The 461,373-nt window shown below is 42.0% G+C and carries 448 protein-coding genes, 7 pseudogenes, 1 riboswitch and 2 other annotated features (2 of these 458 running past the window's edge); of the genes and pseudogenes, 376 read left to right on the top strand and 79 right to left on the bottom strand.

The genetic code is table 11. The annotated features are described in order from the left end of the window. Positions 1-7,019: the 3' portion of an S-layer homology domain-containing protein gene (locus LC040_03760; protein ID WLR52040.1), read on the top strand. 901 nt of this gene lie to the left of the window's left edge; the window shows 7,019 of its 7,920 coding nt (coding positions 902-7,920); its start codon lies beyond the left edge, outside the window; it ends in the stop codon at positions 7,017-7,019. A gap of 26 nt (positions 7,020-7,045) precedes the next feature. Here the strand turns inward: LC040_03760 and LC040_03765 are convergent, their stop codons facing one another. Then, complete coding sequence (locus tag LC040_03765) at positions 7,046-7,765, bottom strand: TIGR02206 family membrane protein (GenBank protein WLR52041.1); 720 nt, start codon at positions 7,763-7,765, stop codon at positions 7,046-7,048. A gap of 241 nt (positions 7,766-8,006) precedes the next feature. Here LC040_03765 and LC040_03770 point away from each other — a divergent pair, with 241 nt between their 5' ends. Beyond that, positions 8,007-9,602, top strand: a complete 1,596-nt coding sequence (locus LC040_03770; GenBank protein WLR52042.1) for a sensor domain-containing diguanylate cyclase — start codon at positions 8,007-8,009, stop codon at positions 9,600-9,602. 66 nt (positions 9,603-9,668) lie between these two features. On the opposite strand, the gene LC040_03775 is transcribed toward LC040_03770, so the two are convergent. The 3 genes from LC040_03775 to LC040_03785 form a co-directional block, all read right to left on the bottom strand. Then, entirely contained in the window at positions 9,669-9,818 is a 150-nt protein-coding gene (locus LC040_03775) for a hypothetical protein (protein ID WLR52043.1), read from the bottom strand. Between the two features lie 119 nt (positions 9,819-9,937). Next, complete coding sequence (locus LC040_03780) at positions 9,938-10,240, bottom strand: SMR family transporter (GenBank protein WLR52044.1); 303 nt, start codon at positions 10,238-10,240, stop codon at positions 9,938-9,940. Positions 10,241-10,268: 28 nt separating this feature from the next. After that, positions 10,269-10,589 carry an SMR family transporter gene (locus LC040_03785; GenBank protein WLR52045.1) on the bottom strand — a complete coding sequence of 107 codons (321 nt, stop codon included), beginning with the start codon at positions 10,587-10,589 and terminating at the stop codon, positions 10,269-10,271. A 168-nt stretch (positions 10,590-10,757) separates the two neighbouring features. Here LC040_03785 and LC040_03790 point away from each other — a divergent pair, with 168 nt between their 5' ends. The 3 genes from LC040_03790 to LC040_03800 all read left to right on the top strand — a co-directional run bounded on the left by LC040_03790 (position 10,758) and on the right by LC040_03800 (position 12,666). Further along, on the top strand, positions 10,758-11,594 hold the full coding sequence (locus LC040_03790; protein WLR52046.1) for a LysR family transcriptional regulator: 837 nt from the start codon (positions 10,758-10,760) through the stop codon (positions 11,592-11,594). Between the two features lie 14 nt (positions 11,595-11,608). Next, positions 11,609-11,836, top strand: a complete 228-nt coding sequence (locus tag LC040_03795) for a GrpB family protein (GenBank protein ID WLR52047.1) — start codon at positions 11,609-11,611, stop codon at positions 11,834-11,836. Positions 11,837-12,024: 188 nt separating this feature from the next. After that, positions 12,025-12,666: a hypothetical protein gene (locus LC040_03800; protein WLR52048.1), complete on the top strand. Its 642-nt coding sequence runs from the start codon at positions 12,025-12,027 to the stop codon at positions 12,664-12,666. A gap of 50 nt (positions 12,667-12,716) precedes the next feature. Here the strand turns inward: LC040_03800 and LC040_03805 are convergent, their stop codons facing one another. After that, a complete protein-coding gene (locus LC040_03805; protein WLR52049.1) occupies positions 12,717-14,051 on the bottom strand; it encodes a hypothetical protein in 1,335 nt (444 codons plus the stop codon). A gap of 165 nt (positions 14,052-14,216) precedes the next feature. Here LC040_03805 and LC040_03810 point away from each other — a divergent pair, with 165 nt between their 5' ends. The 9 genes from LC040_03810 (at position 14,217) to rarD (ending at position 23,458) form a co-directional block, all read left to right on the top strand. Next, positions 14,217-15,584 carry a VWA domain-containing protein gene (locus LC040_03810; GenBank protein WLR52050.1) on the top strand — a complete coding sequence of 456 codons (1,368 nt, stop codon included), beginning with the start codon at positions 14,217-14,219 and terminating at the stop codon, positions 15,582-15,584. A gap of 143 nt (positions 15,585-15,727) precedes the next feature. Continuing rightward, on the top strand, positions 15,728-16,252 hold the full coding sequence (locus LC040_03815) for a hypothetical protein (GenBank protein WLR52051.1): 525 nt from the start codon (positions 15,728-15,730) through the stop codon (positions 16,250-16,252). Positions 16,253-16,280: 28 nt separating this feature from the next. Further along, a complete protein-coding gene (locus LC040_03820; protein WLR52052.1) occupies positions 16,281-17,921 on the top strand; it encodes a methyl-accepting chemotaxis protein in 1,641 nt (546 codons plus the stop codon). Between the two features lie 130 nt (positions 17,922-18,051). Next, entirely contained in the window at positions 18,052-18,465 is a 414-nt protein-coding gene (locus LC040_03825) for a PepSY domain-containing protein (GenBank protein WLR52053.1), read from the top strand. A 63-nt stretch (positions 18,466-18,528) separates the two neighbouring features. Then, positions 18,529-19,122 (top strand): MotE family protein, encoded by a 594-nt coding sequence (locus tag LC040_03830; protein WLR52054.1) that lies wholly within the window; start codon positions 18,529-18,531, stop codon positions 19,120-19,122. A gap of 28 nt (positions 19,123-19,150) precedes the next feature. Next, positions 19,151-19,828, top strand: coding sequence for a response regulator transcription factor (locus LC040_03835; protein ID WLR53182.1), 678 nt, complete (start codon positions 19,151-19,153; stop codon positions 19,826-19,828). Beyond that, positions 19,825-21,234, top strand: coding sequence for a HAMP domain-containing histidine kinase (locus LC040_03840; protein ID WLR52055.1), 1,410 nt, complete (start codon positions 19,825-19,827; stop codon positions 21,232-21,234). The genes LC040_03835 and LC040_03840 overlap by 4 nt, the downstream gene beginning before the upstream one ends. Positions 21,235-21,327: 93 nt before the next feature. Next, positions 21,328-22,404, top strand: a complete 1,077-nt coding sequence (mnmH, locus tag LC040_03845; protein WLR52056.1) for a tRNA 2-selenouridine(34) synthase MnmH — start codon at positions 21,328-21,330, stop codon at positions 22,402-22,404. A gap of 121 nt (positions 22,405-22,525) precedes the next feature. Continuing rightward, on the top strand, positions 22,526-23,458 hold the full coding sequence (gene rarD / locus LC040_03850) for an EamA family transporter RarD (GenBank protein ID WLR52057.1): 933 nt from the start codon (positions 22,526-22,528) through the stop codon (positions 23,456-23,458). Positions 23,459-23,499: 41 nt separating this feature from the next. Here rarD and LC040_03855 read toward each other — a convergent pair whose 3' ends face one another. Beyond that, positions 23,500-23,667, bottom strand: coding sequence for a hypothetical protein (locus LC040_03855; protein WLR52058.1), 168 nt, complete (start codon positions 23,665-23,667; stop codon positions 23,500-23,502). Positions 23,668-23,808: 141 nt separating this feature from the next. Between LC040_03855 and LC040_03860 the strand changes: the two genes are divergently transcribed. The 3 genes from LC040_03860 to sda all read left to right on the top strand — a co-directional run bounded on the left by LC040_03860 (position 23,809) and on the right by sda (position 26,464). Then, positions 23,809-25,854 carry a catalase gene (locus LC040_03860; protein ID WLR52059.1) on the top strand — a complete coding sequence of 682 codons (2,046 nt, stop codon included), beginning with the start codon at positions 23,809-23,811 and terminating at the stop codon, positions 25,852-25,854. Positions 25,855-25,913: 59 nt separating this feature from the next. Continuing rightward, the gene (locus LC040_03865) at positions 25,914-26,189 is read left to right on the top strand and encodes a hypothetical protein (protein WLR52060.1); all 276 of its coding nucleotides are present in this window, start codon (positions 25,914-25,916) and stop codon (positions 26,187-26,189) included. A 113-nt stretch (positions 26,190-26,302) separates the two neighbouring features. Further along, positions 26,303-26,464, top strand: coding sequence for a sporulation histidine kinase inhibitor Sda (gene sda / locus LC040_03870; GenBank protein ID WLR52061.1), 162 nt, complete (start codon positions 26,303-26,305; stop codon positions 26,462-26,464). Positions 26,465-26,527: 63 nt separating this feature from the next. Here the strand turns inward: sda and LC040_03875 are convergent, their stop codons facing one another. The 4 genes from LC040_03875 to LC040_03890 form a co-directional block, all read right to left on the bottom strand. Further along, positions 26,528-27,694, bottom strand: a complete 1,167-nt coding sequence (locus LC040_03875) for an SEC-C metal-binding domain-containing protein (protein ID WLR52062.1) — start codon at positions 27,692-27,694, stop codon at positions 26,528-26,530. A 125-nt stretch (positions 27,695-27,819) separates the two neighbouring features. Then, positions 27,820-28,356, bottom strand: coding sequence for an IseA DL-endopeptidase inhibitor family protein (locus LC040_03880; GenBank protein WLR52063.1), 537 nt, complete (start codon positions 28,354-28,356; stop codon positions 27,820-27,822). A gap of 91 nt (positions 28,357-28,447) precedes the next feature. Next, complete coding sequence (locus tag LC040_03885; GenBank protein ID WLR52064.1) at positions 28,448-28,768, bottom strand: hypothetical protein; 321 nt, start codon at positions 28,766-28,768, stop codon at positions 28,448-28,450. Then, complete coding sequence (locus LC040_03890) at positions 28,765-29,643, bottom strand: EamA family transporter (GenBank protein ID WLR52065.1); 879 nt, start codon at positions 29,641-29,643, stop codon at positions 28,765-28,767. Before LC040_03890 ends, LC040_03885 begins: the two co-directional genes overlap by 4 nt. A 144-nt stretch (positions 29,644-29,787) precedes the next feature. Between LC040_03890 and LC040_03895 the strand changes: the two genes are divergently transcribed. Next, positions 29,788-30,246, top strand: a complete 459-nt coding sequence (locus tag LC040_03895) for an RDD family protein (GenBank protein ID WLR52066.1) — start codon at positions 29,788-29,790, stop codon at positions 30,244-30,246. 47 nt (positions 30,247-30,293) lie between these two features. Here the strand turns inward: LC040_03895 and LC040_03900 are convergent, their stop codons facing one another. Continuing rightward, on the bottom strand, positions 30,294-31,214 hold the full coding sequence (locus LC040_03900) for a sporulation protein (GenBank protein WLR52067.1): 921 nt from the start codon (positions 31,212-31,214) through the stop codon (positions 30,294-30,296). A gap of 182 nt (positions 31,215-31,396) precedes the next feature. On the opposite strand from LC040_03900, the gene LC040_03905 reads away from it, so the two are divergent. Both LC040_03905 and LC040_03910 read left to right on the top strand, forming a co-directional pair. Further along, complete coding sequence (locus LC040_03905) at positions 31,397-31,612, top strand: hypothetical protein (protein WLR52068.1); 216 nt, start codon at positions 31,397-31,399, stop codon at positions 31,610-31,612. Positions 31,613-31,630: 18 nt separating this feature from the next. After that, positions 31,631-32,284, top strand: coding sequence for a hypothetical protein (locus LC040_03910; GenBank protein ID WLR52069.1), 654 nt, complete (start codon positions 31,631-31,633; stop codon positions 32,282-32,284). A gap of 45 nt (positions 32,285-32,329) precedes the next feature. Here the strand turns inward: LC040_03910 and LC040_03915 are convergent, their stop codons facing one another. After that, positions 32,330-33,748: an alanine/glycine:cation symporter family protein gene (locus LC040_03915; protein WLR52070.1), complete on the bottom strand. Its 1,419-nt coding sequence runs from the start codon at positions 33,746-33,748 to the stop codon at positions 32,330-32,332. A 276-nt stretch (positions 33,749-34,024) separates the two neighbouring features. Next, positions 34,025-34,239, top strand: a binding site (T-box leader). A gap of 152 nt (positions 34,240-34,391) precedes the next feature. Between LC040_03915 and proB the strand changes: the two genes are divergently transcribed. From proB to LC040_03935, 4 genes are all read left to right on the top strand, one after another. Continuing rightward, the gene (gene proB / locus LC040_03920; protein ID WLR52071.1) at positions 34,392-35,519 is read left to right on the top strand and encodes a glutamate 5-kinase; all 1,128 of its coding nucleotides are present in this window, start codon (positions 34,392-34,394) and stop codon (positions 35,517-35,519) included. After that, positions 35,516-36,781 (top strand): glutamate-5-semialdehyde dehydrogenase, encoded by a 1,266-nt coding sequence (locus tag LC040_03925; GenBank protein ID WLR52072.1) that lies wholly within the window; start codon positions 35,516-35,518, stop codon positions 36,779-36,781. The genes proB and LC040_03925 overlap by 4 nt, the downstream gene beginning before the upstream one ends. 27 nt (positions 36,782-36,808) lie before the next feature. After that, positions 36,809-37,306, top strand: coding sequence for an N-acetyltransferase (locus LC040_03930; protein WLR52073.1), 498 nt, complete (start codon positions 36,809-36,811; stop codon positions 37,304-37,306). Positions 37,307-37,500: 194 nt separating this feature from the next. After that, positions 37,501-38,250, top strand: a complete 750-nt coding sequence (locus tag LC040_03935; protein ID WLR52074.1) for a DUF2071 domain-containing protein — start codon at positions 37,501-37,503, stop codon at positions 38,248-38,250. A gap of 8 nt (positions 38,251-38,258) precedes the next feature. Here the strand turns inward: LC040_03935 and LC040_03940 are convergent, their stop codons facing one another. The 3 genes from LC040_03940 to LC040_03950 form a co-directional block, all read right to left on the bottom strand. Then, positions 38,259-39,401 (bottom strand): glycosyltransferase family 2 protein, encoded by a 1,143-nt coding sequence (locus LC040_03940; GenBank protein ID WLR52075.1) that lies wholly within the window; start codon positions 39,399-39,401, stop codon positions 38,259-38,261. Positions 39,402-39,527: 126 nt separating this feature from the next. Further along, entirely contained in the window at positions 39,528-40,259 is a 732-nt protein-coding gene (locus LC040_03945; protein ID WLR52076.1) for a ZIP family metal transporter, read from the bottom strand. 519 nt (positions 40,260-40,778) lie between these two features. Further along, positions 40,779-42,338 (bottom strand): methyl-accepting chemotaxis protein, encoded by a 1,560-nt coding sequence (locus LC040_03950; protein WLR52077.1) that lies wholly within the window; start codon positions 42,336-42,338, stop codon positions 40,779-40,781. 312 nt (positions 42,339-42,650) lie between these two features. Here LC040_03950 and LC040_03955 point away from each other — a divergent pair, with 312 nt between their 5' ends. Continuing rightward, positions 42,651-43,100: a hypothetical protein gene (locus tag LC040_03955; GenBank protein WLR52078.1), complete on the top strand. Its 450-nt coding sequence runs from the start codon at positions 42,651-42,653 to the stop codon at positions 43,098-43,100. A gap of 59 nt (positions 43,101-43,159) precedes the next feature. After that, on the top strand, positions 43,160-44,026 hold the full coding sequence (locus tag LC040_03960) for a DUF4349 domain-containing protein (GenBank protein ID WLR52079.1): 867 nt from the start codon (positions 43,160-43,162) through the stop codon (positions 44,024-44,026). Positions 44,027-44,227: 201 nt separating this feature from the next. On the opposite strand, the gene LC040_03965 is transcribed toward LC040_03960, so the two are convergent. Next, the gene (locus LC040_03965) at positions 44,228-45,403 is read right to left on the bottom strand and encodes an FtsW/RodA/SpoVE family cell cycle protein (protein WLR52080.1); all 1,176 of its coding nucleotides are present in this window, start codon (positions 45,401-45,403) and stop codon (positions 44,228-44,230) included. Between the two features lie 203 nt (positions 45,404-45,606). Between LC040_03965 and LC040_03970 the strand changes: the two genes are divergently transcribed. Beyond that, complete coding sequence (locus tag LC040_03970) at positions 45,607-47,721, top strand: methyl-accepting chemotaxis protein (protein ID WLR53183.1); 2,115 nt, start codon at positions 45,607-45,609, stop codon at positions 47,719-47,721. Positions 47,722-48,210: 489 nt separating this feature from the next. On the opposite strand, the gene LC040_03975 is transcribed toward LC040_03970, so the two are convergent. Both LC040_03975 and LC040_03980 read right to left on the bottom strand, forming a co-directional pair. After that, entirely contained in the window at positions 48,211-49,182 is a 972-nt protein-coding gene (locus LC040_03975; protein WLR52081.1) for a GGDEF domain-containing protein, read from the bottom strand. Positions 49,183-49,359: 177 nt separating this feature from the next. Next, positions 49,360-49,830, bottom strand: a complete 471-nt coding sequence (locus LC040_03980; GenBank protein WLR52082.1) for a hypothetical protein — start codon at positions 49,828-49,830, stop codon at positions 49,360-49,362. Between the two features lie 117 nt (positions 49,831-49,947). Between LC040_03980 and LC040_03985 the strand changes: the two genes are divergently transcribed. Then, positions 49,948-50,763, top strand: coding sequence for a carbon-nitrogen hydrolase family protein (locus LC040_03985; GenBank protein ID WLR52083.1), 816 nt, complete (start codon positions 49,948-49,950; stop codon positions 50,761-50,763). Positions 50,764-50,805: 42 nt separating this feature from the next. On the opposite strand, the gene trpB is transcribed toward LC040_03985, so the two are convergent. Then, positions 50,806-51,978 carry a tryptophan synthase subunit beta gene (gene trpB / locus LC040_03990; protein ID WLR52084.1) on the bottom strand — a complete coding sequence of 391 codons (1,173 nt, stop codon included), beginning with the start codon at positions 51,976-51,978 and terminating at the stop codon, positions 50,806-50,808. Positions 51,979-52,217: 239 nt separating this feature from the next. Between trpB and LC040_03995 the strand changes: the two genes are divergently transcribed. From LC040_03995 to LC040_04025, 7 genes are all read left to right on the top strand, one after another. After that, positions 52,218-54,188: a methyl-accepting chemotaxis protein gene (locus LC040_03995; GenBank protein WLR52085.1), complete on the top strand. Its 1,971-nt coding sequence runs from the start codon at positions 52,218-52,220 to the stop codon at positions 54,186-54,188. Positions 54,189-54,824: 636 nt separating this feature from the next. Beyond that, entirely contained in the window at positions 54,825-56,138 is a 1,314-nt protein-coding gene (locus LC040_04000) for a globin-coupled sensor protein (GenBank protein ID WLR52086.1), read from the top strand. Positions 56,139-56,262: 124 nt separating this feature from the next. Next, entirely contained in the window at positions 56,263-57,480 is a 1,218-nt protein-coding gene (locus tag LC040_04005) for a FapA family protein (protein ID WLR52087.1), read from the top strand. After that, complete coding sequence (locus tag LC040_04010; GenBank protein ID WLR52088.1) at positions 57,428-58,156, top strand: hypothetical protein; 729 nt, start codon at positions 57,428-57,430, stop codon at positions 58,154-58,156. The genes LC040_04005 and LC040_04010 overlap by 53 nt, the downstream gene beginning before the upstream one ends. 227 nt (positions 58,157-58,383) lie before the next feature. Next, positions 58,384-59,754 carry a cobyrinate a,c-diamide synthase gene (locus tag LC040_04015; protein ID WLR52089.1) on the top strand — a complete coding sequence of 457 codons (1,371 nt, stop codon included), beginning with the start codon at positions 58,384-58,386 and terminating at the stop codon, positions 59,752-59,754. Next, a complete protein-coding gene (locus tag LC040_04020) occupies positions 59,747-61,258 on the top strand; it encodes a cobyric acid synthase (GenBank protein ID WLR53184.1) in 1,512 nt (503 codons plus the stop codon). Before LC040_04015 ends, LC040_04020 begins: the two co-directional genes overlap by 8 nt. Next, positions 61,255-61,884, top strand: coding sequence for a bifunctional precorrin-2 dehydrogenase/sirohydrochlorin ferrochelatase (locus LC040_04025; GenBank protein WLR52090.1), 630 nt, complete (start codon positions 61,255-61,257; stop codon positions 61,882-61,884). Before LC040_04020 ends, LC040_04025 begins: the two co-directional genes overlap by 4 nt. Positions 61,885-62,638: 754 nt before the next feature. On the opposite strand, the gene LC040_04030 is transcribed toward LC040_04025, so the two are convergent. Next, entirely contained in the window at positions 62,639-63,085 is a 447-nt protein-coding gene (locus LC040_04030) for a hypothetical protein (protein WLR52091.1), read from the bottom strand. A gap of 336 nt (positions 63,086-63,421) precedes the next feature. Here LC040_04030 and LC040_04035 point away from each other — a divergent pair, with 336 nt between their 5' ends. The 3 genes from LC040_04035 (at position 63,422) to LC040_04045 (ending at position 66,400) form a co-directional block, all read left to right on the top strand. After that, the gene (locus LC040_04035) at positions 63,422-64,942 is read left to right on the top strand and encodes a SpoIIE family protein phosphatase (GenBank protein WLR52092.1); all 1,521 of its coding nucleotides are present in this window, start codon (positions 63,422-63,424) and stop codon (positions 64,940-64,942) included. A gap of 125 nt (positions 64,943-65,067) precedes the next feature. Continuing rightward, positions 65,068-65,976 (top strand): chemotaxis protein, encoded by a 909-nt coding sequence (locus tag LC040_04040; GenBank protein WLR52093.1) that lies wholly within the window; start codon positions 65,068-65,070, stop codon positions 65,974-65,976. A gap of 43 nt (positions 65,977-66,019) precedes the next feature. Further along, a complete protein-coding gene (locus LC040_04045) occupies positions 66,020-66,400 on the top strand; it encodes a hypothetical protein (protein WLR52094.1) in 381 nt (126 codons plus the stop codon). Between the two features lie 376 nt (positions 66,401-66,776). On the opposite strand, the gene LC040_04050 is transcribed toward LC040_04045, so the two are convergent. Further along, a complete protein-coding gene (locus LC040_04050; protein ID WLR52095.1) occupies positions 66,777-67,697 on the bottom strand; it encodes a M23 family metallopeptidase in 921 nt (306 codons plus the stop codon). Positions 67,698-67,789: 92 nt separating this feature from the next. Next, entirely contained in the window at positions 67,790-68,398 is a 609-nt protein-coding gene (locus tag LC040_04055) for a hypothetical protein (protein ID WLR52096.1), read from the bottom strand. Positions 68,399-68,653: 255 nt separating this feature from the next. On the opposite strand from LC040_04055, the gene LC040_04060 reads away from it, so the two are divergent. Continuing rightward, positions 68,654-68,971, top strand: coding sequence for a YbjQ family protein (locus tag LC040_04060; protein WLR53185.1), 318 nt, complete (start codon positions 68,654-68,656; stop codon positions 68,969-68,971). A 181-nt stretch (positions 68,972-69,152) separates the two neighbouring features. Continuing rightward, positions 69,153-70,190, top strand: a complete 1,038-nt coding sequence (locus LC040_04065) for an HD domain-containing phosphohydrolase (GenBank protein WLR52097.1) — start codon at positions 69,153-69,155, stop codon at positions 70,188-70,190. A gap of 67 nt (positions 70,191-70,257) precedes the next feature. Here LC040_04065 and LC040_04070 read toward each other — a convergent pair whose 3' ends face one another. Together LC040_04070 and LC040_04075 are read right to left on the bottom strand one after the other, a co-directional pair. Continuing rightward, positions 70,258-70,677 (bottom strand): YkyB family protein, encoded by a 420-nt coding sequence (locus LC040_04070; protein ID WLR53186.1) that lies wholly within the window; start codon positions 70,675-70,677, stop codon positions 70,258-70,260. A gap of 586 nt (positions 70,678-71,263) precedes the next feature. Beyond that, positions 71,264-71,797, bottom strand: a complete 534-nt coding sequence (locus LC040_04075) for an SCO family protein (protein ID WLR53187.1) — start codon at positions 71,795-71,797, stop codon at positions 71,264-71,266. 273 nt (positions 71,798-72,070) lie between these two features. Here LC040_04075 and LC040_04080 point away from each other — a divergent pair, with 273 nt between their 5' ends. The 3 genes from LC040_04080 (at position 72,071) to LC040_04090 (ending at position 76,493) form a co-directional block, all read left to right on the top strand. Continuing rightward, positions 72,071-72,514 (top strand): PCYCGC motif-containing (lipo)protein, encoded by a 444-nt coding sequence (locus LC040_04080; GenBank protein ID WLR53188.1) that lies wholly within the window; start codon positions 72,071-72,073, stop codon positions 72,512-72,514. A gap of 170 nt (positions 72,515-72,684) precedes the next feature. Next, the gene (locus LC040_04085; GenBank protein WLR52098.1) at positions 72,685-74,214 is read left to right on the top strand and encodes a Ppx/GppA family phosphatase; all 1,530 of its coding nucleotides are present in this window, start codon (positions 72,685-72,687) and stop codon (positions 74,212-74,214) included. Positions 74,215-74,378: 164 nt separating this feature from the next. Beyond that, positions 74,379-76,493, top strand: a complete 2,115-nt coding sequence (locus tag LC040_04090) for an RNA degradosome polyphosphate kinase (GenBank protein ID WLR52099.1) — start codon at positions 74,379-74,381, stop codon at positions 76,491-76,493. 43 nt (positions 76,494-76,536) lie between these two features. Here LC040_04090 and LC040_04095 read toward each other — a convergent pair whose 3' ends face one another. After that, positions 76,537-76,776, bottom strand: a complete 240-nt coding sequence (locus LC040_04095) for a penicillin-binding protein (protein ID WLR52100.1) — start codon at positions 76,774-76,776, stop codon at positions 76,537-76,539. Positions 76,777-77,036: 260 nt separating this feature from the next. Here LC040_04095 and LC040_04100 point away from each other — a divergent pair, with 260 nt between their 5' ends. Both LC040_04100 and crcB read left to right on the top strand, forming a co-directional pair. Continuing rightward, positions 77,037-77,432, top strand: a complete 396-nt coding sequence (locus LC040_04100; protein WLR52101.1) for a CrcB family protein — start codon at positions 77,037-77,039, stop codon at positions 77,430-77,432. After that, positions 77,429-77,803, top strand: a complete 375-nt coding sequence (gene crcB, locus LC040_04105) for a fluoride efflux transporter CrcB (GenBank protein ID WLR52102.1) — start codon at positions 77,429-77,431, stop codon at positions 77,801-77,803. Before LC040_04100 ends, crcB begins: the two co-directional genes overlap by 4 nt. A 587-nt stretch (positions 77,804-78,390) precedes the next feature. Here crcB and LC040_04110 read toward each other — a convergent pair. After that, positions 78,391-80,070, bottom strand: a complete 1,680-nt coding sequence (locus tag LC040_04110) for a methyl-accepting chemotaxis protein (protein ID WLR52103.1) — start codon at positions 80,068-80,070, stop codon at positions 78,391-78,393. A 230-nt stretch (positions 80,071-80,300) separates the two neighbouring features. Between LC040_04110 and LC040_04115 the strand changes: the two genes are divergently transcribed. Further along, complete coding sequence (locus LC040_04115; GenBank protein WLR52104.1) at positions 80,301-82,406, top strand: EAL domain-containing protein; 2,106 nt, start codon at positions 80,301-80,303, stop codon at positions 82,404-82,406. A 30-nt stretch (positions 82,407-82,436) separates the two neighbouring features. Here LC040_04115 and LC040_04120 read toward each other — a convergent pair whose 3' ends face one another. After that, positions 82,437-83,300 (bottom strand): metallophosphoesterase, encoded by an 864-nt coding sequence (locus LC040_04120; protein WLR52105.1) that lies wholly within the window; start codon positions 83,298-83,300, stop codon positions 82,437-82,439. 312 nt (positions 83,301-83,612) lie between these two features. On the opposite strand from LC040_04120, the gene LC040_04125 reads away from it, so the two are divergent. Beyond that, positions 83,613-85,463, top strand: a complete 1,851-nt coding sequence (locus LC040_04125; GenBank protein ID WLR52106.1) for an SLC13 family permease — start codon at positions 83,613-83,615, stop codon at positions 85,461-85,463. Between the two features lie 20 nt (positions 85,464-85,483). Here LC040_04125 and LC040_04130 read toward each other — a convergent pair whose 3' ends face one another. Continuing rightward, complete coding sequence (locus LC040_04130) at positions 85,484-86,353, bottom strand: DMT family transporter (GenBank protein WLR52107.1); 870 nt, start codon at positions 86,351-86,353, stop codon at positions 85,484-85,486. A gap of 154 nt (positions 86,354-86,507) precedes the next feature. Here LC040_04130 and LC040_04135 point away from each other — a divergent pair, with 154 nt between their 5' ends. From LC040_04135 to LC040_04175, 9 genes are all read left to right on the top strand, one after another. Further along, on the top strand, positions 86,508-87,329 hold the full coding sequence (locus LC040_04135) for an MBL fold metallo-hydrolase (protein ID WLR52108.1): 822 nt from the start codon (positions 86,508-86,510) through the stop codon (positions 87,327-87,329). Then, a complete protein-coding gene (locus LC040_04140) occupies positions 87,326-87,955 on the top strand; it encodes a VC0807 family protein (GenBank protein WLR52109.1) in 630 nt (209 codons plus the stop codon). Before LC040_04135 ends, LC040_04140 begins: the two co-directional genes overlap by 4 nt. Before the next feature lie 93 nt (positions 87,956-88,048). Next, entirely contained in the window at positions 88,049-88,183 is a 135-nt protein-coding gene (locus LC040_04145; protein ID WLR52110.1) for a YfhE family protein, read from the top strand. A 107-nt stretch (positions 88,184-88,290) separates the two neighbouring features. Continuing rightward, a complete protein-coding gene (fadH, locus tag LC040_04150) occupies positions 88,291-89,055 on the top strand; it encodes a 2,4-dienoyl-CoA reductase (GenBank protein WLR52111.1) in 765 nt (254 codons plus the stop codon). Positions 89,056-89,188: 133 nt separating this feature from the next. Then, a complete protein-coding gene (locus LC040_04155; GenBank protein WLR52112.1) occupies positions 89,189-90,373 on the top strand; it encodes an alanine--glyoxylate aminotransferase family protein in 1,185 nt (394 codons plus the stop codon). Positions 90,374-90,511: 138 nt separating this feature from the next. Next, complete coding sequence (locus LC040_04160; protein WLR52113.1) at positions 90,512-91,384, top strand: SDR family oxidoreductase; 873 nt, start codon at positions 90,512-90,514, stop codon at positions 91,382-91,384. 202 nt (positions 91,385-91,586) lie between these two features. Then, positions 91,587-92,801 (top strand): EAL-associated domain-containing protein, encoded by a 1,215-nt coding sequence (locus LC040_04165; protein WLR52114.1) that lies wholly within the window; start codon positions 91,587-91,589, stop codon positions 92,799-92,801. 84 nt (positions 92,802-92,885) lie between these two features. Continuing rightward, on the top strand, positions 92,886-93,125 hold the full coding sequence (locus tag LC040_04170; GenBank protein WLR52115.1) for a hypothetical protein: 240 nt from the start codon (positions 92,886-92,888) through the stop codon (positions 93,123-93,125). Positions 93,126-93,242: 117 nt separating this feature from the next. Next, on the top strand, positions 93,243-94,112 hold the full coding sequence (locus LC040_04175) for a cupin domain-containing protein (GenBank protein WLR52116.1): 870 nt from the start codon (positions 93,243-93,245) through the stop codon (positions 94,110-94,112). 45 nt (positions 94,113-94,157) lie between these two features. Here the strand turns inward: LC040_04175 and ahpF are convergent, their stop codons facing one another. Together ahpF and ahpC are read right to left on the bottom strand one after the other, a co-directional pair. Next, complete coding sequence (gene ahpF / locus LC040_04180; protein WLR52117.1) at positions 94,158-95,684, bottom strand: alkyl hydroperoxide reductase subunit F; 1,527 nt, start codon at positions 95,682-95,684, stop codon at positions 94,158-94,160. A gap of 15 nt (positions 95,685-95,699) precedes the next feature. Beyond that, the gene (gene ahpC / locus LC040_04185; protein ID WLR52118.1) at positions 95,700-96,263 is read right to left on the bottom strand and encodes an alkyl hydroperoxide reductase subunit C; all 564 of its coding nucleotides are present in this window, start codon (positions 96,261-96,263) and stop codon (positions 95,700-95,702) included. A 591-nt stretch (positions 96,264-96,854) separates the two neighbouring features. On the opposite strand from ahpC, the gene LC040_04190 reads away from it, so the two are divergent. Together LC040_04190 and LC040_04195 are read left to right on the top strand one after the other, a co-directional pair. Further along, positions 96,855-97,004 (top strand): hypothetical protein, encoded by a 150-nt coding sequence (locus LC040_04190; GenBank protein ID WLR52119.1) that lies wholly within the window; start codon positions 96,855-96,857, stop codon positions 97,002-97,004. Between the two features lie 22 nt (positions 97,005-97,026). After that, a complete protein-coding gene (locus tag LC040_04195) occupies positions 97,027-97,515 on the top strand; it encodes a DUF3993 domain-containing protein (GenBank protein WLR52120.1) in 489 nt (162 codons plus the stop codon). Positions 97,516-97,734: 219 nt separating this feature from the next. Here the strand turns inward: LC040_04195 and LC040_04200 are convergent, their stop codons facing one another. The 3 genes from LC040_04200 to LC040_04210 all read right to left on the bottom strand — a co-directional run bounded on the left by LC040_04200 (position 97,735) and on the right by LC040_04210 (position 100,509). Next, positions 97,735-97,974, bottom strand: a complete 240-nt coding sequence (locus LC040_04200) for a glutaredoxin family protein (GenBank protein WLR52121.1) — start codon at positions 97,972-97,974, stop codon at positions 97,735-97,737. 91 nt (positions 97,975-98,065) lie between these two features. Beyond that, positions 98,066-99,028 (bottom strand): MBL fold metallo-hydrolase, encoded by a 963-nt coding sequence (locus LC040_04205; GenBank protein WLR52122.1) that lies wholly within the window; start codon positions 99,026-99,028, stop codon positions 98,066-98,068. A 401-nt stretch (positions 99,029-99,429) separates the two neighbouring features. Beyond that, entirely contained in the window at positions 99,430-100,509 is a 1,080-nt protein-coding gene (locus LC040_04210; protein ID WLR52123.1) for an HD-GYP domain-containing protein, read from the bottom strand. 215 nt (positions 100,510-100,724) lie between these two features. Here LC040_04210 and LC040_04215 point away from each other — a divergent pair, with 215 nt between their 5' ends. Further along, positions 100,725-101,459, top strand: coding sequence for an MBL fold metallo-hydrolase (locus LC040_04215; protein ID WLR52124.1), 735 nt, complete (start codon positions 100,725-100,727; stop codon positions 101,457-101,459). Then, complete coding sequence (locus LC040_04220; protein ID WLR52125.1) at positions 101,443-102,000, top strand: TetR-like C-terminal domain-containing protein; 558 nt, start codon at positions 101,443-101,445, stop codon at positions 101,998-102,000. Before LC040_04215 ends, LC040_04220 begins: the two co-directional genes overlap by 17 nt. A gap of 43 nt (positions 102,001-102,043) precedes the next feature. Here the strand turns inward: LC040_04220 and LC040_04225 are convergent, their stop codons facing one another. Together LC040_04225 and LC040_04230 are read right to left on the bottom strand one after the other, a co-directional pair. Next, on the bottom strand, positions 102,044-102,466 hold the full coding sequence (locus LC040_04225; GenBank protein WLR52126.1) for a GNAT family N-acetyltransferase: 423 nt from the start codon (positions 102,464-102,466) through the stop codon (positions 102,044-102,046). Between the two features lie 107 nt (positions 102,467-102,573). After that, positions 102,574-104,730: an AAA family ATPase gene (locus LC040_04230; GenBank protein ID WLR52127.1), complete on the bottom strand. Its 2,157-nt coding sequence runs from the start codon at positions 104,728-104,730 to the stop codon at positions 102,574-102,576. Between the two features lie 171 nt (positions 104,731-104,901). Here LC040_04230 and LC040_04235 point away from each other — a divergent pair, with 171 nt between their 5' ends. The 18 genes and pseudogenes from LC040_04235 (at position 104,902) to LC040_04320 (ending at position 123,895) form a co-directional block, all read left to right on the top strand. After that, entirely contained in the window at positions 104,902-105,093 is a 192-nt protein-coding gene (locus tag LC040_04235; protein ID WLR53358.1) for a hypothetical protein, read from the top strand. Positions 105,094-105,387: 294 nt separating this feature from the next. Continuing rightward, the gene (locus tag LC040_04240) at positions 105,388-106,359 is read left to right on the top strand and encodes a sodium:calcium antiporter (GenBank protein ID WLR52128.1); all 972 of its coding nucleotides are present in this window, start codon (positions 105,388-105,390) and stop codon (positions 106,357-106,359) included. 212 nt (positions 106,360-106,571) lie between these two features. Further along, on the top strand, positions 106,572-106,772 hold the full coding sequence (gene abbA, locus LC040_04245) for an antirepressor AbbA (protein WLR52129.1): 201 nt from the start codon (positions 106,572-106,574) through the stop codon (positions 106,770-106,772). Positions 106,773-107,145: 373 nt separating this feature from the next. Next, positions 107,146-107,583 (top strand): cyclic-di-AMP-binding protein CbpB, encoded by a 438-nt coding sequence (gene cbpB / locus LC040_04250; protein ID WLR53189.1) that lies wholly within the window; start codon positions 107,146-107,148, stop codon positions 107,581-107,583. A gap of 115 nt (positions 107,584-107,698) precedes the next feature. Continuing rightward, complete coding sequence (locus LC040_04255; protein WLR53190.1) at positions 107,699-109,144, top strand: MDR family MFS transporter; 1,446 nt, start codon at positions 107,699-107,701, stop codon at positions 109,142-109,144. Between the two features lie 155 nt (positions 109,145-109,299). Continuing rightward, the gene (locus tag LC040_04260) at positions 109,300-110,169 is read left to right on the top strand and encodes a LysR family transcriptional regulator (GenBank protein ID WLR52130.1); all 870 of its coding nucleotides are present in this window, start codon (positions 109,300-109,302) and stop codon (positions 110,167-110,169) included. A gap of 116 nt (positions 110,170-110,285) precedes the next feature. Continuing rightward, positions 110,286-111,008, top strand: a complete 723-nt coding sequence (gene dapD / locus LC040_04265) for a 2,3,4,5-tetrahydropyridine-2,6-dicarboxylate N-acetyltransferase (protein ID WLR52131.1) — start codon at positions 110,286-110,288, stop codon at positions 111,006-111,008. Positions 111,009-111,063: 55 nt separating this feature from the next. Further along, positions 111,064-112,194, top strand: a complete 1,131-nt coding sequence (locus LC040_04270) for an N-acetyldiaminopimelate deacetylase (GenBank protein ID WLR52132.1) — start codon at positions 111,064-111,066, stop codon at positions 112,192-112,194. Positions 112,195-112,808: 614 nt separating this feature from the next. Next, entirely contained in the window at positions 112,809-113,057 is a 249-nt protein-coding gene (locus LC040_04275; protein WLR52133.1) for a YkuS family protein, read from the top strand. A 103-nt stretch (positions 113,058-113,160) separates the two neighbouring features. Beyond that, a complete protein-coding gene (locus tag LC040_04280; protein WLR52134.1) occupies positions 113,161-114,579 on the top strand; it encodes a sodium:solute symporter family protein in 1,419 nt (472 codons plus the stop codon). Next, positions 114,576-116,243: an ATP-binding protein gene (locus tag LC040_04285; GenBank protein ID WLR52135.1), complete on the top strand. Its 1,668-nt coding sequence runs from the start codon at positions 114,576-114,578 to the stop codon at positions 116,241-116,243. The genes LC040_04280 and LC040_04285 overlap by 4 nt, the downstream gene beginning before the upstream one ends. Further along, positions 116,240-117,619: a sigma-54 dependent transcriptional regulator gene (locus LC040_04290; GenBank protein WLR52136.1), complete on the top strand. Its 1,380-nt coding sequence runs from the start codon at positions 116,240-116,242 to the stop codon at positions 117,617-117,619. Before LC040_04285 ends, LC040_04290 begins: the two co-directional genes overlap by 4 nt. A 634-nt stretch (positions 117,620-118,253) precedes the next feature. Continuing rightward, the gene (locus LC040_04295) at positions 118,254-119,396 is read left to right on the top strand and encodes a divalent metal cation transporter (protein ID WLR53191.1); all 1,143 of its coding nucleotides are present in this window, start codon (positions 118,254-118,256) and stop codon (positions 119,394-119,396) included. Positions 119,397-119,441: 45 nt separating this feature from the next. Further along, entirely contained in the window at positions 119,442-120,185 is a 744-nt protein-coding gene (gene pxpB, locus LC040_04300) for a 5-oxoprolinase subunit PxpB (GenBank protein WLR52137.1), read from the top strand. 40 nt (positions 120,186-120,225) lie between these two features. After that, positions 120,226-120,816 (top strand): annotated as a pseudogene (locus LC040_04305) (IS607 family transposase). A 5-nt stretch (positions 120,817-120,821) separates the two neighbouring features. Beyond that, the gene (locus LC040_04310) at positions 120,822-122,006 is read left to right on the top strand and encodes a transposase (GenBank protein WLR52138.1); all 1,185 of its coding nucleotides are present in this window, start codon (positions 120,822-120,824) and stop codon (positions 122,004-122,006) included. 171 nt (positions 122,007-122,177) lie between these two features. Beyond that, positions 122,178-122,948 carry a 5-oxoprolinase subunit PxpA gene (locus LC040_04315; protein ID WLR52139.1) on the top strand — a complete coding sequence of 257 codons (771 nt, stop codon included), beginning with the start codon at positions 122,178-122,180 and terminating at the stop codon, positions 122,946-122,948. Continuing rightward, positions 122,945-123,895, top strand: a complete 951-nt coding sequence (locus LC040_04320) for a biotin-dependent carboxyltransferase family protein (protein WLR52140.1) — start codon at positions 122,945-122,947, stop codon at positions 123,893-123,895. The genes LC040_04315 and LC040_04320 overlap by 4 nt, the downstream gene beginning before the upstream one ends. Positions 123,896-124,339: 444 nt before the next feature. Here the strand turns inward: LC040_04320 and LC040_04325 are convergent, their stop codons facing one another. The 4 genes from LC040_04325 to LC040_04340 all read right to left on the bottom strand — a co-directional run bounded on the left by LC040_04325 (position 124,340) and on the right by LC040_04340 (position 126,350). Next, a complete protein-coding gene (locus LC040_04325) occupies positions 124,340-124,720 on the bottom strand; it encodes a hypothetical protein (protein WLR52141.1) in 381 nt (126 codons plus the stop codon). A gap of 83 nt (positions 124,721-124,803) precedes the next feature. Then, a complete protein-coding gene (locus LC040_04330; GenBank protein ID WLR52142.1) occupies positions 124,804-125,001 on the bottom strand; it encodes a hypothetical protein in 198 nt (65 codons plus the stop codon). Positions 125,002-125,084: 83 nt separating this feature from the next. Further along, the gene (locus tag LC040_04335) at positions 125,085-125,432 is read right to left on the bottom strand and encodes a methyltransferase domain-containing protein (protein ID WLR52143.1); all 348 of its coding nucleotides are present in this window, start codon (positions 125,430-125,432) and stop codon (positions 125,085-125,087) included. A gap of 63 nt (positions 125,433-125,495) precedes the next feature. Continuing rightward, on the bottom strand, positions 125,496-126,350 hold the full coding sequence (locus tag LC040_04340) for a mechanosensitive ion channel family protein (protein ID WLR52144.1): 855 nt from the start codon (positions 126,348-126,350) through the stop codon (positions 125,496-125,498). 340 nt (positions 126,351-126,690) lie between these two features. Here LC040_04340 and LC040_04345 point away from each other — a divergent pair, with 340 nt between their 5' ends. The 5 genes from LC040_04345 (at position 126,691) to LC040_04365 (ending at position 130,745) form a co-directional block, all read left to right on the top strand. Further along, positions 126,691-127,149: a TlpA disulfide reductase family protein gene (locus LC040_04345; GenBank protein WLR52145.1), complete on the top strand. Its 459-nt coding sequence runs from the start codon at positions 126,691-126,693 to the stop codon at positions 127,147-127,149. Between the two features lie 181 nt (positions 127,150-127,330). Then, positions 127,331-128,668 carry a cytochrome ubiquinol oxidase subunit I gene (locus LC040_04350; protein WLR52146.1) on the top strand — a complete coding sequence of 446 codons (1,338 nt, stop codon included), beginning with the start codon at positions 127,331-127,333 and terminating at the stop codon, positions 128,666-128,668. A gap of 18 nt (positions 128,669-128,686) precedes the next feature. Beyond that, positions 128,687-129,703, top strand: coding sequence for a cytochrome d ubiquinol oxidase subunit II (locus LC040_04355; protein ID WLR52147.1), 1,017 nt, complete (start codon positions 128,687-128,689; stop codon positions 129,701-129,703). 97 nt (positions 129,704-129,800) lie between these two features. Continuing rightward, positions 129,801-130,466: a TrkA family potassium uptake protein gene (locus LC040_04360; protein WLR52148.1), complete on the top strand. Its 666-nt coding sequence runs from the start codon at positions 129,801-129,803 to the stop codon at positions 130,464-130,466. Positions 130,467-130,601: 135 nt separating this feature from the next. Then, a complete protein-coding gene (locus LC040_04365; protein WLR52149.1) occupies positions 130,602-130,745 on the top strand; it encodes a hypothetical protein in 144 nt (47 codons plus the stop codon). 54 nt (positions 130,746-130,799) lie between these two features. On the opposite strand, the gene rnjA is transcribed toward LC040_04365, so the two are convergent. Then, the gene (gene rnjA / locus LC040_04370; protein WLR52150.1) at positions 130,800-132,467 is read right to left on the bottom strand and encodes a ribonuclease J1; all 1,668 of its coding nucleotides are present in this window, start codon (positions 132,465-132,467) and stop codon (positions 130,800-130,802) included. Positions 132,468-132,470: 3 nt separating this feature from the next. Next, positions 132,471-132,680: a DNA-directed RNA polymerase subunit epsilon gene (locus tag LC040_04375; GenBank protein WLR52151.1), complete on the bottom strand. Its 210-nt coding sequence runs from the start codon at positions 132,678-132,680 to the stop codon at positions 132,471-132,473. 656 nt (positions 132,681-133,336) lie between these two features. Between LC040_04375 and LC040_04380 the strand changes: the two genes are divergently transcribed. Then, positions 133,337-134,245, top strand: coding sequence for an EamA family transporter (locus tag LC040_04380; GenBank protein ID WLR52152.1), 909 nt, complete (start codon positions 133,337-133,339; stop codon positions 134,243-134,245). A gap of 13 nt (positions 134,246-134,258) precedes the next feature. Then, complete coding sequence (locus tag LC040_04385) at positions 134,259-135,035, top strand: Cof-type HAD-IIB family hydrolase (protein ID WLR52153.1); 777 nt, start codon at positions 134,259-134,261, stop codon at positions 135,033-135,035. A gap of 53 nt (positions 135,036-135,088) precedes the next feature. Here the strand turns inward: LC040_04385 and def are convergent, their stop codons facing one another. Both def and LC040_04395 read right to left on the bottom strand, forming a co-directional pair. Continuing rightward, positions 135,089-135,643, bottom strand: coding sequence for a peptide deformylase (gene def, locus LC040_04390; GenBank protein WLR52154.1), 555 nt, complete (start codon positions 135,641-135,643; stop codon positions 135,089-135,091). A 185-nt stretch (positions 135,644-135,828) separates the two neighbouring features. After that, entirely contained in the window at positions 135,829-135,957 is a 129-nt protein-coding gene (locus LC040_04395; GenBank protein ID WLR52155.1) for a YjcZ family sporulation protein, read from the bottom strand. 354 nt (positions 135,958-136,311) lie between these two features. Between LC040_04395 and LC040_04400 the strand changes: the two genes are divergently transcribed. The 5 genes from LC040_04400 to lpdA all read left to right on the top strand — a co-directional run bounded on the left by LC040_04400 (position 136,312) and on the right by lpdA (position 142,983). Continuing rightward, positions 136,312-136,974: a YkyA family protein gene (locus tag LC040_04400; GenBank protein ID WLR52156.1), complete on the top strand. Its 663-nt coding sequence runs from the start codon at positions 136,312-136,314 to the stop codon at positions 136,972-136,974. Between the two features lie 1,107 nt (positions 136,975-138,081). After that, positions 138,082-139,173, top strand: a complete 1,092-nt coding sequence (pdhA, locus tag LC040_04405; protein WLR52157.1) for a pyruvate dehydrogenase (acetyl-transferring) E1 component subunit alpha — start codon at positions 138,082-138,084, stop codon at positions 139,171-139,173. 1 nt (position 139,174) lies between these two features. Then, entirely contained in the window at positions 139,175-140,155 is a 981-nt protein-coding gene (locus LC040_04410; protein WLR52158.1) for an alpha-ketoacid dehydrogenase subunit beta, read from the top strand. Between the two features lie 106 nt (positions 140,156-140,261). After that, positions 140,262-141,572, top strand: coding sequence for a dihydrolipoamide acetyltransferase family protein (locus LC040_04415; GenBank protein ID WLR52159.1), 1,311 nt, complete (start codon positions 140,262-140,264; stop codon positions 141,570-141,572). A 4-nt stretch (positions 141,573-141,576) separates the two neighbouring features. Further along, the gene (gene lpdA / locus LC040_04420; GenBank protein ID WLR52160.1) at positions 141,577-142,983 is read left to right on the top strand and encodes a dihydrolipoyl dehydrogenase; all 1,407 of its coding nucleotides are present in this window, start codon (positions 141,577-141,579) and stop codon (positions 142,981-142,983) included. A 454-nt stretch (positions 142,984-143,437) separates the two neighbouring features. Here the strand turns inward: lpdA and LC040_04425 are convergent, their stop codons facing one another. From LC040_04425 to LC040_04435, 3 genes are all read right to left on the bottom strand, one after another. Beyond that, positions 143,438-143,791, bottom strand: a complete 354-nt coding sequence (locus LC040_04425; protein ID WLR52161.1) for a thioredoxin family protein — start codon at positions 143,789-143,791, stop codon at positions 143,438-143,440. A 247-nt stretch (positions 143,792-144,038) separates the two neighbouring features. Further along, a complete protein-coding gene (locus tag LC040_04430; GenBank protein ID WLR52162.1) occupies positions 144,039-145,577 on the bottom strand; it encodes a BCCT family transporter in 1,539 nt (512 codons plus the stop codon). A gap of 290 nt (positions 145,578-145,867) precedes the next feature. After that, complete coding sequence (locus tag LC040_04435; GenBank protein WLR52163.1) at positions 145,868-146,920, bottom strand: aromatic acid exporter family protein; 1,053 nt, start codon at positions 146,918-146,920, stop codon at positions 145,868-145,870. A gap of 169 nt (positions 146,921-147,089) precedes the next feature. Between LC040_04435 and LC040_04440 the strand changes: the two genes are divergently transcribed. Together LC040_04440 and LC040_04445 are read left to right on the top strand one after the other, a co-directional pair. After that, a complete protein-coding gene (locus tag LC040_04440) occupies positions 147,090-147,956 on the top strand; it encodes a polysaccharide deacetylase family protein (GenBank protein ID WLR52164.1) in 867 nt (288 codons plus the stop codon). Between the two features lie 324 nt (positions 147,957-148,280). Beyond that, on the top strand, positions 148,281-149,609 hold the full coding sequence (locus tag LC040_04445) for a hemolysin family protein (GenBank protein WLR52165.1): 1,329 nt from the start codon (positions 148,281-148,283) through the stop codon (positions 149,607-149,609). Between the two features lie 51 nt (positions 149,610-149,660). On the opposite strand, the gene LC040_04450 is transcribed toward LC040_04445, so the two are convergent. Continuing rightward, positions 149,661-150,086: a DUF1885 family protein gene (locus tag LC040_04450; protein WLR52166.1), complete on the bottom strand. Its 426-nt coding sequence runs from the start codon at positions 150,084-150,086 to the stop codon at positions 149,661-149,663. Between the two features lie 294 nt (positions 150,087-150,380). Between LC040_04450 and LC040_04455 the strand changes: the two genes are divergently transcribed. Further along, on the top strand, positions 150,381-150,680 hold the full coding sequence (locus LC040_04455) for a DUF3055 domain-containing protein (GenBank protein WLR52167.1): 300 nt from the start codon (positions 150,381-150,383) through the stop codon (positions 150,678-150,680). A gap of 256 nt (positions 150,681-150,936) precedes the next feature. Here LC040_04455 and LC040_04460 read toward each other — a convergent pair whose 3' ends face one another. Continuing rightward, complete coding sequence (locus LC040_04460; protein ID WLR52168.1) at positions 150,937-151,164, bottom strand: DUF2164 domain-containing protein; 228 nt, start codon at positions 151,162-151,164, stop codon at positions 150,937-150,939. Between the two features lie 261 nt (positions 151,165-151,425). On the opposite strand from LC040_04460, the gene LC040_04465 reads away from it, so the two are divergent. Both LC040_04465 and LC040_04470 read left to right on the top strand, forming a co-directional pair. Beyond that, positions 151,426-151,545, top strand: coding sequence for a GapA-binding peptide SR1P (locus LC040_04465; protein ID WLR52169.1), 120 nt, complete (start codon positions 151,426-151,428; stop codon positions 151,543-151,545). Positions 151,546-151,715: 170 nt separating this feature from the next. Further along, complete coding sequence (locus LC040_04470) at positions 151,716-152,405, top strand: biosynthetic peptidoglycan transglycosylase (protein ID WLR52170.1); 690 nt, start codon at positions 151,716-151,718, stop codon at positions 152,403-152,405. A gap of 193 nt (positions 152,406-152,598) precedes the next feature. Here the strand turns inward: LC040_04470 and LC040_04475 are convergent, their stop codons facing one another. Next, positions 152,599-154,071, bottom strand: coding sequence for an aminotransferase class I/II-fold pyridoxal phosphate-dependent enzyme (locus tag LC040_04475; protein WLR52171.1), 1,473 nt, complete (start codon positions 154,069-154,071; stop codon positions 152,599-152,601). Positions 154,072-154,302: 231 nt separating this feature from the next. Here LC040_04475 and LC040_04480 point away from each other — a divergent pair, with 231 nt between their 5' ends. The 4 genes from LC040_04480 to LC040_04495 all read left to right on the top strand — a co-directional run bounded on the left by LC040_04480 (position 154,303) and on the right by LC040_04495 (position 159,437). Further along, positions 154,303-155,283 carry a nitronate monooxygenase gene (locus LC040_04480; GenBank protein WLR52172.1) on the top strand — a complete coding sequence of 327 codons (981 nt, stop codon included), beginning with the start codon at positions 154,303-154,305 and terminating at the stop codon, positions 155,281-155,283. Positions 155,284-155,319: 36 nt separating this feature from the next. Next, the gene (locus tag LC040_04485; GenBank protein WLR52173.1) at positions 155,320-155,589 is read left to right on the top strand and encodes a UPF0223 family protein; all 270 of its coding nucleotides are present in this window, start codon (positions 155,320-155,322) and stop codon (positions 155,587-155,589) included. Positions 155,590-155,712: 123 nt separating this feature from the next. After that, complete coding sequence (locus LC040_04490) at positions 155,713-158,967, top strand: DEAD/DEAH box helicase (GenBank protein WLR52174.1); 3,255 nt, start codon at positions 155,713-155,715, stop codon at positions 158,965-158,967. Between the two features lie 89 nt (positions 158,968-159,056). Next, positions 159,057-159,437 carry a DUF2188 domain-containing protein gene (locus tag LC040_04495; GenBank protein WLR52175.1) on the top strand — a complete coding sequence of 127 codons (381 nt, stop codon included), beginning with the start codon at positions 159,057-159,059 and terminating at the stop codon, positions 159,435-159,437. Between the two features lie 183 nt (positions 159,438-159,620). On the opposite strand, the gene LC040_04500 is transcribed toward LC040_04495, so the two are convergent. After that, positions 159,621-160,256 (bottom strand): DUF1054 domain-containing protein, encoded by a 636-nt coding sequence (locus LC040_04500; protein ID WLR52176.1) that lies wholly within the window; start codon positions 160,254-160,256, stop codon positions 159,621-159,623. Between the two features lie 300 nt (positions 160,257-160,556). Here LC040_04500 and LC040_04505 point away from each other — a divergent pair. The 5 genes and pseudogenes from LC040_04505 (at position 160,557) to LC040_04525 (ending at position 164,596) form a co-directional block, all read left to right on the top strand. Further along, positions 160,557-160,746: pseudogene (locus tag LC040_04505) on the top strand (hypothetical protein). Positions 160,747-160,891: 145 nt separating this feature from the next. Further along, positions 160,892-161,686, top strand: coding sequence for an inositol monophosphatase family protein (locus LC040_04510; GenBank protein ID WLR52177.1), 795 nt, complete (start codon positions 160,892-160,894; stop codon positions 161,684-161,686). 81 nt (positions 161,687-161,767) lie between these two features. Further along, positions 161,768-161,886, top strand: a riboswitch (SAM riboswitch). Between the two features lie 110 nt (positions 161,887-161,996). After that, entirely contained in the window at positions 161,997-163,022 is a 1,026-nt protein-coding gene (locus tag LC040_04515; GenBank protein ID WLR52178.1) for a methionine ABC transporter ATP-binding protein, read from the top strand. Further along, a complete protein-coding gene (locus tag LC040_04520; GenBank protein ID WLR52179.1) occupies positions 163,015-163,671 on the top strand; it encodes a methionine ABC transporter permease in 657 nt (218 codons plus the stop codon). Before LC040_04515 ends, LC040_04520 begins: the two co-directional genes overlap by 8 nt. A 79-nt stretch (positions 163,672-163,750) precedes the next feature. Continuing rightward, complete coding sequence (locus tag LC040_04525; GenBank protein WLR52180.1) at positions 163,751-164,596, top strand: MetQ/NlpA family ABC transporter substrate-binding protein; 846 nt, start codon at positions 163,751-163,753, stop codon at positions 164,594-164,596. A gap of 44 nt (positions 164,597-164,640) precedes the next feature. On the opposite strand, the gene LC040_04530 is transcribed toward LC040_04525, so the two are convergent. Then, entirely contained in the window at positions 164,641-164,826 is a 186-nt protein-coding gene (locus LC040_04530) for a YlaF family protein (protein ID WLR52181.1), read from the bottom strand. A 180-nt stretch (positions 164,827-165,006) separates the two neighbouring features. Here LC040_04530 and typA point away from each other — a divergent pair, with 180 nt between their 5' ends. From typA to LC040_04545, 3 genes are read left to right on the top strand one after another with little or no spacing between them, the layout of a single operon-like run. Further along, positions 165,007-166,845: a translational GTPase TypA gene (gene typA, locus LC040_04535; protein ID WLR52182.1), complete on the top strand. Its 1,839-nt coding sequence runs from the start codon at positions 165,007-165,009 to the stop codon at positions 166,843-166,845. Positions 166,846-166,900: 55 nt separating this feature from the next. After that, positions 166,901-167,218 carry a YlaH-like family protein gene (locus LC040_04540; GenBank protein ID WLR52183.1) on the top strand — a complete coding sequence of 106 codons (318 nt, stop codon included), beginning with the start codon at positions 166,901-166,903 and terminating at the stop codon, positions 167,216-167,218. 12 nt (positions 167,219-167,230) lie between these two features. Further along, positions 167,231-167,524: a hypothetical protein gene (locus tag LC040_04545; GenBank protein ID WLR52184.1), complete on the top strand. Its 294-nt coding sequence runs from the start codon at positions 167,231-167,233 to the stop codon at positions 167,522-167,524. A gap of 79 nt (positions 167,525-167,603) precedes the next feature. On the opposite strand, the gene LC040_04550 is transcribed toward LC040_04545, so the two are convergent. The 3 genes from LC040_04550 to LC040_04560 all read right to left on the bottom strand — a co-directional run bounded on the left by LC040_04550 (position 167,604) and on the right by LC040_04560 (position 169,460). Beyond that, positions 167,604-168,560: a c-type cytochrome gene (locus LC040_04550; protein WLR52185.1), complete on the bottom strand. Its 957-nt coding sequence runs from the start codon at positions 168,558-168,560 to the stop codon at positions 167,604-167,606. 270 nt (positions 168,561-168,830) lie between these two features. Beyond that, positions 168,831-169,256 carry a hypothetical protein gene (locus LC040_04555; GenBank protein WLR52186.1) on the bottom strand — a complete coding sequence of 142 codons (426 nt, stop codon included), beginning with the start codon at positions 169,254-169,256 and terminating at the stop codon, positions 168,831-168,833. A gap of 3 nt (positions 169,257-169,259) precedes the next feature. Then, positions 169,260-169,460, bottom strand: a complete 201-nt coding sequence (locus LC040_04560) for a YlaI family protein (GenBank protein ID WLR53192.1) — start codon at positions 169,458-169,460, stop codon at positions 169,260-169,262. A gap of 298 nt (positions 169,461-169,758) precedes the next feature. Between LC040_04560 and LC040_04565 the strand changes: the two genes are divergently transcribed. Then, a complete protein-coding gene (locus LC040_04565; protein ID WLR53193.1) occupies positions 169,759-170,214 on the top strand; it encodes a pyridoxamine 5'-phosphate oxidase family protein in 456 nt (151 codons plus the stop codon). Positions 170,215-170,222: 8 nt separating this feature from the next. Here the strand turns inward: LC040_04565 and LC040_04570 are convergent, their stop codons facing one another. Next, on the bottom strand, positions 170,223-171,347 hold the full coding sequence (locus tag LC040_04570) for a TIGR04053 family radical SAM/SPASM domain-containing protein (GenBank protein ID WLR52187.1): 1,125 nt from the start codon (positions 171,345-171,347) through the stop codon (positions 170,223-170,225). A gap of 103 nt (positions 171,348-171,450) precedes the next feature. Beyond that, positions 171,451-171,696 carry a DUF2249 domain-containing protein gene (locus LC040_04575; protein WLR52188.1) on the bottom strand — a complete coding sequence of 82 codons (246 nt, stop codon included), beginning with the start codon at positions 171,694-171,696 and terminating at the stop codon, positions 171,451-171,453. Between the two features lie 144 nt (positions 171,697-171,840). Here LC040_04575 and LC040_04580 point away from each other — a divergent pair, with 144 nt between their 5' ends. Then, positions 171,841-172,554: a Crp/Fnr family transcriptional regulator gene (locus LC040_04580; protein ID WLR52189.1), complete on the top strand. Its 714-nt coding sequence runs from the start codon at positions 171,841-171,843 to the stop codon at positions 172,552-172,554. 208 nt (positions 172,555-172,762) lie between these two features. Here the strand turns inward: LC040_04580 and LC040_04585 are convergent, their stop codons facing one another. Then, on the bottom strand, positions 172,763-173,347 hold the full coding sequence (locus tag LC040_04585) for a YhcN/YlaJ family sporulation lipoprotein (GenBank protein ID WLR52190.1): 585 nt from the start codon (positions 173,345-173,347) through the stop codon (positions 172,763-172,765). 192 nt (positions 173,348-173,539) lie between these two features. Between LC040_04585 and LC040_04590 the strand changes: the two genes are divergently transcribed. Next, entirely contained in the window at positions 173,540-174,868 is a 1,329-nt protein-coding gene (locus LC040_04590; protein ID WLR52191.1) for a PhoH family protein, read from the top strand. A 37-nt stretch (positions 174,869-174,905) separates the two neighbouring features. On the opposite strand, the gene LC040_04595 is transcribed toward LC040_04590, so the two are convergent. After that, positions 174,906-175,415, bottom strand: a complete 510-nt coding sequence (locus LC040_04595; protein WLR52192.1) for a peptidyl-prolyl cis-trans isomerase — start codon at positions 175,413-175,415, stop codon at positions 174,906-174,908. Between the two features lie 182 nt (positions 175,416-175,597). On the opposite strand from LC040_04595, the gene glsA reads away from it, so the two are divergent. The 5 genes from glsA (at position 175,598) to LC040_04620 (ending at position 183,782) form a co-directional block, all read left to right on the top strand. Next, positions 175,598-176,527 carry a glutaminase A gene (gene glsA, locus LC040_04600; GenBank protein WLR52193.1) on the top strand — a complete coding sequence of 310 codons (930 nt, stop codon included), beginning with the start codon at positions 175,598-175,600 and terminating at the stop codon, positions 176,525-176,527. 130 nt (positions 176,528-176,657) lie between these two features. Continuing rightward, positions 176,658-176,939 (top strand): YlaN family protein, encoded by a 282-nt coding sequence (locus LC040_04605; protein WLR53194.1) that lies wholly within the window; start codon positions 176,658-176,660, stop codon positions 176,937-176,939. Positions 176,940-177,372: 433 nt separating this feature from the next. After that, positions 177,373-178,518: an FtsW/RodA/SpoVE family cell cycle protein gene (locus tag LC040_04610; protein ID WLR52194.1), complete on the top strand. Its 1,146-nt coding sequence runs from the start codon at positions 177,373-177,375 to the stop codon at positions 178,516-178,518. A 15-nt stretch (positions 178,519-178,533) separates the two neighbouring features. Beyond that, positions 178,534-181,974, top strand: a complete 3,441-nt coding sequence (gene pyc / locus LC040_04615) for a pyruvate carboxylase (protein ID WLR52195.1) — start codon at positions 178,534-178,536, stop codon at positions 181,972-181,974. 401 nt (positions 181,975-182,375) lie between these two features. Then, positions 182,376-183,782, top strand: a complete 1,407-nt coding sequence (locus LC040_04620; protein WLR52196.1) for a deoxyribodipyrimidine photo-lyase — start codon at positions 182,376-182,378, stop codon at positions 183,780-183,782. Between the two features lie 14 nt (positions 183,783-183,796). Here LC040_04620 and LC040_04625 read toward each other — a convergent pair whose 3' ends face one another. Beyond that, entirely contained in the window at positions 183,797-184,720 is a 924-nt protein-coding gene (locus LC040_04625; protein ID WLR52197.1) for a heme A synthase, read from the bottom strand. Between the two features lie 607 nt (positions 184,721-185,327). Between LC040_04625 and cyoE the strand changes: the two genes are divergently transcribed. From cyoE to ctaG, 6 genes are all read left to right on the top strand, one after another. Then, positions 185,328-186,263: a heme o synthase gene (gene cyoE / locus LC040_04630; protein WLR52198.1), complete on the top strand. Its 936-nt coding sequence runs from the start codon at positions 185,328-185,330 to the stop codon at positions 186,261-186,263. 162 nt (positions 186,264-186,425) lie between these two features. Continuing rightward, on the top strand, positions 186,426-187,475 hold the full coding sequence (coxB, locus tag LC040_04635) for a cytochrome c oxidase subunit II (GenBank protein WLR52199.1): 1,050 nt from the start codon (positions 186,426-186,428) through the stop codon (positions 187,473-187,475). Between the two features lie 25 nt (positions 187,476-187,500). After that, positions 187,501-189,372, top strand: a complete 1,872-nt coding sequence (locus LC040_04640; protein ID WLR52200.1) for a cbb3-type cytochrome c oxidase subunit I — start codon at positions 187,501-187,503, stop codon at positions 189,370-189,372. Positions 189,373-189,380: 8 nt separating this feature from the next. Then, positions 189,381-190,001 (top strand): cytochrome (ubi)quinol oxidase subunit III, encoded by a 621-nt coding sequence (locus LC040_04645; GenBank protein ID WLR53195.1) that lies wholly within the window; start codon positions 189,381-189,383, stop codon positions 189,999-190,001. Between the two features lie 3 nt (positions 190,002-190,004). After that, entirely contained in the window at positions 190,005-190,328 is a 324-nt protein-coding gene (gene ctaF, locus LC040_04650; GenBank protein ID WLR52201.1) for a cytochrome c oxidase subunit IVB, read from the top strand. A 262-nt stretch (positions 190,329-190,590) separates the two neighbouring features. Beyond that, positions 190,591-191,505 (top strand): cytochrome c oxidase assembly factor CtaG, encoded by a 915-nt coding sequence (gene ctaG, locus LC040_04655; protein WLR52202.1) that lies wholly within the window; start codon positions 190,591-190,593, stop codon positions 191,503-191,505. A 74-nt stretch (positions 191,506-191,579) separates the two neighbouring features. Here the strand turns inward: ctaG and ytvI are convergent, their stop codons facing one another. Continuing rightward, positions 191,580-192,638, bottom strand: coding sequence for a sporulation integral membrane protein YtvI (gene ytvI / locus LC040_04660; GenBank protein ID WLR52203.1), 1,059 nt, complete (start codon positions 192,636-192,638; stop codon positions 191,580-191,582). 190 nt (positions 192,639-192,828) lie between these two features. Between ytvI and LC040_04665 the strand changes: the two genes are divergently transcribed. Then, positions 192,829-193,179: an Asp23/Gls24 family envelope stress response protein gene (locus LC040_04665; protein ID WLR52204.1), complete on the top strand. Its 351-nt coding sequence runs from the start codon at positions 192,829-192,831 to the stop codon at positions 193,177-193,179. Positions 193,180-193,254: 75 nt separating this feature from the next. Here LC040_04665 and LC040_04670 read toward each other — a convergent pair whose 3' ends face one another. Next, positions 193,255-193,620 (bottom strand): YugN family protein, encoded by a 366-nt coding sequence (locus LC040_04670; GenBank protein ID WLR52205.1) that lies wholly within the window; start codon positions 193,618-193,620, stop codon positions 193,255-193,257. Between the two features lie 277 nt (positions 193,621-193,897). On the opposite strand from LC040_04670, the gene LC040_04675 reads away from it, so the two are divergent. The 3 genes from LC040_04675 (at position 193,898) to LC040_04685 (ending at position 196,172) form a co-directional block, all read left to right on the top strand. Beyond that, the gene (locus LC040_04675) at positions 193,898-194,560 is read left to right on the top strand and encodes a CAP domain-containing protein (protein ID WLR52206.1); all 663 of its coding nucleotides are present in this window, start codon (positions 193,898-193,900) and stop codon (positions 194,558-194,560) included. A 19-nt stretch (positions 194,561-194,579) separates the two neighbouring features. Then, positions 194,580-195,008, top strand: a complete 429-nt coding sequence (locus LC040_04680; GenBank protein ID WLR52207.1) for a CBS domain-containing protein — start codon at positions 194,580-194,582, stop codon at positions 195,006-195,008. A gap of 114 nt (positions 195,009-195,122) precedes the next feature. Then, positions 195,123-196,172, top strand: a complete 1,050-nt coding sequence (locus LC040_04685) for a CAP domain-containing protein (GenBank protein WLR52208.1) — start codon at positions 195,123-195,125, stop codon at positions 196,170-196,172. Here the strand turns inward: LC040_04685 and LC040_04690 are convergent. After that, positions 196,164-196,523, bottom strand: a complete 360-nt coding sequence (locus tag LC040_04690) for a hypothetical protein (GenBank protein ID WLR52209.1) — start codon at positions 196,521-196,523, stop codon at positions 196,164-196,166. The genes LC040_04685 and LC040_04690 overlap by 9 nt on opposite strands. Positions 196,524-196,654: 131 nt before the next feature. Here LC040_04690 and LC040_04695 point away from each other — a divergent pair, with 131 nt between their 5' ends. From LC040_04695 to LC040_04705, 3 genes are all read left to right on the top strand, one after another. Next, complete coding sequence (locus LC040_04695) at positions 196,655-197,077, top strand: YlbD family protein (GenBank protein ID WLR52210.1); 423 nt, start codon at positions 196,655-196,657, stop codon at positions 197,075-197,077. Between the two features lie 13 nt (positions 197,078-197,090). Beyond that, positions 197,091-197,324 (top strand): YlbE-like family protein, encoded by a 234-nt coding sequence (locus tag LC040_04700; GenBank protein ID WLR52211.1) that lies wholly within the window; start codon positions 197,091-197,093, stop codon positions 197,322-197,324. Between the two features lie 83 nt (positions 197,325-197,407). Further along, positions 197,408-197,815: a hypothetical protein gene (locus LC040_04705; protein ID WLR52212.1), complete on the top strand. Its 408-nt coding sequence runs from the start codon at positions 197,408-197,410 to the stop codon at positions 197,813-197,815. Between the two features lie 463 nt (positions 197,816-198,278). Here LC040_04705 and LC040_04710 read toward each other — a convergent pair whose 3' ends face one another. Next, the gene (locus LC040_04710) at positions 198,279-199,106 is read right to left on the bottom strand and encodes a hypothetical protein (GenBank protein ID WLR52213.1); all 828 of its coding nucleotides are present in this window, start codon (positions 199,104-199,106) and stop codon (positions 198,279-198,281) included. Positions 199,107-199,264: 158 nt separating this feature from the next. Here LC040_04710 and LC040_04715 point away from each other — a divergent pair, with 158 nt between their 5' ends. Next, positions 199,265-199,699, top strand: a complete 435-nt coding sequence (locus LC040_04715; protein WLR52214.1) for a YlbF family regulator — start codon at positions 199,265-199,267, stop codon at positions 199,697-199,699. A 301-nt stretch (positions 199,700-200,000) separates the two neighbouring features. Next, complete coding sequence (locus tag LC040_04720; GenBank protein WLR52215.1) at positions 200,001-200,279, top strand: DUF2129 domain-containing protein; 279 nt, start codon at positions 200,001-200,003, stop codon at positions 200,277-200,279. Between the two features lie 20 nt (positions 200,280-200,299). Here LC040_04720 and LC040_04725 read toward each other — a convergent pair whose 3' ends face one another. After that, positions 200,300-201,526 carry a cation:proton antiporter gene (locus LC040_04725; GenBank protein WLR52216.1) on the bottom strand — a complete coding sequence of 409 codons (1,227 nt, stop codon included), beginning with the start codon at positions 201,524-201,526 and terminating at the stop codon, positions 200,300-200,302. Between the two features lie 237 nt (positions 201,527-201,763). On the opposite strand from LC040_04725, the gene LC040_04730 reads away from it, so the two are divergent. From LC040_04730 to LC040_04755, 6 genes are all read left to right on the top strand, one after another. After that, positions 201,764-202,942 carry an acetyl-CoA C-acetyltransferase gene (locus tag LC040_04730; protein ID WLR52217.1) on the top strand — a complete coding sequence of 393 codons (1,179 nt, stop codon included), beginning with the start codon at positions 201,764-201,766 and terminating at the stop codon, positions 202,940-202,942. 67 nt (positions 202,943-203,009) lie between these two features. After that, positions 203,010-204,407, top strand: a complete 1,398-nt coding sequence (locus LC040_04735) for a sigma 54-interacting transcriptional regulator (GenBank protein ID WLR52218.1) — start codon at positions 203,010-203,012, stop codon at positions 204,405-204,407. A gap of 312 nt (positions 204,408-204,719) precedes the next feature. Further along, positions 204,720-206,282, top strand: a complete 1,563-nt coding sequence (locus LC040_04740) for an acyl CoA:acetate/3-ketoacid CoA transferase (protein WLR52219.1) — start codon at positions 204,720-204,722, stop codon at positions 206,280-206,282. A gap of 22 nt (positions 206,283-206,304) precedes the next feature. Then, on the top strand, positions 206,305-207,591 hold the full coding sequence (locus tag LC040_04745; protein WLR52220.1) for a GntP family permease: 1,287 nt from the start codon (positions 206,305-206,307) through the stop codon (positions 207,589-207,591). A gap of 72 nt (positions 207,592-207,663) precedes the next feature. Then, positions 207,664-208,404: a 3-oxoacyl-[acyl-carrier-protein] reductase gene (gene fabG / locus LC040_04750; GenBank protein ID WLR52221.1), complete on the top strand. Its 741-nt coding sequence runs from the start codon at positions 207,664-207,666 to the stop codon at positions 208,402-208,404. Positions 208,405-208,559: 155 nt separating this feature from the next. After that, a complete protein-coding gene (locus tag LC040_04755; GenBank protein ID WLR52222.1) occupies positions 208,560-209,786 on the top strand; it encodes an MFS transporter in 1,227 nt (408 codons plus the stop codon). A gap of 54 nt (positions 209,787-209,840) precedes the next feature. Here LC040_04755 and LC040_04760 read toward each other — a convergent pair whose 3' ends face one another. Beyond that, positions 209,841-210,230: a methylthioribose kinase gene (locus LC040_04760; protein WLR52223.1), complete on the bottom strand. Its 390-nt coding sequence runs from the start codon at positions 210,228-210,230 to the stop codon at positions 209,841-209,843. Between the two features lie 196 nt (positions 210,231-210,426). On the opposite strand from LC040_04760, the gene LC040_04765 reads away from it, so the two are divergent. The 3 genes from LC040_04765 to coaD all read left to right on the top strand — a co-directional run bounded on the left by LC040_04765 (position 210,427) and on the right by coaD (position 213,609). Next, a complete protein-coding gene (locus LC040_04765) occupies positions 210,427-211,866 on the top strand; it encodes a stalk domain-containing protein (protein WLR52224.1) in 1,440 nt (479 codons plus the stop codon). A 671-nt stretch (positions 211,867-212,537) separates the two neighbouring features. After that, a complete protein-coding gene (rsmD, locus tag LC040_04770; protein ID WLR52225.1) occupies positions 212,538-213,095 on the top strand; it encodes a 16S rRNA (guanine(966)-N(2))-methyltransferase RsmD in 558 nt (185 codons plus the stop codon). A gap of 28 nt (positions 213,096-213,123) precedes the next feature. Next, positions 213,124-213,609, top strand: coding sequence for a pantetheine-phosphate adenylyltransferase (coaD, locus tag LC040_04775; protein ID WLR52226.1), 486 nt, complete (start codon positions 213,124-213,126; stop codon positions 213,607-213,609). Positions 213,610-213,648: 39 nt separating this feature from the next. On the opposite strand, the gene ylbJ is transcribed toward coaD, so the two are convergent. Beyond that, positions 213,649-214,896, bottom strand: a complete 1,248-nt coding sequence (gene ylbJ, locus LC040_04780) for a sporulation integral membrane protein YlbJ (protein ID WLR52227.1) — start codon at positions 214,894-214,896, stop codon at positions 213,649-213,651. Between the two features lie 130 nt (positions 214,897-215,026). On the opposite strand from ylbJ, the gene LC040_04785 reads away from it, so the two are divergent. Beyond that, positions 215,027-215,821 carry a patatin-like phospholipase family protein gene (locus tag LC040_04785; GenBank protein WLR52228.1) on the top strand — a complete coding sequence of 265 codons (795 nt, stop codon included), beginning with the start codon at positions 215,027-215,029 and terminating at the stop codon, positions 215,819-215,821. Continuing rightward, positions 215,808-216,845, top strand: a complete 1,038-nt coding sequence (locus LC040_04790; GenBank protein WLR52229.1) for a SepM family pheromone-processing serine protease — start codon at positions 215,808-215,810, stop codon at positions 216,843-216,845. Before LC040_04785 ends, LC040_04790 begins: the two co-directional genes overlap by 14 nt. A gap of 40 nt (positions 216,846-216,885) precedes the next feature. Here the strand turns inward: LC040_04790 and LC040_04795 are convergent, their stop codons facing one another. Further along, on the bottom strand, positions 216,886-218,094 hold the full coding sequence (locus LC040_04795; protein WLR52230.1) for a nucleotidyltransferase: 1,209 nt from the start codon (positions 218,092-218,094) through the stop codon (positions 216,886-216,888). 270 nt (positions 218,095-218,364) lie between these two features. On the opposite strand from LC040_04795, the gene LC040_04800 reads away from it, so the two are divergent. The 4 genes from LC040_04800 (at position 218,365) to LC040_04815 (ending at position 220,647) form a co-directional block, all read left to right on the top strand. Beyond that, entirely contained in the window at positions 218,365-218,877 is a 513-nt protein-coding gene (locus LC040_04800; GenBank protein ID WLR52231.1) for a DUF177 domain-containing protein, read from the top strand. A 63-nt stretch (positions 218,878-218,940) separates the two neighbouring features. Beyond that, positions 218,941-219,114 carry a 50S ribosomal protein L32 gene (gene rpmF, locus LC040_04805; protein WLR52232.1) on the top strand — a complete coding sequence of 58 codons (174 nt, stop codon included), beginning with the start codon at positions 218,941-218,943 and terminating at the stop codon, positions 219,112-219,114. Positions 219,115-219,229: 115 nt separating this feature from the next. Next, the gene (locus tag LC040_04810) at positions 219,230-219,991 is read left to right on the top strand and encodes an enoyl-CoA hydratase/isomerase family protein (GenBank protein ID WLR52233.1); all 762 of its coding nucleotides are present in this window, start codon (positions 219,230-219,232) and stop codon (positions 219,989-219,991) included. Positions 219,992-220,044: 53 nt separating this feature from the next. Further along, positions 220,045-220,647 carry an RsfA family transcriptional regulator gene (locus LC040_04815; GenBank protein ID WLR52234.1) on the top strand — a complete coding sequence of 201 codons (603 nt, stop codon included), beginning with the start codon at positions 220,045-220,047 and terminating at the stop codon, positions 220,645-220,647. Between the two features lie 160 nt (positions 220,648-220,807). Here LC040_04815 and LC040_04820 read toward each other — a convergent pair whose 3' ends face one another. Then, complete coding sequence (locus tag LC040_04820) at positions 220,808-221,278, bottom strand: N-acetyltransferase (protein ID WLR52235.1); 471 nt, start codon at positions 221,276-221,278, stop codon at positions 220,808-220,810. 388 nt (positions 221,279-221,666) lie between these two features. On the opposite strand from LC040_04820, the gene LC040_04825 reads away from it, so the two are divergent. The 50 genes and pseudogenes from LC040_04825 to LC040_05070 all read left to right on the top strand — a co-directional run bounded on the left by LC040_04825 (position 221,667) and on the right by LC040_05070 (position 273,997). Continuing rightward, on the top strand, positions 221,667-222,560 hold the full coding sequence (locus tag LC040_04825; protein ID WLR52236.1) for a 2-dehydropantoate 2-reductase: 894 nt from the start codon (positions 221,667-221,669) through the stop codon (positions 222,558-222,560). Position 222,561: 1 nt separating this feature from the next. Further along, on the top strand, positions 222,562-222,942 hold the full coding sequence (locus LC040_04830) for a DUF3397 domain-containing protein (protein ID WLR52237.1): 381 nt from the start codon (positions 222,562-222,564) through the stop codon (positions 222,940-222,942). Positions 222,943-223,127: 185 nt separating this feature from the next. Then, complete coding sequence (locus LC040_04835) at positions 223,128-223,262, top strand: hypothetical protein (protein WLR52238.1); 135 nt, start codon at positions 223,128-223,130, stop codon at positions 223,260-223,262. A gap of 210 nt (positions 223,263-223,472) precedes the next feature. Beyond that, the gene (gene bshC / locus LC040_04840; protein WLR52239.1) at positions 223,473-225,104 is read left to right on the top strand and encodes a bacillithiol biosynthesis cysteine-adding enzyme BshC; all 1,632 of its coding nucleotides are present in this window, start codon (positions 223,473-223,475) and stop codon (positions 225,102-225,104) included. A 139-nt stretch (positions 225,105-225,243) separates the two neighbouring features. After that, the gene (gene mraZ, locus LC040_04845; protein WLR52240.1) at positions 225,244-225,675 is read left to right on the top strand and encodes a division/cell wall cluster transcriptional repressor MraZ; all 432 of its coding nucleotides are present in this window, start codon (positions 225,244-225,246) and stop codon (positions 225,673-225,675) included. Positions 225,676-225,757: 82 nt separating this feature from the next. Then, complete coding sequence (rsmH, locus tag LC040_04850; protein ID WLR52241.1) at positions 225,758-226,705, top strand: 16S rRNA (cytosine(1402)-N(4))-methyltransferase RsmH; 948 nt, start codon at positions 225,758-225,760, stop codon at positions 226,703-226,705. 23 nt (positions 226,706-226,728) lie between these two features. Then, positions 226,729-227,085: a cell division protein FtsL gene (gene ftsL, locus LC040_04855; GenBank protein WLR52242.1), complete on the top strand. Its 357-nt coding sequence runs from the start codon at positions 226,729-226,731 to the stop codon at positions 227,083-227,085. Positions 227,086-227,159: 74 nt separating this feature from the next. Then, a complete protein-coding gene (locus LC040_04860) occupies positions 227,160-229,361 on the top strand; it encodes a penicillin-binding protein (protein ID WLR52243.1) in 2,202 nt (733 codons plus the stop codon). A gap of 77 nt (positions 229,362-229,438) precedes the next feature. Then, a complete protein-coding gene (locus LC040_04865) occupies positions 229,439-231,358 on the top strand; it encodes a stage V sporulation protein D (protein ID WLR52244.1) in 1,920 nt (639 codons plus the stop codon). 151 nt (positions 231,359-231,509) lie between these two features. Continuing rightward, a complete protein-coding gene (locus tag LC040_04870; protein ID WLR52245.1) occupies positions 231,510-232,976 on the top strand; it encodes a UDP-N-acetylmuramoyl-L-alanyl-D-glutamate--2,6-diaminopimelate ligase in 1,467 nt (488 codons plus the stop codon). Continuing rightward, the gene (murF, locus tag LC040_04875; GenBank protein ID WLR52246.1) at positions 232,973-234,337 is read left to right on the top strand and encodes a UDP-N-acetylmuramoyl-tripeptide--D-alanyl-D-alanine ligase; all 1,365 of its coding nucleotides are present in this window, start codon (positions 232,973-232,975) and stop codon (positions 234,335-234,337) included. The genes LC040_04870 and murF overlap by 4 nt, the downstream gene beginning before the upstream one ends. Positions 234,338-234,353: 16 nt before the next feature. Continuing rightward, the gene (gene mraY / locus LC040_04880) at positions 234,354-235,328 is read left to right on the top strand and encodes a phospho-N-acetylmuramoyl-pentapeptide-transferase (protein WLR52247.1); all 975 of its coding nucleotides are present in this window, start codon (positions 234,354-234,356) and stop codon (positions 235,326-235,328) included. After that, positions 235,329-236,690, top strand: a complete 1,362-nt coding sequence (murD, locus tag LC040_04885) for a UDP-N-acetylmuramoyl-L-alanine--D-glutamate ligase (protein WLR52248.1) — start codon at positions 235,329-235,331, stop codon at positions 236,688-236,690. 39 nt (positions 236,691-236,729) lie between these two features. Next, positions 236,730-237,827 carry a stage V sporulation protein E gene (spoVE, locus tag LC040_04890; GenBank protein ID WLR52249.1) on the top strand — a complete coding sequence of 366 codons (1,098 nt, stop codon included), beginning with the start codon at positions 236,730-236,732 and terminating at the stop codon, positions 237,825-237,827. A gap of 266 nt (positions 237,828-238,093) precedes the next feature. Further along, positions 238,094-239,188, top strand: coding sequence for an undecaprenyldiphospho-muramoylpentapeptide beta-N-acetylglucosaminyltransferase (murG, locus tag LC040_04895; protein ID WLR52250.1), 1,095 nt, complete (start codon positions 238,094-238,096; stop codon positions 239,186-239,188). 17 nt (positions 239,189-239,205) lie between these two features. Beyond that, positions 239,206-240,117 carry a UDP-N-acetylmuramate dehydrogenase gene (gene murB / locus LC040_04900; protein WLR52251.1) on the top strand — a complete coding sequence of 304 codons (912 nt, stop codon included), beginning with the start codon at positions 239,206-239,208 and terminating at the stop codon, positions 240,115-240,117. A 209-nt stretch (positions 240,118-240,326) separates the two neighbouring features. After that, on the top strand, positions 240,327-241,121 hold the full coding sequence (locus LC040_04905; protein WLR52252.1) for an FtsQ-type POTRA domain-containing protein: 795 nt from the start codon (positions 240,327-240,329) through the stop codon (positions 241,119-241,121). Continuing rightward, positions 241,111-241,826, top strand: a pseudogene (locus tag LC040_04910) (DUF881 domain-containing protein). Before LC040_04905 ends, LC040_04910 begins: the two are co-directional and overlap by 11 nt. Positions 241,827-241,893: 67 nt before the next feature. After that, positions 241,894-242,610: a DUF881 domain-containing protein gene (locus LC040_04915; GenBank protein WLR52253.1), complete on the top strand. Its 717-nt coding sequence runs from the start codon at positions 241,894-241,896 to the stop codon at positions 242,608-242,610. Between the two features lies 1 nt (position 242,611). Next, positions 242,612-242,962: a small basic family protein gene (locus LC040_04920; GenBank protein ID WLR52254.1), complete on the top strand. Its 351-nt coding sequence runs from the start codon at positions 242,612-242,614 to the stop codon at positions 242,960-242,962. A 134-nt stretch (positions 242,963-243,096) separates the two neighbouring features. Beyond that, on the top strand, positions 243,097-244,383 hold the full coding sequence (gene ftsA, locus LC040_04925; GenBank protein WLR52255.1) for a cell division protein FtsA: 1,287 nt from the start codon (positions 243,097-243,099) through the stop codon (positions 244,381-244,383). A 43-nt stretch (positions 244,384-244,426) separates the two neighbouring features. Further along, positions 244,427-245,569, top strand: coding sequence for a cell division protein FtsZ (gene ftsZ, locus LC040_04930; GenBank protein WLR52256.1), 1,143 nt, complete (start codon positions 244,427-244,429; stop codon positions 245,567-245,569). Positions 245,570-245,767: 198 nt separating this feature from the next. After that, positions 245,768-246,298: a hypothetical protein gene (locus LC040_04935; GenBank protein ID WLR52257.1), complete on the top strand. Its 531-nt coding sequence runs from the start codon at positions 245,768-245,770 to the stop codon at positions 246,296-246,298. Between the two features lie 215 nt (positions 246,299-246,513). After that, complete coding sequence (gene spoIIGA / locus LC040_04940) at positions 246,514-247,443, top strand: sigma-E processing peptidase SpoIIGA (GenBank protein ID WLR52258.1); 930 nt, start codon at positions 246,514-246,516, stop codon at positions 247,441-247,443. A 16-nt stretch (positions 247,444-247,459) separates the two neighbouring features. Continuing rightward, a complete protein-coding gene (sigE, locus tag LC040_04945; GenBank protein WLR52259.1) occupies positions 247,460-248,179 on the top strand; it encodes an RNA polymerase sporulation sigma factor SigE in 720 nt (239 codons plus the stop codon). A 117-nt stretch (positions 248,180-248,296) separates the two neighbouring features. Then, positions 248,297-249,076 (top strand): RNA polymerase sporulation sigma factor SigG, encoded by a 780-nt coding sequence (gene sigG / locus LC040_04950; protein WLR52260.1) that lies wholly within the window; start codon positions 248,297-248,299, stop codon positions 249,074-249,076. A 405-nt stretch (positions 249,077-249,481) separates the two neighbouring features. Next, entirely contained in the window at positions 249,482-249,733 is a 252-nt protein-coding gene (locus tag LC040_04955) for a YlmC/YmxH family sporulation protein (protein ID WLR52261.1), read from the top strand. Positions 249,734-249,864: 131 nt separating this feature from the next. After that, positions 249,865-250,692 (top strand): peptidoglycan editing factor PgeF, encoded by an 828-nt coding sequence (gene pgeF, locus LC040_04960; GenBank protein WLR52262.1) that lies wholly within the window; start codon positions 249,865-249,867, stop codon positions 250,690-250,692. A gap of 23 nt (positions 250,693-250,715) precedes the next feature. Further along, a complete protein-coding gene (locus LC040_04965) occupies positions 250,716-251,393 on the top strand; it encodes a YggS family pyridoxal phosphate-dependent enzyme (GenBank protein WLR52263.1) in 678 nt (225 codons plus the stop codon). 20 nt (positions 251,394-251,413) lie between these two features. Then, positions 251,414-251,869: a cell division protein SepF gene (locus LC040_04970; GenBank protein WLR52264.1), complete on the top strand. Its 456-nt coding sequence runs from the start codon at positions 251,414-251,416 to the stop codon at positions 251,867-251,869. Positions 251,870-251,876: 7 nt separating this feature from the next. Next, the gene (locus tag LC040_04975) at positions 251,877-252,149 is read left to right on the top strand and encodes a YggT family protein (protein ID WLR52265.1); all 273 of its coding nucleotides are present in this window, start codon (positions 251,877-251,879) and stop codon (positions 252,147-252,149) included. 97 nt (positions 252,150-252,246) lie between these two features. Beyond that, positions 252,247-253,023 (top strand): RNA-binding protein, encoded by a 777-nt coding sequence (locus LC040_04980; protein ID WLR53196.1) that lies wholly within the window; start codon positions 252,247-252,249, stop codon positions 253,021-253,023. Positions 253,024-253,115: 92 nt separating this feature from the next. Beyond that, the gene (locus tag LC040_04985; GenBank protein WLR52266.1) at positions 253,116-253,610 is read left to right on the top strand and encodes a DivIVA domain-containing protein; all 495 of its coding nucleotides are present in this window, start codon (positions 253,116-253,118) and stop codon (positions 253,608-253,610) included. 95 nt (positions 253,611-253,705) lie between these two features. Then, positions 253,706-253,961, top strand: a binding site (T-box leader). A gap of 75 nt (positions 253,962-254,036) precedes the next feature. After that, positions 254,037-256,799, top strand: a complete 2,763-nt coding sequence (gene ileS, locus LC040_04990) for an isoleucine--tRNA ligase (GenBank protein ID WLR52267.1) — start codon at positions 254,037-254,039, stop codon at positions 256,797-256,799. A gap of 158 nt (positions 256,800-256,957) precedes the next feature. After that, positions 256,958-257,239, top strand: a complete 282-nt coding sequence (locus LC040_04995; protein ID WLR52268.1) for a hypothetical protein — start codon at positions 256,958-256,960, stop codon at positions 257,237-257,239. Between the two features lie 95 nt (positions 257,240-257,334). After that, positions 257,335-257,799, top strand: a complete 465-nt coding sequence (gene lspA, locus LC040_05000; GenBank protein ID WLR52269.1) for a signal peptidase II — start codon at positions 257,335-257,337, stop codon at positions 257,797-257,799. Continuing rightward, a complete protein-coding gene (locus tag LC040_05005) occupies positions 257,799-258,713 on the top strand; it encodes an RluA family pseudouridine synthase (protein WLR52270.1) in 915 nt (304 codons plus the stop codon). Before lspA ends, LC040_05005 begins: the two co-directional genes overlap by 1 nt. 199 nt (positions 258,714-258,912) lie before the next feature. Continuing rightward, positions 258,913-259,455 (top strand): bifunctional pyr operon transcriptional regulator/uracil phosphoribosyltransferase PyrR, encoded by a 543-nt coding sequence (gene pyrR / locus LC040_05010; GenBank protein WLR52271.1) that lies wholly within the window; start codon positions 258,913-258,915, stop codon positions 259,453-259,455. 163 nt (positions 259,456-259,618) lie between these two features. Beyond that, positions 259,619-260,965, top strand: a complete 1,347-nt coding sequence (locus LC040_05015) for a solute carrier family 23 protein (protein WLR52272.1) — start codon at positions 259,619-259,621, stop codon at positions 260,963-260,965. Between the two features lie 169 nt (positions 260,966-261,134). After that, positions 261,135-262,058: an aspartate carbamoyltransferase catalytic subunit gene (locus LC040_05020; protein ID WLR52273.1), complete on the top strand. Its 924-nt coding sequence runs from the start codon at positions 261,135-261,137 to the stop codon at positions 262,056-262,058. Then, entirely contained in the window at positions 262,024-263,307 is a 1,284-nt protein-coding gene (locus tag LC040_05025) for a dihydroorotase (protein ID WLR52274.1), read from the top strand. Before LC040_05020 ends, LC040_05025 begins: the two co-directional genes overlap by 35 nt. Further along, positions 263,304-264,389 (top strand): carbamoyl phosphate synthase small subunit, encoded by a 1,086-nt coding sequence (locus LC040_05030; GenBank protein ID WLR52275.1) that lies wholly within the window; start codon positions 263,304-263,306, stop codon positions 264,387-264,389. Before LC040_05025 ends, LC040_05030 begins: the two co-directional genes overlap by 4 nt. Further along, positions 264,389-267,601, top strand: coding sequence for a carbamoyl-phosphate synthase large subunit (gene carB / locus LC040_05035; protein ID WLR52276.1), 3,213 nt, complete (start codon positions 264,389-264,391; stop codon positions 267,599-267,601). Before LC040_05030 ends, carB begins: the two co-directional genes overlap by 1 nt. Continuing rightward, on the top strand, positions 267,598-268,368 hold the full coding sequence (locus LC040_05040; GenBank protein ID WLR52277.1) for a dihydroorotate dehydrogenase electron transfer subunit: 771 nt from the start codon (positions 267,598-267,600) through the stop codon (positions 268,366-268,368). Before carB ends, LC040_05040 begins: the two co-directional genes overlap by 4 nt. Then, positions 268,365-269,303 carry a dihydroorotate dehydrogenase gene (locus LC040_05045; GenBank protein WLR52278.1) on the top strand — a complete coding sequence of 313 codons (939 nt, stop codon included), beginning with the start codon at positions 268,365-268,367 and terminating at the stop codon, positions 269,301-269,303. The genes LC040_05040 and LC040_05045 overlap by 4 nt, the downstream gene beginning before the upstream one ends. After that, entirely contained in the window at positions 269,275-269,985 is a 711-nt protein-coding gene (pyrF, locus tag LC040_05050) for an orotidine-5'-phosphate decarboxylase (GenBank protein ID WLR52279.1), read from the top strand. The genes LC040_05045 and pyrF overlap by 29 nt, the downstream gene beginning before the upstream one ends. After that, the gene (gene pyrE / locus LC040_05055; protein WLR52280.1) at positions 269,985-270,614 is read left to right on the top strand and encodes an orotate phosphoribosyltransferase; all 630 of its coding nucleotides are present in this window, start codon (positions 269,985-269,987) and stop codon (positions 270,612-270,614) included. Before pyrF ends, pyrE begins: the two co-directional genes overlap by 1 nt. Before the next feature lie 73 nt (positions 270,615-270,687). Further along, the gene (locus LC040_05060; protein WLR52281.1) at positions 270,688-271,143 is read left to right on the top strand and encodes a hypothetical protein; all 456 of its coding nucleotides are present in this window, start codon (positions 270,688-270,690) and stop codon (positions 271,141-271,143) included. Positions 271,144-271,318: 175 nt separating this feature from the next. Next, positions 271,319-273,232: an oligoendopeptidase F gene (gene pepF, locus LC040_05065; protein ID WLR52282.1), complete on the top strand. Its 1,914-nt coding sequence runs from the start codon at positions 271,319-271,321 to the stop codon at positions 273,230-273,232. 114 nt (positions 273,233-273,346) lie between these two features. Continuing rightward, complete coding sequence (locus LC040_05070; protein WLR52283.1) at positions 273,347-273,997, top strand: methyltransferase domain-containing protein; 651 nt, start codon at positions 273,347-273,349, stop codon at positions 273,995-273,997. Positions 273,998-274,032: 35 nt separating this feature from the next. Here the strand turns inward: LC040_05070 and LC040_05075 are convergent, their stop codons facing one another. Together LC040_05075 and LC040_05080 are read right to left on the bottom strand one after the other, a co-directional pair. Beyond that, a complete protein-coding gene (locus LC040_05075; protein ID WLR52284.1) occupies positions 274,033-274,830 on the bottom strand; it encodes an NFACT family protein in 798 nt (265 codons plus the stop codon). Then, positions 274,715-275,743: an NFACT family protein gene (locus LC040_05080; GenBank protein WLR52285.1), complete on the bottom strand. Its 1,029-nt coding sequence runs from the start codon at positions 275,741-275,743 to the stop codon at positions 274,715-274,717. Before LC040_05080 ends, LC040_05075 begins: the two co-directional genes overlap by 116 nt. Positions 275,744-275,853: 110 nt before the next feature. Between LC040_05080 and LC040_05085 the strand changes: the two genes are divergently transcribed. From LC040_05085 to spoVM, 15 genes and pseudogenes are all read left to right on the top strand, one after another. Continuing rightward, positions 275,854-278,535: a cation-translocating P-type ATPase gene (locus LC040_05085; GenBank protein ID WLR52286.1), complete on the top strand. Its 2,682-nt coding sequence runs from the start codon at positions 275,854-275,856 to the stop codon at positions 278,533-278,535. 196 nt (positions 278,536-278,731) lie between these two features. Then, a complete protein-coding gene (locus LC040_05090) occupies positions 278,732-279,613 on the top strand; it encodes a YicC/YloC family endoribonuclease (GenBank protein ID WLR52287.1) in 882 nt (293 codons plus the stop codon). A gap of 87 nt (positions 279,614-279,700) precedes the next feature. Continuing rightward, entirely contained in the window at positions 279,701-279,964 is a 264-nt protein-coding gene (locus LC040_05095; GenBank protein ID WLR52288.1) for a DUF370 domain-containing protein, read from the top strand. Positions 279,965-279,975: 11 nt separating this feature from the next. Further along, a complete protein-coding gene (gene gmk / locus LC040_05100; GenBank protein WLR53197.1) occupies positions 279,976-280,587 on the top strand; it encodes a guanylate kinase in 612 nt (203 codons plus the stop codon). Positions 280,588-280,591: 4 nt separating this feature from the next. Next, complete coding sequence (rpoZ, locus tag LC040_05105) at positions 280,592-280,801, top strand: DNA-directed RNA polymerase subunit omega (protein ID WLR52289.1); 210 nt, start codon at positions 280,592-280,594, stop codon at positions 280,799-280,801. 320 nt (positions 280,802-281,121) lie between these two features. Next, positions 281,122-282,352 (top strand): annotated as a pseudogene (gene coaBC / locus LC040_05110) (bifunctional phosphopantothenoylcysteine decarboxylase/phosphopantothenate--cysteine ligase CoaBC). Next, positions 282,327-284,741 (top strand): primosomal protein N', encoded by a 2,415-nt coding sequence (gene priA, locus LC040_05115; protein ID WLR52290.1) that lies wholly within the window; start codon positions 282,327-282,329, stop codon positions 284,739-284,741. The pseudogene coaBC and the gene priA overlap by 26 nt, the downstream one beginning before the upstream one ends. Before the next feature lie 52 nt (positions 284,742-284,793). Then, a complete protein-coding gene (fmt, locus tag LC040_05120) occupies positions 284,794-285,750 on the top strand; it encodes a methionyl-tRNA formyltransferase (GenBank protein WLR52291.1) in 957 nt (318 codons plus the stop codon). Continuing rightward, entirely contained in the window at positions 285,740-287,080 is a 1,341-nt protein-coding gene (gene rsmB / locus LC040_05125; GenBank protein WLR52292.1) for a 16S rRNA (cytosine(967)-C(5))-methyltransferase RsmB, read from the top strand. The genes fmt and rsmB overlap by 11 nt, the downstream gene beginning before the upstream one ends. 5 nt (positions 287,081-287,085) lie before the next feature. Then, positions 287,086-288,177 carry a 23S rRNA (adenine(2503)-C(2))-methyltransferase RlmN gene (gene rlmN, locus LC040_05130; protein ID WLR52293.1) on the top strand — a complete coding sequence of 364 codons (1,092 nt, stop codon included), beginning with the start codon at positions 287,086-287,088 and terminating at the stop codon, positions 288,175-288,177. 6 nt (positions 288,178-288,183) lie between these two features. Beyond that, the gene (locus LC040_05135; GenBank protein WLR52294.1) at positions 288,184-288,939 is read left to right on the top strand and encodes a Stp1/IreP family PP2C-type Ser/Thr phosphatase; all 756 of its coding nucleotides are present in this window, start codon (positions 288,184-288,186) and stop codon (positions 288,937-288,939) included. 6 nt (positions 288,940-288,945) lie between these two features. Continuing rightward, positions 288,946-291,036, top strand: a complete 2,091-nt coding sequence (gene pknB / locus LC040_05140; protein WLR52295.1) for a Stk1 family PASTA domain-containing Ser/Thr kinase — start codon at positions 288,946-288,948, stop codon at positions 291,034-291,036. 30 nt (positions 291,037-291,066) lie between these two features. Beyond that, a complete protein-coding gene (gene rsgA / locus LC040_05145; protein ID WLR52296.1) occupies positions 291,067-291,948 on the top strand; it encodes a ribosome small subunit-dependent GTPase A in 882 nt (293 codons plus the stop codon). Positions 291,949-291,951: 3 nt separating this feature from the next. Further along, a complete protein-coding gene (gene rpe, locus LC040_05150; GenBank protein ID WLR52297.1) occupies positions 291,952-292,599 on the top strand; it encodes a ribulose-phosphate 3-epimerase in 648 nt (215 codons plus the stop codon). A 263-nt stretch (positions 292,600-292,862) separates the two neighbouring features. Further along, the gene (gene spoVM / locus LC040_05155; GenBank protein WLR53198.1) at positions 292,863-292,943 is read left to right on the top strand and encodes a stage V sporulation protein SpoVM; all 81 of its coding nucleotides are present in this window, start codon (positions 292,863-292,865) and stop codon (positions 292,941-292,943) included. 354 nt (positions 292,944-293,297) lie between these two features. Here spoVM and rpmB read toward each other — a convergent pair whose 3' ends face one another. Further along, on the bottom strand, positions 293,298-293,486 hold the full coding sequence (gene rpmB / locus LC040_05160) for a 50S ribosomal protein L28 (protein ID WLR52298.1): 189 nt from the start codon (positions 293,484-293,486) through the stop codon (positions 293,298-293,300). A gap of 241 nt (positions 293,487-293,727) precedes the next feature. On the opposite strand from rpmB, the gene LC040_05165 reads away from it, so the two are divergent. The 132 genes and pseudogenes from LC040_05165 to hfq all read left to right on the top strand — a co-directional run bounded on the left by LC040_05165 (position 293,728) and on the right by hfq (position 429,955). Further along, on the top strand, positions 293,728-294,090 hold the full coding sequence (locus LC040_05165) for an Asp23/Gls24 family envelope stress response protein (protein ID WLR52299.1): 363 nt from the start codon (positions 293,728-293,730) through the stop codon (positions 294,088-294,090). A 20-nt stretch (positions 294,091-294,110) separates the two neighbouring features. Next, a complete protein-coding gene (locus LC040_05170) occupies positions 294,111-295,790 on the top strand; it encodes a DAK2 domain-containing protein (GenBank protein ID WLR52300.1) in 1,680 nt (559 codons plus the stop codon). A 99-nt stretch (positions 295,791-295,889) separates the two neighbouring features. Beyond that, on the top strand, positions 295,890-296,552 hold the full coding sequence (gene sdaAB, locus LC040_05175) for an L-serine ammonia-lyase, iron-sulfur-dependent subunit beta (GenBank protein ID WLR52301.1): 663 nt from the start codon (positions 295,890-295,892) through the stop codon (positions 296,550-296,552). A gap of 64 nt (positions 296,553-296,616) precedes the next feature. After that, positions 296,617-297,495, top strand: a complete 879-nt coding sequence (gene sdaAA / locus LC040_05180; protein ID WLR52302.1) for an L-serine ammonia-lyase, iron-sulfur-dependent, subunit alpha — start codon at positions 296,617-296,619, stop codon at positions 297,493-297,495. A 2-nt stretch (positions 297,496-297,497) separates the two neighbouring features. Further along, positions 297,498-299,546, top strand: a complete 2,049-nt coding sequence (gene recG, locus LC040_05185) for an ATP-dependent DNA helicase RecG (protein ID WLR52303.1) — start codon at positions 297,498-297,500, stop codon at positions 299,544-299,546. A gap of 122 nt (positions 299,547-299,668) precedes the next feature. Continuing rightward, positions 299,669-300,247, top strand: coding sequence for a transcription factor FapR (fapR, locus tag LC040_05190; GenBank protein ID WLR52304.1), 579 nt, complete (start codon positions 299,669-299,671; stop codon positions 300,245-300,247). Positions 300,248-300,249: 2 nt separating this feature from the next. After that, positions 300,250-301,239, top strand: a complete 990-nt coding sequence (gene plsX, locus LC040_05195; protein WLR52305.1) for a phosphate acyltransferase PlsX — start codon at positions 300,250-300,252, stop codon at positions 301,237-301,239. 17 nt (positions 301,240-301,256) lie between these two features. After that, positions 301,257-302,201, top strand: a complete 945-nt coding sequence (gene fabD, locus LC040_05200; protein ID WLR52306.1) for an ACP S-malonyltransferase — start codon at positions 301,257-301,259, stop codon at positions 302,199-302,201. A 1-nt stretch (position 302,202) separates the two neighbouring features. Further along, complete coding sequence (gene fabG / locus LC040_05205) at positions 302,203-302,943, top strand: 3-oxoacyl-[acyl-carrier-protein] reductase (protein WLR52307.1); 741 nt, start codon at positions 302,203-302,205, stop codon at positions 302,941-302,943. A gap of 434 nt (positions 302,944-303,377) precedes the next feature. Further along, a complete protein-coding gene (locus tag LC040_05210) occupies positions 303,378-303,611 on the top strand; it encodes an acyl carrier protein (protein WLR52308.1) in 234 nt (77 codons plus the stop codon). A gap of 107 nt (positions 303,612-303,718) precedes the next feature. After that, positions 303,719-304,450, top strand: a complete 732-nt coding sequence (gene rnc, locus LC040_05215; protein WLR52309.1) for a ribonuclease III — start codon at positions 303,719-303,721, stop codon at positions 304,448-304,450. Positions 304,451-304,539: 89 nt separating this feature from the next. After that, a complete protein-coding gene (gene smc, locus LC040_05220) occupies positions 304,540-308,097 on the top strand; it encodes a chromosome segregation protein SMC (GenBank protein ID WLR52310.1) in 3,558 nt (1,185 codons plus the stop codon). A 19-nt stretch (positions 308,098-308,116) separates the two neighbouring features. Further along, positions 308,117-309,121, top strand: coding sequence for a signal recognition particle-docking protein FtsY (gene ftsY, locus LC040_05225; GenBank protein WLR52311.1), 1,005 nt, complete (start codon positions 308,117-308,119; stop codon positions 309,119-309,121). Between the two features lie 418 nt (positions 309,122-309,539). Beyond that, complete coding sequence (locus tag LC040_05230; protein ID WLR52312.1) at positions 309,540-309,872, top strand: putative DNA-binding protein; 333 nt, start codon at positions 309,540-309,542, stop codon at positions 309,870-309,872. A 14-nt stretch (positions 309,873-309,886) separates the two neighbouring features. After that, a pseudogene (gene ffh, locus LC040_05235) lies at positions 309,887-311,234 on the top strand (signal recognition particle protein). A gap of 101 nt (positions 311,235-311,335) precedes the next feature. Next, positions 311,336-311,608 carry a 30S ribosomal protein S16 gene (rpsP, locus tag LC040_05240; protein WLR52313.1) on the top strand — a complete coding sequence of 91 codons (273 nt, stop codon included), beginning with the start codon at positions 311,336-311,338 and terminating at the stop codon, positions 311,606-311,608. 14 nt (positions 311,609-311,622) lie between these two features. Continuing rightward, positions 311,623-311,859, top strand: a complete 237-nt coding sequence (locus LC040_05245; protein ID WLR52314.1) for a KH domain-containing protein — start codon at positions 311,623-311,625, stop codon at positions 311,857-311,859. A 462-nt stretch (positions 311,860-312,321) separates the two neighbouring features. Beyond that, the gene (locus LC040_05250) at positions 312,322-312,732 is read left to right on the top strand and encodes a YlqD family protein (protein ID WLR52315.1); all 411 of its coding nucleotides are present in this window, start codon (positions 312,322-312,324) and stop codon (positions 312,730-312,732) included. After that, positions 312,725-313,240: a ribosome maturation factor RimM gene (rimM, locus tag LC040_05255; GenBank protein WLR52316.1), complete on the top strand. Its 516-nt coding sequence runs from the start codon at positions 312,725-312,727 to the stop codon at positions 313,238-313,240. Before LC040_05250 ends, rimM begins: the two co-directional genes overlap by 8 nt. 2 nt (positions 313,241-313,242) lie before the next feature. Beyond that, positions 313,243-313,977 (top strand): tRNA (guanosine(37)-N1)-methyltransferase TrmD, encoded by a 735-nt coding sequence (gene trmD / locus LC040_05260; GenBank protein ID WLR52317.1) that lies wholly within the window; start codon positions 313,243-313,245, stop codon positions 313,975-313,977. Positions 313,978-314,116: 139 nt separating this feature from the next. Next, the gene (gene rplS, locus LC040_05265) at positions 314,117-314,461 is read left to right on the top strand and encodes a 50S ribosomal protein L19 (GenBank protein WLR52318.1); all 345 of its coding nucleotides are present in this window, start codon (positions 314,117-314,119) and stop codon (positions 314,459-314,461) included. Positions 314,462-314,607: 146 nt separating this feature from the next. Then, positions 314,608-315,156 (top strand): signal peptidase I, encoded by a 549-nt coding sequence (gene lepB, locus LC040_05270; GenBank protein ID WLR52319.1) that lies wholly within the window; start codon positions 314,608-314,610, stop codon positions 315,154-315,156. Between the two features lie 34 nt (positions 315,157-315,190). Next, a complete protein-coding gene (gene ylqF, locus LC040_05275; GenBank protein WLR52320.1) occupies positions 315,191-316,042 on the top strand; it encodes a ribosome biogenesis GTPase YlqF in 852 nt (283 codons plus the stop codon). Positions 316,043-316,130: 88 nt separating this feature from the next. Further along, complete coding sequence (locus tag LC040_05280) at positions 316,131-316,898, top strand: ribonuclease HII (GenBank protein ID WLR52321.1); 768 nt, start codon at positions 316,131-316,133, stop codon at positions 316,896-316,898. Between the two features lie 35 nt (positions 316,899-316,933). After that, positions 316,934-317,095: a hypothetical protein gene (locus LC040_05285; protein ID WLR52322.1), complete on the top strand. Its 162-nt coding sequence runs from the start codon at positions 316,934-316,936 to the stop codon at positions 317,093-317,095. Next, positions 317,079-319,088: a hypothetical protein gene (locus LC040_05290; GenBank protein WLR52323.1), complete on the top strand. Its 2,010-nt coding sequence runs from the start codon at positions 317,079-317,081 to the stop codon at positions 319,086-319,088. Before LC040_05285 ends, LC040_05290 begins: the two co-directional genes overlap by 17 nt. Continuing rightward, entirely contained in the window at positions 319,085-319,369 is a 285-nt protein-coding gene (locus tag LC040_05295) for a FlhB-like flagellar biosynthesis protein (protein WLR52324.1), read from the top strand. Before LC040_05290 ends, LC040_05295 begins: the two co-directional genes overlap by 4 nt. Before the next feature lie 186 nt (positions 319,370-319,555). After that, entirely contained in the window at positions 319,556-320,716 is a 1,161-nt protein-coding gene (gene sucC / locus LC040_05300) for an ADP-forming succinate--CoA ligase subunit beta (GenBank protein ID WLR52325.1), read from the top strand. A 16-nt stretch (positions 320,717-320,732) separates the two neighbouring features. After that, the gene (gene sucD, locus LC040_05305) at positions 320,733-321,635 is read left to right on the top strand and encodes a succinate--CoA ligase subunit alpha (GenBank protein ID WLR52326.1); all 903 of its coding nucleotides are present in this window, start codon (positions 320,733-320,735) and stop codon (positions 321,633-321,635) included. Positions 321,636-321,714: 79 nt separating this feature from the next. Next, complete coding sequence (gene dprA, locus LC040_05310; protein ID WLR52327.1) at positions 321,715-322,590, top strand: DNA-processing protein DprA; 876 nt, start codon at positions 321,715-321,717, stop codon at positions 322,588-322,590. 137 nt (positions 322,591-322,727) lie between these two features. After that, positions 322,728-324,806, top strand: a complete 2,079-nt coding sequence (gene topA / locus LC040_05315; protein ID WLR52328.1) for a type I DNA topoisomerase — start codon at positions 322,728-322,730, stop codon at positions 324,804-324,806. A gap of 271 nt (positions 324,807-325,077) precedes the next feature. Then, positions 325,078-326,382, top strand: coding sequence for an FADH(2)-oxidizing methylenetetrahydrofolate--tRNA-(uracil(54)-C(5))-methyltransferase TrmFO (gene trmFO / locus LC040_05320; protein ID WLR52329.1), 1,305 nt, complete (start codon positions 325,078-325,080; stop codon positions 326,380-326,382). A 64-nt stretch (positions 326,383-326,446) separates the two neighbouring features. Then, positions 326,447-327,349 carry a tyrosine recombinase XerC gene (xerC, locus tag LC040_05325; GenBank protein WLR52330.1) on the top strand — a complete coding sequence of 301 codons (903 nt, stop codon included), beginning with the start codon at positions 326,447-326,449 and terminating at the stop codon, positions 327,347-327,349. 101 nt (positions 327,350-327,450) lie between these two features. After that, positions 327,451-327,936: an HslU--HslV peptidase proteolytic subunit gene (gene hslV / locus LC040_05330; protein ID WLR53199.1), complete on the top strand. Its 486-nt coding sequence runs from the start codon at positions 327,451-327,453 to the stop codon at positions 327,934-327,936. Between the two features lie 15 nt (positions 327,937-327,951). Beyond that, positions 327,952-329,349: an HslU--HslV peptidase ATPase subunit gene (gene hslU, locus LC040_05335; protein ID WLR52331.1), complete on the top strand. Its 1,398-nt coding sequence runs from the start codon at positions 327,952-327,954 to the stop codon at positions 329,347-329,349. A gap of 61 nt (positions 329,350-329,410) precedes the next feature. Next, entirely contained in the window at positions 329,411-330,190 is a 780-nt protein-coding gene (codY, locus tag LC040_05340; GenBank protein ID WLR52332.1) for a GTP-sensing pleiotropic transcriptional regulator CodY, read from the top strand. A gap of 436 nt (positions 330,191-330,626) precedes the next feature. Next, positions 330,627-331,010 (top strand): flagellar basal body rod protein FlgB, encoded by a 384-nt coding sequence (gene flgB / locus LC040_05345; protein WLR52333.1) that lies wholly within the window; start codon positions 330,627-330,629, stop codon positions 331,008-331,010. Positions 331,011-331,012: 2 nt separating this feature from the next. Then, the gene (gene flgC, locus LC040_05350; GenBank protein WLR52334.1) at positions 331,013-331,465 is read left to right on the top strand and encodes a flagellar basal body rod protein FlgC; all 453 of its coding nucleotides are present in this window, start codon (positions 331,013-331,015) and stop codon (positions 331,463-331,465) included. A 21-nt stretch (positions 331,466-331,486) separates the two neighbouring features. After that, a complete protein-coding gene (gene fliE, locus LC040_05355; protein WLR52335.1) occupies positions 331,487-331,783 on the top strand; it encodes a flagellar hook-basal body complex protein FliE in 297 nt (98 codons plus the stop codon). 71 nt (positions 331,784-331,854) lie between these two features. Beyond that, the gene (gene fliF, locus LC040_05360; protein ID WLR52336.1) at positions 331,855-333,438 is read left to right on the top strand and encodes a flagellar basal-body MS-ring/collar protein FliF; all 1,584 of its coding nucleotides are present in this window, start codon (positions 331,855-331,857) and stop codon (positions 333,436-333,438) included. Between the two features lie 11 nt (positions 333,439-333,449). Continuing rightward, a complete protein-coding gene (gene fliG, locus LC040_05365; GenBank protein ID WLR52337.1) occupies positions 333,450-334,514 on the top strand; it encodes a flagellar motor switch protein FliG in 1,065 nt (354 codons plus the stop codon). After that, the gene (gene fliH, locus LC040_05370) at positions 334,514-335,257 is read left to right on the top strand and encodes a flagellar assembly protein FliH (protein WLR53200.1); all 744 of its coding nucleotides are present in this window, start codon (positions 334,514-334,516) and stop codon (positions 335,255-335,257) included. Before fliG ends, fliH begins: the two co-directional genes overlap by 1 nt. Beyond that, entirely contained in the window at positions 335,244-336,557 is a 1,314-nt protein-coding gene (gene fliI / locus LC040_05375) for a flagellar protein export ATPase FliI (protein ID WLR52338.1), read from the top strand. Before fliH ends, fliI begins: the two co-directional genes overlap by 14 nt. 9 nt (positions 336,558-336,566) lie before the next feature. Continuing rightward, a complete protein-coding gene (gene fliJ / locus LC040_05380) occupies positions 336,567-337,010 on the top strand; it encodes a flagellar export protein FliJ (GenBank protein ID WLR52339.1) in 444 nt (147 codons plus the stop codon). 8 nt (positions 337,011-337,018) lie between these two features. Next, positions 337,019-337,603, top strand: coding sequence for a MotE family protein (locus tag LC040_05385; protein ID WLR52340.1), 585 nt, complete (start codon positions 337,019-337,021; stop codon positions 337,601-337,603). Between the two features lie 18 nt (positions 337,604-337,621). After that, positions 337,622-338,935 (top strand): flagellar hook-length control protein FliK, encoded by a 1,314-nt coding sequence (locus tag LC040_05390; GenBank protein ID WLR52341.1) that lies wholly within the window; start codon positions 337,622-337,624, stop codon positions 338,933-338,935. An 11-nt stretch (positions 338,936-338,946) separates the two neighbouring features. Then, on the top strand, positions 338,947-339,609 hold the full coding sequence (gene flgD / locus LC040_05395) for a flagellar hook assembly protein FlgD (protein ID WLR52342.1): 663 nt from the start codon (positions 338,947-338,949) through the stop codon (positions 339,607-339,609). Positions 339,610-339,621: 12 nt separating this feature from the next. Beyond that, complete coding sequence (locus LC040_05400; protein ID WLR52343.1) at positions 339,622-340,011, top strand: TIGR02530 family flagellar biosynthesis protein; 390 nt, start codon at positions 339,622-339,624, stop codon at positions 340,009-340,011. 79 nt (positions 340,012-340,090) lie between these two features. Continuing rightward, positions 340,091-341,323 carry a flagellar basal-body rod protein FlgF gene (gene flgF, locus LC040_05405; GenBank protein ID WLR52344.1) on the top strand — a complete coding sequence of 411 codons (1,233 nt, stop codon included), beginning with the start codon at positions 340,091-340,093 and terminating at the stop codon, positions 341,321-341,323. A gap of 57 nt (positions 341,324-341,380) precedes the next feature. Then, positions 341,381-341,593, top strand: coding sequence for a flagellar FlbD family protein (locus LC040_05410; protein ID WLR52345.1), 213 nt, complete (start codon positions 341,381-341,383; stop codon positions 341,591-341,593). 18 nt (positions 341,594-341,611) lie between these two features. Then, complete coding sequence (fliL, locus tag LC040_05415; protein WLR53201.1) at positions 341,612-342,028, top strand: flagellar basal body-associated protein FliL; 417 nt, start codon at positions 341,612-341,614, stop codon at positions 342,026-342,028. Positions 342,029-342,062: 34 nt separating this feature from the next. After that, positions 342,063-343,061 (top strand): flagellar motor switch protein FliM, encoded by a 999-nt coding sequence (gene fliM / locus LC040_05420; GenBank protein WLR52346.1) that lies wholly within the window; start codon positions 342,063-342,065, stop codon positions 343,059-343,061. Beyond that, positions 343,051-344,373 carry a flagellar motor switch phosphatase FliY gene (gene fliY / locus LC040_05425; GenBank protein ID WLR52347.1) on the top strand — a complete coding sequence of 441 codons (1,323 nt, stop codon included), beginning with the start codon at positions 343,051-343,053 and terminating at the stop codon, positions 344,371-344,373. The genes fliM and fliY overlap by 11 nt, the downstream gene beginning before the upstream one ends. Before the next feature lie 19 nt (positions 344,374-344,392). Further along, positions 344,393-344,755 (top strand): response regulator, encoded by a 363-nt coding sequence (locus LC040_05430; GenBank protein ID WLR52348.1) that lies wholly within the window; start codon positions 344,393-344,395, stop codon positions 344,753-344,755. Positions 344,756-344,778: 23 nt separating this feature from the next. Then, positions 344,779-345,507, top strand: coding sequence for a flagellar biosynthetic protein FliO (locus LC040_05435; GenBank protein ID WLR52349.1), 729 nt, complete (start codon positions 344,779-344,781; stop codon positions 345,505-345,507). A gap of 8 nt (positions 345,508-345,515) precedes the next feature. Further along, the gene (fliP, locus tag LC040_05440; GenBank protein WLR53202.1) at positions 345,516-346,181 is read left to right on the top strand and encodes a flagellar type III secretion system pore protein FliP; all 666 of its coding nucleotides are present in this window, start codon (positions 345,516-345,518) and stop codon (positions 346,179-346,181) included. Between the two features lie 16 nt (positions 346,182-346,197). Continuing rightward, positions 346,198-346,467, top strand: coding sequence for a flagellar biosynthesis protein FliQ (gene fliQ / locus LC040_05445; protein WLR52350.1), 270 nt, complete (start codon positions 346,198-346,200; stop codon positions 346,465-346,467). Positions 346,468-346,470: 3 nt separating this feature from the next. Beyond that, on the top strand, positions 346,471-347,247 hold the full coding sequence (gene fliR / locus LC040_05450; GenBank protein WLR52351.1) for a flagellar biosynthetic protein FliR: 777 nt from the start codon (positions 346,471-346,473) through the stop codon (positions 347,245-347,247). Between the two features lies 1 nt (position 347,248). Next, positions 347,249-348,331, top strand: a complete 1,083-nt coding sequence (gene flhB, locus LC040_05455; protein WLR52352.1) for a flagellar biosynthesis protein FlhB — start codon at positions 347,249-347,251, stop codon at positions 348,329-348,331. A gap of 16 nt (positions 348,332-348,347) precedes the next feature. Then, a complete protein-coding gene (flhA, locus tag LC040_05460) occupies positions 348,348-350,387 on the top strand; it encodes a flagellar biosynthesis protein FlhA (GenBank protein WLR52353.1) in 2,040 nt (679 codons plus the stop codon). Continuing rightward, positions 350,384-351,544 (top strand): flagellar biosynthesis protein FlhF, encoded by a 1,161-nt coding sequence (flhF, locus tag LC040_05465; protein WLR52354.1) that lies wholly within the window; start codon positions 350,384-350,386, stop codon positions 351,542-351,544. The genes flhA and flhF overlap by 4 nt, the downstream gene beginning before the upstream one ends. Continuing rightward, a complete protein-coding gene (locus tag LC040_05470; protein WLR52355.1) occupies positions 351,528-352,391 on the top strand; it encodes a MinD/ParA family protein in 864 nt (287 codons plus the stop codon). Before flhF ends, LC040_05470 begins: the two co-directional genes overlap by 17 nt. A 7-nt stretch (positions 352,392-352,398) precedes the next feature. Next, positions 352,399-353,481: a chemotaxis response regulator protein-glutamate methylesterase gene (locus LC040_05475; GenBank protein ID WLR52356.1), complete on the top strand. Its 1,083-nt coding sequence runs from the start codon at positions 352,399-352,401 to the stop codon at positions 353,479-353,481. A gap of 15 nt (positions 353,482-353,496) precedes the next feature. Continuing rightward, complete coding sequence (locus LC040_05480) at positions 353,497-355,569, top strand: chemotaxis protein CheA (protein ID WLR52357.1); 2,073 nt, start codon at positions 353,497-353,499, stop codon at positions 355,567-355,569. A gap of 66 nt (positions 355,570-355,635) precedes the next feature. Next, positions 355,636-356,100 carry a chemotaxis protein CheW gene (locus LC040_05485; protein WLR52358.1) on the top strand — a complete coding sequence of 155 codons (465 nt, stop codon included), beginning with the start codon at positions 355,636-355,638 and terminating at the stop codon, positions 356,098-356,100. A gap of 4 nt (positions 356,101-356,104) precedes the next feature. Next, on the top strand, positions 356,105-356,746 hold the full coding sequence (locus LC040_05490; protein ID WLR52359.1) for a chemotaxis protein CheC: 642 nt from the start codon (positions 356,105-356,107) through the stop codon (positions 356,744-356,746). Further along, positions 356,739-357,236 (top strand): chemotaxis protein CheD, encoded by a 498-nt coding sequence (locus LC040_05495; protein ID WLR52360.1) that lies wholly within the window; start codon positions 356,739-356,741, stop codon positions 357,234-357,236. Before LC040_05490 ends, LC040_05495 begins: the two co-directional genes overlap by 8 nt. A 111-nt stretch (positions 357,237-357,347) precedes the next feature. Then, positions 357,348-357,629 carry a hypothetical protein gene (locus LC040_05500; GenBank protein WLR52361.1) on the top strand — a complete coding sequence of 94 codons (282 nt, stop codon included), beginning with the start codon at positions 357,348-357,350 and terminating at the stop codon, positions 357,627-357,629. A gap of 73 nt (positions 357,630-357,702) precedes the next feature. Further along, the gene (locus LC040_05505; protein WLR52362.1) at positions 357,703-358,476 is read left to right on the top strand and encodes a FliA/WhiG family RNA polymerase sigma factor; all 774 of its coding nucleotides are present in this window, start codon (positions 357,703-357,705) and stop codon (positions 358,474-358,476) included. Between the two features lie 45 nt (positions 358,477-358,521). Beyond that, entirely contained in the window at positions 358,522-359,907 is a 1,386-nt protein-coding gene (locus LC040_05510) for a FapA family protein (protein ID WLR52363.1), read from the top strand. Between the two features lie 37 nt (positions 359,908-359,944). After that, positions 359,945-360,259: a hypothetical protein gene (locus LC040_05515; protein ID WLR52364.1), complete on the top strand. Its 315-nt coding sequence runs from the start codon at positions 359,945-359,947 to the stop codon at positions 360,257-360,259. A 3-nt stretch (positions 360,260-360,262) separates the two neighbouring features. Continuing rightward, entirely contained in the window at positions 360,263-360,799 is a 537-nt protein-coding gene (locus LC040_05520; protein WLR52365.1) for a coupling factor for flagellin transcription and translation, read from the top strand. 160 nt (positions 360,800-360,959) lie between these two features. Next, entirely contained in the window at positions 360,960-361,661 is a 702-nt protein-coding gene (rpsB, locus tag LC040_05525; protein ID WLR52366.1) for a 30S ribosomal protein S2, read from the top strand. A gap of 108 nt (positions 361,662-361,769) precedes the next feature. After that, positions 361,770-362,654, top strand: a complete 885-nt coding sequence (gene tsf, locus LC040_05530; GenBank protein ID WLR52367.1) for a translation elongation factor Ts — start codon at positions 361,770-361,772, stop codon at positions 362,652-362,654. Positions 362,655-362,715: 61 nt separating this feature from the next. After that, on the top strand, positions 362,716-363,438 hold the full coding sequence (gene pyrH / locus LC040_05535) for a UMP kinase (GenBank protein ID WLR52368.1): 723 nt from the start codon (positions 362,716-362,718) through the stop codon (positions 363,436-363,438). A 3-nt stretch (positions 363,439-363,441) separates the two neighbouring features. Then, a complete protein-coding gene (frr, locus tag LC040_05540; GenBank protein ID WLR52369.1) occupies positions 363,442-363,999 on the top strand; it encodes a ribosome recycling factor in 558 nt (185 codons plus the stop codon). A gap of 128 nt (positions 364,000-364,127) precedes the next feature. Beyond that, positions 364,128-364,904: an isoprenyl transferase gene (locus tag LC040_05545; protein ID WLR52370.1), complete on the top strand. Its 777-nt coding sequence runs from the start codon at positions 364,128-364,130 to the stop codon at positions 364,902-364,904. A 22-nt stretch (positions 364,905-364,926) separates the two neighbouring features. Next, positions 364,927-365,715, top strand: a complete 789-nt coding sequence (locus tag LC040_05550; protein ID WLR52371.1) for a phosphatidate cytidylyltransferase — start codon at positions 364,927-364,929, stop codon at positions 365,713-365,715. Between the two features lie 37 nt (positions 365,716-365,752). Beyond that, on the top strand, positions 365,753-366,904 hold the full coding sequence (dxr, locus tag LC040_05555) for a 1-deoxy-D-xylulose-5-phosphate reductoisomerase (protein ID WLR53203.1): 1,152 nt from the start codon (positions 365,753-365,755) through the stop codon (positions 366,902-366,904). Positions 366,905-366,997: 93 nt separating this feature from the next. Further along, positions 366,998-368,257 (top strand): RIP metalloprotease RseP, encoded by a 1,260-nt coding sequence (gene rseP / locus LC040_05560; protein WLR52372.1) that lies wholly within the window; start codon positions 366,998-367,000, stop codon positions 368,255-368,257. Positions 368,258-368,331: 74 nt separating this feature from the next. Then, a complete protein-coding gene (locus tag LC040_05565) occupies positions 368,332-370,038 on the top strand; it encodes a proline--tRNA ligase (protein ID WLR52373.1) in 1,707 nt (568 codons plus the stop codon). A 78-nt stretch (positions 370,039-370,116) separates the two neighbouring features. Further along, complete coding sequence (locus LC040_05570; GenBank protein WLR52374.1) at positions 370,117-374,427, top strand: PolC-type DNA polymerase III; 4,311 nt, start codon at positions 370,117-370,119, stop codon at positions 374,425-374,427. A 214-nt stretch (positions 374,428-374,641) separates the two neighbouring features. Next, positions 374,642-375,112 (top strand): ribosome maturation factor RimP, encoded by a 471-nt coding sequence (rimP, locus tag LC040_05575; protein ID WLR52375.1) that lies wholly within the window; start codon positions 374,642-374,644, stop codon positions 375,110-375,112. Between the two features lie 19 nt (positions 375,113-375,131). Further along, positions 375,132-376,340: a transcription termination factor NusA gene (gene nusA / locus LC040_05580; protein ID WLR52376.1), complete on the top strand. Its 1,209-nt coding sequence runs from the start codon at positions 375,132-375,134 to the stop codon at positions 376,338-376,340. 16 nt (positions 376,341-376,356) lie between these two features. Continuing rightward, positions 376,357-376,629: a YlxR family protein gene (locus tag LC040_05585; protein ID WLR52377.1), complete on the top strand. Its 273-nt coding sequence runs from the start codon at positions 376,357-376,359 to the stop codon at positions 376,627-376,629. Positions 376,630-376,633: 4 nt separating this feature from the next. Next, positions 376,634-376,942: a YlxQ family RNA-binding protein gene (locus LC040_05590; GenBank protein ID WLR52378.1), complete on the top strand. Its 309-nt coding sequence runs from the start codon at positions 376,634-376,636 to the stop codon at positions 376,940-376,942. 16 nt (positions 376,943-376,958) lie between these two features. Beyond that, entirely contained in the window at positions 376,959-379,022 is a 2,064-nt protein-coding gene (gene infB, locus LC040_05595) for a translation initiation factor IF-2 (GenBank protein WLR52379.1), read from the top strand. Beyond that, positions 379,019-379,297: a DUF503 family protein gene (locus LC040_05600; protein WLR52380.1), complete on the top strand. Its 279-nt coding sequence runs from the start codon at positions 379,019-379,021 to the stop codon at positions 379,295-379,297. The genes infB and LC040_05600 overlap by 4 nt, the downstream gene beginning before the upstream one ends. A gap of 15 nt (positions 379,298-379,312) precedes the next feature. Further along, a complete protein-coding gene (gene rbfA, locus LC040_05605; protein ID WLR52381.1) occupies positions 379,313-379,666 on the top strand; it encodes a 30S ribosome-binding factor RbfA in 354 nt (117 codons plus the stop codon). Positions 379,667-379,752: 86 nt separating this feature from the next. Beyond that, positions 379,753-380,641 (top strand): annotated as a pseudogene (gene truB, locus LC040_05610) (tRNA pseudouridine(55) synthase TruB). Between the two features lie 24 nt (positions 380,642-380,665). After that, positions 380,666-381,607: a bifunctional riboflavin kinase/FAD synthetase gene (ribF, locus tag LC040_05615; GenBank protein ID WLR52382.1), complete on the top strand. Its 942-nt coding sequence runs from the start codon at positions 380,666-380,668 to the stop codon at positions 381,605-381,607. A 145-nt stretch (positions 381,608-381,752) separates the two neighbouring features. After that, complete coding sequence (gene rpsO, locus LC040_05620) at positions 381,753-382,022, top strand: 30S ribosomal protein S15 (protein ID WLR52383.1); 270 nt, start codon at positions 381,753-381,755, stop codon at positions 382,020-382,022. A 259-nt stretch (positions 382,023-382,281) separates the two neighbouring features. After that, entirely contained in the window at positions 382,282-384,411 is a 2,130-nt protein-coding gene (pnp, locus tag LC040_05625) for a polyribonucleotide nucleotidyltransferase (GenBank protein ID WLR52384.1), read from the top strand. A 664-nt stretch (positions 384,412-385,075) separates the two neighbouring features. Continuing rightward, the gene (locus LC040_05630) at positions 385,076-386,050 is read left to right on the top strand and encodes a polysaccharide deacetylase family protein (protein WLR52385.1); all 975 of its coding nucleotides are present in this window, start codon (positions 385,076-385,078) and stop codon (positions 386,048-386,050) included. Between the two features lie 130 nt (positions 386,051-386,180). Beyond that, a complete protein-coding gene (locus tag LC040_05635; protein WLR52386.1) occupies positions 386,181-387,419 on the top strand; it encodes a pitrilysin family protein in 1,239 nt (412 codons plus the stop codon). Positions 387,420-387,508: 89 nt separating this feature from the next. Then, complete coding sequence (locus tag LC040_05640) at positions 387,509-387,751, top strand: YlmC/YmxH family sporulation protein (GenBank protein ID WLR52387.1); 243 nt, start codon at positions 387,509-387,511, stop codon at positions 387,749-387,751. 109 nt (positions 387,752-387,860) lie between these two features. Then, positions 387,861-388,760: a dipicolinic acid synthetase subunit A gene (gene dpaA / locus LC040_05645; protein WLR53204.1), complete on the top strand. Its 900-nt coding sequence runs from the start codon at positions 387,861-387,863 to the stop codon at positions 388,758-388,760. Next, positions 388,760-389,359 (top strand): dipicolinate synthase subunit B, encoded by a 600-nt coding sequence (dpaB, locus tag LC040_05650; protein ID WLR52388.1) that lies wholly within the window; start codon positions 388,760-388,762, stop codon positions 389,357-389,359. The genes dpaA and dpaB overlap by 1 nt, the downstream gene beginning before the upstream one ends. A gap of 162 nt (positions 389,360-389,521) precedes the next feature. Further along, a complete protein-coding gene (gene asd / locus LC040_05655) occupies positions 389,522-390,568 on the top strand; it encodes an aspartate-semialdehyde dehydrogenase (protein ID WLR52389.1) in 1,047 nt (348 codons plus the stop codon). A gap of 26 nt (positions 390,569-390,594) precedes the next feature. Beyond that, positions 390,595-391,821, top strand: a complete 1,227-nt coding sequence (gene dapG, locus LC040_05660; protein ID WLR52390.1) for an aspartate kinase — start codon at positions 390,595-390,597, stop codon at positions 391,819-391,821. A gap of 44 nt (positions 391,822-391,865) precedes the next feature. After that, complete coding sequence (gene dapA, locus LC040_05665; protein ID WLR52391.1) at positions 391,866-392,753, top strand: 4-hydroxy-tetrahydrodipicolinate synthase; 888 nt, start codon at positions 391,866-391,868, stop codon at positions 392,751-392,753. Positions 392,754-392,955: 202 nt separating this feature from the next. Continuing rightward, a complete protein-coding gene (locus LC040_05670) occupies positions 392,956-394,623 on the top strand; it encodes a ribonuclease J (protein ID WLR53205.1) in 1,668 nt (555 codons plus the stop codon). A gap of 170 nt (positions 394,624-394,793) precedes the next feature. Beyond that, positions 394,794-395,531: a ClpP family protease gene (locus LC040_05675; GenBank protein ID WLR53206.1), complete on the top strand. Its 738-nt coding sequence runs from the start codon at positions 394,794-394,796 to the stop codon at positions 395,529-395,531. After that, positions 395,528-395,749 carry a YlzJ-like family protein gene (locus tag LC040_05680; GenBank protein ID WLR52392.1) on the top strand — a complete coding sequence of 74 codons (222 nt, stop codon included), beginning with the start codon at positions 395,528-395,530 and terminating at the stop codon, positions 395,747-395,749. The genes LC040_05675 and LC040_05680 overlap by 4 nt, the downstream gene beginning before the upstream one ends. A gap of 184 nt (positions 395,750-395,933) precedes the next feature. Beyond that, positions 395,934-398,288 carry a DNA translocase FtsK gene (locus LC040_05685; protein ID WLR52393.1) on the top strand — a complete coding sequence of 785 codons (2,355 nt, stop codon included), beginning with the start codon at positions 395,934-395,936 and terminating at the stop codon, positions 398,286-398,288. Positions 398,289-398,709: 421 nt separating this feature from the next. After that, positions 398,710-399,435, top strand: a complete 726-nt coding sequence (locus tag LC040_05690) for a GntR family transcriptional regulator (GenBank protein WLR52394.1) — start codon at positions 398,710-398,712, stop codon at positions 399,433-399,435. A gap of 169 nt (positions 399,436-399,604) precedes the next feature. Continuing rightward, positions 399,605-400,714 carry a BMP family ABC transporter substrate-binding protein gene (locus LC040_05695; protein WLR52395.1) on the top strand — a complete coding sequence of 370 codons (1,110 nt, stop codon included), beginning with the start codon at positions 399,605-399,607 and terminating at the stop codon, positions 400,712-400,714. Between the two features lie 73 nt (positions 400,715-400,787). Further along, entirely contained in the window at positions 400,788-402,314 is a 1,527-nt protein-coding gene (locus LC040_05700; protein WLR52396.1) for an ABC transporter ATP-binding protein, read from the top strand. Next, a complete protein-coding gene (locus LC040_05705) occupies positions 402,314-403,375 on the top strand; it encodes an ABC transporter permease (protein WLR52397.1) in 1,062 nt (353 codons plus the stop codon). Before LC040_05700 ends, LC040_05705 begins: the two co-directional genes overlap by 1 nt. Further along, positions 403,376-404,335, top strand: coding sequence for an ABC transporter permease (locus LC040_05710; protein WLR52398.1), 960 nt, complete (start codon positions 403,376-403,378; stop codon positions 404,333-404,335). It abuts the gene before it with no gap. A gap of 231 nt (positions 404,336-404,566) precedes the next feature. Next, complete coding sequence (locus tag LC040_05715; protein ID WLR53207.1) at positions 404,567-405,850, top strand: pitrilysin family protein; 1,284 nt, start codon at positions 404,567-404,569, stop codon at positions 405,848-405,850. Further along, positions 405,850-407,142: a pitrilysin family protein gene (locus tag LC040_05720; GenBank protein ID WLR52399.1), complete on the top strand. Its 1,293-nt coding sequence runs from the start codon at positions 405,850-405,852 to the stop codon at positions 407,140-407,142. Before LC040_05715 ends, LC040_05720 begins: the two co-directional genes overlap by 1 nt. Before the next feature lie 20 nt (positions 407,143-407,162). Then, the gene (locus LC040_05725; protein WLR52400.1) at positions 407,163-407,882 is read left to right on the top strand and encodes an SDR family oxidoreductase; all 720 of its coding nucleotides are present in this window, start codon (positions 407,163-407,165) and stop codon (positions 407,880-407,882) included. 75 nt (positions 407,883-407,957) lie between these two features. Continuing rightward, positions 407,958-408,212 (top strand): DUF3243 domain-containing protein, encoded by a 255-nt coding sequence (locus tag LC040_05730; GenBank protein ID WLR52401.1) that lies wholly within the window; start codon positions 407,958-407,960, stop codon positions 408,210-408,212. A 226-nt stretch (positions 408,213-408,438) separates the two neighbouring features. Then, positions 408,439-409,230: a YmfK family protein gene (locus LC040_05735; protein WLR52402.1), complete on the top strand. Its 792-nt coding sequence runs from the start codon at positions 408,439-408,441 to the stop codon at positions 409,228-409,230. A gap of 27 nt (positions 409,231-409,257) precedes the next feature. Further along, positions 409,258-410,184 carry a DUF4115 domain-containing protein gene (locus LC040_05740; protein WLR53208.1) on the top strand — a complete coding sequence of 309 codons (927 nt, stop codon included), beginning with the start codon at positions 409,258-409,260 and terminating at the stop codon, positions 410,182-410,184. A gap of 135 nt (positions 410,185-410,319) precedes the next feature. Next, complete coding sequence (pgsA, locus tag LC040_05745) at positions 410,320-410,931, top strand: CDP-diacylglycerol--glycerol-3-phosphate 3-phosphatidyltransferase (GenBank protein ID WLR52403.1); 612 nt, start codon at positions 410,320-410,322, stop codon at positions 410,929-410,931. Positions 410,932-410,947: 16 nt separating this feature from the next. After that, positions 410,948-412,189 carry a competence/damage-inducible protein A gene (locus tag LC040_05750; GenBank protein ID WLR52404.1) on the top strand — a complete coding sequence of 414 codons (1,242 nt, stop codon included), beginning with the start codon at positions 410,948-410,950 and terminating at the stop codon, positions 412,187-412,189. 180 nt (positions 412,190-412,369) lie between these two features. Next, complete coding sequence (gene recA, locus LC040_05755; GenBank protein ID WLR52405.1) at positions 412,370-413,413, top strand: recombinase RecA; 1,044 nt, start codon at positions 412,370-412,372, stop codon at positions 413,411-413,413. Between the two features lie 477 nt (positions 413,414-413,890). Then, positions 413,891-415,451, top strand: a pseudogene (rny, locus tag LC040_05760) (ribonuclease Y). A gap of 131 nt (positions 415,452-415,582) precedes the next feature. After that, complete coding sequence (locus LC040_05765) at positions 415,583-416,380, top strand: TIGR00282 family metallophosphoesterase (GenBank protein ID WLR52406.1); 798 nt, start codon at positions 415,583-415,585, stop codon at positions 416,378-416,380. Positions 416,381-416,493: 113 nt separating this feature from the next. Then, positions 416,494-416,754: a stage V sporulation protein S gene (locus LC040_05770; GenBank protein ID WLR52407.1), complete on the top strand. Its 261-nt coding sequence runs from the start codon at positions 416,494-416,496 to the stop codon at positions 416,752-416,754. A gap of 75 nt (positions 416,755-416,829) precedes the next feature. Continuing rightward, positions 416,830-417,753 carry a dipeptidase gene (locus LC040_05775; protein ID WLR52408.1) on the top strand — a complete coding sequence of 308 codons (924 nt, stop codon included), beginning with the start codon at positions 416,830-416,832 and terminating at the stop codon, positions 417,751-417,753. Positions 417,754-417,992: 239 nt separating this feature from the next. Beyond that, entirely contained in the window at positions 417,993-419,738 is a 1,746-nt protein-coding gene (locus LC040_05780) for a 2-oxoacid:acceptor oxidoreductase subunit alpha (protein ID WLR52409.1), read from the top strand. A 2-nt stretch (positions 419,739-419,740) separates the two neighbouring features. Continuing rightward, positions 419,741-420,607 carry a 2-oxoacid:ferredoxin oxidoreductase subunit beta gene (locus LC040_05785; protein ID WLR52410.1) on the top strand — a complete coding sequence of 289 codons (867 nt, stop codon included), beginning with the start codon at positions 419,741-419,743 and terminating at the stop codon, positions 420,605-420,607. 136 nt (positions 420,608-420,743) lie between these two features. Further along, on the top strand, positions 420,744-422,297 hold the full coding sequence (gene miaB, locus LC040_05790; GenBank protein WLR52411.1) for a tRNA (N6-isopentenyl adenosine(37)-C2)-methylthiotransferase MiaB: 1,554 nt from the start codon (positions 420,744-420,746) through the stop codon (positions 422,295-422,297). Then, entirely contained in the window at positions 422,298-422,735 is a 438-nt protein-coding gene (locus LC040_05795) for a RicAFT regulatory complex protein RicA family protein (protein ID WLR52412.1), read from the top strand. Positions 422,736-423,033: 298 nt separating this feature from the next. Then, positions 423,034-423,603 (top strand): outer spore coat protein CotE, encoded by a 570-nt coding sequence (locus tag LC040_05800; GenBank protein ID WLR52413.1) that lies wholly within the window; start codon positions 423,034-423,036, stop codon positions 423,601-423,603. 540 nt (positions 423,604-424,143) lie between these two features. Further along, positions 424,144-426,759: a DNA mismatch repair protein MutS gene (gene mutS / locus LC040_05805; protein WLR52414.1), complete on the top strand. Its 2,616-nt coding sequence runs from the start codon at positions 424,144-424,146 to the stop codon at positions 426,757-426,759. Positions 426,760-426,775: 16 nt separating this feature from the next. Next, positions 426,776-428,647 carry a DNA mismatch repair endonuclease MutL gene (gene mutL / locus LC040_05810; protein ID WLR52415.1) on the top strand — a complete coding sequence of 624 codons (1,872 nt, stop codon included), beginning with the start codon at positions 426,776-426,778 and terminating at the stop codon, positions 428,645-428,647. Positions 428,648-428,752: 105 nt separating this feature from the next. After that, positions 428,753-429,697 carry a tRNA (adenosine(37)-N6)-dimethylallyltransferase MiaA gene (gene miaA, locus LC040_05815; GenBank protein WLR52416.1) on the top strand — a complete coding sequence of 315 codons (945 nt, stop codon included), beginning with the start codon at positions 428,753-428,755 and terminating at the stop codon, positions 429,695-429,697. A 33-nt stretch (positions 429,698-429,730) separates the two neighbouring features. Further along, positions 429,731-429,955 (top strand): RNA chaperone Hfq, encoded by a 225-nt coding sequence (hfq, locus tag LC040_05820; protein ID WLR52417.1) that lies wholly within the window; start codon positions 429,731-429,733, stop codon positions 429,953-429,955. 42 nt (positions 429,956-429,997) lie between these two features. On the opposite strand, the gene LC040_05825 is transcribed toward hfq, so the two are convergent. Next, complete coding sequence (locus LC040_05825) at positions 429,998-430,951, bottom strand: site-specific integrase (GenBank protein WLR52418.1); 954 nt, start codon at positions 430,949-430,951, stop codon at positions 429,998-430,000. Positions 430,952-431,088: 137 nt separating this feature from the next. On the opposite strand from LC040_05825, the gene spoVK reads away from it, so the two are divergent. Next, positions 431,089-432,024: a stage V sporulation protein K gene (gene spoVK / locus LC040_05830; protein WLR52419.1), complete on the top strand. Its 936-nt coding sequence runs from the start codon at positions 431,089-431,091 to the stop codon at positions 432,022-432,024. Here spoVK and LC040_05835 read toward each other — a convergent pair. Next, a complete protein-coding gene (locus LC040_05835; protein WLR52420.1) occupies positions 432,021-432,629 on the bottom strand; it encodes a trimeric intracellular cation channel family protein in 609 nt (202 codons plus the stop codon). The genes spoVK and LC040_05835 overlap by 4 nt on opposite strands. Before the next feature lie 187 nt (positions 432,630-432,816). On the opposite strand from LC040_05835, the gene hflX reads away from it, so the two are divergent. The 4 genes from hflX (at position 432,817) to glnA (ending at position 437,313) form a co-directional block, all read left to right on the top strand. Continuing rightward, positions 432,817-434,067: a GTPase HflX gene (gene hflX / locus LC040_05840; GenBank protein ID WLR53209.1), complete on the top strand. Its 1,251-nt coding sequence runs from the start codon at positions 432,817-432,819 to the stop codon at positions 434,065-434,067. An 18-nt stretch (positions 434,068-434,085) separates the two neighbouring features. Continuing rightward, positions 434,086-435,348, top strand: coding sequence for a methionine gamma-lyase family protein (locus tag LC040_05845; GenBank protein ID WLR52421.1), 1,263 nt, complete (start codon positions 434,086-434,088; stop codon positions 435,346-435,348). Positions 435,349-435,513: 165 nt separating this feature from the next. Next, positions 435,514-435,915 carry a MerR family transcriptional regulator gene (locus tag LC040_05850; protein WLR52422.1) on the top strand — a complete coding sequence of 134 codons (402 nt, stop codon included), beginning with the start codon at positions 435,514-435,516 and terminating at the stop codon, positions 435,913-435,915. Positions 435,916-435,978: 63 nt separating this feature from the next. Next, complete coding sequence (gene glnA, locus LC040_05855) at positions 435,979-437,313, top strand: type I glutamate--ammonia ligase (GenBank protein ID WLR52423.1); 1,335 nt, start codon at positions 435,979-435,981, stop codon at positions 437,311-437,313. A 70-nt stretch (positions 437,314-437,383) separates the two neighbouring features. On the opposite strand, the gene LC040_05860 is transcribed toward glnA, so the two are convergent. Together LC040_05860 and LC040_05865 are read right to left on the bottom strand one after the other, a co-directional pair. Then, the gene (locus tag LC040_05860; GenBank protein ID WLR52424.1) at positions 437,384-438,574 is read right to left on the bottom strand and encodes a tyrosine-type recombinase/integrase; all 1,191 of its coding nucleotides are present in this window, start codon (positions 438,572-438,574) and stop codon (positions 437,384-437,386) included. Positions 438,575-438,626: 52 nt separating this feature from the next. Next, the gene (locus LC040_05865) at positions 438,627-439,154 is read right to left on the bottom strand and encodes an ImmA/IrrE family metallo-endopeptidase (protein ID WLR52425.1); all 528 of its coding nucleotides are present in this window, start codon (positions 439,152-439,154) and stop codon (positions 438,627-438,629) included. Positions 439,155-439,290: 136 nt separating this feature from the next. On the opposite strand from LC040_05865, the gene LC040_05870 reads away from it, so the two are divergent. Next, complete coding sequence (locus LC040_05870) at positions 439,291-439,947, top strand: hypothetical protein (GenBank protein WLR52426.1); 657 nt, start codon at positions 439,291-439,293, stop codon at positions 439,945-439,947. Then, on the top strand, positions 439,937-441,088 hold the full coding sequence (locus LC040_05875) for an XRE family transcriptional regulator (protein WLR52427.1): 1,152 nt from the start codon (positions 439,937-439,939) through the stop codon (positions 441,086-441,088). The genes LC040_05870 and LC040_05875 overlap by 11 nt, the downstream gene beginning before the upstream one ends. A gap of 283 nt (positions 441,089-441,371) precedes the next feature. On the opposite strand, the gene LC040_05880 is transcribed toward LC040_05875, so the two are convergent. The 3 genes from LC040_05880 to LC040_05890 form a co-directional block, all read right to left on the bottom strand. Then, the gene (locus LC040_05880; GenBank protein ID WLR52428.1) at positions 441,372-442,694 is read right to left on the bottom strand and encodes a HEPN domain-containing protein; all 1,323 of its coding nucleotides are present in this window, start codon (positions 442,692-442,694) and stop codon (positions 441,372-441,374) included. Positions 442,695-442,819: 125 nt separating this feature from the next. Beyond that, a complete protein-coding gene (locus tag LC040_05885; GenBank protein WLR52429.1) occupies positions 442,820-443,701 on the bottom strand; it encodes an exonuclease domain-containing protein in 882 nt (293 codons plus the stop codon). Between the two features lie 54 nt (positions 443,702-443,755). Then, the gene (locus tag LC040_05890) at positions 443,756-444,172 is read right to left on the bottom strand and encodes a helix-turn-helix transcriptional regulator (GenBank protein ID WLR52430.1); all 417 of its coding nucleotides are present in this window, start codon (positions 444,170-444,172) and stop codon (positions 443,756-443,758) included. A gap of 157 nt (positions 444,173-444,329) precedes the next feature. On the opposite strand from LC040_05890, the gene LC040_05895 reads away from it, so the two are divergent. The 4 genes from LC040_05895 to LC040_05910 all read left to right on the top strand — a co-directional run bounded on the left by LC040_05895 (position 444,330) and on the right by LC040_05910 (position 445,727). Next, complete coding sequence (locus LC040_05895) at positions 444,330-444,551, top strand: helix-turn-helix transcriptional regulator (GenBank protein WLR52431.1); 222 nt, start codon at positions 444,330-444,332, stop codon at positions 444,549-444,551. Between the two features lie 22 nt (positions 444,552-444,573). After that, entirely contained in the window at positions 444,574-445,017 is a 444-nt protein-coding gene (locus tag LC040_05900) for a hypothetical protein (GenBank protein WLR52432.1), read from the top strand. 110 nt (positions 445,018-445,127) lie between these two features. Next, positions 445,128-445,385, top strand: a complete 258-nt coding sequence (locus LC040_05905; GenBank protein ID WLR52433.1) for a hypothetical protein — start codon at positions 445,128-445,130, stop codon at positions 445,383-445,385. A 48-nt stretch (positions 445,386-445,433) separates the two neighbouring features. Then, positions 445,434-445,727, top strand: a complete 294-nt coding sequence (locus LC040_05910) for a hypothetical protein (GenBank protein WLR52434.1) — start codon at positions 445,434-445,436, stop codon at positions 445,725-445,727. Here LC040_05910 and LC040_05915 read toward each other — a convergent pair. Further along, a complete protein-coding gene (locus LC040_05915) occupies positions 445,695-446,150 on the bottom strand; it encodes a DUF2634 domain-containing protein (GenBank protein WLR52435.1) in 456 nt (151 codons plus the stop codon). The genes LC040_05910 and LC040_05915 overlap by 33 nt on opposite strands. Before the next feature lie 214 nt (positions 446,151-446,364). On the opposite strand from LC040_05915, the gene LC040_05920 reads away from it, so the two are divergent. The 23 genes from LC040_05920 to LC040_06030 form a co-directional block, all read left to right on the top strand. Continuing rightward, positions 446,365-446,889 (top strand): helix-turn-helix transcriptional regulator, encoded by a 525-nt coding sequence (locus LC040_05920; protein WLR52436.1) that lies wholly within the window; start codon positions 446,365-446,367, stop codon positions 446,887-446,889. An 11-nt stretch (positions 446,890-446,900) separates the two neighbouring features. Further along, entirely contained in the window at positions 446,901-447,161 is a 261-nt protein-coding gene (locus LC040_05925) for a DUF771 domain-containing protein (protein ID WLR52437.1), read from the top strand. A 26-nt stretch (positions 447,162-447,187) separates the two neighbouring features. Beyond that, the gene (locus LC040_05930; protein ID WLR52438.1) at positions 447,188-447,493 is read left to right on the top strand and encodes a hypothetical protein; all 306 of its coding nucleotides are present in this window, start codon (positions 447,188-447,190) and stop codon (positions 447,491-447,493) included. Continuing rightward, positions 447,480-447,734 (top strand): hypothetical protein, encoded by a 255-nt coding sequence (locus tag LC040_05935; GenBank protein ID WLR52439.1) that lies wholly within the window; start codon positions 447,480-447,482, stop codon positions 447,732-447,734. The genes LC040_05930 and LC040_05935 overlap by 14 nt, the downstream gene beginning before the upstream one ends. Beyond that, the gene (locus LC040_05940; protein WLR52440.1) at positions 447,718-448,056 is read left to right on the top strand and encodes a hypothetical protein; all 339 of its coding nucleotides are present in this window, start codon (positions 447,718-447,720) and stop codon (positions 448,054-448,056) included. The genes LC040_05935 and LC040_05940 overlap by 17 nt, the downstream gene beginning before the upstream one ends. A gap of 296 nt (positions 448,057-448,352) precedes the next feature. Then, complete coding sequence (locus LC040_05945) at positions 448,353-448,751, top strand: zinc-finger domain-containing protein (protein WLR52441.1); 399 nt, start codon at positions 448,353-448,355, stop codon at positions 448,749-448,751. Next, positions 448,751-448,927 (top strand): hypothetical protein, encoded by a 177-nt coding sequence (locus tag LC040_05950; GenBank protein WLR52442.1) that lies wholly within the window; start codon positions 448,751-448,753, stop codon positions 448,925-448,927. Before LC040_05945 ends, LC040_05950 begins: the two co-directional genes overlap by 1 nt. A 235-nt stretch (positions 448,928-449,162) precedes the next feature. Next, positions 449,163-450,335, top strand: coding sequence for a hypothetical protein (locus LC040_05955; GenBank protein WLR52443.1), 1,173 nt, complete (start codon positions 449,163-449,165; stop codon positions 450,333-450,335). A 229-nt stretch (positions 450,336-450,564) separates the two neighbouring features. After that, positions 450,565-450,735 carry a Fur-regulated basic protein FbpA gene (gene fbpA, locus LC040_05960; GenBank protein WLR52444.1) on the top strand — a complete coding sequence of 57 codons (171 nt, stop codon included), beginning with the start codon at positions 450,565-450,567 and terminating at the stop codon, positions 450,733-450,735. A 139-nt stretch (positions 450,736-450,874) separates the two neighbouring features. Further along, complete coding sequence (locus tag LC040_05965) at positions 450,875-451,612, top strand: DUF2786 domain-containing protein (protein WLR52445.1); 738 nt, start codon at positions 450,875-450,877, stop codon at positions 451,610-451,612. A 594-nt stretch (positions 451,613-452,206) separates the two neighbouring features. Then, positions 452,207-452,407 (top strand): XtrA/YqaO family protein, encoded by a 201-nt coding sequence (locus LC040_05970; GenBank protein WLR52446.1) that lies wholly within the window; start codon positions 452,207-452,209, stop codon positions 452,405-452,407. A 41-nt stretch (positions 452,408-452,448) separates the two neighbouring features. Then, the gene (locus tag LC040_05975; protein ID WLR52447.1) at positions 452,449-453,099 is read left to right on the top strand and encodes a hypothetical protein; all 651 of its coding nucleotides are present in this window, start codon (positions 452,449-452,451) and stop codon (positions 453,097-453,099) included. 230 nt (positions 453,100-453,329) lie between these two features. Then, the gene (locus LC040_05980) at positions 453,330-453,932 is read left to right on the top strand and encodes a hypothetical protein (protein WLR52448.1); all 603 of its coding nucleotides are present in this window, start codon (positions 453,330-453,332) and stop codon (positions 453,930-453,932) included. A gap of 165 nt (positions 453,933-454,097) precedes the next feature. Next, entirely contained in the window at positions 454,098-454,238 is a 141-nt protein-coding gene (locus LC040_05985; protein WLR52449.1) for a hypothetical protein, read from the top strand. A 19-nt stretch (positions 454,239-454,257) separates the two neighbouring features. Continuing rightward, positions 454,258-454,794, top strand: coding sequence for a sigma factor-like helix-turn-helix DNA-binding protein (locus tag LC040_05990; protein ID WLR52450.1), 537 nt, complete (start codon positions 454,258-454,260; stop codon positions 454,792-454,794). Then, positions 454,781-455,323, top strand: a complete 543-nt coding sequence (locus LC040_05995; GenBank protein WLR52451.1) for a tyrosine-type recombinase/integrase — start codon at positions 454,781-454,783, stop codon at positions 455,321-455,323. The genes LC040_05990 and LC040_05995 overlap by 14 nt, the downstream gene beginning before the upstream one ends. 240 nt (positions 455,324-455,563) lie before the next feature. Continuing rightward, positions 455,564-456,295 (top strand): hypothetical protein, encoded by a 732-nt coding sequence (locus LC040_06000; GenBank protein WLR52452.1) that lies wholly within the window; start codon positions 455,564-455,566, stop codon positions 456,293-456,295. Between the two features lie 42 nt (positions 456,296-456,337). Then, on the top strand, positions 456,338-456,673 hold the full coding sequence (locus tag LC040_06005; GenBank protein WLR52453.1) for an HNH endonuclease: 336 nt from the start codon (positions 456,338-456,340) through the stop codon (positions 456,671-456,673). A 114-nt stretch (positions 456,674-456,787) separates the two neighbouring features. Continuing rightward, positions 456,788-457,096, top strand: a complete 309-nt coding sequence (locus LC040_06010) for a P27 family phage terminase small subunit (protein ID WLR52454.1) — start codon at positions 456,788-456,790, stop codon at positions 457,094-457,096. After that, positions 457,093-458,727 (top strand): terminase large subunit, encoded by a 1,635-nt coding sequence (locus LC040_06015; protein ID WLR52455.1) that lies wholly within the window; start codon positions 457,093-457,095, stop codon positions 458,725-458,727. The genes LC040_06010 and LC040_06015 overlap by 4 nt, the downstream gene beginning before the upstream one ends. Positions 458,728-458,735: 8 nt before the next feature. After that, complete coding sequence (locus tag LC040_06020) at positions 458,736-459,887, top strand: phage portal protein (protein ID WLR52456.1); 1,152 nt, start codon at positions 458,736-458,738, stop codon at positions 459,885-459,887. Then, positions 459,884-460,609, top strand: a complete 726-nt coding sequence (locus tag LC040_06025) for a Clp protease ClpP (protein ID WLR52457.1) — start codon at positions 459,884-459,886, stop codon at positions 460,607-460,609. The genes LC040_06020 and LC040_06025 overlap by 4 nt, the downstream gene beginning before the upstream one ends. Before the next feature lie 19 nt (positions 460,610-460,628). After that, positions 460,629-461,373, top strand: partial view of a phage major capsid protein gene (locus tag LC040_06030; protein WLR52458.1) — the 5' portion only. Its footprint extends 404 nt past the window's final position; the window shows 745 of its 1,149 coding nt (coding positions 1-745); the start codon lies at positions 460,629-460,631; the stop codon falls past the right edge of the window.

Here is a 461,373-nt window from a genome sequence, read left to right on the forward strand (position 1 = left end):
GTGCAGATACCTATACGATGACGCTGAATGTTAATGCTCAGCCGACGGTGACGATTTCAACTACTGAATCTAATCCTACGAATGTGAATCCAATTGATTTTACCATTGAATTCAGTGAGTCGGTGACAGACTTTGACCAATCAGATGTATCAGTTACAAATGGAACGGTGAACAGTGTAACGGGAAGTGTAACGACTTACACGGCAAACGTTTCTCCTGGTGCTGATGGTGATGTAAAAGTTAATGTCGCAGCAGGTGTTGCAACGGATGTGGATGGTTTGCCAAACAAAGCAGCAACTGAGTTTTCTCTTACTTTTGACGGCACAGCACCGACTGCAACGGTTAGCTACGATGAAACAGACCCTACAAATGGTGATGTTATCGCGACGCTAAACCCGAGTGAATCGGTAACAGTGACAAATAATAGTGGCGCAAACACTCATACGTTTCCAGCGAATGGCACATTCACGTTTGAATTTGAAGATGCAGCAGGAAATACAGGAAGTGCGACTGCGACAGTCAATAACATTGATAAGACGGCTCCTGTCGTAACAGGCGTAACGGAGGGCGGAGTCTATAACAGCGACAAGGTCATTACGTTTAATGAAGGAACTGCAACGCTAAATGGTAGTTCATTTTCAAGTGGTGATACTGTCAGTGTAGAACAGGCTCATACGCTAGTTGTCACAGATGATGCAGGCAATAGCACGACTGTGAATTTTACGATTGATAAAACAGCGCCGACCGCAACAGTTTCAATAGCTGCAATCATGAATACGGATCAAACAAAAGCTAAGATTGGCGATATGGTTATGCTATTTATTCAATCGAACGAAGATATTCAAGTTCCGACTGTAACATTAGCAGGTAAAACAGTTACAGCATCACCTGACACGGGCAGTAACCCCCTTCAGACATGGAATGTGATGTACAATATGCAAGCTGGAGATCCAGAAGGTCTGGTTAGTGTTGTAGTAGATTTCAAAGATTTAGCAGGAAATGCTGCTCCAACGATAACAGCACCGACAGATGGAACTTCGGTTACGTTTGATGGCACACTTCCAACGGCCACAAGTGTAACAATGAAATCAAATAATGCAGACCCTACAATCGCAAAAGTCGGCGATACAGTCACAATTGATTTTGTCACAAGTGAAGCGGTGCAAACACCGACTGCTACCATTGTTGGTAAAACTGCCGCAGTCTCAGATAAAGGTGATAGTGACCCGACGACATGGCAAGCAACTTATATGATGCAGAACGGGGATCAAGAAGGTGCTGTGGCATTTACGCTGGATTATAACGACCTAGTAGGAAATGCAGGCACGCAGGTTACTTCGTTAACAACAGGAACGCCGGTTGTTTTTGATGAAACGCCGCCGACTGCAGACGTGACGATGAAGTCAAATAACAGCAATTCTGCATATGCGAAGGTGGGTGACACAGTCACACTTGAAGTAGTCGCGGATGAAGCGATTACCCCGCCGACGATTACAATTGCTGGTCAAAGTGTCACACTCACAGACAATGGTGATGGAGACCCGACAACGTGGAAGGGAACCTATATGATGCAGGCTAGTGATGCAGAAGGTTCTGTGCCGTTTACGTTAGATATGACAGATCTATTCGGAAATGCAGCAACACAGGTCACAGCTGTAACAAGTGGCTCAGCAGTAACGTTTGATAAAGAAGTACCAACCGCAACCTCTGTAAAAATTTCTTCTAATCATACTGACACTACAAATGCAAAAATAGGCGATACCATTACGTTAGATATTATAGTAGATGAAGCTATCCAACAGCCAACGGTCACGATTGCGGGGAATACGGCAACAGTTACCCAAGGTGCGGATGCAACCAAATGGCAAGCAACCTATGACATGCAAAATAGCGATACTGATGGCAATGTTAGTTTTACATTGAGTTATCAGGATTTAGCTGGAAATGCAGGCACAGCCGCATCTACTACAACAGATACAAGTTCAGTGTTGTTTGACGGAACGATTCCAACCGCTACCACAGTGACGATGAGTTCTAGTAATGCAGATCCAGCAATCGCTAAAGCAGGCGACACGATTACGATTGATTTTGTCACAAGTGAGCCTGTGCAAACACCACAAGTTAAAATTGTTGGAGAAAATGCAACGGTAACGCAGGGTGTAGACGCAACAACGTGGCAAGCAACTTATACGCTAAAATCTGGTGATCAAGAAGGCCCTGTAGCATTTACGCTGGATTTTAATGACGTAATAGGGAATGCAGGCACGCAGGTTACATCATTAACAACAGGAACGCCGGTTATTTTTGATGAAACAGCACCTACCGCAACAGTGACGATGAGTTCAGATAACAGCAACTCGAGTTATGCGAAGGTTGGGGATACGGTTACGCTTGACATTGTGACAAGCGAAACGATTCAGACACCGACGATAACGATTGCTACTCAGAGCGTTACGCCAACAGATGCTGGTGACAGTGACCCGAAGACGTGGCAAGCAACCTATATGATGCAGGCTAGTGATACAGAAGGCTTAGTTCCGTTTGCATTCGATATGACAGACGTAGTCGGGAATGTGGGAACCCAGGTCACAGCCGTAACAAGCGGTTCAGCTGTTACATTTGATCAAACAGCACCAACAGCTCCAACCGTCACAATGAGCTCAGATAACACGGATTCAGCTCAAGCAAAAATAGGCGATACGATTACGCTTGAGATTGAAACAAGTGAAGATGTCCAACAGCCAACTGTAATGATAGCTGGCAACACGGCAACGGTTACAGATAAAGGTGACAGTGATGCGACGACATGGCAAGCCACATATGTTGTAAAAAGTGGTGACCAAGAAGGTTCTGCAAGCTTGACAGTTGATTTTCAAGATTTGGCAGGAAATCCGGCTTCACAGGTTACAGGCGTAACGTCAGGCTCTGTTGTGACAATTGACAGCCTAGCACCAGTGGTTACAGGCGTAACAGATGGTGGCGTCTATTCTTCAGACGTGACGGTTATATTTAATGAAGGAACTGGGAAATTAGATGGGAATTCGTTTAGTGCTGGTGATTCTGTTAGTGCTGATGGTGATTACACATTAGTCGTGACAGACGCTGCAGGCAATGAGACGACGGTTGATTTTACGATCGACAAGACAGCACCAGAAGCAACAGCAGTGACAATGAGTTCAAGCAATGCGATTACAACAAAAGCAAAGCCTGGAGATACAATCACCCTTACGATTGCGGTGGATGAAGCGATTCAATCTCCGACTGTTACAATTGCAGGAAATACAGCAACCGTAACAGACGCAGGGGATAGTGACGATACGACATGGCAGGCAACCTACGACATGCAAGAAACGGACAGTGAAGGAACGATTAACTTCACGCTCGATTTTCAAGACCTTGCAGGGAATGCCGTTTCAGATCAAGTAACAGCCGTAACGTCAGGAAGTGCAGTTACATTTGATAAAACACCGCCTACTGTAACAGGTGTGGCTGATGGTGGTGCATACAATACAGATGTGACGATAAGCTTTATTGAAGGAACCGCAACATTAGATGGGAATTCATTTACTGATGGAACGACGGTTACGGATGAAGGCAGTTATGAATTCGTTGCAACTGATGATGTCGGTAATGAAGCGAAAATCAATTTTACAATTGATAAAACCCCACCAGTCATTACAGGTGTGACAGAAGGCGAGACTTATGACGACAATGTCACCATTTCCTTTAATGAAGGAACTGCGAAGTTAAATGGGGTTGCTTTTGTCAATCATTCGGAAGTAACGCAAGATGGAACCTACGAAATTGTTGTAACAGATGCAGCAGGCAATGAAGCACGAGTATCCTTTACAGTTGACAAACCAGACCCGCCTGCACCGCCGGCAGACACAGTGCCGCCGACCATTTCATTAACGGCCTCACAGCCTGAAAACGGCGTCGTTACTGTAACGGCAGCAGTCGATGGAACAGGCAGTGAAGTTTCCGCAGTAAAATGGGAAAAAGGAGCGCCTAGTCTCTTATTCTTCGCAACAGGCGGAACACCGCTCGCTGCAAATAAATTTACCGTAACAGAAAACGGCACCTACACCGTGTATGCACAAGACGCGGCAGGTAATGAAGCAATGAAGACAATTACGATTAGTAGTATCGTAGAAAACAAAGCACCAGAAATCACGCAGCCAATCGCTGACCAAGAGCTAGCCATACAAATGAGCACAACACTTAATCTTTCAAACTATTTTACAGATGAAGGAAGCATCACATATACCGTAAGTGGCTCTGATGCGAGTGTTGTAACAAACTCAGTAAATGGTTCTGCTTTAAAACTTACAGCTCTGAAAAAAGGCAACGCGCAAATCACCGTCACAGCCACGGATGAAGAAGGCCTTCAAACGAGCATAAGCTTTAAAGTAAAAGTAGTTGAAGAGCAAATTATTGCAAACCTTTCTGTTTCACCAGGTGCACTACAACCAGCTTTCACACCGGCAACAAAGCACTATGAAATGACGGTAGCGAATGAAGTTGAAACAATCAACCTATCAATTGCTACAAATGTTGAAGAAGCAGAGGTGAGCGTAAACGGAAAAGCCGTGAATGGTTCAACAGCTCTTTCTTTACAAGAAGGCGTTAATCCGATTACGGTCAAAGCAACAGCTAACAACCAGACAGAGGTCTATACAATACTTGTAACAAGAGAAGCTAAGAAGCTCGAAAGCATTAGCATCCAACATCCAACAAACGGAGCACAGCTGATGAATAGTAAACCAACGTTTTACGGCAGTACTGTTAACGGAAGTCTGTTGACGGTGCTTCTAGATGGTAAGAATGTTGGGAAAATCTCAGTTGGAATGGATGGAAAGTGGTCGTATACGCCAGCAGCTAAGCTAGCTGACGGGCAGCATACGCTTCAATTACAAGGAGCAGGTCAAGGGGAAGAAGGAATCTTTTCTGAAACGGTCTCCTTTACGATTAACACAGCGCAAACCTTGGAATTGAATGCATCACCACGTGCTATTGTCGGTGATGGGCAAGCAACGACAACAATTACCGCAGTGTTGAAAAAGGCTGATGGCACTGCTGTAGCAGGTGAGCAGATTTCGTTCTCAGCAAGCGCTGGAACATTAGCAAGCACAACTGTTACGACAGATGCAAGCGGGACAGCGAAAACAACGTTAACCGCACCTCAGCTACAAAACACAAAACCTTTAAAAGAAGTGGTCACAGCTTCGGTCACCGCAAATGGCCAGCCGCTTCAAAACAGCGTCATTATTGAATTCATGCCAGCTTCAGTCGAGGGGATTGTCAAAGACCAAACGACAGGGCAGCCGGCAAAAGGAGCAGTCGTTGAATTTGCGGAAGACTTTAACGGTGATGGTGTGATTGATTTTGAAGCTTCTTTTACAACAGGTGAAGACGGGCGGTACAAGGTGTATGTCCCACGCGGTAACTGGACATATCGTCCGACGATTACGATTCCGATGAACATTAACGGAAAAGAAGTAATGGTGAAAACGAAACAAAAAGCAGACGTCGGCGAGCTTGACGATGTCGGCAAGGAAGTGAAGTCAAACAAAGGAATCAGCGGATTATTGCTGATGACGGATAAGAAAGACGGAACACCGAAATCTGTGCAGGATGTGTTAAGTACAGCAGGAAAAGTGACAACGTCTCTTCGTACGAAAGATGGTCAGGAAGTTGAAGGCATTGAAGCGGATGAAAATGGTGACTTCAATGTAACCGACATTCCGCCAGGTGAATACGCAGTGACATACCAGGTTGAAGCGCCAGATGGCACGAAGCTTGCTGGAAAGACTGCGGTCATCAAAGTGCAAGAAGACGGGGAGCTTTCAGTAAGTATCACCCTCATTGACCCGTACGGTATCGTAACAGATGAGAAAACGGGTGAGCCAATTGAAGGTGTGAAAATGTCTCTGTACTGGTCTGACACAGATGTGAACAAACAGCATGGACGCACACCGCATGAGCTTGTTGTGTTACCGGAATTACCGGACTTTCCGCCAAACAAAAACCATGTTCCGCAAATCACAACGGCTGATGGTGAATACGCATGGATGGTTATCCCGGATGGTGACTACTACTTAGTTGCTGAGAAGGATGGGTACCATACATTCGATAGCCGTAACGATAAGCGTGAAGAAGTGATTCCGACAGACAGCTGGATCAAAGACGGGATCATTCACGTCGGCACAAGTATCGTTGAGTATGACTTAGTGATGCGTCCGTTGAACTGGACACCGCCGACTGATGACAATGATTCTGGAAGCGGAGGTTCAGGCGGCTCGAGTGGCGGCGGAGGTTCAAGCGGAGGGGGCAGTGCACCAAGTAAACCTGCCAAACCAGAAGAACCAGAAGAAGAGCCGGATGTAGAAGGAACGCACGAGCGCTATATGCAAGGCTATCCAGATGGTAACTTCAAGCCAGAGGATGCTGTAACGCGAGCGCAGATGGCAACAATGCTTGCAAGAAATGTAGGCATCTTAGAAAACGTTCCGAAGCTGTATAACGATGTGCCGCAATCTTATTGGGCTTATAACGAAATCGCGACTGTTAAGCAATTTGAGCTGATGGTTGGAAATGAAGCAGGTACTTTTAACCCTGAACAACCGATTACACGTGCACAAATGGCTGCAATTGCATATCGTTGGCTTCAACGAGAGTGCGAACAATGTCAAGAAATGAAGGCAGCGCCGAAACGCTACACTGATGTTTCAGCAGCTCATTGGGCTTATGAAGAAATTCATGTCATTCGTGACTTCAATGTGATGAATGGAGGAGTAGATGGTTTATTCCGTCCAGAGGAAAAGCTGACAAGAGCACAGGCAGCGAAAGTGCTGAACCGTTTATTCAAGCGGGGACCACTGCATGGTGAATTACAGCCGACATTTACAGACGTAGCGCCAACGCATTGGGCTTTCCGAGAAATTGAAGAAGCAGCCCGAACGCATACGTTTATCATTGATGATGCAGGACATGAGCATGTAGTAGAAGAAACACGCTAAAACAGCATTCCCTTAAGCAGTGCTTCTCATTGCTTAAGGGAATTTTTTCGTTTTTCGCTCCATTTTACGATGAAAAAGATGAGTGTAAATAATGAAAACGCGATTCCTTCTAGTGACAGAAGGTACCATGGATAAGGGCCAAGATAATCCATCGGGCTCGCGTTGCTTGGCTTCCTTGCTAGAAACATATAGTTCGAGCCTAGCAATTGATTCACGGAAAAGACAACGACCGCAATTCCATTCAGACTTACAAATGCTCGTATGACAGAGCGGAATGTCGGACGAAACCTTTCAATCCATACCATATAAAAGCATGCGAGGATAACGGCAATATGAGCGCTGAAAAATTGAAAAAAGCGCAGGTGCGGGAATCCGTAAAACAGCTCAGGCGTCACAATTGCAAGCGAAGCGCTTGTCATACTTACAAAAAAAGAGACTTCAAATAGTCGATAGTTTTTCGTTATGAGCATAAACGTACATAAGTAAAGTGAGATCGAGCTTAATTGAAACGGTAAATGAATCGCCGCATCCCAGCAGTCATTCCATAAAAACAACAAATGAAAGGTAACTTCAGAAAGAACGAGTAAGAGAATGAGCACAATAACGAAGGGACGCTTATACTTTCGCCGAATCCGTTCGCGAAAGAGATACATCCAGCACAATAAAAGAAACGTCGCCCCAAGCATAAAAAGATGTGCCGGCGAGAATAATTCAAATGGGTAATCAGTTTGATTAAGATAAACCATTGCGTCCACTCCAATATTTGAGAGCTTCTTAGCTTATGATACTAACATAAAATTGTGTATTTCAATAACATATGGAGATTATAGAAGAACAATTTAATTAAATCAGTACTCACATTATTTATGGTAAAATACAGAAAAATGATTATTTATGTAAAAGACATGAAAAGGATTGGTTGATCATACTGTTTTTGGTAAAATAGATAGAGATATTTCGTATATGGAAGAAGGAAAGTAGGATTTTATGACTAGAAAAAAGGGAATTAAGCTACGATTTGCACTAAGTATACTCGTTATCATGTCTGTCATATGTTCTGCTATTGTCGGTGGTATTGTAGCCAAGAGTGCGCTCAATAACTCGCTCAAAGCTAATTATCTAGAAAGCAATTATAATTACGCAAAGAAGCTTGCCGCGAGTACAAGTGATTTATTTCATTACATGCAGCAAAATATCAATGCACTTGCGGATATTTCGAGCTACCATTCGTTTAGCCAAAGAGAGTTGGACGGATGGAAAAATGCAAATGAAATGTTTTTTAACTCACTTTTTATTACAGATGAACATGGTGTTATTCAAACGATAAGCCCGAAGGCCGTTCAGTTTAAAGGCGGGGCTGTTGTTCAAGCAGGGATCGAAATTAAATCAAAACCATTTCAGAAAGCGTTAGCGCTGAAAAAGCCGTTTATTTCTGAGCCTTATAAAGCAACCTCTGGGCAAATGATCGTTCTTGTTTCGTCTCCGATCTTTGACAAATCGGGTGTTTTTAAAGGCGTTATGGCTGGAACTGTGTATTTAGAAAGTGATAATGCGATTAAAAACATTCTGAATGAGCAGCAGCTTGAGAACGGTTCGTATGTGTATGTTGTGAATAAGGAAGGTCAGCTCGTGTATCACCCTGATGTGTCACGTATTGCAGAGTCGGTTGCTGCAAATAAAGTTGTTCAGCAGTTAATGCAAGGAAACAGTGGCTCAGCCCAAGTTGTGAATACACAGGGGAAAGAATTCTTCTCTGGCTATATTTATGAAGAAAACAGCAAGTGGGGAATTGTTTCGCAAACGCCGACATCAGTGATTGAAGAGCCGCTGAATCAGCTGATGTTCAGAATGAGCATTCAAGCTCTGCCGTTGTTGCTGTTGATTTTGGTTATCGTTTGGTATCTTGCCAATCATTTAACGAAGCCGATAAATACATTAGCGAAGTTTTCAGAGGATGCGACTGATTGCAATAAGCCATCTATCCCGTTGGAGCGATTGGATATTGACTCGAACATTTATGAAATTCGTCAACTATGTCATCATATAAAAAATCATTTTCATCTATTAAATAAAGAAATCGAAATTGACGGTTTGACAGGGCTTGCAAACCGCAAAGCTTTTGACCGTATTATCGACGATTATGTCGAGCAGCGTACGCCGTTTGCACTTCTTTTACTTGATATCGATCATTTTAAAAGTGTCAATGATACGTACGGTCATTTGGTAGGAGATGAGGTGTTAAAGCTGTTAGCTGTAAACATGCCGACTGCTTTTCGTGAGGAGGATGTTTGTTTCCGTTACGGTGGTGAAGAATTCGGCGTTCTCATCAAAGACTGCAATGAAGCAGAAGCATGTGGAATGGCTGAAGCATTGCGGAAACAGGTTGAAAAAATGTCCAATCCAACAGGTGAGCACATCACCATTTCAATCGGGGTAACATCCTTCTATGACGATGACATTCATCCAAAAGCAATTATTGAACGAGCAGATGCCGCTCTCTATCAATCAAAAGAAAAAGGACGCAACCGCACGACAATTTATAAAGCTCAATCCTACCCGGCAGTTGCAGCACACAAAAGGTAAGCTCTCATTTTTAGAGGGCTTACCTTTTTTCGTTGTTATCCAATATCTCCGCCGCCTGTATAACGGTTATCGCCCATAAGGTAATTGTTGCTTTCCCCCAGGCTTTTCATGTGGATTGATTGGTTGTTGCGCTGTATTTCGATTTTTCTTTCGTTTTCGGTCAATAAGGAAAGCGAACGTTAAGATGCTTGTAACAAAAGCTACCAGCCATGTCATCGAGATCACTCCCTTTTTGTATGTCTTACTGTTTCTATACCCTAGGTTGCAGAAAATGAACCACAGAAAGAGAAGGATCTGTTAATCTTTTACTAATGATGAATAACAGTGAAAGGTGCTCATCCTATAGGATGAGCACCCCGGCAATAATGAACCCGATTGAAATAAATTTCTTCTTGTCTGCCTCTTCTTGAAAAAAAGAGAATCCCAGCTACAGTTGTTGCTGCGATGGAGACGCCTGACCAGACAGCATAGGCGACACCGATTTCAATAAATTGAACAGACAAGGTTAAGAAATAAATGCAACATCCAAACAGAACGAACACCGAAATACTAGGAAGGATTCTTTGAAACCCGCACGAAAGCTTGACGCTTATATTTCCTAAGCTTGCAAGAAGCAATGCTAAGATGAAATAACTCATTGTAACCCCTCTTTCCATATAGTTATTGTTAACCTTTTCCGTTCAGGCCGAAAATGCCACTCAGCACAAGTCCAACTCCTAATAGCTTTGTAGCAGTCAACGCTTCATTAAAAAGTAAAATTCCAATAACCGTAACGATTGCGGTGCCTCCGCCAGACCATAGGGCGTTGATGATGCCTAACTCATGCTCCTTCGTAATGAGGATATAGAGCACTAATGCCAAGCCATAACTGATGATGACAATCAGGCTCGCCTCTAACTGCTGAAATCCTTCTGTTTTTTTCATAAATGAAGCCCCAATTACTTCAAATGAAATAGAGAGCCCTAATAGAATATACACTTTTCTCATGCTTGCCCTCCTTAGAGATCCTCTGTACTTCAAGGATAACTCGCCATTAAGGGCAGCTGGTAATATAAAAAATACATAATATGATAACCTATAGTTATAGTTAAGGGCAGAAAACATCTTTTAGAGATGATTTCTATAATAATTAGTTATGGATAGGTGAAGAAGCGAATGTTACTGCATAAGTTGAAATATTTTATTGAGATTGCACAGCAGAAGAGCTTCACGAAAGCGGCTCAGCATTTTTATATTTCTCAGCCAGCACTTAGTAAGCAGATGAAGCTGTTAGAAGAGGAGCTTGGCTTTTCATTATTCAACCGCTCAGTCAAAGGTGTAGCACTAACAGAGAAAGGTGAGGCACTGTATCAAGAGTTAAAGCCGCTGTTTGCGCAGATTGATACAACAATTAACCAATACAAAAGCGATGATAAAATCCGTTTCGGTTCGACGCCATTGTTGAGCACTTATTTTTTACATAATTACTATGAAAAGCTTGCGGCTATCAACATTCATGTGACGGAGATTAAGGATGACAGCCAGGAGCTTGTTCCTTTATTAATTGCCAATAAGATTGACGCCGCGATTGTACAGGATCTTCCTTCAGTTCAAAATCTTCATTCGACATTTTTATTTCGAGATGATTTTGTGGCGGCTGTCCCGACTTCATCTCCTTTCTCCTTAAAGGAAGAGCTGACGATGGAGGAATGCTTGTCAAAGACACAAATCATCCCCCCTGAAGGAGCATTGGCTGAACAAATGCGTCACATGATGAAGGAAAAGAACTTTCAAGGTGAAGTAATTGAAACACACTACCATCTAATGGTTGGCCTCGTTTCACTTGGGAACGGCATTGCATACCTTCCGAGCATTATGGCGAAGCAGATGGAATATCGAGGTGTAACATTCCTGCCAATAGCAGGTGTTCCGTTAAAACGACACATGTACCTGTATGCTGTGACAGCACCGATGCTTGATTTTCTAGCAGATAAATTTCAGTCATATTCATAAAAAGGAGAAGACGAATGATGAGAAAGGTTGAAGTAATCGCATATGACAAAGCATGGAGAGAGCGCTATATAGAGGAGGCCGAGAAGTTATCAGAGGTTTTCGGGGAGAAAGAGGAATATAGCAGCTTAAAAGAAAAGCTGGCAAAGCGCTTTCCTTATGACATTGACGCTTATATCGAAGGGAAAGGACCATTTATCCAAAGAATTGAAACAGCTGCACTCCAATGGTATAGAAACAGATAGGCAACGAGGTCAACTTCAATCATTTTAATTACCCCTGCTTTTTCTCCTCTTTCAAAAGTGTGGTCATTCACATATTTATTCCAATAATAGGCAATTACACAACCCGAAAAGCTGTTGCTGAATATGATTGTATTAAGAAGTAACGATGACGAAATCGTTCTTCTGAAAATATCGAAAGGGGAATGTATATGTCTGAAGAAGTAAATCAACCGCAAGCCAATGAGGAGAACGGGGACGTTATTGTACAACAGATTCCAGACCCGCGCGCAGATATTTGTGTACAGCACGTTATCTATGAAAGGCTTAATCAGCGATTAAGCGACACAATTGATGTGAATGATGGGATGTTTTGTCCAGAGTTATCTGGAACATGCCGTGCTTTATCAGGTTCTGGCTTCGTGGATGAAATTACGCAATGCCGTCTTGAATTGTGCTGCTTAACGGCTGAGCCGCCGTTCCCGAATTGTGATGTGATTCGTGTAACAGCGAGAGTTGTAATTGTTCTTATTAACCGGCTTGGTATAACTATCGGTCGACTTCGTGAAACGTTAACAATGGATATTCCGCGTGTGAATCCTGTATTTGCATCATCTCCGAATATTCCTGTTGGAAACATTATCCGTGAAATCGACGGTTCTTGTGTAGATATCCTTGATTTATTCTGTAATGTTAACACAGATACAGGAGTGCTTACGTATGGAATCGACTACAACTTGAAATTATGGAGACACGACAACATGCTTGTAACAGCTGAAAGACGCTTCCCAGATTCAGATGTTACAATCAAGAATCCATTCAACGAATATATCCCTTGTGGTGACGTTCGATAATTAGCAAGACTAGAAATCCAGTAGTCACGCATACTACTGGATTTCTTTCCTTATTCAGCAGGCTTTGTGAAATCAACAATTAATTTCTCAAGGCGGTCTATTTTTGTATCAATTTTTTGTAGTGATGTGAGAATGTCATTGATTTGTTGCTGTTGCTCATATTTTTTTTCTAAGTCATCTATGTTCCAAGACGTCGTTTTCGACATTTTTGGCATGAATCCACGATTTCGCAAGGATTCGTTTTCATGATTTGTTGGTTGGTGTTCGCCTGATTGGCTTTCTTTCTCGTTATGATTATCCATTTTAGGCCTCCTATATATGTTCTCCTCAATGGGGTGTTCTTGTTTAATTTCATATACCTGGCTTACGATGCGGTGGAGTGGTGATTTGGTGTTTTTCTTCATTCTCATTTCCAGAGAAGCTAACTGGTCATTTAATTGACGATAATGTTCAGGAAGTGTATTTAATATTGTTTGGATGGATTCGGATTGCTGTAGTAATGATTGATGTTGTTCTTGTAGCGTATTTTCTTGCGTTTCGAAATGCTCTTTAAATGATTCATGAATAGTTTGGACCCAACTTTGCCACTGTTCATTTTGGGTGTTGATGGATTGGCCAAAGTCAATAAGCTGGTTGAACTTCTCCTGCAAGTCTTCAAGTAATCGTTTGTTTGCTTCATTTTGCGCAACGCTTTCTTCGTACTTGCTTTGCCATTTAAGTAGTTCAGCTTCCTTCTGTTTAAGTAGATGAGTGTTTTTTTCATATTCGGACCGTAGTTTGTTCGTTTCTGTAAGGGAATGCTCCTTTAATTGGTTTATTTCATTCTGATAGCGCTCTTCACTTAGTTTATGTTGCTGTCTTAGCTCCTGTAGTTCTTGTTCCTTTGCTTGTAGAAGGTCATTTTGAACCTGCATCGTTTGGGCGAAGTCTGTAAGTTGATTGAACTTTCTTTGGAAGTCTTCGAGTAATTGTTTGTATTTTTTATTTTTCGTTAAGCTGTCTTGATAATGACCTTGCCAATGAAACAATTGATCAAGTTTTTTCTGAAACGAGAGGATGTCGTGATTTTTTTCGGTTCGTAGTTTGTAAGCTTCTAACTCATAATGTTGCTTTAGCTTCTCTAGCTCATGGTCTTTTGTTTGTAGAAGGCTTGCTTTTGCTTGTTGTTTTTCTTCTAATTGTTTTTTTAGCGTTGCGATTTCTTCTTCTGTCGTCGTTAGCTTCTCTAAGAGTGTTTGGTTTTGACTTTCGAGACTTTTCAGCTCTACATAATAATTTGTCCGCTTAAATCTTCTCCATTTTGTTTTGATCGAATTCAATTCAGACGTTAGATGAATAACCTTTTGCTCTAGCTGCATAGGTGTTAGTCGTGAAGTAGACTTCATCGGTAAAATCACCTCATTTCCCCATTATTAAAGTATTCAAGTGAGCGCCTAATTGTGAACGTATTTATTTTTCACTATGTTGGTAGTATTTTGGTTTATGATAGTAGAAGAAAGGGTAAATCATTTTGGTAAAATATACTATTTTTTTGCAGTGGGGGGTTGAAGATGAGAAACGTATGGATGCTCGTTTGCCTTATGCTACTTCTTGCTGGTTGTGGCGATGATTCAAGCAGTGATGCAACAGCCGAAAGCAAGTCATCCAGTGAGCAAAAAGAGCAGGCAAGTAACGAATATCAAGAAAAAACAGCCGAGTACTACGAGCTTGAAGACCCAGCGAGAGAGCTTACGGACGTGGAACAAGAAATGCTGCGAAAGCCAGGTACATACAGCGGAGACAATTATGACAAAGAAAAGGTGCATGCCGCGCTAGACGAATTACCAAAAGATTTAACGGCTGAGCAATACTTAGATGAAATGCTTTATTTGCTGGCGGAGGACTATCATGAAGGGGTCGAAACGTTTGTTAATTTTGACTCAAGTGTTGAGGTTGATATCGCGAGGCCTGATGGTGACATCGATAAACCGAGCATAAAGAAAACGCATTTTGCTTTATTGATGGATTCAAGCGGCAGTATGAATGGAAAGATCAATGGGAAAACAAAGATGCAAACGGCAAAGGAAGCGATAAAGAACTTTGCCGAGCTTGTTCCGCAGAGCGCAACGGTTTCCTTGCGTATTTATGGGCATAAAGGAAGCGGAAGTGATCAAGATAAGCAGTTATCTTGCAGTCAGACAGAAACGGTTTTTAACGGGAACTATAATGAAGCGGAATTTGACGAATCCTTAACACAATTCCAACCAGCTGGCTGGACACCGATTGCTTTAGCATTGAATGCTGTCGAAAAAGACATTCCAAACGATGCTGAGGAAGTAATCGTCTATGTCGTCAGTGACGGAATTGAAACATGCGACGGGGACCCTGTGGAAGCAGCGAAAAAATTAAGTGAGACCGAAAACGTGAAAACAGTCGTCAACATTATCGGCTTTGATGTAGATAACAAAGGGCAGGCATTGCTGAAAGAAGTAGCCGATGCAGGTAATGGTGAATTCACCTATGTTGATTCTGAACGTGAATTAAAGGACTACATGCGAGAGCAGTATAAAGAACTGCAAAAGAAATGGACAGATTGGAAAAATGAAGGGAAAAAGCAAGCATTTGCTGTAAAAGAAGAGAAGAAAGAATTAGCACATGGCACAAAAGATGAATTAAAGGAAAAAAGTGACCGCGAGAAAAAGCGCTTAAAAGAAGCACAAGCCTACCTCGAGGACAAATACGATGATTATGAACACCCTGTCAATGACACCTATTCACTTATTCTAGACCGACACGATGACATTTGGGGCTACGCCGTCGATACAGGCAACAACCTGTGGCGAGAAGCCGTTAACAACGGCAATGATGAATGGCGCGATTATATTGATGAAGGAAATGAAAAAATAAGTGAAACGATTGATAAGAAAAATAGCTATTAATTTAATTGAAAGCTGTTCCTTTCCTCATGAAAGGAGCGGCTTTTTCTTTTTATTAGAAAATTCTAATCTGATTGAACGATTGTTTTTAATTCTTGTTCGTTAAGATGTGGATATTCAAATGATAGGAAAAAGGGTGAGAACGTATGTTGAATGCACTAAAACCATTTTCACTAGTCATTAAAGTGGGAGGAGCTTTGTTAATTGCGGCAAGTGCTGCGCTGCTTGCATTAGGCCTGTTAACAGGTGCAACAGATACGATGGAGGAAATGAGCAAAACACTTGGCGCGATTGCTGAATATGGAGCGATTGGGGCTGGGGCGTTGTGGCTTGTGCGGCATGCGGTTGGTTTTGTTAAGAAACGAAAAATGTCGTTTGGCCATTATGTACAGATGCTTTTTAAACTGCTAAGGACGTACCACACGTTTATTGGCTGGGTTGTGTTTTCTGTTGCGACAAGTCACGGTGTTTACTTTTTATTAAATGAATCCGAGCATATGGACCGCGTTTACAGCGGGCTTGCAACATTTATTGGATTAGTCGTGCTTGTTTCATTCGGGCTTCTTCTACAAAAACGGGGGAAGAACAAAAAGTATGCAGCATATAAAAGAGTTCATCAGCTGATCGCCCTGTTATTTGGGCTTGCATTATTGATTCATCTAGTCATTTAAGAAAAAGGAGTTCAAATAGGGGGACAGTATGGTGAATGGGATATCAAGGAAGGTAAATATACTAATTGTATTAATGTTTTTAATTACACTCACAAGTACATCAACCATTGTTTATATGGAAAGTAAAACAAGCTTAATTAACGAAGAAAAAGAAAAAGCATTAGCGATTATTCATACGTTTGAAGCTGGGCTAGACGGTTCTTCTGTAAGTGCCCAGATGTTCCAAGAGCGAATTACAGCGCTGTCGGCTTCATTAGATGAGTTGGTTGATTTTAATGTTTATGCATTAGGTGATCAGCCAAAAGTAATTGCATCATCAGATTCGGATCTCATTGGAAAGCCGGCTGATCCAGAGGATGTTGCGGCAGCTGAGAGTGATAAGGTCATTCCAATTATATCAAAAGAAAGCATTGATGTGACAGCACCTCTTCATCTGAATGGAAAAGTTGAATATGTCGCTGGTATCACTTTTACATTAAAACATGCCAATGAAACACTGCAAAAGCATCTTCTCTTAATGATTGGAACGATGATATTCGTGCTGATTGTAGGTGTGTTGATTACGTCCTTATTTGTTCGGAAGATTGTTTCACGTCCACTCGCTACATTAGGGGAGGCCGCTTCAGCAATTGCAGACGGAAATTTATCGATTGAAGTGGAGCGTTTCCTTTTAAACAGAAATGATGAGGTCGGTGCTCTTTCATCGTCTTTTCAAAAAATGACCGACAGTCTGAAACGGATGATTCATGAAATTTCAAGTGCAACGAGCGAAATGGCGAAAATGACGAGTCAAGTAACAGGACATTCTGAAGTTGTTCATGAAAAAAGCGGGGATATAACGTCTGCGATGCAGCAGGTTGCCTCAGGCTCTGAAGTCCAAGTGCAAAGCTCATATGACAGCCGTCATGCATTACAAGGGTTAAATGAAGGCATTCATGAGGTTGCCACCTACACAACAGATGTCACATCTGAAGCCAATCGAATGCTGACTCAAGCAGAAGAAGGAAATTCGTTCATTCAAACAACGGTCAGTCAAATGAAAACTATTTCTGAAAATGTCAATCACACCTCGCAAATTATTAAACGGTTAGAAGACCGGTCAATTGAAATTGGCACGATTGTGAGTGTGATTTCAGATATTGCAGCACAAACAAACTTATTAGCACTAAATGCAGCTATCGAAGCAGCCCGTGCAGGTGAGCACGGGAAAGGCTTTGCCGTGGTATCAAATGAAGTTAGACATTTAGCAGAACAATCAAGTGAAGCGACATCAAAAATCTCAACGCTTATCCATGATATTCAAAATGATATTACGCTTTCAGTGACTGCGATGCAGGCCGGAACAGAGGAGGTCCATGAAGGAACCAGCCATGTCCTCCAAGTGGGAGAACGCTTTGAAGAAATGGTAGCAGCGATTAAAGCAGTTACAACAAAAATTGAAAATGTCTCAGAATCAACAGGTAAAATGTCAGCTTCGGCTGAGGAAATCTTCGCATCAATTGACGGGATGAGCAAAATTGCTTCTGACACCTCCTCAATTGCGCAATCGGTCGCATCAGAAGCACAGGAACAGCTCGATTTAATTGAGAAAATTAATGATTCACACCGTGAGCTTAAAGACATTGCCCGCTCACTTGAGGAAACCGTGATCGCGATCCAAAAGAGTTAAGCGATGTCTTTCATAAATTAAAAAATTCTCATGAAATTCTAAAGTACATTTTATCCATCGACCATCTAACTTTTAATGTTCAGGTTGTTTAATAAAACATGTAAGGCACATTCAAATTGAGGAGGAAAAAATGATGAAAAGAAAAATTCTAGTCCCTGCATTAGCATTCACAATCGTTGGAGCCGGCTTTGCTGGTGTTAGCTTAACAAAGTCATCTGCAGCTTCAACACAAGCTGTCGTTCAGCCGGAGCAATCGGAGGAGCAGGAAGCGGCAAGACTTCAGAAGGAAGCTAAACTTACGGTAGCTGAAAGTGAAGCGATTGCTTTAAAAGAAGTACCGGGCACAGTGGTCGATACGGAATTAGAGGATGAGGACGGCATTGTCGTCTACGGAGTCGAAATTGAAACAAAAGACGGCACAGCAAAAGATGTGAAAATTGATGCGGTTACAGGCAAAGTGTTGAAAATAGACACCAATGACGAAGATGAGCAAGAAGACGGCAGCGTAGAGGAAGAAGACGGAGAAGAAAACGATAACGATTAACGCAATAGGAGAAGGCGCGGCACAGTCCGTGTCTTTTCTCATTCAATAAGTGAGGTGCTTGAAATGAAGAAAGCAGCAAACAAGCAAGCAGAACAGAAAGCTTCTCGTAAGCTTCAATGGTTTTTCTTTGTTTTTCTCATTCCATTGATATTTGCAGGTGCACTGACATTTGGCGTCTTAAAGGTCGCTGGATATAACCCAATCCAGCTTGTGAAAGACCATATTCCAGGTGTATCAACGGTTGCAGCGACAGCGAATGCAAAACAGGAGAAAAGCAAGGACCTCAAAGCGCTCAACGCAACCATTAAGCAGCAAAAGGAAGCCCTATCTCAATCAGAAAGTCAGTTAAAAAGCAAGCAGACAGAAATCGATTCCTATTTGAAGAAAATTGAAGATTTGACAAATCAGTTAAAAACAGCCCAAATAACGAACGAACAAGCTACAATAAAGGGAGATGAATTAGTGAACATGTATGAAACGATGGACCCGGCGAAAGCAGCCGCGATTTTATCGAACGTTGATAAGCAGGATGCCATTGATCTTTTGCTGCACATTCAAAAGGAGACAAGTGCAGCCATAATGAGCGAAATGGACCCTGCGGATGCGGCGGAACTAACAGTGCTGTTGAATCAACAGACGAAACAAATAAAGAAATAGCAAGAAACAAATACAGGGAGTGTTCATGGTGAAAAGGATTCTGATTATTGAAGATGAAGAAAGCATTTCTGAATTTTTGGAGCTGGAGTTAAAGCATGAAGGGTTTGCGGTAGATGTTTCGTTTGAAGGTCGAGAGGGTTTAGAAATCGCATTACATGAAGATTTTGACCTAATTCTGCTTGATTTGATGCTGCCAGGCTTAAATGGGGTTGAAATTTGCCGGCGTATTCGCAGTGTGAAGGACACGCCGATTATTATGCTGACAGCAAGAGACAGTGTCATGGACCGGGTGATGGGGCTTGATAATGGGGCAGATGATTATATCCCAAAGCCGTTTGCCATTGAAGAGCTGTTAGCAAGAATGCGGGTTATCTTTAGACGGGTAGAAAAAAGTGAAAACTCCTTTTCACAAACGATTAAAATGAAGGAAATTGAAGTGGACCTGCTCGCAAGAACGGTGAAAAAGGAAAAGGAAACAATCGATTTAACAAAGCGGGAATATGACTTATTGCTTTTATTTTTACAAAATAAGAATCGTGTGCTAACGCGGGAGTTAATTTTAGAACAGATTTGGGGATATGATAGTGTCGTTGAAACAAATGTGGTCGATGTATATGTTCGTTATCTGCGCAGTAAGATTAACCCTGAAAGTGGAGAAAGTTATATTGAAACCATTCGTGGAGTTGGGTATGTGATGAGAGAATGAAACGACTGCGGGCGAAACTAAGCAATTTAAAAATCAAATGGAAGCTGGCGCTAGGAGCAGCACTTCTGTTAAGTGTGCTGTTTTTAACGTATAATGTCTTTCAATTTCTAGTGATGAATAACTGGATTGTGCGTCATGAGCAGCAAATCATTGAAAATCATATGCAGGAGCTTCAGGCCTATTATCAGGATAAACAGGAGCGTTTATCGCCGGAGTTGATTCATAACAGCGCTACTTTTGTAACAAAGGTAAATGAAAAATTTCAATCGATTCGCATTATTGACAATCACGGAAAGGTCTTATTATCTGTTTCAGACGGAGTGCCTGAAAGCTGGGTTCAGCCTGAAAATACGACCACAAAACAGGTGCAATTATTAAGACATGGGGAAGATCGGCTGTTAATTGTTCGCACTCCTCTGATGGACGGTTCATTTGTTGGGACGATTGAAATTGTGAAAAACTTAGAAACGCTTGATGAGCTTATCAACCAATCATTGTTGGTGATGATTGCGACAGGCATTGGGGCGATTATTTTAAGTTTATTCGGCGGAGTGATCCTTGCAAAGCATCTGTTAACGCCTGTTCGGGAAATGTCTGATACGGTTGATCGAATCAAAAAGCACGGGCTGAAAGAACGGGTGCATGTCAGTGACAATCATGATGAAATTTCCGAGCTTGCTCTGCATTTTAACGGTCTAATGGATCAGATTGAAGCATCCTTTGAACAGCAGCGACAGTTTGTTGAAGATGCATCACATGAGCTGAGGACCCCTCTGCAAGTAATGAAAGGGCATTTATCAATGATTGACCGCTGGGGAAAGGATGACCCGGCTGTTTTAAATAAATCGCTGAAATCCTCCTTAAGAGAGGTCGACCGTTTGACCCATTTAGTGCAGGATTTATTAGAGCTGTCTCGCTTGGATTCCGAACGTTATGAGCGGACAGAGCTAGAACAAATCGAGGTCGCCCCAGTGATAAAGGCAGTGGTCAAAAACTTTGAACCGCTCGATGAAAATTACGTTTTTCGGTTTGAAGACGGCGATTGTTCATGCAAGCTGCTGATTCGCCGAACACATTTGGAGCAGCTGCTTGTCATTTTACTTGATAATGCGATGAAATATTCAAGTGACGTTAAGCAAATCGACGTACGGCTACAGAAGGAGAACGACAACGTGGAGATTGCAGTGCAGGACTACGGGATTGGCATTCCAGAGGATGAGCTGCCACATGTATTTGAACGTTTTTACCGGGTTGAAAAATCACGTAATCGAAAAAAAGGCGGGTACGGAATTGGCTTATCGATTGCAAAGCGGATAACTGAAAAATACGACGGTTCAATCCAGATTGAAAGCGAGCTGAATCAAGGAACAAGTGTGATTGTAACCTTTCCGGTAGATGGAAGCTAGAAAACCTTAGTCGAGTGCTGAGGTTTTTTCTGTTTGAATAACCATTATTTTGCTATAAAATAAAGAAAGGTGAAGAAATGGAGTGAAGCTGTTGTGGGCTTGGAACGAGATGTGCAGGAATATATCAAAAACCGTGACAAATATCTTCCAATTGATGTGCGTTCACAAGGGGAGTTTCAAGAAAGTGCCTTGCCCCAAGCGGTAAATGTGCCGCTTTTTAACAATACAGAACGGGCAGAAATCGGAACAATTTATAAGCAAATTGGACAAGACGAGGCAAAATGGCGGGCGATGGAAATCGTCTCACCAAAGCTGCCAGGCTTGTTATCAGAAGTGAAGTCTTTGGGGGCAAGCTCAGGAAAAACACCGCTTCTTTATTGCTGGCGGGGCGGTATGAGAAGCCGGTCTATGACTCATTTTGCCGAGCTTGCGGGCCTTAAGGTTGAACGGCTGAATGGGGGATACCGAGCATTTCGAAATGCGATATTAGCTGAAATCCCGAAGCTGCTGCAAAAGAAAGCGGTCGTCCTGTCCGGCATGACAGGGACGAAGAAGACAGTGGTTCTTAAAGAGCTGCAGAAGCGGGGCTATCCCGTTCTTGACTTAGAGGCAATGGCCGAACATAAAGGCTCTTTATTCGGAGCTATTGATGGCCGCACGCCTGCTAATCAAAAGACATTTGATGCAAGGCTTTTTGAAGCGTTGGACGAAATTAAGGATTCACCGTATTTTATCATGGAGGGAGAAAGCAAGCGAATCGGGCATTGCGTCTTGCCAGAAGTGTTGTTAGAACGCAAACAAAACGGCATAACAATTCATATCGAAGCGTCACTTCACAGTCGAATCAAACAGATTTACGAAGACTATGTGGTACCAAATCAACAGGACCCAGCGTTTCGAACGAGGCTTGAAGCGATTCTGCCGATTATTCGAAAACGGATAAAGAACCATCAAGTCAAAGCCGAAATAGAAGAAGCGTTTGCCAAGCGAGATTACTATACATTTATCGAATATCTGCTTATTCATTATTATGACCCACGTTATCAGCACCATGCTGTTCCTGTTACAAGCGGTTCATATGTAGTGAACAGTGAGCAGATAGAGAGCGCTGTCGAACAAATTGAACAACTGATTCGAGAAATTGTGCAGCCGGCCTGCAAAAAAAGATGACTTCGGACAATCGGAAGTCATCTTTTTCTTAATCCGATTTTCGAAGCCAAGCCCCTTTTCTTGCTTCTTAAGATCTCAAATTCTATAATTTAGCTTATTCTTAGAAAAAGAGGTTTATAAAATGAAAACATTGCAGTCGAATGAACAAGTGTCAGGGAATTTAGCGGCAGTTGGCGCATACACCTTATGGGGTGTGATGCCGATCTATTGGCGCTTAATTGAAGACGCTTCTCCGCAAGAAGTGCTGGCACACCGGATTGTTTGGTCATTTGTATTTATGTGTCTCGTATTAATTGGCACAAAAAAGCTAAACAATCTCGTAACAGAAATAAAAGTGTTATTAGCGGAAAAACGCCGATTATTTATTCTAATCGCGGCTTCTGTTTTCATAACGTGCAACTGGTATTTATATATTTGGGCGGTGGCAAATGCGCATATTGTACAGGCCAGCTTAGGCTATTATATCAACCCGTTGATTAGTGTCCTTTTCGGTGTTCTGTTTCTAAAGGAGAAGCTTGCGAAGGTACAGGTTGTGTCGGTGGTTCTAGCATTTATTGGCGTGGCGTTTCTCACCATTCAAGCCGGCGTATTTCCGTGGATTTCGCTGTTACTGGCAACATCGTTCGGCTTGTACGGTCTGTTGAAAAAATTAGTCCGGCTCGGCGCAATGGTAGGGCTGACGGTTGAGACATTGATCACGATGCCGTTTTCACTGCTTTATATTTTCACCCTTCAAGCTGACGGGGGAAGCTCATTTCATCTCAGCAACCTGTCGCAGTCGCTTTTATTAATGGGGGCAGGTGTTGTAACAGCTGTGCCGTTATTATTGTTTGCAACAGGAGCGAACCGGATTTCTCTCGCGATGCTCGGCTTCTTTCAATATATCGCCCCGACGATTATGCTGATTCTCGGTACGGTTTTCTATGGTGAGCCATTTAATCAAGACCATTTATTTGCGTTTCTATTAATCTGGGTATCGCTGCTCTTATTTACACTTTCGCGGACACGATGGTTTGTCCGGCTTCAAAATAAGCATGTTAGCCAATCCTCGTAAGAAGGCAGAATAAGCCGCTTCAATTACAGAAGTGGCTTTTTCTAGTCCTTCTCCTTACCTTCTTCGTTAATTTGATTCATTCCGCCGCCAAAATACCATTCTTTCTGCTTAAGGAATGCGATAAATGCTTTGAAGAATTCGTTGGCCCCAATGTTCCCATCATTTGTATACACACACCTGTTAATTTCAATGCCAATTTGTTTTCTCATCTGAACCTCCTGTTTGGATAGTCCTTTCTTTATTTAAGCCCAGCTTCTCTTTGTGCGGATAGTTTAATGAAAATTGTAATTGGGTAACCAACTTATAGTGGATTTTCTACATATTTACCTACTAGAGGGAGGAATCGGACGTTGAGTAATGAGCACAAAGGGAGCAAGAAGGACAAGCAGTTAGAGCAATTTCGGACGGATGATGAAGGAAAGAAGCTAACGACCAATCAAGGCTTGAAGATGTCGGAGGATGAATTTTCGCTTAAAGCTGGTGAGCGCGGCCCGACGTTAATGGAGGATTTTCATTTTCGTGAAAAGATGACTCACTTTGACCACGAGCGCATCCCTGAACGGATTGTTCACGCGCGCGGATATGCGGCACATGGGGAGTTCCAGCCGTATGATGATGCGATGAAGGAGTTCACAAAGGCGAAATTCTTAACAGACCCAACCGTGACAACCCCAGTGTTCGTTCGTTTTTCAACAGTTGCAGGTTCGAAAGGTTCGTCTGAAACAGTTCGTGATGTGCGTGGGTTTGCGACGAAGTTTTATACGGAAGAAGGGAACTTTGATTTAGTTGGAAACAATATTCCGGTCTTTTTCATTCAAGATGCAATTAAATTCCCTGATTTAGTGCATGCATTAAAGCCTGAGCCTCATAATGGAATGCCGCAGGCTGCTTCTGCGCATGATACATTTTGGGATTTTATTGCAAATAATCAAGAGTCAGCACATATGGCGATGTGGGCAATGTCTGACCGAGCGATTCCACGGAGCTTCCGAATGATGGAAGGGTTCGGTGTGCATACGTTCCGGTTTGTGAATGAGCAGGGACAAGCTCATTTTATTAAGTTCCATTGGAAGCCTGTATTAGGCACGCATTCGCTCGTTTGGGATGAAGCGCAAAAGCTATCAGGGAAAGATGCTGATTTCCATCGCCGTGATTTGTATGAAGCGATTGAGGGCGGCGACTATCCTGAGTTCGAATTAGGTGTACAAATCATTAAAGAAGAAGACGAATTTCAATTTGATTTCGATGTGCTTGATCCGACGAAAATTTGGCCAGAAGAAGACGTACCTGTAACGATTATCGGGAAGATGACATTGAACCGGAATGTCGATAACGTCTTTTCTGAGACAGAACAAGTAGCCTTCCATCCAGGGCATGTCGTTCCTGGCATTGATTTTTCAAATGATCCGCTTCTACAAGGGCGTCTGTTCTCTTATACGGATACACAGATCAGCCGTCTCGGTGGCCCGAACTTTCATGAATTGCCGATTAACCGTCCTGTTTGCCCGTTCCATAATAATCAGCGAGATGGGATGCACAGAATGACGGTTAATAAAGGACAAGTAAGCTATCATAAGAATTCTCTTGCGAATAACACACCAGAGCCTGCAAGCGAGGCAGAAGGTGGGTATGCGCATTATCAAGAAAAAGTCGAAGGGCACAAAGTACGGAGCAGAAGTGAAAGCTTCAAAGACCATTTCTCACAAGCGAAATTGTTCTGGAATAGCATGAGCGAGCCAGAGAAAGACCATATCATCCAAGCATTCAGCTTTGAACTCGGCAAGGTAAAGAGTAAATCTGTTCAGCAGCAGGTTGTTGATATGTTCGCAAATGTCAGCCTTGATTTGGCGAGAGGGTTTGCGAAGAATATCGGAGCTGTGCCTCCAGAAGAAGGCGGCTCAAGTGTTACAAAATCATCACCAGCGCTAAGTCAGGAAAATACGAAGAAAAAGCCTGCAACACGTAAGGTTGGCGTTATTATCGGAAATGACTTCAATGGTGAAGATGTAACGCAAGTGTTGGCTGCACTGAAGGCAGAAGGGGTCAATCCGGAAGTTGTGAGCGACGAGCTTGGCACATTGAAAGCCTCGAACGGAGCAGAGCTTGAAGTCGACCATACTTTCCTAACAGGTGAATCTGTCTTATTTGATGCGTTGTATGTCGTCGGTGATAAGGAACAAAGTAAGAAATTCAAGCATGACGCCTTCTATTTCATCAATGAAGCCTTCTCACACTTTAAGCCAATCGGTGCGACACATGAAGGGAAGGCATGGCTAGAAGAAGCAGGTATTTCAAACAGCCCTGGTGTCGTCCAAGGTGAGGATATGAAGGATTTTGCACTGAAATTTACAGAGGCAATTGCTGAACACCGCCACTGGGAGCGTCAAGTCGTATAAGAGCAAAGAGGGGAAGTTGACTCTATATGGTCAGCTTCCTTTTCAATAAGGGGTTTTCGATGAATACTGGGAAGAGAATATTCTTCTATATAGGGAATATTGTGATTGGGATTTTTTCTTATTATGCTTATCTTTACTTTTGGTTTCTGTTCAGCTGGGGAGAGTCATTTCCTTCTGCTGAAGCATTTCTAAGTGTTATTGTCGATGCTATTGTTTTTTTCGTATTTAATGTCTTATTACTGCGAAAGGAATCGAAAAAACATTGGTCAATTGCGATTGGAACAGCATTTGGCAGCCTCTTGGTTTTCGTGGCGATCTTTGCTTTTTCAGCATAAATGTCACATTTTTTTCACAATTAACAAGGGATAATATGTAATATTTTGTCGAAAATGTTTTAATTTAGTTTAAAAATTAGTACAATACTCCTTGTGTGTGAATTTTCTAACAAATGACGAAAGAAGTGAAAGTAATCGTGGAAAAGATGTCTGATAAGCTGTTGGTTGAGACATATGAAGAAGCACAAAAATGTGAAGTGGATGAACGATTTCTTCAGCTGTTAGAAGAAGAGTTAGTAAAGAGGGAATTAATTGAACTAGAGGAAATGAATTAATGAATAACAAATTGTAGAAAAAGCTGCCCTATTTTCATTGTAGGACAGCTTTTTTATTTTGATTTATACGCTTATGGCAGTGATGTTGGAGTAGTAATGCTCCTTCCATTTTGAAAGGCTTGCTAATAAACCTTGGGAAAAAGCGAGGTCATGAATAAGGGAGTATTCGGAGGCATCAATCCGTTCGCCGTAGAGTGCCTGCTTACGAATGGTCGTGATTTCGGTCAATTGTTCATATAAGTAAGGGACATTGTCGGAAATGTAAGGGAGAGTACGGTATTTCAAATAATCTTGCAAGTCGCGCCATAATAAGCGGGCTCCTGTGTTCCATTGCTCGTTTAAGGTAATCACTTCACGAAGCTCCTGTTCAAGCACACCTAACAGGCTTGTCGCGAGTGAGCAATAGCAGTGAGGTTCAAGCTGACTGCTTTCAATATAGGCTTCTTGGGTATGAACAGTTGTTAAGGTGTGAATAGAGCTCTTGTTGAGGTATTGATAGTGTGCCCAATCTACTTTCGTAGTGAAATCTAGAGGTGGGGCAGTTTCTCGTCTTATTGGAAACGTATGGACGGTAGTGCTTGTTGAGTCGGTATCTTTGAGAAGCTCCCAGCCGACAAGTGTGTTTGTTGCATCGACAATCATTTTTCCACCACTGATGTTGTCATCATCTGTAAAGCCGTGCAACAGGCTTGCATAGCCAAATTCCGTTAACACTCTCATAGCCTCATAATCAATTGATTCATTTGGAACGGCTAGAAAAGCAGATAAGTTGGCAGAAGCAACCGTCTTTAAGAGTGAAAGCTCTGCCTTGCACAGTCGATCTTTTGCTTGGGTTTTCGTTGGTCTTTCAAAGATTATCCCTTCATATGTCAGCTTCTTAAGTCGGAAGGAAGCATACGATGGACCTTGTAAATAAAGCTGATAAAGCTCACTATTTAAAAATTGCAGGTGCTCGGCATTCTTGTTTTCTTTTCTTAATTCAAGCAAGATTTGCTCAAGGCGTGCTGCGACAAACTGGCGCATATTTTCTGTTAAGTTATGGGCGCTTATTGGCAGCTCTGCCTCGGGAATTTCAATCGTAAAGAAACGTTTAATCGCCGAGAGGGTGGATAATTCCGCTTCATTTAATGACTTGACGACAGATTGACTAATTGTTTTATGCAGGCAGCATTTTTTATATTTTCTGCCTGAGCCGCACGGGCAGCGTTCATTACGTCCGATTTTTTCCATCGATAACCTCCTAAATAAAAATGTTACTTCTATTGTAACGTAAGAAATGTCTGAAAAGTATCATCTTTTCGAAAAAAATAGGCTGTTTCTCCAGTTTTTTCGGAGTAAACAGCCCGTTTGAACGGTTATTTAACGCCCATGGACACCCGCCATCCTGCACCGTCGAGATGTTGGATCGTCACTTCCTCTTCCACGCTTTCGCCTGTATCCCCAAGAGGAACGGTTGCATGATAGATGATGCTCGTTTCATTCGCTGAAATCACGTCAAGCTTGGCACGATTCCAATCAAGCAAGCTTCCGCCATCAGCATTCGGCTGAGCAGCGCGTGAGGCGATTTCGACGATTTTTAACTCTGTCAAAATCTGATTTGCTGTTTCAGGTGTGAACGTTTCCTCTAAATATTTCTGGACCTTCGCAAGCGTGCTTAGATCATCGCCTAAATAGCGGTACGGCGTTCCGTTATACGCCGTTTCTTCTATTTTTCCAGCTAGATTGCCGCCGCTTAGTACATAGTAATAATGCTCGTTAGCACTTGCTAATAGTGCTGTGATTTCTGCATCACTCGGTCCTTTCTTCGATTGCTGTGCTGCACCTTGCATTTGCGTACTGCATGCAGTTACAACAATCAGCATCATCCCTACTAAAAGCATTCTCTGAAACATCGGTCATCCCCCTAATCCTTCACTTTTCTCTCCAATATAGACTTTATTTCAGAGGAAAAGGTTTCAGTATTTTCTTTGATAAGGAAATTTTTTAAGAGATAAGACCTAATGCATATGGAAGAGCTATAAGCAGCCCCGCGGTCATCAGCAATCTTTTCGTTGCCTTTTTCGACAGAGGACGTTCATCACCGCTTTTGAACCAGCCATGAAACTGGAGCTTGTTTCGGTACAGCACAATGATGACAAGTAGAAAGCCGATTGCTTGCAGTAAGCCGAGTGAAGTCCTTATTTCTGACGTGCCGGTCATCATAATGAGTAATTGTTCATTAAGCCAGCCAAATAGTGTAAGAAGCAGGCCGAACAGGACAATCACACGAACAAGCTCTAACAGAAAGGTGATCAGTTTTTTCATAAGCTTCTCCTTTTTCGTTCTTGCACAAGAATAACGGCTGAAAGGACCATTCCAATGCCTGCAACCTGCCAAAGATTTAACTGTTCTTGAAAAATAATGACGCTAACAAGTGCAGCTGTCACAGGTTCAATCGTCGCCACAATCGAAGCACGGCTCGATTCAATCCGTGAAAGACCTGTCGTATAGAGCAGAAAAGCGAGCACCGTTGAGAACAAGCCAAGCCCAAGCACATACACCCAAACGAGCGGGTCTGCTAAGGTATTTGCTTTCGTCCAAAGCTGTGTAAGCGGCAATAAAAAGACAGCCGCAGTGAAAAATGTAAAAGCTGTCACTGTGTAAGAATCATATTTTGCAAGAGCAAACTTTCCGAAGATGCTATAGAGTGCATAGCCGAAGCCTGCCCCAAGCCCTGCGAGCAGGCCGGCTGTTGAAATGGACGAAACCCCATATGGCGCAACACCGATCACAAACGCACAGCCAATGAAGGTGACCAGCAAGGCCGTGATCTTTCGCGGTGTCAGCCATTCCTTGAAGAAAAAGCGTGACAGGACCGTTACAAAAGCTGGAGCTGTATACAAAAGAATGCTTGCAACAGCAATCGATGTCTCGCGCATGGCCGTAAATAAACACCAATTGAAAAAAACGATACTTAAAATGCCCGTACCGATAAAATAACGCGTATCCTGCCAGTGGATTTTTAGCTTTTGTTTATTTTTAACTAACAAATAGCATAGGATCAAAAGTGATGCACTGACCACACGCAATGCCGTGATTTCAAGCGGTGTGAACCCATATGTAAGCAATCCTTGTACAAATATGCCGATTATTCCCCAAAGTATCGCGCCGAGCGCAATCAGCAGGGTATCACGATTCATGTTACTTCCCCCAATTGCTAGACAGATAGATGAAGCTACGCCTAGTCTACCATAATTTCTAAAACTGTCTAAAATTTGAAACATTCATGAGGAGGGGCCCGTATATATATAGTGTGAACTTCATAGAAAGGCAGGTTACTTGATATGGAACAATATGGAGGTTTTTGGCGGCGGTTTGCCGCAAGCTTTATCGATGGCATCATTTTGTTAATTCCGACGGAGCTGATTAATTTCATTTTGTTTATGATGATTGTCGGCGGTGATGTGAGCTCATTTATTGCTTATGAAACAGGGCAAGACTTGTCAATGTATTGGGGATTTGAGGCCATTGCGCTGACATTAACGACGATTGTGAACGTCATTTACTTTGCGAAGCTGCACAGCTCAAGCTGGCAGGCAACACTCGGCAAACGAATGCTAGGAATGAAAGTAACGACAGTAGAAGGAGAGCGTATCAGCTTCGGCCGCGCGGTTGGGCGTTATTTTGCAATGATTCTATCAGCCATTCCACTTATGATTGGCTTTATGCTTGCAGGCTGGACGAAGAAAAAACGTGCCCTGCATGACTTTGTTGCAGGTACGGTTGTGATAAGAACGAGATAAACTTGAAATAAGAAAAGGGCTGACTCGGTGTCAGCCCTTTTCTATTGCTAACGCAACTCTTCTGGCGGTTCAGCCCCTTCAAGCAGCTTTAGAAATCTTTCAGCAATTAATTCCTCGTTATCAATCTCCTCATGCGTAAAGGACATACAGTGAATCACTTCATCACGGTCGAGCGCTTTCATTCGGAAATATTCTTCCTTGCTAAGCTCACCGCGGGGCAGGAATTGGAGCTCCGCATAAATGTCTACGCCATCATCTGTGAAGTCATAAACCAATTCCACTTCTTTGTACTTTTCCGCAAAATGAGGGGAAGGCCGATATTCAAATTCTTGAACAAAAGGCACGTCCCGTTTAGAAAGCAATGGATACAGCGGGTGGCGTTCGACTTGGTTTTGGATATGTGATGGCGTCGGGCCATACAGCCATGTTTTGTCATATTTATTATTATCGAGGTGAATATAATAAATGACTTCATTGCGCTGTGTATTTTGAAACTGCAGGACTTCGGTAAAGACCCGGTCGACTGTTTGGACATATGGGTGCTGTGTTACATGCAGGCCATCCATATCACGCGGGTCAACTTTGTTCGGAACGTTGACATCAGTTTGCAGCCAGCATTTGTATCTTTTCGATGTGTGCGGCGTATGAGCCGGGAGCTCGAATGAAAAAGGAATTTGCACTTGTTTTTCTTGCTTTTGTTCTTCTGTTAATTGAATTTCTATCGTTTTAAGTGGAAGGTTATCGAACCGGTCTTCACGCACCATAAATTGCTGCATAATTGACAGGACGATTATATCGACTTTCTTTAACGAGCTGACACTCTTTAAGTGAACCTCTCCGCTAAGCTCCTCGCCGGGAACTACCGTTTCTCTGTTTAATACAGTATCAACTTTCATCGTTCCGAAATAGCGGGTCATTACTTTTTTTAGAACAGCTTTCTGTTTGACAACGTGCTTTGAATGTCGCATATGTTCCCTCCGTTTCAATCTATTACTATTCATACGGTTGAAAAGTGGAAATAGTTTCATAAAATCGCCACATCTGACGGAGGATTGTAGATTCCTAGCGAAAATCCTCCCGCAAAAAAGGCAAATTGTAGTATGATGGGGTACGTGCACGTTAATTTATTTTAGAAGAGGAAGGTGAGAACATGGGGCTTAAACGTTTACCGCTTGTCTTTTTTATGACAACGCTTGTTATTTTATTCGCGTCAATCTTATCGGTTATAGGCGGGACAGTCTTTCACCTTTATCCAATCGGTCCTGTCTTTATTAAAGTAATCTTTGGTATTCATATCGTTGTATTAGTGGCTGGAGCAACGGCTTTTGTCTTTTGGGGAAGAGCGATGAGGAAGTCGAATTCATAGAGATAGTTGGTGGTAACTGTGTTAAACGTTCGAACGATTGTGACATATGTGCTTGTCTTTGTCGTTAGCTTAGGGCTAAGCTTCTTAGAAGTCAGTCTTGGTATTATTTTATTTACTGCATTTTTCCTCGTTTCGGCACTTATTTTTGCGCCTTTTTATCATTCTGTCTTCTTGCAAAAGAATCCAGAGAAGGTCGAGAAGTTTCTCGTGCAAAATAAAAAACAGCCGATCTATCAATTTTATTACGGCTTAGCGAATGAGCGGGATGAAGATGTCGAAGAGGCATATAAGAAAATTGTGAAAAAGTACAAACGAAAAGATAAGCGTGCCATTTATGACATTATCTATGCGCTGTATCATCATGACCCGCAGGCAGCCAGACAAAGCATCAATAATATACAAGTGTCGTTATATAAGGATTATTATAAAGCGTCGATTTTCATTGAAGAACGCCGCTTTCCGCTTGCAGAGCAGATTCTTGATGAGATTCCACAAGACTGGATGAGGGAAGCATTGAAGGCTGAAATCGAAATGAAAACGAAGCGCCGTAAGCGTGCTGTTCCCTTTGCAGAGCGTGCTCTCGAACACTCCCGCGGTTTGCAGAAATATATGCTGTACAAAAATTATCTACGAGAATTGCCTGAATTAGGGCTAGAAGAGCTGAACAAATAACAAAGGCCACGAACCTGCAGAAGAGGTTCATGGCCTTTTTCGTGTTTAATTTGAATGTTGCTTGCTTCCTTTTTCTCCCCAGCAGTCCACGTTTTTTAATCCTTTTACATTATCAATATGGAAGGATGGGTCTTTGCCGGCTTTCTTTTGCTTCATATAGTCATCAAGTGTATGGAAAGCAATTTTACCGAGCAGGGTGATCGCAATTAAGTTGATAATGGCCATCGAGCCCATGAATAAGTCCGCTAAGCTCCAGACGATATCAATCCCAACGACAGAGCCCCATAATACCATCGCAAGCACTGCCGCACGATAGAAGAACATCAACCCTTTGTTTGAATTCACAAAGAGAATGTTCGATTCCCCGTAATAGTAGTTTCCGATAATAGAGCTGAACGCAAATAATAGAATGGCAACTGCGATCAAATAGCTTGCCCAGCCGCCGATGTGGATATCAAGCGCTTCCTGAAGCAGTTCAATTCCAGTCAGGTCGCCTGTATAATTGCCGGCGAGGATAATAATAAATGCTGTTGCTGAACAAAGAACGATCGTATCAACGAAAACACCGAGTGTTTGAATAAGTCCTTGCTTAACAGGGTGACTGACATCCGCAGTTGCAGCCGCGTTCGGCACACTACCCATACCAGCCTCGTTGGAGAAGAGACCACGTTTAATCCCCATCATAACGGCAGCTCCAAGTCCGCCGCCAGCAATTTCTTGAATACCGAAAGCATGTAACACAATCGTACTAATTAAATCAGGAATCATCGTAATGTTCATCACAACAACGATAAGCGCAATCACAATATAAATTAACGCCATTACCGGTACAACGATTTGGGTGAAGTTTGCAATCCGTTTCAAACCGCCAAAAATAATGAGTGCAGAAAACACCATAATAACAATACCAAGCATAAAGCGGTTGATGCCGAATGCATTTTCAAATGCTAGTGTAATGGTATTCGCTTGCAGGGCGTTGAACACAAGCCCATAACAAAGTGTTAACAGTATCGAAAAGATAATCCCCATCCAGCGCTTGCCGAGTGCTTTTTCCATGTAATACGCAGGACCGCCTCGGAAATAGCCGTCTTCATCTCTTTCCTTATACACTTGCGCAAGGGTACTCTCAACAAAGCTTGTCGCAGCCCCAATTAACGCAATCAGCCACATCCAGAACACCGCACCAGGTCCGCCTGCAGCGATGGCTGTCCCGACACCTGCCATATTCCCCGTACCAACACGAGAAGCCGTACTGATTGAGAACGCTTGGAAGGAGGACACGCTTTTGTCGCTGTCACTTCCGGGATTGTCAGAAAGCACCTTAATCATTTCACCAAACAAACGAAATTGCACAAACTTTGTGCGGAACGTAAAATAAAGCCCTAACCCAATTAGAACGGCAATTAAGACATACGTCCATAAGAAAGTGTTCAATTCGCCTAGAATCTTTTCAAGTATTTCCATAAGTGCGACTCTCCTTTTATATAGGTAAAAATATATTAATAACTTTATCAATGTGAAAATAGTTTGTAAATATAATATTTATATGAAGGCTTATATTGTTACTTTAATAGATGAGTAATTGAAAAGTATTTGGTAGGATAGCACTTTTGAAACGCGTAAATTATGTCAGACTAGTTAAAAAGCCATAAACCGAGCGACTTTAATACAATTACCCGTAAAAAAATCATTTAAAACATTGACATAATGATACAAGTTGATGCATAATGATTAACAATATTTATTGCGTTGAAGAGGATTAGTAAACAGTCTCTGCGCTGTTAGAGAGTGGAACTCACCGGCTGAAAGGTTCCATCTGAGCACACTGTTGAACCTGCCTTTGAGCTGTTAGTGAAAGCTGACCGTATCGCCTGCGTTATAGGCGTTTTGAGCGGGCAGTATTTAACTGCCAACAAAGGTGGTACCGCGGAGATTCAAGTCTTTCCGTCCTTTCATAAGGACAGAAGGGCTTTTTTTTATTAAAAAGGGCAGAAATGGGCTTTTGATTAGGTCGAACCGCCTTTTTTAAGCGGATCTTCTCCTGTAATGGTTGATTTTTGACTAAATAATCAGTAAAATGTATAAATATTCATAAAGGATGGTTGGAATGACGAAAAAGCGAATCGTCGTCAAAATCGGAAGCAGTTCACTTACAAATGAAAAAGGTGGCTTATCAGAAGAAAAGCTAACAGAGCATGTTGAAGCACTTGCTAAATTAAAGCATGCAGGGCATGAAGTTGTATTGATTTCATCTGGTGCAGTTGCGGCTGGTTTTACAGACCTTGGTTATCCGTTGCGACCAATTACAATCGCAGGCAAGCAGGCGGCCGCAGCGGTCGGGCAGGGTCTATTGATGCAGGGCTATACCGACAAGTTCAAGCATCATCACATTGTAACAGCGCAAATGCTGTTAACGCGGCACAATTTTAATCAGAAGGAACAATACAGCAATGCTTATAATGCATTATCTGAGCTGTTGAAGCGGCGGGTGCTGCCCATTATTAATGAAAATGATTCGGTTGCAGTTGATGAGCTGACATTCGGTGACAATGATATGCTGTCAGCGCTTGTTGCCGGCATGGTTCACGCGGATATGCTGATTATTTTAACGGATGTCAATGGCTTATATGATAAGAACCCAAAAACAAATTCTGATGCGAAAAAATACGCATTTCTTCCTATGTTAGATCAGCACTTATTCAATGAAGCGTCCAGTGATTCTTCATCAGGTCTAGGCACAGGCGGAATGAAGTCGAAGATTGAAGCGGCGCAAACAGCACTTTCTGTCGGGATAAGCACCTTTATCGGAACGGGGAGCGGAGCGGATAAGCTGCTCGATATTCTTCAAGGAAAAGGGGATGGCACGTATATCGGCAATGCTGCTCAGCCGCATGTCAATAACACAAAGCAGTGGGTTAGCCTTCACTCCGACGTTAAAGGGATGATCGTTGTCGATGATGGCGCGAAAGAAGCGCTGCTGCTGCGGGGGAAAAGCCTTCTCGCCGCCGGGATTGTCGACATTAAAGGTGAATTTGTGCCAGGTGATGTCGTGGAAGTTGCAGATGAACAGCTCAAGCCATTCGGTAAAGGGCAAGTGAATTATTCAAATACAGAACTTAAGACAATTAAAGGCTTATCAAGCGATGAAGCGAAGCAGCTTGTCGAACGCGCAAGCAATGTTGTCATTCATCGTAATCAATGGGTAGAGCGGGGAAGGGAGCAGGTGTTGAAATGACAAATGTAACAGCAAAGAGCAGTGAATTAATTGAAAAAGCAAAGCTTCTACAGCAAGTGAGCGGGGAAATGGCTGTCAAATCAACGGATGAGAAAAACGAAGCGTTACACGTTATCGCAGACGAGCTAATCGCCCAAACGGATTTTATTTTACATGAAAATGAAAAGGACTTACAGGCTGGGAAAGAAAAAGGCATTAGTGAATCATTGTTAGACCGATTGGCACTGTCGAAGGAACGGATTGCGGATATGGCCGATGCGTTGAAGCAGTTAACAGAGCTTGCTGACCCAATCGATGAAGTAATCACGGAGTGGACGCGGCCAAATGGCTTACAAATAAAGCAGGTACGCGTGCCGCTCGGTGTGATTGGAATGATCTATGAAGCACGCCCGAATGTAACGGTAGACGCAACAAGCCTTTGCTTAAAAACAGGAAATGCCGTCTTGCTGCGCGGAAGCTCTTCCGCTGCATATTCGAACCAGGCGCTTGTCAGTGTCATTCATGCGGCACTTGAGAAATCAGCTCTTCCGAAAGAAGCGGTTCAGCTGTTACATGATACAAGCAGGGAAACAGCATCCGAAATGTTCAAGCTGAATGAGTACTTGGATGTGCTCATTCCACGCGGCGGGGCAGGTCTTATTAAAACGGTTGTCCAAAATGCCAGTGTACCAGTATTAGAAACAGGTGTCGGCAACTGTCACGTTTATCTTGATGAATCAGCAAAAGAGGATATGGGGGTTGCAATTGCTGTCAACGCAAAGACACAGCGCCCATCTGTTTGTAACGCTGCCGAAAGTATTCTCGTGCATGAAGCATGGGCTGAGAAACATTTAGCAGCACTTGTTGCCGCATTACAAGAAAAGAACGTTGAAATCCGCGGCTGTGAGAAAGCGACACAGCTTGTAGACGGTCTTATCCCAGCGACGGAAGAGGACTGGGGAACAGAATTTCTAGACTATATCGTTTCATTGAAAGTTGTCACGAATGTTCAAGGTGCTGTCGCGCATATCAATCAATATGGTACAAAGCATACCGAGGCGATCGTCTCTGAAACAGCAGAAAACGTTGATTATTTCTTCAAACGCGTCGATGCTGCTGCGCTTTATCATAACGCATCAACCCGCTTCACCGACGGATTTGAATTCGGGTTCGGCGCAGAAATTGGGATCAGCACGCAAAAGCTCCATGCCCGCGGACCGATGGGACTGCCAGCGCTAACATCCGCAAAGTATGTTGTGGAGGGCACAGGTCAATTAAAGTAACAAAAACTTACAAAAAGGATGAGGACGATGAAATTATCGAAAGCCGTCGTGACGGATATTGAGCCGATTTTTGATATGATTGCTTCTTATGCAAAGGAAGGCTTGCTGCTTCCGCGTACAAAGCTGTCACTCTATGAAAATATACAATGTATGACAGTCGCAAAAGAAGCGGGTGAAGTGGTTGGCTGCGGCGGCCTTCATGTCCTCGGCCATGACCTTGCTGAAATTCGCTCGCTCGTTGTGGCCCCGAACCAAAAGGGCAAAGGAACAGGAAAAGCAATCGTTGAGAAGCTGATGGAGGAAGCGGCATCTCTTGGTGTTGAACACGTCTTCTCAATGACCTATCAAGTCGGTTTCTTTGAAAAATGTAACTTCGAGCTTGTGGAAAACAAAGACCAGATGCCAGAGAAGATTTGGAAAGACTGCTTGAAATGCCCGAAGCTTCGCAACTGTGATGAAAACGCAATGATTCGCCGCACAACTGCGATTGTTTCCGTGCCATCAAAGCGATTTGCGAGTATGTAGACAATAAGGTTTAAGTAAAACGCAGCCGACGTGCTGCGTTTTTTCTATTTGGTTAAATGAATGTTCTTTCGTGCATACTCATTTTATCTTTTCGAACACTTGTATGCTACGATTTGAATTGAGAAATACTTACAAAAAAGGGAAGCGGGGCATTGGGCGTGCCGCCTCCGCATTTCGTGAGGAGGGAAATTCTTGTGTTTGATGAGTTAAGTAAAGTTGATCATCGGCCGTATGCGTTGCCTGTTTCATCGTGGGTGATGACTCAGACGTGGGAGGATTTGCTTTTTATGCATTGGCCGCTTCCGGTGGATGTACTGCGTCCGTTCATTCCTGAACAGCTTGAAGTCGATACGTTTGACGGGAAGGCGTGGATTGCGGTTGTCCCGTTTTATATGAATCATATTCAGCTGCGTGGGCTGCCGGAAGTTCCTGGAGCTAGGTCATTTCTTGAATTAAATGTCCGCACGTATGTGAAGTATCGGAATCAATCAGGTGTTTATTTCTTCAGCTTGGATGCCAATCATCTTCCAGCTGTTATGGTCGCTCGGTCCATCTTTCATTTGCCATATTTAACAGCCAAAATGACAATGAAAAAAGCTGAGTCAGCCATTCAGCTTGCAAGTGTCCGGAGTCATCGCGGTTTCTCGAAATCAGCGCTTGATTTGTCTTATCGCCCTGTGTCAGAATCTTATTCCGCTTCCTACGGGTCAATTGAGCATTGGCTGACCGAGCGGTATTGCTTATTTACCGTTAAGAAAAACAACGTCTACCGCGGTGATATTCATCATATAAAATGGAGCTTGCAGGTGGCTGAAGCGGACATTCGAAAAAATACGCTTGTGCCGTTCATTCAAGAACAGCCTTATTTCAACGAGAAGCCGCTGCTCCATTATTCCAAGCATATCCGCGCTTTCATCTATCCGATGAGCAAAGTAAAAGGCTGACAATGCAGTCAGCCTTTATCGTTTTGTCGCAGTTCATCAAGCGTATAATGAGTCCCTCGCCAAAGAATTCCGTTTCGTTTCTTCGTTAAAATCGCCGCACGAACGATCGTATAAATAAAAAGAAGCGTCAAGATTGGCATCACGATAAAATGAACAGGCGGTGCGCCAGCCATTTGCCTTGTCGTAAGTGTATAAAGAAGAAACATTAACACAATCGTACTTCCGCTGACCCACATTTGCATTGGTGTACCTGCAAATAGCATGACGAAAGGGAGCAGGTGAGAGACTGTGATTCCGACTGCGGCAACTGCAACCATCCAATACCGGTAATACAGCCCGGCTAATGTGTTCTTTTCAAGTCCGCGAATCGCGTCAGTTAAGGAATTGTACCAGTTAACCTTAATGAGCGACATCGCGGTAAGAAGGCGTTGTTTTTCACCAGCTTTTTTCACGTGTACGCCCATTTGTAAGTCATCGTCAGGACGCATCGCAATCGCTTCATGAGTGCCAATGCGTTCATACGCTGAGCGCGTCAGCAAATTAAAAGCACCAATCCCCATTGCTACACGCGAACGGTCGTCATTTGCTTTCCAAGGCCGTTTGAAATATCCAAATCCAAATAAGAAGAAATAAATAAAACCCTGCAGCCAAAAGGTGTTAGCAGTAAGCTGTGGCGCAATTGTTACATGACCAACACCTGTCTGACGGATATACGAAACAGCTCGTTGAAAGGCTGTTTTTTCATACAGTACATCAGCATCGGTGAACAACAAGTAATCCCCGTTTGCTTGTTGATAGCCGTTGTAAAGAGCATGGTTTTTGCCGAGCCAGCCAGATGGAAGGGAGTTGATATGAACTGGCTGAACGCGCAGGTCTTCTGCTGCCAGCAATTCAATTATCTCGCCAGTGCGGTCGGTAGAGCGGTCATTCACGACAATCCATTCTACATTTCGGTAGTTTTGCTGTAGCTGTGAGCGTATGCTTTGTTCAATGGCTTGCTCCTCATCCCGTGCAGCAATAATGACAGAAAGCAGTGGCTCCTCCGTTGCAGGTCTGCTGTCTTCAAGCCGTGGAAGCCTGCGTAAGCCGATAGCGGCATCGATTAGTGCAACGAACCAAAAGAGTGCGATGATGATTAACAAAATCAGCATGAATTTTTCCTCCTAAGCCCGGGTTGCATTTAGTATAAAACAAACAAGGAAAAAGATGAAAAGACAATACGCTGTGAACGAAAAAAACCGCTGCTCTCCTCTTGGTGAGGAAGACAGCGGATGTGCCTATCCGAAAAGCTGAATGATAAACAGCATAAATAATAAACCGAGTATGAAGGAGTAAGTCGCAGGGCGTTCATTTCCATCTCCATGACTTTCTGGAATCAGCTCTTTATAAATAATAAACAGCATGGCACCAGCAGCGAAAGCAAGACCATAAGGCACAAGCCAGCTAATATACGAAGTCATAAAATAACCAGCAAGACTTGCAAAGATTTCAACCGCACCTGTGAGCGTAGCGATAAGAAGTGCAACGTACTTGCTGAGCCGTTGATTGGCGAGAAATAACGCAACAAGAAAGCCTTCAGGAGCGTTTTGAAACCCAATCGCAATGGCGACAAGGTTTCCGGCATCCGACACCGTGGAGGCATAGCTGACACCGACAGACAAGCCTTCAGGAATGTTGTGCAGCGTGATTGCCGCTACGACAAGCAATGCTTTTTGTTCAATCTGGATGCCGCTTTTTGTATGCTCTAAGTCAATGTGCGGAATGTTTTTTTCAAGCGTTGTTAAGGCTCCGACACCGAGCAGAAGGCCGATTGCTGTCGGATAGAAGCCGCCATTTGCAAGCGCCTCAGGAATCAAGCTGAGCAGCGCCGCAGCCATCATAACCCCAGCTGTAAAAGCTAAAAGCATATCACGCCAACGATGGGTTACATTTTGCAGGAATAGAATCGGCAATGCCCCAAGCCCTGTCGAGAGCGCAGATAGGATACTGCCCATTAATACTTCATTCATTGTAAGAAACCTCTGTCAATAGTCATTTTTTCTATGTATATGGCCCACGTTTCAATAATGTGCTAATTTCTAAAGTAAAACGAATGAACAGCATAAGCAAGTATTTTATTTCAGAAAATGAAAAAAAGCCCATGACTAAGGCATGTGCTTTTCCATAATGTTTTGTGAGCGGGCTGCGCGAGTTGCTTCCGACGCACAGGACGTACTAGCGTCGGTGTTGAAACAGGACGTTTCGAACTTAACCGACGTTCCTTTTAATGCTTCGAGGCAAAGAGCGCCTCTATGCGTGAAGCTTCCAGCAATCGGACAGCCTAACCGCCTTTCTCCGCTTTCGACGCACAGGATGTGCTAGTGCAGGCGTTGTCACAGGACGTGACGTTCTTAGCCAGCGTTCCTTTGATCCAGCTACGGCGGCTAGGGGCTCGAGGTCATAAGTCAGCCTGCTGCGGGAACAAAGGGCGGTTCCCTCCACATTCTGTCTTATGCTTGTCGCCCCTGTTCAAACCGCCTCCGCTTTTCTTATGACGCGGTGTGGAAGCGTTTGACGATGCTTTGTAGTTTGGCGGCGTCTTCTGAGAGGAGGGAGGATTCTTTGGCGAGGTGGTGGACGCCTTCGATATGCTCGCTCATTGTTTCGGTTGTTTCATTAACGAGTGTTGTGAAATCGTGAGCAATGTCGTTTATTTCATCTATAATACCTTGGAGGTTCCGTCCGTCCATGTTGACGGATTGGGTTGTTTCTCGGTTGCGGCTGACAAGTTCTTTTGTTTCCATGCTTGATTTCTTCAGTCCTTCAATTGCATTGCCTGCTTGTGAGACAAGTTCTACTCCCGCGGAAATGGACTGGACATTTTCTGCAACTTGACTGACTGCTTCTTCTAGGTCTCGCCGAGTTTCAGCGAGTGAGGCTAAAATGTCGCTTGCAAATGTATTTGTTCCTTCTGCTAGTTTGCGCACTTCCTGGGCGACAACAGCAAACCCTTTTCCAGCATCGCCTGCACGGGCTGCTTCAATAGAGGCATTCAAGGCGAGTAAGTTTGTTTGCTCCGCAATATCTGTGATAGAGGCAACTTTTCGCATGACATTATCTGCCTCCGCAGAGACATTTCGAATCTTTTCGGCAGTTTTTGTAACGGAATCTTGAATGGTTTGCATTTGATTTTGTGTGTGGAGAACTGCTTTTTCACCTTCTTCTGCGGTTGCTAGAGAAATATCTGCTCCTTTTTCAGCATGTTCAACCTCCTGCTGCATAGCCATTACACGGCTCATCATCGTTTGCACCATTTCCTGTGCTTTTTTCACTTCATCACGCTGTTTCAGTGAGCCGTTTTTGAACGTTTCCATCGTCGCTGACAGCTCTTCAAAGGCTTCTGAAAGCCGCTGTGCTTCTAAGCGTTGGTCTTCACTAATATGATCAACGGATGAAGCGGCTTTATCAAGCTCACGCATAATATTTTGAAATCCGATAATCATTTTATTAATCTCGTAACCAGTTTGATGGAACCGATTGCGGGCCCCGATGGTTTTCACTTCTTTTGTTAAATCACCAGACGAAACACCACGTGTAACAGAATACCAGTGCTTAAGCCGGTTCATAATCGAAAAATAGAACCAAATTGCTAAAATAAACCCAGACAGAAAGGTTGCAAGGGTAACAGCTAGTATCTTTGCAGCTGGAAGTCCTAAAGCAACGCTTGTAAGTCCGACAGCCGTTGAAGGAATAAGATTGAGTGAACCAAACATTAAGCCAATAAAAGGTCGATGAATGATTCGGCCGAGCCGAAGATTATAGCGTGTGCCGTCTTCACCAGTCAGAATTGGACAAGAAGCGTCGACAAGCACCTCACCAGTGTTACGGTGATACAGCTGAAGAAGTGGTTCAAGGGTAGCTGCCGCACGCTGACCTACTTCATCAGGAAAAGTCATCTGTTCGCGAAGTCGGTTCGTATTGATAATGACGAAACCGCTTTCAGTTGTAACCGCAAGATATTCATCATCATTTAATTCTTCATCCATTACATTTCGGATGGCATCGGCTTGTTCTGTTATTGATTTTCTCTTATCCCAAGTAAGTTGCAAGGTTTCCGCAACCTCTTGCACGCGCCTAAGCGCACCTCTGGCATCCTTTGTTTTTAAAAGCCTGCTCAATGAAAATCACCTCGTATACAGGGAAATAATGTATGATCACGAATCAATTGCTCGTTTTTTCACAAATGAAGCGTTTACATATAAATAACCTATTCGCTAGTTAACCTAATTTTTCCTTTTTTAAATTAAAAATATTTAGAAAATTTTATTCGGTGTTCCTCAATAATGAAGAGAGGGTATAAGATAAGTTATAATCATCCGAGAAGAAAACAAAAGAATGGGGAAAAAAAGTGAGGGATAAGCTTGGAAGTTTGGATTCGGATCTTAGCAAATATGGTCAATGATATGCATGACCTCTTATTATTTCTTTCACGCAGACTCGGACTTCATCTGACCGATAAGGACCTTCATTTCTGGTTGATGGGAATACTGGGAATGGGGTGCTTCTTCATTGTTAATCGCATATTTCGTGTGCTGGCAAAATGGAGCATCCAAGCCGTGTCATTTACTTATACGGTGACAGTTCTTATGGTCATTATGTTTGCGATTGAAATACAACAAAAGATTACGAACCGAGGAAATATGGAATTTGCCGATATTGTTGTCGGCCTCTGGGGGTTTATCGTTTTATTCGCTGTGTACCTTTTTATCCTCGGTATCTTTTATTTAGGAAAATATGTCCGCAAGAAACGACAATTAAAGAACGATGATACGATGAGCAGACAAGCGCGTCGAAAGAATCCTTTTTTCTAAAATTTGAAACCTTTTCTATTCATTTTTCGACAATGTTAATAGGAAAGGGGATTTTGTAGATGAAAAAGCTGTTCATCCTGTGTGCAGTGTTGTTGTTAGCAGCCTGCAGTGGTGGAGGAGCTGGCGACGAGTCAGCTAATGATGTATCAACGAGTGAAAGTATGGATAAAGAAATGGCGGCTTCAACTGAAGAAAGTGAAGCAGCACAAACAGAAGAAATGAAAATGGGACAAACGGCACAAACAGAGCGAATGGTTGCTTATGAAAGTCACCTTCAGCTTGCTGTGAAAAATGTGGAAAGTGTCCTTGAAACCTTTGAAGAAAAAGTAAAGCAGTCAGGCGGCTATGTTGTCGAATCATCGATTTCCACAGAAGGCAGCACAAAACGTGCCTATCTGCAAGCTCGCGTTCCAAGTGGGAAATTCGATAGCTACCTTGCATACGTCGAGGAAAATAGTGAACGTGTCATCGACCGAAATGTACGTGGAGAAGATGTGACCGAAGAATATGTCGACTTAGAATCACGCTTGAAAGCAAAACGAACCGTCGAAAAGCGGCTTCTCTCATTCATGGAAAAAGCCGAAAAAACAGAAGATTTACTGAAAATCTCGAATGACTTAGCGCGTGTACAGGAAGAAATTGAACAAGTCGAGGGCCGAATGAAATATTTGAAAAACCGGACAGATTATGCGCTTGTAAGCCTCTCGATGGAAGACACAAATGTAAAGGTGCCGAAAGTGAAAGATAATGAAGAGCTGCAAACAGGGCAGAAAATCAAACAAGCCTTTGCCTCCTCAATCAATGGCATTGCTGTCTTCTTCTCAGCAATCGCCGTTTTCCTCATCGGTTTTTCACCTGTGTTGCTGATAATCGGGGTTGTTGGTGGAGTTGTGTATCTGGTAATGAAGAAAAGAAGAAAGAAATAAGGAAAAGCTCATCCGTGGTGGATGAGCTTTTTTGGTGTGTTGGTAATCGGACAGCCTGAACGCCTTTCTCCGCTTTTCTATTTTCCAGCTGCGGCGAATAGAAACTTGTGTTGCTTCACCTTCCCGCTCCGAGGCAAAGAGCGCCTCTAAGCGTGAAGGCTCCAGCAAACAAGGTTTCTGAGCGATTCGCCTCCGCTTTTCTTATTCAAAACTGCTTGATGATTGGAACATGTAGTTTTTGTGGTGGAAGCGGATGCTGAAGATGATGCCCATGGCGAGCATGTTGGCCATGAGGGAGCTTCCTCCGTAGCTGATAAATGGCAGTGGGATACCAGTAATCGGTACGAGCTGAATTGTCATCCCAACGTTTTGGAACACATGGAACGCAAGCATGCTGATGATTCCTGTGCAAATATAGACGTTGAACTCTTGATTAGTTGCGAGTGAAATTTTAATAAGATGATAAATCAACATGAAAAATAAGCTGACAACAAAGCTTGCGCCGATAAAACCAAATTCTTCACCAATGACACTAAAGATAAAGTCGGTGTGACTTTCAGGAATGTACACTTGACGGTCACCGACACCTTTTCCTGTCAGCATCCCAGACCCGATGGCACGTAGAGATTTAATTAAATGATAGCCATTTGATGTCTGGTAATTATGCGGGTCAAGCCATGCGTAGATTCGGCCTAGTTGATAGGTTTGTACGCCAAGTATGTTTTGCAAAAGCTGCGGCGCTTTAAGAACGAGCAAGAATACGCTGATTCCAAATGCGGCAATAATGCCGTATATCGGAACGAGAAGCTTCCAGGTAATGCCTGATACGATTAACATCCCGGTAAGAATCGCGATAAAAACGAGCGATGTACCAAGGTCAGGCTGCTGCATAATTAGCAACAGTGGCAGGCCGGTTGTTAAGCCCACTTTCCCTAATAGAAGCAAATCAGATTGAAGTGACTTGCTTATATATCGTTTGTGGTGGTCGGAAATGACTTTGCTAAGCGCAAGCACTAAGAAAATTTTCATAAACTCTGACGGCTGGACCGATCCGACACCGGGAATTTCGAACCAGCTTTTTTGTCCGTTCCGAATCGGTGCAATGCTGTATGGGGCAATGATTAACACAAACAGCAAAAAGTTTCCAAACCCATATAAATACCACGTAAGCTTCTTATATTGGTCGGTATCAAAAAACGTCATCGCCGCGATAATAAAAGAGCCGACAACATACCAAACAATTTGCTTAATTACAAAGTTTTGTCCGTATTGGTCTGTGCTTTGGGCACTCCAGATGGCAATGCAGCTGACCATACAGAACAGCAGTAACAAAAAGATTAATTGCCAGTCAATTCGTTCAGTTATTCGTTTTTCCATTTTTATAAGCACCTGACATTCTAAAAATTGTGGTCGCATGTTGAATTTACCGAAAAAGTTGACTTCTGTCAAAAGGAAGCAATAAAACAGAAAAAATCAACTTATATAACAAAGTAATTTATACCAAATTTGTAGTATGATAGAATGAGGTTTTGTAAAATCATATGATCACCAGATGTATGGAGGTAAATAGTGTGAAAAGCATGAAACAGAAACTAATGCTGATTTTTTCAGTGTTAATTGTGGCTGTGCTGCTTGTTCAAGGCCTTGTTGGGGTTTTCATTTCAAGGTCTGAGCTTGAAAAGCAGGCAAAAAGTACAATGAAACTTCAGTCACAGGAACTAGCAAATTCATTAAATGGGATGGAAGAAAGTATTCAGGTTCTTCGAGAAACCGCCTATTCAAAATACGACCAAATGATTCAAGAGCAGGTCGACAATGCCGTTTCGATCGTGAATCATTATTATACACTTGCGAGAAATGGAAAGATGAATGAAGCCGAGGCAAAAGTTGAGGCACTCAACGTTCTTCGAAGTGCTAGATATGGTGAGAACGGCTACTTTTGGGTTGATAATACCGACTATCAACTGCTTCTGCTTCCGCCTTCACCTGAAAAAGAAGGGATGAACCGCGAAGATGTGCAAGATGTCAACGGAAAGCGGATGGTGAAGGACTTGGTTGACGGTGCAGTGAAAGACGGGGAAACCTTTGTCGATTATCATTTTCCGAAGCTCGGTTCAGAAGAAGCCTATCCGAAGCGCGGCTATACGCAGCTATTTAAGCCGTGGGGCTGGGTAGTCGGCACTGGAAACTATGTCGATGATATCGAAGCTGCGATGACGCATGCTGAGCAAGAAGCTCGCGCACATTTTTTGAAATCAATTGAAGCGCAAGGCGAAAATGGTGAAGCAGGTGTCATTGCGGCTGATGGAAAGGTTCTTTTTTATTCAGATCCTTCATTAAATGGCAAGAAAGTGGACATGGTAAACGAACTTACAGGGCAGAGCCTTATGGAGGATATCCAGCGTTCTGAAAATGACTACCTTGCTTATGAGCCGAAGCGTGAAGGCGCAAGTGAATATTTAGCCTATGTCGATTATGATGAGAAGAATAAGCGCTATATCTTTGTTGCGAAAGATAAAGGCGTCGTCTTTGAAGCAGTACAGCGGGCAACGTGGATGTCCATTATTATGCTAGCGGTTGGCGGAGTGCTGACATTAGCGATTAGCTACTGGATTGCAACATCGCTTGTTAAACCGATTATTCATTTAAAAGAAGTGAGTCTAAAGGTAAGCGAAGGAAATCTTAATACAAAGGCTGAAATTGAACGCCAAGATGAACTTGGTACGCTTGCACTTGCCTTTAATGATATGGTTGCCAATTTGCGTACGCTTGTAAAAGGTTCACGAGAAATTGCCGAAACAGTGGACGGCACAACGGTTCATTTAAAAGAAATGATCGGCCAGTCGACGGCTGCGATTGATCAAGTATCAGCAGCGGTTGAGGAAATCGCGGCAGGGGCAATGAATCAGTCCGAGCACGCTGAAGAAAGCGTGAAAAAAGCGGGTGAATTAGACCGAAATGCCCGTCAAATTGAAGCGGACTCAGCTGTTATGCAAGAGAATGCCAAAGAAATGAAGCGACTGAATCACCACGGAATGGAGGCCTTTCATTTGCTTCTTAAGAAGCAGCAATCAAGTCAGCAGGCTGTTTGCAAGCTTCATGAGGTGATTTCTCATCTAGACCAAGAAATGAAAACCATTCATTCATTTACAACACTGATTTCCGATATCGCAGCCCAAACCAACCTTCTTGCTTTAAACGCAGCGATTGAAGCAGCACGGGCCGGCGAAGCGGGAAAAGGATTTGCAGTAGTGGCAGAAAAAGTGCGTGAACTTGCTGAAGAAAGCAACAAATCAGCTCATGAAATCCAAGAAGTAATCCGGTCTGTTGATAGTGATATGCACAACGCTACAACGGTCATGGCAGAAGCGTTGCAAACATTTGATGAACAAACCGAAACCGTAGAAGAGACCGAAACCGTCTTCCAGCAGCTCGAATCAGCTATCTCAGAAACAAGCACAAAAATCGAGCATGTCTACCACCTCGTTCATAAGCTTGAAGACTTGAAAGAAAGCATTACAGAGGCGATGCAGCACATGAACGAAGTAACCGAAGAAACGGCTTCCTCAACAGAAGAAGTCACAGCAAGCGTCGAAGAACAAAACGCATCCATGCAAGAAATTCATGCAAGCATCCAAGAACTAACCAAACAAGCCCAACACCTAAAAAATACAATTAACCAATTTGAATTATAAAAGCAGATTCTCCGCAGCTAGATAAAAGGAACGCTGGCTAAAAACGTCACGTCCTGTGACAACGCCAGCACTAGCACGTCCTGTGCGTCGAAAGCGGAGGCGCCTTGCTCAGGGGCGACAAGCATAAGGCAGAATGTGGAGGGGACCGCCCTTTGTCCCCGCAACAGTCTGACTTATGACCTCGAGCCCCTAGGCGCCGCAGCTGGATAAAAGAAAAGCGTAGAAAGGCGTTAAGGCTGTCCGATTGCTGGAACCTTCACACAGAGAAAGCCGAACTTTGCTTTCGGCGTGGGAAGGTGAAGCAACTCGCGCAGCCTGCCTTTCGCAGCTGGACATCAAAGGAACGCTGGCTAAAAACGTCACGTCCTGTGACAACGCCAGCACTAGCACGTCCTGTGCGTCGAAGGCGTTTAGCCTGTCCGATTGCTGGAGCCTTCACGCATAGAGGCTCTCTTTGCCTCGGGGCATTAAAAGGACCCAGCACCTGCATTATTTGCAGGCTGCTGGGTTTTGTTTGTGGTTATCGTAGTAACAGCTTTTGCTTTCTTGCTTGCATATTTTTTTCATATGAGCAGCTGCTTCACTGATTTCTTCGACTGTTTTATATGTATTATACTTGTTCGTTACGACTGCAATGGAGAGGGAGACGAGCGGGATTTCACAATATATGCCGTTACGGTCTTTTGTAAAGACAAAGCCGCGTCTGTGGTCATGTTCTTCATAAAAAGAAGGAAGGTGCAGTGTGAAATCTTCAAGTATTCCTTCACAAATCGATTGGTAGTCATGATGATGAAGGACTGCGAGAAAATCATCGCCACCGATGTGACCGATAAAATCACCATTATTTTCGTTCAAATGTTTTTTTAATATCGCAGCCGTAGTCTGAATCAGCTTATCTCCTTGCTGAAAGCCGTAAGTATCGTTATAGGCTTTAAAGCGGTCAAGATCGAGATAAAGAATCGCATATGATGGCTTCATTAAAGCTGTTTGCAGTGCTTCTGTAATCGATGCATTCCCAGGCAATCCTGTTAGTGGGTTTGTCGTTCTCGCAACTGCTGTTTGGATTTCTGCAAATTTTATTAATAACGTTCGGATGCTGACAATACCAGCAAACAGTTTGTCTTTTACAACAATAACGTAATCATAGAGACAATCTTGCGGGCGGTTCATCGCCATCGCGCTGACTTCGGTAATAGGCGTATTGGCTTGAACAATAAGAGGGTTTTCTTCCATTAAAAGCTGAATCGGCCTGCCCATAAATACATCAAACCCGTACTTCATAGAAATCTTCTGATAAAACTTTACTTTCGTAACGAGCCCAATCGGCACTCCTTCATCTAATACGACAGAGCCTTCAAGATGTTCGCGCTCTTTAAAAAGGCGATCAACATCTTTGCTTAACATGTCAGGGTGAAGCACCGGAATTCGTTCAGCAATCTCCCCTATGCTTGTTTGCACCATTCTCGTTTCGCTCCCTTATCTTAGAACCGTGTCGGATTAGCCATTCACAGAATAAAAAGGACGAGCACTGCGCTGCGTCCTTTGAAGAATGACTACTCTTATTCTATTGTAAAGGATTTTTGGTTTACGGAACATTAAGGTTTTGTAAATTTATTGGAAATAACTATAACGATTGGGCTAGAACATTGACTTTACTGTTTTTGTTTCAGGATTTACAATATACCAGCCGAGTGTAGCGTTATGCTCGGTTTCTTTTCCTTCATCAATCACGTCATAAACGTGAATAATATAGTTTCCACTGTCCATATGGTCGAACTTTACTTTCGTTGAATCAGACTTCGACAATTGCAGCTGGGTTAGAACGAGTGTTTCAGCCTCTGTTTCTGTTAATTTATCTTGTGGTTCTTTTTGTTTTTGTTCATTTTGTGGAGTTGACTTTGTTTCTTCTGGCTGCTTCTCTTCTTGATTAGCCGGTTCTTCAGTGCTTTCTTCTGAAGCAGGTTCCTGTTCCTGTTCCTTTTCCTCTTGTTCTTGTTGAATTTCTTCTTGTTGGTTTTCTTGTTCCGCTTCAGGGGCTGGATTTTCGGTTGTGGAATTGGAGCAAGATACAAGTATAAGTGTGAGTAGAATAAAAATAAGATTGCGCATAAACTTCCCTCCTTAGTATTATTATGACATATAATTTCTATATATATGAGAATTAATAGGCAATTTTCGTGATATTTCCCAGAAAATAATTTATGTTTTGTCGAACGGAGGATTCGAATGAAGATCGCAGGTATGCAGTTAGCTGTCCCAAATAAAATCAGCCGTACGGAGTTAATGGAGTGGGTGAGCCAAGTAGGTCGTAAAATTGAAACAGCCTATGAACAAGCAGGGGGCTTTGATTTAGTGGTGCTTCCTGAGCTGTCTTTTCACCCTTATACAAGAGAACACTTTGCACAGCTAGAACATTTTGCTCAGGAAAAAACAGGGATGATGTTTGAGCAAATGGCGCGAACAGCGAAGCATTTACAATGTGCTATTTGCTATGGGTATGCAGAACGAGAAGGTGAAGCGTATTACATTTCTCAAGCGGTCGTGTCGAAAGAAGGTAAGCTGCTTGCAAACTATCGAAAGCTCCATATTGCACAATTTGGCGGCTCGATGGAAAAGGAATATTTTAAGCGTGGCAATAAGGCAGTCACTTTTACAATCGATAGCTGGAGGTTTGGTCTTTTGATTTGCTACGATATTCGCTTTCCACAATTGGCGCAAACCTTAGTTGATAGTGGAGCAGATGTAATCCTGCATCCAGTTGCTTTTTCGAAAGACCCAACCTATCCGAGCTGGCATTCGTTCGTCCAAACACGTGCAATCGAAAATCAAGTCTATCTATTAAGTGTGAATCGAGCAGGTACCGAGTTTGGACAGTCGATTTTTTCACCTGCATGGCATGATTCCGAGCATTCTCCTTCTATCTATTCTGAAAGTGAGCAATCGAATGTCTTTACGTTAGAGCGTGAGCATTTAGAAAAGGTTCGGAATACGTATCAATTCAAACAAGACAGGCTGACTAATTATCAGCAGCTGTTACATTAAAAAGATGGCTTTGGAATGTATCTTCCAAAGCCATCTGAATGATTAATTTTGTTCATTAAGCAGGTTATAAACGTGTTGAACGTCTTTATCGCCGCGTCCTGAAATGTTTATAATTAAGATGTCATCCTGACTCATTTTAGGAGCGATTTTCATCGCATGAGCGACAGCATGGGCGCTTTCGAGTGCAGGGATAATTCCTTCTGTACGAGAAAGCCTCTCGAATGCTTCAAGAACCTCTTCGTTCGTTACGGTCACATATTCAGCCCGATTACTTACTTTCAAGTGACTGTGCTCAGGTCCGATTCCAGGGTAATCAAGCCCAGCTGCAATCGAGTAAGTCGGGCGCGGGTTCCCTTCTTCATCTAGCAGTGTTAGCGTTTTGAAGCCGTGCAGAACAGCTGGAACCCCTTCAGTTAAAGTCGGAGCTTGGTCAGGCTCCACACCGATTAAGCGTACATCAGGCTCATCAATATAGTGAGCGAATGCCCCAATCGCGTTGCTTCCGCCGCCGACACATGCTAACACAGCGTTTGGCAGACGGCCTTCCTTTTCAAGAATTTGACGCTTTGATTCTTCGCTAATAATCGATTGGAAATGTTTCACCATTGTCGGATACGGATGCGGCCCAACCGCTGAACCAAGCAAGTAGAACGTTCTTTCATAGTTTTCGATTAAATCTTCAAGCGCTGCATCAACAGCATCCTTTAAACGCCCTTGCCCTTTATCAACCGCTACAACTTCAGCGCCGAGCAGCTCCATGCGGAATACGTTCAGTGCTTGTCGCTTCGTATCCTCAAGACCCATGTAAATGATACATTCCATATCAAACATCGCACAGCCCATGGCCGTTGCGACACCGTGCTGGCCTGCGCCTGTTTCAGCGATGACACGCTTTGCGCCCATCCGCTTTGCAAGCAAAATTTGTCCGATGACATTGTTAATTTTGTGAGCGCCTGTATGGTTTAAGTCTTCGCGTTTTAAGTAAATTTTTGCGCCGCCTAATTTCTCAGTTAAGTTCGCAGCGAATGTAAGTGGGTTTTCACGCCCAACGTATTCCTTCAAATAATATTTGAACTCTTCGTTGAATTCATCATCTTGCTTGAAATGTTCAAACTGCGCTTCTAAATGATTCAGCGCTTCTTGCAGTTCAGGCGTAACCTCACTGCCTCCAAATTGCCCAAAGTATCCTTTTCCTTCTGCTTCTACTCGACTCATCTCAAGTCCCCCTTCACTCATCTCAACTTTTTTCATTAAAAAGCGGTAGGAGCGAAATCATGGCTCTTTTCCGCATAAAAGATAAGAATATTCTAACAAATTACAGCGTGAATGTTAACAAAAATGTATAAATTCAAAATAAATAACAGAATATTTGACTATTTTATTCAAAACTTTACAAAATTTTAGTAATATTGTTATAGCTTATGTATTTTTTTGATGAATAGGGGGGAAATGAGTTGAAAAGCATCAAATCAAAACTACTGCTTACGCTCATTCCTGTGATTATTGTCGCACTTGTGGCTGTATCATGGGTTAATCATAATAAGGCCAAGCAGTTCTTAGAGAACGATTTTGAAGACAAAGCATTTTTACAATTGAATTTAATTGCAACATCCATTTCTGGGGATTTAAATGTACATAAGGAACGGCTCAAAAACATCGCGAAAGATTCTAAGCTAACAGGGGAAGAGCGGTTTACGAAACAAGCCGTGTTACGAGAGCGGAACCGTGAATATCCGGAATATTTAACGTTTTATATTGCTGATCAAAATGGGGACGGTTTTACTGCTGATGGTAAAGAAGTCAACGTTGCAGATCGACCTTATTTTAAAAAAGTAATGGCAGGGAGTGAAGTCGTTATTTCTGAGCCTGTTGTAAGCCGGGCGAGCGGGGAAACGGTAATTGTAATCGCTGCTCCGCTGAAGATGTTCAATCAAACGGCAGGAGTTGTCGGCGCAACACTTCCAGTTTCAAAGCTAACGGAAATGGCGCAAAAGGTGCAAATCGGTGAGACAGGCTATACAAGTATCTTAAGAGATGATGGACTGTTCATCGTTCATCCAGATGATAATTTACAAATGAAGAAGAAGCTCCAAGATGTTGGTGTGCCTGAGCTTGCAGCTGCACAAACAGAGCTAGAAGCCGGTAAGACAGGGAGTAAGCGTTATATCTATTCGAATCAGGAACGCTACGTGTTTTATCAAAAAGAACCGACAACAGGCTGGAGCATTCTTGCAGTTGTGCCCGTAGAAGAAGCAACAAGCCAGCTTGCTTACCTGGCAATGCTGAGCTTTGTAACAGCTGCCGTTGTGACGGCCTTTTCAATCTTAATTATTTTTATATTCTCATCACGTCTTGTCAAACCAATTAAATCATTAAGTGAGCTTACAACCGATTTGGCGGAAGGTAACTTAACGATAAAAGTGGACCATGATTCAGACGATGAAGTCGGATTACTCGGTCGAAACTTTAATGCAATGGTTGAAAAGATGCAAAACATGCTTCTTAAAGTGCAGGATGCAGCCAATCATGTGAAGCAATCATCGGATATACTTGTCCATTCAAGTGAAGAAACGAAGGCATCTGCTGAGCAAGTCGCCATTACGATTTCAGATCTTGCGAGCGGAACGACAGATATTGCTCATTCCGTTACAAGTACGACAAACCAAATTTCATCGATGTTATCAACAGTCGACCAGATTGCTACTTACGCAGATGAAGTTATTGAAACGTCCGAGAATAGCCGGGCTTCAGCTGAGAAAGGGCATGATTATAGTGCAGAAGCATTGAAGAAGATGGATGAAATGAATGCGTCTATGCTTGAAACGTCTTCGATTATCCGTAAGCTCGATTCTCAGTCAAAAGAGATTGGCAACATTGTGAGCATGATTACAGATATTGCTGAGCAAACGAACTTGTTAGCGCTGAATGCTTCTATTGAAGCAGCCCGTGCTGGTGAGCATGGAAAAGGGTTCGCAGTTGTTGCTGAGGAAGTCCGAAAGCTCGCAAGTGAAACGACATCATCAGCAGATAAAATCTCAATCCTTATTCGCGAGACACAAGAAGAAAGCAAACGAGCTGTCGAGGCGGCGGACAGAGGCACACGAGTTGTCGAAGAAGGGACAACAACCGTTACGCAAACGACAGGTGTGTTTGATGAGATTAGTGCTCATATCGATGAGGTTCTTGATAAGAACAAACAAATCCATGTGGCAATCAAAGAACTAAAAGAAACAGGCGGTTATATCGGAAACGAAATGGCAAGCATTTCAGCTGTTACTGAACAAGCTTCAGCCGGAGCGGAAGAAGTGAGTGCAACAAGCCAGCAGCAAGCATCCAGCGCAAACTTAATTTCTGGCGACGCCGCAAAACTTGCAACATTAGCTGACGAGCTACAAGCCTTAATGGCACAGTTCCGCGTAAAATAAACGAAAAGGACGATGACGACTTCAGACGCATCGTCCTTTTTTGCAAGTAAGTAGGTTTCAGCAATCAGACAGCCTAAACGCCTTCGACGCATTTCGGAGATGTCTAGCTATGCGGCTAGTGGCTCGAGGTCATAAGTCAGCCTGTTGCGGGAACAAAGAGCGGTTCCCTCCACATTCTGCCTTATGCTTGTCGCCCCTGAACGAGCCGCCTCCGCTTTTCAAGATGTCTAGCTGCGAAAGCCAAATCGTCGGGCTGCTTCACTTCTTCTGTCGAAGGTGAAGAGCGACCTTCTCTGTCAGAAGCTCCACCAGCCGATCGATTTAAGCGGGCTTTCTCCGCTTTTCGGAGATGTCCAGCTGCGAAAGGCAGGCTGCGCGAGTTGCTTCCGACGCACAGGACGTGCTAGCGTCGGTGTTGAAACAGGACGTTTCGTTCTTAACCGACGTTCCTATTAATGCTCCGAGGCAAAGAGCGCCTCTATGTGGAAAGGCTCCAGCAATCGGACAGCCTAAACGCCTTTCTCCGCTTTTCAATGATGCTCAAATGTTCACAAAATGGGGGAAATTGTATTTGAAAAATGATGTATAATTATGAAATATATGGGATGATATTTTGAGTCGGGGGGAGTTGGTGGTATGTTTTTTAAAGTGTTAGATCGACAGGAACAGAAGCAGGGGTCGTCGCTTTATAAGAAGGCTGAGAAATATTTGAGTGATGTACATATTGAAGTGTCGGGCAAAAGTGAACTAACGAAACAAATAGAGATGATCGGGTTGACGAAGGAGGATTTGGCGGTTTCAAAGTGGCTCTATCCTTGTGTGGCGCCTCATATTGAAAAGATGGTTGAAAGCTTCTATAAAAACTTAGAAAATGAACAACACTTAGTAGACATTATTACAAAGCATACGACGGTTGAACATTTGAAAAGTACGTTGAAGGCACATATTGATGAAATGTTCAGTGGCAAAATTAACAGTGAATATATCAATCAACGAACACGTATTGCACAAGCGCACGTAAGAGTAGGGCTTGTGCCAAAGTGGTATATGTGTGCTTTTCAAGATTTGATGATGTCAATCTTAGAAGCTGTCAGTCAATCGCTTCATTCAAAAGATGAATATGAAGAGGCGATAAAGGTACTGACGAAGCTTGTTGCTTTGGAGAAGCAAATCGTGCTTGAAGCGTATGATGAAGAGAATGCCCGTGTTCGCCAAGTAGAAGTGGAAAAGAAAGAACATGTTAAGAAGCAAGTGAACCATACAGTCGAAGAATTAGCAGCCTTATCAGAAGAAACATATTCCTCGCTTGAGCATCTTGTGCTTCAGTCCGACGAAATGATTAAGTTTACGAAAGAAGGAACGACTGCTTCTAAGCAGGTTGAAGATATTTCGGCGCAAGGGCGCGGTCATTTAAAGCAGCAAGAAGAGCAAATGGGGTCAATTCAAGAAAACATGCTCCATTTGCAGAAAGAAATGAATGTTATGCTTGATGTATCTGATAAGATTCAAGACATTGTCGGTATGGTTAAGAATATCGCAGACCAGACGGATTTGTTAGCATTGAATGCGGCGATTGAGTCTGCACGTGCTGGTGAACATGGACGAGGGTTCGCTGTCGTTGCAAACGAAGTGCGCAAGCTTGCCGAGCAAACGAAATCTTCCGTGGCGAATGTTGATGATTTAATTCAAAAGACACGCAGCCAAACTGAAAATATGTCAACATTCATTGAAAACACGGAGCAATTGATTCTTTCTGGTAATGACCAAATGGTGAAGACGAATGGTTTCTTTGAGGAAATCTGTGCATCCGTTAACGAGCTGAAAGGCCAAAGTGTGCGTATTGAAGAAGAGTTTATTCACTTTATGAAAATGATTGAAGATATTGAAAAAGCAACAGGGGATGTCGCGAACTCCGCTGATCATTTGTATGTCATTACGAAAGAGCTGTGAGACACTTGCACCTTGCAAGTGTCTTTTTAGGTATTTTTTATCCTGTTTTTATCACCCAAATGTGTATAAAAATAGTATAATAGTATTATAAAGTACTCTTATTTTACAAAGGCTGGTGATGAAGATGCCGAAAGATGTTCTCATGGAAGAAATTTTGCAAGTGTTAGATGGGTATGAGCAACGTGAACAGTCTACCGAACAACCATTGCTGCAGCAGGATGCAGAATTAGGGACGTTTGATGGCTTCATTGAAGTTAAGGATGGCGAAATTTATGTACAAAATGCAGGACCAAGAGGGAAACAACCATCACTACAGCCGCATGAAAGCTATACACTCTATGTCAATGGAAAGCCGATACAAGATAAAACAATTGTCTTTAAAGAAGACCGTATTCATTGGGAGCTTCCGGCCGTTGAGGCTTATAGCATACAAGTTGATGAAGGAAAGCTGACCGTTTCACTTCAATTTAATCCAGCAGCATTTCGATCGTTTCGCTTAAAAGAAACAGCTCCGGCCAATTCAGTGAAAGTCGAATTGGTAGAAACCGAGGCAACACTTGACCGGCATACTGTATGTTCTGAAGTTGTCGAAAAGTTAATTGGAATGGGCATTGAAGCTGATATCAATGTACGGATGATGATGGAGGAGCTGAAGCGCTTAAGTGGTAAGCCTATCGTTGTCGCCAAAGGGATTGCTCCAGTTCAACCAGTGGATGCCCACCTTGAACTTTTATTTGAAAATGAAGTAAAAGAAGTCTTGCATGAAGTGGACGGAAAAGTAGATTTCAAAAAGCGTTTAGAAATACCGAATGTGATTGCCGGTGATGTGATTGCTATTTTGCACCCGCCGAAAGCTGGAAAAGAAGGACTGAATATTTTCGGTGAGCCAATCCATGTGCCAGCGCCAAAGCAGCTTAAGCTCCGTGAAGGGAAAAATGTGAAAATCACTGATGGCAAAGTGATCGCTTTAATTGATGGCAGGCCAACTCTTACAGGTCGAGCTGTTAAGCAGATTACAGTGCTTCCAATCTATGAAGTGCACGGCAATGTTGATATTAAGACGGGGAATATTTATTTCCATGGTGATGTGGAGATTAATGGGAACGTAATGGAAGGAATGCGCGTAGAAGCGGCAGGAAATGTACGTATTAAAGGGAATGTCTATCAAGCGACTGTTACAGCTTCCCAAAATATTTCAATCAGCGGCACAGTGATGAGAAGTCACATTTATGCTGGGCGTCACGGGCTTTTTTACAGTATGATTTATACGACAATGCAGGAGCTTCATATTGAAATTGAGACTTTTTTTACAGGCGATGAAGCAAGTGTGTGCGGCATTTAAAGCGAAGGGGAAGCCTTGTTTTGTCGGGCATGTCGCAGCTGCCTTAGTTGATGCGAAATTTCCGAAGCTTCCAGAGCATGTTACACGTTTTTATCAAATCATTTCACAAATGAAAGAGAGCGGTATGGAGATTCCACCATACATGGCAATTTCACAGCGTGTATTAAAATTGTTAACAGCTCGGCATCTAACCTTGACTATTGCTTCGCTGGATACGTTCGAAAGCATGTTATTTGCAATTCAAGAGCTTGTTGACCGAATTGAGCTTACTGTAGGCGATAAGAGTGATATTGAAGTTGGCAGTGCGAACCTGTCTGTCTTAAAAACAAACGGTACGATTGTTGTGACAGGGCGAGGCTTTGTGCAGACGGATGCATATGCAGGCCAAGAAATCCTTTTCAGGAAAACAACTGCGGCGATTCACGGCGGAAAAGTGATTGCAGAGCAGGCCATTTATGCAGGCAGTATCGGCAGTGAAAGAGGCCGTGCACCACTGGTGAGAGCTGGCAAGCAACTTACAGCAAATAAAGTTCATCAAGCAAAATTAATTATCGGAAAGAAGCATGTCCTCGTTGCTGACGAACTCCATCAGCTCACGTGTTTATGGGACGCGAATGAAGAGAAGATGACATGTAACCAAGAAATTGAAACAGATGTTTTTGTAAATAGCACGTAAGAGAAAGAGCACCGGTTTACCTCCCTTTATCCAATAAGGAAGTGAATCGGTGCCTTCTTTGTGAGAGGGTCGGCAATGTTGAAAGTGTAAAAATACAGGTAGGCATTTTACACATATTCAAAAGAAGTGTTAAATGAAGTAGAGGTAGAGCAGCCTTCAGAGGTTGTCTACAATTATGTCGGTACATACAGTGAGATTTTTTAAAAGTGTCTTGGGAGGGAACGAATTTGGCAAACAGACGATTCGTCATTGCTGGAAGCGGGAGTGGTGTCGGAAAAACAACGCTGACGCTCGGCTTAATGGCGGCTTTTCAAAAAAGAGGATTAACTGTTCAAGGATTTAAATGCGGACCAGATTATATTGACCCGAGCTTTCAGACAGCACTAACAGGTCGTCCGGCACGAAATTTGGACAGCTGGATGTTTTCAGAGGAAACGTTAATGGCGATCTTAGCACGCGGTCAGAACGGTGCAGACTTATCGATTATTGAAGGTGTGATGGGTTTTTATGATGGAAAAGACCCGCTTTCGAACCGCGGAAGTACAGCGGAAATTTCGCTCTTAACAAGCAGTCCTGTTGTGCTTGTTGTCAATTGCGCAAGCATGGCTCGAAGTGCGGCCGCGATTGTAAAAGGGTTCCAAATGCTTGATGAAAAGGTTGATATCCGCGCAGTTATCGCAAATAAAGTAGGCAGTGAAGGGCATTACAAGCTTGTCAAAGCCGCGGTTGAACAGGAATGTGGTGTCCCTGTTATCGGCTATTTAACGAAGCAGTCTGAGCTCACGTTGCCAGAGCGTCACTTAGGATTGGTGCCAGCGATTGAGCGTGGGGATTTAGATGGTTTCTTTAATAAGCTTGCAGAGGTTGTAGGTGAGCAAATTGATTTAGATATGCTTTACGAATTAAGCGAAGCGCCAGCTGTAGCAGCGGATGAAACATTGTTTGCGGTCAAACAGCCAATACAGGTGACGATTGCAGTAGCAAAGGATGAAGCCTTCAACTTCTATTATCCAGAAAATTTCGAACTGCTAGAGGTATACGGGGCGAAGCTTCATTATTTCTCACCATTGCGCGGCGAAACGATTCCGCAAGAAGCGTCTGCTCTCTATATCGGCGGCGGTTTTCCTGAAGAATTTGCCCGAGAGCTTGCTGAGCAGGAAGCGGTGAAAGCGTCAATTCGAGCAGCAGCAGAGCGCGGCATGCCGATCTTAGCAGAATGCGGCGGCTATATGTATTTAACAGACTCTCTTCAGACAACAGATGGAGAGACACATGAAATGGTCGGTTTGGTAAGGGGAAGCGTGCGTATGACAGATAAGCTTGCGGCGCTTGGTTACCGTGAAATCGAGCCGAGTGAAAAGCACCCTTTCTTCTCACCAGCTGATCAACTTCGCGGTCATGAATTCCATTATTCTGTCTTTGAAACAGATGAGACGCAAGCAGAGGCCTATCACGTTTCAGCACTTGGAAAGACGGCATGTACAGGCTACGCAGGGCGTAACATTGCGGCTGGCTATACACACCTTCACTTTGCATCAAATCCAACCGCAGCGGAAAAATTTGTTGCAGCCGCAAAGGAGTATGGACGTGATGAGTAGAGCCCTTCCACTTATGATTCAAGGAACCCATTCAGACGCAGGGAAAAGCGTGATAGCGGCCGCGTTTTGCCGAATTTTTGCGGATGCAGGTTATCGCACAGCACCGTTTAAGTCGCAAAATATGGCGCTGAATTCGTATATCACCGCAGATGGCAAGGAAATCGGTAGAGCGCAGGGCGTGCAGGCAGAAGCGGCCCGAATTGAAGCGACAGTAGAGATGAATCCAATTCTAATAAAGCCGACAGGTGATTCGAACGCACAGATTGTTGTAAACGGCAAGCCATACCGCAACATGGAGGCATTCGGATATCGGGCGGACTTTTATGAACAAGGGCTGCAAATTATCGGTGAAGCATACGGTCGCTTGAGTGAACAATATGAACGGATTGTTATTGAAGGGGCTGGCAGTCCGGCTGAAGTGAACTTAAATGACCGTGAATTTGTCAACATGAAGATGGCTGAGATTGCCCAATCACCTGTTATTCTCGTCGGCGACATTGAGCGCGGCGGTGTCTTTGCAAGCCTTGTCGGTACACTGCAGCTGTTGAATGAACAGGAACGTTCCCGCGTAATTGGTGTGATGATTAATAAATTCCGTGGTGACAAACGTCTGCTTCAAGATGGCTTGGATTGGTTTGAGGACTACACAGGTGTGCCTGTTCTTGGCGTTGTTCCTCATTTACATGGCTTAAACATTGATGCTGAGGACTCGGTTATTTTAGATCGTCATCAGTCACGGGCGTTTGGTGAGGCAGAGCTTGATATTGCGGTGATCCGCTTGCCGTTTATTTCGAATTTTACTGATGTTGACCCGTTTTTTGCAGAAGAAGATTGTGATGTGCGGTTTATTTCACGGGCTAGTCATTTCGGAAGTCCAGATCTTGTGATTATTCCTGGCAGTAAGAACACATTGGCTGATCTAGAATTTTTGAAACAAAGCGGACTTGCGGCATGTATTGCAGAAGCGGCTGAAGCAGGTGAAACGACAGTCATCGGAATATGCGGCGGATTTCAGATGCTTGGCGAAGACATTCATGACCCTGAAGAAGTGGAATCGTCGCTTCAGTCTGCTCGTGGCTTAAGCTTGCTTCCTGTTCAGACGACAATGGCAAAGGAGAAGCGAACAGTCCGTTCATTCGGAACCTTACATTATGACGGCGCTTCCTATGAAATTGACGGCTATGAGATTCATATGGGGAAAACGACTGTAAACGGGGCGCCATTGATTGAGATGAGCACTCATGACGATGGCTGTGTAAGTGAGAACGGGCGTGTATTTGGCACGTACTTTCATGGGCTGTTTCATAATGATGCGTTCCGCCACGGCTTGTTGAATGAGCTTCGTCAGCAAAAATCACTTGAACCGCTAACTGAGCGGGTTTCCTATCAGCAATTGCGTGAAGAGGCGTATGATAAGCTGGCACAGCACGTGAAAGAGCATGTTGACATAAAGCAAATTGAAGATAAAATGCACAGCTTTCAAGCGGAGGTGCGGCGCTCATGAGCTATCCTGTCATGCTCAACTTAGAAGGTCAGCCTGTGCTTGTCGTTGGCGGTGGAAAAGTTGCGGAGCGCAAGGTGGAAGGCTTGCTTGAAGCGAAAGCTGATGTAACAGTGGTCAGCCCAGAGCTGACCGAACAGTTAAAGCGGTGGGCGAACGCTGGCCGCTTCACTTGGAGCGAGCGCACATTTACAGCAGGTGATGAAAGAGACGTGCGGCTTGTGTTTGCGGCGACAGATAAGCGTGAGGTGAACAAGGCGGTCTATGAAGCAGCGAAGTCTTCCGCTTTTGTTTGTACGGTTGATCATCCAGAGGAAAGCACCTTTACCGTTCCTGCTGTGATGAGGCGTGATCCGCTTGTCATCAGCATTTCCACAGGCGGTGCCAGCCCGATTGTAGCCCGTAAGATCAAGCAAGAGCTGTATGAAAAATTCGATGATACATATGCGGATTATTTGATGTTCTTAAAGCAGGCACGGCATGTAATAAAGGAACAGGTTGCGGATGAAAAAAGGAGGCGTGCTCTTTTTGCTGAACTTGTGACAGACGACTATTATGAACGATACTGTACAGAAGGAAAAAAGGTCTGCCTAAAGGATGTGGAACGATTTATTCAAGGGGAAGGATAACGTGGAAAAAGAGATGGTTAGCTGATAAAGTACAGACCAGGCATCGTGAAATTTTATCATGAACTCAGCTGGTTTGAACAAACAACTGATGGATATAAAGCGGAGAGCCTTGTCTAAGCAGGCTGTCCGCTTTTTTGTTAGGAGCTTCCGATGCACAGGACGTTTCGTTGTTAACCGACGTTCCTATTAATGCTCCGAGGCAAAGAACGTGCCTCTCTGCGTAAAGACTCCAGTGAACAATATTTCTAAGCGGCCCGCCTGCGCATTTCGAGATGTCTAGCTCCGGCGGGCAGGCTGCGCGAGTTGCTTCACCTTTCCACGCCGCAAGCAAAGTTCGGCTTTCTCTGTGTAAAGGCTCCAGCAATCGGACAGCCTAAGCGGCCCGCCTCCGCATTTCGGAGATGTCCAGCTGCGGCGGCTAGGGGCTCGAGGTCATAAGTCAGCCTGTTGCGAGGACAAAGAGCGGTCCTCTCCACATTCTGCCTTATGCTTGTCGCCCCTGAACAAGCCGCCTCCGCATTTCGAGATGTCTAGCTCCGGCGGGCAGAAATTTGTGTCACTTCGCCTTCCCGCTCCGAGGCAAAGAACGTGCCTCTCTGCGTAAAGACTCCAGTGAACAATATTTCTAAGCGGCCCGCCTCCGCATTTCGGAGATGTCTAGCTCCGACGGGCAGGCTGCGCGAGTTGCTTCACCTTTCCACGCCGAAAGCAAAGTTCGGCTTTCTCTGTGTAAAGGCTCCAGCAATCGGACAGCCTAAGCGGCCCGCCTCCGCATTTCGTTTGACGCGATGAGTACGGCTAGGGTGATGCTGATGAGGCCGCTTGTGATGTAGATGAGGTTGTAGAATGGCAGGGCTTTTGCTTGGATGAAGGTTAATAGGTTTGGATAATGGAAGCTGAGCTTGGATGAAGTGTGGAGAGTGTACAGAGCTGTAAGAAGAATGACGATTTTCTCGCCTGTCCAAAAGATGATGCTCATCCAAAAAGCGGCTTTTGCAGTTTTTGAAAACATATTACGTGCATATAATCCAATGAACGTATAAGGAATAATCAGCAGCATCACTGCACTGAAAATGGCACCTGCTGTTCGTTCTTCTGAAGCAAGCTTTCCGTAGAGAGCATAAGAAATAAGCGTCGTAAAGAAAAGCGTTAAAAAGTAGAGAGAAAAAGCAATACACCATCCGTGAATATATTTCCGCATACCAATTCCCTCCTAGGTGTTATCATCGGTTCACTCACATACATGCATATGTATCAGGCGAACAACATAGAATGATAGGAAAACGAGTCTTATATTGTATATATTAGTCATAGATTTCCAAAATTCCTTCCTCAATGAATAAACTTTTATATTTTTTCAATATTTATTTCTATGTTTTTGTGAATCTTTTATGACAACCATAGAGCTGGCAGTGAGCTATTTTGCTTGGAAAGATTTTAAGAAAATCAAAATTAAGCAGGAATTTGCCGAGAATTGGAGAAAAATGTTCGTACGATTTATTAACCTCCGAAGAACGGTCATGAAAGGAAACTGCGTATGCGAATTTTACTGATTACAAATGACAGACATTTAGCAAAAAGGATGGAAACATTTCTCGCCGAGCATGTGTTATCTTTTCGCGATGTCTCCCAGCAAGAGGCGCAGCACCTTTTAGAGAACGGGGGAGAGAATGATTTCAATTGTCTGTTGCTTGACGATCAATTATCAGACCCTGACGTGATTCAGATGTGTGCAAATCTATCAGAACGAAAAGCCTTGCGTGACCTTCCGAAGCTTGTGTTGATTTCAAATGACCGAGATGTGAGCTATATTAAGAAGCTGTTCACAGCCGGCGCGTTTGATTTTATAACGAAGCCGTTTGACGAAATGGAAGTGATTGGTCGTATTCATGCCGCTTCTAGCATTCGAAGGGAAATTACGAAAAGACAAAAGAATGAGCGTGAGATGGGGGAGTTGTTAGAGCAGTTTCGTTTGAATATTTCAGCGCTAAAGGTTGCGGCCCATGCGATTATTATTACCGATAAGATGGGGCGAATCTCATGGGTAAATCCTGCTTTTACAACCTTAACGGGATATGCTGAGCATGAAGCAGTTGGCAAAAACATGCATATTTTAAAATCTGGCATTCATGATGTGCAATTTTACGAAGATTTGTGGAGTACGATTTTAAGCGGACAAGTATGGTCTGGTGAGATTACAAATCGAAGAAAAGATGGAACGATCTATCATGAAGATACATCCATAACACCTGTAACAAGTAAAAATGGTGAGATTACGCATTTTGTTTCGGTTAAGCAAGATATAACCGAGCGTAAGAATATGGCCAAGAAGCTAGAAGAAGAGTTGCGTGTAGCGAAGCAAGTTCAGCAAAGCGCGCTAAGTCCCCCGTTGCATGATGAGTATATCGACCTTTCCGCGCTCTATCTCCCTTCAACTGAATTAGCTGGTGATATGTACAGTTGGTTCAAAATTGATGAACACCGTTACGGCATTTTCGTATTTGATGTGATGGGACACGGTGTTTCTTCATCACTTGTCAGCATGTCAGTTCGCTCTGTCATGCGCGGCTTCATTACAAAGTCAGTTGAGCCGATTTCCGTTATCTCCGAGCTCAATCAGCATCTGCTTCAACTTTTCCAATACAATCGTTATTACACAAATCATTACTTAACCGCTATATATATTGAAATAAATGTAGCAGAAAAAACAGGTCAATATATTAATTCAGGTCATCCGCCTGCTTTCTTAATCTGTGACGATGGGGAAATTCAACAGCTGTCAAAAGGCTCGATGCCTGTCGGCTTATTTGAAGAATTTCCGATTGTAAAAGGTGAGTTTTCCTATGAAGAAAATATACGTCTGCTCGTCTACACGGATGGCTTAATTGAAGCCCTCTCAAAGGATTTCGACGTCGGCATGAAGCAATTGAGTGACTTCTATAATTCTTGCAGGTCGTTAAGCAGTAACGAAACGATTGGGAAAATGCATCAGCATATCCAAGATTCCGTTGTCAAACAATCAGATGATATTTGTGTCGTTCACCTTAAAACAAAATAATGACTGCAATAAAGTGGAGAAAGAAGGCTGATGTTACGAATATTGGAACATTTGCTGTTTAAAAATTCCTGTAAACCACATATAATAGAAAGTAAGATTCTATAAAACGGAAGGACGAAAGGCTCATGGAAAAACAAGATAGAGGGATTTTACTAGAGAGTGGTACGAATGAACTAGAGATTGTTGAATTTGGAGTAGGAAAGAATGAATTCGGAATTAACGTTATTAAAGTAAAAGAAATTATTAATCCGGTGCAGGTGACCGTTGTCCCGCACGCTCATCCAGCCGTTGAAGGAATAATCCAAATCCGTGGGGAAGTCGTGCCTGTTGTGAACATGGCAACAGTACTAGGTTTTCCTCAATCAGAGGAGCCACAGAAAGATAAATTCATCGTATGTGAGTTCAATAAAACAAAAATCGTTTTCCACGTGCATACTGTTTCGCAAATTCACCGTATTTCTTGGGATTTAATTGAGAAGCCTTCTGAAATGTATTCAGGACTTGAAAGCCAAGTAATCGGTGTTATCAAAATGAACGGGAAAATGATTTTAATGCTAGATTACGAGAAAATCGTCGTAGACATTAACCCAGACTCAGGTATCAGCACGGACCAATTGAAGAAGCTCGGACCACGCGACCGTTCAGAGAAGAAGCTAGTCGTCGCTGAAGACTCCGCATTGCTTCGAAAATTGCTTGAAGAAACGCTTGATGAGGCTGGTTACGGCCAAGTCCAATTCTTCGAAGATGGGTCACTTGCATTGAAGTATTTAGAAGGAATTGTTGAGAATGGCAAAGATATTGAAGAGGAAGTACAGCTAGTTATTACTGATATCGAAATGCCGAAAATGGACGGTCACCATTTAACAAAACGAATTAAAGATCATAGTGATTTGAAAAAGCTTCCTGTTATTATTTTCTCATCTCTTATTACAGACGACCTTCGCCACAAAGGGGAAGTGGTTGGTGCAAACGGCCAAGTAAGTAAACCAGAAATCGTGGAGCTTGTCCAACTAATTGATCAACATGCCCTTTAAGAAAATTCCTTGTGCGGAAAGCCGTACAAGGAATTTTTATTACATGAACGATGAAGAAAGGAAGACCAATTTGAAAAACGCTATCTATTCGTTAGTATTCTTAATGACATTTTTGTGGGCCAACCCTTCAGAGGCTGTCATGATTCCAGTCAAAAGCAGCTTCGGTACGAACGGTGTACCGTTCACGATGACAAACCCGTATGAAACAGGGCGGATAAAGGTTTCTTTTGTTGATAAATCAACAGCTGAACGAGAGCTTGTCGAGGTCAATTATCTCGAAAAAACAGCTACATACAATGCAACATGTTCATCCCTATACACGTTTGAATTCTACGACCAAAATGACAAGCTGAAATTAACCCAGCAATACTACGTCCCATTTCCACGCTATCCATTAGAGAACTGTAATCGCCCAGAGAATTAAAGCAGGGGGCTTTGCGCTCCGCATTCTGCCTTATGCTTGCCGCCCCTGAACGAGCCGCCTCCGCTTTCGACGCACAGGATGTGCTAGTGCAGGCGTTGTCACAGGACGTGACGTTCTTAGCCAGCGTTCCTTTGATCCAGCTGCGGCAGCTAGGGGCTCGAGGTCATAAGTCAGCCTGCTATGGGAACAAAAGGCGGTTCCCTCCGCATTCTGCCTTATGCTTGCCGCCCCTGAACGAGCCGCCTCCGCTTTTCTATTGTCCAGCTGCGGCGGGCAGAAATTTGTATTGCTTCACCTTCCTGCTCCGAGGCAAAGAGCGCCTCTATGCATGAAGGCTCCAGCAAACAATATTTCTAAGCGGCCCGCCTCCGCTTTTCTAGCGATAGATTAAGCTGTTTCGTTTTAGGAAGCGGGTGTTGAAGGTGATGGGGGTGGATTGGCCGTCTTTTTGGGCTTGGATGTGGAGGTGGGGCTCGGATGTATTGCCTGAGTTGCCGACTTTTCCGATTTGTTGCCCTGTATGAACTTGCTGCCCTTCTTTTACGCCGACACTTCCTTGAATCATGTGAGCGATGAGGACTTCTGCATCCTTGCATGCAAGGATAACGTGATTTCCTGCTGGGTGATTGCGGCGGTAGTTTTTCGTTTCTTGTGTCATCGCTTGTGCTGGAATTTCTTGTATATCGTTAACAGCTGTTTTGACTTTCCCGGTGCATGGGCTGTATACATTTTTTCCGTATATCTTATAGTCTTTTAATTTAGCTGGCATTAGACCGTTTGCCCGCGTGCCAAATCCATTCAGGGCGACAATATCTAGGGCGAATTGCTGTGTTGGTGATGAATTGTGGTAATTGATACTCTCTGAATTTCCGCCATGCGCCGTATAGTACGTGCCATCTTGAAGTGGAAATTCCAACGCAATCGCTTCTTTATTGTAAAAGTAGCCAAGTACAGCACTTGCCGTAAGAATGAAGAAAAACAGCCCAAGCAGTACGGTAAATGTAATAGAAATACGATACCGCCATTTCTTTTCAGTCGCAAGCCACGTGTATTCCTTTGCCCGAAACAAAGAACGTAAGCTAGCAAGCAGTAGAAAAACGAGTAATATACCCCGCAAATAAAAGCTGAAAAAATCCCAACGACCAACTATTAAAATGTAAGTGAAATAGATTGCGATTAAAAAAAGGTGAGCAAGCCAGTCAGCACGGCTACGAAACCTTTTGAACCATAATAAACTAATAAAAGTGAAGGGCAAAAGAAGATAGAGAATGCCCATCATCAAAATGACACTGTTCAAGTGGAAGTCCTCCTTTCTGTGAGAAGAGTCTTTCGTTGTATGAAAAAAGGTGTATTCCAGAAGAGTTCAGGAATACACCTTTTGAATTAGAGTTATTGCATGTTTACTTTTGTAACAGGGAAATCAGCTTTTTCAATTAAGTCATCATGTTGGACCATGATTGTAGCTTCACCTTCAGACAAGCCGATGATGTCGCCGTTTTCAACAACTTTAATGATTTCTGGAGTGCTTGTTCGCATTGTACCTTCGTATGACATATTAATCCACTTACGCAGGCCGTTATCTAAAATTGCTTCCACCTCAATTTGAACGCGTTCATTTACATTTACATCTCCGCGAGGCATACGGATAATTAAGTATTCTGCTTTTGGTTCTGTTATGTCAATGTCAGCTTCTGCAATTACATCTTCATATTCAACCATTAACTTACCTGATCCTACTTCTGTACCCCAAATATTTCCGTCTTCATCCATTGATAAAGCACCAGACGTCATAATTTCAAGGTCTTCATCATTTGTGACGTCTTCAACATCACCGTCTTCATCTGTGTACCAAATTTGAATCATTTGTTTTCCATCCATTGGCATTTCATCTTCAAACTCAATTGATAGTGATGCATCCTCCATTTCTTCTGCTCCAGCTTTTACTGGTAGCACAAGTAGGACAAATGCTGCGATAAAAAAGAAACTCTTCTTGAACATCAAACCTCTCCTTTACTATTGTAGTAGTTTTTAAGTAGGATATAGTATATATACCCAAAGCAAGCAAGTAAAAACATAAAATGTCGAAATTTCCAAAAAAATATTCGGAACCCAGTAATGGTATATGTCGATATTTTATCAAAAATATGTAAAGTTTAGGAGAGTATATACGATTTTTGAAATTTTTCTTCAATATGAAACATTGTACGTTTGTCTTTCGTATAAAAGGTTGAGAGTAAACGAGGAGGGGTTATGGTGATCGTAACGACAACAAATACGTTGCAGGACCGGAAAGTTGAAGAGTACAAGGGCATTGTGTCAGGCGAGGCGATTATGGGTGCAAACGTTGTGCGTGATTTCATGGCAAGTATTTCAGATGTCATTGGCGGGCGAAGCGGAACATATGAAAGCAAGCTTGCGGAAGGCCGCGATATCGCGCTTCGTGAAATGGAAGACAAGGCACGCCAAATGGGAGCAAATGCTGTAATTGGTGTCGACCTTGACTTTGAAGTGATGCGAGAAGGTATGATGATGGTCATTGCTACAGGGACTGCAGTTCGGGTAACAGAATAAACGTGAAAAGCAGGCCGTTCTGGTCTGTTTTTTTGTTATCTTCTGTATTCTGCCTTATATTTGTTCCCATTGAACAAAAAATCTTAGTATTCTTGGCTGATATGCATGGTAAAAAGTTTCATTGACTTATATAATTAATACATAAAGATACTGGGAATTTGAGAAGGAATGAGGAATGTCGATGAGATATACGTTGCTTGATAGTGTTGAGCAGGGAGAGAAGTTAGGGCGCCCTATTTATACGGCAGATGGAAGGGTGCTGCTTGAAGATGGTGTTGTGTTGACGATAGGGTTGATTTCAAGGCTTCGACGGATGGGAGTCCATGCGTTGTATCTTCAGGATGAAATGTTGAAGGATATTGACCCTGAAGAAGTCGTTTCTGAAGCAACTAAGCGTGAAGCGGTGGAAGCTATATCACAATCGATGCAGTTTGTGCAGTCCGGTAAGAAGGACTTTGATATGAAAGGCGTCAGTAAGTCGACCAATAAAATCATTGAAGAAATTCTTTTGAATCAAAACATCTTAGTAAGCTTGAGCGATATTCGGACGAGCGATAATAATTTATTCGTACATGCAACAAATGTCGCTGTTATGTCTATTATCGTTGGCATAAAACTTGGATTGAAGCGTTCGGAATTGCGGGATTTAGCAATTGGAGCGCTTTTTCATGATATCGGAAAGGTTGTACCAGATGACCCGAATGCAAAGCGTGGCGAAAACGACCATACGTGGAAAGGGTTTAATGTTTTAAGAAAGAATCACGAAATTAGTATGAGTGCTGCTCATGTTGCCTTGCAGCATCATGAATATATGGATGGCAGCGGCACCCCAAGGCAGGTAACAGGAGATAAAATTCCAATGCATGCGAAGATTGTCGCTGTTACGAATTATTATGATAATCTTGTTCACCCGATAGACGGTTCGCAAGGGATGCATCCGTATGAAGCAGGGGAGACGATTCTCGGCTTAACAAATATTCGCTTTGATCATGCTGTTGTATGGGAATTCCTTCGTTCAATCGCCTTTTATCCGACAGGTCGTCAGGTGATGTTGTCAACGGGTGAAACAGGTGCTGTAGTCGGGCAAAATAACGGCTTGCCACAGCGGCCGGTTATCCGTGTTTTCAATCATTCGCAAAAATCAAAGTTCGAAGACTTCGATGTGAAAGAAATCGATCTCGGGAAAGAAACAACGGTTTTCATTCAAAAAATGTTATAAATTTCACAAAATAGCCCCCTGTTCAAGTAGTCAGGGGGCATTTCGGTGACTAAGCACTCGTTAGGTTTTAAAAGTAAGAATCACCGAGCTTTTTGAAAACAGGCTTCTCATAATGACGTTGCTGCGGCTGTTTAAAGTAAGAATTTTGATTAGGTGCGGCAGGCTTCATACCTGTATAAGCTTGTAATAGTCGCTTTGCGAACGAAAGAGACATGCGAACTTTTGGATTACGATAAGATTGGTTGGCAGTGCCAAGATGCGGAAGTTGCTTGAAGTCTTCTTTTGCAGGAGGCATATGGAAGTAATAGTCGCCTACGGAAACGAGCAGATCAGAGCGCTGGAGGCTGTTTTTTGGGTTTTGTGAGAAATGCAGGCCACATTTCTTTGCTTTCCCTTCCTTAAGCAATTTTTCTAGTGATTTCTTCTTTAACGTATAGAGATATTTTGGGTCGGGTGCTGTTTTTGCATGACGATTAACGGTAAAGATTGCTTTGGCGAGATTTGAGGGTGTTAGGTCTAGTGTTGCAGATGCCTTCTGACTGTTTTTCGATTGTCCATCATTTTCGCTCCTTTCTTAAGATTTTGAAACTTTATGACGATATACTCGTGAAAACCGAATATATTATTTAGATTATAAACCTTTCAATCAAAAAATACAAGAAAATATGAAAATTATGTAAGTTGTAGAATGATAGTATTAATTGACGAAACAAAGGAGGCTAGGATAAAAGAATTTTTTGCCTAAAGAAAACCCGAGCAAAAAATGTTCGGGTTTTCTTTATATAGCAACAAATGCCGTGAGACCGCTCCGTCAACATACTTCGCTTTCCGCGGGCACGGCCTTAGCCTCCTCGGGGCCAACACGATGTTGGTCAGGCAGGCGTTGCCACAGGATGTGGTGATCTTAGCCTGTGTCCTTAAGACCGCGCTTTCCTGCGGGGTCTTCGGACTCGTGCTGTTCCCGCAGGAGTCTACGTATGTTGACTACGCTAGTGCATATCCACTTTATGCATAATACTTCATTGTTCGTCTTTTCTGTTGACGATTAAGGTTGTGTCCCAGTCTCGTTTTGCTTACTTCGAAATTGTTTTAATATCGGAAATAATTTGGTCGTATGGGACTTCAAGCCCTTTGTAGTCACGCACGACGACGCCTTCTTGGTTGATTAAGTAGAAGCTTGTGCCGTGCATGACTTGGTCAGTGCTTTCAGGCTTATCTACTAATGTTTTGAAAGATTCACGAGCGAAATCTTTCACTTCATCTAATGTGTAGCCTGTGAGGAAATCCCAGTTTGAATAGTCTGCACCGAATTTGTTTCCGAATTCTGTTAACGCCTTTGGTGTGTCATTTTCAGGATCCACACTAAAGGACACAATTCGAACATCCTCCAAGCCTTCTTCTTTCAATTTCTCCTGAAGCTTTGCCATATTAGCGGTCATTGGCGGGCAAACCGTATCACAGTTTGTAAAAATAAAATCTGCAACCCAGACTGTTCCTTTCAAATCTTCAAGTGAAACAGATTTCCCAGCTTGATTCGTATATGTAAAATCTTCGACAGGCCAGTTGTTTGCATTTTCAAGCTTACTGCTTCCACAAGCGCTTAACATAAGGACACTTATTAGCAGTAACGCAAGCAACCCTGTATGTTTGCGTCTAAACTTTGACACTGGATCATCCCTTTCTAGAGGTAGGTAATACTGCCTCAAAATTCAAAACCGATCTTATCATAAAAATGTGAGAGAAGTGTGTCAACTTTCTTACAAATCATCTGTTTGAATTCATATAATAGGGGGCCATGGTATAGTATAAGCAGTTAGCAAAAAGTGAGGTGAACATCTATGAAAAGATGGAAATTCGCGTTTGTGGCTTTGCTTATCATAATGGCAGGCTGCAGTTCAAATACAACCCAGCCTGTAGAGAAGGAGAAGCCAGAAGAAACAGCGAAGCCGGAGCCATTGACCTATGATATGGCAGCAGATACATTTCCACCTGTTGTGATGGAGAATGCAGGGGCAAATGTACTTGAAGCGTACCGTTTTGCAGCACATCATCCAGAAGTGCTTGATTATATGCCATGTTACTGCGGGTGCTATGAAGAGGCAGGACACGAGAACAATACCCACTGTTTCATTGATTCTGTTGAAGGAGATGTCGCCTATCTCGATAAGATGGGCTTTGGCTGAGGCATCTGTGTAAATATCGCCCGTGAGGCGAAATCAGAATGGGAAAAAGGAACAGATTTGAAAACAATTCGTGAGCAAATTGACGAGAAATACGGCGCCACAGGCATGGAATCTACACCAACGCCGAAGCCAGAATCATAATCTCGTATGAAAACAGCAGGGAAATCTGCTGTTTTTTTGATCGGAAAATAAAACGATAGCTTTTTAGCACTTAGGAAAATGGGTAATCCTTCAATATGCAGAAGATTTGCGGTAGGATTAGAATGACAGGACTTTTACATAACGATTATAGATAAAAAGGATGAATAATTGTGGGAAAAACGTATGGAGTCATTGATATCGGTTCAAATACAATCCGGTTCGCCATTTATACACATGAAAGTGCGGGCCGATTTCGTGAAATTGATAACATTAAGACAGTCGCCCGCTTGCGTAATTATTTAGATGAGGAAGAAAATTTGTCTGAAGAAGGGATTCAAGTACTGCTGAACACATTGCAAAGCTATCAAGATATTGCTGATTATCATGGCATTACACATGTGAAAGGAGCAGCTACGGCAACGATTCGACGAGCGAAAAATCAAGCAGAAATATTACGTCGAATGAATGAAATGACCTCCTTTACGATCAATGTCTTTTCAGAATATGAAGAGGCCTACTATGGCTATTTGGCAGTGATGAATTCCATCGCAATTGAAGACGGGTTAACAATTGATATCGGCGGTGGCAGTACAGAGGTAACGCTCTTTAAAGGCCGCGAATTACTTCAGTATCATAGCTTTCCATTTGGTGCTCTCTCATTAAAGCGGCGCTTTGTAAGTGGTGAAGTACCGACAAAACAAGAGCGTGAAAATATTTCAGCATTTTTGAAAGAGCAGTTCAACTCATTGGAATGGCTTCGCAATCAAAGCTTACCAGTCGTAGGTATTGGAGGAAGTGCACGGAACACAGCACAAGTGCATCAAGCGATGGTGAGCTACCCAGTCGGCGGGCTTCATCAATATGAAATGAAACAAGCAGATATTCAATCAGTACTTACGCATTTAAAGGATCAAGATATTGAAAAAATGAAAAAAGTAGATGGGTTAAGTGAGGACCGGGCTGATATTATCGTACCGGCTGTGCAAGTGTTTCAGCAGTTTACGGCGATTGTTGGTGCGCCGACGTTTATCTTAAGCCGAAAAGGACTGCGTGACGGTATCTTTTATGAGGAATTGATGCGTCCACATGGTGTGAAGATTTTTCCAAATGTCCTAGAAGAAAGCCTATTTGAGCTGACGACTGAATATAATATTAATACGGAGCATTCTCTGCAAATTTCACGGCTTGCGCAAACGATGATGATTCAGCTGGAGTCACTCGGTGTGATGTCGTTTAGCGAAGATGAGGTAACCTTGCTGAAGCGGGCCGCATCTGTGTTCTATCTTGGGGATTACATTGACTCGGAGTCAGGAAGTCAGCACACCTTCTATGTGCTTGCAAACCGGACGATCGATGGGCTGACGCATTTAGAGCGGTTACAGCTTGCGTTAACGGCTTCCTTTAAATCAAAATCTGTCTTCAAGCAATATGCTGAGCCTTATTGTGATTGGATTTCAAAGCCTGAACAAAAGAGGCTGCGCGTGCTCGGTGCGTTACTGAAAACAGCTGCAAGCTTGAATGCGACGAAACGGAACATTGTGCATGATGTGAAGCTAGAGAAAAAGGATGACGGTTTGCATTTTCTCGTTTGTCATCAACGGCAAGTGCAAGCAGAAAAATACCAAACAAACAAGCAAAAGAAACATTTAGAAAAGGCGCTTAAATGTCCAATCCATCTTCATTTTGAGCTGGGACGTTAAGCGTTGTAGTGACCTTCACAACCTTTACAATGCCTTTACATTTTATTAATACGCTTTTGTTACAATTGCCATTGATGCTTTCATTTGATTAATTTTTTCCTTATATTTACTATTAGAAGTGACTTTAGTTTTAGTTTAATAGATAGAGGTGAAGGGGGAGCGTTATGGAAAGAAACGATGCAGAAGTAATGGAATTAAGCAACCGTGCCCACTACAATAACCGAGAGCTAAGCTGGCTTGCGTTCAATGAACGGGTTCTGCAAGAGGCGATGGATTTGAATAACCCGCTTGCTGAGCGGTTTAAGTTTTTAGCGATTTTCAGTTCAAATCTTGATGAGTTCTTCATGGTACGTGTGGCAGGGTTAAAGGATCAGGTGAAAGCCGGGTTCAATAAGCCTGAAAACAAAGCAGGACTAACACCGAAACAGCAGTTGTCGGCGATTTCAAAGATGAATCATGAGCTTGTGCGTCAGCAATATGAAACATACAACAACAAGCTGTGGCCTGAATTAGAAAAAGAAAATATTTTCATGCTTACGGTCGATGATGTGAATCAAACGCAGTATCGTTTTCTTGAAAAGCGTTTTAATGAGCAAATATTCCCAGTGTTAACGCCGATGGCGATTGATGCTTATCGACCTTTTCCGATGCTGTTGAATAAGAGCTTGAATCTCGGTATTATGCTGTTTGATAAAGAGGAAGAAGATGAAGACCAACAGCGCAAGTTTGCGATTGTACAAGTTCCAGGTGTATTAGACCGCTATATCGAGCTGCCGACAGACGGTACGGTACGTCAGTTTATTATGCTGGAGGATGTGATTGCGCATTTCATTGAACCGCTCTTCCATGGCTTTGAGGTGAAATCTGTCTCAAAATTCAGGATTACGAGAAATGCCGATATGACCATTCATGAAGAGGGAGCGCGTGACTTATTAAAGGAAATTGAAAAAGAATTGAAAAAGCGGAAGTGGGGGGCAGCCGTCCGTCTTGAAATATGTAAAGGTGAGATGGAACCGACACTTCTTCGTTTCTTGCTAAGTGTGCTTGAAATTCATGAAAAGGATATCTATCACATTGATGGACCGCTTGATTTAACGTTTTTATTTAAGTTCCATAAAGCGATCTCCTTCAACAAAGAGCATCTCTTATTCCAGAATTTAATTCCACAGCCGCCGAAAGATTTGGTCGATGCAGAAGATATTTTCGAAGTAGTTTCGCAAAAGGATGTGTTCTTGCATCATCCATATGAATCATTTGAAGCGGTTGTTGACTTTATCGCTGATGCAGCGGAAGACCCGCACGTCTTGGCAATTAAGCAGACGCTTTACCGTGTCAGCGGCGACTCACCTGTCATTGAATCATTGAAGAAAGCGGCCGAGAATGGCAAGCAGGTGACCGTACTTGTCGAGCTGAAGGCGCGCTTTGATGAAGAAAATAATGTGCAATGGGCGAAAGAGCTTGAGAAGTCAGGCTGTCACGTCATTTATGGAATGAACTACTTAAAGACACATAGTAAAATCACGCTCGTTGTCCGCAAGCAAGGGGCCCGAATCGAACGGTTTGTCCATCTTGGCACAGGCAACTATAACGACGTAACAGCTAATTTTTATACGGATATGGGCATTATTACGTCACATCACGAATTTGGCGAGGATGCGACGAATTTCTTCAATTACTTAAGCGGTTATATGGAGAAGCCAACCTTCCATCATCTGTCTGTTGCACCGTTTGATATTCGCAATGATTTCATTGACTTAATCAATAAAGAAATTGAGTATCATAAGCAGCACGGCAACGGCCACATTATTGCAAAAATGAACTCACTAACGGACAAAAGTTTAATTATGAAAATGTATGATGCCTCTCGCGCAGGGGTAAAGATCGACTTAATTGTCCGAGGAATTTGCTGCTTGCGAACAGGTATTGAAGGGGTAAGTGAAAACATCCGTGTTCGCAGTATCGTAGGGCGATTCCTTGAGCATAGCCGCATCTATTATTTCTATCATAACGGCAGCGAACGCCTCTTCTTATCGTCTGCGGATATGATGACCCGGAATATGATCAAGCGTGTAGAGATTTTATTCCCAATCTATGACCGTGAGATTAAAGCAAGAGTCAAAAAGATTATGAACATTATGCTTGAAGATAACGTCAAAGCCCGTGAGCAAGGCGAGCATGGCATGTATCATTATGTCCAGCGTCAGCCTGGTGAAAAACGTGTAAACAGTCAAATGGTGCTCTATGATATGGCATATAATGTAGCTGAAGATGAGGAATAAGGAGAAGCCTTCTGCCGATAATGGCGGAAGGCTTCTTTGTATGTTAACGGCGATAATAAGGCCCATAAGGTCCGGGTCCGTAAGGGTATGGTCCGAACGGGCGTGGACCGTAATAAGGGTACGGTGGATAATAGTATGGGAAAGGACGCGGCCCGAATAAGAGCGGACTGACGGCGAGCCCTGCAAGGAATGGAACGAACCCGAAACCGAAACCTCCCCCAATGAACCTGCTGTCATGGCCGTGTTGTAAGTGTCCATGTTGATAAGGCTGGTTATAGTACACAAGCAATACCTCCTTTTTTCGCTATATGACCATGATATGTGTCTAGGATAGGGAGTGAGCACGTCCGGCCTAAATTGAGGTTATTCGATTTACAAGCATGCCCAGTTTCGATAAAATTGGATTGAATTTCTTTGGTTTAACAAAAAGCTGTAAAAATAGATTGTTCAAAAATCTCTTTATAGGAGGAGGCGTGCAGAACAAATGATGAATTATTTTCCCGCTGAAGCTCCGCCTTTTTCTATCGAAAAGAAGGTATTGATATGACAGACAACATGAAAGCAAGCTTAGCTGTCGCAATAGGCGGAGCGGCTGGGGCGTTGCTTCGTTCAGGTGTGAATAGTTTTTTTATTACGTCAGAATTTCCAGCCGCTACATTAATCGAAAATATTATTGGTAGCTTTCTGCTCGGTCTATTGACTGGCTGGGTATTACAGCGAAAAGTAGCTGTTTGGCTAAAAGCTGGTATCGGCACAGGGTTTTGCGGAGGATTTACAACAATGTCAACGTTTGCTGCTGATAGCTTCTTTCTTTGGCAGACCTCCTCAACTGCAACACTTCTTTATATAGGGGCAAGCTTGTTTGGCGGATTGCTTGCTGCGTTTGTTGGCGTGGTGCTGGTAACAGAAGTGTTTAAGAAGAGGGGAGAGGTGTTATGAGTGGATTGCTGATTGCACTTGGCGGCGCACTTGGCGCGTGGGCTCGCTTTCAAATCGGTGCAGCCCTTTCAGAACGAATTCGCCACTTTCCGCTTGCCATGGTCGTTGTCAACCTACTCGGTGCGTTCGGACTAGGCATTTTTATGGGCGGCTATGTGATGACATTAACTGAACAGCCGTCATTTGATGGATTGTACCAATTTCTCGTCCTCGGCTTCTTCGGCGCCTTTACAACCTTTTCAACCTTTTCAATCGAAGCCATTGACTTACTAAAAGCAAAAAAATTCACAGAAGCCTCCGCCTACATCATCGGCACCGCCGCCGGCAGCATGCTCCTCTTCGCCCTAGGCGTACTATTCATGAGTTTATAAGAAAAGCGGAGGCGCCTTGCTCAGGGGCGACAAGCATAAGGCAGAATGTGAAAGGGACCGCCCTTTGTCCCTGCAACAGTCTGACTTATGACCTCGAGCCCCTAGGCGCCGTAGCTAGACAAAAGAAGAGCGGAGAAAGGCGTTTAGGCTGTCCGATTGCTGGAGCCTTTCCACAGAGAAAGCCGTTTTTTGCTTTCGGCGTGGAAAGGTGAAGCAACTCGCGCAGCCTGCCTTTCGTAGCTGGATCAAAGGAACGCTGGCTAAGAACGTCACGTCCTGTGACAACGCCTGCACTAGCACGTCCTGTGCGTCGAAAGCGGAGGCGCCTTGCTCAGGGGCGACAAGCATAAGGCAGAATGTGGAAGGGACCGCCCTTTGTCCCTGTAACAGTATGACTTATGACCTCGAGCCCCTAGGCGCCGCAGCTGGACATCCCGAAAAGCGGAAGGCGCCCGCTTATCAGCGACAAGCACAAGACAAGCGCTGGCGAAGGCGCTTTTTGCCTTCAGAAGTGATTGGCTTGTGACCTCGAGCTGATGGCGCCTGCAGCTGGACAAAAGAAGAGCAGAGCCACATCGGCTCTGCTCTTAAAATTTAAACACACGTGTTGCATCCTTTAATTCATTTGCCATTCTTGCTAGTTCTTCGCTGGAGGCGAAGATTTCTTCCATGGATGCGTGCTGTTCTTCGACTGAAGAGGTGACGACTTCTGCATGTGAAGCGGCTTCTTCAGCATCTTCGAGGACATAGTCAGATGATTGAACGAGCTCATTTGTCTTATTAAGTAATGATTTCATCTTTTCTGAAACAGCGTGAAGCTCCTGGGCAGACGAGGTGATGGAGCGGTGGATGCTTTCAAAGTATCCATCTGCATCTTGAACGCTCGTTATGCCATTTGTAATTGCTTCTGAACCATCCTTCATCGAATCAACGGCTTGGGCAGTTTGTTCTTGAATTTGTCCGATGAGCTCTGAGATCTTTGCTGTGGATTGGCCTGATTGCTCAGCAAGCTTGCGTACTTCCTCGGCAACGACGGCGAAGCCTTTCCCATTTTCCCCAGCTCTGGCTGCTTCAATTGCAGCATTTAATGCCAGCAAGTTTGTTTGGTCGGCAATGTCTGAGATCATTGAAATGATATTACCGATTTCGGATGATTTTTCATTTAAATGCTGAATGACGGTATACATATGCTCTGTTTTTGTTTGAATGACATTCATTTGCTTGACCGCAAGCTTTGCTGTGTCGTTTCCTTCTGAAGACGTGAGCGCGGTTTGTTCAGCGTCTGTTGCAACCTTTGTCAGCTGGTCAGTCATGTCATGGATATGGTCAGTAATCGTAGAGGTGATTTTGGCAGATGCTTTCGAGCGTGAAACCTGCTCATCAGTACCTGAAGCAAGTTCTTGGATGGAATGACTGATTTGATCGCTTGCAACTAGCGTTTGTTGAGCGCTTTCTTTCCATTCAGCCGATGAGGAAGCGACTTGTTCGGAAATCGTTTGGGCGTTTCGAATTAAGCTCATTAAATTATGCTTCATACCATTATAGCTTCGGACAAGCATTACAATTTCGTCCTTTGAATGGTCTTCTTCACTATATGTAAAATCACCTTCGCCTGCTTTCTTCAAAGCGGTTGTTAAGGTCTGAAGGCGTAATCGGATACGCTGGGTAAACCAAAATGAGACAGCTAATGCAAGACTGATAACGATGACCAATCCGATTGAAAAGCGCCATAGAACTGTTGACACCGTCTCTTGGATTAAATCTTGCGAAGCACCAACATACCAAATACCGATTACTTCATCATTTGCATCACGAATCGGCATGTAGGCTGTTTGATAGGTGTGGCCGACAACATCTGCTTCACCTTGAAACACTTTTCCTTGTTCGATGACTGTTTGCTTCACCTCATCAGAAACAACTGTCCCGACGGCTCGTTTTCCATCTTTCATAACATTTGTCGCAACGCGCGTGTCATGCATGAAAATCGTCACCGTATCATTTGTCAATTCGCCAATCCGGTCAACAAGCTCAAAGTTCTCATTCATTCGTGTATCGCCTTTAAATAACTCGTCACCTTTAATCCGCCAATCACCAGGATATTTCTCATCCAAGTAGGCGTAGCTCATAGCAAGATCGCCATTGGCTTTCTGAACAGCTGCTTCTTTAATGCCATGCTTAATTTGATTGTTTACAATAAAAAAGAGTGTCCCAGCAAGAGCAATCATCATGCTAATGATAAGGACATTTATCTTAGCTCCAAGCCTCATTCGCTCCCCATCCTTCCATCTTTTAGATTTTTTATGTGAATTATATCACAAACAAATGGATGAAAGTTACAAAAATATGAAGATAATTAAATATTTTAGAAGATATTTAAACGATTAACCTTTGGAACTAAAATGAAATAATGATAAAATATTCTATAATGAGCTTTTTTCTTAGATGTTTACGTTTCCGAAAAATTGGGTAACTTACTTGTTTACGAGGATGCGATAGAATGGAACGATTAAAAGAGATGTTAATGAGTGAGTCTAACGACTACTTCGATCATGCAGATTTAGAACGCGTGCTTTATCGAATCGTTTTTAATAGTGTTAAAGACTTAATTTATTTAATGAAAGTTGAAGAAGGACCTGCTTTTCAATATATCGCTGTGAATGAAGCAGCTGTACAAAATGGAAAGCTTGGCGAGCAATACCTCGGAAAATATATTCACGAAGCATTAGATGAAGCGCTTGCTGATCATTTGCAGACGCAATATGAGCGTGTACTTCGAACAAAGAAGTCGTGTACCTATCAAGACCAAGTACAGCTGACAAACGGTAAAGTCATTTATGGAGAATCGATTTTGACGCCTATCTTAGATAAAGAAGGTGTGGTCAGATATATTGTTTCCGTGACAAGAGACATAACCGAGACGATTTTGGAAAAAGAAGAAATTAAAATGAATGAACAGCGCTACCGTTCACTTTTTGAGCATAATATGGATGCAATTTTTTCTTTAGATATTCGAGGCCGCTTCTTAAGTGCCAATCCGTCTACATATGATACGACGGGTTATATGGAAAAAGAGCTATTGAAGCGCCCAATTCAGAGCTTAGTGTATGACAATGACCAGGCAAGCTTTGAACGAATTTTTCGCAAAACACTTGGGGGCAATAAGGAAAAGTTAACGTGTCGGCTCATTCATAAGCGCGGCTACTTACGCTATGTGCATATGCGTACAGTTCCGATCGTAATTAATGAAGAGATCTCTGGTGTTTATATTATTGTGCGTGATATCACAGAGCGTCGTAATAATGAAATGAAGATTGAACGCTTTGCTTATTTTGATGACTTAACAGGGCTATTAAATCGTACCTCATTAAAACGAGACTTAACAGAAGCCGTGAAAAAAGGAAATAAGCTTGAACAACAATTTGCCCTCATGTATTTAGATTTGGACCGCTTTAAGATGCTTAATGATACGATGGGGCATAATATCGGTGATTTGCTGCTTCGCAAAGTGGCGGATCGCATCTTAGAAGTTGTGAAGAATTCTTCTTCTGTATTCAGGCAAGGCGGCGATGAATTTATTATTCTACTACGAGGCGCGGACCGAAACAAAGCTTCTGAGACAGCTGAAAAGCTTGTGGAAGCCTTTCATAAGCCGTTTCAACTGAGAGGGCAAGACTTCTACATTTCACCAAGCATCGGTATCAGCTTATTTCCGACTGATGGAAAATGTGAAGAAGACTTAATTCAAAGCGCGGACACAGCCCTTTTCCAAGTGAAACAGAGCGGAAAGAATCATTATCGCTTTTACTCACAGGATATGTATAAAGGCACACCAAGGACATTAGTGCTTGAAACAGGTCTGCGACAAGCAATTCAAATGAATGAATTAAAGCTGTACTATCAGCCGCAGATTGATATTTCAACTGGCGAGGTTCATAGCTTTGAAGCATTATTGCGTTGGATTAACCCTAAGCTCGGCTTTATTTCACCAGGGGAGTTCATTCCGCTTGCAGAAGAAACAGGATTAATTATTCCGATTGGTAAATGGGTAATCGAAGAAACATGCCGGCAGCAAAGAGAATGGCTTGATGCAGGCTATGAACCTGTCACAATTGGTTTAAATCTATCGACAAGACAGTTTCAGCAAGTTGATCTCGTCGAAGTGATTGATGAGGCCATTAAGACGTATAATATTAAACCGTGTTACTTAGATATTGAAATTACAGAAGGTGCGATGCAGGATGCACGTGAAGCTGTTTTTATCTTAAATCAGCTGAAGGAGCTTGGTGTCCAGATTTCAATTGATGATTTCGGTACAGGTTATTCGTCCTTATCACACTTGAAACGGTTTCCAATTGATACATTGAAAATCGACAAGTCATTTGTGCAAGACGTGCTGACAGATGAAGATAGTGCGGCGATTGTTACGACGATTCTTCATATGGCAAAGAGCTTAGGCATGCAAGTTGTCGCGGAAGGTGTCGAAACAAGCGAGCAGGTTCAATTTCTAAAGCAAAAGGAATGTGAAAAAGCGCAAGGCTTCTTCTACAGCAAGCCAGTCCCGCCTGAAGAAATTGAACAGCACTTTTTAAGAAAGAATGAATGAAATAATAAAACCGTAACAGTGTGGAAGCTGTTACGGTTTTTGGATCTTCTTTAACGTGAAAACAGTCATTTCAGGCACTGAGAAGAAGCGGTATGGTTCACGGGTTGTTCCGAGACCGCGGTTCACATACAGTCGTTTGTCGGCCGTTTCATGATCATACCAGCCTTCATAGAAGTCTTTCGCTCCTGGAGGGGTATAGAGTGGGCCTAAGAACGGCACTTGGACTTGACCGCCGTGACTGTGACCTGAAATTTGTACGTGGAACGGATAGTCACCGAGTTTTGTGAAAATATCAGGCTCATGTGCTAATAAAATCGCAAAATCATCATCGGTCACGCCATTTAATGCTTTAGCAGGGTCAGGCTTGCCAAGTAAGATGTCATCAAGTCCTGCTAAGACAATGCGGTCGCCGTATGAATTTGTAATGTCTGCCCGTTCGTTCATCAAAAGCTGAAAGTCACTTCGTTCTAAAATTGTTTTAATGGCGTCAGTTCCGTAGCCGCCGTGGTCATGATTGCCAAAGATTGCATATTTCCCAAGCTGAGCGCGTACCGATGAAAGAAGCGGGATGATTTCCTTCAAATGAGGATACTTGTTTGGTTCATCCACTAAATCACCAGTAAAAAGAACGAGGTCGCAGGCTTCGGCATTGATTTTTTTAATGAGCTGTTTGAATTGTTCGAGTGAATAATGATGCCCGATATGCGTATCACTAAATTGCAGGATTCGCAGTCCGTCAAACGATTCTGGAATTTCAGCTGCTTCAATTGTTGTTTTTGTTACCCGCATTAAGCGTGGTTCAATATAGCGCGCATAAATGTATGTTCCGCCTGAAAGCAGAATTGCATTTAATACGACTAGCAAAGAACGTTTCAAAAAAGTTCGTCGTTTCATAAATCTACCTATCCTTATACGCTGAGTTAGTGAAAACCAAGTTCTTTTCATATGTTTCGTTGATACAGTCATTTTAGAAGGGTTGCTGTGGATGAAACATTCGCTTTTTTTGGAAGAATTCCTTCAACAAAGAGAAGCATATCCTATAAGCTTAACAGATTGCAAAGTTATCTTAAAATAATCATAGCAGAAAATGAAATAGAATTAAGAAACTTTTAACAAAAATGTTGAAGATTTGCTTGAAAAGCAGTAGGCGTTTTACGTGCTGAGGTGTATAGTGAAGGTTGAAGTTTTACATATGAGGTGAAGGTTATGAATCAGCCAATGGCGCTTACATTTCTTATTTTAGCGGTTACGACCGGCTTTTTTATTGCGGGAAAATTTCGCACAGATGTCGTGGCAGTCGGGTCGATGCTGGCACTTGTTTTGTTTGGCATTATTACGCCGGCTGAGGCTCTTAGCGGCTTTTCCAATTCGATTGTTATTATGATTGCCGGCCTCTTTGTAGTTGGGGCGGGAATCTTTAAGACAGGGCTTGCAAAATTAATCGGGGACCAGCTTCTCCGCTTAGCAGGCAAAAATGAAACCAAACTATTGATTGTCGTGATGCTTGTTGTCGCCGTGTTCAGCGGGTTTATGAGTAATACCGGCACAGTGGCAGTGCTCCTGCCTGTTGTCATGAGCCTGGCGCTTGATATGCGTGTCAGCCCTTCAAAGTTCTTAATTCCGCTTGCTTATGCAAGCAGCTTAGGCGGGGTGTTGACGTTAATCGGAACACCGCCAAACCTTGTTGTTAGTCAAACATTGAAGGAATATGAGTTTGAGAAGCTTAGTTTCTTTGACTTCACGCCAATCGGGCTTGTCGCTCTCATAACTGGACTTGTCTTTATGGTTACGATTGGCCGTAAGCTGCTTCCAGCCCATCCTGTCGATGAATCAGAAGGAAATGAGCTTTCACCACAGCAGCTGGCAACCTACTATAAGCTGAAGGATGAACTGTTTTGCTTGCGGGTGCTTCCAGAATCAACTGCGATAGGCAAAACATTAGCTGAATTAAAGGTGCGTGACCACTATCATTTAACTGTCGTTGAGATTGACCGCCGTGAAGGCGATCGCTTTACATTATTAGGGCAAATGCGTCACCGCTCAGCAGCGTCATGTAGTATTTTTCAAAAGGACGACGTCCTCTTCTTGCTTGGGAAGAAGGAAAATATTATGCATTTTGCGGAAAAATATCAGCTTGCATTTGAGTCAATGGATGCTGAAGCAAGAACAGAACGGCTTATTTCCAAAGAGCTAGGTTTATCGGAAATCATTCTTAGTGCTCATTCTTCCTTTATTAATCGAACGGTAGCTGAGTTAAACTTCCGGGAGAAATATAACTTAAATGTGCTGGCGATAAATCGGAAAGGGCGCTATATTCGCGGCGACTTGATTCATGAAAAGCTTCGTTTCGGGGATGCCTTGTTAGTGCACGGGGAATGGCGGCAAATTGAACTGCTCGGCAAGGATACAGCCAATGTGATCCTAACAGGGGCGGTTGATGAGCATGCAGGAACGGCTTATGCAAAAGGGAAAGCACCAATTGCGGCATTGATTATGGTCTTCATGCTTGTCTTGATGACGTTTAACCTTGTCCCGAGTGTTATAGCTGTTATTATTGCTGCGTTTTTGATGCTTGTTTCAGGATGTTTGCGCAATATGGATGATGCCTACCGTAATATCAACTGGGAAAGTGTCGTGCTCATTGCGGCCATGCTTCCGATGTCAACGGCACTTGAGAAAACAGGCGGGGTTGAGCTCGTTTCAGAAGGACTTGTTGGGGCGCTTGGCAGCTACGGACCTGTTGCTGTGATGGCAGGATTCTATTTTGTTACGATGCTCTTAAGCCAGTTTATTAGTAATACAGCAACGGCCGTTATTTTTGCGCCGATTGCAATCACCTCTGCTGTCAGCATGGGCGTCAGTCCGTATCCGTTGTTGTTATCTGTATCAGTTGCGGCTAGTATGGCATTTGCAACACCAGTCGCCTCACCGACAAATGCACTCGTCTTAACAGCAGGCGGCTATCGCTTCAGCGACTTTGTCAAAGTCGGCGTACCGCTGCAAATCATCCTAATGATTGTCATGATGTTCGCGATACCACTGTTCTTCCCATTTTGATAGAAAAGGCCGCATAGCTGCTATGCGGTCTTTTCCTTTAGCTCAACTTGTTTATTTTTCATAAACATATAGAAGGACGCACCGAAAATCACAAAGTAACCGATAATGCTCCACATATCAGGCACTTGCTCGAACACAATTGTGCTTATGAGCGCCGAGAACAAAATATTTGTATAGAAAAAGATCGAAATTTCCCGTGCTGGTGCGAACTTGTAGGCAAGGGTGATGCCGAATTGTCCAAGTGTGGCAAAGACACCTGCGAGAAGAAGGTAGATAACCTGGCCCCATGTCATCGGCTCATAGAAAAGAATCGCAAACGGCAGTAAGGAAACCGTTAAAAAGAATGAAAAGTAAAACACAACCGTATAAAACTTTTCCCGTTCCCCTAACACCCGCAATACAGTATAAGCACCAGCTGCGAATACAGCAGACATCAGCCCTGCCATGTAAGGCACCGTTTCTAGAGAGAATTGCGGCTTAATAATTAATAAAGACCCTAATAAGGCAACCACCACGGCCGCTGTTTGATAAAACTTTGCTTTTTCCTTTAAGAAAACAGCTGAAAAGAATATTAATAGAAACGGACTCAGCTTATTCAACATATCGGCATCTGATAAGACAAGCTTGTCTAATGAATAAAAGTAAAACACAATGCCAAGCGTTCCGAGTGCTGAACGCAGTAATAAGTATTTTTGATTTTCCTTCTTGCCGAACAAACGCTCTTTGTAGTGCACGACGAACCCAAAGGAAATAAGGGCAGACACGAAGTTTCGAAACAATGTCTTCTGAAACGTCGGCACGTCGCCTGAAAGCTTCACAAAGGTCGACATCATTGCAAAGCCGAAGGCAGAGAGCAGAAGGAGCAAGATTCCTTTATCTTTGTTGCTCATCGTCATCCTCCATCATCTTTTATAATCACGACTACCATTATAAAGGGTTTGCGCATTAATTTTTAGGAATCTGCTTGCAACCGTTGTGTGCTAAAAATTTGTTTATGTGCGTACAATGCTATAATAGGAAGAAAAGAAAGAGGGGGAGTGCCTGATGATTCAGTTTCGCAACGAGCATGTCACGGTCTTTCAAAGTGCTTTATTTCAAACGAATTCCACTGTCGTCGAAACAAAGGATATGGTGCTAGTCGTTGACCCGACATGGCTGCCGCATGAAGTAGAAGAGATTCGTGCTTATGTAGAGCGCGTGCGGAGCGGCAGACTTGTCTATGTGCTGTACACACATGCGGACTTTGACCACATTCTCGGGAGCGGAGCGTTTAAAGATGCGAAAATGATTGGCAGTGCCGCGATGGCCAAGCTTGAGGATAAGCAGCGCCGCGTCGAGCAAATCTTGCAATTTGATGCGGACTTTTATGCAGCGCGGCCTTATCCCGTCGCATTTCCAACACTGCATCATGAAATTGAAAACGATGGGGAAAGCATTCAAGTCGGTAACACACGCTTAACGTTTTTCTTAACACCAGGCCATACGCATGATGGACTAGCCTGCTTAGTCGAACCGCTCGGGCTGCTGATTGCGGGTGATTACTTGTCGAATGTCGAGTTTCCATTTATTGAAGACAGCGAAGCGTACGAGCAAACGATGCAGGCATTTGACCATATCTTGAGTGACAATACGATTCGCCTGCTTGTCCCGGGGCACGGAACGGTTACAGATTGCCAGCACGAAATCCGCAAACGAATTCGCCAATCATCAAGCTACATCGAACGGCTTCGAACCGAAGTCAAATGTGAAAAAAATGAATTAGCAGCCGAAATAAAGAAGAGCTACCGTTATTACCGCGGTTTACTGAAAGAACATGAGTCCAATAAGCAAGTGATTCGCAAAGAACTCGGATTGGAGACAACATGAAAAAGCCAATAATTGAAATTCTCTTTTATCTTGTATTGCCGATTGCTATCTGGAAATATGGACGCGAGCCGCTTGGCGATTATTACGCGATGCTCTTTTCGACAGTGCCGGCGATCCTCTATACGATTTACAGCTTCTTTAAGGAAAAGCAATTCAACGTAACGGGTCTGTTTCTTGTGATGACGATGACAATTAGTACGGTGCTTAGCATTATGAGCGGCGGAGCAGAGGAGATGCTGTGGGTCGGCGTCTATATGAACTTCGGCTTGGCTGGCTTTTGGCTGCTGACGATGCTGGTTGGCAAGCCGTTTGTCCTTTACTTTGCTGTTGACCTTGGCTACGTCCAAGGCTATCCGCGTGAGGAAAGCAGGGCGCTTTTCTTTAAGAAGGAAAATATGCGGTACTTTTATGGTCTTACGTTTTTCTGTTTGATTCGCGATGTGCTCGAAGGCTTCTTGCGAATTTATTTAATCTATACGGTCGGAGTAAATGGCTATGATAAAATTTTGTTCATTCACCGTTCTGTCGGCTGGGGCTTCACACTTCTTTTAGCCCTCTTGATTATGTATACATACCGCAAGATTCAGCAAAACATCGGTCCGAAGCCGCCGCTTGTCGTGGAATAAGCAACGGTTTGCTTGTTTGTTTAACGAAAAATCACATCGGGTACAGCTCTACTAAGAGACAAATAACAATCAACTTGAAAAGGAGAGGTACCGATGGAAAAGAATAAGATTCCTTACAAAGGCATTAATACAGACAAAAATAACGGACTAAGCAGTGCGCAAGAAGTGCACTATCCGAAAGAATTCAAGAAAGCATACAAAGCAGAAGAACGTGAACGTGGAAAGTAAACGATGAAGAAGGCGGGCGAAATGCTCGTCTTTTTTCTTTTTATTCTGAAAATTACCTGTTATAATAAGAGTGAATGATCATTCATTTTTACATAGGAGGAGATCGGATGAAGGAAGAAGTGGTGATTGTAACAGGTGGTTCGAATGGAATGGGGAAATACATGGCGAAGGAATTTGCGTCGCGCGGTGCGAAGGTAGTGATTACTGGCCGAACAGCGGAGAAGCTTGAAGCCGCAAAGCAGGAAATCGAACAGGAAGAAGGGCAAGTGCTTACAGTCGTGATGGACGTGCGCAAGCCAGAAGATGTGGAGCGCATGCTGAAGGAAGCGGTTGATGCCTTTGGAAAGGTCACCTCACTTGTCAACAATGCAGCCGGTAATTTCATCGTTCCTGCTGAGAAGCTGTCAGTGAACGGCTGGAATTCGGTTATTGATATCGTCTTGAACGGTACTTTCTATTGCTCCCATACGCTCGGAAATTACTGGATTGATAAGAAAATTCGCGGCAAGATTATCAATATGGTCGCAACTTATGCGTGGGATGCTGGTCCTGGTGTGATTCATTCCGCAAGTGCGAAAGCAGGGGTGCTTGCGATGACACGGACGCTCGCCGTTGAATGGGGCAGAAAGTACGGCATCCGGGTAAATGCGATTGCCCCAGGCCCAATTGACCGAACAGGTGGAGCGGAGAAGCTGTGGGAATCAGAAGAAGCCGCCAAGCGTACACTTGCGAGCATTCCGCTAGGGCGTCTCGGTGAACCTGAAGAGATCGGAAAGCTTGCAGCCTTTATACTGTCTGAGGATGCCGCTTATATGAATGGTGAAGTCATTACATTAGACGGTGGTCAACAGCTGAATCAATTTCCATTTTAAAAATGGTGTCCGCGCAGGCCGCATGTTTTTGGTCTGCGTGTTATTTTTTGTGCGAAATCATCATTTAAGCAGGAATTTTGCAGAAAAGTGGCAAATGATACATATATAGATCGAAAAGGGGAGTGTAGACGATATGAAAGAATTAAATCCACCAAACCGATTACTAATGGGGCCTGGTCCGAGTAATGTATCTCCAGAGGTGCTGCGTGCCATGTCAACGCCGCTTCTTGGGCATCTTGACCCAGCATTTTTGGAAATTATGAATGAAACGATGGACCTTCTTCGCAAGGTGTATCAAACAGAGAATAAAGTAACACTTGCGATGTCAGGCACAGGAAGCTCTGGTATGGAAACATTGTTTGTCAACCTTGTTGAAGAAGGGGACAAAGTGATTATCGGAGTAAATGGATTGTTCGGTCAGCGCATGGTTGATGTAGCAGGCCGTTGTGGTGCAGAAGTGATTGAAGTTCATGCACCGTGGGGTGAAATTATCCCGCCTGAGAAGATCAAACAAGCACTTGAAGAAAATGAAGGTGTCAAGCTTGTTGGGGTTGTACATGCGGAAACATCTACAGGTGTCAAACAGCCGCTGAAAGAAATCAGTGAGATTGTGCATGCACATGACGCATTACTCATTGCCGATATGGTGACATCACTTGGCGGTTCTCCAACTGAAATTGATAAAATTGGTGTTGATGCGGCATACAGTGGTACACAAAAATGCTTAAGCATTCCACCTGGACTTGCTCCAGTTACGTTAAATGACAAGGCAGTTGAAGTCATTTCAAAGCGCAAGTCAAAAGTACAAAGCTGGTACTTAGACTTGTCAATGATCCAAAATTATTGGAACGATGAGCGTTTCTATCATCATACAGCACCGATTTCAATGGTCTATGCGTTACGTGAAGGCTTGCGCTCGATTGTGGATGAAGGTCTTGAAAATGTCTATGCCCGCCACGAGCGCTATGGTCAAGCCCTGCAGGCTGGTCTTGAAGCATTAGGCATGAAGCTTGTCGTTGAAAACGATGAGCACCGTCTTCGTCAGCTTACATCTGTGCACGTGCCGGAAGGATTAGACGAAGCGGCTGCACGAAAACAGCTTCTTGATGATTACGGCTTAGAAGTCGGCGGCGGTCTTGGTGAATTGAAAGGAAAAGCATGGCGCATCGGCTTGATGGGCTACAATGCAAGCTGGCGTAATGTTACTTTTGCGCTTGCTGCTATTGAAAATGTTTTCCGTCAAAACGGCCTTGACGTTCATCCAGGTGCAGGCATCTCTGCTGCAACATCTGCTATTCAAGATTACGCATTTTCATAAGAAGAAGCATCACCCGTTGGTTAACAGCGGGTGATTTTTTGTGTAGGAAAAAAGCGTCAATGTTTATTTCCAGCGTTTAGGTCATTTTGTTTTCGGAAATGTTATAGAGCAATAGCATATATTTGAGAAGGAGGCAAAATGATGACGAAGGAACAGCATTATCCGCACGGACAGCCGCGGCAGCATCAGAATAAGCAGCCTGGTGAAGAAGGGAAGATGACCCCGCCGCCGATTTCAGAAGACGCTGATTATAAGAGCGGGAACCGTCTGTTAAATAAAGTGGCACTTATCACAGGCGGTGACAGCGGCATTGGAAAGTCAGTAGCGATCCACTATGCAAAAGAGGGTGCAGATGTGGCGATTGTCTATTTAGAAGAAGATGATGACGCAAGAGCTACAAAAGCAGAGGTAGAGCAAGAAGGACGGAAATGTCTCTTAATCGAAGGCGATCTCCGTGATGAGCAATTTTGCAAGGATGCTGTGAAAGCAACGATGGATGCATTCGGAAAGCTTGATATTTTAATTAACAATGCGGCGGAACAGCATCCACAGCAAAACTTTGAAGACATTACAACCGAACAAATGGAAAAAACCTTCCAAACAAATGTTTTTTCCATCTTCTACATTACAAAAGCAGCCTTGCCTTTCTTAAAAGAAGGAAGCTCCATTATTAATACATCCTCCATTACGGCATACCAGGGGAACCCGATGTTGATTGACTATTCATCAACGAAAGGGGCGATTGTAGCCCTCACTCGTTCCTTATCGATTAACCTCGCTTCAAAAGGCATTCGTGTGAACTCAGTCGCGCCCGGACCAATTTGGACGCCGTTAATTCCATCGACATTCCCAGCAGATAAGGTGGAACAATTCGGTACCGATACACCGATGGGTCGCCCGGGTCAGCCTGAGGAGCTCGCGCCAAGCTACGTCTTTCTCGGTTCAGATGAATCGTCTTATATTTCAGGACAAACGATTCACGTTAACGGCGGTACTGTTGTCAACGGGTAAACGAAGAGAGTTGATGTTAGAACACCTAACATCAACTCTCTTTTTATAGGCAAAATTCTTTACCTTATTATCAAATTAAAGTAATATGAAAGAGAACATATGGTTGGATTGGTGATTAGAGGTTAATCATTACCCGAATTATGCTAAAATAGAGAAAAGTAAAGCTGGAAAGCTGTTTGTTTTCGTAGAGGAGGTTTTGAAGATGGACCCGTTAGATATTCTAACAAACAAAGAACATATTCTTCCATATTTCCAACCCATTTTTAGTGCAGATGAGCATCGTGTTGCAGGTTATGAAGTGCTTGGACGTATTCAAGATGGGGATCATATACGCAGCCTGGGGCCATTTTTTCATGATGAATCGATTCCAGAAGAATACCGCTTAGAGATTGATGATCTCGTTTTACATATGGCGCTTGACCGTTTGCTTGAAGATGAGGATAACAGCTTAATCGTCTTTATTAACCGAGATGCAAATTTATTGATGCCTGACAGAGGGGAATCACTGCTTAGCATCCTGCTTTCCTATCGTGAGCGTGGCTTGTCGTTGAACCGCGTTGTGATTGAAGTGAGCGAGCATGACTTTACAGGCGATATCGAAACATTGAATCATTTATTTACATACTTTCGTACATATGGCATTCAGCTTGCGGTTGATAATGTCGGGAAAGATGGCAGTAATCTTGACAGGCTGCGGTTATTACAGCCGGATATTTTTAAGGTCGATTTGCGCATGCTAAAGAAAACGAGTGATGCCCGTACTTATCAAGATGTGCTGTACTCGTTGTCGATGCTGGCTCGAAAAATTGGTGCGGCATTGATGTATGAAGATATTGAAGCAGAATTTCAGCTGCAATATGCGTGGCGACACGGCGGGCGGTATTACCAAGGCTATTATTTAGGTGAGCCTGGCCCTGATTTTATTGAAGCAACCTGTCAGCAAACAGAAATCCGCCAAAGCTTTGATCGGTTTATTAGCCGTGAAAAGAATAAGCTGCAAGCACAATATATAGTCGCAAATCAATTTGCGGAAAAACTACAGCCTGTCTGTGCTAAATTTAAAACACGGGACTTCGATGGGTTGATTGAACAAGCGGCTAAAGTTCTTCACAGTGAGTCATTTCGCATTTATATTTGTGACGAGCACGGCTTTCAGCAATCATCGAATATTTTTAAGCGTGATGGTGAGTGGCAGCTTCAGCCTGATTATCTCCAAAAGAATTGGAGCTGGCGTCCGTACTTTTTGGAAAACATTGTGCGCATGAATTTTGAAAAGCGCGGCATCTTATCCGATGTCTACAGTGATATCGAAACAGGCGAAACGATTCGGACATATTCGTATCCATTAGAAGGCAATTATTACCTCTTTATTGATATCGCATATGATTTCTTATTTGAACGGGATGAATTGTTGTAAGTGAAGCGCGTCTTATTTGTATAAGCTTGTGCATTTTGAGGGAAGGTATGCATAGAAAGAGCTTAACGCAAATGAGGTGAACAGATGAGTCAATTTGTGTATGCACTGCTGGCTTTGATTTTCATTACATCACTTATTTCACTCGTTTACACGTACCAAATCGGAAAACAAATGGAGAAGGCGAACAGTGAATATGATAAGGAAGTGAACACAAGCGTCCGCGCCCATCATATTCTACGCAACCCTGTTTTTCTCTCTTATATCATAGCGAGTGTGCTGATTATCTTCTATCTAATGTACTTAATCATGCGCGGTCCTGTCTAAGCACGAAGCTTCATCCATATGGGTGGGGCTTTTTTTATTAGTAAATTAAGCCAAGATACATTTCCGAAACAGGATGCATAGGATATTTTTAGAAATCCTTGAAGGGAATGAGTTTGAATGTATGATGTTTCGAATATGTATCCTAACCCCTATTACGTTAATGTCCCTGCCTACATGCCGCGAAATGATGCTTCCGTTCTTGATGTGATCAATGCTGGGATAAGTGGAGAAGCGGCGGTTGTTGATTTGTATCGTCGGTTAGAAGAGGCCGCGCCGAACGAGGAGCATAAACGCCATATTCGTCATGCGTTGAAAAAAGAAAATGGGCATTTGCAGCAATTGACTGAACTGTATCACACACTAACTGGAAAAGAGCCTGAATATGCGTTTGAGCCTATTGGCTACCATACTTACAGAGAGGGCTTGCAAAGAGCTTTTGAAACAGAAATGCAAGCGTATGAACAGCATCGTCAAGCATACTACCTTACACAATCTTCACCATTTCAAGATTTATTTTTCAGAACATGTCAGAGCAAATCGAAGCATGTGAAGCGGTTTTATTCATTATTATCACAAGGGCAAGCGAGAGTGGATTATGGGTCCCAGCCATATGTCGTCGATATTGAGGAAGCAACAAAGCAAAACGATACATTCCGAACAGCACTATGGACAGGGGAGCATCTGCAGGTAACATTAATGAGCATTGATGTTGGAGAAGATATCGGTTTAGAAATACACCCTACAGTCGATCAATTTTTACGTATTGAAGAAGGGCAAGGGTTGGTTAAGATGGGGGACCGGATGGACCAGCTAACGTTTGAGAAAGAAGTCTTTGATGATGATGCGATTATGGTGCCTGCTGGTAAATGGCATAATCTCATTAACACTGGAGAAGAGCCTCTTAAGTTATACACCATCTATGCACCGCCAGAACATCCATTTGGTACGGTTCATGAAACGAAAGCAGACGCTCTGGAGGCTGAATAAAGACATCAAAAAAAGTTGCTACTTTTGGGGTAGCAACTTTTTGAGTTAATTACGAATCAAGTAATCAAATGCGCCAAGAGCGGCAGTTGCACCTGATCCCATTGAAATAATAATTTGGTTATAGGCACTATCCGTACAATCTCCGGCAGCAAATACGCCAGGGATGCTTGTCATTCCATACTTATCAACGACAATTTCACCGAAGCGTGATTGTTCGACTGTATCTTTTAACCACTCGGTATTTGGAAGAAGGCCGATTTGAACAAATACACCTTGTAGTTCAATATGGTTTTCTTCTTCTGTTTCACGGTCGATGTACGTAATGCCATTGACATTGTCTGTACCTGTAATTTCTTTCGTTTGCGCATTCGTAATAACTTTTACGTTTGGAAGGCTATGTAGACGTTCCTGTAAGACGTCATCTGCTTTTAGCTCTGAGTTGAATTCAAGAACGGTAACATGCTTGACGATACCTGCGAGGTCAATTGCGGCTTCAACACCAGAGTTTCCGCCTCCAATAACAGCTACGTCTTTGCCTTCAAACAATGGTCCGTCACAGTGAGGGCAGTATGCGACCCCTTTGTTCTTGAGCTCTTCTTCACCAGGTACACCGATGTTGCGCCAACGAGCACCAGTTGAAATGATAACACTCTTACTCTTTAAGACTGCGCCGCTTTCAAGCTCAACCTCAAACAGATCCTTCTTTTCTAAACGGCTTGCACGCTGTAAATTCATAATGTCAACGTTATAATCTTTGACATGCTCTTCTAAACTAGCAGCAAGCTTAGGTCCTTCTGTTTTTGGCACACTAATAAAGTTTTCAATGCTCATCGTATCTAATACTTGGCCACCGAAGCGCTCGGCGACAATGCCGGTACGAATGCCTTTACGCGCGGCATAGATCGCTGCACTTGAACCAGCAGGACCTCCTCCGACAACGAGTACGTCATAAGGCTCTTTATTAGATAGCTCTTCAATATCTGGACCTGAACCAAGCTTAGCAAGAAGTTCTTCAAGCGAAATGCGTCCGCCATTGAAGAATTCTCCATTTAAGTATACAGCAGGAACAGCCATCACATTTTTGCTTTCAACTTCTTCTCGATAAGCAGCGCCATCAATCATCGTGTGTGTAATGTTAGGGTTAAGAACACTCATCATGTTTAGCGCTTGCACAACGTCAGGGCAGTTGTGGCAGCTTAAGCTCACATATGTTTCAAAGTGATACTCGCCACTAATGTTTTTCACTTGGTCAATCACACTTTGATCAACCTTTGGAGGTCTGCCGCTTACTTGTAGCAGTGCTAACACTAATGAAGTGAATTCGTGTCCTAACGGGATACCAGCAAAGATGACACCAGTATCTTCTCCAACACGGTTTACACTAAAGCTAGGCGTTCTCTTTAACTCTGCTTTTTCGACACTGATTTTAGATGACATAGAAGCTAGCTCTTCTACAAGAGCTAGCATGTCATCGGAAATTTTATCTGTACCTGCACTAACCTTAAGAACGATATCGTCTTCGATTAGTTCAAGGTATTGGTTTAATTGTGCTTTGATTTCTTGATCAAGCATTGGCTAATGCACTCCTTAGATTTTTCCGACTAGGTCGATGCTTGGCTTAAGCGTTTCGCTTCCTTCTTTCCATTTTGCAGGGCAAACTTCGCCTGGGTTATTGCGCACATATTGTGCTGCTTTGATTTTGTCAGCAAGTGTGCTTGCGTCACGGCCAATTCCTTCTGCGTGAACTTCAGCAACTTGGATCTCGCCATCTGGGTCGATAACGAACGTACCGCGGTCAGCAAGTCCTTGCTCTTCGCGTAGCACTTCGAAGTTAGTAGCGAGTTTTAATGAAGGGTCGCCAATCATTGTATAAGTAATTTTGCCGATTTTTTCTGAAGTTTCATGCCATGCTTTGTGTGTGAAGTGAGTATCTGTAGAAGCAGAGTAAACCTCAACACCCAATTTCTTCAAGTTGCCATATTCGTTTTGAAGGTCTTCAAGCTCTGTTGGGCATACGAAAGTAAAGTCTGCTGGATAGAAGCAAAGAACGGTCCATTGACCTTTAAAGTTTTCCTCAGTTACTTCGACGAATTCTCCGTTTTTGAATGCATTTGCTTTGAATGGTTTTACTTTAGTTCCGATTACAGACATGTTTCATATTCCTCCTAAATTAATATAGATTTAAATTATTATTGCCAGTGAAAATGATTCCCAAACAATAATAATTTTAATTACATAATCATTATTATATATAGGCGTGGGGATGTCAAGAGAAAACAGTTCATTAATAAGTACTTTTGCATCGTTTTCTTTATCTATGCACGAAAAGCTGCAAATATAGACAAACACGTGCATGTTGCTTGGCAAGTAGTTGTGTTTATTTTCCATCTATAATTGTAGCATGATTAGTTGCTTTTTGCTTTTCATATAGCTTTATCGATGTGTGTAAGGCTTTTTTCGTATTTTCATCCGACTAGCTCATCTTTACAGCCAGTTTACGTGCAGTCATTAATTGTATGTTACGGTCGAGAAAGAATCAGGGGGTGAAAAAAATGTTTTTTTACAAAGAATATGAATTTATGCACGGGACAACGTCATATATATAGATAAAGTGTCTAAATGTGCAAGTATTTTACGAACGAATTTTCTATTTTTGCATATGTTATACTGTTAAAATTTAATGTATACAATCTAACAACATATGCACTAGTAACCATTATTATGAAAAAGGGGAGAGCATCTATGTTTTTTACTTGTAAAAAGTGCTGCACAGTTATGAGGGAAACGTTGATTTGTACCGTTTGCGGAAATGAAGAAAATGTCGTGCCGATTAACATTCAATTGCAAGGCAATGTGATTACGTATCCGACACCAGAGCAACGACCAGATTAATTCATTGAAAGTGGGGGAGTAGATGAAGAGATTCGGATTTGTCATGGTGGGGGTGCTTATTCTGCTGAGCTTTCAGCCTGTTATACACGGGTTAACCTCAAATATGCAAACAGAAGAAGAGGTCTATCAGTTTTTGCAACAGGCGATGGAAGCGCAAAACAGTCTTCACGATGAATACCGGGCGAAGGAAGATGTTGCTCAACTGCTCGAGCCATATTTTACGAGTGAATTTGCAGATTTATTTATGGAACGGCATGTTTTTGAATTTGACCAAGGCTGGATTGCACTCGGAACAGATGTGATGGATTATTATATTCCGAACTTTGATTATGGCGATCAAACGGTTATGCGACAGAACGAAGAAGAGGTTCTCGTCTATCACTTTGTTCGGGCAGAGTCATTTGGCCCCGTAACATGGCCTGACCATTACGAGTCCATTACGTTGCAAAAAGGAGAAGATGGCTTGAAGGTTATGACGTATGAGATTACAAAAGAAGAGCCGACACTATAAGAAAAGCGATGGTTTTTGAATGAAACCACCGCTTTTTTTCGTTATTAAATGTCTTATGCTTGTCGCCCCTGAACGAGCCGCCTCCGCATTTCTTTTGTCCAGCTGCGAAAGGCAGGCTGCGCGAGTTGCTTCACCTTTCCACTCCGAAAGCAAAGGACGGCTTTCTCTGTGGAAAGCTTCCAGCAATCGGACAGCCTAACCGCCTTTCTCCGCTTTTCTTCATCCCTTCAGTATTTGTTCGAGTCGCTCGAGGTTTAGTCCTTTTATTACTTTTCCGCTGACGACGACTGTTGGGGTTGCGTGCGAGTGATATTGCTCAATCATCTTCTTGCGTCCGTCTGGGTTTTTTACAATGTCGATTTCTTCGTACAGGATATGTTCAAAGGACAGGTACTCTTTCACGATCTTACTTGCAGAGCAAGCAGGGTGTGTAAAGACTGTCACGCGTTTGTATGTCATAAAGCCACCTCTTTAACTCCCAATTCCTTCTTTCAATATAGCATGGTTTTAAATGGAATTAGGTAGAAAGCAACAACTTGGAGGGAATGCCTTATTTTTTCTTCTTCTTTTTCATGATGTAATCTGCAAGCCCCATTGCACAGACGTCCATATCAAGGCGGAGCACTTGATATTCTGGGTGGTCATCAGGTACGCCTTTGCTGCGGAGGTACGAAGTGATTTTTTCGCTTAAATGGTTGTGGGCGATTTCATGCATTTTAGCAAAATCATCTGACTCAGCACCAGCAACTTCAGCTGCTTCGACAAAAGTAGGCAGCCATTCACGCACTTGACGGTACACCTCTTGTGGCTCATCACTAACACTAAAATGCCCAAAATAAATACGGTCCACCCCTAGTGCTTCAATGCGTGCTAGGCTGTTTAGCATTGCATCTGGGTCAAACTGGTTCGGTGATGTGGACGGTAAATATAAATGAATCCCGTCTTTTTTCAGCTTCGGATATTGCAAGCCGATTGTATCACCTGTGAAGATTCCGTTGCTTTTTGAATCATGAATACTGAAGTGGTGCTTCGCATGACCAGGTGTATCGTAGAAAGTGAGCGTGCGCTCACCAATTGGCAATACGTCGCCATCGTTTTTAACAACAAGACGGTCTTCCGGGATTGGAACAATCGGGTCAAATAACTTATCAAATTGATCGCCATATACGGCCCGAGCGCCTGCGATTAACTTCGACGGATCGGCTAGGTGACGTTCGCCGCGAGGGTGGACAACGACCTTTGCGTTTGGACATTTTTCAAGTAATAAGCCAGCACCACCAGCATGGTCAAGGTGGATATGTGTAACGATAATCCAGCGCACATCTTCAAGCTTTAAGTTCAAATCCTCAAGCCCTTGAATAATATACGGAACAGATGGGCTAGCGGATGTTTCAACAAGTGTCAACTCTTCATCTTGAATGACATATGTACCAGTACGGCCATCCGTACCTAAATCAAAATCATCAATTAAGGAAATATCATAATCTAAACTAACAGGTGCAATCGCTTTCATGTTTTCTCCCAACTCCTCATCTATTGTCTCTTTCATGGTTTTATTGTAGAGGATTGGCTGTTTGCTGTAAAGAAATTGATAGAATATTAAGAAAAACGGAAGGGAAAGGGAGCTTTTGAACAGAAAAAGGCGTGTGGAGAGAAGGCCTGCTAAAGCCGCCGCAGTGGAATGACACTTCGCTTTCCGGCGGGTTCCCCGTGAGCCTCCTCGGCACGCCTGCGGGATCTCACTTAGGTCACGGTTCCCGCAGGAGTCTACGTGTCATTCCACTGCTAGTATTGTTCTTTTTCTAATATCTTATAAATCAGCGATTCATCACCTCTAAAAGGATGATTGAATCGCTTATTTTATAGTCCGATTTTCAGTGGTCTGGTGAAGGTTACGCCTTTTTCTGTTTTGCTTTAATGCAATATTTCATTAATTTGAATCGTGCGGGATTCTTTCAAGTTAATAAATGCGCCGTTGCTTGTCTTTACAATCGGACGGTCTGGCTCATATGGCGGGATATAAACAATCTCACCGACATTCCCATTACTTAAGCGTACCTTTTTATTTGTAAAACCAGCATACATGTAGTTTACGAATGTCGACACAATCCGTGGATTGAATTTCTTTTCAGCCATGCCTTTTTGGAGTTCTTGTAAGGCAAAATACGGTGACTGCTTTGTACTGTAATAACGGTCTGAACAAATCGCGTCGAATGTATCGGCTACACCGACAATTTGAGAGAATAGGGAAATGTTTTCTTCTTGTAAATGGTTTGGGTAGCCTGAACCGTCAAGCCGTTCGTGATGTGTGAGGGCGACATCCAAAATTCGTTCATCAAGAAGTGGAATGTCCTTAAGAATTTCATAGCCTAATTCGGTATGTCTTTGCATATGGAGATATTCTTGCTTCGTAAGCCGGCCTGGTTTGGTGAGAATGTTGTGGTCGATTTTGATTTTACCGATATCATGAAGTAAGCCCGCCTGACCTAAAATCATTAAATCTTCTGTCTTAAAATCTAATAAATGACCGATCATGCTAGAAATGACACTAACATTTAAACTATGACGGCACGTATAATCATCATAGCCGTGTAAGCAATGAAGGGAGAAGAGCGTCTCAGGGTGCTTTAAGCTGTACTCGATCGCAGGCTTAATTTCATAGATCAACTCATGAACTGCATCGGAGGAATTGTGATCTGTTAAACAATTAAACATATATTTAACATCATTTAAGAGTCCAACATACACTTCCTTAAATTCCTCATCATCCCAATTGTCCGTAATTTGGTTAATCAGTTTTTGCGAAACTTTTTTCTCTTCACCTTCAATGTAAATCGCTTTTATCTCATTTTTTAAGAGGTAGTTAATATCTTTTGCACACAAACGATGACCGCTTGGGAAGAGGATTTTGCCTGTAGTTAGATTGTATGTGTCCACAATATCTTCGGCCAGCACTTCGTTAATTAATGTATAAGATAGCGGTTTCTTAATCATCTAGTACACTACCTTTCTTTTAACAATAATGTTAAGTTATGTAAATATATGTATATGTTTAGTCTAGCATAAAAATTGTTGTTTACAACATATTCCCAATTAGTAATAAATAAACAGGAAAATACTCATGGGAAAATAATCATAGTAAAATAGGCTTCACGAAACTAATATCATTAGTTATAATACTAATGATATTAGTTTAGGAGGAAAGCAGTATGCGTGTTGAACATAATGAGATGCTTTATCAGCTATCTTTTATGCCGTCTTTGTTTCCGGTCAATTGTTACCTTGTGGAAGAAGAGAAAGAGCTTACATTAATTGATGCGGCTCTTCCTTATAGTGATAAGATGATTTTGCAGACAGCCAAACAAATAGGAAAGCCGATAACGCGTATTGTCTTAACGCACGCTCATGAAGACCATGTCGGTGCGTTAGATCGGTTGAAAGAAGCCCTTCCCAATGCAGAGGTATTCATTTCAAGCCGGGATGCGAAAATTTTACGAGGTGATGTTTCCTTGGAGCCAACCGAACCACAGGTGAAAATACGCGGTGGTGTTCCAAAGAAAATTCGCACAACTCCTAATCAAATGATCGTTGATGGGATGCAGGTTGGCTCACTGCAAGCGGTCGCAGCTCCGGGGCATACGCCTGGTTCTATGGCGTTTTTCGATACACGCACTCATGCTTTAGTCGCAGGAGATGCATTTCAGACACGGGGAGGAGTGGCGGTGGCAGGAACATTGAAGTCGTTTTTTCCATTTCCAGCCATGGCCACGTGGCATAAAGAAACAGCCCTTGAAAGTGCAAGAAAGTTAAGTAGATTGAATCCATCTTTACTTGCTGTTGGGCATGGACGGATGCTGAAGGACCCTGCATATGCAATTAAGAAAGCTATTACTGAAGCAGAGCAAGCAATTGAAAGAAGGGGAAACGATGAGGCAAGGAATTAATAAACAAACCGTGCTTGAAACAGCCGGACAAATAGCAGATACAGAAGGGTTTCACAATGTCACACTAGCCTCTGTTGCAAAAGCATTAAACATTAAAACACCTTCATTATATAACCATGTAAAAGGATTACCAGGGTTAAAAAAAGATTTCGCCTGCTATTCGATTCGCAAATTAAAAGAAGCCATGAGTGAAGCTGCAATCGGCAGAACAAGTGAGGAAGCGTTGTATGCAATTGGGCAGGCATATGTCGGATTTGTACGACAGCACCCTGGGCTGTATGAAGCAACATTAGCTGCCCCAGACCCGTTAGATGAAGAAGTACGGACTGCTGGAAATGAAATTGTTACATTGCTGCTTCGCGTCCTTGAACCATATAAGCTAGAAGAGAAGGTGGCTCTGCATACGGTCCGTGGGCTGCGAAGTATCGTACACGGCTTTGCGTCTTTAGAGCTTAAGCAAGGCTTTAACATGGACTTAGATACGGATGAAACATTGAAGCATTTGTTAGAAACATATTTAGCTGGGTTGAAACAAAGCTGATTTCTAGGGTTTCCTTAGAATCAGCTTTGTTTGCTGTCCAGTGTTAAAGGTTTTTCTTAAACACGTAGCTCACTTTATCGTAATCCATTTTTTCTTCGTAAAAGCGGTGAGCGTCTGTTCGCTGCAATCCGGATGACAGGGCAACAGCACCGAGGCCTTGTTCAGCTGCCCACGTATGGAGGTAAGCTAACAGTTTTTCGCCATAGCCTTTTGAGCGAACATGTTGGTCGGTTACTAAATCATAGACCCAAAGGTGGCGCTCATAATACAAGTTTGCTAGCGGAATAACGCCTGCTAACACGACAAGTTTTTCGTCAATATAGCCGCCAAACATACGGTATCCCTGTCTTTTCATATCTGCAAGAAGGTCCAGATAGACGTCTTTTGTTAGTTGAGGGCGAAGCTGATTCATTAATGGGAAGGCGGTCTTCATTTGTTCATCAGTTGTTAACTCATTGATTTTCATTTTTAAGCTCCTTTTTGTAAGAAAATACAATTAAATTATAAAGCGAAAGAGCTTATATTACTATAAGAAAAAGACGTGACTCCATTGGAATCACGTCTTTTTGACATTTATGCTTTCTTAACAGTCATTTCGTTATCAACAAGCTCTGCTTTCAAGCTTGTTACAGCTTCTTCGTCTAGAAGCACGTCGGCAATTTTATCTTCGATTTGTTCTTGGATAACACGGCGGAGCGGGCGGGCACCGAATGCTGGGTGGTAGCCTTGTGTTGCGATTTCCGCCTTCACTTCATCTGTAAATGTGATCTCGATGCCTTGCTCAGCAAGCTGCTCTTTCACATCTTGAAGTAGCAGCTCCACAATTTCGATAAGGTGTTCTTCTTTCAGCTGATTGAATTCGATTATACCGTCAAAGCGGTTTAAGAATTCAGGCTTGAAGAACGAACCGAGTGTTTCAAGAATGCTGCTTTCTTGCTCGAAATCATTCTTCGTAAAGCCGACTGTTTTCTTCTTCTCTGTTACACCTGCGTTGCTTGTCATAATAATCACAGTGTCTTTAAAGCTTACTGTGCGTCCTTGGCTGTCTGTTAAACGGCCATCCTCAAGAATTTGCAGGAACATATGCTGCACATCAGGGTGTGCTTTTTCAATTTCATCAAGCAGGATGATGCTGTATGGCTTGCGGCGAACTTGTTCAGTTAACTGGCCTGCTTCATCGTGACCGACATATCCTGGCGGTGAACCGATTAACTTAGACACCGCGTGTTTTTCCATGTACTCACTCATATCAAGGCGAACCATTGCTTCTTTGTCACCGAACAGCTCTTGAGCAAGTGATTTAGAAAGCTCGGTTTTCCCGACACCAGTTGGGCCGACGAATAGGAAGGAGCCGATTGGTCGATTCTTTTGTTTCAAGCCGGCGCGACTGCGGCGTACAGCTTTTGTTACCTTTTGTACGGCTTCTTCTTGACCAATAACTTTCGCATTCAGGCGTTTGTCTAAGTCTTTCATTTTTGCTTGTTCGTCTTTTTGCAGTTTGCGGACAGGGATACCTGTTTTCGTTTCAACAATGTGTTGAATGTCTTCCACTGCTACTTCGCCAATCACTTCATTTGTTTCTTTTGAAAGCTTCTCTTCTAGGTGAATTTCTTCTTTGCGAAGCTCTGCTGCGCGCTCATATTGCTCTGCGTTGGCAGCTTTTTCTTTTTCCTGCGCAATTTCATCTAAGCGGGCGCGAATGGACTCATCGCTTGAACCGCCGGCAAGTAAGTTTTTCTTCGAACCTGCTTCATCCATTAAATCAATTGCTTTGTCTGGAAGGAAGCGGTCTTGAATGTAGCGGTGTGACAGCTTCGCACACGCTTCAATCGCTTCATCACTAAATCTGATTTCATGGAATTTCTCGTACTTCTCTTGCAGTCCTTTCAGAATGGCAATTGTTTCTTTAACAGTCGGCTCATCCACCATTACAGGCTGGAAGCGACGTTCGAGTGCGGCGTCTTTTTCAATATCACGGTACTCTTTCAATGTTGTTGCACCGAGTACTTGAAGCTCACCGCGGGCGAGGGCAGGTTTTAAAATGTTTCCTGCATCCATTGAGCCTTGAGCAGAGCCGGCACCGACAATTTGGTGGATTTCGTCAATGAAAAGGATGACGTTTTTGCGTTGTTGAAGCTCGCTGATTAATTGCTTCATACGCTCTTCAAACTGGCCGCGAATGCCTGTATCTGAAACAAGTGACGCGACATCTAATAAGTAGACTTCTTTATTTAGAAGCTTTGTCGGTACATCGCCTTCACTAATTTTAAGCGCTAGTCCTTCAGCAATTGCTGTTTTCCCGACACCAGGCTCCCCGATAAGCACAGGGTTGTTTTTGTTACGGCGATTTAAAATTTCTGTTACACGGTCGATTTCTTCATCGCGGCCGATAACAGGGTCGATTAAGCCTGCTTTTGCAGCATCTGATAGGTTACGGCCAAATTGGTCAAGGAAACCGCCGCCTTTTCCGCCGTGTTGTGTTTGGTGCTGTGAAGCTTGTTCCATTCCTTGCGGCGAGCCTGCACCTTTGCCGAAGAAATCATCAAATGAACCATAGCCACCGAATCCATCAAACCCGCTTGCAAGCGGGTTTTGACCATGTGGAGTGTGTAGTTCATTTTCTATATCGTGATAACACGTACTGCAGAGATGCATTTGTTTCTTTTGACCATTTATGTTGAGACGAAGTTGAACATTTGCTTGCTTTTGATGACAGTTTTGACATTTCATATGTCATAACCCCCTTCATTAATGAGTCAAGTCTGTTTATTGTTTGACTTTGACTATCTTTGACTTTCTGACTTTATTATACTTTGACCTTCTTTGACTTTCAAGAGTTTTGCTTAAAAAAATATTTAAGTGTGAGTATGAGAATAGGAAAGAGTAAGGGGGGATGCAAGTATGATGCTTACAGCAATCGGAAAGAATATGGGCAAGGAGGGAGTACAGATGATACCAGAAACGATTTGTCCGAAATGTAAGGAAGTTGTCCCGTTAGATGAAACATTGACTGCGCAATCCAACCAAAATGTCATTTATACGTGTCCACGCTGCGAGTATACGGTTCGGAACATTGAAACAAGTAAAGGCTGAAAATGTCGTGATGAAATGATTGACAGGCATCACCTTTCCCCTTATGATAAGAGTATCAACTACATAGTACGCGTAAAAAGGGGAGTAGCGACCGCATTCATTGCGGTTAATGAATCGTCATTTCAGCGGGACGTCCTGCTCGGTTCATTAAGCCTCTTATGTCGATAGAAGAGTACGCAAGACCTTTTACGCGGTAACCTTTTAAGGAGGGTTTGCCGTGTAAAAAGGTTTTGCGTTTTTATTTTGTTCAAAAAGTGTATAGGTTTAAGAAGGACAAAAGGGGAGAGTTGAGAAATGATTTTTGTTTACTTTTTATTATCAGCCGCGCTTGTTGTTTATGCAGCGGTCAAGCTTAATCAATATGGCGATGTCATTAGTCAAAAATCTTCCTTAACAGGAATGATGGTCGGAACGTTCCTGCTTGCGGGGGCGACGTCATTACCGGAATTAACGACAAGCTTAACAGCGGTTTATATTGATAATCCAGATATTGCGGTTGGAAATATGCTTGGCAGTAATGTTTTTAATCTATTAATCTTAGCGGTTTTTGATTTTCTTTACCGCCGTAATAAAATGTTTGAACGTGTATCTCTGGACCATCGCTACACAGCGGGTCTTGGAATTATTCTCTTTCTTGTAATCGCTGTATCCTTAGTGATGCCAAACCCTATCAGTATCTTTCATGTTGGGATTGATATGCTTGTTATTGTCGGGTTATATGTCATTGGGACGCGCTGGATTTCGAAACGGTCGGGTGAGCAGGCAGCTCAAGAAGCAGAATCAGAAGCGCCTGTTTCGAATCTATCATTAAAGCATGCAACAATCGGGTTTGCGATTGCCGCGCTTGTTACGTTTGCAGCCGGCAGTGCGCTTACGATTACAGGGGATAAAATTGCAGTCGCAACAGGAATGAATGCAAGCTTTGTCGGAAGCTTCTTAATTGCGGCGACAACATCGCTTCCAGAGCTTGTAACCGTGTATGTTGCATTCCGTATAGCGAATTATGAGATGGCGATCGGCTCGATTCTTGGCAGTAATCTCTTTAACTTGCAGCTTCTTGCGCTTACTGATGTGCTCTACCGAAAGAGCGCGATTACAACGGCGGCATCTGCTTCTCATTTGTTAACAGCAATGCTTGGTATGTTCATGGGGGTTGTTGTTCTCTATTCCTTGTTCCGAAAAGAAGTGTCAGGAACTTGGCGCTACGCTTTGCCGTCCCTTATCACTGCAGCAGTCTATCTTATAACTTCATATGTTATGTTTTAATCAAAAAATGGCGCTCCAGATTTGGAAGCGTCATTTTTTTATGAGATAAGAAGGATTTGTGATTAGTTGGAACATTTCCCAAGGAAAGCCGTATATGATAGTAAGAGGGGGTAAGATGGGCGGATTACGTCCCACTAAAGAAAGAATTTGGAAACATTTTACCCTATAAGTTTCCAAACCAGCATGATAAAATATCTGTTGTGGAGGGATACATGATGAAGAGAACTGAGGCATTAGGATTGACAAACGAACAGAAATCGTTGCTAGTGAAAGTGCTTTTCGACCAGGAGTATGCTCTAGAAGTCGTTAGCTGTCAGATTAATGACATTGAAAGAGGAGAAAAAGAGGCAGACGAAGACACGGTAAAAGAGCTAAATAAGCTCTACGACCAATTAGCTGTTGTTTGTGAATAATCATATCATAGGTTGAGTGAACGCATACTTACTGCATCTCTATTTTTCTGAATTGCGTTTATTTTTCGCCTGCTCTTGAATAAAACTCCTGCAGCCCAATATGCAGGAGTTTTTACTGCTAGTGGAGGTATTTCTCTTGTTGCTTACTACATTATTCGAAGGGCTGTTTCGATTATGGCGGTTAAATAAGTACATCCTTTTTAGAAACTATGTTAAAATAAATAATGGCGCAGGAAGCAAGCGCATACATAATGAATAAAGGCATTTAAATTGCATGACTGGAGTGCATGTACACAGAGTGCTCCAGCAAGTGAATAGCTTAAACGGTTTTTGTGGTGGACACAACAAACCATGATGAAGGGAAGTATGAATGATGTACAGTCTGCAACGAGATTTGTTGTTTGATGTAACCCTCGAAGATCTAATTATTACATCTGATAAAGTTGCCCACGTGCAAATTGGCAACCTTCTTGAGCATGCGTTGCTTGTTCTTATAAAATCAGGCTACACAGCCGTACCAGTCCTCGACCCTTCCTACCGCCTTCAAGGCATCATCAGTAAAAATATCATCTTAGACTCTATGCTTGGTGTGGAACGAATTGAAACGGAAAAGCTTGGTGAGTATCAAGTCGAAGAAGTAATGGATACGACGATTCCACGGTTGTCGCTTGGTCATTCTTTCATTAAAGCATTCGGGTTAACGATTAATCATCCATTTGTTTGTGTAGAAGATGAGAATGGACTTTTCGCAGGGATTATTACACGCAGGGCAATTTTGAAATTAATGATTCGCCATCTTAATTATGAGTAAGCAAAGCTGTTGACCGGTTTGGTCGGCAGCTTTTAACGTTTTGAATTTAACGAGTGAAGGTGTGATTTGTGTGAGCGGGAAAGAGACGAAACGACCGCTTGTGTTGGCTGCGATTATGATTGCGATGTTTATGTCAGCAATTGAGGCGACAATCGTTTCCACGGCAATGCCGAATATTGTTTCTGAACTTGGCGGTTTTTCGAAGTATAGTTGGGTATTTTCAGCGTATTTATTAATGAACATGGCCACAACGCTTATCTATGGAAAGCTGTCGGATTTATATGGACGTAAGCCGGTGTTCGTTATCGGTGTCATTATCTTTCTAATTGGTTCGATTCTTTGTGGCTTTGCGACTTCAATGGACATGTTAATTGGCTTCCGCTTTCTGCAAGGTCTCGGCGCAGGTGCAGTAATGCCGATCGCTACTACGATCGTCGGAGACATGTACTCAAAGGAAGAACGCGCTCAAATACAAGGCTATTTATCTAGTGTTTGGGGCATTTCAGCTGTGTTAGGTCCTGCGCTTGGCGGCTTTTTCGTTGAGGTGCTAACGTGGAAATATGTATTTTGGATGAATATCCCGATTGGTATTTTAGCGATTATCGGGGTGAGTTCATTTTTGCATGAAGATGTGGAGAAGAAGAAGCATCAGATTGATTACTTTGGTTCCGTTTACCTTGTTATTGCGATGAGTGCGCTTATGTTCGTGCTTGTTGAAGGCGGGGTGCATTTGGCGTGGACGTCAACCACAATGCTTCTCTTAATCGGTACGTTTATTGTCGGACTGCTGTTATTTATTTTTCAAGAACGGCGAGCTGAAGAGCCGATGATGCCGTTTCATATATGGAAGGAACGCGCCATTACGATTGCAAACTTAGCCTCATTAACGACAGGTATGATTTTAATCGGAGTATCCAGCTTTCTTCCTGCCTTTGTGCAGGGTGTGATGGAACGAAGCGCTGCGGTTGCTGGTTTTACGCTGACGACCATGTCGATCGGCTGGCCGATTGCTGCAACAGTTGCAGGACGGCTGCTTCTTAAGATTGGCTACCGAAAAACCTCTGCTTTTGGCGGTGTCTCCTTAATTATCGGGGCGATCTTTTTCTTAACACTTTCACCAGAAAAGGGACCTGTATGGGGAGCAATTGGTTCCTTCTTCACAGGAGTTGGCATGGGGCTGACGACGACTTCGTTTATCGTTTCCATCCAAAGCACGGTAAGCTGGAAGATGCGCGGGATTGCGACTGCTTCGAATATGTTTATGCGAAACTTAGGAAGTGCGCTCGGCGCTGCTTTACTTGGCGGTATTTTAAACAGTCGGCTGCAGGCGTATATAAACGAACAAGGTGTTGAAAAAGAGTTAGACATTAACAGTGCCAATGCATTATTAAATGCCGAGCAGCGCGCTGAAATGGGAGACAAGCTAAGAGGCGTGCTTCAAGACGGGTTAACGGTTTCACTGCATAGTGTCTATTGGGGCGTGTTTATCTTTGCGGTCATTAGCTTTCTGCTCGTCCTCTTCATGCCTGTAACGGAAAAAACTGAAGAACAAGAGGGATAACTTGAAAAGAAGTGACTCCTTTCGACAACTGCTGAGTATTTTCATCAGCAGTTTCTTTTTTTTCGTGAAAGAGTGTGGTACGATAAGGCAAACTTATCATTAGGCGTTTCTATACGCCATCCAACATAAGCAGATATGATGAAGGAGGAAGATGAATGGTTTCTTCCGAGTTTCGTATACTCGTTATTTTATCGGAGGAAATGAATATGCGTAAGGCTGCTGAACGATTATACGTTTCACAGCCTGCACTTAGCCAGCGCTTACAATCAATTGAAAAGTCGTGGGGGACGAAGATTTTCCTGCGCTCACAGCGTGGTTTAACCGTTACACCTGCAGGGGAGCAGGTTATTCAATTTGCGAAAGATATTGTAAGCCGAGAAGAACAAGTGAAAGAGAAAATTTCTTCACTCGATTCAGCTGTGCACGGGACATTAAAGCTTGCGGTTGCTTCAATTATCGGGCAATATTGGCTCCCGAAGGTATTGAAGGAATTCGTAAAGCTATATCCGCATGTTCGTATTTCTCTTGTTACAGGCTGGAGCAGTGAAATGCTTCGTCATATGTATGAAGACCATGTGCACCTTGGTATTATTCGCGGTCGTCCGGAATGGAAGGGAAAGAAGCAGCATCTCTTGTCGGACAACTTGTATTTAGTTGATACCGAAATTCAAAGCTTAGAAGAAGTGAAGGAAACGAAAAAGCCATACATTCTGTTCCGCAGTGATTCCACTTACTACCAAGAAATCCAAGATTGGTGGCATCGACAGATTAAAACAACGCCTAAGCGCACTATTGTCGTCGACCAAATCGAAACATGCAAGCAGATGGTACTCAATGGAATTGGCTATGCGATCTTACCAGGTCTAACGGTGACGGAGAATGATCAAGATATCTACCGCATTCCGATTTACGGAGAAAACGGCGAGCAAATGAAGCGTGATACATGGCTTCTCGGCTATGATTCGGTCTTTGAATTGAAGCAGGTTCGGGCATTTCTCGACCTGATTCAACAAGATTCTGACTAATTGAAAGCTCATGCTTGTCAGCGTTAGAGGCTTTTGATACAGTAAAGGAAAGAAGTATGGTTTATGATAAAACCATGCTTTATACATAGTAGAAGAGGAAAACAGGAGGGACTATAATGAAGCAAATGGATGCAAACGAAATTATTTCATTTATTCAAAACAGCACAAAAATGACACCTGTTAAAGTACATATTAAAGGTGATTTAGAAGGCATTGATTTCGGTGCTAATACAAAATCATTCATCACAGGTAACACAGGCGTACTTTTCGGTGAATGGAAAGAGATCAAAGCAGCGATCGAAGCAAATGAAGCGAAGGTTGAAGATTACGTTGTTGAAAATGATCGTCGTAACTCTGCTATTCCGCTTCTTGACCTTAAAGGCATCAATGCACGTATTGAGCCTGGTGCGATCATTCGTGACCAAGTTGAAATCGGCGACGGCGCTGTTATTATGATGGGCGCAAGCATTAACATCGGCTCTGTGATCGGTGAAGGTACAATGATCGATATGAACGTTGTGCTTGGTGGCCGTGCAACAGTCGGCAAAAACTGCCACATCGGTGCAGGTACGGTGCTTGCTGGTGTAATCGAGCCGCCTTCTGCACAGCCGGTTATCATTGAAGATGATGTTGTCATTGGAGCAAACGTTGTTGTACTTGAAGGCGTGAAAGTTGGAAAAGGTGCTGTTGTTGCTGCAGGCGCAATTGTCACACAAGATGTAGCACCAAACACACTTGTTGCTGGTACACCAGCGCGCGTCATCAAAGAAATCGACGACCAAACACGCGGTAAAACAGAAATCAAGAAAGAACTTCGTCAACTAAACAAAGAAGAATAGAACGACAAAAAGACGGGAGGAAATCCCGTCTTTCTTTATAAAGGAGAAGCGTAGCATGAATGAAAAACGTTTAACGGAAATCCGACGGGAGCTTCATCAAATTCCTGAGCTCGGGTTCCAAGAAGTGAAGACACAGCAATATTTGTTAGATTATATCTCTACTCTTCCGCAAGAACGCCTTGAAATTGAAACATGGAAGACAGGGATTTTCGTGAAGGTGAGCGGAACAAATCCAACGCGGACAATTGGCTACCGTGCTGATATTGACGGGCTGCCGATTGAAGAGGAAACAGGCTATGCGTTCTGCTCGACACACGAAGGGAATATGCATGCTTGCGGGCATGATTTTCATATGACAATTGGACTTGGTGTGCTGACAGAAGTGGTGGAGCAACCAATTGCGGATGACATGCTGTTCATTTTTCAACCAGCTGAAGAAGGCCCAGGCGGCGCGCAGCCAATGCTTGCAAGTGAGCCGATGAAGAAATGGAAGCCGGATCTAATTTTAGCGCTTCACATTGCGCCTGAATATCCAGTCGGCACCATTGCGACACGCCCAGGCTTGCTGTTTGCCAACACATCTGAACTATATATTGATTTAAAGGGAAAGGGCGGCCACGCTGCTTACCCGCATCTCACCAATGATATGGTTATTACAGCAAGTCACCTTGTCACACAGCTACAGACAATTGTCGCCCGCAATGTGAACCCGCTTGATTCCGCAGTTGTAACGATCGGCACGATTACAGGCGGAACGAAGCAAAATATCATTGCGGAAAAATCTCGAATTGAAGGAACGATTCGCACCCTTTCGGCAGAAACAATGACACTAGTGAAAGAACGCATTCAAGCCCTTGTAAAAGGCATTGAAGCTGGATTTCACTGTGAAGGAACAATTGATTTCGGTGCGAATTATCATCAAGTATATAATGAAGAAAAATTAACACGAGAATTTATGGAGATCGCTCGTGAAACAGACGGGATTTCAGTAGTGGAATGCCGCGAAGCGATGACAGGCGAAGACTTCGGCTACATGCTTGCTGAAATTCCAGGCTTCATGTTCTGGCTTGGTGTTGATAGCGAACACGGCCTGCATTCCTCAAAGCTAACGCCACAAGAAGAAGCCATTCCAACAGCTGTCCGTTTAATTAGCTCGTATTTGCAGGAGAAGAGTAAGCGTTCTTAGAAGCTTCCAGCAATCGGACAGCCTAACCGCCTTCGACGCACAGGATGTGCTAGCGTCGGTGTTGAAACAGGACGTTTCGTTTTTAACCGACGTTCCTTTTCAGGCTCCGAGGCAAAAAGCGCCTCTATGCATGAAGGCTCCAGCAAACAATATTTCTAAACGGCCCGCCTCCGCATTTCGAGATGTCTAGCTACGGCGGCTAGGGGCTCGAGGTCATAAGTCAGCCTGTTGCGGGGACAAAGGGCGGGTCCCCTCCACATTCTGCCTTATGCTTGTCGCCCCTGGGCAAGCCGCCTCCGCTTTTCGGGGTGTCCAGCTGCGAAAGGCAGGCTGCGCGAGTTGCTTCACCTTCCCACGCCGAAAGCAAAGAGCGGCTTTCTCTGTGGAAAGCTTCCAGCAATCGGACAGCCTAACCGCCTTTCTCCGCATTTCGAGATGTCCAGCTGCGGCGGCTAGGGGCTCGAGGTCATAAGTCAGCCTGTTGCGGGGATAAAGAGCAATCCCCTCCACATTCTGCCTTATGCTTGTCGCCCCTAATCGAGCCGCCTCCGCTTTTCGGTTGCATAATTTTCACTTTCTCAGGAGAAAATGGTGGTTGAGGAGGTGGAAGTGGGATGCCAAGAATCGGTGTTGAACAATCGCTTTCAGACATTCAACAAGCGCTGCAGGAAAAAGGCTATGAAATCACTCAATTAAAGCAGGAGCAAGATGTAAATGGGTGTGACTGCTGTGTTATTACAGGTCAAGATGAGAACGTAATGGGTATTTCGACTGCTGCGTTCGAAGGAGCTGTTATTGAAGCACGTGGGTTAACGGCTGAGCAGGTTTGTCAAGAAGTCGAGCAACGCATTGGACGTCAATAATCGAACATAAGTGTACGTAAGAACAGCCAGTTGTTGGCTGTTCTTTTTTCAGTGATCATTGTTATAATGATCAAATCAGTATGCACATCAGGGGGCGCTTCGGATGTATGATTCCATCGTTTATTTACTTTATTTTCTCATCTATTCAGTGTTTATTCTTATTTTCGGAAAGCATGGTTTCGATAAAACCGATACGTTGAAAGGATATTTTGTCGCAAATCGGAATTTATCTGTTGTATCGGGGTTTGCTTCCTTTACAGCGACATGGTTTAGTGCGGCTTCCTTCTTCGGGCTGCCTGCCTTAATCTATGCGGAAGGGTTTCGCGTTGTTTGGATAACAACGGCAGCATGGGTGTTCGGTGGAGTCGTCATCCTTCTGATTGCACAGCGTTTGAATGGCTTTGACATTATTACAATCCCTGAATTCTTTTATGTCCGCTATCATTCACGTTATATGCAAATTGTTGTAAGCGTTATATTAATCATCGTTTACTTACTCTACATTGTCATCCAATTTCGTGGGTTCGGGATTGTCATTGGTGCAATGCTTGATATTCCGTATTTCTTAAGTGTTCTGCTTGTTTATTTGTTCGTCCTTTATACGACATTTGGTGGTTTGTATTCCGTCGCGCGCTCGGATATTTTTCATTTTATTTTACTGCTTACAGGAGCGGTCGTTGGTGTGCTGTTAATTGGTAAGCATACGGGCGGACTTGATGGGATGATGGCTGAGCTTTCACATTTACAAAGCGGAGGCATTGTGCAGGAGGAATATACGAGTTTTTTTGAAGGGGTGTCTTTCTGGACGGTGCTGAGTGCTTTCTTGTCACTTGGCTTAGGTGTTGCGGTCAATCCTCAGTATGGCATTCGCATCCTTGCTGCGAAGTCAAAGCAAACTGCCTTTCGAATGGTGCTGCTTAGTATCTTTTTTATCATCATTATTTATGCTTGTATTTTTATTATCGGGGTTGGGGCACGTACGCTCTATCCTGTACATATCGGCAATTATGAAGAGGTCATTCCTTATATTATTACTCACATTTTTGATTCACCGTGGAAAGGTTTTCTTCTAATAAGTATCGTAGCAGCGTCGATTTCAACGGCAAATTCCCAGCTACTGATGATTGCGAGCAGTCTTGTTTATGATATCGGCGGCAGTAAACGACGGAATCAGCACCCTGAAAGAACGATTGCCATTTCAAGAATTGTCATCGTCTTGTTTGCTTCGCTTGCGGTACTGCTTTCCTACTTGGCGCCAAGCGGGCTCGTTTATTTCAGTGGACAATTATGGGGAGGAATTGCGTCAACAATGGTATTTCCGCTTCTTGGTGGATTATTTGGCCGAGGAGTTTCGAAGCAAGGGGCGTCATGGTCGATGATAGCTGGAGCGCTCACATATGTGATTAGTCTAGCTGTCATTCCAGCACCTGCTCAAGAAGTGTTCCATCCAGTGTTACCAGGCTTATTTGTTTCAGGCTTCATCTATTTCCTCCATTTCTTTAAAAAGGGGGCGCACGCATGAAGTCAATTGAACATAAAATTTTAATTCCCTTTTTGTTAATCGTGCTCCTCCCAAGTTTGGCGGTTGGCATTACGGCAATGTGGAGCGGCTATCATGCTGAAAAGCAGCAACAGCTTCAGACGATTGAAGAAACGGTCGATTCTTCTGTTGCATATTTGAATATTTTATCAGAACAGCGGGACAGCGGTGCTTTAAGCAATACACAAGCAGAATATTTAGCAGAACAATATCTTGCCCAGCAGGAAGACCTGTATGTTCGAAAAAACAATGGGGTGTTGTTTCAAGATGGCGAGCGGGCCCAGTTGGATGATGGGATGACGAAACAAACCTTCTATAATGAACGAGGCGTGTTTCAAAGTGAAGTAGAAGGGTGGAACTGGACGATTTATTACCCCTATCACTTCTCGTTCTTTTCAGAATTAATGGTTGAAATTCAAAAGTATACGCTGCTGATTCTTATTATTTCAGGGTTGATGGCGATTGAGCTGACCATTATTTTATCGCATCATCTATCAAAGCCGCTTAAGAAGATCGCAGCCTTTTGTAACCAAATCTTAAATGATGAAACGCCAGATAAAACATTGCTTCGTATGAAGCGGCGTGATGAAGTCGGACTGCTCGCTACTTCGCTTGAGAATATGGTTGATTCCTTGCATGAAAAGCATAAGCAGCTCAGTGAAATGAAGAAGCGTAATGAAACGATTATTGAAAGCACTCATCTCGGTATGGCTGTGATGAATCCCGATGGAACGACAGCTATTCAAAATGAATCGCTTAAATCGCTGCTTACTCATTTTCCAGCTTTGGCAGACAAGCTCGCTCACCAGCATACGGATGGAACGAAAGAGACGTTATGGGTAATCGAAGCGGACGGGAACAGCCATTATTTTTCTGTTCACCGGAATGTTCTGCCGATTGGAGAAGAGGTTGAACAGCGCTTAATTACAATCGAAGATATTACGAAACGAAAGCAGATTGAACAGCGGATGGAGCGAATTGAGCGGTTGAACGCGCTCGGCAAGATGGCAGCAGGGCTTGCACATGAGATCCGCAATCCGCTTGCTGGTGTGAAAACAACGATCCAATTATTATTGCGGCGTCTCTCGCTTGAAGGTGAAAATAAGCAATTAACAAGCAATCTTCTGCGTGAAATTGAGCGGGTTGAACGGATTATTAAGCAGCTCCTTAATTTAGCCCGTCCCGTACAAGCAGTTGCGCAGGATGTTTCGTTAAAGGATGTCATTGAATCAAGTGTGCAGTTAACGAAATCGATGGCCCGCAAAGCAAATATAGAGGTAACGCTCGCTTTAGAAGAAGGAGCGATTGTCACAGCAGATGTTGACCATTTACGCCAAGTCTTTCTAAACTTAACGATCAATGCGTTTGAAGCGATGCCGGATGGCGGTGTGCTTCATATTCATTCCTACGCAGAACATGATAAAATTGTTGTCGAGGTAACAGACACCGGAAAAGGAATGGACCAACAGACGATTGAGCAAATTTTTGATCCGTTTTTTACAACACGGGCTGAGGGCACAGGGCTTGGGTTAGCGATTGTGCATCAGCTGATTGTTCAAAATTATGGAGAGATAGATGTTGCAAGCAAGCCGGGAGCAGGAACAACCTTCCGCCTGACATTCCCGCGAAAGGATGAACAAGTATGAAGAATACCGTCTTAATTGTAGATGATGAAACAACTTTACGGCTTTCGTTGCGGATGTTTTTAAGTGATGAAGGCTATGATGCAGCAGATACTGGGACCATCAAAGAAGCATGGGAGCTCCTGCATAATAAAGACTTTAATCCGAGCATCGTGCTTCTTGATATTCGCCTGCCTGATGGAAATGGTTTGGAGATGCTTCGTGAACTAAAATCAACCTTTCCGGACATGGAAGTCATTATGCTGACCGCATATGGTGATACAGATACGGCTGTTTCAGCGATTAAAGGCGGTGCATTTGACTACTTAACAAAGCCTTTTGAACTTGAAGAAATTCAAATCGTCATCGAAAAATGCTTGAAGCACCGCCACTTAGAAGATGAAGTGGAGCGCTACCGGCAGGAAGAAAAACGAATTAACAAAACAGAAATTATCGGTGAAAGTGACGTCATGCAGCAGTTTAAGAACCAGCTGGGGCTTGTGGCGGACAGTGAGAATACGACTGTGCTCATTAAAGGGGAAACAGGAACAGGAAAAGAGCTTGTTGCTCGTAACATTCATCAGCTCAGCTCGCGTGCCAATCAGCCGTTTGTTCCGGTTAACTGTGGTGCGATTCCGTCTCACTTATTTGAAAGCGAGCTGTTCGGCTATGAAAAAGGGGCATTTACAGGAGCAAATCAACAGAAGAAAGGGCTTGTAGAATGGGCGGAGGGTGGCACGCTTTTTCTCGATGAAATTGGTGAAGTCCCAATTGATATTCAAGTGAAGCTGCTCCGCTTCTTAGAGGAAAAGAAGATTATGCGTGTCGGCGGCGTGAAAAACATCGACGTCGATGTACGGGTTATCGGTGCGACAAATCGTCCGCTTTCAGAAATGATTGAAAAAGGGGAGTTTCGCTCTGACCTTTACTACCGTTTAAACATTTTACCGCTTAAGCTTCCGCCGCTTCGCGACAGAGGAGAGGACTGCTTAATTCTAGCACGGCACTTCTTGCGCGATTACAGCCGCCAAATGCGTAAGAAGCTTCCGAAGCTTGCCGGTAGTGCAGAACAAACATTTATGACCTATCACTGGCCAGGGAATGTGCGTGAAATGAAAAATGTCATTGAACGTCTCATGATTCTCCACCACGAGGATACAATCAAAAGCGAGCATCTTGATTTTCTAAAAGCACCAACAGACTCTCAAGCAAAGCCTGCAAAAGAAAAAGTCACGCTGACAGAGGGGTTTTCCATAGAAGAACATATCGAAACAATTGAACGCGACCTCATCAAACAAGCGCTCGAAGAAACAAAATGGAATGTCACCAAATCAGCAGAAATACTCGGCCTAAGCCGCTACGCCCTCCATCGTCGGATTGAAAAATACAACTTAAAATAAAACTGTGCGAAACCGCTCAAATTGAGCGGTTTTTCTGTGCGCTTTCGCAACACTGTACTGACTTTTTCAAAATATCCGACTATTCCATCACCTTCCCAAACTTGGCACACTTCTTGCATCTGTATTAAGACAAGAAAAGCGGAGGCGGGCCGCTTAGAAATATTGTTTGCTGGAGCCTTCATGCATAGAGGCGTTCTTTGCCTCGGAGCCTTAAAAGGAACGTCGGTTAAGAACGAAACATCCTGTTTCAACACCGACGCTAGCACGTCCTGTGCGTCGGAAGCAATTCGCGCAGCCTGCCTTTCGCAGCTAGACACCAAAGGAACGCAGGCTAAGAACGTCACGTCCTGTGACAACGCCTGCACTAGCACGTCCTGTGCGTCGAAAGCGGAGGCGGCTCGCCCTGGGGCGACAAGCATAAGACAGAATGTGGAGGGGACTGATTTTTGTCCCCGCAACAGTCTGACTTATGACCTCGAGCCCCAAGCCGCCGGAGCTGGATCAAACAAAAAACAAGGAGGGCATTTTTATGGCTATGCCAGAAAAAGATTTACAACACAATTCGTTGGATGAAAAGGATAAGTTGGATACGGCAAAACGGAAGCTTGGAGTCGTGTTTGGTGCGGCATTCTTAATGGCCACATCGGCAATCGGGCCGGGTTTCTTAACTCAGACAGCTGTTTTTACAGAACAGTTACTTGCTAGCTTTGGATTTGTGATTTTAATTTCGATTTTACTAGACATTGGGGTACAGATGAACATTTGGCGTGTCATTGCGGTTGCAGAAAAGCGTGCGCAAGATATTGCGAATGATGTCTTGCCGGGGCTTGGCTATTTCTTAGCATTTGCAGTTGCGCTCGGTGGACTTGCCTTTAATATCGGGAATATTGGTGGTGCAGGTCTCGGGTTGAATGTATTATTTGGGCTCGACCCGCGCATTGGTGCTGCGATTACTGCAGTGATTGCGATCGGAGTGTTTTTATCAAAAGAAGCAGGTGTGGCGATGGACCGCATTGCCCGTTATTTGGGCGGCGTGATGATTCTGTTAACCGTTTATGTCATGTTCAAAAGTAATCCGCCAGTAGGAAATGCGTTAGCGCACACGTTCTCACCAACTACAATTGATGTATTTGCAATTATTACTCTTGTCGGTGGTACAGTTGGTGGTTACATTACATTTGCTGGTGGTCACCGTTTACTTGAAGCAGGGATAAAAGGAAAAGAAAATTTAGGGGAAATCACTCGAAGCTCTGTATCTGGAATCGGGATTGCGTCATTGATGCGTGTGTTCTTATTCTTAGCTGTACTAGGTGTTGTTTCAACAGGCTTTAAGCTTGACCCAGCAAACCCGCCGGCATCTGTCTTTAAAGCAGCCGCAGGTACGATGGGTTACAAATTCTTCGGGCTTGTCTTATGGTCAGCAGCTGTTACGTCCGTTGTTGGGGCAGCTTACACATCCGTTTCATTCTTGCGTACATTATCAAAGAAAGTTGACAACAATAATACGAAGTTCATTATCGCCTTTATCGTCGCTTCAACATTGATTTTTGTAAGTATCGGAAAACCCGTTTCATTGCTGATTATTGCGGGAGCGTTCAACGGCTTAATCTTGCCGCTTGCTCTAGGAACAATGCTTGTTGCTGCATATAAGAAATCAATTGTCGGTGACTACAAGCATCCAATGTGGTTAACGGTGTTTGGTGTACTAGTAACAGCGGGAACAGCATATTTAGCTGTTGTAACACTTATGGATAAGATTCCACAGCTGTTTTCTTAATGTTATGATAATTATATAGATAAATAGAAAGAGGTGGGAGAGAAAATGGAACAGCACATTCAGCCATTAGGGGATACAGGCATACAGCTTTCATTCGGCACAGAGATTTCGAAAGAGACAAACAAGCAGATTCGGCGTTTTCATGAATACTTAAAGCAAGACGCCATACCAGGAATCATCGAAAGCGTTCCGGCTTACACCTCTTTATCGATTTTTTATGACCCGTTTACCATTTCGTATGACGAATTAGTGAGCGTGTTAAAGGATAGACAGCATCGCTTGGATGAAATTGAGCTTCCGTCTGCATTAATTTATGAAATTCCTGTCCTTTACGGCAGTGAAGTTGGCCCTGACTTAGCAGATGTGGCCGCACATAACGGCTTAACAGAAGAAGACGTCATTGCTCTTCATTCAAGTAATGATTATTTAATTTATATGATGGGGTTTGTACCTGGCTTTCCGTATCTCGGCGGGATGACAACGAAAATTGCCACACCACGCTTAGAAAACCCACGCGCAAAGGTTGAGGCAGGTTCAGTCGGGATAGCTGGAGAGCAGACAGGCATTTATCCACTTGAAAGTCCAGGAGGCTGGCGCTTAATCGGTAAAACACCAATTACATTGTATGACCCGGAGCGCACGCCGCCGGCTCTTTTTTCAACAGGGAATTACTTGCGCTTTACACCGATAACAGCTGATGAATATGATGAAATCTCACAACAAGTAGAAGATGGAACATACAAAATCCAAACATACGAAGCAAGAGAGGAGATCGATAACTGTTTCTAGAAACATGCACAAACCTTAACATTTGTATTATAATATATACATGGATAAAATTTATAAACCAAAAGAATTTGCACAATTATTAGGCGTTACTGTTACCACTTTACAACGGTGGGATAACGATAAGAAACTCATTGCTTACCGAAACCCCAAAGGAAGGAGATTTTATACACATAAGCAATATGAAGATTATATGGGGATTAATCAAAAACAAGTAGGTAAGATCGTCATTTATACAAGGGTTTCAAATCGCAATCAGTCAGATGATTTAAAAAAACAGGTTTCTTTTTTAAGGCAGTATGTAAATGCAAAAGGCGTTATTGTAGATGAAGTTATTGAAGATATTGGAAGTGGGTTGAACTATAAACGAAAGAAGTGGAATCGTCTTTTAGATGAAGTATTGGAACGAAAAATTTCAACCATTTATGTTACGCATAAAGACCGGTTTATTCGTTTCGGTTTTGATTGGTTTCAATCTTTCGCTAGAAAATTTGGTGCTGAAATGATTGTCGTGAATCAAGAAGAACTTTCGCCCCAAGAAGAACTGATCCAAGATTTAATTGCCATCATTCACGTATTTTCTTGTAGAATTTATGGTTTACGAAAGTATAAAAAACAAATCAAAGAGGATGATTCGTTGTGAAGAAAGCGTTTAAAACCGAAATTAAACCAACAGAACAACAACGAATCAACATCCATCATACCATAGGTGTGTGTCGTTTCTTATACAATCTTTTTCTGGCCTATAACAAGGAAATCTATGAACAATTCAAATCGGGAACGAAAGAATATGGGTATGTAAGTGGTAATGATTTTGATAAGTATGTGAATAATGAGTTATCCGCACAAGAAGGATACGAATGGATTAAACAAGCAGGAAGTAAAGCCCGTAAAAAAGCGATTATGAATGCTCATACTGCTTTCAAACGTTTTTTTAAAGGGCAATCGAAGTTTCCGCGCTTTAAGAAAAAGAAAAATCAAGATGTAAAAGCGTACTTTCCTAAGAACAATCAAACCGATTGGACAGTTGAGCGTCACCGTATTAAAATTCCGACTTTTGGATGGGTGCGCTTGAAAGAATTTGGCTATATTCCTTCTCACGCAAAAGTCATTAGCGGAACGGTTTCACAAAAAGCAGGGCGTTATTATGTATCTGTTTTATGTGAAATGAAACAAGTACCTAAAGTGGAATCATTAACAAGTAAAGGATTAGGTATTGACGTAGGCATTAAAACCTTTGCAACGACAAGTGATGAAACAACCTATAAAAATATCAATAAAACCATACGTGTCAAAAAATTGGAAAAACGATTAAGACGAGAACAGCGATCTCTTTCTCGGAAATATGAAGCACTGAAAAAACAAACGAAAGGTGGTGAAACTGCTGCTAAAAAAAGAGCGAATCTAGACAAAAATCTATTTAGAGTGCAAAAACTTCATGCTCGATTGAGTAACATTCGAAATGAATACGTGAAGTCTGTCGTGAATGAATGTGTGAAAACCAAACCTCGTTACATTACGATTGAAGATTTAAACGTAAATGGGATGATGAAAAATCGTCATTTATCGAAAGCCGTTGCTCAGCAATGTTTTTACTATTTTAAAACATTGCTTACGAGGAAATGTAATCAGCATGGGATTGAGCTGCGACAAGTGAACCGCTGGTATCCGTCAAGCAAATTGTGTTCGTGTTGTGGTCAAAAGAAAAAAGACTTACAACTGAAAGATAGAACGTACACATGTGGTTGTGGAAATACGATGGATAGGGATTTAAATGCATCGGTCAACTTGGCACAAGCAACAGAATATATCGTACTCACTTAAAAAGAGTTGGTATATATGTACGGGGGGCTATCCTCGGAATTTACGCCTGTGGAGTGTTATATCCACTGTAGTAGCCTATTCTTTCGAAGAAAGGGGGCAAGGCAGGACACGAAGAAACAGGAAAACTCTAAAATGTGGATATTTGTCTATGTTTTTAGTAGCAGAGTATTCATGAAGGCAATTGATTTAAACTGCGACTTAGGCGAAAGCTTTGGTGCGTATACAATCGGAAATGACGAACAAGTGCTGAAGTACATTTCTTCTGCAAATGTGGCGTGCGGCTTTCATGCAGGCGACCCGGATGTCATGAAGGAAACAGTGAAGCTTGCGATTCAAAACGGCGTTCGTATTGGCGCTCACCCTGGACTTCAAGACTTATCAGGATTCGGTCGTCGTGAAATGAAGATTCTTCCTGCTGAAGCCTATAACTTAGTTGCCTATCAAATTGGTGCCCTACAAGCGATTGCGGCAACAGAAGGAGCAGCTGTGCACCACGTCAAACCACACGGAGCTCTCTACAATATGGCTTCAAAAGACGAACGACTAGCAGAAGCGATTGCAAAAGCAGTCTATGATGTGAGTCCAAAGCTTGTCCTCTTTGCATTAGCAGGCAGTAAGCTTTATCATGCAGGCGTCAATGCAGGATTAACCGTTGCACAGGAAGTGTTCGCTGACAGAACCTATCAGCCAGATGGCACGTTAACACCACGAACAGAGGACAATGCGTTAATCCACGATGAAGCAGAGGCGATCAGCCGTGTCGTACGGATGGCGAAAGAAGGAAAAGTAGAGGATGTAAACGGCAATGATATTGAAATTACGCCTCACACCGTATGTGTACATGGCGACGGCCCGAAGGCATTAGCGTTTGTAGAAGGCTTAAAAGCAGCCTTAACAGATGCTGACATTGCGATCCAGCCTGTAGGAGCGAAAGACGAATGACACAGCCGCTATTTGACGTTTTAAAAGCAGGAATGCTGACAACTGTTCAAGATAGAGGACGATATGGGTATCAGGAATATGGTGTTGGACCCGCTGGGGCGATGGACGAGTTTTCATTACAGCTTGGCAATATTCTCCTCGGGAATGAACGAAATGCCGCTGGACTTGAAATCACAATGATGGGGCCTGAATTGAAAGCCTTATCCGACACAGTTATTGCGATTACAGGCGGTGACTTATCACCATCCATTGATGGGCAAAAGGTTGAAACGTGGAAAAGCATTGAAATCAAGAAGGACCAGGTACTGGCGTTTGGGTCGCCAAAGACAGGTATCAGAGCTTACCTTTGTGTGGCAGGCGGATTTCATGTGCCTGAAATCATGCAAAGCCGCTCCACCTATATGAAGGCATCACTCGGCGGTTACGAAGGCCGAGCACTTGAGAAGGGTGATCGTCTGAATGGATTTGAAAATAGTGCCCAGCAAGGCTTAATAGGGCGTCTTCCGCATTATGACTTAATTCCAGCTTATGAAAAGGATGTGACGCTGCGAGTAATAGAAGGCCCGCATCATCAGGCTTTTACGAATGCGTCAGTGGAAACATTCTTTTCAACGCCATACAAGGTAACACCACAGGCTGACAGAATGGGCTATCGATTAGAAGGCGCTACGCTTAAGCATATCGAGCGTGCAGATATTATTTCTGAAGCGATTCCATTTGGCGGGATCCAAGTGCCTGCAAATGGGCAGCCAATCATTCTCATGGCAGACAGGCAGACAACAGGCGGGTATACACGTATCGGAACAATCATTAGCGTCGATCTGCCGCTCACAGCACAATTGAAGCCAGGGAATACCGTTTCGTTTGAACGAATATCAATTGAACAGGCACAAGCGCTCTACCGAGAACGAGAGCAGCTCTTGCGGACATTGGAGAAAGTGGAATAAAGAAAGAGCAGTCACATGGGAGACCACTGAAAAACTGTTAGTTATATTTTAAGTTTTTTAGGATAAAAAGCAGTCGAATTCGGAGTAATTCAAAAAATCAACTACCTTCTTAAGCGCATGAGATAACTACTCTAAAATAAGCGATTCAATCATCCTTTTAAAGGTGATGAATCGCTTATTTACAAGATATTAGAAAGAAGAACAATACCAGCAGTGGAATGACACGTAGACTCCTGCGGGAACCGTGACCTAAGTGAGACCCCGCAGGCGTGCCGAGGAGGTCTATAAGGAACAAGGAACCTCTGCTAAAGTCGCCACGTCCTGTGGCAACGCAGACGCCAGCACATCCTGTGCAAGTGCGGAAAGCGAAGTGTCATTCCACTGCGGCGGCTTTAGCACTTTTTGAGTGGCCTCTCACATGAGGCTGCTCTTTTTCAATGCTCTTTAAGTGAGTTCTTTGCGAAAAACAAATGTAATCAATGCAAAAAGGATAAAGCTGATGAGTAGAAAAACGCCTCCGCCGATATAAATAGCGGTTGTGAGCGCTGTATCATTCATTAAATCAATGTACATGCCAATCGGTAAGCCGAACGCGCCGATGATGCCAGTGATTGCTTGAGCGTTTGCAAGTTTACTTGTTTTTGGAATATTGAACAGCTTGTAAAAAGCACCAAACGCAAATAAACTAAGCCAGCCGACAACGAGGACGTGCGCATGGATTGGACGTAAGGCATAGTTCATTGAACCTGCCATATGTGACCCCATAAACGTACCTGCTAGTGCAGCGATTGCTGAAGCTTGAATTAAGATCCGTGTGCGATTCATGATGGTAGCCCCCATTCTTCTATCAGTATCGTTCTTATCATAGCGTATGTCTAGTTCGAATTCAAAGGTTAATAGTTTGCAAGCTATCTTTGCTTATGAAGGACATAGATTTGATAATTGCCCCGAAAGAGTGACCGTTCATGTTTTACAATCTCACAAGGCATTCCGCCAACGATGTTTTCAAACCGCCGATTAATATCTGTTCCGACAGCACTTGTAATTGTGTTGAAGCCTTTTCGTAAGAAAGAAGGCTTCTCGGCATCTAAGAATTTATCAAACACTAAAATAACCCCATCATGCTTTAATACGCGTAGGCTTTCCTGCAGCACGGTGCGAGGGTTTTCTGCGACACTTAAAATTAAATTTAAAATAACGATATCGTAGCTGTTATCTGCAAATGTAAGCTGTTATCTGCAAATGTAAGCTGTTCTGCATTCATTTCCAGTAATCGAGCTTCTCGGTTGCCTGCTTTTTGGGCAGCAATACGCAGCATCTCTGCGGAAAGATCAATGCCTGTGATATGGATATCATGTGACAAGAGGGCAATGTCTTCACCTGTCCCAACTCCTGTGAGCAGGACCTTTAAGCTTGAGGGGAACTCGATCATTGAGAACGCTTTTTGACGTGCTTGGCGGAATAATGAATTTCCCATCAAGAGGTCGTAGAACGGAGCAAGTCTACGGTATTTAGCTGTATTTGATTGATTCTTCATCTGTACCTCCGAATTAGAAAAACGACGCGCCTTCTTCATCTGAGGTGCGCCGTTTTGAATGAATTATGCTTGTTCTGTTTCGTTTTTGTATAGGTTGACTTGATGTGGGAATGGGATTTCAATGCCGTTCTCATCAAGTGTTTCTTTCAGTAATTTGCGAAGCTGTCGTTCTACGCCCCATTGCTCCATGTTCTCAGTCTTACCGAGAATGCGGATGATAACATCTGAAGCACCAAAGCTTTGCACGCCAAGTACATTTGGTCCTTCTTTCATAACAGGGTTCTCTGCAGCAAACTTATCACACGCTGCCTGCAGTACTTGAATGGCATGATCAATATTGTCATCGTAGGAAATACTAATATCAACAAGAGCACGCATGTTGCCGCGTGAATGGTTGCTTAATGAAGCAATTTCACGGTTTGGAATGAAATGAAGCGTCCCGTCGAAACCACGGATTTTTGTTGTGCGAAGACCAATTTCTTCAACAATGCCTGAAAAACCTGCTGCAGATACATATTCGTCCACATCAATCTGCTTTTCAAGTAAGAGGAAGAAGCCAGTCACGACATCACTAACAAGACCTTGAGCGCCAAACCCGATTGCTAAGCCGATAATCCCAGCACCAGCAAGCAGTGCGGTTGGGTTTAAGCCGAATGTTTCAAGAACCATAACCGCAAAGATAAATACAAGCGCATATGAAACAACATTCGCTGTTAATCCTTCAAGTGTTTTAGCCCGTCCTTCAGAAATTTTATCCCGTTCTTTAAAACGAGTGAATGATTGCGAAATGACTTTCGAAGCAATGGCTTTAGCGATCACATATGCAATAAAAATCGCAATAACTTTTAAGAGAAGAATGCCGGCCATTGAAAGCCATGCTTCAAAGCGGAGTGCGCTTAAATCATCTAATCCCATCATATTTCGTTCATCACCTTTCTATGTAGTTTGTAGAAAAAATAGACATTATGTAGAAACTCAAGTTTTATCCTAACAAAAAACAAGTAAAAAAGGAAAGAAAAAGGGTTTTTTGATAGTAAGGATATTACCAGAATGGTTGAGTGGTAAACGTATAAGCAAAAAAGTGGAGAGGGAGAGGTGGATCGGTTAAGATGGTAATAGTGTAGATAATAGCTATTTCTACATTATAATAACTAATCCGATTAGAAACATTCATGAAATGCTTCTAAATTACTCATAATAAAGAGAATAAGCAAACTGTCTCGTGAGTCAATCATTTGCAATTTGGGAGGAATGAGCAATGCGATTACGTCAAGAAATGCCAGAACTTGAAGGCGCAACTGAATGGTTAAATGGTGAAGTGAAGAAAGCAGACCTAGTTGGCGAAAAACCGACCCTTATTCATTTCTGGTCTGTCAGCTGCGGTCTTTGTAAAGAAGCAATGCCGCAAGTAAATGAATTCCGCGATGATTACAAAGATGAATTAAACGTTGTCGCTGTGCATATGCCGCGCTCTGAAAAAGACTTAGATGTCGAACAGGTGAAGGAAATAGCCGCAGAGTATGATATTAATCAGCCAATCTTTGTAGATAACAAGCATAAGCTAACAGATGCATTTGAAAATCAATACGTACCAGCTTATTATGTATTTGATAAAGACGGCGTTCTTCGTCACTTCCAAGCAGGCGGAAGCGGTATGAAGATGCTGACAAAACGCGTAAACCGTGTCCTTAATGAAAATAAACAAGACGAAGAGTAAACAATCAGCCCGTCGGTTCAAAAAAGAACCGGCGGGTTTTTTTGATCGTTTGCATGAGATTCGTATTGTGATGTTTGTCACAAAACTTTCATGTGAAATAGATCACATTTAGTTTAATATCATTTACAATATGGATACAGTGATAAAAAGAGGTTTCAATTTGTGAAAGGGGAGTATGACGGTGGCAGAACTAGATAGTGTGATATTAAGCCGGTTGCTCACGACGATGACGCTGGCCTTTCATATTATTTTTGCAACGATTGGCGTAGGCGTTCCGCTTATGATTTCAATCGCTGAATTTATGGGGATTCGAAAGAAAGATAATCATTATATTCTGCTTGCCCGCCGTTGGACACGGGGCTTTGTCATTACCGTAGCCATTGGGGTTGTAACAGGCACAGCTATTGCTTTACAGCTTTCCTTACTATGGCCGAGCTTTATGCAGATTGCGGGGCAGGCGATTAGTTTGCCGCTTTTCATGGAGACATTTGCTTTCTTCTTTGAAGCGATTTTTCTTGGCGCTTATTTGTACACGTGGGACCGCTTTAAGAGTAAGTGGCGACACTGGATGCTGTCTATTCCAATTATACTTGGGGCGTCGCTATCCGCATTCTTCATTACGACAGTGAATGCGTTTATGAACACACCACAAGGCTTCACACTTGAAAATGGTGTCATTACAAATATCAATCCACTTGCAGCGATGTTTAATCCAGCGACACCGACGAAAACAGCACATGTGATCATTTCTGCTTACCTTACTTCTGCATTTTTCCTTGCGATGATCGCAGCGGTGCAGATGCTTCGCGGAAAGCGTGGCGAGTATTATAAGAAGGCACTGCGGTTGACGATGACAGCAAGCTTCATCTTTGCCGTTTCAACAGCAGTGATTGGCGACTTTTCAGCAAAGTTTCTTGCAGAACATCAGCCGGAAAAGCTTGCAGCAGCTGAATGGCACTTCGAAACAGAAGAAGGGGCGGACTTAATTCTTTTCGGTACGTTGGATGAGAATAACGAGATTCATAATGAAATTCGGATTCCGAAATTGCTAAGCTTTCTTGCCCATAGTGATGTCAATGCAAAGGTGACAGGGCTGAATGAGATTCCAAAGGCTGAGCAGCCGCCGCTTTGGATTCATTATATGTTTGATTTGATGGCCGGAATTGGCATGTACCTTGCATTTGTCAGTCTGTTGTTCCTCGTCTTGAACAAAGTGAAGAAGTGGAATCCATTTAATAAGTGGATGCTTCTGATGATTGCATCTGGTGGTCCGCTTGCGATGCTTGCAATTGAATTTGGCTGGATCTTCGCAGAGGTTGGCCGTCAGCCGTGGATATTGCGCGGCTATATGAAAGTGTCGGAAGGGGCAACACAAGCTGATCATGTTGGCATATTGTTTATCGTCTTTATGCTGCTTTACATTGCGCTTGGCTGGATTTGTCTGCGCGTCCTTATGAAAATGTTCAAAAACAATCCAGCTGAAGTTGAGCTTGAACAACGTACTAGCGAAGCCCAGTAGAGAAGGAGGGAACGAATAATGGATATGCAGTTGTTAGGAGTGACCGTGCTCTGGACATTTCTATATGGCTATTTAATTGTCGCCTCGATTGATTTCGGGGCAGGCTTTTTCGCTTATTACGCCAAGCTGCGTGGCAAAGATCACCTCATCAATAAAATTATTAGCCGTTATTTGTCACCTGTATGGGAAGTAACCAATGTGTTTTTTATCTTCTTTGTGATCGGCTTAATCGGCTTCTTCCCTGATACCGCGTATTATTACGGTTCAGCGTTTCTGGTTCCAGGCAGTGTAGCGCTTATCTTAATTGCGATTCGCGGGTCGTTTTATGCATTTGGGAATTATGGGTCAAAGGACAATCAGCTTTTCACCTTCCTATATGGGGTTACAGGGCTGTTCATTCCTGCTTCATTAGCTACAGCGCTGACCATTTCAGAAGGCGGGTTTATCCATGAAGTTGATGGAAAGGTAAGCTTGTCATTGGTTGAGCTGTTTACAAACTTTTATTCGTGGAGTGTCGTGATTCTGGCGATTGTATCTGTGTTGTTTATTAGCGCTGCCTTTCTAAGCTATTATGCGTGGCGTGCAAAGGATATGGCAGCCTTTGAAATTTTGCGTAAGTTTGCGTTATTTTGGAGCGGCCCGACGATTCTTGCAAGCTTATTAGTGTTTACATCACTGAGCCAGCAAAATCCAGAACACTTTGCTCGAATTTTAGACAGCTACCATTGGATGTTTGTTGCCTCATTGCTTTGTTTCCTAGCCGCAGGTGGGTTCATTTACTTTAAGAAGCGGTTAGGTATGGCGTTTATTCTTGTCATGCTGCAGTTTTTCTTTGCTTTCTTCGGCTACGGGGCATCGCATTTGCCATATATTTTAAAACCATATGTCACCATCTATGCGTCATTTACAAATACGACGATGAGTACTGCACTTGTAATCGCGTTTATTGCCGGCCTTGTCCTGCTCATTCCGTCGCTTTATATGCTCATGCGTTTATTTTTATTTGATGCCGATTATGTGCAAGGAAAGAAATAATACGCCTCAATTGCACAAAATAAAAGCAATTAAAACAGAAGAGCTGATTTTGTGATAAAATGCTTTTTGTAGATAGGTGCAAATTGGAGGAGTTATAATGAAGAAGGAATTTGCGGTTATTGGGCTTGGCCGTTTTGGCGGAAGCATTTGCCGTGAGCTGGCGAAGCAGGGAATGGAAGTTCTAGCAATGGACTTAGATGAGGATAAAGTCAATGAATATGCAGATATCGCGACACATGCAGTAATGGCTGATTCGACCGACGAGAATGTGTTGAAAAGCTTAGGTATCCGTAACTTCGACCATGTCATTGTCGCAATCGGTGATAACATCCAAGCAAGTATTCTAACGACGCTTATGCTGAAAGAGTTAGGCGTCAAGCATATTACAGTAAAAGCGCAGAATGATTATCATGAAAAAGTATTAAACAAAATTGGCGCCGACCATATTGTTCACCCAGAGCGTGATATGGGAAAACGAATTGCCCATAACATCGCTTCTAATAGTGTGCTTGATTATTTAGAGCTATCGGATGAACATAGTATTGTTGAATTAATCGCCAATAGTAAAATGCACGGCCAAACGCTAATCAGCTTGGATATTCGTGCAAAGTACGGCTGTAACATCGTCGCCTATAAACGCGGCAAAGATATTACCGTTTCTCCACAGCCTGATGAAGCGATTCATAAAGGCGATATTTTGATTGTAATTGGCACAGACAAAGACATTAATCGACTAGAAAAGAATTTATTGAATGAAGAATAAGCGATAACCGTTGCTCTTATGAAAGGGCAGCGGTTTTTTTTATGCTTCTAAATTCTTATAGCTCGATAACGTTTAGTGATTGTTCATAAATGGAAAAGAGAATATAAGGGAAAATCATGCAAGAGAGGTGATGACGTGTTAAAGGAACGAAATGGCAACGAGGATTCGCTAGAGCAGAAGGAAAAAGAAAATTGTCCACATCGCGACATAGAGCCGCAGTGTGAAGATAATGGTCCAATGTACAGTGAGCATAGTGAAAGACATCCAGATGACATTTAAAAAAAGCGGGCTGACTCAGTGATAGAACATTGAGTTAGCCCGCTTTTTGCTTTATTAAATTTCCATAATAATCGGTAAGATCATTGGCTTACGCTTTGTTTTTTCATATAAGAATGGAGCAAGTGTGTCTGTAATCTCATTCTTAATTTCTGCCCATTGTGTTGTACGGCGTTCCATCACGCGGTCCAAGTGCTTCGCAATTAAGCCTTGTGCGTCGTTAATAAGGTCGCCTGATTCACGCATGTAGACGAAGCCGCGTGAAATAATGTCTGGGCCTGCTTTGATTTTGAATTCTTTCATGTCGATTGAAACAACGACAATGACAAGTCCTTCTTCAGACAGGATGCGGCGGTCACGTAAAACAATGTTTCCGATATCACCGATTCCGCTTCCATCTACATAGACAGAGCCTGAAGGAATCTTACCAGCAATCGCAGCTTCGTTTGAGCCAAGGGCAAGTACTTCACCGTTGTCCATAATGAAGCTGTTCTTTGGTGGGATACCGCAGTCTTCAGCTAATTTCTTATGCATGATTTGCATGCGATATTCACCATGGATTGGCATGAAGTATTTTGGCTTAATTAAGCGAAGCATAAGCTTCTGTTCTTCTTGGCCACCATGACCAGATGTATGAATATCATTTAACGCGCCGTGAATAACTTCAGCACCAGCACGATATAACATGTTAATTGTACGGCTTACACTTACCGTGTTGCCTGGAATTGGTGATGAACTAAAGACAACTGTATCGCCAGGAATGATTTGAATTTGACGGTGTGTACCGTTTGCGATACGTGATAGTGCTGCCATTGGCTCACCTTGGCTTCCCGTACAAAGGATTGTGACTTGGTTAGCTGGTAAGCGGCCAATTTGATGTGCATCAATGAATGTATTCTTCGGTGCACGGATATAGCCTAAGTCTTGTCCGATTGTAATCGCTGCTTCCATACTACGTCCGAAGACCGCTACTTTGCGGTTGTTCAGCACCGCTGATTCGACGACCTGTTGTAAACGGTGAATGTTAGAAGCGAACGTTGCGAAAATCACACGACCGTCTACTTTACGGAAAATATCGTGAATGCTTTCGCCGACTTTTCGTTCAGACATCGTGAAGTCTGGAATTTCACTGTTCGTACTGTCTGAAAGTAGACAAAGCACACCTTCTTTTCCGATCTCAGCCATTTTTGTTAAGTTTGCAGGCTCACCAACAGGGGTGAAGTCAAACTTGAAGTCACCTGTATGAACGACATTGCCAGGTGGTGTTTTCACGACAATTCCGAATGAATCAGGAATGCTGTGTGTTGTGCGGAAGAAGGAAACGGATGTTTTACGAAACTTCACAATTTCATCTTCTTCAATAATGTTCAGTTTTGCACGACGAAGCAGTCCGTGTTCGTCCAGCTTGTTTTTCAATAGTCCAATTGCAAGCTTTCCGCCGTAGATTGGAATGTTGATTTCACGAAGTAAGTAAGGAATACCACCAATGTGGTCTTCGTGTCCGTGCGTAACAAATAAACCTTTAATCTTATCTTGGTTCTTAATTAAATACGTGTAATCTGGGATGACATAGTCAATGCCAAGCAATTCGTCTTCCGGAAACTTAATGCCTGCATCAATTAAAATAATTTCGTCCTGGAATTGGACGCCATATGTGTTTTTACCGATTTCGCCGAGTCCGCCTAAGGCGAAGACAGCGGTCTGGTCGTTTTTAACAAACTTCATAGATTATAGATTCTCCACTTTGAAATCTTCAGATTGTTGTTCGTACTCTAAATGAGCGCCGGAAATGGATTGGATAAATTCGATGTTAATATCCCGCCCTTTTAATTTCTCACGTACTTTGCGTTCGCTTTCAGCTTCAACGTAGAGCGATTTCGTACGCTCACGAACAGGAGCTTCAAGCTGATAATCTTGATAAAAAACTTTGTAAATCATTTCGATCTCTCCTTGAACTTCGATTTTCCTTATCTTCGTACCATTATAAAGCAATTTTTGTACATTTTCATGTTTTTTCTCATAGATTCACTTGAATTAGAAATTTTGGAGGTGAAATTTGCGGTGAAAGTGTAATTTTGATGGAAACAAAATGAGCCGAACGATTTAGTCGTAACCGTTCGGTCGTATTTCACCACTATGGTTGAACAGGTTATTAGAGAACCCACTTAATGATAAGTGGTGTGAGCGAAACGATGTCTCGTTGTAGGTCCTGTGATTCGCTTTTTCCCCAGAATGTATCATATGTGCTGTGTGATCATTTTGCAAGTTTAAATTTCCCATTTTCCCTTTCGCTAAACATTAAGCAATCGTTTTTCTTCTTAATAAATCAGAAACTTGGTTACGAATTTTCCGTCGCAGCTTTTTAAACATATTCCATTCATCTCCTTTTTGGCAAATTTTATACGTTCCAACGCTCTCTATTTATACCTTTATTATAAATGATTAAGCTGTGTTTTATGGTGGTTAAATTTTCCTTATGGAGTAATTTTGCGGACAATGTCACTTGATTGACATCTTTTGGCGTTTTCGTTAAGGTAATCATATTATTTTGAACGAAACATTGAACATGTTCTTATAGAAATGGGGAAGAGCAGATGGCGAAATTATATGGAGCACTATTTACACTAAGCATGATTTGGGGAACGTCATTTCTGTTTGTTAAGCTTCTGCTTGAAGACTTCGGCTCTTGGGGCGTTGTTTTCTTGCGCTGTTTATTTGGGGCATTAACACTTGTTGCGATTACTTTTGTAAAAAGAGAAGCAAAACAATGGCGCCGCCTGCCGTGGAAAGCAATCATCGTTGTTGCGCTATTAAATAATGCGATTCCGTGGGGACTTATTGCATTAAGTGAAACACAAATCTCAAGCAGCCTGGCATCTGTCGTCAATGCAACAACGCCGATTTGGACGAGCTTAATCGGGTTTGCGATGTTTTCAAGCAGGATGCATAAGATGCAGTGGATTGGTATTGTCGTTGGTTTTATCGGGATTTTAGTCCTGCTTGATTTGGATGTAGCGGGTTTGTTTACTGAAAACTTTATCGGCATTGGCACGATGATCGGTGCGGCTATTTGTTACGGGCTCGGTTCCCAGCTTTCGAAGCGTAACCTTTCGAATTTAAGCGTAACGATGATTTCTGCCAGCACGTTGTCTGTCGCAACTGTTGTTAGTTTTATTATGTCGATGTTAACTGAGCCTGTTCAAGTTCAGGCAGTCCTTGAGTGGAATAATCTTCTATCCGTTATTGGAATCGGTGTATTTGGCAGCGGGTTTGCGTATTTGTTTTACTATTATATGATTAAGGAAGGCAGTGCTGAGTTCGCATCACTTGTCACATACCTCGTTCCAGTCAGTGCACTAATATGGGGAGCGCTGTTATTAGATGAAGCGATCTCTGTTCATATGATTCTTGGCTTAGTATTAATTTTCAGCGGCGTGTATTTGTCGTCAAGAAAGTCGAAAGCAGCTACTGCCCGAACGCCAGCAATCAACAAACAAGCATAGAGGTGACCTTACAATGAATGATAAAGTCGTTTTCTTTGATATTGATGGAACATTATTAAATGAAGAAAAAGAACTACCAGATTCAACGAAAGATGCCGTTCAACAACTTCAGAACAAAGGCGTTCACACCGTAATTGCGACAGGGCGTGCGCCGTTCATGTTTGCGCCGCTTCGCGAAGAGCTAGGCATTGATTCATTCGTAAGCTTCAACGGACAATATGTCAGCTTTCACGGTGAAATCATTTACAAGAATGCCCTTCATATGGAAGAAATACGTAAGCTTGAGGAAGATGCAAAAGTCAATCAGCATCCGATGGTATTCCTTGACCACGAAGCAATGAAAGCAAATGAAGCCTTTCATCCATATATCGAAAAAAGCATGCAAAGCATAAAATTTGAGCATCCGCCATTTGATCCTGCTTATTACCATAACCGAGAGATCTACCAAGCACTGCTTTTCTGTAATGGGCCAGACGAGGAAGAAGGCTACCGCTCAAGCTACGATAATCTTCGGTTTATCCGTTGGCATGACTATTCAATTGACGTCCTTCCACAAGGAGGTTCAAAAGCACGCGGCATTCAAGAAACGATCAAGCGCTTGAATATTCCAAATGAAAATGTGTATGCATTTGGCGACGGCTTAAATGATATTGAAATGCTTTCCTCTGTTGGAACAGGTATTGCGATGGGCAATGCAAAGGACGAAGCAAAACACGTTTCTAATCATATTACAAAACACGTAGATGAGGACGGAATTTGGCATGGCTTAAAGGCTGTAGGTCTGCTTTAAATACGAAACAAGGCATTGGCAACTTTCATAGCGCCAATGCCTTTTACTTATCCTTATACTTCTAACGGTTTAGCGCCTTCTGGGGCTCCGAATGGGTCATCCTGGTTAATATGATCATAAAACATAATGCCGTTTAGGTGGTCAATTTCATGCTGAAAAACAATGGCAGGCATGCCTTTTAACCGCACTTGCACATCATTGCCGTCTAAATCCACACCTTTGACTGTTACCTTCGCATAACGAGGAACAATCCCTGGTACATCACGGTCAACACTTAAGCAGCCTTCACCCCCAGGCAGGTATGTTTTTTGCGCGGAATGGCTGATGATCTTTGGATTGAACAGCGCATGGCTGTACAAACGGTCATGCTCATCTGTTACATGCACCGCAATCATACGTTTTGTAATGCCAAGCTGAGGGGCGGCAATCCCGACGCCTGGGCGCAGGTCATATTCTTGCGCAATGGCATCATCCTGACTATTGATAACAAACTCAATCATTTTTTGTAATGTATTGTGGTCTTCCTTGCTTGCAGGAAGCGTTACTTCTTCTGCTTTTTCGCGAAGTGCCGGGTGGCCTTCACGGACGACGTCTTTCATCGTTAACATGTCTATCACTCCTCCAACACTATATCAAAAACGCAATGCGTATTGCTTCATTTAAGCATATGTAACAGTTTAGCATAAATATTCTAACGCCTCTATAGCCTAGTTTCAATCTAAAATAAAAACCGACGGAGCGGCTCCGTCGGAATAAAAAGTGAGGGTAGAGAAATAAGCTTGAATGCTGGTGATTATCGATACCAAGAAGCGCCGACAATGATTAATAAAATGAAAAGAACGACAATTAACGCAAAGTTGTTCCCGCGTCCGTGACCACCATAGCCGTATGAAGGATAATAACAACAAGAATCGTAATGCATAGAAATACCTCCTTAAAATAGGTGCCTTAAGTGCTTTTACATTCGTTCGCATCTCTCTTGTGGAACTACTATACGATATGCAAGCAGGGCATATGTGTATAGGCGGATGCCTACATGAAAAAAATTCCGTTTTTAAGTTTCGTTATAAAAGAAAAAATGTCTACATAACATGAGAAAAAGAGCGGATTTCTTCGGATGTGTGTTGTTCTTTTGAATTCGAAAGTGATAGAATAGAGCAGTGCTATTATCAAATTGTGACAAATGTGAGCGTCGTTGACATTGTTGCAAATGTCCACTTTGTATGTAAATTTCTTAAATAATATGTATTTGTAAGTGCAGTGAGGAGGAAATGGAATGTTTCGTGTTTGGAAATGGGTGTCAATGTTTGCGGCTGTGCTTTTCATCAGCGGGTGTAATTTCGGTGGAAATCCGACAGAGAACATTTACGACCATTTAGAAAAAGCGGTTACGCTTGAGGATGTATTCGAACAGCAGCAAGAACCGCTCGTGCAGCTAGAAGCAAAAGAGCAAAAGGTGTATGAACAAATTAAAGGGTTGAGCATGAATGAATTCAGCCAAATTCAAAAGCTTTCCGATGAAGCAATTAGTATCGTTGAAAAACGAAAAGAGCATCTTCAAAAAGAAAAAGAGAGCATTGACGCTTCAAAAGAAGAATTTAAGCAAATTGAGCCAATCATCGAAAAAGTAGAAGAGAAGAACGTCCAACAAAAAGGCCAAGAGCTATATAAAGCAATGGATGAGCGCTATGCTGCCTATGACAAGCTGTACAGCAGCTATGACAAAGCGTTAAAATTAGATAAAGAGCTATATGAAATGTTCAAGAACAAAGAGTTAACACTAGAAGAAACCCGTAAGCAAATTGAAAAAATCAATGAAAGCTACCAAGCAGTTATGAAAGCAAATGAACAATTCAACAAACAAACTGAGCAATATAACAAGCTGAAAAAAGAATTTTATAAAGCTGCTGACTTAAATGTTACGTTTAATGAGAAGTAATCACACCACACGCACTCTCCAACATCAGACGGAGGGTGCGTTTTTTAGTTTGTATTTATGTAAAGCTATTGTGGGAAAGTAGTTAAAAAAGCGTAGAAAGGCGTGAAGGCTCCAGCAAACAAGGTTTCTGAGCGATTCGCCTCTGCTTTCGACGCACAGGACGTGCTAGTGCAGGCGTTGTCACAGGACGTGACGTTCTTAGCCAGCGTTCCTTTGATCCAGCTGCGAAAGCCAAACCGTCGGGCTGCTTCACTCCTTCCTCCGAAAGCAAAGAGCAGCTTTCTATGTCAGGAGTTCCACCAGCCGATCGGTTTAAGCGGGCTTTCTCCGCATTTCTTTGATCCAGCTGCGGTGGCTAGGGGCTCAAGGTCATAAGTCAGCCTGTTGCGGGAACAAAGAGCGGTTCCCTCCACATTCTGCCTTATGCTTGTCGCCCCTGTTCAAGCCGCCTCCGCTTTTCGAGATGTCTAGCTGCGAAAGGCAGGCTGCGCAAGTTGCTTTCGACGTACAGGATGTACTAGCGTCGGTGTTGAAACAGGACGTTTCGTTCTTAGCCAGCGTTCCTTTGATGTCTAGCTGCGGCGAATAGAAACTTGTGTTGCTTCACCTTCCCGCTCCGAGGCAAAGAGCGCCTCTATGCGTGAAGGCTCCAGCAAACAAGGTTTCTGAGCGATTCGCCTCCGCTTTTCTTTTATGAAACTGTTTACATAACAATGGTACAGTTTTAGTTTTTGTATTAATACAGGGGTGTTTTGTTTGTGTTGGGATTACGTTTATGTGTATAATAAATCACAAGATAAATAATTAAATAAAGTATTTGACGGGGATTCGTGTGATGTAGTAAACTAAATTCTGCAACTGACGTTGTACTAGTTTTTAATTGAAAAGTATTAATACAGTTTATTCCACGCAATTGGATGGTTGTCCGAAAAGGATGATTAATCTTGTTTGAATGAGGGAATAGAACATATGGAATTTTTAACTGATATGTAACGCATTATTGCTAACGTCATGCACGCCCGTTAAATTGGGCAAACTATTGAATGCATTTGACGATAAAACGTATCCGCTGCGTTTGAACAGTGATGAAAGGATGAGGTGAAAAATATGGCTAAGAAGAAAACTACTCTTCAAAAAGTCGAAGACCAATTTGAAACATTCCAAATTCTTAACGAAGATGGCGAAGTCGTGAATGAAGACGCAATGCCAGAGCTTTCGGATGAGCAATTAAAAGAATTAATGACACGTATGGTGTATACGCGTATTCTTGACCAACGCTCGATTTCATTGAACCGTCAAGGACGCCTTGGTTTCTATGCACCAACAGCTGGCCAAGAGGCTTCACAGCTTGGTACACAATACGCACTAGATAAAGAGGACTGGATTCTTCCAGGTTACCGTGATGTGCCTCAATTAATTTGGCACGGACTTCCGCTTACAAAAGCGTTCTTGTTCTCACGTGGTCACTATGTAGGTAACCAATTCCCTGAAGGTGTAAACGCATTGAGCCCGCAAATTATCATCGGTGCACAAATCACACAAACTGCAGGTGTAGCGCTAGGTCTTAAAAAGCGTGGCAAGAAAACAGTTGCGATCACGTATACAGGTGACGGCGGTGCTTCACAAGGTGACTTCTACGAAGGTATGAACTTCGCAGGTGCATTCAAAGCGCCAGCAATTTTCGTTGTTCAAAACAACCGTTTTGCAATTTCTACGCCAGTTGAGAAGCAATCAGCTGCACAAACAATTGCCCAAAAAGCAGTGGCAGCAGGTATCCCTGGTGTACAAGTTGATGGAATGGACGTGCTTGCAGTTTACGCAGCAACACAAGAAGCTCGTGAGCGCGCTGTCAATGGCGAAGGTCCGACATTAATTGAAACATTAACATATCGTTATGGTCCACATACGATGGCTGGTGATGACCCAACACGCTACCGTACAGAAGACCTTGATAATGAGTGGGAAAAGAAAGATCCGCTTGTACGCTTCCGTAAGTTCCTTGAGAACAAAGGTCTATGGTCTCAAGAAGAGGAAGAGAAGGTAGTAGAACAAGCTAAAGAAGAAATCAAAGCAGCAATCAAAGAAGCTGACCAAACACCAAAACAAAAAGTAACTGACTTAATCGATATTATGTATGAAGAGCTTCCTCAGAACTTGAAAGAACAGAAGGAAGAATACGTAGCAAAGGAGTCGAAGTAACATGGGCCAACAAATGACAATGATCCAAGCGATTACTGATGCGTTGCGCGTTGAGTTGAAAAATGACGAAAACGTCCTCGTATTTGGTGAAGACGTTGGTTTAAACGGCGGTGTATTCCGTGCAACAGAAGGTTTACAAGCAGAATTCGGAGAAGATCGTGTATTTGACACGCCGCTTGCAGAGTCAGGTATCGGTGGTCTTGCACTTGGTCTTGCACTAGAAGGCTTCCGTCCAGTTCCTGAAATCCAATTCTTCGGTTTCGTATACGAAGTAATGGATGCAATTTCTGGTCAAATGGCGCGTATGCGTTATCGTTCAGGCGGTACAAAAACGGCGTCAATTACAATTCGCTCACCATTCGGAGGCGGCGTACATACCCCTGAGCTTCACGCGGACAGCTTAGAAGGACTTATGGCACAACAACCAGGTCTTAAAGTTGTTATTCCATCAAACCCTTACGATGCGAAAGGCTTGCTAATTTCAGCAATCCGTGACAACGATCCGGTTATTTTCCTTGAGCATATGAAGCTTTATCGTTCTTTCCGCCAAGAAGTACCTGAAGAAGAATATACAATTCCTCTAGGTGTAGCGGATGTAAAGCGTGAAGGAAAAGATATCTCAATTATTGCTTACGGTGCAATGGTTCAATCATCTCTTAAAGCAGCAGAAGAGCTTGAAAAAGATGGCATTGATGCAGAGGTAATCGACCTTCGAACTGTTAGCCCGCTTGATATTGACACAGTTATTAAATCTGTTGAAAAAACAGGTCGTGCAATCGTCGTACAAGAAGCTCAAAAGCAAGCTGGTATTGCAGCAAACGTTGTAGCAGAAATCAACGACCGCGCAATCCTTCACTTAGAAGCACCAGTACTTCGTGTGGCAGCGCCTGATACAGTTTATCCATTCTCACAAGCTGAAGAAGTATGGCTTCCAAACTATAAAGATGTTATTGAAAAAGCGAAACAAGTCATCAACTTCTAATTGCTCTGACTAAAAACATGAAAAGAAATCAGCCCGCTCTGATTTCTTTTCATCCATTTTAACGCGAATGAAATTAAATGATATAGATAAGAGGAGGTCATTTGCCGTGGCATTTGAATTTAAACTGCCTGATATTGGTGAAGGTATTCATGAAGGTGAAATCGCTAAGTGGTTCGTTAAGCCTGGCGATGAAGTGAAAGAAGACGATGTGCTAGCAGAAGTTCAAAATGATAAAGCAGTTGTTGAAATTCCTTGTCCAGTAGATGGAACGGTAAAAGAAATTAAAGTAGACGAAGGTGAAACAGCAATTGTCGGCGATGTAATCGTTACATTTGATGCCCCAGGCTATGAAGACGACGGTTCTGACGAAGGCGGCGAAGAAAAAGCTGAAGAATCGAAAGAAGAGCCGAAGGAAGAAGCTCCAAAAGAAGAAGCTCCGAAAAAAGAAGAGGCTCCAGCAGCATCTTCAAGCGATGAAGAGGTTGACGAAAATGCTCGTGTTATCGCAATGCCTTCTGTACGTAAATACGCACGTGACAAAGGCGTAGATATCCGCAAAGTAAGCGGAAGCGGCAAAAACGGTCGTGTCTTAAAAGAAGATATCGAAAGCTTCCTAAGCGGCGGTGCAAAAGCAGAAGAAGCTCCTGCACAAGAAGAAAAAGCAGAAACAAAAGAAGAAGCAGCACCAGCACAACAAGCTGCTCCAGCAGGACAATACCCAGAAACTCGCGAGAAGATGAGCGGAATGCGCAAAGCAATTGCAAAAGCAATGGTGAATTCCAAACATACTGCTCCGCATGTTACACTAATGGACGAAGTAGACGTAAGCGCGCTTGTTGCACATCGCAAACAGTTCAAGCAAGTTGCTGCAGACAAAGGCATCAAGCTTACTTATCTTCCGTACGTTGTTAAAGCATTGGTAAGCGCATTGCGTGAATACCCAGTGTTAAATACAATGTTAGATGATGAAACACAAGAAATCGTTCAGAAGCATTACTACAACATCGGTATTGCAGCAGACACAGACAAAGGTCTACTTGTACCAGTTGTGAAAGATGCTGAGCGTAAGTCAATCTTCAACATCTCAAGCGAAATTAATGAACTTGCAGTAAAAGCGCGTGATGGTAAACTTTCTGGTGAAGAAATGAAAGGTGCTTCTTGCACAATTACAAACATCGGTTCTGCAGGTGGCCAATGGTTCACACCAGTTATTAACCACCCAGAAGTTGCAATCCTTGGTATCGGCCGTATCGCTGAAAAACCAGTTGTACGTGACGGTGAAATTGTAGCAGCACCTGTTCTTGCATTATCTCTAAGCTTTGACCACCGTATGATTGACGGTGCAACAGCACAAAATGCAATGAATCACATCAAACGTCTATTGAACGACCCACAACTATTAGTAATGGAGGCGTAAAATTATGGTAGTAGGAGATTTCCCAATCGAACTTGATACGCTCGTTGTAGGTGCAGGCCCTGGCGGTTATGTAGCAGCAATCCGCGCTGCACAACTAGGACAAAAAGTAGCAATCGTTGATAAAGGTACACTTGGTGGTGTTTGCCTTAACGTCGGTTGTATCCCTTCAAAAGCGTTAATCAATGCTGGTCATCGTTATGAAGAAGCAAAAGGCTCTGACGACATGGGTATCAAAACTGAGAATGTATCAGTTGATTTCTCAAAAGTTCAAGAGTGGAAACAAGGCGTTGTGAAAAAACTTACTGGCGGCGTTGAAGGCCTTCTTAAAGGAAACAAAGTTGAAATCCTTCGCGGAGAAGCATTCTTCGTAGATGGCAACACAGTTCGCATCATGGACGATAAGGGTGCGCAAACTTACAAATTCAACAATGCAATTATTGCAACAGGCTCTCGTCCAATTGAAATTCCAAGCTTTAAGTTCTCTGACCGTGTTCTAGACTCTACAGGTGCTCTTGGACTGAAAGAGATTCCGAAGAAAATGATCGTAATCGGCGGCGGTTACATCGGTACAGAGCTTGGTACAGCATATGCAAACTTCGATACAGAAGTAACAATTCTTGAAGGCGCAGAAGATATCTTAATGGGCTTTGAAAAGCAAATGCGTCAAATCGTTAAGAAGCGTCTTAAGAAGAAAGGCGTCGAGATCCATGCAAAAGCAATGGCAAAAGGCGTTGAAGAAACAGAAAACGGCGTGAAAGTAACAGCAGAAGTAAAAGGTGAAGAGCAAACATTTGAAGCGGATTACGTGCTTGTAACAGTAGGCCGTAAGCCAAACACAGATGAGCTTGGCCTTGAGCAAGCTGGTGTTGAAGTTGATGAGCGCGGTCTTATCAAAATCGACAAGCAATGCCGTACATCTGTAAGCAACATCTTCGCAATTGGTGACATCGTTCAAGGTCCACCACTTGCACATAAAGCTTCTTATGAAGGAAAAATCGCTGCAGAAGTAATCAGCGGAGAAGCTTCTGAAATCGATTATCACGGCATCCCAGCGGTTGTATTCAGTGAACCAGAACTTGCTTCTGTCGGCTACACTGAACAAGAAGCGAAGGATGCGGGCTTAGAAGTAAAAGCTTCTAAATTCCCATTCGCTGCAAACGGACGCGCATTGTCACTTAATGAAACAGACGGCTTCTTGAAGCTTATAACACGCCAAGAAGACGGCCTAATCATTGGTGCACAAATCGCAGGTCCAAACGCTTCTGACATGATTTCTGAGCTTGGCCTTGCAATCGAAGCAGGCATGACTGCTGAAGATATCGCACTAACAATCCATGCTCACCCAACACTAGGCGAAATCACAATGGAAGCTGCAGAAGTAGCCCTAGGAAGCCCAATTCATATTAAATAAGAAAAGCGGAGAAAGGCGTTTAGGCTGTCCGATTGCTGGAAGCTTTACACAGAGAAAGCCGCTCTTTGCTTTCGGCGTGTTAAAAGGAACGTCGGTTAAGAACGAAACGTCCTGTTTCAACACCGACGCTAGTACATCCTGTACGTCGAAAGCAACTCGCGCAGCCTGCCTTTCGCAGCTAGCCAATAGAAAAGCGGAGAAAGCCCGCTTAAATCGATCGGCTGGTGGAGCTTCTGACAGAGAAGGTCGGTCTTTACCTTCGACAAAAGAAGCGAAGCAGCCCGACGATTTGGCTTTCGCAGCTAGACATAAACGAGAGCGCCGGTCATTGACCGGCGCTTTTTTCGTACATAAAAAGAGAGCCAGCCACTGATAATAGTGGCTGGCTCTTAAGGTAAGCGAGAAGAGTAGTGAGCATATGTGCAGGCATTCTGCTAAGCTGTATACAAGTACTTTACTTCCCGAGTGCGTTTAAAACTTGCTTTCGTATCGCATCTTTCGATTGTACGCCCTCTATTTTTGTCACATAAGTTCCTCTGTTCAAAACGACGAGGGTAGGGTATTGCTTTACTTTAAAATGTTCAACGAGATTGGTGTTTTTCGAAGAGTGAACGATAATGAAATCAACATTTTCCTTCGGATACTGCTTCTTAAGATCCAAGAGAACATCATAATAATTTCCTTCACGTTCAAGGTGCTTGTCATTTGAAAAGAATACAAAGAGTACACCATCGGAATGTTTCTTTATATCATTGACTGAATTGCCTTCTACTGCTTGACAGGCTCCCAAGCAATAATGTGAAAGCAAGAAGGGTAACGATTTTTCGCTTCATGCTGCAACCTCACTTCTTTCTTCTATGCTCTATATTAAAATATACCCTAATTCTATCATGAGGAATACTTAATTATTGTATTGTCATCTAAATGTTACAAAAATGAAAACTTCCAGATATGGACCTATGTGATAGAAAAGTGTGTCAATTGCCACAATATTTTGTGAAAGCCTGTCGTATAGAAAAACCCCGCTGAAGCTCAATCAGCGGGGAGAATGGATCCTATTTACTTTCAGTAGGATTTCCTTTTGTTTTGTAGCGAACAGTAACGATTTTTTCTTCTTTAAAGGATTTTAACATTGCAAATACCATTAAAATCATAATAATCGTAAACGGAAATGCGGCAATAATCGAGGCCGTTTGTAGTGCACCAAGACCGCCTGTCCAAAGTAAAATTGCTGCTGTGGAAGACTGGATAATCCCCCAAATAAATTTCACAGAATTTGGCGGGTTTAAGCTGCCGTTTGTTGTCTGCATTCCGAGTACGAACGTTGCTGAATCGGCTGATGTAATAAAGAACGTACTAATCAGGAAGATTGCGATCGCACTCATGAAAAATCCAAGTGGGAAGTTTTGTAACACTTCAAATAGCGCAATTTCCATTCCACTGTCGTTCATGACTTGATAGATACCTGCTCCCTGGCGTTCAAGGAAAATAGCCGAACCGCCGAAAACAGAGAACCAAAGGCCACCGAAAATAGTTGGAACAGCAAGTACACCGATAATAAACTCACGAATGGTACGGCCGCGAGAAATACGTGCAATAAATGTACCGACAAATGGTGCCCAGGCAATCCACCATGCCCAATAGAAAATGGTCCAGTCTTGAATCCAAGTGTTTTGTTCAAACGGACTTAGCTTAAAGCTCATGGAAGGAAGGTTTTGCACATAGCTTCCAATTGTCATCGTAAAGACATCCATAATAAAATTCGTTGGACCAGCAAACAGTAGGAATAACATTAAACTGATTGCCAAAATAATATTTAAATTACTTAAGTATTTAATCCCTTTGTTTAAGCCTGTCTGTGCTGACAGCATAAATAGAACGGTTACGATGAGAATAATCACCATTTGGGTGACTTTTGTATTGGCGATCGAATCTGATAAGTAAGAGGCACCGCCACCAATTTGAATTGCACCTAAACCAAGGGACGTTGCAACGCCAAAGATCGTCGCAAAAACCGCAATGAAGTCGACAAGAGTACCAAGCGGACCATCGACACGGTCACCTAATACTGGGCGTAAGATTGCACTTACGACACCTGGTGCTTCTTTACGGAACTTGTAATAAGCAAGCGCAAGGGCAATGACGGCATAAATAGCCCATGGGTGAAGCCCCCAATGGAAGAATGAATAGCGTAGAGCTAGACGTGCAGACTCTGCTGTTTCACCTTCACCAACCGGCGGTGTGAAATAATGGTACATCGGCTCGGCTGCACCCCAGAATACAAGCCCGATACCCATACCTGCGCTAAATAACATCGCAAACCATGTAAGGTAGCTGTATTCAGGTTCATCTGTGTCTTTTCCTAATTTAATATGTCCGTACTTGGAAAAGATAAGAAAGAGTGCAAATACTAAGAAGCCTGTAGCAGATAGTAGATAGAACCAACCAAATTTTTCAACGATAAATCCTTGGACACTACTTGTAACGACTTTCAGGTTTGCATTTGGTAGTGCTTCCTCAGGGATGATTCCCCATACAATGAATAATGCGGCTACAATTACTGATATGACAAATACTGGTGTAAGCTTTTTCATTGTATCTCCCCTTCCTTCTCATATTATAGTCAGTATTCTCCAGCATGTTAGAACTATGCATGAAGGTCTAGCTTAAGATGATAGGAACGTGATTTACTGAATATAACAGTTGTTCCCAACCAATAGATACCAAAGGTTTAATGACTAATACAGACAAAAATAAAGGCATAAACACATTCGTATTTATACCCGTAACACATGATAATGAAACTAAGAAAAGAATACAAGTAAATGACTCATATTCAGTAAAAAAGGAAGATTCAAAATTATTGAAAATTAATGCAGTGAATCTATGCTTCACGAGCGCCTTTTGCCTTGTTTACTAAGTGCTCCAATTCTTCAAGTGCATCATGCATCGAAAGAATTTCATATAAAATAATTGTATGTGACGCAAAGTGATGATGATATTTGTTCGTTGGTTGATGAGCAAGCTCACGTTTCCAATGCCAGAAATAATGATCAAGCTCTTTGATGATAGCGAAATGTTCCTCGGGGACGTGATGGTTCGGGTCCTTCAACACAAGAATGATCGAATCAATCGCTCGTTTTAATAAATCTTTCTCTTCTTCGCAAAATTCTTCTTTATTTAATTGTGCATATTGCAGGTTTCCTAAATGAAAAACAAATTGCTGCAGTAAATTTACTTGCTTCGTCGCATAGTGAAATATTCGTACCTCTGATGTACTGTGCTTATGATAACGAAACTCTTCATGTTGATAATCACTAAGCTGCATTGTTCGTTCAAGCTGTTTCGTAATGCGCCGATAAGCTCGCTTTGTTTGCAGGTGAGACCCTTTTCCTTCAATCATTTCTCTGCTAAGCAGCTTAAGGGTTGTCCCAATTGAATTGCATATCTCATCAATTTGATTAAGAATCATTGGTGAATATTTTGGCGGCATAATCATAAAGTTCACGACAGTCGATACGGTTAGACCGATTGCTGTTGTGCCAAGACGGGAAACGAACGCAAGTAAGAAATGATCATGCACGTCAGGAATCATCGCAACGGCTGTTAATGTCGCAACAAGTGTCCCTTCATCAAGCTTAAGCCTATTGCAGGTCCAGATTGTTAATACAGCCGCAAGCGCATATGTATGAGCAGTTTCGCCAAACACCCATGAAAAGAACATCGAAATGGCTGCCCCGATTGCAGAAGCAGGCAGTCTAATTATCCCTTTCCGGACAGAATCCGAGGCAGTTGGCTCTGTCGTGACGATCGCGGTAATAACCGCAAAAATGGCAGGTAAATTCAATTGATGACAAATGATTGCCGTAATAAAGACAGAAATAGCTGTTTTAACAATTCTTCCACCAGCAATTTTAAATCGTTTGACCTCTTTCATTTTTTTAACCAACCTTATCTAATTAGTATTGATGTATATGAGCTTCTTTTCTCAGAAAAAATAGGAAACTTATCAGTTCGGTTCGTGTTGGAAATATATTATAATGATAATGGATGATGAAATGAATGGGAATATTCCTATCATAACAAACAAACTGGGGGTTGCTGAAATGAAAAAAATAGGTTTTGTATTGTTTTGCGCATTCTTACTGAGTGCATGCGGAACAAATACAGCCAGCGAGCCAGCTGATGAAAACCAATCTGCACAGGCTGAAAAGAAAGAAGAGGAAAAAAGTGCAGACGCAAAAAATGAAGAAAAGGTAGAACAAGAGCAGCCGAAAGAGGAAGAAGGACAGCAGGAAGAAGAGGTTCAGGCCGAAGAACAAGAACCGCAATACCGAATCAACTCAGCCAATTGGGGAGTTGAGCCGATTGAGGAAGCTTCGGAAAATGTTGTGCTGCTCACATTTGATGATGCCCCTGATAAGCATGCGCTTGAAATTGCTAACACATTAAAAGAAAAAGATGCACCAGCGATCTTTTTTGTAAATGGTCACTTTATTGATACGGAAGAAGAGAAGAAAGTGTTAAAGCAAATTTATGATATGGGCTTTACAATTGGGAATCATACGTATAACCACAAGCAGTTAGATACACTTAGTCAGCAGCAGCAAAAAGAAGAAATTGTCTCATTAAGTGATGAAATTGAAGCGGTTATTGGCGAACGTCCGAAATATTTCCGTGCGCCATTTGGTGTAAACACTGACTACAGCAAACAGGTCGTTGCAGAAGAAGGCATGCTTCTAATGAATTGGTCATACGGCTATGACTGGAACAAAGAATATATGAGTAAGGATGCGATTGCTGATATTATGGTCAACACACCGCTGTTAAGAAACGGCTCAAACCTGCTTATGCATGACCGTGAATGGACAGCGGCAGGCCTTCCGCAAATTATTGATGGCTTGCGAGAAAAAGGCTATACAATGGTCGACCCAGAGTTATTGGAAACACCAGAAGATAAACAACAACAATAAGAATCAAAAAGAAGAGCTGCCAGGTGGAGGGCAGCTCTTTCCATTTTCGCTCCGCTTTTACAAGTTGGTTGGTACGGAACGAGGTACTATTTTATTAAGAAAAGGGGGTATGAAGATGCTGAAAGTTGTGTGTTAGCACTTCTTTCGCTTGTCAATATAACATTCGGTTTCCGGATTACTTTATGGGTGGTTAAAATAATTTCGAAAAATTCCGAACCTAATTTGATTCTTAAAACATCCTAAACACTGATGTCGCTCAGCCTGATTTGTGGGCAATGAATAAGGGTATAATAATACAAGCTGTGTTTTCGGGAGGATGTTTGAATGGCATTATTTAATTTATTTTTGATTGCACTGCTTATTGCACTGACAGCCTTTTTTGTTGCGTCAGAATTTGCAATTGTTAAGGTGCGCTCAACGAAAATTGAAGAAATGGCGGCAGACGGTAATAAAACAGCACAGGCCGCTAAGAAGGTTATCGGAAATCTAGACGGCTATTTATCAGCTTGTCAGCTCGGGATAACAATTACATCACTCGGCCTCGGTTGGCTCGGGGAACCGACTGTTGAAAAGCTGCTTCATCCTGTGTTTGAATCATTTGAATTAAATCCGTCAGTCGTGTCTGTTCTCTCATTTGCAATTGCCTTCTTTGTCATTACATTTTTGCATGTCGTTGTAGGGGAGCTAGCTCCGAAAACAATTGCAATTCAGCAGGCAGAAAAGCTGACGCTGCTAATCGCAAAGCCGATGATTTTCTTTCACAAGGTGATGTACCCATTTATTTGGCTGTTGAATGGCTCAGCCCGCGTGATTACAAGCATGTTAGGCTTCAAAACAGCTTCTGAGCATGAAGTGGCACATTCAGAAGAAGAGCTCCGGATTATCTTATCAGAGAGCTATAAGAGCGGAGAGATTAATCAAGCTGAATATAAGTTTGTCGATAAAATATTCGAATTTGACAACAGGATTGCCAAAGAAATTATGGTCCCGCGTACCGAAATAATTGCAGTCGATGAAGAGGACTCTCTGCAAGCAAATGTGAATCTAATGCTTCAAGAAAAATATACGCGCTTTCCAGTTATGAATGGAGATAAGGACCATATTACAGGGGTTGTCAACCTGAAGGAGATCTTAAGTGACTTAGTTTCAGAAGACGGCATTGAGCAAAAAAAGATTACGCAATACACAAGACCTGTTATTCAAGTGATTGAGTCCATTCCGATTCATGATTTGCTTGTGAAGATGCAGAAGGAGCGGACACATATGGCAATCTTAATCGATGAATATGGCGGGACTGCAGGGCTTGTAACGGTGGAAGATATTTTAGAAGAAATCGTTGGGGAAATTCGCGATGAATTTGATATTGATGAGAAGCCGTACATTGAACGAATTGATGAACAGACAATCATCGTAGACGGGAAGACATTAATTGATGATGTGAATAAAGTTTGTCAACTGAACCTAGATAGTGAGAATGTCGACACGATCGGCGGCTGGCTTCACTCTGAGAAAATTGACTTGCAGGAGCAGGAAGAAATCCATAAAGATGATGTCACCTTTAAAGTGTTAAAGATGGATGGAAGACATATTGACTCTGTAAAAATTTCAAAAGCGAAGACAGTGCAGAAGAGTGAAAGTGGATATAGCGGGTAGAGTTGTGCAGAAAAAGAGCCCTCAACGTTATAAGCTGAGGGCTCTTTTGAATTATTTTCGTTTATAATAGTACATTACACGGTCGTTAAAAAGGTGGAGTTCACCTTCAAGCTTCTTAGCTAGGAATTTGCAAAATTCATTTGCTTTTCCTTTATCCCCGTGCGTCGACTCATCTGGAAGCGCTACTTGGATGTAGGAGAGAGGTGGTTCTTCCCCTGTTGTTTCTTCTGTTCCAACGCCAACAAGAATATATTCATAACGATCTTCAATGCCTTTTAAGTAAAACCATTGTCCTTTTGCCTCAGGTTTTTGCTTCATTTCATATGGAAACGCTGCCCCATCATACTTCCAGCTCAGCTGTTTGCCTGTTTTGCTTGTAATATCTTTATAATAGTAGAATAAGTCCTTTACTTCTTCTAATGTAATTTCTTGCTGCTTCGAGCCTGGTACAAGCTTAATATATGCACTTCCTGCCATGAAAGGTCCCCCCTAATCAATAAAACGTTTTCAATCCATTAATATCTTAGCACTCTAAACAAGAAATTGACAACTGTTTCAACAATTGTGGAGCTTGGATTCTTTTAACCTCTTAGCGTTCTAGCAATCTAATGAAAAAAAGCTACACTTTTTCCAAAAAAAATAAAACTTGCATTTTTTCGTAATTTAATATACAATAAATTCAGAAAGTTAAGAAAACTAGAATGGGGTAGTAGACGCCATTCACTAGGGGGTTTTCGGAAAAACGTAATTTTAAAGGAGGAGGACTATAGGATGATGGAATTTCACAAGTTTTATGAAGAGCATGAAAATGTAAAGGTACGGTTTGTTGGTTTTTCAACAGATGATGTCCGTTATGATTTTGGGATTGTCTATACGAACATGTTTTTTGGAAAGCCACTAGTCATTTGCATGCAGACAGGTCGTTCTTCTCTATTAGATGCTGAAGATGTGAAAGATTTAGAGTATATTCAGCGCGCATTCCGCATTGCAACTGAACAAGAGGCAATGCATCTTGCCGAGTTTTTCTTAGACACACTACCAACCCCACAGCTCGGGGCACAGTACGATTAATAACTGAACGGAAATGGAGAGGCATCTTTTTGAGAAAAGAGGCCTCTTTTTCTATTTGCGAGTGCGAGGGGCGGTGTCGCCCCTAGTCGAGCCGCCTCCGCTTTCGACGCACAGGATGTGCTAGTGCAGGCGTTGTCACAGGACGTGACGCTCTTAACCGACGTTCCTTTTAATGCACCGAAAGCAAAAAGCGGCTTTCTCTGTGTGAAGGCTCCAGCAATCGGACAGCCTAAACACCTTTCTCCGCTTTTCTATATTATTTCTGGATTTCGAAGATGTCTTCGAGTTTGTTGCTGATGTATTGTTGGGCATCGGTGACGCCTTGGTTGTAGAAAGTGGGGGCGATTTCTTGCATGATAAAATCTAGAAACAACGTGGCAGCAAGGTCGCCGATTTCTTCGTTTCGCTCCTCATAAAAGTAGTTTTTAATGCTACGTTGTAATTCTTCTTTTGTCTCGGTTGATAAATTGTAATCTTTGTTCATTTGTTCTGCCTCCTGCTCTGTTATCGATATAAATTCAGCATAAATAATCTATCAAAGAAATACAATTGAAAATGGATTTAGCCTCTATTCATTGAGCATAGCTTATTAAGGTCCATCATTCCTTTAAAAGAAACAATTAATGTTTTTGCCTATTTTTATTATGTTATACAATTTAGGGGTTGACGAATCTAATGTGACATATTATTATTAAGGCAACATAACATTAAGCGTTTACAAAACTTATTAAAGGGAGATGGAACAATGGGTATCATCGTTTGCCAATCATGTGAAAGCACAATCGAACATTTTGAGGACGAAAAAGTATCGACACTTTACGCAAAGTGTGACGGCTGCTGCGACGATGAAGACATTGATGAATAACAACATAACCTTAAATTGAGACGAAAGCCCTTTCCCGGTCGTGGGAAAGGGCTTTTTTATTTAGGTTATACTTAAATCGCAAAGGGTTGGGACAAATCTCATCTTTCAGAAACTGTTTCGTTTGATTATAATCATGTTGAATAGTTGCTTTAAGGTAAAGAGGGATGGAAATGAGAAGCAGGCGAGTGATTAAACGAAAAAAGAAGTCACGGCGTTTAAAGCGACGGATCTTTCTCTTTATGGTGCTGGTTGTTCTTTGCTTTGCAGGAATTATACATGTGGGCAATCTGTTACGAGAACAAGCCGTAGGTGTCCAGCCGTCAGGGAAAACGGTTAAGATTGAAGAAATGCCAGAATATGTGTCAAAGGCATTCGTAGCCGTCGAAGATGAACGTTATTATTACCACTTTGGCGTCGACCCAGTTGGTTTAGCACGGGCAATACGGGCAGACATGGAAGCGGGAGGGTTCGTTCAAGGCGGTAGTACGATTACAATGCAGGCGGCACGGAACATTTATTTATCACATGATAAGACGATTATGCGCAAAGTAAAAGAAATGATTATTGCCATTAACCTAGAATGGTATTACTCGAAAGAAGAGATTCTTGAAATGTATATGAATCATATTTATTTTGGAAGCGGCAATTACGGAATAGAAGCGGCTGCCAATGAGTACTTTGGCAAAACAACTACAAAAAATAATAGCAGTCGCGAAGTGCTTACACCGCAAGAGGCTGCAGTGCTCGCCGGGATGGTCAAAGCTCCTGAATATTACGCAAACAATCCCGAAAAAGCAGAAAAACGCGGCGAAGTTGTCTATAAGAAAATGGACAAGCTAGGCTATCTTCCAACAGAATAAATGAACAACCCTGCGGCTACGAATCACCGCAGGGTTTGTTTGTCTTCCGACGCACAGGACGTGCTAGCGTCGGTGTTGTCACAGGACGTTTCGTTCTTAACCGACGTTTCTATTAATGCTCCGAGGCAAAGAGCGCCTCTATGCATGAAGGCTCCAGCAAACAATATTTCTAAGCGGCCCGCCTCCGCTTTTCTTATTTAATAGCTCTGTGTTCTTTGATGACGCGGAGGGTTTTTAGTTGGTCGTCTTCTGGGCCTTGGACGGGTAGGCCTGCTTCGTAGTTTTCTGCGATGTAGCTTAGGTTTGTTTCGGTGATGATTTCGCCTGGGATTAGGATTGGGATGCCTGGCGGGTAGATCATCACGAATTCAGCGATAATGCGGCCTGCTGATTCTTCGAATGGTACGATTTCTGTTTCGGCGTAAAAAGCATCACGCGGCGATAGGGAGAGAAGCGGGATGTTCGGTACGTGGACATGTTTCGCTTCACGCACTTCTGCTACATCTTTTCGTTCCTCTGAAAGCTTTGTTAATGCTTCAACAAGCAGGCTTGTTTCGGTTTCGCTGTCTCCAGGTGTAATAATGCAAAGAATGTTATACAAATCAGACAGTTCAACTTCAATATTGTAATGCTCGCGTAACCAAACCTCGACATCATAGCCTGTCATACCGAGATCTTTAATAGAAACAATCAGCTTTGTCGGGTCCATATCATAAGTTGATTTCGTTCCTAAAATTTCACGTCCCGCACAGTAAAGGTGTGGGATTTCGTTAATTGCACTGCGTGTTTTTTCTGCTAAGTCAATCGTACGTGATAATAGTTCATGCCCGTTTGTTGCAAGTTGCTTTCTTGCAGTATCTAATGAAGCAAGCAGCAGATAAGACGTTGATGTCGTCGTCAGCATGCTGATAATGGATTGGACACGTTCCACTGAAACAAGACCTTCACGTACATTTAGAATGGAGCTTTGTGTCATGGAACCGCCAAGCTTATGCACGCTCGTTGCCGCCATATCTGCTCCAGCCTGCATTGCAGAAAGAGGCAGGTCTTCATGGAAGTGGATATGAACTCCGTGTGCTTCATCAACCAGCACTGGTACGTCGTATGAATGGGCAATATCAACGATTTCTTTTAAGTTTGCTGAAACCCCGAAATACGTCGGGTTAATGACAAATAATCCTTTTGCATCAGGATGTGCCTCCAGCGCTTTCCGTGCAGAATCGACGGTAATACCGTGTGAAATCCCTAAATTACGGTCAATTTCAGGATGAATAAAAATTGGCGTCGCACCGCTGAAAATAATCGCTGACATCACAGATTTGTGCACGTTACGTGGAACGATAATTTTCTCTCCTGGGGCACAAACAGACATAATCATCGTCATAATAGCACCGCTTGTTCCTTGTACAGAAAAGAAGGTATGATCTGCGCCAAATGCTTCTGCGGCAAGTTCTTGTGCTTCCTTAATCATGCCGTGTGGATGGTGCAGATCATCAAGTGGCCCGATATTAATCAAGTCAATTGATAAAGCATTTTTTCCGATAAAGTCACGAAATTCAGGGTCCATTCCTGCCCCTTTTTTATGGCCTGGAATATGGAACTGGACTGGATTTCGCTTTATATGTTCTAATAAGCCGGAAAATAACGGCGTTTTCGTTTGTTGCAATTTACGCACACCTCATTATTTCAAAATTACTGCCTAATAGATAGGCATAAAACAAATGAATTATAGCACCTGGCGAATGGCTTGCATAGATAAATTTTTCAAGATTGAGTGATTCTTGCTTCTACCATAACAGGCAAATGCAATTTGACAAAGGAATTTGTCGTTTTGAAGGCGAATAGTGGGAGAAGGGGATTATTTTTTTAAACATTCGAACAAAGGGAGGACTATGAAATGAATTGGGAGACACGCGTAACGAAAGCACTAGGGATTCAATATCCGATTATTCAAGGAGGCCTTGCCTATCTTGCCTATTCAGACTTAGCAGCAGCGGTGTCGAATGCTGGTGGCTTAGGGCAAATTACGGCAATGTCATTGCCTTCACCGGAAGCTTTGCGTGAGGAGATCCGCAAAGTTCGTGAAAAAACGGATAAGCCGTTTGGGGTAAACTTTGCCATTGGACAGCACGGCCGTCCATTTGAACATATGTTAGAGGTTGCGATTGAAGAAAAGGTTGAGGTTGTCTCCATGACAGGCGGAAACCCAACGCCGATTTTCAAGCAATTAGAAGGTACTGGTATTAAGAAGCTTGTACTTGTGGCAGCACGCCGTCAAGCTGAGAAAGCAGAAGAGCTTGGTGCAGATGCGGTTATGGTTGTCGGCCAAGAAGGTGGCGGACACTTAGGCCGTGATGATATCGGTACGATGATCCTTGTACCGCAGGTGGTTGATTCTGTTTCGATTCCAGTTATCGCATCAGGCGGGATTGGTGATGGCCGCGGATTAATGGCAGCGCTTGCACTTGGCGCAGAAGGAATTGAAATGGGAACACGTTTTATTGCCGTAAAAGAATGTGTTCATGCACATGAGGCTTATAAGCAGCGTTTAGTTGAAGGAAGTGAAAACGATACTGTAGTGATTAAGCGCTCACTCGGAGCTCCTGCACGTGCTGTTTCAAATGAGTGGACGACACGCATTTTGGAAATGGAAAAAGGCAACCCAGGCTATGAAGGGCTAAGGGACTTCATCAGCGGCAAGGCAAACCAACGCTACATTTATGAAGGAATTGAAGAAGAAGGCTTCGGCTGGGCAGGGCAAGTCCTCGGCCGTATTAAAGACGTGCCGACGACACAAGAGCTGTTTGACCGAATGATCGGTGAAGCAGAAGAGATTCGAACGAAGTGGAGTGGCAATGTTCCATCTAGGTCGTTATAATAAGGAGAGAGTATCCTTATAAGCGTGGTGAAAAAGATGGAATATTCATATCCAATGGCGATTGACTGGGACAAGCAGGAAGTGATCGATGCGATCGGTTTCTTTCAATGCATTGAAAAAGCATATGAAAAAGGGATTGAGCGCGACTTGCTGTTAGCAGCGTATCGTCGTTTCAAAGAAATTGTTCCAAGTAAGTCAGAAGAAAAGCAGCTGTTCCGTGAGTTTGATGAATCGGCTGATGTATCCTGTTATCATACGGTTAAGAAAGCACGCGAAAGTGAAAGCGGTATGAAAATTAAAATGTAACAGTGACGTCCGTTTCCTTCTGTGGAACGGGCGTTTTTACGTGTTACACGTTTGCTTTCACGCTTAAAAGTAGCATATGATTAGATTGGATAAAATGAATGCTTTGAAAAAGGATGGAACAGCATGCGGAATCTTTTACATTTATCGAGAAATGATATACGCAGCTTATGCGGAAATCAACGTATTTATAATAGAGGAGAGACCTATTGGGAGATGGATCTTGCCGAGATCGTTAAGGTTGAGCCTGATGGTACATATATGGAAGCAGTTGTGATGGGGAATGAAGACTATGAAGTGACTGTAGGAATGAATGGATCGCACATCCATGCGGACTGTGCTTGTCCTGCATTTGAAACATACCCGTCATGGTGCAAGCATATTGTCGCAGCCCTCTTAGAAATGCATGAATTACACAAATACAATGAACTACAAGCCTATTACAGTGAATCAACAAAGCAGCTTGGAAGCTTTGAACAAGCTCGCTTAAAGCAAAAAACAGATGAAATCATTCAATTGTTCAAAGGTTATAACGAGCAATCTCAAAGCTATGAAAAAGGAGAAAAGGAAACACTTCTTGTTGAATATCTCGTCAAAATGGTTTTTACGGCAGGTCAAACGATGCTTGGAATCGAGCTAAAGGTCGGACCGAAGCGGCCATTTGTCGTTAAAAACATGAAGCAGTTCCTCTTAAGTGTAGCTGAGGGGCGAATTCACCATTTCACGAAAACCTTTACGTATGAACCAGACGTTTATCAATTTCAGCGTGAGGATGCGGAAATTTTGGATAAGCTCGTCCATATCGTACGAAATGAATCATTTTATAAACAAGCGGTCTATTTTCCGATGCTTGCTGAGCAAAACCATCGTTTGTTAATCATTCCGCCGTTTGCTGCAAATGAAATTTTTCCGAAGCTTAGCAGCCGCCCTGTGAAGATAGAAGATATTGACGCATACGGGCATACACTGCAGTGGCAAAAAGGCCTTCCGGAGCTTGACTTTCAGCTGGAGCAAACGGATGATGCAAACTTCTTATTAAGCGTCCGGTCCTTGCAGGATATGGAGATTATTGACCTGTACGGCTACCTTTATCATCACGGTTGTTTATATGAATTAACAGAGAGTCAGCTGCAAATGTTGAAGGATTTAAAGGAAACCATGCCGTTTCAAGGGGAATTAACAATCGCACCTGAGCAGATGGAAGGGCTTGTGTCCAATGTGATTCCAGCGTTAAAACGGCTCGGTACTGTTTCGATGAGTGAAGGTGTGTCACAACAAATCAAAACTCCGCCGCTTCATGCGAAAATCATGGCTGATATAGAAGGTGACCGGTTAACAGCCGACCTTCAGTTCCAATACGGGGAAACGACGATCCAGCCGTTAATTCATACAGATGTCGAGTATGAAGAAGGTGCGATTCTGATGCGTGACATTGATAAAGAAAACCGCCTGCTTCGCTTAATTGAAACAACCCCGTTTAAATGGAACGGCCGGGAGCTATTTATTGAAGGGGAAGAGCAGATTTATCAGTTTTTGTATGAGTCATTGCCAGACTTACAGGCGAAAGCGGATGTTTATTTAACACAGTCTGTGAAGGACATCTTGTTTGATGATGAGGTTCCTGAGACGAATATTGACCTTCAGCCATCATCCCGCTTATTAGAAATTAACTTTAATATGACAGGCATCGACCCAGCGGAAGTGGAGACGATTTTAAAATCAGTGGTCGAAAAGAAAAAATATTATCGCCTTTCTGACGGTCGTTTTGTTTCATTAGAGCGAGACGAATTTCAGTCTATTCGCCATCTATTTGAAGAGCTGAACTTAAAGAAATCAGAAATCAATGGGGAGAGATTAGAGCTTCCAGCGATGCGGGCCCTTCAAGTAGAAGGTGTAGCAGCTCAAAGCGGGAATGCGATGAAAATCGGCAAGCAGTATCGCAGACTTCTTGATAATATGAAGCATCCTGATAACTTGGATTTTGAGGTGCCAGACAGTTTACAAGGAACAATGCGGGATTATCAGAAAGCAGGCTTTCAATGGCTGAAAACACTTGCGTACTACCACTTTGGCGGCATTCTAGCAGATGATATGGGGCTTGGGAAGACGCTTCAGAGTATCGCGTATATTTTATCAGAGAAAGAAGCTGATCCAAATGGAACGGTATTAATCGTTGCACCGGCTTCTCTTGTGTATAATTGGCAGAATGAGTGCCGGAAGTTTGCGCCGACATTGCGCGTAGGGGTAGCCGCAGGCGATCAGACAGAGCGAAAGGCGGTGCTTGAGGACCTATCGAATGTTGATGTTCTCGTCACCTCATACCCGCTTATCCGTCGTGATATCGACCTCTATCAGCATATACAGTTTGCATCATTAATCCTTGATGAAGCACAAGCGATTAAAAATGCCCAAACCCAAACGGCTCAAGCTGTCAAGCAACTGAAAGCCGTACAGCGCTTTGCGTTAAGTGGTACACCGATTGAAAATACACTTGATGAGCTATGGTCGATTTTTCAAACGATTATGCCTGGCTTCTTTCCTGGAAAAACAAGCTTTAAAAAGCTGTCACAAGAGAAGATTTCACGAATGGTGCGGCCATTTGTTTTACGAAGGATGAAGAAGGAAGTGCTGAAAGAGCTACCGGATAAGATTGAAACGACGAATATCACTGAGCTAACGTCAGAGCAGAAGACACTTTATCTTGGATATTTACAGCAGATTCAGCAAGAGACGAAAGAAACTCTTCAAAGCGGCGGCCTACAGCGAAACCGAATGAAGATTTTAGCAGGGTTAACACGGCTGCGGCAGCTTTGTTGTCATCCAGGCATGTTTTTGGAGAATTATACGGGAACGTCAGGTAAGTTTGAACAGCTCTTGGAACTGTTAGAGGAAGCGCAACGCTCAGGGAGGCGTGTGTTGATCTTTTCACAATTTACAAGCATGCTGGCGATTATTAGGCAGGAGCTCGACCGTCGCGGAGCAAGTTACTTTTACCTTGATGGTCAGACACCTTCTGAGAAGCGGGTTAAGATGACCGAGCAATTTAACGAAGGTGAGCGCGATTTGTTCCTCGTTTCCTTAAAAGCAGGTGGAACAGGATTGAACTTAACAGGTGCTGACACCGTCATTTTGTACGACTTATGGTGGAACCCTGCGGTAGACAGTCAAGCTATTGACCGCGCTTATCGAATTGGTCAGAAAAATGTTGTACAAGTGATTCGGCTTATTACGCACGGGACAATCGAAGAGAAAATCTATGATTTGCAGCAAAAGAAGAAAGCGTTGATTGAAAATGTCATTCAGCCTGGTGAGACAATGCTTTCCAGTCTTTCGGAAAATGAAATTCGCGAGCTGTTAAGCTTGTCGGCTGGGAATGATTAGGCAAAAATGCTTAATATCGAGGATTGAAGATTAGATGTGGTGGGAGCTGGGAAAATAAGTAGTATCACGTTGCGGAGGTGAGAACCGAAATGCCTTGGACGAAAAATGACTATCCTTCTTCCATGAAGAACCTTCCATCCGATGTGCGAAACAAAGCAATTGAAATTGCTAACTCTCTTGTTGAGAAAGAGGGGATGGAAGAAGGCCGCGCAATCGCGATTGCCACTTCTCAGGCAGAAAAAAGTGAAGGTGACAATAGTGATGCCGGTGATAAGCTGATCTATCATGTGCAGCCGCAGGATGAGGAATGGGCTGTAATGAAAGAAGGCGCAAAGCAAGCAAGCTATACATTTTCAACAAAGAATGAAGCGATGGATAAGGGACGTGAGCTCATGAATAACAATGATTGCGAGCTTATCGTTCATAAGCGTGACGGCTCGATACAAGACCGCATTAACAATGATAGTTAATGGTTCCTCCGCCGTATTTCTATACTTAATGTGAAATAGAACCACCACAGCTGTATCATCAACGAGATAAGAGGTGCTTCGGACCCATTTCTTATTGCGTGGTGATGAGTGAAAACCCACCTACTGAAAAAAACGTCCCAAAGCGGGACGTTTTTTTCACATGTTGAGGCTGTGATGCATATTTTATTCGTATACGTTTTGGGCGAGTGTATAGAGCGGTGTCAGTGTTTCGAATGTATCGGTTATTTTCTTACTGAGCTCATCTCCGCTCATTTGTACTGCATCTTCGCGTTTGATATGAATTCCACAAAGAATTTCAGCTTTCTTCACATCTTTTAAGCGGGTAATCAGTTGTTGCAAGCCTTCTTCTTCAAGCTGTCCTTGTGGTGTTGCTTCTGGCTTTGTATGGTCGCCGGACCAAACGAAATGCGCTGGAATTTGTTGGAGTACATCATCCAAATTTTCTTCAAGCTTGTGCGCGTAAGTTTGTTTGATTGGTGATTCATAGATAAGCGCATACCAGACGAACAAATGGGTTTCCCATAGGCCGATTTGAAAATGAGGCAGTTTCTTATAGCCTCGTTTGCTGGAGCCGAACGCTACCCACGTGTCATTAGGGGGGTTCTTCGTGCGGCGTGCATGCTTGGCAACGTGAGGAAACATTTCATCTCCTGTTAATGCCGATAGTGTTGGGGCAAAGTGGTCGCCAAGTGTATGTAATTTAGGTCGAATCGTTTCTTTCAAAGCACTCATGCGCTCATCAAGTCCATCAATGGTAAAGACATTGAAATCTTCATCTGTAAATCCGTTAAAGCTCATCCTCTGCTGCCTCCAATTCTTTCCGAAGTTTCTGTTAACAGTTTACCACAATTCATTTGATTCAATGAAATTTGCATGTTTGAAATAGCGAAGTTTGAGGGAAAATACAGGTAAATACTTAATTTTGTACCATTTTGAAACATGCTTGCATAAACTAAATTAACAAAACCACCACATACCACAAGTACTTTCCTCCAGAACCATTCACTTCACATTCAATAATCAGAAAATTCAGTTTTTAAGGGTTGTGTGGTTTTTCGTCGCAGCTGCTGCGACAAAAATAAGTGAAGGGGTGTATCAATGAAGCAGGTTATGGAAGTTTTCAAACGTACAAATGCAGAAAAACGAATCCCGGTTTTGCGCCTCGAAATTGACTATGAATTAGCAACCCTTTTTGATGCATTGCAAACGTCTGATGAGGAGCAAGTTCAAAAATCAAAAAAAGAAGCTTGAAACATTCCGCCAAGAAATGCTTCGTTTAGAGGCATAATGATAGGCAGCGGCGAACCTTTCTATAAAGGGTTCGTCATTTTTGTGCGTCCGGATGATTTTTCATCTGGGATTCCTTGGCGTATAATGAGATCAATACCATCGTATACATAAGCGATACTTTTGATAGAAATGGGGTTTTGCATGTGGCAAATGATTGGCAGAAAATTTATAAACAAACAAAAGAATGGGTAAGGGAAGCCGGCACACGAATTCGTGCGTCATTCTCTGAAACCTTAATGGTAGATTATAAGCTGAATCCATCCGACCTCGTTACAAATATGGATAAGCAAACAGAACAATACTTCATCGCAAAAATAAAAGAACATTATCCAGAGCACCGTATTTTAGGAGAAGAAGGGTACGGCGATATCGTCGATACAGTCGATGGAACCGTTTGGATTATCGATCCGATTGACGGAACGATGAATTTCGTACATATGCAGCGTCACTTTGCCATCTCAGTTGGGATTTATCACAATGGGGAAGGCATCATTGGGATGATATATGATGTGGTCAATGACGAACTCTACCATACGAAAAAAGGGGAAGGTGCTTACAAAAATGATGAACAGCTGCCGATGCTTGGGGAAATTTCGGTTGATAAAGCTGTTGTAAGCGTCAATGCAGGCTGGGTCATCCCGAACTCTCGAATTGAGCCGCATATTTTACCTCCGCTTGTAAAAGCACTCCGCGGCACACGTTCAATGGGGTCTGCTGCGATTGAAATGGCTTATGTTGCGTCTGGGAAGATCGATGGGTATATTACGCTTCAGCTCGCGCCATGGGATTATGCTGCCGGGAAAATCTTAATCGAGGAAGTCGGCGGGAGAGCGACGAACGTAGCAGGGAAACCGTTAAATGTCCTTGAGAAAAGCACCGTTTTCGTCGGAAAGCCTGGATTGCATGAACAGATCGTTAAGGATTATTTATTGAAATAGAGAAAAAACTTTTGTTGACACGTTTTTTTATCCATGCTAAACTTTCAATCATGCTCAAGTCACACAATTACATACGACGAACTCTTATCAAGAGAGGTGGAGGGACTGTGCCCTGTGAAGCCCGGCAACCGTCATGCATAACGAACTATGGATGAAATGGTGCCAATTCCTGCAAAGCAGATTGCTTTGAGAGATGAGAGGAAGGATTATTTTAGAATAGTAAACCTTTCTGCTCATCGCAGAGAGGTTTTTTGGTGTTAGACGAAGCATTTGAATACGAACAGGTCGCAGCAGAAGAAGGTGGTTTAAAATGATTGAATTAAAACAAATTAAGAAAGTTTTTTCAACTAGCAGTGGTGATGTCCGCGCGGTTGATGATGTGAACTTAAAAATCGAAAAAGGCGAAATATTCGGGATTATCGGATACAGTGGAGCAGGGAAATCGACGTTAATCCGGATGCTTAATAAGCTTGAAACGGCCTCAAGCGGCGAAATTACAATTGCTGGACGTAATATTTCAAAGCTTGAAGGAAAGGGCCTGCGTGAAGCAAGACAAGAGATTAGTATGATCTTTCAGCACTTTAACTTGCTTTGGTCACGCACTGTACGTGATAACATTGCCTTTCCACTTGAAATAGCAGGTGTATCGAAAGCAGAGCGGTTACAACGTGTCGATGAATTAATCAAGCTTGTTGGCTTAGAGGGACGCGAAGATGCTTATCCATCTCAATTAAGCGGCGGGCAGAAGCAGCGTGTCGGCATTGCCAGAGCACTTGCGAATCGGCCAAAGGTGTTGCTTTGTGATGAAGCAACTTCAGCATTAGACCCGCAGACAACCGACTCCATTCTTGACTTACTCGTTGATATTAACGAAAAGCTCGGCTTAACAATTGTGCTGATTACCCATGAAATGCATGTTATTCGAAAGATTTGTCATCGTGTTGCCGTGATGGAGAGCGGTAAAGTTGTTGAACAAGGGGCTGTGCTTGATGTGTTCCGCAAGCCGAAAGAAAACATTACGAAGCGGTTTGTCAAACAAGTAACAGAGCCTGAAGAAACGAAAGAAACAATCGAACATTTACTAGAGCAGTATCCAAACGGAATAGTCATTCAGCTTACATTCGTTGGCGAAGAAGCGGAAAAGCCGCTTATCACACAATTAATCAGAAAATTTGAATTAGATGTAAATATCGTACAAGGAAAAATTTCGCAAACACAAACAGGTGCTTATGGAACGCTGTTTGTCCATTTAGAAGGTGCGAAGGAAGAAGTCGAGCAAGCCATTGCCTTCATCGTAGACAGAAAAGTAGAAGTGGAGGTGGTTGAACATGCTTGAGAACGTAAAGTGGGAAAAGGTGTGGGAAGCCACGCTTGAAACATTATATATGACAAGCATTTCTGTTGCTGTTACTTTTATTCTCGGCATTATGCTTGGGCTATTGCTTTTCTTAACAGCGAAAGGGAACTTGTGGGAGAATAAATTTTTCTACTGGATTACAGCAGCAGTTGTGAATGTGTTCCGTTCAATTCCGTTTATTATCCTTATTATATTACTAATTCCGTTTACGAGGACGCTTGTTGGAACGATTCTCGGAGCAAAGGCGGCACTTCCAGCCTTGATTATCGGTGCAGCCCCGTTTTATGCGCGGATGGTTGAAATTGCCCTGCGTGAAGTTGATAAAGGGGTTATCGAAGCAGCCCGCTCAATGGGGGCAAAGACAAGCACAATTATTTTCAAAGTACTTCTGCCTGAATCAATGCCAGCGCTGATTTCAGGAATTACGGTTACAGCAATTGCACTTGTCGGCTATACAGCCATGGCAGGGGTAGTCGGTGCAGGTGGGTTAGGAACACTTGCATACTTAGAAGGCTTCCAGCGCAGTCATAATGATGTGACGCTTGTTGCGACAGTGGTGATTCTGATTATTGTCTTTATTTTGCAAATTATCGGTGACACACTGACAACCAAAACCGATAAACGCTGATTTGTTGGACGTTTAATCACACTACAATGATTTGTTTACTATGTTTTAACATATAAAAAAGAAAAGGGAGAGAGATAAAATGAAAAAGTTTTTATCGATTCTATTTGCTGCACTTTTATTAGTAGCATTAACAGCGTGCGGCAGTAGTGAAGACGCAGCGCCGGAAGAAGGCGGCTCAGAAGGTGAAGAGTCTAAGAAGCTAGTCGTTGGCGCATCGAACGTACCGCATGCAGAAATTTTAGAAGAAGCAAAGCCGTTATTAGAGGAAAAAGGCTATGAGCTTGAAATTGTAACATTCCAGGATTACATTTTGCCAAACAAAGCACTTGCTGATAAAGAAATTGATGCAAACTACTTCCAGCACATTCCTTACTTAGAAGCACAAAAAGAAGAGCATGGCTATGATTTCACAAATGCAGGCGGCATTCACATTGAGCCGATCGGCGTCTATTCACAAGAGTATCAATCTCTTGATGAACTACCAGAAGGTGCAACAATTATTATGAGTAACTCGGTCGCTGATCATGGCCGTATTTTGACAATGCTTGAAAGCAAGGGATTAATTACGTTAGAAGAAGGCGTTGACAAAACAAGCGCTACTGTTGATGATATCGCTGAAAATCCAAAGAAGCTTGAATTCAAAGCAGACGTTGAAGCAGGACTACTTCCACAAATCTATAAGAATGGTGAAGGCGATGCTGTATTAATTAACACGAACTATGCAATTGATGCAGGCTTAAATCCGTTGGAAGATGCGATTACGATTGAAGGCAGTGAATCACCATATGTGAACGTAATTGCTGTTCGCACTGGTGATGAAGAGAAAGAATCAATTCAAACATTAGTCGATGTATTACGTTCAGAAGAAATTCAAACATTTATTAAAGAAGAATATAAAGGTGCGGTTGTACCTGTAACTGAATAAATGAAAGAAGGCTCATCCCATGTTGAGTGGGGTGAGCCTTTTCGTTATAGCTTTCCTTCATCACGGTATTTCTTTTTTGTCTTAAAGCCAAGCCCCATAAAAGTAATTGCAGCGAGTATAAATACGATAATGCCGACAATGCTTTTTGCGCCGATAGCAAATCCGACAGCTATAAAGCAAGCCGTTACAGCTAAGGCGTAGCCAAGCAAAGGCCATTTGATATTTTGCACAGTCATTTCCCCCTTAACCGATGGACGATCTGTACTTCATCATAACAGAATTTTTTGAGTACGGACAGAGAGGAATAATCGTCTTTCGTCACTTTTCGAGTTTAAGCAGACATTTAACCGCAAAGTATGATATACTTGTCTAGTTATGAACTCGTATTGAAAATTTAGGAGTGAATTTTTTTGAATAAACGATTAGACTTACGCAACATTGCGATTATTGCCCACGTAGACCATGGGAAAACAACATTAGTAGACCAATTACTTCACCAATCAGGTACATTCCGTGAGAATGAACAGGTTGCTGAACGCGCGATGGATTCAAATGATATTGAAAAAGAGCGCGGCATTACAATCTTAGCGAAAAATACAGCAATTAATTACGGAGATACCCGTATTAATATACTGGATACACCAGGCCACGCAGACTTCGGAGGCGAAGTGGAGCGTATTATGAAAATGGTTGATGGTGTACTCTTACTTGTTGACGCGTACGAAGGCTGTATGCCACAAACACGCTTTGTTCTTCGCAAAGCATTAGAGCAGAATTTAACGCCTGTCGTTGTTGTGAATAAAATTGACCGTCCGGCAGCTCGCCCTGCAGAAGTTGTCGATGAAGTGCTTGAGCTGTTAATTGAGCTTGATGCAAATGACGACCAGCTTGAATTCCCTGTTGTATATGCTTCAGCTCTTAACGGGATTTCAGGTACAGACCATGAAAACCTTTCTGATAATATGGAGCCTATCTTTGATGCGATTCTTGAGCATATTCCAGCTCCTGTCGATAATAGTGAAGAGCCGCTTCAGTTCCAAGTTGCGATGCTTGATTACAATGATTATTTAGGCCGTATCGGAGTTGGACGTGTTGTACGCGGAACGATGAAAGTTGGCGACCAAGTTGCTCTCATGAAGCTAGACGGCAGTGTGAAGAAGTTCCGTGTTACAAAATTATTCGGCTTCCTCGGCTTACGCCGCGTCGAAATTAATGAAGTGAAAGCAGGCGATTTGGCTGCTGTTGCAGGAATGGAAGAAATCAACGTTGGCGAAACAGTTTGTCCTGTTGATCATCAGGATGCATTGCCGGCGCTTCGTATTGATGAGCCGACACTTCAAATGACATTCCTTGTGAACAACAGTCCATTTGCTGGCCGTGAAGGAAAATTTGTAACAAGCCGTCAAATTGAAGAGCGTCTTCGTTCTGAGCTTGAAACAGATGTGAGCTTGAAAGTTGAAAACACTGAATCACCTGATATTTGGAAGGTAAGCGGACGTGGTGAGCTTCACTTATCGATTTTAATCGAAAATATGCGTCGCGAAGGCTACGAGCTACAAGTATCGAAGCCAGAGGTTATCATCCGTGAAATTGATGGTGTGAAATGTGAGCCTGTTGAACGTGTTCAAGTAGATGTGCCAGAAGAGTTCACGGGTGCTGTTATGGAGTCACTTGGCGGACGTAAAGGCGAAATGGTGAACATGGTCAATAACGGAAACGGCCAAGTTCGTTTAGATTTCATGGTGCCTGCCCGCGGCTTAATTGGATACCGTACGGAATTCTTAACACAAACGCGCGGTTATGGTGTGTTAAATCATTCATTCGACAGCTATCAGCCTCTTGTATCAGGTTATGTTGGCGGACGTCGTTCAGGTGTACTCGTTTCACTTGAAAACGGAAAAGCAACACAATATAGCATTATGGCGCTTGAAGACCGCGGTGTCATCTTTGTGGAGCCTGGTACAGAAGTATACGGCGGTATGATTGTCGGTGAACATAACCGTGATAACGACTTAACGGTTAATATCGTTAAAGAAAAGCACTTAACAAATGTGCGTTCTGCAACGAAAGACCAAACAACTGTCATTAATAAGGCTCGTAAGCTTTCACTAGAAGAATCATTGCAATTCTTGAATGATGATGAGTATTGCGAAATTACGCCTGAGACAATTCGTCTGCGTAAGAAGATCTTGAATAAGAGTGAACGTGAGCGTGCTGAGAAACGTAAGAAAATGAGTGAACAAGAGTAATTTTCTTGTTCTGTGTGTTAGGATGAAAGAAAGAATCTACAGGAGGCGAACTTAGATGGAAGTCAGTGTAGTCGAGCGTTTGTCGTTCTTCGCCGCCCTTTTTAAAGTGGATCAAAATCCGGAACAAGGGATGTTATTCTTATATTTTACAATCTTTGGATTATCAATTCTTGTTTATAAATTAGGGTTTGCGAAGAAATTGCCTGTTCTCAAAAATGTCATTATCTATTCTGTCCTTGCATTTGGCTGTACAGTGCTGACATTCCTCGGTGTATTTTTGCCTGTTGCTGAAGGACTTGTCATTGCCGCACTCGTATTAGGCGTCTACAAACTACGCCTTAAGCAATCACAAAAGCAAGAAAAAGAAGCATAAGGAGGAATGTAGGTGCGATCTCTCCAAGATGCTGTATATAATTGGCTGACGATTAAAGTTGTGTACGATGCTCGTCCTGAAGATGAGTCAGCGCGCAATACGTTCCAGCTTTTCGATGACATCTTACGTGAGGATTTTCATGTATCAGAAGCAGTCGTTGAAAAGGATGACGTACTCTATAAGGTTACTTGCGTGCAAGATGGGGAAGAGAAGAAGCTGCAATTTCCAGTAGAGCTGATCGACATTATGATTACTCAAATTGAAGAACAGCCTGAGCGATATCCGAATTATGAAAAAGAGATGTAAATAGATAAAGCCCCGCATATTATTATGCGGGGCTTTCCTTGTACAAATGCCATCAAACATGCTATTAGACGGCAGTTGCTTAATCAGCTTTAATGATGTCCATTTCTGTCCAATCAAATGTTCCGTTACGAACTTGCTCACGGCGTTCTTTGTTCATAATATCAGTTGGACGGCCGCCTTTTGGCCAATCCGTTTCATGACCACCCCAAACTGGACGCTCATGCTGAAGGATATACGCTGCTAAGTCAGAAACCTGCTGGTCAGATAGAGAGTTTTCCTGGCCTACAGGCATATTGCGTTGCACGTAAGCTGCCATTTTCATAAAACGTGACATTCCTGCTCCATCATTGAACGAGTTTTCGCCCCAAAGTGCAGGTCCTGAGTTTGCACCTGTGCCAGCGCCGTCTTCACCATGACAGGCAATACAAGATTTTTTGTATAATTCCTCACCATTTGCTACATCTGGTACAGGAAGTTCTTTCTTCTTATTTAACATTCTCCACGGAATGTCTGCACCTTCAGGGATATCTTTTGAAATATAAGTCAAGTAAGCAATCATTGAACGCATTTCTTTGCTGTCATAAGGGATTTTTTCACCGTTCATACTACGGATCATACAGCCGTTAATCCGATCTTCAAGTGTAAAGATAACTCCTTCACGAGGTCGGTATTGTGGAAATTGTGTGGAGACCCCAACGAATGACGAAACATTTGAAAGACCACCATCAGCATGACAGCTTGCACAAGACAACTGATTTCCGACATAACCGTCCATGACTGTGTTTGTTTCGTTAATAACTTTTTCCCCGTATTTAATGTACTCTGTCATCGGGTCTTTTTCATCTAAGTCTTCTAGGCTTGGCGGGTTGTTGACAAGCTCGGTTGCTGTCTGCTGCTCGTTCGTTTGTTCGTTTGTTGTTTCATTTTCAGCTGGTTCCTTCGGCTGTTCTTCGGTCGTTGTATCCGAAGCATTTGAACATGCACTAATGATCAAAGCGCAGGCGAAGGCAACTGAAAGCCATAATTTTCTGCTCATTTTACATACTCCTTTCTATAGTTAGGTTCAATACCCATCTTACAGGAAAAACATGCAAAAATATTGCAGGAAAGTTAATTAATATGAGAGATATGGCGGAAAATTGGCAAATGGTGAAAAGGTGATGACTTTATTACTAGTTATTTTGGAGTAAAATGGTGACAAATTAACTATTTACAGATACTTATTTTAATATAATATTAGGGGTTTAAAAAAGAAAAAGAGCAAGTATACCTTGCTCTTTAATAGTGGTGGGTCTTTTGAATCAATTTATGAAGTTTGGCGGCGATAACTGCCTGCCAGTACAAGCGCGTAAAGAAGGTGTGCAGCTATCCAGAGGAAAATAGCGTAATAATCGTCAACAGCTGGTGTTTCCTTGATAGCAAGGATTGTTAACGGAAAATATAAAGGAATCGTCGGTATAGTGAGCAATAATGCAGTTAGATAAGGATGCTTAACAGCAATCCTGGACCGATTCAACAGCACTGCAAAAAGAAAGGCGATCATCCAAGAAATACAAAGGTGAAATAAAAATTCCACTCCTTCATTCCATTGTACATCTCCAATAACAGGAATGAAGTCGACGTTTAAAAGTAATGTATAGACTTTTTTTTCAGTTAAATTCTCTGCCCATTTCAGTAACAGGCCAAGCACAATGCCGCTTACAGTTCCTGCATAGAATGCTCTTATTAGCACATTTTACCATTCCTCATCTTGTTTTTGTTCACGATACAGCTTGAAATTGCCAGTGGCGATTCGTTCTTTCGTTCGCTCACTAATGCGGTCGTGACACTCGACACACATATACGTATGAATGGGACGGTTACGCAGCTTCTTTGCTTGCAATTTATCATCATCAATATTTTCAATTTTTTCGCATAAAACACATTTCACTCTCATCATTTCACCTCAATCAATTTAACAGTTCAGTTTGTTTAATAGGGATCTTTCTGTAAGTTCAAGTATAGCAGGAAAGAACTTTCTTCGCATTTTTTTATGTATTGTAATGAGGAATAGACAGCGTACATCTGATACATTTTTTTGCTTAAGAACAGGAAAACTAGATTTAAACATCGAAGTGAATTGATTGAGTGGCGCTTCTACCTAATAAAACATACTTTTTCTAGGTGTTTTAGTTTTAAGGAAGAGCCGAAAAAGGTATAGTAAGGAAGAGTGATTATTCGAAGGAGGATGGATGATGGCAAATCAAGTTGAACCACAATTAACAGAAGAGTTGTTACCACATTTACAAAAAGAGCGGTATGTGACAATTGCGACAGTTGACTATGAAACAAACGGACCGAACGTCAATGCAATTTCATGGGTATATGCGCCAGATGTGAAGCGCGTTTTCTTTTCAGTTGACAATCGTTCTCGTATCGTTGAAAACATTAAAAATAACGAGAATGTAACATTAACGGTCATTGCAAATGGCACAACTTACTCCATCAGCGGGGCAGCTTCTGTTAAAGAAGAAAAGATGGACGGTGTGCCGTTAAAGCTTGCGAAGATTCAAATTGATGTAAACGCTGTACGTGATGTTATGTTCTACGGAGCTGAAATTACGACAGACGTAAAATATGACAAAACATATGATCCAGAAGCAGCGGCAAAGCTTGACCGCCAAGTGATGGATGCATTGAAGAAAGCTTAGGCTTATGCCTAAGCTTTTGCTTTCTTTCGTAATGCTTTTGGAATGTAGACACAGTACGGTTCGCTTTCTAAATAATCGCCTGTCATCGCATAAGCTCTCGAGCGGGAGCCGCCGCATACATGGCGGAATTCGCATACACCGCATTTTCCCTTGTATTGGTCAGGGTCTCTTAAAGATTTAAAGATCTCTGATTCACGATATATGTCAGGCAGTGATGTTTTTCGTACATTGCCTGCTTTTACTGGTAATAGTCCGCTTGGGTAGACGTCGCCGGTGTGAGAAATGAAGACAAACCCATTTCCATCATTGACCCCTTTTGGAGCGCGACCAAGCCCGTCGATTTGTCCAGTTGTTCCTTTTTGAAGCGCATCTTCATAATGGATTGCATTTCCTTCGCTTTTACTAATGTTTTCACGCATTTTATTTTGAATAACAACACGGCGATAATGCTGGGCAGCGGTTGTTTTAATATCAAATGAAACCCGCTTTGATAAGTCATACAGCCATTGAAAGACTTGTTCATGCTGAACAGGTGAAATCATGTCTGCTTCCTGTCCTCTGCCTGTTGGCACGAGGAAGAAAACACTCCATAGCACACAGTCTAAATCTTCAATCAGCTGTGCCATTTCATCTAAGTAATCAATGTTGTAGCGTGAAATAACTGTATTGATTTGAAGCGGCATGTTAAGTTCATGCAAATATTGAATGGCATTCATCGTCAAATCAAAGGACCCGCTTGTCCCGCGAAAATGATCGTGAATGTCAGCGTTCGGGCCATCTAAGCTGAATGCCCAGCGTGATAAGCCAACTTCCTTCGCTTTTTCCATTGCTTCTTTCGTTACATTTGGTGTGGCTGATGGTGTCATGGAGACTCGTACACCCTTATCAATCGCATACTTAGCGATATCAAACACATCTTCCCGCATTAACGGGTCGCCGCCGGTAAATACGAGTAATGGATTTCCCATTGCTTGAATATCATCTATTAATGCCGTACCTTCTTCATAGGACAATTCAAGTGGGTGGCGCTTGTACTGAGCCTCTGCCCGGCAGTGAAGGCATTTCAAACCACACGCTCGGGTTAACTCCCATATCACGATAAATGGATTTTCATTGTAGTCTTGAGGAAACACGGAAAGACCCCCTCTAATATTGGTGTTCTGCGCTCTCTTTCTCTATGTTAAGCATATCTAACAAGGTTCGTAGTGATCTTTCTCACACTTAGTTATCTACAAGCTATCTCTTTCTAATAGCGACACGCCAAATTGAAGGGCCTTCCTCAAGATATGTCCAGTCAAACTGTCCTTCACGTTCAATCATAAACATACAGTGCAGCGGCCGTGGTTCATGGTCATTAATAAGCTCGAGCACTTGTCCTGATTGCAACGAATCAAACATTTGAAAAATAGTCTGCGGACGGCGACGCGGCTCAATATCAGGTGCATAAATGCTGTCATAAAAATTTTCTTCTGTCTTTTGCATGATGCTTCCTCCACCTTTTGTGAAATGAAGTTCTTATCTTCATCATAGCCTGTCTACTGTTATAAAGGTGTGAGCTAGCACACTGCTTTTGTAAATTTTTATCCGACTGAATGCCGTTCATGATAAAATAAGAGGAAGCTTTGGATGAAGAGGGTGTTTTCGTTGAATCATCAATCTGTAAAAGAACTATTACACGGGGTACCGATTTTTAAAGATTTGACAGACGAGGAGTTCGAACCGATCGTTGATTTGGCTGTCACGCGTCATTATCAGGTTGGAAGTCATGTCTTTATGCAGGGAGACCCGTTGAAGAATGTTTATTTTATTCATAAAGGCCGGGTGAAGGTCTATAAAACCGATTTTCATGGAAAAGAGCAAATTGTAAATGTGCTCCAGCCAGGCGATATGTTTCCGCATGCAGGCTTTTTCAGGCAAGATCCATACCCTGCGCATGCTGAAATCGCTGAAAGTGCTGTGTTAATCTATATTCCAATTCATTCGTTTGAACAGTTTCTTCTTAATAATCCAGAAATCTGTGTGAAATTGTTTAAAGTGCTTGGTGATAAGATCGTTGACTTACAAAATCGATTAGAGGAACAAGTCCTACATAGTACGTATGAACAAATTATTATGCTGCTTCTTCGGCTTGCGAAGCTTTATGGGCAGGAGATGAAAGGTGGGCAAGTGAAGCTGAACACTGCCTTTACGAACCGGGAAATGGCGAATATGATCGGCTCAAGCCGCGAAACAGTTAGCCGCACATTAACACAGCTTAAGAAAAAAGAAATGATTCAAACAAATCCCAGCGGTGAATTTATCTTACATACAGACGTACTAGAAGAAGAGCTCTTTAAATAAAAGGGCTTTTTTTATTGGAATTGGTGTTAGTGTAGGAGAGGATTTCAACAGGGAAATGTTAGTATAATGCCGATAATGTAAAGATTTTATTAAATGGATACTGACGCCGACTTCTCAATGTTATCATTTAAGTGAAATTTCACTGAAGGGAGAGGTGTACGAATAACAAAAAATCCTGAGCCGGTGAGCGTCAGGATTTCTTTATTTGTTACTTTTCTGTTTCTTTCGCTTGCTTTTGTTGTTCCTTATCAAGCTGTTCATCGTCGTTTTGTTCCATTTGCTGTTTGTTTTCATCCTTTGCTGGGGTAGCAGGGCGTAAGTCGCTTGGGATCTGCGGAATGACTCGACCGACAATTGCCCCTAATTCTTCCGCAACAGCATTGATTGGCTGGCCTTGTTGTGCTTTGTTACGTAAGTCTTTCAACCGTTCATACGTATCCGCATCCGCAATGACAATTGCTCTAGCGCCGTATGGGTCATGCTGGAGTGCTTCTGCTACGGAGTATTTAATCGAACCGACACGGGAGCGGTCCAAATCTTTATCAACGTCAATACCGACAACGGCGTATTGACCCGCAACAACGGCAGTTGCATCCTTAACATTTGGAACGCTTGAAGCAAGGCTTACAAGGTGCTTAGCAATAGCGTTGGCGCTTTTCTCAACCTTTTGTTCGTCATTTGTGCCAACAAGCAGTGGGTCGGTTTGGTTGTTGTTTTCAAGCTCTGCTTCATTATTGTTCATTTGACAAGCAGACAATGTGAGGAGCGTAATCAGCAATATTATTCTGAACACTGTTCGTCATCCTTTCGCGAGTACATAATTCATGCTAATATTTATTGTTTTTAATTCGTCTAAGTTTATACATCGTTTCATATATTGGTAATGGGTACAGGTTGTGTTGTCCAAAAGGATTAAGAAGTGTCGGTTTCCTTTGACAGTGAGAACGAGAATCTTCCTGAAAAAAACGAAATAGGGGGAGAAAGTTTGAAAAAAATCTATGTTTTAGATACAAATGTCCTGCTTCAAGACCCGCGGTCCATCTTCTCATTCGATGAACATGAAGTGATTGTACCTGCGGTAGTATTGGAAGAAGTGGATTCGAAGAAAAGAAACATGGATGAACTGGGAAAGAATGCACGTCACATCTCGAAGATCATTGATACACTCCGTAATCGCGGCCGAATTCATAAGAGTATTCCGCTTGATAATGGCGGCATTTTTAGAATTGAATTAAATCACCGCTCTTTTAGTAAAATGAAAGATGTGTTTGTTGAGAATACGAATGACAATAGAATTTTAGCCGTAGCTTTAAATTTATCACTCGAAGAACAAGAGAAAGAAGACGGACGGCAAGTCATTCTTGTTAGTAAGGACGTACTGATGCGTGTGAAAGCAGACGCGCTTGGCTTGCAGGCTGAAGATTTCTTAAGTGACCGAGTTGTTGAAGTAAATGACAGCTACTCAGGCTTTCAAACACAATATATTTCGACAGAAGCGATGGATGCCTTTTACGAAAATAAAGAGCTGCCATTATCCGAGCTGCCGAATATGTCGCTCTATCCAAATGAATTTGTCATTATGAAGGATATGTTAACCCAGTCACAGTCTGCGATCGCACTCGTTGACAAGAAATCAGATAAGGTAAAGAAATGCCAATTTGAAAAGGAAATAGTATGGGGGATAAAACCGCGTAATGCGCAGCAAGTGATGGGGATGGAACTTCTGCTTAACCCAAATGTGCCGCTTGTCACACTTAGTGGAAAGGCAGGAACAGGAAAGACGCTGTTGGCACTTGCGGCAGGCTTATTTCAAACCGAAGACCTCGGTATCTATAAGAAGCTCCTTGTCGCTCGTCCAATTGTCCCTGTTGGCAAGGATATCGGCTATTTGCCTGGTGAAAAGGAAGAGAAGCTGAAGCCATGGATGCAGCCGATCTATGATAACTTAGAGTTTCTATTTAATACAAAAAAACCAGGCGAGTTGGATAAAATTTTAGCGGGAATTGGCTCCATCCAAGTGGAAGCCTTAACGTACATAAGAGGCAGGAGCATCCCTGGACAATTCATTATTATCGATGAGGCGCAAAATTTGTCCAAGCATGAAGTAAAGACGATTTTAACGCGTGTCGGTGAACGGAGTAAAATCGTATTAATGGGCGACCCAGAGCAAATCGACCACCCTTATTTAGACGAATATAACAATGGACTTGCATATGTGATTGAAAAGTTTAAGGACCAGGAAGTAAGCGGCCATGTCCGCTTCATAAAAGGTGAACGCTCCTCGCTTGCACAGCTTGCAGCAGATTTACTATAAAAAAGATGAGGCTGACTAAGCGGTCAGCCTCATCTTTTTAGTTTACGATAAACTTTGTTACGTGCTTAATCGGGTTGTCTTTGTTGGAACCATCGCCGTAATAGAAATGGACAGGCCCGTCTTCCTTAAGTGGTTTGCCTTCTTTGGAGAAGCCGAGTACTGCTTTTTGCGCTTCTTCAAGTGGTAATTCAAAGCGCTCTCCGCCTTCTGTTTCAATAATCAAGCTTGTTGATATATCTTCAGGCTCAGCGTTTTTTAGAAATGGCGCAAGCGGCATGCCGAAATTGCCTGTAAGAAGCTTCTCCTTTTTAAACTTTTCTGTGCTCTTATTTACAGGCGGCTTTGCCGTTCCTTGGTTTTCTTGGATTAATTCTCGTTCTAAAATCTCGCTCATTCTTTTTGCGTAGCTGTCTAAATCTTCTCCGTGTTCTTCCTGCGCCTGCATGGCGTCATCTAAAGAGATTTTTCGATCATCGAAAATCCAAACGCCAGGGTCAATCGTTAGTGGAAACTTTACTTTCCCCGTTAATAAAATAATCCCGTCCATCTTCAGTCACCTCTATTTTTATTCTCTCTATCATAGTAAACCTACACTCAGTATAAAAGTTTCGAAACGTTTTGTCATTTTTCCGGATAAACTTTTCTGTTTTTCCTAAAGATCAGCTTTATGTAAGCGGCTGGCGGGAATACTGTTTTTAAATAGAGAAACGGCAGGAGGATTTCGGGAAAATGATTTGTGAGAACCAAGAAGAACTCGAAGGATTTGTAACGTACGCCCGTCGTTGGACAGAGGATGGGAAGGTAGCAGACTATATTCCTGCGCTTGCTAGTGCTAATCCGAATGATTTGGCAGTTTCAATCTATGAGCCGAAACAGCATTGTTTTTCCGCAGGTGACGTGGAGAAGAAATTCACACTTCAAAGCATTTCGAAAGTGCTGACATTAGCGGTAGCATTAATGGATGTCGGGGAAGAGGCTGTATTTGATCGTGTTGGCATGGAGCCGACTGGTGACCCGTTTAATTCGATTGCCAAGCTTGAAACACATCGGCCGTCAAAGCCGCTTAATCCGATGATAAATGCAGGTGCACTTGCTGTTACAAATATGATTACCGGAAAGACGAATCATGAGAGGTTAGGCAGGCTGTTAGGGTTTATTCACGATATGACAGACAATGCTGATGTGTCGATTTCTTATGAAGTTGCTGAGTCGGAGTTTCATACAAGCTATTTGAATCGCTCGATGTGCTATTACATGAAGCAGCACGGCATTATAAAAGGTGATGTAGAGGAACTGATGGATTTATATACAAAGCAATGTGCGATTGAAGTGACCTGTCGTGATTTAGCAAGAATTGGAGCTGTATTAGCGTTTGATGGGAAAGATCCTGATACAGGAAGACGGATTTTACCTGTGCACGTGGCTCGAATATGTAAGACGTTCATGGTTACTTGCGGGATGTATAATTCATCAGGGGAATTTGCGATAAAGGTAGGTATTCCGGCGAAAAGCGGGGTTTCAGGCGGAATTGTCTGCGCGGTTCCAGGGCGAATTGGGATTGGAATCTTTAGCCCTGCACTTGATGAGAAAGGAAATGGCCTAGCAGGTATGAAGCTGCTTGAAATCATGACAAAGCGTTATGAATTAAGTATGTTTTAAGGCTTGTTATAATCGTTGTCGTCATATTTTTATCATACTGTATCACTGTGATTACCTTGCATTTTTGGCGCGGAAACGATAATATATACTAACAGGGAAGAGGCAAATGCGCGGGAACGGAGGGATTGAATTGTCCAGTGATATGCTCGTCAACCATCGGGAAAAAGCTTACGCATTGCTTAAAGCCGATGCTGATAAAATATTAAAGTTAATAAAAGTCCAAATGGATAACTTAACGATGCCCCAATGTCCTCTCTATGAGGAAGTTTTAGATACGCAAATGTTCGGTCTTTCCAGAGAAATAGATTTTGCTGTACGCCTCGGCTTAATTGAAGAGAAAGACGGTAAGGAACTAATGGAAGCACTTGAACGTGAACTTTCCGCGCTTCACGAGGCATCGACAAAATCTTAAGCATAAAACTCAAACTATTTTTTTGCATACTAATAGTTTGAGTTTTTTTATTAAAAGGCAGAGAAAGCCTCCTAAATGCCACCGTTTCATACACTCACCATCTTTCGTTACATTATATTGAAGAAAAGGTTAAAAAAACTGCTCCTATTCTAAACAACCTGCTTGTCAATGAATCACTATTTTTAATAAAATAAGAACAAGAACAATAAGCTACACTTATCAACTGTTACATGTGAAGACATGAATAAGTTGAAGGCGACGAATATTGTAACACCTGTTGCAGGATTTTGTATGAAGATTAATGTGTTACATTATTGTAGGATTTTTTATAATTAGTATGACATTTTTGTATGAAAATACATATCTTTTTAAGTTTACTTCATGTTAAATGAAAGATGGGGGAGAGAAATCTCCTTATATAAGGGGAAAGAATATGGTAAAGCGAGTATTAAAATCATATGACTATTTATTAATTGCAGCACCGATTCTATTGAGTCTGTTTGGCGTGGTAATGGTCTACAGCGCAAGTATGGTTTGGGCAGTTATGATGCATGGTGGAACAACTGATTTATTTTACAGCCGTCAGCTTATGTGGTTCTATGTCTCTCTTCTGGCGTTTATCGTCGCAGCTATCCTTCCGTACCGCCTTTATAAGCGGCTTGTAAAATTTATTTTTATCGTAAGCATTCTTCTGTTGGTGGTTGTACTTGTAGCTGGTAGCGTTTCAAACAACGCAAGTTCTTGGTTATATATCGGTGGGTTTGGGTTTCAACCGGCAGAGTTTATTAAGCTCGGTTTGATTATTTACCTAGCAGCGGTATTCTCCAAGAAACAGTCTTATATCGACCAGTTTTTCCCTGCCTTTGGGCCGCCTCTAATGTTCATTGCGATCATTTTTGGACTTATTTTTATCCAGCCCGACCTTGGGACAGGCGGTATCATTTTACTGATTTCATATGTAATGATTGCTTGTTCAGGCATTCGCTTTAAGCATTTGGCAACTCTTACAGGTGCCGGGGTGTTAGGCATCCTGATTTTGATTCCATTTCTAAGCGATGAACAGCTTTCCCGCTTTGGCAGTGCGTATCATCCATTTGCAGACTTGAAGGGAGATGGTTATCAGCTGATCAACTCCTATGTTGCAATTGCTTCTGGAGGTGTTAGTGGAAATGGATTAGGCGAAAGCATCCAAAAATTCGGCTACCTACCAGAACCTCACACGGACTTTATTATGGCCGTCATATCAGAAGAGCTAGGAATATTTGGTGTTGCCTTTGTTCTTTTGACGCTGTTGTTTATTATTTTGCGAGGACTGAAGTATGCAAGATATACAAGCGACCCATTTGCTTCGCTTCTTGCAATTGGCATCTGTAGCATGTTTGGTATTCAAGCGATTGTAAATATCGGAGCGATGATTGGTTTGCTTCCAATTACAGGTGTCACCCTTCCATTTATTAGTTATGGCGGTTCCTCATTATTACTTCTAATGTATGCAGCAGGTATTCTCGTCAATATCTCGATGCATACGAACCTACGTCATCGTGTTAAGAAACAAAAAAATATAGAGTTTACTACATAACGAGGAGGAAATATTATGTCAGAAAGAACAATTAACAAAATTCTCGTCGCAAACCGTGGAGAAATTGCAATCAGGGTGTTCCGAGCTTGCACAGAGCTTGGCATCCGCACAGTTGCAATTTATTCAAAGGAAGATACAGGTTCTTACCATCGTTATAAAGCAGATGAAGCATACCTTGTCGGTGAAGATAAGAAGCCAATTGAAGCTTACTTAGACATTGAAGGAATTATTGAAATTGCAAAAGCGAACAACATTGATGCCATTCACCCAGGTTACGGCTTTTTGTCTGAAAATATCAAATTTGCAAAACGTTGTGAAGAAGAGGGCATTGTTTTCATTGGACCTGAAAGCAAGCATCTCGAAATGTTTGGTGATAAGGTAAAAGCCCGTACACAAGCAATTGAAGCAAATATTCCAGTTATTCCGGGTACTGACGGGCCTGTAGACGGCTTTGAAGAGGTGGAAGTGTTCGGAGAAAAACATGGTTATCCGATCATCATAAAAGCATCTCTTGGCGGCGGTGGCCGTGGTATGCGGATTGTTCGTAATAAAGAATCCTTGAAAGAAGCATATGAGCGTGCAAAATCTGAAGCAAAAGCAGCGTTTGGCTCAGATGAAATGTATGTGGAAAAGTTCATTGAAAACCCGAAACATATTGAAGTACAAATCCTTGGTGATGCGTATCAGAATATTGTGCATTTGTATGAGCGTGATTGCTCTGTTCAACGTCGTCACCAAAAGGTCGTTGAAGTAGCACCAAGTGTATCGCTTGATAACGACTTACGTGAGCGGATTTGCGAAGCAGCTGTTCGTTTAATGAAAAATGTTGACTATTTGAATGCGGGAACTGTTGAATTCCTTGTGACAGGTGATGAGTTCTTCTTCATTGAAGTGAACCCGCGTGTTCAAGTAGAGCATACGATTACAGAAATGATCACAGGTGTGGACATTGTTCAATCCCAAATCTTAATTGCACAAGGGGAAAACTTGCACGGAGAGGCATTAGGAATTCCGCAGCAAGAGGAAATCCGAACGCACGGATTTGCGATCCAATCACGTGTAACAACAGAAGATCCGCAGAACAACTTCATGCCTGATACAGGAAAAATCAATGCATACCGCAGCGGTGGTGGTTTCGGTGTTCGTCTTGATGCAGGGAACGGCTTCCAAGGCGCCGTGATTACCCCTTATTACGATTCATTGCTTGTTAAAGTAAGTACGTGGGCATTAACATTCTCACAAGCATCATCGAAAATGATTCGTAACCTGCGTGAGTTCCGTATCCGCGGTATTAAGACAAACATTGCCTTTTTAGAAAATGTTATTAATCATAAAGACTTCCGTTCAGGTGAATACAATACATCATTTATTGATACGACGCCTGAGTTGTTCGTATTCCCAGTCCGCCGTGACCGTGGTACGAAGATGCTGTCATATATTGCAAATACAACAGTAAACGGCTTTGATGGGATTGAAGAACAGAAGAAACCAACCTTTAACAAGCCGCGTATGCCGAAAGTGAAGTACAGCGAGCCGATGGCAACAGGTACAAAGCAAATCCTGGATGAGCGCGGGCCAGAAGGTTTAGCGAAATGGTTGAAAGAGCAAGATGAAGTGCTTCTTACTGATACAACATTCCGTGATGCGCACCAATCATTGCTTGCGACACGCTTGCGTACACGTGATTTATTACAAATTGCTGAGCCGACAGCACGTTTACTGCCAAATCTGTTCTCAACAGAAATGTGGGGCGGCGCAACGTTTGATGTCGCGTACCGTTTCTTGAAGGAAGACCCATGGAAGCGTCTAATTAAGCTCCGTGAAAAGATGCCGAACGTACTTTTCCAAATGCTATTACGTGCATCAAACGCAGTAGGCTACAAAAACTATCCAGATAATTTAATTGAAGAATTTGTCCAAAAATCAGCAGAAGCTGGCATCGATGTCTTCCGTATCTTTGATAGCTTGAACTGGGTTGAAGGCATGAAAGTAGCCATTGAAGCCGTTCGCAAAACGGATAAAATTGCTGAAGCGGCTGTCTGCTACACGGGCGACATTTTAGACCCATCAAGAAGCAAATACGATTTGGAATACTATAAGAAGATTGCGAAAGAATTAGAGGACGCAGGTGCACATATTCTCGGTATTAAAGATATGGCAGGTTTACTTAAGCCGCAGGCTGCATACGAGCTGATTTCGGCACTTAAAGAAACAATTGATATTCCAATTCACCTGCATACACATGATACGAGCGGAAATGGTATTCTCACTTATGCAAGAGCAGTTGAAGCAGGTGTAGATGTTGTTGATGTAGCAACAGGTTCGATGGCTGGTCTGACTTCTCAGCCAAGTGCGAATTCTCTCTACTATGCACTTCAAGGGAACGATCGTCAGCCAAATGTTGATATTAATGCATATGAGCAGCTTGGTCACTATTGGGAAGATGTTCGTAAGCAATACGAGTCATTTGAATCAGGCTTGATAGCACCAAACAGTGAAGTATACATGCACGAAATGCCTGGTGGCCAATATTCCAACTTGCAGCAGCAAGCGAAAGCAGTTGGACTTGGCAACCGTTGGGAAGAAGTGAAAGATATGTATCGCCGTGTCAACATGATGTTTGGTGACGTTGTAAAAGTAACACCATCATCAAAGGTTGTCGGAGATATGGCTCTCTATATGGTACAGAATGATTTGACAGAAGATGATGTATATGAAAATGGTGAATCACTTGACTTCCCAGATTCAGTTGTTGAGTTCTTCCAAGGCTACCTCGGTCAGCCATATGAAGGCTTCCCGAAAGAATTGCAACGAATTGTGTTAAAAGGCCGCGAGCCGATTACTGTTCGTCCTGGTGAACTACTTGAGCCAATTAACTTTAAAGAGCTGCAAGACACGCTTTACAATACGCTAAATCGCCAAGTAACAAGCCATGACTTAATCAGCTATGGATTGTATCCGAAAGTGTACATGGATTATCAAAATTTCTATGAAACATATGGTGATATGTCTACATTAGATACACCGACATTTTTCTACGGTATGCGTCTTGGTGAAGAGATTGAGGTAGAGATTGAGCAAGGAAAAACATTAATCGTTAAGCTTGTGTCAATCGGTCATGCTCAACCAGACGGAACACGTGTTGTCTACTTTGAGTTCAATGGTCAGCCACGTGAAATTATCGTAAATGATAAAAATGTTCAAACTTCTGTCGACGTAAGACCGAAAGCAGACAAAGGCAATCCAAATCACCTTGGTGCGTCAATGCCTGGTACGGTCATCAAAGTCATCACAGAAAAAGGTGAGAAGGTGAAGAAAGGTGATCACCTCATTATCACTGAAGCGATGAAGATGGAAACAACCGTCCAAGCGCCGTTCGATGGTACCATTAAAGATATTCATGTCTCAAATGGTGATGCGATTCAAACAGGTGATTTATTAATTGAATTATCTTAATATGAAGAGGCAGAGACAAAAGAATTTTGCCCAAAGAAAACCCGAACAAAGTTGTTCGGGTTTTCTTTATATAGCAACACTGCCGTGTGACCGCTCCGTCAACATACTTCGCTTTCCGCGGGCACGGCCTCAGTCTCATCGGGCCAACACGATGTTGGTCAGGCAGGCGTTGCCACAGGATGTGGCGGTCTTAGCCTGTGTCCTACTGACCGCGCTTTCCTGCGGGGCCTTCGGATTCGTGCTGTTCCCGCAGGAGTCTACGTATGTTGACTACGCTACAGCTTATTTTTAATGCTTGTCTTTTCTTTTGCAAATAAAATTGTGTCCTGTTTTTTTCTGTAGCCTATTGAAAATTTACTTCTAATCTGCACGACTTAAAATAGAAGTTGAGGTGATAAAGGATGAGTGAAGTGGCTGTGGTGTGGTTTCGTCGGGATTTTCGGCTGACAGACCACCACGCGTTACATCAAGTGGAGAAGTGGTGTGAGCAATTCGATGGCAAATGGGTCGGTTTTTTTCATTTAGATCCGTATTTTGCTGAGGAACTGACACCTCATCATGATTATTTTTTTACGACTGTTGCGGCTTTTATGGACCGGATGAAACAGCTCGGTATGCCGGTTGTCATTAGTTATGGAACGATTGATGAGGCAGTGGATAAGCTGATTGAACAAGTTCCAGAGATAACTACTGTTTTTTATAATATGGATGAAGTCGGGCGCGGCTGTGAGCGAGATAAGCGTGCTGAGCAATTGTTTAAGCAAAGAAAGATTACAACACATCCTTTGCTAGATGCCCATCTGCACCGTGCAGATGATGTATTGAAGAAGGATGGAACACCTTATCAAGTGTATACACCGTATTATCGGGCTTGGCGCAAGGAAATGAAGCCAAAGCCTTTTCAAGTATCAATCGAGCGGCTGCAGCATTACTACATAGACCAGCTCAATAATGATAGTGAAAGTGAACAGAAGTGGGAAGAGGTCGTTCGTGGCTGTTCCTCTCACTGGAAGGGTATCGGTGAAACAGCTGCACAACAGCGCTGGAAGACGTTTCTTTCAAAGAGCCTTCATCATTACCATCATAAACGGGATATCCCTGAAGTAGACGGGACAAGCCTCCTCTCACCTTATTTAAAGACAGGCAGTATCGGGATTCGGCAAATATGGGCTGATTTGGAAGCGATTCAAGTGGATGAAGCAGAGGATGAAGGTATTGAAACATTCAGAAAGGAACTCGCTTGGCGGGAATTTTACCAAATGGTTCATTCCTTTAATCCAACCTGTAAAGACGAAGAAATCACAGAAAAATACCGTCACATTGAATGGGAAGACGATGAGGAAGCATTCGAGCGTTGGTGTGAGGGACGAACAGGCTTTCCGATTGTTGATGCGGCGATGAGACAGCTTAAGGCAACAGGTTGGATGCATAACCGCCTGCGAATGGTTACCGCTTCGTTTCTAACAAAAGATTTGCTGATAGATTGGAGAAAAGGGGAACGTTACTTCGAGAAAATGCTCATTGACTATGATGAATCCTCTAATATTGGCGGCTGGCAATGGGCTGCATCCGTTGGAACAGATGCTGTCCCTTACTTTCGTGTCTTCAATCCATACCGGCAATCAGAACGGTTTGATCCAGAGGGGGCATTCATTCGCCGTTACGTTGCTGAATTGAAAGAGATTCCTGCAGACTGGGTCCATACACCACACAAAGCAGGTATGTTCTATTTATCCAGTTATCCTGAGCCAATTGTTGACCATTCCTTACAGCGGAAAAGAGCGATCGAATTATTTAAACAAAAATAAGAAAGAGCGGCAGTTTAAGCCGCTCTTTCTTGTTCTTTTTCATATTTGTAGCTTCGTGTTGATAATAGTGCTAAGTAACATAGCACACCAAATGCACAAGAGATAAATAAAGCGTGCAGCAGTGGGATCGCAATAAAGTTCATCATTGTCATAACGGTTGCGATACCTGAAATCACTTGAAGGCAAAGTAAAATAAATGTTGTCATCATACCGTAGACGAGCACTCGCTGGTGACGATAGTGGCGGTATGTCTTCACGAGAAGTGCAGCAACCCAGATGAAGAAGATCGTTGCAGCTACACGGTGGCCCATATGAACCCATTCATAAACGGTTGTAGGTGTTGCCCCGCCATTACAGAGTGGAAAGTCTAAGCAAGCAAGCGAAGCCTTCATATGACGAACGAGCGCCCCTGTATACACAACTGCGTAACAGTATATGATCAGTGCAAAGATCTGCTTTCGAATGCTTTTATGAATAATAACCGACTTTGCATCAAATTTCTTATCAACTTCAAAAATAAGCAATGTCAAAAGCAGAACGGCTGCAAATGAAATCAATGAAATTCCGAAATGTAAGGCAAGCACTGTACTAGATTGCTGCCATACGACAGCTGCTGCGCCTAGTAATGCTTGTGCTACGAGAAATAAGACCGATAAGATCGCAAGGAATTTCGTTTCGCGGACATGACCGATTCGCTTCCATGCCCAAATTGCGAGCACAAGTACTAAAATCCCTGCTGTTCCAGAAACAAGCCGGTGACTTAATTCAATAATCAGTTCAAATGTAATCTCTGATGGAATTAATTCACCATGACAAAGCGGCCACGAATCACCACAGCCATCTCCGGAGCCTGTCTTTGTAACGAGCGCTCCACCGATAAGAACAAACGCCATTACAAGTGTTGTCACAACGGCAAGCCCTTTAAAAAGTTTTTGCAATCTGTTCACCTTCTTTTAAGTTATCATCTATCGCGCCTGCGCTACAGACGAGGAAATCAATCTATTAAGAGACTGCGTATAGAGTAAAGTCTCTTATATATTAACTGAAAAACATTTTGAATAAAAGACGGGGGTGTCAACCTTTTTGTGACGATTTTTAAACAACTTTAAAACAGTTAACAGAAATATATTGATATAATCTTTTTCGAATACGCGAAAGAAGCTTGAAATTTAGGGTTGAATTTGCTAGAAATATTATGAAGGGTGCATGACGTTTTTTGTTCAAAAGATTTGATAAGATAATAAAGTTTACACACAATTTACGAAAACTAGTATTTTTGTTCTAATGCTTGGTTTAGAATGGAAACATGAGACCATTAGAAATGAATTGTGTGCATTTTGTGTGTAAATGTAAAAGAATGTTCAAAATTCAAGCCCCATAAGGTCACAAACTATGTTTTAATGAGATAAGAAGATAGGTGCCTAGCATTGGTATTGGTATATCATTATGCTATCACGTATAATGAACGGGGAATGACCTCTCCTACTACAATAAATTGAACGTACTTGTTTCATTGTGGAGGGCAGGGGTAAAGGAGGAATTCATATGAACAATCCGAGGACGATGAACGGAACAGCAGCAGAGCAAGTTATAGATAGTCGCCCTCAGGTCAATGCGAGCGCCAGTCTTTGGGCGGATTTTCTTGCGCTTATAAAAGTAGGAATTATTAATTCTAACTTAATGACAACGTTTACGGGAATCTGGCTCGCATTGCACTTTACAAACCAAAGCTTCTTAGGAAACATCAATGCCGTTTTGTTTGCGATGTTTGGTACGGCTTTGGTGATTGCTGGCGGCTGTACATTAAATAACTTGTATGACCGTGATATCGATCATGTAATGGAAAGAACGAAAACAAGACCAACTGTAACAGGACGCTTTACACCTGGTAGAGTGTTGGCGCTTGGAATTGGTTTTTCAGCCCTTGGAACGATTCTATTAGGGATGGCTTCACTGTCAGCGGCAGTCTTTGGCTTAATTGGATTATTCAGCTATGTCGTATTGTATACGATGTGGTCGAAGCGAAAATATACATTAAATACAGTTGTTGGCAGTATTTCTGGTGCAGTACCACCTGTTATAGGGTGGGCGGCAATTGACCCCGGGTTGCATTCAGCAGCTTGGGTATTGTTTTTAATTCTATTTATTTGGCAACCGCCACACTTCCTTGCATTAGCGATGAAGAAGTGTGAAGAATATCGTGCAGCAGGTATTCCAATGCTGCCAGTTGTATACGGGTTTGAGATGACGAAGAGACAAATTGTCCTATATATATTATGTCTTCTACCTGTTCCTTTTTATTTAGCTTCCCTAGGAACAGTATTTTTAATCATCTCAGGTATTCTTGGACTTGGATGGCTTGCATTAGGAATCGCAGGCTTCTATATGAAAGACGACTTGAAATGGGCGACATTAATGTTTGTCTATTCATTGAATTATTTAACAATCATGTCCATTTCACTAATTGTTGTTACAATTTAAGAATGAAATTTTTGCTAAAGAACAGAAGAAATGAAAGACAACTTGTATGAACTCTATTTGTTCTTTGCTAAAATATAACTAATTTGTTTATAATACCCCTTCATTTACCGGAGGGGGTTATAATAATTTTAAAAATTCACAAAAGAAAGTGGGGTAAGAGGGATGAAATCATCTTTTCCAAAGTGGCGCATCTTTGCTTCCATTGCAATGTTAGCGCTTCTTCTGTCCGGTTGTTCCGGAGAGGCATATCTGTCAACACTGCGTCCAGCAGGTGAAGGCGCAGATATTCTCTACGATCTAATGCTACTTTCAACCGGTATTATGACGCTCGTCGTCATCGTAGTAACCATCATTTTCATCTATGTTTCTCTTCGTTTCCGTAGAAACAAGCAAAATGAAAATGAGATTCCAAAGCAAGTTGAAGGAAACCACAAACTTGAGATTGTCTGGACTGTTATTCCGATTATCTTGCTGCTTATTCTTGCAGTACCAACAGTTGCTGCAACATTTAAGCTTGACGTAACAAAGGATACGAAAATCCCTGATAACGTTGAAGAAATTAACGTTATGGCAAAGCTATACTGGTGGGAATTTGAGTATGCTGATGACAAAATTGTTACTTCTCAAGACCTTGTTATTCCAGCAGGAGAGCGTGTTTATTTTAAACTGAAAGCTGGCGATGTTAAGCACTCATTCTGGATTCCAGCAATTGCAGGTAAAATTGACACAAACACTGATAACGAAAACCGCATGTGGGTGAAAGCCTATGAGCCAGGTTTGTACTATGGTAAATGTACAGAGCTTTGTGGTCCTTCCCATGCATTGATGGACTTTAAAGTTCGTGTTCTTTCCAAAGAAGATTACAAACAATGGAAAGAAAACATGAAGCAACCAGCTCCAGAACCAACAACAGCAACAGCTAAGCAAGGTCAAGAAATTTTCCAACAAAGTTGTGCAGGCTGTCACGCAGTTGAATCTGAAGATCCACGTCCTGTAAGTGCACGTTTGGCTCCAAATCTTTCAAACTTTGCAGATCGTGAACGTATTGCAGGTATTCTAGAACATAATCCTGAAAACTTGAAAAAATGGTTAGCAGACCCTGAAGCTGTGAAGCCAGGTAACAAGATGACAGGTACGTACAAAGACTTAAGCGATCAAGAGCTTGATGCGCTTACGGAATATATGTACACATTAACAAAAGAAAGTAAATAATGAATAAAAAGGGAGGTACCAACTAATGAGTTCGATGGCTCAGAAACAAGGTATTGGCGCCATCATCTGGGATTACCTAACAACGGTAGACCATAAGAAGATTGCCAAGCTATACCTTTTTGGCGGATTGCTCTATTTCGTTATCGGTGGTATCGAAGCAATGCTTATCCGTATGCAGTTAATGTTCCCGAACAATGATTTACTTGTTGGTCGTGACTTTAACGAAGTAATTACAGCTCACGGTATCACAATGTTAATTTTCGTAGCGATGCCACTTGTGTTCGCACTCGGTAACCTCGTATTACCGTTGCAGATAGGGGCTCGTGACGTAGCGTTCCCATTCTTGAATGCACTTGGTTTTTGGTTATATTTCTTTGGTGCATTATTCTTTAATATCGGCTGGTTCACTGGTGATATGCCAGCAGCAGGTTGGACATCTTATGCATCATTAACAATGGATGACCCGACACGTGGTGTAGACTATTACATCATCGGTCTTCAAATCTCTGGTATCGGTTCATTAATCGGTGCAATTAACTTTATCGCAACAGTTATCACAATGCGTGCGCCTGGTATGACTTTCATGCGTATGCCGTTGTTCACATGGACAATGTTCATGTCTTCAGTACTTATCTTATTCGCATTCCCACCGTTAACAATTGGTCTATTCTTGCTATTCTTTGACCGTTTATTCAATGGTGCGTTCTTCAATGAAGCACTTGGTGGAAATACGATTATTTATGAGCATTTATTCTGGATCTTCGGACACCCTGAAGTATACATTCTAGTACTTCCAGCGTTCGGTGTATTCTCAGAAGTTATTGCAACATTCTCACGTAAGCGTTTATTCGGTTATACAGCAATGGTATTTGCGGTATCACTAATTGGCTTCTTAGGATTCATGGTATGGGCTCACCATATGTTTACAGTAGGTATGGGTCCAGTTGCTAACTCAATTTTCGCTGTTGCAACGATGGCAATCGCTGTACCAACAGGTATCAAAATCTTTAACTGGCTATTTACAATGTGGGGCGGTAACGTTAAGTTTACGACGCCTATGCTTTATACAGTTTGGTTTATCCCAACATTCGTTATGGGTGGGGTAACTGGTGTTATGCTTGCATCTTCAGCAGCTGACTATCAGTTCCATGATACTTATTTCGTAGTAGCTCACTTCCACTATGTAATTGCTGGTGGGGTAGTACTAGGTTTATTCGCAGGCCTTCATTACTGGTGGCCAAAAATGTGGGGCGTTATGCTAAGCGACCGTGTTGGAAAGATTTCTTTCTGGTTATGGTATATTGGCTTCCACTTAACATTCTTTATCCAGCATTTCCTTGGACTTTGGGGAATGCCGCGCCGTGTATTTACATTCCTTCCGAACCAAGGTTGGGAAAGTGCAAACTTTATTAGTACAATCGGTGCTTTCTTAATGGCAATTGGTGTCGTTATTATGGTAGCTAACTTCGTATGGAGCTGGGTTGCAGGTGAGAAAGCAGAAGCAGACGCTTGGGGAGACGGCCGTACGCTTGAATGGGCAATTGCATCTCCGCCACCTGAATACAACTTTGCTCAAACACCACTTGTACGTGGCGTTGACGCACTTTGGGTTGAAAAGATGGAAGGCGACGGCAAGATGAAGCCTGCTGAAGTAATCGGCGACATTCATATGCCAAACGGTTCCATTCTACCGTTCTTACAGTCTGTAGGTCTATTTATCTCCGGTTTCGGATTTATGTATCATGACCTTGGTACAAACAAAGTTGCGCTTGCAATCGCAATCGGTGGTGTACTATTTACATTTGCTTGTATGTTTGCACGTTCTGTTAAGGATGATTTCGGATATCACATCCACAAAGAAGAACTTGAGCGTGATATGAAAGGGGCGAAGGCATAAGTATGGGTATGGATATGAGTAAGCCGTTTACACAGAATAACTTTCCTGCCGAGCCCGAAAAAGCCACTCTAGAAGGTAAAAATAAGTTTATTGGTTTTTGGCTCTTCTTAGGAGGAGAAACAGTTCTTTTCGCATCATTATTTGGTACATTCCTTGCTTTGCGTCACTCATATGCAAGCGGACCATCTGCTGAAGAATTGTTTCAGTTGCCGCTAGTTTTCATGGCGACAATGATTCTTTTGTCAAGTAGTTTGACAAGTGTGTACGCAATGTACCACATGAAAAACAACAGTTTTGGCAAAATGAAAGTATGGCTTTGGATTACATGGTTGCTTGGTTTATCTTTCCTTCTTTTAGAGGTATATGAGTTTAACCATTATATCCATGAAGGCTTGACATATACTACAAGTGCATTTGGTTCAGCTTTCTATACACTTGTAGGAACACATGGAGGCCACGTTGCCTTCGGTCTACTATGGATTGGAACACTTCTAATCCGTAATAATAAGCGTGGTATTACACCGTATACAGCACCAAAGTATTACCTTGCAAGTCTTTACTGGCACTTTATCGACGTTGTGTGGGTATTCATCTTTACAGCTGTTTACTTAATGGGAAAGGTGGGTTAATTCATGGCAAATAACACTAACTCATCCCACAGTTTAGAGTTTCGTAAACAACGCAACAAAGAAGACATGAAGCAGCAGGTTGTCGTATTTGCAATGATGATTTTCTTCACAATCATTGCATTCGGTGCGGTAGCACTTGAGGTTATTACAGCACAATTTACAGCGCCATTCATCCTTGTATTGGCAATTGTGCAAGTATTATTCCAACTGTATTACTTCATGCATATGAGTCACAAAGGCCACGAAGCACCTGCCGTTTTCATTTTTACAGGTGTTATCGTAACTGCCGTAACAATTGCAGCATTAATGACAGTCGTTTGGTGGTAAAAAAGTCTAAAAAGCAGCTGAATTTTTCAGCTGCTTTTTGCTTTTTAGTGAGTTAAAAAGGCTGTTTTCTTTGTTTCTAACGTGGCTATGATAATTGACAGAATGATGACAATTCGGCAAAATAGCGTGAAATCAACCTTCTGACGTGGTGGTGACATTGCGTGTAATACGTGAATTAGTATATACTTCAAAATAGAGAGTTCATGCTAGGCTTGTGTGAACTTATTTCAAAAAACTCACGCCTAACGAAGAGGTGAAAAGCATGTTAGAAAACATTCAGATTTTTGGTTTTCGGGCATTGTGGAGCCCGTATTATATGGTCTTCATTATCGCATTAGGAGCTTTATATCTAAGCCTTGTTCGCGGCCGGCTAATGAATAAATTTGAAAGTGCTGAGCCAGCTACGAAAAAGCAGATGTTTTACTTTTTATCTGCACTTGTTATTCTGTATGCTGTGAAAGGAAGCCCAGTCGATTTGCTAGGGCATTTGAATTTCAGCTTACATATGGTTCAAATGTCGCTTTTGTATTTAGCTGTTCCGCCATTAATGATTCTTGGCACACCAGAGTGGTTATTTAGAAAATTTGCAAATCTTAAGGTGATTCATCCAGTATACAAAGTATTTTCTAGACCGATTATTGCACTGTTTTTATTTAATGGGCTATTTTCAATGTATCATTTTCCGGTAATTTTTGATGTGATCAAAACAGACCCGTTATTGCATGGTCTTGTGACATCAGTTATTTTCTTCTGTGCTTTCTTTATGTGGATTCCACTAATTGCACCGCTGCCTGAATATGACCGTCTTGGTGATTTGCAGAAAATGGGTTACCTGTTCTCAAATGGAGTTCTCTTAACGCCAGCTTGTGCGCTAATCATTTTCGCAAATAATCCATTGTATGCCACATATTCTGACCCAGCCGCATGGGCTGAAGCATTAGCGCTTTGCGTACCAGCTTCCTTGCTGACAAACATTGATGTTTCAAACTTATCGTTGTTCTCGTTCACAACAATTTTGAAAGACCAACAGCTTGGCGGCGTCATTATGAAGATTGTTCAAGAAATTATTTATGGCATGACGCTTGGATATGTCTTTACAAGATGGGTTAAGAATGAGCAAAAACGTGGAGATGAAGAAGTAGCAAAATATATGTCACCACAGCCAAGTGATTCATAACGAGGAAACCGCTCATAAATAGAGCGGTTTTTTTATGTAATAAAAAAGAAGCATCCGTGTTGGAATGCTTCTTTTTAGATCTTGAAATTCATTTTAATAATGCCGGCTTCTCTTGCTGAGTTAAAGGCAATTAGAACAACTGGACCGATAAAGAAGCCGAGTACGCCAAATACTTTTAAGCCAAGGTACATCGCAATTAAGGTCGAGAGCGGGGACAGACCGATGTGCTGACCCATTACTTTCGGTTCCACTGTACGGCGAATGATGAGAAGGATAGCGGCTAGAATCGCTAATTTTGTGCCAACGACGACATCGCCTGTTAGAAACTGAAACAATGACCACGGCAGTAAGATGACAATTGAGCCGATAATCGGGATAAAATCAATTGCCCAAATAATAAGCGACATTACTAGCGCTACGCTTGGTGCAATCATCATCAGTCCGATTAATGAAACAAAAAAGATAATCAAGCTGACAAGAAACTGTGCTTTGAAAAAACCTGCAACAACATATGTTAAACGTGATGTCATGAAATTCACTTTATCAGCTGTTTCATCTGTCAAAAATGAATAGAAATGGTCCCTTACATTCGGAAGCCCCATCATAAATAAAAAGAGGGCAATTAAGTAGACAATAAAGCTGACAAGATAATTAGGAATATTTGTTAAAACATTTGTAATGTTTTCGAGTTTTATGTTATTGCTTAAATCAGCTTTTAAGCCGTTTAAAAAGTCTGTCACTTGGTTGCTGATCTCATCGACAAGTTCTTCAGGCAAATCCTCAGAGGCCCTCACAAAGTCCGATTCGACTTCTGTCAGCAGTGCACCGATTTCATTTATGTATTCGGGCGCATTTTCACTAATATTGACAACTTCAGTGACAACTTTCGTTACGATAAAATAGCTGCTTAAGCCGAGAAAGCATAGAAAAAGCATAAATACAATAAAGACAGATAAATTCCGTTTTAAGTTCATCCTGTTCATAAACATTCTTACAAGCGGTTCGAGTGCCAGTGCAGAAAAGAATGCAATGATAAGTGGCAAGGCATTTGGCAAGAGCCATAAGCTTATGAGCAGTATGATTGCAATGATAAGTATTGTAATCAGTAGTCGGCGTGTAAACAATTTAGACAACGTAGTGCTCCTCTCTCTTTCTAACTTTCAGGGGACGTTTCTATTATTGATTATAGTATGTCTATCAATCGTTGAACAGTGAGAACGGTCATTTCTTTGTGCAAAATTGTGTCAGAAACAATACTGTTGTAAAGAATCACCATCTTATCATAAACTAAGAGTAGAAGGTGAGATAGAGGAGGCGAAAGAAATGGTTTCGAAGTGGCTTGAGCGAGGAGAGTTAACAATTTCTGATGAAGTAATAGCTGTCATCGCTGCATTGACAGCTCAAGAAATTGATGGAGTAGCAAGCTTTGTTTCTGATATCCGTGACGATTTCTCGCGTGTTGTTAACAAACGAGGCGGCAAGCGAGGCGTGTTCGTCGAAACAAATGAGGAAAATGAGACGGTGCTTACGATGAAAGTGGCAGTCGACTATGGCGTGAAAATCGCAGAGGTATGCCATAATGTGCAGCGTGCTGTGAAGGAAGAGGTTGAAATGATGACAGGGATTTCTGTAAAAGAAGTTAATGTCTCAGTCGTGCAGGTGAAATTTGAATAAGCAAGGATAAAGCTTTCAGAAGTATTTCTTCATAAAAAATGCTCAGCGTACATCGCTGAGCATTTTTGTATGTAATTATTTTACAAGAGCCTCAATGTCTGAAGCTACTGTATTAAGGATTTTTTCTGATTTTGTGATGATGTTTTTCGGGAAGTCTTCACCTTCACCATATTCAACACCATGCGGGTAGTAGTGCTTACCAAGAAGCGGCGTCATAAGCTGCACTTGTCCATGCCCTGAATCAATGTTGCCTTCTACTGCATAACCGAGTACACGAAGATAGAACACTTCGCCAGTATCAAGGTTTTCAAATTTGCGGTCGTATGAAACACGTTCATAATCCCACGTATCGCCTAGTACAAGGCCGTTCTTCTTCATGACTTCATTCAAAATTTTCAGTTCAACTACTTTGCTTTCTAGAGCTGCAATTTCAAGCTTCATATTCCCTTTTCCCTCCTATAATAAATCCAGCTGCATCATACAATTTCACAGCATGTTTGCCTATGTTTGTACAAGCGGTGCATAACACTGACACAAATGTCCAATATAGATAATCATAGTATGTACACGCCAGAGTTGCAACCAAATAACTGAAAAACCATTCTTATTGTAGCAGGTTATTGTCTTTTCGGGAATAAATTTTAATCTTTATGAGAGATATTTTGAAAATTGGTCACAATAAGGGGAGAACAACACCTATTAAAAGGAGGAACTCGTCATGAAGAAATGGTTGTTCTTAATTGCAAGCGCAGTGTTATCCTTAATGGTATTTGCAGGAGGAGCACATGCACAGAACACAGTTACCCATATTGTAAAACCAGGTGAAACACTTTGGATTATCTCACAGAAGTATAAGGAAAATCTTTGGGATGTCATTCGAGCAAACCCACAGCTTGAAAATCCAAACTTAATTTACCCGTATCAAAAAATTAAGATTCCGCATGAGCCTTCCGCTACTCGTCAACGTCAACCGAACATGCAGAACATGCAAGGTATGCAGAATGTAGAGAAGCAGGTTGTTCAACTTACAAACCAAGAGCGTGCAAAGCAAGGTCTTAAGCCATTACAGGCAGATGCAAGCTTAGCAAAAGTAGCACGTACGAAGTCAGCTGATATGCGTGATAAAGGGTATTTTAGTCATAATTCACCGACATATGGTTCGCCATTTAATATGATGAAACAATTTGGTATTCAATACACAGCTGCAGCTGAGAACATTGCAGCAGGTCAGCCATCGCCAGAAGCTGTTGTAAAAGCATGGATGGATTCTCCGGGCCACCGCAGAAACATTTTAAATCCAGATATGACACATATCGGTGTTGGTTATGCTGAAGGTGGAAGCTACGGTAAGTACTGGACGCAAATGTTCATTCGTAAATAAGCTGTGAAGGTGATTGAATATGAAACGTGTAAAAGACGTGATGTCAACGGATATTGCAGCCCTTACTCCACAGGATAATGTGTTTGAAGCGGCTGTTATTATGAAAGAACGCAATGTTGGCGTCGTACCGGTATGTGAAGGTGATACGTTGCTTGGCGTTGTCACAGACCGCGACCTTGTCATTCGTGGCCTTGCAGAGAAGCGCCCAGGCTCATTCGCGATTACGAATGTGATGAGTAAGGACGTTGAGAGTGTGAATTCTGATATAGATGTACAGCAAGCAGCTGAACTAATGTCAGACAAGCAAATTCGTCGTCTTCCTGTTATCGACAATAATCGTCTCGTTGGGATGTTATCTCTTGGTGACATTGCACTAGAAGAACAATCAAATGAAGCGGCAGAGCATGCATTAAGTGAAATCTCTGAACCGCCGCATCTTACACATTAAGTGAAAGCGCCTGAGCGATCAGGCGTTTTTGCTTTCATATGAACTCTATCAGCATAATTTCATTGCAAGAAGAATACGTTCATAACATGTAGTTAAGAGAAAAGGAGCGGTTAGATGAGCGGCAGAACAAAAGGGGTCTTTTGGTTTGTTATCTTTGGCTTTATTGTTTATTACGCATTTTCGCTCGGAAGCTTTTCACAAACAAAGGACAAGCCGATTACCGAAAAGCAAGATAATCAACAAATAGAACCTGTCATAAAAAAGAAAAATGTAATGGACAAACCATTACATGCCTATATCGGAAAAGATGCAAAGGAAATCAAAGAGACATTTGGCACTCCTACACGTGAAGATTTGTCTGCATATGATTATACGTGGTGGGTGTATGAGGATAACGTGAATCATGATATTCAGATTGGTATTTTAAATGATAAAGTCGTCACGATCTTTGCACTTGGTAAACAGCTACATACATATCCATTTGAAATTGGACAACCTTTCGATAAACAAGTAAAGGGTATTGAAAGGAAGAAAACACAGGATATACAAACGGAAAGTATGGAAGTAGAAATGACGTTAACGGACGAAGAATACATGAATAAGCCGCTTATTCATCTTGGCAACGCATGGGCTCAGCTTTATCGGGATCACTATACGGACGAACTTGTCGCAGTCCGCTATTCGGATAGTGAGACATTAATTAAACAGCGGGCCTATAACTTTGTGTATCGTGGGGAAATTGAAAAGCCGGCTGCACTTTCAAATGAACAGTTGAAAGAAATCGAACAAAGTAATCAAAAGCAAATTTTCCATATAACAAATCATTTGCGAAAACGCTACGGTGTTTCACCACTAGCATGGCATGAAGAGGCAGCCCAGACAGCCTACACGCACAGTGAAGATATGGCGACGCATGATTACTTTTCACATACGTCTCCAACCTCAGGCACCCTAGCAGAGCGTTTGACTGCCCGTAATATCGTCTATCAAAGTGCGGGAGAAAATATTGCTGCGAAATATATGGATGGGCCGGCTGTTGTGATCGGCTGGCTAAATAGTGAAAGTCATCGTCAAAGCTTGCTGTATCCTGATTTTACACACTTAGGAGTAGGTGTTTATCAAGAATACTATACGCAAAACTTTATTCAGAATATATTACACTAACTGTTCAAAACGGTTAATCCGAAAATACTTATTATCCCACTGTCCGTAAGCAATAATCTCCTGACCAATCTCAAGAGTAGGCGAAGTGAACGGCTCTGTTATTGGTTTTTCAATAATTGCTGTATGCTTTCGTTCTTCTTCTTGGATAACTACTTCTAAAGTGAAAATGCGCTTTTGTTGATAGAAAATGCGTTTTGAAGTATTTAACCGAACAACTCGCCCTCTAATCGAGGCATGCTCTTCAACAATACCAGATGTAAGCCATGCTTCATGATGCTTTCGGTGTTCACGACGGGTGAGCATCAGAAAATAAAGAAAGATAATCGGTATGACAATGGCTGCAATTAACATGTAATCCCTCCCTTTACTTGGAATGTCTCCATTTATTTTAGCAAAATGAAAAAATGGGCGCACCAATCCCACCTTACTGGACTACATTATTAATGGGCATACGTGGAAAAAATAAAGGTGAGGTGAGCGAAATGGCAAAGGATAAAAAACAGTTGGAGTCATTCCGCCAATTTGTAAATGAACATCCGAAGCTCGTTCAAGAGGTGCGAACGGATAAACGTTCATGGCAGCAGGTATACGAAGACTGGCGAGTACTGGGTGAAGAGGACGAACAGTGGCAAGCCTATAAGGAAGAAAACGCAACGGCTGAGGAGAACGCGAATAACGAAAAAAAGAACAATCAAAAGGGAAATGAAACAGAAGGTCTTGGCCAAATCTTTTCGATGTTAAAAAATATCGACATGAACGCGATGCAAGGTCACATTGCGAATATGAGCGGAGCAATCGGGAACATCCAGCAGCTTCTTGAACAATTTCAATCAACAAAGCAACCGAAAAAACCGACGACACCACCACCGCAAAATCGGTCCCCGTTCTTTTTCAGACAAGATTAAGGGGTGATAATGGATGCGTCTTGAAACCCAGTACTTACTCAATAACAGACCTGATTTGAAAACATTTGTACGCGAGAATCCTTATTGGTATCGTCTTCTTTCACGCGACCCGAATGCGGTCACTGAAATTGAACAGCACGCAAAATATTTTTATGGCAAAACATTGCCACAGCAAATGCAAAAGATGCGACAGCAGTTACAAATGGTTTCGATGATGATGGCGATGATGCAAGCGATGAAAGAATAGTGCTGATTTTGGATTGATGGATTAAATTCTCCCCTGTACGCAAACACTAAGCATATAAGTGAACATGCAAAGGGGAGAATATCGTGAAAGAAAGAATCGGGTTCATAACGGCCGTTGTCAGTATCATTTTTCTAACAGCATTCAGTCATCCGAATGGATGGACACAAGATGAAATGCGTCAGCAAGCAATACAAGCAGAAATGCAGGAAAAGAACGAGGTCCTTCAAGTAAAGCATCATGTCAAAAATAATAATGTATACGTCGAATGCTACATTCCAGACTTTCACTTTATCGACCGAAATAAAAGTGCTACCAAAAATAACGAAGGCTACATTCATTTATATTTAAACGGGCAAAAAGTGGATGACATCTACACAGCTGCCTTCGTCGTCCGCGGCCTACCAAAAGGCACACACGAACTAAAAGTCATTCTCATGAAAAACGAAAACCAATCCTACAACATCCAACAAACAATTGAAGTTAATATATAGAAAAGCGGAGGCGGGCCGCTTAGAAATATTGTTTGCTAGAGCCTTCATGCATAGAGGCGCTTTTTGCCTCGGAGCAGGAAGGTGAAGCAACACAAATTTCTGCCCGCCGCAGCTGGACAAAAGAAAAGCGGAGAAAGGCGTTTAGGCTGTCCGATTGCTGGAAGCTTCACGCATAGAGGCGCCCTTTGCCTCGGAGCGGGAAGGTGAAGCAACTCGCGCAGCCTGCCTTTCGCAGCTGGACACCTCGAAAAGCGGAGGCGCTTTGCTCAGGGGCGACAAGCATAAGACAGAATGTGGAGGGGACGGTTTTTTATCCCCGCAACAGGCTGACTTATGACTCGAGCCCCTAGCCGCCGCAGCTGGACAAAAGAAAAGCGGAGGCGGCTTGCCCCAGGGGCGACAAGTAACTCCAAAAAGTCCATCCGATCAAAGAAACTGCGCTGATAACAGGCGCAGTTTCTTGTTATGAAATTTGTTTTCTTCGACTTGGTGTAGGTGTAATGGGTGTTGTCGGGAATGTTGGTGTGAATTCAGATAATAAATAGTTGTAAATTTTTTGTTCAATTTTAATGCCAGCTTCAAGTAAGCCTTGATTACCGAATAATACATTAAATTCCAAGATGTAATATTGACCTTCTGAATAGATCAAGTCAAATCCAGCATGATTAACGTTTAATGCGTTGGCAACGTTTTGGATAATGTTTAACGCTTCAAGCGGAATATCAGTGAACGAAATGTCGCCGCCTTTTGCCACATTATGAAGGAAGGCACCATCTGCTCCAATTCGCCAGTATGCCGTAACGATTTCTTTACCGACGACTACAACTCGTAAGTCACGCCCGTCATTTGGTAAATACTCTTGGATATAGAAGACATCATTTCGTGCAGCATAATCGAGAAATTGGTTTTCGTTTTCAATAAGGAAAACCCCTTTTCCCATTGAATTGCGTGATTCCTTCGCCACAAATGGCATCGGAAAGGTTTCGAGAACTTTTTCGATATTTTCTTTCGTGTTGCCAAGGATTTCAGTATAAGGCGTATGCTCAGGGCAAACAGCCCAAAGAGCACGTGTTTGTTCAATTTTATTTTGACCAATTTGGATCGTTTGAATATTTGGGAAAATTTTTTTATTTAAGCCATAGACAAGCGTATTTACTTGCCATGTCTCAGGAAAAAGAAGGACATCAGCCTCTTTAATGGCATCCATTTCACGAAACATCAAATCCGGTTTGATATATTTTACATTCGGAATTCCAATCGTGCGAAATGGATTGAAAGATAAAAGTTTCAATTGTAGTTCTATCCCTTCAAATGAATTGTTCCTTAAGGTTTTAGCTGGAATGAATAAGTAAATCAGAAAAATTATATGCTGAGAGGGAAAGACCGTCAATAGCTTTTGACGACAAATTGATATGAATTTGTTAAAATGGATAAATGGAGGTGTTCCATTTGATTTTGGCTACTTCAGAAAGAATCGAAGTACTTGAGCGAAGTGAACAACTTGCTCAAAAGATTATCGAGTCAGATGTGTATGAACAATATATTGAATGCAAGGAGCGGTTAGCACAAGACAAGCACGCTCAAGCATTAATTAATAAATTTTTGAAAGAAAAAGATTTATACGAGGATGTCCAGCGCTTCGGGCGTTATCACCCTGATTATTATAAAATTACAAAGAGTGTCAGGGAAGCAAAGCGTGCGGTCGATATGCACGAATCAGTTGCAGTCTTCAAAAAAGCAGAACGCCAACTGCAGGACCTACTCGACGAAGTCAGCACCATCATTGGGCAATCCGTCTCCCAATACATCAAAGTCCCAGGCGGAGACCCATTCTTCCAATCAGGCTGCGGCTGCGGAAGCGGCGGAGCATGTGGATGCGGTTAGAAAAGCGGAGAAAGGCGTTTAGGCTGTCCGATTGCTGGAACCTTCACACAGAGAAAGCCGCTCTTTGCTTTCGGCGTGGGAAGGTGAAGCAACTCGCGCAGCCTGCCTTTCGCAGCTAGATCCCAAGAAACGCTGGCTAAGAACGTCACGTCCTGTGACAACGCCTGCACTAGCACATCCTGTGCGTCGAAAGCGGGAGGCGGCTTGCCCAGGGCCGCTGTGGTTAGCAGATTGCACGAATGCGGGCTTTTTGGTAAACTTTTGATACTAGGAGACCAAGAGGTAAAGGGGAAAGAGAAAAATGATTGATGTGAAACGGCAAGGATTAATCGTATGGCTTCATTCATTAAAGCAAGCAAGACAGCTGCGCCGTTTCGGAAATGTTCATTACGTTTCACGACGGATGAAATATGCGGTTGTTTATGTGGATATGGACATGGCGAAAGATTGGAAGCAGAAGTTAGAGTCGCTTTATTATGTAAAGCGGGTTGACCTCTCACATAAACCATTCTTAAAAACAGAGTATGAAAACTCAAAACCTGATAAAGCAAAAGAGTACGATTACAAAATCGGACTATAAAAAAGGCAGATGCAATTTTTTTATTGCGTCTGCCTTTTTGTCATATTTAACTTCTCAAGTAGAGGGCCGATTGAAAGGCCTTGGATAAGTAAGGAAAATAGCACAACACTGAAAGCAAGCAGTAAAACATCTTCTCGGCCTGAAAAGGAAGCAGGAAGCTGAAGGGCAAGTGCGATTGATAAGCTTCCCTTTAAGCCGCCCCAGTTTAAAACAAACCTTTCTTTTGCTGAAACATCTTTAATAAGAGCTGTGCTTGTATAAAGCGCAATGACGCGGCTGGCAAGAACTAGTACAATCGCTAGCGTAATGATGCCCCATTTGCCGGTTAGCTCAATATAGCGGATTTCTAAGCCGACCATTAAGAAGATAAGTGAGTTGGCAATAAGCGTAATGACATCCCAAAATGTATTAATATTAATGCGCGTTTCCTCAGACATGCCGATTTTTTTCCCGTAGCTTCCGAAGATTAACCCGCTGACCACAACGGCAATTACGCCTGAAAAATGAAAATGCTCAGCGATAAAATAACTTCCGAAAAACAGCAGGGCTGAAAAAGCAATCTCTAGTGGATAATCATCATATAGTCGAATGATTTGCGAAAACACCCATCCGAAAACACTTCCGACAAGCACCCCGCCAAGGGCAAATTGTAAGAAAAGAAGCACACCATTGCCAAGCCCTGCTAGCCCCATTTCAATATATGTAAGCAAGTAAACGGTCGAGATTTTAAATAAGACAACGGCAATGCCGTCATTAAACAATGATTCGCCTTCAATGATCGTCGATAATTTCTTCGAAACACCGAGCGATTTGAAAATGGATAACACGCTAATCGGGTCGGTCGCACTCATTACTGCCGCGAATGTAAAGGCAGGCACAAGCGGTAAGCCGATAAGATAGTAACTCCCAAATCCGATTAATAGAAACGAAAGAAAGGTACCGCCAAATGCGAGGGCCAGCACAGGTTTCTTCTGTTCAAATAAGTGTGAAAAAGGAAGCTTTAAAGCCGCATCGCCTAAGAGAACCGGCAGGAAAAGAGAGATGATAATGGCTTGAAAGAGATTTGATTGAGTGATGAAAGATTCGGCTTCCTCAATGATTGGAATTTCAGTCGCACCAAGAAATAAACCGACAAGGACGAGGGCAATCGAATACGGTTGGTTAATAAATTTTGCAAAGCCGATGACACTGATTGACACCGCCAGCAAAATCAAGATTTGAATGAATACTTCATGAAAGGAATGCAAGTGACCTTCCTCCTTCATCATTCGTTTGCCAATTAGTATGCCAAATGTTTGGATATATATTGGAAGTTTCACCAACAGAGTAAACTTTAAACTCACTTGTAGATTTTTTTGAATGTTCATGGTATTGTGAAAATGGGAATGAAACCGTTTTTATATTCAATTTACATAAAGGTTATTGGCATGAAAGTTGCATAAAGAAAAAGAGGATTCAAGATTACTTGAGGAGGTCATTTTAAGATGAGAGAAGTTGTGATTGTAAGTGCTGCAAGAACGCCTGTGGGGACATTTGGGGGTTCACTTGCGTCTGTATCAGCTGTTGATTTAGGTGTAACAGCTGCGAAGGAAGCGATCAAGCGTGCTGGCATTGGTGCAGATATGATTGAGGAAGTACTTGTTGGTAATATCCTTTCAGCTGGACAGGGGCAAAACCCAGCTCGTCAAGTTGCAATCTATTCTGGTATGCCTGAGCAAACATCAGCGATGACAATTAATAAGCTGTGTGGTTCTGGCCTACGTACGGTTAGTATGGGAGCGCAATTTATCAGCTTAGGTGATGCGGATGTCATTATGGCTGGTGGGATTGAAAGCATGAGTAATGCCCCTTACGTTATGCCAAATGCGCGCTGGGGACAGCGTATGGGTGATGGCAAAGTTGTTGACACGATGATCTATGATGCGTTAACAGATAAGTTTAACAATATTCACATGGGTGTAACGGCGGAAAATATTGCAGAGCAGTGGGGCTTCTCACGTGAAGAGCAGGATGAATTCGCATTAGCGAGTCAATTAAAAGCTGAAAAAGCACAAAAAGAAGGCCGCTTCAATGATGAAATCGTTCCTGTTGAAGTCCCGCAGCGTAAAGGCGACCCAGTCGTTGTTGATACAGATCAGCATCCAAAACATAGCATGACAATCGAAAAGCTTGCTAAGCTAAAGCCTGCTTTCAAGAAAGATGGCACAGTCACAGCAGGTAATGCGTCTGGCTTAAATGACGGCGCAGCAATGGTGATTTTAATGGCGAAAGAAAAGGCTGAGGAGCTTGGTATTAAGCCGCTTGCAACAATCAAATCATACGGCTCTGCCGCACTTGATCCGAAAATCATGGGATATGGTCCTGTACCTGCTACAAAGAAAGCACTTGAAAAAGCAGGCATGACGATTGATCAAATTGATTTAATTGAAGCAAATGAAGCATTCGCAGCCCAATCTTTAGCAGTTGTGAAAGACTTGAAATTGGACCCGAACAAGGTTAATGTTAATGGTGGGGCAATTGCACTTGGACATCCAGTTGGGGCATCAGGTACCCGCATTTTAGTTACACTATTGCATGAAATGATAAAACGAGATGTGAAGACAGGTCTTGCCACACTTTGTATTGGCGGCGGACAAGGCACATCGTTAATTGTAGAGCGATAAATCCAAGCGGATGCCCCTTTTTTAAGGGGCATCTTTTTTTGAGAACGTAATGGAAGGAGGGGAAGACATGGGAGAAAGAGCAGATATGATGAAGGAACTGAATGATGAGAAGAATACAACTGAAGTGCTGAGGACAATTATGGAAATCGCCCATGATGGCTTTGTAGTCGTTGATCAAGACGGAGTCATCACAATGATCAGTAAAGACTATGCAAAATTTATCGGCGTCTCAGAGGAAGAAGCTGTTGGGAAACATGTGACAGAGGTGATTGAGAACACGCGGATGCATATCGTTGCTCAAACAGGTAAGCCAGAGATTGCTGATATTCAGCTTATTAAAGGCGATTATATGATTGCGACGCGAATGCCGCTTCTAAAAGAAGGCATCATCGTCGGAGCGGTTGGAAAAGTGCTTTTCCGTAATTTAAGTGGATTAAATGCGTTGCACCGCCGTATTAGACGGATGGAAAAGGATCTAGAGCTGTACAAAGGGGCATTGAAAGAACAAAATAAAGCGACCTATGACTTTGAAAGTCTAATTGGAGATAGCCCTGCCTTCAGCAGTGCCGTTTCACTTGCACAGCGCTCAGCTCAGGCCGATTCGAATGTATTACTGCTCGGCGAAAGCGGAACAGGTAAGGAGCTGTTTGCACATGCCATTCATAATGCAAGTAATCGTCGATTTGGTTCGTTTGTGAAAGTTAATTGTGCAGCTATTCCGTCTGACTTGCTTGAATCAGAGCTGTTTGGGTATGTGGAAGGTTCCTTTACCGGAGCAAAAAAAGGTGGTAAAAAAGGAAAGTTTGAAGCAGCGGATGGCGGAACGATTTTTCTTGATGAAATTGGAGAACTTCCATTGCATATGCAAGTGAAGTTTTTACGTGTGCTGCAAGAAAAAGAAGTTGAAAAGATCGGAGCAACCGGCAGTAAAAGCATTGATGTTCGTGTGATTGCTGCAACGAATCAGAACCTTGAAGAGATGGTAGATAAGGGAGAGTTTCGTCTTGACTTGTTCTATCGTTTGAATGTACTTGCCATTCCTATTCCACCTTTGCGGGAGCGAAATGGTGACTTAGTGACACTGACGAATTATATTTTACAGAAGCTTTGTAGGCAGATGGGGAAGCAAGTTGCCGGCATTACAGACAGCGCAATGCATGCTCTTTCTGAATACAGTTGGCCGGGAAATGTACGTGAGCTGCAAAATGTCCTCGAGCGAGCTGTGAACATGGTTGATGATGGTGAGCGTATTGATTCGAACCATTTACCTGAAAAAGTGACAGGAACATGCCTTGTGAAAGAGGTCCGAAGCTTGAAGCAAACGTTGGAGGATGCAGAGAAGAAAGCCTTGCTCGATGCACTTGCTGTCAACAACGGCAATAAGTCAAAGGCTGCTAAGCTGCTAGAAGTCAGCCGCTCCACCTTCTATGAAAAACTTAAAAAACATCATTTAATTGAAGACTAAAACAGTGTGTTCCATTTTGAGGGCATGCTGTTTTTTTATTCAAAATGTCTGAAAGCCCTTACATATAATCTGATTATTTGGTTAAAATGTACGGATGTTCATACACTTTATAAGCTGTTCGGATCAATCTGTTTGCTTTTTCATACACTTTTGGATAGATATTATTTAAATGTTCGAAAAGTTCTGCTTATCAAACAGCGAGAAAGCCGCTTTTCTTAGCTTTTAGACAAACAGTAGCGTGTTGGCACAGGAATTGCATTATACAAAGCGAGGGAAAAGAAAGCGTTTACGAAGTTGAAGGGGGAGACACAAATGGCTTCTAAAGTAATGAGTCTACATGAAGCGATGAAATTAATTCCAGATGGTGCGAACGTTGCGACTGGCGGATTTGTCGGCAACGGACATCCAGAGGAATTATCAATTGGACTAGAAGAAAGGTTCAAGCAAGAAGGAGCGCCGGCCGACCTGACAATTGTTTATGCAGCAGGTCAAGGTGATGGAGTGGAGCGAGGCTTAAATCATCTCGGTCACGAAGGGTTAGTATCTCGGATTATTGGCGGGCACTGGGGGCTTGCCCCGAAGCTTCAGAAGCTTGCAATTGAAAATAAAATTGAAGCATATAACTTACCACAAGGCGTTATATCCCATTTGTTTCGTGATATTGCAGCAGGAAAACCAGGAACGCTCACACATGTTGGGTTAAAGACATTTGTTGACCCGCGCAACCAAGGTGGAAAGCTTAATGAGCGCACGAAGGATGACATTGTGAAACTGATGAGCATTGAAGGTGAAGACTACCTATTTTATAAGACATTTCCGATTCATGTCGCGCTGATTCGTGCGACATATGCAGATGAAGATGGGAATGCCGTGTTTGTGAAGGAAGCAGGTACATTAGAGAGCTTATCCATGGCACAGGCTGCGAAAAATTCGGGCGGTATTGTGATTTTGCAAGTTGAAAAAGTAGTTGAACGAGGCACGCTTGACCCGAAGCTTGTAAAGGTGCCTGGTATCTATGTTGATGCCATTGTGGAATCACAGCCTGACAATCATATGCAGACATTTGCCGAGCAGTACAACCCGGCTTATACAGGGGAAGTGAAGGTACCGATTGAATCGTTAGGGCGTCTTTCATTAAATGAACGAAAGATTATTGCACGTCGTTCTGCGATGGAGCTTATCCCAAATGCAATTACGAATTTAGGGATTGGAATGCCAGAAGGAGTAGCGATGGTCGCAAATGAAGAGGGTGTTGGTCAGATGATGAGGCTGACGGTTGAATCTGGACCAATTGGCGGTGTGCCGGCAGGCGGCTTAAGCTTTGGGGCAGCCATTAACCCTGACAGCATCATTGACCAGCCGAATCAATTTGATTTCTATGACGGCGGTGGTCTTGACTTAGCCTTTCTTGGGTTGGCACAGCTTGATGAAAAAGGGAACGTAAACGTTAGTAAATTTGGTCCGAAAATTACTGGAGCAGGCGGCTTTATTAATATCTCGCAAAACGCGAAGAAGGTTGTCTATTGCGGTACGTTTACAGCAGGCGGATTGAAAATCAAGATTGTAGATGGAAAGCTTTCGATTGAACAAGAAGGAAAGATTAAGAAGTTCGTGAAAGAAGTTGAGCATATTACATTCAGTGGTGATTATGCCGTAGAAGTAAATCAGCCAGTCTTATATGTCACAGAGCGGGCTGTTTTTGAATTAACAAAAGACGGATTAATGCTTACAGAAATTGCACCAGGCATTGATTTGGACAAAGATATTTTAGCACAGATGCAGTTTAAACCAGTCATTTCAGATGATTTAAAAGTGATGGATGAACGTATCTTTCGAGAAGAAAAGATGGCACTTGATTACGTCGTAGAGTCATAGAACTGAATAGGGGGGAGAAAGTGTGCTAGGAATTATTCTTGGTTTAGTATTATTAATGGTGCTCGCTTATCTTGGCTGGTCGATTATTTGGATCGCACCAGTAACAGCGGGGATAGTCGCATTATTTGGTGGATTAGATTTACTTGATGCTTATACCGATACTTATATGGGAGGATTTGTTGATTTTGCAAAAGCGTGGTTTCCGGTCTTCATGCTTGGGGCAATCTTCGGTAAACTAATGGAAGACACCGGAGCAGCTCGTTCAGTAGCGCACGCAATTACAAAAATTATCGGTACAAAACGTGCGGTGTTAGGGGTTGTTGCCGGAGCGGCTGTTCTTACATATGGAGGAGTAAGCTTGTTCGTCGTTGTGTTTGCAATGTATCCGCTTGCAATCGCGCTCTTTCGTGAAGCGAACATTCCGCGTAAGCTTATCCCAGGGACAATTGCGCTCGGGGCCTTTACCTTTACAATGACAGCGCTTCCTGGTACGCCGCAAATCCAAAATTTAATTCCGATGAAATATTTTGAAACAGGACCAACAGCGGCACCGTTCATGGGGATTGCAGGGGCAGCTGTTATGGGAATCGGCGGTTATTTTTATTTGCGCTGGCGTGAAAAAAAGCTCGTAAAAGCAGGAGAAGTGTTTACAGAGCCGAAAGATCAAGAGATAGAAGATATCGATGCTGCGAAGCTTCCTAATGCGCTTATTTCATTTCTGCCGCTTGTGTCGGTTATTTTGACATTAAATGTGCTGAAGTGGAACATTATTCCGGCTTTGATCTCGGGGATTATTTTAATTATGGTGTTCAACCTGCACAAGATGAAAGGCTTTGTCGGCTCGATTAATAGTGGAGCGAATGGGTCAATTATTGCGATTATGAATACAAGTGCAGCAGTCGGCTTTGGAACAGTAGTAAAGGCAGTGCCTGGCTTTCAGACACTACAAGATTTTGTTCTTGGCATTAAGGGAAATCCGCTTATTTCTGAAGCTGTTGCGGTTAACTTACTTGCAGGTGCGACAGGCTCTGCATCAGGCGGGATGGGAATTGCGCTTGAAGCACTTGGTTCGAAGTACTATGAGCTTGCGATGCAGACAGGGATTTCCCCTGAAGCCTTTCATCGAGTTGCCTCACTCGCATCAGGCGGACTTGATACACTGCCGCATAATGGTGCCGTCTTAACGCTGTTGGCGATTACAGGTATGACTCATAAAGATTCATATAAGGATATTTTCGTAGTAGGTTCACTCATTCCAATTGCAGCTGTTATTGTTGCGATTATCTTTGCCGCAATTGGATTGGTCTAATAGATAAAATAAAGGAAAGTGGTGGAAGCGAAACGACGGCTTTTCACCAAATAGAATAAGGGGGAAATGAAAATGAGATTAGAAGGAAAAGTAGCGATTATTACAGGGGGCGGACAAGGGATTGGTGAAGCAACAGCAAAGAAATTCATAGCTGAAGGAGCAAAGGTCGTTGTCGTTGATATTAACGAAGAAAATATAAATCGCACGGTAGAAGCGCTTCAAGCACAAGGCGGAGAAGCTGAAGGAATGGTTGTTGATGTGACAAATGGCGAGCAGGTTGACCGAATGGTGCAAAAGACCGTCGAGAAATATGGAAAGCTTGATATCGTCGTCAACAATGCAGGCATTACAGCTGATGGCACATTAGTGAAACTATCTGAAGAGCAGTGGGATAATGTTATTAATGTAAACTTAAAAGGTGTTTACCTTGTTGGACAAGCTGCCGCGAAACAAATGAAAGCACAAAACAACGGCGTGATTCTAAATGCATCAAGTGTTGTCGGTTTGTATGGAAACTTTGGGCAAACGAACTATGCCGCAACAAAATGGGGCGTGATCGGAATGACGAAAACATGGGCGAAAGAGCTCGGTAAAAATGGCATCCGTGCAAACGCTGTCGCTCCAGGCTTCATCCAAACACCGATGACAGAGCAGATGCCTGAGAAGGTACTAGATATGATGAAAGGAAAGTCGCCGCTTGGTCAGTTAGGACAACCAGAAGATATTGCGAACGCCTATGCCTTCCTTGCTTCAGATGAAGCACGTTTTATTACAGGGACAGTATTAAGTGTAGATGGTGGGGTTGTCATCTAATTCTAAAGACGTGGAGTGTCTGCAACGGACACTTCACGTTTTTTGTCGTTAACAGGAATTACCGTAAACAGATGTTTTGAATTTTAATAGGAGTTGCGTTATAGTGGCGTAAGTTCATAAGAGGAGGCATACATCTTAAAGGAAGTGAAACAACTATGCAGCAATGGAAACGTAATTTATGGATTTTGTTTGCTTGTCAGTTCCTCGTTTTAAGTGCAATGACAATGATTTTGCCGTTCATGCCCTTGTATCTGCAAGAGCTCGGGATGACGGATATGGATAAGGTTAGTTTGTGGTCTGGTTTGATATTCGGAGCAAGCTTCTTTACCGCTTTTCTTTTCTCGCCATTTTGGGGAAGGCTTGCGGATAAATATGGACGGAAAGTGATGATTCTGCGCTCAGGCTTTGGTATGAGTGTCACCATCATTTTATTAGGCTTTGCTACAGGTCCTGTTCAGCTACTATTGCTTCGGTTATTAAACGGGGTCGTAAGCGGCTTTATCCCAGCATCGATTGGTCTTGTCGCAACAAATACACCGAAAGAACATACAGGCTACGCGCTCGGTACCTTACAGTCAGGCGCAGTTGCCGGCAGTATCATCGGACCACTGTTCGGCGGGGCGATGGCTGAAGCATTTGGCTTTCGGATGATTTTTAACATTACAGGTATTTGTGTATTAGTTGCCGCAACAGTGGTGCTGTTATTTGTAAAAGAAATTGAAAAACCAACAGGCGACGTGCCAAAAAGTAACGCATTGAAAGATTTCAAACGTGTAACCGTTCATAAGCCGATGATTGCTTTATTCTTTGCGGCGTTTCTTATTCAGCTTGCCATGCTTGGAGTCAATCCGATGATTCCGTTGTTTGTACAAGAGCTTGCGTCTGGTGAGAATATCGCCTTTTTAGCAGGAGCGGCTACAGCAGTAATGGGCTTTGCGAACATGATGGCCTCTCCGCAGCTCGGTAAGCTGGCAGACCGGACAAACAGGCAGAAGGTGCTATTTTTCTCCTTAAGCGGTGCAGCCATCGCATCTATTCCGGTTGCATTTGTTTCTGACTTATGGCAATTGTTTGTTCTGCGTTTTATGATCGGGCTGTTTGCTGGCGGACTTCTACCGACAGTTAATTCGATTATTAAACAATTGTCACCGCAAGGGATGGAAAGCAGGACGTACGGATTTTCAAACAGCTTTGTTTATCTAGGAAATATGCTTGGCCCTATTCTAGCAGGTTGGCTGTCTGCTGGAATTGGTATTCGCGGTGTGTTCGTATTTTCTGCGATTATATTTTTCGTCAATATTGTGCTAGTCAAATTTTATATTATGCCAATCATGGAAGGGCGCCAACCGAATGTGGGAGGCCGCTTTGTGAAATCAAGTTAGAAAAACACCATGACCCACTCATTCATGCGAAAGGGGGTCATGGTGTTTTTTTGTTTATTGCAAGGGTGCGATATAGTGGTTCATACGAAGAATGCCGATTAGATGGCTGTAGTAGAGGGCGACCTCTCCGAATGTTGTGGAAGGCTGTACGTCCAGCTCGATAACTTTTTTGCCGATTTCTTCTGCTGTTTGTTGGAATAAGTCAAAGCGTTGATTTGGCTTAAAGTGTGGATTAGGGATTCCTTCACGACATATGTAAATGGGCTGAAAATCGCCTGGTGTTGTCGGTTCTAATACAACGGCAAGCGATGCGACCTGTTGTTCATTTTTCGTTGAGTAATATGCCATCATATGTTTCACACGATGACGGTTGTTTCGTGCCACTTCAAGCAGCTCATAAAGGTCAGAATAACCTTCACCTAGCTCAATAAAACGTTGAATCATGTTCTTCCCTCCTCAGTTTGCTCCGATCATACTTTAGCACGGTCTGTTACAAAAAAGAAGAGGAAGTATAAAAGAAGACAGCTTTTGTCCGATAAGAAAAATAGAAATTTTTATAAAATGTTACGAAAATCTATATGTCAAAGCATGAATTATTTGGTATGTTTAATATATAAAATTTCGATAAGGGGTATTTGCGATGTTTAAACGGGTATTGGGTGTACTGTTGTTGTTTACGTTTTTAATCGCAGGACTTGTCGGGTATCAATGGATCGTATATCAAAGAGGAGAGTCAGCAGAAGCAAAAGAGCAGACAATACCTTTACGATATGAGCTCTCAATCCTGCATAATAAAAGTGGCTTGAAAGTAGAGCAGACCATTCGAAATATAGAGCAGCAACAGTTTCTCGTGCAGCTGCCAGAAGGTATTTCTGATGTCTCCTGTTCGTATGATAGTAAGAGTGAATGTGACTGGACAGACAGTGACAAAGGAAAACGACTAAATGTTCAAGGTGCACCAAAGGTAACCTTTACGTATACATTGCCGCTTGCGCCCGGCGCTGTGAACCAATGGTTTGAAAAGTGGTACGTACAATTTTTAAATAATGAATTAAAGCCATATGTTGCTGATATGAGTGTAACAGTGAGTGAAGAGTTGAATAAGTCAACCGTTTGGGCAGCAGGGGCTGTCAATAAAGCGGATGTGAAACGGGATTATTTACGTTTCTATGCGTGGGAGAAAGAAAATGCAACTGAATTTCCGCTCTATATGTCAAACGAGCAGCTTGCAAAGTCTTCAAAAGGAAAGGTGCTTACCTATACATCACCGAACGCAGCCTTTCATGCGAACGGCAAGTGGGTCGAAAACTTACCTGAACAAACAGGGCTTACTCTCGTAACGACAACACAAAGTACGACACATTTGTCTCCGCTTCTTGCCGTGCTTCCGGCGGAAACAGCACAAATGGATGCTGATGAGAAAATGGCTTACGCTTATTTCCTTGAGGCGAAGCGGCCTTCTAATGAAGGAATTCGCTGGATTTGGGATGCTTTTCCTTCGCTTGCTTTTAACAAGAACGTAGCAGACGGAAAAGCCCGAGAGATGGTTGAAGAGTTATTAGGACAGTTGAATAAACAAGAGAAAAAAGCATTTGCGCAATGGTTATATGCGAAATCATCTGAAAAAGTATCTGTCAAAGATTTAGATGAAGCGCTCAGTCATGTAACAGAAAAAGAGACAAAGTTCTTTAGCAGCAATGCAGAAGCGACTGAACCTCTACAGCCGTTGTATTTTGTGGAAGAACGGGATGTCTATTATAAAGGCAAAAAGATTAGCCAAAACTGGAAACCGATCTATCAAAAAGGCGGGTTATATTTACCTCTTGTCGATGTCGTTGAAAAAGCAGGCTTTGAAGTAACGGAACTTGAAGGAGAAGATACGTATATCGTCCAAAAAGGCGGCAACACGTGGCGTCTCTTCTTAAAAGAAAGCTATTTTATTTTTAACCAAGAGGATTACGGTTTAACCTCTAAGCCGCTTGAAAAAGTAAATGGTCGTGTCTATATGTCTGAAAAATGGTTTGAACAGCTTTTACGCGTTGAAATTATCAAACGTGATGATGGAATACACTTAAAATAATTCGCAGCACCCGCATTTTTTGCGGGTGTTTTTTTGCATTTTTGGGAATTTTTTTAAGGGGATTGAGATGGTTTTAGCAATCGGACAGCCTAAACGCTTCCGACGCACAGGATGTGCTAGTGCAGGCGTTGTCACAGGACGTGACGTACTTAGCCAGCGTTCCCCTTGGGATCTAGCTGCGGCGGCTAGGGGCTCGAGGTCATAAGTCAGCCTGCTATGGGAACAAAAGGCGGTTCCCTCCGCATTCAGCCTTATGCTTGTCGCCCCTGGTCAAGCCGCCTCCGCTTTTCGGGCATAAAAAAAGACCCTGCAGTTTTTTCTGCAAGGTTCCTTCTATGCTTCTCTATGTTTATCACAAAGAGAAGGAAGGCAAAGGGAGAGGAGAAACCGGAGGAAGAACTTATGGGGAAACGTAAGTCTTCTCCGCGGTTGGCAACAACACCTTAATGATGTTGTTACGTTCATTATTGCCTTTTCTGTTTTGTTTATACCTTTGTTGATTATTTTTTTCTGCTTTTATTCGACGTGGTTATGAATAGGGGTGTCGAAAAGGGTAGAGGGAAATCAACAATTGTAGTTGAAACCGTTTTTATGGTAGGATTAATGGCGTAAATTGCTTCGAAAAAAGCAATCAGCATTCATTTGTACATAGAACAAAGTGAGGGTAAACCATGCGTGTAATTGCTGGAACGTTAAAAGGACGAAGTATTAAAGCGGTACCTGGTACGTCTACAAGGCCGACGACAGATAAGGTAAAGGAAGCAATGTTTAATGTAATCGGTCCTTTTTTTGAGCGGGGGAGTGCGCTTGATTTATTTGCAGGCAGTGGTTCGCTTGGAATTGAGGCTTTGAGCCGCGGAATGGATGACGTTATTTTCGTTGACAGGCATCCGAAAGCAATCGAAACGATCCGAGAAAATGTCAATGCATGTGGGTTAGAAGAGCAAGTCGAAGTCTACCGAAACGATGCCATGCGAGCACTGAAAGCAGTCATTAAGCGCGAGCTGACATTTTCGGTTATTTTTCTTGATCCGCCGTATCAAAAAGTAAAGCTAAAACCATTTATCGACCAGATTGTTGAAGCAAACCTCGTTGAAGTAGGAGGCTATTTAGTGACAGAACATGCAGCAGAAAAAGAGCTGGTCGAACAAATTGCGAATTTTGAGCGCATTAAGCACGAAGACTACAATAAAACAACGGCAATTTCCATTTATCAACGTGTGGAGTGAGTGAAAGGTCATTTAGGGGGGAATTCTTATGGCGAGCATCGCTGTATGTCCGGGTAGTTTCGATCCGATTACGCTCGGTCATCTTGATATTATTAAACGTGGAGCAAGTGTGTTTGACAAAGTTTATGTTTGTGTATTAAGCAATTCATCGAAACAACCATTGTTTACTGTCGAGGAACGGAAGGACTTAATTCGAGAAGCTACTGCTGATATTCCGAATGTGGAAATTGATTCCTTTCAAGGATTATTGATTGAATATGCTGAACAGATCGGCGCTCAAGCGATTCTGCGCGGTCTTCGAGCTGTTTCTGACTTTGAATACGAAATGCAGATCACGTCTATGAACCGTAAGTTAGATGAAAACATTGAAACATTTTTTATGATGACAAATAATCAATATTCATTCTTAAGTTCGAGTATCGTGAAAGAAGTTGCCAAATATAACGGTAACGTCGCTGACCTTGTACCATCGTGTGTGGAGAAGGCACTGTATGAAAAATACGGAAGGAAATAAATAGAAAAGCCATCCAAACGTTGCATTCGTTGGATGGCTTTAACTGTTTCGTTTATAAATGCTTGAAGCATAAAGGATGACGTATACATAGAGGCTTAAAAGTGTAAAAAGTGCTCCGTATTGTAAAAGGAGCGCCCATGATTCAGAAAAAAAGTCAGCTGAAACACTTGAATTAAAGACAGGAATATCGTTTGTACGCCGTTCAAATGTATGCATTTGGACATAGAGCGGTTCAAATAAATAGACTGTTATGACAGCGGAAAAGAATCCTTGCAAGACTCTTGCGATAAAAAAAGGCCGAAAACGAATGTTTGTTTCAGCGAGAATGCTTGCGACTTGTGCTTGTACAGATAAGCCGCTGAACCCGAGAATAAAGCTTGTAATCGCTGCTTGCTGCAAAAGAGGGGCAAGCTCTGTTTGACTTGTCATTTGACTTCCGAGTGTAATTTCAAATAATCCAGCAATAAGCGGCACAGACAAGTCGGTGGAAACGGAAAATACGCTTAAAAATGACGCAATGATAGTGGCGATAGCTTCTGTTACACCAGCGACATGAAGCATTTTATTAACGACTGAAAATAATATAACAAAACCGCCGATCATTAATAAGGTATGTACAGAAGAGATGACTGCATCGCCTAGCAGCTTTCCAAATGGTCGGTTTTCCGTTGTTCTGGCGTGATGCATGCGCAGGAAGGCTTCTTTTAGAAAAAAAGACTTCTTCGTTCGTTGAGAGGAGGAGACTTCCGCTCTGCCGCCGTGAAAGCGCATGAGTAGGCCAACGCAAACATTCGCTGTGTAATGGGAAACAGCCAGCAATACGCCAAGCTTTGGATTATGAAAGAAACCGACCGCTACAGCACCGAAAATAAACAGTGGATTGGATGAATTTGTAAAGGAAGCAAGCCGTTCTGCTTCGACAGTCGTCAATTGTTTTTCCTGCCACAATCTGGCGGTTAATTTCGCGCCAGCAGGGAAGCCTGAGGCCATTCCCATTGCCCAGACGAATCCGCCTGTACCTGGCACGCGGAATAACGGACGCATAAGTGGTTCTAGTAAGACGCCGATAAAGTGAACAACACCATAGCCGATTAATAACTCTGAGACGATAAAGAACGGCAGCAACGATGGGAAGACGACATCCCACCACATGCTTAAACCACGAATTGAGGCTTGAAAAGCATCTTGTGGATAGCAAATAAGTGATACAGCGAATAAAAGAAAAAGCATGGCAAGGAACAATGTTTTAAGCTTTGAAAGTGCCAACACAAACCCTCCGAGCGTCATTAAGTAACGTTTCTATACTTGCATCCAGACTAGTGGTAAAATAAACCTTATGGTAATAGGCTTGTTCACTAACAAATATACGTACAATAATAGAAATTAGACCAATTGATTCTTAGAGGGGGTGGGGGCTGTGCGGCCAAAAATTGGGTTAGCGCTCGGTTCAGGAGGTGCTAGAGGCTTTGCTCACCTAGGTGTATTGCGCGTACTGCAAGAAGAGGGGATTCCGATTGATGTGATCGCTGGAAGCAGTATGGGTTCGCTGATCGGAGCTTTTTATGGAGCAGGTCATGATATGACAAGGCTTTATAAGCTTGCGACCGCGTTTCGTCGAAAATATTACCTTGATTTTACCGTGCCGAAAATGGGGTTTATTAGCGGCAATAGGGTGAAGGAGCTTATTAAGCTTTTCACGAAAGGAAAACGAATTGAAGAGCTTGATGTCGTGCTCGGAATCGTTGCGACGGATTTAAAAAAGGGAGAGAAAAAAGTATTTACAGAAGGAAAGCTCCCAGAAGCAGTGCGAGCGAGCATTGCGATTCCAGGCATCTTTGTTCCCGAAAATATTGATGGCACATTATATGTTGATGGGGGCGTGATTGACCGCGTTCCTGTGCAAACAGCTCGTGATCTTGGGGCAGACTTCGTTATTGCGGTTGATGTCTCTCATGTGAAAGCAGAAGTAGAGATTACCTCGATCTATGATGTCATTATGCAAAGCATTGATATTATGCAGGATGAGCTTGTCAGGAGTCGGGTCATGCACGCTGATATTATGCTCATACCTGATGTTTCGCAGTTTACGTCACGGGCTTTTACGAATCTAGAAGAAATTATTCGTATCGGTGAAGAAGAAGCAAGAAAACATCTTCCACAAATCAAACTCGCAATTGAATCTTGGAAAGGGGTCCAACATGAGAACTCGTAAACCTTTTTTAAGGACATTAATTTTCACCTTTATCCTAACGATTGTGTTAACAATGGTTCAGCTTCCCTATTACGTATCAACACCTGGTATGGCAAAAGAATTGTCCCCCATTATTAAAGTGGACGGGGGATTTGAGGAACAAGGGACATTCATGCTGACGACTGTAAGAATTGGTCAAGCAAATGTTCTGCAATATGCAGTAGCGCATTTTCGTGATTTTCATCATATCTATCCAGAAGACCAAATTAAACCACCTGGAGAATCGGATGAAGAGTATCATAAGCGTCAGCTTCATATGATGGACACATCAAAAGAAGCGGCTTCCTATATCGCTTACAAGCATGCAGGCAAAGAGGTCAAAGTGCAAGATGACGGCGTGTATGTCATGGCGGTGCTTGAGGGGATGCCTGCTGAAGGTAAGCTTGAGGCAGGAGATCGAGTAACAGCTGTTGACGGAAAGCCCGTGCAATCAGCCGAACAGCTCATTAAGTATGTCGAAGACTTGAAACCAGGTACACAAGTGAAGCTTGATGTAGAACGGGTCAAAGGCGGAGAAGAGCAAGTGACAATTGAGCTTGCAAAGTTCCCAGACAAGCCAGAAAAAGTTGGGGTCGGCATTAGTCTTGTTACAGACCGTGAAGTCATTGTAAAGCCTAATGTGAAAATTGATACAGCTGAAATCGGTGGTCCATCCGCTGGGTTAATGTTTTCACTTGAAATCTATAATCAGCTGACTGAGCAGGACTTGACACACGGCTTGCGAGTGGCGGGAACAGGTACGATGAATTATGAAGGTCAAGTAGGCCCAATCGGCGGCATTGAACAAAAAATCGTTGCTGCAGACAAATCAGAAGCGGACATCTTCTTTGCACCAAACGAACAAGGCGCAAAAGGTTCAAACTACCAAAACGCCCTTAAAGCAGCCGAACAAATCCATACAGATATGAAAATTGTCCCTGTCGACACATTCGAAGATGCTGTTCAATACCTCGAAAACTTATCAAAAAAAGCAGAAGCGGCTTAATCGAGGACTAGAAAAGCTCCCTCAATTTGGGGAGCTTTTTCTATATCCTCACAGGCGGATTTGAAAATTCACGTTGAATCGCATCCGTGCGAAACGGCTCCTGTAAGCACATCGCATATGTATCAGCAGCACGTATATCAAGGTCTAGCTGAGGGTGTGAGTAAGCAGACAGCTTTGCTACAAGCGGCAGGGGGAGTTCCTTTTTGACACGACGCAAGTAAGCTTGTCCTAATTCATTCATGCCAAGCAGCCGGATATATGCGGGAGATGTGCCGACCGCTTCAAGCGTCCCCTTCGTTGTATGGGTTAGGACGTTGATGCATAAGCGCTGCAGCCTTGTCCACGTATAGCGCTTCGTCTTAACGCGTTGGATAAACTCATGAAACGTTTTAGCTGATTTTATGGCATCTTTCAAGCGGTATTCAAGTCCTTCTTCTACTTCAGCAATTTCTGAAAGCTCACTGTGTGACATCGTCAGTAAGCGGTATTTCAGAAATTGAAAGTAAGCCTCCCAATTGTGAAGCATGCCGTATGTATGACGATAGCTTGCTAATTGTTGAACAGTTGCCTGTGGCAGCACATGCACAAGGTCGTCAATGTCAGCGTGATGCTCAAAGATTTGCTTTCGTACACTTGTAGCAGAAGCGATATTTCCGCTGAACTGTTCATCATGATAGTTTGAGCCTGTTCGCTTAATGGTCAGCGGCTTCATGGCTGTGTGCCGCTGTTGTGCTGCCCTTACATACGAGAGGCCAAGAATATTGTTTGGTGCATGGATATCAAGTGGAAGGGTGTTTCCGAAAAATGTTTCATAGGCATTTGAAGCGGCTGTTGGAAAGCTTACTCCTTCCTTTAATGCTTTTTTAAGCTCTGCATTGATTTCATTCTGATGCTTCTCTAAGAAAGAAGCTGTTTCAACAAAAGGTTCAATTTCTCCGTGCTCACTGCCGAAGCAAAAGCTGTCGACGTATAAAGCATCCAATAAGGAAACCGCACCGTACGCGAAGCGGTCAGCTTTTTGAACGGCAAAAGCATAAGGCAGTTCAATGACAATGTCGACACCAGAGGCAAGGGCGGCACGTGTGCGCGCCCACTTTGATATAATAGCCGGCTCGCCTCGCTGCAGGAAATTGCCGCTCATAACAGCGACCATCACATCGGCATCGCTTACACGCTTTGCTTCTTGCAGGTGGTAGGCGTGTCCATTATGAAAAGGGTTATATTCAACGATCACACCGCATGCATTCATATTAACCTCCTAATAGATTTGATTTTAAAAATATTTTAGCATATAATCTCTCGTCTTAATCACATGCTTTAATAAGAGAGAAAAGTTTCATTTTACGCATGAAATCATTTATTTGCTTCCGCTGGTGCATTATAGTAAGGTAGGAGCAAGAAAATATCGCAAAATTATAGTGCCAAATGCGTTTGTGATAGGACAAAGCTGTAAAGAAAAAATATTGACAAACGCTTTTTGTGTCGCTATAATTACCTTTGTTGCCTAGAGGTGATCACAATGGAATGGCAAGTATCAGAGTTAAGAAATCGTAGAGACGGGTTTGAAATCGATGAAACAATCGATGTTAGCGAACTAAAGGACATGAACAAAGAAATACGTCAAATTTCACCTGTTCATGTTACAGGGAACGCCCATTTTTCAGGCAGTAAAATCACGTTTGATTTAACGTTTGACGGTGAAATGATTTTACCGTGTGCGCGTTCACTCGCTGATGTGAAGTACCCGTTTGAAATTGATGCGAGGGAAATTTTCTCATTAAATGGTGAATCGTATACAGATGAAGATCTAGAGATTCATGGAATTGACGGAGAAGTCCTTGACTTAAAGCCGTATATTCGAGAAAATATTTTATTAGAGATTCCAATGCAAGTATTTAGTGACAACCCTGAAACAGAAGGAAAAGCTCCTCAGTCTGGACAAGGCTGGGAAGTTGTAACAGAGGAAGAACAAAAAGAACGCATTGACCCTCGTTTAGAAAAACTTCAACAGTTTTTTAAAAAAGATGAGTGAAGAAGTGCCGTAAAGCAGGTTCTTCTCACTTTTTGATGGACTCGTATTAAGGAGGTGGAAACGATGGCAGTACCTTTTAGAAGAACATCTAAAAAAGTAAAACGCCAACGCCGTACGCACAAGAAGCTTTCAGTACCAGGTATGGTAGCATGCCCGAACTGCGGCGAAATGAAGCTTGCTCACCGCGTATGTAAAGAGTGTGGTACTTACAAAGGCAAAGATGTTGTAAATAAATAATGACACACGAAAGCGCAAGGGGACCTTCCTCTTGCGCTTTCTTTGTGCCTGAAAAGGGCAGAACACGGAAGCTTCTTTTGGTATAATGAGAAAGAATGAAAAGGGAGGGTCATAGATGGAGAAGGTATCACTTGAAAGAGATGAGCGTGGGGTATTAACGTTAACGATTAATCGTGAGGAAAAACGCAATGCAGTTGATTATGATGTCATGCAGGCGTTCGAAGAAGCGATTGCACAAGCGGAAACAGATGACCGTGTGAAAATGCTGGCGATTACAGGAAGCGGAGAAAGAGCATTTTGTTCAGGCGGGGATTTATCTGTCTTTCATGAGCTGTATACGAAGGAAGAAGCGTATGGCATGCTTTCTAAAATGGGGGCAATCTTACATAAGTTATACAAGCTGCCAAAGCCGACTGTGGCGTTTGTAAACGGCACCGCGTTAGGCGGCGGATGTGAAATCTTAACCGCTTGTGATTTTCGTATTGCAAAGGAAGGTGTTTCGTTTGGATTTGTCCAAGGGAAGCTTGCGATTACAACTGGCTGGGGTGGCGCTACAATGCTGCTAGAACGAATCGCAAAGCATGATGCGATGCGATTATTGATGACAGCTGAACGCTATAAAGCAGAAGATGGACATGCGGTGAAGCTTTTTTCAGAGGTTTTCCCGAAAGAAACATTCAGAGAAGACTGTCAAAAATGGTTGGATACTTTTACAGCTCAGGATGTAACGGTGCTGAAGGCTTATAAAGAAGCGTCTTTGCGAAAGCTTGACTTAGATAAGCTGTATAATGATATGTTCGCTGAAATTGAACGATGCAGTATTCTATGGGAAGCTGACGCCCATCATGATGCGGTCAACGCCTTTTTGACTAAGTAAGAGTCAGAACATTATGATTTCTAGTCTATCTTTTCTATTGCAGGCATACATATATGAAAAAAGCGATAGGGGAGATGGCAGTGAATGTTGCTAGACAGGATGCATGGAGTGAAGATGAAGACTTAATGCTTGCTGAGGTCGTATTGCGTCATATTCGTGAAGGAAGCACGCAGTTAGCTGCATTTGAGGAGGTAGGACGAAGGCTTTCGCGTACCGCTGCCGCATGCGGATTTCGCTGGAATTCAACAGTAAGAAAGCAGTATGATTCCGCGGTTGCGCTCGCAAAAGAGCAGCGAAAAGCTGGCCGGAAGACGAAACATTCCCCTCCGCCAATGGAAGTTAACATGAAGGCGGTTGCAGCTCCGCTGACATTACAGCAAGTGATAACGTATTTAGAAGAGTTGCAAGGAACCCTACAACTAGACAAGGGTGCCCAGGAAGAAGAATTACGGGAGTTAAGAGAGCGAATAAAAGTTGCTGAAGCTGAGTGTGAGAAGTGGAAAGAGAAATTTCAAGCACTAGAACAGGACTATCAAACGATGCTGTCCATTATGGAGAAGGCAAGAAAGATGACGGTTATGAAAGAAGAAGACGAGGAAAAGCTTCGTTTTCAAATGGATGAGAACGGAAATTTAGAACGGGTAAAGAAGAAATGAAAACCGCTATAAAGCATTGCTGCTTTGTAGCGGCTTTTTTTATAAATACAGGTGATCTGATCATGCTATAAATAAGCAGCACCAATGTGCTTAGGGCAGCATTGGTGCTGCTTTTCGGGTTTGTACTTTCTCTATTTGAGGATTTGTAGCATCTTGCTTATTACTGAACAGTAATTGAACTAGGTTGAACATGTTGTGGTTCCCATACGAAATAGTTAATTCCGTTATGGCTTACATATTCAAAGCCCATCTTGTTCCAAAAATCTGTGGAATTAACACGTGGAATTGTACGAATTGGCATTTGGAAGCTCTTTGCAAATTCAACAAGCATTCTTCCATAACCTAGACCTTGGTAATCTTTCAACACTTCAAGCTTACAGATTTCAAGCCCATCTTGTGGTGAGTTAAAGACTGAATCATATTTTGCTTGAACGTTGTCTAGGCACATTCTTGCAATGAGTGTGTCACCATAATAGATACCATAGAACGGGGAATCACTTTTGTTTTCAACAATGTCAGCTTGTAAGTCCTCAATCATTGATAACTCTTGCAGACCATATTTTTTAAAGCGCTTAAACTCCTCAAGTGTTTTAAAGTTAAGTGATAATTTTTCAACGGCTAATAAGTCCATGGTTGCCCCTCCTTTTAAGTATTGCAAAAATTATTAATCTTTATTTTTATTATATAACAAATAAGAGTAAATTTCCTTATTAAAAAAGAAATCGCTTTCAATAATTTGTGACGTTTTTGTGACAGTGAAAAATATGACGAGAAAGCTTAATTTTATTGAAAGATTCAGAATTTTTATAAAATAGTTGTGATACAGAGGAAAACCTGTTTTGAAACAGACTTTAAAGATTGAATGTCATTCATTTTTGCAGCTTTTTGTTATATATAAATAATAATAGTGTGGGCTTTTTTACAAATGCGGACAATCTGCTAAAATAAAGCATAGAATCTTTTTGATGCTTATGTTTCTATAAATATACAAATAATCACAAAAAAAGGTGGTGAAGCGTTTGGGAAAAGCGGTTATTGGCGGAGGAGCTGTCGGTTTGCTGCTGACAGCCTATTACACACTTATGGGAGAAAAGGTTGTACTGTATACGAGGCGAACTGAGCAAGCAGACCTTCTTAATGAAAAAGGGCTAATGCTCATTTGTGATGGCGAACAACAAGTTGTCCCGATTAAAGCAGCACCTCTTCACAAGGGCGTTTCTGAACCCTTCGTTATTCTCGCTGTCAAGCAGTATCAGCTTGAAGCTGCCCTGCAAGAACTACAGCTGACGACCATACATAATCTATTATTTTTGCAAAATGGGATGGGGCATTTGCCGTTTGTTGAAAATCTCTCTGATAAAGTGGATGTACTGCTTGGTGTAGTTGAGCATGGTGCGCTAAAGCATAGTGATCATTGTGTCGAACATACAGGTAAGGGGCAATTACGAATCAGCCCGTATCAAAGTGAGGCATCGGTTTCTGAGGTATTTTCTCATACTCCTCATCCTTACTTTCCGATTGTTGTGGAGGACAATTGGTATGACATGCTTGCGAACAAGCTTGCGGCCAATGTAGTAATTAATTCTCTTACTTCATTATATGGCGTGAAAAATGGAGAGCTCTTGAAAAGGTCTGAGTTTCATCGGAATATGCGAATGGTATTTGAGGAGGCAACAAACGTTCTTCATTTGAAAAACAAAGAAAGAACGTGGGAGCAAATTGAAACCATTTGCCTCAATACAGCAGAAAACACGTCGTCGATGCTTAAAGATTTACTTGAAGGACGCAGAACAGAAATCGACGCCATTTTAGGCTGGCTCGTTCGGCAGGCTGAAGATAAAAAGATAAAAACCCCATTATTATCATTTTTGAATGACAGTATAAAAGGGATGGAGCAGAGAGGGGGTCAATAATGTGGTTAGTTTGTTCTCAAACGTTATTGCACTATTTATAACCGTGCCGCTTCTGTCGTTAATCGTGATTTTTTGGGTTAGTGCAAAGGTAACTCGTAATAAAAAGCGTTCCTTTCACTTTATGATCGATGTAGGCACAATTATTTTCATTTTAGCTGTTCACTATCTAGTTCTCGTCATCTGGGAGATTTCAATTCTATGGATGATTGCAATTTTCATTCTTCTTCTCACGATATTTATTATGTTCATCCATTATAAAAAACGAGGAGACATAGAGTTTAAAAGAGTGCGCAAAGTCGTTCTCCGCTTGAACTTTCTCTTATTTTCGTTTACATATGTAATTTTGCTTGTATATGGATTGGTTATGCGGATTGTGGCTTAGTAGTGACGCCAGTGCTTTCCTTATGCTTGTCGCCCCTGAACGAGCCACCTCCGCTTTCGACGCACAGGATGTGCTAGTGCAGGCGTTGTCACAGGACGTGACGACCTTAGCCAGCGTTCCTTTGATCCAGCTGCGAAAGGCAGGCTGCGCGAGTTGCTTCCGACGCACAGGACGTGCTAGCGTCGGTGTTGAAACAGGATGTTTCGTTCTTAACCGACGTTCCTATTAAGGTGCCGAAAGCAAAGAGCGGCTTTCTCTGTGTGAAGGTTCCAGCAATCGGACAGCCTAACCGCCTTTCTCCGCTTTTCGAAGATGTCTAGCTGCGGTGGGCAGAAATTTGTGTTGCTTCACCTTCCTGCTCCGAGGCAAAAAGCGCCTCTATGCATGAAGGCTCCAGCAAACAATATTTCTAAGCGGCCCCCCCTCCGCTTTTCTTTTAAGCATTGTTTTTGGTTGGGGGGGTTGAAAGTTTGGTATACTCATGGAGGAATTGATTGAAACGATTGTATTGAAGAAAGGACGGGCATGGAATGGAAATTAGGGAATGTTCTCTGCCTTCAACGAATCCGTTTGTTGCAGATTATTTGAACAGGGCGGATAAAGCGTTGAAATATTTTGATTATCATCCAGGGGATGAAGAGGCTGTTGCACGTCGTGCGGAGGAGCTTCGTTCGAGGACGTTTAAGCGAAGTGAGCTTGCTTCGTATCTTCATGAGCACCATCAACAGTTTGATTGTTCAGAAAAAACGTTTGAAAATATTCGAAAGTTTGATGATGAGAGAGCGGTAGCTGTTGTTGCGGGTCAGCAAGCGGGTGTGCTGACTGGGCCGCTTTATACGATACATAAAGCCGTATCGGTCATCCAGTTTGCGAAAGAACAGGAGGAAAAGCTCGGTATTCCGGTTGTTCCTGTATTTTGGAGTGCTGGGGAGGATCATGACTTTGCGGAGATTAATCACGTCTATGCACCAGTTGATAAGCGCCGAGTACGAAAATTCACGGTGGAAGAAGATGACGGGATAAAGCTGCCGGTTTCAGAGCGGAAGCTAAATCGCAAGCAAACGATTCAGTGGGTGAAGGAAGTGCTTGCTCACTTTCCTGAAACCATTCACACACGCGAATTGTTACAGAAGCTAGAAAGTCTCATTGAAGTGTCGAAGACGTATACAGACTTTTTCAACCGTTTCTTGTTAACACTTTTTGCACAGCAGGGCTTAGTCGTAATGGATTCAAATGACCCGAAGCTTCGGCAATTAGAAGCTGATTTTTTTATGCAGCTGATTACAGAAAATCGGCCTATGCAGCGAAACCTACTTCAGAAGCAACTTATGCTTGCTGAAGATAATTATGGTGAGCCGATTGCTATTAATGAGCACAATGCAAATTTGTTTTATCACAACGACCAGGGTGAGCGTATTTTACTAGAGCGGCTTGAATCAGGTGAGTTTGTTGGCAAAAATCGCACACTGCGCTTTACAGAGGATGAATTGTTGGATGTGGCGAAAGAAACACCGGAAAAACTAAGCAACAACGTTGTCACACGCCCGCTTATGCAAGATTACGTGCTGCCTGTGCTTGCATTTTTCGGCGGACCCGGTGAAATCAGCTATTGGGCTGTGTTAAAAGATGTCTTTGCGCAATTTGATTTTAAAATGCCTCCCGTTCTGCCGCGTCTTAACATAACGCTGGTCGAACGCCGGATTGAAACATGGCTGGAAGAGCTAGAGCTTTCGTTTGATAATGTGCTTCAAAATGGAACGAATGCATATAAGGAACAGCGTTTAGCGAATTATGAACGAAAAGAGATTGATGAGAAAATGAAGGAAGCGGCCAAGGAAATTGATGACATTCACCAAAGACTGCGTATGTTAGCGTCAGAGGTAGATGGGAACTTAACCCACCTTGCCTACCAAAATGGCGGCCGTATTCAAATGGAGCTTCAATACTTACATAAGCAAATTGACCGTTCGCTGCGTGTGAAGGAAGGGCCAATGCTTGTGAGGTATGATGCGATTGATTGTGCGCTTTCTCCGAGCGGCAGTCCGCAAGAACGAGTGTGGAATATCCTTTATTTCTTGAATCAATATGGCTTGGATTTTGTCAATCAGTTAAGTGAGATTCCATATTCATTTAATAATCGACACAAAGTTATTCTTATTTAGTGAAAGAATGAAAAGTTGTCGAAGGAAAACCTGCTTTTATAGCAGGTTTTTTTTTATGTTACAAGAATAGTACAATAGTAAGTGGAGAAAAGTGGGGATGTGTGGTAAGTTAAGGAGAGAAAGTGGGGGCAGACTAGCTATGTTTATAGGGGAGTTCCATCACAACATTGACCAAAAAGGACGGCTAACGATTCCGGTAAAGTTTCGTGAACAACTTGATGGCCCGTTTATCGTCACACGTGGATTGGATCAATGCTTGTTTGGGTACCCTATGGATGAGTGGAAAGAGCTTGAACTAAAGCTCAAAAGTCTGCCAATGACGAAAAAGGATGCCCGGATGTTTACAAGGTTCTTCTTTTCAGGAGCAGCTGAAGTGGAGATTGATAAGCAGGGAAGAATTAATATTCCTGCACCACTGCGTGATTATGCTGGCCTGGAGAAAGAATTTATGCTAATCGGTGTTTCCGGTCGGTTTGAAATTTGGAGCGGGGAACGCTGGAATGCATATATGGAGGAATCGGAAGACTCATTTGCGGACATCGCTGAAAATTTAATTGACTTTGATATTTAACATGCCATACATAAAATATTCCACGTTTTCGAACCAATAAGGGAAAAGCACAACAAGATAGATAGAAGCAGGTGTTGTAGTGATGTTTGAACATGAAACAGTATTAAGAGAAGAAGCAGTAGATGGTTTAAATGTGAAACCAGAGGGTATTTATGTGGATTGTACGCTAGGTGGTGCCGGGCATAGTGAATTAATCCTCTCAAAGCTGGCTGAGGGTGGTCATTTGTACGCATTTGACCAAGATATTAAAGCCCTTACACACGCTGAGGAAAAGCTTGCACCATACAAAGGAAAAGTAACGTTTATTCAAAGTAACTTTCGCTATTTGAAAGAAGAGCTGCAAGCACGCGGTGTAACAAAAGTCGATGGCGTACTATTCGACTTAGGCGTTTCTTCACCACAGCTAGATGAGGCAGAGCGTGGGTTCAGCTATCATAAGGACGCGCCTCTTGATATGCGGATGAATCAGCAGGCACAGTTGTCTGCAAAGGAAGTCGTCAACGAATGGGAATTTAATGATTTAGTCCGTATCTTCTTTAAATACGGTGAAGAAAAGTTTTCAAAGCAAATTGCACGAAAAATTGAAAGCCATCGTGAGGAAAAACCGATTGAAACGACCGCTGAGCTTGTAGAAATCATTAAGGAGGCCATTCCAGCACCTGCTAGAAGAAAAGGTGGTCATCCTGCAAAGCGGGTTTTCCAAGCAATTCGAATTGCTGTAAACGATGAGCTGAAAGTGTTTGAAGAAGCGATTGAGCAAGCAATCGATTTGGTTTCTGTCGGTGGAAGAGTGAGTGTCATAACATTCCACTCTTTAGAAGACAGAATTTGCAAACAAGTATTTAAAGAAAAAAGCAAAATGCCAGATTTACCGCCAGGGCTGCCGATTATACCGAAAGAGTTTGAGCCTATCTTAAAATTAGTATCACGAAAACCAATTCTTCCATCAGAGGATGAAATGGCTCAAAATAATCGTGCTCGTTCGGCGAAATTGCGAGTTGCTGAAAAACAGCGTGAAGAAAACGAATAACGTTTGAGAAGGAGGCGGGGTAGATGAGTCAAGTTGCAAGACATATACATAAGCGTCAGCAAGAGCAACAACAAACACAAACGAAGCAAGTGCGTCAGACCAAACTGAAGCATCGTGTTACACCAGGAGAAAAAATTATCTATCTACTATTTTCAACTGTCTTTGCGGTAATGTGTATCATTGTTGTCTCAAACCATGCGTCAATCTACCAAATTCAATCTGAAATGCAGCAGATCGAAAGTGATATTGATAATCAAAAACAAGTGAATCATAACTTAGAAGAAAAGGTGAGCGAACTAAGCAAGCCGGAGCGTATCTTGCGCAAAGCTTCTGAGAACGGTTTAAAGATTCAGAAAAACAACGTCCAAATGATTCCTTAATGGAGTGAGCGTGAAGGGAAATGCCAAAAAATACAAAAAATAAAAATATAAACAAAGGAGCAAGGATTCTGGCTATGTTTTTTATCCTGCTCTTTTTTGTTATGATTGCTCGTTTTCTTTATATTCAAACAACAAAAGAAGTCCAAGGTCATTCGCTGACCGCGATTGCCCAAGAGAAATGGACAAAGCAACAGACAATACCAGCTCATCGCGGCAAAATTCTTGACCGAAACGGGCTCGCGATTGCTGAAGACAGCACGTCCTATACAGTTTTTGCAATACTGGATGAGAATTATTCCAAGAATGCCCCTGGAACACGTCATGTAGACGATCCTGGAAAAGTTGCAAAGAAGCTTGCGCCACTGTTGAAGATGGATGTGGAAAAGCTAGAAGCCAGGCTATCAAAGGATAACTATGAAAAAGATCCATTTCAAGTTGAGTTTGGGAGTGCTGGGCGCTATATTGATTTAGAACTAAAAGAAAAGATCGAAGCACTCCATCTTCCTGGGATCTATTTTCGGCCAAATGTCATCCGTCATTATCCAAATGGAACGTTTGCTTCCCATGTTATCGGATATGCCCAGCCGAATGGAAAGGGCCTAATTGAAGGGAAAATGGGAATTGAGAAGCAATACAATGACATCATGACAGGGGAAGATGGGAACAGAACATACAAAAGTGACCGTAAAGGGTTCCGTCTGCCTGACCCGGCTGAAATGGTCAACGCCCCTGAGGATGGAAACGATGTATACTTAACGCTTGACCAAAAGATTCAAACATTTTTAGAAGCTGCTGTGACAGAAATGAACAAACAGTATAAGCCTAAGCAAATCATTGCGATTGTTGCTGATCCGAAAACAGGTGAAATTCTTGGCATGAGTACACGGCCAAGCTTTGACCCGAATATTCGAGACATTGAAAACTACCGAAATGAAGCGATTGCTTATCGGTTTGAGCCTGGTTCGACAATGAAGGCCTTCACGCTCGCCGCAGCGATTAATGAAGGGAAGTTCCCAGCAAACGAAACCTTCCAATCGGGGTCTTATAAATTATCAAGTGGTTCACGCCCTATCCATGACCATAATCGTAGAGGATGGGGAAAGATCACCTACTTAGAAGGTATTCAACGCTCATCTAACGTTGGTGTCGCTAAGCTTGTGCAAGATAAGCTTGGCACTGAGAAATTTCACGATTATTTAATTCGGTTTGGCTTTGATCGAAAAACAGGAATTGACTTACCGAAAGAAACAGCAGGGCGTATCCTTTATAATTATCCGATCGAGAAAATTACGACTGCGTTTGGTCAAGGTACAACGATCACACCGATTCAACAAATCCAAGCTGCAACAGCAATTGCAAACGATGGGAAAATGATGAAGCCTTATGTTGTAAAAGAAGTCGTGAATTCAAATACCGGTAAAACCATTAAGAAAACAGAGCCAGAGGTTGCAGGAGAGCCAATTAAGGCAAAGACAGCAAAGGAAGTACGCGACATTTTAGAAACAGTTGTTACTTCACCCAAAGGCACAGGTACAGCTTATAAACTAAAAGACTATTCGGTTGCCGGGAAAACAGGTACCGCGCAGATTCCAAACCCAGATGGTCCAGGTTATTTATATGGCCACAGTAACTATATCTTTTCATTCTTAGGGATGGCGCCGAAGGATGATCCACGTCTATTGATGTATGTAGCAGTGAAACAGCCGGAACTGAAAGGCTGGGAGCTTGGAAATGAACCGTCCTCGTATATTTTTAAAACGGTAATGGAAAATAGTCTTCACTACTTAAACATTGAACCAACAGAAGAAGAGAATCAGCCAAAAGTAAATGAGTTGAAAAAAGACGGCTCCTATAGCATGACGGTTCCTGATTTAACTGATAAAACAGCAAAGCAAGCACAAGAACAGTTGAAAAAAGAAGGCATTGAATCGATTGTTCTAGGCAGCGGGGATAAGGTAACGGCTCAGCTTCCTTATGCGGATTCGCAAATGCTTAAATCAGAAAAAGTTCTCCTCCGAACGAGCGGTGATGCCACAATGCCTGATATGAGCGGCTGGTCGATTCGCGATGTCATGAAGGTTGCGAAACTGCTTGAATTGAAGCCGAATGTCATGGGCAGCGGATATGTGCAAAAACAAAATATCCGTGCTGGCGCAACCGTGAAGCAGGGAGATTTCTTAGTTGTTGAAATGAGCCGACCGAACGAGCCGAAAAAGAAAGAAGACGAAAAGAAGGAAGAGGAAGATTTGCCAGTTGAAGTGCCAGAAGGAGCGTAACGCAGGCGAATTGCCGTTCTAATTCAACATGTACAAGCATAGGATGAAGCGAGAGTGGGAGAAGGAGGCTTTGTCCTTTGCGAGTATCAAATGTAACCGTAAGAAAAAGGTTGATTTCTGTTTTAGTAATCGGGATTTTGGTTTTTTCAATTATTGATGTGCGTCTTGGGTATGTTCAGCTTGTGAAAGGAAAATGGCTGACAGAGCGTGCGGAGGAATTATGGAGCCGTGATATCCCATTTGAGCCGGAGCGCGGCAAAATTCTTGACCGCAATGGTGAGCCGCTTGCAACGAATGTAAGTGCGCCAAGTGTTCTTGTGGTACCAAGGCAAATTGAAAATCCAGCAGAAACAGCAAAGGAATTAGCGGCCATTTTAAAGATGAGTGAAGAGAAAGCGTATCAGCACATCACAAAACGAACATCAATTGAGCGCATTCACCCAGAAGGCCGGAAGATTTCTCATGAAACAGCCAATGAAATTCGTGCCTTGAATTTACCTGGTGTCTATATTGCTGAAGATTCAAAGCGTCATTATCCAAACGGTGAATACCTTTCACATGTATTAGGGTTTACCGGAATTGATAATCAAGGGCTGACAGGTCTTGAATTGTATTATGATAAGAAGCTAGAAGGAACGAAAGGGCATGTCTCCTTTATATCAGATGCAAAGGGACGCAGAATGCCTGATGCTTCAGATGACTATGTGCCGCCTCAAGACGGCCTTGACTTAAGGCTGACGGTTGATTCACGTATTCAAACGATTGTAGAACGCGAGCTTGATAATGCGGAAGCTGCCTATAACCCAGATGGTATTATTGCGATTGCGATGAATCCGAAAACAGGTGAAATCTTAGCGATGTCGAGCAGGCCTGATTTTCATCCAGAAAACTACCGGGAAGTGCCTTCGGAGATCTATAACCGAAATCTTCCGGTGTGGAGTACATATGAGCCAGGCTCTACCTTCAAAATTATTACACTTGCTGCTGCATTAGAAGAGAAAGTAGTTGACTTACACAACGACCATTTTCATGACCCAGGCTACATTAAGGTAGCAGGAGCCACGTTAAAGTGCTGGAAACGCGGCGGACATGGTTCGCAGAGCTACTTAGAAGTAGTCCAAAACTCTTGTAACCCAGGGTTTGTAACACTTGGTGAAAAGCTTGGCAAGGAGAAGCTCTTTAAATACATTAAAGACTTTGGATTCGGGCAGAAAACAGGGATTGACCTGCAGGGTGAAGGGCGAGGCATTTTATTCTCTATGGATCGGGTTGGTCCTGTTGAGCTTGCGACAACTGCCTTCGGTCAAGGGGTTTCGGTAACACCGATTCAACAGGTTGCGGCTGTTGCTGCAGCGGTGAATGGTGGGTATCTTTATCAGCCGTATATTGCAAAAGAGTGGGTTGACCCAATTAGTGGAGAAATTGTGAGTCAAAATGAACCTGTCTTAAAGCGTCGTGTTATTTCGGAGGACGCATCGAAAGAAATACGGCATGCACTTGAAAGTGTAGTCGCTCAAGGAACAGGGAAGAATGCCTTTGTCGAAGGCTATCGCGTAGGCGGGAAAACAGGGACCGCTCAAAAAGTAAAAGACGGAAAATATATGAAAAACAATTATATTGTTTCCTTTATCGGAGTGGCGCCTGCTGATGACCCGCAATTGATCGTTTATACAGCAGTTGATAATCCGAAAGGGACCGTTCAATTTGGTGGTACAGTTGCTGCGCCAATTGTCGGTAATATTATGGAGGATTCACTGCGTGCGCTTAAGGTTCCGAAGCGAAAAGATCAGATCGAGAAAGAACGGGCCTGGAATGACGCCACACTTGTGGAAGTTCCAAATTTCGTAGGAGCAACACGTGAGGAAGCGCAAAGTTATTTGCTTAACTTAAAGGTTTCTTCAAGTGGAGAAGGCGATGTCATCGTTGACCAAGCCCCTGAAGCAGGAGTGAAGGTCGAAGAGGGTTCAACCATTCGTTTGTTCTTTAGTAAAAAATAATGTGCCGACAAACACATAAAGCTTTGCTATAATAAACAGGGCTTTTCATTGTAAAATGAAAGCGGCGGCGTAGGTATAAAAGGCGTCGCCGCTTATTTATGTATTGATTTCTTAAAACTTGAGAAAAGCTAGTAAAGGGGTTTGATAGCAGATGGAACTACATACATTGTTAAAAGCGTTGAAATTTTATCATATACATAATGAAGCAAATCCCGTCCTTACAGGAATAGAGATGGATTCCCGCCTTGTTCAGCCAGGCAGTCTCTTTGTCTGTGTGCGGGGCTATACTGTGGATGGCCACCGTTTTGCTGAGTCAGCAGTAGAAAACGGTGCGGCAGCGATTGTAGCAGAGGAAAAGCTTGATGTTTCCGTGCCAGTGATTGTCGTCAGCGACAGCAAGCGGGCACTTGCGATGCTTAGCGATCTGTTTTACGGATGTCCGACTCAAAAAATGCGCTTAATCGGGGTAACGGGCACAAATGGGAAGACGACTACGACTCATATGATTGATGAAATCTTCCGAGTAAATGGTGAAAAAACAGGGATGATCGGAACGATTCACATTAAAATGGGCGATGAAACAATTCCTGTTACGAATACAACTCCTGAATCGGTTGTTCTGCAGCAAAACTTCAGCAAAATGGAAAAACACGGTGTGCAAACAGCGGTGATGGAAGTTTCTTCACACGCACTTGACCTTGGGCGTGTTCGTGGCTGTGATTTTGATGTAGCGGTGTTTACGAATTTAACTCAGGATCATTTAGACTATCACGAAACGATGGATGAATACCGCCGGGCGAAGGGGTTGTTGTTTGCTCAATTAGGTGGGGCATTTCATCCTGAAAAACCGAAGTATGCTGTGTTGAATATGGATGACACAGCCTCAGAACAATACGCAAGAAGCACTGCAGCACATGTCCTTACATATGGTATTAATAAACAGGCAGATGTTCGAGCAGAAAGCATTCAGATGACGAATCAAGGCACGACGTTTACTCTTGTTACACCTGTAGGCTCAACAGCAATCACGATGAAATTTGTAGGTCGTTTTAGCATTTATAATGTCCTTGCGGCTGCGGCTGCGGCGATTGCATGTGATGTGAAGCTAACGACTGTAGCAGAAGCGATTGAGGGGATGGAAGGTGTAGCAGGCCGGTTTGAGCTTGTGAATGCCGGACAGCCGTTCTCTGTCATTGTCGATTATGCACACACACCAGACAGCCTTGAAAACGTCTTGAAAACAGTCAAAGATGTAACAGAGCAGAAGATTTATTGTATTGTAGGCTGCGGTGGAGACCGTGATAAAACAAAACGCCCGCTGATGGCAAAGATTGCAGCACATTATGCGGATGAGGCTGTTTTAACATCAGATAACCCTCGCAGTGAGGACCCTGAGCAAATCTTACGTGACATGGAAGCAGGTATTGCAGACGAGAATTATACAACCATTACTGACCGGAAAGAAGCCATTCATTATGCCGTTTCTAAAGCACAAGCAGGGGATGTTGTCCTGATCGCGGGAAAAGGCCATGAAACGTATCAAATTATCGGTGATAAAACATATGATTTCGATGACAGGGTTGTCGCAGCTCAAGCAGTAAAGGAGCGGTACGAATGAATTTAACATTAAATGATTTAAGTACAATCTTTTCCGAATATAAAGGGGCTGGGAAAGATAATGTAATAATAAGAAGTGTTTTTATTGATAGCCGTAAGCAGGTTGAAAAGGGGTTGTTTGTTCCGATTCAAGGCGAGCGCTTTGATGGACATGAATTTTTAAAAGGCGCGATTGAAAATGGTGCGATTGCAGCACTTTGGCAAAAGGATGTAGAGGTACCTGCCTATGTGCCGAATGATTTTCCGCTTTATTTCGTCGCTGATACCCTAACAGCACTTCAAGAGTTATCGAAGTTTTATTTGCAGACAGTCCAGCCAGAGGTAATCGGCATTACGGGAAGTAATGGAAAGACAACAACGAAAGATTTCATTGAGGCAGTGATGAAGAAGAAATACCGGACGCATAAGACAGCTGGTAATTTCAACAACCATATCGGCTTGCCGCTTACGATTCTTGCTATGCCTGCTCATACTGAAGTGCTGATTCTAGAGATGGGGATGAATAACTTCGGTGAAATTTCATTTTTAAGCACGCTTGCAAAGCCGAATGCCGCCGTTATTACTAATATCGGCGAGTCTCACCTTGAACAGTTAAAAACACGTGAAGGTATTGCGAAAGCCAAAATGGAAATCATGGACGGTCTGCAAACGGGTGGTCATGTCATGATTGATGGAGATGAACCATTGCTCACGACACGCTTACATGGAAATAAAGTAATTACCTGCGGGTTTGGCTCTGATAACAACACATTCATAAGCGACGTAGAGCTTTCAGAAACAGAAATGACTTTCTCATTAAATGGTGAGGAAAGCTATACACTTGAAACACTTGGTAAGCATCACGCAAAGAATGCCTCTTATGCAATTGTGCTTGGAAAAATGCATGACATTTCATCTGAAGACATTCAAGCAGGCTTAAAAGAAGTCGAAGTGACCGGCATGCGCTTTCAGCGTGAAATAGGAACAAATGGGGTTCTGCTTATTAATGATGCTTACAATGCATCACCAACATCGATGAAGGCTGCAATTGAGACTGTTAAGCAAATAGGCGGCTATAAGCGTTATGTTGTTGTACTTGGTGATATGTATGAGCTTGGCGAACAAGAAGAAGCCCTGCATCGTTCTGTAGCTGAGGCTATTACAGAGCCAATTACGCATCTCTTTACAATCGGAGAAAAAGCAAAATGGATTGCAGATGAATACAAAAAAGTAGGCGAAAAATGCATCGTTCATGCGTATAATGATAAAGACGCGGCATTTTCAGAACTTCAGAAGCTAGCTGATTCAGAAACGGTCATTTTATTTAAAAGCTCCCGTAAACTTGCATTAGAAACATTAGTCAATCATTTAAAACAATCATAGGAAAGGAGGGCAAGCAGTGGAAGTTAAAGGAATCGTTTGGACATTAATACTTTCATTTCTAATCGCAGCACTGCTTTCACCAATTATTATCCCATTTTTGCGTCGTTTGAAGTTTGGCCAAAGCATTCGTGAAGAAGGGCCGCAATCACATCAGAAGAAGTCAGGAACACCGACAATGGGTGGCGTTATGATTATTATTTCAATCGTCGCTGCCACATTTCTGATGGCGGCTCAATTTACAGAGCCAAGCCGTGAAACATATCTTCTATTATTTGTTACATTTACGTATGGACTGCTCGGTTTTCTCGATGATTACATTAAAGTTGTAATGAAACGAAATCTAGGTCTTACATCGAAACAAAAGCTAGTCGGCCAGCTGATTATTGCACTTGTTTTCTATTTCGTACTTGCTCAGTCGCAGTTTTCTACATACGTGAATATTCCAGGTACAGACTTAGGCTTTGATTTCGGTTGGGTGTATATGATTTTGATGATCGTGATGTTAGTTGGCGGCTCTAATGCGGTGAACTTAACAGATGGGCTTGATGGCCTACTTGCAGGAACAGCTGCGATTGCATTCGGCGCATTTTCCATTCTTGCCTGGTATCAAGGTCAGTATGAGGTAGCCATTTTTTGTACCGCAGTCGTCGGCGCAGTGCTCGGCTTCTTAGTGTTCAACGCACATCCTGCGAAGGTTTTTATGGGGGATACTGGCTCTCTTGCACTCGGTGGTGCCGTTGCAGCCGTTGCTATTTTATTAAAGCTTGAAATTCTGCTTGTCATTATTGGCGGCGTATTTGTAATTGAAACATTATCTGTTATCATCCAAGTTATTTCTTTTAAAACAACAGGCAAACGTGTGTTCAAGATGAGTCCATTGCACCACCATTATGAATTAATGGGATGGAGTGAGTGGCGCGTCGTCGTGACATTTTGGTTTGTTGGATTATTATTTGCATGTATTGGAATCTATATAGAGGTGTGGATCTAAGTGAACGAACAAACGAGTTATCGTGGAAAACAAGTACTTGTGTTAGGCTTGGCCAAAAGCGGCGCTGCTGCAGCCAAGCTTTTACAGCGTCTTGGTGCGAAAATTGTCGTAAATGATAAGCAGGACCTTTCAGAAGATAGCAATGCAAAAGAACTTGAAGCACTCGGCATTGAAGTAATCGGCGGCGGCCATCCAGACGGCTTGCTGGACCGTGGCTTTGAATGTATTGTGAAAAACCCGGGAATTCCGTACCATGTCCCTCTCCTTAAGGAAGCGGCAGAGCGGAACATTCCAGTGATTACAGAAGTCGAGCTCGCCTATGAGATTAGTGAAGCTGACATCATAGGTATTACAGGTTCTAACGGAAAGACAACGACAACAACGCTTATACATGAAATGTTAAAGGCAAGTCAGAAGCAAGCGCGTCTAGCAGGGAATATTGGAAAAGTAGCATGTGAATCTGCACAAGCTGCCAAGAAAGATGAATGGCTTGTAACCGAATTATCATCATTTCAATTAATGGGCACACGTGAATTTCGTCCGAAAATTTCGGTGCTGTTAAATATTTTTGATGCTCATCTTGATTATCACGGCACGAAAGAAAACTACATTGCGGCAAAAGCTGAATTGTTTAAAAACCAAACCGCAGAAGATATAGCTGTTCTAAATGCGGATGATGAACATGTAAGAAACTTAGCAGAAACGATTCAGGCAACGGTCGTTTTCTTTTCAGTGAAAGAAGAAATTGCTAGTGGGGCATATGTGAAGGAAGGCACTGTCTATTATAAAAATGAAAAGATCATTGAAACAGCAGATATTGTACTGCCAGGCTCACATAACCTTGAAAACATTCTTGCGGCGATTGCAGCGGTTAAAGCAGCTGGTGGAACAAATGAAGGCATACGCCAAGTGCTGACAACCTTCACAGGTGTAACACATCGCTTGCAATATGTTGACACTGTTGATGAGCGAAGATTTTACAATGATTCAAAGGCAACGAATATTCTTGCTGCCGAAAAGGCCGTAGCAGCGTTTGAACAGCCGGTTATTCTTCTCGCTGGGGGATTGGACCGTGGGAACAGCTTTGATGCACTTATTCCTTCCTTGAAAGGGATAAAAGGGATTGTCACCTATGGGGAAACAGCACCAAAGTTAATTGAAGCAGCTGAACAGGCGGGATTAAAAACAATCGAACGTGTCGATAATTTAGAACAAGCCGTTCAAAAAGCTTTCGGATTATCAGCACGTGGTGATGTCATTCTATTATCTCCTGCTTGTGCAAGCTGGGATCAATTTAAAACGTTTGAAGAACGAGGAGACATGTTTGTAGACTGCGTGCATAAACTGAAAGTGAGGGCTTGACTCATTCTGCCATTGCGGAGGATTTGAGGTGTCGATAACGTGCATAAACGTACTGCGCCTGACTATGTATTGGTGTTGGCAACGTTTTTGCTTCTCACTGTCGGTTTAATTATGGTCTACAGTGCAAGCGCGATTTGGGCAGATTATAAGTTTGATGATAGTTTCTTCTTTGCAAAACGTCAGCTCCTTTTTGCTGGGGTAGGCATTGTGGCAATGTTTTTCATGATGAATGTTGATTATTGGACATGGCGAACTCACTCAAAGTTATTATTGCTTGTCTGCTTTGGGCTGCTGCTTGTCGTCTTAATCCCAGGGGTGGGATTAGTACGCGGTGGGGCGCGAAGCTGGCTTGGAGTTGGAGCCTTCTCCATTCAGCCGTCAGAATTTATGAAACTTGCGATGATTGCCTTCCTCGCCAAATATTTAAGTGAGCATCAAAAGAAGATAACGTCATTTAAACGCGGTCTCGTTCCATCATTAGGTCTTGTCATGACCGCGTTCGGCTTAATTATGCTGCAGCCTGATCTTGGGACAGGCACAGTGCTTGTCGGAACTTGTGTCGTGATGATTTACACGGCAGGGGCGCGAATTAGCCACTTTGTCGCGCTCGGTGTTGTCGGTCTGGCTGGTTTCGTCGGTTTGATTGCATCTGCTCCATATCGGATTAAACGAATCACATCGTTTCTAGATCCGTGGCAGGACCCGCTAGGAAGCGGTTTTCAAATCATTCAATCACTCTATGCAATCGGACCCGGCGGATTACTTGGCCTTGGCTTAGGAAAGAGCCGTCAGAAGTTCTTCTACGTACCAGAGCCGCAGACAGACTTTATTTTCTCAATTATTGCTGAAGAACTAGGGTTTATTGGCGGAACGTTTGTCTTACTGTTGTTCGCCGTTCTGTTGTGGCGCGGCATTCGGATTGCACTTGGTGCGCCAGATTTGTTTGGGTCTTTCCTGGCGGTTGGGATCGTTTCCATGATCGCTATCCAAGTGATGATTAATATCGGTGTTGTAACGGGACTGATGCCTGTCACAGGGATTACACTCCCATTTTTAAGCTATGGCGGTTCATCGTTAACGCTCATTTTAGTAGCGATCGGTATCTTGTTAAATATCAGCCGTTACGCCCGTTATTAGTCACGATCTAGGCAAGAGCTGAATATGATAAGTTAGGGAGGAAAGAAAGCATTGACAAACGTGTTGCTCCTTTCTAATGGATTTATGTAAAAAACCCTGTTCTAGCAGGGTTTATCTTTTTCTTTTGGGGGAAAAGAGCGCTTGTAAGAAATTCTTATTTATGTTTTTTTGGGGGGAACAGTTGATTCTCCTGCTTTTAATAAATTTGCCGAAATACAACGAAATAGAAAGTTGACTTTGTTTGTGAAATTGGAGGTTTTGTGACGATGAAGGTCGTGGTAAGCGGCGGAGGCACAGGCGGGCATATCTATCCAGCACTTGCCTTTATCCGTGAACTAAAGAAGAAAGACAAGGATGCAGAGGTTCTCTACATTGGTACAGAAAAGGGGTTAGAATCACGAATCATTGGAAAGGAAGAAATCCCTTTCAAAACCATTGAAATTTCTGGTTTCAAACGAAAGCTCTCAGTTGATAATCTCAAAACAGTGATGCTCTTTTTGCAAGGTGTGAAAAAGAGTAAACAATATTTGAAAGAGTTTCAACCTGATGTGGTTCTAGGTACAGGCGGCTACGTGTGTGGGCCTGTTGTTTATGCGGCTGCAAAAATGGGTATTCCGACAGTGATTCATGAACAAAATAGTGTGCCAGGACTTACGAATAAGTTCTTAAGCCGCTATGTTGATAAGGTGGCGCTGTCATTTGAAGATGCAGCTTCATATTTTCCAAGTAAGAAAGTTGAGCTGACAGGTAATCCGCGGGCTTCAGAGGTAGCCTCACAGCACAATGCACGGGCAAAGGAAGAACTCGGTCTCGACCCTCGCAAGCCTGTTGTCCTGATTGTTGGAGGAAGCCGCGGTGCTAGACCGATTAATGAGGCCTTTATAAAAGGACTTGATGAAGTAGGCAAGCGAAGCTATCAATTCCTGTATATTACAGGAGAGGTGCATTATGACGACGTAATGAAAACGGTCGAAAAGAATAAAAATTTGTCGAATGTCATCATAAGGCCATTTGTCTATAATATGCCAGAAATACTCGGCAGTATGGATTGCATTGTTGCTCGTGCTGGTGCGACGACACTTGCAGAGATTACGGCTCTTGGCTTACCTAGTATTTTAATCCCAAGCCCATATGTAACAAACAATCACCAAGAAAAGAACGCACGAACGTTAAGTGATCATGGAGCTGCCATTCTTCGTCTTGAACAAGAACTGAATGCCAAACAGCTGCTTGCGGATATTGACAGCATCATGCTTGATGAATCAAAGCGCACAGAAATGAGTGACAAGTCAAGACAGATCGGCATGCCTGATGCAGCAGAGAATCTGTATAACTGTATGCGCGCTTTAAAAACGAAATAACCTGAGGAGGGCTCTAAATGGAACAAATCATAAAACTTCTCAAAGAAGCAGGTGTACCGCAAGTATGTCAAAATGAACTACTATCTAAACATACGACGATGAAAGTTGGCGGTCCTGCACAGCTCTTTATCGAACCGCAAAATGCAGATGAACTGCAAAAAGCGTTACGTATTCTCCACAAAGAAGGCATAGAATGGCGGGCGATTGGCCGTGGTTCCAACCTGCTTGTTCATGATGACGGCATTAAAGGAGCTGTTATTAAGCTCGGCACAGGCATGGATGAGCTTGAGCAGAACGGTACTGAGCTACGCGTTGGGGGCGGATATCCTCTTATAAAATTAGCGACGATTATCAGTCGTAAAGGGGTGTCTGGCTTAGAGTTTGCTGGAGGTATCCCTGGTTCTGTCGGTGGAGCTGTCTATATGAATGCAGGTGCACATGGCTCAGATATGTCGAAAATCTTAAAGAAAGCTCGTATCATCTTTCATGATGGCACTTCTGAATGGCTTTCCAATGAAGAGATGGCGTTTTCTTATCGAACTTCTGTTTTACAAAAGAAGCGGCCAGGAATTTGTGTAGAGGCTATACTAACCTTACAAGAAGGTGATCGTGACGAGGTGGTCGCAGAGATGCAAAAGCACAAAGACTATCGGCGTGATACTCAGCCGTGGAATTTTCCGTGTGCTGGCAGTATATTTCGTAACCCACTTCCTAATCATGCTGGAAAGCTTGTAGAAGAAGCAGGGCTCAAAGGCTACCAAATCGGCGGTGCAAAAGTCTCTGATCTTCACGGGAACTTTATTGTAAATGATGGAGATGCAACTGCAAAAGATGTGATGGAGTTAATTTCCTATATCCAAAGTACTATTAAACAAAAATTTGACATTGACATGGAAACAGAAGTTGAAATAATTGGCGGAAACAACTGAGATAAAAGGTAAAATATGATATAATAAATACCGCTAATAAAGCGATATACATGCTTTTACTTGCAAACGGCATACGTTTTAATGCCGTTTCTCTCATTGTATGGGATTTCGAGCAGGTTAAAGGGAAAATCGCTTTTGCAACTAAAGCTGATAGGCAATGTTTTCATGTTGTTCAACGAAAATTTATGTAGAGCGTGCGGGGGATAAGGATGGAAAAAGGAAAAATCGTATCGCTTGAGGACCGTATACCAAAGCTCAAAGAGCAGCGGAAGAAAAAGGCGAACCGCCGCTTTATTTTTTATATTGTGTTTTTCTTTGTGATGATCGCAGCGATTGTGTATGTGCAATCACCCTTAAGTAAAGTATCCTCTTTAGAAGTCTCGGGAAATCGCTATATTTCCTCTGAAGAAATCATCACGTTAAGCGGTTTGTCGAAACAAGATAATATTTGGAAAGTTGATGAAGAGGAGACAGCACGAAAGATTGAGAAGCATCCTGAAATCAAAAGTGTTACAGTGGACAAGCATTTTATTAATACGGTGGAGTTCTTAGTAGAAGAGAATGCACGTACAGCTTATTTGCTGCGTGAAGGGAAATTTCACCCGATCCTAGAAACGGGCAAAATCTTACCAGCATTAGATTCAGCTGACGTGCCAGTTGCAGCGCCTGTCTTAATGAATTGGGAGCCAAGTGAAGCCCTTCAGGAAATGGCCGCAGAACTACGTAAGGTACCACCAAGTATTATGAATAATATTGCTGAAATCCATCATACTCCGATGAAGTCAGACCAACTTCATGTAACGCTTTTTATGAACGATGGCCAAGAAGTAAGCATTACTGTTCGAAACTTTGCTGAGAAGATAACGGCATATCCAGCGATTGCAAGCCGCCTCAAGCCTGAACAAAAAGGTGTTATTCATTTAGAGGTAGGTGCTTACTTCAAGGAATATAAGAATGATGAAAAGAAAGAGAAAGAAGAGGGAGAAGCTGACAATGAAGCTTAGAGGAAAACATGTCGTACTCTCTTTCGCCTTACTTATGATTGGTTTTCTCGTTTCATTTTCCTACCAATTTACCAACCATGAAGGCTTGAACAAAGTGCCTGACAAGCAGTGGGATAAGGAATACCAGTACCGTGAAACACTCATTAATCAAGAAGAGCGAACAAAACGTCTTCAAGAGGAACTATATGAGAAACAAGAGAAGGTTCGAAAGACTGAGGAAGAACTTGCTCAAAAAGAGAAAAAAAGCTCTTTAACCTTGTAGAGGATGTAGAAAAGCTTCGCATGTACGCAGGTGTTGTTAAGGTACAAGGTCCTGGCCTTGAAGTAAGTCTACGAGATGCCTCTTATATTAAGGATGAGGAGAACGTCAATAATTACATCGTGCATGATGCGCATGTACATAAAGTAATTAATGAATTGCTTTCATCTGGGGCGAAGGCAATTGCTGTGAATGGTCAACGTCTTCTTCATGATTCATATATTGCATGTGTCGGTCCGGTCATCACAGTTGATGGAAAAGAGCATGCAGCACCGTTTGTCATTACGGCAATCGGCAATCCAAATGATTTGTACGAATCAATGAACCTCTCTCAAGGTGTCAAAGACCAGCTTGTAAGCGACAATGTCGAAGTGCGAATCGAGAAGAGAGAAAATGTAACACTTGAACCTTACTTAGGCCAAACGAATGAAATTCCTAATTCATAAGAATGTGAACGATAGAGCTGACATGGCGTTGTTAACGTAGGCGTTCCGTTAAGAAAGGTGATTGACGATGGGCAACCGAAATCTTTGGACAATGGCACTCATCTCCATTGTCCTCGGTCTAATGCTTGCGATTCAGTTCCAATCTACCCAAGAACCAGACACACGAGATACACGGGATATGTGGGAGCTGCGCCAAGATTTGAAAGAAGAGCAAGAGCTTCAATCTGAAATTCTTAAAGAGATTTACAATATCGATCAGTTAATGCGAAAGTATGAGGAAAATGAAGTATGGGCTCAAGAGAGTGCGTTAGCTGAGCAAAAAGAAGAATTAAAAAAGAAAATAGGGCTGACCGAGGTGAGCGGACGTGGAGTCGTAATTACGATTGAGCCGCTTTTTAGTGAGTCAATCTATGGCCAAGCGTATAAAACACCTTCACCTCAATTGCTTACAAGGCTTATTAATGAGCTAAATATGTATCAGGCAAAAGCAATCGCAATTGCGGACCAACGGGTAATTTCAACGACACCCATTCGTGATGTAAACGGTAAAACCTATGTTAACTTAAAGCCGATTCCACCTTTGCCGTTAAAAATTAAAGTGTTAGCCAAAGACGCTGAAAAGCTTCATAACCATATGCTTGTCTCACAATCTGCTGATGATTTTGCGATTGAGAATTTGAAGCTGTCATCTGAAGTTGTGCCAAAAGTAACACTTCCAGAGTATGACGGAACACTACGAATTCAATATATGGAACCGGTTAAACTAGAAGAGGGGAACAGTTAACATGTGGCTGCCTTTTATCGGATTATTAATTGGGATTATTTTAGGATTACTAACGAACATCACAATTCCAGATGAGTATTCGAATTATTTATCAATAGCTGTTCTTGCTGCGCTTGATACACTCTTCGGTGGTATTCGAGCTCATTTGCAGCATATCTTTGATGATAAAGTTTTTGCAACAGGCTTTTTTTCCAACATCTTACTTGCAGCAGGGTTAGCTTTTCTCGGTGTCCACTTAGGAGTTGATCTCTATTTAGCAGCTGTTTTTGCGTTTGGAGTGAGACTTTTCCAAAACATTGCAGTGATTCGGAGAATATTACTGGAAAAATGGACGAAATCACGAGAAAAATAGAAAAAAATCAATTTTTTAAAAGGGAAAACCCTTTCCTTGTTGAATACAAACAATAAAATACCATATCGGAATACACCATTTCAGTGAAGTGAGTGATGGCCTGTTGGACTAGGGTTAAAAGGAGGTGCCAAAGAATGAACAGCAACGAGATTTATGTTAGTTTAGACATCGGTACATCCAATGTTAAAGTGATTATTGGAGAGGTTTCCAATGATTCTTTAAATATCATTGGAGTGGGTAATGTACAATCAGAAGGATTACGAAAGGGTTCCATAGTAGACATAGATGAAACCGTTCATTCTATTCGAAAGGCAGTCGAACAAGCAGAGCGAATGGTCGGCCTCGACATTAAACGTGTAATTGTAGGTGTAAGTGGCAATCAAATTGAATTGATGCATTGTCATGGTGTAGTAGCCGTCCAAAGTGAAAATAAAGAAATTCGAAATGAGGACGTCGCTCGTGTCATTGATGCAGCGCAAGTTGTTTCGATTCCACCTGAAAGGGAAATCATTAGTGTGGTGCCACATCAATTTATTGTTGACGGTGTTGGTGAAATTAATGACCCACGTGGCATTATTGGTGTTCGTCTTGAAGTGGAAGGAACGATTATAACAACGTCCAAAAATGTCTTACATAACTTACTCCGCTGTGTCGAGCGAGCTGGCTTGGAAATCATTGATATTTCCCTGCAGCCTCTTGCAGCGGGACACTTTGCATTATCAAAAGATGAGAAATACATGGGTGCTGCACTGATTGATATTGGTGGAGGAACAACAACAATTTCCGTTTTTGAGCAAGGACAAATGCAAGCTGTTACAACTCTGCCGTTTGGCGGCACCAATATGACGAAAGATATTTCAATCGGGTTGCGTACAACGGCAGAAGAAGCAGAGAAAGTAAAGGTTAAATACGGTTATGCATACTTTGACATGGCTTCAGAAGACGAAACATTTAGCGTGCCTGTCATTGGCAGTGATACAAAAGAAACTTACAATCAGTTGGAGTTATCTGATATCATTGAAGCCAGATTAGAAGAAATGTTTGAAATGATTCAAGAAACACTCCGTAAGATGGGCTATCGAGAATTACCGGGTGGATATGCTTTAACAGGCGGTGTAGCGAATATGACAGGGGTTGTCGAGTTGGCACGAGAAGTGTTACAACCTAATGTAAGGATTGCTCATCCAGATTATATAGGTGTACGCGAGCCACAATATACAACAGGTGTCGGGTTAATCCGTTATATTCACCATAAAGCAAAATTACAAGGTATAGAGGTTGATGGCTCCGTTTCAGAAGCTGAAGAGGAATATGCTGCTACAAGTGAGCCGCAGTCACCAAAGAAATCAAAAGCGAAGAAAGCCAACAAAGAAAATATGAAGGATAAAATGAAACAATGGATTGGCTATTTCTTTGAATAGGGAAATTAGTATGAAGTAATTTGGACGATTAGGAGGATCTGACATGTTGCAATTTGACACGGAAATGGATCAGTTAGCTACGATAAAGGTCATCGGTGTAGGCGGCGGCGGAAGCAACGCTGTCAACCGCATGATTGAGCATGGCGTACAAGGAGTAGAGTTTATTGCTGTAAATACGGACGCACAAGCTCTTAATCTATCAAAAGCCGAAACGAAGATGCAAATCGGCTCAAAATTAACGCGAGGGCTTGGTGCAGGTGCAAACCCAGAAGTAGGTAAGAAAGCGGCTGAAGAAAGCAAAGAACAAATTGAGGAAGCGTTAAGAGGCGCAGATATGGTATTCGTAACAGCTGGTATGGGCGGTGGAACAGGCACAGGTGCTGCTCCAGTTATTGCCCAAATCTCAAAAGAACTTGGCGCACTTACAGTTGGCGTTGTGACACGTCCGTTTACATTTGAAGGTCGTAAGCGTTCAACACAGGCGGCTGGCGGTATTAATTCAATGAAGGATAACGTTGATACATTAATTGTTATTCCAAATGACCGCTTGCTTGAAATTGTCGACAAGAATACACCAATGCTTGAAGCATTCCGTGAAGCGGATAATGTTCTTCGCCAAGGTGTACAAGGTATTTCTGATTTGATTGCAGTTCCTGGTTTAATTAACCTTGACTTTGCAGATGTGAAAACAATTATGTCTGATAAAGGTTCTGCATTAATGGGGATCGGGATTGCAACAGGTGAAAGCCGTGCAGCAGAAGCAGCGAAAAAAGCGATTTCCAGCCCGCTTCTTGAAACATCAATTGATGGTGCTCAAGGCGTGCTGATGAATATCACTGGCGGCTCTAATTTAAGCCTTTATGAAGTTCAAGAGGCTGCAGATATCGTCTCTTCTGCTTCTGATGAAGAAGTGAATATGATCTTCGGTTCTGTCATTAATGATAATTTAAAAGATGAAATCGTCGTAACAGTTATCGCAACAGGCTTTAATGATATTGACCTGAGTCAATCAAAGCCGAGACGTCCAATGATGCAAAGCGGACGTAATAATATGGCATCAAAGCCGAAACCACGTGAAGAAAAACCGACAGAACAACCGCGTACACCTTCTTTCAATCCACAACCAGAGGAAGATACGCTCGAAATTCCAACCTTCCTACGTAACCGAAATCGTAGAAGAAAATAAATACAGAAAGCTTGCAGGGAAATCCTGCAAGCTTTTTTTATGCAATAAAATAGGTTTTTGATTCGTCTTGCATGTTCAAAGCTAAAGGTCCCCCAATACGAAATAACTATTAAAACAGGAAAAATAGTCATAATGCATTAAATTAAGAGAAAAATATGTTAAAATATGATTAGATTGATTGGGGAAGGAGTTCCTAACGTGTATTTCATCGGTGCAATCTTAAAGCGAACATATCAATTAACAAAGAAGCCATCGTTGTCTAGGGACACTCATACTTATACTCAACGAACAAAACAAATCGACTCACAACAGAAAGCAACTGTCATTAAGTTTGACGTGCAGCAAAAACGTCAGCTTTCACATATACCAACAGAACGTGCAGGAAGTGTGTATAAGATGAGTGATTTAAGAGCCATTCGTAAGCCATGGGTTGGTGAACAGCCGTATCATCCTGATGATCTTGATGAACGATATTTAGATCAATCATTTTTAAGTGACATTTGGCATAAAATCGATAATGGCACAAGCAAGAGTCAAGATATCTTTCAGTTAATTAAAGAACACGAACATATTCACGAAACGTATGTCCAAGGAAAAATTTCAAAACAAAAAGAAATCAACATGGTTGAAAAGCTTTTTAACGCCTTTTATAAGAAGCACAAAAGCTGGCCGCATCAAGAGCCGACCTATCATCGTTTTTATTATGAATTGAATAATGGAAACTGGTAAGCAAAAAGAAGACGTCGCTAGGCGTCTTTTTTTTGATCTGTTCCAGCAAACAATATTTCTAAGCGGCCCACCTCCGCTTTTCGTGTGACAAAATGGTTTAAAATTTGTCAAAAACTCTTTGGGTTGGTCGGCATCGATTGACAGACTTTCAATTTTCTCTTTTGTATACTTACTTAAACAAACTATCTTTCGGGATGGAAGAAAGGAGAAATCGGTTGGTTGTCTATTTGGACATTATATGGCTGTTGAATTTTTGTATTGATTTAAGTTTGCTAGCTTTAACAGCTATTGTGCTGAAGCGAAGGGTTTCAAGGTGGCGTCTTGTGCTTGGGGCTTTCGTTGCTTCATTAACAGTCGTCCTGTATTTTACACCGTTGTCCTTTTTTGCGGTTCATCCGCTTGGGAAGTTTTTATTCTCTTTCTTGATTATATTTATGGCATTTGGCTACCGAAAATTCCGCTTTTTTATGCAGGGGCTGCTGACCTTCTACGTGCTGACCTTTATGATTGGTGGCGGCATTGTTGGGATGCATTATTTTTTGCAGGTGGAGCATGACGTGATCAATGGGGTTGTTACAACACAAGCAGGGGGATATGGAAGTCCTGCAGGTTGGTTGTTTGTCTTGATTTCATTTCCGTTCTTGTGGATGCTTTCAAAAAATCAGTTCACATCAATTGAAACACGAAAGCTCCATACAGAGAGTTTGGCAGGGGTGGAGATTGATATTGGGCATACGATTCTTTTTATGAAGGGGCTGATTGATAGCGGAAATAAATTATATGATCCTCTTACGAAAACCCCCGTGATGATTCTAGATATTGAACATGCTGAGTCGCAAATTCCAGAAGCTGTGTTTCAGCTGGCAAAACAACCGGACAAGATTGGCGAGCTTGATGTGCCGACAAATTGGCAGCAGCGTCTTCGGATGATTCCGTTCAGTGGCCTTGGTTCTGCGAATCAATTACTGCTCGCTGTTAAACCAGATTCAGTCATCTTGACACTTGAGCATGAGCAAATCCAAGTAAAACGTGTGTTAATTGGCCTGCATGCAGGTGCACTCTCATCTGAAGGTGATTTCGAGTGTATTTTACACCCAGATATGATTTCAAATGGGCAACCGATACTTACAGAACAAGCAAAATAAGTGAAGGAGGATGAGAATGGCAACGTTAAAGCTACGTTTAACATTGTGGTGGTACAAGCTGTTGATGAAGTTTGGGATTAAGACCGATGAAGTGTATTATATCGGAGGAAAAGAAGCGCTACCGCCGCCGCTTTCAAAGGATGAAGAACAAGTGTTGCTTTCAAAATTAACGACAGGTGACCAAGCTGCACGCTCACTACTAATCGAACGGAATCTTAGGCTTGTCGTATATATTTCGCGAAAGTTTGAAAACACCGGTATAAACATTGAGGACTTAATCAGTATTGGCACAATCGGTTTAATTAAAGCGGTTAATACATTTAATCCAGAGAAGAAGATAAAGCTTGCGACATATGCATCGCGCTGTATTGAAAATGAAATTTTAATGTATTTACGCCGAAATAATAAAACCCGTTCAGAAGTTTCCTTTGATGAACCACTGAACGTTGATTGGGATGGCAATGAGCTATTGCTTTCAGATGTCTTAGGAACAGAAGAAGATATTATTACAAAAGACTTAGATGCCAAAATTGACCGTAAGCTTTTAAAGAAATCACTAGAGTTCTTAAATGACCGTGAGAAGCAAATAATGGAGCTGCGGTTTGGTTTAGCAGGTGAGGAAGAAAAGACGCAAAAGGATGTAGCAGATATGCTTGGCATCTCACAATCTTATATTTCACGCCTTGAAAAACGAATCATTGAGCGCCTTCGCAAGGAATTTAATAAAATGTTGTAAATATTTATGAAATTCTGCTTATTTGTTGTCTAAATTTGACCATGCATAAAATTCCCTCTCAAGGAGATACTTAACTTGTAAATTGTACCTGATGAGCTCCGATGAGGAGGGAAAGAATTGACGCGTAACAAAGTAGAAATTTGCGGTGTAGACACATCTAAGTTACCTGTTTTGAAGAATGAAGAAATGCGAAAGCTATTTCGAGAGATGCAAAGCGGGGATGACACAGCGAGAGAAAAGCTTGTAAACGGAAATTTACGACTCGTGTTAAGCGTCATTCAACGCTTCAATAATCGCGGGGAATATGTAGATGATCTGTTCCAAGTGGGCTGTATCGGTTTAATGAAGTCAATTGACAACTTTGACTTAGGACAAAATGTGCGTTTTTCCACTTATGCGGTACCAATGATTATCGGGGAGATTCGCAGGTATTTACGCGATAATAACCCCATTCGTGTGTCGCGTTCATTAAGAGATATCGCTTATAAAGCTCTCCAGGTGCGTGAAAAATTAATTGCAAAAACATCTCGTGAACCGACTGCAGTTGAAATTGCAAAAGAGCTGGATGTTCCGCATGAAGAAGTTGTCTTTGCCCTTGACGCAATTCAAGATCCTGTTTCATTGTTTGAGCCAATCTATAACGATGGCGGCGATCCTATTTTTGTAATGGATCAGCTGAGTGATGAAAAAAATAAAGATGTTCAATGGATCGAAGAAATTGCCCTGAAAGAAGGAATGCGTCGTTTGAACGACAGAGAAAAAATGATTCTAACTAAACGCTTCTTCCAAGGTAAAACGCAAATGGAAGTTGCTGAAGAAATCGGCATCTCACAGGCGCAAGTATCCCGGCTTGAAAAAGCTGCGATCAAACAAATGAATAAAAATATTCAGCATTAATTATTATGGCAAGCCGGCCTGTCCTCACTATTTGGGGATGGGTTTTTTGATTGGAATCGGACAGTCTAACCCGCTTTCGACGCACAGGATGTGCTAGTGCAGGCGTTGTCACAGGACGTGACGTTCTTAGCCAGCGTTCCTTTAATGCTCCGGGGCAAAGTGCGCCCCTATGCATGAAGGCTCCAGCAAACAATATTTCTAAACGGCCCGCCTCCGCTTTTCGGGATGTCTAGCTCCGGCGAATAGGGGCTCGAGGTCATAAGTCAGCTTACTACGGGGACAAAGGTCGGTCCCCTTCGCAAACTGCCTTATGCTTGTCGCCCCTGTTCAATTCGCCTCCGCTTTTCGTTATTGTCCAAGCTTTTGTTTGCATAGGATGGGTAGTAGAGGAAGGGAGTGGGGTTGATGTTGAGGATTTCGGAGTTTCAGAGTAAGGATGTTGTGAATATTGCGGATGGGAAGAGGCTTGGGCAGATTACGGACTTTGATATTGATTTGGAGACTGGGCGTATTAGTAGGGTGCTTGTGCCTGTTAATGGGAGAGGAATGCGCTTTTTTGGGAAGGATGAAGGGATGACGATTCCGTGGAGCAACATTGTTAAGATTGGATCAGATGTGATTTTAGTTCGGGTGTCATCAGACCAGATAGAAGAATGATTTTTTAAGAATGACGGCTTTATGTCGATTCTTCTTTCATTTTTGTGCTAAAATAGGATTGATTTCATGTTGGAATCATGGTAGAAAAAATGAAACAATGCAAAATAATTGCAGGTAGAGGATGAGGAGTCATGGTAAAGAGAGAACCTTTTCAAGCTTATGCACCAGCTTTTTTGCAAATTGAGAAGTGGAAAGCAATCGCTCCGAACGTAACAGCAGGAATCAGCACGCGCATTGGGGGAGTGAGCCCATCTCCATATCATGAATTGAATACAGGTTTTCATGTGAACGATAGGGAAGAACATGTTATTGAAAATCGTGAAAGACTTGCAAAAACGCTTGATAGCAGCTTAAGTGATTGGGTTAATGTCTATCAAGTCCACGGTAAAAATATTGTAGAAGTAACGGAAGAAGATAGAGGAAAAGGAACTCGTGATCCGCATACAGTGCTTGCTGATGCAGATGGGATGTACACGAAAGCCGCTGGTGTTTATTTAGCAGCAGGCTTTGCTGATTGTACTCCGCTGTTTTTCGTCGCTCCGTCTCATCATTTAATTGGTGTGGCCCATGCTGGATGGAAGGGAACTGTGGCGCAAATTGGGCCTGAGATGGTACGAATTTGGCATGAAAAGCATGGCGTTCCTTTGAATGAAATATATGCAGTGATTGGGCCAGCGATCGGAAAGTGTTGTTATGAAGTCGATAATCGGGTAATGGAACAAGTAAGGGCTCTTCCTTTCGACAAAACCAACCCGCCATTTATCGAAAAAGAAAACGGAAAAGCACAGCTTGACTTGAAGCAATTGAATATGCAGCTGCTCGAACACGCAGGAATTCCGACAGCAAATCTCGAATGTAGTACATATTGTACAAGCTGTGAATCAGACAAATTTTTCTCACATCGACGTGATAACGGAAAAACCGGCAGAATGCTTGGTGTTATTACACAAACAGAATAGGACTTGCAGGAGGTTGAAGCAGCTTGAATGTAAAAGGAAACGCAGAAAAAATACAAGCCCGGATTGAAGAAGCATGCAAGCGTTGCGGACGCAATCCCGACGACATAAAGGTTATCGCCGTAACGAAATATGTAAGTGTCGAAAGAGCTCAACAAGCGCTTGAAGCGGGTATTATGCATTTGGGCGAAAATCGTGACCAAGGTTTTCTCGACAAGTACGAGGCGATTGGGAAAGAGGCGAACTGGCATTTTATCGGCTCCCTTCAATCGCGAAAAGTAAAAAATGTGATTGATAAAGTCGATTATATCCATTCCCTTGATCGCAAATCATTAGCAAAAGAAATTAACAAACGGGCCGAGGACAAAGTGAAGTGTTTCGTACAAGTGAACACATCAGGTGAAGATTCAAAGCATGGCATATCTCCAGAAGAGGTGCTTCCTTTTATCGAAAGTATTGCTGATTATTCAAACGTCGAAGTTATTGGCTTAATGACAATGGCACCGTTTACGGAAGAGGAAGATGTCTTACGGGAGACCTTCCGCCGTTTGAAGCAGCTTCAAGATGACGTACAAGCAAAGGCGTATGCTAATGCTCCGTGTTCTGAGCTTTCGATGGGGATGTCGAATGACTTTGAAATCGCAATCGAAGAAGGCGCCACCTTCATTCGCATTGGCACGGCACTCGTAGGAAAAGAATTTTAAAAACATCGGAGGTGACGAAAATGAGTTTCATGGGGAAAATCAAAAATTTCTTTGCTCTTGAAGATGAGTATGAATATGAGTATGTAGATGAAGAAGAATTACCAGAAGAAGAGAAGAAGCAGTTAAAAACAGAACAAAAGCAAAAGCCTCAGCAAAAACAACAAAATGTCGTGAGCTTGCAAAGTGTTCACCAAACATCCAAAGTGGTGCTTGTAGAGCCGCGCGTCTACGATGAGGTGCAAGAAATTGCTGACCAATTAAAAAGCCGCCGTGCCGTCATTATTAATTTACAGCGAGTGAATCAGCATCAGAAAATACGGATAGTCGACTTTTTGAGTGGAACCGTATATGCTATAGGAGGCGACATTAAGAAGCTAGGCTCAAATACCTTCTTATGTACCTCTGATAATGTCGACATTTCAGGCACAATTTCTGAGATGATTGCTGAGCAGGATTTTGATAATGATAGGTGGTGAAGTGTGAATGGAATTCCTTGGTCCGATCGTCCAAATACTCGTACAGGCGATCCAAATTTATACGTATGTGATTATTGCATACATTTTGATGTCATGGTTTCCGAATGCCCGTGAATCTTCAATTGGGCAGTTTATTGCACGAATTGTGGAGCCTTACTTAGAGCCGTTTCGACGGATTATACCGCCGCTCGGTATGATTGATATATCACCAATCGTAGCAATTTTCGTGCTAAATTTTGCACAATATGGTGCACGTCAGTTATATTTCATGTTCTTGTAATGACGAGGAGAGAAAGGAGAACCGCACGAGGTCTCCTTTTTGTGCGTTTTAAGGGCATTTAATATTGAAGAAGAACAATAATGACGGAGTGAAGTATATGTCAATCTACGAGCATTTTCGTGCAGAAGAGCATGCTTTTATTGACCAAGTGCTGGAGTGGCGTGAGCAAGTATTAAGTCAGTATGCATTAAAGCTGACAGATTTTCTTGATCCGCGTGAACAGCATATTATGAAGACTGTTATCGGTCATGATGAAGAAGTGCGCTTAGCTTTCTTTGGAGGAAGTGAACAGGCAGAGCGGAAGCGGGCCATTCTCTACCCACCCTATTTCGAGCCTTCTGAAGATGATTTTGAGTGTACGTTGTTTGAAATCAATTATCCTCAAAAATTTATTACAATTGAGCATCCGAAAGTACTAGGGTCAGTGATGTCACTTGGTTTGAAACGGTCGAAATTTGGGGATATCCCAACTGATGGAGAAAATTTTCAACTTGTCGTCGCAGCTGAAATTGCGGATTATGTTCGGATGAACCTTACTTCGGTTGGAAAAGCAACCATCGAGTTGATTGAACGCCCCTTTTCACAAGTCATTAACCAGGTTGATGAATGGAAGGAAGGAAGCGGAACTGTGTCGTCAATGCGTCTTGATGCTGTGTTGGCTGAAATTCATAGCATGTCACGTCAAAAGGTGTTGTCCCTCATTCAAAACGGGATGGCGAAAGTGAACTTCAAAGTGGTTGAGCGGCCGGACTATGGGTGTGAGGAAGGTGACCTTTTTTCATTACGTGGGCATGGAAGAAGCAAATTAATCGAAATTGGTGGAAAAACGAAAAAAAATAAGTGGCGAATTACGTATGGAATGAAAAATAAATGAATTCTTGCAGGAATGATGCACACCATTGTCGAAAAACATGGTACAATACGGACAATTATGCATGATATTCCTTGAGCGGAGGTGTGATGAGGGTGTCGTTAACGCCGTTAGATATTCACAACAAAGAATTTAACAGAGGATTTCGGGGATATGATGAAGACGAAGTAAATGAATTTCTAGATCAAGTCATTAAAGATTTCGAACTCGTCATTCGTGAAAAGAAAGAACTAGAAGAAAGAGTAACTGAACTAGAAGAAAAGCTTGGACATTTTTCGACGATTGAAGAAACATTAAATAAATCGATTCTTGTTGCTCAAGAAACGGCGGAAGATGTGAAGCGAAGCGCGAACAAAGAAGCAAAGCTCATTATTAAAGAAGCTGAAAAGAATGCTGACCGTATTATTAATGAGTCATTGATCAAATCAAGAAAGATCGCGCTTGAAATTGATGAATTGAAAAAGCAGTCAAAGGTATTTCGCAATCGTTTCCGCATGCTTGTGAAGGCCCAGCTCGAAATGCTCGATAATGATGATTGGGACCATTTAATGGAGTATAATCAGCATGAGGATGATGAAGAGAACGAATGACCGCTTGACGCGCGTGCTATGATTACATATAATTTTTATCATAAAACATTGCACAAAGAGACTGCCTAATATGTTAGGCAGTTTTATGATGATGGATTCAAACGATGACAGGGACAGTACTTTTATCACAAGCTTGCAAGTAGCGAATCAGGGACGGTGGAAGCCTGATGTAAGCAGATAGAAGGAAGATCACCCTCGAGTTCTGCGCTGAACGTCTTTATTGCCATGCGTGGCATTGTATATATACCAGTAGGCAGCAGCGGTATCATTCACGTTACGAATGAACAAAGCAGGGCTTTTTCGAATAAAGCCAAGCAAGGGTGGTACCGCGGGAACCTTCTCGTCCCTTTTTGGGATGAGAGGGTTCTTTCTTTTTGTCAGTTATCGTTTCTGTCATTCAAGAAGTCTTAAAGGAGGAAAATGGAGATGAACTACAAAGATACGTTACTTATGCCAAAAACAAAGTTCCCGATGCGTGGAAACCTTCCAAATCGTGAACCAGAAATGCAAAAACAATGGGAAGAGATGAACATCTATGAAGAAGTACAGAAGCGAACAGAAGGCCGTCCGCTTTTCGTCCTTCATGATGGACCTCCTTATGCGAATGGTGACATTCATATGGGTCACGCATTAAACAAAATTTTAAAAGATATGATCGTCCGCTATAAATCAATGGCAGGCTTTCAGGCGCCATACGTACCAGGCTGGGATACACATGGTCTTCCAATCGAAACAGCATTAACTAAAAACAAAAAAGTAGACCGTAAAAAAATGAGTGTCGCTGAATTCCGTCAAAAATGTGCGGAATATGCGTACGAGCAAATTGACCGCCAGCGTGAGCAATTTAAGCGTCTAGGTGTACGCGGTGATTGGGAAAATCCATATATCACGTTGACAAAAGACTATGAAGCACAACAAATTAAAGTATTCGGTGAAATGGCGAAAAAAGGCTTTATCTACAAAGGGAAAAAGCCTGTCTATTGGTCTCCGTCCTCTGAATCAGCTCTTGCTGAAGCAGAAATCGAGTACCAAGATAAGCGTTCACCATCCATTTATGTAGCATTCGATGTGACAGACGGCAAAGGGGTACTAAGCGGGGATGAGAAATTTATCATCTGGACAACAACTCCTTGGACAATTCCTGCAAACCTTGGAATTGCTGTGCACCCTGAACTGGACTACAGTATCGTTGAAGTAGACGGTGTGAAATATGTAGTCGCTTCTGCATTAGTGGAAGAACTAACTGAAACACTTGAATGGAACAACCTGAAAGTTGTGAATACACTGAAAGGTGCAAGCCTTCAGCATGTTGTCGCAAAGCATCCGTTCTATGAGCGTGAATCACTTGTTATGCTTGGTGAGCACGTTACAACTGACGCAGGTACTGGCTGTGTTCATACAGCTCCAGGTCATGGTGAGGATGACTTTATCATCGGCAAGCAAAATGGCTTAGACGTGCTTTGCCCAGTTGATGAAAAAGGTTATATGACAGCTGAAGCACCTGGATTTGAAGGGTTATTTTATGATGAAGCAAACAAGCCAATTACAGAAAAGCTTGAAGAAGCTGGCGCATTGCTTAAATTAAACTTTATTACACACTCTTATCCACATGACTGGCGTACGAAGAAGCCGACGATTTTCCGTGCGACATCACAGTGGTTTGCGTCAATTAAAGACTTCCGTGAAGATTTAATCCAAGCTGTTCGTGATGTGAAGTGGGTACCGAAATGGGGCGAAACACGCCTGTACAATATGATTAAAGACCGTGAAGACTGGTGTATTTCTCGTCAGCGTGCATGGGGCGTTCCAATCCCTGTATTCTACGGTGAAAATAATCAGCCGATTATTACGGATGAAACAATTGCACATGTGTCGGACTTATTCCGTGAACACGGCTCAAACATTTGGTTCGAGTGGGAAGCAAAAGATTTATTGCCTGAGGGCTTCACCTCTGAACATAGTCCAAATGGTACGTTTACGAAGGAAACTGACATTATGGACGTATGGTTTGACTCAGGTTCTTCTCATCAGGCTGTTCTTGAAGAGCGCGAAGAATTGCAGCGCCCAGCAGACCTTTACCTTGAAGGCTCTGACCAATACCGTGGCTGGTTCAACTCGTCGCTTTCAACGGGTGTCGCTGTAACAGGCAAATCACCATACAAAGGTATTCTTTCTCACGGGTTCGCACTTGATGGGGACGGACGTAAAATGAGTAAGTCACTTGGAAATGTTGTTATTCCAAATAAAGTAATGAAACAGCTTGGTGCAGATATTCTTCGTCTATGGGTATCATCTGTTGATTATCAAGCAGATGTACGTATTTCAGATGATATCTTAAAACAAGTTGCAGAAACATATCGTAAGATCCGAAATACATTCCGTTTCTTACTTGGTAACTTAAGTGACTTTGATCCAAGCAAAAACGCTGTTGCTTTCGACCAATTAGGCGAAGTTGACCAATATATGCTTGTCAAGCTAAATAAGCTGATCGACCGTGTAAAACATGCTTATGATGAATATGAGTTTGCGTCAATTTACCATGATGTTCATAACTTCTGTACGATTGATTTAAGCTCGTTCTACCTTGATATTGCAAAAGATGTACTCTACATCCAAGCTGAAGATGATAAAGCCCGCCGCAGCATTCAGACGGTTTTACATGAAACGTTGCTAGCGCTTGTCAAGCTTGTTGCACCAATTTTAACGCATACAGCAGATGAAGTATGGGCGTACATTCCTGGCGTTGAAGAGAAGAGTGTTCAGCTTGTTGATATGCCTGAGAAAGTAACATTGCATGTTGATGAAAGCCTTGAAGCGAAATGGGATAAATTCATGGATGTCCGCGATGACGTCTTAAAAGCACTTGAAAACGCTCGTAATGAAAAGGTAATCGGTAAATCGTTAACAGCAAGTATTAAGCTTTACCCAGATGCAGAAACAAAAGCAATGCTTGAAGGCATTAATGATTTAGAGAAGCTATTTATCGTTTCTGGCTGCGAAATTGCTGGAGAAAAGCAAAACGCTCCAGAGCAAGCACAACAGCTTGAAACACTAGCAGTCGAAGTTCAGCCTGCTGAAGGTGAAACATGTGAACGCTGCTGGGTTGTTTCAACAACTGTCGGCAACGATGACAAGCATCCAACATTATGCGCAAGCTGCGCTGAAATCGTCACAAACCATTATGAATAAGGATTTATTTAACGTCTGCCGAGCATAGGCAGGCGTTTTTTTTTTTGTCGCCCCTGAACGAGCCGCCTCCGCTTTTCTAGGTAATAATCACCTTCTTTAAAATGTTTGGTGTGGGTAAAGAATAGGGGTAGAAGTTGATTTTGATGGAGGGGTTTGATGTGAGGGATCAACATGTGAAGCGGATTGAACAAGAATTAAGACAAACGCAGCAGGAGCTTTCGGCTTACCTCCAGGAACCAGGGCGGCATTACAATCTTGAGACAGTGCATTACATTCAACAAGAGCTGGCGGATGTGAACCGAGCGCTTGCGAAGCTGCAGGAGGGGAGCTTTGGAATGTGTGAATATAGTGGTCAAACAATTCCGATGCCGTTATTAGAAGTTCTTCCAACTGCCCGGACAATCGATGATGTGGAGTTCGTCCAATATTTCCGTCATTAATTAATAGAAAATTGAAAAGATTGTCTGCAACGGTTGCATATGCTAAAATGCTACAGTACCGAACTTTTGTAAGAACGGAGAACGGAGGAGCAGACGTGCGCTATTATCTCGCTGCGTTACTTATCATATGCATTGATCAAATAACAAAATGGCTTGTTGTGACGAAAATGACACTTGGGCAGAATATTCCTGTTATTGAAGGCTTTTTCTACTTAACATCTCATCGAAACCGCGGCGCAGCCTGGGGAATGCTGCAAGGCCAAATGTGGTTTTTCTACATTATCACCGTTGTTGTCGTCATTGCAGTCATTTTTTACTTAGAGAAAGTACGGAAGAAGGAACGGCTGTTAAGCTGGGCGCTTGCACTTATTTTAGGCGGTGCGATTGGTAACTTTATTGACCGTGTGCTTCGTCAAGAGGTTGTCGACTTTATTAATGTGTATATTTTTAATTATAATTATCCGATTTTTAATATTGCGGACTCATCACTCGTTGTTGGGGTTATTTTTGTGATGATTTATTCGTTTATGGATAGTAAAAGAGAGAAGGAGAGCAGTTAATGGAGAAAAAAGAATGGTCGGTTGACAGTGAACAAAATGGCAGCCGTATTGATAAATTAGTTGCTGATTTAAATGCAGAATGGTCACGTTCTCAAGTCCAGGCTTGGATTAAGGACGGTCATTTGCATGTAAATGGAAAAACGGTAAAAGGAAATCACAAAGTGAAAGAAGGGGATAATATTTCCCTGGAAATTCCTGAACCGGAAGAACTTGATGTCGAGCCAGAAGAAATGGAACTTGATGTTTACTTTGAAGACGAGGATGTCATTGTGGTGAATAAACCGAGCGGTATGGTCGTGCATCCAGCCCCTGGCCATCATTCGGGGACGCTTGTAAACGGGTTAATGGCGCACTGCAAAGACCTTTCCGGCATTAATGGTGTCTTACGTCCAGGTATTGTCCACCGTATTGATAAGGACACATCAGGACTGTTAATGGTAGCGAAAAATGATGTCGCCCACGAATCATTGGTTCAACAGCTTGTTGACAAATCTGTGCTGCGGAAATATCGTGCCTTAGTCCACGGCGTCATCCCGCATGATAAAGGAACAATTGAAGCGCCGCTTGGAAGAGATCCGAAAGATCGGCAAAAGATGGCGGTTGTCGATGAAAACGGCAGAGAAGCTGTTACACACTTTACGGTATTAGAGCGATTTAGCAATTATACATATGTCGAATGTCAGCTTGAAACAGGGCGGACACATCAAATTCGTGTGCATATGAAATATATTGGCTTTCCAATTGTCGGTGATCCAAAGTATGGTCCGCGTAAAACGATTGATGTGGACGGACAAGCTTTACATGCGGCAGTTCTTGGCTTTGATCATCCGAGAACAGGTGAGTTCATATCATTTGAATCACCAATTCCAGAACGCTTTGAACGTGTATTGAAAAACTTTCGACAAAATGGTTGACACTCACTCATAACGGTGACATAATAGCATCAACAACTTAATCACTGCCCTTTAACTACAGTCCCGTGAGGCTGAGAAGGAATTGACCAAACGACTCAAGCAGAAGAGATCGATTCTGCATGCATGTTTGTTGCCAAGGCCTCCCGCGGATGCGGGGGGTTTTTTAGTACAAAGGGCATGGCAGTGAGAGGTGAAAAGAATGAATGAAAAAGCGATTGTACTAGACGAAAAAGCAATTCAACGCGCATTAACACGTATTGCCCACGAAATTATCGAACGAAACAAAGGAATTGACAATTGTGTTCTAGTCGGCATTAAGACACGCGGTATTTATATCGCTAACCGCCTTGCTGAGAGAATCGAACAAATCGAAGGTGAAAAAATTGATGTCGGGGAAATTGACATTACCCTTTACCGGGACGACCTTTCAAAGAAAACAGACAATGAAGAACCGCTACTAAAAGGCTCAGACGTACCTGTTGATGTAACTGACAAGAAAGTTATTTTAATTGATGATGTCCTTTACACTGGCAGAACAGTGCGGGCTGCAATGGATGCGATGATGGACATTGGCAGACCATCACAAATTCAACTGGCTGTATTAGTAGACAGAGGTCACAGAGAGCTTCCAATTCGACCTGATTATATCGGGAAAAACGTACCAACCTCAAAAGTAGAAGTCATTGTTGTAGAATTAAAGGAAGTCGATGAAACAGACCAAGTAAGAATTTACGAAAAATAAATAACCCTTTAATCAAGTCCCGTGAGGCTTGCAAGGGTACGGATAGTAAGCACAGGAGCAGGTTAAGAATGTCTGCGGATTAAGTGTGCACCGTAACCTCTTTGCAAGCCAAGGCAAAGAGGTTTTTTCGTGCTTAAGAGCAAACGTCAGAGGAGGAAAACAAATGAGCACACAAAAAGTAAACTTAGATGTTCGTGAAGTTCCAGCAATGAATAAATGGTTAACATTAAGCATTCAGCACTTATTCGCCATGTTTGGCGCAACAATTCTTGTTCCATACTTAGTAGGCTTAAGTCCAGCGGTCGCACTTGTATCAAGTGGTCTTGGAACGCTTGCATACCTTGCAATTACAAGAGGACAAATTCCCGCATACCTTGGTTCTTCATTTGCATTCATCGCACCAATTATCGCAGCGAAGCAAATGGGTGGACCGGAAGCAGCAATGTTCGGAAGCTTCTTAGCAGGTATCTTGTACGGATTCATTGCACTTGCAATTCGTACTGCTGGTTTAAAATGGTTAATGCGTGTGCTACCGCCAATTGTAGTCGGCCCAGTCATTATTGTTATCGGTCTTGGGCTTGCATCAACAGCAATTGATATGGCAATGTACGAAAACCCAGGCGCAGCACCACAGGATTTAATTTATAGCATGACACACTTTTCAGTCGCACTTGTAACATTGGCAATCACGATTATCGCATCAATCTTCTTTCGCGGATTTTTCAGCCTGATTCCGATTTTAGTAGGGATTGTAGGCGGCTATACATTCGCTTTCTTCCAAGGGCTTGTTGATTTAACACCTGTAAAAGAAGCAAGCTGGCTGCAAATGCCAGAATTCATCGTACCGTTTGTCACATATACACCAAGCCTTTCTTGGGAAGTAGCATTCATCATGGTGCCGGTTGCACTTGTAACAATCGCTGAGCATATCGGTGACCAAATGGTTCTAAGCAAAGTTGTTGGCAAGAACTTTATTCAAAAGCCAGGCCTACATCGCTCGATTCTAGGTGATGGAGTAGCAACAATCATCGCTTCATTCCTTGGTGGACCACCGAATACAACATACGGAGAAAACATCGGTGTCCTAGCCATTACGCGTGTGTTCAGTGTGTTTGTTATCGGAGGAGCAGCTGTACTCGCTGTACTGTTCGGCTTCACAGGTAAAGTGACTGCTCTTATCGGAACAATTCCAACACCCGTTATGGGCGGCGTATCTATCGTCTTGTTCGGTATCATCGCATCAAGCGGGCTGCGCATGCTGATTGACAATCAAATTGACTTAGGAGACAAACGAAATCTTATCATTTCATCAGTCATTCTTGTAATCGGAGTAGGCGGAGCTGTTATCCAAATCAGTGAGCAGCTTCAAATCGCAGGAATGGCGCTTGCAACAATTATCGGAGTGATTTTGAACCTTATCCTGCCAGGCAAAGAATCTGGATATGGAAATGGCTCGATGTTCGAGCAAGAGGAAGATAGCAAAAAAAAAGATAATGACAGTGCCGCATAATAAGACATACACAATTTAACGAAGTCCTGTGAGGCTTCAAAGGGTGTACGCGGTAAGTTAGCGGGTGAAGTATAGGCAACGACCACTTCTCCCTGCTTTCCTGCACCCTTCATACTATGAATGGGTGCTTTTTTCATACATAGCACCTAACTATGATGGAGGTTTTAAGATGAAAAACTTACTCACCATGTCTGAATTAACGGTTCATGAAATCAATGATATTTTGGATGAAGCACAGCGGTTTGCAGAAGGGGCAAGCTGGCGGCCGAATCAACAAGTGTTTGTAGCGAACTTATTCTTTGAGCCAAGCACACGCACTCGGTTTAGCTTTGAAACGGCAGAGAAGCGGCTTGGGTTGGAAGTGTTAAATTTTGAAGCAGCCTCTTCTAGCACGACAAAAGGGGAAACGCTGTATGACACGGTAAGAACGCTTGAAGCGATTGGAGCAAATGCTGCGGTTATCCGACATGAAGATAATGAATACTACAATGAGCTTGTCGGGCGAGTCGGTATTCCAATTCTAAATGCAGGGTCTGGTGCTGGGCATCACCCAACACAAAGCTTGTTGGATTTACTAACGATTCGCCAGGAATTTGGCACGTTCCAAGGCTTAACAGTCGCAATTAGTGGAGATGTTCGCCACAGCCGTGTCGCACATTCAAACGCAGAAGCGTTAAGCCGCCTTGGTGCAGAAGTTATCTATACATCTCCGCAGGAATGGCGCGATAATGACGGCGATTATGTAGACATGGACGAGGCAGTGAAAAAGGCAGATGTGATGATGCTCCTTCGAATTCAGCATGAGCGTCATGCAGGCGGGATGAATATGACAAAAGAAGCGTATCATCAACAATTCGGCTTAACAGTTGAACGTGAAAAGATGATGAAGCCAGGCAGTATCATTATGCATCCAGCTCCTGTAAACCGAGGTGTCGAGATTGCAGATGAGCTTGTCGAGTGTGAACGTTCACGCATTTTTAAACAAATGACAAATGGTGTGAATGTGAGAATGGCAGTATTAAAGCGTGCATTACAACAAACTGTAGGGGGAGTAACTTATGAAAATACTTATCAAAAACGCCAAATTGTTTGAAAGCGAAAGAATGATTGAAAAGGATATCTTAATCGAAGACGGCGTCATCAAACAAATTGCTGATACAATAAACGACCCAGATGCTCAAGCATTTGACGCAGTCGGAAAGCTTGTAACCCCGGGGCTTGTTGATTTGCATGTTCATTTGCGTGAGCCTGGCGGTGAACATAAAGAAACGATTGAAACAGGTACAATGGCAGCAGCAAAAGGTGGGTTTACAACCGTTGCAGCCATGCCGAATACACGTCCAGTACCAGACACAGTAGAAAATTTGGATTGGGTGAACAAGCGTATTCAAGATACAGCTCATGTCCGCGTATTACCTTATGCCTCTATTACAATCCGCGAGCTTGGCAGAGATTTAACGGATTTTGCAGCATTGAAAGAAAACGGAGCCTTTGCTTTTACAGATGATGGTGTCGGCGTTCAAAACGCGAGTATGATGCTTGAGGCGATGAAGAAGGCTGCTGCAAACAACATGCCGATTGTAGCTCATTGTGAAGAAAATACCCTCATTAATAAAGGTGCTGTCCACGAAGGCACTTTCAGTGAAAAGCACGAGATAAACGGCATTCCATCTGTTTGTGAGTCAGTTCATATCGCACGCGACGTTCTGCTTGCTGAAGCGGCAGACTGTCATTACCATGTCTGTCACATCAGTACAAAAGAGTCGGTCAGAGCCGTGCGTGATGCAAAAAAAGCCGGAATTCGTGTAACAGCTGAAGTGACACCGCACCACCTCTTACTTTGTGAAGATGACATCCCAGGGCTAGACTCCAATTATAAGATGAACCCACCGCTCCGCGGCAAAGCTGACCGTGAGGCATTAATCGAAGGGTTGCTTGATGGAACGATTGATTTTATTGCAACCGACCATGCTCCACATAGTGCAGAAGAAAAAAGCGCTGGAATGGTTGAAGCGCCATTTGGAATTGTCGGTCTTGAAACAGCATTCCCGCTTCTTTATACAAACCTTGTTAAGAAAGACGTGCTTACATTACAGCAGCTGATTGAGATGATGACGAAGAAGCCTGCCGATGCATTCAAATTGCCATATGGCACGTTAACAGAAGGCAGCCCTGCAGATATTGCGGTATTCGACTTAGAAACAGAAGCAGAAATCAATCCTGAAAACTTTGCATCAAAAGGAAAGAACACGCCATTTACTGGCTGGAAGTGCCAAGGATGGCCAGTCGCAACAATCTACAACGGACAAATCGTATGGCAGAAAGGGAGCGTGCAAGCATGAAAAAACAATTAATCTTAGAAAATGGTGAAATCTTTGTAGGAAAAGGGTTTGGAAGCGACATCGAAATGAGCGGTGAAGTTGTTTTTAATACAGGGATGACAGGCTATCAAGAAATCTTATCAGACCCATCTTATTGCGCGCAAATTGTCACACTTACATACCCGTTAATCGGTAATTACGGGGTAAATCGTGATGATTTCGAATCGATTCAACCTTCCATTCACGGCTTGATCGTGAAAGAACATGCTGAATTCCCATCTAACTGGCGGAATGAAGAAACACTTGATGACTATTTGAAAGCACGTAACATTCCAGGCCTTTCCGGAATCGATACACGTAAATTAACACGAATTATCCGTAACTACGGCACACTGAAAGGAAGAATCTGTGGGATGGATGTCGATGTTAACGAAGTCGTTCGTGAGTTGAAAGAAACGCCATTACCAACAGACCAAGTAAAGCGTGTTTCGACTACAGACCCTTATCCAAGTCCAGGCCGGGGAGACCGTGTTGTATTAGTTGATTTCGGCATGAAGCATGGCATACTACGAGAATTAAATGCACGCGGCTGTGATGTTGTCGTTGCACCTTACAATATAACAGCTGAAGAAATTCTGCGCCTTAACCCTGACGGCATTATGCTAAGCAATGGTCCGGGGAACCCACAGGATGTACCTGAAGCAGTGGAAATGATTCGCAACATTCTTGGAAAAGTTCCGTTGTTTGGCATTTGCCTTGGACATCAGCTGTTTGCGCTTGCTTGTGGCGCGGATTCAGAGAAAATGAAATTCGGTCATCGTGGCTCAAATCACCCCGTTAAGCATCTAGAAACAGGCTTTGTTGCGATTACATCACAAAACCATGGCTATACCGTAAAGGCAGACTCTATTCAAAACACAGACTTAGAAGTGACTCATATTGCCCTTAATGACGGTTCAATTGAAGGGCTTCGCCATAAGAATTATCCAGCATTTACCGTACAATATCATCCAGAAGCATCGCCGGGACCAGAGGATGCGAACGGATTGTTCGAGGACTTCCTAAATATGATGCAAACTGCGAAGAAAGAAGGGATTTTATAATGCCAAAACGCACAGACATTAAACGAATTCTAGTAATCGGTTCAGGACCAATCGTAATTGGACAAGCAGCTGAGTTTGACTATGCGGGTGCACAGGCATGTCAAGCATTGAAAGAAGAAGGCTATGAAGTGATTCTCGTTAACTCAAACCCTGCAACAATTATGACAGATACAGAAATGGCAGACCGTGTCTATATTGAGCCGCTTTCTTATGAGTTTGTAAGCCGTATTATCCGCAAAGAGCGCCCAGATGCAATTCTTCCAACACTCGGTGGACAGACAGGCTTAAACATGGCCGTAGAACTAAAGCGAAAAGGTGTCCTTGATGAATGCGGAGTCGAAATCTTAGGAACAAGCTTAAAGGCAATCGAACAAGCGGAAGACCGCGAACAATTCCGCTCGCTCATGAATGAATTAAATGAGCCTGTACCTGATAGTGAAATTGTTCATACACTCGGTGAAGCACGAAACTTTGTCGCAAAAATCGGTTTTCCAGTTATCGTGCGTCCAGCTTACACGCTTGGCGGTACTGGCGGCGGTATTTGCAAAAATGAACAAGATCTTGAGGAAATCGTCGCAAGCGGTATTAAATACAGTCCTGTTGGTCAGTGCTTAATTGAAAAAAGCATTGCAGGATTTAAAGAAGTTGAATATGAAGTGATGCGTGATTCAGGCGGTCATGCGATTGTCGTCTGTAACATGGAAAACTTCGACCCAGTCGGCGTTCATACAGGTGATTCGATCGTTGTTGCGCCAAGTCAAACATTAAGTGACCGTGAATATCAGATGCTTCGTAATGCATCATTAAAGATTATTCGTGCCCTTGAAATTGAAGGGGGATGTAATGTCCAGCTTGCACTTGACCCTGACAGCTTCGACTATTACATTATCGAAGTAAACCCACGTGTCAGCCGTTCTAGTGCCCTTGCCTCAAAAGCAACAGGCTATCCAATTGCAAAGCTGTCAGCAAAAATTGCGGTCGGCTTAACATTGGATGAAATGAAAAACCCTGTTACAGGCCGTACGTATGCATGCTTCGAGCCCGCGCTTGACTATATCGTTTCAAAAATTCCGCGCTGGCCGTTTGATAAGTTTGAAGCAGCCAACCGTCAGCTTGGTACGCAAATGAAAGCAACAGGTGAAGTAATGGCAATTGGTCGCAGCTTTGAAGAATCGATGCTTAAGGCCATTCGCTCCCTTGAAACAAATGTCGACCACATTTTGCTAGAGCGATTTGAACAGCTAGATGAAGATACCCTTATCGAGCGTATTAAAACGGCTGATGATGAGCGGATGTTTATTGTCGCTGAAGCGTTACGTCGCGGTAAGACGATGGATGAGATTTTTGAATGGAGTAAAATTGACCGGTTCTTCCTTTACAAGATTGAGAAACTAGTTGCTCTTCATCAGAAGGTTGCGAAACATCCATTCGATAATGAACTCGGCTTACAAGCAAAGGAAAACGGTTTTTCAGACAGTGTGCTTGCACGTCTTTGGAACAAAAGTGAACGTGAAGTGTATGCATGGCGCAAAGAAAACGGCATCACACCTGTTTATAAAATGGTTGATACGTGTGCAGCTGAATTTGAATCCGTTACACCGTATTATTATGGTACGTATGAAGATGAGAATGAATCAGAATTAACAGAGAAGGAAAGTGTTGTCGTTCTTGGTTCTGGACCAATCCGAATTGGTCAAGGAATTGAGTTTGATTATTCAACCGTACATGCAGTATGGGCGTTACGTGAAGCAGGCTATGAAGCGATTATTGTCAATAATAACCCAGAAACGGTTTCAACTGATTTTAGCGTATCAGATAAGCTGTATTTTGAGCCGCTTACGATTGAAGATGTAATGCACATTATTGATTTGGAAAAGCCAAAAGGGGTTATCATTCAGTTCGGAGGTCAAACAGCGATAAACTTAGCTGATGAACTAGCTGCACGCGGTGTGCAAATTTTAGGCACGACATTAGAAGATATGGACCGTGCTGAAGACCGGGATAAGTTTGAAAACGCCTTATCAACACTCGGTATCCCGCAGCCAAAAGGAAAAACTGCAACATCTGTTGACCAGGCTGTCAAAATTGCGGGTGATATCGGGTATCCTGTGCTTGTCCGTCCTTCTTACGTGCTAGGCGGCCGTGCAATGGAAATCGTCTATCGCGAGGAAGAACTGCTGCAATACATGGAAAACGCAGTAAAAGTAAATCCGCAGCATCCAGTTCTTATCGACCGTTATATGATTGGAAAAGAAATTGAAGTAGATGCGATTTCTGATGGAGAAAATGTCTACATTCCTGGTATTATGGAACATATCGAACGAGCTGGGGTTCACAGCGGTGACTCGATTGCAGTCTATCCACCGCAAAGCTTAGCGAAGGAAACGAAAGACAAAATTATTGAAGATACGATTCGCTTAGCGAAGGGATTGAACATTGTCGGGCTGTTAAACATTCAGTTTGTCGTCTTCAAAGGCGATGTGTTCGTTATCGAAGTGAATCCGCGTTCAAGCCGAACTGTGCCGTTCTTAAGTAAAATTACAGGTGTACCGATGGCAAACTTAGCGACAAAAGTTATCCTAGGCAAAAAGCTTCCTGAGCTTGGCTATGAAACAGGCTATCATGAAGAAAGCAAGGATGTATTTGTGAAAGTACCTGTTTTCTCATTTGCAAAGCTGCGCCGCGTCGATATTACGCTTGGACCTGAAATGAAATCAACAGGTGAAGTAATGGGCCGTGACCGTACACTTGAAAAAGCTCTATATAAAGGGTTAGTTGCTTCAGGCATTGAAATCCCAACACACGGAACAGTTCTTCTGACGGTTGCGGATAAAGATAAAGAAGAAGCAGTCGGCATTGCGCGCAGATTCCATCATATCGGCTATCAGCTTCTTGCAACAGAAGGAACTGCAAAGCATCTCCGTGAAGAGAACATTCCAGTTACAACCGTTAATAAAATTGGTGGAGAAAAGCCGCATTTATTGGATGTCATCCGCCAAGGTGATGCGCAATTTGTGGTAAATACACTGACAAAAGGGAAGCAGCCTGCACGTGACGGATTCCGCATTCGCCGTGAAGCAGTCGAAAATGGTGTCGCATGCTTAACATCACTTGATACAGCAAAAGCAATTCTGCGTGTTATCGAATCGATGACATTTGAAATGCAGGAAATGCCGAAGTTCGAAAAAAAGCGTGAAGGGGTTAACGTATGAGGCAAGAGAAGATGACCATCATTGGTCACCGCTGTATTGCTGAGAGGATCTTTGAGCTGACCTTACAAGGGGAAATGGTACAGGACATGAATCCTGGTCAGTTCGTTCATATTCGGGTGCACGGAGGGACTGATCCTCTGCTGCGCCGTCCGATAAGCATCTGCAGCATTGACCGTGAGAACAACCAATTTACAATGCTGTACCGTGCAGAAGGCCGCGGCACAGAGCTGTTAAGCCGAAAGATTGCACATGATGTCGTTGACGTCCTTGGCCCACTCGGAAATGGCTTTCCAGTACATGAAGCAAAAGAAGGGGAAACTGCTCTATTAGTAGGCGGCGGTATTGGTGTGCCCCCTCTTTATGAACTATCAAAGCAGCTGAAGCAGCGTGGTGTTCATGTTATTCATGTCCTTGGCTTTCAAACGAAAGCGGCGGTTTTTTATGAGGAACAATTTGCTAAGCTTGGAGAGACGTTTATTGCAACAGCAGATGGCACATACGCAACGACAGGCTTTGTAACGGATATCATTGAAGCTGAAAAGTTTGCCTATGATGTGCTGTACTCATGCGGACCAATTCCAATGCTTAAAGCGCTTGAAGACAAGTACTCTGATAAGCGTGGGTTCATCTCACTTGAACAGAGAATGGGCTGCGGCATTGGTGCATGCTTTGCATGTGTATGTCATGAAGCTGGTGGCGATGAATTCAGTTATAAAAAGGTATGCAGTGATGGTCCAGTCTTTGCATTTGGGGAGGTGGCGCTATGAATCGCTTAGCTGTACAATTACCAGGTCTTGAATTGAAAAATCCAATCATGCCTGCATCTGGATGCTTCGGCTTTGGCAAAGAGTATGCGAAGCTCTATGATTTAAGCGAACTTGGTGCCATTATGGTCAAGGCTGTGACGGAAGAACCACGGTTTGGCAACCCAACACCACGTGTTGCGGAAACATCATCAGGTATGTTGAATGCAATCGGCCTGCAAAATCCTGGATTAGATTCTGCGATGGAAAATGAGCTGCCATGGCTTGAGCAATTCGATGTACCGATTATCGCGAATGTGGCAGGCTCACAAGTCGAAGATTATGTCGCTGTCGCGAAAAAGATTTCTACCGCGCCAAATGTTCATGCACTTGAATTAAATATTTCTTGTCCTAATGTGAAGCAAGGCGGGATTGCATTTGGAACGATTCCTGAAATGGCCGCAAAGCTGACGAAAGCCGTCAAGGATGTTTCAAGTGTACCTGTGTATGTGAAGCTTTCTCCGAACGTTGCTGATATTGTTTCCATCGCAAAAGCTGTTGAACAAGCAGGTGCAGACGGCTTAACGATGATTAACACATTACTCGGTATGCGAATTGATTTGAAAACAGGCAAGCCGATTTTAGCGAATCAAACGGGCGGGTTATCAGGACCAGCGGTTAAGCCTGTTGCAATTCGAATGATTTATCAAGTTAGTCAGGAAGTGTCGATTCCAATTATCGGCATGGGCGGTGTCCAATCTGCCGAAGATGTTGTTGAATATTTTCTAGCTGGTGCAAGCGCAGTTGCTGTTGGAACAGCAAACTTCGTAGACCCATTTGTTTGTCCGACGATTATAAATGACTTACCAGGCTTGTTGGATGACCTCGGTGTTGATCATATCTCTGAATTAACAGGAAGGAGCTGGAGAAATGCATCGACCGTTAATCATTGCCCTTGATTTTAAAAGCGGGCATGAAGCCCTTAAATTTCTTGACCAATTTACAGATGAGAAACCATTTGTGAAGGTTGGGATGGAGCTATTCTACCGCGAAGGAATTGCCATTATTGAAGAGTTAAAAAAACGCGGTCATCTTATTTTTCTAGATTTGAAGCTTCATGATATTCCAAATACCGTGAAGCAGGCTATGCAAGGGCTCGCGATGATGGGGGTCGACCTTGTCAATGTTCATGCAGCTGGAGGAACGAAAATGATGAAGGCTGCCGTAGACGGACTGAAAGCAGGTACACCTCCAGGTAAGCCTGTACCGAAATGCATTGCTGTTACACAGCTAACAAGCACAAGCGACGAAACATTGCATGATGAGATTTTAATTGAACGAAAAATGGACGAAACAGTCATCCATTATGCAAAGCTTGCAAAGGAAAGCGGGCTTGATGGTGTTGTTTGCTCGGTATGGGAAGCGGAGATGATTACAAAGGTGTGTGGAGAAGACTTTATGAAAGTCACACCTGGCATCCGTCTTCAAGGGGATGCCGCAAATGACCAAACACGGATTGCGACTCCTGAAGAAGCAAGAAAGCAAACAAGCACAGCGATTGTTGTCGGCCGCAGTATTACAAAAGCTGCGAATCCGCTTGAAAGCTATGAGAACGTGAAAAAATCATGGGGGGAAGCATAATGCAAAAAGAAATTGCCCGTTATTTACTTAAAATTGGTGCGGTGTCCTTAAGTCCGCAAGAGCCATTTACATGGTCTTCTGGTATGAAATCCCCGATCTATTGTGATAATCGCTTAACTCTTTCTTATCCGCTTGTGCGGCGTGAAATTGCCAAAGGGCTAGAACAGCTCGTTTCACGTGAATATTACAATTGTGAAGCTGTTTCAGGAACGGCAACTGCAGGTATTCCGCATGCAGCATGGGTAAGTGAGCGGCTCGGCGTGCCGATGACATATGTGCGAAGCAAGCCGAAAGGTCACGGAAAAGGCAATCAAATTGAAGGGTTAGTCAAGCCTGGACAGAAAGTAGTTGTCATTGAGGATTTAATTTCAACAGGCGGAAGTGCGATTCAAGCTGTTGATGCACTACGTGAAGTAGGATGCGACGTGCTTGGAATTGCCGCGATTTTTACATATGAATTAGAAAAAGGCAAAGAAAAGCTTGCTGATGCAGATGTATCTGCGCATACATTAACGAACTTCTCTACATTAATTGAAGTTGCGAAAGAAGAAAACCTCATTTCAGAAGCAGAACTTACTCAGCTGAAAAAATGGCGTGAAAACCCACAAAGTGAAAACTGGATGCAGTAACCACAAGCCCATCGTGAAGTCGGTGGGTTTTTTGTTTTCATAATAAAATTGATATAAGTGAGGAGATACTAACATGAAGCGACTGGCCATTTTACCGTGCGGAGCGGCAAAGATATGGGATAAATATCCTAACCTAGGACCACAGCAAGCGAAGGATGTGTATAGTAGTTCTTTTCATCAAACAACCCGTGCGTATGCCGAGCAGTTTATCGGGGAGTGGGTGATTTTATCGGCGAAGCATGGGTTTTTATTTCCGGATGATACTATATCAGAAAATTATAATGTATCTTTTTCAATGTCCAAAGCGAACATTATTTCAGACGAACAGCTACAGCGCCAAATCTCTGAAAAAGGGCTTGCTCAGTATGATCAACTCGTTGTGCTTGGTGGGAAAAAATATCACCGCGTTGTCGAACGAAACTTTTCAAATATCGATTTTTGTTATCCGTTAAAAGGATGCAAAGGGATTGGGTATATGCTGCAAAGGATGAAAAATGCGATGAAGAACCATTCAGAGATCCAATGTTAAGCTTTTTTGCTTGTTCGCGTTACTTAATTAATAGATGACAGAATTTGTGAAACAATATGACTAAATCATTTTACTAAAAGAATAATCCAATAGTGATATTGAATATTGGTACTTTTCTGATAATATTAACTCATGTGTTAGTACATTTTGGTAGAATAAGAAAGGAGAGGAAAAGATGAAGAAAACCATTCTTTCTTCATTAACAGCAGCCACAATTGCGGCCTCTGTTATTGCTTCACCAGGTATACCGTTAAACCCAGCGGTAGTACAAGCTGCACAGGATGAAGTACAAAAGCCGTCCTACGAAACACGTGAGGAGATTCCAGCTGAATTAAAGTGGAAGCTGGGTCACATCTACGAAAGCAAATCCGCTTGGGAAGCTGATGTGAAGAAGCTGAAAGCGATGGCAGAAAGTTTTACACAGTACCAAGGAACTTTAAAAAAATCAAGTAAGCTTGAGGCAGCCTTAAAGGCGTATAGTGAAATGATGAGGCTTCATGACAAAGTCTATGTCTATGCGCTGATGGGCTTTGATGTTAATTCCACAAATCCAGAACGACAAGAGCTTGCAGACCGCGCAGAAAATATTTCCACACTTGTAAGTGAAAAAACATCTTGGTTCGCTCCAGAGATTTCGTCTATGAAGGAGAAAAAGCTTGAAAAAGCATTAGAAGATACAGAAATGGCTCCTTACCGGATGTTTATTCGCGATATCCTCCGTGAAAAAGAACATACACTTTCAAAAGAAATGGAGCAGGTATTAGCGAAAATGTCGCCATTGGCTAATAATCCTGAAAGCGTTTTCGGAGCATTGATGACAAATATTCAATTCCCGAAAATTAAAGATGAAAACGGAAAAGACGTCCAATTAACACGTGCAAATTTTATTTCCTATATGGAAAGTGACAACAGGGAAGTTCGCAAAGCGGCCTTTAATGCGTACTATCATACGATGGAGCAGTATCAGGATACATTTGCTGAAATGTTAAGTGGGGACGTGAAAGCAAATAACATTCATGCAGACCTTCGAAATTATGACAGTGCAATGGAAGCATCATTATCGGCAAATAATGTTCCGGTTGATGTGTATGAGAACTTAGTGGATACGGTGAATGAACATCTGCCGCTCTTGCACCGCTATATGGAATTGAAGAAGAAATTACTCGGTGTGGACGAATTACATATGTATGACATTTATACACCTGTTGTCGATTATGACCAAGGGTATATTCCATACAGTGAAGCGCAAGAAATGGTTCAAACTGGGCTAAAGCCAATGGGAAGTGACTATAGCAAGGCATTGGATGAAGCATTTAGTGGCGGATGGATTGATGTCTATTCAACAGCTGATAAGCGTTCAGGTGCATATCAATGGGGAGCATTTGATACACACCCGTATGTTCTGTTGAACTATCAAGGGACATTAAACGATGTCTACACGATTGCACATGAACTTGGCCATGCGATGCATTCCTACTATACAAACAACAAGCAGCCGTATATGACATCAAATTACCCGATCTTTACAGCTGAAGTAGCTTCAACATTAAATGAAGCACTCTTGTTCCAAAACATGTACAAAAACGCGAGTACGAAAGAAGAAAAGCTGTATTTGCTAAATCAATACTTAGAAAATTTCCGCGGTACACTTTTCCGCCAAACACAGTTTGCTGAGTTCGAGAAGGTCATTCATGAGAAAGAAGCGGCCGGCGATTCACTTAACGCAGAAGCACTTAAGACAATTTACCGTGACATTAATAAAAAATATTATGGTGACGTGATGATTTCAGATGAAGAAATTGCGATGGAATGGGCGCGTGTGCCGCATTTCTACTATAATTTCTACGTCTATCAATATGCGACAAGCTTTGCGGCTTCTGCTGCTCTTTCAAAACAAGTATTTGAAGAAGGCCAGCCTGCAGTGGACCGTATTCAAAATGAATTCCTTTCTGCAGGAAATTCAGCCTCACCAATTGAAGTATTGAAAGCTGCAGGGGTAGATATGTCAACTGAAAAGCCGATTGAAGATGCAATGAAAGTGTTTGAAGATACGCTTGATGAAATGGAAAAACTATTAGAAGAGGAATAAAACGAATGCAAGCTGCTTCATCGAAGCGGCTTGCGATTTTTTTGTTAAAGCAGGATTTTTACAGGAAGAAGTGGAAAGCAAGTATCATCGAAAAAAGATGAAGGTTGTGAAAAAATGCGGAAAATGACGGGGGAAGAATTCGATCAATTAGTGGATTTCTTTGATGGAATGGTACAAACAAGCTGGCTTGGCGGTATTCATCAAGAATTAAAACAAGTGAGTGGAAGCTGGGGAGGGCTATGTGTGTTAGATGTCGGCTGCGGCACAGGGCGTTTACTTATGCGCGGAGCTGAGGAAGCTGAAAAACTTTCTGGAATTGACCTGTCAGAAGGGATGGTTAACAGCGCTCGGGAAGTGATGGCAGCAGTTGCCGAGAAAGCAGACCTCTGTGTTGGAGATGCGTGTCAGCTTCCGTATGAAGATGAAGCATTTGATTTATCATTTGCAACATGTGTGCTGTTCTTATTGCCTGACCCGACCGAGGCAATGGTCGAGATGCTGCGTGTTACGAAAAGCGGTGGGCGAATTTTCACATTAAATCCGTCTGTTTATTTAACAGAGGAGCTTGCAGATGAGATGTGTAAGAAAGGTGATTTTGGCGAATTTGAGGAACAAACACTACGGCAGTGGGCCAAAGTCTCAGAACGTCGGCACCGTTATGATGAAGAAGATTTGAAAAAGCTGTGGCTCAAACTAGGCGCCAAAGACGTCACGAATCAGCTTGTTTATCATAATATCGGCATTGTTACTGAAGTGCATGTATAAGACGAAACGGCTGTCTAGCGTGACAGCCGTTTCTCTTATGCTTTCTTTAATTGTAAGATTAAATCTTCATCAGGTGTGATAAAGAGAGTCGTTTGATTGTCATAGATAACAAAGCCAGGCTTTGCGCCGTTTGGCTTTTTCACATGCTTAACAGCCGTGTAATCAACAGGCACAGAGCTGGACTGTTTTGCTTTACTGAAGTACGCCGCAATGTTGGCAGCTTCTAGCAATGTTTGTTCGCTCGGTTCACTGTCACGAATAACGACGTGTGAGCCAGGAATATCCTTTGTATGCAGCCATGTATCCATTCTGTTTGCATAACGGTTCGTTAAATATTCATTTTGCTTATTGTTTTTGCCGACATAGATGTCTGTTCCGTCAGTGGAGACATAATGCTCAAGCTCGATTTGTTTTTTCTTCTTTTTCTTTTTATCAGCCGACTTTCGCTTTAAGTATCCTTCTTCGACAAGCTCTTCGCGAATTTCCTCAATATCTTTCCATGAAGCAGATTCGACTTGTTGAATTAAAGCATCGAAATACCGAATTTCTTCTTTTGCTTTTTCGATTTGTTCTTCGACGACGACTGCTGCTTTTTTCAGCTTATTATATTTTTGAAAGTAGTTTTGTGCATTGTCTGACGGGCTTTTTTGTGGGTTAAGCGGAATGGTGACTGTTCCGCCGTTTTCATCATAATAATTAACGACTTCTACCTCTTTATCACCACGGTTCACTGCATAGATATGAGCAGTTAGCAGTTCGCCATATAGCTGGTAGGTGTCCGCTTTTTTTTGAGTCTTCCCACGTTTGTTCCAGCTTCTTAATTTTCTTTTCATTCTTCTTCTTCTCGTTGCGAATGAACTTTTCTAAGTCATTTGCCTGCTGTTTAATGCGGTCGCGGTCTGCTTTTCCGAAATAGAAGCGGTCAAGCATGGCGCTGATTGAATCAAAGGTTTTCGCTTCACCTTGTAAGTGTGTAAGCGGCAGAACATAGAAAAATTCCTTTCTTTCAGTATAAATAATTTGCGGTGTAATTTTACCTGTCCGCACACGGTCAATCAGCTCAAAGAAGGTCTTCGGCAAGCTTGTTCGGTTTACAAGCCCTGCTTGTTGCACAGTTTCTTTTGCAAACAGAGGGGAAATCCCAGCAAAGCTGTTAACGATCTGCATATCAACTTTCCCTGCATTAAAATCCAGCTTACGAAGAAAGGCTGCTTCATCTGCTTCAAAAGGATTCAACTTATGCTGCTGCGGGGGCGGTTCATAGACTGAACCAGGCATGACGGTCCGCTCACGGCTCACTGCAGGTGTAATGTGTTTAATGCTTTCAATCACATTTTCCTTCTGCGGGTCAATAAGAATGATATTGCTGTGTCGGCCCATAATTTCGATGATTAATTGCTTTGGTGCTTCATCACCGATTTCGTTTCGTGAGCGAACATCGATCACGATAATTCGGTCCATATCGATTTGCCGTATGTTATCAATCACACCGCCTTCAAGATGTTTACGCATTACCATACAGAACATAGGCGGTTGATCAGGGTTTGTATATGATTCATTTGTGATGTGAACGCGCGAATAGGTTGGGTGAGCAGACAAAATAAGCTGCTGCTTCGTTCCTTTAACACGCACATTTAAAATTAAATCATAATGATTTGGTTGATAGATTTTTCCGATTTTGCCTCCTATAAGTGCTTCGTTCAATTCTTCTGTCATTGCTTTCGTTACAATTCCGTCAAAAGACATAAAATTCACCTCACAGTGTACATAGTATAGCATTTTTTCCAGCTTGTCTGAATAAGAATGCCTTAGAGGATGTCCAACATGTTCGTGAAAAAAAGATGTGGGGTGTGACAATGAAATGGTATGAACTTGACACAGCGTCAGTTGAAAAAGCGGTCCATACGAATCGAAAGGCAGGTCTTTCAACGAAAGAAGCTGAGCAAAGGCTTAATAAGTTTGGATTTAATCAGCTTGAAGAAGCAAAGAAAACATCTGCCATTGCTCTTTTTCTTGCACAATTTCAAGACTTCATGGTTCTTGTCTTAATTGCAGCAACTGTCATTTCAGGGCTGCTTGGTGAGTACGTCGATGCAGCAGCAATTCTGGCGATTATTATTTTGAATGCTGTTCTCGGCTTTTTTCAAGAACGTCGTGCAGAAAAGTCACTTGATGCGTTAAAAGAGTTATCAGCACCACAAACAAGTGTACTCCGTGATGGGGAATGGATGAAAGTGTCCTCACAGGAGCTTGTGCCAGGGGATGTGGTGAAGTTTTCAAGCGGCAGCCGGATTGGCGCTGATGTTCGTATTATTCAAGCAGATGGCTTGGAAATTGAAGAATCTGCGTTAACTGGTGAGTCCGTACCGTCTGCTAAGCAGACAGAAATAATTCAAGGTACTGAGATTGGCTTAGGCGACCAGGCGAATGTGGCGTTTATGGGAACGCTTGTAACACGAGGAAGTGGTGTCGGTATCGTTGTTGGAACAGGCATGAACACAGCGATGGGGCAAATCGCCCACCTACTGCAAACAGCACCTATTCAAACGACGCCGCTTCAACGCAAGCTCGCACAGCTTGGGAAAATTTTAATTATGTGTGCGTTAGGGTTAACCGTCCTCGTTGTCGTGCTTGGAATTATGCAAGGTCATGATATGTATAAAATGTTCTTAGCTGGTGTGTCGCTTGCGGTGGCGGCAATCCCAGAAGGTTTGCCGGCGATTGTAACAGTTGCCTTATCACTTGGCGTTCAACGAATGATTAAGCAAAAAGCGATTGTACGCAGGCTCTCAGCTGTTGAAACACTAGGCTGTGCATCTGTAATTTGTTCAGATAAGACAGGAACGATGACCCAAAATAAAATGACGGTGACAACGATTTATGCATCAGGTAAACGCTGGAGTGTCGGTGGTACAGGTTATGAACCGACAGGAGGCTTTTTTGATGGGGAAAAAGAATGTTCACCGCATGAAGAACGTTCGTTACAACAGCTTCTTACGTTTGGCTTAATGGTCAATCATGCAGACATCGTTGAAAAAGACGGGGAGTTTGTTCTAGACGGCGACCCAACAGAAGGGGCTTTGACGGTCGCAGCTATGAAAGCAGGCTTAAGCCGTGATGCCTTACTCGAACAATACCGCATCGTACAGGAGTTTCCATTTGATTCAAAACGAAAAATGATGAGTATGATTGTAGAAGATACACAAGGTGAGCGGTATGTGATTACAAAAGGGGCACCAGATGTTCTATTAAAGCAAAGTGAATGGGCGCTATGGAACGACCGAAAACAGTCCATGCGACCAAAAGTACGCCGGGCGTTTGAAGGTGCCGTTGAAGAAATGGCAAGTCATGCGTTACGCACGATTGCCGTTGGGTTCCGACCGCTTCAAAAGAAAGAATCCTATACTCAAGAAGAAGTGGAGCGGCAATTTATTCTTGTCGGGTTGTTTGGAATGATCGACCCGCCGCGCCCTGAAGTAAAGGATGCGATTCGTGAATGCCGTGAAGCGGGAATTAAGACGGTTATGATTACAGGTGACCATGCCATTACAGCCCAAGCCGTTGCGAAATCCTTAGATTTACTGCCGCCAAATGGCCGTGTGATGGATGGCTATGAGCTCTCTCAATTAAGTGTAGAAGAGTTAGAGGATGTTGTGGATGATGTGTATGTGTTCGCCCGTGTGTCACCCGAACATAAGCTGAAAATTGTGCAAGCCCTTCAGCAAAGAGGCCATATTGCTGCTATGACAGGTGATGGGGTCAATGATGCTCCTGCCATTAAAGCAGCTGATATTGGAATTGCGATGGGCACCACTGGAACAGATGTTGCAAAAGAAGCATCAGCCCTTGTTCTGCTTGATGATAACTTTGCAACAATTAAAGCCGCTATTAAAGAAGGGCGCAATATCTATGAAAATATCCGTAAGTTCATTCGTTATTTACTGGCTTCAAATGTCGGGGAAATACTAGTAATGCTGTTTGCGATGATGATGCATTTACCGCTGCCACTCGTACCGATTCAAATTCTTTGGGTTAACCTAGTAACAGACGGTCTGCCAGCGATGGCGCTTGGGATGGATAAGCCTGAAGGAGATGTGATGCAGCGCAGGCCTCGTCATCCGAAAGAAGGGGTATTCGCACGTGGGTTAGGCTGGAAAATATTAAGTCGCGGTTTCTTAATCGGCTTAGTTACGTTGCTTGTCTTTATCCTTGTCTACCGCGGTGGAGAAAACGAGCTTATCTATGCGCAGACAGCCGCATTTGCAACACTTGTAATGGCCCAGTTAATTCATGTGTTCGACTGTCGGAGTGATCATTCTGTCTATCATCGCAATCCATTCGGTAATCTTTATCTCGTCTTTGCGGTTATTTCGTCTGTCCTGTTAATGCTTTGTGTCATCTATTATCCACCGCTGCAGCCGATTTTTAAGACCGTGCCGCTTCACGGGCGTGATTGGATGCTTATCTTAGCACTTGCTGGTATTCCGACATTTGTCTTTGCGAAAGGATTGTTTCAAAGGAAAAACGCTGGATCATAATCTAGCGTTTTTCTTTGTTATAAAAAGGGAAGAATTCCGGTGGCACACCTGTTGTGGACTGATATCGTGCAAATAGATAGGTGAGAACGAATAAACGCGCATTTTTCTACAAAAAAAGGCGAATTTATTCAGATTGCTTTTCGATACTTGTTGAAGTTGTTAAAATTATATAGAATAGAATAGTGGATGTGATAAGATGATTGTAAGTATGACAGGTTATGGAAGACATAAAACCCAAACTGAAAAACTAACCGTGACGGTGGAAATGAAATCAGTTAACCATCGTTTTTGTGAAATATCAGTCCGTATGCCGCGGCAGTTTATGATGTTTGAAGACAAGATGAAACGTATTGTAAAAGAATACGTGCAACGTGGCAGGGTTGATATTTTTGTGACAATCGAAGGTGAAGGTGTCACCACAAAGGATCTTGAAGTGGACTGGCAGCTTGCCGATCAGTTCCACGCTGCGTTAATTGAAGCGCAGAAAAAATATAATCTTTCCGGCGAAATCGCAATCGACCGCTTCATTAGTTTTCCAGATTTGTTCGTTGTCAATGAAAAGGAAGAAGGCATTGAAGAACTGGAAGAGCCTTTTTTAGAGGCGACCCGCCAGGCTGTTGAAGGATTAGCAGCTATGCGCAAAAGGGAAGGCGAATCACTTGCCGAAGATATGAATAGCCGATTGAAAACAATTGATTCAATCGTATGCGAGCTTTTTACATATGCTGAGCAGGTCGAAAGTAAATATCGCGAAAAGCTGCTCAAAAAAGTCGAGGATTTCCTCGCAGGAACAATTGAGATGGACGAAGGTCGCATATTAACAGAGGTGGCGATCTTTGCTGATAAAGCAGACATAGCAGAAGAATTGACGAGGCTTAAGAGTCATCTTCATCAATTCCGTACGACATTTTCCACAGACGGTTCTGTCGGCAGGAAACTAGACTTCCTCTGTCAGGAAATGAACCGAGAAATGAATACAATTGGCGCAAAAGCAAACGATGTTGCGATTAGTCAGCAAGTTGTTGAGATGAAGAGTACGCTTGAGAAGATTAAAGAACAAGTGCAAAACATTGAATAGCGAGCGAGCGTCTCTTTCATTTTCTAGCGTTATATTTTCATAAATTCACGGGTATACTAGATTCTGTAATTTAGGAGGATTATCACTATGGCGATTAAATTAGTAAACATTGGGTTTGGCAACATTGTTTCAGCAAATCGCATCATTTCCATTGTCAGCCCAGAATCCGCTCCAATTAAACGAATTATTACGGAAGCACGCGACCGAAATATGCTGATTGACGCAACATACGGAAGAAGAACACGCGCTGTTATTATTGCAGATAGTGACCATGTCATTCTCTCAGCTGTTCAGCCTGAAACTGTCGCACAACGTCTAGTAAATAAAGAAGAGATTTCTGAAGAGGGGTAATGGCAGGTATGATTAAAGAAAGAGGGATTTTATATGTCCTTTCCGGGCCTTCTGGTGTTGGAAAAGGGACAGTCCGAAAAGCACTATTTGAAAATGATACACATCTTCAATATTCCATTTCGATGACAACAAGAGCGCCGCGAGAAGGAGAAGTGGATGGTGTTGATTATTTCTTCAAATCCCGCGAAACATTTGAACAACTGATTCGTGAAAATAAATTGCTTGAATGGGCCGAATATGTAGGGAACTACTACGGTACGCCAATCGATTACGTAGAGGAAACGTTAGAGAGAGGTCAGGATGTTTTCCTTGAGATTGAAGTACAAGGTGCAATGCAAGTAAAGAATGCTTTTCCTGAAGCGGTCTTTATTTTCTTAATTCCACCTAGTCTTGAAGAGTTGAAAAACCGCATTCTTGGCCGCGGCACAGAAACAGAAGATCTAGTAAATAATCGTTTATCTGCTGCAAAGGTTGAAATTGAGATGATGAATGCATATGATTATGTAGTAGTAAACGACCAAATCGACAGAGCCGTTCAGCGTGTGCAAGCCATTGTGCAAGCAGAACATTGCCGTCGTACACGCGTAGAAGAACAATATCGCAAATTGCTGGAGGTAGAATAAGGATATGTTAAACCCTTCTATTGACGAACTGATGAATAAAATTAATTCTAAGTATACGCTTGTCACAGTTTCTGCAAGGCGTGCTCGTGAAATTCAAAACGAAGGAAGCAAGCCGATGATAAGTAAAACAATTTCGCAAAAAAGTGTTGGTGTAGCACTAGAAGAAATCGACCAAGGCATGCTTTTTTACCACAGAGACAAAGACGATGAATAAGCTCCGAAAATAACAACCTATTTCCTGTAGGTTGTTATTTTTTTAAAAAAAGGCTCTGTTAAACGTGACTGTTGATTTCCGCTGCAGGCGCACGCTTTCCGCACTTGCACAGGATGTGCTGGCGTCTGCGTTGCCACAGGACGTGGCGACTTTAGCAGAGGTTCCTTATAAATAGAGCCTCCTCGTCGCAAATGCTCCTGCGAGGTCTCGCCTGTCCCGCTATTCCCGCAGGAGTCGGCGCCTTCTGCTACAATCAACAATGAAAAAATGAACATTATTCTTTAACACAGCCTTAAAAAAAGAAGAGAGGGAAAAAGGCTATGAAGGGAAAACGCATTTTATTATGTGTGTCAGGAGGTATTGCAGTCTATAAAGGTGCAGCACTTGTCAGTAAATTAACACAGGCTGGCTTTGAAGTGAAAGTTATTATGAGTGAGTCGGCGCAAAAGTTTGTCACACCTTTAACGTTTCAAGCACTTTCACGTCAGCCTGTTTATACGGATACTTTCGATGAGAAAGACCCATCAGGCATTGCCCATATTGATTTAGCGGATTGGGCCGACCTTGTGTTAATTGCACCAGCGACTGCAAATGTAATTGGAAAGTTAGCGAATGGGATTGCAGATGACATGATTACGACCACACTGCTGGCTACGACCGCACCTGTCTGGGTAGCGCCGGCAATGAATGTGCATATGTATGACCATCCTGCTGTTCAGCGTAATATTGCGTTATTGTACGAGCGCGGCTGTCAATTTATCGAACCGAGTGAAGGCTATTTAGCATGCGGTTATGTTGGCAAAGGAAGACTCGAAGAACCAGAAAAAATTACCGCCCTTGTTAGTGAGTTTTTCCAGGATGAATCTGCAAAGCTGCTTGAAGGACGGACAATTTTAATAACAGCTGGACCAACTAGGGAAAATGTCGATCCTGTTCGTTTCTTTTCCAACCGTTCCTCGGGGGAAAATGGGTTATGCAGTTGCGAAAGCTGCAGAGAAGCTTGGTGCCCAAGTGACACTTGTCTCGGGGCCGACGAATTTGACACCGCCACAAAATGTAACGACGATCCAAGTGGAAACAGCTCAACAGATGTACGAAGCGGTGATGAGCCATGCTTCAGCAGCAGATATTATTGTCAAAGCTGCTGCAGTAGCTGATTACCGTCCGAAGGAAACGCACGCTTGGAAGATGAAGAAGAAGGACGGACCATTAGTATTTGAAATGGAACGGACCATCGATATTTTGAAAACACTCGGTGAAACGAAGGACAACCAAGTGTTGATCGGATTTGCCGCAGAGACAGACCGAATGGACGAATATGCGATGAAAAAGCTAAAAACAAAAAATGCGGATATGATTGTAGCCAATAATGTCAGTCAAGCAGGTGCAGGGTTTGCTCACGACACAAATATTATTACAATCTTTCATCGTGACGGCAGTAAGAAGGAGTTTCCGCTATTAACGAAAGAGAAAGCTGGCGCGATGATTCTACAAGAAGCCGCACAATATTTAGAGGACGTGGAATATGAAAATCGCGAAGGTAATCGTTGATGTTGCATCAAATCAAACAGACCGAGCATTTGATTATTTAATCCCAGCCCAATGGGAGCAAGCAGCAAAGCCGGGGATGCGTGTGATCGTTTCCTTTGGCCCGCGTAAGCTGCAAGGCTTCATTGTGGCAGTTACAGACCAAACAGATGTGAAGAAGCTTAAAGAGGTTGAAACATTTCTCGACGTCACACCTGTTCTGAATGAAGAGCTCCTACAAATGGGTTTCTGGCTTGCTGAAGAAACCCTTTGTTTTCGTATTTCTGCTTTTCAAGCCATGCTCCCTGCAGCAATGAAATCAAAATATGAAAAAATTGTCACGCTCACTGACGGAACAGATGTTGAAAGGATACCAGAGCCACTCAAGCGATTTTTTCATCAACGACGTGAAGTGAGTTGGAAGGAAATTGAAAGGCAGAATGGTTCAGTAGGCAGTGTGCAGCAAGCGGTTCGAGATGGTTTGCTTGAAATTGTCTATCAAACAAAAGCACATACGCGAAAGAAAACAGTTCGCATGATTGTACCGTCTTCTATTGACGAACTTCAAAAGGTAAAGGAAACTCTTTCAAATCAAGCGAAAAAGCAAATTCAAGTAGTAGATTACTTTTTAAACAACCATGAACCGATTCAAATGCAAGATTTATTAAAAACACTTCAGACAACAGATTCACCAGTGAAATCGTTAATTGAAAAAGGAGTCTTATTCGAGAAGCAACAGGAAGTTTATCGTGATCCGTATGATAAACGGCACTTCAAGAAAACAGAACCACTTGCCTTAACAGCTCAACAGCAGCAGGCATTAGACCCGCTCCTGAAAACGATTAACGAAGAGAAGCATGATGCCTTTTTGATGTATGGTGTGACGGGAAGCGGAAAAACAGAGGTCTATCTCCAATCCATTGAAGCAGTCCTTCAGCAAGGAAAAGAAGCGATTGTTCTCGTTCCTGAAATTTCACTTACCCCAATGATGGTAGAGCGGTTCAAAGGGCGGTTCGGCAACGATGTGGCGGTTCTTCACAGCGCGCTTTCAGCAGGGGAAAAATATGATGAATGGCGCAAGATTTTGCGTAAAGAAGTGAAAGTAGCGGTTGGCGCACGCTCAGCGATCTTTGCCCCGTTTGAAAACTTAGGGATTATTATTATTGATGAAGAGCATGAATCAAGCTATAAGCAAGAAGAAAATCCGCGTTATCATGCAAGGGATGCTGCTATCTATCGAGGAAAGTATCATCATTGCCCAGTAGTTCTCGGCAGTGCAACACCATCACTAGAATCCTTTGCACGTGCGAAAAAGGGAGTCTATCAATTACTGCCGCTTAGTGAGCGCATTCACGCGAAAGCGATGCCAGCTGTTGACATTGTCGATATGCGTGAGGAACTTCACAAAGGGAATCGTTCGATGTTTTCAACGCTGTTGTTTGAACAGCTGCAAAAGCGGCTGGAACGTGGAGAGCAGTCCGTGATTTTCTTAAATCGCAGAGGCTTTTCCACATTTGTCATTTGCCGTGATTGCGGTTATGTCGTTGAGTGTCCGCACTGTGATATTTCGATGACCTATCATAAGCGTGGTCATCAGTTAAAGTGTCATTATTGCTCATATGAAATGCCGATGCCAAACAGCTGCCCTGAATGCGGCAGTGAACATATTCGTTTCTTCGGAACAGGTACGCAGAAGGTGGAGGAAGAGTTAACGAAAGTACTTCCAGAAGCACGTGTGATTCGAATGGATGTCGATACAACGAGAAAGAAAGGTGCGCATGAAAAGCTGTTGACAGCGTTTGGGAATAAGCAGGCTGATATTTTACTTGGCACCCAAATGATTGCAAAAGGACTTGATTTTCCAAATGTTACACTTGTCGGCGTATTAGCAGCAGATGCGATGCTTCATATTCCTGACTTTCGTTCGTCAGAAAAAACCTTTCAGCTTATTACCCAAGTCAGCGGACGAGCAGGGCGGCATGAGTTGCCTGGTGAAGTCGTCATCCAAACGTATACGCCTGAACATTATAGTGTTACCTCTGCTGCTGAGCATGATTATGAAACCTTCTATCAGCAAGAAATGATGCTTCGAAAGCGTGCTCAATATCCGCCGTTTTACTTCATTACATTAATAACCGTCTCACATCCAGAAGTGACAAAAGCAGCAGGTGTGACAGAGAAGATTACAGCTTATGTGAAACAGCAGCTTTCCGAACAAGCGGTTGTTCTCGGCCCTGTTGCTTCAGCGATTGCAAGGGTGAAGGATAGATATCGTTATCAATGCATGATAAAATACAAAAGCGAACCACAACTGCTTGAAGCATTGCATACTGTAATGGAAACGTACAAGCAGGAGATGAACAGGACTGATTTGCATATTTCAATTGATATGAATCCGTATGTCATGATGTAGCGATGATGTTTTTATATAGAAAGAAGCGAACTAGATAAAGGATGGTTGAAGAATGACGAAGATTGTTTTTATGGGAACACCTGACTTTGCTGTACCTGTACTGCAAAAAATCATTGAAGACGGCTATGAGGTCGCTGCCGTTGTCACACAGCCTGACCGCCCGAAAGGACGAAAGCGTGTGATGACGCCTCCTCCTGTGAAAGTCGAGGCAGAAAAACATCACATACCTGTTCTGCAGCCTGAGAAAATTCGTGAAGCAAGCGAATTACAACAAGTGCTTGATTATGAACCTGACTTAATTGTTACGGCGGCATTCGGTCAAATTTTACCGAAAGAGCTGCTGGAAGCGCCGAAGTTTGGCTGTATTAACGTTCACGCTTCACTGCTTCCGAAGCTGCGTGGCGGGGCGCCGATTCACTATGCGATCCTTGAAGGACATGAGAAATCAGGCGTTACGATTATGTATATGGTTGAAAAGCTTGACGCGGGTGATATGCTGTCACAAGTGGAAGTACCGATTACGGAAACAGATGATGTCGGCAGCCTGCATGACAAACTAAGTGAAGCAGGGTCAGCCTTATTGAGTGAAACGATTCCACTTTTGCTTGAAAATAAGCTTGAACCAAAGCCGCAAAATGAAGCGGATGTTACATTTGCATGGAACATAAAACGTGAACAAGAAAAGATCGATTGGACAAACCAGGGTGAAACGATCTACAATCACGTGCGTGGCTTACGACCATGGCCTGCCGCTTTTACAACACTTGAAGGAAAAGTGATGAAGGTATGGGGAGCTGAAAAAGCCCATGCTTCAAAGGAAGCTGCACCAGGGGAGATCGTTCAATTAGAGGAAGATGGTTTCATTGTCGCAACAGGTAATGAAACAGCAATTAAGGTAACAGAACTTCAGCCAGCTGGCAAGAAGCGAATGAGCGCAAAAGATTATTTGCGTGGTGCAGGTTCTCACCTTGAAGTAGGAATGAAATTAGGAGATGACAATGAAAAATAATGTACGGAATGTCAGCTTAGAGATTCTTGAAAAAATCGAAAAGAATCAAAGCTATAGCAACTTATTATTAAACCAAGCGATCGAAAAATCAGGGCTCGACAGCAAGGATGCCCCACTGCTTACCGAAATCGTCTACGGCACCATTCAACGGAAGCTTACGTTGGATTACTATTTAAAGCCTTTTGTAAAAAAAGCGAATAAAGTCCAATCATGGGTGCGCAATTTGCTGCGTTTGTCGGTCTATCAAATGGTCTATTTAGATCGAATTCCAGACCGTGCCGTCATTCATGAAGCAGTGGAAATTGCTAAAAAGCGCGGTCACAAAGGGATCTCCGGAATGGTGAATGGAGTATTACGAAGCATTCAGCGAAACGGTGTACCAAGCGTGGAAGACATACTAGACCCAGTCGAGCGAATCAGTGTTGCAACAAGTCATCCGCGCTGGCTCGTTGAAAAATGGGTGAAGCAATACGGTGAAGAAACAACGAGGAAGATGTGTGAGCGTAATTTAGAAGCACCGCTTAATACGGCTCGCGTGAATGTGCAAAAGGCAAAGGTTGAAGAAGTGCTGGACATGTTAAAGGATGAAGGTATCGAAGCTGAAAAAGGAAAGCTTTCAGAAGATGCAATCGTTGTGAAGGCTGGAAGCATCGCAAAAACAAGCCTTTTTAAAGAAGGGATTGTCAGCATTCAAGATGAAAGCTCCATGCTTGTGGCACGAGCACTTGATATAGCTCCAGGACAAACAGTGCTTGATGCATGTGCTGCACCAGGAGGAAAGACAACGCATATTGCCGAACGTCTACAAGGGGAAGGTAGAGTACTATCTGTCGACCTTCACGAGCATAAAGTCAAGCTGATTGCACAGCAGGCTGCACGCCTCGGCTTAGAAAATGTAGACGCGATGCAAGCAGACAGCCGTCATTTAGATGAAAAATTGGCTGGTGAAACGTTTGATCGTGTGTTAGTCGATGCGCCTTGCAGCGGCTTTGGGGTAATGCGTCGAAAGCCTGATATAAAATATTCAAAAACAGGCGAAGATGTTTGTAGACTTGCTGAAATCCAGCAGTCAATTTTACGTGCGGCTAGTCAACTTGTGAAGCCGGGTGGACTGCTCGTCTATAGTACGTGTACAATCGATACAGAAGAGAACGACAACGTCGTCGATGCATTTTTGCAGCAAAACGACAACTTTGAACGAGACGTTACACTTTCAGAACGGATGCCGCGTATGTTACAAACGAAATGCGGTGAAGGGAACGTACAAATTTTCCCGCATGAATATGATAGTGACGGCTTTTTCATTGCAACATTACGAAAGAAGGTGTAAACATCATGGAACAACAGCTGCGCTCAAGCAAAAATGATAAGCAGATTGAACATAAACCCTCAATTTACACCCTGCAATTTCATGAAATGCAGGAGAAGTTAAAAGAATGGGGCGAACCAAAATTTCGTGCAACCCAGATCTTTGAATGGTTGTATCAAAAGCGTGTAACAAGCTTTGAGGAAATGACAAACTTATCAAAAGGATTACGCGACCGTTTGTCGAATGAGTTTGAGATTACGACGTTAAAAACAATTATTCAGCAGACCGCAACAGATGGTACGATTAAGTTTTTATTTGAAATGAAAGACGGTTATTCAATTGAAACGGTCCTCATGCGCCATGATTACGGCAACTCTGTTTGTGTCACAACACAAGTCGGCTGTCGGATCGGGTGTAACTTCTGTGCTTCAACACTTGGTGGTCTGAAGCGAAACTTAGAAGCTGGTGAGATTGTCGCACAAGTTGTCAAAGTACAGCAGGCATTAGATGAAATGGACGAGCGTGTCAGCTCAGTCGTTATTATGGGAATAGGTGAGCCATTTGATAACTATGACAGCATGATGTCTTTCCTACGAATCATTAACGACGACAAAGGAATTAATATTGGTGCACGCCATATTACCGTTTCCACAAGCGGGATTATTCCACGTATTTATGACTTTGCGAATGAAGGAATGCAAATTAACTTTGCCCTTTCTCTACATGCGCCTAACTCTGAACTACGTACACGTTTAATGCCAATTAACAAGGCGTATAAGCTGCCTGAATTAATGGATTCGATCCGTTATTACGTAGACAAAACTGGACGTCGTGTTACATTTGAATATGGATTGTTTGGCGGTGTAAATGACCAAGCAGAACATGCAGAAGAACTGGCAGATTTAATTAAAGATTTGAAATGTCACGTCAATTTAATTCCTGTTAACTATGTGCCTGAACGTGATTATGTCCGAACACCGCGTGAACAAATTTTTGAGTTTGAACGAATTCTCAAAAAGCGTGGTATTAATGCAACAATCAGACGTGAGCAAGGGTCTGACATTGATGCTGCGTGTGGGCAATTGCGCGCGAAGGAGCGCGAAGAAGAGACGAGGTGACTTGAATTGATAGCAGCGTTTGAAAGCGACAGGGGAAAAGTGAGAGCGCACAATGAAGATGCCGGCGGCGTATTTTTTAATACAGCTGCTGGCACTTGTCTTGCGCTTGTAGCTGATGGAATGGGTGGACATCAGGCTGGTGATGTAGCAAGCAGTATGGCTGTGAAACAGCTTGTTCAAGAATGGGAAAAAATTGAAGAATTCCCAGGTGTGGCAGAAGCAGAAGAGTGGTTGAAAACTGCCATTGAAGACGTCAACACGTCGTTATTTCAATATTCTCAAGCTCATGATGAGTGCAAAGGTATGGGGACAACGATCGTTTCTGCGCTGTGCTGTGGAGAATTTGCAGTGGTTGCCCATATTGGTGACAGCCGCTGTTACATAAAAAATAACAACGGGTTTTCACAAGTGACAAGTGATCATTCGCTCGTAAATGAACTTGTCCGTTCAGGGCAAATTTCGCAAGAAGACGCAGAGCATCATCCACGCAAAAATGTTCTAATGCGTGCCCTTGGGACAGAAGCGCATGTGAAGGTTGATAGTAAAACGGTCACATGGGAAGAAGGGGATTACCTTTTACTTTGTTCTGACGGACTTACAAACAAAGTGAGTGACGAAGAAATTGCTGATGTTTTATCAGCAGATCTTTCAATTGAAGAGCAAGCGGCACAATTAACCAACAAAGCAAATGATGGCGGCGGTGAAGACAACATTACCGTTGCAGTTGTCCAGCATCTTAGAAGGGAACAGGGAAGCGAGTGATGTGCATTGCTCACAGGTAAACGTTTAAGCGGTCGGTATCATATTGAACGGATGATCGGCGGCGGAGGTATGGCACATGTCTATTTGGCGTATGATGACATTTTAAATCGGGAAGTTGCCGTGAAAGTGCTGCGGCCTGATTTTGCAGATAATGAAGAGTTTATTGAACGTTTCCATCGCGAAGCACAAGCTGCAACAAGTTTATCGCATCCAAATATCGTAAATATTTATGATGTCGGGGAAGAAGACGGCATCTATTTTATGGTGATGGAGTACGTGGATGGGACAACCTTGAAACAATCGATTCAGCAACGTGGTGCTTTTTCGATCGAAGACAGCCTTCATATTATGCAGCAAATGACGTCTGCCATTCAACACGCCCATGAAAACCAAATCGTACACCGTGATATTAAGCCGCATAATATTTTAATTGATGACCATGGGAACGTGAAAATAACTGATTTCGGGATTGCGATGGCGCTAAGTGCAACATCCATTACCCAGACAAACTCTGTGCTCGGCTCTGTGCATTATTTATCACCGGAGCAGGCTAGAGGTGGAATGGCCAATAAAAAATCAGACATCTATTCACTTGGAGTCGTTATGTTTGAACTGCTTACAGGCAGACTTCCGTTTTCAGGAGAATCAGCGGTTTCGATTGCTCTCAAGCATTTGCAATCTGAAACACCTTCACCACGAAGATGGAATGACCAAATCCCGCAGAGTGTAGAGAATATTATTTTGAAAGCAACCGCGAAAGACCCGTTTCACCGCTATGAAAGCACTGAAGAAATGCAAGAAGATTTGAAGACAGCCCTTCAACCTGAACGGTTAAATGAGCCGAAATTTGTTCTGCCTGACGATGATGAGCAAACAAAAGCCATTCCAGTTGTAACAGATTTGCCGCAGGAAGGGACGCATGAGGAAACCATTGTTCACCAAACTCAAGAAAAGCCATCAAATGAAGTCAAGAAACCAAAGAAGAAAAAGGAAAAGCGTTGGGTATGGCTTACGGTTCTGTTAGCCATTTTGCTTATTGGAGGCGCTGTAGCCGCTTTTACACTTCCTTCAATGTTTGAAGAAGAACAGGTTGAAATTCCTGATGTGAAAGGAAAAGATGCAACAGAGGCTGTTACAATGCTTCAAAATGCTGGGCTTCAAGTGAAAACGGAAAAGCAGGTTCATCAAAGTATACCAGAGGACCATGCAATACGAACGGAACCAGCTGCTGGCTTTACCGTGAAAAAAGGATTTGAAGTGACGTTATTTGAAAGCCTTGGAAAAGAAAAAGTCGAATTTGAAGATTATGTCGGCCGTGATCTAGAAGAAGCGAAACGGGATTTGCGTTTAAAAGGAATTAATGTTGAGAAAAACTTAATTACAATTTCTGTTGAAAGCGATTTACCAGAAAATCAAATTGTCACTCAACGTCAGCCGACACCTGGCGAGAAAATCAGCCCAGATGAGCTTGAAGAAACAGTTGTCATCTTTGAAATTAGTGAAGGGCCGAAAGTAAGCATCCCGGATATGAATGGCTGGACGGAAGAGAAAGCTAACCAATTTGCAAAGGAAAATGGTTTGACAATCGGGAAGGTTGATCGACAATACTCTGAGGAAGTCGCTGAAGGCCATGTCATAAGTCAAACACCAAGTGCGAATACGGAAGTGAAAAAAGGAGCCACAGTTGATTTGACTCTCTCGAAAGGACCGAGTCCAAAGACTACAACTGTCACGAAGGTTATTCCTTATGACAGCGAGGCCCCTGAAGAAAAACAACGTATTGACGTTTACATCAAGGATGTGGACAATAACATTGAAGACGTTGCCCTAACAGAATATATGACAGAATCAAAAGCCATTTCTTTCGATGTTCAAGTTCCATATAAAGGTGAAGCATCTTATAAGATTTATGTGAACGGAAGTTTTTTTGAAGGAAATAGTGTAAAATATAGTGCCGTGCAGAGTGCCGAACAAAATACAGAACCAGCTCCTAAGCAAGAGCAGGAGCAAAATCAAAACCAAAACGAAGGTGAAGAAAAACAAAGTTCACCATCTGAAACAGAGCAGGCACCAGAAGAGCAGCCACAAGAAGAATGATTGAAAATGTAAAGACATGAGGAGGCTTCCATGCAGGAAGGAAAGATTATTAAAGCGTTAAGTGGGTTTTATTACGTTCATTCCGGCCAAACGATTACGCAGTGCCGCGGCCGGGGCGTCTTCAGAAAGCAGAAGATTACACCGCTTGTCGGCGATCATGTCAAATTTGAAGCGGAAAATGAACAAGAAGGTTATATTCTTGACGTAAGTGAGCGGAAGAATGAGCTCGTCCGTCCTCCGATCGCGAATGTCGATCAAGCGATTCTCGTTTTTTCAGCGGTAGAGCCAGACTTTAGCTCCGCATTGCTTGACCGTTTTCTCGTTCTAGTAGAAGCCAACCATATTGAACCGCTGATCTGTATTACGAAAATGGATTTGGCAGATGAACAGCAAGTCTCACGCATTGAGCAATATGCCGAGGATTACAAAAAAATCGGTTATCCTGTTCTGTTAACATCTGCTGAAACGACAGAAGGCTTAGATATTCTTGGTCCGTATCTAGAAGATAAAATTTCTGTATTTGCAGGGCAGTCAGGTGTTGGTAAATCATCGCTGTTGAATGCATTAAAGCCAGGTCTTGCCCTTGAAACAGCACATATCTCAGCAAGCCTAGGACGCGGCCGTCATACGACCCGGCATGTGGAGCTTATTCCATATCACTCCGGGCTGGTCGCAGATACACCTGGTTTTAGCTCACTTGAGTTCCTAGGAATTGAGTCAATTGATCTTGCTGATTATTTTCCAGAGATGCTGCGGCTGTCTCCTGAGTGTAAGTTCAGAGGCTGTACACATCTGGCTGAGCCGAAATGTGCGGTTAAAGCTGCGCTCGATGCAGGTGAGATTCCTAACTACCGTTATGAACATTATCAAACTTTCTATCAAGAAATAAAAGAACGAAAGCCGAGGTATTAAAAAATGGTTAAACTAGCACCATCGATTTTATCAGCTGATTTTGCAAAATTGGGAGAAGAGATTAAAGATGTCGAACGAGGTGGGGCCGACTACATTCACGTTGATGTGATGGACGGTCATTTCGTTCCAAATATTACGATTGGTCCGTTAATTGTCGATGCAATCCGTCCTGTAACAGACCTGCCGCTTGATGTTCACTTAATGATTGAAAATCCTGATCAATATATTCCTGAATTTGCAAAGGCTGGCGCAGATATTATTACCGTTCATGTCGAAGCATGTCCGCACTTACACCGAACGATACAGCTTATTAAGCAGCAAGGTGTGAAAGCAGGCGTTGTGCTTAACCCAGCTACACCAGTTGAAACGATTCAACATATTATTGAGGACCTAGACATGGTGCTGCTTATGACTGTAAACCCTGGTTTTGGCGGTCAGAAATTTATCGATTCAGTTGTACCGAAAATTAAGCGCGTCAAAGAACTTGTTGACGCAACAGGAAAAGACATCGAAATCGAGGTAGACGGCGGTGTTAATCCTGAAACAGCGAAAATTGTGAAGGATGCAGGTGCTAATGTACTTGTAGCAGGCTCAGCTGTCTTCAATAAAGAAGACCGTCAAGCTGCAATGGAAGCGATTCGTAACGCGTGAAAAAGGAGGCTGTGCAACTTTTTTGTTGCACAGCCTTTCTATGTAGTGAAAAGATGGAAAGCAAAGAGAGTGTTCCCCCCTCCTTTCCGTTCCTTTTGGTAAGCATATTCTTCTAAAATGAAAATAAACTGAAAGTGTCATTATTTCTAACTGCATTGAATAAAATGATGTGTAAGTGAAGAGCCAGTTTGTGGATGGTGCACTTTATAATAATGAATAACAGTTGAACTGAAGCAGATATACGCTGTGAAGGAGGGGGAAAGATGAAATTCTATACGATTAAACTTCCTAAGTTTCTCGGCGGGGTAGTACGAGCGATTCTAGGGTCATTAAAAAAAGAATAGAAAAGCGAAGGCGCCTTGTTCAGGGGCGACCAGCATAAGACGAGTGCTGGCAGAAGGCGCTTTTTGCCTTCAGAAGCAATTGGCTTATGACTCGAGCCCCTAGGCGCCGCAGCTGGATCAAGAAAAGCGAAGGCGCCTTGTTCAGGGGCGACCAGCATAAGACGAGTGCTGGCAGAAGGCGCTTTTTGCCTTCAGAAGCAATTGGCTTATGACTCGAGCCCCTAGGCGCCTGCACATTTCCGAATTAACGATCATTTTTCAAACGAAAAAAGCACCAATTTCCTTAGCCGGAAATGGTGCTTTTTCTATAGTCTTGCTGCATAAGGCAGACGAGCGACTATATGTTGGTTTTTATTATACACGTTCTACTTTTCCTGATTTAAGCGCACGAGCAGATACGTAAACACGTTTTGGTTTACCGTCTACCATGATGCGTACTTTTTGCAGGTTCGCACCAAACTTACGCTTAGAAGCGTTCATTGCGTGAGAACGGTTTTGGCCAGAACGACCTTTGCGTCCAGTTACAACACACTTTTTAGGCATGACATTCCCTCCTTGTATTTCATAAGCCACTACTTACTTGGGTTAGTATAACAAATATACGCGTGCAACAAAAGAAAGAATATCAAGGCATACTCCTTGACATTCCTTGTTTATTCTAAAGCATTTTCGGTTATAGGTCAATGAAAAAGCCGCACTTCATTTGAAATTACTTTCAAAACAACATGTCTTATAGTAAAATGACGATAGTCACAGCTCAAATCAACCATAAGGGGGCTTTTTCATGTCGATTGAAATGAAAAACGAGCACGGAACAATTGATATATCAAATGAGGTTATCGCATCGATTGCTGGTGGTGCCGCAATGGATTGTTACGGTATCGTCGGAATGGCTTCCAAAAAGCAGTTGAAAGATGGTTTATCAGAAATTCTTCGCAAAGAAAACTTCACAAAAGGAATTATCGTTCGACGTGAAGAGGAAGGTCTTCATATCGAAATGTACATTATCGTAAGCTATGGTACGAAAATTTCCGAAGTCGCACATAACGTACAGACACAAGTAAAATACACGTTGGATCAAACGCTAGGCTTGTCAGTTGATTCGATTAATATATTTGTACAAGGAGTTCGGGTAACGAATCCGTAAGAGAGTTAGGAGGAAGTTTTGTGACAGTTAAAGAATTGGATGGAACGCGTTTAGCTGAAATGATTGTTTTGGCCTCAACGCACCTTGCCAATCAAGCAGCACACATTGATGCACTAAATGTCTTTCCAGTACCAGATGGAGATACAGGAACAAATATGAACTTATCGATGACCTCTGGCGCAAATGAAGTGAAAAAGGTGACGGAAAACCATGCAGGTAAAGTCGCTTCTTCATTTGCACGCGGCCTGCTTATGGGGGCTCGTGGAAATTCAGGTGTTATTCTATCACAGCTGTTTCGAGGCTTTGCAAAAGCGATGGAAGGTAAAGAAACGATTACGGTTAAGGATTTAGCAAAAGCATTTGATTCAGGTAAAGATACAGCCTACAAAGCGGTAATGAAGCCTGTTGAAGGAACGATTCTCACTGTCGCCAAGGACAGTGCGAAGAAAGCACAGGATGCTGCAAAGCGAACGGATGATATCATTGTGTTCATGGAGCAAGTGCTTGATGAGGCAAAGAAATCACTTGACCGTACCCCTGAACTGCTTCCTGTTTTAAAGGAAGTTGGCGTGGTCGATAGTGGTGGTCAAGGTCTTTTGACAGTTTATGAAGGGTTTGTGCGCGCATTAAAGGGAGAAGACCTTCCGAAAGCATCTGAAGTTGGTCCATCAATGGACGAGCTTGTTAGCGCCGAGCACCACAAGACTGCTCAAGCACATATGGCAACAGAAGATATTGAATTTGGTTATTGTACAGAATTTATGGTGAAGTTAGAAGAAGAGAAATTAAATGAAAATCCTTTTGAAGAAGATGTTTTCCGTGAGACTTTAAGCGAGCATGGTGACTCCTTGCTTGTTGTATCTGATGAAGAGCTTGTGAAAGTACATATCCATGCTGAGTATCCTGGTGACGTTTTAACATACGCCCAGCGGTATGGAAGTTTAATAAATATGAAAATCGAAAATATGCGTGAACAGCATACAACTATTTTAGAAGGGTCCAGCCGTCAAGCTGCCGAAACACAAAAGCCTGCAAAGCCAAAGAAAGAATATGGGATTATCGCAGCGGCGATGGGAAGCGGCATTGCTGAGCTATTAAGAAGCTTAGGAGTAAGCGTTGTCGTCGAGGGCGGCCAAACGATGAATCCAAGCACAGAGGACTTAGTACGTGCAATTGAAGAAGTTCATGCAGAGAAAGTGATTATCCTTCCTAATAACGGGAATATTGTCATGGCGGCAACACAAGCTGCAAGCGTCGTTGACGTGGATGTAGAGGTTGTCCCGTCTAAGACGATACCTCAAGGCATGAGTGCATTGCTTTCATTTAATCCAGAAGCATCACTCTCTGATAACGCTTCTGCGATGAAAGATGCCCTTGCAGACGTAAAAACAGGACAAGTTACGTATGCCGTTCGTGATACGAACATCGACGGTATTGACTTGAAAAAAGGCGATTTCATGGGCATTGCGGACGGAAAAATCGTCACAAAGCACGAAAATCAGCTTCAAGCAGCAAAGCAGCTGTTAGAATTGCTGATTGAAGAAGACAGTGAAATCGTCACGATCCTTCAAGGTGAAGATGCAAAGGAAGATGAAACCAAAGAGCTTGAAAGCTTCATTGAGGAACACTTTGAAGAGGTGGAAGTTGAAATCCATGCTGGGAAACAACCTCTCTACAGCTACATTTTCTCTGTCGAATAAAGTCTTAAGCAAGACCAAAGAAGAAGGGGCTTCCCCTTCTTTTATTTTCATAACATGTTTTTTGAGCATGACTGTACAGGTAAAAGGAGAGGTCCTTAGATGAAGTATAAAAGTGTATTTGACATTATTGGCCCGGTTATGATTGGACCATCCAGTTCACATACAGCAGGAGCAGCCCGCATCGGACGTGTCGCTCGCTCGTTATTTGGACGAACGCCAAAATGGGCGGAAATTTCATTTTATGGCTCATTTGCGAAAACGTATAAAGGGCACGGGACAGATGTTGCAATTGTTGGGGGAATTCTTGATTTTGATACGTATGATGAGCGAATTATCCACTCCCTTGACCTCGCAAAAGACGAAGGTGTAACCATTCAATTTCGTGAAGAAGAAGCTGTACCGGACCATCCGAATACCGCTCGGGTAAAAATCGGTGATGAAAACGGTGACTTAGAATTAGTCGGTATTTCAATTGGGGGAGGCAAAATTCAAATTACCGAGTTAAACGGGTTTGAACTAAAGCTTTCTGGTAACCACCCTGCCCTGCTTGTGATGCACAATGACCGTTACGGTGCCATTGCAGGAGTTGCAAACGTGCTTGCAAAGTATGAAATGAATATCGGTCATATGGAAGTATCTCGTAAGGAAAAGGGGCAGCGTGCACTGATGACAATCGAAGTGGACCAGTCGTTTGATGATAAGATAATCGACGAACTGTCAGCACTTCCAAACATTCTTCAAGTTACAAAAATTGTTGATTAGCAGCCTTGTGAAATGACAGCGTTTACATCGAGTGAAACGGCACCGAGATGAAAGGAAGATGAAGATGTTTCGTAACGTGAAAGAACTTGTTCAAATGGCAGAAGAAAAGAAAATTCCAATATCAGAAGTTATGATCCTGCAGGAGATGGAAGTTAAAGAGCGAACACGTGAAGAGGTTATGCAGCAGATGGAACGCAATTTAACGGTCATGGAGCAAGCGGTTGAACGCGGAATTGAAGGTGTGAAATCACATTCAGGCTTAACAGGCGGGGCAGCTCGCAAACTGCAGGAGTATATGGCAACAGGGAAAATGCTGTCTGGTCATACAGTGCTTGACGCTGTTAGTAAAGCGATGGCGACAAATGAAGTCAATGCAGCGATGGGTACAATTTGCGCCACACCGACAGCTGGCTCAGCAGGTGTTGTGCCTGGGACGCTTTTTGCCGTAAAGGAAACGCTTAATCCAACCCGTGAGCAAATGATTCGCTTTTTGTTTACTTCAGGCGCTTTCGGATTTGTAATTGCCAATAATGCGTCGATTTCTGGGGCAGCAGGAGGCTGTCAAGCAGAGGTCGGTTCTGCGGCAGGAATGGCATCGGCAGCGATTGTTGAAATGGCTGGTGGTACGCCGAGTCAAAGTGCAGAAGCAATGGCCATTACGCTTAAAAACATGCTTGGCCTTGTTTGTGATCCAGTTGCAGGGCTGGTTGAAGTGCCTTGTGTGAAGCGGAATGCCATGGGAGCTTCGAATGCAATGGTAGCCGCAGATATGGCGCTTGCTGGCATTACGAGTACCATTCCTTGTGACGAAGTAATCGATGCGATGTTCAAAATCGGCCAGCGTATGCCTGAAACATTGAAAGAAACTGCACAAGGAGGGTTGGCGGCAACGCCGACAGGAAAGAGACTTGCAGAAGAAATATTCGGTAAGCCGCAGAGATAACGGTGAGTATATTAGCAGAATTACCAATTACAAAGGTTAAAGGGATAGGAGAAGAAACAGCCGAAACACTTTCAGATGTTGGTATCCATAACGTCCAACAGCTGTTAGAGTATTTCCCATATCGTTATGAAGACTATCGGTTGAAGGATTTAGAAGACGTCAAGCATGACGAACGGGTTACTGTCGAAGGAAAGGTTCATAGTGAGCCGTCCCTCCGCTACTTCGGTAAAAAGAAATCACGATTAACACTCCGCGTGTTAGTTGGCAACTATTTGATTACGGCTGTCTTTTTTAACCGGCCATATGTGAAGCGCCAAGTAACAATTGGTGACCACGTGACTATCACTGGAAAATGGGACCGCCACCGCCAAACGATCACCGTTTCTGAAATGAAAAAAGGGGAAGTAAAGCGGCAAAATGAATATGAGCCTGTCTACCATGTGAAAGGAAAGCTATCGGTAAAGGGATTGAAACGTTTTATTGCGGCTGGCTTCAAGCAATATGGAGGAGCAGTCGAAGAGACACTGCCTCAAGAGGTACTAGCTTCTTATAAGCTTCCGCCCAAAGGTGAAGCACTTTATGAAATGCATTTTCCTACAAATGCGGAAAGCGTCAAGCATGCGCGCAGGCGTTTTGTTTATGAGGAATTTCTCTATTTTCAGTTGAAAATGCAGGCGATTCGCAAATTTGAGCGAGAGCAAACGAAAGGGATCGCTATCGCATATGAGGAAGAACGTGTCAATGCCTTCATTCAGTCATTGCCTTTTCCGTTAACAGGTGCACAGCAGCGGGTCGTGAACGAGATGCTGACGGATATGCGCTCTCCATACAGAATGAACCGTCTTCTTCAAGGTGATGTCGGTTCAGGTAAGACAGTTGTTGCGGCGATTGGGTTATATGCTGCTGTTACAGCTGGTTTTCAAGGTGCATTAATGGTACCGACAGAAATTCTTGCCGAGCAGCATTCTCTTTCATTGAAAGAAATACTAGAACCGATTGGCCTTCGTTTAGAGCTCTTAACAAGCTCTGTAAAAGGGAAGCGCCGTCAAGAGCTGTTAGCGCAATGTGCCATAGGTGAGATTGATATTGTGATTGGGACCCATGCATTGATTCAAGATGAAGTGAATTTCCGCTCACTCGGGTTTGTAATAACAGACGAGCAGCACCGCTTTGGCGTTCAGCAACGCCGTGCGTTAAGAGAGAAAGGTGAAAGCCCAGACGTGTTATTTATGACCGCTACCCCAATTCCGCGGACACTTGCAATTACCGCGTTTGGTGATATGGATGTTTCATTGATTGATGAGATGCCGGCAGGACGGAAGCCGATCGAAACGTATTGGGCAAAGCCTGATATGTTGAGCCGTGTCTTAAAGTTTATCTACAAAGAAGTACAGGCTGGCCGGCAAGGATATGTCATTTGCCCGCTTATTGAAGAAAGCGACAAGCTTGATGTCCAAAATGCAATTGATGTGCATGCTCAGCTTAGCGAGTATTTTAAAGGAAGCGTGAACGTTGGTCTGATGCACGGCAGGTTATCATCTCAGGAAAAAGATGACGTGATGCAGCAGTTTAGTCGAAACGAATGCCAAGTGCTTGTCTCAACGACTGTTGTTGAAGTAGGGGTGAACGTTCCAAACGCCACGATTATGGTCATCTATGATGCCGAGCGGTTTGGCTTAGCACAGCTTCATCAGCTTCGCGGACGTGTCGGCCGTGGAGATGCTCAGTCTTATTGTATATTGCTTGCGGACCCGAAATCAGATGTTGGAAAAGAACGAATGCGCGTGATGACCGAAACGAATGATGGCTTTGAGCTTTCAGAGCGTGACCTAGAATTGCGAGGTCCTGGTGACTTCTTCGGTAAGAAACAAAGCGGGATTCCGGAATTTAAAGTAGCCGATATGATTCATGATTACCGCGCGCTAGAGGTAGCAAGACAAGATGCAGCAAAGTTAATTGCATCGAATGTCTTTTGGCAAGATGAAAAATTTGCTCCACTAAGAAGGCATTTAGAGGAGTCTGGCGTATTTACAGGAGAGAAGCTGGATTAGAGATCCTTGCAATCTCTCCTTTTTATTTATATACTACTATTAGTACCTAGTCCTAAAACATTGTGCCTGCTGTCTAATCAGGACGGTTACATGTTTTAGAAAATCTCGGAAGGTGTCATTCTATGAGACGAAATAAAAAAGAGAGGCAGCAGCTGCTGAAAGAAACCATCGAGAAAACGCCTTTCACAACAGATGAAGAACTAGCACAAAAATTTTCAGTGAGCGTACAGACGATACGCCTTGACCGGATGGAGCTGTCCATCCCGGAATTACGAGAGCGAATTAAAGTTGTCGCCACAAAACAGATGGACGAAGAAGTTAAAGCGTTACCAATTGATGAAGTGATTGGTGAGGTTGTTGATTTAGATTTAGATGAACGAGCAATTTCAATTTTAGATATTAAGCGTGAGCATGTCTTTTCACGAAATAAAATTGCACGCGGTCACCATTTGTTTGCCCAGGCGAACTCGTTAGCAGTAGCTGTCATTAATGATGAGCTGGCCCTAACGGCAAAAGCGGCAATCCGTTTTACAAGACAAGTAAATGAAGGTGAACGTGTTGTAGCGAAGGCTCACGTGAAGCAATCCACAAAGAGAAGCGGCAGAACCATTGTCGACGTGGAAAGCTTTGTTGGTCAAGAAATGGTGTTTTCGGGCGAGTTCCATATGTACCGCTCGAACAATGCGAAAAAGGATGGTTAACAATGAAAATAGCAATCGATGCGATGGGCGGCGATCACGCACCGAAGGAAATCGTCCTCGGTGCGGTCAAAGCTGTCGAAAGTTTTTCGGATATCGAAATCGTATTAGTAGGCGATGAGAATGAAATCCGAAAGCATATGCAAGAACATAACCGCATCTCGATTATACATACAGATGAAAAAATAGAAGCTACGGATGAGCCTGTTCGTGCTGTACGCCGTAAGAAAGGCGCATCAATGGTTTTAGCAGCAACTGAAGTGAAAGAAGGCCGTGCAGATGCTTGTATTTCAGCAGGTAATACAGGTGCATTGATGACAGCTGGTTTATTTGTAGTAGGCCGTATCCCTGGCATTGAGCGTCCTGCTTTATCACCGACACTGCCGACAGTAGATGGCAGTGGCTTTGTGCTGTTGGATGTTGGGGCAAATGTCGATGCGAAGCCTGAGCACTTGCTGCATTATGCGATTATGGCCTCAATTTATTCTGAAAAAGTACGTGCTGTTTCGAATCCACGTGTCGGCCTCTTGAATGTCGGTACAGAAGAGAAGAAAGGGAACGAGCTGAGCAAGCAGGCATACGAATTGTTACAAGAAGCACCGATTCATTTTATTGGCAATGTTGAAGCGCGTGACTTGCTCGATGGTGTTGCTGATGTTGTCGTATGTGATGGGTTTACAGGCAATATTGCTCTTAAAACAATTGAGGGCACAGCTCTTTCGATGTTTTCTATGCTGAAAGAACGGTTAACAAGCACATTTACGGCAAAGCTTGCAGCAGGTGTATTAAAGCCGCAGCTGCTAGACTTAAAAGCAAAGCTTGATTACTCAGAATATGGCGGTGCAGCACTTTTCGGCTTAAAAGCGCCTGTTGTGAAAGCACACGGGTCATCAAATGCCAATGCTGTATACAATGCAGTCCGTCAAACACGTGAGATGGTCAAGCAGGAAATGGCATCCACAATTCAGAATGCGATAGAAATGACAAAAGAATAGAAAGGCAAGGTGTTAACATGGGTAAGATTGCATTCCTTTTTCCAGGGCAAGGCTCACAAACAGTTGGAATGGGTAAGGAAATAGCGGATAAATATGAAGAGGCTGCAGCTATCTTTCAAAAGGCTGACGAGCGTCTTGGTTTCTCTCTCTCTGAGGTTATTTTCAACGGACCGCAGGAGAAGCTGACGCGAACAGAAAATACACAGCCTGCATTACTTACAACAAGTACGGCGATACTAGAAGTATTCAAAAAACATGGCATTACCGCTGATTTTACAGCGGGGCACAGTCTTGGAGAGTACAGTGCGCTTGTAGCCTCTGAAAGTATGTCATTTGAGGATGCGGTGTATGCGGTACGAAAACGTGGTGAATTGATGGAAGAAGCCGTTCCAGCAGGTGTTGGGACAATGGCAGCTGTCCTAGGGATGGAAGCAGCTGAGCTGAAGGCAGTTGTTGATGAAGTAAGCACGCCACAATTTGTAGTCAACTTAGCAAACTTAAATTGCCCAGGACAAATTGTCATTTCGGGTAATCGTGAAGCTGTCGAGAAAGCTTCAGAGCTTGCGAAGGAAAAAGGCGCAAAGCGTGTCATTCCGCTTGATGTCAGCGGTCCATTTCATTCAGACTTAATGAAGCCTGCTGCTGATAAATTTAGTGAGGTTTTAGAAGGAATTTCGATTTCTGAAGCGAAAATACCTGTTGTAGCGAACGTAACCGCACAACCGATTACAGATGGTGCGGACATACAAGCCAAGCTTGTCGAGCAGCTGTATTCTCCTGTTCGTTGGGAAGAAACAGTGCAAACGTTGCTTGATGAAGGCGTTGACACGTTTATTGAAATCGGCCCAGGTAAAGTACTATCAGGTCTAGTTCGAAAAGTAAAACGTCGAGTACATACATATAACATTGAAAACGAAGAAACGTTAGCAAAAACAGTAGAAAAATTGAAAGGGGACGCTTAATATGCTTCAAGGAAAGACAGCCCTTGTGACAGGAGCTTCTCGCGGCATCGGCCGTGCGATCGCTCTTGAGTTAGCGAAAAACGGTGCAAAGGTAGCCGTGAACTATGCTGGAAGTGAAGCGAAAGCACAAGAAGTTGTAGAAACAATTAAAGCAGAAGGCGGCGAGGCGTTTGCGATTCAAGCAGATGTCGCAAGCTCTGAAAGTGTGCAAGCTATGATCAAAGAGGTTATTTCACAATTTGGCGCACTTGACATTCTTGTCAACAATGCCGGCATTACACGAGACAACCTGCTTATGCGCATGAAAGAAGATGAGTGGGACGCAGTTATCAATACAAACTTAAAAGGTGTATTCAACTGTACAAAAGGAGTCACTCGTCAAATGATGCGCCAGCGCAGCGGCCGGATCATTAATATCGCTTCCATCGTCGGTGTTAGCGGAAATCCTGGACAAGCAAACTATGTTGCTGCTAAAGCAGGTGTAATCGGTCTAACGAAAACAACTGCCAAAGAACTAGCAACACGCGGCATCACAGTAAACGCCGTCGCGCCAGGCTTCATCACAACAGATATGACAGATGAGCTTGCCGAAGAAACACGCGAAGCACTACTAAGCCAAATTCCACTTGCACGTCTCGGCCAGCCTGAAGACATCGCAAATGTCGTTCGCTTCCTAGCATCAGACGACAGCGCCTACATCACAGGCCAAACCCTACATGTGGATGGCGGAATGGTGATGTAAGAAAAGCGGAGGCGGGCCGCTTAGAAATATTGTTCACTGGAACCTTCACACATAGAGGCGTTTTTTGCCTCGGAGTGGGAAGGTGAAGTGATACAAATTTCTGCCCGCCGCAGCTGGATCAAAGAAAAGCGGAGGCGCCTTGGTTAGGGGCGACAAGCATAAGGCAGAATGTGGAGGGGACCGATTTATGTCCCTGCAACAGGCTGACTTATGACCTCGAGCCCCTAGGCGCCGCAGCTGGATCAAAGGAACGCTGGCTAAGAACGTCACGTCCTGTGACAACGCCTGCACTAGCACGTCCTGTGCATTGAAGTTTAACTAACCAATACTGTGGTAGAAATCACCATATGATGTTGGGGAGTTCACTTAATAAAATTTCTCCTAGTTTTTTTTGGAGCAATCACCTATAATGACTTGAGGGGAGGTGAACAACGATGGCAGATGTACTAGAACGCGTAACGAAAATCATCGTTGACCGTCTTGGTGTTGACGAGAGCGAGGTTACTCTTGAAGCGTCTTTTAAAGATGATTTAGGCGCTGATTCCCTAGACGTAGTTGAGTTAGTAATGGAGCTTGAAGATGAGTTCGACATGGAAATCTCTGATGAAGATGCTGAGAAAATCGGTACTGTTGGAGACGCAGTTAACTACATAAAAGCTCAGCAATAATCAAAGATATGAAGTCCCGCGGAACTATTCTGCGGGGCTTTCTCACCTTTACACACTACAAAAAATACATTCATTTTATGACCCACTGTTTGAATTTGGAGGTAAGTATGTCTAAGTCGTACAAGAGAAAGCGGACCAATGGTAAAGTGAAAGTGGATTTTCAGCCTTTATTGAAACAGCTTGGTGTACCATTTGAAGATGAACATTTATTAAAGCAGGCTTTTACCCATTCATCCTATGTGAATGAGCATCGCGCAAGACCGTTTGAAGACAACGAACGGTTAGAATTTTTAGGGGACGCAGTTTTAGAGTTAACGGTTTCACAATATTTGTTTAAACAATTTCCGAATATGAGTGAAGGCGAATTAACAAAGCTCCGGGCGGCGATTGTTTGTGAAGGCTCATTAGTTGAGTTTGCAAACGAGCTGTCCTTCGCGCCGTACGTTCTTCTCGGTAAGGGAGAAGAAATGACAGGTGGAAGAACCCGTCCTGCACTTTTGGCAGACGTGTTTGAGGCATTTATTGGCGCCCTCTATTTGGACCAAGGAATTGAAACGGTGAACGAATTATTAAAGAAAGTCGTTTACCCAAGAATTAGCGAAGGTGCTTTTTCTCATGTGATGGATTATAAAAGCCAACTACAAGAAGTGGTACAGCGTGATGGTCAGCATGCGGTTGAATATAAAATCGTTGAAGAAAAAGGACCTGCGCACAATCGCGAGTTTGTTTCAGAAGTATTAATTGACGGTACCGTGCATGGAGTCGGGATCGGCAAGTCTAAAAAAGACGCTGAACAAAAGGCAGCACAACAAGCACTTATGAAACTAAAAAAGAAGTAATGGAGAATCGAAAATCCCCCTTTTTCTAAATAGGGGGATTTTGTTCAGCAGGAATACACATCAGGTTTGAAAGCAGGGAGGTGCATAGAATGTTCCTCAAAAGATTAGATGTATCAGGGTTTAAATCTTTTGCAGAAAAAACGTCTGTCGAATTTGTGCCAGGTGTCACCGCAGTAGTCGGACCAAATGGCAGCGGGAAGAGCAATATAACCGATGCTGTCCGCTGGGTGTTAGGTGAGCAATCAGCACGGTCAATCCGCGGTTCGAAGATGGAGGACATTATTTTTGCCGGAAGTGACGACCGCCGCGCATTAAACGTTGCAGATGTGACGATTACACTTGAGAATGAAGACGGCTTTTTGCCTGTCGATTATTCTGAGGTTAGTATTACGCGCCGTGTGTACCGTTCAGGTGAAAGTGAGTTTTTAATTAATAAACAAGCATGCCGCTTGAAAGATATTATTGATTTGTTTATGGACTCTGGCCTCGGTAAAGAATCATTTTCGATTATCGGGCAAGGCAGGGTTGAAGAAATTTTAAGCAGTAAGGCAGAAGACCGCCGCAGTATCTTTGAAGAAGCTGCTGGTGTGTTAAAGTATAAGCTTCGTAAGCGGAAAGCAGAAATGAAGCTTGCTGAAACACAGGAGAACCTTTACCGCGTAGAAGATATTTTACATGAGATCGAAGGGCAGCTTGAGCCGTTAAAAATACAAGCATCGATTGCAAAAGATTACATAGCTAAAAAAGAAGAGCTTGAGCAAATTGAAGCGGCATTAATTGTCCATGAAATTGAAACACTGCATGAAAAATGGCAGGCTAAGCTAAAGGAATTCGAAATAAATAAAGATAAAGAGCTGGAGCTTTCGACACGCTTGCAGAACGGTGAAGCGGCCATGACAAAAATGCGTGATGACATTCAAGCGTTAGATGAATCGATCAATGAACTACAAGAGGTGCTGCTTTCCACAAGTTCGGAACTAGAAAAGCTTGAAGGAAAGAAGCAAGTTCTCCAAGAGCGCAAGAAAAATGCGGAAGCAAATCGAATGCAACTGAAGAAAAAAATCACTGAAGATGAAGCAAAGCTTGAAAAGTATAACGTCGAGCTTTCTGATAAAGGAGAAGACCTCAAGCAACAAAAGCAGCACTTACAGCAGGAAGAAGCGGAGCTTTCTAGACTGCAAAACGAACTTGCGAAGGTCTCAGAAAACATTGAAGAACAAATTGAAGAGCTGAAAAGTGAATACATCGAGTACTTAAATGAGCAAGCATCTTTAAATAATGAACGAACGAATATCGAAAATCAGCTCCAACAGCAGGGCAATAAGAAAACACGGCTCAGCCAAGGCAATGAGCAATATTTAGAGCAACGTAAAACTATTCAGCAGCGCAAAGAAGCGCTTAAGACAAGCCTAAAGAAAAAGCAGGAGCAGCTAACGAGTGAGCAAGAACAATACCAATCACTTCAGCAGAAGCATACTGCATTGCGTGATGAGTATGAGAACAAACAGTCACAGCTTTATAAAGGCTATCAATATGTTCAGCAAACACGTTCACGTAAACAAATGCTTGAAGAAATGCAGGAAGGCTATGCAGGCTTTTTCCAAGGTGTCAAAGAAGTATTAAAAGCGAACCTGCCTGGAATGTGTGGGGCAGTGGCTGAGTTAATTTCAGTTGACAAAGGATACGAAACGGCGCTTGAAACCGCATTAGGCAGCGCGATGCAGCATGTTGTCGTGGAAACGGAAAAGGATGCCCGCACAGCAATTGGGTATTTGAAGAAGAACCGCGGCGGACGTGCCACGTTCTTGCCGCTTTCGGTCATACGCGGGCGACGTATGAATGAAGGGCAAATCAATATGCTAAGACGTTCTGAGGCCTTTGTCGGAATTGCCGCTGAGCTAACAAACTATGAAGCTCGCTATGAAGAAATTGTGTACAGCCTGCTTGGAACAGTTGTAATCGCCAAAGACTTAAGAGGGGCAAATGAGTTAGCTCGTCAGCTTAATCAGCGCTACCGGATTGTGACGCTTGAAGGTGATGTGGTTAACCCAGGCGGCTCAATGACAGGCGGCGCTTCAAAGCAAAAGTCGCCATCTCTTTTAAGCCGCCAACGGGAGCTTGAAACACTCACCGCACAGCTTGCTGAAATGGAACGGAAAACGGAAAAGCTAGAAGCACATGTCCAACAGTTGAAAGACGATAGTAAAGTGAATGAGAAGATGCTCGAAACGAAGCGGGCGAATTTAGAACAGCTTCGATTTGATGAGCAGTCCCTCATGTCAGATATTCGTGAAATTGAGCTTGAAGAGAAAAATGTCAATGAACATTTAACCTTATATGATAGAGAAATGTCTTCCTATAAAGAAGACGAACAAGCGTTAAAGCAAAGACAGACAGCTATCGATAAAAAGCTTGTAAATGTTCGTGCAAGGCTTTCAGCGCTCGAGGAAGAAATTAATACATTAACCGAAAAGAAAAAAGCACAAGAAGCATCAAAGGAAACATTACAGGAGCAAGTAACAGAGCTGAAGGTGCATACAGCAAGAAAGCGTGAAGCACTGCAGGCAGCAAAGCAGGCATATGAGCGCCTGCAAGAAGAGGCAACAGCAACAGCTCAGTCTTTAACAGAAGCGAAAGAAGATATTCAGCTGCTTGATGATGAAATGAATGCAAGCCACTCAGGTGAAAGCAAGCTGTCGGTCGATATTCGACAATCACAGCAGCAAAAGGAAAAAGCACTCCATTTAATTCAAACGAGACGTCAAGAACGTGTTGAATATCAAGGCAAGCTTGAGAACCATGAGCGCGAAATGAAGGAGCTGTCTCGTCAGCACAAAGGGTTTATTGAACAGCTGAAAGATGATGAAGTGAAAATCAACCGTCTAGATGTGGAGCTTGAAAACCGTTTGCAGCACTTAAGTGAAGAGTATGCGCTAACGTTTGAAGCTGCCAAAGCGAAGTACACATTAACGATGGAGGAAGAGCAAGCGCGTAAACAAGTCAAGCTGATTCGAATGTCCATTGATGAGCTCGGAAATGTTAACCTTGGTGCAATTGATGAGTATGAGCGGATTTCAGAACGTTTTACATTTTTACAGGAGCAGCGAGATGACCTTACCGAAGCAAAGACAACACTGTATTCGGTGATTGATGAAATGGATGGTGAAGTGAAGAAGCGCTTTTCGAAATCCTTTAACGCGATTCAAGAGCAGTTTCAACAAGTATTCCGTGAGTTGTTTGGCGGTGGACGAGCGGATTTGCAATTAACTGATCCAAATGATTTACTTAATACTGGAATCGATATTGTCGCACAGCCGCCTGGAAAGAAACTGCAAAATCTTAACCTGCTTTCTGGCGGAGAACGGGCTTTAACAGCGATCGCCTTATTATTTGCCATTTTAAAGGTGCGTCCTGTGCCGTTTTGTGTGCTTGACGAAGTAGAGGCTGCCCTTGATGAAGCGAATGTGATTCGTTTTGCGGCCTATTTAAAGGAATTTAGCCGTGATACCCAATTCATCGTCATCACCCATCGAAAAGGAACGATGGAAAATGCGGATGTGCTCTATGGAGTAACAATGCAGGAGTCAGGTGTATCCAAGCTTGTTTCTGTACGATTAGAAGACTCGAAGCACCTTGTGCAGCAATAATGTGGAAGGATAGGTGAACATGAACTTTTTTAAGAAATTAAAAAACAAAATTACACAAAAGACTGATGATGTAACAGAGAAATTTAAGGATGGATTAACGAAGACGCGTGATACGTTTTCAGGCAAAGTAAACGAACTTGTCTCACGCTACCGTAAAGTCGATGAGGAGTTTTTCGAAGAGCTTGAAGAAATTTTAATTGGGGCAGATGTCGGTGTTAATACCGTAATGGAGCTTATTGATGTGTTAAAGGATGAAGTGAAGCTCCGTAATATTCAAGACCCGCGTGAAGTACAAGAAGTTATTTCTGAAAAGCTCGTTGAAATGTTTCATGTCGATGAAGAGGAAGAGCGCGACTTAAATATCCAAGAAAATGACTTAACAGTCGTCCTGATTGTCGGCGTTAATGGTGTTGGGAAGACAACAACAATCGGAAAAATGGCACATAAGCTTAAGCAGGAAGGCAAATCTGTCCTGCTTGCAGCTGGTGATACATTCCGTGCAGGTGCGATTGACCAGCTTGGCGTATGGGGCGAGCGTGTTGGTGTAGATGTAATCAAGCATAGTGAAGGCTCAGACCCAGCTGCTGTTGTGTTTGATGCTGTCAAAGCTGCTCAATCCCGCAAAGCAGATGTTCTTCTATGCGATACAGCTGGACGCTTGCAAAATAAAGTAAACTTAATGAAAGAACTTGAAAAAGTAAAACGCGTCATTTCACGTGAAATTCCAAATGCTCCACATGAGGTTTTGCTTGTTCTTGATGCAACAACTGGGCAAAATGCGATGAACCAAGCGAAGCAATTCAAGGAAGCAACAGATGTATCAGGCATCGTGCTTACAAAGCTTGACGGTACAGCAAAAGGTGGCATCGTGCTTGCAATTCGCCATGAAATGCAAACCCCAATTAAGTTTGTCGGCCTTGGCGAAGGTGTCGAAGACCTACACGAATTTGACCCAGAGCGCTTCGTATACGGCCTGTTCTCTAATATTATGGATGAACAGGATCGTGACGAGGAAGAAGAATAAACAAGACGAAAAAGCGGCTGGGCCAGAATTTGTTACAGAAAAGATGAACAAGGAAACATAAAATGGATAAGCTGTAGCGTAGTCAACATACGTAGACTCCTGTGGGAACAGCACGAGTCCGAAGGCCCCGCAGGAAAGCGGTCTTTGCTTTCTGAGGAGACTGAGGCCGTGCCCGCGGAAAGCGAAGTATGTTGACGGAGCGGTACTACATTTGTTGCTATATATGATAACCCGGTCAATGAAATGTTCGGGTTTTCATTAGGTGAAATTCTTTTATACCAGACCTCTTTTCATCAAATAAAGGCTGGAAAATTTGTTTTCAGGTAGAAGGTAAAGAAAAAAACTTGACATATGCTTTAGGAATTTGTATTATTGTTCATTGTAAAGGCATTTCACTTAACAAAGGGAGGATGCAGCGATGCTTGAGAAAACAGAACGTATAAATTACTTGTTCGATTTTTATCAATCGCTGTTAACAGAGAAGCAGCGTAACTATATGTCGCTGTATTATTTGGATGATTTCTCTTTGGGTGAAATTGCTGAAGAATTCGAAGTGAGTCGTCAAGCGGTTTATGATAACATAAAACGGACGGAAGCAATGCTCGAACAGTATGAAGAGAAATTGCTTTTATTTAAAAGATTCCAGGAGCGCCAAACAATTGTCGCCAATCTAAAAGAGTTGGCAAAAAAAGAGCCTGTTTCAATAAAGGCGCTTTTGACAGAGATTGAAGCGCTTGAGAATTTAGATTAGGGAGGGCGGCATAAATGGCATTCGAAGGTTTAGCCGACCGACTGCAAAATACGATTCAGAAGATTCGTGGTAAAGGTAAAGTAACCGAAGATGACGTAAAGCAAATGATGCGTGAAGTCCGTCTAGCCCTATTAGAAGCTGACGTTAACTTTAAAGTTGTAAAAGACTTTATTAAACGCGTCAAAGAACGTGCCGTCGGCCCAGGAAGTCATGCAGAGCTTGACACCGGGTCAACAGGTTATTAAAGTCGTGCATGAAGAATTAGCAGCTTTGATGGGCGGCGAACAAAGTAAGATCGCTGTCAGCAACCGTCCGCCGACAGTGATTATGATGGTTGGTCTGCAAGGTGCAGGTAAAACGACGACTACCGGAAAGCTTGCAAACCTCCTTCGCAAAAAGCATAACCGTAAGCCTATGCTAGTGGCAGCAGACGTCTATCGTCCTGCGGCGATTAATCAGCTCGAAACACTTGGGAAGCAGCTTAGTTTACCGGTGTTTTCGTTAGGTGACAAGGTAAGCCCTGTCGAAATTGCAAAGCAAGCAATTGAGAAGGCGAAGGAAGACCATCACGACTATGTCATCATCGATACAGCAGGTCGTTTACATGTTGATGAAAAGCTGATGAATGAACTACAAGAAATCAAGGAAGTGACATCGCCTGATGAAATTTTCCTTGTTGTCGATGCAATGACTGGTCAAGACGCTGTCAATGTAGCTGAGAGTTTCAATGAGCAGCTTGAATTGTCAGGCGTTGTTTTAACGAAGCTTGATGGGGATACGCGCGGTGGTGCAGCATTGTCTGTACGTTCTGTTACGGGAACCCCAATTAAGTTCGTCGGTATGGGCGAAAAGCTCGACCAGCTTGAAGATTTTCATCCAGAGCGGATGGCATCGCGTATTCTCGGCATGGGTGATGTGATGACTCTTATTGAGAAGGCACAGTCCAATGTTGATGAAGAAAAAGCGAAAGAGCTTGAGCAAAAGATGCGCTCGATGTCATTTACGTTTGATGACTTTCTTGAGCAGCTTGAACAAGTGCGTAACATGGGACCACTTGATGAGCTGATTAACATGATTCCCGGTGCAAATAAGATGAAGGGACTGCAAAACGCCCAAGTGGACGAAAAGCAGTTAACCTATGTCGAAGCGATTATTCAGTCAATGACGAAGGAAGAAAAGCAGCATCCGGAAATCATGAATGCAGGCCGCAAAAAGCGGATTGCAAAAGGTTCGGGCACATCCGTTCAGGAAGTGAACCGCCTTTTGAAACAATTTGAAGAAATGAAGAAAATGATGAAGCAGATGACGAATATGCAAAAAGGTAAAAAGAAAAAAGGCGGAATGAAATTTCCGTTTATGTAACGCACTTTTTATCGTGTGTTAAAGATTTTTACTTTACAAACTATGAATCGATCTGCTAATATCTAGACTTGTGTGAAAATTATTCGGAGGTGTATGTAACAATGGCAGTAAAAATTCGTTTAAAACGTATGGGTGCTAACAAAGCTCCTTTCTATCGTGTAGTAGTAGCTGATTCTCGTTCTCCTCGTGACGGACGTTTCATCGAGGAAATCGGAACATATAATCCGCTTAAACAACCAGCAGTTGTGAATATTGATGAAGAAGCGGCTCTTAAATGGCTTAAAGATGGTGCGAAACCTTCTGACACAGTACGCAACCTTTTCTCAAACGAAGGCATCATGGAGAAATTCCACAACGCAAAGAATAGCAAGTAATACGTGGAGACTCTATGAAAGAGCTGATTGAGACAATCGTACAATCGTTGGTCGATTATCCAGATGAAGTTGTTGTCACGGAAGAAGAGAAAAGTGGGAGCACCACTTTCCACCTCTCCGTGCACAAAGAAGATATGGGCAAAGTAATCGGCAAACAAGGACGAGTTGCCAAAGCAATTCGTACTGTTGTCTACGCCGCTGCATCGGCAGAGCAAAAACGCGTTCACGTTGAAATCGTGGACAAAAGCTAAGTAGCGGAAAAAAGAAAGAAAGGGGGAGGGGTAACCTCTCCCTTTTTATTTCTTTTGGAAAAAGGGCGGAGCTCCACCCCTGGGGTTGTTGCTCTATCGATTAACAGCTTCATATGAAATAAGCGTAGCTCAAGGATAAGAGGATGTTTCGCTCACACCACTTTCATTAAGTTGTAAGGGAGCAAATTCGCGGGAGTGGAAAAAGGGCGGAGCTCCACGCAAAAAGGCTAGTGCTCTATCGATTAACAGCTTCATATGAAACAAGCGTTAGCTCAAGGATAAGAGGATGTTTCGCTCACACCGCTTTCATTAAGTTATCAGGAAGCAAATTCGCGGGAGTGGAAGAAGAGTGGAGCTCCAGACAGAATGCTAGTGTTCATCCACATAAATAAATGTTTCAAAGCTGAACTGCTCCAATGATTCGGACATCTACTTAAACTCCTTATGATAACGGGGTGTATTATGCAAATAATCAAATCCGTTTCGGTTAAACAAATTTTAACGGAAAAGACGAAAAAACAACTTCTTCATCAATTTCAAAAGCAGTGCGAAGAGCATCGCAGAGTTTGTGAGCAGCTTCGCTTTGAGGAGAAGAAATTGTTAAGACAGCATCGTGATAAGCGAGCGGCTGTCAATGAAAAGTTTGCAAACGAAATCAAAAGGCGTGAAGAGAAAGTCAAAGAATTAAGCTTTCAAATCGAACAACTACAAACATTACCTCTTGGAAGTGAACTAAAAGAAAGAGATGTGCAAACATTAGTAGACGTAGAGGTCGGAGCTGATTGGCAGCAGTTAATGAATGATGAAGTGATTGTCATCAAGGACGGCATTGTTCATGAAATTCGGCAGGCAGGAGGGCAGAAGAATGACTGATTGGTTAAAAGTTGGTAAAATCGTTAACACACATGGAATTAGAGGGGAAATTCGCGTTATCTCTACGACAGATTTCCCACAAGAGCGTTACCAAGTTGGAAACACACTATCATTAGAACATCCAGAATTGAAAGAACGTCTCCCATTAACGGTCTCCTCTCATCGTCGGCATAAAAACTTTGATTTATTAAAGTTTGAAGGCTACGAAAATGTAAATGATGTAGAAGGGTTTAAAGGCGGCGTTTTAAAAGTATCAAAAGAAGAGCTAAAAGAGCTGGATGAGAACGAGTTCTACTATCATGAAATTATCGGCTGTACTGTTGTGACTGAGGAAGGTGAAGAAATCGGCACCATTAAAGAAATTATTTCTCCAGGCGCAAATGATGTATGGGTAGTCAAAAGAAAAAGCCAAAAAGACTTATTGCTTCCATACATTGAAGATGTCGTGAAAAATGTTGACATCGACAAGCAGCTTGTGACGGTGCATTTGATGGAAGGGCTTGAATAACAATGAAAATCGATGTATTAACGTTATTTCCTGACATGTTTAGCGGCGTGTTTGGACAGTCGATTTTACATAAAGCGCAGGAAAAAGGCGCTGTCACATATCGGACAGTGAACTTTCGAGATTACACGACTAACAAGCATCAAAAAGTGGATGATTACCCGTATGGTGGGGGAGCAGGGATGGTGCTGACTCCTCAGCCGATGTTTGATGCTGTAGAAGACTTAACGAAAGGTGCAGAAGCAAAACCTCGTGTTGTGCTTATGTGTCCACAAGGTGAGCGTTATACCCAGAAGAAAGCAGAAGAACTAGCTAAGGAAGAGCACCTTATCTTTATTTGCGGTCATTATGAAGGCTATGATGAACGAATTCGGGAGCACCTTGTAACAGATGAAATTTCAATTGGTGATTACGTGCTAACAGGCGGTGAACTTGCGTCAATGGTTATTATTGATAGCGTCGTGCGCCTGTTGCCTGATGTACTAGGAAACGAAGTCTCACATCAAGATGATTCATATAGTTCAGGGTTGTTAGAACACCCTCAATATACGCGCCCTGCAGACTTTCGTGGGATGACTGTCCCGCAAGTTTTAATGTCAGGCAATCATGCAAAGATTAATGAGTGGCGACGCCAGCAATCCTTGAAAAGAACCTTTAATCGCAGGCCTGATCTATTGCAGGAGGCAGAACTTACCGAAGCTGATCGTTTATACGTTGAACGATTGAAAAAACAGCAGTAAACGTCTTGCATGACTTTTCTAGATATGCTATGATTAGGCTTGTGCTTAAGTGAAACGCACTTGAGCAATGAAAACGATGTTCCGCTGCAATGATCGAAAAAGCATTGACAAGAACATTTGTTGGAAGGAGTTGAAAACGATGCAAAAATTAATGGAAGAAATTACAAAAGACCAATTAAAGTCTGATTTACCTGCGTTCCGCCCAGGTGATACAGTACGTGTTCACGTAAATATCGTTGAGGGTACTCGCGAACGTATTCAGGTTTTCGAAGGCGTTGTAATTAAGCGTCGTGGTGGCGGCATTAGCGAAACTTTTACAGTACGTAAAGTTTCTTATGGTGTAGGCGTAGAGCGTACATTCCCAGTGCACTCACCGAAAGTTGCGAAGCTTGAAGTTATCCGTCGCGGTAAAGTACGTCGCGCGAAACTTTACTACCTACGTAACCTACGTGGTAAAGCTGCACGTATCAAAGAAATCCGATAATGTTCAAAAAGGAGCTTGTAAATCCATACAAGCTCCTTTTTCAAATCAAAAAAATAGAGAACGACTTCGTTAACATGCTATAATGTTTAAGGAATTGAATCTATGTACAAGGCAGCAAGCAAACCTTTAATTTTGGAGGATTATGCATGTCCCGAACAAAAAGTGAAACATGGGAATGGGTAAAGGCTTTAGTAATTGCAGTCGCATTAGCAGCTATTATTCGTTATTTTTTATTTGCGCCAATCGTTGTTGATGGAGAATCAATGATGCCGACATTAGAAAATCATGACAGAATGATCGTCAATAAGCTCAACTATAACATCGGTGAGCCAGAACGCTTTGATATTGTCGTCTTTGAAGCGACTGAAGAGAAAGACTATATTAAACGTGTTATCGGGCTGCCTGGTGATAAAGTCGAATATAAAGACGATGTCTTATACATAAACGACAAGCCTGTTGAAGAACCATATTTAGATGAGATAAAGAAACAAGTTGACGGAAACTTAACGTATGATTTTACATTAGAAGAGTTAACAGGACATAAAACGGTTCCTGAAGGTGAATTATTTGTACTAGGGGATAATCGCCGGTTCAGCAAGGACAGCCGGATGATCGGCACGATTTCGATGGACCGAATTATTGGTGAAGCACAGATCGTATATTGGCCGTTAAAAGAAATTCGCTTCATGAACTAAATTGCATACTGCAAACAATGGCAGGTGAGTATTGATGACAATCCAATGGTTTCCTGGTCATATGGCGAAGGCTAGAAGACAAGTACAGGAAAAGCTTAAGCTTATTGACCTTGTAATTGAGCTGACAGATGCACGTATCCCGCAGTCTTCTCGTAACCCGATGGTAGATGAAATGGTCGGGCAAAAACCACGTCTTCTCCTATTAAATAAGGCAGACATGGCCGATGAAAAAATCACCTCACAATGGGTCGATTATTATCGTGAACAAGGTATTCATGCATTGCCGGTCAATGCTTTAAAGGATAAAGGCAAGCAGCACATTATTGATGCTTGTCAAGAAATGATGAAGGAAAAGCATGAACGATTGAAAGCAAAAGGAATCAAAAACCCTCGTGCGATTCGCGCGCTTATTCTTGGTATTCCAAATGTCGGAAAATCGACGTTGATTAATCGTTTAGCAAGTAAAAACATTGCGAAAACAGGTGATAAGCCGGGCGTTACGAAAGCGCAGCAATGGATTAAAGTTGGAAAGTCACTTGAGCTGCTCGACACGCCAGGGATTCTTTGGCCGAAATTTGAAGACCAAGAAGTTGGGCAGCGTTTAGCAGTAACAGGTGCTATTAAAGATGAACTGCTTGATTTCCAAGAAATTGCGGTTTATGCTCTTCGCTATCTTTCTACACATTATCCTGAAAAACTAAAAGACCGTTTTTCACTAGATGAAATTCCTGAGGATATCGTCTTGTTATTTGATGAAATTGGGAAGAAGCGAGGCTGCTTAATGAGCGGTGGCATCGTCGATTACGATAAAACGGCTGAGATTATATTGCGTGATATCCGCTCTTGCAAAATTGGAAACTTAAGCTTCGAACAACCATATGAATAAACACGAAAGGCACGCGATGTAAGGTTGCGTGCCTTTAATTTTGATCCTGTTAACCGATATTAATACTACATAAAAGGAATGAGCAACAGTGAAACCATTAACGATAAAAGAAATTGAGCAAAAGCTTTTTAACGAGGGAGTAACGGCCGAAGAGCTTGAGACATTTCAACTCGATAAACGAAAGGGTGTCCAGCGTCTGCTCGCACGAAAGGCGAAGCATGATGAAGAGGCACAACGGCTAAGAGCCCAGTATGAGCAAATGCTAAAGCATGAAGTGGAATGCCGAAATCTTGGCCACCGTTTGATTGCAGGCATTGATGAGGTCGGTAGAGGCCCGTTAGCTGGTCCTGTAACAGCCGCAGCCGTTATTTTAGGGGAAGATACCTATATAGCGGGTTTGAATGATTCAAAGGCTCTCAGTGAGTCAAAACGTGAAGCACTCTATGAGGAAATTTTAGAAAAAGCCGTTGCGGTCAGCGTCGAGACTGTTAGTGCGGAACAAATTGATGAGCTGAATATCTATCAAGCTGCCAAACTTGCGATGAAGCAAGCAGTCGTATCACTTCAGAAAGAGCCTCATTACCTGCTTGTAGATGCGATGGAAATCCCGCTTCCGATCCCGCAGCGTTCGATTATTAAAGGAGACGCAAACAGTGTGTCGATTGCGGCCGCCTCAATTGTTGCGAAAGTGACGCGAGACCGCTATATGAAAAAGCTAGCAGAGGAGTACCCTGACTATCATTTTGACCGTCATATGGGTTATGGAACGAAGGCGCATTTAGAAGCATTAGAACGATACGGCATCACAAGAGAGCACCGCCGCTCCTTTTCACCTGTTCGAAAATATTGTCAGTAAGCCGCTAGTTTTAGCGCAAAAGGGGAACGAAAACGATGAATGTTAATATTCTGCAATCATTAATGAAAGCTGAACAGCCCCAACAAAATAGCACACGTTCATTTAAAGCTGGGCAAGTTGTACAAGGGGAAAATTGTCAAATTCTATCCGAATCAAAATGCTCTCGTGCAAATTGGTGCGATGAAGGTACATGCTAAGCTCGAAGCTGCCTTAGAAGCGGACCGCCGCTATTGGTTTCAAGTGCAGCCAAATGACAAAATGCTAGAGTTAAAAGTGTTTGATGAGCCGATTTCCCAACGAGGGGGTGCAGTGAAAGGCGACCAAGCTGCTCAGGCGCTATTAAAGCAATTCAACCTTCCTGCTTCAAAGCAAAATACAGCGCTGGTTCAACATTTCTTAAAAGAAGGTCTGCCGTTTACGAAAGAAAACCTCCAACTATCAAGTGAGTGGTTAAAAGGAGCTGCCGATACGCAAAAGGCACTTGCTTCGATTCAAACGATGCTTGAAAAAAATCTTCCGTTTACAAAGGGTGTATTTGACAGCATACAAGCACTATCAAGCAAACAGTCTTTCTCAGAGGAAGTAAAAGCGTTCATGCAGCAATTAAATCAACTCGGAAGCAATCATAAAACCGTCCAAAGCCTGCAGCAACAATTAACACAAGTGCTTGGCCAGGGTAGTGGAAAAGTAGACGGTAATGACGTCCTCCTGCAATTAGTCAAACTTCTAGGGAGTGGAACAGAGCAAGAGACTCAAGCGGTTCAATCACTTTTAACAAAAATGGGTGCCTCTTTAGGTAAAGGAACAGAGCCGTTCCCGCAGCAGCTTGTCCAAGCACTGCAAAAGGTTGTGAAGCCGTCTGTTGCCTTAGCCAATCAGCCTAATGTAAAAGCTGTGCTTACTGAGTTAATCAACACGGTTCAGCAGTCAAACGCAACTGTCAAACAACAAGCTGTCGAGCAATTGTTGCAAGTTCTTTTTCCAAAAGGAACGACAGGCAGCGACCAGTTGTCACGTCTTATGAGCGAACTAACACAAAAGCCGTTACAAAATGATGAAGCCAATCTACTGCAGCAATTAAGCATAAAGCCAACGAAAGAAACACGAGCACTAGAGCTGATAAAAACATGGAGCACAAGCACAGCACCTAATAGCCCAGCACATCAATTGCTGCAACGAAGCGGGATTTTACCACAAAATATGTCGCGGCAGGAGGCTCTTAACCTCCTTCAACAGCAGCTTGGGCGCTCACTAAATGAAAACCCAGCCCTTAAGCATGCACTTGGCAACCCTGATCTGAAAAGCACCTCGACACCGCAAGCTTTTATCCAGCAAATGATACACGCAATCGAAACAAATGTACCGCAAGCATCCCAGGAGCGTGCGATCAATTTATTGATTGGCACGATGATGAAAGCATTGAATACGGATAAACAGCAGCCGCTCTTATCAACCTTTCTATTAAGCAACAAAGAACTAGAGGTGCTGCAGTCGATGCGACAGCAAGTCAGCGGACAAATGGCTCAATCGTTTGATACAGGCAATGATACGGCAAAAGCATTTAAACAAATTTTAAATTTATTTGGCTTCAATCATGAAAACATGCTTGTGCGTCAAGGTGAGAATCTGTCATCACAAGACCAGATGAACAATATTAAATCGTTACTTATGAGAATGGCACAAGAAAATCTTTCACCACAAATGCAGGAACGTGTGGAACATTTATTGCAGCGTATTACAGGACAACAGCTCGTCGCTTCTGAACAAAATGGACCGATGCAGCAGTTAATGATGCATATCCCCCTTACGTTAGGAAATCATATGACTGATTTAAATATTCAATGGAGCGGGAAGAAACAACAAAATGGACAAATCGACCCGAATTACTGTCGTGTCTTGTTTTATTTAGATCTGGAGTCATTGAAAGAAACGGTCATTGATGTAAATATACAAAATCGAATCATGAATATTCATGTGTACAATGACACACCCGAGCTTGGGCAAATGGCAAAAGCGATGCAGCCTTTGCTGAAAGAAAACCTTGAAAAACATAACTACAATCTATCAAGCCTGAAAATTACGGAACCATCCGCAATGGAACAGCAAAAGACTGATTCAGCTGCATCACTTCAGCAGCAGAGTCGACAGTTTCAAAACCAGTCTTATACAGGAGTGGATTTTAGAGTATGAAGGAGCAATATGAAAAGCGGAAGCAAGCAGTTGCCCTCTCGTATAATGAAGACAAAGACCAAGCACCAAAAATGGTAGCAAAAGGAAAAGGTGACACGGCTGAAAATATTATTCAACTTGCAAATAAACACAACATTCCGATCCAAGAAGATCCATCAATGGTAGAAATTCTCGGTAAATTAGACATCAATGAGTCAATTCCAGAGGAACTTTACCAAGCAGTCGCTGAAATTTTTGCATTTGTTTATCGGCTAGATCAACGGACAAAAATGAAAAGCTAAACCGCCTTGCACCCTTGATGTATGGCGGTTTTTTCATTTTTAAAACATTTACAACAATTTTCGATATATTTATAATTTTGTTAAAGGATTTCTTGGATTTTCACAGAAATCTAGACATCGTGCAACTTATTTCTTACAATGAATAAAGTAAGTGCATGGCATATACATACGATAGGAGGATGGAGAATGAATATCCATGAGTATCAAGGAAAAGAAATCCTCAGAAAATATGGGGTAGCAGTACCGAATGGTAAAGTTGCATTTTCTGTGGATGAAGCGGTAGAAGCCGCGAAAGAACTTGGCACGGAAGTAACAGTTGTCAAAGCACAAATCCATGCAGGTGGACGCGGTAAAGCTGGGGGAGTTAAAGTCGCGAAAAACCTGGATGACGTGAAAGCGTATGCAGATGAAATTCTTGGCAAGACGCTTGTTACACACCAAACTGGTCCAGAAGGTAAAGAAGTAAAACGTTTACTAATTGAAGAGGGCTGCGACATTCAAAGCGAGTACTATGTTGGTCTTGTATTAGATCGCGCAACTTCTCAGATCGTTATGATGGCATCTGAAGAAGGCGGTACTGAAATTGAAGAAGTAGCAGAAAAAACACCTGAAAAAATCTTTAAAGAGTATATTGATCCAGCAGTTGGCTTGCAAGGTTATCAAGCTCGCCGTCTAGCGTTCAATATCAACATTCCACAAAAACTAGTGGGTCAAGCTGTTAAGTTCATGCTTGGACTATACAAAGCATTTGAAGAGAAAGATTGCTCAATTGCTGAAATCAACCCGCTTGTTACAACAGGTGATGGCAAAGTAATGGCGCTTGATGCAAAGCTAAACTTTGATTCAAATGCGCTTTATCGTCAAAAAGACATTCTAGAATATCGTGATCTTGACGAAGAAGATACAAAAGAAATTGAAGCATCTAAATATGACTTAAGCTATATCGCACTTGATGGTAACATCGGCTGCATGGTTAACGGTGCAGGTCTTGCGATGGCAACAATGGATATTATCAAGCACTACGGCGGCGATCCGGCTAACTTCCTTGACGTAGGGGGCGGTGCGACTGCTGAGAAAGTTACTGAAGCGTTCAAAATCATCCTTTCTGATGAAAACGTAAAAGGAATTTTCGTAAACATTTTCGGCGGTATCATGAAGTGTGACGTTATCGCAGAAGGTGTCGTTGAAGCGACAAAACAAGTTGGCCTAGAGCTTCCACTTGTTGTACGTCTAGAAGGTACCAACGTCGAAAAAGGTAAGGAAATCCTTAACAAATCAGGTTTGAATATCACTGCAGCAGAATCTATGGCAGACGGTGCAGAAAAAATCGTATCTCTAGTAAAATAGAAAGGCGGGTTAGCTAATGAGCGTGTTCATTAATAAAGATACTAAAGTTATCGTGCAAGGAATCACAGGTTCTACAGCGCGTTTCCATACACAACAAATGCTTGAGTATGGCACGAAAATTGTTGGAGGCGTAACGCCAGGTAAAGGTGGAGAAGAAGTAGAAGGAGTACCAGTATTCGACACAGTGTCTGAAGCTGTCGAAAAAACAGGTGCTAATGCTTCTGTAATCTATGTTCCGCCTGCATTCGCAGCAGATGCGATCATGGAAGCGGTTGACGCTGAAATGGATCTTGCAATTTGTATCACAGAAGGTATTCCAGTAAATGATATGATTAAAGTTAAGCGTTTCATGGAAGGCAAGAAAACACGTCTTGTCGGACCGAACTGCCCAGGTGTTATTACGCCTGAAGAATGTAAGATTGGTATCATGCCTGGTTACATTCATAAGAAAGGTCATGTTGGCGTTGTTTCACGTTCTGGAACGCTTACATATGAAGCTGTACATCAATTATCAGAAGCAGGTATCGGTCAGTCTACGGCTGTTGGTATCGGTGGCGACCCTGTTAATGGTACAAACTTCATCGACTCTCTTAAAGCGTTTAACGAAGACGATGATACGTATGCAGTTATCATGATTGGTGAGATCGGCGGTACAGCAGAAGAAGAAGCTGCTGAGTGGATCAAAGCAAACATGACAAAACCAGTTGTAGGCTTCATCGGTGGACAAACAGCTCCTCCAGGAAAGCGTATGGGTCATGCTGGTGCGATCATCTCTGGTGGTAAAGGTACTGCAGATGAAAAGATCCGTGTTATGAACGAATGCGGTATTAAAGTTGCAGATACACCAGCGGTAATCGGTGAAACGTTAATCTCTGTTATTAAAGAAAAAGGCATTTACGAGAAGTGTAAAACACACTAAGTGTTTAGAGGAAGGCCTCCAATTGTGGAGGTCTTCTTCACTATATTTTAAAAAGTAGATTATTTGTTAAGGAGTGAGCATGCTGAATATTCGTGAAAGGTTAATTTATTTGCACAGCTGTCAAGGCGTTTATTGGCGCACATTACACCGGTTTTTGGAGTATGATCCAACGCTAAAGGAAATAGAAAATCTACAAGAGTCAACCCTCATTCATCACTTCCACATGAACCCTACGCAAGCCCGCACATTTCTATCTTCTTTCCATTCTGGGAACCCTCATCAATTAATGTCCACCTACAGTAGACACGACATTCAAATTCTTACAATCTTCGACGATGATTATCCGCCGCTGTTAAAACAAATTTATGACACACCTTGGGTTTTATATATGAAAGGAAATCGCACTATTATTGCAAATTCGAAGCTTTTTAGTGTTGTCGGAACACGAAAGCCAACCTCGAATGGTGTCGAATCTCTCAAGAAAGTACTTCCTTCATTAATCGAAAACGGCTACTCCATTGTGAGTGGATTAGCATATGGAATCGACACAACTGCCCATTATTTAACACATCAATTAGGTGGAAAAACAGTGGCTGTGTTAGGGTCAGGTTTTTTTCATATTTACCCGAAAAAACATCTTTCTTTTGCAGAAACACTTGCCAAAGAGCATATCCTTCTGTCAGAATATCCACCATACACACAACCACGTCGTTGGCACTTTCCAGCTCGAAATCGAATTATTAGTGGCTTGTCACGAGGGCTGCTTGTTGTCGAGGCGAAAAAACGAAGCGGCTCACTTATTACAGCAGACCAAGCACTTGAACAAGGACGAGAAGTATTTGCAGTTCCTGGTTCGATTTTAGAGCCGAATGCTGAAGGGACAAATCATCTTATTCAACAAGGGGCAAAGCTTGTTCACCATTCTGAAGACATATTATCCGAATTACCAGAATAATCACATAATAGGCGGCTCAAAATATGCAAAATACGTCCTAAAAGCAAAAAAATATAAGAATGTAGTTTGACAAATGGTGAAAAAGTATTTAATAATAGTGAAGATTTTACTTTACCTCTTTGGGGGGACTTTTGATTATGGCAGATTATCTCGTTATCGTTGAATCACCAGCAAAAGCAAAAACAATTGAACGATATCTAGGAAAGAAGTACAAAGTGAAAGCTTCCATGGGGCATGTTCGTGATTTGCCCAAGAGTCAAATGGGAGTGGACGTAGAAAATGAGTATGAACCAAAATATATTACAATCCGGGGCAAAGGGCCTGTCTTAAAAGAATTAAAAACAGCTGCAAAAAAAGCAAAAAAGATCTTTCTCGCAGCCGACCCCGACCGTGAAGGGGAAGCAATTGCTTGGCATTTAGCACATAGCTTAAATATAGATGACCAGTCAGATTGCCGGGTCGTATTTAATGAAATTACAAAGGATGCCATTAAGGAATCCTTTAAGCATCCACGTGCGATAAATATGAATCTTGTTGATGCGCAGCAAGCAAGAAGAATTCTTGATAGACTTGTCGGTTATAATATCAGCCCCATTCTATGGAAGAAAGTCAAAAAGGGCTTAAGTGCTGGGCGTGTTCAATCAGTCGCACTTCGCTTAATTATTGACAGAGAAAAAGAAATCAAACAATTCGAACCAGAAGAATATTGGACAATTAAATCGCTATTCGATAAAGACGGTGACCAATTCGAAGCAAGCTTCTACGGCATCGATGGGAAAAAGCTTGATCTTAAAACAAAAGAAGATGTGGACAAGGTATTAAATAAACTTAAAGGCGACGACTTCGACATTGAGAAAGTTAAGAAAAAAGATCGAAAACGTAATCCTGCGCCACCGTTTACTACATCCTCTCTGCAACAGGAAGCAGCTCGTAAATTAAACTTCCGAGCAAAGAAAACGATGATGCTTGCACAGCAGCTTTACGAAGGGATCGACCTTGGTGGAAAAGATGGCACAGTCGGTTTAATAACGTACATGCGTACCGACTCGACACGTATTTCGAATACAGCCCAAGAAGAAGTGAAAGGGTATATCGAAGAGAAATACGGAAAAGAATACGCACAAACACGTAAGCAAAGCGGCAAGAAAAATTCAAATGCGCAAGATGCCCATGAGGCGATTCGTCCGACAGCGACTTTGCGTACACCTGATACATTGAAAGGCGTCCTTAAGCGGGATCAACTACGATTATATCGGTTGATTTGGGAACGTTTTGTTGCAAGTCAAATGACCGCAGCTGTGATGGATACGATGACAGTTGATTTAGTAAACGAAGGCGTTTTCTTCCGGGCGACAGGTTCGAAAATTAAGTTTCCTGGCTTTATGAAAGTGTATATCGAAGGAAACGATGACAACAAAAAGGAAGAAGAGAAGATGCTTCCAAATCTTGAAGAAGGAATGAGTGTAACGTCAAAAGAGCTCGACCCGAAGCAGCATTTCACTCAACCTCCTCCGCGTTATACAGAAGCCCGTCTTGTGAAAACGCTTGAAGAACTCGGCATCGGTCGGCCTTCAACCTATGCACCGACACTCGATACAATTCAGCGCCGTAATTACGTTACGCTTGATAACAAACGTTTCCTACCGACAGAATTAGGCGAAATTGTCCTGGAGCTTGTCGTGGAATTCTTCCCTGAGATTATCGACGTTGATTTCACAGTGAAAATGGAAAGAGACCTGGACGAGATTGAAGAAGGCAAAGAAAATTGGGTGAAAATTATCGACAGCTTCTATCAAGACTTTGAGAAGCGCGTTGATGTAGCGGATAAAGAAATGCAGGAAGTTGAAATAAAAGATGAGCCTGCTGGTGAAGATTGTGAAAAATGCGGGCATGAAATGGTTTATAAAATGGGCCGCTATGGTAAATTCATGGCTTGCTCGAACTTTCCTGAATGCCGAAATACAAAAGCAATTGTGAAAGAAATCGGCGTGAAATGTCCGAAGTGTGAAGAAGGAAACATTGTAGAGCGCAAAAGTAAGAAGAAGCGTATCTTCTACGGCTGTGACCGCTACCCGGAATGTGACTTCTTATCATGGGATAAGCCGCTTGCAAGAAATTGCCCGAAATGTAATGAATACCTTGTTGAGAAAAAGACGAAAAAAGGCAGTCAAGTTCAATGCAGCAGTTGTGATTACAAAGAAGAATTACAAACGTAGTGCAGAGGGAGTACGGTCACAAACACCGTGTTCCCTTTTTCATTTATTGGAGTTAACAAAATATTCATCTTTAAAATCGCTCATTTTACTTGCCCATTGGTATACTTTTTGGTACGATACTCTCCGTTCAAGTTTTTTGTTTGGCCAAGGGAATGTCGGCAGAAAGCTTCATTTACAATGCAAGAGATGAAATGATGATGGAAAAGCAAGCTGATAGCTTGCTTTTTGATATGAGGGAACACTTTTAGATAGAGGAGAAGGGGGAGAGAGGATGAGTGAACACACGGTTAATGTGATTGGTGCCGGGCTTGCGGGAAGTGAGGCGGCATGGCAAATTGCAAAGCGCGGTTTGAAAGTTAATTTGTATGAAATGCGTCCTGTCCGCCAAACACCTGCACACCATACTGATAAATTTGCTGAGCTAGTTTGCAGTAATTCACTGCGTGCGAATGCACTTTCAAATGCAGTAGGTGTATTAAAGGAAGAAATGCGGAATCTTGATTCTGTCATTGTCTCATCTGCGGATGATTGCCAGGTTCCGGCTGGAGGAGCACTTGCAGTTGACCGCCATGAATTTGCGGCGAGAGTAACAGAACGTGTGAAAGAACACCCGAATGTAACGGTTTATCACGAGGAAATTCAAGAAATTCCTGAGGGGATTACTGTCATTGCAACAGGGCCGCTTACATCAGAAGCACTTTCTGAGAACTTAAAGCGCTTAACAGGTGAATACCTTTACTTCTATGATGCGGCAGCACCGATTATTGAGAAAGACAGCATCGACATGGAGAAGGCTTATTTTAAGTCTCGTTATGATAAAGGTGAAGCTGCCTATATCAATTGTCCGATGAATGAAGATGAATTTGACCGATTTTATGAAGCATTAATTTCAGCTGAAACGGTTCCGCTTAAGGAATTTGAGAAAGAGGTTTTCTTTGAAGGGTGTATGCCAATTGAAGTGATGGCTTCTCGAGGTAAGAAAACAATGCTGTTTGGCCCGATGAAACCTGTTGGCCTTGAAGACCCCCGTACAGGGAAGCGCCCATACGCGGTTGTTCAGCTTCGTCAAGATGATGGAGCAGGAACCCTATATAATATAGTAGGTTTTCAAACACACCTTAAGTGGGGGCCGCAGAAAGAGGTTGTACGGTTAATCCCTGGACTTGAAAATGCTGAAATTGTCCGCTATGGTGTCATGCACCGAAATACTTTTATTAATTCACCGAATTTGTTGAAGCCAACATATCAGTACAAAGACCGTGAAAACTTATTCTTTGCTGGTCAAATGACAGGTGTAGAAGGTTATGTGGAATCAGCTGCCTCAGGTTTGATTGCTGGTATTAATGCAGCGAGAATTGCGCAAGGACAAGAAGCAGTTGTAGTTCCGAAAGAAACGGCAATTGGAAGCATGGCGCGTTATATTACAGAAGCAAATTCGAAAAACTTCCAGCCGATGAACGCGAACTTTGGTTTATTCCCTTCACTAGAAGAGAAAATTCGGAATAAAAAAGAACGTAATGAAGCATACGCTAAGCGAGCGCTAGAAACAATTCAGAATTTTGCCAAAAATATTTAAAAATCCATTGCGTTCGGTGTGCAGTTTGTGATACCATTTAGTAGCCCTTAAAGAGGTGAATACAGTGGAAACCATTGATGAACAAATCCGCTCGTTCTTAGAATACTTACAAATTGAGAAAAACTGTTCGCCGTACACGCTGGAGCATTATGAAATAGACATGAACGATTTTGTTCGCTTTATGAAGCAGCAGGAACTTCTGAGTTTTGCTGCTGTTTCCTATGTCTCCGTCCGTTTATATTATACTGAATTGTATGAAAGAGAGTATGCAAGAAAAACGGTTGCTAGAAAAATATCAGCATTAAGAAGTCTTTACCGTTTTTTGCTGCGAGAAGAGAAGGTGCAAGAAAATCCTTTTGTATTCGCATCACTACCAAAAAAACAAAAGGAGCTGCCGAAGTTTCTATATATGAAGGAATTAGAGCAGCTTTTCGACAGTTGTGAGACGACAACTGCTTTAGGTCAACGTGATAAAGCACTTCTAGAATTGTTATATGCGACAGGAATTCGGATTAGTGAATGCTGTGGGTTGAAAGTAAGCGACCTTGACTTTTTCATCGGCACTGTTTTAGTTAGAGGGAAAGGGCGAAAAGAAAGATATGTGCCTTTCGGTGCTTTTGCAGAGCAAGCCCTTACGCATTACATAGATAACGGGAGGCAGCAGCTGATTTCAAGCAGCAAGGACTCACATAACTTTGTGTTTGTCAATTCACGAGGTAAGCCTCTTTCAGAGCAAGGGGTTCGTTATATATTAAATAAGCTTGTTGAGAAAGCAAGCTTAACCGTGAAGATCAGTCCGCATATGCTGCGCCATACCTTTGCCACCCATATGCTGAATGAAGGTGCTGACTTACGCTCTGTTCAAGAGTTATTAGGCCATGCCCATCTTTCTACAACACAAATCTATACCCATGTAACAAAAGAACATTTAAAAAAGATTTATATGAATCATCATCCACGTGCATAATTTGAAATAGTGGAATGTTTTCCTACTAAGGAGGTACGACGTTGGAACAGACTTTTCATGCGACAACAATTTTCGCAATTCAACATAATGGACAGTGTGCAATGGCTGGAGATGGGCAAGTCACGTTTGGAAATGCAGTTGTAATGAAACATTCTGCCCGTAAAGTACGTAGACTCTATCAAGGGAAGGTACTTGCAGGATTTGCTGGTTCTGTAGCAGACGCTTTTACCCTTTATGAAAAATTTGAAGGGCGCCTTGAGGAGTATAATGGAAACCTTAAGCGTGCAGCAGTTGAGCTTGCGAAAGAATGGCGTACTGACAAAGTGCTTCGTAAGCTGGAAGCTATGCTGATTGTCATGAACCAAGAAGATATACTTTTAGTTTCTGGTACAGGTGAAGTCATTGAACCAGATGACGGCATCCTTGCAATTGGTTCTGGCGGCAATTATGCACTTGCAGCAGGCAGAGCGTTGAAGAAGCATGCAGGTGATCATCTAACAGCAAAAGAAATGGCAAAAGCCGCCCTTGAAACTGCTGGAGAAATATGTGTTTATACGAACGACCAAATCATTGTAGAAGAGCTATAATCCGGAGGGAAGCGAATGAAACAATCATTAACTCCTAGAGAAATTGTCGGAAAGCTGGATCAATTTATCGTTGGCCAAAATAATGCAAAGCGGTCTGTAGCAGTAGCGCTGCGTAATCGTTATCGCCGCAGCCTACTTCCAGAAGAGGTACGCGAGGAAATTGTACCGAAGAATATTTTAATGATTGGCCCTACAGGTGTCGGGAAGACTGAAATTGCTCGTCGTCTAGCAAAGCTAGTGAATGCGCCATTTGTAAAGGTTGAAGCGACAAAGTTTACAGAGGTTGGCTATGTCGGTCGTGATGTGGAGTCAATGATTCGAGACCTTGTTGAAACCTCTGTTCGCCTAGTAAAAGAAGAAAAGATGAACAGTGTGAAAGACAAGGCTGAGGAAAATGCCAATAAACGTCTTGTTAAGCTGCTAGCACCAAGCAAACGAAAAAGCAATCCAAATAAAAATCCGTTTGAAATGTTTTTTGGCAATGGCTCTGAACAAAGTGAAGAAGAGTCGACTTCTGAGGAACAAAGTGTGCAAGAGCAGCGAAAGCGAATTGCTCATCAATTAGCACTAGGTGAGTTAGAAGATCGCATTGTAAATGTAGAAGTAGAAGAGCAGCAACAAAATTCAATGTTTGATATGCTGCAAGGCTCTGGTATGGAGCAAATGGGTATGAACATGCAGGATGCATTAAGCAACCTGATGCCTAAGCGGAAAAAACGCAGAAAACTAACGGTAAAAGAAGCGCGGAAAGTTTTAACGCAAGAAGAAGCACAAAAGCTGATTGATATGGACGAAGTTTCTCAAGAAGCCGTTTCAAAAGCTGAACAAACGGGTATTATTTTTATTGATGAAATCGACAAGGTTGCTGGAAAGAATCAGCAACAATCAGCGGACGTATCTCGTGAAGGGGTACAACGAGACATTTTGCCAATTGTGGAAGGTTCAACTGTTACGACAAAATATGGTCCTGTTAAAACAGACCATATTCTCTTTATTGCAGCTGGCGCATTTCATATGGCTAAGCCTTCAGATTTAATTCCAGAACTGCAAGGACGCTTTCCGATTCGGGTAGAGCTTGAGAAACTGACCGTTGAAGATTTTGTGCGTATATTAGTTGAGCCCGACCATGCCATTACAAAACAGTACCAAAGTTTGTTGGAAACAGAAGGAATAAATGTTGAATTTTCTGACGAAGCTATTCATAAGATTGCTTCGATCGCGTATGAAGTAAATCAAGAAACGGATAATATCGGTGCACGCCGTCTTCATACTATTCTTGAACGGTTACTAGAAGAACTATCATTTGAGGCTCCGGATGTCACGCTGGAGACTGTGACGATTACGCCTCAATATGTTGAAGATAAACTAGGGGATATCGCGAAGAATCGTGATTTAAGTCAATTTATTTTGTAAGATAATCTGCAAGAATAAATAAACATCAAGAGAAAATTATTTGCCAGTAGGAGGAACATAAATGAAATTACTAGAGAAAACAAGAAGAATTAACGCAATGCTACAAAAAGCAGCTGGGAAACCAGTAAACTTTAAAGAAATGGCGGAAACGCTTTGCGACGTTATGCAAGCAAATATATTTGTGCTGAGCCGCCGTGGAAAGTTACTTGGTTTTTCAATTAATCAAGAGATTGAAAATGAACGAATGAAAAAAATGTTAACAGACCGCCAATTCCCAGAAGCATATACACAAAACTTATTTAATATCATTGAAACGAGCGCAAACCTTGATATTAATAGTGAGTATACAGCATTTCCGGAAGAGGAAAAAACACTTTTTGAAAAAGGTCTTACGACAATCGTACCGATCAATGGCGGAGGCGAGCGCCTTGGAACACTTATCTTAGCACGTGTTGAACAAGCATTCTCTGATGATGATCTAGTGCTTGCTGAATATGGTTCTACAGTTGTAGGAATGGAAATTTTGCGAGAAAAAGCAGAAGAAATTGAAGAAGAAGCACGCAGCAAAGCGGTTGTTCAAATGGCGATCAGCTCGCTTTCATACAGTGAGCTTGAAGCAATTGAGCATATTTTTGAAGAGCTAAACGGTAACGAAGGTCTTCTTGTCGCGAGTAAAATCGCAGACAGAGTCGGTATTACGCGTTCTGTAATCGTAAATGCCCTTCGTAAGCTTGAAAGTGCTGGTGTCATTGAGTCACGCTCTCTTGGTATGAAAGGCACATATATTAAAGTACTTAATGATAAATTTTTAAATGAACTTTCTAAATTGAAAACAAATTAATTGAAAAACTGCTTAAGCCTGAAGAGAAGGTTTAAGCAGTTTTTTTGTACGATCAAAAAACTTTAAAATTCAATCAATTGTTAAAAAATATGTACAGCACTTTAACGCTTTATAGTACAATGTGTAGGGAAACATAAAATGGAATTTATGGTTTGTTAAGGTTTTATTGGCAGCTGACATTTGTAAGTGAAATTTTCTTTACAATGATTGCCTTGATAAAAACCTTTATGTTATGGTTTAAGTGGGAAAACTATGAAAAGTTTGTCATATATAAGTATTGTTTTCTTCTAAATTATAGTGCTTTTTACCTTTTTGTAAGTAAGTTTCCAGTAGGACATAGACATTGTAATGTGTATACAATAAAATAATGATAGCAATTCATGTATTATCAACTTATAGTTTTTCGATAGAAATGAAACGTATGAGGGGATCTTTGATGAATTTATTTTCGAATAATATGATTAGTAAATTAGAAAGTTCTTTATCCTATTCTGCGACTAAGCAACGTGTGATTTCAAATAATATCGCGAATGCGGATACACCAAACTATAAAGCAAAGACAGTTTCCTTTCGGGAGGAACTTAATCGACAGCTGCAAGCGAAGAGAACTGATGTCCGTCATCATCAGTTTAGTACAGGTAGTGCTGGATATACCGTGAAAACAAACCGGAATACTTCTTATCACCATAACGGTAACAATGTAGATATTGATAAAGAAATGGCACAGATGGCAACGAATCAAATTTATTATAATGCATTAGTTGACAGAATGAATGGGAAGTTTAGGGGTTTAAAAGAATCCATTAAAGGAGGGCAGTAATCATGACAGTTTTTCATAACATGAATATTTCAGCTTCTGCACTAACTGCTCAACGGTTCCGAATGGATGTTATCTCCTCGAACCTAGCGAATGCGGATACAACTCGTGCAAACTTTGTAAATGGTGAATGGCAGCCATACCGTCGAAAAGTCGTTGAGTTTCAACCTGAAGAAGGAAAGTTTGCAAACTATCTTCAAAAGGCAATGGACAGCCCAGAAGCAGCAGGGCGCGGCGTAAAAGTAAGTGATGTAAAAGAGGATGACTCTCCTCTTAAGCTTGTCTATAATCCTTCACATCCAGATGCAAATGAAGACGGTTATGTCGCCTATCCGAATGTAGACCCACTTCAGGAAATGGTAGATTTAATGAGTGCTACGCGTTCATACGAGGCGAACGTAACAGCTCTTAATGCATCAAAATCGATGTTAATGAAAGCTCTTGAAATTGGGAAATAACAATAGGGGGAGATTTAGATTATGAATAAGGTTGGTTTTCAAGCAACACCTAACATTATGAATACTGCACCGAAAAAAGTGACACCAGCACAAGCACAGTCACAATTTTCGACAGCATTTAAAGAAGCGCTCGAAAAAGCGAACGAAACACTTGTTCAATCAGATGTCACAACGGATAAGTTTATAAAAGGTGAGATTAAGGATTTGCATGAAGTAATGATCGCTTCTCAAAAAGCAAGCGTTACACGAACGTTAACAATTGAAGTTCGTGATAAAGCTGTTGAGGCTTATCGTGAAATTATGAGAATGCAAGTATAGAAATTATATATTTTATTATTTAATGGTACTTGAAGAAAGAGAATAGACCATGAGTTTAGCCGGGGGAAAATATGAATGAGAAGCTACTTCAAATAAAAAATAAAATAACAGATTATTGGAAGGGAAGAACGACAGCACAAAAAGGAATCATAGTCGGTTCATCTCTGGCTGTGATCGCTTTAATTGTAATTGCGGCGATAATGGCCTCTAGTCCAAATCTTATCCCTTTATATTCGAACCTTACCCCTCAAGAAACAGGACAGATTAAGGAACAGCTAGATGCTCGTGGTGTCCAATCTGAAATTAGGGATAATGGTTCGTCCATATATGTGCCTGAAGCTGATGCGGATACATTGATGGTAGAGCTTGCAGCAGAAGGGATTCCGGACAGTGGAAATATTGATTATTCCTTTTTTGGGCAAAATGCAGGCTTTGGGATGACGGACAATGAATTTCGTGTCTTAGAAACTGAAGCGATGCAAACAGAGCTTGGGAATTTGATTAAAGGCATTGAAGGAATCGAAGAGGCGAAAGTAATGATTACCCAGCCGAAAGAAAGTGTCTTTATAGATCCTGAGGAACAGACTGCCTCAGCTTCAGTTGTCATTAACCAACAGCCAGGCTATAAATTTTCCGACCAACAAATTCAATCTCTTTATCATCTCGTCTCAAAGAGTGTACCGAATCTTCCTACTGAAAATATCGTCATTATGAATCAAATGTTTGAGTATTTTGAACCAAAAAATTCAGATAGTATCCCTTCAGTAGGGGAAACCTACGCTCAGCAGCAACAAATTAAAAAAGACATCGAAAAAGATTTACAACGTGAAGTTCAGAAAATGCTCGGAACAATTATGGGACGCGATAAAGTTGTCGTTTCTGTAACAACAGATGTTGATTTTACAAAAGAAAATCGAGAAGAGAACCTTGTTGCTCCTGTAAATGAAGATTTAGAGTCTTTAGCCGTAAGCGTAGAACGGATATCAGAAACCTATACCGGGCAGAATGCACAAGCAGGCGGAGAAGTTGGTGCTGGTCAAGGCGATATACCGAATCTCGCAGAGGCAGATGGACAGGGTAACGGAGATTATGAACGCACAGAGGAACGCATTAATAATGATTTTAATAGAATAAAGAAGGAAATTACGGAAAGTCCGTACAAGATACGGGACTTAGGTATTCAAGTGATGGTGGAACCACCAACACCTGATGACCCGAATTCATTGCCTCAGGAACGAATCGATGATATTCAACAATTGTTAACGACAATGGTACGTACAACAGTATCAAAAGATGTTGTTGACCAATTGACAGAAGAAGAAATGCAAAATAAGGTGTTCGTTTCAGTACAAGAATTTAATGGCAAAGTTGAATTTGAACCAACACAGCCAGGTATCCCAACGTGGGTATATATTGTTGCAGGCGTTCTAGGCGTATTGCTGATTATCGGAATCGTTCTCTTTATTCGCAGAAGAAGACAAGCAGCAGAAGAAGTGGAAGAAGAACAAGAGCTGGCTGTTGCAGCTGACGTCCCTGATCTAAATGAAGAGCCAGAAACTGAGGGATCAGCACGAAGAAAACAGCTTGAACGTTTAGCGCAAGAAAAGCCAGAAGAATTTGCAAAGTTACTACGTACGTGGTTAGCGGATGATTAGGGGTGAAAAAAATGGCAATCAGTTCTGGAGATTTAACAGGGCGGCAGAAAGCAGCCATTTTGTTAATATCACTTGGGCCGGATGTCTCGGCCCAAGTATACAAACATTTAAGTGAAGAAGAGATCGAAAAACTTACCCTTGAAATTTCGAGTGTGAAAAAAGTAGAAAATAACCAAAAGGAAAATGTACTCGAACAATTTCATCAAATTGCCCTTGCGCAAGATTATATCTCACAGGGCGGTATTGGTTATGCAAAAACAGTACTCGAAAAAGCACTCGGAGAAAGTGAAGCATCAAACATTATTAATCGTTTGACTGCTTCACTACAGGTAAGACCGTTTGACTTTGCACGTAAAGCGGACCCTGGTCAAATCTTGAATTTTATTCAAAACGAGCATCCGCAAACAATTGCTTTAGTGTTATCTTACTTAGCTCCTGAGCAAGCAGGGCAAATTCTTTCAGAGCTTCCGCAAGAGGTTCAAGCAGATGTCGCGAAGCGGATTGCGATCATGGACAGCACCTCTCCTGAAATCATTAATGAAGTTGAGCAGGTTTTAGAGCGTAAGTTGTCAGCTACTGTCACACAGGATTACACACAAACAGGCGGTATCGAGGCTGTAGTCGAAGTGTTAAACGGTGTAGACCGAAGTACAGAGCGAACAATATTAGATGCGCTTGAAATTCAAGACCCTGAGCTTGCAGAAGAGATTAAGAAGCGTATGTTTGTATTTGAAGATATCGTTACGCTTGATAATCGTGCGATCCAACGTATTATTCGTGATTGTGAAAACGAAGACCTTAAGCTTGCACTTAAAGTTTCAAGTGAAGAAGTAAAAGACATTATTTTCAAAAATATGTCCAAACGGATGGCTGATACATTTAAGGACGAGATGGAATTTATGGGTCCTGTTCGCTTGCGAGATGTTGAAGAAGCCCAAACGCGGATTGTGGCAACTATTCGTCGCTTAGAAGAAGCTGGCGAAATTGTCGTAGCACGCGGTGGCGGAGATGATATCATTGTCTTAGGGTTATTAAGTCACATTATACAAGCAATGAGAAAGCAGGTAAGAAAGTAATTGGGGTACGTTCGCTTGAAAATTCATCTGATGCGAATCTACCTCAAAATGAAGAAGCCCAACCAGAATCAAGAGACGTTCAGCTAGAGGCAGACCAAATCATCCAACAGGCACATGAAGAGGCACAAATGATTAGGCAAGAAGCTGAACAATATTCACAAGAAATGCTTCAGCAAGTAGAGCAAGAACGTCTGAACTGGGAAACAGAGAAGCAACAATTGATTGAGCAGGCGAAGCAGGAAGGGTATGCAGCCGGCTATGATCAAGGCACACAAGACGGGTATCAGCAATATGCGGCAATCATTGAAGAAGCAAGGCAAGTGGTAGGGGCTGCAAAGCTTGATTATGAAAAACACCTTGAAGATTCAGAGTATACAATTCTTCATCTTGGGATTACGGCAGCTGAAAAAATTCTGGCTACTAAGTTAGAGGAAGACCCAGACTATTATATGCACTTAGTGAGAAGAGCCATTCGGGAAGTAAAAGAACATGAAAATATTCAAATTCAAGTGCACCCTACAAAATATGAGCTACTTTTGACCCACAAAGATGAGCTGTTGGCTCTATTTACTCGTCCGACATCAGAGTTGTATATTTATCCCAACGATGAGATGCAGGAATTTCAATGTTTGATTGAATCTTCCTTTGGTCGAATTGATGCAAGTATTGATAGTCAACTAAATGAAATTAAGCTTAAACTTCTCCAAGTTTTAGAGGAGGAAAATGGGCATGAAAGCAGCTGAACTCATTTCACGAATTGAAATGATCGATTCTTATAAAAGGTTTGGTAAGGTCATTCGGGTCGTCGGTCTCATGATCGAATCAAAAGGTCCGGAAGCTTCTATTGGAGATTTGTGCTATATCCATGTCGGGGGACGTCATAAGCGAAAGGTTCAAGCAGAGGTCGTTGGATTTCGTGATGAAGACGTTATTTTAATGCCTTATACAGATGTAACAGATATTTCGCCTGGAAACTTAGTTGAAGCGACAGGAGAACCGCTTCAAGTAAAAGTTGGAATGGGCCTGATTGGGAGTGTGATTGATTCATTAGGGAATCCACTTGATGAAACACCACTTCCTAAAGGGTTAACGGGTGTACCGACAGAACAATCACCTCCTAATCCGATGAAACGGCCTCCAATCAATGAAGAAATTGAAGTAGGCGTTCGAGTGATTGATAGTTTACTAACAGTTGGCAAAGGCCAGCGTGTCGGAATATTCGCTGGAAGTGGTGTCGGAAAGAGTACGTTAATGGGGATGATTGCGAGAAATACAGAGGCAGACATTAACGTTATTGCGCTTATCGGAGAGCGTGGCCGTGAAGTTCGGGAGTTCATTGAAAGAGATTTAGGCCCAGAAGGCTTAAAACGTTCCGTTGTCGTCGTGGCTACAAGTGACCAGCCTGCATTAATGCGGATTAAAGGCGCCTATACAGCTACGGCAATTGCTGAATATTTCCGTGATAAAGGGCATAATGTGATGTTTATGATGGACTCTGTAACCCGCGTTGCAATGGCACAGCGTGAAGTTGGTTTAGCAGTTGGAGAACCACCTACAACAAAAGGGTATACACCATCTGTTTTCTCCATTTTGCCACGTTTATTAGAACGTACGGGTACGAATCAACACGGCACGATTACAGCATTTTACACAGTATTAGTAGACGGTGATGATTTGAATGAACCAATATCAGATACGGTACGCGGGATATTGGATGGACACTTTGTGTTAGACCGAAACTTGGCAAATAAAGGGCAGTTTCCAGCCATTAATGTCTTGAAAAGCATTAGCCGTGTGATGAACAACATTGTTAGTGAAGACCACCGGCGTTCTGCCGAGTATTTAAGAAATTTGTTGTCAAAATATATCGAATCTGAGGATTTAATCAATATCGGTGCATATAAAAGAGGTTCTTCAAAAGAAGTAGATGAGGCGATTCAATACTATCCACAAATTACATCGTTTCTTAAACAAGGTGTACAAGATAAAGTTTCCAAAGACGGTGCGATAACAGAGCTTGTTCAACTTATGAATAGAGGATGATGACGCTGTATGTCTTTTCAATTCAAATTAGAAAGAGTTATGGGCCTGAAAGAAAGAGAAAAAGATGAACTAACCGGTGAATACAACAAATCGATCGAGGCCTTTGAAAAAGTAGGGCAGAAATTGTATGAACTACTTAAAAAGAAAGAAGATTTGGCGATATTGAAAGGGCAGCAAATACAACAAGGAATCTCCATTTCACAAATTCAGCAAACAGAGCGATTTATTGCAGCACTTGAACAGTCGATTATGCATTATCAACAGCTTGTGGCCCAAGCTAGAGCAAAGATGAGTGAAAAAGAAGAAGAATTGATTGAGAAGAATATCGAAGTTAAGAAGTTTGAGAAAATGAAAGAGAAACAGCAAATCATTTATAAAGAAACAATTGAGTATGAAGAGAAGAAATTAATGGATGAAATTTCTCTTCAACAATATATGCATCGCGGAAATTAGGTGTGTTTATGGAACAAGTTGAAAATAATGAAAAAAAGTATAATAAAGTGCAATGGTTCTTTTTCGTCATTATTATTCCATTTCTTTTTGCCATCACCTTATCGCTCGTTGTCCTCACTGTTGCTGGGTATAATGTGTTTGATTTGGCGAAAGATTATGGAAGCAAAATCCCTGTCGTTTCAAACTATGTGAAAGACAGCACAGAAGAGCCGCAAACAAATCGATTTGAGCTTCAAGCAGAGATTAAAAACCAACAAGCCCAAATTGATGAGCTGCAATCAGAAGTCGACCAAAAGCAACAGCAAATTGAACGACTTCAAGCAGAACTCGACCAGTTAAATGAACAACAAAAAAGTGAGCAAATTACAAAAGAACAACGGCTTGAAAAAATAAACGGCCTTGCAAAGACATATGCTGGCATGAACCCAGAAGAAGCGGCAGCTGTTATACAGGAGCTTGAAAATATGGAAGCAGCAGAAATTATCGACCAAATGTCCAACCGTAATCGAGCAGCTATTTTTGAAGAAATGGAACCAGCCAAAGCAGCAACAATTAGTCAATTAATTAAAGAAGGCGTTCAATCAGCCGATTAATTGAAGGGAGGTGAAAAAATGAAAATCGCAGTGATGCAAGTAAATCAATCAGCCCCTGCACAAAAGCAGTCAACAAAAAGCAAAGAGTCAAATGACAGTAATCGTTCATTTGCTTCACAGTTAAGCGAAGCTTCATCAGAGCCAACTGAAGCAAGCGCTCAATCAAAAGCAGCCAGTACAAACACAGAAACAAATAAACAAGCTGAACCTCCTAAAGATATGAAAGAATTTGTCGAAACATTGGGTGAAGACTTACAAGAGGCGATCGAACAACTTCCAATCGAAGCTGGTTACCTTAACCTAAGTCTTCTCCAAACAGAAGACATGCAAGCGTTGCTAAGCAGCTTACCGCAAGAATTGTCACAGAAACTTCAATCCCTCTTCCAAAATAACTCAACAATGGAAGGTATATTGGAATCAATAAAGGGATGGGAGCCAAAAGAACAATTCCTAGCGATGCTGATGGGGATGACAAACCTAGAGAAACAAATGAGCAAAGAGCAGCAACAGCTATTCTCGAAAATGCTCGAAAACATCAAAGCACAAGTGCAGCTGCCAAAAGGGAAAGAAATAGCCTCACTAGCCGAATTCGTCAAAGCACTAACGAAGGAAGCTGGGAAAGAGGATAAAGGTGTGATGCAAGTCTTAGCTAACAACATACCGAATGAGAAAAAAGATTTACATTCCCTTAATAACCGATTCTATAACACGATAAACCACGCTTTGTTAAAAGGAGAAAAAAATCGTACTGAAGATAAGCAGAGCTTACCTCAGGGCGTGAAACAAGTGTTAGATTCTCTTAATACAAAAACTGAGCAAATTGGTGTCCGGTTAGATAGTGAGCAGCCACAACAACGCTTGCAGCAAACGATTCAGTTGAATCCAAATCAAGCAAAGCCATCGATGCAGCAGCAATTTGTGGAACAGTTTCAAAAGATAATGCAAAACAGCCGCTTTGCTTCATTTACAAACGGCAACGCACAATTAACATTAAAGCTGAACCCAGAGCATTTGGGGACATTGTCAATAAAGCTTGTGCAGATGAATGGTGAAATGGCAGCGCGGATTATTGCTTCTACCCAATCAGCAAAGGATTTAATTGAATCGAACATTCATCAACTACGCCATCTGTTTAGCGGACAGAATGTGCAGGTTGAAAAGTTTGAAGTAAACCTTCAAAACCAACAGCAATATCAACCATTTAAAGAGAATCAAGGAAACCCAAATGGTCAGCAAAACGAGCAGGAACAAGAACCTTCTCAAGAAAATGATGAGCAAGCAAAATCATTTGCAGAATCATTTGAAGAAGAATTATTAAATATCATGACATAGGGTGATGCTAGGTGAACATTGATCCAAGTCTTTATTTACAAAATAGACCACCTGAGAAGAGAACAGGCGGCGAAAGTGCGCTTGATAAAGATGCATTTATTAAAATTTTGATGACACAGCTTCAAAATCAAGACCCATCTAATCCGATGGATGACCGTGAATTTATCGCGCAAATGGCACAGTTCTCTTCCTTAGAGCAAATGACAAATTTGAATGAAACGATGCAAAAGTTTATTAAAACAGAAGAAAAAGCCCAATTGGTGTCATTTAGCCAAATGGTTGGAAAAGAAGTTGGCTGGATGCGTGAAGTCAAAGGAGAAGATGGCGCAGAAGACCAAGTCGAAGCGGGCAGAAGCGTTGTTGATTCCGTTGAAGTGAATGATAAAGGAAATCTTTTATTTATTCTTGCAGATGGAAAAGTCATTACCGAAAAAGAAGTGGTCCAGATTCGAGAACAAAACTATTCCAATCCGCGCGACAAAATGATTTCCGAAGCAAGCACATTAATTGGCAAAGCTGTCACATGGACAGAAATGAATCCAGATACAGAGGAAGAAGAACTTCGAAATGCAGTTGTTGAGTCAGTTAGCTTTAAAGATGGAGCGGCTATCTATCATTTAGACAATGACCATTCAATTAAGGGAAGTGACATTATTAAAGTAGCGAACAGTTAGAGAGGTGAGAAAATGGATCACCGCATCAATCACTTGCAGCAGCCATTGCCGACAATACGTAGAACGAAACAGGAGCCAACGAAGCAGCAAGCGACTGTTTCATTTAAAGAACAATTAACGAAAACAATCGAACAGAATGACACACTTAAAGTAAGCAAGCATGCGAAACAACGGCTAGCTGAACGCAATATTACGATTAATGAAGCGCAATGGAATAAGATTTCAGAAAGAGTAAGTGAAGCGAAACGAAAAGGAGTTCGCGATGCACTTGTACTAACCGCAGACTCAGCTCTTGTCGTCAGCGCAAAAAACCATACCGTTATTACGGCCATGGACCGGCAAGAAGCAGCGTCACAGATTTTTACAAATATTAACGGCACAATCTTAATGGATAAGGAATAACAAACGGCTGGACCTATAAAGGAAGCCGCCACGCTGTGGACTGATTGAAACAGCGTGAACCTAAAGGAGGAAACATTATATGCTTCGTTCAATGTATTCAGGTATCGGGGGTCTTCGCAACTTCCAAACAAAACTAGATGTCATCGGGAACAACATTGCGAACGTAAACACATTTGGTTATAAAAAAGGACGTACGACGTTTAAAGATATGATGAACCAGCAAGTAGCAGGCGCAAGTGCTGCAACTGATAACCGTGGGGGAACAAACCCGATGCAAGTCGGCTTAGGTGGTTCAATGGCTTCAATCGATACGATTGCAACTCAAGGTAGTTTGCAAACGACTGGACGCTCCTTAGATTTAGGGATTTCAGGTGATGGGTATTTTACTGTTAATCGAGGGAACCAGCAATTTTACACACGTGCAGGGAATTTTTATTTAGATAATAACGGTACATTGGTTTCTGCGGATGGGATGAAGGTGCAAGGTTACCCTGTAGATGACCAAGGAAATGTATCTAATAACTTAGGCGATATTACTGTTAGTACAAATGCTGTTATGCCAACTACTGAAACTAAGAACTTAACGTTAGAAGGAAATTTACCAACTCAAGCAAAAGTCGGTTCTAAAATGACACAGCAAGTCAAAATGGTTGCTAAAGATGGAAATGAATATTCAGTAGATGTTATGTATGTAAATACAGCTGAGGACAAATGGGATGTTTTTATAGGAAAAGCAGTAGAGGATTACAATGCTGGTACTAGTACTACAGCAACTTTCAAAATTGATTTATCTTCTCTACCAACATCTAATCCTACAGCTTTAACAAATTTTGATATTGATGGGGATACCACTGCAACTACTGATGATAAAATTAATAACTTAAATATTGATATCACTTCTTTAACTAAAGGTGGAGGTTCTATAAATGTTGTAGCAAAGGCTGACGGCTACACTCAAGGCTCTCTCGAAAGCTTCAACATTGGTTCATCAGGTGAAATTAACGGTGTATTTTCAAACGGGCAGGTTGTAACATTAGCAAACCTTGCTATCGCTACATTCTCTAATAATGGTGGTCTTAGCAAAGCTGGCAACAATCTATACCAAGAATCGATCAACTCAGGTCCTGCAAATATTAGTACGCCTGGCGATGGCCGCGGAACAGTAGCGGGTGGCTCACTCGAAATGTCCAACGTTGACCTTTCAGAAGAGTTCACAGAAATGATCGTTGCGCAGCGTGGGTTCCAAGCGAATACTCGTATTATCACAACGTCAGATGAAATTTTGCAAGAGCTTAATAACTTGAAACGTTAATAACTTGATATAAAGGGAGGGAAAGGGCCAGGGCGGTTTGCCCTGTGCCCCTCCATTTTGATTACACTTACGAGATTGAATGGTCAGCAGTTTTCATTAAATGCTTTATACATAGAACAAGTGCAAAAGTTTCCGGATACGACGATTACGCTAACAAATGGTAAAAAATTTGTCGTGCGGGAAGAGGAAGAAGATGTTATTCTGTTAATAAAGGAATTTTATAAAGAGATTTCCATTATTGGATTTCCAAAGGATGCGGAGGGGGAATAGTTGTTTAAAAAGAATAAAATGTTAACGATTATGTTAATTGTATTGGCGGCTATTACCTTAATTGGGGTTGTTGCACTGTTTGTCGTGATGAACTTTACCGGGGATTCAAAGGAAGCAGCAGAACCGTCAATTGATGAAATATTAGAGCAGTCTGTTGAAACAGAAGAGATTACGACAAATCTCATGAGCAATGATTTTATTCGTATTAAATTTAAAATTACAACAGACAGCACAAAAGCAAAGGAAGAATTAGAGAAACGTAATTTCCAAGTTCGCAATATTATTATTCAAGAGCTTTCGTCGATGAAGCCTGAAGATTTCAAAGGAAAAGAGAATCTTCAAGAACTCGAAAGCATGCTGAAGATGCGCCTGAATGAAATTATGCAGGAAGGCACAATAGAAAAAGTATTTATTACAGACTTCATCTTGCAGTGATGGGGAGCGAAGCGGTAAGAGGAGGTGAAGCTGTTTGGCTGAAGAGGTTCTCTCCCAAAGTGAAATAGATGCATTGCTTTCCGCTATTTCAACAGGGGAAATGAATGCGGAAGAGCTGAAGAAAGAAGATACACAGAAAAAAGTAAAAGTCTATGATTTTAAGCGGGCACTTCGTTTCTCGAAGGATCAGATTCGGAGTCTCTCACGAATTCATGAGAACTTTGCGCGGTTGTTGACGACATTTTTTGCGGCACAGCTTCGCACGTATATTCAAATATCAGTGGCATCTGTTGACCAGATTCCATATGAAGAATTTATTCGTTCCATTCCGAAAATGACAATTTTAAATGTATTCGAAGTCCCGCCATTAGATGGGCGCATTGTGTTGGAAGTTAATCCGAACATTGCCTATTCGATGATGGACCGCACCCTAGGCGGCCGGGGGGCAAGCATTAATAAGGTTGAATCGTTAACGGAAATTGAAACGAAGATTATGTCTAACTTATTTGAGAAAGCAGTGGATAATCTTAGAGAAGCTTGGGCTTCTGTAGTAGATATCGACCCGATCTTAACGGATTTTGAGGTAAATCCACAATTTTTACAAATGGTTTCTCCGAATGAAACAGTTGTCGTTATTTCCCTTAATACTACAATTGGGGAAGCGAGCGGAATGATTAACATTTGTATTCCGCATGTTGTACTAGAACCGATGATTCCTAAGCTGTCGGTTCACTACTGGATGCAGTCAACGAAGAAAGAACGTGAGCCAGAAGAGCTTGAATTGCTTAAGAAACGCTTGAAACGAGCAAGTGTTCCGTTAAGAGCTGTTTTAGGTGAATCAACGATTTCAGTAAATGAATTTCTGAACATCAATGTTGGAGATGTCATTCAGCTGGAGCAAAAAATTGATCAACCACTTGTGCTACAAGCTGGAGAAAGACCAAAATTCCTTGTACAGCCTGGAAAACAAAGTACAAAAATGGCCGTACAAATTCTTGACACTATAAAAGGAGGTGACGACGATGGTGAGTGATGATATGTTAAGTCAAGACGAAATTGACGCACTCCTTCGCGGTGGCGATGATGATGACGGAGGAGGCGGTGATGAGCCATCAGTCGATGATTATCTATCTGCGATTGAACAAGATGCACTCGGAGAGGTTGGGAATATCTCCTTTGGGAGTTCCGCAACTGCCTTGTCCACACTATTAAACCAAAAGGTAGATATCACAACTCCGCGTGTTTCGATTATTCAAAAAGCGAAACTGCAGGAAGAATTCCCGGACCCTTATGTAGCCATTGAGGTTGAATATACAGTTGGGTTTCGAGGTTCTAACATCCTCGTCATTAAGACGACAGATGCGGCAATAATTGCTGATTTGATGTTAGGCGGAGATGGGACAAATCCTTCAGAAGATTTGGGAGAAATTCAATTAAGTGCTGTTCAAGAAGCAATGAACCAAATGATGGGTTCAGCTGCGACTTCAATGTCAACGGTGTTTAGTAAGAAAGTCGACATTTCACCTCCAGCAATTGATATTTTGAATGTGAAAGATGGAGATGGAACAGATCGACTCCCAGATGAGGATGTGTTCGTCCAAATCTCTTTTAACTTAAAAATTGGTGATTTAATTGATTCCAACTTAATGCAGTTGTTGCCTGTCGATTTTGCAAAAGAATTGGTTGATAACTTAATGAACCCTCCACAAGAAGGTGAGGAGGAACAAGAAGAGCAAGCAGCTCAGCCAAGTCAGCCGCCACAACAGGAGCAGGCACCTCAGCCGCAAGCACCACAGCAACAGGCGCCACCACCTGATTATGGCATGCAGCAACAGCAACAAATGCCGCCACAACCACAGATGGACCAACAATACCAGCAGCAGGCATATCAACAGCAAGGGTATCCGCCACAGCAGCCGTATCCGCAGCAACCTGCACCAGGGTATTATCAGCAACCACCAATGCAGCAGATGCCGCCTCAAACAGGGCCGCAGCATATTGGCGGCGGATTTTATGGGCAGAACCCTGATGTTCAATCAGCAGAATTTACTTCATTTGGGGCACCAAACTTACAGCCTCAAGAAGCAAATAACTTAAATATGTTGTTGGATATTCCACTCCAAGTAACAGTTGAGTTAGGGCGTACAAAGCGTTCTGTACAAGAAATATTAGAGTTGTCACCAGGGTCAATTGTTGAGTTAGATAAACTAGCAGGTGAACCTGTTGATATTTTAGTCAACAATAAGTTAATTGCTACAGGGGAAGTCGTGGTCATCGAAGAAAACTTCGGTGTTCGCGTAACTGATATTATTAGTCAAAAAGAACGAATGAAAAAATTACAATAATTAACGGGGGAATGAGAAGATGTCAGGAAGAATTTTGATTGTTGATGATGCAGCATTTATGCGCATGATGATTAAAGATATCCTTTCAAAAAATGGATTTGAGGTTGTTGATGAAGCTGCTGATGGCGCACAAGCAGTTGAAAAATATAAAGAGCATAACCCAGATCTTGTAACGATGGATATTACAATGCCTGAAATGGATGGAATCACATCTCTAAAGGAAATTAAGAAAATCAACCCAGAGGCTAAGATCATTATGTGTTCCGCAATGGGTCAGCAAGCGATGGTAATTGACGCAATCCAGGCAGGGGCTAAGGACTTTATCGTAAAGCCTTTCCAAGCTGATCGTGTATTAGAAGCAATTAAGAAAACTTTGGGATAATGTAAAAGAGGTGGCAACACTTGTTGCAAAAATGCGTTCGCATACTTGCACTTTTACTATTCATTCTCTTTCTTCCGCATGGGCCAATTGCTTATGCGGAAGGCCAAAATGGGCCTAGTAGTGACTCTGAGGGAACAGTAGATGAATACTTAAAAGAAATGCAAGATAAAAAACAACAAGAACAGAAGGACACGACTTCAACACCGCAACAAAAAAATGAACAACAGCCAGGGACAGAAAATGAGGAGCTGGACAATCAATCGAATGAAGCACCTCCTACATTTGAAGGTAGTTTTTCATGGCTTGATTTAGTGAAGCTTTTTTTTGCGCTTTTTTTTGTCGTCGCCCTTATTTATTTACTTCTTCGTCTCGTCAACCAAAAGAACAAAGTGTTTGGGAATGCGAAGGCGTTGGAAAACGTCGGTGGGATTTCCTTGGGTAATAACCGTTCCATTCAAATTGTTCGCCTAGGAGAACGAATCCTTGTCGTAGGCGTTGGCGAAACGATTACGCTTATTAAAGAAATTGAATCAGAAGAAGAAGTGGCAGAGATTATCGAGGCCCAACACAAAGCATTATCACTACAACCGAACACGGACTTGTTTGCACGGTTATTGAATCGTCCAACAAAGGAAAGCCAAAGTAAGCATAAGGACCAATTTAAGAACCAATTGAAGGAGCAGCTGGATGAAATGGCGAAGGGAAGGAAGGAAATCTATGATTCCATTAAAGATGAGGAGAACGACAAGTGAATGATTTTATTCCGGGTATTGATCCAACATTATTAAATGATGACCCGGCAAATGTGTCGACTACGATTAAATTAATCCTTCTCTTAACGGTTTTATCATTAGCTCCTGGCATTCTCGTCTTGATGACATGCTTTACTCGTATTGTGATTGTTCTTTCGTTTGTGCGAACATCGTTGGCAACGCAGCAAATGCCGCCAACACAGGTGCTAATTAGCTTGGCTTTATTTTTAACTTTTTTTATTATGGCCCCGACCTTTTCAGAAGTGAATGAGCAAGCGTTAACGCCTTTTTTAGAAGGGGAGCTTACGCAAGAAGAAGCTTTTGATAAGGCCGCCGCTCCAATGAAAGATTTTATGAGCAAGCATACGAGGCAAAAGGATTTGGAACTGTTTTTAAATTATGCGCAAATGGAGCGACCGGAAACGATTGAGGATATCCCGTTAACAGCACTTGTGCCTGCCTTTGCAATAAGCGAAATAAAAACAGCTTTTCAAATCGGATTTATGGTGTTTGTGCCTTTTCTAGTTATTGATATGGCTGTAGCCAGTGTTTTGATGTCAATGGGGATGATGATGCTTCCACCTGTTATGATTTCTTTACCTTTTAAAATATTATTATTTGTATTAGTAGACGGTTGGTATTTAGTCGTAAAGTCATTGCTTGCAAGTTATTAGAAAGGTTGACCGCGAAATGGATGCACAATTTGTAATAGGTATTGCAGAGAAAGGGATTAACACCGTTTTAATGGTTTCATTGCCGCTTTTAGGGTTGGCGTTAGGCGTCGGTCTTCTGGTTAGTATTTTCCAAGCGACGACACAAATTCAAGAGCAGACACTTGCTTTTATCCCGAAAATTGTTGCGGTATTATTGGGCTTGATTTTTTTTGGTCCATGGATGCTAACACAACTAATTGACTTTACCTTTCAAATCTTAAATAACTTGCACCATTACATAGGGTAACGAATGACGCAATTTATTAATGATTTTCCTATCTTTTTACTTATTCTTGTAAGGGTCAGCTCTTTTTTTATAACTGTGCCGTTATTTTCGTATCGTAATATTCCGTCTACCCATAAAATTGGACTTGCAGCACTGATGAGTTATTTAATGTTCTTTACGATTGATAAGCCTGATATCGCAATTGATGGTTTATATATCATGCTTGTCTTGAAAGAAGTGATGGTTGGACTTCTAATTGGTCTTGTCGCTTACATGGTAACGACAGCGATTCAGATTGCCGGCGGGTTTATTGACTTTCAAATGGGGTTTGCGATTGCCAACGTTATTGACCCACAGACAGGTGTACAAAGTCCAATCATGGGTCAATATTTATATACATTTGCCATGTTATTGCTGCTGATACTAAATGCGCACCACTTAATATTAGATGGTATCTTTTACAGCTATCGTCTTATACCGGTTGATCAATTAACAATACCTTTTGGAGAAGAAAATATTGTCCGCTTTATTACAAAAATGTTTAGTACCGTGTTTTTGATTGCTTTTCAAATGGCCGTTCCTGTTGTTGGCTGTTTGTTCCTAGTTGATGTAGCGCTCGGTATTGTGGCAAGAACAGTCCCGCAGTTAAATATATTTGTTGTTGGGCTGCCGTTAAAAATTCTTGTTAGTTTTCTAGTACTAGTGTTGGTCATGCCGATCTTTATGATGTTGATTCAAGACTTATTTGTGATGATGCTGAAAACAATGCGAGGGCTAATGGAATTAATAGGGGGCGTGTAGGATGAGTTATTTAAAGCTTGATTTACAATTCTTTTCAGGTGAAAAAACTGAAAAAGCGACCCCGAAGAAACGCCAGGATGCAAGAAAAAAGGGACAAGTGGCTAAAAGTCAAGATGTCGGCACAGCCCTCATCTTGTTTTTTGTTTTTCTATTGTTTTGGTTTTCAGGTGATATGATAAGCGGGCGGATGTATTCAATTCTTAACCACGCATTCTTAGAATATGTGTACTGGGATGTGACGGAGCAAAATGTACACCGCATGTTTGTAGAGTATAGTGTACAAGCTGCTTTGCTTGTAGCTCCTATTATGCTTATTGCAATGGTAGCAGGTGTAGTTGCAAATTATATGCAAGTCGGCTTTTTATTTACAACAGAAGTGCTGAAAATGGATTTGAAAAAAATAAATCCAATCTCTGGCTTAAAGAAAATCTTCGGATTACGTGCAATTGTTGAAATGTTGAAATCAATTCTTAAAATTTCGTTAGTCGGTGTTGTAACGTTTACGGTGTTATGGTTTCAATTCGACCAAGTGATGCTTCTATCTCAAAAGAGCATCGAAGCTTCAGTCGGCTTTATCGGAAATTTAATTGTTCAGATGGGGCTTGCAGCTTCTCTATTACTGCTCGTTTTATCCGTATTAGATTACACGTATCAAAAATTTGAACATGAAAAATCCCTTCGTATGTCGAAACAAGACTTGAAGGATGAGCATAAAAATTCTGAAGGTGACCCGAAGATCAAATCAAAAATTAAAGAAAAACAAAGACAAATGGCGATGCAGCGTATGATGCAGGAAGTTCCGCAAGCAGATGTCGTCATTACCAATCCGACTCATTATTCGATCGCTATTAAATATGATGAGACGAAAGCAGATGCACCATATGTTGTCGCAAAAGGTGTCGATTATGTTGCATTGAAAATTCGACAAGTTGCGGAAAACCATGATGTCACAATGGTGGAAAACCGGCCGTTAGCTCGTGCTTTATATGCACAGGCTGAAATTGGCGATGTCATTCCAGAAGAATTCTTTAAAGCAGTTGCCGAAGTGCTTGCTTATGTATACCGTTTGAAACAGAAAGTTTAGGTTAGGAGAGAAGTGAATGTCAGCAAAAGATTTATCGGTCTTATTTGGTGTTATTTTAATTATTGCAATGCTTGTCATTCCATTTCCACCATGGTTGTTAAGCCTGCTTATTATCGTCAATATTTCACTTGCACTGATTGTCATACTTGTGTCGATGAATATGCAGGAAGCATTACAGTTTTCGATTTTTCCATCCCTCTTATTACTATTAACGTTATTCCGTCTCGGTTTAAACGTTTCCACGACCCGTTCGATTCTTGGTGAGGGTGAAGCAGGAAAGGTTATCGAAACGTTTGGTTCTTTCGTAATTGGAGGAAACCCACTTGTTGGACTTGTTGTATTCTTAATCCTTATTATTATTCAGTTTATGGTCATTACGAAAGGTGCAGAACGTGTATCAGAGGTAGCGGCACGTTTTACACTAGATGCGATGCCAGGTAAACAAATGAGTATTGATGCGGATTTAAATGCGGGAATGATTTCAGAAGCAGAAGCACGAGAGCGTCGGAAGAAAATTGAAGGTGAAGCGGACTTTTACGGTGCTATGGATGGTGCGAGTAAATTCGTAAAAGGGGACGCGATTGCCGGTATTATTATCGTATTAATTAATATTATTTTTGGAATGATTATTGGTGTCGTTCAAATGGAAATGAGCCTTGGAGAAGCCTCCCAGCGTTTTACGTTGTTAACAGTAGGGGATGGACTTGTCAGTCAGATACCAGCCTTATTAATTTCCACCGCTACAGGGATCGTTGTCACACGTGCTGCTTCTGAAGGTAATCTCGGTGATGACATCTCTAAGCAGCTGCTTGCTTATCCAAAATTATTGTACGTGGCTGGGGGGACAATTGCTGGTTTTGGGCTCTTTACCCCAATTGGTCCTGTTATCACATTGCCGGTAGCAGCTGTGCTAGCTGGTGGAGCTTACTTCTTAAGTCGAAATGAAGTGAAAATGCAAGAAGCGGCGGATGTCGAAGAGGAAGAAGTTGAAGAAGAGGAAGATATGAAGAGCCCTGAAAGTGTTGTCAACTTATTGAATGTTGACCCGATCGAGTTTGAGTTTGGTTATGGGCTTATTCCGCTTGCTGATGCTAATCAAGGCGGTGATTTGTTAGACCGTATTGTGATGATTCGTCGTCAGCTTGCACTTGAAATGGGACTTGTTGTTCCTGTTGTTCGTATTCGTGATAACATTCAACTTCAACCAAATGAGTATCGGATAAAAATCAAGGGTAATGAGCTTGCAAGAGGAGAATTATTATTGGATCACTTTATGGCGATGAGCCCTGGGATCGAAGATGAATCGATTGAAGGAATTGATACAGTTGAGCCTGCCTTTGGTTTACCAGCAAAATGGGTTACTGAGGAAATGAAAGAAATGGCTGAACTATCAGGTTATACAGTTGTCGACCCGCCATCTGTTGTCTCAACACACTTAACGGAAATTGTTAAAAACAATGCGCATGAGCTGCTAGGCCGTCAAGAAACACAGCAATTAATTGAACACCTGAAAGAATCCTATCCAATACTAGTTGAAGAAGTAACGCCAAATCCTCTTACTGTCGGGGATGTGCAAAAGGTATTAGCAAACTTATTGCGTGAGCGTGTGTCTATTCGAAATCTGCCTGTTATCTTTGAAGGGTTGGCAGACTACGGACGTTTAACAGATGATATGAGCCTTCTAACAGAGTATGTTCGTCAAGGCTTGGCACGACAAATTACTCGGCAATATGTTATTGAAGGAGAATCATTAAAAGTCGTCACATTATCTGGTACAGTCGAAAAGTTAATTGCCGAAAGTGTACAGCAGACTGAGCATGGTAATTTCTTATCACTTGATCCGAATGATTCTCAAATTATACTTGAGCACATTTCAGCAGAAATTGAGCGTTTAGCGATGCAGGAACAAACACCAATTTTATTATGTTCACCTGCGATTCGAATGTATATTAAGCAATTGATTGACCCGTACCTTCCAGCTGTTCCAGTTTTATCTTATAATGAACTTGAATCAACTGTTGAAGTGCAGAGTGTAGGGGTGGTGGATGTTGCATGAAAGTAAAAAAGTTCATAGCTCCTTCGATGCCTGAAGCAATGAAGAAAGTTCGTGCTGAGCTTGGGAAGGATGCTGTTATTTTAAATTCTAAAGTAATAAATAAAGGCGGTTTATTTGGGTTATTTGCAAAGAAAAATATCGAAGTCATTGCAGCGATTGATCCAGAAGGTTCATCTTCACCGAAGCAAACGAAAAAAATAGTTGTACCGAAAGAAGAAAACCGGATCCCTTTACCGAAACAACCTGAATACCTTAAATCGAACTCTTCACCTGATTTAATGAAGGAAATTCAGGAGCTTAAGTCGATGATGGAAAGTATCTCTTCCGATAACTCAGGTGTTGCTTCTCATTATCCAGCTCCTGTTCAAACAGTTTATCGCCTTTTATCAGAGCAAGATGTTAACCCTCATATTCGGGATGAATTAATTAGTTCTTTAATGGAGAACTGGTACTTGCATAAAGGTGATGCTGTTTTTGATGAAGTGTATAACTGGTTGATCCAAAGGTTAGAAGAAAAATTCTCAAACCTTTCCTTTGGCCCAGTGAAATTGAATCGAAAATATACAAATGTTGTCGGTCCAACAGGGGTTGGAAAAACAACAACCTTAGCGAAAATGGCCGCATACTCGGTTTTGAAAGAAAATAAAAAATGTGCGTTTATTACAACAGATACGTATCGAATTGCGGCTGTTGAACAATTAAAGACCTATGCAAAAATTTTAGATATTCCGTTAGAAGTTGCTTATACAATCGATGATTTCCGAAAAGCAAAGGAAAAATTCGCTGAATATGACAAGGTCTTTATTGATACAGCAGGACGAAACTTTCGTAACAAAGAATATATTAAAGACCTTAAGAGTGTTGTCGATTTCGATAAAGAAATGGAAACCTATCTTGTGCTAGCTCTAACGGCAAAAGATGTGGACATGGAACGGATCTTCGAACAGTTTAAGGCAGTTACCATCGACCGATTAATTTTTACGAAGGTAGATGAAACAGAAAAGTACGGATCATTAATTAATTTACCGTTTAAACATGCAATTGGTGTCGCTTATGTAACGAATGGGCAAAATGTCCCGGATGATATAAAAGAAGCTTCGCCGCGTTATTTAATTAATCAAGTATTTGGAGTCGACCGCTATGAGGGATCAAGCTGAAAGTCTACGATTGAAGCTAAAGAAACAATCTAATCAAAATGAAGCGAAAGCAATTGCAGTGGTAAGCGGTAAAGGCGGAGTTGGAAAGTCAAACTTTTCATTGAATTTTGCGCTAGGTTTATCAAATAAAGGGGCAAAGGTTCTGTTATTTGATATGGATATTGGAATGGGCAATATTGATATCTTAATGGGCTTAAATGCAAAGCACTCAATTGTCGATTTATTCGAGCATAACTTACCAATTCGTGATATTATTGAGATAGGAACAGGAAATCTTTCCTATATTGCAGGCGGGTCTGGTATGACAAATTTATTTAAAATGGAAGAAGACCGCTATCAATATTTTCTTGATCAGCTGGATTCGGTATTCGAAGAGTATGATTATATTATTTTTGATATTGGGGCCGGGATTTCACAAGAGAGTTTGAAGTTTATTCTTTCGGCTCATGAGCTGGTTGTCGTTACGACGCCTGAGCCGACCTCAATGACAGATGCTTATGCAATGATGAAATATATTCACCTTCGAAAAGAAGATATTCCATTTTATTTATTAGTCAATCGTACCTATGATGAAAGGCAAGCCCTTCAGTCCTATAATCGGTTACAACGAGTCTGTGAACAATTTTTGAAACGTAAATTGCAATATTTAGGCGATTTACCTGACGATCGTTCTGTATTAGCAGCAGTGTCAAAACAAACGCCATTTTTGCTATATGATGAACGTTCTGCAGCTAGTCAAGCAATGAGAGAAATTATTAAACGTTATGAAAATAGTAGTTTTAAAGTGGAAGGTACGTCGAGGCATGGTTTTATTTCAAAGCTAAAACGATTTTTGAAAGAAAGGTAGGGGGGCGATGGCTCAACAACAAATTACTGTACTCATCGTAGATGATTCAGCATTTATGCGTAAGTTGATAACTGATTTTCTTTCGGGTACAAACCGAATTAAAATTGTCGGAACAGCCCGCAATGGAAAAGAAGCCATTGATAAAGTGAAAGATTTACAGCCTGACGTCGTTACGCTAGATGTTGAAATGCCGATAATGAATGGGCTAGATGTGCTGAAGTGGTTGATGTCTGAATACCCTGTCCCTGTCGTAATGCTGTCGAGTACAACACAAGAAAATGCAAAAAATACGGTTCTTGCCATGCAATATGGAGCTGTTGACTTTATTGCCAAGCCATCAGGAGCTATCTCGTTGGATTTGCATAAAATAAAAGATGATCTTATTCATAAAGTGATTATGGCAAGTAAAGCAAACGTAAGGGGAACGCCTGCTAATATACGCTCAAAGCCAGCTGAAACACAAAGTAGTCCTGCTTATCAATCTGAATGGCCGACTCGCCAACGAAATAAAATGGCTCGTAAAATTGTTTGTATCGGCACCTCAACTGGCGGCCCTCGTGCATTACAAGCTGTTTTAACAAAGCTGCCTAGTGATTTTGACGCACCGATTTTAATTGTACAGCATATGCCTGCTGGTTTTACAAAATCATTAGCTGACCGTTTAAATACGCTGTGCGCCATTTCAGTGAAAGAAGCTGAAGATGGAGATGTAATCCAAAGAGGCACAGCGTATATTGCGCCTGGTGGGTTCCATATAACAACAAAATTAGTAGGAACTTCTGTAGGCATTCAACTAAGTTCAGACCCTCCACGAAGTGGTCATCGCCCATCAGTTGATATGATGTTTGAGTCTGTTTCAATGCTAAAAAACTATCAAAAAGTTGCCGTGATTATGACCGGCATGGGCGCAGATGGGGCAAAAGGGTTAAATGTATTAAAAAGCAGTGGTAGTACCATAGCGATTGCTGAAGCTGAAGCCTCTTCCGTCGTATTTGGGATGCCAAAAGCTGCGATTGCTACAAACCTTGTTGATGAGGTCGTCCATTTAGATAAAATTTCAAATGCTATTTTAAAGCATGTTCATGGGTAAAGGGGTGCGAAATATATGGAAAACCAACAATATTTAGAGGTATTTATTGACGAAAGTAAAGAACATTTGCAAACAGTGAATGACCAGCTGTTGGAGCTAGAAAATAACCCTGAAGATATGAATATTGTAAATGAAATCTTCCGTTCTGCACATACGCTAAAAGGTATGTCAGCAACGATGGGCTTTGAGGATCTTGCTAACCTAACGCATAAAATGGAAAATGTTCTCGATGGGATTCGGAATCATAAGATAATTGTAAATCCAGAAATTTTAGACGTCGTTTTTGCTTCTGTTGATGACCTTGAAGCAATGGTAATGGATATTGCTGAAGGTGGGAATGGAAAGCGAGACGTAAAACAAATTGTAGAGCAATTAAAACGAATTGAAAACGGTGAAGACCTTTCCACCCCTGCGCAAACAACAGAAGAACCGGTTCAGCCAACACAATCAAATGGTGAACAGCCTGATGAAGAATTTGATCAATTTGAAATCACTGTTTTGGAGCAGTCAAAGGAACAAGGATTTGAAGCTTACCATATTGCCATTACATTGCGTGAAGATTGTCTCCTAAAAGGTGCACGTGTATTTATGACGTTTGAAGTGTTAGAGCAAGTTGGTGAAGTGATTAAGTCAAATCCTCCTGTTGATGTACTAGAAGAAGAACAATTTGACTACGATTTCACTGTTACGCTCGTTTCGAAAGAAAGTGCAGAAGACTTAGAAAAAAGAATTATGAAAGTTTCTGAGCTTGAGAGTGTTGTTGTTACTACTATTGATGTCGATGCCCTCAAACGTGCAAAGAAAAAAGAACAAAACGAAGAAGAAACGAAACAAGCTGCACCAACACAACCAACCGCTCCATCTGCTAAGCAAGAGGTTGCAGCAACAAAAACAGAAGAAAAGCCACAGAAACAAGCAAAGGCAAAATCTGCAAATGTTTCGAATAAAACGATTCGCGTGAACATTGAGCGTTTAGATATCCTTATGAATTTATTCGAAGAGCTTGTTATCGATCGTGGGCGTCTTGAACAAATTTCAAATGATTTAAATAATGCTGAACTTCATGAAACGGTCGAACGCATGTCACGAATTTCAGGCGATTTGCAAAATATTATCTTAAATATGCGCATGGTTCCTGTTGAGCAAGTGTTTAACCGCTTTCCGCGCATGGTGCGTCAACTTGCTCGTGATTTGGGCAAGAAAATCAACCTTGAGATTATCGGAGCAGATACAGAGCTTGACCGAACTGTTATTGATGAAATCGGAGATCCGCTTGTTCATTTAATTCGTAATGCAATTGATCATGGAATTGAAATGCCTGAAGAACGTAAGAAAAAAGGAAAACCTGAAACAGGTACAGCTGTCCTTAAAGCTTATCATAGCGGAAACCACGTCTTTATTGAAATCGAAGACGATGGAGCTGGTATTGACCGCAACCGTGTCTTAAACAAAGCGATTGAGCGCGGTGTTGTAACCCCTGAGGCAGGAGCAAACCTAACAGATAAGCAAGTATATGAATTAATTATGGCTTCTGGTTTCTCAACAGCAGAAGTAATCTCTGATGTATCAGGACGTGGCGTTGGCCTTGATGTTGTTAAGAATACAATTGAGTCTTTAAGTGGTTCGGTGTCAATTGATTCCAAGCTAGGAGAAGGGTCAATCTTCTCAATTCAGCTTCCGTTAACATTGTCGATTATTTCAGTCATGTTGGTTGAAATCCAAAAAGAAAAATATGCAATTCCATTGTCATCAATTATTGAGACAGCGATTGTGAAAGAAGAAGATATCTTAAATGCTCATAACCAAAAGGTAATTGACTTCCGTGGGAAAGTTGTACCACTTGTGTTCTTAAAAGATGTGTTTGAAGTACCGACAGAGAAAGAAGATGATGATTTCTATTCGATTGTCATTGTACGTAAGGGTGATAAAATGGCTGGCTTAGTCGTTGATTCCTTTATTGGTCAACAAGAAATCGTATTGAAATCGTTAGGGGATTACTTAACGAATGTTTTTGCAATTTCTGGTGCGACCATTCTTGGAAACGGTCAAGTAGCACTTATTATCGATTGTAATGCGCTTATTAAATAAATTGCGGCGATATCATCTTCGATAAGCCTTTTTCGTGTGGTGGGAATCGAAAAGGAGGAAAGTGGGATGTCTGAAAACATGTTAAATGATTTAAAGGTTATCGTTTTTCAACTGAAAGATGAAGAATATGGGATACCTGTTCAACAGGTTCGTTCAATTGAACGTATGCAATACATTACGCGAGTTCCGCGTGTTGCCAAGTTTGTAAAAGGGGTTATCAACCTTCGTGGAGTCGTAACACCAATTATTGATTTACGGAACCGCTTTGGTTTAGAGGCGATTGACTACAATGATAGCACTCGGATTATTATTGTTGGCGTAGGGGATATGGAAGTAGGTCTTATTGTTGACGCAGCAAACGATGTCATTGATATCCCTGAAGGTACGATTGAACCGCCTCCAGAAGTGGTAGGTTCCGTTGAAGCTGAATATTTAAATGGAGTTGCAAAAGTTGAAAAACGTCTTCTTATTTTGCTGAACCTTGATAAAGTATTGAACCCTATTGAAATCAAAGAAGCAATCGAGGGTTAAGCCGATGACTTTTTATAAACAAATTACAAATCAGCACCTTGATATTTTAAAAGAAGTTGGCAATATTGGAGCGGGAAATGCTGCTACAGCTCTATCCCAGCTCCTCGATAAGCCGATTGATATGACTGTGCCGGATGTGAGAATTGTCTCATTTGATGACATGATGGATATGATGGGCGGCTCGGAAAATGTCGTAGCATCAGTTTTTCTTAGAATTGATGGGGAGGCACCAGGGAGCATATTTTTTATGCTCCCTTTAGAACAAGCAAATCGTTTTACCCAGCAAATAACAGGTGTGAAGGAATGTTCTTTTGATACACCGCCTTATTCGGAAATTTCCGTTTCAGCCTTGCAAGAAACAGGAAATATTTTATCAGGGTCCTATTTATCTGCATTATCAGATTTTACAAAGCTCCATTTTTATCCATCTGTTCCTGCGCTTGCGATTGATATGGTTGGGGCTGTATTGAGTTATGGGTTAATTGAAATTTCGCAGCAAACAGACTATGCGATTATTATTGATACTGCACTAACCGAAGTAGGCAAACCGGATGCCGAAAAAATCGATGGACATTTCTTGCTTCTTCCTGACCCGGATTCTTTTTCAACGATTTTCAATGCGTTAGGAGTTCCGGCGAATGAATGAAACAGCAAAAGTCATTAAAGTTGGAATTGCGGATATGAATGTCGTAACATCTCCTGACTTAATTAGAACTTCCGGGCTTGGTTCATGTGTTGGTGTCGTGCTCTATGACACACAGAAAGAAATTGCTGGAATGGCTCATGTGATGCTGCCGGAGTCTTCACTTGCAAAAGCAGGTTCTTTGAACGTAGCTAAATATGCTGATACAGCTGTTGAAGAGTTGCTGCATCGCTTAATCAAAATCGGGGCAAGGCAATATGCACTAAAAGCAAAAATGGCAGGAGGGGCCCAAATGTTTCAATTTTCTTCAAAAAGTGAAATGATGCGTATCGGCCCACGAAATGTTGAAGCTGTCCGTCAAGAGCTTAATCGATTACGAATTACGCTAACTGCAGAAGACGTAGGCGGTAATAGTGGAAGAACAATTGAATTCAACCCTCACACTCGCAAGCTAAATATACGGACTGTCAATCAAGGAGTTAAGGAAATTTAATGGTAGGAACATGGCTGACAAATTTAGTAACGGCTTTAATTGGTTTTTTATTTGTATTATTTCTTTCTCTTCCCAATAATACGCTTGAAACATCGGCAATAAGAGGCGTTTTTGGCTTTCTTTTATTCTTTTTTTTTTACTTATGTAATTCGTTGGGCCATTTCATTTGCTTTTATTTCAGATAAGCGAGAAAAGCTGGATTCACATACTGAAGCGACTCAAAATGAAATACCTTCGACAGAAGAGTCTGGAGATAAAGAGACTGAAAAGAAAGTGTCAGAAAAGCCAGAAGAGAGTTTTGAACCGTTTGCAGCTCAAGAGCTTACGGAAGAGGATGCAATTAAGCGAACATCTGAGTATGTGAAAAGCTTAATACAGGATGATGAATCATAACGCGTGGATGAAAGCAGTTATAGTACGTCTTTTTAGTAGAAAGAAGTAGTTTGGTTGATGAAGGAGGAGAACAATGCGGCAAGCTTCCACAGAGGAACTTCAAACACAATGGACAAAGTGGCTGGAGGAACGTGACCCTCACGCCGGAGATGCGCTTATTCGCCAGTATATGCCGCTTGTAAACTACCATGTTCAACGCATTGGAGTAGGACTGCCGAAAAATGTCGATAAGGAAGATTTGAAGAGTTTTGGATTAATGGGATTGTATGATGCCCTTGAAAAGTTTGATCATTCCAGAGACTTAAAATTCGACACGTATGCTTCTTTCCGTGTACGCGGTGCTATTTTGGATGGCTTACGAAAAGAAGATTGGCTCCCAAGAAGTCTTCGTGAAAAGCACAAAAAAGTAGAAGCGACCGTAGAACGGTTAGAGCAGAAACTGATGCGTAATGCAACGGCAGCAGAAGTAGCGGCTGAACTAGGGATGGAAGAAAGTGAAGTTGAGTCTGTTGTAACAGAAGGATTCTTTGCAAATGTACTTTCAATGGATGACCAAAGTAAGGATTCAGATGATACAAAAGATGGGGTAGGGTATACCATTAAGGATAAGCAAACGACGACACCAGAGGATTCACTATTAAAACAAGAGCTGTATAAGGAACTAGTTGAACAAATTAAAGGATTAAACGAAAAAGAACAATTAGTTGTAAGCTTGTTTTATCAAGATGAATTAACGTTAACTGAAATTGGTCAAGTGCTTGGTCTTTCGACATCTAGAATTTCACAAATCCATTCGAAGGCATTGTATAAGTTGAAAAAGACATTACAGCAGCTTGTGACAAATTAGTTGCTTTTTCCTTTTTCCATATAGTTAAGAAAAGGGGGGATCACGATGAATGACGTTTTAGATCTACATCAATATCTTCAATTAAAAGTTCGTTCAGATAAAATGGAAGCTACACTAAGTCTAACTGAAAAATGGCCTGAAGATGAGACGTTTCCACCTGTTGATGAAATAAAAAGATTTCTCGCCGAATCAAAAGTTACAACAGGTATCGATGAAACTGAACTTAAAAATTGGTGTAAGTCAGAAGGAGACCATGTAATTGTGGTCGCAAAGGGGCGTCAGGCTGAGCCAGGGGAAGATGGCTATTTGCAAAGTGAAATTGCCGCGCAAGACAAGGAAAGAAAAGATACGAGTACACTTAAAGCCTTGAACTTAAAAGAAGTGCTTCAAATTCCTTCAGTTTCAGCAGGTGAAAAGCTCGCTGTACTCGTGCCACCAACAGAAGGACGAGATGGAGTAAATGTATATGGTCAAACGATCCCAGCGAAAAATGGCAGACCATACCGCATGCGGCCAGGAAAAAACATTGAAACGAGAAATGGAGTCATTTACTCAACGATTGATGGCCAAGTTAGCTTCGGTGAGCGCATCGTCAATGTATTTCCACTCTATGAAGTGAGCGGCGACTTAGATTTGAAAACAGGGAATATCGATTTTGTTGGGAATGTCATCATTCGAGGAAATGTACCAACTGGTTTTACGATAAAAGCAAAAGGTGATATTAAAATCCATGGACTCGTCGAAGGTGCGCAGTTAATTGCAGAAGGCTCCGTGCTTGTTACTGGAGGAGTTGCCGGCAATAACCGAGCAGAAATCACTGCAGGCGTTGACGTTCATGCTTCTTATATTAATTCAGCGAAAGTAAATGCGGCTCATTGTATTGTTGTGGATCGTTCTATCTTTCATAGTCAATGTGTAGCAGGAGAAGATATCGTATGCCTGCAGGGACATATTGTTGGAGGCTCTATTTCTGCAGGTAAAACAATACAAGCAAACGAAATTGGGAATCGAATGAACACGCGAACTGATTTATATCTCGGTGTAAATGAAACATTGCTTGTACGAGAAAAAGAAGCAGAAAGTTTATTAGTAGAAACGACTGATACAATTGAAAAGTTAGCCGTTGTTGCTCGTAAATTAATTCATAAAGGAAAGAAGTCAGGGCTGACCAACAAAGAAAAAATGCTGCTTGAACGCCAAAAGAAGACATATGAATCAATGCTTGAGCAAAAAGCCGTACTAGAGGAAACGCTCCAAACGCTTAGAAAGCATTCAGTGGATTTTAGTCAAATTTATTTAGCATTAAGCGGGACGATGTATGCAAATGTTACACTTCATTTCGGGAAATATCAGAAAAGTGTGAAAACAAAGCATGAAAATGTTAAATTTAAATTAAAAGATAAGGAGATTCGTTTCGAGCCATTGAGTTAAGTTATTGACCATGTTATATCTAAAAGGAAGTGATGACATGAGTTTGAAGGCAATTGAAATGCAAGTAGCGTTGCCACGTACACAAGAGGTTGGAAAGCTTCAAGAACAATTACAGCAACGAGGCCAACATACGCAAGACCATCTAGCTGCAGGTGTCTTGAAAGAGCAAGAGAAAAAGCGCCAGCAAGTAGGAAAGAATGAACAGTCTGAAAAAAATAAATTAAATGGTGAAAAAGAAGAATCCAATCAACACAACGGAAATACATCAAAGAAAAGAAAAGCACATCTCAAGCAGGAAGATGACAAACAACAGCATCCGTATAAAGGAAATTTAATTGATATAGAGGGATAAGCAATGGCTTTCGCATTAACAGCTAGCTTTTTACTGCATTTTATTACGATTTTTATTATCATCTTACTCTCCATGCGTCTTAATAATATGAAGCATACGGTTTCCAAACAGGAAGAGCTTCAAAAAGAAGTTGAAGATGTTTTTTCATCGTATATGGTAGAAATTAAAGAAGAAAACGAGAAGCTGCTGCAGGCTCTTCGTCAAAAAAGCGTTACACCTACACAAGCTCCATCACAAAGTGAGCCAGCTAAACCTGCTGGACCTAGCTCACCACAACTGAAGCCTTCGACAAAAGCAGTTTCTCGAGTTTATGATTTAAATAAAAAAGTAACAGAGAAGCCCCGTTCGACACAATCCTCTGAAAAAAAGGAAGATTATACAGTACCTCTTTCAAAAGGAAATGAGCATTATGTTCAATCCCTTACATCAAAAGCCGTACAATTAGAAAAGCAAGGGCATACTGTAGAAGAAATCGCCCAAAAATTGAACAAAGGAAAGACAGAAATCGAGCTTTTATTAAAATTTCGACGAGAAAATTGAGTATACGTACTTGCACGCTTTACCAGCTTGTGATATATTTACTTCTGGTGTGAATACACACGTTCGTCGATTGAAGTATTGGTGCTGTACGAATACGTACAGTTTTACTTTAAGATGAGACGAGCGGAGGAATAAAAAACCAATTAGGAGGAAACAAAACATGGCTGTTATTTCAATGAAACAATTGCTAGAAGCCGGCGTTCATTTCGGTCACCAAACACGCCGTTGGAACCCAAAAATGAAACGCTACATCTTTACGGAGCGTAATGGTATCTACATTATCGACCTACAAAAAACGGTTAAGAAAGTTGAAGAAGCTTTCAACTACGTGAAAGAAGTTGCTGCTGATGGCGGTAAAGTTCTTTTTGTAGGTACAAAAAAACAAGCACAAGATTCTGTGAAAGAAGAAGCAGAACGTGCAGGTATGTACTATGTAAACCAACGTTGGTTAGGTGGTACACTTACAAACTTCCAAACAATTCAAAAGCGTATTAAGCGCCTTAAAGACATCGAGAGAATGCGTGAAGATGGTACGTTCGATGTTCTTCCGAAAAAAGAAGTTGTAGGACTTGAAAAAGAACTTGAGCGCCTTGAGAAATTCCTTGGCGGTATTAAAGATATGAATGGCGTACCTGATGTTATGTTCGTCATTGACCCACGCAAAGAGCGTATTGCGATTGCGGAAGCACGCAAATTGAATATCCCAATCGTTGCGATTGTTGATACAAACTGTGATCCGGATGAAATCGATCACGTTATCCCTGGTAACGATGATGCAATCCGTGCGGTACGTCTTCTAACTTCAAAAATGGCTGACGCTGTTCTTGAAGCGAAACAAGGCGAAGAAGTACCTGCTGAATAGACTTGTCATGACATGAAAGGGTGGTAAGAGGGAGGACCTTTTATCACCTTTTTTTAAGAAAAGATAAAACTTACTCAAATACATACATCTTTAAAGGAGGAAATATGCATGGCTGTTACTGCAAAGATGGTAAAAGAACTACGTGAAAAAACTGGCGCTGGCATGATGGATTGTAAAAAAGCTCTAACTGAAGTTGATGGTGATATGGACAAAGCGATCGACTTCCTTCGTGAAAAAGGAATGGCGAAAGCAGCGAAAAAAGCTGACCGTATTGCAGCTGAAGGTCTAGCACATATCGAAGTTGACGGTAACACAGCTGTTATTGTAGAGGTTAACTCTGAAACAGACTTCGTAGCAAAAAATGATTCTTTCAAAAACCTAATTAAAGAGCTTGCTGGTCATATTCTAAGCCAACGTCCTGCAAACGTTGAAGAAGCAATGGAGCAGAAGCTAAACGGTGAAGGCGATAAAGTTGAAGAATATATTAAAGCTGCTATCGCGAAAATTGGAGAAAAAATCTCTCTTCGTCGTTTCGTAATTGCTGAAAAAGGCGACAATGATGCATTTGGTGCATATCTTCACATGGGTGGACGTATCGGCGTTCTAACATTGCTTGAAAACACTTCAGATGAAGATCTTGCAAAAGATATCGCAATGCACGTTGCAGCAGTAAACCCACGTTATGTTTCTCGTGACCAAGTTTCACAAGAAGAAGCAGATCGTGAAAAAGAAGTACTTAAGCAACAAGCACTTAACGAAGGCAAGCCTGAAAAAATCGTTGAAAAAATGGTTGAAGGCCGTATGGGCAAATTCTTCGAAGAAATCTGCCTAGTTGACCAATCTTTCGTTAAAGACCCAGACCAAAAAGTTGGTAAGTATGTAGAGAGCAAAGGTGCTACTGTTAAAGGCTTTGTTCGCTATGAAGTAGGCGAAGGTATGGAGAAACGTGAAGATAACTTTGCTGAAGAAGTAATGAGCCAAGTGAAAAAATAATCTTACAAATAGGGGACACGGTGTGTTCCCTATTTTAAAATCCAACTTGTTGGAGGTAGTCATGAGTCAGGCAAAATATAAACGCGTCGTACTGAAATTAAGTGGAGAAGCATTAGCAGGGGATCAAGGCTATGGAATTGAGCCAAGTGTCATTAAATCAATTGCAAAGCAAGTGAAAGAAATTGCAGAATTAGATGTAGAGGTTGCAGTCGTAGTTGGTGGTGGAAACATTTGGCGTGGTAAAGTTGGCAGTGAAATGGGCATGGACCGTGCGACAGCTGACTACATGGGCATGCTTGCAACAGTTATGAATTCACTTGCGCTGCAAGATAGCCTTGAAAACATTGGTGTTCAAACACGTGTGCAAACGTCAATTGAAATGCGCCAAGTTGCAGAACCTTACATAAGAAGAAAAGCAAACCGTCATCTTGAGAAGAAACGTGTCGTTATCTTTGCTGCTGGAACTGGGAACCCATATTTCTCAACAGATACAACAGCTGCGCTTCGTGCTGCAGAAGTTGAAGCAGATGTGATTTTAATGGCGAAAAATAAAGTGGACGGCGTTTATAGCGCAGATCCTACAGTGGATGAAACAGCTAAAAAATATACATCGTTATCATACCTTGATGTATTGAAAGAAGGCTTAGCAGTAATGGATTCAACTGCTTCGTCACTATGTATGGATAATGATATTCCGCTAATCGTCTTCTCTATTATGGAAGAAGGAAACATTAAGCGTGCTGTAATGGGCGAAGACATTGGAACGAAGATAAGGGGGAAATAAGTGATGCCAGAAAGTATTTTGAAAAACTCATCTGATAAAATGGATAAAGCAATTCAAGCATTTCGCCGTGAGCTTAGCACTGTGCGTACAGGACGTGCGAACCCTGCTATTTTGGATAAAGTGCAAGTCGAGTACTACGGTGCAATGACTCCTCTTAATCAGCTGGCAACAATCTCAACACCAGAAGCTCGTCTTCTTGTTGTGACTCCTTTTGATAAAAGCTCAATTGGTGAAATCGAAAAAGCAATTCAAAAGGCTGAATTAGGCTTAACACCATCAAATGATGGTAATGTCATTCGTATTGCGATTCCTGCTTTAACAGAAGAGCGTCGTGCTGATCTTGTGAAGCTTGTTCGCAAATACGGTGAAGAAGCAAAAGTAGCCGTTCGTAACATTCGTCGTGATGCAAACGATGACTTGAAAAAGAAAGAAAAAAATGGCGATATTACAGAAGATGATCTGCGTGGATATACAGATTCTGTTCAAAAAGAAACAGACAAACATATTTCTGAAATTGATCAAATTACAAAAGATAAAGAAAAAGAAATCATGGAAGTCTAATTCAATTCACGCTACAATAAGATATGTAAAAAGACCCTCTCTCGTAAGGGGGTTTTTTTACACCTGCGTATAGAAGCGGGCAATTCAGCTTGGCAGGAAGACACAACAAAAGCTTTGGAGGAAGCTGTATGCTTGAGAAGTTCATGTTAAATAAGAAAACAGACAAATCAGCCGAAGGTTCTTTTTCCAAAGAAGATATTGATTTGGAACACGTTCCTAAGCACATTGCAATTATTATGGACGGGAATGGCCGCTGGGCAAAAAAAAGAGGCTTACCACGTGTAGCTGGTCATAATGAGGGCATGAATGTAATAAGACGAATGGTTCGTCTAGCGACAACGCTTGGAATTGAAGCGTTAAGTCTCTATGCTTTCTCAACAGAAAATTGGAAAAGACCGCCAAAGGAAGTGGAGTTCCTAATGAAACTTCCTCAGAAATTTTTAACCTCATTTTTACCTGAATTAATTGAATTAAATGTCCAAGTACGAACGATAGGGGATCGAACAGGTCTTCCAGAATATACGCTAACGGCGGTCGATAATGCGATTGAGCAAACGAAAGATAATGATGGCCTTATCTTGAACTTTGCCCTTAACTATGGCAGTCGTACCGAAATCTTATCAGCTTCAAAACAACTTGCTAGACAGGTAAAAGAAGGAGTCATTACAGAAGAGGAAATTAATGAAGAACTGTTTGAACAGTACTTGATGACGCGTGAGTTACCTGATCCAGATTTATTGATTCGAACGAGTGGAGAGATTCGGTTAAGCAATTTTATGCTTTGGCAGCTTGCTTATGCAGAATTTTGGTTTACAAAAGTTTTATGGCCTGATTTTAAAGAAGAGCATTTTGTCGAAGCGATTTGTGCATACCAACAAAGAGGACGTCGTTTCGGAGGCGTATGATTAAAAAAGGTGTTGAAAGCAGATGAAGCAACGAATAATCACAGCACTTGTTGCAGGAATTCTATTTTTAAGTGTTGTCATCTATGGCGGCATGCCTTTTACAATGACTGTGTATCTATTAGCGAGTATTGCCTTATATGAATTGCTGCGTATGAAGAGGATTTCGATTCTTTCATCACCTGGTGTAAGCAGCATGATTTTTCTATGGCTTTTATTAATTAATGACCAAGTACTATATGCCCGCCCCTATGTGACACTGACCAAGATTGAAATGGCACTCGTCGTTATCATGGTATTGTTATCGATTACTGTGTTAAGTAAAAATCGATACACCTTTGATGATGTTGGCTTTGTCATCTTATCGGTTGTCTATATTGGTGTAGGCTTTTATTATTTTATTGAAACGAGACAGGCAGGGTTAGATTATATTTTCTATGCATTGTTTGTAATTTGGGCGACAGATACGGGGGCTTACTTTGTCGGCCGGTCAATGGGGAAGCGGAAGCTTTGGCCGTTGATTAGTCCAAAGAAGACGATTGAAGGCTCTGTTGGTGGTATCGTGTTCGCGTTGTTAACGGCAGTTATCTTTCAGCTTGTTCACCCGCTACACTCTTCCATGCTTGTAGTAATCCTGATTACAATCTTAATTTCGGTAACAGGTCAGATTGGTGATTTAGTAGAGTCTGCTTTTAAGCGCCACTATGTTGTAAAGGATTCAGGTACAATTTTACCTGGACACGGTGGCATTTTAGATCGTTTCGACAGCTTGTTGTTCGTCTTGCCGATACTGCATTTTACACATTTTATATAGAAGAAGTAGAAGCGGGAAAAGGAGTTACCAAATCGTGATAAAAAAAATCAGCTTGCTTGGTGCAACAGGATCAATAGGAACGCAAACACTTGATGTAATTGAAGCTCACCCAAATGAATTTCATTTAGAGGCAATGTCTTTTGGCAGTAATATTGAAAAAGGGCTTGAAATGATACATAAATTTAAGCCAGCACTCGTATCAGTAAAAGACAAGGAGTCTGCTGAACGTTTGAAATCAGAGGTTCCTTCACACATTCGAATCTTTTACGGAGAAGAAGGATTAGTAGAAGTGGCAACAGCTGCGGATGCTGATATTCTTGTAAATGCTGTACTAGGAAGTGTCGGCCTTGAGCCAACGCTTGCAGCCATTGAAGCAGGGAAGCCAATTGCGCTTGCAAATAAAGAAACACTTGTAACAGCTGGTCATCTTGTGATGGCGAAAGCGAAGCAATATGGCGTTGATATTTTACCAGTTGATAGTGAGCATTCGGCTATCTTTCAATGCTTAAATGGAGAGCCGAAAAAAGCCATCTCAAGATTAATCTTAACGGCTTCTGGTGGTAGCTTCCGTGACAAAAAACGCGAAGAGCTCGAAGGTGTTACCGTTGAGGAAGCGTTAAACCATCCGAATTGGTCAATGGGAGCAAAGATTACGATTGATTCTGCGACAATGATGAATAAAGGGCTTGAGGTGATTGAAGCTCATTGGTTGTTCGGTTTGCCGTATGAGCAAATTGATGTTCTGCTTCATAAAGAAAGTATTATTCATTCAATGGTAGAATTCACTGACACAAGTGTGATTGCTCAATTAGGACAGCCAGATATGCGCGTCCCAATTCAATATGCCCTTACGTATCCCGAAAGACTTGAACTTCCTCATGCAAAAAGGTTAAACTTAATGGACATAGGTACATTACATTTTGATAAAGCTGATTTCGCACGCTACCAATGCTTGCGTTTCGCTTATGAAGCAGGCAAAATTGGCGGAAGTATGACAACGGTTCTGAATGCAGCAAATGAAGAAGCTGTCGGTCAGTTTTTGGATGGTCAGATTGATTTCTTAGAAATTGAACATTTAATTGAATCAGCACTGACAAAACATCAAACTGTTGTAGAACCTTCACTTGAAGTTATAAGTGAAATTGACAAAGAAACGCGCCAATATGTGCGTTCGCTTGTTCAAAAGTAATGGAAAAACAAATGCCCATATAGTAAAACTTTCTATATAAGAGAATAAATTCTCTTTAATTTGGTTAGTTTTGGGATAAAGGTGGGAAAGAGCTTGAATCAAATTATTGCGTTTATCGTTATTTTTGGTGTACTCGTTTTCGTTCATGAATTAGGTCATTTAATTTTTGCAAAGCGTGCTGGGATGCTTGCTCGTGAATTTGCAATCGGTTTTGGCCCGAAAGTGTTTTCTTTCAAGCGGAATGAAACGGTTTATACCATTCGTTTACTTCCTTTAGGCGGTTTTGTCCGTGTAGCAGGGGAAGACCCTGAATTAGTGGAGGTAAAAGCAGGATATCATGTTGGCCTGTTGTTTAATGCAGCAAACAAAGTTGAAAAAATTATAATAAACAATAAATCAAAATATCCAGATGCAAAAGTAATTGAAGTTGAACATGCGGATTTTGTCCATGATTTAGTTGTGACGGGCTATGAAGAAGACGGTGATATGCTTCAAACGTTCGCTGTCGATGAAAAGGCAATGCTTGTTGCTGATGAACAAGAAACACAAATTGCTCCTTATAACCGTCAGTTTGCGTCTAAAACAATTGGTCAACGTGCGATGCAAATCTTTGCAGGGCCGTTAATGAACTTTGCGCTTGCATTTGTGACGTTTATCTTCATTGCTTTGATGCAAGGTATCCCTACAGATGCACCAGAGCTTGGGAAATTAACAGATGATGGAGCAGCAATGGAGGCCGGCCTACAGCAAGGCGATAAAGTCCTTTCAATTGACGACAAAAAAGTAGCTGGATGGGAAGATATTGTATCAATTGTTCGGCAAAGCCCGAATGAGCCAATTGACGTAACAGTAGAGCGTGGCGGTGAACAGCAAACAGTCACTGTCACACCTAAAGAACAGCAAGTTGCTGAAGAGAAAATTGGACTTATTGGTGTCTATCCACCAGTCGAAAAGTCATTTCTCGGTTCAGTGAAACATGGTGCCGTACAAACCGCAACGGTGACGAAGGAAATTTTCACAGCGCTTGGACAGCTTGTAACCGGACAGCTTGCATTTGACCAGCTTTCTGGACCTGTTGGGATTTACGAGTATACAGGAAAAGCTGTGGAAAATGGTATTTTCATTGCCATGCAATGGACAGCGCTGTTAAGCATTAACTTAGGGATCTTTAATCTCTTGCCACTTCCTGCTTTGGATGGCGGCCGCTTAACTTTCATTGCGCTTGAGGCAGTGCGTGGAAAGCCAATAGACCCGCAAAAAGAGGGAATGGTTCATTTTATCGGCTTTGCCCTCTTAATGTTATTAATGATTGTCGTAACATGGAACGATATTCAAACATTTTTCTTGAAATAGCTTAACAAATACCGTGTGCATCATGGATGCATACGGTGTTTCGTTGTGACACGATAAAAAATGAGGTGCGTTATATGAGACAAAGTCAAATGCTAATCCCTACGCTAAGGGATGTACCAGCAGATGCAGAGATTAAAAGTCATCAGCTGTTAATTCGAGCAGGCTTTATTCGCAAAAATGCTGCTGGTATTTATAGCTTTCTTCCAATGGGTAAACGAGTGCTTCAAAAGGTTGAAGAAATTGTACGTGATGAAATGAATAAAGCAGGTGCCAATGAAATGCTTATGCCGGCTCTTCAGCCTGCAGAGCTTTGGCATGAAAGCGGTCGTTGGAACAACTTCGGTCCTGAACTAATGCGTTTGAAAGACCGTCATGCCCGTGAATTTGCTTTAGGCGCCACACATGAAGAAGTGATTACATCACTTGTGCGTGATGAAGTAAACTCATATAAGCGTTTACCACTTACACTTTACCAAATTCAAACGAAATATCGTGATGAACAGCGCCCTCGTTTTGGCCTGCTTCGCGGACGTGAATTTATTATGAAAGATGCGTATTCTTTCCATGCTACACAAGAATCTCTTGATGAAGCATATCAAAAAATGTTCACTGCTTATTCGAATATTTTTGAACGCTGCGGCCTAAACTTCCGTGCTGTTATCGCGGATTCAGGTGCAATGGGTGGAAAAGATACCCATGAATTCATGGTGCTTTCAGAAGTAGGGGAAGATACAATCGCTTATTCTGACTCCTCTTCATACGCAGCAAATATTGAAATGGCACCGGTTGTGACGAAGTATGAAAAAAGCGACGAAGCAGTAAAAGAACTTGAAAAAGTTTCAACACCAGATTCCAAAACAATTGAAGCTGTTGCTCAGTTCTTAAATGTTGCAAAAGAAGTTTGCATGAAAACTTTGCTGTTTAAAGTGGATGACCGTTTCGTCCTTGTGCTTACTCGTGGCGACCATGAAGTAAACGATATTAAGTTGAAAAATTTATTATCAGCTTCACACGTTGAAATGGCAACAGAAGAAGATGCAAAGCAATTATTAGGTGCTTCTTTCGGCTCACTCGGTCCTATTGGTATTTCAGAGGACATCGAAGTTATTGCTGATTATGCAGTACAAACGATTGTAAACGGCACTTGTGGTGCAAATGAAGACGGCTATCACTTCGTAAATGTAAACCCTGAGCGTGATTTCACTCCTTCACAATATGCAGATTTGCGTTTTATTGAAGAGGGTGACCCATCACCAGATGGAGAAGGTACAATCAAATTTGCTAAAGGGATTGAAGTCGGTCACGTATTTAAGCTTGGCACAGTTTACAGTGAAAAGATGGGGGCACAAATTCTTGATGAAAACGGCCGCTCTCAGCCTATGATTATGGGCTGCTACGGAATTGGGGTTTCCCGTACACTAGCAGCGATCGTTGAACAATTTAATGATGAGAACGGCATCGTATGGCCTAACAGTGTGACACCGTTCCATGTACATCTTATTCCGATCAACGCCAAAAATGCTGCTCAGAAAGAGTTAGCGGACAAGCTATATGCAGAGCTTCAAGAAGCTGGCTTTGAAGTTCTCTACGATGACCGAAAAGAGCGCCCAGGTGTGAAATTCGCAGACAGCGATTTATTTGGCATTCCTTTGCGTGTTACCGTTGGGAAAAAGGCTGAAGAAGGTATTGTTGAGCTTAAGCCTCGGGAAACAGGTGAAACAGAAGAAGTGACTGTTTCTGACTTAATTTACACATTAAAAGAACAACTTCTTCAAGCATAAATGTTGTAGAATAAAGGCATCTTCTTTCTTCTGAGGAGATGCCTTTCTCTATCCTTCTATGAAAGGAGTTAACAAGGAATGAGTGAGCTCACTCACGAACAAAAAGAACGATTTCAAATTTTACTAGAACAATTGAAAATGCCTGAAACGGTCATCTCTGATCATTTTCAACATGGGGCAATTGAAAAGCTGACAATTGATAAGTCGAACAAATCATGGCACTTTTCGATTCGATTTCCGGCTGTACCGCCTGCAAATGTATATCAACTCTTTGCTTCACACTTACAAAAAAGCTTTTCGCATATTGCTGAAGTATCCTTTTCTGTGCAATGTGAAGGGGCAGAACTAACAGAAGAGCTTGTGCAAGGGTATTGGCCGTTATTTTTAGATCGTTTGCAAGGACTGTCTCCTTCATTAGAAGCGCTGCTTAAACGGCAGCAACCTAAGCTTGAGGGGCAAAAATTAATCGTTCAAACACGCCATGCAGCAGAAGCGGAGGCTGTGAAGCGGAAATTTCAACAAACGTTTATGCATCATTTTCATGAAATGGGTTTGCCGTTAACACAAGTTGATACGACGGTGGTTCATTCAGAAGAAGAGTATAAGCAATTTGTCGAAAAACGCAGTGAAGAAGAACGAACAAAAGTTGTCGAGGTTATTGCTGAAAAAGAACAAAAGGAATCACAAAAAGAAGCGGATGCGGCTGCTGGAATTCCAAGTGGTCCGTTGTCTATTGGCTTAAAAATCCAAGATGAGCCAACCCCTCTTAAAGAGATTGTCGACGAAGAACGCCGTGTCACTGTTCAAGGGTATATCTTTGATGCAGAAACACGTGAGCTTCGAAGCGGAAGAACGCTGCTTACATTTAAGGTGACTGATTATACAAGTTCCATTTTAATTAAAATGTTTTCACGCGATAAAGAGGACGTTCCAATGCTGCAAGCCGTTAAAAAAGGCATGTGGGTGAAAGTACGCGGTGGGGTCCAGAATGATACTTTTGTACGCGATCTTGTCATGATTGCTAAAGATGTTCAAGAAATTCCGCCGAAAGAAACGAAGGATACAGCTGAAGAAAAACGTGTGGAGCTTCATTTGCATACACCAATGAGCCAAATGGATGCTGTTACATCAGTGTCACGCTTAGTCGAGCAGGCAGGTAAATGGGGTCATAAAGCAATTGCAGTTACTGATCATAATGTATGTCAGGCATTTCCTGAAGCATATGGCGCTGCTAAGAAACATGGTGTAAAAATGCTTTACGGCGTAGAAGCGAATATTGTTGATGACGGCGTCCCGATTGCTTATAATTCTCAAGACCGTGTACTTGAAGATGAAACGTATGTTGTTTTTGACGTTGAGACGACTGGGTTATCAGCTGTTTATGACACCATTATTGAGCTGGCAGCTGTAAAGGTGAAAGGTGGCGAAATTATCGACCGCTTTGAATCATTTGCAAACCCGCATCATCGTCTATCAGCGACAACAATTGAGTTAACAGGAATCACCGATGATATGGTGCAGAATGCACCTGAGGTTGGGGATGTCTTGAAAGACTTTCATGAATGGATTGGGAACGATGTGCTAGTTGCACATAATGCAAGCTTTGATATGGGCTTCTTAAATGTCGGTTATCAGCGGATTGGAATTGGGAAAGCGAAAAACCCTGTGATTGATACGTTAGAATTAGCAAGGTTTCTTTTTCCAGATATGAAAAACCATCGTTTGAATACGTTGTGTAAGAAGTTTGATATTGAACTAACTCAGCATCACCGTGCCATTTATGATGCGGAGGCAACTGGATACTTACTTGTGAAGCTCTTAAAAGATGCGACTGAACGAGATATTACAAATCATAATCAATTTAATGATCATATGGGCGAAGGCAAAGCGTACCGCCGCTCCCGACCTTCACATGCCATTTTGCTCGCACAGACGCAAGAAGGACTGAAAAACCTTTTCAAACTTGTTTCACTCTCACATGTGGAATATTTTTATCGAATGCCACGGATTCCTCGTTCAGTCTTAACGAAATACCGGGAAGGCATTCTTGTCGGTTCAGGCTGTGATCAAGGTGAAGTGTTTGAAGCGATGATGACGAAAGCACCTGAAGAGGTGGAGGAAATTGCTGATTTCTATGACTACCTTGAAATTCAGCCGCCAAGCAATTATTATCATTTGGTTGAAAAAGACCTTGTGCATGATGAGGAAAAGTTGTTAGACATTCTCTCAAATATCGTTAAGCTTGGTGAAAAGCTAGACAAGCCTGTTGTCGCTACCGGCAATGTTCACTATCTAAATAAGGAAGACTTCATTTATCGTAAAATTTTAATTGCCTCTCAAGGCGGGGCAAACCGGCTTAATAAGCAAACACAGCCGCTAGTTCATTTCCGGCCAACAAATGAAATGCTTGAGTGCTTATCATTCTTAGGCAAGGAGAAAGCAAAGGAAGTCGTTGTGACGAACCCGAATAAAATTGCCGACATGATTGATGAGATTAAGCCAATCAAAGACGAGCTGTATACACCGAAGATCGAAGGGGCGAACGAAGAGATAACGGAAATGAGTTATAATCGTGCTCGCAGTCTCTATGGTGAGGAATTGCCTGAACTTGTTGAAAAGCGGTTGGAGAAGGAACTGAAAAGTATTATCGGTCATGGGTTTGCGGTTATTTATTTGATTTCCCAGAAGATCGTTAAGAAATCATTGGATGATGGCTACTTGGTAGGTTCACGTGGCTCTGTCGGCTCATCATTTGTTGCGACAATGATGGAGATAACCGAAGTGAACCCACTGCCGCCGCATTATGCTTGTCCAAACTGTCAGCATTCACATTTCTTCGATGACGGGTCTGTCGGTTCAGGCTTTGACCTGCCTGATAAGGATTGTCCTGAATGTGGCACAGAGTATAAGAAAGACGGGCATGATATTCCGTTTGAGACGTTCCTTGGTTTTAAAGGGGATAAAGTTCCTGATATTGACTTGAACTTCTCAGGTGATTATCAACCGCGCGCTCATAATTATACGAAAGTATTGTTTGGAGAAGACAATGTGTTTCGTGCAGGAACCATTGGTACAGTTGCTGATAAAACAGCTTATGGTTTTGTAAAAGGATATATGAGCGACCATGACTTACAATACCGCGGAGCAGAGGTTGACCGGTTAGTGTCAGGCTGTACAGGAGTGAAACGAACGACTGGACAGCATCCAGGCGGCATTATCGTTGTGCCTGATTACATGGACATTTTTGATTTTTGTCCAATCCAGTTTCCAGCTGATGACCAGAAATCAGAATGGAAAACGACACACTTTGACTTCCATTCGATTCATGATAATTTATTGAAGCTTGATATTCTCGGTCACGATGACCCGACCGTTATCAGGATGCTGCAAGACCTAAGCGGGATTGACCCGAAGACCATTCCGACAGATGACGCAGAAGTGATGAAAATCTTCAGCGGGACAGAATCCCTTGGTGTCACACCAGAGCAGATTAACTGTAAGGTGGGGAGTCTCGGTATACCTGAGTTTGGGACACGCTTTGTACGCCAGATGCTTGAAGACACGAAACCGACGACGTTCTCAGAGCTCGTGCAGATTTCCGGCTTATCACACGGAACTGACGTATGGCTTGGAAATGCTCAAGAGCTAATTTATAGCGGAACGTGTGAGCTGGCGGATGTAATCGGTTGTCGTGATGACATTATGGTTTATTTGATTTACAAAGGGCTGGAGCCATCACTTGCCTTTAAAATTATGGAGTTTGTTCGTAAAGGGCGCGGCTTGCAGGATGAATGGGTTGAGGAAATGAAAAAGAATGGTGTACCTGACTGGTATATTGATTCATGCTTGAAAATTAAGTACATGTTCCCGAAAGCCCATGCTGCTGCTTATGTGTTAATGGCTGTTAGGATTGCGTATTTTAAAGTCCATTTTCCAATCTTGTACTATGCAGCTTACTTTACGGTACGTGCAGATGATTTTGAAATTGATACGATGGTGCGTGGCTCTAATGCAATTCGGGCGCGGATTGATGATATTAATTCAAAAGGGCTGGATGCTTCACCGAAAGAGAAAAGCTTACTGACCGTGCTTGAGCTTTCCCTTGAAATGTGTGAGCGTGGTTTTTCGTTTGGCAAGGTTGATTTGTATAAATCAAGTGCGTCAGAGTTTATTGTTGAAGGTGACAGCTTGATTCCACCATTTAACTCGATTCCTGGATTAGGTACAAACGCGGCTTTGAATATTGTGAAAGCACGTGAAGAAGGAGAATTCCTTTCTAAAGAAGATCTTCAACAGCGAAGTAAGGTCTCGAAAACAGTGCTTGAGTATCTTGATGACCATGGCTGTCTAGAAGGGATGCCAGATGCTAATCAGCTCTCCTTGTTCTAGGCTGTCACGGTTGAAAAAAGGTCCGTCGCTTGCAAACAATATCTGTCTATGCTATATTCTTATTGGTAATACTAGTGATAGCGGCTGACACAAGAGTGGGGCAACCCACTCTTTCGTTTTACGTTTTTCTGATAGAAACCTTCACTTTACTACTTCCCCTGCTTACCCTAAGCAGGGGATTTTCGTCAGAAGGTTGTGCAAAAGGAGGTTTAATATGGCTAACATTAAAGAAACAGCCGAAGAACTTGTGCTGCCGATATTAGAAGATATGAATTTAGAGCTTGTCGATATTGAGTATGTAAAAGAAGGCAAGAACTATTTTTTGCGTCTATATATCGATTCTGACACAGGTGTAGATATTGAAGAATGCGGAAAAGTAAGCGAACGTCTTAGTGAGAAGCTAGATGAAGCTGACCCGATTGCTCATCCTTACTTTTTAGAAGTTTCCTCACCAGGAGCGGAAAGACCGCTTAAAAAAGCTGCAGATGTGGAAAAAGCAATAGGGAAGCATGTAAATATTAAAACATATGAACCGATTGACGGAGAAAAGGAATTTGAAGGCACACTCACAGCTTTTGATGGTGAAACGGTTACGATTGAAGTGAAGGTAAAAGCGAAAAAGAAACAAATTGAGATACCGTATGAGAAAGTAGCGAAAGCCCGGTTAGCGGTTACTTTCAATTAAGAAGGGGAGAAATTTTGAGATGAGTACTGAACTTTTTGATGCCTTAACACTTTTAGAGAAAGAAAAAGGGATCAGCAAAGATGTCATCTTAGATGCGCTGGAAGCAGCATTGATTTCAGCATATCGCCGAAATTTTAATCAGGCGCAAAACGTTCGTGTAGATATCAATCCTGATACGGGTACAATGCGTGTATTTGCTCGTAAGGATGTTGTCGAGGAAGTATTTGATCCGCGTCTTGAAATTTCATTAGATGATGCACGAGAGTTAAATTCACATTACGAGATTGATGATATTGTGGAGATCGAAGTGACGCCAAAAGATTTCGGACGTATCGCGGCGCAAACAGCAAAGCAGGTTGTAACACAACGCGTTCGTGAAGCGGAGCGCGGCATTATCTTCACTGAATTTGTTGATCGTGAAGAAGATATTATGACTGGTATCGTACAGCGCCAGGATTCACGTTTCATCTATGTTTCACTTGGTAAGACAGAAGCGATTTTACCGCAAAGTGAGCAGATGCCAAATGAAACGTATAAGCCGCATGACCGTTTAAAAGTCTTTATTACGAAAGTAGAAAAAACGACAAAAGGGCCGCAAGTCGTGGTGTCACGTACACATCCAGGGCTTTTGAAGCGGTTATTTGAAATGGAAGTACCGGAAATATATGATGGCACCGTTGAACTTCGCTCTGTTTCTCGTGAAGCTGGGGACCGTTCTAAGATTGCTGTGTACTCTGAAAACGACGATATCGATCCAGTTGGTGCATGTGTTGGTCAGCGTGGTCAGCGTGTACAGGCGATTGTAAATGAGCTAAAAGGGGAAAAGATTGATATAGTCAGATATTCTGACGACCCAGTCGAGTATGTTGCAAATGCTCTAAGCCCTTCAAAAGTCGTTAAAGTAATTGTGAACGAGGAAGAAAAAGCAACAACGGTTATTGTCCCTGATTACCAACTATCACTTGCAATTGGTAAGCGTGGGCAAAATGCTCGTCTTGCGGCAAAGCTAACAGGGTGGAAGATTGATATTAAGAGCCAATCTGAAGCAGAGGAAGCAGGTCTATTATATGAAGAGATTCAAGAAGACTTGGACATGCCGATTGCTGAATATGAAACAACTTCTAATGATGAGGAAACCGTAGAAGAAGAAAACATTTTAGAATCAGACGAACGAACAGATGAAGTAGACGAATACGCAACAGACGATGTAGAAGACGAAGAAGAATAAGACGAGGTGGAGCCTAATGAAACAACGAAAAGTTCCAATGCGAAAATGTGTGGCTAGTCAAGAAATGAAGCCAAAGCAAGAGCTTATTCGTATTGTGCGCTCAAAAGAAGGTGAAGTCTCAATCGATCCGACCGGTAAGAAAAACGGCCGTGGTGCCTATCTAACGTTAGAGAAGGACTGCATACTAAAGGCCAAAAAGAAAAATATATTAGCCAATCACTTGAAGGCTGACATAAATGATGAAATATATGAAGAACTGTTGGCGCTTGCCGAGAAGGAGAAGCAGTAACGCAATGGAACAACAGAACAAATGGATGTCACTATTAGGTTTGGCAAATCGAGCGCGCCAATGCATTTCTGGAGAAGAACTCGTTGTGAAAGAAATACGCAGCAAACGAGCAAAGTTGGTTTTATTATCGGAAGATGCTTCTGAGAATACGACCAAAAAAATCTCAAACAAATGCACAAGTTATAACATTCCGCTTAAAAAAGTCCCTGATCGCTATTTGCTTGGCAAAGCGATCGGCAAGCCGCATCGTGTAACGGTAGCTGTTTTAGAAAGCGGATTTGCAAAGAAACTTATGACGTTGCTCGATGAATAATTGTGGGGGTGAACGTATGAGTAAGATGAGAGTTTATGAATACGCAAAAAAATATAATCTTTCCAGTAAAGATGTTATTTCAAAATTAAAAGAGAAAAATGTAGATGTGTCAAATCATATGTCAATGATTGATGAGGCAGCTGTAAAGGAATTGGATAGCATGTTTAAAACAAACAGTCAAAATACAGCACAAAACAATAATAAGGGTCAACAAGGTAATAATAAAAACAAAAAAGGCCCGAAAAACAACAAACAAAAGCAACAAAATAAGCCATCCTTCAAAGGAAACAGCCGTAAAGGTCAACCTGAGAAGAAAAAGCAAGAGCTTCCTGAAAAAGTAACATACCATGGTACATTAACAGTTGGCGATCTTGCTGAGAAATTAGGCAAAGAGCCTTCTGAATTAATTAAAAAATTAATGATGCTTGGCGTCATGGCGACGAAAAACCAAGATCTTGATGCGGATTCAATTGAACTAATCTGTGAAGAATATGGAGTAGAGGTTGAAGAAGAAATCGTCTATGACGACACTGACCTAGCCGCATACGATGTAGAAGATAGTGATGATGAATTAACGGTTCGTCCTCCTGTTGTAACCATTATGGGTCACGTTGACCATGGTAAAACAACGCTTCTTGACTCGATCCGCAAAACAAAAGTAACAGCTGGTGAAGCAGGCGGGATTACACAGCACATTGGTGCCTACCAAATCGTCAATAAGGGCAAGAAAATTACATTCCTAGATACACCTGGACACGCCGCGTTTACAACAATGCGTGCACGTGGAGCTAGTGTAACGGATATTACGATTCTTGTGGTTGCAGCAGATGATGGTGTCATGCCACAAACAGTTGAAGCGATTAACCATGCAAAAGCTGCAGGCGTTCCAATTATCGTAGCGGTTAACAAAATGGATAAAGAAGGTGCAAACCCTGACCGTGTGATGCAGGAATTAATGGAGCATGAGTTAATTGCCGAAGACTTTGGTGGTGACACAATCTTCGTTAAGCTTTCTGCTGTAAAAGGTGAAGGGATTGAAGAGTTAATCGAAATGATTACACTCGTCTCTGAGATGGAAGAGCTAAAAGCAAATTCAGACCGTGTGGCAACTGGCTCTGTTATTGAAGCACAGCTTGATAAAGGCCGCGGCTCTGTGGCAACTCTTCTTGTGCAAAACGGTACACTTCACGTTGGCGATTCGATTGTAGTTGGAAACACATACGGCCGTGTCCGCGCAATGGTCAACGACTTAGGTCGTCGCGTGAAAGAAGCTGGCCCGTCTACTCCTGTAGAAATTACAGGGCTTAATGATGTGCCACAAGCAGGGGATCCATTCCTTGTGTTTGCAGATGAGAAAAAAGCACGTCAAATTGGTGAAGCACGTGCACAAAAGCTTCTTGAAGAGCAACGTGGCGAAACAACGAAAATCAGCCTAGACGACTTGTTTGAACAAATCAAACAAGGGGAAATGAAAGATATCAACTTAATTGTTAAAGCTGACGTGCAAGGCTCGGCTGAGGCACTTGCTTCTTCACTTCAAAAAATTGATGTAGAAGGCGTACAAGTCAAAATCATTCATACAGGTGTTGGTGCGATCACAGAATCTGACATTACATTAGCATCCGCTTCTAATGCGATCGTAATCGGGTTCAATGTGCGCCCTGATGTGAATGCGAAGAAAACAGCTGAAAGTGAAGGCGTAGATATCCGTCTACACCGTATTATTTACAAGGTAATTGAAGAAATCGAAAGTGCAATGAAAGGGATGCTTGATCCTGAGTATGAAGAAAAAGTAATCGGTATGGCTGAAGTTCGTGAAACATTTAAAGTTTCCAAAATCGGTACCATTGCTGGTTCATACGTAACAGAAGGTAAGATCACACGTGACGCAGGTATCCGCCTTATCCGTGACGGTGTTGTTATTTTCGAAGGTGAAATCGATTCCCTTAAGCGTTACAAAGACGACGCGAAAGAAGTCGCACAAGGCTATGAGTGTGGGATTACGATTGCGAAATATAATGACATTAAAGAAGGCGACATGATTGAAGCCTATGTGATGGAAGAAATTGAAGTAAAATGATTGGAGCGGTGCGTTGTGAGTGCATCATTTATGACGCCCAGTCCTTGAAACAGAAACGCTCGGTAACGAAGCGCATCATTGAACGCGTCCGAAACCGATTCAACGTTTCGATTGCGGAAACAGACCATCACAATGTCTGGCAAAGAGCGGAGTTGACCATTGCTGCCGCATCATCAAGCCAGGTCATTGCCGAAAAAGAATTGAATAAAGTCTTAGATTTTATCGATTCTTTTCCGGAAATTGAACGGACTGTAACGACATTTGAGTGGTTGTAATGATGAGGTGATATTATGAGTAACATTCGCTCAACACGAGTGGCTGAGCAGATGAAGAAAGAGCTCGGCGATATTTTAAGCCGTAAAATTAAAGACCCGCGCGTCGGCTTTGTGACTGTAACTGATGTACGTGTTACAGGTGATTTGCAGCAAGCAAAAGTCTATATTACGGTTTTAGGTGACGATGAGAAGAAACAGGATACGTTAAGAGGCCTTGCAAAGGCAAATGGCTTTATCCGTTCTGAAATCGGGAAACGCATTCGTTTACGAAAAACACCTGAAATTATCTTTGAATTTGATGAAACGATTGAGCGCGGAAATCGTATTGAACGTTTGCTGCACGAGATCAACGATCCATCTGAACAATAATTCAGTTAGGATAGGCCGCTTTTCGGTCTATCCTTTCTTATTGTTATTCTGGCCTATTCGCTTAGAAAAGAGAAGGAGGGATGTAAATGAATGGTGTGCTGCCGTTATATAAGCCACGGGGAATGACCTCACATGATTGTGTACATAAAGTGAGAAAGCTCTTAAAAACAAAAAAAGTAGGCCATACAGGTACCCTCGACCCAGAGGTGGACGGTGTGCTTCCGCTTTGTATTGGAAGAGCGACTAAAATTGCAGAGTATATTACAGCTAGTGCCAAGACATATGAAGCAGAGGTTACATTAGGGCGTGCAACAGAAACAGAAGATGCGCACGGTGAAATAGTTGAAGAAAAGCCTGTCACACATACGTGGGAGATAGAAGCCATTCAACAAACACTGAAATCATTTCAAGGCGAAATCGAACAAGTGCCTCCGATGTTTTCTGCTGTAAAGATACAGGGGAAAACGTCTTTATGAATATGCGCGCCAAGGAATTGAAGTGGAACGGCCGCGAAGACGCGTTACCATTCATTCTATTGAATTACTTACAAAAGAATCTATTACACCTGAAGAGCCGCATTTTTCAATTCGTGTTACATGTAGTAAAGGTACGTATATTCGAACACTTGCAGTAGACATTGGCAAGGCTCTCGGTTATCCTGCACATATGTCGAAATTAACTCGTACAGCTTCAGGGAGCTTTCAGCTTGCTGATTGTGTGACATTTGAACAGATTGAAAGTGGGGATTATTCTCTTATACCAATGGAAGTGCCACTTTCTCGTTTGACAAAACTTGTTGTTAATGAAAAAGTAGAAAAGGCCGTACGAAATGGCGCGGTGCTTCAATTACCGGAAGAAGTCGCGTCAGAAGAACGTTTTGGTATTTGGACAAGTACAAATGAATGTATTGCAATCTACCAACCGCATCCACGCAAAGAAGGCTTGATGAAGCCTGAAAAAGTACTATGGACGTAATGTTTGATTAAAGAAGGTGAAAACATGGAAGTCGTTCATTTATCTTATCCGCATGAGATAACAGCAGATAAGGCTGAACCGAAAGTGCTTGCGCTCGGCTTCTTCGATGGTGTTCATCGGGGCCATCAGCAAGTCATTCAAACCGCAAAACAAATTGCAGATGAAAAAGCGATTAAAAGTGCAGTGATGACCTTTCATCCACACCCTTCTGTTGTCCTTCGCAAGGGGAAGCAGCATGTTCGCTATATCACACCGCCACAAGAAAAGGCTGAGCAAATTGAGAAGCTTGGCATTGATATTCTTTACATTGTGAAGTTTGACCATGGTCTATCTGATCTTTTGCCACAAGAATTTGTTGATGAATTTCTGATCCGTTTAAATGTGAAGCACGTTGTTGCTGGCTTTGACTTCTCATACGGCCGGCTTGGAAAAGGCAAAATGGAAACATTACCGTTCCACTCTAGAGGAAACTTTGCGCAAACCACAGTAGGAAAAGTTGAGAAAGGCAGCGAAAAAGTAAGCTCTACATTAATTCGTCAGAAAATAGAAAGCGGAGAAGTGGATGAGCTTTCACAACTTCTTGGAAGACCTTATACCGTACATGGAATCGTGGTACATGGTGATAAACGTGGTCGGACAATCGGGTTTCCAACAGCAAACGTGCAATTATTAGATAAATTTTTAATGCCGCCTGTTGGTGTCTATGCTGTTCAAATTGATGTGAAAGGCAAACGTTATGATGGTGTCTGTAATTTAGGCTATAAACCGACTTTCCATGACAACAAAGAAGAGCCGATTCTTGAAGTGCACATTTTTCAATTTGATGGCGACATCTATGAGGAAGAAGTGTCGGTTATGTGGGTTCAACGGATTCGAGCTGAGCAGAAATTTGACTCAGTTGATGCATTAATTGCACAAATTGAGCAGGATAAAGCAGAAGCGGAACGAATTTTAGAGAAAAATTAGTTATTCCTCTTGCTTTTTCCGATAAAAGATTGTAAGATGTTCAATGTATGCTTGTTTTACAGGCAAATATGAACCATTGCTTGGCAAAACGATTCACCAACGTTTGCTCAGTGATCGGGGATAACATGAATAGGAGGTGAATAGGATGGCACTAACACAAGAACGTAAACAAGAAATCATCAGTGAATTCAAAACGCACGATAACGACACAGGTTCTCCAGAAGTACAAATCGCTGTCCTAACAGAGCAGATTAACACTTTGAACGAACATTTACGTACACACAAGAAAGACCACCATTCTCGTCGCGGTCTTTTGAAAATGGTAGGTAAGCGTCGTAATCTTCTTACGTACCTACGTAAGAAAGATGTTACTCGTTACCGTGAAGTAATCAATAAGCTTGGCTTACGCCGATAATTACCAAAAAAAGCGGGAGTAATCCCGCTTTTTTCTTACACTACGAGAATATTTTACGAATTGTAAATTAGACTAAGCATACGGCTCTGCCGTTTTAAAACTCGGCATTTGCCGAGTTTTATTATCGTTACAGCCTTACTATTTCTAATCGTTCGAATAGAAACGTGTTTACATAGCGATGTTACTCTTGTTATCTTTAAAACGATTAGGATATACTTAGTACAAAATGATGTATACATATGAGAGGAGTACGCTGATTATGGATCATGAAAAATGCGTATTTTCGATGGACTGGGCAGGGAGAAATCTCTCAGTTGAAATTGGACAACTTGCCCAACAAGCAAATGGCGCATGTTTAGTACGTTACGGCGATACAGCTGTGTTAAGTTCAGCAACAGCGTCAAAACAACCGAAAGATTTAAATTTTTTCCCATTAACTGTTAACTATGAAGAGCGTTTATATGCCGTTGGTAAGATTCCAGGAGGCTTTATTAAACGTGAAGGACGCCCAAGTGAAAAAGCAATTCTAGCTAGTCGCTTGATTGACCGTCCTATTCGCCCGCTGTTTCCTGACGGCTTCCGTAATGAAGTGCAAGTCATCAGCATGGTAATGAGCGTGGATCAAGATTGTTCAAGTGAAATGGCTGCGATGTTTGGTTCATCACTAGCACTTTCTGTTTCTGACATTCCGTTTGCAGGCCCGATTGCAGGGGTTATTGTCGGCCGTGTCGATGATGAATTTGTCATTAACCCAACTGTTGAACAATTAGAAAAAAGTGATATTCACTTAACCGTTGCTGGTACAAAAGATGCGGTAAACATGGTTGAAGCAGGCGCGAATGAAGTACCTGAAGAAACAATGCTTGAAGCAATTATGTTTGGTCATGATGCCATTAAAGAATTAATTGCTTTCCAAGAGAAGATCGCAGCTGAAATTGGCAAGGAAAAGATGGAAATTTCACTGTATGAAATTGATGAAGAGATTGAATCAGCCGTTCGCTCAAAGTGTGAAGCAGAACTGAAAGATGCAATCCAGGTTGTTGAAAAGCATGCACGTGAAGAAGCTATTTCAGAAGTAAAAGCACGTGTTGTCGAAGAATACGAAGAGAATGAAGCTGAAGATGCTGTTATCAAGCAAGTGAAAGAAACACTTGATAAGATGGTGAAGGAAGAAGTTCGCCGTTTAATCACAAAAGAAAAGATTCGCCCTGATGGCCGTCGTATTGATGAAATTCGTCCACTTTCTTCAGAAGTAGGATTGCTGTCTCGTACGCATGGTTCAGGCCTTTTCACACGCGGTCAAACACAAGCACTAAGCATTTGTACACTTGGCGCGCTTGGCGATGTGCAAGTGTTAGACGGTCTTGGTGTTGAAGAATCAAAACGTTTCATGCACCACTATAATTTCCCGTCCTTCTCTGTTGGTGAAACAGGACCAATTCGCGGGCCAGGTCGTCGTGAAATTGGACACGGGGCATTAGGTGAGCGTGCACTCGAAAAAGTTATTCCATCTGAAAAAGACTTCCCATACACTATCCGTCTTGTGTCTGAAGTGCTTGAATCTAATGGTTCAACATCTCAAGCAAGTATTTGTGCAAGTACACTTGCCATGATGGATGCTGGGGTACCGATTAAAGCACCTGTAGCTGGTATTGCGATGGGCTTAGTGAAATCTGGTGAAGACTATTCCGTCTTAACAGATATTCAAGGCATGGAAGATTTCTTAGGTGATATGGACTTTAAAGTAGCTGGAACTGAAAAAGGTGTTACAGCGCTTCAAATGGATATTAAGATCGAAGGTTTGTCTCGTGACATTCTTAAAGAAGCACTAGAGCAAGCGAAAGTAGGTCGTATGCAAATTCTTGAGCATATGCTTGCAACGATTCAAACACCACGTGAAGAGTTAAGTCAATATGCACCGAAGATTTTAACGATGAACATTAATCCTGACAAGATCCGCGATGTCATTGGACCGAGCGGAAAACAGATTAATAAAATTATCGAAGAAACTGGCGTGAAAATTGATATCGAACAAGATGGTACAGTCTTTATTTCTTCCACAGAATCTGAAATGAATAACAAAGCGAAGAAAATCATTGAAGATCTTGTGCGTGAAGTAGAAGCTGGACAAACATACCTCGGCAAAGTAAAACGAATTGAAAAGTTCGGTGCATTTGTTGAAGTATTCCCAGGCAAAGAAGGTTTAGTACACATTTCAGAAGTTGCAGAAGAGCGTATCCGCAAAGTGGAAGACGTCTTATCTGTCGGAGATCAAATTCTTGTAAAAGTAAAAGAAATTGACTCACAAGGCCGTGTAAACCTATCACGCAAAGCAATTCTTATTGAACAGCGTGAACGTGAAGAAAAGGAAAAAGGAAACAAACAATAATGTAATAGAAGCTGACATTCTCAGCTTCTGTTATTCCAAGAACTTGGCATTGTAGCCAAGTTTTTTTCATGCCTTCTTTTGTGAAGTGGACAGCCAAACCGCCCGCCTCCGCTTTCGACGCACAGGACGTGCTATTGCAGGCGTTGTCACAGGACGTGACGTTCTTAGCCAGCGTCAAGTACGGCGGGCAGAAATTTGTGTTGCTTCCGACGCACAGGACGTGCTAGCGTCGGTGTTGAAACAGGATGTTTCGTTCTTAACCGACGTTCCTTTAATGCCCCGAGGCAAAGAGCGCCTCTATGCATGAAGGCTCCAGCAAACAATATTTCTAAGCGGCCCGCCTCCGCTTTTCGTGATGTCTAGCTGCGAAAGGCAGGCTGCGCGAATTGCTTCACCTTTCCACGCCGAAAGGAAAAGGCGGCTTTCTCTGTGTAAAGGCTCCAGCAATCGGACAGCCAAACCGCCTTCCTCCGCTTTTCATGATGTCCAGCTGCGGCGGCTAGGGGCTCGAGGTCATAAGTCAGCTTGCTGCGGGGACGAAGAACGGTCCTCTCCGCAATCTGCCTTATGCTTGTCGCCCCTAAACAAGCCTCCTCCGCTTTTCTATTCATAAGTTGTCCTTGTTTGTCATAGTTTTGTAGTAGGCAGAGGGGGGGATAGAAGGGTGCGGAAGCATGTTATCCAGTTGGTTGGGTTTGCGGTGTTGTTGATGGTTACCTTTGGGGTTTTTAAGAATCCATATATTGATCAATTTGCACTGGAGCTGATGGAAAGCCGTCCTGCTTTTAAGGCTGATGATGCGCTGTATCATAAAATTACAGAAGAGGCGCCAAAATATGAGGAGGCGCCTGTTGATGCGCGAATTGACCGGGTATGGAAAGCGCTCCCAGGTTATAATGGTCTTGTAGTTGATATGAAGAAATCTTATGAAGCGATGCGTAAGACAGGTAAATATGATGAAAAGCTGCTTCAATTTAAGGAAGTACCACCTGCTGTCAAGCTAAAGAACTTACCGCCTTCACCTGTCTACCGAGGGCATGCGGAAAAGCCGATGATAAGCTTTATTATCAATGTTGCCTGGGGGAATGAATACTTACCAGAGATGCTGAAGGTGCTAAAGAAACATAATGTACATGCGACATTTTTTTTCGAGGGGCGATGGGTGAAAAATAATCCCGAATTAACGACCATGATTCATGAAGCAGGTCATGAAATTGGCAATCATTCTTATTCACATCCCAATATGGCGAATATGACAAAAGCAGCTGCCCTTGAAGAGCTACGGAAGACAAATGAAGTGATCGAAGCGACGCTGAATGTGAAGCCTGAATGGTTTGGTCCGCCAAGTGGAGCTTATAATCAACAAACAGTAGAAGCAGCAGCTGAGCTTGGTATGCGGACTGTTATGTGGAGTGTTGATACAGTTGACTGGAAGAAGCCTGAGCCAGCAGTTATGGTAGAACGTGTCGCAGCTAAGCTTCATCCGGGCGCGATGATTTTAATGCACCCGACAGCCTCAACCGCTGCAGGTCTTGAAGGAATGATTCAAGCGGCAAAGGCGAAAGAATACAAAATTGATGTGGTGTCGACATTATTAAGTGAACAGCGTGTAAGTGTTGAAAGCAACGGGGATCGTTAACACCGTTGTTTTTGCATATTTTTAAGTACTTCATGCTTTTGGGCTTGGTTGACATGACATTTGCAGGTTAGATTGTTATGATAAGGGATGGAATAGTAGCACTAATATTGGCCGCATAGGAGGAAACAATTTGATTAACAAACATACATGTCAAAATGGCGTTCGCGTTGTTCTTGAAAATATTCCAACCGTTCGTTCTGTAGCGATCGGCATATGGGTTGGGACAGGTTCTCGTAATGAAACGAAGCATAACAACGGAATTTCTCACTTTCTAGAACATATGTTTTTCAAAGGTACAAAAACACGTTCAGCGAAGGATATTGCTGAAAGCTTCGATAGTATCGGAGGACAAGTGAATGCGTTTACATCTAAGGAGTATACATGTTTCTACGCAAAAGTACTTGATGAACATGCTTCATATGCACTTGATGTGCTTCAGGATATGTTTTTCAACTCTACATTCGATGAAGAGGAATTGAAGAAGGAAAAGAATGTGGTGCTTGAGGAAATTAAAATGTATGAGGATACACCAGATGATATTGTCCATGACTTATTAAGCAAAGCGAGCTATGGCAGTCATCCGCTTGGTTATCCGATCCTAGGGACTGAGGATACTTTACATAAGTTTAACGGAGATATGCTTCGTACGTATATTAATGATGCCTACACGCCTGATAATGTTGTCGTTTCGATTGCAGGGAATGTGACGGAAAGTTTTATTCAAGAAGTCGAAGCGTATTTTGGCAGCTATCAAACGAACGGCAATAAGTTAGAATACGTGACACCACAATTTCAACAGGATAAAATTTCTCGTAAGAAAGAAACAGAGCAAGCTCATTTATGCTTAGGGTTTGATGGGCTTAAAATTGGTGACGACGATATTTACAGCTTAATTGTGTTAAATAATATTCTTGGTGGCAGTATGAGCAGCCGGTTGTTTCAAGATGTTCGTGAGGAGCGCGGGTTAGCTTATTCGGTGTTTTCTTATCATTCTTCTTATCGTGATAATGGCATGTTAACAATCTATGCTGGCACAGCGAGCAGTCAGCTCAATGTGTTGTATGAAACCATCGAACAAACATTAGAGCGTTTAAAGCAAGACGGAATTACCGAGAAGGAGCTTCGCAATAGTAAGGAGCAAATGAAAGGCGGCTTAATGCTGAGCCTAGAAAGTACGAATAGTCGGATGAGCCGTAATGGTAAAAATGAGCTGATGTTAAAGCGTCATCGCACACTTGATGAAATTATTGAGTCGATTTCAAATGTGACACAGGAAAGCGTCTATGAGATGTCAAAACGTGTTTTTTCAGGGAAGTATTCTGCAGCGCTAATCAGTCCAGATGGTACAATGCCGCAAAATTTAAAATAAAACTTGCTCAAAAGATGTCTGCAGCGACGATGTTGCAGGCATTTTTTTGCTTTCTGTGCATACATACCAATAAGGAAGGGGTGGACAATATGCGTCTAAGCGAAATGAGCGGCAAAGAAATCATTGATTTAAAGCGTGGTGAGCGGCTTGGTGTACTTGGTCACGCCGACTTTGAAATTGATGAAACGACCGGTATGATCCAATCTGTCCTCATTCCAACGATGAAATGGTTTGGATTTCGAAAGCAAGGAGAAGAAGTTCGTGTATCGTGGCAGGATATCAAAAAAATTGGCACAGATATGATTATCATTGACTTTGAACAAGATGAGTAACGCTCTGCAATTGCAGGGCGTTTTTCTATTCACCTTCTAGGCATGTGTGTCATAAGATGTTTTAGAGTTCGATAGGAAATTCTTTGTGTAAAGAAGGTGAAACAGCGTGATGTTAACCGGTATGCATATCGTCGTCATGGGCGGCGATGCGCGTCAGTTAGAAGTGATTAAAAAACTTGCAGAACTTGATGCTACCATTTCACTTGTTGGCTTTGAACAACTTGATCACGGCTTTGCCGGCGCTGTAAAGAAAGAGTTGGCTGAAATAAATTTCTCTGAAGTAGATAGTTTCATACTGCCTGTTCCTGGTACAAATTTAGAGGGAAAAGTAGACACTGTATTCTCAAATGAAGAAATCATCTTAACGGAAGACTTATTGAAACAAACGCCTGAACATTGTCTGATTTTCTCTGGGATTAGTAATTCCTATTTAAATGAGATTACGACAAATGCAAAAAGAAGCTTAATTCAGTTATTTGAGCGGGATGATGTTGCGATTTATAATTCGATTCCTACAGTTGAAGGAACGATTATGATGGTGATTCAGCATACAGATATCACAATCCACAGCTCAAAAGTCCTCGTATTAGGGCTAGGGCGTGTCGGCATGTCTACGGCTCGCACGTTCCATGCATTAGGCGCCAAAGTAAAGGTAGGTGCGAGAAAGAGCGAGCACCTTGCACGCATTACGGAAATGGGGTTAGAGCCTTTCCATTTAGATGAACTAGAAGACCATGCAGATGATGCGGATGTCGTTATTAATACAATTCCAGCTCAAGTTGTTACCGCCTCTGTTATTTCGAAATTACCTGCCCACAGCTTAATTATTGACCTCGCCTCAAAACCTGGAGGGACTGATTTTCGCTATGCGGAAAAAAGAGGTGTCAAAGCATTGCTTGCACCTGGATTACCAGGAATTGTTGCTCCGAAAACAGCAGGTCAAATTGTAGCAAATGTCATCTCAAGCTTGCTGGATGAGGCGAAGCAACAACGAAAGGAGAACAGCTGATGTCACTTAAAGATAGACGTATTGGTTTTGGTTTGACAGGTTCTCACTGTACGTATGATGCCGTAGTACCTCAAATTCAAAAGCTTGTGGATGCTGGAGCAGATGTCCTGCCAGTCGTGTCGTTTACTGTTCAAAATACGACAACACGTTTTGGAGCAGGTGTAGATTGGATTAAGAAGATTGAAGAAATAACTGGAAATAAAGCGATCGATTCCATTGTGGCAGCTGAGCCGCTTGGTCCAAAGCTACCGCTCGATTGTATGGTAATTGCTCCGCTTACAGGAAACTCAATGAGTAAGATGGCGAATGCTTTAACAGATTCACCTGTCTTAATGGCAGCAAAAGCAACGCTACGTAACTTAAGTCCTGTCGTGCTTGGCGTCTCAACAAATGATGCACTTGGTTTAAACGGTATGAATCTAATGCGACTTTTATCCACAAAAAATATTTATTTTATTCCATTTGGGCAAGATTCACCAGATAAGAAGCCAAATTCCATTGTAGCGGATATGAATAAATTAGTGCCGACAATAGAAGCCGCAATTGATGGAAGACAGCTTCAACCCCTGTTAATCGAACGTTATAAAGTGCAAGAATAATGCGTTAATTCGGTAAAAGCGAACGAAAATTCTCATTCTTCCCTTTTTTTCAGAAATGATTATGATAAAATAAACGTTAAATGTGAAAGAAGGAGAGAATAGGACTCTCTCCTTCACAATAAGTTGTAAAAAAAGAGGATAGGGAAGGGAGAAACAAAATCAATGTCAACAAAAACTTTTAATGTAGCAGTAGTAGGAGCAACAGGTGCAGTCGGACAACAAATGTTAAATATGCTTGAAGAGAGGGACTTCCCGATTGCAAATTTGAGCCTTCTTTCATCAGCACGTTCTGCTGGTAAGAAGATTACATTTAAAGGGGAAGAGCTTGAAGTACAAGAAGCAAAGCCAGAAAGCTTCGAAGGAATTGATTTAGCACTATTTTCAGCAGGTGGATCTGTTTCGAAAAGTTTAGCGCCTGAAGCGGTTAAACGCGGCGCAATTGTTGTAGATAATACAAGCGCATTCCGTATGGACCCAGAAGTACCGCTTGTCGTACCTGAAGTTAACGAAGATGATCTTCATACACATAAAGGGATTATTGCAAACCCGAACTGCTCAACAATTCAAATGGTTGCAGCACTTGAGCCACTTCGCAAGAACCTTGGCTTAACGCAAGTCATCGTTTCCACATACCAAGCTGTATCAGGTGCTGGTGCTGTGGCAATAGATGAAATGAAAGAACAGTCACAAGCGATGTTAAATGGTGAGGAGCATACGCCAAAAGTTCTTCCAGTGAAATCGGATAAAAAGCATTACCCAATTGCTTTCAACGCCCTGCCGCAAATTGATGTGTTCCAAGAAAATGGATTCACATATGAAGAAATGAAGATGATTAACGAAACGAAAAAAATTATGCATATGGCTGAGTTGAAAGTTGCTGCAACATGCGTTCGCCTTCCAATCGAAGTCGGTCATGCCGAATCAGTATACATCGAAGTTGAAAAAGAAGGTGTAACAGTAGAGCAAGTGAAAGAACTTCTAAGCAATGCACCAGGTGTTGTGCTTGAGGATGACCCAAGTGAGCAAGTGTACCCAACACCATTAAATGCTGCAGGCAAGAAAGAAGTGTTTGTCGGCCGTGTACGTAAAGACTTAGATAACGATAAAGGCTTCCACTTATGGGTTGTTTCTGATAACTTGCTTAAAGGGGCAGCATGGAACTCTGTCCAAATTGCTGAACGTTTAGCTGCATTAAACATTTTAAAATAATCATCAACATTTGAAGAGGTGTCTCCATGAAAATCGTCGTACAAAAATTCGGCGGAACTTCAGTGAAAGATGAAGAAAGCCGTAATCGAGCTTGTGAACACATTCAACAGGCAGTCAATGAAGGCTATAAAGTGGTAACCGTTGTATCTGCTATGGGGCGCCAAGGCGCTCCATATGCTACAGATACATTGTTAGGCTTAGCGGAACCTTCTCATATAAGCAAGCGCGAACGTGATCTATTGCTTTCATGTGGAGAAACAATCTCCTCGGTTGTCTTTTCAAACCTTTTGCTTTCTAAAGGGATAAAAGCCGCAGCCTTAACTGGAGCAAGAGCAGGCTTTCGGACTGATGACGAGCATACAAATGCCAAGATTGAAGAAATGGATTGTGAACACTTACGGGAAACATTGAAAACACATGATGTCGTTGTGGTGGCAGGTTTTCAAGGGATTTCCCCACAAGGTGATGTGACAACACTTGGACGCGGGGGCAGTGATACATCTGCGGCTGCTCTAGGTGCTGCTGTTAACGCTGATTGGATTGATATTTTTACAGATGTCGAAGGTGTCATGACAGCTGATCCGCGTATTGTAGAAGATGCGCGACCGTTATCTGTGGTTACGTACAATGAGATTTGCAATCTAGCATATCAAGGGGCAAAGGTGATTCATCCTCGTGCTGTTGAAATTGCAATGCAGGCGAAAGTGCCGATTCGCGTTCGCTCTACTTATTCTGATGCACCTGGAACACTTGTAACATCGATTACGAAGGAAAAGCAGGGTGCAGATGTCAATGAACGTTTAATTACGGGAATTGCTCATATGAAGGATGTCACACAAATTACAGTCGAAGCAAAAGAGGGGCAATATGACATCCAAGCAGAAGTGTTTAAAGCGATGGCACAAGAGAAGATTAGCGTTGACTTTATCAACATCTCACCAAATGCGGTTGTTTATACGGTGACAGACGAGGCGACTGACCGTGCCGTAGAAGTATTGCAAAACCTTGGATTTGAACCAAAGGCCATTCGTCATTGTGCAAAAGTGTCAGCAGTTGGCGCAGGGATGACGGGGGTACCCGGGGTAACTGCAAAAATTGTTAACGCCCTTTCAAGTGAAGGAATTTCCATCTTACAATCGGCAGACTCTCATACGACAATTTGGGTCCTTGTCAAGGAAAAAGATATGATCCTTGCTGTGAATGCGCTTCATAAAGTATTCCAATTGGAAAAAGAAGCGAATTTGGCGAATTAGTCATTTTCGTATTTCTTGAAATTACCGCAAGGAGAGGATGACATATGGATTTCGGTCCAATCGGCACGGCGATGGTAACGCCGTTTGATCATAAAGGGAACATTGACTTTGCAAAGACGACACAGCTTGTGAATTATCTGATTTCAACAGGCACCACATCCTTAATTGTGGCAGGAACGACTGGAGAGTCGCCAACCTTAACGATAGAGGAAAAGGTCGCATTGTTTCGCCATGTTGTCTCCATTGCAAATGGTCGTGTCCCGGTAGTTGCCGGTACAGGTTCAAATAATACTCGTGCCTCCATCCAACTTACGAAAAAAGCGGAAGAAGCAGGAGTAGACGCTGTCATGCTTGTCACGCCTTATTATAATAAGCCGAGTCAAGAAGGGCTGTATGAACACTTTAAGGCTATTGCGTCTGAAACAAAGCTGCCAGTCATGCTGTATAATATTCCAGGTCGTTCGGCTGTTAATGTTACGGTTGATACAATTGTGCGGTTATCCGAGGTTGAGAACATTGTCGCAGTCAAAGAAGCATCAGGTGACCTAGGCGCGATGACAGAAATCATTGCACGCACTCCAGAGGATTTCGTTCTCTACAGCGGCGATGACAGCTTGACACTGCCAGTGCTTGCTATTGGCGGGAAAGGTGTTGTCTCGGTAGCCTCCCATGTCATTGGCAATGAAATGAAGCAAATGGTAGAAGCATACCAAGCTGGAAAGATCTTTGAAGCTTCGGCTTACCATCAACAGCTACTTCCGATTATGAAAGCGATGTTTATCGCTCCAAGTCCTGCTCCTGTCAAAACAAGTTTGCAGCTTAGAGGACTTGATGTCGGTTCAGTAAGGCTGCCGCTTGTGCCGATACCTCATGAACAGCGTGTTTTTTTAGCGAACATTTTAAATCAAAATCAACAAGGATCAGTCCTTTAAGGATTGGTCCTTTTTTTATTATATGAGCCAATTGAAAGATAAGAATCACTATGACGAAAGATAGAAAATTTGTCTTCATCTGCTGTCACATCGGACGCATTCAGGTTTTTTGCCTTGTTTTCTATTTCACCACTGAGTTATAATATTTCTAAGTGACTTTGTGCGGTTCTTAAAACTGAATAACAGGAGGAAGCAGAACGTGATAAAGAGAGAGATAGAGCAGAAAGTAAAAGTGTTTGCCCTCGGGGGACTCGGGGAGTTCGGCAAAAATATGTACGTGGTGGAGCATGGTTCGGACATCTTTGTGATTGACGGCGGTATGAAGTTTCCTGAAGATGAAATGCTCGGAATTGATATTGTCATTCCCGATACGACATACTTGAAGGAAAATAAACATCGAATCAAAGGCATTTTTCTCACGCACGGCCATGAAGACCATATCGGCGGTCTTCCATACATTTTGCCGAAACTCGATGTACCTGTTTACGGTACACGCTTAACACTCGGACTTGTTATCGAACAGCTGAAACAAGCAAATGTAACGAAACGCGTAAAGCTTAAGCAAATCGATGAAAATTCTGAATTGAAATTTGATGATGTAACAATTAGCTTCTTTCGCACAACACATAACATTCCTGATTCAGTAGGCATCTGTGTAGAAACACCGCAAGGTTCAATCGTCTATACAGGAGATTTCAAATTTGACCAAACGCCTATTGATGGAAAAGGACCAGCCTATGAACGATTGGCAGAAATATCAAAAAAGGGTGTGTTGTGTTTATTATCAGACAGCACCCATGCTGAAGTTCCAGGTTTTAGCGCTTCGGAATCAGTCGCAGCCGAAGAGCTGGCTTCAACGTTTTACAATGCAAAAGGCAGAATGATCGTGTCTCTTTTTGCGACGAATATTAATCGTATTCAGCAGATCGTCAATGCCTCACTAAAAACAAATCGAAAAATTGCATTCGTAGGAAGAGCGATGAATCGTGTCGCTGATTTGGCACAAAATTTAGGCTACTTACAAATACCTAATAACGCAGTCATTCCAGTTGAAGAAATCTCGCAATGTGCAGATGACAAAGTGACGATTATTACAAGTGGTCATAAGGGAGAGCCGTTAAAGGCGTTAACACGCATCGCTCAAGGCACGCACAAACAAGTTGCCATTCAGCCTGGAGATACCGTTGTGATTGCTGCAACCCCTGTTCCAGGTACAGAAAAGCTATTTTCAAAAACAATTGATCAATTGTTTAGAGCTGGTGCGTACGTCGTATATGGTCAAAAACGCGTCCACGTACCTGGACATGCTTTTCAAGAAGAGTTGAAATTAATGCTACACATGTTGAAGCCGCGTTATTTTATGCCTGTACATGGGGAATTCCGTAACCAAAAAGCACATGGTGTGATTGCACAATCGCTCGGACTCAATCAAGAAGCCATTTTCTTAATTGATAATGGTGATATTCTTGAATTTCATGATGGCGATGCAACGGTTGGTGGTAGAGTTCCTGCAGGAAATGTACTAATCGACGGACTCGGTATTGGAGATGTAGGAAATATCGTGCTTAGGGACCGCCGTTTGTTATCACAAGATGGTATCCTGCTTGTTGTTGTCACATTAAGTAAGAAGCAGTCAGTGGTCATTTCAGGTCCAGAAATCCTATCCCGAGGGTTCGTGTACGTACGCGAAGCAGAAAAGCTAATGGAGCAATCTGTAGAACTTGTGAGCAATATTTTAGAACAATGTATGCAAGAAAATATCCAAGACTGGTCGACGTTAAAGTTGAGTATCAGAGAATCGCTTAGTCACTTTTTATTTGAGAAAACAAAACGTCGTCCAATGATCTTGCCAATTATAATGGAAATATAAAGCGCCACTGATTGGCGTTGAAGGATTAAGAGAGATTGACGCCATTTTGGTTTCAATCTCTCTTATTTTATTTTCTTTGAAGCATGAATTTGAATTACTCGTTCATACTAAGAAAAGCAAAATTAGAGCTTTCGTATGAAAGGGGTAGTCAAATGTTTCATATACCTGGAATGCAAAACAACGATAATGAGCAACAACCACAGCAACAGCCGCAAGACCAGAAGGATTCCCTTATTAATAAAATTCAGCAGTTCGGTCAAACAAATCTTCCAGACCAGCCTGAATCAAATATTCACTGCTTAACGATTATCGGTCAAATTGAAGGGCATGTGCAATTACCGCCGCAAAATAAAACAACAAAGTACGAGCATATTATTCCTCAGCTCGTTGCTGTTGAACAAAATCCGAAAATTGAAGGGCTGCTTCTTATGCTGAATACAGTCGGTGGAGATGTAGAAGCTGGTTTGGCGATTGCGGAAATGGTCGCTTCAATGTCAAAGCCATCTGTCACGATTGTGTTAGGTGGAGGACATTCAATTGGCGTTCCAATTGCCGTTAGCTCAAGCTACAGCTTTATCGCAGAAACAGCGACAATGACGATTCACCCAGTGCGTTTAACAGGGCTTGTCATTGGTGTTCCGCAAACATTCGAATACCTTGATAAAATGCAAGACCGCGTTGTAAGCTTTGTGACACAGCATTCAAATATTACAGAAGATAAATTTAAAGAATTAATGCTTTCAAAAGGGAACCTTACACGCGATATTGGTACGAATGTAGTGGGACGGGATGCTGTGAAATATGGCTTAATTGATGAAGTTGGCGGCGTAGGCAGTGCGATTAAGAAATTGAATGAACTAATCGATGAAAATAAGTCAAAACAGGAACAAGGTGAGCTGCTGCAATGATCCACTACACGTATCTGCCGCAAGAGCTAATTTTTCCTGCTGATGAAAAGGCCTACTCTAACCAATCGGTTGTTACACATAACGGCGTACAAATGATTGTTGAATATACCTCTTCTTCTCAGTGCCGGATTGTCCGGTTATTAAGCAGTGATCCGAATCATTACCTAAATCAAAATTATGCCCCAGGAACAATGATGAATCTTTCGCTGGATATGTAGGAATGAGATGCCATATGTTATAATGAGAAAGCAGCTTGTCACATGTGCTGCTTTCTTTTTATTTGTATGTCCAGCGGTGAATAGAAACAGCCTCACTTTGGCAAAAAACACTAGTAAGTTACAAGCCTTTCGTGGACAATGTTTCTATGCGTTTCGCCTCCGCTTTTTGATAAGGAGTGAAAATATGGCGAAGAACAAAAAGAGAAAAAAGAAGCCGCAGAAAGGGTGGAAAGAACAGCTTCGCTTTGAATTGGCGGGCTTGTTTTTATTTGCGGTTACATGCATTACACTTGCAAAGCTTGGAAAAGTTGGTGAAAGCTTTGTCTTGCTATTCCGTTTCTTTTTCGGTGAATGGTACATTCTTTTAGTGTTAGGCATGTTTACTGTTGCGGTCTATTTGATTATAAAACGAACGAAGCCGCCATTAGCGACAAGGAGATTGTTTGGCGTCTACATAATTGCGATGGCATTTGTCTTACTCAGTCATGTCTGGTTATTCGAAATGCTGATGGCAAAAGGTGTATGGTCTGAAACTTCTGTTATCAAAAGTACATGGGAATTATTTTGGATGGAAGTAAAGGGAGAATCGACTGTCAATGACTTAGGCGGCGGTATGGTTGGGGCGTTATTATTTTCGATTTTTTACATACTGTTTGACACACTCGGAACGAAGCTTATCGTCTTTGTATTGTTGACAGCTGGGGTGCTGCTCTTAACAGGTAAGACACTGCATGACTTGTTCGGAAAATGGCTCCAAAAGTTCAACAGCTTCTTTAAAGGTCAGTGGAGTGCTTTTGTTGAGGATATGAAAGATGTAATCGAGCGATTTAAAAACAGAGGCGAGGGCAAGCCGAAGAAAAAACGGCGTGCGAAAAAAGAAACGACAGAAGAACAAGCATTGCCTGAAGAAGAGGCGGTAGAGGAGTTTCGTGAGCCTGAAATCTCTGATTTTGCTGAAAGAGTGTATGCAAACGCACAACAACAAGCACAAACGCAAAAAGAGGAGCCTGCACAGGAGAAAAAACCTGAAGGAGAAGGCTCACCTAAACAGAATGAACAACATGAAGAGGTAAGTGAGCCTCAAACAATGCTTACGTTTGGAGAGGTCGAAAACCAATCTTATTCCTTACCGCCGCTTGATTTGCTTTCATTGCCGCAGCACAATGGGCAAAATCATGAGCGAAAGAAAATCTCAGAGAACGCTCGAAAGCTTGAAAAAACCTTCCAAAGCTTTGGAGTGAAGGCGAAAGTTACGAAGGTACATCTCGGCCCTGCTGTTACCCGCTATGAAGTATACCCTGATGTTGGGGTAAAGGTCAGTAAGATTGTGAACTTAAATGATGACCTTGCGCTAGCGTTAGCAGCGAAAGATATTCGTATTGAAGCACCGATTCCCGGAAAATCAGCGGTCGGTATTGAAGTGCCGAATCAAGAAGTTGCAATGGTTTCCCTTCGTGAAGTGCTTGAATCAGATAATAATGTGCCTGATAAAAAGCTCCAATTTGCACTCGGCCGTGACATTTCAGGTGAAGCGGTTCTCGGTGAATTAAATAAGATGCCGCATTTACTCGTCGCAGGTGCGACAGGAAGTGGTAAAAGTGTTTGTATTAATGGAATTATTGCAAGTATTCTTATGCGGGCGAAGCCGCATGAAGTGAAAATGATGATGATTGACCCGAAAATGGTTGAGTTAAATGTTTATAATGGCATTCCTCATTTACTTGCGCCGGTTGTTACGGACCCGAAGAAGGCTTCACAAGCATTAAAGAGGGTTGTTTCTGAAATGGAGCGGCGCTATGATTTATTTTCACATACAGGTACACGCAATATTGAAGGCTACAATGCCTACGTGAACAAGCATAATGAGGAAAACGACGAACAACAGCCATCATTGCCTTACATCGTCGTGATTGTCGATGAGCTTGCAGATCTAATGATGGTTGCTTCTAGCGATGTGGAAGATGCGATTGCCCGTCTTGCTCAAATGGCACGTGCAGCAGGCATTCATTTGATTATTGCGACACAGCGTCCTTCAGTTGATGTTATTACAGGGGTGATTAAAGCAAACATTCCATCACGTGTTGCGTTTAGTGTTTCCTCACAGACGGATTCACGTACAATTTTAGATTCTGGCGGAGCAGAAAAGCTTCTTGGCCGTGGGGATATGTTATTTATGCCTGTCGGTGCCTCAAAGGCTACCCGTGTGCAAGGGGCATTCCTGTCAGATGAAGAAGTTGAAGAGATCGTTGATTATGTCATCTCCCAGCAAAAGGCACAGTATCAAGAAGAAATGATTCCGAAAGAAGAACCGGAAAAAAGCGTGGAAGTCGATGATGACCTGTATGAAGATGCCGTGCAGCTTGTTCTTGAAATGCAGACAGCTTCAGTGTCGATGCTCCAGCGCCGCTTTCGAATCGGTTACACACGTGCCGCCCGCTTAATCGATGCCATGGAGGACCAAGGCGTCGTCGGCCCATACGAAGGCAGCAAGCCACGGGAAGTACTCCTAAGCAAACCAAGCGAAGAAGCTACTTCCTAAAAGCGGAGGCGAATCGAACAGGCTATCCACTTGGTGGAGCCTTTTCACAGAGAGGCCGCAGTTTTGCCTCGGCGTATTAAAAGGAACGTCGGTTAAGAGCGAAACGTCCTGTTTCAACACCGACGCTAGCACGTCCTGTGCGTCGGAAGCAAAGGCGAATTGCAGAGTGACAAATATATTGCGATAGCGAGTCCTAACCATCAAGGTGCCACTGAACTTTCTAATAAAAGCTTCGGTGGCATTTTTACTACACATAGAATGTTTGTAATATTTACATAATGAAAAAGTATGAATAATTTTTAGAAATAGTATTTATTATTTGTTGGAAAAATGATATATTAATCACGATTATAGGAAGAAATGTCATACATCAGAAGTCTGATCTCCGACATGGATATGACATAAATCTTGGAGGCTGCATATGAGACTGAAACCTGATAACCGTCATTTATATTTACAGGTCATTGATCGTTTGAAAAAAGATATTGAACATGGTGTATATCAAGAGAAAGAAAAGCTCCCATCAGAGTTTGAGCTTTCGAAGACACTTGGTGTTAGCCGAGCGACACTTCGTGAAGCACTTAGAGTGTTAGAAGAAGAAAATGTCGTTGTCCGTCGCCATGGTGTTGGTACGTTTGTCAACCCAAAGCCTGAATTCTCATCAGGAATTGAAGAATTGTTCAGTGTGACAGACATGATAAGCAGGGTAGGGAAGAAGCCAGGTACGATCTTTCTCGATTCAGGATATTACGAAGCAAGTGAAGAGGATATTCGTCAGTTTAAATGCGGTGAAGAGGACAAGCTCTTCTACGTTGAACGTGTTCGAACAGCAGATAGTGTTCCTGTTGTATATTGTGTAGACCGCATTCCAGCACATATTATGCCTGAAAGTTATTCACATGAAGAGGAATCATTGTTTGAAACACTTGAAAAGCACGCCGGTCGATACATTGCCTATGCAGTGACACATATTGAGCCGCTTGGTTTTTCTGAAAAGGTTTCGCCTATTTTAGAATGTGATCCTGAAACAGCTTTGCTTGTTTTAAAGCAGATGCACTATGATTCAAATGATGAGCCTGTTCTTTATTCTTGCAACTATTTTCGAGCAGATAAATTTAGTTTCCATGTTTTGAGAAAAAGAGTATAGGATAAAGGAATTATAACGTTTTCTTGAAAGCGTTTTATCAAAATACACGCTTAACACATTTCGTTCATTATTTCGAAAATGTGAAGGTTTTAAAGGGGGTGGTACTCCAATTCGTTTCGGAGGCTGCTTGTCGTTTATGGTGAGATAAATTATTGGAGGGGACCAAAAGATGAAGATGAAAAGATTTGCACTTGTATTAGCAATGATGCTTGCTCTTACTGCAGCGCTTGTTGGTTGTGGACAAGGCGGTAATGGCGGTGGAAATGAAGGCGGCGGAGAATCAGCAGAAGGCGGAAAAGAAGCGTCAGATTTTAAAGTAGCAATGGTTACAGATACTGGCGGTGTTGATGATAAATCGTTTAACCAATCTGCTTGGGAAGGTTTACAGCGCTTTGGAAATGAGTTTGGCCTTGAGGAAAACCAAGGTTACAAATACCTTCAATCATCTGCAGCTAGTGATTATCTTCCAAACTTAAATACGCTTGTTCGTGAAGATTTTGATTTAATCTATGGAATTGGCTATTTGCTTGCTGATGACGTAAAGAAAATTGCACAACAAAAGAAAGAATCACAATTTGCAATTGTTGATAGTGTCATTACAGATGAAGATGGCAACCCAATTGATAACATTGTAAATATTACATTTAAAGAGCAGCAAGGTTCATTCCTTGTTGGTGTTGTTGCTGGAATGCAGACAAAAACAAACAAAGTTGGTTTTGTCGGCGGTGTTGAAGGCGCACTTATTAAAAAGTTTGAAAATGGCTTTAAAGCTGGCGTAAAGGCTGTTAACCCTGATGCAGAAATCGCTGTTCAATATGCAGCAGATTTCGGTGCTCCTGAAAAAGGTCAAGCGATCGCGAACACAATGTATGGCAGTGGTGCAGATATCATTTATCATGCTGCTGGCGGTACAGGTAACGGCGTGTTCACTGAAGCGAAAAACCGTGCGAAAAATGGCGAAGAAGTATGGGTTATCGGTGTAGACCGTGACCAGCACGAAGAAGGTATGCCAGAGAACGTAACACTTACATCAATGGTTAAAAAAGTTGATAATGCTGTGTTTGACGTAACAAAGCAAACGATGGAAGGAAACTTCCCTGGTGGAGAAGTTCTAGAGTTTGGTCTTGAAGAAGATGGTGTTCGCATTGCGGATTCAAAAGAAAATGTAACAGAAGAAGCACTTCAAAAAGTTGAAGAATATCGTGAAAAAATCTTGAATGGTGAAGTGACTGTCCCTGCTACTGATGAAGAGTATGAGAGCTACCTTTCTTCACTATAAGTCTTGAAAGATGAGCGCTTTGCAAAATAAGCAAAGCGCTTGATTTTCGGATTATCCTTTAAGGGGGAGCAGCATGGAACATGTAATTGAAATGAACAACATTCGAAAAGAGTTTAATGGTTTCGTAGCAAATGACAACATCACTCTGAAACTGGCAAAAGGTGAAATCCATGCCCTGCTCGGCGAAAACGGTGCAGGAAAATCGACGTTGATGAATGTGTTGTTTGGTTTGTATCAACCAGAAGGCGGCGAAATCAAAGTCCGTGGCAAACAAGTGAAGATAACCGACCCGAACGTAGCCAATGATCTAGGTATCGGGATGGTGCATCAGCACTTTATGCTTGTTGAGAATTTCACAGTGACAGAGAATATTATTCTCGGAAGTGAGCCTGTAAAAGGCGGAAAAATTAATATTAAAGAAGCAGCAAAAAAGGTACAGCAATTATCAGAACAATATAAGTTAAGTGTTGATCCATATGCGAAAATTGAAGATATTTCAGTAGGAATGCAACAACGTGTCGAAATCTTAAAAACATTATATCGGGGCGCAGAAATTTTAATTTTTGACGAACCGACAGCGGTATTAACACCGCAGGAAATCAAAGAACTTATCCAAATTATGCATAGGCTGATTGAAGAAGGAAAGTCGATTATTTTAATTACTCATAAGCTAAAGGAAATTATGCAAGTATGTGATCGCTGTACAATCATCCGTAAAGGAAAAGGGATTGGAACAGTCAACATTGCAGAAACAAATCAAGATGAGCTTGCTTCATTGATGGTAGGCCGTGAAGTACATTTTAAAACTGAAAAAGGGAAAGCAACGCCTCAAGGTGAGGTGTTAACGATAAAAGACTTAGTCGTCCAAGATTCACGACAAGTTCAAGCCGTAAAAGGCTTGGATTTGACTGTAAGATCAGGAGAGATCGTTGGGATTGCCGGTGTCGATGGGAATGGGCAATCAGAGTTGATTGAAGCGATTACAGGTCTTCGAAAGGTTGAATCTGGAACAGTAACGCTAAATGGAAAAGACATTACAAATAAACCGCCAAGAAAAGTGACTGAATCAGGGGTTGCTCACATTCCGCAAGATAGGCATAAACATGGGTTAGTGCTTGACTTTGCAATTGGCGAAAATATGGTGCTGCAAACCTACTATCAGAAGCCTTATTCAAATATAGGCGTGTTAAGTCAGTCAAAAATTTATGAAAAGGCTCGTGAGCTGATTAAAGAATACGACGTACGTACACCAGATGAATATACCAAGGCAAGAGCATTATCTGGAGGAAATCAGCAAAAGGCAATTATCGCTCGTGAAGTAGACCGGAGTCCTGACCTTTTGATTGCAGCTCAGCCGACACGCGGGCTTGATGTCGGGGCAATTGAATTTATTCATCAAAAATTAATTGAAGAGCGTGACAAGGGGAGAGGAGTTCTCCTTATTTCCTTCGAGCTTGAGGAAGTTATGAATGTCAGTGACCGAATCGCAGTTATTTATGAAGGGAAAATTGTGGATATCGTAGAACCGGAAAAAACTACTGAACAGGAACTTGGCTTGTTAATGGCTGGCGGTCGTCGTGAGAAAGCAGGTGAGCGTTAATGCAGCGTTTATTATCGAATCCTCGGTTTGTAAATATCCTTGTGCCGATCTTATCTGTCTTACTTGGTTTGCTTGTCGGTGGCATTATTATGCTCGTCAGTCAGTACAACCCATTGGTCGGGTATGGAGCATTGTTGAACGGGATTGTCGGAGATTCCTATGTAATGGGGGAAACAATTCGTGCGATGACTCCGCTTATTCTAGCCGGCTTATCCGTCGCATTTGCCTTTCGGACAGGGCTTTTCAACATTGGGGTTGAAGGGCAAATGCTTGTTGGTTGGTTGGCATCTGTTTGGGTTGGGATTGCACTAGAAGGACTTCCGAAACTCGTTCACGTGCCGCTTGCATTGCTTGCAGCAGCGGTCGCAGGGGCGCTGTGGGGCTTTATCCCAGGCATTTTAAAGGCGAAATTTCGTGTTCATGAAGTTATCGTCACGATTATGATGAACTATATCGCATTATATGTTACAAACTCGATGATCCGTAATTATTTGCTTGTGCCAGGTGAGCGGACAGAAACGATCCAGCCGAGTGCATCGCTTGCTTCAGAGTTTCTGCAAACGTTAACGGACTTTTCACGTGTACACTATGGGATCATTGTTGCACTGCTTGCAGCGGTTGTTATGTGGTTCTTGCTTGAGAAGACGTCCAAAGGGTATGAGCTTCGTTCTGTCGGCTTTAATCAGCATGCATCTCAATATGCAGGTATGAATGTACAGCGTAATATTATCCTTTCCATGTTGATTGCTGGAGGCTTTGCAGGTGTTGCTGGTTCGATGGAAGGGCTTGGTACGTATCAGTATATGACAATTAACGGCGGCTTTACAGGTGTTGGTTTCGATGGAATCGCTGTTGCATTGCTTGGTGCGAATACCGCATTAGGTGTTATTTTCGGTGCTGCGTTATTTGGCGGCTTAAAAATTGGCGCGCTTACGATGCAGTCCTCAGCAGGCGTTCCGACCGAGCTTGTAGAGATCGTAATTGCTTTAATTATTTTCTTCGTTGCCTCAGGCTATATGATTCGCGTTGCGCTGAACCGCTTTAAGAAGGAGGGGAACTAAATGGACATTTTGCATATCTTAGAAATCATCGTTCCCGCAGCCATTTTTTACGCGGCGCCTCTTATTTTCACAGCGCTTGGCGGAGTATTCAGTGAACGTTCTGGTGTCGTTAACATTGGACTTGAAGGACTTATGCTTATGGGTGCCTTCGTTGGAATTATAAGCACCCTTTCCTTAGAAAGCTCGTTAGGTGCCGCTGCTCCGTGGGTTTCATTACTTATCGCGGCGGTTGTTGGTGGTCTATTTGCTGTTCTTCACGCAGTAGCATCTGTTACGTTGCGTGCTGACCAAGTTGTCAGCGGGGTTGCAATTAACTTCTTAGCGGCAGGCTTAACGGTCTTCTTAATTAAAAAGATCTATGGAAAAGGTCAAACAGACTTTATTGATTTTCGTATTTATAAAACAGATATCCCTTTCTTAAGTGATATCCCGATTATTGGTCCGTTATTTTTTAGTGATGCGTACGTCACATCCTATATTGCGGTTTTCCTTGCGTTTGTCGTCTGGTATGTCATCTTTAAGACACCATTCGGACTTCGGCTTCGTGCGGTTGGGGAACACCCGATGGCAGCTGATACGATGGGTGTGAAAGTAAATCGGATGCGTTATATTGGTGTCATTCTTTCAGGGGTCTTTGCCGGTCTCGGTGGTGCAGTATATGCCACATCGATTTCAGGGAACTTTAGCCACAGCACCATTTCAGGACAAGGCTTTATGGCTTTAGCTGCCATGATTTTCGGAAAATGGCATCCGCTTGGCGCTTTAGGAGCGGCTCTCTTCTTTGGGCTTGCTCAGTCATTAAGTATTACAGGTGAGCAGCTACCGTTGCTGCAGGATATTCCGAAAGTATTCTTAACAATTGCGCCATATGTTTTAACGATTTTAGCTTTAGCTGGCTTTGTCGGTCGTGCAGACGCACCAAAAGCAATTGGAAAGCCTTACGAAAAAGGACAACGCTAATAACGATAACCCTCTGCTTATGCGGAGGGTTTTCCTTTATTCTCATCATTTAGAAGTGGATTTCTTGCAAATTATCTATATAAACGAGAAAATAGAACGAAAGTATAGCGCATACATAGCATTTTTACAGGAAAACAGTGCTATACACGGGTTAATTTGTAGGTTGGAAACATAAGCTAGAAGCAAACCGTACATAATGGTGAACATTTAGGATGTTAAGGAGGAATGATGATGCAGGTTATGAATGAGTTGCGGAAAGTGTTGGACGGATTGACTGTCCATACGATTGAAACGCAAAAATATAAAACAAACGGTATCGTGTTAAAAATGAAAGCACCTCTTCAGGAAGAGAATGTAACCGTGCGTTCATTACTACCGCATGTGATGGAATCAGGAACAACGACATATCCGACTGCAGCAAAGCTACGTGCGAGGTTGGAAGAATTGTATGGTGCTGCTCTTTCTTCTGAAGTAAGCAAAAAAGGTGAACATCATGTGATTACTTTTCGCATGGATATTGCCAATGAAAAATTCCTTTCGTCTAATGAAGCGTTATTAGAAGAAGGTGTGAAATTGTTAGCAGAAGTTCTTTTGCACCCTCTCTTAGAAAGTGGTCAGTTCCAAGCTAAAATTGTGGATCAAGAAAAGCGTTCATTAAAGCAGCGTATTCAATCAATTTATGATGATAAGCTCCGCTACGCGAATATGCGCCTTGTTGAAGAAATGTGTAAGCATGAACCATATCGTCTGAATGTTCACGGAAATATTGATGAAGTGGACGGGATTACAGGGGAAGCGTTAATTGCTGCGTATACCCGTATGCTTGAGCAAGATGAAATCGATCTTTATTTCATCGGTGATTTAGAAGAAGATGAAGCAGTTCGTTTAGCACAAACGTATTTTAAATTACCACATGCTAATAAACGAAGTGAAAAGACATCAAATGTTGCACAGTATATCCCTGAAAAAGAGCAAGAAATTATTGAAGACCAAGATGTGAAGCAAGGTAAGCTTCATATCGGCTATCGTACAAATGTCACTTTTGGTGATGATGATTACTACGCACTTCAACTGTTTAACGGTTTATTTGGCGGCTTTTCACATTCTAAGCTGTTCATTAATGTCCGTGAGAAAGCTTCACTGGCTTATTATGCGGCATCACGGGTTGAGAGCCATAAAGGCTTGATTTTTGTAATGAGTGGGATTGAACCGAAAGAATATGAGAATGCCTTAACAATTATCCGCAAGCAGATGACAGATATGAAAGAAGGTAACTTCACAGACGATGAAATTGCCCAGACAAAAGCTGTGCTTCGCAATCAAATGCTTGAAATGATGGATACATCACACGGATTTATCGAAATGCTCTATCACAACGTCGTCTCTGGGGTAGACCGTGCTCCACAGGAGTGGTTAACAGGCATCGAAAACGTGACGAGAGAAGACATCATAAAAGTCGGTAAGAAGATTCATTTCGATACCGTTTATTTCTTAAAAGGAACGGAGGGTGCCTAATGGATGTAAAACATTTTAAACAACTCGATGAAAAACTATACTTTGAAAAAATGGACAATGGACTTGAGGTCTACGTCCTACCGAAAAAAGGCTTTCAGAAAACATTTTCAGTTTTTACGACAAAATATGGTTCGATCGATAACCACTTTGTGCCGCTTGGCGAAACGGAACCGACAAAAGTGCCGGATGGAATTGCCCATTTTCTAGAGCATAAGCTATTTGAAAAAGAAGACGGGGATGTGTTTCAGCAATTTAGCAAGCAAGGTGCTTCAGCAAATGCGTTTACATCCTTCACACGGACAGCTTACTTATTCTCTTGTACATCAAATGTGTCTGAAAACTTAGAAACACTTGTTGATTTCGTGCAGGACCCATACTTTACGAAGGAAACAGTAGAGAAGGAGAAGGGGATTATTGGGCAAGAGATTACGATGTATGATGATAACCCTGATTGGCGCGCTTATTTTGGTGTGATTGACAATATGTATCATAACCATCCCGTTAAAATTGATATTGCAGGTACGATTGAATCGATCGCTGATATAACTGCTGAATCCTTATATACGTGCTATAACACGTTCTATCACCCAAGCAATATGCTGTTGTTCGTTGTCGGAGCGGTTGAGCCTGAAGAAATTTTAGAACAAGTACGTAACAACCAAGCAAAAAAATCATATAAGGACCAGCCCCCAATTGAGCGCTTTACGGATGAAGAGCCGGAAGATGTAGCTGTGAAAGAGAAGACACTTCATATGTCTGTACAGCGCCCGAAGTGTATGACAGGCTTTAAAGGTGTTGTGTCTAATAAAAAAGGTCGTGAAAAATTAAAGCATGAGCAGACAATGAAAGTGCTGCTTGATATGTTGTTCGGCAAGAGCTCGCCATTTTATGAAGAACTATACGAATCAGGGTTGATCGATGAAACGTTCGGCTATGATTACACTGAAGAAGATAATTTTGCCTTCTCATTGTTTGGCGGAGACAGCACAGAGCCTGAAAAGCTTGCTGAGCGAATTCAACAAATTGCTCTTAATGAACGGGACCGGGCTTTAACAGAAGAGCAACTAGAGCGCATCCGCCGTAAGAAAATTGGTTCATTTTTACGTTCCTTAAATTCACCTGAATTTATCGCAAATCAATTCACACGCTTCCAATTCCATGAAATGAATCTATTTTCAGTTGTTCAAGTATTGGAAGAGATGACGCTGAATGATATTGAAGTGGCTGCTGCAGAATTGTTCCATGCAGAGCGATTTTCGAAATTTTATGTGCTTCCAAAAGAAAGTCAGTAATTGGTCTTAGGAGAAGCGGCATGACGGAAAAGTGGGCACTGATTACAGGTGCAAGCGGTGGAATTGGCAGTGAGGCTGCAAGAAAATTGGCGAGTATGGGCTTTCACTTGTATTTACACTACAACCAGGATGCAGAATCAGTACAGAAGTTAAAGGATGAACTGCCTGTCCCTGTCGAAATCATCCAGGCAGATTTTTCAGCACAATACGGGGTAGAGGAATGTGTACGACGCATTTCTCGTCCTCTTCACACGATCGTTCATAATAGCGGAAAAAGCGTGTACGGGATGATTAATGATATGCGTCATGAAGATGTGCAAGAAATGCTGCAGCTTCATTGTTCGTCTCCTTACTTGCTTACAAAAGAACTACTCCCGCAAATGATTTCACAAAGGTGTGGTCGTATTGTCTTCGTTACATCCATTTGGGGTGAAGCAGGTGCCTCTTGTGAAACGTTATATTCGATGGTGAAAGGCGGGCAGAATGCTCTTGTGAAAGCACTTGCCAAGGAAGTTGCTCCGAGCGGCATAACAGTCAATGCTGTCTCACCTGGTGCAGTAGCTACCAAAATGATGGACGGATTCAATGAAGAAGAGTTGCAAATGATTTGTGATGAGATTCCAGCAGGACGGCTTGCGAAAGCAGAAGAAATTGCTCAATTGATCGGCTTTCTTTGTTCAGAGGAAGCTTCTTATATTCAAGGTCAAGTGATCGGAGTGAATGGCGGCTGGCATACGTAGTTTTTCATTCTTTGCGTATAAACGCAACATTTGAAGAGAAACTATAATTGATTCTATCCATAAGGAGTGAAGACAATGTCAGTACTAGATAACTTCGACACATGGAAAGGTTTCTTAGGTCAGCGCCTGAATCAAGCACAGCAAGATGGGTTAGATAATGCAACAGTTTCAAACGTTGCATATGAAATCGGTGATTACTTAGCGAAGCAAGTTGACCCGAAGAACCCAGAAGAGCGTATTCTAGCTGAACTTTGGCAAGTCGCTACACCTGAAGAGCAACATGCCATTGCGAACATGATGGTTAAGCTTGTAAAAAATGAAGCTAAGTAACGACATGCTAACGAAAAAGAGAGGAGCTTCCTCTCTTTTTCTATATTCGTACGTATGTTTGTACTTAGAGGTTCCTTACTTGAACTTCGAACACTTCCTACGTTAAAGGGTTTTATATTGGTCAAAAATCATTTATTATAGAAATAACTGCTAACGAACTTGAAATACGACATACGATACATGAACTTATGACAGAAATATGCTTTAATAGTAGAGGAGAGGTAAAATGGCAAAAAAAGAATGGTATTTAGAATATGAAATTTCTATCAATCGCCCAGGTCTGCTTGGTGATATCTCTTCTTTGTTGGGGATGCTTTCAATTAATATAGTTACGATTAACGGGGTGGATGACCGCCGTCGTGGTTTATTATTACTGTGTGAGGCAGATGAACAAATTAAGCGACTTGAATCGATTCTTCATACAATCGATAACATAAAAATCACGAAATTACGAGTACCGAAACTGCGTGACCGTCTTGCTGTGCGGCATGGAAGATACATACATCGTGAAAAAGATGACAAAAAAACATTCCGATTTGTTCGAGATGAGCTTGGTTTGCTCGTTGATTTTATGGCAGAATTGTATATGAAAAAAGGGCATAAGTTAATTGGTATTCGCGGAATGCCTCGTGTCGGAAAAACAGAATCAATTGTCGCAGCAAGCGTATGTGCAAATAAGCGCTGGTTGTTTGTTTCATCGACATTATTAAAGCAAACTGTCCGCAGTCAGTTGATTGAAGATGAATATAATGAAGATCACCTTTACATTATTGATGGGATTGTTTCGACAAGACGTGCATCTGAACGCCATTGGCAGCTTGTTCGTGAAATTATGGCGTTAGAAGCAACAAAAGTGATTGAGCATCCTGATATTTTTGTACAAGAGACGGAATATAAGCTTGAAGATTTTGATTACATTATTGAATTGCGTAATGATTACGATGAAGAAATTACATATGAAGAAGTTGAGCAACAACGCTTCTCATCGGACTTCGGCTTTTCGGCTTTTGATTTTTAATGATTGTGAAATGGAACGTATTGGATGGTGTTATCATTGAGTGAATTGGGACAGCGATTAAAGCAAGCGAGAGAAGAAAAGAATTTAACAATTGACGGTTTGCAAGAAAAGACAAAAATACAGAAGCGCTACCTTCACGCCATTGAAGAAGGTAATTTTTCCGTAATGCCGGGAAATTTTTATGCACGGGCATTTATTAAGCAGTATGCTGAAGCGGTGGGGTTAGATTCGGAAGCGTTATTCGATGAGTATGCTTCTGAAATCCCAAAAGCAGACGATGATGTTCCTGATCGTCTTTCGCGTGTAAACCGTGAGAAGCAGCAAGTATCAAATAAAGGGGCAAAGTTTTTTTCGTTTCTGCCTACACTGTTAGTCGTTGTCTTGTTGTTAGGCATCGCTGTATCCATTTGGGTGTTTTCATTAAAAAATGACAGCCCTGATGATGTTACCGGGGAAGTGGAAACAACTGAGGATGGCTTTGACGAAGAAATTTCGATTGAAACGCCTAGTGAAAACGGTCAGGATGCCCCTGCTGAAAATGAAAATAACAAAGATGAAGCAGAAGAAAAGACCGACAAAGAAGACGAAAAAGAGAAACCAAAAGAAGATAAGGCGGACATGAAGCTTGAGCAAGTCAATCAATCTAGTGCAGGTACGCCTACCACAACATTTGAATTAAGTGGTACAGATAAGTTTGAGGTGGAGTTGATTTCCAATAAACCAGATGGCAGAAGTTATGTCGGTGTGGAAAATGGTAATGGGAAATCATTCTATGCACAGGAACTGAATAGTGGCAACAGTAAAACGTTTGATTTCACCTCAGAGTCAGAGGTGGAGTTAAATATCGGTCGTGCCACAGATGTTGATATTAAGGTGAACGGTCAAAAGGTGGAATATCCATATCCTGCTGCTGAAACGGTGCATCAAAAACTAGTTATTCAATTTAAAAAATAATGGTCTTGCAGAGAGGAGTCATCATTTGGATGGCTCTTTTCTTTCAGTCATAAGAAGTTTCGATAAGAAAAGGGAAAATGATTTACATAAACGGCGGTTTCCTGTAACTTATATCGGGAATAAGTGTATTATTTAATGCTTGAAAAAGATGGAATGGAGGATATAGTAGTGAATCTACCAAACAAAATCACACTATCACGTATTATTTTAATTCCAATTTTTATGCTTTTTATGCTTGCGAACCTACCATTTGGAACAGTTAACATTGGTACGGAAGCTGTACCTGTTGCTCATGTCATTGGCGCAGCTATTTTTATTTTTGCGGCTTTGACCGATTGGGTGGATGGCTATCTTGCACGTAAATACAACCTTGTGACAAACATGGGGAAATTTCTTGATCCACTTGCGGATAAGCTGCTTGTTTCAGCTGCATTAATTTCATTGGTTGAAATGGGATTTGCAGCAGCTTGGATGGTAATCGTCATTATTGGACGCGAATTTGCGGTTACAGGCTTGCGTCTTGTAGCAGCAGCAGAAGGGGAAGTGCTTGCTGCAAGTCAGCTCGGAAAGATTAAAACGACTGTCCAAATGGTAGCGATTGCTGCACTATTATTCCATGACCAGCCGTTTGCTTCATTTGGTTTCCCGTTAGGCATGATTGCTCTCTGGTTAGCGGTGTTCTTTACGATTCTATCAGGCTGGGATTATTTTTATAAAAATCGCGTTATTTTATTGAAAAGTAAATAGACAGGAGTGTATAAGTATGAATGCAGAAATCATTGCAGTAGGTTCAGAGCTACTTCTTGGGCAGATCGCCAATACAAACGCACAATTTCTTTCATCACAGCTTGCAACACTCGGCATCAATGTGTACTACCATACAACGGTTGGAGATAATCCATCAAGGCTAAATAAAGCAATTGAAACAGCAGCAAACCGTGCTGATGTGATAATTTTTACAGGTGGGCTCGGACCGACAAAGGATGACTTAACGAAAGAGACGATTGCAGATTATTTAGATAAAGAGCTTGTCGAAAATGAATTTGCGCTTGAACGGATTAAGGCGTATTTTGAGCGTACAAATCGCACGATGTCTGCCAATAATCGGAAGCAAGCACTTGTTTTAAAGGGAGCGGAAGTGTTCCCAAATGATAATGGCATGGCACCTGGTATGGCGTTAAAACAAAAGAAACAAACATTTGTACTGCTTCCAGGACCACCGAGAGAAATGAAACCAATGTTTAAAAACTATGTCAGCTCGTTTCTTTCTTCGCAACTAAGTGAACAAGCTGTTATTGCGTCAAAAGTGCTTCATTTCTTTGGAATTGGCGAGGCACAGCTTGAAACAGAATTGGAAGATTTAATTGATAAGCAAACAAACCCGACGATTGCTCCGCTCGCAGCGGATGGAGAAGTAGTGCTTCGTTTAACAGCCAAGGCAGATAATCATAAGGCTGCTCATGAGTTGATCAAAAAAACAGAAGATGAGATTTTAGCACGTGTTGGAGAATTTTTCTACGGCTATGACGATACAAGCTTAATTCGTGAATTGTTAAAAACATTGCAATTACAAAAGGTAACAGTCGCTTCTGCAGAAAGCTTAACAGGCGGAATGTTTGCTGAATGGCTGACCTCTCAAGGTGGCACATCAGCTATCTTTAAAGGCGGTGCGGTCACGTATACAAATGATGCGAAAAGCAATGTTCTCGGTGTAAGTGAAGAAACGCTAGAGACATACGGAGCTGTTAGTGAACAAGCAGCAAAGGAAATGGCTGAAAAGGTACGGTCGTTATTCCAAGCGGATATCGGGCTTAGTTTTACAGGCGTAGCAGGACCGACTGAACAGGAAGGGAAACCGATTGGAACGGTTTATATCGGAATTGCCCAAGGTGATGACACAAAAGTCTATGAATTAAATTTAGGCGGTAGCCGTGAAGCAAATCGCATCCGTTCTGTTAAGTATGGATGTCATTATCTTTTGCATTTACTAAAAGAATCGAAATAAGTCAAAAATCGTATTTCTGTGCCTCTTTTTGAACAGAAATACGATTTTCTTAAGGCAGAAAAATGCTTTCTGCATAGGGTTTTGTGCAGAAATTGCGAATAAGTGTTCGTTTTTTTCTTGGCAAATGATTAAAAACACGATATGATAATGATAGTTTCAGAAGGAAGAGGAGGAAATTACGTGAGTGATCGTCAAGCTGCGTTAGATCATGCATTACGTCAAATAGAAAAGAATTTCGGTAAAGGTTCAATTATGAAATTAGGGGAGCAAACGGATCGAAAAGTATCCACGATTCCGAGTGGTTCACTAGCATTAGATATTGCCCTTGGTGTTGGCGGCTATCCGCGAGGCCGTGTCATTGAAGTTTACGGTCCTGAATCTTCAGGTAAAACAACTGTTGCCCTGCATGCAATTGCAGAAGTACAATCACAAGGCGGAACAGCGGCATTTATTGATGCGGAGCATGCAGTTGATCCGGTATATGCCCAAAAGCTTGGAGTTAACATCGATGAACTGCTTCTTTCACAGCCTGATACAGGTGAGCAGGCATTAGAAATCGCAGAAGCACTTGTACGAAGCGGTGCTGTTGACATTGTCGTAATCGATTCGGTTGCAGCGCTTGTTCCAAAAGCAGAAATTGAAGGGGAAATGGGTGATGCGCACGTCGGTTTGCAAGCACGCCTAATGTCTCAAGCACTTCGTAAGCTGTCAGGTGCAATTAACAAATCCAAAACAATTGCTATTTTCATTAACCAAATTCGTGAAAAAGTCGGCGTTATGTTCGGTAATCCTGAAACAACGCCAGGTGGACGTGCGTTGAAATTCTATTCGTCTGTCCGCTTAGAAGTTCGCCGTGCTGAAAGCTTAAAGCAAGGTAACGATATGGTTGGAAATAAAACAAAAATTAAGGTTGTCAAAAATAAAGTCGCACCTCCATTTAAGCAAGCTGAAGTTGATATTATGTACGGAGAAGGTATTTCGAAAGAAGGCGAATTGCTTGATATCGGTACAGACTTAGATATCGTCCAAAAAGCAGGGGCCTGGTATTCTTATCATGACGAACGGTTAGGACAGGGTCGCGAAAACGCGAAACAGTTCTTACGAGAAAACCCTGACATCCGTTTGGCTATTCAAGAACAAATCCGTAAGCATTATGATCTAGATACAGGCGCCGCCGACACAGCAGAAGCTGAGGGACAAATGTCACTAGACGCCGATGAATAATATACTGAACAGGGAAGGATAACTTCCCTGTTTTTCTATGCTGTCGGGTTTCTCTCTTTTTTTGTAAAGGCTCCAGTGAACAATATTTCTAAGCGGCCCGCCTTCCGCTTTTCGAGATGTCCAGCTGCGGCGAATAGGGGCTCGAGGTCATAAGTCAGCCTGCTATGGGAACAAAAGGCAGTTCCCTCCGCATTCTGCCTTATGCTTGTCGCCCCTGTTCAATTCGCCTCCGCTTTTCGTAACTGTTATAGTGGATTTGGTGAAACAGTGAACGGCAATCTCTTGACAAGCATTTCTGCCAACTTTACAATTAATATGTAGAATTTCAAAATGAAACATTTGAAATTGAAATGGCTTTGTGCTGTATGTCTAGCTTCTTAGCAGCCTATAAAATGCCGACACAATGAACAGAAGTGCGTTTACATGAGCTAGTGTGGCGTACGTATAAGTAAGATACAGCAAGAGGAGGTGAATAGCTTGGATTCAACTTTAATCATCTCCATTTTGCTTGCCATCATCGTCGGTGCAGTTGTTGGATATTTCGTGCGAAAATCAATTGCAGAAGCGAAAATTTCGAGTGCCGAGCATGCAGCGCAACAAATTATTGAAGACGGAAAACGCGAAGCTGAGGCAACGAAGAAAGAAGCGCTTCTTGAAGCGAAAGACGAAATTCATAAACTTCGTACAGAAACAGAACGCGATACGCGTGATAGACGTACGGAGCTTCAAAAGCAAGAGAATCGTTTGATGCAAAAGGAAGAAACGCTAGACCGCAAAAGCGAAACACTTGATCAGCGTGAGTTAACGCTTGAAAAGAAAGAACAAACTCTCGCAGCGAAACAACAGCAAATTGAAGAAATGGAAAGCAAAGTGGAAGAGTTGTTGCATAAGCAGCAGCAGGAATTAGAGCATATTTCCCAGCTTAACTCGTGAAGAAGCACGAGAACTAATTATTGAACAAACTGAAAATGAGCTTACACATGAAACCGCAATGATGATTAAGGAAAGTGAAAATCGCGCGAAGGAAGAGTCAGATAAGCGTGCGAAAGAAATCCTTTCCCTTGCAATCCAACGCTGTGCAGCAGACCACGTAGCTGAAACAACCGTTTCAGTGGTTAACCTGCCGAATGATGAAATGAAAGGACGCATTATCGGTCGTGAGGGACGTAATATCCGCACGATTGAAACATTAACAGGTATTGATTTAATTATTGATGACACACCTGAAGCTGTAATCCTTTCAGGGTTTGATCCAATTCGTCGTGAAACAGCACGGATTGCACTTGAAAAGCTAGTGCAGGATGGGCGTATCCATCCAGCAAGAATTGAAGAAATGGTTGAAAAGTCTCGCCGTGAAGTGGATGAATACATCCGTGAAATCGGTGAAGAAACAACATTTGAAGTAGGCGTTCATGGCCTGCATCCAGACTTGATTAAGATATTAGGCCGATTGAAATATCGCACAAGTTATGGACAAAATGTCTTGAAGCATTCAATGGAAGTGGCCTATCTAGCTGGCTTAATGGCAGCAGAGCTTGGAGAAGACGAGAGCCTTGCCCGCCGTGCTGGCCTATTGCATGATATCGGTAAAGCAATTGACCATGAAGTGGAAGGCAGTCACGTTGAAATTGGTGTCGAACTGGGAACAAAGTACAAAGAACATCCAGTTGTCATTAACAGTATTGCTTCTCACCATGGTGATACAGAGCCGACATCGATTATTGCTGTCCTTGTTGCAGCCGCAGATGCACTTTCAGCTGCGCGCCCTGGTGCTCGCAGTGAAACATTAGAAAACTATATTCGCAGGTTAGAAAAGCTCGAAGATATCTCAGAATCATTTGAAGGCGTGGAAAAATCATTTGCTATCCAGGCAGGACGTGAAGTTCGCATAATGGTAAGACCTGATTCAGTTGATGATTTAGAAGCGCACCGTTTAGCAAGGGATATTCGGAAGAAAATCGAAGATGAACTTGACTATCCAGGTCATATCAAAGTAACAGTCATTCGCGAGACGAGAGCTGTTGAATATGCAAAATAAAGTGGTGTAATGCCACTTTATTTTTTTGTCATTTTTTAAGAGAAGAGTGGGCAGGCTTTGACATGCCAGAATTGCTGTGCAACACTTAAGAATGACTAAACGTACATTATATATGTGAAGGAGTATTTTACATGAGAATAATGTTCATCGGTGATGTTGTCGGTTCACCAGGACGAAACATGGTAAGAGAGTTTGTACCGAAATTAAAGAAGAAGTATTATCCTGATCTAACGATTATTAATGGAGAAAATGCCGCAGGCGGTAAAGGTATCACACAAAAAATTTACAAGCAGCTTTTGGATTCAGGAGCACAAGTCGTGACACTTGGAAATCACGCATGGGATAATCGTGAAGTATTTGAATTTATCGATGATGCTTCAGCACTTGTACGCCCGGCAAACTTTCCAGAAGGAACGCCAGGGAAAGGATACCGCATTATTAATACGAATGGTGTGGAAGTAGCTGTGATTAACCTACAAGGCCGTACCTTTCTACCGGCTATTGATTGTCCGTTTCGTAAGCTAGATGCCATTCTTGAAGAAGTATATAAGCGCACTCCGCTTGTATTCATTGATTTTCATGCGGAGGTAACAAGTGAAAAACAAGCGATCGGCTGGTATGTGGATGGCCGAGCGTCAGCTGTTGTCGGAACACATACACATGTCCAGACAGCGGATGAACGGATTCTGCCACAAGGAACTGCTTATTTAACAGATGCCGGGATGACAGGTCCTTACGACGGTGTGCTTGGCGTAGATCGTGACGCCGTGCTGCGTAAGTTCTTAACACAGCTGCCTGTTCGGTTTGAAGTTGATAAGGAAGGCCGCAATCAATTAAGCGGTGTCGTCATTGATGTTGATAAACAAACAGGAAAGGCGAAGAAAATTCAGCGCCTTCTCATCAACGATGATCATCCATTTTTTGAGTAGAAGTTCTTATTTTCGAAAAATTCACTCCTTTTAGCAGGAATATAACCTCCTTTCGTGAATATAGTGAGTAGGGATAATAAAAGACCACTAAATCACACAAGGAGGTTCCAGAAATGGAAATATTAAAAGTTTCAGCACAATCAAATCCAAACAAAGTAGCTGGTGCACTATCAGGTGTTATCCGTGAACGCGGTGGCGCAGAAATTCAAGCTATTGGTGCGGGTGCATTAAACCAAGCAGTAAAAGCAGTCGCAATTGCAAGAGGCTTTGTTGCTCCTAGCGGTCTCGATTTAATTTGTATTCCTGCATTTACTGATATATTAATTGATGGTGAAGAAAGAACAGCGATTAAATTAATCGTAGAACCTCGATAAATGAAGAAAGCCTGTTTGTTCACAAGAGAACAAACAGGCTTTTTTATATCATATAGAAAGGTGGAGACGAGTTAGTTGAAAATCTTTGATGCCCACTGTGATGTTTTATATCAATTATGGAAAGATCCGACATTGTCTTTTGAAGATTCCCCACACTTACATATTACATATGAACAGCTGCAGCAGACAGGTGGGAAAGTGCAATGCTTTGCGATTTTTGTGCCTGACGATGTCCCATATGGAACGAAATTCCAAGCAGCATTACAAATGGTCGATATCTTTTACAAAAAAGTGATCGAACCGTTTGCAAAGATGAAGCCGATTTTAACTCGTCATGACTTAACTGCACTGCAAAGTGATGAAATAGGAGCCATTTTGACGTTAGAAGGGGTAGATGCAGTCGAAGGAAGTGTTTTAAATTATGAAACGCTACTGCGCTTAGGTGTCCGCTCTGTCGGGCTTACTTGGAATTATGCGAACTTAGCAGCAGATGGTGTATTAGAAGAACGTGGAGCAGGCTTATCATCTTTTGGGAAAAGGTTAGTTGCCATTAATAATGCCTACAACCTTTGGACTGATGTGTCGCATTTATGTGAGCAGGCTTTTTGGGATGTAATGGAAACAGCACACAAGCCAATTGCAACCCATTCGAACGCCAAGGCGCTTTGCGGTCATCCACGTAACTTAACGGATAATCAAATAAAAGCGATGTTTGAACACGATGGACGTATTGGTGTGACCTTTGTACCGCAATTTTTGTGTGATAATGAACAAGCTGCCTTAACAGACGTCCTTCATCACCTCGATCACCTCTGCTCACTAGGTGGAGAAGATTATGTCGGCTTTGGGTCTGACTTTGATGGAATCGATAAGACAGTTAAGGGGTTAGAACGCTATCATACCTATGAAAAACTTATCAATGCATTACTGAATAATTATTCAGATTCACAAGTGGAAAAATTTCTTTTTTCGAACTTTTACAACGATTTTCTCGTTTAATCGTAGAATTGAATGAAAATACACAAAGTTGTCAAAAATAATATTCTAGTACTTGCATTTTTGATGCGATAGGTCTAGAATTGAAATCGTTTAGTACATATCTAATTTCACTTCACTTCGAAAAAGCGCGAATGAAAGAGTACGTGTTTTAAAGTGGACGGAAAATAGTTAGAATAGTGCTACAATAAAATTATACAAAGATTTGTAATAATGATTGCATAACTAAAGGGGTGTAAAAAATGATCAATCAACTTTCATGGAAAGTTGGCGGACAACAAGGGGAAGGGATTGAAAGTACAGGTGAGATTTTTGCCATTGCTTTAAATCGCCTTGGCTATTATCTATATGGCTATCGTCACTTCTCTTCACGTATTAAAGGTGGACATACAAATAACAAAATTCGTGTCAGCACGACACAAGTACGCTCAATCTCAGATGATCTTGATATATTAGTAGCGTTTGACCAAGAGACAATTGATGTAAACTTCGACGAACTTCACGAAGGTGGGGTTGTAATTGCAGACGCTAAATTCAACCCAACAATCCCAGAAGGCAGCAATGTAACGCTATATGCGGTACCATTTACTGAAATTGCAACAGAGCTTGGCACATCATTAATGAAAAACATGGTTGCTGTTGGCGCCTCAAGTGCAGTCCTTGATCTTGAAGTGGAAGAGTTCCGTGAAGTTGTTCAGGAAATCTTCGGCCGTAAAGGTGAAAAGATTGTCGAAAAAAACATGGAAGCAATCAAGCAAGGTGCTCAGTACATAAAGGAACAATCAGGCGGCAACGTTCAAATGATGCAGCTTGAAAAAGCAGACGGCAATAAACGCCTGTTCATGATCGGAAACGATGCGATTGCAATGGGCTTCCTATCAGGCGGCGTTCGTTTCATGCCTGCATATCCAATTACACCTGCTTCTGAAATTATGGAATATCTTATTAAGAAGCTTCCTGATTTCGGTGGAACGGTTATTCAAACTGAAGATGAAATTGCAGCTTGTACGATGGCAATCGGTGCAAACTATGCAGGTACACGTGCGGTAACAGCTTCAGCTGGTCCTGGTCTTTCTCTTATGATGGAAGCAATCGGGCTTTCTGGTATGACAGAAACACCACTTGTTGTTGTTGATACACAGCGTGGCGGCCCAAGTACAGGTCTTCCAACGAAAGTTGAACAATCAGACCTTATGGCAATGATCTTTGGTACACACGGTGACATTCCAAAAGTTGTTATGGCACCAAGTACGGTTCAAGAAGCATTCTATGATGCAATTGAAGCGCTGAACATTGCTGAAGAGTATCAATGCCCAGTTATTCTATTAACTGACCTACAAGTATCATTAGGTAAGCAAACAGTTGAACCTTTAGATTACAGTAAGATTGAAGTTCGTCGTGGAAACTTCGATCCGAAGGCAGAGCTTCCAGAGCTAGAGCCAAAAGAAAGCTTTAAGCGTTATGCAGTAACAGAAGACGGTGTCTCAAAACGTGTTATTCCTGGTATGAAGCATGGTATTCACCATGTAACTGGAGTGGAACATAGTGAAAACGGGCGCCCGTCAGAGGTTGCTGAAAACCGTAAAGCACAAATGGATAAACGTTTGCGCAAGCTAAACAACCTAGCTGAAAAATTCCCTACACCAGTACATGTTGATGCTAAGCATGATGAAGCTGACGTACTGATCGTAGGTTTTAACTCTACGCGCGGTGGAATTGAGGAAGCAATGGGACGTCTTGAAGCAGATGGTTACAAAGTAAACCACGCTCACATTCGTTTAATTCACCCATTCCCGGTTGAGCAAATGAAACCACTAGTGGAATCAGCGAAGAAAGTTGTCGTTGTTGAATATAACGGTACAGGCCAATTAGCAAGCATCGTTAAGATGAACCTTGGCCATCATGATAAAATTGAAAGTATGCTTAAATATGACGGTAATCCGTTCAAGCCGAACGAGATTCACCACAGAATTAAGGAGATGTTCTAATCATGGCAACATTCAAAGAGTTTCGTAACCAAGTGAAGCCCAATTGGTGCCCTGGATGCGGAGATTTCTCGGTACAGGCAGCAATGCAGCGTGCCGCAGCGAATGTTGGTCTTGAGCCACATAACTTAGCGGTAATCTCTGGTATCGGTTGTTCTGGGCGTATTTCTGGATACATTAATTCATACGGTTTCCACGGTGTGCATGGTCGTGCACTTCCAATTGCACAAGGTGTGAAAATGGCAAATAAAGATTTAACAGTTGTTGCGGCTGGCGGCGACGGCGATGGTTTCGCAATTGGTATGGGTCATACCGTTCATGCGATTCGTCGTAACATTAACATCACTTACATTATCATGGATAACCAAATCTATGGTTTAACAAAAGGGCAAACATCTCCACGAAGCAGCGCTGGATTCAAGACGAAGAGTACACCTCAAGGCTCAATTGAATCTTCGCTTTCTGCGATGGAAACAGCTCTTACAGCTGGCGCAACATTTGTTGCACAAAGCTTCTCAAGTGATTTGAAAGAATTAACATCACTAATTGAGCAAGGTATCCAGCATGAAGGTTTCTCATTGATTAACGTCTTCAGTCCATGTGTAACATACAACAAAGTAAACACATATGACTGGTTCAAAGAAAACCTAACAAAGCTAAGCGACATTGAAGATTATGACGCTTCTAACCGCATGCAAGCGATGCAAACATTGATGGAGAAAGATGGTCTTGTAACAGGTCTTATCTATCAAAACAAAGAACAAAAATCTTATCAGCAGCTTGTACCTAATTATTCAGAAGAACCACTTTCACATGCTGACCTTAAGATTGACGAAGAGAAATTCGACAAATTAGTTGCTGAATTTATGTAATTTATTCAAACACCTGATCATCAAAATGATGGTCAGGTGTTTTACTGCTGTTTTAGATGCTTGCACCATTTTCTTCAAACCTTTATAATTTTACTGTTGTACATGCTGTACCTAATGTGTGAAAGGAGTATGTTTTATGAACGAACAGCAACGAAAAGAAATGACACAAGTGAAAGATTCTCATCCTGGGGACAAAAAATCCCTTAAGGAAAAAACGACTGACGACTTTGCGAAATTTTTTGAATCAACTTATCAGCCTCCATCATTAAAAGATGCGAAAAAGCGTGGTAAAGAAGCAGTAAAAGTGCATCGTGACTTTTCCATTCCAGAAGATATGCAAGGAATCGGGGAAGGCAAGAAGTTCTATATTCGCACGTACGGCTGTCAAATGAATGATCACGATACAGAAGTAATGGCAGGCATCTTTGAAATGCTTGGCTTTGAAGCGACAATGTCAACTGATGATGCCGATGTCATTTTGTTAAATACATGTGCAATTCGAGAAAATGCTGAAAACAAAGTATTTGGTGAAATTGGGCACTTAAAGCCGCTTAAGAAACAAAACCCTGACCTGTTGCTCGGCGTGTGTGGCTGTATGTCACAGGAAGAGTCTGTCGTCAACAAAATCAATCAGAAATACCCTTGGGTTGACATGATCTTTGGCACACATAATATCCATCGCCTCCCGCAAATTGTGAAAGAAGCGATGTTCTCAAAAGAACGTGTTGTCGAAGTATGGTCAAAAGAAGGCGACGTTATTGAGAACCTTCCGAAAGTCCGCCAAGGTAATATTAAAGCATGGGTGAACATTATGTACGGCTGTGACAAATTCTGTACGTACTGTATCGTCCCTTATACGCGTGGAAAAGAGCGAAGCCGCCGTCCAGATGATATCATTCAAGAGGTTCGCCACTTAGCAGCACAAGGCTATCAAGAAATTACCCTGCTTGGTCAAAACGTAAACGCATATGGAAAAGACTTCGAGGATATTGACTATGGTCTTGGTGACTTGATGGATGAAATCCGTAAAATTGATATTCCGCGCATTCGCTTTACAACAAGCCACCCGCGTGATTTTGATGACCATCTAATCGAAGTGCTCGCAAAAGGCGGCAATCTGCTTGACCACATTCATCTTCCAGTACAGTCCGGAAGCTCTGAAGTGTTAAAGTTAATGGCACGTAAATACACGCGTGAATCGTATATCGAATTAGTCCGCAAGATTAAAGAAGCGATTCCGAATGTGACGCTTACAACCGATATTATTGTCGGCTTTCCGAATGAAACAGACGAACAATTCGAAGAGACGTTGTCACTAGTGCGTGAAGTAGGTTACGAGAGTGCTTATACGTTCATCTATTCGCCACGTGATGGTACACCTGCTGCAAAAATGCAGGATAATATTCCGATGCGGGTGAAGAAAGAGCGTCTACAGCGTTTAAATAAGCTAGTGAATGAACAGTCTGCAGAAGCGATGAAGAAATACAAAGGCCAAATTGTTGATGTATTAGTTGAAGGGGAAAGCAAGAATAACCCAGATATTCTTGCAGGCTATACAGAAAAGAGTAAGCTTGTGAACTTCAAGGGACCAAAGTCAGCGATTGGAAAAATTGTAAAAGTCAAAATCAATGAAGCGAAAACATGGACACTAGACGGTGAGATGATCGCCGAGTCAGTTGAGGTGAACTAAATGGGCAAGTATACAAAGAATGACATTATTAATGAAGCAAAGTCTCTTGCGAAAATGATTGCTGAGACAGAGGAAGTCGATTTCTTCAAACGTGCTGAATCTCAAATTAATGAGAATGAGAAAGTACAACGGCTAATGAAGGCGATCAAAGCTTATCAAAAACAAGCTGTTAACTTTCAGCACTACGGAAAAACAGAAGCATTAAAACAAGCGGAAACGAAGCTGGATGAATTAACAAAAGAGCTAGATGAGATTCCGATTGTACAAGAATTTAAGGATTCACAAACAGAAGTAAATGACTTGCTTCAAATTGTTTCTTCAACAATTTCAAATACCGTAACAGATGAGATTATTAAAGCAACAGGCGGCGATGTGCTGCGCGGTGAAACAGGTTCGAAGGTTGCAACAGGCTCAAATTGCGGCGACCACGACCATTAAGAAGTCGAAGAAGTCGACAGTTCGTACTGTCGGCTTTTCTTATTTTTAAGTTTAAAATTTCACGTACTATATTAAAAGTAAAATGTTTCGTTCTGAATTGAAAGAGGGCGCATACAATGTTAGGGAAGTATTTTTATAGCTATCATCTGAGTCGGCATTAACGGTGTAAGAACCGATAAACAAACAGACGCATGGATAGGGATAGTTGTTGTCTTACACATTGTACAAAATGGGCACATTGGGCAGTTGTCACGCATAGGCTAGGAGTGAACCATTGAATGAGGAGGTATTAGCTCTTATGTCACATGAACGGGATAGTCATTTTAGAGAGATTATAACAAAAGCTGTTTGCGGTAAAGGCCGAAAATTTACACAAGCGAAAAATACGGTCACACCTTCTCACAATCCGACGAGCATCCTTGGGTGTTGGATTATTAATCACAAATATGATGCAAAGAAAAAAGGTGACTGTGTAGAGGTTGATGGTCGTTACGATTGTAACATTTGGTATTCCTATAGCGGTAATACAAAGACAGAAGTTGTTACTGAAACGATCTCATACAAAGATATTGTGCCGCTTTCATCAAAGGATGAAAATTGTCTTGTGGATGATTTAGAAGTCATTGTGCGTGTTCTACAGCAGCCAAATTGCTTAGAAGCAACAATTTCCCCGAATGGATGCAAGGTAATTGTTCAAGTTGAACGTGAATTCCTTGCAGAGGTAATCGGGGAAACAAAAGTATGTGTGAAGGTTTATCCGTGTGCTTGTGAGGATGAATTTGACGACATTGACGAGTCCGAAATTACGGATGAAGAGTTAGACGAAATCGATACAGAGTTCTTAGGTGACGACGATTCAGATGAATAGGTAGCAACGCAAGCGTTTCTTCTTGGCGGAGAAGCGCTTTTTTTTGTAAGTAAAACACCTCTATGTGTGAAGGCTCCAGCAAACGGACAGCCTGAGCGCCTTTCTCCGCTTTCGATTTGTCCAGCTACGGCGGCTAGGGGCTCGAGGTCATAAGACAGATTGCTGCGAGGACAAAGGGCGGTCCTCTCCGCAATCTGTCTTATGCTTGTCGCCCCTGAGCGAGCCGCCTCCGCTTATTGATTTGTCTAGCTGCGAAAGGCAGGCTGCGCGAGTTGCTTCGCCTTCCCACTCCGAGGCAAAGAGCGCCTCTCTGTGTGAAGGCTCCAGCAAACGGACAGCCTGAGCGCCTTTCTCCGCTTATTGATTTGTCTAGCTGCGAAAGGCAGGCTGCGCGAATTGCGTCGCCATCCTACTCCGAGGCAAAGGGCGCCTCTCTGTGTGAAGGCTCCAGCAATCGGACAGCCTAAACGCCTTTCTCCGCTTTTCTTATAATTATGTTATAATGTGCTACGGAGAACTATGGATGTTGGAGGAAGGATAATGGCTAAACAGACGCCGATGATGCAGCAATATTTGAGAATTAAGGCAGACTATCCGGATGCCTTTTTGTTTTTTCGTTTAGGAGATTTCTATGAGATGTTCTTTGAAGATGCGGTGAAGGCGTCCAAGGAACTTGAGATTACATTAACGAGTCGTGATGGCGGGAAAGACCGTATTCCGATGTGCGGTGTTCCGCATCATTCCTCGCATAATTATATTCATCAATTAGTTGAAAAAGGATATAAAGTCGCGATTTGCGAACAAACAGAAGACCCGAAGCAAGCAAAAGGAGTTGTGAAGCGGGAAGTTGTTCAGCTGATTACACCTGGGACGGTAATGGAAGGCAAAGCGCTTGATGAAAAGGATAATAACTACATAGCCTCGGTGACTGATTTTGATGATGGGTCATTTGGGATTGCATTTACGGATTTAACAACTGGGGAAAGCCGCGTCACATTGCTGACTGGGGACTGGACGGATGTAGCGGGTGAGCTGTACGGTGTGTCGGCACGTGAAGTGGTACTGCGGACGGACGTAAGTGAAACAGCAGCAAAGACATTATGTGACAGGCTGCCATTAACGGTCTCGTATGAAGAGCAATCCGTCATTCCTTCTGAGATGGTGGCGCTTGTTAAGAAGCTAGAGCAGACAAAGCTTCGTGAAACGGTGGGAAGGCTTTTTAATTATTTAATTCGTACACAGAAGCGTTCATTGGAACATTTACAGCAAGTAGAATACTATCAAATTAACCAATATATGAAGCTTGATTTGCATTCAAAGCGGAACTTAGAATTAATCGAGACGATAAGGACGAAGGGGAAAAAGGGTTCATTGCTATGGCTGCTTGATAAAACGGTCACAGCCATGGGCGGACGATTGTTAAAACAATGGCTTGAGCGTCCTCTCTTAAACAAGGAAACAATTGAAAATCGTTTAACGATGGTGCAGACACTGTTAGAGCAATTCTTTGAGCGTGAAGATTTACGGGAGCTGTTAAAAGAAGTCTATGACATTGAACGCTTAGCAGGACGTGTCGCATATGGAAACGTCAATGCACGTGATTTGCTTCAATTAAAGCAGTCTCTTGGACAAGTCCCGGCAATTGTGGAGCTTGTCGGTAAGCTTGAGCATCCATATGCGGTCGATTTAGCAAAACGCGTGGACCCTTGTGAAGAGCTTCATGAGTTGCTTGAAAACGGTATTCATGCTCAGCCTCCGATTTCTGTGAAAGAAGGCGGAATTATAAAGGACGGTTTCAATGAGGACCTAGACCGTTACCGGGATGCTTCACGTAATGGGAAAGAGTGGATTGCCGCATTGGAACAGCAAGAACGCCAGCAAACCGGTATCCGCTCACTAAAAGTCGGCTACAACAAAGTGTTTGGCTACTATATCGAAGTGACAAAAGCAAACTTACACTTGCTGCCAGAAGGACGTTATGAACGAAAGCAGACGTTAACAAATGCTGAGCGTTACATTACGCCAGAATTAAAAGAAAAAGAATCACTTATTTTAGAAGCAGAAGAAAAAAGCGTCGACTTAGAATATGAGCTTTTCCTAACATTGCGTGAGAAAGTGAAAGAATATATACCAAGTCTTCAAGCGATCGCTAAGTTTGTTAGTGAAATGGACGTCCTTCAATGCTTTGCGACGATTAGTGATGAATACGGGTATGTAAGGCCTCAATTTTCAACAAATCGAGAAATCAACATTGAAGGTGGCCGTCATCCTGTTGTCGAGAAAGTGATGGAGCATAATGAGTACGTCGAAAACGACTGTTCCATGAATAAAAATCGTGAACTTCTATTAATTACAGGGCCAAACATGTCGGGTAAGAGTACGTATATGCGCCAAGTTGCCCTAACAGCTATTATGGCGCAAGTTGGCTGCTTTGTACCTGCAGATGAGGCGGTACTACCAATCTTTGACCAAGTTTTTACCCGCATTGGCGCAGCAGATGATCTTGTCGCAGGTCAAAGTACGTTTATGGTGGAGATGCTTGAAGCGAAGAATGCACTAACAAAGGCTACGCAGGATAGTTTGATTCTGCTTGATGAGATAGGCCGTGGAACCTCAACTTATGATGGCATGGCACTTGCTCAGGCAATTATTGAATACATTCATGATGAAATTGGCGCAAAAACACTGTTTTCGACTCATTATCATGAGCTGACACAGCTTGCAGGTGCGCTTTGTAATTTACAAAATGTACATGTACGTGCAGTTGAAGAGCAGGGCCGTGTTGTGTTTCTGCATAAAGTCCAAGAAGGAGCGGCAGACCGCAGCTACGGAATTCATGTGGCAGAGCTTGCGGAATTACCGCCATCATTAATTGAACGAGCGAAGGTTATTTTAGCTGAATTAGAAACAGCGGATGTTAAAGATACAAAGCCTTCTGCCCAAACAGAACGGCAGGGAGGTAATGAAGAAGTAGTCAAAGAGCCGGAACAACAGTTGTCCTTCTTCCAAACAGAGCAACCAACTGAAAAACCAAAGCTAAGTAAGAATGAACAGAAAATTTTACAAGCATTAGAGGAGCTTGATTTATTAGAAATGACACCGCTTGATGCGATGAATGAATTATACAGTCTGCAAAAGACGTTAAAAAGAAAGTAAGAAATGAGGTGATGGTGTGGGCAAAATTCAGCAATTAGAAGCACAGCTTTCCAACCAAATTGCAGCAGGGGAGGTCGTCGAACGGCCTGCATCTGTTGTAAAAGAGCTGATTGAAAATGCGATTGATGCAAACAGCACACGCGTTTCCATTGAAGTAGAGGAAGCCGGTCTAGCAAAAATCCGTATTGTCGATAATGGTGACGGAATGGATGAAGAAGATGCAGTCCTCGCATTTGAACGGCATGCCACAAGTAAAATCAAGCATGAAAGTGACTTATTCCGCATTACAACACTCGGTTTCCGCGGGGAGGCGCTTCCAAGTATTGCTTCTGTTTCTGAAATGGAAATTAAGACGAGTACAGGCGAGAATGCAGGCACGCTTCTAAAAATAAACGGAGGCATCTTTGAAGAAAAGACGCAATCAGACAGTCGTAAAGGGACAGAGATCAAGGTTGATAACCTCTTTTTCAACACACCAGCCCGCTTGAAATATATGAAAACGGTTCATACGGAGCTTGGCAACATAACCGATGTTGTAAATCGTATGGCACTTGCCCACCCACACATTTCCTTTCGGCTCGCACATAACGGAAAGAAGTTACTTTATACAAATGGAAATGGTGATTTGTTACAGGTGCTCGCGTCTATCTATGGCACAAAAACAGCACGGCAAATGAAAAAGATCCACTGGCGCTCGATAGATTTTGAAATTCATGGCTATATTGCAAAGCCGGAAATTACAAGAGCATCACGCAATTACATGTCAACGATTGTAAATGGTCGTTTTATTAAAAACTATCCACTATTAAAAGCAATTCAAGAAGGCTATCACACGCTTCTTCCGATTGGCAGGTACCCAATTGTTCTGCTTCATATTGAGATGGACCCACTGCTTGTCGATGTGAATGTTCACCCTGCTAAGCTTGAAGTCCGGCTTAGTAAGGAAAAAGAATTGATGCAGTTAATTACAGATGGTATTCAAGAAGCGCTTAGAGAAGAAACATTAATTCCAGCTGTTGAAAAGGCGCCAAAGCGGACAAAGGTGGAAAGTGAACAACAGATGTTTTCCTTTGAGCATCGAACAACACCTCCATCAAAACCAGCTGTCCCGGAAACAAAATCAATCCAAACAAAGCCAATTCAAACAGAACCAGATCAATCAGAGCCAGTGTTTCTAACACATAGCGATCAAGAAAGCGAAAGCTCTAACCTTATACGTGAGCCAGCACCAGTGATCGAAGAATCTGTCGTTGAAGAACCAGAGAATGAACAACCCGAAGCTGAAGAAGAAAAAGTGGAGTCTTCTCGCGTACCACCGCTGTATCCGATTGGCCAGATGCATGGCACTTATATAATGGCACAAAACGAAAACGGACTGTATATTATTGATCAGCATGCTGCACAGGAACGGATTAAATATGAATTCTTCCGTGAAAAGGTAGGCGAAGTGGAGCCTGAAGTACAAGAGCTACTCATGCCGTTAACATTTGAATTCAGTCGAGATGAATGTCTTGCAATTGAAGCTCATCTTGATGAATTACAGGAAGTTGGAATATTCTTAGAAACGTTCGGGCCACAGAGCTATATTGTCCGCTCACATCCTAGGTGGTTTCCGAAAGGGTTTGAGCAGGAAGTGATTGAGGAAATCATTGAACAAGTCATTCAATCCAAGAAGGTTGATCTTAAAAAGCTCCGTGAAGAAGCGGCGATTATGATGTCTTGTAAGAAATCAATAAAAGCGAATCATCATTTGCGTCAGGATGAAATCTTTGAATTGCTCGAAACACTCCGAAAGTCAACGGACCCATTTACATGTCCACATGGCAGACCAATTATTTTACATTTTTCAACGTATGAAATGGAGAAAATGTTTAAGCGAATTATGTAAGTAAGGTAAGAAAGGTTTAAAACACATCGAAGTTGAGTAGAATGGTCTACTGTTATCATGATGTAGACCACCCATGAAGTAAACAGTTTGTCTAGGATGGTGGCAATGAAAGAAAAGGTATTGGCAATTGTAGGACCAACAGCGGTCGGAAAAACAAAGCTTGGCGTCGAGCTTGCAAAGCGGTTAAATGGCGAAGTGATTAGCGGTGATTCGATGCAAATTTATCGGAGCATGGATATCGGTACAGCGAAAGCAACGGAAGAAGAGCGCCAAGGAATCGTGCATCATATGCTTGATATAAAAGATTTTCACGAGTCTTTCTCAGTAGCTGAATTTCAATCACGTGTTCAAAAGCATATTCAAGAGATTCAGTCACGCGGACGGCTACCGATAATTGTCGGTGGAACAGGGCTTTATATTCAATCAGTACTTTATGATTATCGCTTCTCAGAAGCAACAGGCGATGACGAGCTTCGCCGGGAGCTTGAAGTGTATGCGACTGAACACGGAAATGATGCGCTGCATCGAAAGCTTCAAGAGGTTGACCCGCAGGCTGCTGAGAATATTCATCCGAATAACGTCCGCCGTGTCGTACGGGCGCTTGAAGTCTACCGTACGACAGGGATGACAATGACTGACTATCAAAAACAGCAGTCAGCCCAGCCGCGTTATCAGCATGCAATCATTGGCTTGACCTCAGATCGTGAGCAATTGTATGAACGCATTAATACACGTGTGGATGAAATGGTATCCGAAGGGCTAGTGGATGAGGTAAAGCGATTGTATGAACAAGGGTTGAGCGGCACGCAGGCCTCTCAAGCAATCGGCTACAAAGAGATCATTGAGGCCATTGAAGGAAAGTGTACGATGGAAGAAGCGGTTGAACAGTTAAAACAAAACTCACGCCGATATGCGAAACGTCAATTTACATGGTTTAAAAACAAAATGGCAATCGAATGGTTTGATTTAACAGAAGGCGATTTCGATAAAAAGGTTGAAGAAATTTTAGAATATATTGCAGGAAAGCTTGGGGAAAAGTCGAATGTTTAAACATAAAGAGAAAATGAGGAGGACTGTAAAAAGATGAAACAATCCGTCAACATTCAAGACCAATTTTTGAACCAGCTCCGCAAAGACAACACATTCGTAACGGTTTATCTCTTAAACGGTTTTCAATTGCGCGGTACAGTGAAAGGCTTTGATAACTTCACTGTTTTATTTGAAACAGATGGGAAGCAACAAATGATCTACAAACATGCCATTTCAACATTTGCTCCACAGCGTAACGTGCAAATTGATTTTGAATAAGCATACAACAACCCCTGTCCATTATGGATAGGGGTTTATTAATTACTCCCGAGTACTCAAATAGTTATAAAAGCGCTTTAAGGAAAGCGGGGTTTTGAAGCCGAAATGGCGCTGGATGTCTTCTGCAGACAGCCCTTCTTGTATTTGGTTTATGATGCATGTATTTCGCATATGCTGTGCGCTGATTCCTTTTCGAAGCCCAGCGCGGGCAATTTCCTCACGAATCATCTTCTGAATCGCAATTTCCGTCAACCGTTTTGGCGCGTCCTTCTCATACACCCAGCGATACGTACACCGTTGAAAGTCAAACGCTGCAAATAGCGGGTCGTGGCTGTGATAGCGCGGCCTAACTGGCTCAGGGATTGTTTTCAAATAACGGTACAGCAGCTGCTTATCTTCATCTGATAGCTTAATCGTACGAGCCAGACTTGAAACAGACGGGATATCGAGTTCATTTCGTTCAAAATGTACATCTTTCATCCGTAATGATGCCAATTCATGCAGGGTTAGACCGTAATCAAGCAGCAAACGAACAATTGAGAGATTCCGATCAAACAATAAATGTCGCGCTTTAAGCTGATTATCCGTCAGCCCTTTTGTGGAGACCACTGTCTGTAATAATTTCTCTTTCTCTGCTTCTTGAATAAAGTCATCTGCGCCGAGACGTTTCTTTTCAAGATGCATGCTGATCTCTGGCGGATTGTGTTTGATTTGATAAAAGCGGTTCAGCCGTTTTAACACCGTGTGCATCCGCTTCATCGTTGCTAGCGAGTAATGACGTTCTGTTAGAAGGATATGAAAAAAAGTATGATAATCTTCATTGCTGAATGTTTTCCATTTCTTTGGGTCTTTTTGCTGCTCGTTCATATATCGGAAGAAATCCTCTAAGTCATATTTATAACGTTTAATCGTAGACGGTCGTCGGCCTTGTGCAGCTAGGTATTCCAGGTATGAAACAACATCATCTGGCAAGATCGTTTCGTGCAGCATGTTCATTTTTTAGGCCCCCTGTCATTTTAAGACATCTCTTCCTTTCTAATTATAACAAATTTGCATATACATTTACTTAGGAACTATGCATTTGTCACACTTTTTGTTTAAAACAAACACTAGTTAGAAAAGGGGTGAGAGGCGTGGAGCAGCCACTTTCAACGAAAAAGAATGGGCAGATTAACATTGTATTGAAGAAAAAGCATCAAGAAACCGCGCTCGTACGGGAGGCCCCCGTACAAACAAAGGAAAAAGCCCAAGTGATTGAACATCACGCACCGCTTCAGCAAATTGAAGATGAAATGAATAAGCTGGTCGGCCTCAATGATATAAAAGAAATGCTTCGCGAAATATATGCATGGCTCTATGTAAATGAAAAACGAAAAGAAGCAGGTCTAAAACAAAGCAATCAAGCACTACACATGATGTTTCGTGGAAATCCAGGCACAGGAAAAACAACGGTTGCCAAATTAATCGGGAAGCTGCTGAAAGATATGAATATTTTAACGAAGGGACATTTAATCGAAGCAGAACGGGCAGATTTAGTCGGTGAATATATCGGTCATACCGCTCAAAAAACGAGACAGCTTGTCAAAAAAGCAATGGGAGGAATTTTATTTGTTGATGAGGCCTATTCCCTTTCACGCGGAGGTGAAAAAGATTTTGGGAAGGAAGCGATTGATACACTTGTCAATCATATGGAAGAGGAGCGAGAGCATTTCATTTTAATTTTGGCAGGGTATCCGAAAGAGATGGATTACTTTCTGTCTCTCAACCCTGGTCTGCGTTCACGGTTTCCGATCATTATTGATTTTCCAGATTATTCAATTGGCGAATTAATGCAGATTGCGGATTTGATGTTTGAAGAACGGGAATATATTCTTTCGCAAGAAGCCCAGGTGAAATTACAGGATCACATTGAGATGAAGCGTGATCATCAGCAAGTATTCAGCAACGGCAGGTACGTACGGAACATCGTCGAAAAAGCCGTTCGTACACAAGCAATGCGGCTTCTTCATCACAAAGAATTCTCGAAAAAAGACTTAATGACGATTAGAAGCCGTGATTTAACCCTTTAATGCCCGCTTGTTAATGAACGATATGGTAATTTCCATTGATAGTAGAGAGAAGCCATTCGTAACGTGACGACAGCAGTAAGCAGTAAGTAATAATGCCATGCTTCACTGGCAATACCTGTACCAATGACTAACCCTGCAAAAACAGCCCATAACGCATAGATTTCAGCTCTTAAAACAATTGGTTTTCGACCGGCCAGTACATCACGAACCATCCCGCCGCCGCTTCCTGTTAGGACGGCGGCTACTATTACTGCACTTAGCGGGTGATTCATTTCGGTTGCATACAGTGCCCCTTGAATCGCGAACGCCCCTAAGCCGATAGCATCTGTCAATGTACCAAAACGCCGCCAAGGCTTTAAGACACTGTTTGGGAAAAGAAATAAAAGCGTCATCACAATAATTGCTAACGTAAATAGAAATCCTTGGTCCCAAAGGGCCGAAACAGGCACTCCGATTAATAAATTCCGAATCGCGCCGCCGCCAAAGGCTGTCGCAAGTCCTAATATATAAACTCCGAAAATATCATATTCCTCTTCCATTGCTACAATTGCTCCGCTGATCGCAAAAGCAACTGTACCGATAATATTTAAAATCTCCCATGACATGTATACTCCCCCTTACTTACAACCCTTTCAATTGATAACATATGAATTTTAAAGGCTTCTGTTGAAAACTTCAAGATAAAGATTCTATAGGCGATTGTTATGTGTTTTGGTATACTGACTACAGGTTAGAATAATAAGAAAGACTGAGTATGAGAAAAAGAGAGGGAGTTCGTTGACTAAAACAGAAATACAAGAACAAGAGCGTGCGGTGCTGCTTGGATGTCATTTAAACCAGGAGGACCGTGAACGTTTTCAATATTCGATGGATGAACTGGCGTCACTTGCAAAAACAGCTGGTGCTTCTGTAGAAGCTGTTTTTACACAAAACCGTGACCGTATTCATTCTGCACTTTACATAGGAAAAGGAAAGGTTGAAGAGCTTGCGCGTTTTGTGGAGGAATTAGAGGCTGACCTCATCATTTCCAACGATGAATTGTCACCGAGTCAGCTACGTAATTTGCGAGACGAAACAGGTGTAAGGGTTGTTGACCGTACGCAATTAATTTTAGATATCTTTGCAGGAAGGGCGCAGACAAAAGAAGGGAAGCTGCAAGTGGAGCTTGCTCAGCTTCAATATATGCTTCCGAGGCTGACAGGCCAGGGGGAAGCATTGTCAAGACTTGGCGGTGGAATCGGAACCCGTGGTCCTGGTGAAACGAAGCTTGAATCTGACAGACGGCATATTCATCGCCGGATTGATGAAATCAAGCGTCAGTTGAAAACTGTCACATCTCATCGCGAGCGGTACAGACAGCAGCGGAAACGGAACCAATCGATTCAACTCGTCTTGCTCGGCTATACCAATGCGGGGAAATCTACAATTTTTAATCAGTTAACGAAAGCGGACGCATACGCACAGGACCAGTTGTTTGCAACACTAGACCCATTAACAAGACGCATTCAGCTGCCTTCTGGGTTAACGGTGCTTTTGACTGATACAGTTGGTTTCATTCAAGATTTGCCAACTACCTTAGTTGCGGCCTTTCGCTCAACACTAGAAGAGGTGAAGGAAGCAGACTTAATGCTGCATGTTGCCGATGCTTCCCATCCTGATGTGTTTCAACACGAAAAAACAGTGTTTGAGCTGCTGGAGGAACTAGAAGCGGCTGAGCTACCGATGCTGACCGTTTATAACAAACGCGACCTACTAGAAGAAAGTTTTATTCCGACATCAGGACGTGCCTCTATTCAAATTAGTGCATATGACTGCAGTGATATTGAGCATCTGCTCACAGAAATTGAAGAGCGATTGAAAAAGCAGATGAAACCATACAGCATTGTTCTTCCGCCTGATGCAGGTAAATTGCTTGCAAGGTTAAAGCAGGACTCGATTTTAACAAATCGGGAATACGATGAAGATAAGCAAGTATATCGCTGTAGAGGGTATATCCTGCCGACACATCCGTTAGCTGCAGAACTGAAACAATATGAGAAATAGCAAAGGAGAAACAAAATCATGCTGCAATACCATCCACAACTAGACAAGCACATTGATGAAATAGAAGCACAAATTAAGCCGATTCATGAACGGATTGAAAAAATGGCTGAATACCATCAACATCGTGTACTCGAAGCGTTTCGCAACAATCAAGTAAGTGACTTTCACTTCACTCCAAGCACAGGTTATGGCTATGATGACACTGGGAGAGATACATTAGAGAAAATCTATGCGAACGTCTTCGGCCATGAGGAAGCGATCGTACGCCCACAAATTATTTCTGGTACACATGCGATTTCAACAGCGTTATTTGGCGTACTTCGTCCAGGTGACGAATTGGTTTATATGACAGGCAAGCCGTATGACACGTTGGAAGAAATCGTCGGCATTCGTGGCGGTGGAAATGGTTCATTAATTGATTTCAATATTTCGTATCGTGCGGTGCCATTATTGCATGACGGAGCAGTCGATTATAAAGCGGTACGTGCTGCAATTACAGAGAAAACAAAAATGATCGGTATTCAACGCTCAAAAGGCTATGCATCACGTCCATCCTTTACAATTGATCAAATCAAAGAAATGATTACTTTTGTTAAAGAGATAAAGCCTGATGTGGTCGTCTTCGTTGATAACTGCTACGGGGAATTTGTTGAAGAGCAAGAGCCTTGTCATGTTGGTGCTGATTTAATTGCCGGCTCTTTAATTAAAAACCCAGGCGGTGGATTAGTGAAAACTGGTGGCTACCTTGTCGGGAGTGCTGCTTTAATTGAACAGTGTGCTTACCGCCTTACATCGCCAGGAATAGGGAGAGAAGCAGGGGCTTCATTATACAGCCTGCAAGAAATGTATCAAGGATTGTTTCTTGCCCCGCATGTTGTCAGCCAAGCATTAAAAGGAGCGGTGTTCACCGCAGCTCTGCTTGAAAAGATTGGATTGTCTTCATACCCAAAGTGGGATGCAAAGCGAACAGATTTAATTCAATCTGTTACGTTTGAAGACCCGGAGATGATGACAACATTTGCCCAAGCCATTCAACAGGCATCACCAGTCAATGCCCACGTCAGACCAATGCCAAGCTATATGCCTGGCTATGAAGATGATGTTATTATGGCTGCTGGTACGTTCATTCAAGGCTCAAGCATTGAACTTTCCGCAGACGGCCCTATGAGACCTCCGTATGAATGTTACGTCCAAGGTGGGCTTACCTATGAGCATGTAAAAATAGCTGTTTGCCTAGCTGTGACACAGCTGCTTGAGAAACAGCTGTTAACACTAGGCTAATTAAGAAAGGCAGTACCGTTTTGGTGCTGCTTTTTATGAATTGTGTATTTTCGAAATATTTTGATGTGAAATAATCTAACATTTGATTGACACGATAGCTAACATGTTGTAAGATGAAATCAAGTTAAGCAAGGCAATACATAATGAACAGATTGGAGGGGTACTATGAATGATAATATTCGTCGTAACATGCCGTTGTTTCCGATCGGGATTGTTAAGCAGCTAACGGAATTGTCCGCAAGACAAATTCGTTATTATGAGGAGCACAATTTAATTAATCCTTCTCGTACTGAGGGAAATCGCCGCATGTTTTCTTTCAACGATGTCGACACATTGCTTGAGATCAAAGATTTAATCGAGCAAGGGGTCAATCTTGCCGGCATTAAACAGCTCTTTGAGGTAAAGGCGAGAGAACAAGCACAGCAGGAAGCCAAATTAATTGAAAATCAGAAAGAACATATCACCGATTCGGAGCTTCGCAAACGTCTACGCACTGAACTAATTCAAGCGGGTAGATTTAACCGCACAACCCTCCGTCAAGGTGAAATGTCAAGGTTTTTCCATTAAGGTTTGTAAGCTATATTTTTACTTATAAATAAAGCTAATTATCAAAATTGGGAGGAAACAGGGATGGCAAAGTATACAAAAGAAGATATTCTTAAGTTCTCAGAGGAGCAAAACGTTCGTTTCATTCGCTTGCAGTTTACTGACATGTTAGGGATCATCAAAAATGTTGAGATTCCAGTTGGACAGTTACCAAAAGCGCTTAATAATGAAATGATGTTCGATGGTTCATCAATCGAAGGTTTTGTTCGCATCGAAGAATCAGATATGAGACTATATCCTGACCTTGATACATGGGTTGTATTCCCATGGACAGCTGAAAAGGGGAAAGTGGCACGTCTTATCTGTGACGTACATATGCCAGATGGCACTCCTTTTGAAGGTGACCCGCGCGGTGTGTTGAAGAAAGTATTGAAAGAAGCTGAAGAGCTTGGTTTTACAAGCTTTAATATCGGACCAGAGCCGGAATTCTTCTTATTCAAAAATGATGAGAAAGGCGAACCGACTCTAGAGCTAAACGATAAAGGCGGATACTTCGACCTAGCGCCAACAGACCTTGGTGAAAACTGCCGTCGCGATATCGTACTTGAGCTTGAAGATATGGGCTTTGAAATTGAAGCATCTCACCATGAAGTAGCACCTGGTCAGCACGAAATTGACTTTAAATACGCGTCTGCAATTAAAGCGTGTGATGATATCCAAACATTTAAGCTTGTTGTAAAAACAATCGCTCGTAAGCACGGCTTACACGCGACATTCATGCCAAAACCATTGTTCGGTGTTAATGGTTCTGGAATGCACTGCAACATGTCTCTATTCCGCGGCAAAGAAAATGCCTTCTACGATGAAAAGGGCGATCTTCAGTTAACTGATACAGCTTACCAATTCATCGCCGGTCTTCTTGAACACGCAGAGGCATTCACAGCAATCACAAACCCAATCGTTAACTCATACAAACGCTTGGTTCCTGGTTACGAAGCACCATCTTATGTAGCATGGTCAGCGAAAAACCGTAGCCCACTTATCCGTATCCCAGCATCTCGCGGTTTAAGTACACGTGTTGAAGTACGTAGCGTTGACCCAGCAGCAAACCCATATCTTGCAATGGCAGTTATGCTTGCAGCTGGACTTGATGGAATCAAGAAGAAAATGAAAGCACCAGCTCCAGTAAACCGCAACATCTATGTGATGAGCGATGAAGAGCTTGCTGAAGCTGGCATTAAGCAATTACCTTCAACTCTTGCTCAAGCGTTAAGGAACTTCAAACAAGATGACGTTCTATTCAACGCACTAGGCGCTCACATTTCAGAGCACTTCATCGAAGCAAAAGAAATTGAGTGGGATATGTTCCGCACACAAGTTCACCCTTGGGAACGCGAGCAATATCTAACTTCATATTAATAGCTGAACCCCTTGGCGCTGTAGGCGTCTGGGGGTTTTTGTTTGGGGGCAACTTTTGAGGGGGCAGGTGTTAGTTCGTTTTGTGCCCCAAATGTGCCCCCAATGAAAAAATTTTGTCCGTATGCTTTTCGAAACGGTTAATTGCATCGGATTCAATCTTGTGGCTGACATGGGTGTACACATCTGAGGTAATCTTCATGGAGCTGTGCCCCAGGGCTTCTTGAATATACTTCATATCGACCTCTGATTCTAACATCAATACCGCATGTGTATGACGCAATGAATGAATGCTCAAAGGTGGCAGATCGGCTTTCTTGAGAATACGCTTAAACGCATTAAATAAAGTTGATTTCGGAAGAGGGGAACCGTCCTCTCTGCAAAAGACCAAATTTAAGTGCTGCTTGTACATTTCTTTAAGCCGATAGATGTTATCATTCTGTCTTACCTTATGAGCATTCAACTCCATTGCAAGACGGCTTGTAATAGGTATTTCCCGTTCTGAATTATAGGTTTTCGTGTCACTAAATAATTCATCATCTGACTTCGCCTCATAATCAATTGAATACATGATCTTAACGCGATTCTCCGCAACATTCACCTTGTCCCATTGTAAAGCTAAGGCCTCACCTTTACGGACTCCCGTTTCAATTAGAAACCGAAAGAACAAGTAATAGGTGTAATTGTCCTTCATAGCAGCGTCTAGAAAATCACCGATCTTATCGTAAGGAATGAACTTAATATCAGATTTATTGCTTTCCTTCTGACGTTTTTCTTTTGTGGAGTATATAATTACGTCTTCACAAGGGTTTCTTTGAATCTTATTTCTTATCATGGCTTTCTGGAGAGCACTGTACATTGTACTATGAATGATTTGGACTGTTCGCTTGCTGTAATCTTGGCTGATTAAATGGTTAATAAACTTCTGGTACAAATTGTGCGTTAAATCTTCTAGCTTCATCTTTTGGAAGTAAGGAGCGATATGATTCTTAACGTTCCGTTCATGAAGTCTGTACGTGTTCTTTGCCACTTTGTCCTTCTTATATTCTTGTAGCCAAAACTCTAGAAACTCTACCACACGTTCATCATCCCTTGCATCATAGCCTAACTCAATCTTTCTCTTCATTTCTTCATAATCTCTTTCAGCCTCCGGCTTTGTCCGGAAGCCTTGCCTCTTAACTTCTTTAGGCTTGCCTGTTATCTTATCTCTGTACTTCCAACGATAGCGCCAATTGCCAGGACCTAATTTCTTAAAACTGGCCATAAACATTCTCCTTTCGATAGAAGATGATCCTATTCATTATACGGTAAAGATTTTATCGTCTTGGTACAATGTTAGAAAACCGATATTCATTGAATCCTTCACGGACAACCTTCACTTTTCGATTCGTCTTAATCTTATCAATTCGTTCCTGGCACAGCTCTTCCGTAACGCCGAATACATTTGACAAATGAACAGTTGCATCCGTTGCATAGATATCATAATTAACAATCAAATGATAGGGGAGGGCTGCATAACGGACAAAATGCCTGGCGTCACGTTCTTGCAGGACCCTTAACATGTCAGGCATAGTAATTTGGTTCCCAGTGTGTCTGAGGATGTGACAAAGCTCATGATAGAAGGCTTCACGCTTCTGATGAAGCGGAAGTGCAGCGTTAATCGTAATTTCTTGATACCGGCCGGTAACTAAGTAGTGAGACTCCATGTTCTTGTATTTCAGGTAGATGTTCAATTTTCGACAAATGTACGTTTCATCTAAATCTTCGGGGTGATTGATGCCAATTGTTTTATAGAGCTTTGTTACCCATTCTTCGAGTAGGGTAGGGAAGTAGGTGTATTGCATAATGTTCACTCCTTTGGTGATATTATACAAACATATGTTCTTTCTTGCAATTAAATAATTTGTGGGTGTATCGGTTGCAAAAATAATGTTTTTTATGTAAGATAGTTGCATAGAATAAATGTCAAGAGGTGAAGCTATGATTATACAAACGCCATTAAATGCTGAAAAATTTATTAAAAAGGAAGTTCCTTATAAAGTTAGGGCTCAGTTTATTCCGCTCATACATAAAGCGTATGATTTAGCATATAAAGCATTAGAAGAATATCCATTTCTAGGGTGGAAGATAGGAGAATATCATATAGGTTATTTAAAACATATTGCTGTTCAATATGTTTTGAAAAATGGTGTAGATAGAGGGGAGTTACCGTTTAACTATACAATTGAGTATAATTCAAATAAAACATATCCTTTTCTGCAGTTACATACAGAAAATGCAAAAATAACAGTAAGTCAAACAACAACTCCGAATAAAATTGCAAGACCTGCTTTTTTTAGAAAGAAACTACAATTAGCAAACCAACTATATTGGGATTTATGGGAGGAGGAAGAGGTTAACACAAAATTAGAACCTAAATACTTACTTCTCACTCATGGTTATGGAAATAGAGAACCAGCTTTTATTAATTTAGGAATGCCAGGTAAGAATAATTGGATTGACCGAATAAACATTTTAGAAGAGCCTAGATTAATTAAGCTTGAAAATGAAGATAGAGCAAAAGAAGAAAAAATTACATCAGAAAAACTTGTTGACTTCAAAGAATTTCTACAGGGAGTGCGTCGAAGTGAAGAGTAAGTCATCTCAGATTTCTAGTTTTTGTCCTAAAAGACTCAAAAAAGCCAGAGAAGCACGTGGTTATACAATTAAAGAATTAGCAGAGGAAGTTGGAGTTACCCATCAATCAATATCTAAATATGAAAACTTTAAAGCGGTTCCCAGTAGTTTAGTTTTAAGAAAAATATGTTCAATATTAAAGGTTCATTTGACTTATATGTTAAAGCCTACTTCAGAAGAAAGTGAAATGGTAGTTTTTTTTAGAAGCAGGGCTGCAGCTACTGTTAAATCAAAAAAAATTCATCGTCACAGACTTGATTGGTTGGTAGATATTTATGAATATTTAGATGAAATTATGAACTTTCCACAAGTAAATATACCAAAAGTGATAGAAAATAATTCCTATATACCAACTGCATTTGAAGAGATTGATGAAATAGCTTTGGATGTTAGAAAGTATTTTGGTCTTGGAAAAGGTCCTATTTCAAATATTCTTTTACTTTTAGAGAAAAATGGAGCGGTTATTTCAAGAGCTAAATTTAATGATTATAAAATTGATGCTTGTTCAAAGTGGAGTGAAAATAATAACAGACCATTTATATTTTTAGGTAGTGATAATACATCCTCGGTTAGATCAAGGTTCGATATTGCTCATGAATTAGGGCATTTAATTTTGCATCCAAATATTTCATGGAAAGAATTTAACAAAAAGGAAAATTACAAATTAATGGAAAAAGAAGCTGATCGCTTTGCCTCTTCTTTTTTATTGCCTGAAGAAACATTTGGAAGCGAAGTTTATAGTAGTTCTTTAGAAAATTTAATTGAATTAAAAAAGAGGTGGAAGGTATCAATTCAAGCTATGGCATATAGAGCGATGCAAGTAGGAATTTTTACAGAATCTCAATTTCTATATATACGGCGCTTATTATCAAACAAAAATATGTTAAAACAAGAACCATTAGACTCTGAAATGAAATATGAGGAGCCTTCCTTATTAAAACAATCTATTGAATTAATTCTTGAACATAATGTAAAAGCCAAGAATGATTTAATTGATGAAATAGGGTTATCAAGAGAAGACATTGAGCTTTTAGCTAACTTATTGCCTGGGACTTTAATTGAAAGAAATAACTATGGGAATATCGTGTCGTTTAAGCGATGATATATAATATTGTTTTTGTTTTCTTTAGCTTTTGTGTGGACACAAAGGAGGGGGCTAACTTAACTGTCATTAACAAATGATAATTAGTTAGCTCCGTTCTTTCTATAAGCCTAATAGTAAGAGGGAAACTAATTAAAAGAGCGGTCATGGCACATGAAGAAAGGATAATTTAGTATATAAATTACTACTCCTTACTTATACATTCATTACATTTATCACTTTTTAGCTCACCCCAGGGATAATACATGCCACAATTTGTACATAATTTAAATTTTCTCTGTATCTAGCTGCATTTTTCACAAATGACTCCTTCAGTTGACTGAAATTTCCCCTTTTCATTTTTACATGACACACAAACAAGCTCCCTATCTTTAGAACGTTTAATAAATTCAATGCTCAAATTATTTATTGCATCAAATATTGGTTCAAAGTCGTCTAATGCGAGATTAAAATTAGCACTATGTACCACGTAATTTCTGATTTTTACTAGGTGGCTAATTGTACGGCATGTTTGTTTAGTTATTAATTCTTCCTTTTCCAATTTATTAATTAAGTTTAGTATCTTGAAAGGTTTTTGAACTGGTATGTTTGTTTGTTCACTTACATATGAATATATTACTTCCTCTAGTTGTTTATATTTCATTAAAAAAAGACCGACCATCTCATTTAGGTTAGATGCCATATTTTCAGAAATTAACTCCATTTCCTCAGTAGGAATATGTATTTTGTCAAGATTTTCGATTGCTGAAACTAATTTTTCTTTAATTTCACTAGAAAGATTTTGAATGATTATAAATTCATCTCTATTTATTCGGTTGTTATGAGCAACTTTACATCTTAATTGATATAAGTTATCCCACCGTTTTTTTAGAAAATCTTGTTCGCATTCAACTAATTCTGAAAAATACCTATCCCAATTTGATTGTGGAATAAACTTTTCTAATTCGTCAATATTAATTTTACTATTATCTTGCAATGTTTGTATTTTTTTATATAGTTTGTCTATGCTCTCAGTTTGGTATTTATCAAATAAAAATTTAGTTAAGTCAATGAAGTCTGTATTATATAAAAAACCTGTTTTTTCATTTTTCTTTTTTTTATCAATATTTACAGAATCAGGGGTGTGAACGTCAGTCCAAACAGTTCCTACATTAATTAACATGAATTTTGTAATTAATTTTCTCATAAGGTTTTCAAGTTCGTGTATTAATGGATAAGCTTTATTTGCATAATAGAAGCTAATATCATCCCATAAAACTTCGATCTGCATCTTACTTATTTTTCCTAGCAGAGTTCTTATTATTCTTAATAAATATTCAAATTCTTGAAGTTTCGTTTCCTCTTTTAAGGTAAGCTTTATGTGAAAATATTGATCGGTATCACTGTTGTTAAACTTCCCAGTTTGGATAGTATATTCTATTTTTAAATTTGCATAGTCAATAGTATTTTCACTAACTTTAATCTCTGAATAAGATTCTAGTAATCGATTAAAGGAGTTAACATTACCACAAAACGAATTTTTCGTATCAATTACTATTAAGTATTCAGTTTTAAATTCATTGAACATTATAGAATTTCCCCCTAAATTGATATCATTTCTCTTCATCTTTCCTCTTGTTGACTTAAAACATTATGTATTCAAAATGCTTACGAATTTCCTCTGCATCACCAGGCGTCATTTGCTGCATATGTTTATGTCAAAAAAACAAAGGCCTTAAAATTGTTTATAAGTTAACTAACATCGGTATTACTTCTTTTATATTCCAGCATTTCTTTCCTTTTATTTGTAAGCCCTTTATAAAATAGAAAGATTATAATAAAGGAAATAATGAAGTACACAAGTCCATATACTAAGCTAATAAATAAATTACTTATAACCATAAAGCTAAAAAACAAAATAAGTACTGGTTTTGAGTAGAAAAACCTGACTATTGGGTTTTCCCATTGTTTGTGATGCTTTGGCTTTTGAGGTTCTGTACTATTTGTGCCGCCTATGCTAATGGTATATCCTTTGGCAGGTTGATATTTTTGTTTTTTCCTAGGTTGATATTTTCGCATAGGTTTATTTGAAATAACTTCTTTAAAATAAATTTCTTCATTAGGACTTTGAAGCTTTAATAACTCAAGTAAATTTAAAATATCGTCCAAAGCTCTGTGAGTTTGGTGATTAGAAATGCTATGACCTTGAAGAAGGGTTATTAGCTTTTTGTTTTCAAATCCATAATCTTGCCATTTAACATGCCTCATTGAACAGTGCCATTTCTTTTCGTTTACCTCTGGATACATTCTGTAAATGAAGCTGCGGTCAAAAGAAGCATTGTGAGCAATCAATATATCAGCTTGTTCAAATAACTTGTTAATATAGTGATCGTCAAACTGCTTTCCTTTAACTTTATTAAATGGGATGCCATGAACTCTGTATGCTTCGTCATAATTTTCTTTTGCAGTAGGCGACAAAGGCTCTCTTAGAGCTGAATACTTTTCAATTATGTTATTAATGGAACCGTTTTGTTCATCATATGAGAATAATATTAGGGCCATCTCAATAATTTCATCACGCTCTGGACTTAATCCAGTTGTTTCGACGTCTACTAAGCATCCTATCTTTTCCATCTTATCACCTCAAAAAAAGACACTTATCCCTTGTAAGGTGTAAGTGTCTTGGTGTCATTTCTCTTCATCTTTCCTCTTGTTGACCTGAAACATTATGTATTCAAAATGCTTACGAATTTCCTCTACATCATCCGGGGTCATTTCCCGCCATTTGCTTATGTCAAAAAATCCAAAATCCTCAATGCCGTATTCATCACAAAGCTTTCTAATCTCTTCAAGAGCGTTAAAGTCATTTTCCGATTGTTTACTGGCTGTGGTTTCCTTAAGTCGTGGCTTGTCTGTTCTACCAAGGAGATAGTCTACAGAAACATCGTAAAGGTCAGCAATTTTTTGTAGAGTATCGTAATCCGGCTTTCTTGAACCTCTTTCATAAGCAGTGTAAGCAGGCCGTGTAACTCCAAGGTATTCAGCCATCTTTTGCTGAGTATATTTATGTTTATTTCTTAAATTAACTAACCTTTGTGCTAACAATCCTTTTCCCTCCTTAGTACTTCTTTATTTTACCGTAACAATTAGTTACATTAAACTTAATGTAACTAAAAGAAACGTTTTTTTTGTTTTTTTATTGACATTGTAACTAAATGACACTATTATTGATGTAACGAAACGATACATTGAAGGAGGGTTGATGGTGAGAGAATGGTTGAAGTTATTACGGGAAAAAGAAGGTTTAACTCATGAGGGTGTAGCAGAAGCAGCAAATATTAAAAGGGCTTACTACACTATGATTGAATCAGGAACAAGAACTCCTAGTGTGAAAGTTGCTCGTTCGATTGGTTCAGCTCTTAACTTTGAATGGACTCTTTTTTTTGATAATCAATGTAACGAAACGAAACATAAACCCGCATGAAAGCAGAAGGGAGGTAACTCAAATGAACAATAAAGCCCATCAAGCAGCTCGTAACCTGGTCGGTACAAAAGTGAAAGTACTTGTTAGCTTGCGACCAGTTGTGCGTGTGCTGCGCGAGGATGCGGACGGTTTCTATATTTGTTACCAAAACGAACACGTTCCAGTTAAGGCGAAGTTCGAGAGCACGGTTCTCACGTTCTTGGCCTTAACACCGCAAAACCGAGAAGCAATCGAACGAAACCGACAGGAACGCAAGGCTAAACAAAAAGCAGCGGAACAACAGCAAGCCCAACCGGACCAACACCCAGAACCTCAATCACCTAAAAAAGAACCACGTCCCAATATTTTCACTTACCATACTTTATATAAAAAATTGAAACCACACCCAAGACTCCAAAGGGAATGCAGCTGCAAGCCATTTTCCAAACAGCGCTCTCCAGTCAAGCTAGAAGCAATACCGCCATAGTTAAGGAGTTCATTGGTAAAAGACCTAGCCCTTGTTACCCGTTAGGCGCAAGCGGAACAGTAGCTGCTTGTTGACAATCCAATACTAACAAACAGAAAGGGGTAGTCGGGATGAGTGAGAATGAACGAGAGCTTGCTCCTTACTTACCTTCAGCGCAAAAAATTGAAGAAATGAGCTTGAATACTTTTGGAGACTGGGTAGACAAAGCCCTTCACGATTTGCCTGAAAGAAAAGTAAAGAGAGACCCACTATTTCATTTAAAAAAAGAGATCTCTCAAATACTTAAGGAGCAACACAAGTCAGAAGCTGCCAAAGAAGAAAAAGTGTTATCTCTTATTAAAACGTATTTCAAGAACTTTGCTAGCTAACTTCGATGTTTGTTGATAGCCAATACTAACACACAGAAAGGGGTAGTCATGATGAGTGAAAAGCATTTGTCTGCTAAAGAGTTCCAAGAGCTGTTGTTGAAAGCCTCTACACTCTCAAAACAACTAGAAGAAACTCTTCAGCAAATCAATAAGTTTGAATTGGATGTTATGAACTTACAAAAAGCTTCTGACAATGATATGGAAGTCGCAAAACAATTTTCAGTTAAAGTCAAAAATTATCTTCCAGATAGCTATTGTAAAAAAGAAGGCTCGGTAATCGATGATTTAGTAAAAGCCATTAGTAAGTCCTTAATCGAAACATTTAATACCAATCGTTTGTAAATTATCTTCACCAGTAACTTGCATTTTAATTGACAAAGTATTTTCAACTTTTAGGTATTCAATTGAAACAACGGACTCAATTGAATATCCTAAACCGTTTGGATCGTTTGGTGTTGAATCTGAAAATTCATGAGAAACTAGTTCATTTGCAAGCAACTGGCAGTCGTTTTTAAAGCGATTTTCATTTGTTGTATCTGGTAAAAAGTCATTTAAACCATAATCAATAGTTGCAGTCTTTTGAGTAAGCAAAACTTTTTTAACTTTTTGGATGAAATTTTCTAGTCCAGATACGGTTTTTAGGTCACCATTTGCGATTATAAGGTCACCATTATCAAAATCAAACGCTAGATCGCTTTTGTAACTATGCACATCTAATCTTGGGTTAAGATTTGACTTTACCGGGGTAGCAGGATTCCATTTCAAAGTTATCACCTCCTTCCTGTCTTTACCATTCGACAGATAAGAGGAAAATCCTACAAAAAATGGGAGAAGTAAACCCCCTGAATAGTCAAGAATACAAATTAGATCAAAAGCCTACTGGAGCGAATCTAACAACCGTACCACCATAATTTAATAAATGCTGCTAATTCCATCATAGCAAGTATTTATTTTTACATTGGTAGAAAGGAAGTGAAAGATGTTGCGAAATGGTAGAGCTGCACGAACAGCAAAGGAAGCTAGGAAACAAGCGAAGATGAGTCAGGAGAAGTTTTCCATGGAAACACATCAATCCCGTGAAGCGGTATCCAAGCAGGAAACAGGCGGGTACCGTGTGCAACCCCAAACTGCTGAGTACTTTGCAGTGAAGCATAACAACCCTTGGGTTGCACTGGAAGCAGCTGCTGAATATGCAGGCTGGGGGATGCGTAAGCTTGACGGTCCGGCCGTTGATCTACACAGAAGCAGTGTGAAGTTGAAGACAATTGAAGAACTGGAAGAAGCAATAGGGGCAATCGAGAAAGTGAGTGTCATCAATCAGCCATTCTCCATTAAGTCGTGGGAACGGCAAGAGATTGAACATTCATTAGAACAGTCAGCGGATGCAATTTATGCCTTAATTCATTACATGTCGATCATGTGTGAGGAATACCAAGTTCCCTGGCACAGCGTTTGGGAACGACACACTAACAAACTAGTTGCTAACCAATACGTTACAAGATAAGGAGGCTAAGCATGATTAATGTTCAAGTGGACCAAGAAGAAGTACGTCAAATGTATCTCGAAAAGCTTGAAGAGAGAGTCAAAGAATTAGATGTGGAGCGTGTGTTCTGGGATGCAAATGAACTGAAACGCAGAACGTGTATGAGCTGGGGAACCATTCAGGAAAAGTTCTTCTTCGACCCGCGCTTCCCTAAGCATAAAGTAGGCGGTAAATGGTATTTCCCTGCACAAGACGCAAAGAAGTTCTTGCTTACATGGCTTAGTGAACAATAAATCAATGATGAAAGGAAGGTAGTGAAATGAACCAAGCTATAGAAGCACCAATGATCGATTGGAGTGAGCTTGAAGAGCAGACTTCTCCAGAATTCGTTACAACTGTAAAAGGGCAGCTTGAAGACGCTAGGGTGTTGGTTGTTGATCGAAATAGTGACGAAATGAGCTACGCACTTTATGTTATTGCGGAATTTGATGAACTAATAGAAAGAGGTTTTATGTTTTTCTACGATTATGAATACAAACAAATTACGTGCAATAGTGTGGGGATGAGTTTGTGTAAAGTGCTAATTAAGATGCAAAAGGAGGTACGCGAATATGCAAACGCGTGAAATGATTATGGGCATTTTAGTAGCGACGGATGAATTGAATGAAGCACTGGAAGAGGGCAGGTTCAAAGATGTGCAAATTTGTGCGGAAGAAGTTATGGCTTTTGCTAAGGAACTAGATAAAGCGAAGCGCAAGGCAGAAGCTAGAGCAAAGCTTGCTCCAATTATTGCGAAGTTCAGGAAGCAAGGTGTGAAAATCGGTTTTGCCAGAAAGGTAGCGGTGGACAATGAAGCATCAGCTTAATCTTACACAGGCTGAGAATGCGGTCTGCATGCAAGCGATGAATTTCTATACACGAATTGCTCCAAGTTCTGTTCAAGCCCAAGCAGATATTGCATTTGAGAAGCTGGTCTTAGAGGAAGAAATGGATGGAATGGAAATGCGGATACTTGTGAAGGCTTTGCGAAGGAACGCACAGTTCTTTGCCTCTAAGCGCAAGTGGAGTGAGAGCGACATCTTAAATGAGCTTGCCAATCTAGTAGATGAAGAGAGACAAGTCTTCCAGCAACGAAACAACCCGTTGGCAAAAGAAAAAGCAGCAAGTGCGGGAACACTTACTGCCTGAGTTGATTACATGCGATTAAGATAATTCTACCATCATTTATATGGTGCGACAAGAGCTTTGGTTCTTGTCGTCATGGCCAGGAGTATTTCGGGTTGCCTCCCCTCGACCTGATACGCCAATCACACTTACTCTTGGCCGTGACGATGGGAATTGTGGCTACCATCAAACTACATAATGGAAGGAAGTGAACACCGCGCCTTGTAACGCCACGTAAATTACCATTCACTTTTCATTAGTTTGGGTGCGGGTTTGGTATTGCCCGCATACCTCTATTTCATGGAATAGGAGGATGAGCCATGACAACGACTAAGCCTTCTGAGGTTAGACGAAAAGCAATCCGGTTGCTTGATACAAATTGTATTGCTTGTGGGATTAAGGCACAGAATAAAGAATTGCTCGGGCAACATCGAGCAGAGCGATATTGTCGAGAGGTCTGCAAGGTAGGAATAAGGTTAGCAGAGTTGGGGCAGTTGATAGGTTCTGAGGATTTTCAAAAATGCGCTGTGAATCAGCCTGGTATTAACAATGGAAGCTATACAGTGGAAGAAACGTTTTACTTAAAGGGGCATTTGCACCTTATAGGAGACGGAAAGCGATACAGCTACGAGCATATTGCCAAGAAGTTGAATCGTTCACCGAGTTCCATCTATGGAAAATGCGAGAAGTTGCACCGACAAACTGGCGGGTGTGCGTAATGGTCTATGAAGTAAAGTTTTGTAGACATAAAAAAGAAGACGATTTCCACACTGTTCATATTGCCATCGTTGCTGCTGACAACGTGACAGACTGTCGAGAACAGGCCGAGGAAATCGTCCAAGAAAAAGGCTTCAATGAGAACTACCGATTCTTCATTGAAGATTGGGCTATTTGATATCTAGTATACTACCAAGCTATTAGACAATCAATTCCAAAGGAAGGGAAGCGGTCCGATTGCTTGCCTACCCATATTATAATGTGCTGCTTCCGCATAAGCTGCACGCGTTAAGAACCGAACAGCCAGCACAATTTGAGGTCGAAGTAATGCGGTTTATGCGGAGGTATCCGCATTACCAGGTGCTCAAGGTGAATGATAAATTTATTGTTTGTGAACGAAGGAGAGTTGCAAAATGACAGCTACAGCAACAGCACAACCAAGGAAATTAAAACGTGTCGTCATAAAAGAAGAATTTTTCGCCTTAACGGGCGATTTTCGTTTGGCTGTTCTGCTTAATCAAATGGTGTATTGGGCGGAACGTGTCAGAGATTACGATAAGTTCATCCTAGAGGAGAAACAGCGCGCGGAGAAAATAGGCGAAGAACATGATCAAGAGCTTAATAATGGCTGGATTTATAAGAAAGCATCTGAGCTCGTTGAGGAAACCATGCTAGGCGTTTCAGAAGTAACAGTGCGCCGGTTGCTAAACAAATTAGTTGAAAAGGGTTGGGTGGATATGAGAACCAATCCGATTTACAACTGGGACAAAACAAAGCAATATCGTGTGAACTTATTGAAGATTGAACAGGAACTACGTTCACTTGGCTATACCTTACAAGAATATGTGATTGAATATTCGAACATGCAGAATGAAGAATCGAGCCTTCAAATTGAAGGTTCGAGTGAACAAGTTGAAGGTTCCACCAAACAGGATGACGGTTCGAGCGTACACAGTGAAGGAGCAATACCAGAGATTACTACAGAGATTACTTCCAATGAAATTAATAAAAATGATGATGACAAAGCGCGCGTGTGTTCATCTTCTGAACAACAGCAAGATCAAGAACAAGAACCAAAGCAAGAAACAGTGAATGACATTGAACATGCTGCACGCGAACTTGAAAACAAATTCATTCAACTTCGTGGCCGTGGTCTATACCCAAGTGCAAATGATATGCAAGACATCATGGAGATCGTAAAAAGTGACATTGCTCTTGAAGATGCCCTGAAATGGCTGGAAGAATGCTTTGCAAACTACAAACCACCATACACAGGAGCACGCATTAATACATTCAGCTACTGCAAGCAACACATTCTGCAACAAGCCTATCTCCAGAAGTCAAGGAAAGAAGCCAAACAGAACGCGAAGAAGGTTGAATTCACTGAACATCAGCCAAAACAGCGTAAGCCAAGAGGTCGAGCTGGCTATCATCCGCGCAAGGAAAAGCTTCCTGAATGGTTTGAAGAAGAAAAACAAGGTAAACCAACTGAGCAAACGCAAGAAGATACCCAAGAAGCGGAGCAATTGAAAGCGGACCTGCAAAAGCAACTAAAAGCATTTCGAGAAACCCCTGGGTGTAATTAATGGCTAAGGTTATCGAGCGCCAAAGAAGTCTGAAGCTGAAAAGCAATGACTGGGGACAAAACAATTACAACCCTATGCTTTGTGCTTATGGCAAATGTGATAAAGGCAGGCTTTGCCGTTCTTGCTGCCATTTATCTGGCTTTGGTGTATTTGCAAAGTGTGGCTTCCACAACGGCAGCCATTCTGGAAATTGGTCAGCTTGTACTCGCTGGGAAAGGAGAGGTTGAAGATGGACCAAGCAGGAATTTTACGTGCTGCAGTTGAGCAGAAGCGGAACGAATATATTGATTTACTGAACATGATGGGTGTTAAGCAAATGCCGGATGGCCGGAAGGTTGATGAGCTTACATACAGTGAGCTGCAGGAAGAGTTTGTGAATGTTAAGAGTGAGAGTGCATAAAAAAAGGTCACTCCTCAGGAAAAGAGTGACAAACATACAAGCACACAGAATATGTTAAATCTTGTTTGTATGTATATTTTAGCATTTTGGTGTGTTAAATTCCATTTTTATGAAAATTTGAGTGGGAGAGGGTGAAGTAATGGCTAATGTGTTGAATGAAAGAAATCAAAAAATCATTAAAAAAATTAAAGGATTACTTTCATTATCAGAAAACAACTCAAACGAAGATGAAGCTCAATCTGCATTTCTTATGGCTCAAAAACTAATGCTAAAAAATAACATTTCTTTGAATGAAGTAAAATTGGAAGAAAACAAAGAGAATATTGATTCTGGTCAAGTCACGATTCATAAGCAATTATATTGGTGGGAGCGACATCTTGCCAACGTGATGGGAGAAAATTTCCGAGTTAAGTCGTATATCAACAGAAAGAAACTAAAGGGAGAAACGAAACGGAAGAAAGCAATATGTTTCCTTGGTTATGAATCAGATGTGAAGTTAGCAAAGGAAATGTATATGTTAGCGTATGAAGCCATAACCACATTATCAAAAATATATGTTGAGGAATATTATATCGCCCACAAAACAAACAGATTAAAGAGAATTACAATAGCTTTAAAGAATTCCTATATGTTGGGTTTTTTAGAAGGGTTAGAACAGAAATTTCAGGAACAATTTGAGCAAATGAAGAAAGAAGAAAATGCTTTAATGGTCCTTGTACCGGAAGAAGTAAAAGAAGAATATAAGAAACAAGTAACAGGCAAGGGAACTCCTTTTAGAATTCCATCTGTTCAAGAATCTAATGCTTATACAAAAGGTTATAAAGATGGCAATAAAATTGACTACACACGATCAACTATAAAAGACATTTCTGTTTAGGAAAAATGGTGAAGGTGATGAACTTGAATACATGTATGAAATGTAGTTATGAATTTAATGTTGACTACAAATTGAAATGTCCAGTATGCGGGCTAAATCATTCTATATATATCACTTGGAATGAGGCGCAAAAGGCAGTTCTGGAAGGTAAGAAAGTTCTTTTTCATCATATGGGAAAGGCCGTTCCAGTGAATAAGAATACTAGTTTTCAATATTTACAATGGAAGTACTTTGGTGTATTCAACCTAACCTGGAATCACGTATTTAATGGTAAATACTCTATCGCGTAATGTCACAATTCAAGAAACTACTATTTTACTGGGTGGTGAAATTGTACATGCAAGGGGTTGTGATTGATACACGTAAGGAATGGATGAAAAAAGAAGATAAGCTAATGCGCTGCATGAACCGATGTAGACTCTTTAATCGCTGTTTCACCCGTGCCGGAGCAGAATGCAAAAGTCTTGGAGGGACAGTTATCCCAAAAATACGAACAAAATAATGCAAGTTAAAAAGCCAGGATTCCTCCTGGCTTATATAGGGAAAATTAGTTATTCTGGATGTTATTTACATTATAGCACAGGAGGAATCCTCATGAAATCACAAATTCTAACAATTAAAGACAGCAGTACACTAGAAATAGACCTAGAAAAAGAAGGAAATGAGCCATTTGTTGTAGTATATTGTGAGGGGAAAGCCAAAATTTGTCGATTACCATCGCATGGGGAGTATAGGATAATCACACATCAAGGCAAAGTGAAGCGGATGAGGAATGAAGAGGGGGAGGAGTTTTGAATTGTATGGTTTTATGCATATTATAATAAAGGGGTTAAATTATGCTTAGACAAATCTATGGTTCTACTCATATATTAGCCAGGATTGAATTAGATACATTGTTAAATTACTATTTTGAAGTTGAAAGAAATATTAATGCTAACAAAGATAAGTTTATCGATGAAACCAAACTCCAAACTTATGGCTTGAGTGAACAAGATATTAAAGAGTTTTGGGATTTTCATATAGATAAATATGAGGAGCTAAACAAATTGTTTCCTAACCTATTAAGAAGATCTATTTTGATTAACGCTTATTCTATACTAGAATCATGCTTATGTTCAACGTACAAATATATTGAAGCTAATTACCCTGAACTTCAAAATATAAGGATAAGCAAGAAAATAAGTACTATTGAAAAGATAAAGGAAAAGATGACACAAGGACTCGATTTCAATTTTCCACAAACAGAACAATGGTTTAATATATTAAAATATAAAAACATTAGAAATAAAGTTATTCATGCATTAGGAAAGGTTTCGAAAGAGGACTGGGCTTATAGAGATGTACAAGAACTTCCAAATGTTACTATTGATATTTATAGTAAAGAAATAGTTATTGAAAAAGATTTTTGTTTTTTTGTTATCAAGGATATATCTGATTTTCTAAGAGATTTTTTTGAACAGTTAAATAATTTAGCATTAAATCGATGATCTACTATACAAAGTATATATTTATAAAAACAATTGAGCCTTTTAACAACAAGGAATACCCTACTCTTCAAACCCTTTTGAATGGTTGATAGGGGCAAAAGTATCTATATACATCCAATAGTTTTGATTTGTTATTAAAGGATAGATAATTTTTTGTAGAATGCAGTAATGTTTTAAAAAGTAATTGAACACTAATTCCCTTTAAAGTTAGTGAAATGAGGTAGTTTAAAATGAAAAGAAAGACAAGCAAATTGAAAGCTGGAGTATTTATTGTTGAGTCAAATAAATTTAGTGAAGAAGATGAGCAACTCTTTGAAGGTGAAGTCCTAACTAAAATGCTTAAGTTATTAGATGTAGAAGTGGTCTATAAATATATAAGGACAGAAAAAGAATTAAAGGCAGTACTAAAACAATTCAGAGAATCGTCTTTTAGATATTTACACTTAGCTTGTCATGGTGATGAAGAAGGTTTCGGTTTGACGTTAGATGATATTTCATTTGAAAAGTTTTCTCAGTTATTGGAAAAACCTATAGAAAAACGGAGAATTTTTTTATCTTCTTGCAGTGTTTTACAAGGAGATAAATTAGCAGAGGCCTTAACTCCATACAAAGTTTTATCGATAGTAGGACCTGATAAGGAAATTTATTTTGATGATGCAGCGATTTTTTGGGCATCTTTTTATCATTTAATGTTTAGGGAAAATTCTAATACCATGTATAATCAGAGATTAAAAGAAGTTGTAAAAGAGCTTTCAAACATATATTCCGTTTCAATGAAAACTTTAATTCTTCAAAAAAACAAGAAGGTTTATAAGAGGTATGAATGTAGCTGATAAATAGATCAAGTATTAAATTTTGAAAATATATAAAAATAAATATTAAAAGTAGTTTGCAATATATTTGTCCCACCAGCCCACTGGAGGACACTGATTAGGTTAGCTGCACATGCAGCGCTTAGTTGGTGTCCTCTTTTATTTTGTTCAGAGAGGATGAGTTAGGTGAAAAACAAACGTAAGCAACAAAAGCAAAAACAGCGAAAAGCAGAAAATCAATTAACAGAACGAGATATCAAAGAACTAATGGGAATGAATCGACCTACATATGGGCGTCGTCGCGGAGCGGTTATTCGGAAAAGGTAGTGGAAGGGGGGAAGACTAAATGCAATCACTAATTCGTGAATATAAACAATCTTTGAAACAAGTAAATGCCACTAAGAGGACGCTGAAAAATAAGTTGGAGCGGATAGAAGACGTGGAAAAAATAACGCAGCTGCAGAAAGATATATCGCTGCTTAATAGTATGGAACGAGATATTGCTTATTCTTTGCAATGGATGCGAACAGCACGCTGTCCCGAAAGCCGGAGAGGAGCAGAACGGAGAGGGTATGACCAATTAACTTTTCAATGTGACCCTTTGGTGCTTGATAAAACAAAGTCAGAAGAAGATGCATTAATTGAAGCAAGAGAATCCCAAGTCACGGACGCCGATAGAGAATTAATGAATGAAGCCATGTGGGAGCTGTCAGAACGGGAGAAAGAAGTTTTTACAATGAGTGAAGTCGCTATGCTTTCTAATGAGGAGATAGCAGAGGCATTATCAATCCGTGTCTCCTCAGTAAAGACATACAAAATTCGAGCAAGGCAAAAGCTAGACCGCTGGATGAACCAAAGGAGGGATGAGCGTGAATGCAGTTGAGCCGATTCGAGACATGGAAAAAGTAGAAAAGGTAAAAGCCTATTTGAGAAATCAAAGTGAACGTAATTACATACTTTTCTTCCTTGGTGTTAGTACAGGCCTGCGGATATCTGACATTCTTGCTCTTAAGGTTGGAGATGTTAAAGGCACACACCTCAAGATGAAGGAGCTTAAGACAAGGAAATCAAAAAAGATAAGGTTAACGCCTCAGCTGGGTAGAGATTTAAGAGCTTTCGTTGAAGGCAAGCCAGATCATCATTATGTGTTCAGGAGCAGAGAAGGAAGCAATAAACCAATTTCCCGCAGCATGGCTTATAAAATATTAAGAAGCGCTGCTGAAAAACACAACCTTAAAGATATTGGGACTCATACACTACGAAAGACCTTTGGCTATCACTTTTATCATCAAACAAAGGATGTAGCCATGCTGCAAGAAATCTTCAATCATTCCGATCCGAAAATAACGCTAAGGTATATTGGCGTTAACCAGGACATTCTGGATAGCGCCATGCTTAAGTTTAAAATTTGATTTACCCATTAATTCTCTTTAAATATGCGAATGTCGAATTTTTTTATAAAAAGCCTGTAGCTGTTGAGTGACAAGGGGTTCAGCGCTTAGCCCAGTTACACTGTTTATCCATTGAAGGGAACTCTGTCATCCACTTGCCAGCTAATAGTGAGAAGGAAAATAATCATGATATATTTACAAATATTTGAAGGTTTGTAGATCCTTTTGTCGAATTAGAGTAGGCGAGAGGAGGTAGGGTTTTTGACTTTATTGGGTACAGCAATACAAGAAGTTGGGAATAGTGAATTGAAAATAAAAGAGTTCATCACTTTAGTTGGTATAATTCTTACGTTCGTTGTTGGATTAATAAATATTTTTGTTACATTAAAAAATAATTCAAGATCGTTGTATGTTAATGCAATAACTTCGGAGAGAGTAAAATGGATGGGTCAACTCAAAGAATTAGTATCTGAGTATTTGTCAATGACGACAGTATATGACGATAAGCCCACATTAGAAGGTAAAGAATTTGCGGATTATATCGAGAGATTGATTTATTTGCAGAACAGAATTAAATTGCATTTAAACTATACTGATCCAAAGGATGAAGAAATAAACGATTTAATAAGTAAGATAAATAATAAAATTACAGGTTTATACGAAATGAAAAACCTATTAAATTTGTCTGATGAAGAAAAGCGGAAGGAGTTAATTTCTCCAAAATTCAAAAAGTATTTTGAGGAGGTTGCAGAAGAAACTATTGGAGTCGAAGAAGCGAAAAGGTATTTCATGGGAGAACAACAACTGGGAGTAGACTTTATTAACAATGTTATTAAAAAAATAAATGAAGATATAAAAAAGAAGTACGGGTATGAGGGGAAAAGAGACCTCGATAATCATTTAAATGATTTAGTAGAAAAGTCAAGAGTGTATCTTAAAGAAGAATGGGAGAAAGTCAAAAAAGAAGCTAATAAAGGAAGATTAAAAAAGTGAGGACCTCTTTAGAGGTGCTTTTTCTTTTGGAGTTGATTACCATTGCCTGAATACAAAACAAAAGCACAAAAGAAAAAGTTCTACAATTCTACATCATGGGCAGGGAAGAATGGTATACGACAGCAAGCATTAAAGCGTGACAACTATGAATGTCAACGTTGTAAAAAACTCGGACGTGTTTATGTTGATTCAGTAAAGGTTGAAGGTGAACGAAAGAGTATTGAATTAAATGTTCATCACATTAAAGAAATCGAGGACCATCCTGAGTTAGCTCTCTCATTGCACAACACCACAACACTTTGCATTCGTTGCCATAATGAAATTCACGAAAAAGGATATCAATACAAGGAACCCAGATGGAATGATGAGAAATGGTAGGTCCCCCCCGGTTAAAAAGTTTGGTTTTTACCGAAAAATCCATTGACCGCATGGGGACTCTTTTTTTCAGATTTTCACCTGAAAAGTTCACGATAGGGGGGGGGTGGGGGGATAATGGCAGTTGCAATTACAAAGTTAAAAAAGCAGCTAATGGAACGCATCGATACAGAAGACCTGGTACAAGTTGAAAAAGTTGAGCGATATATCAGCTTAGTCAAATCTTTTCGTCGTGTGAGTAAGACGATAGAACAAGAAGGAGAATCTGTTGTCACCCAGAACGGAGCGCAGCGCTTTACGAAAGCCCACCCTTTAATCGGTGAGCGAAATAAAATAAACGCCTCTCTTCTCAGCATTGAAAAATCATTTGGATTTGAACCTGAAGCACCAGAAGAAAATAAGCGCTCACTTAATGACTTAATATGATTCGCAATAAGCACGTTGATGAATATATTCGTCAGTATAAATCGGGTGAAATAAAGCTAAATAAAGAGCGCATAATGCTGATTGAATACCTGGAGAAATACATACTGACGAGAGATGATTTATATTTCGATGATGAAATGATCGATAATTTTATCAAGTTTACAGAGAAGTGGTATTTCCCTTTGCAGTCGTTTCAGAAGTTTTTGGCTGCATTTGTGTTTTTGTTTTACAAAGCGGATGACTCAGTTTTCTATGAGCAATTTCTTTGGACCATGGCAAGAGGAGCTGGAAAGAACGGGCTTATATCTGCTCTTGGTCATTTTTTAATTAGTCCGTTGCATGGAATACAAAGATACAATATCTCTATTGTGGCCAACAGCGAACTACAAGCGAAGACGTCATTCAAGGAAATTTATGATGTGGTTGGTTCTGCTGAAGTGTTGGAAGATATGTTTTATCGCACGAAAGTTGAAATAACAAGTAATGATACTAAAAGTATGCTGCAGTTTCACACGTCAAACGCAAACACTAAAGACGGTTTACGAGACGGAGCGGTCATTTATGATGAAATTCACCAATACGAAAATTACGATACGGTAAATGTATTCTCTAGCGGACTTGGAAAAGTACCGAATGCTAGGGAATTTTTTATTGGTACCGACGGGTTTGTTCGTGAAGGATTCTTAGACAAGATGAAGGAACGGGCGTTAAACATATTGGAAGGTAAAGAACTAGATGATCCTCTGTTTCCGTTCATCTGTAAGATTGATGATGCAAAAGAAATGGACAATCCTGATAGGTGGGAAAAAGCGAATCCGATGTTCAGCGAGCCAAGAAGCTCATACGCTAAAGGATTATTTAAAAAGGTCCTCACTCAGTATAAGCAGCTTGTTAACAACCCTTCCAATCGAGAAGAATTTATGACAAAGCGGATGAACTTCCCTGAAGTTGACTTGAATAAAACGGTTGCTTCTTGGGGTGACATATTGGCAACAAACAGACCATTCCCAGAGTTGGCCCATCGTACAGCTGTAGGCGGATTGGATTTTGCCAGCATCAAAGACTTTGCTGCAGTTGGTTTGCTTTTTAAAGTTGGTGATGACTATGTTTGGAAAACCCATTCGTTTGTAAGACAAGGTTTCTTAAACAACGTAAAGTTAAAAATCCCAGTTAAGGAATGGGAAGCGAGGGGCCTTTTAACGATTGTCGATGAGCCTGTTATTAATATCTCCCACATTGTAAATTGGTTTTGTAACATGCGCGAGCAGTATGGAGTCAATACAATTTGTGCTGATACCTTTCGTTTAGATTTGGTCAAAACAGCTTTGGAAGCGGAAGGGTTTGAGTTGCTCTATATTCGAAACCCCAAGGCTATTCATTCACTTCTAGCTCCTAGAGTAGAAACGATGTTTGCAAATCAAAACATTATATTTGATGATAATCCTCTCATGCGGTGGTACACAAATAATGTCTATGTTCATATTAAGAAGGACGGTAATAAAGAGTTCTTGAAGAAAGATGAATTTAGACGAAAGACAGATGGATTCCACGCTTTTATTCATGCGCTGTGGCAGGCTGACAATATCCTTGAAGAAGATGTAGACTTCTTCATCGGCAATATCAAATTCTGATGTGGGGGGTGAGTAGAATAGGATTTCTAGACACGATTTTTAAACGGAACAGCGAATTAGGGTTTATGTTTGATGTGGAAATGTTTCAAGAAACAACAACTCGAATTCACATGAAGCGTTTGGCGCTCGAAGTGTGCGCGTCATTTCTTGCTAGGACGATTAGCCAATCTGAATTTAGAATACGAAACGGAGATAAGTATGAAAAAGATGAACTGTACTATCGTTTAAATGTACGGCCCAGCAAGAACACAACTGCAAGTACTTTCTGGCAGCGTGTAGTGTACAAGCTTATTTATGACAATGAGTGCCTTATCATTCAAGCTGATGATGAGGATTTGCTCGTTGCGGATGATTTTGAACATAAAGAGTATGCCGTGATGGAAGATATCTTCGTGAAGGTGAGACTCAAAGAGTACGAGTTTAAGAGGGCATTCAAGCAAAGCGAAGTCATTCATCTTAAATATTCGAACGAAAAGCTTTCACCCTTGATTGATAGTTTGTTTGCGGATTACGGTGACTTGTTTGGCCGTCTTCTAAATTCTCAAAAAAGAAAAAATCAAATTCGCGGTACAGTCGATATGGATATGTTAGCTGCTAAAAGTCGGGAACACCAAGCAAAGCTTCAAGAGTTTATCGACAACATGTATAAAGCAGTAGGCGAAAAAGATATTGCCATTATCCCACAACAGCCAGGCTTTAAATACAATGAAGTCTCGGACGGAAATTCAAATAATGCTCAGAGCGTGGATGAAATAAACAAAGTGACGAACGGCTTTTTAAATCAAGTTGCATTAGCATTTGGGATTCCGAAAAGCCTCATCTATGGGGATATGGCAGATGTAGAAAAACAAACGAGGAACTATATGATGTTTACTGTCAGCCCATTACTTAAAAAAATACGTGATGAGTGTAATTCAAAATTCTTCACTAGAAAACAGTACTTAGCGGGCAATAGATTAGAAATTAAGCAAATTTCATATAACAGCCTGTTTGACCTTGCCACAAGCATTGATAAATTAGTTTCAAGCGGTACCTTCACTGCAAATGAAATTAGACAGGAGGCAGGATATGAGCCATCCAGCGATCCTAAATTGGACAAGCACTACATTACTAAGAACTATCAAGAAATGAATACGAAAGAAGGAGGTGAAGATAAATGAGGCATAAAATCAAAGGTGACATTATCAGCTGGAATTCATCTATTTGGGACTTTAATCAAAAGATGAGGTCGATTAAAGAGGATGAGGACATTGAGCTAGAAATCAACAGTTATGGTGGTGATGTATTTTTAGGGATTGACTTATGTAATACCCTTCGCGCTCATAAAGGGAAAGTAACGGCTATTATTACAGGTATTGCTGCCAGTGCTGCCTCTGTTATTGTTATGGGAGCAGATGAAATTAAAGCTTATAACAACACACAAATAATGCTTCATAATGCATGGACAATTGCAATGGGCAACTCCAAAGAATTAAGGAAAGTAGCGGATGACTTAGAAAGCATTAATGAATCTGTTTTAGCTTCTTACACACAACGCTTGGATGAAAAAACAGCAAAGAAACTCCTGGATGATGAAACGTACTTATCGGCTAAAAAAGCAAAAGAATATGGACTAGTTGATGAGGTTCTTGGGGAGGCAGTTGCTGAGGAAGTTGAGTCGGAAATCTTCGAGAACAAAGCGAAAGAGTTCAATAATAAAATCGTTGCTGCTAACAACAATAGATTAATTGCTGCAAGTGGAAGTATGGATGCTGAATCAATAAATCAAATGCTTAGTGAATTGAGAAATGAAATCGAACAACTTAAAAATTCAAATCAAAAAGAGCTTGGCCAAGAACCTGTAAAAAGCAGAAACTTAGGCAAGCTCTTTTTAAATTTATAAAATTTGGAGGAATTTATCTATGACTATTAAGTTTAAAAAATCAGAAGCATTTAACGAGGCAAAAGCAAAATTGACGACTGTACTTGCAAACGCAGAATCCACGCAAGAGGAACAAACAGAAGCCTTTCAGGACTTCTTTGACGCGTTGCAATCTAATGTAGTTAACACAGTACGCTCTCAAGTCAATGATGAAATGCTAGATCGTTCTATTCTGCAGCAACGAGGTCAAAATGTTCTTACCAGCGAAGAGACTAAGTTCTTTAATGCAGTTGTGCAAGATGGTGGGTTCAAAGACGATGCTCTTCTTCCAGTCACTACTCAAGAGCGTGTATTTGAAGATTTGAAAACTGAACATCCTTTACTTAAGGCGATTGGTCTCCAAGACTTAGGAGCGGTTACAAAGTTCATTTATTCTGATGCCACTAAAGCTTATGCATGGGGTGAATTGTTTGGTGACATTAGAGGACAAGTCAATGCAGCGTTCAAAGAAGAGAAGATTGGACAACTTAAATTGACTGCATTTGCTGCTATTCCTAATGACATGCTTGAATTAGGACCTGAATGGATCGAGCGTTATGTTCGCACTGTATTGATTGAATCATATTCTGTTGGTTTGGAATTTGGTTTTGTTAACGGGGGAGGCGCGGTTGCAAGTCAGCCTGTCGGATTAATCAAAGATGTTGATCCAACTACTGGGGCAATTACTGATAAGACGTCATCTGGAACATTGACATTTGCCCCATCTGACAAAGGACAAATTGTAG

Source organism: Bacillus tianshenii (assembly GCA_020524525.2).
Lineage (GTDB): Bacteria > Bacillota > Bacilli > Bacillales > Bacillaceae_N > Bacillus_AV.

Bases quoted from the DNA above. Each gene is read 5' to 3' on its own strand.
- LC040_04175 (WLR52116.1), top strand. From the start codon at position 93,243: ATGTATGATGTTTCGAATATGTATCCTAACCCCTATTACGTTAATGTC.
- LC040_04735 (WLR52218.1), top strand. From the start codon at position 203,010: ATGGGAGAAAGAGCAGATATGATGAAGGAACTGAATGATGAGAAGAAT.
- cbpB (WLR53189.1), top strand. From the start codon at position 107,146: ATGTACAGTCTGCAACGAGATTTGTTGTTTGATGTAACCCTCGAAGAT.
- LC040_04375 (WLR52151.1), bottom strand. From the start codon at position 132,680: ATGATTTACAAAGTTTTTTATCAAGATTATCAGCTTGAAGCTCCTGTT.
- fliE (WLR52335.1), top strand. From the start codon at position 331,487: ATGAATAAGGTTGGTTTTCAAGCAACACCTAACATTATGAATACTGCA.
- fabD (WLR52306.1), top strand. From the start codon at position 301,257: ATGGGTAAGATTGCATTCCTTTTTCCAGGGCAAGGCTCACAAACAGTT.
- LC040_05030 (WLR52275.1), top strand. From the start codon at position 263,304: ATGAAAAAACAATTAATCTTAGAAAATGGTGAAATCTTTGTAGGAAAA.
- LC040_04580 (WLR52189.1), top strand. From the start codon at position 171,841: ATGAAGAGGGTGTTTTCGTTGAATCATCAATCTGTAAAAGAACTATTA.
- LC040_04020 (WLR53184.1), top strand. From the start codon at position 59,747: ATGAGTAGAGCCCTTCCACTTATGATTCAAGGAACCCATTCAGACGCA.
- mraZ (WLR52240.1), top strand. From the start codon at position 225,244: ATGTTTATAGGGGAGTTCCATCACAACATTGACCAAAAAGGACGGCTA.
- LC040_04525 (WLR52180.1), top strand. From the start codon at position 163,751: ATGAAAAAGTTTTTATCGATTCTATTTGCTGCACTTTTATTAGTAGCA.
- LC040_06015 (WLR52455.1), top strand. From the start codon at position 457,093: ATGATTCGCAATAAGCACGTTGATGAATATATTCGTCAGTATAAATCG.
- LC040_04135 (WLR52108.1), top strand. From the start codon at position 86,508: ATGATTCAGTTTCGCAACGAGCATGTCACGGTCTTTCAAAGTGCTTTA.
- LC040_04740 (WLR52219.1), top strand. From the start codon at position 204,720: ATGGCTTCTAAAGTAATGAGTCTACATGAAGCGATGAAATTAATTCCA.
- LC040_04810 (WLR52233.1), top strand. From the start codon at position 219,230: ATGGAGAAGGTATCACTTGAAAGAGATGAGCGTGGGGTATTAACGTTA.
- pyc (WLR52195.1), top strand. From the start codon at position 178,534: ATGTCAGAAAGAACAATTAACAAAATTCTCGTCGCAAACCGTGGAGAA.
- pyrF (WLR52279.1), top strand. From the start codon at position 269,275: ATGCATCGACCGTTAATCATTGCCCTTGATTTTAAAAGCGGGCATGAA.
- carB (WLR52276.1), top strand. From the start codon at position 264,389: ATGCCAAAACGCACAGACATTAAACGAATTCTAGTAATCGGTTCAGGA.
- LC040_05990 (WLR52450.1), top strand. From the start codon at position 454,258: ATGCAATCACTAATTCGTGAATATAAACAATCTTTGAAACAAGTAAAT.
- LC040_04920 (WLR52254.1), top strand. From the start codon at position 242,612: ATGTGGCTGCCTTTTATCGGATTATTAATTGGGATTATTTTAGGATTA.
- LC040_04380 (WLR52152.1), top strand. From the start codon at position 133,337: ATGGCGAAATTATATGGAGCACTATTTACACTAAGCATGATTTGGGGA.
- pdhA (WLR52157.1), top strand. From the start codon at position 138,082: ATGGCTAAGAAGAAAACTACTCTTCAAAAAGTCGAAGACCAATTTGAA.
- rpsO (WLR52383.1), top strand. From the start codon at position 381,753: ATGGCACTAACACAAGAACGTAAACAAGAAATCATCAGTGAATTCAAA.
- LC040_05565 (WLR52373.1), top strand. From the start codon at position 368,332: ATGAGACAAAGTCAAATGCTAATCCCTACGCTAAGGGATGTACCAGCA.
- fliF (WLR52336.1), top strand. From the start codon at position 331,855: ATGAATGAGAAGCTACTTCAAATAAAAAATAAAATAACAGATTATTGG.
- LC040_04255 (WLR53190.1), top strand. From the start codon at position 107,699: ATGATTGCGATGTTTATGTCAGCAATTGAGGCGACAATCGTTTCCACG.
- trmD (WLR52317.1), top strand. From the start codon at position 313,243: ATGAAAATCGATGTATTAACGTTATTTCCTGACATGTTTAGCGGCGTG.
- ftsA (WLR52255.1), top strand. From the start codon at position 243,097: ATGAACAGCAACGAGATTTATGTTAGTTTAGACATCGGTACATCCAAT.
- LC040_05095 (WLR52288.1), top strand. From the start codon at position 279,701: ATGGCGATTAAATTAGTAAACATTGGGTTTGGCAACATTGTTTCAGCA.
- LC040_04730 (WLR52217.1), top strand. From the start codon at position 201,764: ATGAGAGAAGTTGTGATTGTAAGTGCTGCAAGAACGCCTGTGGGGACA.
- LC040_04140 (WLR52109.1), top strand. From the start codon at position 87,326: ATGAAAAAGCCAATAATTGAAATTCTCTTTTATCTTGTATTGCCGATT.
- LC040_04130 (WLR52107.1), bottom strand. From the start codon at position 86,353: ATGAGCAACAAAGATAAAGGAATCTTGCTCCTTCTGCTCTCTGCCTTC.
- LC040_04820 (WLR52235.1), bottom strand. From the start codon at position 221,278: ATGGACTTATTAGCCGTTGAAAAATTATCACTTAACTTTAAAACACTT.
- LC040_04395 (WLR52155.1), bottom strand. From the start codon at position 135,957: ATGCATTACGATTCTTGTTGTTATTATCCTTCATACGGCTATGGTGGT.
- dapA (WLR52391.1), top strand. From the start codon at position 391,866: ATGGATTTCGGTCCAATCGGCACGGCGATGGTAACGCCGTTTGATCAT.
- sdaAA (WLR52302.1), top strand. From the start codon at position 296,617: ATGTTTCGTAACGTGAAAGAACTTGTTCAAATGGCAGAAGAAAAGAAA.
- rpe (WLR52297.1), top strand. From the start codon at position 291,952: ATGGTTAAACTAGCACCATCGATTTTATCAGCTGATTTTGCAAAATTG.
- LC040_04045 (WLR52094.1), top strand. From the start codon at position 66,020: ATGAACGATGAAGAAAGGAAGACCAATTTGAAAAACGCTATCTATTCG.
- murG (WLR52250.1), top strand. From the start codon at position 238,094: ATGAAGGTCGTGGTAAGCGGCGGAGGCACAGGCGGGCATATCTATCCA.
- hslV (WLR53199.1), top strand. From the start codon at position 327,451: ATGGCTGGAGATGGGCAAGTCACGTTTGGAAATGCAGTTGTAATGAAA.
- LC040_06010 (WLR52454.1), top strand. From the start codon at position 456,788: ATGGCAGTTGCAATTACAAAGTTAAAAAAGCAGCTAATGGAACGCATC.
- LC040_05950 (WLR52442.1), top strand. From the start codon at position 448,751: ATGGTCTATGAAGTAAAGTTTTGTAGACATAAAAAAGAAGACGATTTC.
- LC040_04755 (WLR52222.1), top strand. From the start codon at position 208,560: ATGCAGCAATGGAAACGTAATTTATGGATTTTGTTTGCTTGTCAGTTC.
- LC040_04260 (WLR52130.1), top strand. From the start codon at position 109,300: ATGGTTTCTTCCGAGTTTCGTATACTCGTTATTTTATCGGAGGAAATG.
- frr (WLR52369.1), top strand. From the start codon at position 363,442: ATGCCAGAAAGTATTTTGAAAAACTCATCTGATAAAATGGATAAAGCA.
- LC040_05980 (WLR52448.1), top strand. From the start codon at position 453,330: ATGAAAAGAAAGACAAGCAAATTGAAAGCTGGAGTATTTATTGTTGAG.
- topA (WLR52328.1), top strand. From the start codon at position 322,728: ATGGCAGATTATCTCGTTATCGTTGAATCACCAGCAAAAGCAAAAACA.
- LC040_04040 (WLR52093.1), top strand. From the start codon at position 65,068: ATGGAAAAACAAGATAGAGGGATTTTACTAGAGAGTGGTACGAATGAA.
- ribF (WLR52382.1), top strand. From the start codon at position 380,666: ATGGAAGTCGTTCATTTATCTTATCCGCATGAGATAACAGCAGATAAG.
- LC040_05940 (WLR52440.1), top strand. From the start codon at position 447,718: ATGAAGCATCAGCTTAATCTTACACAGGCTGAGAATGCGGTCTGCATG.
- cyoE (WLR52198.1), top strand. From the start codon at position 185,328: ATGAACAATCCGAGGACGATGAACGGAACAGCAGCAGAGCAAGTTATA.
- LC040_04790 (WLR52229.1), top strand. From the start codon at position 215,808: ATGAGAACTCGTAAACCTTTTTTAAGGACATTAATTTTCACCTTTATC.
- LC040_04465 (WLR52169.1), top strand. From the start codon at position 151,426: ATGGGTATCATCGTTTGCCAATCATGTGAAAGCACAATCGAACATTTT.
- LC040_04700 (WLR52211.1), top strand. From the start codon at position 197,091: ATGCGTCTTGAAACCCAGTACTTACTCAATAACAGACCTGATTTGAAA.
- ctaG (WLR52202.1), top strand. From the start codon at position 190,591: ATGTTAGAAAACATTCAGATTTTTGGTTTTCGGGCATTGTGGAGCCCG.
- LC040_05285 (WLR52322.1), top strand. From the start codon at position 316,934: ATGAATGTTAATATTCTGCAATCATTAATGAAAGCTGAACAGCCCCAA.
- spoVM (WLR53198.1), top strand. From the start codon at position 292,863: ATGAAATTCTATACGATTAAACTTCCTAAGTTTCTCGGCGGGGTAGTA.
- LC040_05590 (WLR52378.1), top strand. From the start codon at position 376,634: ATGGAACAACAGAACAAATGGATGTCACTATTAGGTTTGGCAAATCGA.
- LC040_03905 (WLR52068.1), top strand. From the start codon at position 31,397: ATGGGGCTTAAACGTTTACCGCTTGTCTTTTTTATGACAACGCTTGTT.
- LC040_04690 (WLR52209.1), bottom strand. From the start codon at position 196,523: ATGTTAATTGCAGCCATTGTCATACCGATTATCTTTCTTTATTTTCTG.
- flgC (WLR52334.1), top strand. From the start codon at position 331,013: ATGACAGTTTTTCATAACATGAATATTTCAGCTTCTGCACTAACTGCT.
- LC040_04455 (WLR52167.1), top strand. From the start codon at position 150,381: ATGATGGAATTTCACAAGTTTTATGAAGAGCATGAAAATGTAAAGGTA.
- def (WLR52154.1), bottom strand. From the start codon at position 135,643: ATGTTAACGATGAAAGACGTCGTCCGTGAAGGCCACCCGGCACTTCGC.
- LC040_04540 (WLR52183.1), top strand. From the start codon at position 166,901: ATGGAAGTCAGTGTAGTCGAGCGTTTGTCGTTCTTCGCCGCCCTTTTT.
- LC040_05470 (WLR52355.1), top strand. From the start codon at position 351,528: ATGAGGGATCAAGCTGAAAGTCTACGATTGAAGCTAAAGAAACAATCT.
- pxpB (WLR52137.1), top strand. From the start codon at position 119,442: ATGGAACAGCACATTCAGCCATTAGGGGATACAGGCATACAGCTTTCA.
- LC040_04090 (WLR52099.1), top strand. From the start codon at position 74,379: ATGGAAAGAAACGATGCAGAAGTAATGGAATTAAGCAACCGTGCCCAC.
- LC040_04675 (WLR52206.1), top strand. From the start codon at position 193,898: ATGAAGAAATGGTTGTTCTTAATTGCAAGCGCAGTGTTATCCTTAATG.
- LC040_04355 (WLR52147.1), top strand. From the start codon at position 128,687: ATGGATATGCAGTTGTTAGGAGTGACCGTGCTCTGGACATTTCTATAT.
- LC040_05585 (WLR52377.1), top strand. From the start codon at position 376,357: ATGAAACAACGAAAAGTTCCAATGCGAAAATGTGTGGCTAGTCAAGAA.
- fliR (WLR52351.1), top strand. From the start codon at position 346,471: ATGACGCAATTTATTAATGATTTTCCTATCTTTTTACTTATTCTTGTA.
- LC040_04550 (WLR52185.1), bottom strand. From the start codon at position 168,560: ATGAGCAGAAAATTATGGCTTTCAGTTGCCTTCGCCTGCGCTTTGATC.
- LC040_05910 (WLR52434.1), top strand. From the start codon at position 445,434: ATGATGAGTGAAAAGCATTTGTCTGCTAAAGAGTTCCAAGAGCTGTTG.
- LC040_05695 (WLR52395.1), top strand. From the start codon at position 399,605: ATGAAGATGAAAAGATTTGCACTTGTATTAGCAATGATGCTTGCTCTT.
- rpmB (WLR52298.1), bottom strand. From the start codon at position 293,486: ATGCCTAAAAAGTGTGTTGTAACTGGACGCAAAGGTCGTTCTGGCCAA.
- flhA (WLR52353.1), top strand. From the start codon at position 348,348: ATGTCAGCAAAAGATTTATCGGTCTTATTTGGTGTTATTTTAATTATT.
- LC040_04400 (WLR52156.1), top strand. From the start codon at position 136,312: ATGTTTCGTGTTTGGAAATGGGTGTCAATGTTTGCGGCTGTGCTTTTC.
- hfq (WLR52417.1), top strand. From the start codon at position 429,731: ATGAAACAATCCGTCAACATTCAAGACCAATTTTTGAACCAGCTCCGC.
- LC040_05290 (WLR52323.1), top strand. From the start codon at position 317,079: ATGAAGGTACATGCTAAGCTCGAAGCTGCCTTAGAAGCGGACCGCCGC.
- rimP (WLR52375.1), top strand. From the start codon at position 374,642: ATGGCTAACATTAAAGAAACAGCCGAAGAACTTGTGCTGCCGATATTA.
- LC040_05720 (WLR52399.1), top strand. From the start codon at position 405,850: ATGGATGTAAAACATTTTAAACAACTCGATGAAAAACTATACTTTGAA.
- LC040_04165 (WLR52114.1), top strand. From the start codon at position 91,587: ATGGACCCGTTAGATATTCTAACAAACAAAGAACATATTCTTCCATAT.
- flhF (WLR52354.1), top strand. From the start codon at position 350,384: ATGAAAGTAAAAAAGTTCATAGCTCCTTCGATGCCTGAAGCAATGAAG.
- LC040_04270 (WLR52132.1), top strand. From the start codon at position 111,064: ATGAATGAAAAACGTTTAACGGAAATCCGACGGGAGCTTCATCAAATT.
- pepF (WLR52282.1), top strand. From the start codon at position 271,319: ATGAAGAAAACCATTCTTTCTTCATTAACAGCAGCCACAATTGCGGCC.
- LC040_03825 (WLR52053.1), top strand. From the start codon at position 18,052: ATGATGAAAAGAAAAATTCTAGTCCCTGCATTAGCATTCACAATCGTT.
- LC040_05835 (WLR52420.1), bottom strand. From the start codon at position 432,629: ATGTCATGGGAGATTTTAAATATTATCGGTACAGTTGCTTTTGCGATC.
- LC040_03865 (WLR52060.1), top strand. From the start codon at position 25,914: ATGAATACTGGGAAGAGAATATTCTTCTATATAGGGAATATTGTGATT.
- LC040_04325 (WLR52141.1), bottom strand. From the start codon at position 124,720: ATGAATCGCACACGGATCTTAATTCAAGCTTCAGCAATCGCTGCACTA.
- LC040_05390 (WLR52341.1), top strand. From the start codon at position 337,622: ATGAAAATCGCAGTGATGCAAGTAAATCAATCAGCCCCTGCACAAAAG.
- LC040_05935 (WLR52439.1), top strand. From the start codon at position 447,480: ATGCAAACGCGTGAAATGATTATGGGCATTTTAGTAGCGACGGATGAA.
- LC040_04485 (WLR52173.1), top strand. From the start codon at position 155,320: ATGGAATATTCATATCCAATGGCGATTGACTGGGACAAGCAGGAAGTG.
- LC040_03790 (WLR52046.1), top strand. From the start codon at position 10,758: ATGTTACTGCATAAGTTGAAATATTTTATTGAGATTGCACAGCAGAAG.
- LC040_03900 (WLR52067.1), bottom strand. From the start codon at position 31,214: ATGCGACATTCAAAGCACGTTGTCAAACAGAAAGCTGTTCTAAAAAAA.
- LC040_05475 (WLR52356.1), top strand. From the start codon at position 352,399: ATGGCTCAACAACAAATTACTGTACTCATCGTAGATGATTCAGCATTT.
- LC040_05210 (WLR52308.1), top strand. From the start codon at position 303,378: ATGGCAGATGTACTAGAACGCGTAACGAAAATCATCGTTGACCGTCTT.
- LC040_03975 (WLR52081.1), bottom strand. From the start codon at position 49,182: ATGGTGCAAACAAGCATAGGGGAGATTGCTGAACGAATTCCGGTGCTT.
- sucD (WLR52326.1), top strand. From the start codon at position 320,733: ATGAGCGTGTTCATTAATAAAGATACTAAAGTTATCGTGCAAGGAATC.
- LC040_05520 (WLR52365.1), top strand. From the start codon at position 360,263: ATGGCTTTCGCATTAACAGCTAGCTTTTTACTGCATTTTATTACGATT.
- LC040_03960 (WLR52079.1), top strand. From the start codon at position 43,160: ATGAAAAAGCTGTTCATCCTGTGTGCAGTGTTGTTGTTAGCAGCCTGC.
- LC040_04450 (WLR52166.1), bottom strand. From the start codon at position 150,086: ATGGCAGGAAGTGCATATATTAAGCTTGTACCAGGCTCGAAGCAGCAA.
- LC040_03830 (WLR52054.1), top strand. From the start codon at position 18,529: ATGAAGAAAGCAGCAAACAAGCAAGCAGAACAGAAAGCTTCTCGTAAG.
- LC040_05075 (WLR52284.1), bottom strand. From the start codon at position 274,830: ATGAAAAGAAAATTAAGAAGCTGGAACAAACGTGGGAAGACTCAAAAA.
- ftsL (WLR52242.1), top strand. From the start codon at position 226,729: ATGAGTCAAGTTGCAAGACATATACATAAGCGTCAGCAAGAGCAACAA.
- fabG (WLR52307.1), top strand. From the start codon at position 302,203: ATGCTTCAAGGAAAGACAGCCCTTGTGACAGGAGCTTCTCGCGGCATC.
- dprA (WLR52327.1), top strand. From the start codon at position 321,715: ATGCTGAATATTCGTGAAAGGTTAATTTATTTGCACAGCTGTCAAGGC.
- LC040_03840 (WLR52055.1), top strand. From the start codon at position 19,825: ATGAAACGACTGCGGGCGAAACTAAGCAATTTAAAAATCAAATGGAAG.
- tsf (WLR52367.1), top strand. From the start codon at position 361,770: ATGGCTGTTACTGCAAAGATGGTAAAAGAACTACGTGAAAAAACTGGC.
- LC040_04025 (WLR52090.1), top strand. From the start codon at position 61,255: ATGAGCTATCCTGTCATGCTCAACTTAGAAGGTCAGCCTGTGCTTGTC.
- LC040_03780 (WLR52044.1), bottom strand. From the start codon at position 10,240: ATGAGTTATTTCATCTTAGCATTGCTTCTTGCAAGCTTAGGAAATATA.
- LC040_04160 (WLR52113.1), top strand. From the start codon at position 90,512: ATGATGACGAAGGAACAGCATTATCCGCACGGACAGCCGCGGCAGCAT.
- LC040_04120 (WLR52105.1), bottom strand. From the start codon at position 83,300: ATGAAACGACGAACTTTTTTGAAACGTTCTTTGCTAGTCGTATTAAAT.
- LC040_05870 (WLR52426.1), top strand. From the start codon at position 439,291: ATGATTATACAAACGCCATTAAATGCTGAAAAATTTATTAAAAAGGAA.
- rplS (WLR52318.1), top strand. From the start codon at position 314,117: ATGCAAAAATTAATGGAAGAAATTACAAAAGACCAATTAAAGTCTGAT.
- ctaF (WLR52201.1), top strand. From the start codon at position 190,005: ATGGCAAATAACACTAACTCATCCCACAGTTTAGAGTTTCGTAAACAA.
- LC040_05550 (WLR52371.1), top strand. From the start codon at position 364,927: ATGAAGCAACGAATAATCACAGCACTTGTTGCAGGAATTCTATTTTTA.
- LC040_03885 (WLR52064.1), bottom strand. From the start codon at position 28,768: ATGAAAAAACTGATCACCTTTCTGTTAGAGCTTGTTCGTGTGATTGTC.
- rsmD (WLR52225.1), top strand. From the start codon at position 212,538: ATGCGTGTAATTGCTGGAACGTTAAAAGGACGAAGTATTAAAGCGGTA.
- LC040_05085 (WLR52286.1), top strand. From the start codon at position 275,854: ATGAAATGGTATGAACTTGACACAGCGTCAGTTGAAAAAGCGGTCCAT.
- rpsP (WLR52313.1), top strand. From the start codon at position 311,336: ATGGCAGTAAAAATTCGTTTAAAACGTATGGGTGCTAACAAAGCTCCT.
- LC040_04515 (WLR52178.1), top strand. From the start codon at position 161,997: ATGATTGAATTAAAACAAATTAAGAAAGTTTTTTCAACTAGCAGTGGT.
- LC040_04665 (WLR52204.1), top strand. From the start codon at position 192,829: ATGGTTTCGAAGTGGCTTGAGCGAGGAGAGTTAACAATTTCTGATGAA.
- LC040_05685 (WLR52393.1), top strand. From the start codon at position 395,934: ATGGCGAAGAACAAAAAGAGAAAAAAGAAGCCGCAGAAAGGGTGGAAA.
- LC040_04520 (WLR52179.1), top strand. From the start codon at position 163,015: ATGCTTGAGAACGTAAAGTGGGAAAAGGTGTGGGAAGCCACGCTTGAA.
- hslU (WLR52331.1), top strand. From the start codon at position 327,952: ATGAAACAATCATTAACTCCTAGAGAAATTGTCGGAAAGCTGGATCAA.
- LC040_05295 (WLR52324.1), top strand. From the start codon at position 319,085: ATGAAGGAGCAATATGAAAAGCGGAAGCAAGCAGTTGCCCTCTCGTAT.
- LC040_05930 (WLR52438.1), top strand. From the start codon at position 447,188: ATGAACCAAGCTATAGAAGCACCAATGATCGATTGGAGTGAGCTTGAA.
- LC040_04695 (WLR52210.1), top strand. From the start codon at position 196,655: ATGGCAAAGGATAAAAAACAGTTGGAGTCATTCCGCCAATTTGTAAAT.
- LC040_05825 (WLR52418.1), bottom strand. From the start codon at position 430,951: ATGAACATGCTGCACGAAACGATCTTGCCAGATGATGTTGTTTCATAC.
- murF (WLR52246.1), top strand. From the start codon at position 232,973: ATGAATTTAACATTAAATGATTTAAGTACAATCTTTTCCGAATATAAA.
- ylqF (WLR52320.1), top strand. From the start codon at position 315,191: ATGACAATCCAATGGTTTCCTGGTCATATGGCGAAGGCTAGAAGACAA.
- LC040_04870 (WLR52245.1), top strand. From the start codon at position 231,510: ATGGAACTACATACATTGTTAAAAGCGTTGAAATTTTATCATATACAT.
- LC040_04795 (WLR52230.1), bottom strand. From the start codon at position 218,094: ATGAATGCATGCGGTGTGATCGTTGAATATAACCCTTTTCATAATGGA.
- codY (WLR52332.1), top strand. From the start codon at position 329,411: ATGAAATTACTAGAGAAAACAAGAAGAATTAACGCAATGCTACAAAAA.
- glnA (WLR52423.1), top strand. From the start codon at position 435,979: ATGGCAAAGTATACAAAAGAAGATATTCTTAAGTTCTCAGAGGAGCAA.
- LC040_05970 (WLR52446.1), top strand. From the start codon at position 452,207: ATGAAATCACAAATTCTAACAATTAAAGACAGCAGTACACTAGAAATA.
- LC040_05495 (WLR52360.1), top strand. From the start codon at position 356,739: ATGAATGAAACAGCAAAAGTCATTAAAGTTGGAATTGCGGATATGAAT.
- fmt (WLR52291.1), top strand. From the start codon at position 284,794: ATGACGAAGATTGTTTTTATGGGAACACCTGACTTTGCTGTACCTGTA.
- LC040_04315 (WLR52139.1), top strand. From the start codon at position 122,178: ATGAAGGCAATTGATTTAAACTGCGACTTAGGCGAAAGCTTTGGTGCG.
- LC040_05690 (WLR52394.1), top strand. From the start codon at position 398,710: ATGAGACTGAAACCTGATAACCGTCATTTATATTTACAGGTCATTGAT.
- dpaB (WLR52388.1), top strand. From the start codon at position 388,760: ATGTCACTTAAAGATAGACGTATTGGTTTTGGTTTGACAGGTTCTCAC.
- LC040_04760 (WLR52223.1), bottom strand. From the start codon at position 210,230: ATGATTCAACGTTTTATTGAGCTAGGTGAAGGTTATTCTGACCTTTAT.
- LC040_04220 (WLR52125.1), top strand. From the start codon at position 101,443: ATGAGGCAAGGAATTAATAAACAAACCGTGCTTGAAACAGCCGGACAA.
- pyrR (WLR52271.1), top strand. From the start codon at position 258,913: ATGAATGAAAAAGCGATTGTACTAGACGAAAAAGCAATTCAACGCGCA.
- sdaAB (WLR52301.1), top strand. From the start codon at position 295,890: ATGAAGTATAAAAGTGTATTTGACATTATTGGCCCGGTTATGATTGGA.
- LC040_03810 (WLR52050.1), top strand. From the start codon at position 14,217: ATGAGAAACGTATGGATGCTCGTTTGCCTTATGCTACTTCTTGCTGGT.
- LC040_03800 (WLR52048.1), top strand. From the start codon at position 12,025: ATGTCTGAAGAAGTAAATCAACCGCAAGCCAATGAGGAGAACGGGGAC.
- LC040_05070 (WLR52283.1), top strand. From the start codon at position 273,347: ATGCGGAAAATGACGGGGGAAGAATTCGATCAATTAGTGGATTTCTTT.
- LC040_04720 (WLR52215.1), top strand. From the start codon at position 200,001: ATGATTGATGTGAAACGGCAAGGATTAATCGTATGGCTTCATTCATTA.
- LC040_04110 (WLR52103.1), bottom strand. From the start codon at position 80,070: ATGAGGCTTGGAGCTAAGATAAATGTCCTTATCATTAGCATGATGATT.
- LC040_05060 (WLR52281.1), top strand. From the start codon at position 270,688: ATGAAGCGACTGGCCATTTTACCGTGCGGAGCGGCAAAGATATGGGAT.
- LC040_04490 (WLR52174.1), top strand. From the start codon at position 155,713: ATGCGGAATCTTTTACATTTATCGAGAAATGATATACGCAGCTTATGC.
- LC040_04445 (WLR52165.1), top strand. From the start codon at position 148,281: ATGGCATTATTTAATTTATTTTTGATTGCACTGCTTATTGCACTGACA.
- LC040_05725 (WLR52400.1), top strand. From the start codon at position 407,163: ATGACGGAAAAGTGGGCACTGATTACAGGTGCAAGCGGTGGAATTGGC.
- LC040_05600 (WLR52380.1), top strand. From the start codon at position 379,019: ATGATTGGAGCGGTGCGTTGTGAGTGCATCATTTATGACGCCCAGTCC.
- trmFO (WLR52329.1), top strand. From the start codon at position 325,078: ATGAGTGAACACACGGTTAATGTGATTGGTGCCGGGCTTGCGGGAAGT.
- LC040_05920 (WLR52436.1), top strand. From the start codon at position 446,365: ATGTTGCGAAATGGTAGAGCTGCACGAACAGCAAAGGAAGCTAGGAAA.
- LC040_04145 (WLR52110.1), top strand. From the start codon at position 88,049: ATGGAAAAGAATAAGATTCCTTACAAAGGCATTAATACAGACAAAAAT.
- LC040_04345 (WLR52145.1), top strand. From the start codon at position 126,691: ATGCGATTACGTCAAGAAATGCCAGAACTTGAAGGCGCAACTGAATGG.
- LC040_04860 (WLR52243.1), top strand. From the start codon at position 227,160: ATGTTTTTTATCCTGCTCTTTTTTGTTATGATTGCTCGTTTTCTTTAT.
- LC040_04480 (WLR52172.1), top strand. From the start codon at position 154,303: ATGAATTGGGAGACACGCGTAACGAAAGCACTAGGGATTCAATATCCG.
- murB (WLR52251.1), top strand. From the start codon at position 239,206: ATGGAACAAATCATAAAACTTCTCAAAGAAGCAGGTGTACCGCAAGTA.
- LC040_05965 (WLR52445.1), top strand. From the start codon at position 450,875: ATGGCTAATGTGTTGAATGAAAGAAATCAAAAAATCATTAAAAAAATT.
- LC040_04030 (WLR52091.1), bottom strand. From the start codon at position 63,085: ATGCGGAAATATATTCACGGATGGTGTATTGCTTTTTCTCTCTACTTT.
- LC040_04640 (WLR52200.1), top strand. From the start codon at position 187,501: ATGAGTTCGATGGCTCAGAAACAAGGTATTGGCGCCATCATCTGGGAT.
- LC040_03855 (WLR52058.1), bottom strand. From the start codon at position 23,667: ATGAGAAAACAAATTGGCATTGAAATTAACAGGTGTGTGTATACAAAT.
- LC040_04575 (WLR52188.1), bottom strand. From the start codon at position 171,696: ATGCAAAAGACAGAAGAAAATTTTTATGACAGCATTTATGCACCTGAT.
- crcB (WLR52102.1), top strand. From the start codon at position 77,429: ATGAGTGGATTGCTGATTGCACTTGGCGGCGCACTTGGCGCGTGGGCT.
- LC040_03795 (WLR52047.1), top strand. From the start codon at position 11,609: ATGATGAGAAAGGTTGAAGTAATCGCATATGACAAAGCATGGAGAGAG.
- LC040_04340 (WLR52144.1), bottom strand. From the start codon at position 126,350: ATGATGGGATTAGATGATTTAAGCGCACTCCGCTTTGAAGCATGGCTT.
- LC040_05785 (WLR52410.1), top strand. From the start codon at position 419,741: ATGGCAACATTCAAAGAGTTTCGTAACCAAGTGAAGCCCAATTGGTGC.
- LC040_05245 (WLR52314.1), top strand. From the start codon at position 311,623: ATGAAAGAGCTGATTGAGACAATCGTACAATCGTTGGTCGATTATCCA.
- LC040_04645 (WLR53195.1), top strand. From the start codon at position 189,381: ATGGATATGAGTAAGCCGTTTACACAGAATAACTTTCCTGCCGAGCCC.
- LC040_04125 (WLR52106.1), top strand. From the start codon at position 83,613: ATGAATCAGCCAATGGCGCTTACATTTCTTATTTTAGCGGTTACGACC.
- LC040_05040 (WLR52277.1), top strand. From the start codon at position 267,598: ATGAGGCAAGAGAAGATGACCATCATTGGTCACCGCTGTATTGCTGAG.
- ahpC (WLR52118.1), bottom strand. From the start codon at position 96,263: ATGTCTGTAATCGGAACTAAAGTAAAACCATTCAAAGCAAATGCATTC.
- rpmF (WLR52232.1), top strand. From the start codon at position 218,941: ATGGCAGTACCTTTTAGAAGAACATCTAAAAAAGTAAAACGCCAACGC.
- pnp (WLR52384.1), top strand. From the start codon at position 382,282: ATGGATCATGAAAAATGCGTATTTTCGATGGACTGGGCAGGGAGAAAT.
- LC040_05250 (WLR52315.1), top strand. From the start codon at position 312,322: ATGCAAATAATCAAATCCGTTTCGGTTAAACAAATTTTAACGGAAAAG.
- LC040_05850 (WLR52422.1), top strand. From the start codon at position 435,514: ATGAATGATAATATTCGTCGTAACATGCCGTTGTTTCCGATCGGGATT.
- LC040_05865 (WLR52425.1), bottom strand. From the start codon at position 439,154: ATGCAATACACCTACTTCCCTACCCTACTCGAAGAATGGGTAACAAAG.
- LC040_03965 (WLR52080.1), bottom strand. From the start codon at position 45,403: ATGGAAAAACGAATAACTGAACGAATTGACTGGCAATTAATCTTTTTG.
- sda (WLR52061.1), top strand. From the start codon at position 26,303: ATGACGAAAGAAGTGAAAGTAATCGTGGAAAAGATGTCTGATAAGCTG.
- LC040_03970 (WLR53183.1), top strand. From the start codon at position 45,607: ATGAAACAGAAACTAATGCTGATTTTTTCAGTGTTAATTGTGGCTGTG.
- rnc (WLR52309.1), top strand. From the start codon at position 303,719: ATGTCTAAGTCGTACAAGAGAAAGCGGACCAATGGTAAAGTGAAAGTG.
- LC040_05515 (WLR52364.1), top strand. From the start codon at position 359,945: ATGAGTTTGAAGGCAATTGAAATGCAAGTAGCGTTGCCACGTACACAA.
- LC040_05975 (WLR52447.1), top strand. From the start codon at position 452,449: ATGCTTAGACAAATCTATGGTTCTACTCATATATTAGCCAGGATTGAA.
- rpsB (WLR52366.1), top strand. From the start codon at position 360,960: ATGGCTGTTATTTCAATGAAACAATTGCTAGAAGCCGGCGTTCATTTC.
- LC040_05230 (WLR52312.1), top strand. From the start codon at position 309,540: ATGCTTGAGAAAACAGAACGTATAAATTACTTGTTCGATTTTTATCAA.
- LC040_05885 (WLR52429.1), bottom strand. From the start codon at position 443,701: ATGGAAAAGATAGGATGCTTAGTAGACGTCGAAACAACTGGATTAAGT.
- LC040_05955 (WLR52443.1), top strand. From the start codon at position 449,163: ATGACAGCTACAGCAACAGCACAACCAAGGAAATTAAAACGTGTCGTC.
- fapR (WLR52304.1), top strand. From the start codon at position 299,669: ATGAGACGAAATAAAAAAGAGAGGCAGCAGCTGCTGAAAGAAACCATC.
- LC040_04815 (WLR52234.1), top strand. From the start codon at position 220,045: ATGAAAAAAGCGATAGGGGAGATGGCAGTGAATGTTGCTAGACAGGAT.
- miaA (WLR52416.1), top strand. From the start codon at position 428,753: ATGAAAGAAAAGGTATTGGCAATTGTAGGACCAACAGCGGTCGGAAAA.
- LC040_05015 (WLR52272.1), top strand. From the start codon at position 259,619: ATGAGCACACAAAAAGTAAACTTAGATGTTCGTGAAGTTCCAGCAATG.
- LC040_05800 (WLR52413.1), top strand. From the start codon at position 423,034: ATGTCACATGAACGGGATAGTCATTTTAGAGAGATTATAACAAAAGCT.
- fliL (WLR53201.1), top strand. From the start codon at position 341,612: ATGTTAACGATTATGTTAATTGTATTGGCGGCTATTACCTTAATTGGG.
- LC040_04200 (WLR52121.1), bottom strand. From the start codon at position 97,974: ATGACATACAAACGCGTGACAGTCTTTACACACCCTGCTTGCTCTGCA.
- LC040_04295 (WLR53191.1), top strand. From the start codon at position 118,254: ATGGCCACATCGGCAATCGGGCCGGGTTTCTTAACTCAGACAGCTGTT.
- LC040_03765 (WLR52041.1), bottom strand. From the start codon at position 7,765: ATGGTTTATCTTAATCAAACTGATTACCCATTTGAATTATTCTCGCCG.
- LC040_05680 (WLR52392.1), top strand. From the start codon at position 395,528: ATGATCCACTACACGTATCTGCCGCAAGAGCTAATTTTTCCTGCTGAT.
- LC040_05400 (WLR52343.1), top strand. From the start codon at position 339,622: ATGGATCACCGCATCAATCACTTGCAGCAGCCATTGCCGACAATACGT.
- LC040_05770 (WLR52407.1), top strand. From the start codon at position 416,494: ATGGAAATATTAAAAGTTTCAGCACAATCAAATCCAAACAAAGTAGCT.
- LC040_03945 (WLR52076.1), bottom strand. From the start codon at position 40,259: ATGAATGAAGTATTAATGGGCAGTATCCTATCTGCGCTCTCGACAGGG.
- fabG (WLR52221.1), top strand. From the start codon at position 207,664: ATGAGATTAGAAGGAAAAGTAGCGATTATTACAGGGGGCGGACAAGGG.
- LC040_05165 (WLR52299.1), top strand. From the start codon at position 293,728: ATGTCGATTGAAATGAAAAACGAGCACGGAACAATTGATATATCAAAT.
- LC040_04075 (WLR53187.1), bottom strand. From the start codon at position 71,797: ATGTTAAGCGCTTGTGGAAGCAGTAAGCTTGAAAATGCAAACAACTGG.
- LC040_04955 (WLR52261.1), top strand. From the start codon at position 249,482: ATGTTGAGGATTTCGGAGTTTCAGAGTAAGGATGTTGTGAATATTGCG.
- LC040_05045 (WLR52278.1), top strand. From the start codon at position 268,365: ATGAATCGCTTAGCTGTACAATTACCAGGTCTTGAATTGAAAAATCCA.
- pyrE (WLR52280.1), top strand. From the start codon at position 269,985: ATGCAAAAAGAAATTGCCCGTTATTTACTTAAAATTGGTGCGGTGTCC.
- pgsA (WLR52403.1), top strand. From the start codon at position 410,320: ATGCTTGAAAAAGATGGAATGGAGGATATAGTAGTGAATCTACCAAAC.
- LC040_03895 (WLR52066.1), top strand. From the start codon at position 29,788: ATGGAACAATATGGAGGTTTTTGGCGGCGGTTTGCCGCAAGCTTTATC.
- LC040_04385 (WLR52153.1), top strand. From the start codon at position 134,259: ATGAATGATAAAGTCGTTTTCTTTGATATTGATGGAACATTATTAAAT.
- LC040_03915 (WLR52070.1), bottom strand. From the start codon at position 33,748: ATGGAAATACTTGAAAAGATTCTAGGCGAATTGAACACTTTCTTATGG.
- LC040_04240 (WLR52128.1), top strand. From the start codon at position 105,388: ATGATTTTTGTTTACTTTTTATTATCAGCCGCGCTTGTTGTTTATGCA.
- LC040_04980 (WLR53196.1), top strand. From the start codon at position 252,247: ATGTCAATCTACGAGCATTTTCGTGCAGAAGAGCATGCTTTTATTGAC.
- LC040_05735 (WLR52402.1), top strand. From the start codon at position 408,439: ATGGCAAAAAAAGAATGGTATTTAGAATATGAAATTTCTATCAATCGC.
- rsgA (WLR52296.1), top strand. From the start codon at position 291,067: ATGCAGGAAGGAAAGATTATTAAAGCGTTAAGTGGGTTTTATTACGTT.
- LC040_04005 (WLR52087.1), top strand. From the start codon at position 56,263: ATGCCGAAAGATGTTCTCATGGAAGAAATTTTGCAAGTGTTAGATGGG.
- LC040_05700 (WLR52396.1), top strand. From the start codon at position 400,788: ATGGAACATGTAATTGAAATGAACAACATTCGAAAAGAGTTTAATGGT.
- LC040_05730 (WLR52401.1), top strand. From the start codon at position 407,958: ATGTCAGTACTAGATAACTTCGACACATGGAAAGGTTTCTTAGGTCAG.
- LC040_04460 (WLR52168.1), bottom strand. From the start codon at position 151,164: ATGAACAAAGATTACAATTTATCAACCGAGACAAAAGAAGAATTACAA.
- LC040_04915 (WLR52253.1), top strand. From the start codon at position 241,894: ATGGGCAACCGAAATCTTTGGACAATGGCACTCATCTCCATTGTCCTC.
- lpdA (WLR52160.1), top strand. From the start codon at position 141,577: ATGGTAGTAGGAGATTTCCCAATCGAACTTGATACGCTCGTTGTAGGT.
- rnjA (WLR52150.1), bottom strand. From the start codon at position 132,467: ATGAAGTTTGTTAAAAACGACCAGACCGCTGTCTTCGCCTTAGGCGGA.
- LC040_05880 (WLR52428.1), bottom strand. From the start codon at position 442,694: ATGAAGAGAAATGATATCAATTTAGGGGGAAATTCTATAATGTTCAAT.
- LC040_03875 (WLR52062.1), bottom strand. From the start codon at position 27,694: ATGGAAAAAATCGGACGTAATGAACGCTGCCCGTGCGGCTCAGGCAGA.
- priA (WLR52290.1), top strand. From the start codon at position 282,327: ATGAAAATCGCGAAGGTAATCGTTGATGTTGCATCAAATCAAACAGAC.
- nusA (WLR52376.1), top strand. From the start codon at position 375,132: ATGAGTACTGAACTTTTTGATGCCTTAACACTTTTAGAGAAAGAAAAA.
- LC040_05005 (WLR52270.1), top strand. From the start codon at position 257,799: ATGGAGAAAAAAGAATGGTCGGTTGACAGTGAACAAAATGGCAGCCGT.
- LC040_05570 (WLR52374.1), top strand. From the start codon at position 370,117: ATGAGTGAGCTCACTCACGAACAAAAAGAACGATTTCAAATTTTACTA.
- LC040_04610 (WLR52194.1), top strand. From the start codon at position 177,373: ATGGTAAAGCGAGTATTAAAATCATATGACTATTTATTAATTGCAGCA.
- LC040_04100 (WLR52101.1), top strand. From the start codon at position 77,037: ATGACAGACAACATGAAAGCAAGCTTAGCTGTCGCAATAGGCGGAGCG.
- LC040_05505 (WLR52362.1), top strand. From the start codon at position 357,703: ATGCGGCAAGCTTCCACAGAGGAACTTCAAACACAATGGACAAAGTGG.
- fliG (WLR52337.1), top strand. From the start codon at position 333,450: ATGGCAATCAGTTCTGGAGATTTAACAGGGCGGCAGAAAGCAGCCATT.
- LC040_04970 (WLR52264.1), top strand. From the start codon at position 251,414: ATGAGTTTCATGGGGAAAATCAAAAATTTCTTTGCTCTTGAAGATGAG.
- LC040_04035 (WLR52092.1), top strand. From the start codon at position 63,422: ATGCGAATTTTACTGATTACAAATGACAGACATTTAGCAAAAAGGATG.
- LC040_04440 (WLR52164.1), top strand. From the start codon at position 147,090: ATGAAAAAAATAGGTTTTGTATTGTTTTGCGCATTCTTACTGAGTGCA.
- LC040_04905 (WLR52252.1), top strand. From the start codon at position 240,327: ATGGAAAAAGGAAAAATCGTATCGCTTGAGGACCGTATACCAAAGCTC.
- LC040_04230 (WLR52127.1), bottom strand. From the start codon at position 104,730: ATGAAATGTCAAAACTGTCATCAAAAGCAAGCAAATGTTCAACTTCGT.
- LC040_04685 (WLR52208.1), top strand. From the start codon at position 195,123: ATGAGCGGCAGAACAAAAGGGGTCTTTTGGTTTGTTATCTTTGGCTTT.
- LC040_05545 (WLR52370.1), top strand. From the start codon at position 364,128: ATGCTTGAGAAGTTCATGTTAAATAAGAAAACAGACAAATCAGCCGAA.
- LC040_04275 (WLR52133.1), top strand. From the start codon at position 112,809: ATGCCAAGAATCGGTGTTGAACAATCGCTTTCAGACATTCAACAAGCG.
- trpB (WLR52084.1), bottom strand. From the start codon at position 51,978: ATGAGTCGAGTAGAAGCAGAAGGAAAAGGATACTTTGGGCAATTTGGA.
- bshC (WLR52239.1), top strand. From the start codon at position 223,473: ATGGAAATTAGGGAATGTTCTCTGCCTTCAACGAATCCGTTTGTTGCA.
- LC040_04560 (WLR53192.1), bottom strand. From the start codon at position 169,460: ATGAGAGTGAAATGTGTTTTATGCGAAAAAATTGAAAATATTGATGAT.
- LC040_05750 (WLR52404.1), top strand. From the start codon at position 410,948: ATGAATGCAGAAATCATTGCAGTAGGTTCAGAGCTACTTCTTGGGCAG.
- ylbJ (WLR52227.1), bottom strand. From the start codon at position 214,896: ATGACGCTCGGAGGGTTTGTGTTGGCACTTTCAAAGCTTAAAACATTG.
- LC040_04360 (WLR52148.1), top strand. From the start codon at position 129,801: ATGAAGAAGGAATTTGCGGTTATTGGGCTTGGCCGTTTTGGCGGAAGC.
- sigE (WLR52259.1), top strand. From the start codon at position 247,460: ATGGCAACGTTAAAGCTACGTTTAACATTGTGGTGGTACAAGCTGTTG.
- ftsY (WLR52311.1), top strand. From the start codon at position 308,117: ATGAACTTTTTTAAGAAATTAAAAAACAAAATTACACAAAAGACTGAT.
- LC040_04235 (WLR53358.1), top strand. From the start codon at position 104,902: ATGATGCTTACAGCAATCGGAAAGAATATGGGCAAGGAGGGAGTACAG.
- proB (WLR52071.1), top strand. From the start codon at position 34,392: ATGACGAAAAAGCGAATCGTCGTCAAAATCGGAAGCAGTTCACTTACA.
- LC040_04190 (WLR52119.1), top strand. From the start codon at position 96,855: ATGTTTTTTACTTGTAAAAAGTGCTGCACAGTTATGAGGGAAACGTTG.
- LC040_04495 (WLR52175.1), top strand. From the start codon at position 159,057: ATGCCTTGGACGAAAAATGACTATCCTTCTTCCATGAAGAACCTTCCA.
- LC040_04285 (WLR52135.1), top strand. From the start codon at position 114,576: ATGAAGTCAATTGAACATAAAATTTTAATTCCCTTTTTGTTAATCGTG.
- LC040_03815 (WLR52051.1), top strand. From the start codon at position 15,728: ATGTTGAATGCACTAAAACCATTTTCACTAGTCATTAAAGTGGGAGGA.
- rpoZ (WLR52289.1), top strand. From the start codon at position 280,592: ATGTTAAACCCTTCTATTGACGAACTGATGAATAAAATTAATTCTAAG.
- rimM (WLR52316.1), top strand. From the start codon at position 312,725: ATGACTGATTGGTTAAAAGTTGGTAAAATCGTTAACACACATGGAATT.
- LC040_05705 (WLR52397.1), top strand. From the start codon at position 402,314: ATGCAGCGTTTATTATCGAATCCTCGGTTTGTAAATATCCTTGTGCCG.
- LC040_04430 (WLR52162.1), bottom strand. From the start codon at position 145,577: ATGAAAAAGCTTACACCAGTATTTGTCATATCAGTAATTGTAGCCGCA.
- LC040_04065 (WLR52097.1), top strand. From the start codon at position 69,153: ATGAGATATACGTTGCTTGATAGTGTTGAGCAGGGAGAGAAGTTAGGG.
- LC040_03820 (WLR52052.1), top strand. From the start codon at position 16,281: ATGGTGAATGGGATATCAAGGAAGGTAAATATACTAATTGTATTAATG.
- flhB (WLR52352.1), top strand. From the start codon at position 347,249: ATGAGTTATTTAAAGCTTGATTTACAATTCTTTTCAGGTGAAAAAACT.
- dpaA (WLR53204.1), top strand. From the start codon at position 387,861: ATGTTAACCGGTATGCATATCGTCGTCATGGGCGGCGATGCGCGTCAG.
- LC040_05430 (WLR52348.1), top strand. From the start codon at position 344,393: ATGTCAGGAAGAATTTTGATTGTTGATGATGCAGCATTTATGCGCATG.
- ileS (WLR52267.1), top strand. From the start codon at position 254,037: ATGAACTACAAAGATACGTTACTTATGCCAAAAACAAAGTTCCCGATG.
- LC040_06025 (WLR52457.1), top strand. From the start codon at position 459,884: ATGAGGCATAAAATCAAAGGTGACATTATCAGCTGGAATTCATCTATT.
- pgeF (WLR52262.1), top strand. From the start codon at position 249,865: ATGGTAAAGAGAGAACCTTTTCAAGCTTATGCACCAGCTTTTTTGCAA.
- rsmB (WLR52292.1), top strand. From the start codon at position 285,740: ATGAAAAATAATGTACGGAATGTCAGCTTAGAGATTCTTGAAAAAATC.
- LC040_05765 (WLR52406.1), top strand. From the start codon at position 415,583: ATGAGAATAATGTTCATCGGTGATGTTGTCGGTTCACCAGGACGAAAC.
- LC040_05490 (WLR52359.1), top strand. From the start codon at position 356,105: ATGACTTTTTATAAACAAATTACAAATCAGCACCTTGATATTTTAAAA.
- LC040_03770 (WLR52042.1), top strand. From the start codon at position 8,007: ATGACTAGAAAAAAGGGAATTAAGCTACGATTTGCACTAAGTATACTC.
- LC040_05385 (WLR52340.1), top strand. From the start codon at position 337,019: ATGGAACAAGTTGAAAATAATGAAAAAAAGTATAATAAAGTGCAATGG.
- LC040_04670 (WLR52205.1), bottom strand. From the start codon at position 193,620: ATGAAGCTTGAAATTGCAGCTCTAGAAAGCAAAGTAGTTGAACTGAAA.
- LC040_04500 (WLR52176.1), bottom strand. From the start codon at position 160,256: ATGAGCTTTAACGGATTTACAGATGAAGATTTCAATGTCTTTACCATT.
- LC040_04565 (WLR53193.1), top strand. From the start codon at position 169,759: ATGGCAAATCAAGTTGAACCACAATTAACAGAAGAGTTGTTACCACAT.
- LC040_05715 (WLR53207.1), top strand. From the start codon at position 404,567: ATGCAGGTTATGAATGAGTTGCGGAAAGTGTTGGACGGATTGACTGTC.
- pyrH (WLR52368.1), top strand. From the start codon at position 362,716: ATGAGTCAGGCAAAATATAAACGCGTCGTACTGAAATTAAGTGGAGAA.
- LC040_04470 (WLR52170.1), top strand. From the start codon at position 151,716: ATGAGAAGCAGGCGAGTGATTAAACGAAAAAAGAAGTCACGGCGTTTA.
- LC040_03980 (WLR52082.1), bottom strand. From the start codon at position 49,830: ATGCGCAATCTTATTTTTATTCTACTCACACTTATACTTGTATCTTGC.
- LC040_05080 (WLR52285.1), bottom strand. From the start codon at position 275,743: ATGTCTTTTGACGGAATTGTAACGAAAGCAATGACAGAAGAATTGAAC.
- LC040_05780 (WLR52409.1), top strand. From the start codon at position 417,993: ATGATCAATCAACTTTCATGGAAAGTTGGCGGACAACAAGGGGAAGGG.
- fliQ (WLR52350.1), top strand. From the start codon at position 346,198: ATGGATGCACAATTTGTAATAGGTATTGCAGAGAAAGGGATTAACACC.
- LC040_04205 (WLR52122.1), bottom strand. From the start codon at position 99,028: ATGAAAGCGATTGCACCTGTTAGTTTAGATTATGATATTTCCTTAATT.
- LC040_05675 (WLR53206.1), top strand. From the start codon at position 394,794: ATGCAAAACAACGATAATGAGCAACAACCACAGCAACAGCCGCAAGAC.
- LC040_05845 (WLR52421.1), top strand. From the start codon at position 434,086: ATGCTGCAATACCATCCACAACTAGACAAGCACATTGATGAAATAGAA.
- rsmH (WLR52241.1), top strand. From the start codon at position 225,758: ATGTTTGAACATGAAACAGTATTAAGAGAAGAAGCAGTAGATGGTTTA.
- LC040_05020 (WLR52273.1), top strand. From the start codon at position 261,135: ATGAAAAACTTACTCACCATGTCTGAATTAACGGTTCATGAAATCAAT.
- lepB (WLR52319.1), top strand. From the start codon at position 314,608: ATGTCCCGAACAAAAAGTGAAACATGGGAATGGGTAAAGGCTTTAGTA.
- LC040_04170 (WLR52115.1), top strand. From the start codon at position 92,886: ATGAGTCAATTTGTGTATGCACTGCTGGCTTTGATTTTCATTACATCA.
- flgF (WLR52344.1), top strand. From the start codon at position 340,091: ATGCTTCGTTCAATGTATTCAGGTATCGGGGGTCTTCGCAACTTCCAA.
- LC040_03880 (WLR52063.1), bottom strand. From the start codon at position 28,356: ATGTTTCAGAGAATGCTTTTAGTAGGGATGATGCTGATTGTTGTAACT.
- glsA (WLR52193.1), top strand. From the start codon at position 175,598: ATGATTTGTGAGAACCAAGAAGAACTCGAAGGATTTGTAACGTACGCC.
- LC040_05480 (WLR52357.1), top strand. From the start codon at position 353,497: ATGGAAAACCAACAATATTTAGAGGTATTTATTGACGAAAGTAAAGAA.
- LC040_04225 (WLR52126.1), bottom strand. From the start codon at position 102,466: ATGAAAATCAATGAGTTAACAACTGATGAACAAATGAAGACCGCCTTC.
- LC040_04595 (WLR52192.1), bottom strand. From the start codon at position 175,415: ATGGACGGGATTATTTTATTAACGGGGAAAGTAAAGTTTCCACTAACG.
- LC040_04280 (WLR52134.1), top strand. From the start codon at position 113,161: ATGTATGATTCCATCGTTTATTTACTTTATTTTCTCATCTATTCAGTG.
- infB (WLR52379.1), top strand. From the start codon at position 376,959: ATGAGTAAGATGAGAGTTTATGAATACGCAAAAAAATATAATCTTTCC.
- asd (WLR52389.1), top strand. From the start codon at position 389,522: ATGTCAACAAAAACTTTTAATGTAGCAGTAGTAGGAGCAACAGGTGCA.
- LC040_03775 (WLR52043.1), bottom strand. From the start codon at position 9,818: ATGACATGGCTGGTAGCTTTTGTTACAAGCATCTTAACGTTCGCTTTC.
- sucC (WLR52325.1), top strand. From the start codon at position 319,556: ATGAATATCCATGAGTATCAAGGAAAAGAAATCCTCAGAAAATATGGG.
- LC040_04435 (WLR52163.1), bottom strand. From the start codon at position 146,920: ATGAAAGAGGTCAAACGATTTAAAATTGCTGGTGGAAGAATTGTTAAA.
- LC040_05945 (WLR52441.1), top strand. From the start codon at position 448,353: ATGACAACGACTAAGCCTTCTGAGGTTAGACGAAAAGCAATCCGGTTG.
- LC040_04320 (WLR52140.1), top strand. From the start codon at position 122,945: ATGACACAGCCGCTATTTGACGTTTTAAAAGCAGGAATGCTGACAACT.
- LC040_04155 (WLR52112.1), top strand. From the start codon at position 89,189: ATGAAAGAATTAAATCCACCAAACCGATTACTAATGGGGCCTGGTCCG.
- coxB (WLR52199.1), top strand. From the start codon at position 186,426: ATGAAATCATCTTTTCCAAAGTGGCGCATCTTTGCTTCCATTGCAATG.
- miaB (WLR52411.1), top strand. From the start codon at position 420,744: ATGAACGAACAGCAACGAAAAGAAATGACACAAGTGAAAGATTCTCAT.
- LC040_05900 (WLR52432.1), top strand. From the start codon at position 444,574: ATGAACAATAAAGCCCATCAAGCAGCTCGTAACCTGGTCGGTACAAAA.
- fbpA (WLR52444.1), top strand. From the start codon at position 450,565: ATGGACCAAGCAGGAATTTTACGTGCTGCAGTTGAGCAGAAGCGGAAC.
- LC040_04680 (WLR52207.1), top strand. From the start codon at position 194,580: ATGAAACGTGTAAAAGACGTGATGTCAACGGATATTGCAGCCCTTACT.
- LC040_03890 (WLR52065.1), bottom strand. From the start codon at position 29,643: ATGAATCGTGATACCCTGCTGATTGCGCTCGGCGCGATACTTTGGGGA.
- ahpF (WLR52117.1), bottom strand. From the start codon at position 95,684: ATGCTTGATCAAGAAATCAAAGCACAATTAAACCAATACCTTGAACTA.
- LC040_05905 (WLR52433.1), top strand. From the start codon at position 445,128: ATGAGTGAGAATGAACGAGAGCTTGCTCCTTACTTACCTTCAGCGCAA.
- fliJ (WLR52339.1), top strand. From the start codon at position 336,567: ATGTCTTTTCAATTCAAATTAGAAAGAGTTATGGGCCTGAAAGAAAGA.
- LC040_04765 (WLR52224.1), top strand. From the start codon at position 210,427: ATGTTTAAACGGGTATTGGGTGTACTGTTGTTGTTTACGTTTTTAATC.
- LC040_05090 (WLR52287.1), top strand. From the start codon at position 278,732: ATGATTGTAAGTATGACAGGTTATGGAAGACATAAAACCCAAACTGAA.
- LC040_05485 (WLR52358.1), top strand. From the start codon at position 355,636: ATGTCTGAAAACATGTTAAATGATTTAAAGGTTATCGTTTTTCAACTG.
- LC040_05795 (WLR52412.1), top strand. From the start codon at position 422,298: ATGGGCAAGTATACAAAGAATGACATTATTAATGAAGCAAAGTCTCTT.
- LC040_04410 (WLR52158.1), top strand. From the start codon at position 139,175: ATGGGCCAACAAATGACAATGATCCAAGCGATTACTGATGCGTTGCGC.
- LC040_05710 (WLR52398.1), top strand. From the start codon at position 403,376: ATGGACATTTTGCATATCTTAGAAATCATCGTTCCCGCAGCCATTTTT.
- LC040_05925 (WLR52437.1), top strand. From the start codon at position 446,901: ATGATTAATGTTCAAGTGGACCAAGAAGAAGTACGTCAAATGTATCTC.
- fadH (WLR52111.1), top strand. From the start codon at position 88,291: ATGAAGGAAGAAGTGGTGATTGTAACAGGTGGTTCGAATGGAATGGGG.
- LC040_03925 (WLR52072.1), top strand. From the start codon at position 35,516: ATGACAAATGTAACAGCAAAGAGCAGTGAATTAATTGAAAAAGCAAAG.
- LC040_05860 (WLR52424.1), bottom strand. From the start codon at position 438,574: ATGGCCAGTTTTAAGAAATTAGGTCCTGGCAATTGGCGCTATCGTTGG.
- LC040_05895 (WLR52431.1), top strand. From the start codon at position 444,330: ATGGTGAGAGAATGGTTGAAGTTATTACGGGAAAAAGAAGGTTTAACT.
- LC040_04195 (WLR52120.1), top strand. From the start codon at position 97,027: ATGAAGAGATTCGGATTTGTCATGGTGGGGGTGCTTATTCTGCTGAGC.
- fliI (WLR52338.1), top strand. From the start codon at position 335,244: ATGAAAGCAGCTGAACTCATTTCACGAATTGAAATGATCGATTCTTAT.
- LC040_04055 (WLR52096.1), bottom strand. From the start codon at position 68,398: ATGTTCAAGAAGAGTTTCTTTTTTATCGCAGCATTTGTCCTACTTGTG.
- LC040_04215 (WLR52124.1), top strand. From the start codon at position 100,725: ATGCGTGTTGAACATAATGAGATGCTTTATCAGCTATCTTTTATGCCG.
- LC040_03940 (WLR52075.1), bottom strand. From the start codon at position 39,401: ATGCTGATTTTGTTAATCATCATCGCACTCTTTTGGTTCGTTGCACTA.
- LC040_05510 (WLR52363.1), top strand. From the start codon at position 358,522: ATGAATGACGTTTTAGATCTACATCAATATCTTCAATTAAAAGTTCGT.
- rlmN (WLR52293.1), top strand. From the start codon at position 287,086: ATGGAACAACAGCTGCGCTCAAGCAAAAATGATAAGCAGATTGAACAT.
- LC040_03930 (WLR52073.1), top strand. From the start codon at position 36,809: ATGAAATTATCGAAAGCCGTCGTGACGGATATTGAGCCGATTTTTGAT.
- LC040_04975 (WLR52265.1), top strand. From the start codon at position 251,877: ATGGAATTCCTTGGTCCGATCGTCCAAATACTCGTACAGGCGATCCAA.
- LC040_05025 (WLR52274.1), top strand. From the start codon at position 262,024: ATGAAAATACTTATCAAAAACGCCAAATTGTTTGAAAGCGAAAGAATG.
- LC040_04210 (WLR52123.1), bottom strand. From the start codon at position 100,509: ATGATTAAGAAACCGCTATCTTATACATTAATTAACGAAGTGCTGGCC.
- ftsZ (WLR52256.1), top strand. From the start codon at position 244,427: ATGTTGCAATTTGACACGGAAATGGATCAGTTAGCTACGATAAAGGTC.
- smc (WLR52310.1), top strand. From the start codon at position 304,540: ATGTTCCTCAAAAGATTAGATGTATCAGGGTTTAAATCTTTTGCAGAA.
- rbfA (WLR52381.1), top strand. From the start codon at position 379,313: ATGAGTAACATTCGCTCAACACGAGTGGCTGAGCAGATGAAGAAAGAG.
- dapG (WLR52390.1), top strand. From the start codon at position 390,595: ATGAAAATCGTCGTACAAAAATTCGGCGGAACTTCAGTGAAAGATGAA.
- LC040_05640 (WLR52387.1), top strand. From the start codon at position 387,509: ATGCGTCTAAGCGAAATGAGCGGCAAAGAAATCATTGATTTAAAGCGT.
- abbA (WLR52129.1), top strand. From the start codon at position 106,572: ATGATGAAGAGAACTGAGGCATTAGGATTGACAAACGAACAGAAATCG.
- flgB (WLR52333.1), top strand. From the start codon at position 330,627: ATGAATTTATTTTCGAATAATATGATTAGTAAATTAGAAAGTTCTTTA.
- LC040_04290 (WLR52136.1), top strand. From the start codon at position 116,240: ATGAAGAATACCGTCTTAATTGTAGATGATGAAACAACTTTACGGCTT.
- LC040_04800 (WLR52231.1), top strand. From the start codon at position 218,365: ATGGAATGGCAAGTATCAGAGTTAAGAAATCGTAGAGACGGGTTTGAA.
- fliY (WLR52347.1), top strand. From the start codon at position 343,051: ATGGTGAGTGATGATATGTTAAGTCAAGACGAAATTGACGCACTCCTT.
- dapD (WLR52131.1), top strand. From the start codon at position 110,286: ATGAAGCAAATGGATGCAAACGAAATTATTTCATTTATTCAAAACAGC.
- LC040_03805 (WLR52049.1), bottom strand. From the start codon at position 14,051: ATGAAGTCTACTTCACGACTAACACCTATGCAGCTAGAGCAAAAGGTT.
- LC040_03985 (WLR52083.1), top strand. From the start codon at position 49,948: ATGAAGATCGCAGGTATGCAGTTAGCTGTCCCAAATAAAATCAGCCGT.
- LC040_04335 (WLR52143.1), bottom strand. From the start codon at position 125,432: ATGAAGAATCAATCAAATACAGCTAAATACCGTAGACTTGCTCCGTTC.
- LC040_03785 (WLR52045.1), bottom strand. From the start codon at position 10,589: ATGAGAAAAGTGTATATTCTATTAGGGCTCTCTATTTCATTTGAAGTA.
- LC040_04115 (WLR52104.1), top strand. From the start codon at position 80,301: ATGGAACGATTAAAAGAGATGTTAATGAGTGAGTCTAACGACTACTTC.
- LC040_04620 (WLR52196.1), top strand. From the start codon at position 182,376: ATGAGTGAAGTGGCTGTGGTGTGGTTTCGTCGGGATTTTCGGCTGACA.
- LC040_04000 (WLR52086.1), top strand. From the start codon at position 54,825: ATGTTTTTTAAAGTGTTAGATCGACAGGAACAGAAGCAGGGGTCGTCG.
- coaD (WLR52226.1), top strand. From the start codon at position 213,124: ATGGCGAGCATCGCTGTATGTCCGGGTAGTTTCGATCCGATTACGCTC.
- plsX (WLR52305.1), top strand. From the start codon at position 300,250: ATGAAAATAGCAATCGATGCGATGGGCGGCGATCACGCACCGAAGGAA.
- mutS (WLR52414.1), top strand. From the start codon at position 424,144: ATGGCTAAACAGACGCCGATGATGCAGCAATATTTGAGAATTAAGGCA.
- rarD (WLR52057.1), top strand. From the start codon at position 22,526: ATGAAAACATTGCAGTCGAATGAACAAGTGTCAGGGAATTTAGCGGCA.